Annotated in this window: 427 protein-coding genes, 10 tRNA genes, 3 pseudogenes and 1 riboswitch (1 of these 441 running past the window's edge); of the genes and pseudogenes, 226 read left to right on the plus strand and 214 right to left on the minus strand. The window is 59.0% G+C overall.

Annotated elements, in window-relative coordinates; translation table 11 throughout:
• The 3 genes and pseudogenes from XMD517_RS00005 to choX form a co-directional block, all read right to left on the minus strand.
• Nucleotides 1-249: pseudogene (locus XMD517_RS00005) on the minus strand (choline ABC transporter permease subunit); the annotation flags it as partial.
• A gap of 3 nt (nt 250-252) precedes the next feature.
• Entirely contained in the window at nt 253-867 is a 615-nt protein-coding gene (locus XMD517_RS00010; RefSeq protein WP_173485389.1) for a LysE family translocator, read from the minus strand.
• 81 nt (nt 868-948) lie between these two features.
• Nucleotides 949-1,881 (minus strand): choline ABC transporter substrate-binding protein, encoded by a 933-nt coding sequence (choX, locus tag XMD517_RS00015; protein ID WP_173485390.1) that lies wholly within the window; start codon nt 1,879-1,881, stop codon nt 949-951.
• A gap of 203 nt (nt 1,882-2,084) precedes the next feature.
• Here choX and betI point away from each other — a divergent pair, with 203 nt between their 5' ends.
• From betI to XMD517_RS00040, 5 genes are all read left to right on the plus strand, one after another.
• Nucleotides 2,085-2,678, plus strand: coding sequence for a transcriptional regulator BetI (betI, locus tag XMD517_RS00020; RefSeq protein WP_173485391.1), 594 nt, complete (start codon nt 2,085-2,087; stop codon nt 2,676-2,678).
• A 36-nt stretch (nt 2,679-2,714) separates the two neighbouring features.
• Entirely contained in the window at nt 2,715-4,223 is a 1,509-nt protein-coding gene (gene betC / locus XMD517_RS00025) for a choline-sulfatase (protein ID WP_173485392.1), read from the plus strand.
• Between the two features lie 50 nt (nt 4,224-4,273).
• Nucleotides 4,274-5,734: a betaine-aldehyde dehydrogenase gene (betB, locus tag XMD517_RS00030; protein ID WP_173485393.1), complete on the plus strand. Its 1,461-nt coding sequence runs from the start codon at nt 4,274-4,276 to the stop codon at nt 5,732-5,734.
• Between the two features lie 10 nt (nt 5,735-5,744).
• Entirely contained in the window at nt 5,745-7,400 is a 1,656-nt protein-coding gene (gene betA, locus XMD517_RS00035) for a choline dehydrogenase (RefSeq protein WP_173485394.1), read from the plus strand.
• A 206-nt stretch (nt 7,401-7,606) separates the two neighbouring features.
• Nucleotides 7,607-7,843 carry a YdcH family protein gene (locus XMD517_RS00040; RefSeq protein ID WP_173485395.1) on the plus strand — a complete coding sequence of 79 codons (237 nt, stop codon included), beginning with the start codon at nt 7,607-7,609 and terminating at the stop codon, nt 7,841-7,843.
• 132 nt (nt 7,844-7,975) lie between these two features.
• Here XMD517_RS00040 and XMD517_RS00045 read toward each other — a convergent pair whose 3' ends face one another.
• Both XMD517_RS00045 and XMD517_RS00050 read right to left on the minus strand, forming a co-directional pair.
• Entirely contained in the window at nt 7,976-9,391 is a 1,416-nt protein-coding gene (locus XMD517_RS00045) for a short-chain fatty acyl-CoA regulator family protein (RefSeq protein WP_055188677.1), read from the minus strand.
• A gap of 115 nt (nt 9,392-9,506) precedes the next feature.
• Nucleotides 9,507-10,739: a multidrug effflux MFS transporter gene (locus tag XMD517_RS00050; protein WP_173485396.1), complete on the minus strand. Its 1,233-nt coding sequence runs from the start codon at nt 10,737-10,739 to the stop codon at nt 9,507-9,509.
• Between the two features lie 212 nt (nt 10,740-10,951).
• Here XMD517_RS00050 and XMD517_RS00055 point away from each other — a divergent pair, with 212 nt between their 5' ends.
• The 9 genes from XMD517_RS00055 to XMD517_RS00095 all read left to right on the plus strand — a co-directional run bounded on the left by XMD517_RS00055 (nt 10,952) and on the right by XMD517_RS00095 (nt 19,614).
• Complete coding sequence (locus tag XMD517_RS00055; RefSeq protein WP_173485397.1) at nt 10,952-12,484, plus strand: acyl-CoA carboxylase subunit beta; 1,533 nt, start codon at nt 10,952-10,954, stop codon at nt 12,482-12,484.
• A gap of 17 nt (nt 12,485-12,501) precedes the next feature.
• Complete coding sequence (locus tag XMD517_RS00060; RefSeq protein WP_254449831.1) at nt 12,502-12,990, plus strand: DUF6497 family protein; 489 nt, start codon at nt 12,502-12,504, stop codon at nt 12,988-12,990.
• 14 nt (nt 12,991-13,004) lie between these two features.
• Entirely contained in the window at nt 13,005-13,355 is a 351-nt protein-coding gene (locus tag XMD517_RS00065; protein WP_173485619.1) for a hypothetical protein, read from the plus strand.
• A 354-nt stretch (nt 13,356-13,709) separates the two neighbouring features.
• Nucleotides 13,710-13,907: a hypothetical protein gene (locus tag XMD517_RS00070; protein WP_173485398.1), complete on the plus strand. Its 198-nt coding sequence runs from the start codon at nt 13,710-13,712 to the stop codon at nt 13,905-13,907.
• Complete coding sequence (locus XMD517_RS00075) at nt 13,888-14,085, plus strand: hypothetical protein (RefSeq protein ID WP_173485399.1); 198 nt, start codon at nt 13,888-13,890, stop codon at nt 14,083-14,085. Before XMD517_RS00070 ends, XMD517_RS00075 begins: the two co-directional genes overlap by 20 nt.
• A complete protein-coding gene (locus XMD517_RS00080; protein ID WP_173485400.1) occupies nt 14,075-16,120 on the plus strand; it encodes an acetyl/propionyl/methylcrotonyl-CoA carboxylase subunit alpha in 2,046 nt (681 codons plus the stop codon). The genes XMD517_RS00075 and XMD517_RS00080 overlap by 11 nt, the downstream gene beginning before the upstream one ends.
• Nucleotides 16,121-16,123: 3 nt before the next feature.
• Nucleotides 16,124-16,654, plus strand: coding sequence for a hypothetical protein (locus XMD517_RS00085; protein WP_173485401.1), 531 nt, complete (start codon nt 16,124-16,126; stop codon nt 16,652-16,654).
• A gap of 81 nt (nt 16,655-16,735) precedes the next feature.
• Complete coding sequence (gene scpA, locus XMD517_RS00090; RefSeq protein WP_173487960.1) at nt 16,736-18,862, plus strand: methylmalonyl-CoA mutase; 2,127 nt, start codon at nt 16,736-16,738, stop codon at nt 18,860-18,862.
• Nucleotides 18,863-18,942: 80 nt separating this feature from the next.
• Nucleotides 18,943-19,614, plus strand: coding sequence for a VOC family protein (locus XMD517_RS00095; RefSeq protein WP_254449629.1), 672 nt, complete (start codon nt 18,943-18,945; stop codon nt 19,612-19,614).
• A 96-nt stretch (nt 19,615-19,710) separates the two neighbouring features.
• On the opposite strand, the gene nhaA is transcribed toward XMD517_RS00095, so the two are convergent.
• Nucleotides 19,711-20,916 (minus strand): Na+/H+ antiporter NhaA, encoded by a 1,206-nt coding sequence (nhaA, locus tag XMD517_RS00100; RefSeq protein ID WP_173485403.1) that lies wholly within the window; start codon nt 20,914-20,916, stop codon nt 19,711-19,713.
• 190 nt (nt 20,917-21,106) lie between these two features.
• Between nhaA and XMD517_RS00105 the strand changes: the two genes are divergently transcribed.
• From XMD517_RS00105 to XMD517_RS00115, 3 genes are read left to right on the plus strand one after another with little or no spacing between them, the layout of a single operon-like run.
• Entirely contained in the window at nt 21,107-21,793 is a 687-nt protein-coding gene (locus XMD517_RS00105) for a molecular chaperone DjiA (protein WP_173485404.1), read from the plus strand.
• Between the two features lie 3 nt (nt 21,794-21,796).
• Entirely contained in the window at nt 21,797-22,813 is a 1,017-nt protein-coding gene (locus tag XMD517_RS00110) for an endonuclease/exonuclease/phosphatase family protein (RefSeq protein WP_173485405.1), read from the plus strand.
• A gap of 46 nt (nt 22,814-22,859) precedes the next feature.
• Nucleotides 22,860-23,273, plus strand: a complete 414-nt coding sequence (locus tag XMD517_RS00115) for a hypothetical protein (protein ID WP_173484794.1) — start codon at nt 22,860-22,862, stop codon at nt 23,271-23,273.
• Nucleotides 23,274-23,300: 27 nt separating this feature from the next.
• On the opposite strand, the gene XMD517_RS00120 is transcribed toward XMD517_RS00115, so the two are convergent.
• The 5 genes from XMD517_RS00120 to XMD517_RS00140 all read right to left on the minus strand — a co-directional run bounded on the left by XMD517_RS00120 (nt 23,301) and on the right by XMD517_RS00140 (nt 29,974).
• Nucleotides 23,301-23,732: a DUF1636 family protein gene (locus XMD517_RS00120; RefSeq protein ID WP_055188703.1), complete on the minus strand. Its 432-nt coding sequence runs from the start codon at nt 23,730-23,732 to the stop codon at nt 23,301-23,303.
• 91 nt (nt 23,733-23,823) lie between these two features.
• Nucleotides 23,824-24,036: riboswitch (cobalamin riboswitch) on the minus strand.
• Between the two features lie 135 nt (nt 24,037-24,171).
• Nucleotides 24,172-25,710, minus strand: coding sequence for a Ppx/GppA family phosphatase (locus tag XMD517_RS00125; protein ID WP_173487961.1), 1,539 nt, complete (start codon nt 25,708-25,710; stop codon nt 24,172-24,174).
• A gap of 63 nt (nt 25,711-25,773) precedes the next feature.
• A complete protein-coding gene (locus tag XMD517_RS00130; RefSeq protein ID WP_173485408.1) occupies nt 25,774-27,990 on the minus strand; it encodes an RNA degradosome polyphosphate kinase in 2,217 nt (738 codons plus the stop codon).
• A 197-nt stretch (nt 27,991-28,187) separates the two neighbouring features.
• Nucleotides 28,188-28,880 (minus strand): DnaA ATPase domain-containing protein, encoded by a 693-nt coding sequence (locus XMD517_RS00135; RefSeq protein ID WP_173485409.1) that lies wholly within the window; start codon nt 28,878-28,880, stop codon nt 28,188-28,190.
• On the minus strand, nt 28,880-29,974 hold the full coding sequence (locus tag XMD517_RS00140; protein WP_173485410.1) for an AI-2E family transporter: 1,095 nt from the start codon (nt 29,972-29,974) through the stop codon (nt 28,880-28,882). Before XMD517_RS00140 ends, XMD517_RS00135 begins: the two co-directional genes overlap by 1 nt.
• A 200-nt stretch (nt 29,975-30,174) precedes the next feature.
• Here XMD517_RS00140 and XMD517_RS00145 point away from each other — a divergent pair, with 200 nt between their 5' ends.
• A complete protein-coding gene (locus XMD517_RS00145) occupies nt 30,175-30,366 on the plus strand; it encodes a hypothetical protein (protein ID WP_173485411.1) in 192 nt (63 codons plus the stop codon).
• 158 nt (nt 30,367-30,524) lie between these two features.
• Here XMD517_RS00145 and XMD517_RS00150 read toward each other — a convergent pair whose 3' ends face one another.
• Nucleotides 30,525-31,889: an FAD-dependent oxidoreductase gene (locus tag XMD517_RS00150; protein ID WP_173485412.1), complete on the minus strand. Its 1,365-nt coding sequence runs from the start codon at nt 31,887-31,889 to the stop codon at nt 30,525-30,527.
• A gap of 194 nt (nt 31,890-32,083) precedes the next feature.
• On the opposite strand from XMD517_RS00150, the gene proS reads away from it, so the two are divergent.
• A complete protein-coding gene (gene proS, locus XMD517_RS00155) occupies nt 32,084-33,436 on the plus strand; it encodes a proline--tRNA ligase (RefSeq protein ID WP_055188719.1) in 1,353 nt (450 codons plus the stop codon).
• 159 nt (nt 33,437-33,595) lie between these two features.
• On the plus strand, nt 33,596-34,081 hold the full coding sequence (locus XMD517_RS00160; protein WP_173485413.1) for a DUF2937 family protein: 486 nt from the start codon (nt 33,596-33,598) through the stop codon (nt 34,079-34,081).
• A 347-nt stretch (nt 34,082-34,428) separates the two neighbouring features.
• Here XMD517_RS00160 and XMD517_RS00165 read toward each other — a convergent pair whose 3' ends face one another.
• From XMD517_RS00165 to XMD517_RS00175, 3 genes are all read right to left on the minus strand, one after another.
• Nucleotides 34,429-35,505 carry a 5-(carboxyamino)imidazole ribonucleotide synthase gene (locus XMD517_RS00165; RefSeq protein ID WP_173485414.1) on the minus strand — a complete coding sequence of 359 codons (1,077 nt, stop codon included), beginning with the start codon at nt 35,503-35,505 and terminating at the stop codon, nt 34,429-34,431.
• Nucleotides 35,498-35,986 carry a 5-(carboxyamino)imidazole ribonucleotide mutase gene (gene purE, locus XMD517_RS00170; RefSeq protein ID WP_173485415.1) on the minus strand — a complete coding sequence of 163 codons (489 nt, stop codon included), beginning with the start codon at nt 35,984-35,986 and terminating at the stop codon, nt 35,498-35,500. Before purE ends, XMD517_RS00165 begins: the two co-directional genes overlap by 8 nt.
• A 199-nt stretch (nt 35,987-36,185) precedes the next feature.
• Nucleotides 36,186-36,404, minus strand: a complete 219-nt coding sequence (locus tag XMD517_RS00175; RefSeq protein ID WP_173485416.1) for a YdcH family protein — start codon at nt 36,402-36,404, stop codon at nt 36,186-36,188.
• A gap of 183 nt (nt 36,405-36,587) precedes the next feature.
• Here XMD517_RS00175 and XMD517_RS00180 point away from each other — a divergent pair, with 183 nt between their 5' ends.
• The gene (locus XMD517_RS00180; protein ID WP_055188728.1) at nt 36,588-36,998 is read left to right on the plus strand and encodes an Hsp20 family protein; all 411 of its coding nucleotides are present in this window, start codon (nt 36,588-36,590) and stop codon (nt 36,996-36,998) included.
• 161 nt (nt 36,999-37,159) lie between these two features.
• Nucleotides 37,160-37,387, plus strand: a complete 228-nt coding sequence (locus XMD517_RS00185; RefSeq protein ID WP_173485417.1) for a DUF1150 family protein — start codon at nt 37,160-37,162, stop codon at nt 37,385-37,387.
• 203 nt (nt 37,388-37,590) lie between these two features.
• Here XMD517_RS00185 and XMD517_RS00190 read toward each other — a convergent pair whose 3' ends face one another.
• The 3 genes from XMD517_RS00190 to trxB all read right to left on the minus strand — a co-directional run bounded on the left by XMD517_RS00190 (nt 37,591) and on the right by trxB (nt 41,306).
• A complete protein-coding gene (locus tag XMD517_RS00190) occupies nt 37,591-39,666 on the minus strand; it encodes a bifunctional sulfate adenylyltransferase/adenylylsulfate kinase (protein ID WP_173485418.1) in 2,076 nt (691 codons plus the stop codon).
• A 187-nt stretch (nt 39,667-39,853) separates the two neighbouring features.
• Nucleotides 39,854-40,360, minus strand: a complete 507-nt coding sequence (locus XMD517_RS00195) for an RES family NAD+ phosphorylase (RefSeq protein ID WP_173485419.1) — start codon at nt 40,358-40,360, stop codon at nt 39,854-39,856.
• 4 nt (nt 40,361-40,364) lie between these two features.
• The gene (gene trxB / locus XMD517_RS00200) at nt 40,365-41,306 is read right to left on the minus strand and encodes a thioredoxin-disulfide reductase (RefSeq protein ID WP_173485420.1); all 942 of its coding nucleotides are present in this window, start codon (nt 41,304-41,306) and stop codon (nt 40,365-40,367) included.
• A 274-nt stretch (nt 41,307-41,580) separates the two neighbouring features.
• Between trxB and XMD517_RS00205 the strand changes: the two genes are divergently transcribed.
• Nucleotides 41,581-42,081 (plus strand): Lrp/AsnC family transcriptional regulator, encoded by a 501-nt coding sequence (locus XMD517_RS00205; protein ID WP_055188737.1) that lies wholly within the window; start codon nt 41,581-41,583, stop codon nt 42,079-42,081.
• Between the two features lie 148 nt (nt 42,082-42,229).
• On the opposite strand, the gene XMD517_RS00210 is transcribed toward XMD517_RS00205, so the two are convergent.
• The 4 genes from XMD517_RS00210 to lgt all read right to left on the minus strand — a co-directional run bounded on the left by XMD517_RS00210 (nt 42,230) and on the right by lgt (nt 45,597).
• Nucleotides 42,230-42,373 (minus strand): hypothetical protein, encoded by a 144-nt coding sequence (locus tag XMD517_RS00210; RefSeq protein WP_173485421.1) that lies wholly within the window; start codon nt 42,371-42,373, stop codon nt 42,230-42,232.
• Between the two features lie 351 nt (nt 42,374-42,724).
• Nucleotides 42,725-43,504 (minus strand): peptidoglycan editing factor PgeF, encoded by a 780-nt coding sequence (pgeF, locus tag XMD517_RS00215; protein WP_173485422.1) that lies wholly within the window; start codon nt 43,502-43,504, stop codon nt 42,725-42,727.
• Between the two features lie 81 nt (nt 43,505-43,585).
• Nucleotides 43,586-44,686 (minus strand): class I SAM-dependent methyltransferase, encoded by a 1,101-nt coding sequence (locus XMD517_RS00220; RefSeq protein ID WP_173485423.1) that lies wholly within the window; start codon nt 44,684-44,686, stop codon nt 43,586-43,588.
• Nucleotides 44,683-45,597 carry a prolipoprotein diacylglyceryl transferase gene (lgt, locus tag XMD517_RS00225; RefSeq protein ID WP_173485424.1) on the minus strand — a complete coding sequence of 305 codons (915 nt, stop codon included), beginning with the start codon at nt 45,595-45,597 and terminating at the stop codon, nt 44,683-44,685. The genes XMD517_RS00220 and lgt overlap by 4 nt, the downstream gene beginning before the upstream one ends.
• Nucleotides 45,598-45,775: 178 nt before the next feature.
• Between lgt and XMD517_RS00230 the strand changes: the two genes are divergently transcribed.
• Nucleotides 45,776-46,015 carry an accessory factor UbiK family protein gene (locus XMD517_RS00230; protein ID WP_055188747.1) on the plus strand — a complete coding sequence of 80 codons (240 nt, stop codon included), beginning with the start codon at nt 45,776-45,778 and terminating at the stop codon, nt 46,013-46,015.
• Between the two features lie 280 nt (nt 46,016-46,295).
• Here the strand turns inward: XMD517_RS00230 and XMD517_RS00235 are convergent, their stop codons facing one another.
• Both XMD517_RS00235 and XMD517_RS00240 read right to left on the minus strand, forming a co-directional pair.
• Nucleotides 46,296-47,105, minus strand: a complete 810-nt coding sequence (locus XMD517_RS00235; RefSeq protein WP_173485425.1) for an SseB family protein — start codon at nt 47,103-47,105, stop codon at nt 46,296-46,298.
• Between the two features lie 9 nt (nt 47,106-47,114).
• The gene (locus tag XMD517_RS00240; RefSeq protein WP_173485426.1) at nt 47,115-47,741 is read right to left on the minus strand and encodes a uracil-DNA glycosylase family protein; all 627 of its coding nucleotides are present in this window, start codon (nt 47,739-47,741) and stop codon (nt 47,115-47,117) included.
• A gap of 188 nt (nt 47,742-47,929) precedes the next feature.
• Here XMD517_RS00240 and XMD517_RS00245 point away from each other — a divergent pair, with 188 nt between their 5' ends.
• The 13 genes from XMD517_RS00245 (at nt 47,930) to XMD517_RS00300 (ending at nt 63,888) form a co-directional block, all read left to right on the plus strand.
• The gene (locus XMD517_RS00245) at nt 47,930-48,289 is read left to right on the plus strand and encodes a helix-turn-helix transcriptional regulator (protein ID WP_173485427.1); all 360 of its coding nucleotides are present in this window, start codon (nt 47,930-47,932) and stop codon (nt 48,287-48,289) included.
• 3 nt (nt 48,290-48,292) lie between these two features.
• Complete coding sequence (locus tag XMD517_RS00250; RefSeq protein WP_173485428.1) at nt 48,293-49,339, plus strand: permease; 1,047 nt, start codon at nt 48,293-48,295, stop codon at nt 49,337-49,339.
• A gap of 143 nt (nt 49,340-49,482) precedes the next feature.
• Nucleotides 49,483-50,805, plus strand: a complete 1,323-nt coding sequence (locus XMD517_RS00255) for a Na+/H+ antiporter NhaA (RefSeq protein ID WP_173485429.1) — start codon at nt 49,483-49,485, stop codon at nt 50,803-50,805.
• A 230-nt stretch (nt 50,806-51,035) separates the two neighbouring features.
• Entirely contained in the window at nt 51,036-51,695 is a 660-nt protein-coding gene (locus XMD517_RS00260) for an ABC transporter ATP-binding protein (RefSeq protein ID WP_173485430.1), read from the plus strand.
• The gene (locus XMD517_RS00265) at nt 51,673-53,415 is read left to right on the plus strand and encodes a capsule biosynthesis protein (RefSeq protein WP_173485431.1); all 1,743 of its coding nucleotides are present in this window, start codon (nt 51,673-51,675) and stop codon (nt 53,413-53,415) included. The genes XMD517_RS00260 and XMD517_RS00265 overlap by 23 nt, the downstream gene beginning before the upstream one ends.
• Nucleotide 53,416: 1 nt before the next feature.
• The gene (gene kdsA / locus XMD517_RS00270; protein WP_173485432.1) at nt 53,417-54,259 is read left to right on the plus strand and encodes a 3-deoxy-8-phosphooctulonate synthase; all 843 of its coding nucleotides are present in this window, start codon (nt 53,417-53,419) and stop codon (nt 54,257-54,259) included.
• 194 nt (nt 54,260-54,453) lie between these two features.
• A tRNA-Gln gene (locus XMD517_RS00275) sits at nt 54,454-54,528 on the plus strand.
• A 212-nt stretch (nt 54,529-54,740) separates the two neighbouring features.
• Nucleotides 54,741-55,142 (plus strand): hypothetical protein, encoded by a 402-nt coding sequence (locus tag XMD517_RS15610; protein WP_217360555.1) that lies wholly within the window; start codon nt 54,741-54,743, stop codon nt 55,140-55,142.
• A 51-nt stretch (nt 55,143-55,193) separates the two neighbouring features.
• A protein-coding gene (locus XMD517_RS00280) for an IS3 family transposase (protein ID WP_371734363.1) occupies nt 55,194-56,545 on the plus strand; the annotation gives its coding sequence in 2 pieces (ribosomal slippage) (nt 55,194-55,529 and nt 55,532-56,545; 1,350 coding nt in all).
• Nucleotides 56,546-56,660: 115 nt separating this feature from the next.
• Nucleotides 56,661-56,843, plus strand: a complete 183-nt coding sequence (locus XMD517_RS00285; RefSeq protein WP_173488221.1) for a hypothetical protein — start codon at nt 56,661-56,663, stop codon at nt 56,841-56,843.
• A complete protein-coding gene (locus XMD517_RS00290) occupies nt 56,833-57,567 on the plus strand; it encodes a class I SAM-dependent methyltransferase (RefSeq protein WP_217360419.1) in 735 nt (244 codons plus the stop codon). The genes XMD517_RS00285 and XMD517_RS00290 overlap by 11 nt, the downstream gene beginning before the upstream one ends.
• Entirely contained in the window at nt 57,567-59,408 is a 1,842-nt protein-coding gene (locus XMD517_RS00295; RefSeq protein ID WP_173485434.1) for a GtrA family protein, read from the plus strand. Before XMD517_RS00290 ends, XMD517_RS00295 begins: the two co-directional genes overlap by 1 nt.
• A 418-nt stretch (nt 59,409-59,826) precedes the next feature.
• Nucleotides 59,827-63,888 (plus strand): PEP/pyruvate-binding domain-containing protein, encoded by a 4,062-nt coding sequence (locus XMD517_RS00300; RefSeq protein WP_173485435.1) that lies wholly within the window; start codon nt 59,827-59,829, stop codon nt 63,886-63,888.
• A gap of 64 nt (nt 63,889-63,952) precedes the next feature.
• On the opposite strand, the gene XMD517_RS00305 is transcribed toward XMD517_RS00300, so the two are convergent.
• Nucleotides 63,953-64,825: a MurR/RpiR family transcriptional regulator gene (locus tag XMD517_RS00305; protein ID WP_173485436.1), complete on the minus strand. Its 873-nt coding sequence runs from the start codon at nt 64,823-64,825 to the stop codon at nt 63,953-63,955.
• A gap of 160 nt (nt 64,826-64,985) precedes the next feature.
• Between XMD517_RS00305 and XMD517_RS00310 the strand changes: the two genes are divergently transcribed.
• The 7 genes from XMD517_RS00310 (at nt 64,986) to XMD517_RS00340 (ending at nt 73,237) form a co-directional block, all read left to right on the plus strand.
• Nucleotides 64,986-65,771 (plus strand): N-formylglutamate amidohydrolase, encoded by a 786-nt coding sequence (locus XMD517_RS00310; protein ID WP_173485437.1) that lies wholly within the window; start codon nt 64,986-64,988, stop codon nt 65,769-65,771.
• A complete protein-coding gene (locus XMD517_RS00315) occupies nt 65,764-66,360 on the plus strand; it encodes a TRAP transporter small permease subunit (RefSeq protein WP_055188776.1) in 597 nt (198 codons plus the stop codon). The genes XMD517_RS00310 and XMD517_RS00315 overlap by 8 nt, the downstream gene beginning before the upstream one ends.
• Complete coding sequence (locus XMD517_RS00320; RefSeq protein ID WP_173485438.1) at nt 66,360-67,862, plus strand: TRAP transporter large permease subunit; 1,503 nt, start codon at nt 66,360-66,362, stop codon at nt 67,860-67,862. Before XMD517_RS00315 ends, XMD517_RS00320 begins: the two co-directional genes overlap by 1 nt.
• Before the next feature lie 51 nt (nt 67,863-67,913).
• On the plus strand, nt 67,914-68,948 hold the full coding sequence (locus tag XMD517_RS00325; RefSeq protein ID WP_055188780.1) for a TRAP transporter substrate-binding protein: 1,035 nt from the start codon (nt 67,914-67,916) through the stop codon (nt 68,946-68,948).
• A gap of 58 nt (nt 68,949-69,006) precedes the next feature.
• The gene (locus tag XMD517_RS00330; RefSeq protein WP_173485439.1) at nt 69,007-70,368 is read left to right on the plus strand and encodes a glutamine synthetase family protein; all 1,362 of its coding nucleotides are present in this window, start codon (nt 69,007-69,009) and stop codon (nt 70,366-70,368) included.
• Nucleotides 70,369-70,471: 103 nt separating this feature from the next.
• Nucleotides 70,472-71,854, plus strand: a complete 1,383-nt coding sequence (locus XMD517_RS00335; protein WP_173485440.1) for an aldehyde dehydrogenase family protein — start codon at nt 70,472-70,474, stop codon at nt 71,852-71,854.
• Between the two features lie 237 nt (nt 71,855-72,091).
• On the plus strand, nt 72,092-73,237 hold the full coding sequence (locus tag XMD517_RS00340) for an iron-containing alcohol dehydrogenase (protein ID WP_173485441.1): 1,146 nt from the start codon (nt 72,092-72,094) through the stop codon (nt 73,235-73,237).
• 129 nt (nt 73,238-73,366) lie between these two features.
• Here XMD517_RS00340 and XMD517_RS00345 read toward each other — a convergent pair whose 3' ends face one another.
• The 3 genes from XMD517_RS00345 to XMD517_RS00355 form a co-directional block, all read right to left on the minus strand.
• Entirely contained in the window at nt 73,367-76,513 is a 3,147-nt protein-coding gene (locus XMD517_RS00345) for a PAS domain S-box protein (protein ID WP_173488222.1), read from the minus strand.
• A 148-nt stretch (nt 76,514-76,661) separates the two neighbouring features.
• Complete coding sequence (locus tag XMD517_RS00350; protein ID WP_173485443.1) at nt 76,662-77,705, minus strand: ACP S-malonyltransferase; 1,044 nt, start codon at nt 77,703-77,705, stop codon at nt 76,662-76,664.
• Nucleotides 77,702-79,885 (minus strand): dehydrogenase E1 component subunit alpha/beta, encoded by a 2,184-nt coding sequence (locus XMD517_RS00355; protein WP_173485444.1) that lies wholly within the window; start codon nt 79,883-79,885, stop codon nt 77,702-77,704. Before XMD517_RS00355 ends, XMD517_RS00350 begins: the two co-directional genes overlap by 4 nt.
• Nucleotides 79,886-80,025: 140 nt before the next feature.
• On the opposite strand from XMD517_RS00355, the gene XMD517_RS00360 reads away from it, so the two are divergent.
• Complete coding sequence (locus XMD517_RS00360) at nt 80,026-80,901, plus strand: LysR family transcriptional regulator (RefSeq protein WP_173485445.1); 876 nt, start codon at nt 80,026-80,028, stop codon at nt 80,899-80,901.
• Nucleotides 80,902-80,906: 5 nt separating this feature from the next.
• Here XMD517_RS00360 and XMD517_RS00365 read toward each other — a convergent pair whose 3' ends face one another.
• From XMD517_RS00365 to XMD517_RS00375, 3 genes are all read right to left on the minus strand, one after another.
• Nucleotides 80,907-81,905: a GlxA family transcriptional regulator gene (locus XMD517_RS00365; protein WP_173485446.1), complete on the minus strand. Its 999-nt coding sequence runs from the start codon at nt 81,903-81,905 to the stop codon at nt 80,907-80,909.
• A 160-nt stretch (nt 81,906-82,065) separates the two neighbouring features.
• Nucleotides 82,066-83,367, minus strand: coding sequence for an FAD-binding oxidoreductase (locus XMD517_RS00370; protein ID WP_254449630.1), 1,302 nt, complete (start codon nt 83,365-83,367; stop codon nt 82,066-82,068).
• Nucleotides 83,368-83,370: 3 nt separating this feature from the next.
• Nucleotides 83,371-84,897, minus strand: a complete 1,527-nt coding sequence (locus XMD517_RS00375) for an aldehyde dehydrogenase family protein (protein WP_173488223.1) — start codon at nt 84,895-84,897, stop codon at nt 83,371-83,373.
• 106 nt (nt 84,898-85,003) lie between these two features.
• On the opposite strand from XMD517_RS00375, the gene XMD517_RS00380 reads away from it, so the two are divergent.
• Entirely contained in the window at nt 85,004-85,921 is a 918-nt protein-coding gene (locus tag XMD517_RS00380) for a LysR substrate-binding domain-containing protein (protein WP_173485448.1), read from the plus strand.
• Nucleotides 85,922-85,943: 22 nt separating this feature from the next.
• Here XMD517_RS00380 and XMD517_RS00385 read toward each other — a convergent pair whose 3' ends face one another.
• On the minus strand, nt 85,944-86,783 hold the full coding sequence (locus XMD517_RS00385) for a fumarylacetoacetate hydrolase family protein (RefSeq protein WP_173485449.1): 840 nt from the start codon (nt 86,781-86,783) through the stop codon (nt 85,944-85,946).
• Nucleotides 86,780-88,951, minus strand: coding sequence for an excinuclease ABC subunit UvrB (gene uvrB, locus XMD517_RS00390; protein WP_173485450.1), 2,172 nt, complete (start codon nt 88,949-88,951; stop codon nt 86,780-86,782). Before uvrB ends, XMD517_RS00385 begins: the two co-directional genes overlap by 4 nt.
• Before the next feature lie 638 nt (nt 88,952-89,589).
• Between uvrB and XMD517_RS00395 the strand changes: the two genes are divergently transcribed.
• Nucleotides 89,590-89,901 (plus strand): ETC complex I subunit, encoded by a 312-nt coding sequence (locus tag XMD517_RS00395; RefSeq protein WP_055189076.1) that lies wholly within the window; start codon nt 89,590-89,592, stop codon nt 89,899-89,901.
• Between the two features lie 285 nt (nt 89,902-90,186).
• On the opposite strand, the gene XMD517_RS00400 is transcribed toward XMD517_RS00395, so the two are convergent.
• The gene (locus XMD517_RS00400) at nt 90,187-90,948 is read right to left on the minus strand and encodes an alpha/beta fold hydrolase (RefSeq protein ID WP_173485451.1); all 762 of its coding nucleotides are present in this window, start codon (nt 90,946-90,948) and stop codon (nt 90,187-90,189) included.
• A gap of 157 nt (nt 90,949-91,105) precedes the next feature.
• Between XMD517_RS00400 and XMD517_RS00405 the strand changes: the two genes are divergently transcribed.
• Entirely contained in the window at nt 91,106-91,468 is a 363-nt protein-coding gene (locus XMD517_RS00405; protein WP_173485452.1) for a hypothetical protein, read from the plus strand.
• On the opposite strand, the gene XMD517_RS00410 is transcribed toward XMD517_RS00405, so the two are convergent.
• On the minus strand, nt 91,447-92,298 hold the full coding sequence (locus XMD517_RS00410; protein ID WP_254449631.1) for a DUF817 domain-containing protein: 852 nt from the start codon (nt 92,296-92,298) through the stop codon (nt 91,447-91,449). The two genes, XMD517_RS00405 and XMD517_RS00410, sit on opposite strands and share 22 nt — an antisense overlap.
• A 76-nt stretch (nt 92,299-92,374) precedes the next feature.
• Between XMD517_RS00410 and XMD517_RS00415 the strand changes: the two genes are divergently transcribed.
• On the plus strand, nt 92,375-93,706 hold the full coding sequence (locus tag XMD517_RS00415; protein ID WP_173485453.1) for a DUF4041 domain-containing protein: 1,332 nt from the start codon (nt 92,375-92,377) through the stop codon (nt 93,704-93,706).
• A 97-nt stretch (nt 93,707-93,803) separates the two neighbouring features.
• On the opposite strand, the gene glyA is transcribed toward XMD517_RS00415, so the two are convergent.
• Entirely contained in the window at nt 93,804-95,111 is a 1,308-nt protein-coding gene (gene glyA, locus XMD517_RS00420) for a serine hydroxymethyltransferase (RefSeq protein WP_173485454.1), read from the minus strand.
• A 179-nt stretch (nt 95,112-95,290) separates the two neighbouring features.
• Here glyA and XMD517_RS00425 point away from each other — a divergent pair, with 179 nt between their 5' ends.
• Nucleotides 95,291-96,052 (plus strand): NAD kinase, encoded by a 762-nt coding sequence (locus XMD517_RS00425; RefSeq protein ID WP_173488224.1) that lies wholly within the window; start codon nt 95,291-95,293, stop codon nt 96,050-96,052.
• A gap of 256 nt (nt 96,053-96,308) precedes the next feature.
• A complete protein-coding gene (locus tag XMD517_RS00430; RefSeq protein WP_173485456.1) occupies nt 96,309-97,145 on the plus strand; it encodes a DMT family transporter in 837 nt (278 codons plus the stop codon).
• Nucleotides 97,146-97,158: 13 nt separating this feature from the next.
• On the opposite strand, the gene XMD517_RS00435 is transcribed toward XMD517_RS00430, so the two are convergent.
• Together XMD517_RS00435 and XMD517_RS00440 are read right to left on the minus strand one after the other, a co-directional pair.
• Entirely contained in the window at nt 97,159-98,688 is a 1,530-nt protein-coding gene (locus tag XMD517_RS00435; protein WP_173485457.1) for a sigma-54 dependent transcriptional regulator, read from the minus strand.
• Between the two features lie 187 nt (nt 98,689-98,875).
• Nucleotides 98,876-100,768 (minus strand): propionyl-CoA synthetase, encoded by a 1,893-nt coding sequence (locus XMD517_RS00440; protein WP_173485458.1) that lies wholly within the window; start codon nt 100,766-100,768, stop codon nt 98,876-98,878.
• Between the two features lie 105 nt (nt 100,769-100,873).
• On the opposite strand from XMD517_RS00440, the gene XMD517_RS00445 reads away from it, so the two are divergent.
• Nucleotides 100,874-101,083, plus strand: a complete 210-nt coding sequence (locus XMD517_RS00445) for a hypothetical protein (RefSeq protein WP_173488225.1) — start codon at nt 100,874-100,876, stop codon at nt 101,081-101,083.
• Nucleotides 101,084-101,104: 21 nt separating this feature from the next.
• On the opposite strand, the gene XMD517_RS00450 is transcribed toward XMD517_RS00445, so the two are convergent.
• On the minus strand, nt 101,105-103,378 hold the full coding sequence (locus XMD517_RS00450; protein ID WP_173485459.1) for an NADP-dependent malic enzyme: 2,274 nt from the start codon (nt 103,376-103,378) through the stop codon (nt 101,105-101,107).
• A gap of 250 nt (nt 103,379-103,628) precedes the next feature.
• On the opposite strand from XMD517_RS00450, the gene cdd reads away from it, so the two are divergent.
• From cdd to XMD517_RS00475, 5 genes are all read left to right on the plus strand, one after another.
• On the plus strand, nt 103,629-104,021 hold the full coding sequence (gene cdd, locus XMD517_RS00455) for a cytidine deaminase (protein WP_173485460.1): 393 nt from the start codon (nt 103,629-103,631) through the stop codon (nt 104,019-104,021).
• Nucleotides 104,018-105,232: a phosphopentomutase gene (locus XMD517_RS00460; protein WP_173485461.1), complete on the plus strand. Its 1,215-nt coding sequence runs from the start codon at nt 104,018-104,020 to the stop codon at nt 105,230-105,232. Before cdd ends, XMD517_RS00460 begins: the two co-directional genes overlap by 4 nt.
• On the plus strand, nt 105,229-106,221 hold the full coding sequence (locus XMD517_RS00465) for an adenosine deaminase (protein WP_173485462.1): 993 nt from the start codon (nt 105,229-105,231) through the stop codon (nt 106,219-106,221). The genes XMD517_RS00460 and XMD517_RS00465 overlap by 4 nt, the downstream gene beginning before the upstream one ends.
• Nucleotides 106,214-106,846 (plus strand): uracil phosphoribosyltransferase, encoded by a 633-nt coding sequence (upp, locus tag XMD517_RS00470; RefSeq protein WP_055188826.1) that lies wholly within the window; start codon nt 106,214-106,216, stop codon nt 106,844-106,846. The genes XMD517_RS00465 and upp overlap by 8 nt, the downstream gene beginning before the upstream one ends.
• A gap of 228 nt (nt 106,847-107,074) precedes the next feature.
• A complete protein-coding gene (locus XMD517_RS00475; protein WP_173485463.1) occupies nt 107,075-108,493 on the plus strand; it encodes an SPOR domain-containing protein in 1,419 nt (472 codons plus the stop codon).
• A gap of 114 nt (nt 108,494-108,607) precedes the next feature.
• Here XMD517_RS00475 and XMD517_RS00480 read toward each other — a convergent pair whose 3' ends face one another.
• Nucleotides 108,608-109,624 (minus strand): hypothetical protein, encoded by a 1,017-nt coding sequence (locus XMD517_RS00480; RefSeq protein ID WP_173485464.1) that lies wholly within the window; start codon nt 109,622-109,624, stop codon nt 108,608-108,610.
• Between the two features lie 154 nt (nt 109,625-109,778).
• A complete protein-coding gene (locus XMD517_RS00485; RefSeq protein ID WP_173485465.1) occupies nt 109,779-111,419 on the minus strand; it encodes a long-chain-fatty-acid--CoA ligase in 1,641 nt (546 codons plus the stop codon).
• A 131-nt stretch (nt 111,420-111,550) separates the two neighbouring features.
• Between XMD517_RS00485 and XMD517_RS00490 the strand changes: the two genes are divergently transcribed.
• Both XMD517_RS00490 and XMD517_RS00495 read left to right on the plus strand, forming a co-directional pair.
• Nucleotides 111,551-112,498 carry a DMT family transporter gene (locus XMD517_RS00490; protein ID WP_173485466.1) on the plus strand — a complete coding sequence of 316 codons (948 nt, stop codon included), beginning with the start codon at nt 111,551-111,553 and terminating at the stop codon, nt 112,496-112,498.
• A gap of 20 nt (nt 112,499-112,518) precedes the next feature.
• Nucleotides 112,519-113,169 carry a sulfotransferase family 2 domain-containing protein gene (locus tag XMD517_RS00495; RefSeq protein WP_173485467.1) on the plus strand — a complete coding sequence of 217 codons (651 nt, stop codon included), beginning with the start codon at nt 112,519-112,521 and terminating at the stop codon, nt 113,167-113,169.
• Between the two features lie 239 nt (nt 113,170-113,408).
• Here the strand turns inward: XMD517_RS00495 and XMD517_RS00500 are convergent, their stop codons facing one another.
• The 7 genes from XMD517_RS00500 to XMD517_RS00530 form a co-directional block, all read right to left on the minus strand.
• Entirely contained in the window at nt 113,409-115,613 is a 2,205-nt protein-coding gene (locus XMD517_RS00500) for a 3-hydroxyacyl-CoA dehydrogenase NAD-binding domain-containing protein (RefSeq protein WP_173485468.1), read from the minus strand.
• Nucleotides 115,606-116,139, minus strand: a complete 534-nt coding sequence (locus XMD517_RS00505) for an NADAR family protein (RefSeq protein ID WP_173485469.1) — start codon at nt 116,137-116,139, stop codon at nt 115,606-115,608. The genes XMD517_RS00500 and XMD517_RS00505 overlap by 8 nt, the downstream gene beginning before the upstream one ends.
• Nucleotides 116,139-117,347: an acetyl-CoA C-acetyltransferase gene (locus tag XMD517_RS00510; protein WP_173485470.1), complete on the minus strand. Its 1,209-nt coding sequence runs from the start codon at nt 117,345-117,347 to the stop codon at nt 116,139-116,141. Before XMD517_RS00510 ends, XMD517_RS00505 begins: the two co-directional genes overlap by 1 nt.
• 35 nt (nt 117,348-117,382) lie before the next feature.
• Nucleotides 117,383-118,018, minus strand: coding sequence for a glutathione S-transferase family protein (locus tag XMD517_RS00515; protein ID WP_055188844.1), 636 nt, complete (start codon nt 118,016-118,018; stop codon nt 117,383-117,385).
• A gap of 301 nt (nt 118,019-118,319) precedes the next feature.
• Nucleotides 118,320-118,532: a hypothetical protein gene (locus XMD517_RS00520; protein ID WP_055188849.1), complete on the minus strand. Its 213-nt coding sequence runs from the start codon at nt 118,530-118,532 to the stop codon at nt 118,320-118,322.
• Nucleotides 118,533-118,553: 21 nt separating this feature from the next.
• Nucleotides 118,554-120,326: an acyl-CoA dehydrogenase C-terminal domain-containing protein gene (locus XMD517_RS00525; RefSeq protein ID WP_173485471.1), complete on the minus strand. Its 1,773-nt coding sequence runs from the start codon at nt 120,324-120,326 to the stop codon at nt 118,554-118,556.
• Nucleotides 120,327-120,356: 30 nt separating this feature from the next.
• A complete protein-coding gene (locus XMD517_RS00530; RefSeq protein WP_173485472.1) occupies nt 120,357-120,752 on the minus strand; it encodes a MerR family DNA-binding transcriptional regulator in 396 nt (131 codons plus the stop codon).
• Between the two features lie 320 nt (nt 120,753-121,072).
• On the opposite strand from XMD517_RS00530, the gene XMD517_RS00535 reads away from it, so the two are divergent.
• The gene (locus XMD517_RS00535; protein ID WP_173485473.1) at nt 121,073-121,399 is read left to right on the plus strand and encodes a hypothetical protein; all 327 of its coding nucleotides are present in this window, start codon (nt 121,073-121,075) and stop codon (nt 121,397-121,399) included.
• Between the two features lie 3 nt (nt 121,400-121,402).
• Here the strand turns inward: XMD517_RS00535 and XMD517_RS00540 are convergent, their stop codons facing one another.
• The 3 genes from XMD517_RS00540 to XMD517_RS00550 form a co-directional block, all read right to left on the minus strand.
• Nucleotides 121,403-121,771, minus strand: coding sequence for a MerR family DNA-binding transcriptional regulator (locus tag XMD517_RS00540; protein WP_173485474.1), 369 nt, complete (start codon nt 121,769-121,771; stop codon nt 121,403-121,405).
• Nucleotides 121,772-121,848: 77 nt separating this feature from the next.
• Nucleotides 121,849-122,618, minus strand: a protein-coding gene (locus tag XMD517_RS00545; RefSeq protein WP_254449811.1) for an IS5 family transposase whose coding sequence is annotated in 2 segments (ribosomal slippage) — nt 121,849-122,282 and nt 122,282-122,618 — 771 coding nt in all. Because the reading frame shifts where the segments join, the coding sequence is not laid out codon by codon here.
• Between the two features lie 156 nt (nt 122,619-122,774).
• Nucleotides 122,775-123,899, minus strand: a complete 1,125-nt coding sequence (locus XMD517_RS00550) for a putative manganese transporter (protein ID WP_173485475.1) — start codon at nt 123,897-123,899, stop codon at nt 122,775-122,777.
• Between the two features lie 107 nt (nt 123,900-124,006).
• On the opposite strand from XMD517_RS00550, the gene XMD517_RS00555 reads away from it, so the two are divergent.
• From XMD517_RS00555 to XMD517_RS00565, 3 genes are read left to right on the plus strand one after another with little or no spacing between them, the layout of a single operon-like run.
• A complete protein-coding gene (locus tag XMD517_RS00555; RefSeq protein ID WP_173485476.1) occupies nt 124,007-124,474 on the plus strand; it encodes a PaaI family thioesterase in 468 nt (155 codons plus the stop codon).
• Nucleotides 124,471-124,986: a PaaI family thioesterase gene (locus XMD517_RS00560; RefSeq protein WP_173485477.1), complete on the plus strand. Its 516-nt coding sequence runs from the start codon at nt 124,471-124,473 to the stop codon at nt 124,984-124,986. Before XMD517_RS00555 ends, XMD517_RS00560 begins: the two co-directional genes overlap by 4 nt.
• A gap of 1 nt (nt 124,987) precedes the next feature.
• Nucleotides 124,988-126,331 carry an MATE family efflux transporter gene (locus tag XMD517_RS00565; protein WP_173485478.1) on the plus strand — a complete coding sequence of 448 codons (1,344 nt, stop codon included), beginning with the start codon at nt 124,988-124,990 and terminating at the stop codon, nt 126,329-126,331.
• Nucleotides 126,332-126,522: 191 nt separating this feature from the next.
• Here the strand turns inward: XMD517_RS00565 and arsC are convergent, their stop codons facing one another.
• Genes arsC through XMD517_RS00580 form a run of 3 tightly spaced genes read right to left on the minus strand, consistent with a single transcriptional unit; the run spans nt 126,523 to nt 128,260 of the window.
• Nucleotides 126,523-126,864, minus strand: a complete 342-nt coding sequence (arsC, locus tag XMD517_RS00570) for an arsenate reductase (glutaredoxin) (protein WP_173485479.1) — start codon at nt 126,862-126,864, stop codon at nt 126,523-126,525.
• Nucleotides 126,861-127,925: a quinone-dependent dihydroorotate dehydrogenase gene (locus tag XMD517_RS00575; protein ID WP_173485480.1), complete on the minus strand. Its 1,065-nt coding sequence runs from the start codon at nt 127,923-127,925 to the stop codon at nt 126,861-126,863. The genes arsC and XMD517_RS00575 overlap by 4 nt, the downstream gene beginning before the upstream one ends.
• A complete protein-coding gene (locus tag XMD517_RS00580; protein ID WP_173485481.1) occupies nt 127,922-128,260 on the minus strand; it encodes a DUF952 domain-containing protein in 339 nt (112 codons plus the stop codon). The genes XMD517_RS00575 and XMD517_RS00580 overlap by 4 nt, the downstream gene beginning before the upstream one ends.
• Before the next feature lie 142 nt (nt 128,261-128,402).
• Between XMD517_RS00580 and XMD517_RS00585 the strand changes: the two genes are divergently transcribed.
• Nucleotides 128,403-129,230 (plus strand): bifunctional allantoicase/(S)-ureidoglycine aminohydrolase, encoded by an 828-nt coding sequence (locus tag XMD517_RS00585; RefSeq protein ID WP_173485482.1) that lies wholly within the window; start codon nt 128,403-128,405, stop codon nt 129,228-129,230.
• 17 nt (nt 129,231-129,247) lie between these two features.
• Here XMD517_RS00585 and XMD517_RS00590 read toward each other — a convergent pair whose 3' ends face one another.
• Genes XMD517_RS00590 through puuE form a run of 3 tightly spaced genes read right to left on the minus strand, consistent with a single transcriptional unit; the run spans nt 129,248 to nt 131,900 of the window.
• A complete protein-coding gene (locus XMD517_RS00590; protein WP_173485483.1) occupies nt 129,248-129,919 on the minus strand; it encodes a GntR family transcriptional regulator in 672 nt (223 codons plus the stop codon).
• 47 nt (nt 129,920-129,966) lie between these two features.
• Nucleotides 129,967-130,488, minus strand: a complete 522-nt coding sequence (locus XMD517_RS00595; protein ID WP_173485484.1) for an ureidoglycolate lyase — start codon at nt 130,486-130,488, stop codon at nt 129,967-129,969.
• Nucleotides 130,485-131,900 (minus strand): allantoinase PuuE, encoded by a 1,416-nt coding sequence (gene puuE / locus XMD517_RS00600; protein ID WP_173485485.1) that lies wholly within the window; start codon nt 131,898-131,900, stop codon nt 130,485-130,487. The genes XMD517_RS00595 and puuE overlap by 4 nt, the downstream gene beginning before the upstream one ends.
• A 243-nt stretch (nt 131,901-132,143) precedes the next feature.
• On the opposite strand from puuE, the gene XMD517_RS00605 reads away from it, so the two are divergent.
• The 5 genes from XMD517_RS00605 to XMD517_RS00625 all read left to right on the plus strand — a co-directional run bounded on the left by XMD517_RS00605 (nt 132,144) and on the right by XMD517_RS00625 (nt 137,924).
• Nucleotides 132,144-133,700 (plus strand): bifunctional UDP-sugar hydrolase/5'-nucleotidase, encoded by a 1,557-nt coding sequence (locus tag XMD517_RS00605; protein ID WP_173485486.1) that lies wholly within the window; start codon nt 132,144-132,146, stop codon nt 133,698-133,700.
• 231 nt (nt 133,701-133,931) lie between these two features.
• A complete protein-coding gene (locus XMD517_RS00610; RefSeq protein WP_173485487.1) occupies nt 133,932-134,237 on the plus strand; it encodes a DUF1992 domain-containing protein in 306 nt (101 codons plus the stop codon).
• Nucleotides 134,238-134,243: 6 nt separating this feature from the next.
• Nucleotides 134,244-134,900 carry an SOS response-associated peptidase gene (locus tag XMD517_RS00615; RefSeq protein WP_173485488.1) on the plus strand — a complete coding sequence of 219 codons (657 nt, stop codon included), beginning with the start codon at nt 134,244-134,246 and terminating at the stop codon, nt 134,898-134,900.
• 37 nt (nt 134,901-134,937) lie between these two features.
• Nucleotides 134,938-136,356 (plus strand): amidase, encoded by a 1,419-nt coding sequence (locus XMD517_RS00620; RefSeq protein WP_254449633.1) that lies wholly within the window; start codon nt 134,938-134,940, stop codon nt 136,354-136,356.
• Nucleotides 136,357-136,400: 44 nt separating this feature from the next.
• The gene (locus tag XMD517_RS00625) at nt 136,401-137,924 is read left to right on the plus strand and encodes a malonyl-CoA synthase (RefSeq protein ID WP_173485489.1); all 1,524 of its coding nucleotides are present in this window, start codon (nt 136,401-136,403) and stop codon (nt 137,922-137,924) included.
• A gap of 164 nt (nt 137,925-138,088) precedes the next feature.
• Here XMD517_RS00625 and XMD517_RS00630 read toward each other — a convergent pair whose 3' ends face one another.
• The 5 genes from XMD517_RS00630 to XMD517_RS00650 form a co-directional block, all read right to left on the minus strand.
• The gene (locus XMD517_RS00630; RefSeq protein ID WP_173485490.1) at nt 138,089-139,435 is read right to left on the minus strand and encodes a glutamine synthetase family protein; all 1,347 of its coding nucleotides are present in this window, start codon (nt 139,433-139,435) and stop codon (nt 138,089-138,091) included.
• Nucleotides 139,435-140,244, minus strand: a complete 810-nt coding sequence (locus XMD517_RS00635) for an ABC transporter permease (protein ID WP_173485491.1) — start codon at nt 140,242-140,244, stop codon at nt 139,435-139,437. Before XMD517_RS00635 ends, XMD517_RS00630 begins: the two co-directional genes overlap by 1 nt.
• Nucleotides 140,241-141,131 (minus strand): ABC transporter permease, encoded by an 891-nt coding sequence (locus XMD517_RS00640; RefSeq protein ID WP_173485492.1) that lies wholly within the window; start codon nt 141,129-141,131, stop codon nt 140,241-140,243. Before XMD517_RS00640 ends, XMD517_RS00635 begins: the two co-directional genes overlap by 4 nt.
• Nucleotides 141,128-142,273 carry an ABC transporter ATP-binding protein gene (locus XMD517_RS00645; protein WP_173485493.1) on the minus strand — a complete coding sequence of 382 codons (1,146 nt, stop codon included), beginning with the start codon at nt 142,271-142,273 and terminating at the stop codon, nt 141,128-141,130. Before XMD517_RS00645 ends, XMD517_RS00640 begins: the two co-directional genes overlap by 4 nt.
• A gap of 85 nt (nt 142,274-142,358) precedes the next feature.
• On the minus strand, nt 142,359-143,444 hold the full coding sequence (locus XMD517_RS00650) for a polyamine ABC transporter substrate-binding protein (protein ID WP_173485494.1): 1,086 nt from the start codon (nt 143,442-143,444) through the stop codon (nt 142,359-142,361).
• A 173-nt stretch (nt 143,445-143,617) separates the two neighbouring features.
• Here XMD517_RS00650 and XMD517_RS00655 point away from each other — a divergent pair, with 173 nt between their 5' ends.
• Together XMD517_RS00655 and XMD517_RS00660 are read left to right on the plus strand one after the other, a co-directional pair.
• Nucleotides 143,618-144,277, plus strand: coding sequence for a GntR family transcriptional regulator (locus tag XMD517_RS00655; RefSeq protein WP_368493374.1), 660 nt, complete (start codon nt 143,618-143,620; stop codon nt 144,275-144,277).
• Between the two features lie 107 nt (nt 144,278-144,384).
• Entirely contained in the window at nt 144,385-145,779 is a 1,395-nt protein-coding gene (locus XMD517_RS00660; RefSeq protein WP_173485496.1) for an aspartate aminotransferase family protein, read from the plus strand.
• A 71-nt stretch (nt 145,780-145,850) separates the two neighbouring features.
• Here the strand turns inward: XMD517_RS00660 and XMD517_RS00665 are convergent, their stop codons facing one another.
• Nucleotides 145,851-146,858 (minus strand): GlxA family transcriptional regulator, encoded by a 1,008-nt coding sequence (locus XMD517_RS00665; protein WP_173485497.1) that lies wholly within the window; start codon nt 146,856-146,858, stop codon nt 145,851-145,853.
• A gap of 227 nt (nt 146,859-147,085) precedes the next feature.
• Here XMD517_RS00665 and XMD517_RS00670 point away from each other — a divergent pair, with 227 nt between their 5' ends.
• Nucleotides 147,086-147,844, plus strand: coding sequence for an NAD(P)-binding domain-containing protein (locus XMD517_RS00670; RefSeq protein ID WP_173485498.1), 759 nt, complete (start codon nt 147,086-147,088; stop codon nt 147,842-147,844).
• A 169-nt stretch (nt 147,845-148,013) separates the two neighbouring features.
• Here XMD517_RS00670 and queF read toward each other — a convergent pair whose 3' ends face one another.
• The 5 genes from queF to XMD517_RS00695 form a co-directional block, all read right to left on the minus strand.
• Nucleotides 148,014-148,478 (minus strand): preQ(1) synthase, encoded by a 465-nt coding sequence (gene queF / locus XMD517_RS00675; RefSeq protein ID WP_055188900.1) that lies wholly within the window; start codon nt 148,476-148,478, stop codon nt 148,014-148,016.
• A 12-nt stretch (nt 148,479-148,490) separates the two neighbouring features.
• Entirely contained in the window at nt 148,491-149,198 is a 708-nt protein-coding gene (queE, locus tag XMD517_RS00680) for a 7-carboxy-7-deazaguanine synthase QueE (RefSeq protein WP_173485499.1), read from the minus strand.
• A gap of 2 nt (nt 149,199-149,200) precedes the next feature.
• Entirely contained in the window at nt 149,201-149,560 is a 360-nt protein-coding gene (gene queD, locus XMD517_RS00685) for a 6-carboxytetrahydropterin synthase QueD (RefSeq protein ID WP_173485500.1), read from the minus strand.
• The gene (gene queC, locus XMD517_RS00690; protein ID WP_173485501.1) at nt 149,560-150,261 is read right to left on the minus strand and encodes a 7-cyano-7-deazaguanine synthase QueC; all 702 of its coding nucleotides are present in this window, start codon (nt 150,259-150,261) and stop codon (nt 149,560-149,562) included. The genes queD and queC overlap by 1 nt, the downstream gene beginning before the upstream one ends.
• 327 nt (nt 150,262-150,588) lie before the next feature.
• Nucleotides 150,589-150,662, minus strand: a tRNA-Cys gene (locus tag XMD517_RS00695).
• Between the two features lie 360 nt (nt 150,663-151,022).
• Here XMD517_RS00695 and XMD517_RS00700 point away from each other — a divergent pair.
• The 3 genes from XMD517_RS00700 (at nt 151,023) to XMD517_RS00710 (ending at nt 154,608) form a co-directional block, all read left to right on the plus strand.
• The gene (locus XMD517_RS00700; protein WP_173485521.1) at nt 151,023-151,676 is read left to right on the plus strand and encodes a protein-L-isoaspartate O-methyltransferase; all 654 of its coding nucleotides are present in this window, start codon (nt 151,023-151,025) and stop codon (nt 151,674-151,676) included.
• Between the two features lie 103 nt (nt 151,677-151,779).
• Nucleotides 151,780-153,126 carry a TolC family outer membrane protein gene (locus tag XMD517_RS00705; RefSeq protein WP_254449842.1) on the plus strand — a complete coding sequence of 449 codons (1,347 nt, stop codon included), beginning with the start codon at nt 151,780-151,782 and terminating at the stop codon, nt 153,124-153,126.
• Between the two features lie 171 nt (nt 153,127-153,297).
• Complete coding sequence (locus tag XMD517_RS00710) at nt 153,298-154,608, plus strand: hypothetical protein (RefSeq protein ID WP_173485523.1); 1,311 nt, start codon at nt 153,298-153,300, stop codon at nt 154,606-154,608.
• A gap of 4 nt (nt 154,609-154,612) precedes the next feature.
• On the opposite strand, the gene XMD517_RS00715 is transcribed toward XMD517_RS00710, so the two are convergent.
• Both XMD517_RS00715 and XMD517_RS00720 read right to left on the minus strand, forming a co-directional pair.
• Entirely contained in the window at nt 154,613-156,058 is a 1,446-nt protein-coding gene (locus XMD517_RS00715; RefSeq protein WP_173485524.1) for a cobyric acid synthase, read from the minus strand.
• 124 nt (nt 156,059-156,182) lie between these two features.
• Nucleotides 156,183-156,500, minus strand: coding sequence for a DUF6280 family protein (locus XMD517_RS00720; RefSeq protein WP_055190757.1), 318 nt, complete (start codon nt 156,498-156,500; stop codon nt 156,183-156,185).
• A 252-nt stretch (nt 156,501-156,752) separates the two neighbouring features.
• Between XMD517_RS00720 and efp the strand changes: the two genes are divergently transcribed.
• Both efp and XMD517_RS00730 read left to right on the plus strand, forming a co-directional pair.
• On the plus strand, nt 156,753-157,316 hold the full coding sequence (gene efp / locus XMD517_RS00725; RefSeq protein ID WP_055190709.1) for an elongation factor P: 564 nt from the start codon (nt 156,753-156,755) through the stop codon (nt 157,314-157,316).
• A 69-nt stretch (nt 157,317-157,385) separates the two neighbouring features.
• On the plus strand, nt 157,386-157,961 hold the full coding sequence (locus XMD517_RS00730; RefSeq protein ID WP_173485525.1) for an rRNA large subunit pseudouridine synthase E: 576 nt from the start codon (nt 157,386-157,388) through the stop codon (nt 157,959-157,961).
• Between the two features lie 110 nt (nt 157,962-158,071).
• Here the strand turns inward: XMD517_RS00730 and XMD517_RS00735 are convergent, their stop codons facing one another.
• From XMD517_RS00735 to XMD517_RS00765, 7 genes are all read right to left on the minus strand, one after another.
• The gene (locus tag XMD517_RS00735; RefSeq protein WP_173485526.1) at nt 158,072-158,812 is read right to left on the minus strand and encodes a folate-binding protein YgfZ; all 741 of its coding nucleotides are present in this window, start codon (nt 158,810-158,812) and stop codon (nt 158,072-158,074) included.
• A gap of 10 nt (nt 158,813-158,822) precedes the next feature.
• Entirely contained in the window at nt 158,823-160,676 is a 1,854-nt protein-coding gene (locus XMD517_RS00740; protein WP_254449634.1) for an ABC transporter ATP-binding protein, read from the minus strand.
• 8 nt (nt 160,677-160,684) lie between these two features.
• A complete protein-coding gene (locus tag XMD517_RS00745) occupies nt 160,685-161,368 on the minus strand; it encodes a tyrosine-protein phosphatase (protein WP_173485527.1) in 684 nt (227 codons plus the stop codon).
• Between the two features lie 242 nt (nt 161,369-161,610).
• Nucleotides 161,611-162,726, minus strand: coding sequence for a pyridoxal phosphate-dependent aminotransferase (locus XMD517_RS00750; RefSeq protein ID WP_173485528.1), 1,116 nt, complete (start codon nt 162,724-162,726; stop codon nt 161,611-161,613).
• Between the two features lie 203 nt (nt 162,727-162,929).
• Entirely contained in the window at nt 162,930-166,058 is a 3,129-nt protein-coding gene (locus XMD517_RS00755; RefSeq protein ID WP_173485529.1) for a valine--tRNA ligase, read from the minus strand.
• A 142-nt stretch (nt 166,059-166,200) separates the two neighbouring features.
• A complete protein-coding gene (locus XMD517_RS00760) occupies nt 166,201-167,826 on the minus strand; it encodes an alpha-D-glucose phosphate-specific phosphoglucomutase (protein WP_173485530.1) in 1,626 nt (541 codons plus the stop codon).
• Between the two features lie 40 nt (nt 167,827-167,866).
• Nucleotides 167,867-168,298, minus strand: a complete 432-nt coding sequence (locus tag XMD517_RS00765; RefSeq protein ID WP_055190724.1) for an Lrp/AsnC family transcriptional regulator — start codon at nt 168,296-168,298, stop codon at nt 167,867-167,869.
• 114 nt (nt 168,299-168,412) lie between these two features.
• On the opposite strand from XMD517_RS00765, the gene XMD517_RS00770 reads away from it, so the two are divergent.
• Nucleotides 168,413-169,552 (plus strand): type III PLP-dependent enzyme, encoded by a 1,140-nt coding sequence (locus tag XMD517_RS00770; protein WP_173485531.1) that lies wholly within the window; start codon nt 168,413-168,415, stop codon nt 169,550-169,552.
• 32 nt (nt 169,553-169,584) lie between these two features.
• Here XMD517_RS00770 and XMD517_RS00775 read toward each other — a convergent pair whose 3' ends face one another.
• Nucleotides 169,585-170,064: a PaaI family thioesterase gene (locus tag XMD517_RS00775; protein WP_173485532.1), complete on the minus strand. Its 480-nt coding sequence runs from the start codon at nt 170,062-170,064 to the stop codon at nt 169,585-169,587.
• Between the two features lie 247 nt (nt 170,065-170,311).
• Nucleotides 170,312-171,178 (minus strand): methylenetetrahydrofolate reductase [NAD(P)H], encoded by an 867-nt coding sequence (metF, locus tag XMD517_RS00780; RefSeq protein ID WP_173485533.1) that lies wholly within the window; start codon nt 171,176-171,178, stop codon nt 170,312-170,314.
• A 99-nt stretch (nt 171,179-171,277) separates the two neighbouring features.
• Here metF and XMD517_RS00785 point away from each other — a divergent pair, with 99 nt between their 5' ends.
• The 3 genes from XMD517_RS00785 (at nt 171,278) to XMD517_RS00795 (ending at nt 173,476) form a co-directional block, all read left to right on the plus strand.
• Nucleotides 171,278-172,180, plus strand: coding sequence for a LysR family transcriptional regulator (locus XMD517_RS00785; RefSeq protein ID WP_055190732.1), 903 nt, complete (start codon nt 171,278-171,280; stop codon nt 172,178-172,180).
• 122 nt (nt 172,181-172,302) lie between these two features.
• A complete protein-coding gene (locus tag XMD517_RS00790; protein WP_173485534.1) occupies nt 172,303-173,091 on the plus strand; it encodes an inositol monophosphatase family protein in 789 nt (262 codons plus the stop codon).
• A gap of 181 nt (nt 173,092-173,272) precedes the next feature.
• Nucleotides 173,273-173,476 carry a Flp family type IVb pilin gene (locus tag XMD517_RS00795; RefSeq protein WP_055190736.1) on the plus strand — a complete coding sequence of 68 codons (204 nt, stop codon included), beginning with the start codon at nt 173,273-173,275 and terminating at the stop codon, nt 173,474-173,476.
• A 171-nt stretch (nt 173,477-173,647) separates the two neighbouring features.
• Here XMD517_RS00795 and XMD517_RS00800 read toward each other — a convergent pair whose 3' ends face one another.
• A complete protein-coding gene (locus XMD517_RS00800) occupies nt 173,648-174,409 on the minus strand; it encodes a rhomboid family intramembrane serine protease (protein ID WP_173485535.1) in 762 nt (253 codons plus the stop codon).
• Between the two features lie 120 nt (nt 174,410-174,529).
• On the opposite strand from XMD517_RS00800, the gene XMD517_RS00805 reads away from it, so the two are divergent.
• From XMD517_RS00805 to XMD517_RS00875, 15 genes and pseudogenes are all read left to right on the plus strand, one after another.
• Complete coding sequence (locus XMD517_RS00805; protein ID WP_173485536.1) at nt 174,530-175,081, plus strand: tetratricopeptide repeat protein; 552 nt, start codon at nt 174,530-174,532, stop codon at nt 175,079-175,081.
• Between the two features lie 90 nt (nt 175,082-175,171).
• A tRNA-Leu gene (locus XMD517_RS00810) sits at nt 175,172-175,258 on the plus strand.
• Nucleotides 175,259-175,365: 107 nt separating this feature from the next.
• Nucleotides 175,366-176,112: an ABC transporter ATP-binding protein gene (locus tag XMD517_RS00815; protein ID WP_173485537.1), complete on the plus strand. Its 747-nt coding sequence runs from the start codon at nt 175,366-175,368 to the stop codon at nt 176,110-176,112.
• 4 nt (nt 176,113-176,116) lie between these two features.
• Nucleotides 176,117-178,477, plus strand: a complete 2,361-nt coding sequence (locus XMD517_RS00820) for an ABC transporter permease (RefSeq protein WP_173485538.1) — start codon at nt 176,117-176,119, stop codon at nt 178,475-178,477.
• Between the two features lie 5 nt (nt 178,478-178,482).
• Nucleotides 178,483-179,724, plus strand: a complete 1,242-nt coding sequence (locus XMD517_RS00825; protein WP_173485539.1) for an efflux RND transporter periplasmic adaptor subunit — start codon at nt 178,483-178,485, stop codon at nt 179,722-179,724.
• Between the two features lie 234 nt (nt 179,725-179,958).
• The gene (locus tag XMD517_RS00830) at nt 179,959-181,167 is read left to right on the plus strand and encodes an aminopeptidase P family protein (RefSeq protein ID WP_254450018.1); all 1,209 of its coding nucleotides are present in this window, start codon (nt 179,959-179,961) and stop codon (nt 181,165-181,167) included.
• 478 nt (nt 181,168-181,645) lie between these two features.
• Nucleotides 181,646-182,746 (plus strand): ABC transporter ATP-binding protein, encoded by a 1,101-nt coding sequence (locus XMD517_RS00835; RefSeq protein WP_254449635.1) that lies wholly within the window; start codon nt 181,646-181,648, stop codon nt 182,744-182,746.
• A 128-nt stretch (nt 182,747-182,874) separates the two neighbouring features.
• Nucleotides 182,875-183,981: an extracellular solute-binding protein gene (locus tag XMD517_RS00840; RefSeq protein ID WP_173485541.1), complete on the plus strand. Its 1,107-nt coding sequence runs from the start codon at nt 182,875-182,877 to the stop codon at nt 183,979-183,981.
• Nucleotides 183,982-184,150: 169 nt separating this feature from the next.
• A complete protein-coding gene (locus tag XMD517_RS00845; protein WP_173485542.1) occupies nt 184,151-185,422 on the plus strand; it encodes an ABC transporter permease in 1,272 nt (423 codons plus the stop codon).
• Nucleotides 185,423-185,427: 5 nt separating this feature from the next.
• Nucleotides 185,428-186,279: pseudogene (locus XMD517_RS00850) on the plus strand (ABC transporter permease); the annotation flags it as partial.
• Between the two features lie 320 nt (nt 186,280-186,599).
• Nucleotides 186,600-187,226, plus strand: coding sequence for an ATP-dependent Clp protease proteolytic subunit (locus XMD517_RS00855; RefSeq protein WP_173485544.1), 627 nt, complete (start codon nt 186,600-186,602; stop codon nt 187,224-187,226).
• Nucleotides 187,227-187,385: 159 nt separating this feature from the next.
• Nucleotides 187,386-188,654, plus strand: a complete 1,269-nt coding sequence (gene clpX, locus XMD517_RS00860) for an ATP-dependent Clp protease ATP-binding subunit ClpX (RefSeq protein ID WP_173485545.1) — start codon at nt 187,386-187,388, stop codon at nt 188,652-188,654.
• A gap of 164 nt (nt 188,655-188,818) precedes the next feature.
• On the plus strand, nt 188,819-189,190 hold the full coding sequence (locus XMD517_RS00865; protein ID WP_173485546.1) for an NADH:ubiquinone oxidoreductase subunit NDUFA12: 372 nt from the start codon (nt 188,819-188,821) through the stop codon (nt 189,188-189,190).
• A 32-nt stretch (nt 189,191-189,222) separates the two neighbouring features.
• Nucleotides 189,223-189,678: an outer membrane lipid asymmetry maintenance protein MlaD gene (gene mlaD / locus XMD517_RS00870; protein WP_173488095.1), complete on the plus strand. Its 456-nt coding sequence runs from the start codon at nt 189,223-189,225 to the stop codon at nt 189,676-189,678.
• Nucleotides 189,675-190,034, plus strand: a complete 360-nt coding sequence (locus XMD517_RS00875; RefSeq protein ID WP_311197160.1) for a DUF2155 domain-containing protein — start codon at nt 189,675-189,677, stop codon at nt 190,032-190,034. The genes mlaD and XMD517_RS00875 overlap by 4 nt, the downstream gene beginning before the upstream one ends.
• On the opposite strand, the gene aat is transcribed toward XMD517_RS00875, so the two are convergent.
• The 6 genes from aat to XMD517_RS00905 form a co-directional block, all read right to left on the minus strand.
• A complete protein-coding gene (gene aat, locus XMD517_RS00880) occupies nt 189,998-190,639 on the minus strand; it encodes a leucyl/phenylalanyl-tRNA--protein transferase (protein WP_173485548.1) in 642 nt (213 codons plus the stop codon). The genes XMD517_RS00875 and aat overlap by 37 nt on opposite strands.
• 5 nt (nt 190,640-190,644) lie before the next feature.
• Nucleotides 190,645-191,997, minus strand: coding sequence for an acetyl-CoA carboxylase biotin carboxylase subunit (accC, locus tag XMD517_RS00885; protein WP_173485549.1), 1,353 nt, complete (start codon nt 191,995-191,997; stop codon nt 190,645-190,647).
• A 10-nt stretch (nt 191,998-192,007) separates the two neighbouring features.
• Nucleotides 192,008-192,505 carry an acetyl-CoA carboxylase biotin carboxyl carrier protein gene (accB, locus tag XMD517_RS00890; protein WP_055189109.1) on the minus strand — a complete coding sequence of 166 codons (498 nt, stop codon included), beginning with the start codon at nt 192,503-192,505 and terminating at the stop codon, nt 192,008-192,010.
• 282 nt (nt 192,506-192,787) lie between these two features.
• Nucleotides 192,788-193,363, minus strand: coding sequence for a hypothetical protein (locus XMD517_RS00895; RefSeq protein WP_173485550.1), 576 nt, complete (start codon nt 193,361-193,363; stop codon nt 192,788-192,790).
• Nucleotides 193,364-193,505: 142 nt separating this feature from the next.
• On the minus strand, nt 193,506-194,132 hold the full coding sequence (locus XMD517_RS00900; protein WP_368493373.1) for a TetR family transcriptional regulator C-terminal domain-containing protein: 627 nt from the start codon (nt 194,130-194,132) through the stop codon (nt 193,506-193,508).
• A gap of 58 nt (nt 194,133-194,190) precedes the next feature.
• Nucleotides 194,191-194,733 carry a helix-turn-helix transcriptional regulator gene (locus tag XMD517_RS00905; protein ID WP_082392538.1) on the minus strand — a complete coding sequence of 181 codons (543 nt, stop codon included), beginning with the start codon at nt 194,731-194,733 and terminating at the stop codon, nt 194,191-194,193.
• A gap of 106 nt (nt 194,734-194,839) precedes the next feature.
• Between XMD517_RS00905 and XMD517_RS00910 the strand changes: the two genes are divergently transcribed.
• Complete coding sequence (locus tag XMD517_RS00910) at nt 194,840-195,997, plus strand: acetyl-CoA acetyltransferase (RefSeq protein ID WP_173485551.1); 1,158 nt, start codon at nt 194,840-194,842, stop codon at nt 195,995-195,997.
• A complete protein-coding gene (locus XMD517_RS00915; RefSeq protein WP_173485552.1) occupies nt 195,994-197,523 on the plus strand; it encodes a class I adenylate-forming enzyme family protein in 1,530 nt (509 codons plus the stop codon). The genes XMD517_RS00910 and XMD517_RS00915 overlap by 4 nt, the downstream gene beginning before the upstream one ends.
• Before the next feature lie 70 nt (nt 197,524-197,593).
• Here the strand turns inward: XMD517_RS00915 and XMD517_RS00920 are convergent, their stop codons facing one another.
• From XMD517_RS00920 to XMD517_RS00950, 7 genes are all read right to left on the minus strand, one after another.
• Nucleotides 197,594-197,866, minus strand: a complete 273-nt coding sequence (locus tag XMD517_RS00920; protein ID WP_173485553.1) for a glycine zipper 2TM domain-containing protein — start codon at nt 197,864-197,866, stop codon at nt 197,594-197,596.
• 180 nt (nt 197,867-198,046) lie between these two features.
• Nucleotides 198,047-199,993 carry an acetate--CoA ligase gene (acs, locus tag XMD517_RS00925; protein WP_173485554.1) on the minus strand — a complete coding sequence of 649 codons (1,947 nt, stop codon included), beginning with the start codon at nt 199,991-199,993 and terminating at the stop codon, nt 198,047-198,049.
• A 103-nt stretch (nt 199,994-200,096) separates the two neighbouring features.
• Nucleotides 200,097-200,882, minus strand: coding sequence for an ABC transporter ATP-binding protein (locus XMD517_RS00930; RefSeq protein ID WP_371732372.1), 786 nt, complete (start codon nt 200,880-200,882; stop codon nt 200,097-200,099).
• Nucleotides 200,883-200,907: 25 nt separating this feature from the next.
• Nucleotides 200,908-201,666 carry an ABC transporter ATP-binding protein gene (locus XMD517_RS00935; RefSeq protein ID WP_173485556.1) on the minus strand — a complete coding sequence of 253 codons (759 nt, stop codon included), beginning with the start codon at nt 201,664-201,666 and terminating at the stop codon, nt 200,908-200,910.
• A 14-nt stretch (nt 201,667-201,680) separates the two neighbouring features.
• Entirely contained in the window at nt 201,681-202,886 is a 1,206-nt protein-coding gene (locus tag XMD517_RS00940; RefSeq protein ID WP_173485557.1) for a branched-chain amino acid ABC transporter permease, read from the minus strand.
• A gap of 3 nt (nt 202,887-202,889) precedes the next feature.
• The gene (locus XMD517_RS00945) at nt 202,890-203,921 is read right to left on the minus strand and encodes a branched-chain amino acid ABC transporter permease (protein WP_173485558.1); all 1,032 of its coding nucleotides are present in this window, start codon (nt 203,919-203,921) and stop codon (nt 202,890-202,892) included.
• 110 nt (nt 203,922-204,031) lie between these two features.
• A complete protein-coding gene (locus XMD517_RS00950) occupies nt 204,032-205,375 on the minus strand; it encodes a substrate-binding protein (RefSeq protein WP_173485630.1) in 1,344 nt (447 codons plus the stop codon).
• Between the two features lie 221 nt (nt 205,376-205,596).
• On the opposite strand from XMD517_RS00950, the gene XMD517_RS00955 reads away from it, so the two are divergent.
• The 7 genes from XMD517_RS00955 (at nt 205,597) to XMD517_RS00985 (ending at nt 214,421) form a co-directional block, all read left to right on the plus strand.
• Entirely contained in the window at nt 205,597-206,913 is a 1,317-nt protein-coding gene (locus tag XMD517_RS00955) for a helix-turn-helix transcriptional regulator (RefSeq protein ID WP_173485559.1), read from the plus strand.
• Between the two features lie 187 nt (nt 206,914-207,100).
• Nucleotides 207,101-207,469: a response regulator transcription factor gene (locus XMD517_RS00960; RefSeq protein ID WP_173485631.1), complete on the plus strand. Its 369-nt coding sequence runs from the start codon at nt 207,101-207,103 to the stop codon at nt 207,467-207,469.
• Nucleotides 207,470-207,477: 8 nt separating this feature from the next.
• Entirely contained in the window at nt 207,478-207,777 is a 300-nt protein-coding gene (locus XMD517_RS00965; RefSeq protein ID WP_173485560.1) for a hypothetical protein, read from the plus strand.
• A 5-nt stretch (nt 207,778-207,782) separates the two neighbouring features.
• Nucleotides 207,783-210,467 (plus strand): ATP-binding protein, encoded by a 2,685-nt coding sequence (locus XMD517_RS00970; protein WP_173488097.1) that lies wholly within the window; start codon nt 207,783-207,785, stop codon nt 210,465-210,467.
• 133 nt (nt 210,468-210,600) lie between these two features.
• A complete protein-coding gene (locus tag XMD517_RS00975) occupies nt 210,601-211,764 on the plus strand; it encodes a FliM/FliN family flagellar motor switch protein (RefSeq protein WP_173485561.1) in 1,164 nt (387 codons plus the stop codon).
• 93 nt (nt 211,765-211,857) lie between these two features.
• Nucleotides 211,858-212,172 carry a TraR/DksA family transcriptional regulator gene (locus tag XMD517_RS00980; protein ID WP_173485562.1) on the plus strand — a complete coding sequence of 105 codons (315 nt, stop codon included), beginning with the start codon at nt 211,858-211,860 and terminating at the stop codon, nt 212,170-212,172.
• Between the two features lie 155 nt (nt 212,173-212,327).
• On the plus strand, nt 212,328-214,421 hold the full coding sequence (locus XMD517_RS00985; RefSeq protein WP_217360420.1) for a 3-hydroxyacyl-CoA dehydrogenase NAD-binding domain-containing protein: 2,094 nt from the start codon (nt 212,328-212,330) through the stop codon (nt 214,419-214,421).
• 41 nt (nt 214,422-214,462) lie between these two features.
• Here XMD517_RS00985 and XMD517_RS00990 read toward each other — a convergent pair whose 3' ends face one another.
• Entirely contained in the window at nt 214,463-214,678 is a 216-nt protein-coding gene (locus XMD517_RS00990; protein WP_055191426.1) for a hypothetical protein, read from the minus strand.
• 254 nt (nt 214,679-214,932) lie between these two features.
• Here XMD517_RS00990 and XMD517_RS00995 point away from each other — a divergent pair, with 254 nt between their 5' ends.
• The 4 genes from XMD517_RS00995 (at nt 214,933) to nadC (ending at nt 218,887) form a co-directional block, all read left to right on the plus strand.
• Nucleotides 214,933-215,193, plus strand: coding sequence for a DUF2312 domain-containing protein (locus XMD517_RS00995; protein ID WP_055191428.1), 261 nt, complete (start codon nt 214,933-214,935; stop codon nt 215,191-215,193).
• Between the two features lie 225 nt (nt 215,194-215,418).
• Complete coding sequence (nadA, locus tag XMD517_RS01000; RefSeq protein ID WP_055192425.1) at nt 215,419-216,468, plus strand: quinolinate synthase NadA; 1,050 nt, start codon at nt 215,419-215,421, stop codon at nt 216,466-216,468.
• 5 nt (nt 216,469-216,473) lie between these two features.
• Entirely contained in the window at nt 216,474-218,042 is a 1,569-nt protein-coding gene (locus tag XMD517_RS01005) for an L-aspartate oxidase (protein ID WP_173485564.1), read from the plus strand.
• A complete protein-coding gene (gene nadC / locus XMD517_RS01010; protein WP_173485565.1) occupies nt 218,039-218,887 on the plus strand; it encodes a carboxylating nicotinate-nucleotide diphosphorylase in 849 nt (282 codons plus the stop codon). Before XMD517_RS01005 ends, nadC begins: the two co-directional genes overlap by 4 nt.
• 6 nt (nt 218,888-218,893) lie before the next feature.
• Here nadC and XMD517_RS01015 read toward each other — a convergent pair whose 3' ends face one another.
• Nucleotides 218,894-219,769 carry a hypothetical protein gene (locus XMD517_RS01015; protein WP_173485566.1) on the minus strand — a complete coding sequence of 292 codons (876 nt, stop codon included), beginning with the start codon at nt 219,767-219,769 and terminating at the stop codon, nt 218,894-218,896.
• A 186-nt stretch (nt 219,770-219,955) separates the two neighbouring features.
• On the opposite strand from XMD517_RS01015, the gene XMD517_RS01020 reads away from it, so the two are divergent.
• From XMD517_RS01020 to XMD517_RS01040, 5 genes are all read left to right on the plus strand, one after another.
• The gene (locus XMD517_RS01020; protein WP_173485567.1) at nt 219,956-221,629 is read left to right on the plus strand and encodes an iron ABC transporter permease; all 1,674 of its coding nucleotides are present in this window, start codon (nt 219,956-219,958) and stop codon (nt 221,627-221,629) included.
• A gap of 39 nt (nt 221,630-221,668) precedes the next feature.
• Nucleotides 221,669-221,744 (plus strand) — tRNA-Thr (locus tag XMD517_RS01025).
• 332 nt (nt 221,745-222,076) lie between these two features.
• Complete coding sequence (locus XMD517_RS01030) at nt 222,077-223,123, plus strand: hypothetical protein (RefSeq protein WP_173507579.1); 1,047 nt, start codon at nt 222,077-222,079, stop codon at nt 223,121-223,123.
• On the plus strand, nt 223,116-223,451 hold the full coding sequence (locus tag XMD517_RS01035) for an STAS-like domain-containing protein (RefSeq protein ID WP_217360421.1): 336 nt from the start codon (nt 223,116-223,118) through the stop codon (nt 223,449-223,451). Before XMD517_RS01030 ends, XMD517_RS01035 begins: the two co-directional genes overlap by 8 nt.
• Nucleotides 223,451-223,888, plus strand: a complete 438-nt coding sequence (locus XMD517_RS01040) for a hypothetical protein (RefSeq protein ID WP_173485569.1) — start codon at nt 223,451-223,453, stop codon at nt 223,886-223,888. Before XMD517_RS01035 ends, XMD517_RS01040 begins: the two co-directional genes overlap by 1 nt.
• A 594-nt stretch (nt 223,889-224,482) precedes the next feature.
• Here the strand turns inward: XMD517_RS01040 and XMD517_RS01045 are convergent.
• Nucleotides 224,483-225,636, minus strand: a protein-coding gene (locus XMD517_RS01045) for an IS3 family transposase (RefSeq protein ID WP_371732405.1) whose coding sequence is annotated in 2 segments (ribosomal slippage) — nt 224,483-225,369 and nt 225,369-225,636 — 1,155 coding nt in all. Because the reading frame shifts where the segments join, the coding sequence is not laid out codon by codon here.
• 51 nt (nt 225,637-225,687) lie between these two features.
• Nucleotides 225,688-225,924 carry a hypothetical protein gene (locus XMD517_RS01050; protein ID WP_173487690.1) on the minus strand — a complete coding sequence of 79 codons (237 nt, stop codon included), beginning with the start codon at nt 225,922-225,924 and terminating at the stop codon, nt 225,688-225,690.
• Nucleotides 225,925-226,048: 124 nt separating this feature from the next.
• Here XMD517_RS01050 and XMD517_RS01055 point away from each other — a divergent pair, with 124 nt between their 5' ends.
• From XMD517_RS01055 to XMD517_RS01075, 5 genes are all read left to right on the plus strand, one after another.
• A complete protein-coding gene (locus XMD517_RS01055) occupies nt 226,049-227,674 on the plus strand; it encodes a GMC family oxidoreductase (protein WP_173487689.1) in 1,626 nt (541 codons plus the stop codon).
• An 88-nt stretch (nt 227,675-227,762) separates the two neighbouring features.
• Entirely contained in the window at nt 227,763-229,013 is a 1,251-nt protein-coding gene (locus XMD517_RS01060; RefSeq protein WP_173487688.1) for an imelysin family protein, read from the plus strand.
• A 228-nt stretch (nt 229,014-229,241) separates the two neighbouring features.
• Nucleotides 229,242-232,352 (plus strand): methyl-accepting chemotaxis protein, encoded by a 3,111-nt coding sequence (locus tag XMD517_RS01065; RefSeq protein ID WP_173507581.1) that lies wholly within the window; start codon nt 229,242-229,244, stop codon nt 232,350-232,352.
• Between the two features lie 213 nt (nt 232,353-232,565).
• Complete coding sequence (locus tag XMD517_RS01070; RefSeq protein WP_173487673.1) at nt 232,566-233,780, plus strand: urate hydroxylase PuuD; 1,215 nt, start codon at nt 232,566-232,568, stop codon at nt 233,778-233,780.
• A 33-nt stretch (nt 233,781-233,813) separates the two neighbouring features.
• Complete coding sequence (locus XMD517_RS01075) at nt 233,814-234,683, plus strand: phosphate acyltransferase (RefSeq protein WP_173487642.1); 870 nt, start codon at nt 233,814-233,816, stop codon at nt 234,681-234,683.
• Here XMD517_RS01075 and pta read toward each other — a convergent pair.
• The 6 genes from pta to XMD517_RS01105 all read right to left on the minus strand — a co-directional run bounded on the left by pta (nt 234,676) and on the right by XMD517_RS01105 (nt 242,248).
• A complete protein-coding gene (gene pta, locus XMD517_RS01080) occupies nt 234,676-235,692 on the minus strand; it encodes a phosphate acetyltransferase (RefSeq protein ID WP_173487643.1) in 1,017 nt (338 codons plus the stop codon). The genes XMD517_RS01075 and pta overlap by 8 nt on opposite strands.
• A gap of 104 nt (nt 235,693-235,796) precedes the next feature.
• Entirely contained in the window at nt 235,797-237,572 is a 1,776-nt protein-coding gene (gene xsc, locus XMD517_RS01085) for a sulfoacetaldehyde acetyltransferase (RefSeq protein WP_173487644.1), read from the minus strand.
• Between the two features lie 113 nt (nt 237,573-237,685).
• A complete protein-coding gene (locus tag XMD517_RS01090) occupies nt 237,686-239,149 on the minus strand; it encodes a PLP-dependent aminotransferase family protein (protein WP_173487645.1) in 1,464 nt (487 codons plus the stop codon).
• Between the two features lie 60 nt (nt 239,150-239,209).
• Complete coding sequence (locus XMD517_RS01095) at nt 239,210-239,809, minus strand: GNAT family N-acetyltransferase (protein WP_173487646.1); 600 nt, start codon at nt 239,807-239,809, stop codon at nt 239,210-239,212.
• Nucleotides 239,810-239,912: 103 nt separating this feature from the next.
• A complete protein-coding gene (locus tag XMD517_RS01100) occupies nt 239,913-241,298 on the minus strand; it encodes an aspartate aminotransferase family protein (RefSeq protein ID WP_173487647.1) in 1,386 nt (461 codons plus the stop codon).
• A 233-nt stretch (nt 241,299-241,531) separates the two neighbouring features.
• Nucleotides 241,532-242,248, minus strand: a complete 717-nt coding sequence (locus XMD517_RS01105) for a type 1 glutamine amidotransferase (RefSeq protein ID WP_173488283.1) — start codon at nt 242,246-242,248, stop codon at nt 241,532-241,534.
• A gap of 318 nt (nt 242,249-242,566) precedes the next feature.
• On the opposite strand from XMD517_RS01105, the gene XMD517_RS01110 reads away from it, so the two are divergent.
• The 4 genes from XMD517_RS01110 (at nt 242,567) to XMD517_RS01125 (ending at nt 244,946) form a co-directional block, all read left to right on the plus strand.
• On the plus strand, nt 242,567-243,280 hold the full coding sequence (locus XMD517_RS01110; protein WP_173487649.1) for an FkbM family methyltransferase: 714 nt from the start codon (nt 242,567-242,569) through the stop codon (nt 243,278-243,280).
• A 312-nt stretch (nt 243,281-243,592) separates the two neighbouring features.
• Nucleotides 243,593-243,988 (plus strand): hypothetical protein, encoded by a 396-nt coding sequence (locus tag XMD517_RS01115; protein ID WP_173487650.1) that lies wholly within the window; start codon nt 243,593-243,595, stop codon nt 243,986-243,988.
• Nucleotides 243,988-244,413 carry a homoprotocatechuate degradation operon regulator HpaR gene (gene hpaR, locus XMD517_RS01120; protein ID WP_055189313.1) on the plus strand — a complete coding sequence of 142 codons (426 nt, stop codon included), beginning with the start codon at nt 243,988-243,990 and terminating at the stop codon, nt 244,411-244,413. The genes XMD517_RS01115 and hpaR overlap by 1 nt, the downstream gene beginning before the upstream one ends.
• Nucleotides 244,414-244,574: 161 nt before the next feature.
• On the plus strand, nt 244,575-244,946 hold the full coding sequence (locus XMD517_RS01125; protein ID WP_173487652.1) for an acyl-CoA thioesterase: 372 nt from the start codon (nt 244,575-244,577) through the stop codon (nt 244,944-244,946).
• A 2-nt stretch (nt 244,947-244,948) separates the two neighbouring features.
• Here the strand turns inward: XMD517_RS01125 and XMD517_RS01130 are convergent, their stop codons facing one another.
• Together XMD517_RS01130 and ettA are read right to left on the minus strand one after the other, a co-directional pair.
• Nucleotides 244,949-246,271, minus strand: a complete 1,323-nt coding sequence (locus XMD517_RS01130) for a YaaC family protein (protein WP_173487653.1) — start codon at nt 246,269-246,271, stop codon at nt 244,949-244,951.
• Between the two features lie 4 nt (nt 246,272-246,275).
• Nucleotides 246,276-247,931, minus strand: a complete 1,656-nt coding sequence (ettA, locus tag XMD517_RS01135; protein WP_173487654.1) for an energy-dependent translational throttle protein EttA — start codon at nt 247,929-247,931, stop codon at nt 246,276-246,278.
• An 88-nt stretch (nt 247,932-248,019) separates the two neighbouring features.
• Here ettA and XMD517_RS01140 point away from each other — a divergent pair, with 88 nt between their 5' ends.
• The 3 genes from XMD517_RS01140 to dacB all read left to right on the plus strand — a co-directional run bounded on the left by XMD517_RS01140 (nt 248,020) and on the right by dacB (nt 250,866).
• Nucleotides 248,020-248,583, plus strand: coding sequence for a hypothetical protein (locus XMD517_RS01140; RefSeq protein WP_173487655.1), 564 nt, complete (start codon nt 248,020-248,022; stop codon nt 248,581-248,583).
• Nucleotides 248,584-248,640: 57 nt separating this feature from the next.
• Entirely contained in the window at nt 248,641-249,237 is a 597-nt protein-coding gene (locus XMD517_RS01145; RefSeq protein WP_173487656.1) for a nicotinate-nucleotide adenylyltransferase, read from the plus strand.
• 123 nt (nt 249,238-249,360) lie between these two features.
• Entirely contained in the window at nt 249,361-250,866 is a 1,506-nt protein-coding gene (gene dacB, locus XMD517_RS01150; protein ID WP_173487657.1) for a D-alanyl-D-alanine carboxypeptidase/D-alanyl-D-alanine-endopeptidase, read from the plus strand.
• Nucleotides 250,867-250,871: 5 nt separating this feature from the next.
• Here the strand turns inward: dacB and XMD517_RS01155 are convergent, their stop codons facing one another.
• A complete protein-coding gene (locus XMD517_RS01155; RefSeq protein ID WP_173487658.1) occupies nt 250,872-251,570 on the minus strand; it encodes a glutathione binding-like protein in 699 nt (232 codons plus the stop codon).
• A 243-nt stretch (nt 251,571-251,813) separates the two neighbouring features.
• The gene (locus XMD517_RS01160) at nt 251,814-252,236 is read right to left on the minus strand and encodes a tellurite resistance TerB family protein (RefSeq protein ID WP_074963668.1); all 423 of its coding nucleotides are present in this window, start codon (nt 252,234-252,236) and stop codon (nt 251,814-251,816) included.
• A 107-nt stretch (nt 252,237-252,343) separates the two neighbouring features.
• Here XMD517_RS01160 and XMD517_RS01165 point away from each other — a divergent pair, with 107 nt between their 5' ends.
• Both XMD517_RS01165 and XMD517_RS01170 read left to right on the plus strand, forming a co-directional pair.
• Nucleotides 252,344-254,005 (plus strand): lysine--tRNA ligase, encoded by a 1,662-nt coding sequence (locus tag XMD517_RS01165; RefSeq protein WP_173487659.1) that lies wholly within the window; start codon nt 252,344-252,346, stop codon nt 254,003-254,005.
• A 377-nt stretch (nt 254,006-254,382) separates the two neighbouring features.
• Entirely contained in the window at nt 254,383-256,674 is a 2,292-nt protein-coding gene (locus XMD517_RS01170; RefSeq protein ID WP_173487660.1) for a glycosyl hydrolase family 28-related protein, read from the plus strand.
• 73 nt (nt 256,675-256,747) lie between these two features.
• Here XMD517_RS01170 and XMD517_RS15770 read toward each other — a convergent pair whose 3' ends face one another.
• The gene (locus XMD517_RS15770) at nt 256,748-256,870 is read right to left on the minus strand and encodes a hypothetical protein (RefSeq protein WP_256415732.1); all 123 of its coding nucleotides are present in this window, start codon (nt 256,868-256,870) and stop codon (nt 256,748-256,750) included.
• 224 nt (nt 256,871-257,094) lie between these two features.
• Between XMD517_RS15770 and ppk2 the strand changes: the two genes are divergently transcribed.
• The 3 genes from ppk2 (at nt 257,095) to XMD517_RS01185 (ending at nt 260,834) form a co-directional block, all read left to right on the plus strand.
• Nucleotides 257,095-258,099: a polyphosphate kinase 2 gene (gene ppk2 / locus XMD517_RS01175; RefSeq protein ID WP_173488282.1), complete on the plus strand. Its 1,005-nt coding sequence runs from the start codon at nt 257,095-257,097 to the stop codon at nt 258,097-258,099.
• Nucleotides 258,100-258,295: 196 nt separating this feature from the next.
• Complete coding sequence (locus XMD517_RS01180) at nt 258,296-259,390, plus strand: lytic murein transglycosylase (protein ID WP_254449827.1); 1,095 nt, start codon at nt 258,296-258,298, stop codon at nt 259,388-259,390.
• 85 nt (nt 259,391-259,475) lie between these two features.
• Nucleotides 259,476-260,834 carry an MATE family efflux transporter gene (locus XMD517_RS01185; RefSeq protein ID WP_173487662.1) on the plus strand — a complete coding sequence of 453 codons (1,359 nt, stop codon included), beginning with the start codon at nt 259,476-259,478 and terminating at the stop codon, nt 260,832-260,834.
• Between the two features lie 225 nt (nt 260,835-261,059).
• Here XMD517_RS01185 and XMD517_RS01190 read toward each other — a convergent pair whose 3' ends face one another.
• Both XMD517_RS01190 and XMD517_RS01195 read right to left on the minus strand, forming a co-directional pair.
• Nucleotides 261,060-261,461, minus strand: coding sequence for a hypothetical protein (locus XMD517_RS01190; protein ID WP_173487663.1), 402 nt, complete (start codon nt 261,459-261,461; stop codon nt 261,060-261,062).
• 9 nt (nt 261,462-261,470) lie between these two features.
• Nucleotides 261,471-262,673, minus strand: coding sequence for a pyridoxal phosphate-dependent aminotransferase (locus tag XMD517_RS01195; RefSeq protein ID WP_173487664.1), 1,203 nt, complete (start codon nt 262,671-262,673; stop codon nt 261,471-261,473).
• Nucleotides 262,674-262,868: 195 nt separating this feature from the next.
• Here XMD517_RS01195 and XMD517_RS01200 point away from each other — a divergent pair, with 195 nt between their 5' ends.
• The 3 genes from XMD517_RS01200 to XMD517_RS01210 all read left to right on the plus strand — a co-directional run bounded on the left by XMD517_RS01200 (nt 262,869) and on the right by XMD517_RS01210 (nt 264,221).
• The gene (locus XMD517_RS01200) at nt 262,869-263,273 is read left to right on the plus strand and encodes a helix-turn-helix domain-containing protein (RefSeq protein ID WP_173487665.1); all 405 of its coding nucleotides are present in this window, start codon (nt 262,869-262,871) and stop codon (nt 263,271-263,273) included.
• A 17-nt stretch (nt 263,274-263,290) separates the two neighbouring features.
• Nucleotides 263,291-263,590: a succinate dehydrogenase assembly factor 2 gene (locus tag XMD517_RS01205; RefSeq protein ID WP_173488284.1), complete on the plus strand. Its 300-nt coding sequence runs from the start codon at nt 263,291-263,293 to the stop codon at nt 263,588-263,590.
• A 133-nt stretch (nt 263,591-263,723) separates the two neighbouring features.
• Nucleotides 263,724-264,221: a MarR family winged helix-turn-helix transcriptional regulator gene (locus XMD517_RS01210; protein ID WP_173487666.1), complete on the plus strand. Its 498-nt coding sequence runs from the start codon at nt 263,724-263,726 to the stop codon at nt 264,219-264,221.
• A 12-nt stretch (nt 264,222-264,233) separates the two neighbouring features.
• Here the strand turns inward: XMD517_RS01210 and XMD517_RS01215 are convergent, their stop codons facing one another.
• From XMD517_RS01215 to XMD517_RS01230, 4 genes are all read right to left on the minus strand, one after another.
• Complete coding sequence (locus tag XMD517_RS01215; protein WP_173487667.1) at nt 264,234-265,112, minus strand: DUF1194 domain-containing protein; 879 nt, start codon at nt 265,110-265,112, stop codon at nt 264,234-264,236.
• Entirely contained in the window at nt 265,113-265,541 is a 429-nt protein-coding gene (locus tag XMD517_RS01220) for a VOC family protein (RefSeq protein ID WP_173487668.1), read from the minus strand.
• Nucleotides 265,542-265,747: 206 nt separating this feature from the next.
• Nucleotides 265,748-267,172 (minus strand): surface lipoprotein assembly modifier, encoded by a 1,425-nt coding sequence (locus tag XMD517_RS01225; protein ID WP_173488281.1) that lies wholly within the window; start codon nt 267,170-267,172, stop codon nt 265,748-265,750.
• A complete protein-coding gene (locus XMD517_RS01230; protein ID WP_173488280.1) occupies nt 267,126-268,175 on the minus strand; it encodes a hypothetical protein in 1,050 nt (349 codons plus the stop codon). The genes XMD517_RS01225 and XMD517_RS01230 overlap by 47 nt, the downstream gene beginning before the upstream one ends.
• 197 nt (nt 268,176-268,372) lie before the next feature.
• Here XMD517_RS01230 and thyX point away from each other — a divergent pair, with 197 nt between their 5' ends.
• The 4 genes from thyX (at nt 268,373) to XMD517_RS01250 (ending at nt 271,454) form a co-directional block, all read left to right on the plus strand.
• A complete protein-coding gene (gene thyX, locus XMD517_RS01235; RefSeq protein ID WP_173487671.1) occupies nt 268,373-269,281 on the plus strand; it encodes an FAD-dependent thymidylate synthase in 909 nt (302 codons plus the stop codon).
• Nucleotides 269,282-269,416: 135 nt separating this feature from the next.
• Nucleotides 269,417-269,752, plus strand: a complete 336-nt coding sequence (locus XMD517_RS01240) for a hypothetical protein (RefSeq protein WP_173487672.1) — start codon at nt 269,417-269,419, stop codon at nt 269,750-269,752.
• A gap of 51 nt (nt 269,753-269,803) precedes the next feature.
• Nucleotides 269,804-270,957 (plus strand): IS3 family transposase gene (locus tag XMD517_RS01245; protein ID WP_371732405.1). Its coding sequence is split into 2 segments (ribosomal slippage): nt 269,804-270,071 and nt 270,071-270,957, totalling 1,155 coding nucleotides; the frame shifts between segments, so codons are not numbered across the junction.
• Between the two features lie 116 nt (nt 270,958-271,073).
• Nucleotides 271,074-271,454 carry an abortive infection family protein gene (locus tag XMD517_RS01250; RefSeq protein WP_173487377.1) on the plus strand — a complete coding sequence of 127 codons (381 nt, stop codon included), beginning with the start codon at nt 271,074-271,076 and terminating at the stop codon, nt 271,452-271,454.
• Between the two features lie 185 nt (nt 271,455-271,639).
• Here the strand turns inward: XMD517_RS01250 and XMD517_RS01255 are convergent, their stop codons facing one another.
• The gene (locus tag XMD517_RS01255) at nt 271,640-271,846 is read right to left on the minus strand and encodes a cold-shock protein (protein WP_173487376.1); all 207 of its coding nucleotides are present in this window, start codon (nt 271,844-271,846) and stop codon (nt 271,640-271,642) included.
• Nucleotides 271,847-272,100: 254 nt separating this feature from the next.
• Here XMD517_RS01255 and XMD517_RS01260 point away from each other — a divergent pair, with 254 nt between their 5' ends.
• Nucleotides 272,101-272,436, plus strand: coding sequence for an arsenate reductase family protein (locus XMD517_RS01260; RefSeq protein WP_173487375.1), 336 nt, complete (start codon nt 272,101-272,103; stop codon nt 272,434-272,436).
• A gap of 33 nt (nt 272,437-272,469) precedes the next feature.
• A complete protein-coding gene (locus tag XMD517_RS01265) occupies nt 272,470-272,835 on the plus strand; it encodes a hypothetical protein (RefSeq protein WP_173487374.1) in 366 nt (121 codons plus the stop codon).
• An 86-nt stretch (nt 272,836-272,921) separates the two neighbouring features.
• On the opposite strand, the gene XMD517_RS01270 is transcribed toward XMD517_RS01265, so the two are convergent.
• The 5 genes from XMD517_RS01270 to thrS all read right to left on the minus strand — a co-directional run bounded on the left by XMD517_RS01270 (nt 272,922) and on the right by thrS (nt 278,044).
• Complete coding sequence (locus tag XMD517_RS01270; protein ID WP_173487373.1) at nt 272,922-273,470, minus strand: DoxX family membrane protein; 549 nt, start codon at nt 273,468-273,470, stop codon at nt 272,922-272,924.
• A 1-nt stretch (nt 273,471) separates the two neighbouring features.
• Nucleotides 273,472-274,248, minus strand: coding sequence for a DNA-binding domain-containing protein (locus XMD517_RS01275; RefSeq protein ID WP_173488081.1), 777 nt, complete (start codon nt 274,246-274,248; stop codon nt 273,472-273,474).
• A complete protein-coding gene (locus tag XMD517_RS01280) occupies nt 274,245-275,135 on the minus strand; it encodes a DUF692 family multinuclear iron-containing protein (RefSeq protein ID WP_173487371.1) in 891 nt (296 codons plus the stop codon). Before XMD517_RS01280 ends, XMD517_RS01275 begins: the two co-directional genes overlap by 4 nt.
• A gap of 174 nt (nt 275,136-275,309) precedes the next feature.
• Nucleotides 275,310-275,609 carry a DUF2282 domain-containing protein gene (locus XMD517_RS01285; protein ID WP_173487370.1) on the minus strand — a complete coding sequence of 100 codons (300 nt, stop codon included), beginning with the start codon at nt 275,607-275,609 and terminating at the stop codon, nt 275,310-275,312.
• 485 nt (nt 275,610-276,094) lie between these two features.
• Complete coding sequence (thrS, locus tag XMD517_RS01290) at nt 276,095-278,044, minus strand: threonine--tRNA ligase (protein WP_173488080.1); 1,950 nt, start codon at nt 278,042-278,044, stop codon at nt 276,095-276,097.
• Between the two features lie 162 nt (nt 278,045-278,206).
• Here thrS and XMD517_RS01295 point away from each other — a divergent pair, with 162 nt between their 5' ends.
• The 3 genes from XMD517_RS01295 to XMD517_RS01305 all read left to right on the plus strand — a co-directional run bounded on the left by XMD517_RS01295 (nt 278,207) and on the right by XMD517_RS01305 (nt 280,451).
• Complete coding sequence (locus XMD517_RS01295) at nt 278,207-278,875, plus strand: DNA-3-methyladenine glycosylase I (protein ID WP_173487368.1); 669 nt, start codon at nt 278,207-278,209, stop codon at nt 278,873-278,875.
• Between the two features lie 13 nt (nt 278,876-278,888).
• Nucleotides 278,889-279,647 carry an alpha/beta hydrolase gene (locus XMD517_RS01300; RefSeq protein WP_173487367.1) on the plus strand — a complete coding sequence of 253 codons (759 nt, stop codon included), beginning with the start codon at nt 278,889-278,891 and terminating at the stop codon, nt 279,645-279,647.
• Nucleotides 279,648-279,740: 93 nt separating this feature from the next.
• Nucleotides 279,741-280,451, plus strand: coding sequence for an alpha/beta fold hydrolase (locus XMD517_RS01305; protein WP_173487366.1), 711 nt, complete (start codon nt 279,741-279,743; stop codon nt 280,449-280,451).
• 118 nt (nt 280,452-280,569) lie between these two features.
• Here XMD517_RS01305 and phaZ read toward each other — a convergent pair whose 3' ends face one another.
• Nucleotides 280,570-281,931: a polyhydroxyalkanoate depolymerase gene (phaZ, locus tag XMD517_RS01310; protein ID WP_173487365.1), complete on the minus strand. Its 1,362-nt coding sequence runs from the start codon at nt 281,929-281,931 to the stop codon at nt 280,570-280,572.
• Between the two features lie 161 nt (nt 281,932-282,092).
• Here phaZ and XMD517_RS01315 point away from each other — a divergent pair, with 161 nt between their 5' ends.
• From XMD517_RS01315 to phaR, 3 genes are all read left to right on the plus strand, one after another.
• Nucleotides 282,093-283,895 (plus strand): alpha/beta hydrolase, encoded by a 1,803-nt coding sequence (locus XMD517_RS01315; RefSeq protein ID WP_173487364.1) that lies wholly within the window; start codon nt 282,093-282,095, stop codon nt 283,893-283,895.
• A gap of 263 nt (nt 283,896-284,158) precedes the next feature.
• Nucleotides 284,159-284,608, plus strand: coding sequence for a Phasin (locus XMD517_RS01320; RefSeq protein WP_173487363.1), 450 nt, complete (start codon nt 284,159-284,161; stop codon nt 284,606-284,608).
• Between the two features lie 190 nt (nt 284,609-284,798).
• Nucleotides 284,799-285,356, plus strand: a complete 558-nt coding sequence (gene phaR / locus XMD517_RS01325) for a polyhydroxyalkanoate synthesis repressor PhaR (protein ID WP_173487362.1) — start codon at nt 284,799-284,801, stop codon at nt 285,354-285,356.
• 131 nt (nt 285,357-285,487) lie between these two features.
• Here phaR and lexA read toward each other — a convergent pair whose 3' ends face one another.
• The 3 genes from lexA to XMD517_RS01340 all read right to left on the minus strand — a co-directional run bounded on the left by lexA (nt 285,488) and on the right by XMD517_RS01340 (nt 287,899).
• Entirely contained in the window at nt 285,488-286,192 is a 705-nt protein-coding gene (gene lexA / locus XMD517_RS01330; RefSeq protein ID WP_173487361.1) for a transcriptional repressor LexA, read from the minus strand.
• A gap of 292 nt (nt 286,193-286,484) precedes the next feature.
• Nucleotides 286,485-287,657 (minus strand): gephyrin-like molybdotransferase Glp, encoded by a 1,173-nt coding sequence (gene glp, locus XMD517_RS01335; protein WP_173487360.1) that lies wholly within the window; start codon nt 287,655-287,657, stop codon nt 286,485-286,487.
• On the minus strand, nt 287,654-287,899 hold the full coding sequence (locus tag XMD517_RS01340) for a DUF4357 domain-containing protein (protein ID WP_173488079.1): 246 nt from the start codon (nt 287,897-287,899) through the stop codon (nt 287,654-287,656). The genes glp and XMD517_RS01340 overlap by 4 nt, the downstream gene beginning before the upstream one ends.
• Before the next feature lie 191 nt (nt 287,900-288,090).
• On the opposite strand from XMD517_RS01340, the gene XMD517_RS01345 reads away from it, so the two are divergent.
• Nucleotides 288,091-288,555: a hypothetical protein gene (locus XMD517_RS01345; RefSeq protein WP_173488078.1), complete on the plus strand. Its 465-nt coding sequence runs from the start codon at nt 288,091-288,093 to the stop codon at nt 288,553-288,555.
• Here the strand turns inward: XMD517_RS01345 and moaC are convergent.
• The 5 genes from moaC to XMD517_RS01370 all read right to left on the minus strand — a co-directional run bounded on the left by moaC (nt 288,543) and on the right by XMD517_RS01370 (nt 292,304).
• Nucleotides 288,543-289,022, minus strand: a complete 480-nt coding sequence (moaC, locus tag XMD517_RS01350) for a cyclic pyranopterin monophosphate synthase MoaC (RefSeq protein ID WP_173487358.1) — start codon at nt 289,020-289,022, stop codon at nt 288,543-288,545. The genes XMD517_RS01345 and moaC overlap by 13 nt on opposite strands.
• A 9-nt stretch (nt 289,023-289,031) precedes the next feature.
• Complete coding sequence (trpC, locus tag XMD517_RS01355; protein ID WP_173487357.1) at nt 289,032-289,835, minus strand: indole-3-glycerol phosphate synthase TrpC; 804 nt, start codon at nt 289,833-289,835, stop codon at nt 289,032-289,034.
• A gap of 4 nt (nt 289,836-289,839) precedes the next feature.
• A complete protein-coding gene (locus XMD517_RS01360; protein ID WP_173487356.1) occupies nt 289,840-290,478 on the minus strand; it encodes a uracil-DNA glycosylase in 639 nt (212 codons plus the stop codon).
• 204 nt (nt 290,479-290,682) lie between these two features.
• Nucleotides 290,683-291,699, minus strand: a complete 1,017-nt coding sequence (trpD, locus tag XMD517_RS01365) for an anthranilate phosphoribosyltransferase (RefSeq protein ID WP_173487355.1) — start codon at nt 291,697-291,699, stop codon at nt 290,683-290,685.
• Entirely contained in the window at nt 291,696-292,304 is a 609-nt protein-coding gene (locus XMD517_RS01370) for an aminodeoxychorismate/anthranilate synthase component II (RefSeq protein ID WP_173487354.1), read from the minus strand. Before XMD517_RS01370 ends, trpD begins: the two co-directional genes overlap by 4 nt.
• A gap of 192 nt (nt 292,305-292,496) precedes the next feature.
• Between XMD517_RS01370 and XMD517_RS01375 the strand changes: the two genes are divergently transcribed.
• Nucleotides 292,497-294,095: a divergent polysaccharide deacetylase family protein gene (locus XMD517_RS01375; protein ID WP_173487353.1), complete on the plus strand. Its 1,599-nt coding sequence runs from the start codon at nt 292,497-292,499 to the stop codon at nt 294,093-294,095.
• Between the two features lie 117 nt (nt 294,096-294,212).
• On the opposite strand, the gene XMD517_RS01380 is transcribed toward XMD517_RS01375, so the two are convergent.
• From XMD517_RS01380 to XMD517_RS01410, 7 genes are all read right to left on the minus strand, one after another.
• A complete protein-coding gene (locus XMD517_RS01380; protein ID WP_173487352.1) occupies nt 294,213-294,638 on the minus strand; it encodes a cupin domain-containing protein in 426 nt (141 codons plus the stop codon).
• Nucleotides 294,639-294,788: 150 nt separating this feature from the next.
• The gene (locus tag XMD517_RS01385; protein WP_173487351.1) at nt 294,789-295,565 is read right to left on the minus strand and encodes a hypothetical protein; all 777 of its coding nucleotides are present in this window, start codon (nt 295,563-295,565) and stop codon (nt 294,789-294,791) included.
• A gap of 301 nt (nt 295,566-295,866) precedes the next feature.
• A complete protein-coding gene (gene eno / locus XMD517_RS01390) occupies nt 295,867-297,141 on the minus strand; it encodes a phosphopyruvate hydratase (RefSeq protein ID WP_173487350.1) in 1,275 nt (424 codons plus the stop codon).
• 50 nt (nt 297,142-297,191) lie between these two features.
• Nucleotides 297,192-298,088, minus strand: a complete 897-nt coding sequence (locus XMD517_RS01395) for a DMT family transporter (RefSeq protein WP_173487349.1) — start codon at nt 298,086-298,088, stop codon at nt 297,192-297,194.
• Between the two features lie 227 nt (nt 298,089-298,315).
• On the minus strand, nt 298,316-298,735 hold the full coding sequence (locus XMD517_RS01400) for a Fur family transcriptional regulator (protein WP_055189215.1): 420 nt from the start codon (nt 298,733-298,735) through the stop codon (nt 298,316-298,318).
• 94 nt (nt 298,736-298,829) lie between these two features.
• Nucleotides 298,830-299,660, minus strand: a complete 831-nt coding sequence (locus tag XMD517_RS01405) for a PhzF family phenazine biosynthesis protein (RefSeq protein WP_173488077.1) — start codon at nt 299,658-299,660, stop codon at nt 298,830-298,832.
• Nucleotides 299,660-300,910, minus strand: a complete 1,251-nt coding sequence (locus XMD517_RS01410) for a sodium:proton antiporter (RefSeq protein WP_173487347.1) — start codon at nt 300,908-300,910, stop codon at nt 299,660-299,662. The genes XMD517_RS01405 and XMD517_RS01410 overlap by 1 nt, the downstream gene beginning before the upstream one ends.
• Before the next feature lie 163 nt (nt 300,911-301,073).
• On the opposite strand from XMD517_RS01410, the gene XMD517_RS01415 reads away from it, so the two are divergent.
• Nucleotides 301,074-301,346, plus strand: a complete 273-nt coding sequence (locus tag XMD517_RS01415) for a hypothetical protein (protein ID WP_173487346.1) — start codon at nt 301,074-301,076, stop codon at nt 301,344-301,346.
• Here XMD517_RS01415 and XMD517_RS01420 read toward each other — a convergent pair.
• The 7 genes from XMD517_RS01420 to XMD517_RS01450 all read right to left on the minus strand — a co-directional run bounded on the left by XMD517_RS01420 (nt 301,333) and on the right by XMD517_RS01450 (nt 307,487).
• Complete coding sequence (locus XMD517_RS01420) at nt 301,333-302,016, minus strand: endonuclease/exonuclease/phosphatase family protein (RefSeq protein WP_368493363.1); 684 nt, start codon at nt 302,014-302,016, stop codon at nt 301,333-301,335. The genes XMD517_RS01415 and XMD517_RS01420 overlap by 14 nt on opposite strands.
• An 83-nt stretch (nt 302,017-302,099) precedes the next feature.
• On the minus strand, nt 302,100-303,503 hold the full coding sequence (locus XMD517_RS01425; RefSeq protein ID WP_173487345.1) for a YdiU family protein: 1,404 nt from the start codon (nt 303,501-303,503) through the stop codon (nt 302,100-302,102).
• 9 nt (nt 303,504-303,512) lie between these two features.
• Nucleotides 303,513-303,959, minus strand: a complete 447-nt coding sequence (locus XMD517_RS01430; protein ID WP_173487344.1) for a GNAT family N-acetyltransferase — start codon at nt 303,957-303,959, stop codon at nt 303,513-303,515.
• Nucleotides 303,956-304,894 (minus strand): nucleoside hydrolase, encoded by a 939-nt coding sequence (locus XMD517_RS01435; RefSeq protein ID WP_173487343.1) that lies wholly within the window; start codon nt 304,892-304,894, stop codon nt 303,956-303,958. The genes XMD517_RS01430 and XMD517_RS01435 overlap by 4 nt, the downstream gene beginning before the upstream one ends.
• Before the next feature lie 36 nt (nt 304,895-304,930).
• Entirely contained in the window at nt 304,931-305,737 is an 807-nt protein-coding gene (gene xth / locus XMD517_RS01440; protein WP_055189201.1) for an exodeoxyribonuclease III, read from the minus strand.
• A 96-nt stretch (nt 305,738-305,833) separates the two neighbouring features.
• Nucleotides 305,834-307,021 carry an NAD(P)/FAD-dependent oxidoreductase gene (locus XMD517_RS01445; protein WP_173487392.1) on the minus strand — a complete coding sequence of 396 codons (1,188 nt, stop codon included), beginning with the start codon at nt 307,019-307,021 and terminating at the stop codon, nt 305,834-305,836.
• 136 nt (nt 307,022-307,157) lie between these two features.
• Nucleotides 307,158-307,487: an iron-sulfur cluster assembly accessory protein gene (locus XMD517_RS01450; protein ID WP_055190424.1), complete on the minus strand. Its 330-nt coding sequence runs from the start codon at nt 307,485-307,487 to the stop codon at nt 307,158-307,160.
• Nucleotides 307,488-307,761: 274 nt separating this feature from the next.
• On the opposite strand from XMD517_RS01450, the gene XMD517_RS01455 reads away from it, so the two are divergent.
• From XMD517_RS01455 to XMD517_RS01485, 7 genes are all read left to right on the plus strand, one after another.
• Nucleotides 307,762-308,901: a deoxyguanosinetriphosphate triphosphohydrolase gene (locus XMD517_RS01455; RefSeq protein WP_173487342.1), complete on the plus strand. Its 1,140-nt coding sequence runs from the start codon at nt 307,762-307,764 to the stop codon at nt 308,899-308,901.
• A gap of 142 nt (nt 308,902-309,043) precedes the next feature.
• The gene (gene argS / locus XMD517_RS01460) at nt 309,044-310,765 is read left to right on the plus strand and encodes an arginine--tRNA ligase (RefSeq protein ID WP_173487341.1); all 1,722 of its coding nucleotides are present in this window, start codon (nt 309,044-309,046) and stop codon (nt 310,763-310,765) included.
• Between the two features lie 125 nt (nt 310,766-310,890).
• On the plus strand, nt 310,891-312,150 hold the full coding sequence (locus XMD517_RS01465) for an SPOR domain-containing protein (RefSeq protein ID WP_173487340.1): 1,260 nt from the start codon (nt 310,891-310,893) through the stop codon (nt 312,148-312,150).
• 36 nt (nt 312,151-312,186) lie between these two features.
• Nucleotides 312,187-313,206, plus strand: a complete 1,020-nt coding sequence (locus XMD517_RS01470; protein WP_173487339.1) for a glycoside hydrolase family 3 protein — start codon at nt 312,187-312,189, stop codon at nt 313,204-313,206.
• Nucleotides 313,207-313,239: 33 nt separating this feature from the next.
• A complete protein-coding gene (locus tag XMD517_RS01475) occupies nt 313,240-313,992 on the plus strand; it encodes a ScpA family protein (protein WP_371732394.1) in 753 nt (250 codons plus the stop codon).
• Nucleotides 313,992-314,651, plus strand: coding sequence for an SMC-Scp complex subunit ScpB (gene scpB, locus XMD517_RS01480; protein ID WP_055189187.1), 660 nt, complete (start codon nt 313,992-313,994; stop codon nt 314,649-314,651). The genes XMD517_RS01475 and scpB overlap by 1 nt, the downstream gene beginning before the upstream one ends.
• 71 nt (nt 314,652-314,722) lie before the next feature.
• Nucleotides 314,723-314,947: a hypothetical protein gene (locus tag XMD517_RS01485; protein ID WP_173487391.1), complete on the plus strand. Its 225-nt coding sequence runs from the start codon at nt 314,723-314,725 to the stop codon at nt 314,945-314,947.
• 138 nt (nt 314,948-315,085) lie between these two features.
• Here XMD517_RS01485 and XMD517_RS01490 read toward each other — a convergent pair whose 3' ends face one another.
• The 8 genes from XMD517_RS01490 to XMD517_RS01525 form a co-directional block, all read right to left on the minus strand.
• The gene (locus XMD517_RS01490) at nt 315,086-316,165 is read right to left on the minus strand and encodes a 2'-deoxycytidine 5'-triphosphate deaminase (RefSeq protein WP_173487337.1); all 1,080 of its coding nucleotides are present in this window, start codon (nt 316,163-316,165) and stop codon (nt 315,086-315,088) included.
• 121 nt (nt 316,166-316,286) lie between these two features.
• Nucleotides 316,287-316,363 (minus strand) — tRNA-Pro (locus XMD517_RS01495).
• A gap of 83 nt (nt 316,364-316,446) precedes the next feature.
• Nucleotides 316,447-318,006: a MerR family transcriptional regulator gene (locus XMD517_RS15645; protein WP_254449795.1), complete on the minus strand. Its 1,560-nt coding sequence runs from the start codon at nt 318,004-318,006 to the stop codon at nt 316,447-316,449.
• 71 nt (nt 318,007-318,077) lie between these two features.
• Nucleotides 318,078-318,380 (minus strand): integration host factor subunit alpha, encoded by a 303-nt coding sequence (ihfA, locus tag XMD517_RS01505; RefSeq protein WP_173487336.1) that lies wholly within the window; start codon nt 318,378-318,380, stop codon nt 318,078-318,080.
• 115 nt (nt 318,381-318,495) lie between these two features.
• Nucleotides 318,496-319,470, minus strand: coding sequence for a beta-ketoacyl-ACP synthase III (locus tag XMD517_RS01510; protein WP_173487335.1), 975 nt, complete (start codon nt 319,468-319,470; stop codon nt 318,496-318,498).
• Nucleotides 319,467-320,549 (minus strand): phosphate acyltransferase PlsX, encoded by a 1,083-nt coding sequence (plsX, locus tag XMD517_RS01515; protein ID WP_173487334.1) that lies wholly within the window; start codon nt 320,547-320,549, stop codon nt 319,467-319,469. The genes XMD517_RS01510 and plsX overlap by 4 nt, the downstream gene beginning before the upstream one ends.
• A 93-nt stretch (nt 320,550-320,642) precedes the next feature.
• Complete coding sequence (gene rpmF / locus XMD517_RS01520; protein ID WP_055189173.1) at nt 320,643-320,852, minus strand: 50S ribosomal protein L32; 210 nt, start codon at nt 320,850-320,852, stop codon at nt 320,643-320,645.
• A gap of 278 nt (nt 320,853-321,130) precedes the next feature.
• On the minus strand, nt 321,131-321,706 hold the full coding sequence (locus XMD517_RS01525; RefSeq protein WP_173487333.1) for a DUF177 domain-containing protein: 576 nt from the start codon (nt 321,704-321,706) through the stop codon (nt 321,131-321,133).
• 217 nt (nt 321,707-321,923) lie between these two features.
• On the opposite strand from XMD517_RS01525, the gene XMD517_RS01530 reads away from it, so the two are divergent.
• The gene (locus tag XMD517_RS01530) at nt 321,924-322,376 is read left to right on the plus strand and encodes an outer membrane protein assembly factor BamE (RefSeq protein WP_173487332.1); all 453 of its coding nucleotides are present in this window, start codon (nt 321,924-321,926) and stop codon (nt 322,374-322,376) included.
• A 90-nt stretch (nt 322,377-322,466) separates the two neighbouring features.
• On the opposite strand, the gene msrB is transcribed toward XMD517_RS01530, so the two are convergent.
• The gene (gene msrB, locus XMD517_RS01535) at nt 322,467-322,877 is read right to left on the minus strand and encodes a peptide-methionine (R)-S-oxide reductase MsrB (RefSeq protein ID WP_173487331.1); all 411 of its coding nucleotides are present in this window, start codon (nt 322,875-322,877) and stop codon (nt 322,467-322,469) included.
• A gap of 153 nt (nt 322,878-323,030) precedes the next feature.
• Between msrB and XMD517_RS01540 the strand changes: the two genes are divergently transcribed.
• Together XMD517_RS01540 and XMD517_RS01545 are read left to right on the plus strand one after the other, a co-directional pair.
• Entirely contained in the window at nt 323,031-323,816 is a 786-nt protein-coding gene (locus tag XMD517_RS01540; protein ID WP_173487330.1) for a GNAT family N-acetyltransferase, read from the plus strand.
• Between the two features lie 127 nt (nt 323,817-323,943).
• Nucleotides 323,944-325,767: an ABC-F family ATP-binding cassette domain-containing protein gene (locus XMD517_RS01545; protein ID WP_173487329.1), complete on the plus strand. Its 1,824-nt coding sequence runs from the start codon at nt 323,944-323,946 to the stop codon at nt 325,765-325,767.
• Nucleotides 325,768-325,916: 149 nt separating this feature from the next.
• On the opposite strand, the gene XMD517_RS01550 is transcribed toward XMD517_RS01545, so the two are convergent.
• From XMD517_RS01550 to tpiA, 4 genes are all read right to left on the minus strand, one after another.
• Complete coding sequence (locus XMD517_RS01550; RefSeq protein WP_254449984.1) at nt 325,917-327,455, minus strand: trimethylamine methyltransferase family protein; 1,539 nt, start codon at nt 327,453-327,455, stop codon at nt 325,917-325,919.
• Between the two features lie 273 nt (nt 327,456-327,728).
• Nucleotides 327,729-328,370 (minus strand): hemolysin III family protein, encoded by a 642-nt coding sequence (locus XMD517_RS01555; RefSeq protein WP_173487327.1) that lies wholly within the window; start codon nt 328,368-328,370, stop codon nt 327,729-327,731.
• Between the two features lie 411 nt (nt 328,371-328,781).
• The gene (locus XMD517_RS01560; protein ID WP_173487326.1) at nt 328,782-330,179 is read right to left on the minus strand and encodes a pyridoxal-dependent decarboxylase; all 1,398 of its coding nucleotides are present in this window, start codon (nt 330,177-330,179) and stop codon (nt 328,782-328,784) included.
• A gap of 135 nt (nt 330,180-330,314) precedes the next feature.
• Nucleotides 330,315-331,061, minus strand: coding sequence for a triose-phosphate isomerase (gene tpiA, locus XMD517_RS01565; protein ID WP_173487325.1), 747 nt, complete (start codon nt 331,059-331,061; stop codon nt 330,315-330,317).
• Between the two features lie 282 nt (nt 331,062-331,343).
• Here tpiA and pyrE point away from each other — a divergent pair, with 282 nt between their 5' ends.
• Entirely contained in the window at nt 331,344-331,874 is a 531-nt protein-coding gene (gene pyrE / locus XMD517_RS01570; RefSeq protein WP_173487324.1) for an orotate phosphoribosyltransferase, read from the plus strand.
• Between the two features lie 66 nt (nt 331,875-331,940).
• On the opposite strand, the gene XMD517_RS01575 is transcribed toward pyrE, so the two are convergent.
• The 3 genes from XMD517_RS01575 to XMD517_RS01585 all read right to left on the minus strand — a co-directional run bounded on the left by XMD517_RS01575 (nt 331,941) and on the right by XMD517_RS01585 (nt 333,746).
• The gene (locus XMD517_RS01575; protein WP_173487323.1) at nt 331,941-332,336 is read right to left on the minus strand and encodes an iron-sulfur cluster assembly accessory protein; all 396 of its coding nucleotides are present in this window, start codon (nt 332,334-332,336) and stop codon (nt 331,941-331,943) included.
• Nucleotides 332,337-332,398: 62 nt separating this feature from the next.
• Nucleotides 332,399-333,106 carry a DUF3307 domain-containing protein gene (locus XMD517_RS01580; RefSeq protein ID WP_173487322.1) on the minus strand — a complete coding sequence of 236 codons (708 nt, stop codon included), beginning with the start codon at nt 333,104-333,106 and terminating at the stop codon, nt 332,399-332,401.
• Nucleotides 333,099-333,746, minus strand: a complete 648-nt coding sequence (locus XMD517_RS01585) for a MarR family transcriptional regulator (protein WP_173487321.1) — start codon at nt 333,744-333,746, stop codon at nt 333,099-333,101. Before XMD517_RS01585 ends, XMD517_RS01580 begins: the two co-directional genes overlap by 8 nt.
• A 231-nt stretch (nt 333,747-333,977) precedes the next feature.
• On the opposite strand from XMD517_RS01585, the gene XMD517_RS01590 reads away from it, so the two are divergent.
• Nucleotides 333,978-334,358, plus strand: coding sequence for a hypothetical protein (locus XMD517_RS01590; protein ID WP_173487320.1), 381 nt, complete (start codon nt 333,978-333,980; stop codon nt 334,356-334,358).
• A gap of 9 nt (nt 334,359-334,367) precedes the next feature.
• Here XMD517_RS01590 and XMD517_RS01595 read toward each other — a convergent pair whose 3' ends face one another.
• From XMD517_RS01595 to XMD517_RS01605, 3 genes are all read right to left on the minus strand, one after another.
• On the minus strand, nt 334,368-334,895 hold the full coding sequence (locus XMD517_RS01595; RefSeq protein WP_173488076.1) for a hypothetical protein: 528 nt from the start codon (nt 334,893-334,895) through the stop codon (nt 334,368-334,370).
• Nucleotides 334,896-334,943: 48 nt separating this feature from the next.
• Nucleotides 334,944-336,074 (minus strand): hypothetical protein, encoded by a 1,131-nt coding sequence (locus XMD517_RS01600; protein ID WP_173487318.1) that lies wholly within the window; start codon nt 336,072-336,074, stop codon nt 334,944-334,946.
• Between the two features lie 157 nt (nt 336,075-336,231).
• Entirely contained in the window at nt 336,232-336,597 is a 366-nt protein-coding gene (locus tag XMD517_RS01605; RefSeq protein ID WP_055189145.1) for an SUF system Fe-S cluster assembly protein, read from the minus strand.
• Nucleotides 336,598-336,806: 209 nt separating this feature from the next.
• Here XMD517_RS01605 and tgt point away from each other — a divergent pair, with 209 nt between their 5' ends.
• Nucleotides 336,807-337,946 (plus strand): tRNA guanosine(34) transglycosylase Tgt, encoded by a 1,140-nt coding sequence (gene tgt / locus XMD517_RS01610; RefSeq protein WP_173487317.1) that lies wholly within the window; start codon nt 336,807-336,809, stop codon nt 337,944-337,946.
• Nucleotides 337,947-337,976: 30 nt separating this feature from the next.
• Here tgt and XMD517_RS01615 read toward each other — a convergent pair whose 3' ends face one another.
• A complete protein-coding gene (locus XMD517_RS01615; protein WP_173488075.1) occupies nt 337,977-338,486 on the minus strand; it encodes a hypothetical protein in 510 nt (169 codons plus the stop codon).
• Nucleotides 338,487-338,879: 393 nt separating this feature from the next.
• Here XMD517_RS01615 and lon point away from each other — a divergent pair, with 393 nt between their 5' ends.
• The 9 genes from lon to XMD517_RS01660 all read left to right on the plus strand — a co-directional run bounded on the left by lon (nt 338,880) and on the right by XMD517_RS01660 (nt 346,486).
• Nucleotides 338,880-341,282 (plus strand): endopeptidase La, encoded by a 2,403-nt coding sequence (lon, locus tag XMD517_RS01620; RefSeq protein ID WP_173487314.1) that lies wholly within the window; start codon nt 338,880-338,882, stop codon nt 341,280-341,282.
• A 236-nt stretch (nt 341,283-341,518) separates the two neighbouring features.
• Entirely contained in the window at nt 341,519-341,959 is a 441-nt protein-coding gene (locus tag XMD517_RS01625) for an HU family DNA-binding protein (RefSeq protein ID WP_173487313.1), read from the plus strand.
• Nucleotides 341,960-341,978: 19 nt separating this feature from the next.
• Nucleotides 341,979-342,053: transfer RNA gene (locus XMD517_RS01630), tRNA-Val, on the plus strand.
• A 188-nt stretch (nt 342,054-342,241) separates the two neighbouring features.
• Nucleotides 342,242-342,317 (plus strand) — tRNA-Val (locus tag XMD517_RS01635).
• A 376-nt stretch (nt 342,318-342,693) separates the two neighbouring features.
• Nucleotides 342,694-344,919, plus strand: coding sequence for a calcium-binding protein (locus tag XMD517_RS01640; RefSeq protein ID WP_173487312.1), 2,226 nt, complete (start codon nt 342,694-342,696; stop codon nt 344,917-344,919).
• 180 nt (nt 344,920-345,099) lie between these two features.
• Nucleotides 345,100-345,702 carry a histidine phosphatase family protein gene (locus XMD517_RS01645; protein ID WP_173487311.1) on the plus strand — a complete coding sequence of 201 codons (603 nt, stop codon included), beginning with the start codon at nt 345,100-345,102 and terminating at the stop codon, nt 345,700-345,702.
• 77 nt (nt 345,703-345,779) lie between these two features.
• Nucleotides 345,780-345,856 (plus strand) — tRNA-Asp (locus XMD517_RS01650).
• A gap of 183 nt (nt 345,857-346,039) precedes the next feature.
• A tRNA-Asp gene (locus XMD517_RS01655) sits at nt 346,040-346,116 on the plus strand.
• A 148-nt stretch (nt 346,117-346,264) separates the two neighbouring features.
• Nucleotides 346,265-346,486, plus strand: coding sequence for a hypothetical protein (locus XMD517_RS01660; RefSeq protein WP_055191368.1), 222 nt, complete (start codon nt 346,265-346,267; stop codon nt 346,484-346,486).
• A 62-nt stretch (nt 346,487-346,548) separates the two neighbouring features.
• Here the strand turns inward: XMD517_RS01660 and XMD517_RS01665 are convergent, their stop codons facing one another.
• Complete coding sequence (locus XMD517_RS01665) at nt 346,549-347,925, minus strand: M20/M25/M40 family metallo-hydrolase (RefSeq protein ID WP_173487310.1); 1,377 nt, start codon at nt 347,923-347,925, stop codon at nt 346,549-346,551.
• Between the two features lie 368 nt (nt 347,926-348,293).
• Between XMD517_RS01665 and hemA the strand changes: the two genes are divergently transcribed.
• From hemA to ispG, 4 genes and pseudogenes are all read left to right on the plus strand, one after another.
• Nucleotides 348,294-349,517, plus strand: coding sequence for a 5-aminolevulinate synthase (hemA, locus tag XMD517_RS01670; RefSeq protein ID WP_055191374.1), 1,224 nt, complete (start codon nt 348,294-348,296; stop codon nt 349,515-349,517).
• Nucleotides 349,518-349,719: 202 nt separating this feature from the next.
• Nucleotides 349,720-349,884, plus strand: a pseudogene (locus tag XMD517_RS15825) (helix-turn-helix domain-containing protein); the annotation flags it as partial.
• Nucleotides 349,858-350,853 carry a DUF4115 domain-containing protein gene (locus XMD517_RS01675; protein WP_371734186.1) on the plus strand — a complete coding sequence of 332 codons (996 nt, stop codon included), beginning with the start codon at nt 349,858-349,860 and terminating at the stop codon, nt 350,851-350,853. The pseudogene XMD517_RS15825 and the gene XMD517_RS01675, both read left to right, overlap by 27 nt.
• 144 nt (nt 350,854-350,997) lie before the next feature.
• The gene (gene ispG / locus XMD517_RS01680) at nt 350,998-352,119 is read left to right on the plus strand and encodes a flavodoxin-dependent (E)-4-hydroxy-3-methylbut-2-enyl-diphosphate synthase (RefSeq protein ID WP_173487390.1); all 1,122 of its coding nucleotides are present in this window, start codon (nt 350,998-351,000) and stop codon (nt 352,117-352,119) included.
• A 327-nt stretch (nt 352,120-352,446) separates the two neighbouring features.
• Here ispG and XMD517_RS01685 read toward each other — a convergent pair whose 3' ends face one another.
• The 3 genes from XMD517_RS01685 to ccmI are packed head-to-tail and all read right to left on the minus strand — an operon-like array spanning nt 352,447 to nt 354,445.
• Entirely contained in the window at nt 352,447-352,701 is a 255-nt protein-coding gene (locus XMD517_RS01685) for a DUF1289 domain-containing protein (protein WP_055192690.1), read from the minus strand.
• Nucleotides 352,701-353,120 (minus strand): Holliday junction resolvase RuvX, encoded by a 420-nt coding sequence (gene ruvX, locus XMD517_RS01690; protein ID WP_217360528.1) that lies wholly within the window; start codon nt 353,118-353,120, stop codon nt 352,701-352,703. The genes XMD517_RS01685 and ruvX overlap by 1 nt, the downstream gene beginning before the upstream one ends.
• Nucleotides 353,121-353,173: 53 nt before the next feature.
• Entirely contained in the window at nt 353,174-354,445 is a 1,272-nt protein-coding gene (gene ccmI, locus XMD517_RS01695; RefSeq protein WP_173487308.1) for a c-type cytochrome biogenesis protein CcmI, read from the minus strand.
• A gap of 274 nt (nt 354,446-354,719) precedes the next feature.
• Here ccmI and XMD517_RS01700 point away from each other — a divergent pair, with 274 nt between their 5' ends.
• The 12 genes from XMD517_RS01700 (at nt 354,720) to rarD (ending at nt 365,249) form a co-directional block, all read left to right on the plus strand.
• Nucleotides 354,720-355,967, plus strand: coding sequence for a sarcosine oxidase subunit beta family protein (locus XMD517_RS01700; RefSeq protein WP_173487307.1), 1,248 nt, complete (start codon nt 354,720-354,722; stop codon nt 355,965-355,967).
• Nucleotides 355,968-355,978: 11 nt separating this feature from the next.
• Nucleotides 355,979-356,302, plus strand: a complete 324-nt coding sequence (locus XMD517_RS01705; RefSeq protein WP_173487306.1) for a sarcosine oxidase subunit delta — start codon at nt 355,979-355,981, stop codon at nt 356,300-356,302.
• Entirely contained in the window at nt 356,299-359,322 is a 3,024-nt protein-coding gene (locus XMD517_RS01710) for a sarcosine oxidase subunit alpha family protein (protein WP_173488072.1), read from the plus strand. Before XMD517_RS01705 ends, XMD517_RS01710 begins: the two co-directional genes overlap by 4 nt.
• The gene (locus XMD517_RS01715; protein WP_173487304.1) at nt 359,315-359,869 is read left to right on the plus strand and encodes a sarcosine oxidase subunit gamma; all 555 of its coding nucleotides are present in this window, start codon (nt 359,315-359,317) and stop codon (nt 359,867-359,869) included. The genes XMD517_RS01710 and XMD517_RS01715 overlap by 8 nt, the downstream gene beginning before the upstream one ends.
• Before the next feature lie 85 nt (nt 359,870-359,954).
• Nucleotides 359,955-360,389 (plus strand): hypothetical protein, encoded by a 435-nt coding sequence (locus XMD517_RS01720; RefSeq protein WP_173487303.1) that lies wholly within the window; start codon nt 359,955-359,957, stop codon nt 360,387-360,389.
• A gap of 45 nt (nt 360,390-360,434) precedes the next feature.
• Nucleotides 360,435-360,887, plus strand: a complete 453-nt coding sequence (locus XMD517_RS01725; protein ID WP_173487302.1) for a hypothetical protein — start codon at nt 360,435-360,437, stop codon at nt 360,885-360,887.
• A gap of 66 nt (nt 360,888-360,953) precedes the next feature.
• Nucleotides 360,954-361,370, plus strand: coding sequence for a hypothetical protein (locus XMD517_RS01730; protein WP_173487301.1), 417 nt, complete (start codon nt 360,954-360,956; stop codon nt 361,368-361,370).
• 282 nt (nt 361,371-361,652) lie between these two features.
• Nucleotides 361,653-362,081, plus strand: a complete 429-nt coding sequence (locus XMD517_RS01735) for a hypothetical protein (protein WP_173487300.1) — start codon at nt 361,653-361,655, stop codon at nt 362,079-362,081.
• A gap of 268 nt (nt 362,082-362,349) precedes the next feature.
• Nucleotides 362,350-363,009, plus strand: coding sequence for a hypothetical protein (locus tag XMD517_RS01740; RefSeq protein WP_173487299.1), 660 nt, complete (start codon nt 362,350-362,352; stop codon nt 363,007-363,009).
• 93 nt (nt 363,010-363,102) lie between these two features.
• On the plus strand, nt 363,103-363,702 hold the full coding sequence (locus XMD517_RS01745) for a superoxide dismutase (RefSeq protein WP_173487298.1): 600 nt from the start codon (nt 363,103-363,105) through the stop codon (nt 363,700-363,702).
• Between the two features lie 82 nt (nt 363,703-363,784).
• Nucleotides 363,785-364,192: a GFA family protein gene (locus tag XMD517_RS01750; RefSeq protein ID WP_173487297.1), complete on the plus strand. Its 408-nt coding sequence runs from the start codon at nt 363,785-363,787 to the stop codon at nt 364,190-364,192.
• 130 nt (nt 364,193-364,322) lie between these two features.
• Nucleotides 364,323-365,249 carry an EamA family transporter RarD gene (rarD, locus tag XMD517_RS01755; protein ID WP_173487296.1) on the plus strand — a complete coding sequence of 309 codons (927 nt, stop codon included), beginning with the start codon at nt 364,323-364,325 and terminating at the stop codon, nt 365,247-365,249.
• On the opposite strand, the gene XMD517_RS01760 is transcribed toward rarD, so the two are convergent.
• Complete coding sequence (locus XMD517_RS01760) at nt 365,204-365,785, minus strand: TIGR00730 family Rossman fold protein (RefSeq protein ID WP_173487295.1); 582 nt, start codon at nt 365,783-365,785, stop codon at nt 365,204-365,206. The genes rarD and XMD517_RS01760 overlap by 46 nt on opposite strands.
• Before the next feature lie 250 nt (nt 365,786-366,035).
• Between XMD517_RS01760 and XMD517_RS15650 the strand changes: the two genes are divergently transcribed.
• Both XMD517_RS15650 and XMD517_RS01770 read left to right on the plus strand, forming a co-directional pair.
• Entirely contained in the window at nt 366,036-367,433 is a 1,398-nt protein-coding gene (locus XMD517_RS15650; RefSeq protein ID WP_254449792.1) for a LysM peptidoglycan-binding domain-containing protein, read from the plus strand.
• Nucleotides 367,434-367,547: 114 nt separating this feature from the next.
• Entirely contained in the window at nt 367,548-369,374 is a 1,827-nt protein-coding gene (locus tag XMD517_RS01770) for an ABC transporter ATP-binding protein/permease (protein ID WP_173487294.1), read from the plus strand.
• Between the two features lie 158 nt (nt 369,375-369,532).
• On the opposite strand, the gene XMD517_RS01775 is transcribed toward XMD517_RS01770, so the two are convergent.
• Nucleotides 369,533-373,453, minus strand: a complete 3,921-nt coding sequence (locus XMD517_RS01775; RefSeq protein WP_173487293.1) for an efflux RND transporter permease subunit — start codon at nt 373,451-373,453, stop codon at nt 369,533-369,535.
• Nucleotides 373,450-374,694, minus strand: a complete 1,245-nt coding sequence (locus XMD517_RS01780) for an efflux RND transporter periplasmic adaptor subunit (protein ID WP_173487292.1) — start codon at nt 374,692-374,694, stop codon at nt 373,450-373,452. The genes XMD517_RS01775 and XMD517_RS01780 overlap by 4 nt, the downstream gene beginning before the upstream one ends.
• A gap of 259 nt (nt 374,695-374,953) precedes the next feature.
• On the opposite strand from XMD517_RS01780, the gene XMD517_RS01785 reads away from it, so the two are divergent.
• The 3 genes from XMD517_RS01785 (at nt 374,954) to der (ending at nt 378,519) form a co-directional block, all read left to right on the plus strand.
• Nucleotides 374,954-375,586 carry a hypothetical protein gene (locus XMD517_RS01785; protein ID WP_173487291.1) on the plus strand — a complete coding sequence of 211 codons (633 nt, stop codon included), beginning with the start codon at nt 374,954-374,956 and terminating at the stop codon, nt 375,584-375,586.
• Between the two features lie 78 nt (nt 375,587-375,664).
• Nucleotides 375,665-377,011, plus strand: a complete 1,347-nt coding sequence (locus tag XMD517_RS01790; protein WP_371734355.1) for a PQQ-binding-like beta-propeller repeat protein — start codon at nt 375,665-375,667, stop codon at nt 377,009-377,011.
• Between the two features lie 47 nt (nt 377,012-377,058).
• Nucleotides 377,059-378,519 carry a ribosome biogenesis GTPase Der gene (gene der, locus XMD517_RS01795; RefSeq protein WP_173487289.1) on the plus strand — a complete coding sequence of 487 codons (1,461 nt, stop codon included), beginning with the start codon at nt 377,059-377,061 and terminating at the stop codon, nt 378,517-378,519.
• Between the two features lie 239 nt (nt 378,520-378,758).
• Here der and XMD517_RS01800 read toward each other — a convergent pair whose 3' ends face one another.
• The 15 genes from XMD517_RS01800 to XMD517_RS01870 all read right to left on the minus strand — a co-directional run bounded on the left by XMD517_RS01800 (nt 378,759) and on the right by XMD517_RS01870 (nt 392,762).
• Complete coding sequence (locus XMD517_RS01800; protein ID WP_254449882.1) at nt 378,759-379,916, minus strand: LysM peptidoglycan-binding domain-containing protein; 1,158 nt, start codon at nt 379,914-379,916, stop codon at nt 378,759-378,761.
• 127 nt (nt 379,917-380,043) lie between these two features.
• Nucleotides 380,044-380,700 (minus strand): protein-L-isoaspartate(D-aspartate) O-methyltransferase, encoded by a 657-nt coding sequence (locus XMD517_RS01805; protein ID WP_173487288.1) that lies wholly within the window; start codon nt 380,698-380,700, stop codon nt 380,044-380,046.
• On the minus strand, nt 380,697-381,482 hold the full coding sequence (gene surE / locus XMD517_RS01810) for a 5'/3'-nucleotidase SurE (RefSeq protein WP_173487287.1): 786 nt from the start codon (nt 381,480-381,482) through the stop codon (nt 380,697-380,699). Before surE ends, XMD517_RS01805 begins: the two co-directional genes overlap by 4 nt.
• A 132-nt stretch (nt 381,483-381,614) precedes the next feature.
• Entirely contained in the window at nt 381,615-382,268 is a 654-nt protein-coding gene (locus XMD517_RS01815) for an SDR family oxidoreductase (RefSeq protein WP_173487286.1), read from the minus strand.
• 70 nt (nt 382,269-382,338) lie between these two features.
• Nucleotides 382,339-382,824 (minus strand): DUF1284 domain-containing protein, encoded by a 486-nt coding sequence (locus tag XMD517_RS01820; protein WP_173487285.1) that lies wholly within the window; start codon nt 382,822-382,824, stop codon nt 382,339-382,341.
• Between the two features lie 7 nt (nt 382,825-382,831).
• Nucleotides 382,832-383,380 carry a DUF2199 domain-containing protein gene (locus XMD517_RS01825; protein WP_173487284.1) on the minus strand — a complete coding sequence of 183 codons (549 nt, stop codon included), beginning with the start codon at nt 383,378-383,380 and terminating at the stop codon, nt 382,832-382,834.
• A 60-nt stretch (nt 383,381-383,440) separates the two neighbouring features.
• Nucleotides 383,441-384,937 (minus strand): amidophosphoribosyltransferase, encoded by a 1,497-nt coding sequence (gene purF / locus XMD517_RS01830; protein ID WP_254449790.1) that lies wholly within the window; start codon nt 384,935-384,937, stop codon nt 383,441-383,443.
• Nucleotides 384,938-385,107: 170 nt separating this feature from the next.
• Nucleotides 385,108-385,674, minus strand: coding sequence for a CvpA family protein (locus XMD517_RS01835; RefSeq protein WP_173487283.1), 567 nt, complete (start codon nt 385,672-385,674; stop codon nt 385,108-385,110).
• 44 nt (nt 385,675-385,718) lie between these two features.
• Nucleotides 385,719-387,086 (minus strand): DNA repair protein RadA, encoded by a 1,368-nt coding sequence (gene radA, locus XMD517_RS01840; protein WP_173487282.1) that lies wholly within the window; start codon nt 387,084-387,086, stop codon nt 385,719-385,721.
• A 53-nt stretch (nt 387,087-387,139) separates the two neighbouring features.
• Nucleotides 387,140-387,598: a paraquat-inducible protein A gene (locus XMD517_RS01845; protein WP_173487281.1), complete on the minus strand. Its 459-nt coding sequence runs from the start codon at nt 387,596-387,598 to the stop codon at nt 387,140-387,142.
• A 30-nt stretch (nt 387,599-387,628) separates the two neighbouring features.
• Complete coding sequence (locus XMD517_RS01850; RefSeq protein WP_173487280.1) at nt 387,629-388,477, minus strand: DNA repair protein; 849 nt, start codon at nt 388,475-388,477, stop codon at nt 387,629-387,631.
• 391 nt (nt 388,478-388,868) lie between these two features.
• The gene (locus XMD517_RS01855; protein ID WP_173487279.1) at nt 388,869-389,615 is read right to left on the minus strand and encodes an ABC transporter ATP-binding protein; all 747 of its coding nucleotides are present in this window, start codon (nt 389,613-389,615) and stop codon (nt 388,869-388,871) included.
• Nucleotides 389,612-390,397 carry an ABC transporter permease gene (locus tag XMD517_RS01860; protein ID WP_173487278.1) on the minus strand — a complete coding sequence of 262 codons (786 nt, stop codon included), beginning with the start codon at nt 390,395-390,397 and terminating at the stop codon, nt 389,612-389,614. The genes XMD517_RS01855 and XMD517_RS01860 overlap by 4 nt, the downstream gene beginning before the upstream one ends.
• The gene (alr, locus tag XMD517_RS01865) at nt 390,394-391,443 is read right to left on the minus strand and encodes an alanine racemase (RefSeq protein ID WP_173487277.1); all 1,050 of its coding nucleotides are present in this window, start codon (nt 391,441-391,443) and stop codon (nt 390,394-390,396) included. Before alr ends, XMD517_RS01860 begins: the two co-directional genes overlap by 4 nt.
• Before the next feature lie 101 nt (nt 391,444-391,544).
• On the minus strand, nt 391,545-392,762 hold the full coding sequence (locus tag XMD517_RS01870) for a bifunctional alpha/beta hydrolase/OsmC family protein (protein ID WP_055192712.1): 1,218 nt from the start codon (nt 392,760-392,762) through the stop codon (nt 391,545-391,547).
• 274 nt (nt 392,763-393,036) lie between these two features.
• Between XMD517_RS01870 and XMD517_RS01875 the strand changes: the two genes are divergently transcribed.
• On the plus strand, nt 393,037-393,819 hold the full coding sequence (locus XMD517_RS01875) for a DUF3445 domain-containing protein (RefSeq protein WP_173487276.1): 783 nt from the start codon (nt 393,037-393,039) through the stop codon (nt 393,817-393,819).
• Between the two features lie 40 nt (nt 393,820-393,859).
• Here the strand turns inward: XMD517_RS01875 and XMD517_RS01880 are convergent, their stop codons facing one another.
• From XMD517_RS01880 to XMD517_RS01890, 3 genes are all read right to left on the minus strand, one after another.
• Nucleotides 393,860-394,021, minus strand: coding sequence for a hypothetical protein (locus tag XMD517_RS01880; RefSeq protein ID WP_173487275.1), 162 nt, complete (start codon nt 394,019-394,021; stop codon nt 393,860-393,862).
• Nucleotides 394,022-394,300: 279 nt separating this feature from the next.
• The gene (gene glnA / locus XMD517_RS01885) at nt 394,301-395,707 is read right to left on the minus strand and encodes a type I glutamate--ammonia ligase (protein ID WP_173487274.1); all 1,407 of its coding nucleotides are present in this window, start codon (nt 395,705-395,707) and stop codon (nt 394,301-394,303) included.
• A 47-nt stretch (nt 395,708-395,754) separates the two neighbouring features.
• Nucleotides 395,755-396,093 (minus strand): P-II family nitrogen regulator, encoded by a 339-nt coding sequence (locus tag XMD517_RS01890; RefSeq protein ID WP_055192654.1) that lies wholly within the window; start codon nt 396,091-396,093, stop codon nt 395,755-395,757.
• A gap of 282 nt (nt 396,094-396,375) precedes the next feature.
• Here XMD517_RS01890 and XMD517_RS01895 point away from each other — a divergent pair, with 282 nt between their 5' ends.
• On the plus strand, nt 396,376-398,130 hold the full coding sequence (locus tag XMD517_RS01895; RefSeq protein ID WP_173487273.1) for an NAD(P)H-hydrate dehydratase: 1,755 nt from the start codon (nt 396,376-396,378) through the stop codon (nt 398,128-398,130).
• Here XMD517_RS01895 and XMD517_RS01900 read toward each other — a convergent pair.
• Nucleotides 398,127-398,543, minus strand: coding sequence for a Hint domain-containing protein (locus XMD517_RS01900; RefSeq protein WP_173487272.1), 417 nt, complete (start codon nt 398,541-398,543; stop codon nt 398,127-398,129). The genes XMD517_RS01895 and XMD517_RS01900 overlap by 4 nt on opposite strands.
• Before the next feature lie 146 nt (nt 398,544-398,689).
• Nucleotides 398,690-399,187 (minus strand): Hint domain-containing protein, encoded by a 498-nt coding sequence (locus XMD517_RS01905; RefSeq protein WP_173487271.1) that lies wholly within the window; start codon nt 399,185-399,187, stop codon nt 398,690-398,692.
• A 244-nt stretch (nt 399,188-399,431) separates the two neighbouring features.
• Between XMD517_RS01905 and XMD517_RS01910 the strand changes: the two genes are divergently transcribed.
• Together XMD517_RS01910 and tig are read left to right on the plus strand one after the other, a co-directional pair.
• A tRNA-Leu gene (locus tag XMD517_RS01910) sits at nt 399,432-399,516 on the plus strand.
• Between the two features lie 22 nt (nt 399,517-399,538).
• Nucleotides 399,539-400,870: a trigger factor gene (tig, locus tag XMD517_RS01915; RefSeq protein WP_173487270.1), complete on the plus strand. Its 1,332-nt coding sequence runs from the start codon at nt 399,539-399,541 to the stop codon at nt 400,868-400,870.
• A 223-nt stretch (nt 400,871-401,093) separates the two neighbouring features.
• On the opposite strand, the gene XMD517_RS01920 is transcribed toward tig, so the two are convergent.
• The 4 genes from XMD517_RS01920 to rpsF form a co-directional block, all read right to left on the minus strand.
• Nucleotides 401,094-401,597, minus strand: a complete 504-nt coding sequence (locus XMD517_RS01920; RefSeq protein WP_254449789.1) for a lytic transglycosylase domain-containing protein — start codon at nt 401,595-401,597, stop codon at nt 401,094-401,096.
• Between the two features lie 137 nt (nt 401,598-401,734).
• Nucleotides 401,735-402,349: a 50S ribosomal protein L9 gene (rplI, locus tag XMD517_RS01925; RefSeq protein WP_173487269.1), complete on the minus strand. Its 615-nt coding sequence runs from the start codon at nt 402,347-402,349 to the stop codon at nt 401,735-401,737.
• Nucleotides 402,350-402,359: 10 nt separating this feature from the next.
• Nucleotides 402,360-402,587 (minus strand): 30S ribosomal protein S18, encoded by a 228-nt coding sequence (gene rpsR / locus XMD517_RS01930; protein ID WP_173487268.1) that lies wholly within the window; start codon nt 402,585-402,587, stop codon nt 402,360-402,362.
• 19 nt (nt 402,588-402,606) lie between these two features.
• A complete protein-coding gene (gene rpsF / locus XMD517_RS01935) occupies nt 402,607-402,963 on the minus strand; it encodes a 30S ribosomal protein S6 (RefSeq protein WP_055192645.1) in 357 nt (118 codons plus the stop codon).
• Nucleotides 402,964-403,256: 293 nt separating this feature from the next.
• On the opposite strand from rpsF, the gene XMD517_RS01940 reads away from it, so the two are divergent.
• From XMD517_RS01940 to XMD517_RS02045, 23 genes are all read left to right on the plus strand, one after another.
• Complete coding sequence (locus XMD517_RS01940; protein ID WP_173487267.1) at nt 403,257-403,835, plus strand: hypothetical protein; 579 nt, start codon at nt 403,257-403,259, stop codon at nt 403,833-403,835.
• Nucleotides 403,836-404,021: 186 nt separating this feature from the next.
• Entirely contained in the window at nt 404,022-404,963 is a 942-nt protein-coding gene (gene fabD / locus XMD517_RS01945; RefSeq protein WP_173487266.1) for an ACP S-malonyltransferase, read from the plus strand.
• 91 nt (nt 404,964-405,054) lie between these two features.
• A complete protein-coding gene (gene fabG, locus XMD517_RS01950; RefSeq protein WP_173487265.1) occupies nt 405,055-405,792 on the plus strand; it encodes a 3-oxoacyl-[acyl-carrier-protein] reductase in 738 nt (245 codons plus the stop codon).
• A gap of 224 nt (nt 405,793-406,016) precedes the next feature.
• Nucleotides 406,017-406,250, plus strand: coding sequence for an acyl carrier protein (locus XMD517_RS01955; RefSeq protein WP_055192641.1), 234 nt, complete (start codon nt 406,017-406,019; stop codon nt 406,248-406,250).
• Between the two features lie 191 nt (nt 406,251-406,441).
• On the plus strand, nt 406,442-407,704 hold the full coding sequence (gene fabF, locus XMD517_RS01960; RefSeq protein WP_173487264.1) for a beta-ketoacyl-ACP synthase II: 1,263 nt from the start codon (nt 406,442-406,444) through the stop codon (nt 407,702-407,704).
• Entirely contained in the window at nt 407,704-408,864 is a 1,161-nt protein-coding gene (gene mltG, locus XMD517_RS01965; protein WP_173487263.1) for an endolytic transglycosylase MltG, read from the plus strand. The genes fabF and mltG overlap by 1 nt, the downstream gene beginning before the upstream one ends.
• 174 nt (nt 408,865-409,038) lie before the next feature.
• Nucleotides 409,039-409,389 (plus strand): permease, encoded by a 351-nt coding sequence (locus tag XMD517_RS15655; protein WP_254449788.1) that lies wholly within the window; start codon nt 409,039-409,041, stop codon nt 409,387-409,389.
• Entirely contained in the window at nt 409,373-410,665 is a 1,293-nt protein-coding gene (locus XMD517_RS01970; protein WP_254449800.1) for a DNA-packaging protein, read from the plus strand. Before XMD517_RS15655 ends, XMD517_RS01970 begins: the two co-directional genes overlap by 17 nt.
• Before the next feature lie 181 nt (nt 410,666-410,846).
• Nucleotides 410,847-412,025 carry a phage portal protein gene (locus XMD517_RS01975; protein WP_173487261.1) on the plus strand — a complete coding sequence of 393 codons (1,179 nt, stop codon included), beginning with the start codon at nt 410,847-410,849 and terminating at the stop codon, nt 412,023-412,025.
• Nucleotides 412,026-412,057: 32 nt separating this feature from the next.
• Nucleotides 412,058-412,603 carry an HK97 family phage prohead protease gene (locus XMD517_RS01980; protein ID WP_055192710.1) on the plus strand — a complete coding sequence of 182 codons (546 nt, stop codon included), beginning with the start codon at nt 412,058-412,060 and terminating at the stop codon, nt 412,601-412,603.
• A 40-nt stretch (nt 412,604-412,643) separates the two neighbouring features.
• The gene (locus XMD517_RS01985) at nt 412,644-413,861 is read left to right on the plus strand and encodes a phage major capsid protein (RefSeq protein ID WP_173487260.1); all 1,218 of its coding nucleotides are present in this window, start codon (nt 412,644-412,646) and stop codon (nt 413,859-413,861) included.
• A gap of 165 nt (nt 413,862-414,026) precedes the next feature.
• Nucleotides 414,027-414,629, plus strand: coding sequence for a head-tail connector protein (locus XMD517_RS01990; protein WP_173488071.1), 603 nt, complete (start codon nt 414,027-414,029; stop codon nt 414,627-414,629).
• On the plus strand, nt 414,626-414,964 hold the full coding sequence (locus XMD517_RS01995) for a head-tail adaptor protein (RefSeq protein ID WP_173487258.1): 339 nt from the start codon (nt 414,626-414,628) through the stop codon (nt 414,962-414,964). The genes XMD517_RS01990 and XMD517_RS01995 overlap by 4 nt, the downstream gene beginning before the upstream one ends.
• Nucleotides 414,961-415,371 (plus strand): DUF3168 domain-containing protein, encoded by a 411-nt coding sequence (locus XMD517_RS02000; protein ID WP_055192634.1) that lies wholly within the window; start codon nt 414,961-414,963, stop codon nt 415,369-415,371. Before XMD517_RS01995 ends, XMD517_RS02000 begins: the two co-directional genes overlap by 4 nt.
• A 24-nt stretch (nt 415,372-415,395) precedes the next feature.
• Nucleotides 415,396-415,809, plus strand: a complete 414-nt coding sequence (locus XMD517_RS02005) for a phage major tail protein, TP901-1 family (protein WP_055192633.1) — start codon at nt 415,396-415,398, stop codon at nt 415,807-415,809.
• Nucleotides 415,810-415,811: 2 nt separating this feature from the next.
• Nucleotides 415,812-416,144 (plus strand): gene transfer agent family protein, encoded by a 333-nt coding sequence (locus XMD517_RS02010; RefSeq protein ID WP_173487257.1) that lies wholly within the window; start codon nt 415,812-415,814, stop codon nt 416,142-416,144.
• Nucleotides 416,141-416,377: a rcc01693 family protein gene (locus tag XMD517_RS02015; RefSeq protein ID WP_368493365.1), complete on the plus strand. Its 237-nt coding sequence runs from the start codon at nt 416,141-416,143 to the stop codon at nt 416,375-416,377. Before XMD517_RS02010 ends, XMD517_RS02015 begins: the two co-directional genes overlap by 4 nt.
• A 2-nt stretch (nt 416,378-416,379) precedes the next feature.
• Nucleotides 416,380-417,042, plus strand: a complete 663-nt coding sequence (locus XMD517_RS02020; RefSeq protein ID WP_173487256.1) for a phage tail tape measure protein — start codon at nt 416,380-416,382, stop codon at nt 417,040-417,042.
• A 12-nt stretch (nt 417,043-417,054) separates the two neighbouring features.
• Nucleotides 417,055-417,687 (plus strand): DUF2460 domain-containing protein, encoded by a 633-nt coding sequence (locus XMD517_RS02025; RefSeq protein WP_173487255.1) that lies wholly within the window; start codon nt 417,055-417,057, stop codon nt 417,685-417,687.
• The gene (locus XMD517_RS02030; protein WP_173487254.1) at nt 417,687-418,574 is read left to right on the plus strand and encodes a DUF2163 domain-containing protein; all 888 of its coding nucleotides are present in this window, start codon (nt 417,687-417,689) and stop codon (nt 418,572-418,574) included. Before XMD517_RS02025 ends, XMD517_RS02030 begins: the two co-directional genes overlap by 1 nt.
• 80 nt (nt 418,575-418,654) lie before the next feature.
• The gene (locus tag XMD517_RS02035; protein WP_173487383.1) at nt 418,655-419,098 is read left to right on the plus strand and encodes an NlpC/P60 family protein; all 444 of its coding nucleotides are present in this window, start codon (nt 418,655-418,657) and stop codon (nt 419,096-419,098) included.
• Nucleotides 419,098-423,009: a glycoside hydrolase TIM-barrel-like domain-containing protein gene (locus XMD517_RS02040; protein WP_173487253.1), complete on the plus strand. Its 3,912-nt coding sequence runs from the start codon at nt 419,098-419,100 to the stop codon at nt 423,007-423,009. The genes XMD517_RS02035 and XMD517_RS02040 overlap by 1 nt, the downstream gene beginning before the upstream one ends.
• Before the next feature lie 2 nt (nt 423,010-423,011).
• Nucleotides 423,012-423,296: a hypothetical protein gene (locus XMD517_RS02045; protein ID WP_173488070.1), complete on the plus strand. Its 285-nt coding sequence runs from the start codon at nt 423,012-423,014 to the stop codon at nt 423,294-423,296.
• 53 nt (nt 423,297-423,349) lie between these two features.
• On the opposite strand, the gene XMD517_RS15660 is transcribed toward XMD517_RS02045, so the two are convergent.
• Nucleotides 423,350-423,538, minus strand: coding sequence for a hypothetical protein (locus tag XMD517_RS15660; RefSeq protein ID WP_254449787.1), 189 nt, complete (start codon nt 423,536-423,538; stop codon nt 423,350-423,352).
• A 304-nt stretch (nt 423,539-423,842) separates the two neighbouring features.
• Between XMD517_RS15660 and cysE the strand changes: the two genes are divergently transcribed.
• Nucleotides 423,843-424,646 carry a serine O-acetyltransferase gene (gene cysE, locus XMD517_RS02055; RefSeq protein ID WP_173487251.1) on the plus strand — a complete coding sequence of 268 codons (804 nt, stop codon included), beginning with the start codon at nt 423,843-423,845 and terminating at the stop codon, nt 424,644-424,646.
• 93 nt (nt 424,647-424,739) lie between these two features.
• On the opposite strand, the gene XMD517_RS02060 is transcribed toward cysE, so the two are convergent.
• The 8 genes from XMD517_RS02060 to pgk form a co-directional block, all read right to left on the minus strand.
• Nucleotides 424,740-425,090 (minus strand): carboxymuconolactone decarboxylase family protein, encoded by a 351-nt coding sequence (locus tag XMD517_RS02060; RefSeq protein WP_173487250.1) that lies wholly within the window; start codon nt 425,088-425,090, stop codon nt 424,740-424,742.
• 131 nt (nt 425,091-425,221) lie between these two features.
• Entirely contained in the window at nt 425,222-426,526 is a 1,305-nt protein-coding gene (locus XMD517_RS02065) for a pyruvate dehydrogenase complex dihydrolipoamide acetyltransferase (RefSeq protein ID WP_173487249.1), read from the minus strand.
• A 12-nt stretch (nt 426,527-426,538) separates the two neighbouring features.
• Entirely contained in the window at nt 426,539-427,906 is a 1,368-nt protein-coding gene (locus XMD517_RS02070) for a pyruvate dehydrogenase complex E1 component subunit beta (RefSeq protein WP_173487248.1), read from the minus strand.
• Nucleotides 427,907-427,927: 21 nt separating this feature from the next.
• Nucleotides 427,928-428,929 (minus strand): pyruvate dehydrogenase (acetyl-transferring) E1 component subunit alpha, encoded by a 1,002-nt coding sequence (gene pdhA, locus XMD517_RS02075; protein WP_173487247.1) that lies wholly within the window; start codon nt 428,927-428,929, stop codon nt 427,928-427,930.
• 230 nt (nt 428,930-429,159) lie between these two features.
• Nucleotides 429,160-429,462, minus strand: coding sequence for a septum formation initiator family protein (locus XMD517_RS02080; protein WP_173487382.1), 303 nt, complete (start codon nt 429,460-429,462; stop codon nt 429,160-429,162).
• Nucleotides 429,463-429,712: 250 nt separating this feature from the next.
• A complete protein-coding gene (locus XMD517_RS02085) occupies nt 429,713-430,606 on the minus strand; it encodes a fructose bisphosphate aldolase (RefSeq protein ID WP_173487246.1) in 894 nt (297 codons plus the stop codon).
• Nucleotides 430,607-430,812: 206 nt separating this feature from the next.
• Entirely contained in the window at nt 430,813-430,947 is a 135-nt protein-coding gene (hemP, locus tag XMD517_RS02090; protein ID WP_235477694.1) for a hemin uptake protein HemP, read from the minus strand.
• 309 nt (nt 430,948-431,256) lie between these two features.
• Complete coding sequence (gene pgk, locus XMD517_RS02095) at nt 431,257-432,447, minus strand: phosphoglycerate kinase (protein ID WP_173487245.1); 1,191 nt, start codon at nt 432,445-432,447, stop codon at nt 431,257-431,259.
• A 155-nt stretch (nt 432,448-432,602) separates the two neighbouring features.
• Here pgk and XMD517_RS02100 point away from each other — a divergent pair, with 155 nt between their 5' ends.
• The 3 genes from XMD517_RS02100 to XMD517_RS02110 all read left to right on the plus strand — a co-directional run bounded on the left by XMD517_RS02100 (nt 432,603) and on the right by XMD517_RS02110 (nt 434,870).
• Nucleotides 432,603-433,103 (plus strand): peptidylprolyl isomerase, encoded by a 501-nt coding sequence (locus XMD517_RS02100; protein WP_055192707.1) that lies wholly within the window; start codon nt 432,603-432,605, stop codon nt 433,101-433,103.
• Nucleotides 433,096-433,734 (plus strand): peptidylprolyl isomerase, encoded by a 639-nt coding sequence (locus tag XMD517_RS02105; RefSeq protein WP_173487244.1) that lies wholly within the window; start codon nt 433,096-433,098, stop codon nt 433,732-433,734. The genes XMD517_RS02100 and XMD517_RS02105 overlap by 8 nt, the downstream gene beginning before the upstream one ends.
• 113 nt (nt 433,735-433,847) lie before the next feature.
• Nucleotides 433,848-434,870, plus strand: coding sequence for a DUF3179 domain-containing protein (locus tag XMD517_RS02110; RefSeq protein ID WP_173487243.1), 1,023 nt, complete (start codon nt 433,848-433,850; stop codon nt 434,868-434,870).
• Between the two features lie 147 nt (nt 434,871-435,017).
• On the opposite strand, the gene trpE is transcribed toward XMD517_RS02110, so the two are convergent.
• The 4 genes from trpE to tyrS all read right to left on the minus strand — a co-directional run bounded on the left by trpE (nt 435,018) and on the right by tyrS (nt 441,050).
• Complete coding sequence (gene trpE, locus XMD517_RS02115) at nt 435,018-436,529, minus strand: anthranilate synthase component I (protein ID WP_173487242.1); 1,512 nt, start codon at nt 436,527-436,529, stop codon at nt 435,018-435,020.
• 27 nt (nt 436,530-436,556) lie between these two features.
• Entirely contained in the window at nt 436,557-438,398 is a 1,842-nt protein-coding gene (locus tag XMD517_RS02120) for a SurA N-terminal domain-containing protein (protein ID WP_173488069.1), read from the minus strand.
• A 72-nt stretch (nt 438,399-438,470) separates the two neighbouring features.
• On the minus strand, nt 438,471-439,652 hold the full coding sequence (locus XMD517_RS02125) for an aminotransferase (protein WP_173487240.1): 1,182 nt from the start codon (nt 439,650-439,652) through the stop codon (nt 438,471-438,473).
• Between the two features lie 141 nt (nt 439,653-439,793).
• Nucleotides 439,794-441,050: a tyrosine--tRNA ligase gene (tyrS, locus tag XMD517_RS02130; protein WP_173487381.1), complete on the minus strand. Its 1,257-nt coding sequence runs from the start codon at nt 441,048-441,050 to the stop codon at nt 439,794-439,796.
• Between the two features lie 66 nt (nt 441,051-441,116).
• Between tyrS and XMD517_RS02135 the strand changes: the two genes are divergently transcribed.
• On the plus strand, nt 441,117-442,265 hold the full coding sequence (locus XMD517_RS02135) for an anhydro-N-acetylmuramic acid kinase (RefSeq protein WP_173487239.1): 1,149 nt from the start codon (nt 441,117-441,119) through the stop codon (nt 442,263-442,265).
• Between the two features lie 89 nt (nt 442,266-442,354).
• On the opposite strand, the gene XMD517_RS02140 is transcribed toward XMD517_RS02135, so the two are convergent.
• On the minus strand, nt 442,355-442,696 hold the full coding sequence (locus tag XMD517_RS02140) for a DUF427 domain-containing protein (protein ID WP_173487238.1): 342 nt from the start codon (nt 442,694-442,696) through the stop codon (nt 442,355-442,357).
• A 79-nt stretch (nt 442,697-442,775) separates the two neighbouring features.
• On the minus strand, nt 442,776-444,569 hold the full coding sequence (locus tag XMD517_RS02145; protein ID WP_173487237.1) for an aminopeptidase P family protein: 1,794 nt from the start codon (nt 444,567-444,569) through the stop codon (nt 442,776-442,778).
• A gap of 156 nt (nt 444,570-444,725) precedes the next feature.
• Between XMD517_RS02145 and XMD517_RS02150 the strand changes: the two genes are divergently transcribed.
• Nucleotides 444,726-445,919 (plus strand): amidohydrolase, encoded by a 1,194-nt coding sequence (locus tag XMD517_RS02150; protein WP_173487236.1) that lies wholly within the window; start codon nt 444,726-444,728, stop codon nt 445,917-445,919.
• On the opposite strand, the gene cobT is transcribed toward XMD517_RS02150, so the two are convergent.
• The 4 genes from cobT to XMD517_RS02170 all read right to left on the minus strand — a co-directional run bounded on the left by cobT (nt 445,916) and on the right by XMD517_RS02170 (nt 450,303).
• Entirely contained in the window at nt 445,916-447,787 is a 1,872-nt protein-coding gene (gene cobT / locus XMD517_RS02155) for a cobaltochelatase subunit CobT (RefSeq protein ID WP_173487235.1), read from the minus strand. The two genes, XMD517_RS02150 and cobT, sit on opposite strands and share 4 nt — an antisense overlap.
• Nucleotides 447,788-447,874: 87 nt before the next feature.
• On the minus strand, nt 447,875-448,330 hold the full coding sequence (locus tag XMD517_RS02160; protein ID WP_254449786.1) for a thermonuclease family protein: 456 nt from the start codon (nt 448,328-448,330) through the stop codon (nt 447,875-447,877).
• Between the two features lie 112 nt (nt 448,331-448,442).
• Nucleotides 448,443-449,414 (minus strand): cobaltochelatase subunit CobS, encoded by a 972-nt coding sequence (gene cobS / locus XMD517_RS02165; RefSeq protein ID WP_055192603.1) that lies wholly within the window; start codon nt 449,412-449,414, stop codon nt 448,443-448,445.
• 256 nt (nt 449,415-449,670) lie between these two features.
• The gene (locus XMD517_RS02170; protein ID WP_055192602.1) at nt 449,671-450,303 is read right to left on the minus strand and encodes a J domain-containing protein; all 633 of its coding nucleotides are present in this window, start codon (nt 450,301-450,303) and stop codon (nt 449,671-449,673) included.
• 74 nt (nt 450,304-450,377) lie between these two features.
• Here XMD517_RS02170 and XMD517_RS02175 point away from each other — a divergent pair, with 74 nt between their 5' ends.
• The gene (locus XMD517_RS02175; protein WP_173487234.1) at nt 450,378-450,635 is read left to right on the plus strand and encodes a BolA family transcriptional regulator; all 258 of its coding nucleotides are present in this window, start codon (nt 450,378-450,380) and stop codon (nt 450,633-450,635) included.
• Between the two features lie 3 nt (nt 450,636-450,638).
• Here the strand turns inward: XMD517_RS02175 and XMD517_RS15830 are convergent, their stop codons facing one another.
• Nucleotides 450,639-450,872 carry the 3' portion of a DUF4177 domain-containing protein gene (locus XMD517_RS15830; protein WP_173488068.1) on the minus strand. 138 nt of this gene lie beyond the right edge of the window, so 234 of the gene's 372 nt are visible here — the last part of the coding sequence; its start codon lies off the right edge, out of view; the stop codon is at nt 450,639-450,641.

Here is a 450,872-nt window from a genome sequence, read left to right on the forward strand (position 1 = left end):
GTAGAAGAAGCAGAGCACCACCACGGTGACACGGCCCCAGCTGCGTTGCAGATACCAGGTCAGGGCTCCGAACAGGGCGATGATCAGCAGGGCAGGCGGGGCCTGCAGCAGCCAAAGGAACCCGTCGATCCCTTCGCTCAGCACGTCATCAATCGTATCGAACAGCGGGCCGAAGGCATCGGTCAGCCAGTCAAAGGCGTCGGCAATGCTCTTGCCAACAGGAATTTTCGCGTCAGTCAACCAGTTCAAGGGTCAGGGCCTTTCGCTGAGGGCCATGGTCAGGCCCGAAAAAATCAGGAACCCACCGACACCCCGGTTCAGCCGGTGCAGTCGTGTAGGGGTGAGAGCGCCTTTCATACCCGCGCCAAGACCCGCATAGAGGGTGACGGCAAGCAGTTCGAGAGCCAGAAACAGCGCGCCCAGCAGGATATATTGCGGGGCCAATGGCTGGATCAGGTCGGTAAATTGCGGGAAAAAGGCGGTGAATATTGCGATCGCTTTCGGATTGCCAATGGCGATCAGGAAATCCCGGCGCATGAGGTCCGGAAGGCTTTGCTGCGCCCCGGCTTCACCTGTGTCCGGCTGGGGGGCACACCACATGCGCCAGCCCACATAGGCCAGATAGGCGGCCCCGGCATATTTCACGACCGTAAAGGCCGCGGCTGAGGTGGCCAGAATGGCGCCTAGCCCAAGCCCGACCAGCGCAATCATCGCCGCAAAGGGCACAAGCCGCCCCATGCCGCCGATCACGGCCGCTCCGAACCCGTGTTTCGAGCCGTTGGCAAACGCAAGCAAGTTGTTCGGCCCAGGGGCTGTGTTCAGCGCAAAGCAGGCGGGAATGAACAGGGCAAGCAGGGTAAAAGACATTGCGGCACGGCTCCGTCAGGCCAAAGAAACCCCCTTCCACCAGACAGCAAAAGGCGGAAGGGGGTCCGGTTTGCTCGTGGATCAGAGACCCAGCGAGGCTTTCACAGCGGCCACTGCGTCGCCGCCATCTTTGGTGGTCACACCGTCGAGCCATGCCATGAAGGCATCCGGGTTGGCGGCCAGCCAGGCTTTGGCGGCCTCTGCTGGATCCTGGCCGTCATTCAGGATGGCGCCCATGATCTCGTTTTCCATCGCCAGCGAGAAGGCCAGGTTTTGCAGAAGCTTACCAGTGTTGGCGCATTCGGTCACGTACCCTGCACGGGTGTTGGTATCGACCACGGCGCCCCCCAGATTGGGACCAAAGAAGTCATCGCCACCGGTCAGGTAGGACATCTCAAAGTTGGCGTTCATCGGGTGGGGTTCCCAGCCAAGGAAGACAATCGGCTCGTCTTTCTTGTCCGCGCGGGCCACCTGCGCCAGCATGCCCTGTTCCGAGCTTTCGGCCACTTCAAACCCCTTCAGGCCAAAGGCATCGCCATCAATCATCGACTGAATCAGGCGGTTGCCGTCATTGCCCGGTTCGATGCCGTAAATCTTGCCTTCCAGGGCATCCGCGTGCTTGGCGATGTCGGCAAAATCCTTGATGCCCAGATCAGCAGCGACCTTGTTGACGGCCAGCGTGTATTTCGCACCTTCCAGATTGGTGCGCACGGTGTCGACGGTGCCCGCTTCGCGGTAGGGGGCGATGTCGGCTTCCATGGTCGGCATCCAGTTGCCGAGGAAGACGTCGATGTCCCCTTTGGCAAGCGAGGTGTAGGTCACCGGCACGGACAGAACCTTGATGTCGGTTTCATAGCCCAGAGCCTCCAGCACAACCGTGGTGGCTGCGGTGGTGGCGGTGATGTCGGTCCAACCCACGTCAGAGAAGGTGACCTTGCCACAATGACCATCCGCCATGGCGGTGGTTGCGGTGGCCATCAGGGCCAGGGCGGATAGGGTGGATTTCAATTTCATGGTTTGCTCCCGTTGGTTGGTGCGGTTTGAACTTAACAGCAAAGAAAGAGGGAAAACGCCGCCTTCTCATATGTTTGCGACACTATCCCAGCCCCTGCTGGTGTCAAACCGACATTCATTGAACATGTTTTTTGTTTTTATTGATTGACGAGTCAATTAAAAAAACGCAAGCCTGTCAAAAGAAATCGAAACAGGACGGTCAGATGCCCAAGGTGGGAATGGAGCCAATTCGCCGCAAAGCCCTTGTAAACGCTACGATTAGTGAGATCGGGCGAAAGGGGTCGCTGGATGTGACGGTCAGTCAGATCGCCAAGCGGGCTGGCATGTCCTCAGCGCTTGCGCATCACTATTTCGGCGGGAAAGACCAGATTTTCCTCGCCGCCATGCGGCACATCCTGTCCGTTTACGGTGCGCAGGTGCGGGCGGCCCTGTTGGGGGCGGATACCCCGCGCACGCGGGTCGAGGCGATTGTCCGGGCCAATTTCGAAGCGGGCAACTTTCGTCCCGAAGTGATCGCCGCCTGGCTCAACTTCTATGTGCTCAGCCAATCCTCCGATGGGGCGCGCCGCCTTCTGGCCGTTTACCAGCACCGGCTGCATTCCAATCTTGTCTATGGGTTGCGTCCGCTGGTGAAAGGGGACGCACAGGACGTTCATGACCTTGCCGACATGATTGCCGCCCAGATCGACGGGCAGTTCATTCGCCATGCCCTGCGCGAAGAAACCCCCAGTGGCAAACGCGCCACCGCCCAGGTTCTGGATTTCATTGATGTGATGTTGAAGGCGCGCGGGCAGTGATCTGCTGAAAAGACCGCCGAACAGGGAGATGCTCAGATGACCAAACCCAATATCCTTATTGTCATGGTGGATCAGTGTAATGGCACGCTTTTCCCCGATGGCCCTGCTGACTGGCTGCATGCGCCGAACCTGAAAAAGCTGGCAGCAAAGTCGGTGCGCTTTCAAAACAGCTATACTGCCTCGCCGCTTTGTGCGCCGGGGCGGGCGAGCTTTATGTCGGGCCAGTTGCCCCGCCGCACCGGGGTCTATGACAACGCGGCCGAGTTTCGTTCGGACATTCCGACCTATGCCCATCACCTGCGCCGCGCAGGCTATTACACCGCGCTGTCCGGCAAGATGCATTTTGTCGGTCCCGATCAGATGCATGGGTTTGAAGAGCGCCTGACCACCGACATCTATCCGGCCGATTTCGGCTGGACCCCGGATTATCGCAAACCCGGCGAGCGGATTGACTGGTGGTATCACAATATGGGCTCTGTCACCGGGGCAGGGGTGGCCGAGATTTCCAACCAGATGGAGTATGATGACGAGGTTGCCTACAATGCCTGCGCCAAGCTTTATGACCTTGCGCGCGGCAATGATGATCGCCCCTGGTGCCTGACCGTCAGCTTCACCCATCCGCATGACCCCTATGTGGCCCGCCGCAAATACTGGGATCTTTACGAGGATTGCGACCATCTTCTACCCGAGGTGCCCGCCTGGGATTACGAAGATCACGACCCGCACGCAAAGCGGATTTTCGACGCCAATGACTGGCGCAATTTCGATATCACCGAAGAAAATATCCGCCGCTCGCGCCGCGCCTATTTCGCCAATATCTCGTATCTGGACGACAAGCTGGGCGAGATGATGGATATTCTTGAAGCGACCCGTCAGGAGGCAATCATCGTCTTTGTCTCCGATCACGGCGATATGCTGGGGGAGCGGGGGCTGTGGTTCAAGATGAACTTCTATGAAGGGTCAGCCCGCGTGCCGCTGATGATTTCGGCGCCCGGGTTGGAGCCGGGATTGATCGAAACCCCCGTGTCCACGCTTGATGTCACCCCCACGCTGGCCGATCTGGCCGGGGTGTCGCTGGATGAGGTGATGCCCTGGGTGGATGGCGAAAGCCTGTTACCGCTGGCTGGTGGCCAGGCCCGCACCAGCCCGGTGGCGATGGAATACGCCGCAGAAGCCTCCTACGCGCCGCTGGTGTCGATCCGCGAGGGGGACTGGAAATATAACCGCTGCGCGCTGGACCCGGATCAGCTTTTCAACCTGTCCGATGACCCGCATGAGCTGACCAATCTGGCCGAAGATCCTGCCCATGCCGAGGTGCTGGCCGGGTTCCGGGCCAAGGCAGATGCGCGTTGGGATCTGGCCGCCTATGACAATGAAGTGCGTGAAAGTCAGGCCCGCCGCTGGGTGGTCTATGAGGCGCTTCGCAATGGGGCCTATTTCCCCTGGGATTACCAGCCGCTGCAAAAAGCATCCGAACGCTACATGCGCAACCACATGAACCTCGACACTTTGGAAGAAAGCAAACGGTTCCCGCGCGGCGAATGATCCGCGCGCGCCCTTTCTTCTGATCCCCAATACCCCGCCGGAGGCACAAAATGAAAATCGTAACCCAACCGAAAGCCAGCCACTTCATTGGTGGCGAATATGTCGAGGACACCAATGGTGCGCCGATCGACGTGATCTATCCGGCCACTGGCGAAGTGGTGGCGCGGGTGCATTCCGCCACCCATGAAATCGTGGAACGTGCAATCGCCTCTGCCCGTGCGGCACAAAAGGAATGGGAAGCGATGTCCGGCACCGAGCGGGGCCGCATCCTGCGTCGGGCCGCTGACATTATCCGGGATCGCAACCATGAGCTGTCGATCCTCGAAACCTATGACACCGGCAAACCCTATCAGGAAACCTCGGTGGCAGATGCGACATCCGGCGCGGATGCGCTGGAATATTTCGGCGGTCTGGCCGGATCCCTGACTGGCGAACATATCCAGCTTCCGGGCGGGGATTTTGTCTATACCCGCCGCGAGGCGCTGGGCGTCTGTGTCGGCATTGGCGCGTGGAACTATCCAACCCAGATCGCTTGCTGGAAAGGCGCCCCCGCGCTGGCCTGTGGCAATACAATGGTGTTCAAACCATCAGAAACCACCCCGCTTTGCGCGTTGAAAGTGGCCGAGATCCTGGTCGAGGCCGGCGCGCCCGCCGGTGTCTATAACGTGGTGCAGGGCTATGGCGATGTCGGGGCGGCACTGGTGACCCATGCCGAGGTCGACAAGGTCTCTCTGACCGGATCGGTGCCAACCGGGCGCAAGGTCTATTCCGCCGCCGCCGAGGGCATGAAACATGTCACCATGGAGCTGGGCGGTAAGTCGCCAATGATCGTCTTTGACGACGCCAATGTGGATGACGCCGTGTCAGGCGCCATTCTGGGCAACTTCTATTCCACCGGCCAGGTTTGCTCGAACGGCACCCGTGTCTTTGTGCAAAAGGGCATCAAAGAAGCCTTCCTCAAGCGCCTGTCCGAGCGTCTGGAAAACGCGGTGATCGGTGATCCGCTCGACCCGGAAACGTCGTTCGGGCCGATGGTGTCCGAAGGGCAGCTTAACATCGTGATGAACTATATCGCCAAGGGCAAGGAAGAGGGCGCGCGGCTGACCTATGGCGGCGACCGCATCGAGGGGGACGGGTTCTTCCTGCAGCCCACGGTCTTTGCAGATGTGACCGACGATATGACCATCGCCCGCGAAGAGATCTTTGGCCCGGTCATGGCCGTTCTGGATTTCGAAACCGAAGAAGAGGTCATGGCGCGCGCCAATGATACGGAGTTCGGCCTTGCCGCGGGTGTCTTCACTCAGGACATCACCCGTGCGCATCGCGTGGTGGCCGGGTTCGAGGCGGGCACCTGCTTCATCAACTCCTACAATGATGCGCCGGTCGAGGCGCCGTTTGGCGGGTCAAAAATGTCCGGCGTGGGGCGCGAAAACTCCAAGGCCGCAATCAACCACTATTCCGAGCTCAAAACCGTCTATGTGCGGATGAGCCAGATTGAAGCGCCGTTCTAAGGATCTGAATATGCAAGAAGAATACGTGATCATCGGGGCGGGGAGCGCAGGCTGTGCCATGGCTTATCGCTTGTCCGAGGCCGGCAAAAAGGTCATTGTGATCGAACATGGGGGGACGGATGCCGGCCCGTTCATCCAGATGCCCGCGGCGCTTTCCTATCCGATGAACATGAAAACCTATGACTGGGGATTTCAGACCGAACCCGAACCGCATCTGGGTGGGCGCACGCTTGTCACCCCGCGCGGCAAGGTGATCGGTGGCTCCAGCTCGATCAATGGCATGGTCTATGTGCGCGGCCACGCGCGTGATTTTGATCACTGGGCTGAACAGGGGGCGGATGGCTGGTCCTACGCCGACGTGCTGCCCTATTTTAAACGCCAGGAAACATGGCATTCCGGCGGTCATGGCGGGGATGAGGATTGGCGCGGCAGGAATGGCCCGCTGCATGTCACCCGTGGCCCGCGAAGAAACCCGCTGTTTCACGCCTTTGTCGAGGCCGGCGCGCAGGCAGGATACCCGGTCACCGGGGATTATAACGGCCAGCAGCAAGAGGGCTTTGGCCCGATGGAGCAGACCGTCTGGCAGGGCCGCCGCTGGTCTGCTGCCAACGCCTATCTGCGCCCGGCGCAAAAGACCGGCAATTGTGAGGTGGTGCGCGCCTTTGCCCGCAAGGTGGTGATCGAAGACGGCCGCGCCACCGGGGTCGAGGTTGAACGTGGCGGCAAGATCGAGGTGATCAGGGCGCAGGCCGAGGTGATCATTGCCGCAAGTTCGATCAACTCGCCCAAGCTCCTGATGCTCTCTGGAATCGGTCCGGCGGCGCATCTGAAAGAGCACGGGATCGAGGTTGTCGCAGATCGCGCGGGGGTCGGGCAGAACCTGCAGGACCACCTCGAGGTCTATATGCAATATGCCTCAAAACAACCGATCACGCTTTACCGCTACTGGAACCTGTTCTGGAAAGGGGTTCTGGGCGCGCAGTGGCTCTTTACCAAAAAAGGGCTGGGGGCATCGAACCAGTTTGAAAGTGCGGCGTTCATTCGCTCGCGCGCAGGCGTGGAATACCCGGATATCCAGTATCACTTCCTGCCCATCGCTGTGCGCTATGACGGTCAGGCGGCGGCTGAAGGGCATGGTTTCCAGGCTCATGTCGGCCCGATGCGGTCGCCGTCACGCGGGGAAATCACCCTGAAATCAGCAGATCCGAAAGAGGCGCCGCGGATTTTCTTCAACTACATGTCCACCGATCAGGACTGGGAAGACTTCCGCACCTGCCTGCGGCTCACGCGTGAGATCTTCTCGCAAGCCGCGTTTGAACCTTTCGTGAAACACGAGATCCAGCCGGGTGTGAACTACCAGTCGGATGATGAGCTGGATGACTTCATCCGCGAACATGCCGAAAGCGCCTACCACCCCTGTGGCACCTGCCGTATGGGCCGCGCGGATGACCCGACAGCCGTGGTTGACCCGGAAATGCGGGTGATCGGTGTGGAGGGGCTGCGCCTTGCGGACAGCTCGGTTTTCCCACGGATCACCAATGGCAACCTCAATGCCCCGTCGATCATGGTCGGAGAGAAAGCCTCGGACCACATTCTTGGCCGCCAATTGCCGCGCGCCAACGAAGGGCCATGGATCAATCCAAACTGGGAAACCAGCCAGCGGTAAAGGCAATCGGGGCGGCTTTGACAGGCCGCCCCTTCTTCTTGGTGTAAATACTCAGGAGTGGGTGAGTGCGCCTCGCGTCGGGCAGCGCGCCTCTCCCCGTCACATTCAAAACCCGACATAAATCCTCGCATTTTTGATCCGCGTCAAAGCCCCGACTCGGCGACAGTTGCACTCTCAGGACGAACAAAGCGAGAGGAGAGCCGCGAATGTCCAACACCCCCCACGAACTGCACGAAGAGTTCCCGGAATACGCCGAAAAACTGCAGGGTCTGAAGCAATCAGACGCTCATTTCGCCAAGCTGACCGATGAATACCATGAGGTGAACCGCGCGGTGCACCGTGCAGAAACCAACGTGGAGCCGACCGATCAATTCACCGAAGAAGGCATGCGCAAGAAACGCGCCGCCCTGAAGGACGAGATCTACCGCCTGTTGAGCGCGTAATCCGTATCACAAATTTCCCCTTGCCCCGTCACTTTGTTGGCGGGGTCTTTTTTTGGGGGGAGGGAGGGGGCTGCGGGCCTTCACGGAAGGCGGTCTCCGTGGTGCAACTCCGCGGATCAGCTCAGCAGATCGTCAACGGTCGATCTCATAGGGCAGCACCCCGCGCGCATAGGGATCTATGCGCAGCTTGCGTTCCAGCGGGGGCACCGAACGCTGATGGCAATGGGCGCGCTCGCAAATCCGGCAGCTGACACCAATTGGCTCAAACGCCGCGTCATTCGATATGTCCATGTCATCGGTATAGACCAACGCCCCCGCATGTTTCACTTCGCAACCAAGACCAATGGCATAGCGGCGCACCGGCGCGGAAAACGTGCCGCCGGATTTGGTCACGTTGCGCGCAAGGCAGAAATATTTCACCCCATCGGGCGTCTGGGCAAGCTGACGCAGAAAACGCCCCGGCGTTTCAAAGGCCTGATGCACGTTCCATAGCGGGCAGGCGCCGCCGAACCGGGCAAATTGCAACCGCGTGGCCGAGTGGCGCTTGGTGATCGTGCCGGCCTGATCGACGCGAACGAAAAAGAACGGAACACCTTTGGACCCGGGGCGCTGCAACGTTGAAAGCCGGTGCGCAACCTGCTCGATCGAGGCCCCGAACCGGTCTGCAAGACGCTCCAGGTCATGGCGGGTGTCGTGGGCGGCGGCCAGGAAATCCCGATAGGGCAGAAGGGCCGCCCCGGCAAAGTAATTGGCCAGACCCAGCTTGGCGACAGCGCGCGCCTCCTCGGTCTGGAACCGGGCAAAGTCCAGCGTGGCCTCCAAAAGCGCGTCCTGCGTGATCAGGGCCACCTGCATCAGCAGCTGGAATTCCTGTGTTGCGCGTGGCGGACGGGTGGACAGGGTTAGCACCTTGTGTTCGGGGTCATAATGGCGGGTGATCTGGCTGTCTTCGTGTCGGATCGTGATGCCGCGTTCGGTCAGGGTGCTCTCAGCAAGGGTCGAGTTGCTGAGGCCGCGATTTATCGCATTTGTGGCGAAATGTTCGGCGGCCCGATCCACGGCGTCGATGTAATTGTCGCAATAGTGAAAGAAGTCGCGCACCTCATCCCAGGGCGAAGCCTGCGCGGTGCGGGATTCGCTGACGGTTGCATCGCCGATATTCTCGTCCATTGCCGCAAGGCGTTCATGCCCCATGCGATAGGCGCGATGCAGTTCCAGAAGGGCGTGGGCCAGCGCCGGTGCGTTCGAGGCCGCGAGCCGAAGATCCGCAAGGGGGGGCATGTCGGAAAAGACCGGGTCGGCAAAGGCTTCGCGCATATCGCTGACCAGCCGTTCGGCGTCCCCTGTCGACAGCTCTGCCACGTCGAAGCCGAACTCCTGCGCAAGCGCCAGAACCACCCCGGTCGAAACCGGACGGTTGTTGTTTTCCATCTGGTTGAGATAAGGCAGGCTGACCCCAAGCTTTTCGGCAAACACTTTCTGCGTCAGCCCAAGCCGTGACCGGATTTCGCGCAGTTTCACACCGGCATAGAGTTTCTGGGTGGCCATGATCTGTCCTCACAATTCCAGATGATCTGCGGGGGTTTGCAAATCCATCTGGATCTATGCGTAGCATTTGCAAAGAGGTGTCGTCAAAACTGTTTTGATGCCTCAGCTTGCGGTGTCACCGCAGTCCCAGATGCCTCTCACGGGACAAAACCGCCAGCATCGACAGGACCGCAAGGACCGAGGACAGGAACATCAACAGCAAAAGGGGCATCGCGTTGTCACCATCCCCAAGGACGAGGCCGGACAGGGCCGAGATCGCCGCGCCGCCCGTCATCATCAACGTGCCGCCCAGCCCGGCCGCACTGCCCGCCAGTTCCGGGCGCACCCCCATCATGCCCGCGCTGGTCGAGGGCAGGGTCATCCCGTTGCCAATGCCCACAAGGATCATAAAACCAAAGAACACGTATTCATTGCCAAACCCGAGGGCAAACACTCCAATTGAGGTTGCCATACCTGTTGCCGTGACCAGACAGCCCCCCAGGATCATGCGGAGCATGCCCATGCGCGTGGAATACCGCCCCGACAGGAAATTGCCGACCAGATAGCCCGCCGCCGGGGTGCCGAAGAAAAGGCCCAGGCGTGCGGGGTCCATTCCGTAAATCTCGCTGCCCACATAGGGCGCGCCGCCGAGATAGGCAAAGAACGCGCCCGAGGTGAAGGTGGCGGTCAGGCAATAGCCCCAGAACCGGGGGGAGCTAAGCAGGGCGGGGTAGGCGCGAAACTGTGCGCCAAAGCCAGCAAACTGGCGGCTGGAGGTTTCCCCCATGTCGCGCCAGATCAGCAAAAGCGCGAGCAGACCCGACAGGCTTTGCAGCCAGAAATTTGCTTTCCAGCCATAAAGTTGATCAAGGAAACCGCCCAGGGTCGGGGCCAGCATCGGCACCAGGGACATGCCCATGGTCACATATCCGATCATGGAGGCCGCCCGATCCCCCGGCACCATGTCGCGGATGGCCGCGCGAGAGACAACCATCCCCACCGCAACCGTGGCCTGCATCATGCGAAAGCCAAGAAAGACCTCGATTGTCGGGGACATCACGCAGCCCAGTGTCGCGAGGATATAGGCCGCAAATCCCCAGAAAATGACCGGTCGGCGGCCAAAACGATCCGACAGCGGGCCAACCACGATCTGCAACGTGCCATTCACGAACAGGTAGAGTGCTACTGAAAGCTGCACGAGGTGGTAGTCCGCCCGGAAATAGGCAGCCATTCCCGGCAGCGAGGGCAGGAATACATTCATCGACACCGCCGCCATGGCCGCAACAAAGGTCAGCGTAAACAGGCTGGGCGGGGTGGTCGGGTTCAGGAATTCTGACCGCGGAAGAATAGTGTTGTCTGGCAAAGTCATATCGTATCGCTAAAAGCGGGCGGTTGAAACGTCCAGTCCCTTTTCCTGCGCGGCGACTGTGCGGTAGGGCACAGGTGGGGAAAGTGCAGGATAAATTTGCAGTTATGCAATTTGCAAATTCATCCTTGCAATTACTTTGCAAATTCGCGCGTTTTTCCTTTTGTGAAACGGTTTTCCAGTCTAGCCTGCCTGCAAATCAAGGAGTGCGCCAGATGAAAGATATCCTCGAGGAACTGGAAAACCGCCGTGAGAAAGCCCGTCTTGGGGGCGGCCAACGCCGGATCGACAGCCAACATGCGCGGGGCAAACTGACCGCCCGCGAACGGATCGAGCTTTTGCTCGATGAGGGCTCGTTCGAAGAGTTCGACATGTTCAAGACCCACCGCTGTGTCGAGTTCGGCATGGAAGCGGACAAGCCCGCGGGTGACGGTGTTGTCACCGGCTGGGGCACCATCAACGGTCGTCAGGTCTATGTGTTCTCGCAGGACTTCACCGTGTTTGGCGGCTCGCTGTCGGAAACCCACGCACAGAAGATCTGCAAAATCCAGGATATGGCCGTGCAGAACGGCGCGCCCATCATCGGGCTGAACGATTCGGGTGGCGCGCGTATTCAGGAAGGCGTCGACAGCCTTGCCGGTTATGCGGAAGTGTTCCAGCGCAACATCATGGCCTCGGGCGTGGTGCCGCAGATCTCGGTGATCATGGGGCCGTGCGCCGGTGGGGCCGTGTATTCCCCCGCCATGACCGATTTCATCTTCATGGTGAAAGACACCTCTTACATGTTTGTCACCGGCCCGGACGTGGTGAAAACCGTGACCAATGAGGTTGTGACCGCCGAGGAACTGGGCGGGGCATCGACCCACACCAAAAAATCTTCGGTCGCAGACGGGGCGTTTGAAAATGACGTTGAGGCGCTGACCGAAGTGCGTCGCCTGGTCGATTTCCTGCCGCTGAACAACCGCGAAAAGGCGCCGGTGCGCCCGTTCTTTGACGATCCCGCCCGGATCGACGAAAGCCTGGACACGCTGGTGCCGGACAACCCGAACACGCCCTACGACATGAAAGAGCTGATCACCAAGCTCGCGGATGAGGGCGATTTCTACGAGATCCAGGAAGACTTCGCCAAAAACATCATCACCGGTTTCGTGCGCCTCGAAGGCCAGACCGTGGGTGTTGTGGCAAACCAGCCGATGGTGCTGGCTGGCTGTCTCGACATTGACAGCTCGCGCAAGGCGGCCCGTTTCGTGCGCTTCTGCGATGCGTTCGAAATTCCGATCCTGACGCTGGTTGACGTGCCGGGCTTCCTGCCGGGGACCTCGCAGGAATATGGCGGTGTGATCAAACACGGTGCGAAACTGCTGTTTGCCTATGGCGAAGCGACGGTTCCGAAAGTGACCGTGATCACCCGCAAGGCCTATGGCGGCGCCTATGACGTGATGGCGTCCAAGCACCTGCGCGGCGATTTCAACTACGCCTGGCCCAAGGCGCAGATTGCTGTGATGGGGGCCAAGGGCGCGACCGAGATCCTGTATCGTTCCGAACTGGGCGATGCTGAGAAAATCGCGCAGCGCACCGCGGATTACGAAGATCGTTTCGCCAACCCGTTTGTGGCTGCGGAACGTGGCTTTATCGACGAGGTGATCCAACCGCGTTCGACCCGCAAACGCGTGGCCCGTGCCTTTGCCGCTCTGCGTGGCAAGAAACTCCAGAACCCCTGGAAAAAACACGACAATATCCCGCTGTAAGGGCAGGTCGAGGACGTATGAAAATGACGCTGGCGCAGACATATAAGGGCCTTCGGGGCCAGGTCGGAGCAGGGGCTTTTGCCGCTCTGCTCTCCCTGGGTCTTGCCCTGTCTGCGCCCGCGCTTGCAGGGGCTGGAACCAAGCGCGGACCCTGGGTCGAAGGTGACCCGGTCTCGGTCCCCTCGGGGCAGCCTGTCGAATTTCTGGATGTGATCCATGGCGTGGAAAGCGCCGAAGGGGTGGCGGTGCGTTACCGGTTTCTTGCCCCGGCCATTGCCAGGGACATGGCCCATGTGAGCTTTGCCCAGGCGGAAGAGGACATGGTCGCGCTGTGTCAGGATGTTGTCCTGCCCCGCCTCATGGCCGGTGCCGCGACCGTGCCCGATCAGATCATTATCGTGCTGCTTGACCGCGAGGTCGAGTTCGGCATGGCGGATCCCGATGCAACACAGTATTTCGAAGCCTACCGCCCCGAGGATGGGGCCTGTTTCTGGGAGGGCTTCTGATGGCATTGCCATATATGCTGAAACATCGTGGATTTCCGGGTCGTCTGCCCGGCACCGATTATCAATTCACCCTGCGCCGCGCCAGCAAGGACGGGGCGACGCCGCTCAAGGCACGCGAACGCTATGCGGATCGCAAACCGGCGGATCGCCGCGCAGATGCGGGCTTCATGCAGGCGTTGTGGGAAAATTTTGGTGACCAGCCGTTTGAACGCGGAAATCTGGATGCCGGCCGGTTGAGCTGGCTGTTCGGACGCGAGGTGGTCGCGGCGGAAGATCCCTTTGATCCCGCAAGTTACGAAGCGATGCTGGTGATTGATGTCGATCGCGCCCGCGCCTCGTTTCCCGAAGCATTCGAGGGGGCATAAGTTAGGCATGTTTTCGCTCGCAGCCCAATCCAACCGGCAAGAACCGGCCCAAATGGCAAAAACTTTGCCAGGGGTCTCTTGCAATGGGCTGCCTGCGTGCCAATCTTCTTATCAGACAAGCGCATTATCCCCGCGTTTTGTCGTGGTTCGTCAAAACCACAACCCTTCCCCTTCTTCTCCCCGGTCTCGGACCTCTTGGTCCGGGCCGGGTTTCTTTTTCGCAAGGTCCGCATCACAGCCGACAGCAAACCCCGCATGCGCAAACCGCCGCGCATCTTCTTCGGTTCGACTTGCCCCCACACAAGATCCGCGCACAGAATTGCGTGTAAATACAACTGATCTGGGTGATGGAACATGCAACTCAAGAAACTCTTTGCAGGGCTTGCAATCGCTGCCGTGCTTGCTGGCTGCCAATGGAACGACCTCGAGCGCGCAGGCGCAGGCGCAGCCACCGGCGCGGTCATTGCCGGTGTTGCCAATGGCAATGTGCTTACCGGTGCGGCCATCGGTGCCGGGGCCGGGGCCCTTTGCGATGATGTGGGCGCGTGCTGAGGCCAAGGCCGATCAGCAGACCCATGTAGTCTTTGATATCGAAATTGAGGGGGTGCAGCTGTCTGCCCCCCTGCAAGACATGCCCGCTGGTGGATCATCCATCGGTGGGTTTTTTGTTGCCAATCCGCGGGGATACGCTCCGCATACACATGAAGAAGGGACAGGATATGTTCAATAAGATCCTGATTGCAAACCGGGGCGAAATCGCCTGCCGTGTGATCAAGACCGCCCGCAAGATGGGCATTCAGACCGTGGCAATTTATTCCGACGCTGATCGGAACGCCCTTCATGTGAAAATGGCCGATGAGGCCGTTCACATCGGCCCGCCGCCTGCCAACCAATCCTATATCGTCATCGACAATGTGATGAAGGCGATCAAGGAAACCGGCGCCGAAGCGGTGCATCCGGGCTATGGGTTCCTGTCGGAAAACTCCCGCTTTGCCGAGGCTCTGGACGCCGCGGGCGTGGCTTTTGTTGGCCCCCCGGTTGGTGCGATTGAAAGCATGGGGGACAAGATCACCTCGAAAAAGATCGCCCAGGAGGCCGAAGTCTCCACCGTGCCCGGTTACATGGGGTTGATCGAGGATGCTGATGAGGCCGTGAAGATCTCGAATGAGATCGGTTACCCGGTGATGATCAAGGCCTCCGCCGGTGGCGGTGGCAAGGGCATGCGGATTGCATGGAATGATGAGGAAGCCCGCGAAGGGTTCCAGTCTTCGAAAAACGAAGCCGCCAACAGCTTCGGGGATGACCGGATCTTCATCGAGAAATTCGTGACCCAGCCGCGCCACATCGAAATTCAGGTTCTGTGCGACAGCCACGGCAATGGCATCTATCTGGGCGAGCGTGAATGTTCGATCCAGCGCCGCAACCAGAAAGTTGTTGAAGAGGCCCCGTCGCCCTTCCTTGATGAAGAAACCCGCCGCGCAATGGGTGAGCAGGCCGTGGCCCTGGCCAAGGCCGTGGGCTATTCTTCGGCGGGCACCGTGGAATTCATCGTCGATGGCGAGAAGAACTTCTACTTCCTCGAAATGAACACCCGCCTGCAGGTGGAGCACCCGGTGACCGAACTGATCACGGGTGTGGACCTTGTCGAGCAGATGATCCGCGTGGCGGCTGGTGAAAAACTCACCATCACCCAGGATGATGTGAAGCTGAACGGCTGGGCGATTGAAAACCGTCTTTACGCAGAAGACCCCTATCGCAACTTCCTGCCCTCGATCGGTCGCCTGACCGCTTATCGTCCGCCGGTCGAACGTGCCGCTGGCCCGCTTCTGGAAAACGATAAATGGCAGGGCGACGCGAAGGCCGGCAAACACGCGGTGCGCAATGATACCGGCGTCTATGAAGGCGGCGAGATCTCGATGTATTACGACCCGATGATCGCCAAGCTCTGCACCTGGGCGCCGACCCGTGACGAGGCGATCGAAGCCATGCGCAACGCACTGGACGGGTTTGAGGTGGAAGGCATCGGCCACAACCTGCCGTTCCTCTCGGCCGTGATGGATCACCCGATCTTCATGTCCGGCGACATGACCACTGCCTTCATCGAGGAGCAGTACCCGGACGGGTTTGAGGGTGTGACCCTTGGCGAAGAGGCGCTGAAGCGGATCGCGGCCTCTGCCGCGGCCATGTATCGCGTGACGGAAATCCGCCGCACCCGTATCTCGGGCCGGATGGACAACCACGAACGCAAAGTCGGCAAACATTGGGTTGTGACGCTGCAAGATCAAGAATTTGCAGTGAAAATCAAAGCCGACAAGAAAGGTTCCACCGTCAAGTTCGAAGATGGCACCAAGCTGCGTGTTGAAAGCGACTGGACCCCGGGGGACAGCCTGGCAACGCTTGATGTGAACGGCGACAAACTGGTTCTGAAGGTGAATAAAATCACCTCGGGGTTCCGGATGCGGAGCCGTGGCGCCGATCTGGATGTGCGCGTGCGCACCCCGCGTCAGGCGGAACTGGCCAAGCTGATGCCAGAAAAGGTCGCTCCCGACACCTCAAAGATGCTGCTCTGCCCGATGCCGGGTCTGATCGTGAAGCTCGACGTGGAAGTGGGGCAGGAAGTTCAGGAAGGTCAGGCGCTCTGCACCATCGAGGCGATGAAGATGGAAAACATCCTGCGCGCCGAGAAAACCGGTGTGGTGTCGAAGATCAACGCGGGCGCGGGTGACAGCCTGGCGGTCGACGAAGTGATCATGGAGTTCGAATAATCCATGACCATGGCCGCCCGGCATATGTCCCGCAGCGGGGCGCTTGTTGCGCTCGCCGCCGTGGTGACGCTGGGCGGCTGTGACCTGCACCGCGAAAGCAAGCTGCGCGCCACGCTGTCCGCGTGGTTCCAGCTTGGCGATACGCTGGGGTTTGAAAGTGGCCCCCGTTGCACCGCCGCCGTCTTTCGGGTGCGCACGAATGAGGTCGGGCCCGACCTGCCGATGGGCGAAAGCCCGTCTGACGCGCAGGGCATTTACGGGCTGGTGGGCCGCGCAGCGATCCAGATGGAGGGCGTCAGCCCGCATCAGCTCACCGATACCATGCTGCTCGCCAATGATGGCTGGTTTGGCAAACACGCGCTGGGGGCCGCTGCCCAGGTTGGCCCCTGCCTGAACGATCAGATCGAACCGGGGTTTCACGCGGCGATGACGCGGCCCGGCGCGGTTCTGGCCTATTCGGCTGAACTGGACGGGGTCATGGTGCTCGACCCGGTTGAACGCAAATTGTTTTTCGCCGCCGGGGACACCTATTGACCCCTCCGGCCCCGCGGGCAGCGTTTGCCCACACAGAACATGATGTCGCCCGGGGACGCGGGCATATGAAAGGATAACGCCATGAGCGATACAGCGAAGTGGAAAGAGCTGGCCGAAAAGGAACTGCGCGGTCGCGCGGTTGAGGACCTGAACTGGGAAACCCTCGAAGGTATTGATGTCAAACCGCTTTACACGGCTGACGACACCAAGGACCTCGATCATATGGGCGGCATTCCCGGCGTGGGGCCCTTCACCCGTGGCGTGAAGGCGACCATGTATGCAGGCCGGCCCTGGACCATCCGTCAATATGCCGGGTTCTCGACCGCTGAGGAATCCAATGCCTTCTATCGCCGCAACCTTGCTGCTGGTCAGCAGGGCGTGTCCGTGGCTTTCGACCTTGCCACCCACCGGGGTTATGACAGTGACCACCCGCGCGTGGTTGGGGATGTTGGTAAGGCCGGCGTTGCGATTGACTCGGTTGAGGACATGAAGATCCTGTTTGACGGCATCCCGCTCGACAAAGTCTCCGTCTCGATGACCATGAACGGGGCCGTGATCCCGATCCTTGCGAGTTTCATCGTGGCCGGCCAGGAACAGGGCCATGACAAATCGCTGCTGGCGGGCACCATTCAGAACGACATTCTGAAAGAATTCATGGTGCGCAACACCTATATCTATCCGCCTGAGCCGTCGATGCGGATCATCTCGGACATCATCGAATACACCTCGAACGAGATGCCGAAGTTTAACTCGATTTCGATCTCTGGCTATCACATGCAAGAGGCCGGTGCGAACCTGGTGCAGGAACTGGCCTACACGCTGGCGGATGGTCGTGAATATGTGCGTGCCGCGATCGAGGCGGGCATGGACGTGGATAAATTCGCGGGCCGCCTGTCGTTCTTCTTCGCCATCGGCATGAACTTCTTCATGGAAGCGGCCAAACTGCGCGCCGCACGGACCCTGTGGCACCGTGTGATGACCGAGTTCGGCGCCAAGTCCGAGCGCTCCAAAATGCTGCGCACCCACTGCCAGACCTCGGGCGTCAGCTTGCAGGAACAAGACCCCTATAACAACGTGATCCGCACCGCGTATGAGGCGATGTCGGCAGCGTTGGGTGGCACCCAGTCACTGCACACTAACGCGTTGGATGAGGCGATTGCCCTGCCCACCGACTTCTCGGCACGCATTGCCCGTAACACCCAGATCATCTTGCAGGAAGAGACCGGCATCACCAATGTGGTCGACCCGCTGGCGGGCTCCTACTATGTGGAAAGCCTGACGGATGAGCTGATCAACAAGGCCTGGGCCCTGATGGAAGAGGTCGAGGAAATGGGCGGCATGACCAAGGCCGTGGCCTCGGGGATGCCGAAACTGCGGATCGAGGAATCGGCCGCCAAGCGTCAGGCGATGATCGACAAGGGTGACGAAGTCATCGTTGGCGTGAACAAGTATAAGCTTGCCCAGGAAGACGAGATCGAAATCCTCGACGTGGACAATATGGCCGTGCGTGACAGCCAGATTGCCCGCCTTGAAAACATCCGCGCAACCCGTGATGAGGCCGCCTGTCAGGCTGCCCTTGATGAGCTGACCCGCCGTTCGAAAGAAGGTGGCAATCTGCTCGAGGCCGCCGTTGAAGCGGCCCGCGCCCGCGCCTCAGTCGGAGAGATCAGCATGGCAATGGAAAAAGAATTTGGCCGCCACCGCGCCGAAGTGAAAACCCTCGCCGGTGTCTATGGCGCCGCATATGAGGGCGATGAAGGCTTTGCCCAGATCCAGAAATCGGTCGAAGACTTCGCTGAGGCCGAAGGCCGCCGCCCGCGTATGCTGGTGGTGAAAATGGGGCAGGACGGGCATGACCGTGGCGCCAAGGTGATCGCCACCGCCTTTGCCGATATCGGCTTTGACGTCGACGTGGGCCCGCTGTTCCAGACCCCGGACGAGGCGGCTCAGGACGCCATTGACAATGACGTGCATATCGTCGGTATTTCGTCGCAGGCTGCGGGTCACAAGACGCTGGCGCCGCAGTTGGTGCAGGCTTTGAAAGAGCAGGGTGCCGAGGATATCATCGTGATCTGCGGCGGTGTTATTCCGCAGCAAGATTATGATTTCCTTTATGAAAGTGGTGTGAAAGCCATCTTCGGCCCGGGCACCAACATCCCGGAAGCTGCTGAAAAAGTGCTGCAAATCGTGCGTGAGGTTCGCAGCTAAACTGCGCGGTGAGGGGCGGGTGTCCTCCCGCTCCCACGGCAACGCCCCCGTCATTGTCACGTCGGAGCGGCACAAAATCCTTGAAGCTGGCGGCATTTCCCGCCAGCCTCATCCCGGAACCAATCGGAGACTATTCCATGGCGCTGGGCACGATCGACCACCTTGTCATTGCCTCTGCCACCCTGGCTGAAGGGGTGGAATTCATTCAGGCAACACTTGGGGTGCCAATGGCAGGCGGCGGGCAGCACCCGTTGATGGGCACGCATAACCGGCTGTTGTCGCTTGGTCCTGATATCTACCTTGAAGTGATCGCCATTGACCCGGACGCCGCGCGGCCAAACCATGCCCGCTGGTTTGACCTTGATTATTTTACCGGCGATGCCCGGCTGACCAATTGGGTGGTGCGGGTGCCTGAGATTGAAGAGGCGCTGCACCGGGCGCCTGAGGGCATCGGGGATGTGTTAGAACTGGAGCGTGGCACCTATCGCTGGCAGATGGCCGTGCCCGAAGATGGGCGTCTGCCCTTTGCGGGCTGTGCCCCCGGTTTGCTGAGCTGGCAGACAGCAGGCCCCGCCGCTGCCTTGCCCGATCACGGATTGCGTCTGGCCGCGCTGGAGATCACCCATCCCGAGGCCGAAGCGCTTTCGGTGGCGCTGGCCCCGTTGGTGATCGACAAGCGGATCACGCTGCATTCCGGTGCGCCCGGACTGTCCGCGTGGATCGACACCCCGGGGGGCATGGTGCAACTCTAACCGCCGGGATCTCCTCGGCCGTCGCCCCCGGGCTGTGGTGCTTTGAGGGAGGTCTGGGCACAGAGCTGTGCCCAGTCGGAGTTCTTTCGAAACGCTCTAACTCTGGGCCTTCTCCGAACGCAGAGGCTTGTGGCCACGCTCATCTGCCGGGTTTCCTGCTGCATAAAGCACAGAAAATCCGATCACCGCAGATAGGGCAGAGGCCAGCAGAACCCCAAGCCGCACATCATTCATCAAAGCAGGGTCCGAAAAGCTCAGCCCGCCGATGAAGAGCGACATGGTAAAGCCGATGCCAGCCAGTGCCGAGATGCCATAGACATGCTGCCAGCCCACCCCATGGGGCAGCGCGGCACGACCGGTCTTGACCGTCAGCCAGGTCAGGCCAAAGACACCAACCTGCTTGCCCAGAACCAGCCCGGCCGCAATACCCAAAGGCACGGGGGCGAGCAGGGCTGCAAGCGACATTCCCTCAAAGCTCACCCCGGCATTGGCAAAGGCAAAAATCGGCACGATCAGGAAAAACACGTAAGGCGTCAGCGCATGTTCCAAGGCGTGCAGGGGGGATTTGCCCCATTTATCCGTCAACGGGATGAAAAACGCCGTGGCCACACCTGCCAGTGTTGCATGCACCCCGGATTTCAGCACCAGCACCCACAGCACAACCCCCAGCATCAGAATGGGCGCAACCCGGTGCACGCGTTTCATGTTCAGCCATCCCATCAGAACCAGCGGCACAAGGGCATAAATCAGGTAAGAGGCCTTGAGTTCAGCCGTGTAAAACAGCGCAATCACAATGATCGCACCAAGGTCGTCCAGAATGGCCAGGGTCAGCAGAAATACCTTGAGCGCCGCCGGTGCGCGCTTGCCGAGCAGCGCCAGAACCCCAAGCGCAAAGGCAATATCCGTGGCCGCGGGAATGGCCCAGCCACCCAGCGTGGCGGGGTTGGACCAGTTGATGGCGGCATAAATCACCGCAGGCACCAGCATCCCACCCAGCGCCGCCATGCCCGGAAGCACCACGTCGCGCGGGTTTTTCAGCTTTCCTTCCAGGATCTCCCGCTTCAGTTCCAACCCGATCAGGAAGAAAAAGATCGCCATCAACCCGTCATTGACCCACAGAAGAAGCGGTTTCGACAGGCCCTCTCCGTTGAGCAAAACAGAAAACTTCGCGTCGAATATACTGGCAAAAGCGTCTGCCGCGGGTGAGTTTGCTGCGATCAGCGCGGCAACTGCCGACAGCATCAGAAGGATGCCACCAGCGGCATCATGGCGGAAGAATTTGTCAAGAAAGCGGGTGAGCATTGTATCCCTGATCGTTTTTGTCACATTCACTTTCAGATAAGATCAAACCGCCCGGGTTCAAGGCCCGGACAGTCTGATTGCTTGAAGAAAAGCACCGAAGCCGATCTGCATGATTTGCCACATGATTTGCATCATGACTGGCCCCGTCTTTCTGCTCGTTATTGCGGGCAGGAGCGTGTAGGAAGGTGCCATGTCGATCTGGTCCCGCATATCTGATGCGCTGTCCGCGCTGGCCAAGGGCGAAAGCCTGTCTGACGTGTTTGCCCATTTGCGCACGCCGCCTGAACGTTCAGCCGGTTTTGCCATCGCGGTGATTGCGCTGGGGGCCAAGATGGCCAAGGCGGATGGGTTGGTGACGCGAGACGAGGTGTCCGCCTTTCGAGAAGTGTTTACCATCCCGCGCGGAGAGGAAAAGCAGGCAGCCAGAGTGTTCAATCTCGCGCGCACCGATGTGGCCGGGTTTGACCTCTATGCCCAGCGGATTGCCGATATGTTCGGACCAGCCGACCCGGCGCTTTTCGACCTCATGGAAGGGTTGTTTTTCATTGCGCTGGCAGATGGGGAATACCACCCTAACGAAAATGAATTCCTGCTTCATGTGGCGCGCATTTTTGGCATCCCCGAAGAGAAGTTCTTTGCGTTGCGGGCGCGGTTCGTGCCGGACGCCGAAGCGTGCCCCTATCAGGTGCTGGGGGTGCCCAAGGACATGCCGATCCGTGAAATTCGCAAGGTCTGGCGTCAGGCCGTGCGTGACAGCCATCCCGATGTGATGGTGGCGCGGGGGGTGCCGGAAGAGGCGATCAAGCTGGCGGAAAAGCGGCTGATTGCTGTGAACCGCGCCTGGGAAGAGATCAATGCACGTCAGGGGGGCATCTGACCCATGCGTATCGCCACCTATAATGTCGAATGGTTCAACACGCTGTTTGATGATACGGGGCGCCCGATTGCGGATGAGGAACTGGCCACAAGGAGGGGCGTGACACGGCGGGCGCAGCTCAAAGCGGCCGGGGTGGTGTTCAAATTGCTTGAGGCCGACCTGATCATGGTGGTCGAAGCCCCAGATGAAAATCGCCGCCGTTCGACCGTGAAAGCTCTGGAAAATTTTGCGCGGATTTTTGGTTTGCGGGCACGTAAGGCCCTGATCGGATTTGCAAATGACACCCAGCAGGAAATCGCGCTCTTATATGACCCGGACCAGTTTGAGGCAACGCATGATCCTTGGGGGGCGGCACAGGGCCAGTTTGCGCCGCGCTTTGACGGTGCCTTTCATCTCGATCTGGATGTGGACGCCAATCCCGATCCGGTTGTGTTTTCCAAACCCCCGCTGGAAGTGGCGCTGACGCTGCGGAAAAACGGGCAGAAACTGCGCCTGATCGGGGTGCATGTGAAGTCGAAAGCCCCGCATGGCGCCCGCAATGCGGAAGAGGCGATCCGTATCAGCATTGAAAACCGCCGCAAGCAGATGGCGCAATGTATCTGGATCCGGCAACGGGTGGACCAGCTTCTTGAAGCGGGGGAACAGGTGATTGTGCTGGGGGATTTCAATGATGGTCCGGGGCTTGATGAATATGAAAAGCTGTTTGGCCGGTCAGGGGTGGAAATTGTAATGGGCGAGGGCGATGGCCCCTGCCTGTATGACCCACATGCCGCACGCTTTTTGGCGCGCCCGTCGGCAGCCCGCATCAGCTCTGCCCGGTTTTATATTGCGAGCCAGAAACGATATTTGCAGGCGCTTCTCGACTATATCATGATTTCCGAGGACCTGCGCGGGTTTGACCCGGTCTGGCGCATCTGGCACCCGTTTGACGACCCGCTCTGTTATCGGGCTGAGGCCCTGCGCGAGGCGCTGTTGACTGCCTCGGATCACTTTCCGGTCACGCTGGATATTGATCTTTGACGCTTGCGCACTGGAAATACCGATATCTGCGCCCCATATTTTCCCTATGAAACAGATCCTGAACCCCACCTTGCTGGCAGGGCTTGTTGCCTTGTCCTCCCCGGGGCTGGCTGAAACGGGCCAACCCCAATCCCCCCAGCCGTCTCCTCCGTCGTCCTCCGAGGGGGATCCAAAGCTGGAAGACGGCGCGGAAATGATGTCGCGCGGCTTGCAGATGCTGCTGGACGGGCTGGCGCAGGAAATGTCCCCGATGCGTGACGGGCTGGCCGAGGGCATGGCCGAAAACTGGGCCAGGCAATTGCAGGACGGCTGGCAGGATCTGATGGCGGAAATGGGGGATCTGTCTGCCTATCACCCGCCGGAAGTGCTTCCCAATGGTGACATTATCTTGCGGCGTAAATCGCCACAGCCGCCTGTCCCGCCCGAAGCTGCTGCGCCGGACGGGGGAACGGATCTTTAGGACCCGCACGAAGGCCTGGCCTGACGGTCAGGATAGGGCCGCCCCCCGGCGCATGGCCATGACGCAACCAGGGGTGCGCTTCAGGCCGCTGGGGGAAAGCGGTGTCGTGCCGCGGTTCAATGCCTCGTGATTGTTGCGCGCGTATTCGAGCAGGGCAGAGATGTCCTCACCTTCTTCCACATCCCCGAAAACATGTGTTTCGCTGCGGGTGGCATGATAGGCCACGAGGCAGGTTCGGCCACAGCCCCCCATTTCAGCATGGCCCGAGATTTCAAACCCGTCCTCGATACTGTCGCGTGCGGCGGTGATGGCCTGTTGAAGCTGGACCATCATGGCATGACCTGCGGTGCAAATCTGGCCGGTATGGGGGCAGGGGGTGCAGAGAACAAGCTGCTGCCCCGTCCGGGTCGGTGTGGTTGTTGTGGTCTGTCCCACCGTCTGCATCTGTGTCCGGTACATGACGCCCTCCGCGCGTAAGATGCGGGATGGGGCGGGGGGAAGAGGGGGCATTCTGGCCGCCTGCGATCCTCCTGCCGGGGCACCCCGCCCGGGTTGAGTTTCATCAGATGGCAGGTCTCCTGACTTGCGGGTCGTGGCGGTTCTGATCCTTCCCGGGGCGTGCCCAGTGGTTTTTCAAAACAGCTCGCCGCTTACAGTTGCGGGGGCAGTTGTGGAATTGGCCTATTTGCGACCGCACCACATTCCCTTTTCATCCGGGGCTTTCTGGTCGAAAGATCCGGGAACCATCTGAGAAATGGGTGACGCAGGACGGGGCCGGTGTCAAGCGAGAAGCGCAGGAGGGGAGGGGCATGAACAGGGACAAGAACGGGGGCAGGGGCGCTGCCCCTCGGCCTGGCGGCCTCACCCCGAGGTATTTTCAGCAAGAAAAAGTGAAGGCTCAGCGCAGAGTTTTGACGTTTGAGGTGGCGTCAAGGGCCACACAGAGCGCGTCAAACCTGCTCTCGGCAACCTCGCCGAAAAGATCACGGGCCTCTGCGGCCAGGTGCAAATGCAACTCGCGTTTCTTGGGATACCATTTCAGCTCTGCCTTGTCCTGTGGCCCATCCACCGCGAACATGGCGCCAAAGCGCATGGCCTTGCCCAGAACCTCGGCCCGGATCAGGTCCTTTTCGCCGAGTATTTCAAACAGGTTTTCAAATCGCGATCCCTGGCGGCTGTTTTTATAGCGGTGCAGCAGGGACAGGCCGAGAAACACCCGTTCTTCATGGGTGAGCCCCCCGAGATTGGCGCGGGTGGCGTTGTCGAAACAGACTTCGTGACGATAGTCGGGATGGGCGCGCCAGCTCACATCATGCAGCAGGCAGGCGGCCTTGATCACCCGTTTCTGGTCTGCCCGCGCGGATTTGTAAAGCGGGGTGAGAAAGTCATAGAGGGCTTTGCCAAAGCCAGGAACGCGCGCGTCCTTTTGTTCGGCAAAGCGGCAGGCCTCGATCAGGGGATCACGTTTGCGAATGGGCTTTGGCATCTGTTCATAAAGCATCCCTTCGCGGATCCCGTAGGAGCTGACGGCGATTTCCTTGGGGCGAAAAACATGGATCAAGCGTTTCAGCACAAGTGCTGCGATCGGAACCAACGCCATACGGGTGGCCGAGGTGGAGGTGCGTTGCCGGATCTCTTCCAGATCCACCTTTTCAATCCAGTTCAGGGTTTTTTGCAGTGATTTCTGCGGCATGCGATATTCGTGCAAAACCGTCAAAGGGTAGTTGCGGCGTTCCATGTCAAGCCGCGCAATGGCGCGCCAGCTTCCCCCCACGAGAAACAGGCGTTTGTGATCCGTGCCCATCTCGGCGGCCAGCTCATCCACCACCCGGGCGATCTCGGCCTTCAGCCCTTTCTTTCCGCCGGGGGTGTCGGCCAGTTTCAGCGGTCCGAGAGGGGAGGTGATGCGTTTGCCAACATGACCCCCATTGATCCTGGCCAGCTCCAGTGAACTGCCGCCAATATCGCACATCAGCCCTTTGGCCTCAGGCCAGCCAAGCAAAACGCCCTGCGCAGACAGCCGGGCCTCTTCTTCGCCGTCAATCACGTAGAGTTTGAGCCCCGTTTCACGCAGGACTTCGTCGCGGAACTCCGGCCCGTCCGTGGCCTCACGCACTGCGGCGGTGGCCACCGCGGTCAGCGGGGGCAGGTGCATGCCTTTGGCCAGAAGCTGAAACCGTTTGATTGCGGCCAGCGCCCGCGCCCGGCCCTCTGGGTTCAGGCGCCCGGTCTGGGCAAGCCCGGAGCCGAGGCCGCAGAGGATTTTTTCGTTGAAGAAATAGGCGGGCGAACGGGCCGCACCGTCAAAAACCACCATGCGGACCGAGTTGGACCCCACATCAACGACGCCTACACGCGACAAGGCACGGGCGGAGGGGTCTTCAAAGATCGGGCGACCAAACGGGCCCCACTCGTCGGTGGAAGCTGTTGTATTCATGTTGGAAATCCCTGCCCGTCTTCCTGTTTCCTTGCTGACTATGCCCGTTTCAGCAGCCCGGGGTCAATCCAGATCCGCAGGTTCTTCGGGGCTGTGGGCCAGTTTCGGCACATCTGATGCCCCGGCGGATCCGCGTCCCGAGAGGGACGGATTTTCCATGAAGAACCGGTGGCAGTTGAACGGGTGATCCAGCGCGGACAGATCGGTGCGGGCAAAGCTGCCATCTGGCCCCATCACCCAGCTTTGCGCCACATCCGCCAGGTTTGCGGCCATGATCTGGCTGACGATCTGTGCCTTCACCGTCGCGTTCTTGACCTCGACCAGGGTTTCCACCCGACGGTTCAGGTTGCGCCCCATCCAGTCGGCGGACGAGATGTAAACGCGCGCTTTTTTCGACGGCAGCCCGTGCCCATTGCCAAAGCAGACGATACGGGAATGTTCCAGAAAACGCCCGACGATGGATTTGACCCGGATGTTTTCGGACAGACCCAAGATACCGGGTCTGAGCCCACAGATACCCCGCACCACCAGACTGATTTTCACCCCCGCCTGGGAGGCCTCGTAAAGCGCGTCGATCACGTCGGGTTCGACCAGAGAGTTCATCTTGGCCCAGATTTCGGCCGGTTTGCCGTCTTTGGCCAGCTCTGCTTCGCGCCGAATAAGCGCAATCAGCGTGGTTTTCTGGTTGAGCGGTGAAATGGCCAGGTTTTCAAGGCCTTGAGGTTCGGCATAGCCCGAGAGATAGTTGAAGATCTTGGTCGCATCACGTCCCAGCGCCGCGTCGCAGGTAAAGAAGCTGAGGTCGGTATAAATGCGGGCGGTAATCGGGTGGTAATTGCCGGTGCCGTAATGGGTATAGGTCACCAGCTCATCCCCTTCTCGCCGCACCACGGTCGAGATTTTGGCGTGGGTCTTGTAGTTGATGAACCCATAGGTCACATGGGCCCCGGCGCGCTCCAGACGACGTGACTGTCGGATATTTGCAGCTTCGTCAAAACGGGCCTTGAGTTCCACCAGGGCGGTCACGGATTTCCCGTCCTCCGCCGCTTCGCACAGGGCTTTCACGATCGGACTGTCATGGGACGTGCGATACAGTGTCTGTTTGATCGCCACCACATTCGGGTCGCGCGCCGCCTGGTTCAGAAACCGCACCACCATGTCAAACGTCTCATACGGGTGGTGCAGCAACATATCCTTCTGTCGGATCGCGGCAAACATGTCCCCTTCGTGGTCCTGAACGCGTTCCGGCACCCGGGGACTGAAACTGGGCCACAGAAGGTCATGGCGGTCTTTCAGCACCAGCTCACCCAGATCGGCCATGCCGATCATCCCGTCCACCTCCACGATCTCGTCCCCGGAGACGCGCAGCTCGCGTTTGATCATCTGCATCAGATCTTCCGGGGCGCCCTTGGTGATTTTCATCCGCACCACTTCGCCGCGTTTGCGCCGCTTAAGCGCGGTTTCAAATTCGCGCACCAGATCTTCAGCCTCGTCTTCGACCTCCAGATCACTGTCACGCAAAATGCGGAAGGCGCAGTTGCCCTTCTCGACATAGCCGGGGAACAGGCTCGACAGATGTTCAAGCAGCAGGTCTTCCAGCGGCAGAAAACGACATTGACCCTCAGCGGCAGGCAGGCGCACAAAGCGGTTGATCTGTTGCGGGATCGGAAGCAGCGCCTTGAGTTTCTGCCGGTCCTTGCTGCGCTCAAGCTGCAGCGCCAGCGCAAAGCCAGTGTTGGGGATGAACGGGAAGGGGTGCGCCGGGTCAATGGCCAGCGGTGACAGAACCGGGAAAACCTGGCTCAGAAAAACCTGATCCAGATGGGCCTTGTCCTCCGGGGTAAGGTCGGCGCGCTTCTCGATAATGATGCCCTGATCGCGCATCTGCCGGGTCAGCGTGTCATAGGTGGATTGCTGGCGCGCCATCAGGGCGCGGGCATCCTGATTGATCAGTGCCAGCTGTTCGGCGGGCAACAGGCCGTCTGCTGCAGGGGTGGTCACGTCTTCGCGCACCAACTCCCGCAGCCCGGCCACACGCACGGTGTAAAACTCGTCAAGATTGGTGGCCGAGATCGACAGAAACCGCAGCCGTTCCAACAGCGGGACGCGCGGGTTTTCCGCTTCTTCCAGAACCCGCCAGTTGAAGCCAAGCCAGCTCAGTTCACGGTTGAAGAACCGCTTTGGTCCCGCCGTCTCCTCCGGGGGCAATTGCGCCGCCTCGGGGAACGGGGCGTGCAGAAAGTCGGAAAGCGGCGTGGTGGGGGGCTCGGCTTTGGTCATGACAGCTCTATCGCGGTGTTTTGTAACGGCGATGTGACGTTACGCCTGCCTGCGTGGCTTGTCCAGCAAGCCGGCCCCACATACCTGCCGCTTTTTCTTGTCGTAAATATCCTGGGGTGAGCGAGCTTGCCTCGCGAGGGGCAAAGCCCCTGAAGCTCGCCAGGCATCGTTGGATCACGGAAATTACTGGAAAGGCGTTAATCGCCACCGAAGTCGCCACTGGCCGCAATGCCCAACACCCGCTGGGCCAGCGCGCGGGTGATCGGGCGCTGTTCGGACAGGGCAACCTGATCCAGAGCCTGCACCAGATGCCCCGCCGCCGCCAAAGACCGCTCCATCCGGGGCACAAGATAGTCGACCAGATTGGCATTTACACTGATCTGGCGGTCATGGAACAGTTTGACCAGAACCGCGGATAAAAGCATGTCATCGGGGGGCTCCAGCCGGGCCAGCGTGGTGCCTTCCATGCGTGAGCGCAGGTCGGGGAGGCGCAACCCCCAGCGCGAGGGCGCATCTTCGGCGGTCAGCATCAGCCAGCCACCTTCGGCCAGAACCAGATTGTGCAGATGAAACAGAGCGGTCTCAGACGCACGGTCCCCGGCGATCCGGTCCACATCCTCAACCACCACCGATCCCCCCGCAAGCGCCTCGATCACGGTTGTGTCCAGCCGATCGGCGTGAATGATCTCCGCCCCGGACTGATCCGCCCAGACATGGGCCAGATGGGTTTTCCCCGTGCCACGCGCGCCTGCCAGAACCAGTTTCTGATTGGGCCAGAGCGCCCAGCCATTCACAATCGCCATCGCCGCCTGATTGGACGGCGTGACCAGAAAATCATCCACCCCCCGCGCCGGGGTCACGGGCAGGTCAAAGGCAAGTTGGTCCTGCATCAAAGGTCCTTTGCCTCTTCTTCGGCCACGGTGTTCTGGCGTCCGGTCACGCCCTGATAAAGGCGCCCGACCTTGTATTGCCCGATCACGAAACGGGCGATCACGCCGATGGCGGCGGCCACCGGCACGGCCACCAGCATCCCGACAAAGCCAAACAGCGAGCCAAAGACAGACAGTGCCAGCATCAGCCAGACCGGGTGCAGACCCACGGAATTGCCGACGAGTTTCGGGGTGATGATGTTGCCCTCAAGGAACTGTCCGGCAAAGAAAATTGCGGCCACGCCCCCCAGGCTCCACCATTCACCCCAGAACTGAAACAGCGCCAGACCGATCGCAAGGGCGCCGCCCACCAGCGCGCCGACATAGGGGATAAAGGTGATCAGCCCGGCGATGAACCCGACCACAAGGCCGAATTGCAGCCCCACCAGCATCAACCCCACCGCGTAATAGCTCCCCATCACCAGACAGACAGAACCCTGCCCGCGGATGAAGCTGGCCAGAACCTTGTCGATATCGCGGGCAATTGTGCGGATTGTCGGGGCGTGATCCAAAGGCAAAAGCGCATCCACCTTTGCCACCATGTGATCCCAGTCCAGCAGCAGGTAAAAGGCGACAACCGGGGTGATCACCAGAAGGATCACGATGTTCAGCACGCTCATCGCTGATGAGACCAGCCTGCCGACCAACTCGCCGCCGCGCGACTGAATGGCTTGTCCAATGCTGTCGAGCGACTGGCGCAACGTGCCGTTTTCTTCAAGGAATGAGGGAAATTTGGTGCTGATGAAGGCATGAAGCTGGCTGAGCAGCTTGGGGGCCGCGTCAACCAGAGCAAGGGCCTGATTGACCAGCGTCGGCACCACCAGAAGAATTGCAATCACGAAAATCAGCATTGCAAACAACGAGATCAGGACCGTTGACAGCACCCGTGACAGCCCCATCGCCTCCAGCCGGTCGGCCACCGGATCAAGGAAATAGGCAATTGCGCCGCCCAGAACGAAGGGCAGAATCACATTGCCAAGATACCACAGCGCCAGCGCCAGAATGAGCATGGCCGCGGTCCAGTATTTGGCTTGGGTCTCAACTGGAAGGGGCATGAGATGTCCTTTTGAAATCTGTCCCTATGTCGCCCAACCACAGTGGTTTTTCAAGGGGGGCGGGTGAACGTCCGGGCGAGGGGCCTTTTGGGTCAGGCGGGCAGAATTGTGCTGATCGATCCTCTGGCTGCGGAAAACCGCTTTTCCTTTCCCGATGCCTGGGTCAGACTGTGGTCAAACTGTTGAAAAGGCAAACAGCAATGCGATTTCTTATGGCGATTGGGGCGGTTGCAACCCTTCTGGCAGGGTGCGACGGGCATCAATATGAACCCAAAAAATCGGGAATTACCACCTCGGGAGAGGTGGGGGTTGGTGTGAAATATCAAGAGGGTCAGGGCACCTCTCTTGCCACCAACAACGAAGTGAAGATCAGCGTGGCGGGGTCGATCTGACCGGGGTCCGCTATCTGAAAAGCAGATGGAACCCGGATTGTTTTCTCCTGTTGTCGCGGGATGACATCTCGATTTTACGGATGTTTCGGGGCAGGTCGGGACTGATCAGGTCGGGGCAGATTAGATCAGATGTGTCTTCCCAGCCCGTTTCGCGCCCCTTAATCAATCCGCACGCCCTGTCGTTTCAACTCGCGCTGCACCGCCCGGATGTCCACCGCATCAAGTGAGACCCCCGACGTGATCGACAGCGCCGCAGCCACGCCCGCGCCCTGACCCGCAACCGCACAGCAGGCCATGTTGCGCGTGCCGGCATGGGCCACCTTGTCCCCGCCGATGGCACGTCCCGTGACCAGCAATCCCTCCACCCCTTTCGGCAACATCGCGCGGTATGGCACCTGCATATAGCGCCCGGTGGTGGGCAGGATCAGGATGCCGTAGCCGTCAATAAACTCGGGGTAGATCCCGATTGTGTCCTCAAACCGTCCCTGATGGCGCATATCCTGTTCGGTAAGGTTATAGGCCGCGTCGATCTTGCGCGTGTCACGAATGCCGATGGTCATGCCGAAATTTCTAAGCCGCGCCTGCGCGCAGCCGGGTGTGTAGCGGCGCAGCGCATCAATGGCGGTCATCGCCTGCTTGCGCCCCTCGATCTCGCCTCGGGTCATGCTGTCCGGATCCGTGCCGTCAATCCCCGCCAGATGCACAAGGTTCATGTAGGTCATCTCGCCACTGTCATGCACCGCGCCCCAGGTGCCGCCGATGGTGTTGAGATGCGCGGGCATATGTCCTTCGCGGATGGCCTGGGCAAAGGGCTTGGCCAGAAAAGGCGAGAACATCTCGTCCTCTTTGCCGGAGGTCTCCACCTCCCATTCGCCGGTGGACCAATCTGCATAGGTCTGTGGATCGGCCTTCACGCCCTCCATGAATTTCTTTTTGTCGACACCCGCGATATGGAACATGACCGAGGCCGCCTGCATCTCCTCGACCGGAGTTTTCACCGTGGGGGCACCCATCATATGGGCAATGTCCGCATCCCCCGTGGCGTCGATCACCCGTTTGGCCAGAATGGCCTCGCGCCCCGCCTTGCTTTCGACAATGACGCCGGTGATGTGGTTGCCCTCGCGCAGGGGGGCGACGAATTGGCGATGCAGCATCGGGTGGATGCCGGCCTCTTCAACCAGACGATCCGCGACCAGTTTGAACCCTTCACTGTCCAGCTCATAGGACAGGGACTGGCTTTCCGGCACGGCGGCCCCCATGGCTTTGGCGCGCTCTTCGAACTCCCAGCCAATGCCGCCGGCCTCGACGGTTTTCTCATGGCGATACCAGGCAAAGCCTTCGACGCCCACCGTGGTGATATTGCCACCGAAACAGCCGAACCGATCCAGCAACGTGACCTCGACACCGGCACGGGCTGCTGCCAATGCAGCGGCCAACCCGCCGGGGCCGGATCCAACCACAAGCACATCGGTCTGATGGATCACCGGGATTTCGCGGGCGGGTTCAAGGATGGTCTGGGTCATGGGGGCTCCGAAGCAGGTGGGGGCACCTTGGCACAGCGCGATGGTTGCGCAAACACAGTGGCGACACAAGGCCGGTCGCAAATAGCACATCTTGCGGTGAAACAGGGCAGGGTCCCCCCATGCTCGCCCTGCCCATTGCTCTTGCCTGCCTGATCGCGTAGACCGCTTGCAAACATGGAATTTATGAGGACAACATGCGTCTTTCCCGCTATTTCCTGCCGGTCCTAAAGGAAACCCCCGCCGAGGCCCAGATCGTCTCGCATCGCTACATGCTGCGTGCTGGCATGATCAAACAGCAGGCTGCCGGGATCTATACCTGGCTGCCGCTTGGCTTCAAAGTGCTGCGCAAGATCGAAAACATCGTGCATGAGGAACAGATCCGCGCCGGTCACGTGCCGATGCAGATGGCCACGATCCAACCGGCGGACCTGTGGCGCGAAAGCGGGCGCTATGATGATTATGGCGAGGAAATGCTGCGCATCGAGGATCGCCATGGTCGTGACATGCTCTATGGTCCGACCAATGAAGAGGTCATTACCGATGTGTTCCGCGCCCATGTGAACAGCTACAAAGACCTGCCGCTCACGCTCTACCAGATCCAGTGGAAATTCCGCGACGAAATCCGCCCGCGTTTCGGCGTGATGCGCGGCCGTGAATTCTACATGAAAGACGGCTACAACTTTGACCTGACCAAGGAAGACGCGCTGCACGCCTATAATCGCCACCTTGTCAGCTACCTGCGCACCTATGAGCGTATGGGCTTGCAGGCGATCCCGATGCGTGCGGATAGTGGTCCGATTGGCGGTGACGACACCCATGAATTCCTCGTGCTGGCCGAAACCGGCGAGTCGGAAGTGTTCTATGACAGCGCTGTGACCGACATGACCTTCGGCGACCGCGAGATCGACTATGATGACGTGGCGCAGTGTCAGGGTGTGATGGAGGAATTTACCTCGAAATACGCCCGCACCGACGAGACCCATGACGAGGCGATCTTCAACCAGATCCCCGAAGAACGCCGCCGCGTGGCGCGCGGGATCGAAGTGGGCCAGATCTTCTATTTCGGTACCAAATATTCCGAAGCCATGGGCGCCACCGTGGTCGACAAAGACCAAAACCATGTGCCGGTCCATATGGGGTCACACGGCATCGGCGTGTCGCGCCTGCTGGGGGCGATCATCGAAGCCTCGCATGATGACAAGGGCATTATCTGGCCCGAAGGGGTGACGCCGTTCCATGTGGGCATCGTGAACCTGAAACAGGGGGACGACGAAGCCGACGCCGCCTGTAACGCGCTTTACAAAGAACTTACGAAAGCCGGGCTGGAACCGCTCTATGATGACCGCAAGGAACGTGCGGGCGGCAAGTTCGCCACCATGGACCTGATCGGTCTGCCCTGGCGCATCACCGTGGGCCCGCGCGGCCTGAAAAACGGTGTGGTCGAAGTCACCTCTCGCCGCACCGGGGAAAGCGAAGAGATGTCGCCCGAAGCGGCCGTGGCCAAGATCATTGAGATCTATGAACCGCACCATGTGCGCGGGCTGTAAACAAAGCTGAAACTGATCCGGAAAAGGGGGCCGCGCGCCCCCTTTTTTGATGCGCGGATATAAGCGTGGGGGAAAGGAATGCCCCGCGTCCCCTTGACCCAACTCCACCTGTCCCGGCATGCTGGCCATATGCGCAGATAAGCCGAAAAGGGCAAAGACATGATCCGAGCAATCACCATGGCAGGCGGGCTGGCCGGGGCAGTGGGTCTTTCGCAATTCCCTGAATTTTCACAGCAATACCTGCAGCGCCTCTCCGGTGCGCGCACCGAATTGATGGTGATTGCCAAAGGGTTTGACTTCACCGCCGAGGCCGCAGGCTATACGCGCGAAGAGGCCCTTGAAAAGATGAGCGGCTCTGAGTTCCAAAACGACCTGCGTGACCAGATGGCCGGAAACCTCGCGCGGTTCGACCGGCTCGATGCCGCCTACACCTCGCTGAAACAAACCGAGCCGCTGATGCGTCTGACCAAGCTCTGGCATTTCCGGGATACCGACCTTGTGCAGGATACGTGGGACGAGTTTCGCCCCGCTGTGCCCGTGACCGCCGATGGGCTGATCAGCGCCGGGATCGGCTTTGTCGGCGGCTGGCTCATCCTGTCGCTTGTTCTGGGCGTGATTACCATGCCTTTTCGTCGTCTCGCCTGAGACAGGGTGATAAGGGGCGCTGCCCCTCGCGAGACAAGCTCGCTCACCCCGGAGTATTTGAACCAAGAAGAAGGGGAGGTTGGAGCAATCCTTTTCCTTTTTTCTTGCCAAAATATCTTGGGGGAGAGCCGAAGGCTCGGGGGCAAAGCCCCAACAGGCTCACGAAGTGAGCCACCGGAAGCGGCCCGATGCGTGCGCAGAGGGCCACTTGGCTGATTGAAGTATTTCGGTCTTGCCCTCGGTTGGCCCCAAGGGATTGGAGCGCGAAATGCGGCGTGAGAGGTCAGAGGGCGGAGCGTTTCAGGAGGGGCTATTGGCCACAGGTTTCTCCTGAAACGCATCAAAGCTTATTTTGCGGCGGGTACGATCCGGTTCACATGGCCCATTTTGCGCCCGGGTTTCACATCGGCCTTGCCGTAAAGATGCAGCGAGGCGTTGGCTTCGCGGGCGATCTCGGGCACGCGGTCCATGTCGTCGCCAATCAGGTTTTCCATCACCACATCCGCAAAACGGGATCCGTCCCCCAGCGGCCACCCGGCCACGGCGCGGATATGCTGTTCGAATTGGTCCACGGAGCAGCCCTGTTGGGTCCAGTGACCGGAATTATGCACGCGAGGTGCAATTTCGTTCACGATCAGGCCCTTGGGTGTCACAAACAGCTCCACCCCCATCACGCCGACATAGTCGAGGGCGTTCAGGATCCGCCCTGCAAGCAGGATGGCGTCGGTGCGCTGGGCGCCGGTCAGGCGGGCGGGCACGGTGGTGGTGTCAAGGATGCCATCTTTGTGGACGTTTTCACCCGGGTCAAAACAGGCCACTTCACCGGTCACGCCCCGTGCGGCGATGATGCTGATCTCATGGGTGAAGGTGACAAACCCCTCCAGCACTGCCGGAGCACCCTGCATGTCGGCAAAGGCCGCATCCGCATCCTCGGTGGTTTTCAGTCGTGCCTGACCTTTGCCGTCATAGCCGAAGCGGCGGGTTTTCAGGATCGAGGGGGCGCCAATAGCGGCAACCGCCGCCACCATATCTTCAACACTTTCGACATTGGCGTAAGGGGCGGTGGCCAGTCCCAGATCGGACAGGAAATCCTTCTCAACGATCCGGTCCTGGCTGACGCGCAGGGCTTCGCGGCCCGGGCGGATCGGGGCGAGGGCTTCCAGCGCATCCAGTGCGGCGGTCGGGATGTTCTCGAATTCATAGGTGATCACGTCGACCGATTTGGCGAAGGTTTCCAGCGCGGCCACGTCATCATAGCCTGCGGTGGTTACCTGGTCGGCCACCTGGCCTGCGGGCGGGTTTGCGCCGGGTTCGAAGATATGGGTTTTGAACCCCAGACGGGAGGCCGCAACCGAGAGCATGCGGCCCAGCTGGCCGCCGCCGAGAATGCCGATCGTGGCGCCGGTGGGCAGGATCTCACTCATCAACCGGAACCTCCGGGATCGAGGCGGCGAGGGCCGCGCGCCAGGCGTCCAGACGCTCGGCCAGCTCTGCATCTGCGGTGGCAAGGATGCCGGCAGCCATCAGCCCTGCATTTGCCGCGCCTGCCGCGCCAATGGCCATGGTGGCCACCGGGAAACCCTTGGGCATCTGTACAATTGAATAAAGGCTGTCGACACCGGACAATGCGCGGGTCTGCACCGGCACGCCCACAACGGGCACGCGGGTTTTTGAGGCCATCATGCCGGGCAGATGTGCCGCACCGCCCGCGCCTGCGATGATCACGTGAAGGCCCCGATCCGCGGCTGTTTTGCCATAGTCCCACAACCGGTCCGGGGTCCGGTGGGCCGAGACGATCCGGGTCTCATAGGCCACGCCCAGTTCGTCCAGCACATTTGCCGCTTCTTTCATGGTGGGCCAGTCCGACTGGCTGCCCATAATGATACCGACCTTCACATCCGTCATGTGGTCCCCCGATGATGGCGCAATAAAGTTGGGCCTACTTATAGGGGCAGGGGGGTATGATGCAATCGGGCAAAAGGCCGGGAGGGGCAATCTGTCCCGCTTCCGCACGCTTTTTCGTGAATTTTCCGAACCGCCCGACCAAGGCCGCGCTTCGGGGGCGAAGGTGACACGAATATGGGCGGGCGCGCGCCCTGCAGGATCAGGCGATGATATCCGGGGTCAGCTTGTCTTCGATCCGGGCAATCTTGTCTTTCAGGGCCAGCTTTTGCTTTTTCAACCGCCTCAGCCGCAACTGATCCGCCCGCCCGCTTTCCTCAAGCGCGTGGATGGCTTCGTCAAGATCACGGTGTTCCGCTTTGAAAACCTCAAGCTCCACCCGGAGCACGTCATTGGTTTTCATTTCTTTGGCATTGCTCATGGTCAGCAGGTCGATTCCCAAGTGGTGGTAAGAGCTTATCGCGCAAAACCGTTAACGCCAAGGAAAAGCCGTGCCAGCGCGGCCCCCCTTGCACCTGATCGCGCCCCGCCCCATATTTACCCGGAGGGGTTGCCGATCGGGACCCCGACCACGTGTCGCTTTATCGTGAAAAAGGACCGACTGATGACCAAGATGACCCTGGCCACCCACCCGTTCCTGCTGGGATTTGAGCAATTGGAGCGGATGGTGGAACAAGCCGCCAAATCCAAGGATGGCTATCCCCCTTTCAATATCGAACAGGTGAGCGAGCGCGCTTATCGGATTTCTCTGGCCGTGGCTGGTTTTGCCGATGAGGACCTCTCGATCACGGTGGAAAATGCCAAGCTGGTGGTGCGCGGTGCGCAGAAAGAGACCAGCGAGGATCGTGTTTTCCTGCATCGCGGTATTGCCGGGCGGCAGTTCCAGAAGAGCTTTGTGCTGGCGGATGGCGTCGAGGTGGTGGGGGCCTCCACCGAAAACGGACTGCTGCATATTGATCTGGAACGCGCGGAGCCTGAGCAGGTGGTGCAGACGATCCAGATCAACAAACGCTGAGCGGACGCTGCGTTAAACCCACATCAATCTGCAATCACTCTGATGTTATCGGACGGGCAATGGCCTGCGCCGGACCCCATATCTGTAATAACCCCCCTCCGCCGCTGTGAAAACGGGGGGCGTAAGCGCCCTTTGACGCTTGAGAAGGAAGGAGGCCCATCATGGATGCTACATTTGAATTCCTGCCCGAAGTCGAAAGCCGGACCGTCTATATCCGCTCGGTCTTGCCGGAAGAGCTGCCTGAAGAGATGCGCCCACAGGTGGAAGGCATGGACCGGCTTTATTCGGTGCATCATGAGGATGGGGAATGCCTGGCCGTGGTGCAGGGCCGACGTCTGGCCTTTGCGCTGGCGCGGCAGCATGATCTGACCCCGGTTGCGGTGCATTGATCGCGCCGCTCCTAAAGCGTTTCGGGAGAAACTTGACACACATGTTTATTCCGAAACGCCCACGACATTGATATCTCTTACCGCGTTTCGATTTTCCCCTGTATCAGGTTAAAACCGAAACGCTTTAAAGAAACACGAAATGAAAAAAGGCCAGAGCGGGGCTCTGGCCTTTCTGTTTTCTGGTGGGCATTCGGGGCAGGGGCTTAGCCCTTGATCAGACCCATGCTTTCCAGCTTCAAGAGAACCTGGTGGGCGCAGTTGTCCACTTCGACATTCTCGGTTTCCACCGTCAGTTCCGGGTTCACCGGCACGTCATAGGGATCGGAAATCCCGGTGAATTCCTTGATCTTGCCTTCGCGGGCCAGCTTGTAGAGACCCTTGCGGTCACGGCGTTCGCATTCCTCGATCGATGTGGCCACGTGAACTTCGACAAAGGCACCGAATTGCTCGATATCTTCACGCACCGCGCGGCGGGTGGTGGCGTAAGGGGCAATCGGGGCGCAGATCGCGATACCACCGTTTTTGGTGATCTCGGAGGCCACATAGCCGATGCGGCGGATGTTGAGGTCACGGTGCTCTTTCGAGAAGCCCAGCTCGCTCGACAGGTTCTTGCGCACGATGTCCCCATCCAGCAGGGTCACGGGGCGACCGCCCATTTCCATCAGTTTCACCATCAGCGCGTTGGCAATGGTCGATTTGCCTGAGCCTGAGAAGCCGGTGAAGAACACGGTAAAGCCCTGCTCCGCGCGCGGCGGCTTGGTCTTGCGCAGCTCTTCCACAACGGTCGGGAACGAGAACCATTCCGGGATTTCCAGACCTTCCTGCAGACGGCGGCGCAGCTCGGTGCCGGAAATGTTCAGGATGGTCACGTTGTCCTTGTCTTCGATCTCATCGGCGGGTTCGTATTGGGCGCGGTCCTGCACATAAACCATGTGCTTGAAGTCAACCATTTCGATGCCGATCTCGGCCTCATGCTCGCGGAACAGGTCCTGCGCGTCATAGGGCCCGTAGAAATCTTCACCGGCCGAGTTCTTGCCGGGGCCTGCGTGGTCACGGCCGACGATGAAATGGGTGCAGCCGTGGTTCTTACGGATCAGGCCGTGCCACACCGCTTCGCGCGGGCCAGCCATGCGCATCGCCAGGTTCAGCAGCGACATGGTGGTGGTGGCGGCAGGGTATTGATCCAGCACCGCCTCATAGCAGCGCACGCGGGTGAAGTGGTCGATATCGCCCGGTTTGGTCATGCCGACAACCGGGTGAATAAGCAGGTTGGCCTGTGCTTCACGGGCAGCGCGGAAGGTCAGTTCCTGGTGGGCGCGGTGCAGCGGGTTGCGGGTCTGGAACGCCACCACGCGACGCCAGCCCAGCTTGCGGAAATACGACCGCAGTTCGTTCGGCGTGTCGCGACGGCCGCGGAAGTCATAATGCACCGGTTGCTGGATACCCACGATCGGGCCGCCCAGATAGATTTTACCGGCCACATTGTGCAGATAGTTCACTGCCGGGTGCGCATCGTCATCTGCGCCAAACACCTTCTCGGCTTCGCGCGCCTTGTTGGGTTCCCAACGATCGGTCACGGTCATCGTGGCCAGGATCACACCTTCCTGATCGCGCAGCGCAATGTCCTGCCCCAATTCGATGGAGTTCGCGAAATCCTCCGACACATCCAGGGTGATCGGCATCGGCCAGAGCGAGCCATCTGCCAGGCGCATGTTTTCCACCACGCCATTGTAATCTTCCTCGCTCAGAAAGCCCTTGAGCGGGTTGAAGCCACCGTTCATCAGAAGCTCCAGATCACAGATCTGACGCGGGCTGAGGTCGTGGCTGGTCAGGTCAGCGGCTTCAACTTTCAGCTTCTGCGCGCTTTCATATGAGACATACAGCTCGGGGATGGGGGTCAGGTTGTCTTGCATGGGATGTGTCCTGTGTTTCAAAGGGGAAAGACCGCTGGACGAACCGGTCAATTCGGCGTGCAGCGCGTCATACTCGGCAAATTTGCGGGCAAGGAATTGATCTCTGAGGCGGGTTTTCTCTGCGGCCCCTTTGGCGGTGATGACGTAGGAAAAACGTTGCCGCTTGTCCGGTCCGCCCCGCTTTCCAATCTGGATCAGCCCCTGATCGGCGGTGGCACGCAGAAGTCCGTTCAACCGACCGAGTGATATCCCCACCGCCGCGGCAATCGCGCGTTGCGAGCCTTCCGGCGCTGCGTCCAGCTGGCGCAGCAGAAGGAAGCGCAGATCGTCTTCCGTAGGTGAGGAGGGGGGCGGTGTGGCGGGCATTCTGGTTCGACTCAAAGTGTGTTCACGCGTGAACGCATTGCATGAACGCCCGCATACGAAAAGACATAATTAGAGTAAATGACCCGATTGGGGGGGAAATAGTGCCAAGTGTGGGATTGGGGGAACAGTGTTCCAAAACACGCGTGCGCCTTGGAACACGCCGGGCGGCTGCCCGTCGTTCAAACGCCTAGAACGGAATGGGGTTCTGTGTCCCCCGCACCGCAGGCGCATGGTCTTCGTTCCAGCGAAACAGGGTCAGATGGGTCAGTTCCGGGCGAGAGCGGGAGGGGGTCAGTATGCCCTCCGCCCCGGCTGCGCGAAGCTGGTCACTGATCTCCCATGTTGGCGGGAACTGCCCCTGAGCGTGTAAATCGGCCCAGAAGACATGGATCCGCTCAAGAGACATCCCCAGGGCGTCCCGCACGGATGGCGCGCAGAGATCGACGATATGCGTGGCAGAGACCTCAAGCGGGAAAATGACGCGGGGCGGATCATCGGGGCGCTGATAGGCCTTGACCGCCACGCGGCACCCCTCTGGCGTGGCGGAGAGGTAAAGCGCGTTCTCGCCATCATGATGCCAGCGCCCGTTTGGGGCGCGGGCCGGGGAAAGAAGCCGGGCCTCCTGCCCCTGAAAGGTGGCGCGCCAGAAGCGCCCCACCACCGGTTTGAAATAGCTGGGCACAGACAGGCCCACCTGTTTACTCCTGCTCAGCCAGGAAATGCTCTGCCTCAAGCGCCGCCATACAGCCCATACCGGCCGAGGTCACCGCCTGACGGTATTTGTGGTCGGTCAGGTCGCCCGCGGCAAAGACACCGGGGATCGAGGTGGCGGTGCTGTCGGGTTTGGTCACCACATAACCGCCCATATGGGTTTCCAGCGTGTCCTTGACCAGCTCATTCGCGGGGGCGTGGCCGATGGCGATAAAGACGCCTTTGGCCGGGATCTCTGTGATCTCGCCGGTCTCGACATGTTTGGCGCGCACACCGGTCACACCCAGCGGGTTTTCATCCCCCACAACCTCTTCCAGCGTGTGATCCCAGAGCGGCACGATCTTTTCGTTTTTCATCAGCCGGTCGATCAGGATCTTTTCGGCGCGCAGCTCATTGCGGCGGTGGATCAGGGTGACCTTGGAGGCAAACTTGGTCAGGAACAGCGCTTCCTCGACTGCGGTGTTGCCGCCGCCCACTACGACAATTTCCTCGCCGCGATAGAAGAACCCGTCGCAGGTCGCGCAGGCCGAGACGCCAAAGCCCTTGAACTTCTCTTCTGACGGCAGGCCCAGCCATTTGGCGCGTGCGCCCGTGGCCAGAATCACCGCGTCAGCCGTATAAAGCGTGCCACTGTCCCCCTTGGCCGTGAACGGGCGTTTGGACAGATCCAGATCGACAATGATGTCACCGATGATTTCGGTGCCCATGGTGCGCGCATGTTCTTCCATCTTCATCATCAGCTCTGGCCCCTGGATGTCGATGAAAGAGGGATAGTTCTCGACCTCGGTGGTGGTGGTCAGCTGACCGCCCGGTTCCATCCCCTGCACCAGGATCGGCTCAAGCATGGCGCGCGAGGCATAGACCCCGGCAGTGTAACCGGCAGGGCCGGAGCCAATGATCAGAACTTTGGTGTGGCGGGTCTCGGACATCGGGGCATTCCTGCTTTGAATTGTTCAACGTCTCTGGATATAGGGGCGCAGGCGGCCCGAGGGAAGCCCCCGTATTGAACCCGTGTTGACCCTGTGGTGTCCCCGTCTGCCCCTCCTCGTTGCCCCCGCTGATCCTGCCGTTCCGTGCCGTCTTTGCCTGCCGAATGGTCGGATCTGCAAGAATGTTGCGTTTTGGCGAAAGATTGTTGCGCAAGCAACCAAGGGCGGCTAGTGTTTGCGCAATTTCGTTGAGTAGGCGCCAGAAGGAATTCGCATGGCCGGACATAAGCTAGACCCGATCGACCGCATGATTCTTGCCGAGTTGCAGGCCGATGGGCGTATGACCAATGTGGAGCTGGCCAAGCGCGTGGGTATTTCCGCGCCGCCCTGCCTGCGCCGGGTGCGCACGCTGGAGGAAATGGGGCTGATCAAGGGCTATCACGCGGATGTGGATTCGCGCGCGCTGGGCTTTGAAGTGCAGGTCTTTGCCATGGTCGGTCTGGTCAGTCAGGCCGAGGCGGATCTGGTGGCGTTTGAGGGAAAATGCCGCGAATGGTCCCTTGTTCGCGAATGCCACATGCTCAATGGCGAGGTGGATTTCATCCTGAAATGCGTGGCCCCCGACCTGTCGACCTTCCAAAGCTTCCTGACCGAAGACCTGCTGACCACCCCCAATGTGGGATCGGTGAAAACCTCGCTGGTCATTCGCGGCGCCAAGGATGAACCGGGCGTGCCGTTTGATGTGCTGGAAGCGCGGATGGCGGAAACGCCCTGATCTTCTGAGCAGGGCGCGCTGGAGTTTTGCGAAAACTCCGGGCAAAAATATCGAAGAGTTCTGGGCGTGCGCTGGCCGCCAAACAAACAAAAACCGCCCGGGAGGATGGCGGCTTTTGTCTTGCGGCGGCACTCTCAAGCGATATTGCTTACGCCGCGTCCTGTGCTTTTGGGTCTTTCTTTGCCTTCCGGTTCTCGCGGGTGAAGGGCAGGGCAGAGGCGTCAGCCTCGGCCTCAATGATCCATTTCATCCAGCGACGGGTTTGCGGACGGGTTTTGCCTTGCTTGCTCATGTCGTGCCTCATTGCTCTGCCCTCTTCGGGACATGTGATCATGTGTTGATCTCAGGTTTAACGAGGGATTCGGGCACAGTTTGGGCAGTCCTTGGGCATTTTTGCCAAATCGGCGACAATCGGCCTGTGCCGCAGGTTGAGCCTTATAAAATAAGGGAATTGTCCCGGGGATCCCGTCCAATTCGTCGTGTCAGTTGCGATTGTTTCGCGCAAATGGGGCCAAAACGGGGCAGGAACCCCCGAACCAGAGCGGGGCTGAAAGCGTTTCGGGAAGACCGGGCCGCAGGTGTCGCGCGACACGCGCGGATCGCGTTGATGCCCCGTTGATGCAATGGGCGTTTCGAAAGGGGGCTACAGGCGGATCGACGAGATCAGCCGGCCGTAATCGGCCTCGTTCCGGTGGCAGGCGCGACGATAGGAATAGAACCGGTCTTCATCCTCATAGGTGCAATGGCCCACCCAGCTCGCCTGTCCCACGCCCGCCGCCTTCAGGCGATGCAGGCCAAAGCCGGGCAGGTCGAACATCATCCGCTTGTCCTGACCCGGTGTGTCCTGTCCGGGCACAAAGAACTGGCCATAGCTGGGGTCGATGGCGGTGAACCTATCAAAAAACTCCGCCCCGACCTCATAATTGCGTTGGCTGATGCAGGGGCCAATCACGGCGTGGATGCCCTCTCGCGTGGCGCCAAGCGCCTCCATCGCCGCGATCGTGTTTTCCAACACCCCATCCAGCGCCCCTTTCCACCCGGCATGGGCCGCGCCGATCACCCCCGCCTTGGCGTCGGCAAACAGCACCGGCTGGCAATCCGCGGTGAGGATGGTCAGGGCAAGTCCGGGTGTTGCGGTCACAAGTGCGTCGGCTTGTGGTTTGTCGCCAACCTGCGCTGCGGTGATTGTGGCCACATCTGCGGAATGGACCTGAAAGACCCCGCACAGCGCCGCCGGAGCCACCTCCATCGCTGCCGCCACCCGGTCACGGTTGATCTTTACCAGCTCTGATTGGTCCTGACTGCCCGAGCCACAGTTCAGCCCGCGATACACCCCCGAGGACGCCCCGCCTTTTCGGGTAAAGAACCCATGCCGCAAAGCATCGGAACGCAGCGCGTCGGAACTCAGGATTTCCAGCATCATCAGGTCACCATCGGGTTGGTTCGGGTGGGTGAACGGTCGGATCGGACCGGTCAGGTGAGGTCTGTCGAAACGGCCCGGCGCTCAGCGCGGTCCGGAAGGGACCATTTCCAGCCCCGGCAGCGCCGGTGCGCCCGGACGAGTCAGCCCGAGCACTTTGAAGAGCGTCCCCATTTCATCGGGATGGGTCAAGCGCCGATGTGCCGAGATATGGCTTTCCAGCGCCTGCCCCTGCATCTTTGCCGCCAGCGCCTGTGCCCGCTCGGTGATCCCAAGCCGCTCCAGAAACACCCCCTGAGGGGTCAGGAGCGAGTGGGTCAGCGGCGCGGCAAAATGGGCGATGCGTTCGAAATCCACATGCGCGGTCAGATCTGCCGCACCCGGAGCTTCAAGTAATCCGACCTTCTGATGGGCCGAAAGCGCCTGCAGCGTATCCCCAAGCGAGCGCCAGTCGCCGTAATCAATCACCAGCGCCACGCCGCCATAGGTGTTGATGCGGGTGGCGATCTCTTCAGTGATCGGGCCAAGGGCCGGGCAGATCTCGACAAGATCACCATCGCGGGTATCGTCCAGCCGATGGTCCAGCATCGCCTGCGGCAAGGGGGCGGTCAGCCCCATGCGCAATGTGCCGTTTTCTTCGCCGACCTGATGCTCGCGCCACATCTTGCCTTCACGGATGAACTGGCGGATCGGCAAGGCGTCGTAAAACTCGTTGGCGACCAGGAACAGGGGCTGATCTGGCAGGGTCTGGGCCACGTCATGGTGGGTGATCGCAGCCGGGGCCAGCCGGTCCCTCTGGGCCTTTCGCAGCACGGGGGAGGCTTCGACCAGATGCAGGTCAAGCGCCGCGTGGAACCCGGGCACAGCCGCCGTGGCGCGCAACATATCCGCCATCAATGTGCCGCGACCGGGGCCAAGCTCGGCAAGGGTAAAGGGGGCAGGGCGCCCCTGATCCATCCAGACCTGCGCCATGAACAATCCCAGCATCTCACCAAACATCTGGCTGATCTCAGGCGCCGTGATGAAATCCCCCGCCTGCCCGAACGGGTCGCGCGTGGCATAGTAGCCGTGGACCGGATGCAGCAGGCAGTCGCCCATGAACTCGGACAGGGTCATCGGCCCGGTCTTGTTGATGCGCCGCAGCAGAAGGTCGGTTAGCGAGGGGGGGATCTGGTGCGCGCTCATGTGCTCTGGTCCCCGGCAGGATTTTCAAGCGGGCGGCGAAATGCCCAGATCAGCGTGGCCGCCCCGATCACGATCATCGGCAGGGTCAGGGCCTGCCCCATGGTGATGCCATACTCCCCCAGCCGGACCACGTGGCCATAGGGGTTGTCGGCCGAGATGAATTGCGCATCCGCCAGCCGGAAGAACTCAACCGTGAACCGCGCCAGCCCATAGCCCAGAAAAAACCCGCCGGCCAGCGCACCGGGGCGTTTCAGCCAGCCGGACCTGAAGGCGAGATGCAAAAGAACGGCGGCCAGCACGGCGCCCTCAAGGGCCGCTTCATAAAGCTGGCTTGGATGCCGGGCGCAGGCCCCGTTGGCGAGGTTGGCACAGGTCTGCGCGGCCTCGCCCGGGAAAATCACCCCCCAGGGCAGGTCGGTCGGACGCCCCCACAGCTCGGCATTGATGAAATTGGCGATGCGCACAAGCCCGATCCCGATCGGGGCCGCAATGGCCAGACAGTCGGCCACCGATGCCACGGGCAACCCGCGCCGGCGCGACCAGAAAAACACCGCGGCAATCACGCCAAGGAACCCGCCATGAAAAGACATCCCCCCTTGCCAGACCTTCAGGATCTCCACCGGGTTCGACAGGTAGTAATCGGGTTGATAAAACAGCACAAAGCCCAGCCGCCCGCCGCCAATAATGCCCAGCACGATCCAGGTGGCCAGATCCTCCAGCTGCGCCCGGTCCATTGGCGGACCAGCCCGCCACAGCGCCGGACGTTTCAGCGCCTGGGCGATGATCCACCATCCAATGGCAATGCCCACCAGATAGCCCATCGCATACCAGCGCAGGGCAAATGAAATCGGACCAAGCTCGATCGTAAAGATCTCGGGCGTCAGGGCGGGGAAGGGGATGGCCATAATCATGGCCGCATTCCTGACTGGCCCGCCCGCGGGTGTCAATGGGGGCACGCCGCCGTCCCTTCAAGACGGTGAAATCCCGCGAGGGCGCATGCATCACCTTGTCTCCGGCGGCGTTTGTCCCCATATAGCGTTTGTCCGCACATGAAGGGCAATTGCCCCCCTGCCGCCCAAGGAGAACCCGATGCAAAGCCGCAACAAGATGTTTGATGACCTGTCGCAAATCATGACCAACGCGCTGGGCGTGGCTCAGGGCGCCAAGGATGAGGCCGAAAGCGCGATGAAATCCTGGATGGACCGCTGGCTGGCGGATCGTGACCTCGTCACCCGCGAAGAGTTTGATGCGGTGCGCGCCATGGCCCAGAAAGCGCGCGAGGAAAACGAGGCGCTCAAGGCCCGGATCGAGGCGCTGGAAAGCAAGTAACACCCAAAGCTCGCCACCTGCCCGCGTCTGGTGCCGTGTTAGCCCCGGTGTCAGTTCCTGTGCCACTCAGGTCGCGCTGCCATTCCCCTCTGGCCCCTCTGGTGGGACCGGCCCCGCTCCCTTTTCCCGGTCGCTTTTTTTTTGTTTCAAATATCTCGGGGTGAGGGTCCGCTCTGAGAGCGGGCACGAGGGGCAGCACCCCTGATTGGCTTCAGAGCACAGGCCACCTCAGACTGGTCACGACAGACGGGCCACCTCACACAGGCCACTTCAGGCCCGATTACTTCAAAATTGGCGGCTTCTCCGGGTCAGAGCCGGGGGCAATGGGTTTCAGCGGTTCAGGCGTCTCCGGTACCGGCAGGTCAAAGCGCAGCCCGTAAGAGACCAGCTTGCGGGCCATCACATCTTCACCGGCAAAAAAACCAACATCCATCTGTCCGGCTTCGATGCCGGAAAAGGTCAGGGCTTCGTTGGCCGCACCGGCCAGCGCATTTTCGGCACCTTCCATTGCGTCAATAAACCCAAGCACATGGCCTTTGCGCCCGTCCGCATAGGTGACCCCCGCCAGACAGGCCATCGCGGCCAGCCCCCCTGCTGACGCAAGCTTTGCGTCCAGCGCCGTGATCAGCGCCTCGGGGGCGGAGGGGGCGTGGATCTCAGCCACACGTGCCTCAATCTCTTCCGGGCCGGATTGCAAGGTGGTGGCCAGCCACTCCATCGCTTCTGCCGGGATCAGGATGGACGAGGGGGCGACGGACAGATTGACCCCAAGCCCGATCCCCTGTCCGGCAAGCATCCCGGCAACCACGCGCCCCGGCAGGGCAGCATAGGGGGAGGGGTGGCCGGTGAAGGCCGAAAGTCGCTCTTCTGTGTCAAAAACAAGTAAATACTTGTCTTTTTCAACTTCAACCACTTCCGGTTCGATCTCCTCATCCTGCCCCGCCACCTCTTTGGCCAGCAAAACGAAAAGCTCTCCATCTGCGAGGCGTTCGTAAAACCGCAGACGCACCGCATCATTTTCCAGATCTGCCTGCATCGCGCCGTGGGCGTGGTCCAATGGGGTTTCGAGGGGGAGGTCGGTGTCGGTCATGTCAGTCGCCTATCTGTCGTCGGGGTGTGCCTCGTTCAGCACGTCTTTGATCCGGGCGCGCAGCGCGGGCAAAAGCTCGGCGTCGAACCACGGGTGCTTCTTCAACCAACCCGTATTGCGCCAGGACGGATGAGGCAAGGGAAAGCAGTGCGGGGCATGGTCGCGCCAGCCCTGAACGCACTCGGTCACGCTGGATTTTCCGCCAAGATAGGCTTTTTGCGCATATCCCCCCACCAGCAGGGTCAGCGGCACCGCACCGAGCGCCTGATCCACCTTTGCCTTCCAGGTTCTGGCACAGATTGCTGGCGGCGGCAGGTCGGCGCCTTTTTGAGAGTAGCCGGGAAAGCAGAACCCCATCGGGGTGATGGCGATGCGGCGCTGATCATAAAAGGCCTCGCGCTCCAGCCCCATCCAATGGCGCAGCCGATCACCGGACGGGTCGTCAAACGGGAGGCCCGACTGATGAACCCGCATTCCGGGGGCCTGGCCGATGATGCGAATGCGCACGCCTGGCTGAAACCAGACCACCGGCCGGGGGGCGTGGTTGGTTTGGGTGGCAGCAAACCGGTCCCGGCAGAGTGTGCAGGCAGATAGCTCGCGGGTCAGAGAGGGGATGTCGGTGGCGGGGTCGGGCATCTTTTGCGGCGGGGTCGTGGAAATTGGGGGCGGAGTGGGAACAGGGTAGGGGGCATTGGCGCCAAGACCAAGGGAGATATGTAAGCGTTTCCATTTCACGCCGTTGCCACGGAACGTGGGGGCGCTTTATTTCGAGACTTGTGAAAATATCTCTTGCGCAAAGACATAATTTCAATATTTCTAAAAATATGAAAATAGATGTCCCCACCCTCTGCCCGCTTTCGCCCCCCATCGCCGCGTCCCAATTTGCGGCTCTGGGCTCAGAACAACGCCTGTCCGTGTTGCGCATTCTGGTCCGTGCAGGGGCGGACGGCCTGACCATCGGCACATTGGGGGAACGGTCCGGCGTGACCGGATCAACCCTGACCCACCATATGAAGATCCTTGCCGCCGCCGGGCTGGTGACACAGGTGAAACAGGGCCGTTCGATCATCTGCGCGGCCGCGGATTATGAGGTGATGCGGGCCCTGTCGCAGTATCTGTTGTCGGAATGCTGCGCAGATTGCGTGGATGAGAAAAGCGAAGATGAGAAGAGGGAAAGTGACTGAGCCATGACAGATATCCCTGCAACGGCCCCGCGCAAGTGGAAACTGGACGGCGCCCTGGTGGCGTCAGCCCTGATCCCTGTCATTCTCTGGTTCATCGCCCCGGATGACATCTGGCCAACCCTCACCTTTGCGTTTGGCGCGCTGGCCCATACGGCCCCCTTCATCCTGTTTGCCATTCTGGCCGTGGCCTACCTGAAAGCCACAAATGCCGAAACGCTTCTGGCGCGGGCTTTTGAGGGGCGAGAGACCCGGATGATTGTGCTGGCCGCCCTGTTCGGCGGGATCTCGCCTTTCTGTTCGTGCGAAGTGATCCCCTTTATCGCCGCCATGCTGGCCGTGGGCGCGCCGCTTTCTGCGGTCATGGCCTTCTGGCTGGCCTCGCCGCTGATGGACCCGGCAATGTTTGCGATTACCGCAGGCACGCTGGGGGTGGAGTTCGCGCTGGCCAAGGGGCTTGCCGCCGTGATGATCGGCTTGATGGGCGGTTTTTCGGTCAAGGCGCTGGCAGGGTCCTTCCTGTTTGCGGACCCGTTGAAAAACGCGCCGGTGAAAAGCTGTTGTTCGTCGGGCTGCGGGGCGGGGGAGGAGGTCTCTCCTCTGTCCGGCGCAATCAACTGGCGTTTCTGGCAAGAGGCGGACCGGCGGGCGATTTTCCGCACCACCGCCGCTGAGAACGCGTTTTTCCTCGGGAAATGGCTGTTGCTGGCCTATCTGATCGAAGCCTTGATGCTGAAATATATCCCCGCAGACTGGGTGGCCCAGGTTCTGGGCGGCGAGGGGATCGGACCAATCCTGCTGGGCGCTTTTGTCGGGGCACCGGCCTATCTCAACGGCTATGCCGCGGTGCCGATGGTTGAGGCGCTGCTGGCGCAGGGTATGAGCCAGGGGGCCGCGATGTCTTTTGTCATCGCAGGTGGCGTCAGCTGTATCCCTGCGGCCGTCGCTGTCTGGGCCCTGGTGAAACCGCGTGTCTTTGTCGCATATTTGGCGCTGGCTGTCGTTGGCGCGGTCCTTGCCGGTCTTGGCTGGAATATGGTTGCCCCGATCTGACACGGGTCCGACTTCCGGGGGCCTTGGGGAGGGCGCCATTGAGAAACGGGCCCCTTTGCATTATTTCGGAAGGATAATGGAAGAAAGCAGGCTGGTTGCCGTCAGGGGCAATCGGTCTGTTTCGATAAAAAACGGGGTAAACCATGTATCGTGTGTGGAATTTCATCACGACCTATTCGGTGCTGCTGATCAGCGGCGCGCTGCTGGCCTTGGTCTGGGCCAATACCAATGCACATTCCTACCATCACTTTGTTGAATACCCTTTGTGGTTCAACAGCTGGGTTGGGGTGGATATTCACCACTGGGAAACGGCTTTTGGCACGGAATATGCCAAGTATTTCCAGTATGGGGATACAGGCAAGGTGGTGACGTTCCACTATCTGGTCAATGACATGCTCATGGCGCTGTTCTTTGCGATTGCAGGGAAAGAGGTGTGGGAGGCGGTGATCCTCAAAAACGGCTCGCTGCGCGGCAAGAAAGCGGCCACGCCGCTGGTGGCCACGGCGGGCGGGATGCTGGGGCCGATTGCGGTCTATCTGGGGATCGCGCTGCTGCTGGGGTCGACCACTTTTGACGCGGTGGCGCGCGGCTGGGCCATTCCCACCGCAACCGATATCGCGTTTTCCTATCTCGTGGGGCGTCTGGTCTTTGGGGCGGGTCACCCGGCCGTGCGTTTCCTGCTGCTGCTGGCGATTGCCGATGATGCGGCGGGGCTGATCATCCTCGCGATTTTCTACCCTTCGGGCGAACTGGCCCCGGAATGGCTGCTTCTGTCCGTGGCGGCATCTGTGCTGGCCTTTGTTGTATTCAACTGGCTGCCGCGCAAGATGGATGTGGGCGACCAGGCGCGACGCCGCTCGACCTGGGTGCGCACGAAACTGGGCTGGCTGCCCTACGCGCTTGCCGGTTGCGTCAGCTGGTACGGGTTTGCGCAGGCGGGCATTCACCCCGCGCTGGGCCTGTTGCCGGTCATTCCTGCCATCCCCCATGCTGACCGCGCCTTCGGGATCTTCTCGGACGCCGAGAAATACCTCAAGGACACGCTCAACCAGATGGAACACGCGATGGCCGGGCCGGTTGAAGTGGTGCTGTTCTTCTTCGGCCTTCTGAATGCCGGGGTCGAGTTCAACGCCATTTCCGAGGCCACCTGGCTGGTGCTTGCCGGGCTGATCATCGGCAAACCGGTGGGGATCTTGCTCTTCGGCTGGCTGGCCGCCTATCCGATGCGGCTGGGCCTGCCTGCGGGAATGCGCACGATGGATCTGGTGGTGGTGGGGTTTGTCTCGGCCATCGGCTTTACCGTCTCGCTGTTCGTGGCCTCCGTCGCCTTCCCGGCAGGGGCGGTGCAGGACGCCGCCAAGATGGGCGCCCTGTTCAGTTTCGGTGCTGTTTTCCTATCATTTGCCGCGGGAAAACTGTTGAGTGTTCAGAAACAACACAGCGAAGAAGAGGCGCATGCGCACTGATTGTTGCGCAATTCGGGGGTAATTCCCTCGGATTTTATGGAAAAAACACCCCAAACCGGAGGGAACTTCGGTTTGGATTTCGTTTTGACATTGTCTTCTGATAGCCCCCTCAGACATAATGTTGCCTAAATGGGGCGCTATAGGTCCTTGTTAACCAAGCGCGTGTTAAAAGCGCAGAAAGCCCGTCATCAATGGGCGGCAGGCAAGTCAGCAGTGATCGGGGCGTGTGCATGCTCGAGTTCGTAAATGTCAGCAAGTCCTTCTGGACCGGGGAAAGGCGCAAGGTGATCCTTGAAAAAGCCTCGTTCCGGGTTGAACTGGGCAATTCGCTCGGCATCCTTGCACGCAATGGCACCGGGAAAACCACGCTGATCAACATGATGTGTGGCTTGGAAAAGCCGGATGAGGGCGACATCATCCGCAATTGCCGTATCTCCTTTCCGCTGGGCTTTATGGGCGGTGTGATCAGCAAGCTTTCCGCAAAGGAAAACGCGCGTTACGTGGCCCAGCTCTATGGGCTGGACCCCGATTATATCGAGGCGTTTACCCGCTGGTTGTGCGGGCTGGAGGAGTATTATGATTTCCCCCTTGGCACCTATTCCTCGGGGATGAAATCGCGGTTTACCTTCTCGCTGCTGCTGGCACTGGATTTCGACATCTACCTGATTGACGAGGGGATGCCGCAGACCACCGATGCCGAGTTCAACCGCAAGGCGGGGGATGTTCTGGCCGAACGGCTGAAAAACTCCACCGTCATCATCGTGTCGCACCAGGCGAAGACGATCGAAAAATTCTGCCGCTCAGCCGCTGTGCTGCGTGATGGTCAGTTCTACATGTTTGATACCTTGGAAGAGGCGAAGCAACTTTATGACTACGAAACCCAAGGCTAAAAAATTCCGCATCCGGCGTGGGGCGTCTTCTTCTGCCCCGAGTTCTGCCCCGAGCGTTTCCCCAAGCCCGACACCGGGCGAAGGGGCTGCGACAGATCACGGACCCGCCGCGCCGCCGCGTCCGTCGCGCCCGGCGCCCGGTGGGCAAACGCCGCGCCAGCTCAACCCGATGGAAGAGGCTGCGCTGGCCGGGCATGAGGACGGATTCCCCACCGGAAAATTTGCCACCGCTGCGCCTTCTGCCAGCCAGTCAGCCCAGAGCTCGGCCCAGAGTGGTGACGTGAGCAGCGCCGCCGAGGTTGCAACGGATGCCGAAATGGCGGCGATCCGCGCTGAGGGCCTGACGGGACGCCAATTGCGCATGGCCCGCCGGGTTGCCCAGAAACACGGCATCAACGCCGTGTCCGATCTGGATGCGGTGCTGCAATTGCGCAAGGCTGGCATTGACCCGTTCAAACGTGCCGCGATGCTGGAACTGGTCGCACCCGAGAAAACCGCCAAAGATGACCAGATCAAACTGCCCCAGACGGTGGACAAGCCCAAAGTGCCGGCGCCTCAGGTCCTGGATGCCGCGGATCGCGCCAAGGCGATCATGGATATCCAGATGGATATCGCAAAGCGCCGCCGCAAAAAGCTCGCGATGCTCCTGGTGCGCCTGTCCTTCTTCGTGTTCCTGCCCACGCTTCTGGCGGGGATCTATTTCTACACCCTTGCCACGCCGATGTATGCCACCAAGTCCGAGTTTATCATTCAGAAATCGGAAGGGGCGGCTGGCAGCGGGCTTGGGGGGCTCTTCTCCGGCTCTGGTCTGGCCACCTCGCAGGATTCAATCACGGTGCAAAGCTATCTCACCTCCCGCGACGCCATGCTGCGCCTGAATGCGGATCTTGGCTTTAAACAGGCGTTCGGCACGGATGAGATCGACGGGTTGCAACGCTTGTCGGAGGATGCCTCCAACGAGCAAGCCTATAAGATCTATAAGAAAAATGTGAAAATCGGCTATGACCCGACCGAGGGGATTATCAAGATGGAGGTGATTGCACCTTCTCCCGCTCTCAGTCAGGAATTTTCGCAGGCCCTGATCAATTATGCCGAAGAACGGGTGGATAACCTGTCCCAGCGGCTGCGCAACGACCAGATGCAGGGCGCACGCGAAACCTATGAAGAGGCGGAACGCGATATGCTTGCCGCCCAGGATACGGTGCTGAAGCTGCAGGAAGAACTGGGCGTGTTTGATGCCACGTCGGATGCGACCGCCCTGATGGGCCAGATCACCGGTTTCGAAACCCAGCTGCAGGAAAAGCGCCTCACCTTACAACAGCTTCTGGACAATTCCCGCCCCAATAAAGCACGGGTTGAAGGCACGCGTGGCGACATCCAGCGGCTGGAGGCGCTGATTGCCGAACTGCGCGCCAAGCTGACGGAAAACGGGGCCGAAGGATCGCTTGCTTCGGTGAATGCACAGCTGCGCATCGCGCAGACCAATCTGGAAACCCGTGTGCTGTTGATGCAGCAATCGCTCCAGCAGCTTGAAACCGCCCGGATCGAGGCGAACAAGCAGACCCGTTATCTGGAACTGGGGGTGCAGCCCGTGGCGCCGGATGAACCGACCTATCCGCGCAAGTTCGAAAATACCTTGCTCTCCTTCCTGGTCTTTGCCGGGATCTATCTGATGATGTCGCTGACCGCGTCGGTTCTGCGCGAACAGGTCTCGGCGTAACATGGCGACTACAGTTGTCACGGCGGGTGGGGTGCAGATTGCCAATGATCTGCCCCTGACCGTGATTGCTGGCCCCTGCCAGCTCGAAGGGCTGGATCACGCGCTTGAGATTGCGCGTGAAATGGCGCGGATCTGTGCTGATTGCGGGGTGGGCTACGTGTTCAAGGCGTCGTTCGACAAGGCCAACCGCACCTCACTGACGTCGCCGCGTGGACCGGGCTTGACCGAGGGGTTGCGCATTTTGGCCGAGGTGAAATCCGCGTTGAACATCCCGGTCCTGACCGACGTGCACGAGGCTGCGCAATGCGCCCGCGTGGCTGAGGTCGCAGATATCCTGCAAATTCCCGCCTTCCTGTGCCGCCAAACCGACCTGCTGGTGGCCGCAGCTCAGACCGGCCGGGTGGTGAATGTGAAAAAGGCGCAGTTTCTGGCGCCTTGGGATATGCAACATGTGACCGCCAAATTGGCCGGGGCGGGAAATGACAAGATCCTGCTGACCGAGCGTGGCACCTCTTTTGGCTATAACACGCTGGTGACAGATATGCGCAGCCTGCCTACAATGGCGCGCCTGGGCTACCCGGTGATCATGGACGCGACACATGCGGTGCAGGCACCCGGGGGGCAGGGCGCGTCCAGCGGGGGTCAGCGTGTGTTTGCGCCGGTTCTGGCGCGTGCAGCGGTGTCGCTGGGGATCGCGGGGGTGTTTATCGAAACCCATCCTGACCCGGACAATGCCCCCTCTGATGGCCCCAACATGATTGCGCTTTCGGACATGCCGGGCGTTGTTTCCGACCTTGCAGCGTTTGATCAGCTGGCGAAATCGCGCCCTCTTCCGGGGGTGTAATCGCAGCCTGAGTGAACGCTTGCCCCTTGGGATAACAGCCGATTGGCGCCCATTCCGAGCAAAGGGATGCCTTGCCTCCGAATGCCCGTTTTCCCCCATTTTTACCGCCCGAAAAGCACGGCATAATTTTTGAAAAAATCTGCGATTTTGGGGTTGCGCCGCAATCGGGCTTTGGATACTTACACGCTCACTGCTGGGGTGTAGCCAAGTGGTAAGGCAACTGTTTTTGGTACAGTGTACCGTAGGTTCGAATCCTACCACCCCAGCCAACTCTCTTTAGATCAGTAGTGTAAGACGGCCAATGGCTATCGAGTGGGCGAAATGCCCCCATGAATGCCCCTGTTCTGAACTGGCTGGCCTCGGGCCTGTCGGGGTTCTCTGAAGCTCTCTGCTCCCTTGCTTAAGCATTCCTCCAAAAGGCCTGCCTTGTGGGGGAGATACTCTATGGGGAGGGGATATCCCTCTATAATAGGTATAAGTAATGGATAAGACAGAGAGAAGAAGAAGATGGATATCCTGGGAGGGAGACCTGATAGAGGGTCTTCTTATAGGACATAGCCCTGTAAGCAGTTGTATCCCTGAGCATAATCGCATTTGGTTCAAGCAAGCGCTACCCGAAGAGGCCTTGTCCATGGCAGAGATCAGCAATCCTAGGTATTCCCGCCCCATAGACGTTCACCGTTGGTCTGATCACCCCGAGGTAAAGGCCTTGGTGGAGGAGATCTGGAGCAACTACCTGCCGTGGCAGATTACTGGGAAACAGGGGGAGAAGAGGCCGGGGCCGAAGCCGAAGACTTCCTTTAAGAACCAGCTTAGGGTGTTGGTTCTGGACCTCTATGTGGCTTGGTTGTGTCTGACGTCAGCGCTTGTGGGACAGATTTGAGGTTTTCGTAACGGAGGATTTCTGGTTCATCGCAGCCATTATGGAGCGAAGATGAACAAGAAATCCGGAACATCGAAGGACGCGGCTGACAAGCTGGTCAAAGGCATCCGCCGCAAGACGCGCAAACAGTATTCAGCCGAAGAGAAGATCAGGATTGTGTTGGCGGGTCTGCGCGGCGAGGAAAGCATTGCCGCGCTGTGTCGCCGGGAAGGCATCAGCGAGAGCCTGTATTACACATGGTCGAAGGAATTCCTAGAAGCGGGCAAGCAGCGTCTGGCCGGTGATACCGCGCGCCAGGCGACCTCGCCTGAGGTCAATGAACTGCGCTCAGAATCAGCGGCGCTCAAGGAGGTCGTTGCTGAACTGACCCTGGAAAACCGTCTGCTCAAAAAAAGCATGATCGGGGATGGGGAGTACGAGGTATGAGGTATCCCGCAACGGAAAAGCTGGAGATCATCCGCACTGTCGAAGCTTCGCATCTGCCTGCCCGTCAGACGCTGGCGATGCTCGGCATACCCACCACAACCTATTATCGTTGGTATGACCGCTGGACCGAAGGTGGGCTTGACGCGCTTGACGATACGGCACCCCATCCTGGGTCTGTGTGGAACCGCCTTCCGGATGAGACCCGGGCGGACATTATCGAGTTCGCGCTCGAGCATGAGGATCTGACGCCCCGGGAGCTGGCGGTGAAATATACCGATGAGAAGCAGTATTTTGTCTCTGAATCATCGGTTTACCGTATCCTGAAGGCGGAGGATCTGATCACGGCACCGGCGCACATCGTGATGAAGGCCGCCAATGAGTTCAAGGATAAGACGACGCGTCCCAACGAACTCTGGCAGACCGACTTCACCTACCTCAAGGTTCTGGGGTGGGGCTGGTTCTATCTCAGCACGATCCTGGACGACTACAGCCGTTACATCATCGCCTGGAAGCTTTGTGCGACGATGAAAGCTGAGGACGTGACCGCCACACTCGACCTGGCACTTGCAGCCTCCGGCTGTGACAGTGCAACCGTGGTCGCCAAGCCCAGGCTGCTCAGTGATAACGGCTCATCTTACATTGCAGGAGATCTGGCGGACTATATCGAACACAAGGGCATGACGCATGTCCGCGGCGCACCTTACCACCCCCAGACTCAGGGCAAAATCGAGCGATGGCATCAGACCATGAAGAACCGCGTTCTGCTGGAGCATTACTTCTTGCCCGGTGACCTCGAACGGCAGATCGACGCATTCGTCGAGTTCTACAACAACCAGCGCTATCACGAGAGCCTGGGCAACCTGACCCCCGCCGATGTCTACTTCGGGCGCGATAAGCAGATCCTGAAACAGCGAGAGGAGATCAAACGAAAAACCATGCTCACCCGGCGCTTGCGCCACCAAACTGAAAACGCATAAACTCAATCAAGGATGAGCCAGAGCCTCCAAAACGAAACGCGCTCAGCTGTCCCAAATTATCTGACGACGGACAGCCTATTCCGCCTTCATCCTGCTGCGCACGCTGATCTACGGGGTGGATACCCCCGGCTATGCCTCGACCCTGATCCTGATCCTGAGTTTCGGCGGCATGAACATGTTCATCCTCGGAATTATCGGGGAATATGTCGGGCGCATCTACGAGGAAGTGCGCCGTCGCCCGCTTTACGTGGTGCGTTCGGTTGTCGACGACACGGAAGGGGCCGGGCGTGGATCGTGATGTTTACCTGCGGATGCAGGAGATCGAGGCGGAGCATTGGTGGTTTGTTGCGCGCCGGAAAATCATAGCAACCGTGCTGGAGCGGCATATCCGCCCCGGACCTGAGGCGCAGATCCTTGAAGCTGGCTGTGGAACCGGCGGGAACCTGTCGTTGCTGCAGGGGTTCGGGGCGCTGGATGCGTTCGAATATGACGAATTTGCGCGCAATATGGCGCAGGCCTCGTCCGGGCTGACCATCCCCTTCGGGGCCCTGCCCAATGAGATCCCCTTTGGGGACAAACATTATGATGTGATTGCGCTTTTCGATGTGCTGGAACATATCGAACTCGATCGCGCCGCGCTTGAGGCGCTGGCCGGAAGGCTGTCGCAAAAGGGCGCGATCTTCCTCACCGTGCCCGCGTTCCAGGCGCTGTGGTCCCGCCATGACGAGGCCCATCATCATTTTCGCCGCTACACGAAATCGACCCTGTTATCCGTTGCGCAGCAGGCCGGGTTGAAGGTCGAATTTCAGTTCTATTTCAACTCATTGCTGTTTCCCGTGGCCCTCGGGTTGCGGGGGGCAAAGGCGTTGACAGGAAGCGATGCGCCGGATGATGCGCTGCCCGGTCCAATGCTGAACCGCGCCCTTCAGGCGGTGTTCGCCACGGAACGCCACCTGGTCGGCCGCCTGCCGATGCCGGTTGACCTGTCGCTCGGCGCTGTTTTAAGGCGCGAGGGGGCGTGATGCGGTCCCGGCTGGTTCCCTTTGTGCTGGTTGGGGGCGCGAGCACGGCCACCCATTTTCTGACCGCGTTGCTGCTGGCCAACCTCACCACGCTTTCCGGGATCTTATCGAATTTCGGCGGGTTCAGCGCGGCGGTCCTGATTTCCTATTTCGGCCATGCCCGTCTGACCTTCCGCACCGAGCTGGACCACCAGTTCCATTTCCCCCGTTTCGTCATTGCCGCCGGATCTGGCCTGATCCTGAGCACGGCCCTGACCTGGATTACCTATGACCAGCTGGGGCGGCCGTTCTGGCAGGCCATGGCACTGGTGGCGGTTACGGTGCCGGTGCTGACCTATCTGCTGCTTGCGGGCTGGGTCTTTGTGCAAAAAACACACCGCGGGCAGGATATGTGGATTGGGGGTCTCATTTCTGCCCTATGTGGTGGGGCGGTGCTGTGGCTGTTTTGGGGGGATCTGCTGAGCCATGACGTGATCTGGTATCTGTTTGCAACGGAGCGCTGGCTTGACGGGGAGGCCTTGTTTACCGATTTGGTCGAGATCAACCCGCCGCTGAACTTCTATTACACAGTGCCAGCCATTTGGCTGTCGCAGGCCAGCGGCCTGTTGCCGGAAAGTGCTCAATACGTCGTGTTTGCTTGGGTGTACACGCTGGTTCTGCTCGTGAGCTGGTGGGTGATTGGCGCAAAACAAACCCTTACACTGCCCCGGCGTATTGTGTTTCAGCTGCTTGTAGCCGTGGCTCTGATCGTGCCAGCTTATGGAAATCTCATCCAGCGTGATCACCTGTTTTTAGTGCTTGTCACGCCGTGGGTGCTGGCGCTTCTGCCCCCCAAAGAGCCAGATAGCAGTGCAAGGATATACTTTCTTTCAGCTTTGGCGGCGCTGGGCATTTGCCTGAAGCCACATTTCCTTGTCTTGCCCATTTTGGTGACCCTGGTGGCACTTCTCCGTGATCGGGACTGGCGATGCATTTTCTCACCCTCCAACCGGGTTATGTTCGTGATTGGGGTGCTCTACGTCCTTTTCGTTGCACTGGTGCATCCGGCCTATTTTTCAAAGATTGTTCCCCACGCCCGTTATACATATGATTCTGTCAGCGCGGGGTCCGGGGTTGTCATAGGTCGCGTGCTGATAGTTGCACTGGTCGGATTGATAGGCTTCGCCGCTGCGAGAATTGGCAACAAAACCTCATCTGCTCCGATGATTTTGCTTGTCGTGACCCTGGCCGGACTGTCGAGCTATCTGTTGCAGTGGACCGGGTTCAGATATCAAATGATCCCTTTTGTTGGGTTCTTGATGCTGGGGTTTTCGTGGTTCATCGTTGATCCCGGAATGCGCCGGTTTCCGTTGGGGATCGTCGTAATTGTTCTGGTAATTCTGGTTCAAACAAACCTTTTGCGCGGAAAATATGCCAACCCGACCGCAGTGGCGCTGGCGGAATGGATCACCGGTGCGAAAAGTGTCAATGTGTTGACCTCTTTTGTTTCTTTCGGGCCGGTCACCGCACATCTGGCGAAAGCTCAATGGGCCAGCAGTTATTCCACCATCTGGCAGGTGCCTGGCGCTGTGAATAAGCTGGAAAAGACGGATTGCTCAATCGAGTGGGAGGCCTGCGCCGCATTGCAGGAGATCCTTGTCCAAACCCGGGATGACGTCATTGATGATCTGATGGCATTTCGACCCGACGCCCTGATCGTGGACAAGAATTCTGGTTATTTCGACACGCCGCATTTTGACTGGATGGCGTTTTTTGCGACCAACCCGGCGTTTGACCAGATCATGACGGGGTACAGGCTTGAGGCGGTGTCGGATCGGTTTGATATCTGGCGATTGAAGTGACGCGCAAGGCGCCTCGGCCCGCGCCGCCGCAGTTTCCCAACCCGGATCTCTGAGTGTTTTTACAACCTCATTTGAGCGGCTGTTCCTCCGTGGGGCTGCTCTGATCGCTGTGTTTCCCTGCCTCACATATACGCGCTTTTCTTCGGCGTTTCTCCAACCTGATTTACGTACTCCCTCCTACGGGGCCTCCCGCGGGGCGCCCCTGTTTGCGGGGGGCTTTTTTCCGGCCCTGTGTCTGGAAAATAGGGGGCCGCACAATGGGCGCCACAACCCTGAGTAACGTCTTTGTGTTGGCATTTTCTGAGAAATGCGCGTTAACCAATTGTTTAATTAAGGATTTCTTAACCATCAGAAACATCTATTAATTGAATCAATATTAAAGCAGCAGGGGGAACTGGGCGTGAGTGAGGAACGGACCATGCAAGCCAAAAAGCCAAGCAGATCGACTTATTTGCCCCTGTTCGGGCTGGCCATACCGCTCGTCTCGGTGGGGATCCTGATCCCGGGGCAGGCCATGGCGATCCCGTCACCGGAACTGGTGATCGGGTCCGTTTCCTCTCTTTCGCAGGTGTTTGCGGTTGGATTTGCGGCGGTCACCGGCACGGCGGCGCTGATTGCCCGCCGGTTTGGAATTGCCCCCCGCGCTGGGGGGAAAGGGGGCCGTTTCCCGACCCGGCTGGTGGCTTTCCTGGTTCTGTCTGCGCTGGCGCTGGGCGCGCTCAACCTGTGGCAATATCGTTCAAACGAAGCGCGTGAACTTGCGCGCCTGCAGGCCACGCTGACCCGTCCGGCCCAGTTTGATGGGACAAGCATTCAGGACGAGAACCTGAAGGAAACAAGCTTTTCCAAACAGACGGACAACCCGCTGGCAATCAGCACTGCAGATGCGCAGCGCCTGTTGGACCCGTCCAATGGGCAGAGCGACACGCTGTTTTTCGATATCCGTGAAACCGCCGAACGCCGGATGGGCACCCTGCCGGGCGCGCAGCATGTGCGGTTTCCCGATTTCCTGAAATCCGATATCCCACTGGAGGGCAAGCAGGTGGTCCTGTTTTGCCACAATGGCAATCGCAGCAGTGAAACCTGCGCCGAACTGGCAGCCCGCGGGATCGACTGCCGCTTTATCGCAGGCGGGATCGAAAAGTGGATCGTCGAGGGGCGCGGCTATAGCGACAAGGCGGTGGAAACCCTGTCTGACCTGCGCGCGATCCCTGACTATCCGGGCAAGGATGTGCTGCTTAGCACCGAAGATTTCGAAACGCTGAAGGCGGATGGAAACCTGCAAATTGTGGATACCCGCTATCCCGGTGATTTTGCCACGGGCCATCTGCCCGGTGCCATCAATATCCCGGTGCGCGCCCTGCCTACGGATGAGCTCAAGTCCCGCATTGCCCAATTGCAGGACAAACCGACCATTGCCGCCTGTTATGACCGGCGCAGCTGTTTCATGTCGCAGGTGCTGGGGCTGGAAATGAGTGAGGCAGGGATCGAGTTCCTGGGCCGCTACACCACCCCTTGGGAGTATTTTGTCGCCCCGCAGCCGAAACCGCATGTGCAGGAGTGGCTGGCCGAACAGCAGGTGACACTCTGGCAACGCGCCGTGACCCTTCTGGCCACCGGGCTGAGCTGGGTCGCAGACCACGCGCATTTCGTGCTGGGGCTGGTGGGCCTGTCGCTGCTGTCGCGCCTGATGGTATTGCCGATAGCCCTGAAATCCGAACGGGATCAGATCGTGTCGGCGCGCCACGCGGCAGAGCTGAAATCCCTCAAGGACAGTCTGCGCGATGACCCGACCCGTCGTGCGCGCGCCATCCAGCAGTTCAATGCCGACAAGGGGTTGACGCCGATGCGCAACCTGATGGCCCTGCTGTTCCTGCCGGTGATGATGCTGGGGCTGAGTGCCACCGAACAGGCGGCCAAGACAGTCGAGACGCCTTTCTTGTGGGTGGCCCAGCTGGGGGCGCCGGACGGGACCTATCTTTTGCCCCTGCTGTTTGCCCTGCTCGCGGGAACCTATCTGCACTGGGCGGTGGCCAAGACCAGACGGCAGGCGGTCCTTTATTGGGCGCTGGGGGCGCCGGCCATGTTTGCACTGGTGTTCCAGCTCAGCGCGGCAGGCAATGTCTATCTCTGCACCAGCCTTGTGCTGCTCCTGATCCAACGGGCCTATGTCACCGGGGCGCTGGCCCGGTCATGGGCTGGGATCAAGGGCAGGCTGCGCCGCTGGGCCGGGCCGGGGCAGGCGGATCGGGTTATCCCGCTTGCCGATACCGACCGGCTTGAAGGCAGCGGAAACAAGGCCTATCGCCTGTCGGTTTTGAAAAATGCAGGCGTGCCGGTGCCGAATGGGGTTGTGCTGCGCAACGAGGGGATCCTTGCCTTTGCCAAGCTGACTGCAGAGCGGAAACAGGCCTTTGCCGCGCGCATTTCGGCCCTACTGGGCCAGGCCCCCTGCGCCGTGCGCAGTTCGGCGTCCAGCGAAGACGGGGTCGAGCAGAGTTTCGCCGGTGTCTTTGACAGCGTGCTGGATGTGCGCCCCGATGACATGGCGCAGGCGCTTGACACCGTGATCGCCTCGTTCACCGCGGCGCGGGTGGGCAGCTATGACATGGGCAAGGCGGGGCAGGACCCCGAGGGCCATGACGGCAATATCCTGATCCAGCATATGGTGCGGGCTGATTATGCCGGGGTTCTGTTCACGCAGGATCCGACCGCACCGGGGCTGAGTATGGTTGAGCTGGTGGCGGGCTGCGGCGATGATCTCGTGTCGGGCCGGGCCACGCCGCAAAGCCTGCGCTTTGGCCGCTACACGCAATTGCCCACCTCGGATGAAGCCGCGCCGATCGACCTTGCACCGCTGCTGGCGCTTGGCCGCAAGATCGAAAAGATTTTCGGCTGCCCGCAGGACATTGAATGGGCCTATGCCGGGGGCGCGTTCCAGATTGTGCAAAGCCGCGACATCACAACGCTTGGGGCCGGTGGCGCCTCCGAACAGGCGCGCACGGCGGAATGGCGGCGGATCTTCAAAATGGTTGCGGGCAGTGAGGCGGATCGTGTGGTGCTGGAGCAGGATGAAATGTCCGAAGTCCTGCCCCGCCCAACCCCGCTGTCCTTCTCGCTCATGGGGCAGCTCTGGGCCGCCGGGGGCAGTCTGGACATGGCATGTCGCCAGCTGGGGGTGGGTTATAACCTGCCCGAAGGGCGCCCCGGCCACCTGGTCAATTTCTTTGGCCGCACCTATGTGAATTGCGCGTTGAAAGAGCAGATGGCCCTGCGCCTGACCGGCAGCAAACCGCGGCAATTGCGTCGTCAGGCGCGGGCCATGCTGACAGAGTTCCGTGAGAAAACCATGCCCGCCCTGCATGAGGATCTGGCCTTCTGGCAGGCGGTTGACTATCGCGCCCTGACCGAGACGCAGATCGTGAATGCGATTGAGACCCTGCGCAACATGCTGGTGCAGGGGATCTATGTCGAGGCGGAAAAGGTCAATATTCTGGCAGGCTTCACCCAGGGGGAGGCCGCCGAGCAGGCCGGGCAGGACCCCGAGGCACAAGCCCGGCTCATGCATCCGGTTTTGCAGTCCGCACCGGTCAGCATGATCGACCAATGCGCGCGCCTGAAGGGCAAAAAGGCCAGACGGCGCACTCTGCTGGCGATGATGGGGCACCGGGCGGATGTGGATTATGAACTCAGCCTGCCGCGTTATGCGGAAAATCCAGAGCTGCTCTGGCCGATGCTGGACGGGGCGGTGTCGCAGCCTGCTGACCACGATGAACTGCCACAGGGCGCGCCGCAGGATCCGGTGGATCTGGCCATTGCGATGCAGGATCTGAAGGAACTGGCGAAGCATGAGGCGCTTCGGGTTGTTGCCGAGCTGCGCCGGGCCATTCTTGCCCTGTCGGAAAAGACCGATCTGGGGGAGCTGATCTTCCAGCTGAAGATGGAAGAGCTGCCGCGGCTCGCGCTGACCGACCCGTCGATTTACAAAGCCCGCGCCAAATGGCGTATGAAACGCGGCAAACGCCTGCTGAAAAAAGCACCCAAGCAACATGCGCTGACCCTGCGTGACTGCGAGCTGATGTCTGCGGCGACGCCCCTTCATGGGGCGGCAGAGGCCGGCGCGCTTGGCGGCACCTGCGTGTCGGGCAGTGCCAGCGCAACAGGTCGGGTTTTTGTGGTGGGCGAGGATGGCGGCTCCAGCGCCGATCTGTTCTCGGGGTTTCAGGATGGTGACATTATCGTCTGCCGCATGGTCAGCCCGTCATGGCTGCCCTATGTCACCCGCGCAGGGGCCGTTCTGAGCGAGATTGGCGGCTGGTTGAGCCACATGGCCATTGTTGCCCGCGAAAAGGACATCCTTATGTGTGTCGGCTGTTCCGGGCTTGATGGGTTGCAACAGGGGATGCAGGTGACGGTCGGAACAGATGGGTCGATTGTGCTGCCCGAAGAGGCCCCTGTGGTGCTGTCACGCAGCGCATGAGGCAGGAGCGGAAACTGGCGCAGGCTGGTGTGCGGGGCAGGGGAGGACCTCTGCCCCAAAGCGGTCAGGAAAATTTGCGAAACAACCGGGTCATGTCAAACAGCTCATCCAGCCGGTCAAACCGTTCCTTCGTCTTGTCCCAGCTTTCTTCCTGCGTCGCGGCGATCATCGCTTCCAGCAACATCATGGTCGAGATATTCGAATCCCACGCGGACGGGATTTCCACCCAGCAATTGAACATGTGATCGGCCACGGTGGCGATCGGGCTGGCCCATTGATCCGTTACCAGGATGACCTTCACCCCCCGTTCCGAGGCCAGCTCAGCCAGCCGTTGCAGGTTGGTCTCGTATCGCCGCACGTCAAACATCAGCAGCGTGTCCCCTTCGACCATGTCCAGCACGTAATGCGGCCATGTGGCAGAGGAGGAGGTCATGTGGGTCACCCGCTGCCGGATCGCCTGAAAATGGGTAAAGGCATAATCCGCCAGCGCGCGGGTGATCCGCCCGCCCACCACATAAAGCCGCCCTTCGGTATTGGCGAGCTGCCGGACCGCCGCATCAAACTGGGCCGGGTCGAGATTGGAAAAGGTCTGTTGCAGGTTGTCGGTCACCGCAAGCGAGAACCGGTGCAGCATATGCCCCTCGGGCGCGTCGCTGGCCCAGTTGTCACGCCGCTTGGTCGGGCCGGACACTTTGGCCTCCAGCTCTGACAGCAATGCGCGGTGAAACTGCGGATACCCCTTGAAGCCGAGTTTCTGCACCATGCGCGCCACGGTGGGGGTCGAGACATTGGCGTTTTCAGCGACGATGGTGATCGAAGCAAGCCCCGCCGCCGGGTAGTTTTCAATCAAGAGATTCGCAAACTTCCGCTCTGACTGGGTCAGGGTGGGATAGTGCTCGCGGATCAGGTCACGGACCGTGGCTGGTGGCTTGGTCAACGGCTCCTCCACTGTTCGACACGCATGTTTCTTAGGCGTTTGGGCCTTGAAAGAAAAGGGTGCGCCGTGTCTGTTAAATTACGGACGTGAAAAATTATTGACACAAAAATCTCTTCATGAAAAGATTTTTCCAAAATTAGCAGGTTTAGGGAGGTCTGCGATGCCGGAAGGCTCAGGTCTGACGCGAGAGGAGGCGGTTGAGGTTGTGAACCGTGATGGCGCGGGCGCCGTGCTGTTGCTGTGTGAACATGCGTCCAGCCAAATTCCAGCGCAATATGAGGGGCTTGGCCTGCGGGATGAGGATCGTCTGAGCCATGCGGCATGGGATCCCGGCGCCCGCGCCGTGTCGCTTTACCTGTCGCAGGCTTTGGACGCGCCGATGGTCGCCAGCCGGGTGTCGCGGCTGGTCTATGACTGCAATCGCCCGCCCGAAGCGCCGTCCGCCATGCCCGAAAAATCCGAATTGATCGAGGTGCCCGGCAATCGGGGGCTGTCCTTGCAGGAGAGGCGCGCGCGCGCGGATCAGATCTATGTGCCCTTTTGTGACACGGTGAGCGAGCTGATCACGGCGCGCAAGGCACGGGGGCAACAGACCGTCCTTGTCACGATCCACAGTTTCACGCCGGTCTATCACGGGGCGCCGCGCGCGGTTGAGATTGGCATTCTGCATGATGCGGACAGCCGGTTGGCAGATGCCATGCTGGCCCGGTCTTGCGCATTGCCGCACCGGCGCATTGCCCGCAATGAACCCTATGGTCCGGCGGACGGGGTCACCCATTCGCTGAAGCAGCACGGGCTGTCGCATGGGCTGGCCAATGTCATGATTGAGCTGCGCAATGACCTGGTTGCGACGTCTGCGGATGAGGTGGCCATGGCGGAAGAAATCCTGACCCTGCTGCGCCCGGCGCTGGCAGCACTTGAACCGGAAGGGGGCGACGATGCCTAATGCCATTCGGGCCTATGTGCGCGGGATAGATGCGATGAACCGCTTTATCGGTCGCATTGCCATGTATCTGATCTTTGCGCTGGTGGGGGTGCTGCTGTGGTCCTCTGTCTCCAAGACCTTTTTCAACCCGTCGCTCTGGACATTGGAAACCGCGCAGTTTGTGATGGTCGCCTATTACGTTCTGGGCGGGCCATATTCGATCCAGATGCAGTCCAATGTGCGGATGGATCTGTTTTACGCAAGCTGGTCGCCGCGCACCAAGGCCATGGTGGATGCGTTCACCGTTCTGTTCCTGATCACCTATCTGGGGATCCTGCTTTACGGGGCGATCAGTTCCACCGCCTATAGCCTGGGCTATTTCGGGTTGGAGCCGGTCACCTTCTTTTGGGATCTGTTCACCACCGCCCTGACCGAAGGCCCCGCTGCGGCGGGCGAGAAAATGGGCTATCTGGAGCGCAGCTCCACTGCCTGGCGGCCCTATCTGTGGCCGGTGAAATTCATCCTTTGCTTCGGCGTCTTCCTGATGCTCTTGCAATGTCTTGCCGAACTGTTCCGCGATATCGGACGCCTGCGTGGGGTTGAGCTGTAATGTCTTATGAAATGATCGCCACCGTGATGTTTGCGGGCATGATGGTCATGCTGCTGACCGGGCAACGGGTGTTCGGGGCCATCGGCTTTGTCGGGGCCATTGCTGGGATGTTCCTGTGGGGCACCGGCGGGGTCGAGATCCCGTTTTCGGCCGCGATGAAGCTGATGAAATGGTATCCGCTGCTGACGCTACCGATGTTCATCTTCATGGGCTATGTGCTGTCGGAGTCGAAAATCGCCGATGATCTTTACCGGATGTTCCATGTCTGGATGGGGCCGGTGAAAGGCGGGCTGGCCATTGGCACGGTTGGGCTTATGGTGCTGATTTCCGCCATGAACGGCCTGTCGGTGGCGGGGATGGCAATCGGGGCGACCATTGCGCTGCCCGAGCTGTTGCGGCGCGGCTATGACAAGATCCTTGTGACGGGCACCATTCAGGCGGGGTCCAGCCTGGGCATTCTGGTGCCGCCCTCGGTGGTGCTGGTGCTTTACGCAATGATTGCCCGCCAGCCGGTGGGGCAGTTGTGGCTGGCGGGTGTGATCCCCGGCCTGATGATGGCCACGATGTTTGTCGTCTATATCTATCTGCGCGCCCGGATGCAGCCGCATCTCGGCCCGGCCATGGCGCCGGAGGATCTGGCGGAATATGACCAGATCACCACCCATCCGCTGCGCCTGAATTACATTGTTCTGGGCGGGCTGGTGCTGGTGCCGCTGCTGGGGATGAGCGGTATGATCGACGCCAAGCCCGCGCTTGGCCTGGCCCTTGGTCTGGCGGCGCTGGCCTTTGTGACCCGCACCCTGCCGGGCTTTCACAAAGACATCTATATGAAAGAGAAATACCGGCTGCTGTTTTCCGGCGTGCTGCCGCTGGCGATATTTGCCACGATGATGGTGCCCTTTGTGAATGGCTGGACCTCTTTGGTGGAAAGTTCGGCCATCGGGGCGATGGCTGCGTTCTTTGCGGCGGTCCTGAAGGGGCGGATGACGCGCGCTGTTTTTGAAACCTCGGTGCGTTCGACGCTGGGTATTTCCTGCATGTTCATGTGGATCATTCTGGCGGCGCTGGCCTTTGGGGCGATTTTCGACGGGTTGGGCGCGGTGAAGGCGATCGAGGATCTGTTCACCGAACGTCTGGGCCTCAGCCCCTGGATGATCCTGATCCTGATGCAGCTGAGCTTCATCCTCATGGGCACCTTTCTGGATGACACCGCGATGCTGGTCATCGTGGCGCCGCTTTACGTGCCGCTGGTGGGCGCGCTGGGCTTTGATCTGATCTGGTATGGGGTGCTTTACACGATCACCACCCAGATCGCCTATATGACACCGCCCTTTGGCTATAACCTTTTTTTGATGCGGGCGATGGCCCCGCCCGAGATCGGGTTGAAGGACATCTATGTCTCGATCATCCCGTTTGCACTGGTGATGGTGCTGGCCCTCGCGCTGATCATGATTTTCCCGCAGATCGCCCTTTGGCTGCCGGAAACCGTTTACGGGAAATAACCACAAGAGCCCCGCGCTACGGGGCCGATTGAACCACAAGGAGACTGAAACATGACTACGAGACGCAAGTTTTTGACCACTGCCGGGGTGGGGGCGCTGGCCGCCCCGCTGGCCGCCCCTGCCATTGCCCAATCCACCATCAAGTGGCGGATGCAGACCTATGCCGGTGCGGCGCTGGCCGAACATGTGGTGAAACCCGCCATTGACAAGTTCAACAAGATTGCCGGCGACCGGATGCAGATCGAGCTTTATTACGCCGATCAGCTGGTCCCCACCGGAGAGCTGTTCCGTGCCATGCAGCGCGGCACGATCGACGCGGTGCAATCGGATGATGACAGCATGGCCTCGCCCACCGAAGTAACTGTTTTCGGGGGGTATTTCCCGTTCGCCTCGCGCTACTCGCTCGACGTGCCGGTGCTGTTTAACCAATATGGTCTGAATGAGATCTGGGACGAGGAATATTCCAAGGTCGGGGTGAAGCATATCTCGGCCGGGGCCTGGGATCCGTGCCATTTCGCCACCAAGGACCCGATCCATTCGCTTGCGGACCTGAAGGGCAAACGGGTGTTTACCTTCCCGACTGCGGGCCGGTTCCTGGCGCAGTTCGGTGTGGTGCCGGTGACGCTGCCCTGGGAAGATATCGAGGTCGCCATGCAGACCGGCGAACTGGATGGGATCGCCTGGTCGGGCATCACCGAAGATTACACCGTGGGCTGGGCTGATGTGACCAACTACTTCCTGACCAACAATATCTCGGGTGCCTGGGCCGGCAGTTTCTTTGCCAATCAGGGCCGCTGGAACGAGTTGCCGGAAGATCTGCAAACCCTGTTCCGGGTCTGCTGTGACCAGTCGCATTACTATCGCCAGTGGTGGTATTGGGGGGGTGAGGCCAGCCTGCGGGTGAATGGCACCAAGATGCAGCTGACCTCGATCCCGGATGCGGAATGGGCACAGGTCGAAGATGCGGCGGTGAAATTCTGGGACGAGATCGCCTCGGAAAGCCCGACCAAGGCCAAAGTGGTTGACATCTTCAAACGCTATAATGCCGATATGCAGAAGGCAGGCCGACCCTATCGTTACGGCTGATCACTCATACGCCCCGGCGTGAGCGCGCCGGGGCAACCACAGACAAAGGATGGGCATGATGTCCGGTAATCTGAGCTTTGACGACCTGAAATCGCAGGTGTCTTCCGGTGCGGTTGACACGGTGCTTGTGTGTTTTGCGGACATGCAGGGGCGCCTGATGGGCAAGCGGTTTCATGCGGGTCATTTTGTTGCGGGCGCCTATGAGGAAACCCATTGCTGCAACTATCTTCTGGCAACAGATCTTGAGATGGCGACGCCGGATGGCTATGCCTCGACCTCGTGGGAGCGGGGATATGGCGATTACGTGATGAAGCCGGACCTGTCGACCCTGCGGCCGGTGCCGTGGCTGGACGGCACGGTGATGGTGCTTTGCGATATTCTGGATCACCACACCCATGAGGAGGTGCCGCACAGCCCGCGCGCGATGCTGAAACGCCAGGTGCGCCGCATCGAGGCCATGGGCTTTGACGCGAAAATGGCGACCGAGCTGGAGTTTTTCCTGTTCGAAAAGAGCTTTGACGAGATCCGCAAGGAAGGTTTCCGCGATCTGGCGCCGATCTCCGGGTATAATCAGGACTATCACATCCTGCAGACCACCAAGGAAGAGCACGTGATGCGGCCGATCCGCAACCACCTGTGGAATGCGGGCCTGCCGATTGAAAACTCGAAAGGCGAGGCGGAGACCGGGCAGGAAGAGCTGAACATCAAATATGCCTCGGCGATGGACACGGCGGAATATCACACGATTGCCAAACATGCGATCAAGGAGATCGCCTGGCAGCAGGGTCATGCGGTGACCTTCCTGCCGAAATGGCATCACGACAAGGTGGGCAGCTCGTCCCATGTGCATCAGTCGCTTTGGAAAGATGGCGAGCCGGTGTTCTTTGATCCGGATGACAGCCTTGGCATGTCGGCACTGATGAAAAGCTATATGGCCGGTCTTTTGAAATACGCCCCGGATTACACCTATTTCATGGCGCCTTACATCAACAGCTACAAGAGGTTCATGAAGGGAACCTTCGCGCCGACCCGGATCATCTGGTCGGTGGACAACCGCACCGCGGGCTATCGCCTGTGTGGCGATGGCACCAAGGCAATCCGTGTGGAATGCCGCATTCCGGGATCCGACATGAACCCCTATCTGGCGATGGCGGGGATGCTGGCTGCGGGCATTGCGGGGATCGAGGAAGGACTTGAATTGCAGGCCCCCACGGTGGGCGATGTCTATCAGGGGGAGACGGGCATGATCCCGGGCAACCTGCGTGCGGCCCGCGATGCGCTGCATGGCTCTGCGATGCTGCGCGCTGCGATGGGCGATGAGGCAGTGGATCACTATGTGCGTGCCGCTGAGGTCGAGATCGAGGATTTTGAACGTGTCGTGACCGATTACGAGGTGGCGCGCGGGTTCGAACGGGCGTGATGCTCTGATGTAAATAGGGGGCTTTGCCCCCCGCCTTCGGCTCCCCCCAGGATATTTATGTCCAGAAAATAAGGGGAGTTGTTTCTGAGAATGGAGAGCTGGCATGGGTCAGGTGTTGAAATGTATCTCGCCGATTGATGGATCGGTGTTTGCCGAGCGCGAGGTGTTGTCGCGGGACGCGGCTTTTGCGGCGACGGCGCGCGCGCGCGCAGCCCAGGCCGCCTGGGCTGCACGGCCCTTGGCTGAGCGCGCGGAGCTTGTGATGGCAGGTGTTGCCGCGGTTGGTGCGATGAATGACGAGATCGTGCCAGAGCTTGCCCATATGATGGGGCGTCCGGTCCGCTATGGCGGTGAGTTCGGTGGCTTTAACGAACGTGCCGGTCACATGGCGTCGATTGCGGCAGAGGCTCTGGCCGATATCGCAGTGGGCGAGGACGAGACGTTCAAGCGCTATATCAAGCGCGTGCCGCATGGGGTGGTGTTTGTGGTGGCCCCCTGGAACTATCCTTACATGACAGCCATCAACACGGTGGCGCCGGCGCTGATTGCCGGCAATACGGTTGTGCTGAAACATGCCACCCAGACCTTGCTGGTGGGCGAGCGCATGGCGGCGGCCTTCCATGCGGCGGGCCTTCCCGAGGATGTGTTCCAGAACGTCTTCCTCTCACATGATGTGACCAATGATCTGATCGCGGGCAACGCGTTTGACTTTGTGAATTTCACCGGGTCCGTGGGCGGCGGTCAGGCGATGGAGCGTGCGGCGGCGGGCACGTTCACCGGGGTTGGCACCGAGCTGGGTGGCAAGGATCCGGGCTATGTCATGGAGGACGCCGATCTGGACGCGGCGGTGGAGACGCTGATTGACGGTGCGATGTTCAATGCGGGCCAGTGCTGCTGCGGGATCGAACGGATCTATGTGCATGAGAGCCTGTATGACGATTTTGTCGCCAAGGCGGTTGAGATCGTGAAAGGCTATAAGCTGGGCAACCCGCTCGACCCGGAAACCACGATGGGACCGATGGCCAATGTGCGCTTTGCCGATGAGGTGCGTGCGCAGATTTCCGAGGCGCTGGCCGAGGGGGCCGTGGCCCATATCGAGACCTTCGCCGAGGATGACGGGGGCGCGTATCTGACCCCGCAGATCCTGACCAATGTGACCCATGACATGCGGGTGATGCGCGACGAGAGCTTTGGTCCTGTGGTGGGCATCATGAAGGTTTCAAGCGATGACGAGGCGATCGCGCTCATGAATGACAGTGAATTTGGTCTGACCGCAAGCCTCTGGACCCGTGATCTGGACCGCGCCGCCGCCGTGGGCGACCGGATCGAGACCGGCACCGTCTTCATGAACCGGGCCGATTATCTTGATCCCGGCCTGTGCTGGACTGGCTGCAAGAACACCGGGCGCGGTGGCGGCCTGTCCGTGATCGGTTTTCACAATCTGACTCGCCCGAAAAGCTATCACCTGAAGAAGGTGACCGCCTAAGGGGGACAGCCTGCCCCCCTTTTCCTGACATTCCCCATGGGGGGGCAGGCTTATATTGGCCCCTGTCGGGGCGGAGGCAACTCTCGCCCGGTGGGGCGGGCATCCAAAGCGTTTCTGCTTGTTGTTGGGGCACAATAATACGCGGGAACGCCCACGCCATTTCGGTGTTTCGTGCGTTTTGAGTTCATGCTGTTACGCAACCCAATCTCGAAACGCTTCAATTATGAGGATATGAAGATGCAACTCGTTGGAAACTGGTCCTATCCGACCGCGGTGAAATTCGGCGCAGGCCGGATCCGGGAACTGCCTGAGGCCTGTGCGCAGGCGGGGATCAAGCGCCCGCTTCTGGTCACGGATAAGGGGCTTGCCGATCTGCCGATCACCCAGGCGACGCTGGATATCATGGAGGCCGCTGGCCTGGGGCGCGGCATGTTCAGCGATGTGGACCCGAACCCGTCCGAGATCAACCTGCATGCAGGCGTTGAGGCCTATAAGGCGGGCGATCATGACGGGGTGATTGCCTTTGGCGGTGGCTCGGGTCTGGATCTGGGCAAGATGGTGGCGTTTTACGCGGGCCAGACCCGCCCGATCTGGGATTTCGAGGACATTGGCGATTGGTGGACGCGGGCGGATGCGGATGCGATTGCCCCGATCATCGCGGTGCCAACCACGGCGGGAACCGGGTCGGAAGTGGGGCGTGCGTCGATCATCACCAACTCGGTCACCCATGAGAAAAAAATCATCTTCCACCCGAAAGTTCTGCCCAGCGTGGTGATCGCGGATCCCGAACTGACCATGGGCATGCCGAAATTCATCACGGCGGGCACTGGTCTGGATGCGTTTGCCCATTGCGTCGAGGCGTTCTCGTCCCCGCATTATCACCCGATGTCGCAGGGCATCGCGATTGAGGGGATGCGTCTGGTGATCGACTATCTGCCGCGCGCGTATGCAGATGGCACCGACCTTGAAGCCCGGGCACATATGATGTCCGCCGCGGCGATGGGGGCGACGGCGTTTCAGAAAGGGCTGGGTGCGATCCATGCGCTGTCCCATCCGGTTGGCGCGATTTTCAACACCCATCACGGCACCACGAATGCGGTCTGTATGCCTGCGGTTCTTGAATTCAATGCGGCCGAGATCGCGGATCGTTTCGACCGGGTGGCGGGGTATCTGGGGGTCGCTGGCGGCTTCAAGGGCTTCCAGAGCTTTGTTCAGGCGTTCAACGACAGTTTCGAAATCCCGCGCAAACTGTCCGAGATGGGCGTGAGCACGGACCAGATGGATGCGCTGGTGGAAGGCGCCATCAAAGATCCGAGCTGCGGCGGCAACCCCGTCGAACTGACCCGCGAAAACCTGCGCAGCCTGTTTGACGCGGTGATCTGATCCAAAGCGTTTCGGGACAGGCTTGAAACATATGTTTGTCCCGAAACGTCCACGATAAGGATGCCTGTTACAGCGTTTCGACCTTGCCCTGCCGCAGGTCAAAGTCGGAACCTTTGAGGGGCAAAAGGCTCAGACAGCGCGCATGTCCTGTTGCAATTTGCTTTGCAATGCCTTGGCAAGGTTGGAAATCTTGAAAGGTTTTTGCAGCAGGATCTCTTTTGTCGCCCCGTGCCCTTCTTTTTCCAAGATGCTCGCGGGATAGCCGGACATGTAAATCACCTTCATATCCGGTCGATGTCCCAGAACCTCTGCCACAAAGGCCGGGCCGCTGGTGCCGCCGGGCAGCACGACGTCCGAGAGGATCAGGTCAATTCCGGGATCGCGTGCCAGCTGTTGGCGCGCGGCTTGGGCATGTTCTGCCGGTGTCACAGCATATCCCAGCTTGTGCAGCATCTGTTCGGTGAGGTGGCGCAGTGCGGGATCGTCTTCGATCAGCAGGATATGCTCCCCGCGACCGCTGGGCCGGCATGGGGGGACCGGACGCGATTGAGCGGCAGTGTCCGGGGAGTGCGGGGCGCGCGGCAGGTAGAGGTCAATTATGCTGCCGTGTCCTTCCCGGCTGGAAATTACCACCTGACCGCCGGATTGTTGGGCAAAACCCATGACCATCGACAGGCCCAGCCCGCTGCCCTTGCCAACCCCCTTGGTGGTGAAAAACGGCTCGCAGGCATGTTTCATCACCTCTTGCGACATGCCTGTGCCGGTATCCGTGACCCGGATCACCACGTAATCACCGGGCTCCAATGTCAGCTCTTTCTCGTCCGGGGGGGCGTCAAAATGGCGATTGAAACAGTCGATCGTCAATTTGCCCCCGTCCGGCATCGCGTCCCGCGCATTGAGCACAAGGTTCAGCACCGCGTTTTCGATCTGTCCGGGGTCGGCAAAGGCAGGCCATGCCTCGTCATTTGTGGGCAGGTGAAGGTCAATGGTGGCGCCAAGCGTCGGCGTGAGCAGCCCCGGCAGCCCGCCAAGCAGTGCGGGCAGGTCCACCCGTTTGGGGCGCAGGGGCTGGCGCATGGAAAAGGCCAGCAGGCGCTGGGTCAGCTCGGCCCCCCGGCTTGCGGCGCGGATTGTGGCCTCAACCAGCGGGGCCACCGCGGGGGCAGGGCTTTGCTCGCCGATCAATTCGGCATTGCCCATGATCACGGTCAGAAGGTTGTTGAAGTCATGGGCCACACCGCCGGTCAACTGGCCAATCGCATCCATCTTGCGCGACTGGTGCAGCTCTTCCTCAAGCTCGATCCGTTCGGTAATATCGGTCAGAACACCGGTTGATCGCACCGCCCGCCCGGTGTCATCGGCAACCGCCTGGCCGCGCGCCATGAACCAGCGATAGGCACCTGCCCTTGTGCGGAACCGGTGTTCGTTGGAAAAGATCTGGCCGGGGGCGTTTATGTGCTCGGCCAATCTGGTGCGATAGGCTGCCAGGTCATCCGGATGCAGCAAAGATGAAAGGGAGTTTTGCTTGATCTCCTCGAACTCTTCACGGGAATAGCCAAGGCTTTTGGCAAATCCGGGGGAGGTGTAAAGCCTGTCCTCCAGAAGATCCCAATCCCAGATCGACACTTGCTGAACCGCAAGGGCATAGCGTTCCTGGCTGGCGCGCAGGGCGTCTTCATAGCGCCGCTGTTCGGTGACATCCTGCGCAATGGTCACAATGGCCCCGCCCGCGATATGCTGGTCGCGGATATTCAGGATGGTTCCGTCGTTGCGGGTCACCTCGATTGCGGGGGCATCAGGCAGTGAACGTGTGGCCAGACGGGCCGCAAGGAACCTGTCCTCATGCTGTGTTTCGGTGGGTATGTAGCCCTGTTTGATCGCTGCCCGCACAAAGTCCGAATAAGTGGTGCCGGGGGTGATGGCGGCCGGGATGTCACTGTGCATGTCGCGAAATTTCCGGTTCGCCAGAACCAGCCGGTCTTTGCTGTCCCACAGGCTGAACAGCTCGTTGCTGTCCTCCACACTGTTGGCCAGAAGCTCAGCAGCCTCGCGGGCTTTTTCTTCACTGAAAACCTGTTCGGTAATATCCGTCGCCACGCCGCGATAGCCGTAAAACTCCCCCGCATCATCGCGCACCGGAACACCCGAAACCCGGAGCCATTTGGTTTCACCGCCCACATGGACATAATAGTCGAAATCCTTGAAAGGGCGTCGGAGTTTCAGATCCTCCATCAGTGCGTCCCATTTGGGATGCTCATCTGCCGGGTCGCGCAGGGTGATCGGATCCATCCCGAGAATGTCGCCGGGGGATCGATCCAGAAAACCGGCCAGACCGTCCGATGCCCAGAGCAGGCGCAGGTTGCTGTCCAGTTCCCAAAACCAGTCCGAGCTGGCCATGGCAAAGTCCTGAAACCGGTTCTGGCTTTCACGCAGTGACAATTGGCGTTCGATCACCAAGCGGCTGAGAAAACCGGTCACCCCTGACAACAGCAGCCCCAGAACAAGGGCCAGAACATTCTGGCGCTGGGTCAGGATTGTGCTGATCGACGCGGATGGGCTGACGTGAACCTGCCAGACACGGTTGGCCAACTGGATATCCCGGGTGGCCACTGGTGCGTTCTGTCCGGGGCGGACGGAGGAGGTAAAGATCTCGGTTTCCCCATCAAAGACGCGAATGGCATAGGCCGCGCCCTCGTCCCCTCCAAGGGCGGTCTGCACAAGGGGGGTGGTGCGAAAGACCAGATTGAGAAAACCGATCACCGCGCCGCTGTCCTGAACCGGGATATAGGCCGCAACCCCTTGCCCGCCCTGAGCCAGTTCAAGGGGTGGGGTGACCTGAAGCTGCCCGCTTTCCCGTGCAGCTTCCAATGCGGCCCGCGGCAATGGCAAGGAGCGCAGATCAAGCCCCAACGCGGCGTGATTGCCCTCCAGCGGCGTGACAAAGCGGATGATCCCATCCGGGTCCACCCAGTTCAGCGCCTGTGTTTCCTGAAACATCAGGTGGTAAAGATCGGTCTCAACCTGGAAAGCGAGACTGTCGACCGAACTGTGCTCGCGGAACTGGCGGGCCAGCAGCCCAACCGTGTCAAACCGTGCCGTCACATGGGTCTGAAGGCGCGCTGCAAAATTGGCGCTGGCGATCCGGGTTTCTTCGAGTTGCTGCTGCTTTTGTGTTTCCCGATGCGACAGGTAAAAGGCGGCCAGCGTGACAAAGGTTGCCAGCGCGACGCAAAGCGGCACGAGCAGCCGGGAACTCGGTGGGTCGAATTTTACCAAAGGCCTGCCTGAAAGACTGTTGAGAAACCAACTTCAAGTAGAAAGGAGCTTGGTCTCTGCGTCAACTCTTTCGCATTATATCTCTGAAATTTAGCCTTTAGCGATTAACCTTAAGTTGAATTAAGTGCAAGGGATCCTGAATGCACGTTTACACGCAGACGCGGGTGCGCTGATCCGCTTGCCCCATCGAAAGCACCACCGGCGCCGCGGTCTGCCGCGCCTTGAAATCCGCCTTGTCCTGCAATCCGCGCCAGGTCTGCCGCACCAGCGATTGCGCCACCGCGCCGCCCAATGTGGTGCCGGGGCCCAGCAGGATGAACAGATCCGGCATGAACTCGCGCGCGGCCACCCGAAGGGCCGTGGTGAAATCATAGGGGGCAACCACCTGATGGCCCAGGGTGTAGCTGCGCAAGGCGGGCAAATCGGTGGCCCGCGGATGCCAGATCTTGCCGCGCCCATCAATCAGCGGCAGGTTGGGCCGGGCAAACAGATCCTGCCCCAGCCGGGCACGCCCCTCGGCGGCCACCGGTTCCTGCATGGCGGTGTGAAAGCCCGCATGCCCCGGCAAGTGCATGGGAAAACGCCCCTGTGTCACGGGCATTTCGGCCTCGAACGCTGCCAGCCCTTCGGTATTTCCTGCAAGGACCAGCATGCCTCCCAGATCAATCGAAAGGGTCAGGATATGGCCGGGGCGGGCGGCGATCTCGGACATCTTTGCCTCGATCCTCGCGCGTTCACCGGGGATCTCTGCCCAGGTCTCATCCACAAACGGATAGATCAGCTGCCCGCCGATCATGTGTTCGTGCATGAGCGTGCCCATGGTGTTGACCACTTCCAGCCCGCCGATCTGATCCAGTACTCCCGCACAGGCCAGCGCGATATACCAGCCCATCGAATTGCCGGTGACGCCCAGAATATCAATCCTGTCGCGGTCGATTGACAGGAAATCCGCAACGGCACAGGCATGGATGAGGCCCGACGCGTTGTCGCCCCGTGTATGGCGGGTCCCGGAGAACCGTGCTGCCCCATCCAGGGCGGAGAGCGGCTCCTGCCCCTGGCTCAACCGATAGGCATCAAACCCGGCCATCAGATCGGATTTGTCCGCGTGATGGCGCGCAAAATAGCCCAGTTCTTCGCGGTTATAAGTGCCGCGCCCGGGGGCGACGACAATGGCGGTTTGTTTCCGTGTCATGATCCGCTCCACATTCTGCGCGCGGCATCAGCGATGGTTTCGCGCGACGGCATGGTGGCCGCATAAGCCGGTCCGGTGGCGATGAAACTGTCCTCAGCCGCGAGGCGGGCATGGGGCAGGTTGGTCCTCTCATGCAGCAGCGCCATCAACGCCTCGGACTGGCTGCCGGTGATGCGGCATTCATCCACGATCAGCACTTTTTCTGCGCCTTCAAGGGCTTGCAGGATCCCCTCGGTGGGGAGTGGCGCCAGCCAGCGCAGGTCGATGATCCGGGTTTCGATCCCTTCTGCGGCCAGATCTGCCGCCGCCTGTGTTGAGAGGTAACGCCCGTTGCCATAGGTCAGGATTGCCAGCGGGCCATCGCCTTCGACCCCCACTTCCCCCAGCCCGATCCGCCGGTCGGGTGCGGGGTAGGGGCGCATCCAGCCGCCATCCTTGGGGGCGAGAAGATCGCGCATCGGGTAAAGCGCAATCGGTTCCACCATCACCACCACGCGGGCCTCTTCCCGCGCCAGCCGCACGCATTCGCGCATCATCATCGCCGCCTCATCACCGCGCGATGGGCAGGCGATCACGATGCCCGGGATATCGCGCAACACGGCCAGCGAGTTGTCATTGTGGAAATGCCCGCCGAAGCCCTTTTGATAGCCCAGCCCGGCAATGCGCAGCACCATCGGGTTGGTAAACTGCCCGTTTGAGAAAAACGGCAGTGTCGCCGCCTCGCCGCGCAGCTGGTCTTCGGCATTGTGCAGATAGGCGAGGAACTGAATTTCGGGCATCGGGATGAACCCGTTATGCCCCATGCCGATTGCCAGCCCCAGAATGCTTTGCTCATCCAGAAGCGTGTCGATCATCCGGTCCGGGCCGAACCGGTCGATCAGCTTTTGTGTGACGCCATACACGCCGCCTTTGCGCCCCACATCCTCGCCCATCATGACAATCTCGCCATGCTCCAGCATCAGATCGGTTAGCGCCCAGTTGAGCAGCTTGTTCATCGGCTGCGGCGTGTCCAGCGCCTTGAAATCACTTCCAAAAGCTGCCTCTCGCGCTGCCATGTCCGGCCCGTTGGTGGGGGCGCAGATACGGGGGGGAGGGATCAGGGACGCCATCACACCCTCTGCCGTTTTCAGCCTTGGCCGGGTGATCACCTCTTCGGCCACGCGCGCGCATTGGTCCTCGCTTTCCTGATAGATCGCCAGAACCTCGTCAGCCGACAACACGCCCTTTTGGATCAGCAGCCGTGCGGAATGCAAAAGCGGATCATCCGCCTCCCAGCCCTCGAACACCTCTTTCTTCAGGTAAGCCTGCTGCAGATCCGATCCCGCATGGCCGTAAAGCCGCACCAGCGACAGATGCAGAAAGGCCGGTTTCTTGCGTGTGCGCACATAGTCCGCCGCCTCCAGCGCCACGCGGTAGGTGTCATAGATATCCAGCCCGTCCGCGTGGAAGTATTTCAGCCCCGGCTTGTGCGAGAAATTCGCCCCCACCCAGCCGCGCGGGGTGCGGGTGGAAATGCCGATCCCATTGTCTTCGCAGACAAACAGAAGGGGCAGGGGAACGGATTGATACGCGGTCCAGCAGGCGGTGTTGATCGCCCCTTGCGCGGTGGAGTGGTTTGAGGAGGCATCGCCAAAGGAACACATCACCAGCGCGTCATCCGCCAGCACCTTGTGTTCACAATCATGCCGCTTGCCCAGTCCAATCGAATAGGCTGCCCCCACCGCCTTGGGCAGGTGGCTGGCAATGGTTGAGGTCTGCGGCGGGATCATCAGCGCCTTTGACCCCAGCACCTTGTGCCGCCCCCCGGAACAGGGATCCTCGGACGAGGTGGCAAAACTCAGGAGCATGTCCCAGGCCGGGGTGGTGCCGGGCACCTGTGCCGATCGCATGGTTTGAAACGCGCCGTCGCGGTAATGAAGAAAGGCCATGTCATCCGGGCGCAGTGCCGCGGCCACGGCGGCCATGCCTTCATGCCCGCTGGACCCGATCGTGTAATAGCCTTCACCTGCGGCCTGCATCCTGCGCGAGCGGCGGTCGAGATTGCGGCTCAGAACCTGCGCGCGAAACAGCTCAACGGCCAATGTGTCAGACAGGGGGCCTGCCGCTGCGCGCCCGGTCGGAAACCGGCCTGTTTCCACCGCCTTGCGAAAGGCCTGATCAACGATATCCGCGCGATCCATCGCATCCTCCTGCCCTTGGGCCCGGGTCTGTTCTATTCAGGAAAGACTTGTGTCTTTGGTATATATTAACGGATGGATTCACCGGAAAAAAACGATATTACCGCATAAGAACATTCCCAAATGGAATAAAGGTTCCCCCCATGGCGCGTCGATTTTCCCCGTCCACCTCTTGCCTTGCCGCGTTTGAAGCGGTGGCACGGCTTGGATCAGTGTCGGATGCCGCACAGGAGCTGGACCTGACGCAGAGCGCGGTCAGCCGTCAGGTGCAGAAACTGGAGGCGCAGGTGGGGCAGGGGCTGTTTCGGCGTGATCGCAAGCGGCTGGTCCTGACCGAACCGGGCGCGCGCTATGCCGAGGAGATCCGCATGGCGCTGGCGCAGATCACCAATGCAACAATTGCCCTGCAGACCAACCCGGAAGGCGGGGTGTTCAACCTTGCGATCCTGCCCAGTTTCGGCACCCATTGGCTGGCTCCGCGCCTGCCGGAATTCATGGCAGAACATCCCGGCATCACGCTGAACCTGTCCACCCGCACCGCACCATTTGCCTTTGCCGGTGAGGCCTTCCATGGCGCGATTCATTTCGGGCGCGATGACTGGGACGGGGCGGGAGCGGTGAAACTGTGGGAGGAGCAGGCGCTGGCGGTGGGCGCACCCGGTTTGCTGGCGCAGATGGACGGGGCCGAGGCGCCGCGTCTTGCCCTGGAAACCCGGCCTGACGCCTGGGCGGCGTGGGAGCGGGCACACACCCGCGCGCCCGGGGGCCGCCCCGCCATGGTGGTGGACCAGTTCGCCACCATGCTGCGGGCGGCGCAGGCCGGGCTTGGCATTGCGCTCATGCCGGATTTTCTGGTGGAACGGGCCCTTGAAGAGGGCAGCCTTGAGCAATTGCCGGGATCGGTGCCGGTCAGTGTCGGCAGTTATTACCTTGTTTGGCCGGAAAACGGTGCGGATTATCCCGGATTGATTGCTTTTAGGGATTGGTTGATTGAGGAAAGCAATCAAATGAGGCCCTGAACGCCTCACCCCCGCGCTTTCCCCTTTTCCCCACGCAGCTGATTTGGCGTCTTGGCATATTCCAGCCGATAGGCGCGGGCCAGAGAGGAGCTGTCGGAAAACCCGCAGGCAAGCGCCACGTCAATCAACGGCATGCGCGTGTCGGTGATCAGCGCCTGCGCCCGTTTCAGCCTGATTTTCTTGTAAAATTTCGCAGGCGTTTCATCAAGATTGATCAGGAACAGACGTTCAAGCTGCCGGGTCGAGACCCCCACTTTCTGCGCCAGCTCCGACACTTTCAGCGGATGTTCCACCGTTTCTTCCATCAGGCGAATGGCGCTTTGCAGGCGCTTTTCCAGAAAGTTGGACGAGTGGCTCATCCCTTTGGGCTGGTCCCGGTTGGGGCCACGCACATGTTCCAGCATCAGCTGTGCCGCCAGCTCCGCCGCCTCCTGCGGGGCGAGCTGTTCGGACAGGATTGCGACCATCAGCTCCAGCGTATGCCCGCCCCCCGCGCAGGTCATGATCCCGCCGGCATCTTCGGCCAGATGGGTGGTCAGCGTGGGGTAATCGCCACCTTCCGACAGCACGTTCACATCGCCCCAGTTTGTTGTCACCGGATGGCTGCGCGGGTTGGTGGCCTTGATATATTCGGTGGCCGCCCCGGACAGAAGCACCACCCGCCGTTTGATTTTCTGCATCGCTCTCAGCCGCGCCATCCAGCCGCCGCCATGGCTGCCGGTGCCGCCAATCACCACCAACACCTGCCGGAGATATTGCTCCCCGATCGAGGGGCCCGCCCGCACCATCATATCCCCGTTGCTGTGCACGATGCCCGGATGATCCGAGGTGATCTGCCACGGGAACCGCTCATATCCGCAGACGTCATTGGCCGTGTTCAGCGCCGACAGGATCGCGGCAAGCTCAATCTGCCAGAATCCGGGCTGCACAAAGATCTCGATCCCGCACACGGGGGCGGTTGGGTCTGCGCCCGTGTCGGTGTCTTGTGAAATCTCGTCTGGCATCAGGGCGTGTTCCGTCGGGTGTCAAGTCTGGGTCAGGGCCCGAAATGGGCGCAAGGGGTTCTCATGTCTGCGATATTTGATACAGCCAGACAAGCCCCGGGCATAGTCCGGGTTGCGTCACCAGATCATTGAAAACCGTCAGGGCAGGCCCAATTTCCCGTCAGAACCGATCTTTCAGAAGATGGGTCAGGGTGGCACCGGTTTCGTAATAGACCTGCCGGGTGGCGGTCATCGTCACCCCGTTCTGATCCACCGGCGGCCGGGGCAGAAGCGCCCGGTCGTCCTTGATAAGCGCCTCCGCCATGGCCTTGCCAAACAGGGTGCCCGGCCCAATGCCGCGCCCGGAAAAGCCAAAGGCGATCAGGGCGTTATTTCCCATCGGCAGGATTTTCGGCAGATATTCCTCGGTCATGGCAATGCGCCCGTGCCAGGGGGTGTTCAGGCGCAGCCCGGCAAGGGCGGGAAACATCCGGGCCAGTTTGCGATCAAGCCAGGCAAGATGGGCCCCGCTGGCAAAGTGGTCAATCGCCCCCATGCCGCCCATTACCAGCCGTCCGGCCTGATCAAGCCGCCAGGACGACATGACCATCGCCGTGTCCCAACATCCCTCGCCCCCCGGCAGGATCTGCGCGAGCTGATCGGCCGGCAGCGGATCGGTGGCCGCCTGAAAGTAATGGACCGGCACTACCTTCGGGGCAGGGGCCCCCTGGACGGGCAGATGATAAGCATTGGTTGCGATGATCATCTTCCGGGCCGAGATCGCGCCCTCAGGGGTGCGCAGCTGCCAGCCGGTGCGGGTTTGCAAAATTTCGGTGGCAGGGCTGTTTTCATGCAGATGCGCCCCGCATTCCATCGCGGCCCGCGCCAGACCCCTGGCGTAACCCAATGGCTGGATCGTGCCCGCGCGGGGATCAAACAGCGCGCCATGCACCTGCGTCGACCCCACCCGTGCCACCGCCTCCTCTCGTGACAGCAAAGTGACCGGTGCGCCGATGGCCGAGAGCTGCCGGTGCCGGTTGGCAAGATCGCGCATCCCGGATCTGGCATGGGCGCAATGCAATGTGCCTGCGCGCACCGGTTCACATTTGATGTCAAATTCCCGGATCAGTTCAAAGACAAGATCCGGCGCCCCGGCAAGGGCTGCGGACAGATTGTCGCCTGCCTCTTTGCCGATCCGCTTGGCGATCTCCTCCGGTGGCAGCCACAGCCCCGCATTGACCAGCCCCACATTCCGACCAGAGCCACCCTGCCCAAACCGACCCGCTTCAATCAGGCGGACGTCAAGCCCGGCTCGTGCCGCGGTCAGCGCCGCCGACAAGCCGGTATAGCCACCGCCCACCACCACCAGATCAGCCGTAACCTCCCCGCTCAGGGCGGCGGCGCCGGGATGCTCGGCGCAGGTTTTGTGCCAAAGGCTTTCGGTGATGTCCGCCCCCAAAGGCGCGCCCCGCTTTGTGCTCAAGGCTCAATCTCCAAATGTGATCCCCTGCGCCAGGGGCAGCTCGCGCGAGTAATTGACGGTGTTGGTCTGGCGCCGCATATAGGCTTTCCACGCATCCGACCCGCTTTCACGCCCGCCGCCCGTGTCCTTTTCACCGCCAAAAGCGCCGCCAATTTCCGCCCCGGACGGGCCGATATTCACATTGGCGATACCACAGTCCGATCCCCCCGCCGAGAGGAAATACTCGGTCTCCCGAACATCGGTTGAGAAGATGCTGGACGAGAGGCCCTGCGGCACGGCGTTTTGCATCGCGATCGCCTCGTCCAGGTGGCGATAGGTCACGATATACAGGATCGGCGCAAAGGTTTCGTGATGCATGACCGCCGTCTGCGCAGGCATTTCCACAAGGGCCGGGCGCACATAGGCCCCAGCCGGGTGGCTGGACATCAGCGCCTGCCCCCCGCCATGCACCCGACCGCCCTCGCTTACCGCCTGATCCAGCGCGCGGCCCATTGCCACAAGGGCGTCCTGATCGATCAGCGGCCCGACCAGCGTCGCCGCGTCCAGCGGGTCCCCAATCGGCAGGCTGCGATAGCTCTCGATCAGGCGCTGGGTCAGCGCGTCCTTCACATCTTCATGCACAATCAGGCGGCGCAGCGTGGTGCAGCGTTGCCCGGCCGTGCCCACCGCAGAAAACACGATGGCCTGCAGGGCCATATCCAAATCCGCCGAGGGGGCGACGATCATCGCGTTGTTGCCGCCGAGTTCCAGAATGCTGCGACCCAGACGGTTTGCCAAATCGGCCGCCACGGCCTTGCCCATCGGCACCGATCCGGTGGCTGAAATCAGCGCCACGTCTTTTGACGCGGTCAGCACCTCGCCCAGATCGCGCCCGCCGATCAGCGTCTGGATCAGCCCCTCGGGCGCGTCCTCACCAAATTCTGCGCAAACCCGGTCGCAGATCTTTTGCACGGCCAGCGCAGTCAGTGGTGTCTTTTCCGACGGTTTCCAGATCACCGGGTCACCGCAGACCAGCGCAAGGGCGGCGTTCCAGCACCAGGGTGCCACCGGAAAGTTGAACGCGGTGATCACGCCGCAGATGCCCAGCGGATGCCAGCTCTCGCGCATCGCGTGGCCCGGACGTTCGGACGCGATGGTCAGGCCATAAAGCTGGCGGGACAGCCCCACGGCAAAGTCGCAGATGTCGATCATTTCCTGCACTTCGCCCAGCCCCTCGGCAAAGATCTTGCCGCACTCCAGCGTGACCAGCCGTCCGAGGGTTTCCTTTTCCCGGCGCAGCGCATTGCCCAGCTGACGCACCAGTTCACCGCGGCGTGGCGCGGGCACCATGCGCCAGTGGCGGAACGCCGCTTTGGCGCGGGTGATTGCGGCCAGGGCGGCGTCCGGCCCGTCCTCGTGGATCCGGGCAATCTCACTGCCATCCACCGGGGTTCTGACCGACAGGCTGCCCCCGGTCAGTTCTTCCGGGGTAAACCCGCTTGCGGATAGAATTTCAGAAAACCGAGGGGTGGTTGTTGCGGAGTTGGTCATTGAGGTCTCTTCCATCCCATGAGAAAAAGTTCAGTCAATTCAGTTTCTCATGGGTGGCAACCGAAAACTATTGAAAGTAAATCGTTATAGTATGAGGATTGCTCATATGATTATCTCGCGCCGCTTCCTGCCCTCCATCCCCTCACTGCTTGCCATCGAAGCGGTGGACCGCCTTGGCTCTGCCCAATCCGCCGCACAGGATCTGTCGCTGACACAAAGCGCCATTTCGCGGCAGCTCAAACAGCTTGAGGCGCAGATGGGGGTCGATCTGATCCAGCGCGACCAGTTGCGGCTGGGGCTGACCCCGGCCGGGCGGGAGTTTGCGCGTGAGGCGCGTCAGGTGCTGGAGAAGCTGGGCCATGCCTCGATCCGGCTGCGCGCCAATCCTGCCGGGGGCTCACTTGACCTGTCGATCCTGCCTGCATTTGGGCTGAACTGGCTGGCGCCGCGGCTGAAAAGCTTTGTCGCGGCCCACCCGGATATCAGTGTCAACCTGCATACCCATAACCGTCCGTTTGATTTCGCCAACAACCCGGCCCAGGCGGCGATCCATTACCGGGCGGATCGGCAGGCAGATGGGCATCTGGACGACTGGCCGGGGGTCGAGCAATTGCCGTTGATGCCGAAATTCGTGATGCCGGTCTGTGCGCCGGACCTGATGGCGGCTCCGGTTGGACAGCCCGAAGATTTGCTGCACCTGCCGCTCTTGCATCTGGAAACCCATCCCGACAGTTGGGAGGTCTGGTTTGCCCGCCATGGGGTTGCGGCCACGGGGCTTGAGGGGATGTTATTTGACCAAAGTTCCACCATGACACAGGCTGCCGTGCACGGGCTGGGGCTTGCGCTGTTGCCCAGCTTTCTGGCGCTGGAAGAGATCCGTCTGGGGCGGCTGGTCCCCGCGCTGGAGGCAGCCCCGGTGTCGCTGGGCGAATATGCGCTGGTCTGGCCCGAGGCGCAGTCCGCCCACCTGCCGCTGATCCGCTTTCGCAGCTGGCTGATGGAGCAGGTGGCCACAGGAGTTTAGGGGCAGGGGTTAGGGCCGGGGGTTAGGCGCGCCCGACAGAGAGGTGCTGCGCGCCCAGCCCCTCAACCCCCAGAACCATCTTGTCACCTTCGCGCAGATAGACCGGGGGCGTCCGTCCCATCCCCACGCCGGGCGGGGTGCCAGTGGCAATAATATCGCCCGGTTCCAGCGTCATGAATTGCGACAGGTAAGACACCAGATGGGCCACGCCATAGACCATGGTTGCGGTGCTGCCTGTCTGCATCCGCTTCCCGTTCAGGTCCAGAAACATCGACAATGCCTGCGGGTCTGCCACCTCGTCCCGGGTGACAAGCCAGGGGCCGATCGGGGCGAATGTGTCATGGGATTTGCCCTTGATCCACTGGCCCGCCCGCTCCATCTGAAATCCGCGTTCCGAAATGTCATTGACCACGCAGAAGCCGGCCACATGGGACAGGGCCTGATCCTCGGCGACATATTTCGCGCGGGTGCCGATCACCACACCCAGCTCGACCTCCCAATCCACCTTGCCTGAGCCACGCGGCAGTTCCACCTGATCATTGGGGCCACAGATTGCTGAGGTCGCCTTGGAGAAGACCACCGGTTCCGGCGGCACCTCCATCCCCGCTTCCGCCGCGTGGTCGGAATAGTTGAGTCCGATGCAGATGATCTTGCCCACATGGGCCACCGGTGCGCCGATCCGCGTGTCGGTCACAATCGGCAGCGTGGCCGGGTCGATATCCGCAAGGATCGCGAGCCCGGTGTCGGACAGGGCCGCCCCGGTGATATCTTTCACATGCCCCGACAGGTCGCGGATCTGCCCGTCCGTGTCGCACAGCCCCGGCTTTTCTGCCCCGTTTGGCCCGTAACGCAGAAGTTTCATCGTGCTTTTCTCCCCCGTCCGGCGCGTTGACCGGGCTTGCCCGCCGTTGAGCGCCCTTTCTGTTCCGACGCAGCCTCGATTGCGGATTGCCGCGCCAGCGGGTCGTCGGCCACGGCCAGTTCCACCGCTTCCAGCCGGTGGATTTCGTCGCGCAGCCGGGCGGCCTCTTCGAATTCCAGGTTTTCGGCGGCCTTGCGCATGTCGGCCTTCAGTGCCTCCAGATGAGCCGCCAGATTGTCGCCCATCAGCGGTTTGTCCACGGTGGCGGTGACGCGGGACATATCGGTGTCGCCCTGGTAAAGCCCGGCCAGAACATCATCGACGTTTTTCTTCACCGTTTCCGGTGTGATCCCGTGCAACGCATTGTAAGCCATCTGCTTTTCGCGCCGCCGCTCGGTTTCCTTCAGCGCGCGTTCCATCGAGCCGGTGATCTTGTCGGCATACATGATCACCCGTCCCTCGGCGTTCCTCGCGGCGCGACCGATGGTCTGAATGAGCGAGGTTTCCGAGCGCAGGAACCCCTCTTTATCCGCATCCAGAATGGCCACCAGCCCGCATTCCGGAATGTCCAGCCCTTCGCGCAACAGGTTGATCCCGACCAGAACGTCAAAGGCGCCCAGCCGCAGGTCCCGCAGGATTTCAATGCGTTCCAGCGTGTCGATATCCGAGTGCATATAGCGCACGCGCACCCCCTGTTCGTGCAGATATTCGGTCAGGTCTTCGGCCATGCGCTTGGTCAGGGTTGTCACCAGCGTGCGATAGCCATCGGCCGAAACCCGGCGCACCTCGTCCAGCAGGTCATCGACCTGCATCTCGACCGGGCGGATTTCAACCTGCGGGTCCAGAAGCCCGGTCGGGCGGATGATCTGTTCGGCAAACACGCCGCCGGTCTGTTCCAGTTCCCAGTTCGACGGCGTGGCCGACACAAACACCGATTGCGGGCGCATCGCGTCCCATTCCTCGAATTTCAGCGGGCGGTTGTCCATGCAAGAGGGCAGGCGGAAGCCATGTTCGGCCAGCGTGAACTTGCGCCGATAATCGCCCCGGAACATGCCGCCGATCTGTGGCACCGACACATGGCTTTCATCGGCAAAGACAATGGCGTTGTCGGGGATATATTCGAACAGCGTGGGGGGCGGCTCTCCCGGCGCGCGACCGGTCAGGTAGCGTGAATAATTTTCGATCCCGGAACAAAACCCCGACGCTTCCAGCATTTCAATGTCGAATTTGGTGCGCTGTTCCAACCGCTGCGCTTCCAGAAGCTTCCCCTCCGCCTCGAACTCTGCCAGCCGCAAAACCAGCTCCTGCTTGATGTTCTGCACCGCCTGTTTCAGCGTCGGGGTCGGGGTCACGTAATGCGAGTTGGCATAGACGCGCACCTTTTCCAGCGTGTCGGTCTTCGCCCCGGTGAGCGTGTCAAACTCGGTGATGCTTTCCAGTTCCTCACCGAAAAAGGACAGGCGCCAGCCGCGGTCTTCCAGATGTGAGGGCCAGATCTCAAGGCTGTCGCCGCGCACCCGGAACGACCCGCGATGAAAGGCGTTGTCATTGCGCTTGTATTGCTGCGCCACCAGATCGCGCATGACCGCGCGCTGGTCATACTCCTGCCCCACCACGATATCCTGCGTCATCGCGGTGTAGGTTTCAGGCGAGCCGATGCCGTAGATGCAACTGACCGAGGCGACGATGATCACGTCATCGCGCTCCAACAGGGCGCGCGTGGCCGAATGGCGCATCCGGTCGATCTGTTCGTTGATCTGGCTTTCCTTTTCAATGAACGTATCCGAGCGCGGCACATAGGCTTCGGGCTGGTAATAATCATAGTAGCTGACGAAATATTCGACCGCGTTTTCAGGGAAAAACCCCTTCATCTCGCCATAAAGCTGGGCGGCGAGGGTTTTGTTCGGGGCAAGGATGATCGCCGGGCGCTGGGTTTCCTCGATGATCTTGGCCATGGTGAAGGTCTTGCCGGTGCCGGTGGCCCCCAGCAGCACCTGATCCCGTTCGCCCGCCTCGATGCCGCTTTTCAACTCAGCAATCGCCGTGGGCTGGTCACCTGCGGGCTGAAAGGGGGATTGCATCACAAACCGTTTGCCGCCTTCCAGCTTTGGCCGGGCGGTCGGGGCCTGGGTCGGATTGGTCAGCGGGCTGTGGGCTGTTTCTGTCATCGGCGAATCCTCCGATCCCAAACATGACCCCTTTTTGTTCCTGTTCAAGGGGGCAGGGCGCGGATTGGGGCAATTGCGGGTGGTCGGGCAGGGGGCGCAGGAAAAGGCCCGGCGGATACCCCCACGGTTTGAGACTCCCCTAAAATGGTGAGTTGCCGGTGACGCCGCGCGGCGGGAGAGTTAACACATGGTTGACTTTCTGAGGTGGCATTGATCAACCTCAGATAGTTTTCTGAGATTGCGAAGCCTGCGGCTGGCGGTTTTCTGCCAGCCGCATTAACCTATTGTTAATCTCCTGATAAATCTAAACAAATTACTAACGCTGAAGGCGAAATAATTTCCAAAAAACACAACTAAAAGTGTTTTTAACTCTTGCAGTGGCGATAAAACTCGGGTTAGTCTGATTGTGCAAGCAGCAGAATGGTCTGCCGGCGACAACGAATACCCACCCCACCCCTCGCTCCCTCGTTGTTGTCGGCAGCCTCTCTCTTCCCTCCCCCCGAACGCAGATTGAGAAAAACCGGGCCACATACAGGATCCGTGGTGCCATGATCCCTGCGGTGGCTCTTGTTGTATTTCAGCTTGAAATACCGCCCCCATTTGGGGATAAGAAAGCGCACAGCTTCAGGAGATCCGCCATGCGCGCCCGTATTTATCAACCTGCTCGCAACGCCATGTCCTCGGGTCTTGGCAAAACCAAGGTCTGGGTTCTGGAATATGCGCCGGATGCGCCGCGTGAAATTGATCCGCTGATGGGCTGGACCGGCTCGGCTGACACCCAAAGCCAGGTGAAGCTGAAATTTGACACCAAAGAGGCCGCGCTGGAATTTGCCAAGTCGAAAGGCATCGAGGCCGTGGTGCATGAGCCGCATAAGCGGGCCGCCAATCTGCGTCAGGGCGGCTATGGTGAAAACTTCGCCACCAACCGTCGTGGACCGTGGACACATTGATCTGAGCCATCAAGGGTCTGTTCGATCCCATGTGAGATTTGAGGCGCTCTCCGGTTCGGGGAGCGTTTTTATTTGCGACACAGCGCGTGCGGCACGGGCGGGTGCGAGGCTCTGCCTCAAGCGTTTCGGTTTTAACCTGACACAGAAAAAAACACTGGGCAAAACCGAAACGCGGCAAGAGATATCAATGTTGTGGGCGTTTCGAAATAAACATGTGTCTCAAGCCTATCCCGAAACGCTTTCGCGCTCCGGAGTATTTTTGCCAAGAAGAAAGGGGCGTTCGGATCAGTTGTCGATCAGGAAGGCGCGCACGGCGGCCTCGAACGCGCGCGGTTTTTCCGCGTGCAGCCAGTGACCCGCATCGGGGATCTTGGCCTGGTGGGCGTTGGGAAACAGCGATTTGATCAGCGGGCGGTGGTCGCGCAGCACATAGTCGGAATTGGCCCCGGACAGGAACAGGGTTGGGCCGGCAAACTGGCCGGTCACGTCGGGGAACCCGACAATTCCCGCCATATTCTGTTCCAGCACATCCAGATTGAGCCGCCAGCGTTTTTCCGCCACGTCCAGAGATTGCAGGAGGAAGGCGCGGATGGAGGCGTCCTCGACATCGGTGGCCAGCAGCCGGTCCGCGTCAGATCGTTTTTCGATCTGTGACAGGTCAATCCGTCGCATCGCGTCGATCAGCGGTGTCTGGCTGTGCCCGTAGCCCACCGGGGCGATATCCGCGACAAGGAGGCGGCGCAGTAGCGTGGGGTGGGAAAGGGCCAGCACCATTGCTGCCTTGCCCCCCATCGAATGCCCGATCAGATCCGCAGTGCCACCGATGGCGGTGATCACCTCGGCCAGATCCCCGGCCAGATCTGCGTAGCTGTGGCTGTCCGACCAGGGGCTGTTGCCATGGTTGCGCATATCCACGGCAATCACGCGACGCGCATTGGACAGCCGCTTGGCGATCACACCCCAATTGCGACCGGACCCGAACAGGCCATGGGCGATCAGGATGGGCGGGAGGGTGTCATCCACCCCGAATGTCTGGAACTCTAACATGGGCCTGTCATATCGCGCTGGGCGGGGTGGGGGAAGGTAAAATGGGTTGCCCTAAAGCGTTTTGGGATTACGTTGAAACAGCGTGATGTGGAAACGTTTTAAAATCGAGATGGTTTAGGGCTGTTGGCCAAGTCATATCGCTTGGAAGGGGGAGCGCATGGACCTGCAAAGCGAAACCGCGCGGCTGGCGCGGCTGATGGAGGAGCGGCTGGATGTCTCCGGGGCGGATTTCCCCACCAAGGTGCGCCGCGCCGGGCGCCTGTTGCCACGCCATGTGCGGGCGGCGGCGGCACGGTTGATGGAGGCCCAGACCCTGTCGGAGCATCCCCGGCTGGCCCGCCAGCTTGCACCGGATGACCTGACCCGCGCGATCCACGAGATTGACCACTATCTGCGCGGGGTGGACCCGTGGGAGCGGCGCTTTGGGATATTCATCAGCTGGGCGTCAGGGCTGGCCTTCAGCCTGTTGCTTCTGGTGGGGGCGGTGCTGGGACTGCTTTACCTGTTGCGGGGGGTGTGAAGCGTTTCGGGCACGGGACCGCCCAGGGCGCGACGATAGACCAGGGTGACGGTGGCAAAGCTTACGTATAACAGCAGATACCAGCTGCCCATTTTCGCAAGCGACGCCCAGTCGATGGCCTTGGTGCCGGCATAAACCCAGGTGCCGGATCGCGTTCCGACATTCTCCGCGATCCACAGGAAAAAGCTGGAGAAAAACGCGGCGAGCGGCAGCGGCATCCAGTAAAACCTGCCGATCCGAAACCAGATCCGGGTGCGCCAGAACAAGACCACGGTCAGGCCCATCAGGATCCAGCGCATGTCCCAGATCCAGTGATGGGTGAAGAAGTTCAGGTAAATCGCCCCGGCCAGCGCAAAATGCGCCCAGAGCGGCGGAAAAGGCGTGAACCGCATGTCAAAAATGCGAATGACCCGCGCCATGAAACTGCCGACGCTGGCATACATGAAACCGGAAAAGAGCGGCACGCCCATGAGTTTGAGCAGTCCCGGTTCCGGGTAGGCCCAGCTGCCCATCTGGATCTTGAAAATCTCCATGATCGTGCCGGTGAGGTGGAAGAGCAGGATCACCCGCGCCTCGGCCCAGCTTTCCAGTTTCAGCCAGAGGAAGCCGGCCTGCAGCGCCACGGCGTAGATGACCAAAGCGTCATAACGCGCGAGCGCCCAATCCGGCTGCCAGATCGCCTTGGAGAGCATGATCCCGATCAGCATCAAGCCCCCAAACAGCGCCGCCCAGCCCTGTTTCAGCACAAACATCACAAACTCCGCCACACCGTAAGGCAGGCGGGCGCGCATCCACTGGCCGAGGGAGTGTTCTGTGTCGCGGGTGGTCATGGTTGCTCTTGTATAGGTTGTGTTCGCTGTTTATCGCTATGATTGAAATAGGCAAGAAATCAATTTGGAGAAATACATGGAACTGGGTGTCGTATTTGCAGTGATCTGGATGATCGGTTTTCCACTTTTTCTTATCTTATGGATCATTGCCAGAAGAAAACAAAAGAGGCTTCAAGCAAAATACGCCCAGATCATTTCGATTGATGAAGAAGTCGGTAAACTACGTGATGTGGCGCGAGGGCTTGAGAAAGAAATTGATACCACCCGTGAGGACTATGGCACAAAGCGTAAGCTTCTGGATCGGTTGAAAGAACAAGTTGCCGCCTATGATGAACGACTGTCATTTGCCGAATTGGGCGTCTACGAACCTCATTTCGAATTTGGTGACAGCGAGATTTACAAAGAGCAGATCAAGAAGATTCGGGCCCAGCAGAAAAAAATGGTGTCTGAAAAGAGAGCAACGATTTGCCCGACGGATTGGCAGGTGGACGGAAGCCGTGCCAAGGGGCAAACGATGATCAACCGCCAGACCAGACTGACAATGCGCGCATTCAACAATGAATGCGAAGCCGCAATTGCCAACACGCGGTGGAACAACGTGGTGGCAATGGAAAAGCGCATCCTAAATGCGGCCAAGGCAATTTCCAAAGAAAACACTTCGATGAATCTGAGTCTCAATGAAGACTATGTTGCCTTAAAAATTGATGAGTTGCATCTGACGCATGAGTATCGAGAACAGTTGAAGGTCGAAAAAGACGAGCGGGCAGAGTTGGCACGTGCAGAGCGCGAAGAGAAAAAACTGCTGGCAGAGGCAAGAGCCGCAGAGAAAGAGGAACAAAAATATCAAACCCTCTTAGAAAAAGCGCGCAAAGAGGCTGGGTTGTCGGGTGATGAGGAGGGAATGAAGCAGAGACTCGCAGACCTGGAGGCGGCGCTGGAGGAAGCTCGCGCCAAAAGCGAAAGGGCAAAGGCCATGGCTGAAATGACCAAGTCTGGCTTCGTTTACATCATCTCCAATGTGGGATCTTTCGGAGAGGATATGGTCAAGATTGGACTGACGCGCCGTCTTGATCCCAATGACAGGGTGAAAGAATTGGGGGATGCGAGTGTTCCTTTTGGGTTTGATACACATGCGATGATTTACTCTGAAGAAGCCCCAGCCCTCGAAGCAGCTTTGCACAAAGAGTTTTCCGAGCAGCGTGTGAACATGGCTAATATGCGTAAGGAGTTTTTTCGAGTGTCACTTGCAGATGTTGAGGAGGCGGTGCTGAGGTTAGCACCCGAAGCAGAGTTTTTCAAAGACCGAGAGGCTCAGGAGTGGCATGAAACAATGGCGCGTCGAAAAGAGCAATTGAAGGCTGTAAATAGGGCCGAGAGCGAAGAAGAGTTGTTGCCCGATGAGATTTGATGGCCGTTGCCACGCCAGCAACAAAAAGCCCCACCATCTGGCGGGGCTTTTCTTTTTTCTCAGCCGCATAACTCTGTCGCAGAGTTTTGCGCCCCGATCAGAGGTTCGGGTAGAGCGGGAAGCGGGCGCAGAGGGCGGCGACTTTGCCGCGCACGGCCTCTTCCACAGCCTCGTTGCCATCCGCACCATTGGCGGCCAGACCATCAACCACTTCGATGATCAGATCCGCGATCTCGCGGAATTCTGCTTCACCAAAGCCACGGGTGGTGCCAGCAGGCGTGCCCAGACGGATGCCCGAGGTGACCATCGGCTTTTCCGGGTCAAACGGGATGCCGTTTTTGTTGGTGGTGATATGGGCGCGCCCCAGGGCTGCGTCCACGATGTTGCCGGTCACGCCTTTCGGGCGCAGATCGACCAGCATCAGGTGGGTGTCGGTGCCGCCCGATACGATGTCGAGGCCGCCTTTGACCAGCTGATCGGCCAGCGCCACGGCGTTCGCGCGCACCTGTTTCTGATAGGCTTTGAACTCGGGCTTCAGCGCCTCACCAAAGGCTGCGGCCTTACCGGCGATCACATGCATCAGCGGACCACCCTGAATGCCCGGGAAAATGGCCGAGTTCACTTTCTTGGCGATCTCCGCGTCATTGGTCACGATCATGCCACCGCGCGGACCGCGCAGGGTCTTGTGGGTGGTGGTGGTGGCCACATGGGCGTGCGGGAAGGGCGAGGGGTGCTCACCTGCCGCAATCAGGCCAGCGATATGGGCCATATCGACCATCAGGTAGGCGCCAACCGAATCTGCAATCTCGCGGAAACGGGCAAAATCAATCTGGCGCGGGATGGCCGACCCACCGGCGATGATCAGCGCAGGCTTGTGCTCGGTTGCCAGTTCCTGGATCTGGTCATAGTCGATCAGGCTGTCTTCGCGCTTCACACCGTAATGCACCGCGTTGAACCACTTGCCCGACTGGTTCGGACGCGCGCCATGGGTCAGGTGACCACCGGCCGACAGATCCATACCCAAAATGGTGTCGCCCGGCTTGATCAGCGCCTGAAACACCCCCTGGTTGGCCTGCGAGCCAGAGTTCGGCTGAACATTGGCAAATTCACAGCCAAACAGTTCCTTGGCGCGGTCAATCGCCAGGTTCTCGGCCACGTCCACATATTGGCAGCCACCATAGTAGCGGCGCCCCGGATAACCCTCGGCATATTTATTGGTCAGAACCGAGCCCTGCGCCTCCATCACAGCGGCGGAGACGATGTTTTCCGATGCGATCAGTTCGATCTCGTCGCGCTGGCGCCCGAGCTCATTGGTAATGGCGCCCCAGAGTTCCGGGTCACGGGTAGCGAGGGCCTCAGTGAAAAAGCCCCCATCACGAACATTGGTGTCACGGGTATCAGTCATGCGCGTTCATCCTCCGATGCAAGACTTGGGTGATTAACTTGTGTTGCGTATTTCCTATCGGAAACAAATCGGGGCACAAGGGGCAGAATGCGACCTTGTACCTGAAAGACGCGCCATGACTGGCACTTTCGCGAAACTTGTGGTTCTTTCGGAAACGAGGGACAGGAAGGGAAACCCCGATGAGCCAGAGAATCGCTTTCCTCGCCAGCGAGGCGCCCGTGGCCCAGGCCGCGTTTGACGAATTGGTGGCGCGCTATCGCAATGTGCCCCCGGAACAGGCTGACATCATCGTGGCCCTTGGCGGCGATGGGTTCATGTTGCAGACCCTGCATGACACACGCGATCTGGCCGCGCCGGTTTACGGCATGAATTGCGGCACCGTCGGCTTTTTGATGAATGAGTATAGTGCCGATGCGCTGGTCGACCGGTTGATTGCGGCCGAGGAAGCGGTGATCAACCCGCTGGCCATGACCGCGGTGGATGCACAGGGCAACACGCATGAGGCTTTGGCGATCAACGAGGTCAGCCTGCTGCGCGCAGGACCGCAGGCGGCAAAGCTGCAGATCTCGGTGGATGGCCGGGTGCGGTTGGATGAGCTGGTCTGCGACGGGGCGCTGCTCAGCACCCCGGCAGGGTCCACCGCCTATAACTATTCGGCCCATGGTCCGATCCTGCCGATTGGTTCGGATGTGCTTGCGCTGACCGCAATGGCCGCGTTCCGCCCCCGCCGCTGGCGCGGCGCGCTGTTGCCGAAACGGGCCACCGTGCGGTTTGATGTGCTGCAGCCGGAAAAACGCCCAGTCATGGCCGATGCGGATTCGCGTCAGGTGGAAAATGTGCTGTCCGTGGAGATCCGATCCGCCGACCACATCCGGCATCGTATCCTGTTTGACCCCGGTCACGGGTTGGAAGAGCGATTGATCCGCGAACAGTTCGTCTGATCCTGCGGCGGGTGCGCAGAGTGGGGATCTGTAGAACGGTTGGGCGCAGACAAAAACACGGGCAAAAAGTTTAAACTTTCGGATTTTGCCCCTTGGAAAGTTTAAACTTCGTCTGCGTCGGGCGTTCACAAGTTTAAACTTTTCCGTGCCCCCGTCACCAACCCTGACCCTGCGCACACTTTGCCGTGAGCGGCAGATTTCAACCTTGGCCATTGGCGCCTCAGCCGTCATGACGGGGGAAACACCCGGAGCCATCATGCGCCTTTTTGCTCTCACAACCCTCACCATGCTGGCTTTTGCCGCCAATTCCCTGCTGAACCGCGCGGCGCTTTTGGGCGAGGGGATGGATCCGGCCAGCTTTGCCCTGATCCGCGTGGCCGCCGGAGCGGTGATGCTGATGGTGTTGCTGCGCCTGCGTGCCCCGGTTGAAATACGCCGCCCACAGCCTTTGGCTGTCCTGGGGCTTGTCGCGTATTTATTAGGGTTTTCCTATGCTTACACGTCAATGGATGCGGGCGTCGGCGCTCTGATCCTGTTTGCCGGGGTGCAGATCACCATGTTTGCCGGGGCGCTGCGGGCCGGAGAGAACCTCCCGCTCCGGCGCTGGATCGGCGCGCTCGCCGCACTTGCTGGGCTGGTGTTCCTGCTGTGGCCCCGTGAGGCAGTGGAACTGTCAGGTTCGGGCTTTGCCCTGATGTCGCTGGCGGCCGTCGGCTGGGGGATCTATTCGCTGATCGGACGCAATGTGCAAGATCCGCTCGAGGCAACCGCATGGAATTTTCTGTATTCGTTTCCGATGGTTGCGCTGTTTTGCTGGGGGCTGTCCCCGGTGGTGATCCCTGTGGGGATGCCCCTTGGTCTTGCCCTGATATCCGGTGCGATCACCTCCGGATTGGGCTATGCGCTCTGGTATGCGGTGTTGCCGAAACTCGGGGCTGCCCCCGGCGCCTTGGCGCAGCTTTCCGTTCCCGTTCTGGCTTTGGGGATGGGGGCACTCTTCCTGGGCGAACAAATTGCAGCACACACGGTGTTTGCGGCGATGATTGTGCTGACAGGGATTGCAATCGGGTCGGTGAACTTTAAGAAAACCTAGCGTTTATAGGCGCTTACTTCTTTTTTGCCGGTTTCGCGGCCCAGGCTTCGCGCTTGCGGTAAATGGTGGAGGGGGAGACTCCCAGTACCCGAGCCGCACGCGGAATTGAGCCACCATAGGCGCGGATCGTGTCTTCGATCACGATCTGCTCAATCTCTGCCAGACTCAGCCCGACCAGTGAGCCCGCGCGGTCAGATGGGGGGCTGGTCGCCGCCGGGTGGTTGGGGTCAGAGCGCAAATGTGCAGGCAGCATCACCGAGGTCAGCACCTGCCCGTCATGGTGCAGAACCGCATTCCAGATCGCGTTCTTCAGCTCATGGATATTGCCCGGCCAGCTATGACGCTGCAACACGGCGATGGCATCCGGAGAGAGCTGGGTGAACCCCCTGTTTTCAGATCTGGAATAGTCTTGCAGGAAATGTTGCGCCAAAAGGGCAATGTCGCTTTCGCGTTCGCGCAAAGGCGGGAGATGTATGGGGGCCACGTAAAGGTGGTAAAACAGATCGGATAGGAGTTTTCCTTTTTTGATCAATGTGTTCGGGTCATGGGAAGTGGTGCTGATAACCCGCACATCCACATGCTCCGGCTGTTCTGAACCTAGCCGCTGCACCGTGCCCGAACGCAAAAACCGCACCAGTTGGCTTTGGGTGCGCAGGTCCAGATTGGCAACCTCATCGAGGAACAGCGTCCCGCCATCGGCGGCGAGGGCGGCGCCGATTTTGTCTTTCCGGGCCGCCGGGAACGCGCCAGCCAGATGCCCAAACATTTCGGATGCCATCGTCTCCGGGTGCAGCGTGGCGCAGTTGATCGCAACAAACAGATCAGGGGCGCGACCGGACAGATCGTGAATGCTGCGGGCGTAGTGCTCTTTTTCCGTGCCGGTTTCCCCCTGTAAAAATACCGGGGCCGTAGAATGGGCCACATCTTCCAGCATTTGAATGACGGTGCGGATCGAGGGGTGGTCACCTAACAGATGGGTGCCGTTCAGCTGCGGTCTTGCTTTTGGATGGGCAGGTGCAGGGGAAGGGGTTGCTGGGCGTTCCGAACTGCCGCGGGCCGGTGGCTGTTGCGCTGTTTCCAAGACGGTGGGGGGATGTGAGGGATCTTGGGTTTTCCCTTTGATATCTGCGGCTTGATGTTGCTTGTCGGGTTGGGTGATGCTGATCCGAGGGCCTAGGGCACTGTGCAGGGCCTGCTCCAGCCGCTTGGCGCCAAAGGGATGGAACAGGCAGTCAAACGCCCCAAGGCGCATGGCTTCTGCGGCATCGTTGATCTGATCGTTGCTGGCCACAACCACGACAGGGGGCGCGGGTGAGAGGCGGTGGCAGGATTTCAACAGGGCTTCGGTTGGCTTGTCCCCAAGATGAAGCGGCATGAAGACAATATCGGGAACCGAGACCGCCAACTGTATCTCGGCTTCCTGGATCGTTTGTGCATATCTTGGAGTGCAATTGAGGTCGGAAAAATGATCGGCAGGAAGCCATTGAGTCATCGCCTCGCCCAGTATGACAAGGGCATCCGCCAACGCGGGGGGATCGGTCATCGCGGGTTCGGTCCCGGATGGACTGCTAAGCTCTTCTTTGTTCGTCACGACACTACAATTGGCCTGAGTGGGCTGGAATTCAGCTTCACGTAAAAGTTGATTAGAATTATATACTTCTGATTGTTGAACGAAAAAACACCCCCAAATTGCGATTGGGGGTGTTTTTATTTAGAATTGTAACGAATTTCTATACTTTCGTATAACCGATGTCCGCCAGAGCATCGCGGATCTCGTCCAGAATCGCCGGATCGTCAATGGTCGCCGGCATCTTGAAATCCTTGCCATCGGCAATCGACACCATCGTGGCGCGCAGGATCTTGCCTGACCGGGTTTTGGGCAGACGGTCCACGACGATACAGAGTTTGAACGCGGCCACCGGACCGATTTTCTCCCGCACCAGCTTTACGCATTCGGCGGTGACGTCGGCATTGTCGCGGTCGGAACCGGCGTTCAGGCAGACCATGCCCAGCGGCAGTTGCCCCTTGAGCTGATCGGTCACGCCGATCACGGCACATTCTGCCACGTCCGGGTGGCTGGCCAGAACCTCTTCCATCGCGCCGGTGGACAGGCGGTGGCCTGCCACGTTGATCACGTCATCGGTGCGCGCCATGATGTAGACATAGCCGTCTTCGTCCTTGTATCCCGCATCTCCGGTTTCGTAGTAGCCGGGGAAGGTGGTCAGGTAGGATTTCTTGAACCGCTCTTCTGCATTCCACAGGGTTGGCAGTGTGCCGGGGGGCAGGGGCAGTTTGATCGCAATTGCGCCCAACTCGCCTGCGGCCATCGGGTGGCCACCTTCATCAAGGATCTGCACGTCAAAGCCCGGCATTGGCACGGAAGGCGAGCCAAGTTTGATCGGCAGCTCTTCAATGCCCAGCGGGTTTGCGGCGATGGCATAGCCGGTTTCGGTCTGCCACCAGTGGTCAATCACCGGCACGTTCAGCTGCTCCTGTGCCCAGACAATGGTGTCCGGGTCCGCGCGTTCACCCGCCAGGTAGACCTGCTTCAGGCAGCTGAGGTCATATTTCTTGACATATTCGCCCTTCGGGTCTTCGCGTTTCACCGCACGGAAAGCGGTCGGCGCGGTGAAGAAGCTTTTCACGTTATGCTCGGAAATCACCCGCCAGAAGGTGCCCGCATCGGGGGTGCCGACCGGCTTGCCTTCAAAGACGATTGTGGTGTTGCCATGCACCAGCGGGCCATAGGTGATGTAAGAGTGGCCCACGACCCAACCCACATCCGAGGCCGCCCAGAACACGTCGCCGGGATCGACGTTATAGAGGTTCTTCATGGTCCAGTTCAGTGCCACCAGATGGCCGCCGGTGTGACGGATCACGCCTTTCGGCTGGCCGGTGGTGCCGGAGGTATAAAGGATATAGGCTGGGTGGTTGCCCTCGACCGGCACACAATCGGCCGGGGCGGCATTGGCTTCCATCTCGGCCCAGTCGAAATCCCGCCCGTCGATCAGCTCAGCAGGGTGTTCCTCGCGCTGCAGAATAACGGTGAAGTCAGGCTTGTGCTCGGACAGCTCAATGGCACCATCCAGAAGCGGTTTATAGGCCACAACCCGGTTCGGCTCCAACCCGCAGGATGCGGCGATGATGGCTTTCGGTTTGGCGTCGTCAATGCGCACGGCCAGCTCGTTCGAGGCAAAGCCGCCGAACACCACCGAATGCACGGCGCCAATACGGGTGACGGCCAGCATGGCGATCAGCGCCTCTGCCACCATCGGCATATAGATGATCACCCGGTCGCCTTTGGTCACACCCTTGGCGGCCAGGCCACCCGCGACCTTGGACACGCGCTCTTTCAACTCGGCATAGGTCAGGGTCGATTTGCGTCCGGTGATCGGGCTGTCATAGATGATCGCCACCTGGTCGGCGCGACCGCCTGCGACATGCCGGTCAACTGCGTTCCAGCAGGTGTTGACCATCCCGTCCGAGAACCATTCGTAAAGCGGAGCCTTCTCGTCGAAAAGCGCCTTTGACGGGGCTTTGTCCCAGTCAATTGCTTCCGCGGCCTCCATCCAGAACGCTTCCGGGTTGGCCTGCCAGGCGGCGTAGACGTCTTTATATGCCATGTTGCACATCCTCCTAAATGCTTGCGCATGAGTTAGGCAACCTGTGGGCTGTTGGGCAAGAGGCTTGAACCTTGCTGCGGCCAAATTTCACGCAGGGTTTGCAGTTTGGTGAAAATCCGCCTGCAAATTTTGCAAACCCCTCGAAAATATGCGGCGGTTCTGAAAAATCCAGAAGGTTTGCAAAATTGCAAAGTTTTGGCTGCAAAGTTTTGGCTGCAAAGTTTTGCGGTGCAGATTCGCAAGAGGAGCGAACGCCAAAAAGCACAAAAGAAAAGGGGGCCGAAACCCCCTTTTGTCACATTCAGCCGCCTGTGACGCGACGTTGCCGGTCAGGTGTCAGCCGTAATGGGCGACAGGTGTGCCCGCAATCGCTGACATGTTCAGCAGGCCGCGCGCGGTGATTGACGGTGTTACGATATGGGCCCGGTTGCCCATGCCCATCAGGACCGGGCCGACCTCCAGCCCGCCGCCTTTCACCTTCAGCGTGTTGCGCACCGCGCTGGCCGCATCTGCATTGGTAAAGACCAGCACATTTGCGGGGCCGTCAAAGCGGGCACCTGGGAAAATATGGCGGCGAACCTCGTCATCCAAGGCGGCATCCACATGCATTTCCCCTTCATAGGCAAAGTCGCGGGGGGCGCTGTCCAGGATTGCCAGGGCTTCGCGCGCGCGCACACCGCTGTCGCTGCCATGGTTGCCAAACTGCGAATAGGAACAGACCGAGATCTTCGGCTCGACCCCGAAGCGGCGCACATGGCGGGCCGCACCAATCACCGTTTCCGCAATCTGTGCACCGGTGGGGGTGGGGTGCACATGGGTGTCGGCAATGAACAGTGGCCCATCCTGAAGGATCATCAGGCTGAGCGCGCCCACGGGGTGCAGATCCGGCGTGCCGAGGATCTGCTGGATGTAATTGAGATGCCACAGGTACTGGCCAAAGGTGCCGCAGATCAGGCTGTCCGCTTCTTCGCGTTGCACCATGATTGCGCCAATCGCGGTGGTGTTGGTGCGCAGGATCGCCTTGGCGAGGTCGGGGGTGACGCCCTGACGGGCCATGATCTGGTGATAGCTGCCCCAGTAGTCGCGATAACGCTCGTCACGCTCCGGGTTCACGATGTCAAAATCCCGACCCGGTTTGATCGACAGGCCCGCGCGCTCGGCGCGTCGTGCAATGACGTCGGGGCGGCCAATCAGCACGGGCAGATCGGTGGTTTCCTCGATCATCGCCTGGGCCGCGCGTAGCACGCGTTCGTCCTCGCCCTCCGCAAAGACAATCCGGCGATTTGCTTTGCTTGCGGCCTCGAAGACCGGACGCATGATCAAGGCCGAGCGGAACACACTCTCATCAAGCTTGGCCTTGTATGCCTCCAGGTCTTCGACGGGCCGCGTCGCCACACCGCTTTCCATCGCCGCTTTGGCGACCGCGCTGGCGACAACCCCCATCAAGCGGGGATCAAAGGGTTTCGGGATCAGGTAATCGGCGCCAAAGCTGAGCTGTTCGCCCTTATAGGCCGCAGCAGCTTCGGCGGAGGTGGTGGCGCGGGCAAGGGCCGCAATCCCTTCAATGCAGCCCAGTTGCATTGCGTCATTGATCTCGGTTGCACCGACATCAAGCGCCCCACGGAAGATGAAGGGGAAGCACAGTACGTTGTTGACCTGGTTGGGAAAATCGCTGCGTCCGGTTGCAATGATCGCGTCCGGTGCGACCTCGCGCACCTCGTCCGGCATGATTTCCGGGGTCGGGTTGGCGAGCGCGAAAATCACCGGTTTGTCCGCCATTTTGCCAACCATGTCAGGTTTCAGAACACCCGGCCCGGACAGGCCAAGGAACAGGTCGGCCCCGGCAATCACATCGCCCAGCGAGGCGGGGGTGTTGCCCTGCGCATAGGCGGCTTTTTGCGGGGTCATCTCTTTCTCGCGCCCCTCATAGACCAGCCCTTCAATGTCACAAAGCCAGACATTTTCGCGTTTCACGCCAAGCTTCAGCAACATGTTCAGGCAGGCGATGCCCGCGGCTCCGCCGCCGGTTGAAACGACCTTGATTTGTGAAAAATCCTTGCCCACGACCTTGAGCGCATTGGTGGCCGCCGCGCCGACAACAATTGCAGTGCCGTGTTGGTCGTCGTGGAAAACCGGGATGTTCATCCGCTCACGGCAGATTTGTTCAACGATAAAACAATCGGGCGCCTTGATGTCTTCCAGGTTGATGGCGCCGAAGCTGGGTTCCATGGCGCAAATGATCTCTGCCAGCTTCTCAGGGTCGCTCTCATCCAGTTCAAGATCGAAGCAGTCAATATTGGCGAATTTCTTGAACAACACCGCCTTGCCTTCCATGACGGGTTTTGAAGCCAGGGCACCGATATTGCCAAGCCCGAGAACGGCCGAGCCATTGGAGACCACCGCAACAAGGTTGCCGCGTGCGGTGTAACGGCTTGCAGTGGAAGGATCTTTCGCGATTTCAATGCTGGCCTCAGCCACGCCGGGGGAATAGGCCAAAGACAGGTCGCGCCCGTTGGCCATGGGCTTGGTGGCCTGAATTTCGAGTTTCCCCGGCTTCGGGAACTCATGATAATCCAGCGCGCGCTTGCGGGAATACTTGCTGTCAGTCATGAGGATCTCCGTCGTGGCAGTAGGGTTGTTTAACTTTAAACCATCCTTGATTTCCCGTGCATCATAGGGGGGATGACGCAGCGATCAAGTCGCAATTTGCGTCCTGCATGTCGGTTTGACCGATCTGGGGCGCTCAGTCAGGCGGAGACAGGCAAAAAGACGCATATGATGTTTGCGCAAACGCGCTTTGCGCTTGCATCCGGCCAGCGGCTGGGACAGATTTGTTCAATTGATCAAAAAGGAGGGGCAGATGTCCTTGCTCAAGGCTGCGACCGAGGTGCGCGAAAACGCCCATGCACCTTATTCCAACTTCAAGGTCGGCGCCGCGCTGCGCACCGCATCCGGCAGTATTTTCACCGGATGCAATGTGGAAAACGTGGCCTATCCCGAGGGAACCTGTGCGGAGGCCGGAGCCATTGCCGCCATGTGCGCCGCGGGCGAGCGGGAGATTGCCGAAGTTCTGGTGATTGCGGACGCGCCTTTGCCGGTCACGCCCTGTGGCGGCTGCCGTCAGAAACTGGCCGAGTTTGCCCAAGGGGATGTGCAGATCACCATGACCACGACCGAAGGAAACAGCATGGCCATGTCGATGGCGGAGCTGCTGCCCGGTGCCTTCTCCAACGAGCATATGGAAAACACATGACCCGCGCTTTTCTTGTTGTGCTGGATTCTGTGGGATGCGGTGGCGCTCCGGATGCAGACAAGTTCTTTAATAACAAAACGGTGCCGGATACCGGATCCAACACGCTTGCCCATATCGCACAGGCCTGTGCACAGGGGCGTGCGGAAGAGGGGCGCAGTGGCCCGCTGAAAATGCCGCACCTTGATGCGTTGGGCCTGTCCGCTGCCGTAAAGCTCGCATCAGGTGAGGAGATGCCGGGGTTTGATGCCGTTCCCGCCGGGCTTTGGGGGGCTGCTGAAGAAATCTCACCGGGTAAGGATACGCCCTCGGGCCATTGGGAAATTGCGGGTGTTCCGGTGCCGTGGGACTGGGGGTATTTCCTCGACACCCAACCCTGTTTCCCGCAAGAGATCACCGACGAAATCTGTCGTCTGGCCGGGGTCGACGGGGTTCTGGGCAACAAACATGCCTCGGGCACGGCGGTGTTGGATGAGCTGGGGGAGGAGCATCTGCGCACCGGCTGGCCGATTGTCTATACCTCGGTCGACAGCGTGTTGCAGATTGCTGCCCATGAGGAGCAGTTTGGTCTCGACCGTCTGGTCAAGCTGTGCGCGGATCTTGCGCCGATGGTGCATAAGTTGAATGTGGGCCGGGTGATTGCGCGGCCGTTTCTGGGAAATCAGGCCGGCGCGTTCGAGCGCACGGCAAACCGGCGCGATTTCGCCATTACACCGCCCAGCCCGACCCTGTGTGACTGGGTTGGGGCTGCGGGCGGCAAGACCCATGCGATTGGCAAGATCGGTGACATCTTTGCCCATCGTGGCATTGATACGCTGAAAAAGGGTCGGGATCTGGCGCTGATGGATCATCTGCTCGACAGTTTTGACACCGCGGGGGACGGCGATCTGGTCTTTGCCAATTTTGTCGAGTTCGACTCGCAATTTGGGCACCGTCGTGACGTGTCCGGCTATGCGGCGGCGCTGGAGTGGTTTGACGCCCAGATCCCCCGTATCCTTGGAAAAATGCGTGACGGGGACCTGATCATCTTTACCGCAGACCATGGCAATGACCCAACCTGGGTGGGCACGGATCACACCCGCGAACGGGTGCCTGTCGTGGGGGCGGGGCGCGGCCTGAAAGAGGTCGGTATCTGTGCGTTTTCTGATATTGGCGCGTCGATTGCGGCCCATCTCGGGCTGGCGGAGCGTGGCGCCGGAAAGAGTTTTCTATGAGCTACCAATCGCTTCCCAAAATCGAACTCCACATGCACCACGAAGGGGCCGCGCCGCCTGCGTTCATCCGTGGTCTGGCGAAAGAAAAGAAGGTCGATATTTCCGGGATCTTCACCCCGGATGGCGGGTATGCCTACCGCGACTTTCTGCATTTCCTTGAGGTGTATGAGGCGGCCACTTCGGTGTTGCAAAGCCCCGAAGATTTCCGCCGCCTGACTTTGGCGATCCTTGAGGAAAGCGCGCGTCATGGGGTGGTGTATGCGGAGAGCTTCATCTCGCCAGACTTCTGTGGCGGACGGGATGTGGCCGCGTGGAAAGACTATCTGGCGGCGATCAGGGATGCGGCGGATGAGGCAGAGCGCAACTTTGGCATCACTCTGCGCGGCATTGTCACCTGTATCCGCCATTTCGGCGGTGAGGTGGCGCGCGAAACCGCGCGCTGCGCACAGGAAACCGCCGGAGACTGGATTGTCGGCTTTGGCATGGGGGGCGATGAGAATGCCGGCCATCAGTCCGATTTCAAATACGCCTATGACATGGCGCGTGAGGCTGGGCTGAACCTGACCACCCATGCGGGGGAATGGCGCGGCCCGGAGGAGATACGCGAGGCGCTGGATGCGCTGAAGGTTACCCGGATCGGCCACGGCGTGCGGGCCATCGAAGATCTGAACCTTGTTGAGCGGCTGGCGGATGAGGGCACCACACTTGAGGTCTGCCCCGGATCAAATGTCTTTCTGGGCGTTTTTGACCGGTTGGAAAATCACCCCATTGCCAAGCTGCGCGAGAGGGGGGTAAAGGTCACCGTGTCCACCGATGATCCGCCCTTTTTCCGCACCACGATGACACGGGAATATGAGGATCTGAACCGGGTCTTCGGCTGGGACGAGGCGGATTTCGCCGATCTTAATCACGTGGCTTTGGACGGGGCGTTCTGTGACGCGGACACCAAGGCGCGCATTGCTAAGCTGCTGGAGCCGAAAGATGTATGACCACCTGACCGTCGTTGATCACCCGCTGGTGCAACATAAGCTGACTTTGATGCGCGAAGAGGGCACGCCCACCAGTGTCTTTCGCCAGCTTCTGCGCGAGATCAGCCAGCTTCTGGCCTATGAGATCACCCGCGAACTGCCGATGACCACAAAGTCGATCCAGACCCCGATGCAGCAGATGGACGCACCGACACTGGCCGGGCGCAAACTTGCCCTGGTGTCGATCCTGCGCGCCGGAAACGGCCTTCTGGATGGTGTGCTGGAGCTGATCCCCTCGGCGCGGGTTGGGTTTGTCGGGCTTTACCGCGATGAAGAGACGCTGGAGCCGGTCGAGTATTATTTCAAGGTGCCCGAGAAGATGGATGAACGCCTGGTGATTGCCGTGGACCCAATGCTGGCCACCGGCAACAGCTCGGTCGCGGCGATTGACATGTTGAAAAAAGCGGGCGCCAAGAATATTCGCTTCCTCTGCCTGCTGGCCTCTCCGGAAGGGGTTGCACGGATGAAAGAAGCGCATCCCGATGTGCCGATCATCACCGCCTCGCTGGATGAGCGTCTGAACGAAAAGGGCTATATCATGCCGGGGCTGGGGGATGCGGGGGACCGCATGTTCGGCACCAAGTAAGCGTCAGGATTGGGCTGCGTGCGCGGGCTTTCCCCGCCGCGCAGCTGATTGATTTTTAGGCAGTTTCGGGTAATCCCCTCAGATTCAACAAAGTTTTTCGATGAATTGTTCACAGCGCCGAGCTGGCCCTGTGGATTATCCCTTTACTTCGAATCGGTCATCCGTCATGCTTGTCCACAATATTTTGTGTGGGGCCACAAGAGCATGTTAAAAAGAACCGTGGCTATAATGGCCGTTATTGCAGGGATGTCAGCGACAGGCGCTGACGCTCTGAGCTTGAAAAAAGGCGCGCAGCCGGCGGAAACGCCGCCCGCGAGCTACAAGGGAAACACCTATGTCGACAGCCGTGGATGTGTGTATATCCGCGCCGGGTTTGGTGGAAATGTGACATGGGTGCCGCGTGTGACGCGTAACCGACAGGTGGTGTGTGGTGCCGCGCCCAGCCTTGGGGGAAATGGCGGATCGGTTGTCGCAACCAAGCCAGCCCCCGCGCCTGCGCCGCAACCCGTGACCGTTCCTGAAACGCGCCCAGCTCAGGTGGCAACCACCCGTCCGTCTGCTTCTGTGCCTCAGGTGAAACCGGCTCCGGTTGCCCGCCCTCAGGTGCGCGTGCAGCGACCAACAATTCCGGGTCCCAAGCTTCCGCCGCGCATCGGTTTTGGTCCGTCCGAGACCAATCCGTCCTTGCCGCAGCGCAGCCCCGCACCCCCCGCGTGGACGGATCGCTTTACCCATGGCAAGGGGGATGACGGCTGGATCGTGTCCGACAATGGGCAGGCGGCTCAGGCCGTCCGGGTCAATTGCCCCGCAAATGTCAGCAAAGTGTCTTTCGTGCGCCTGAACGGTGCCAAACTGCCGGTGCGCTGCGGGGCGTTGCAGGTGGCGCCGGTCACCTATCTGATTGAGGACAACTCGGGCAACCTTACCCGGATCACAACCCTGCCGCATGGATCAAACCTGCGCGCAGCACAGGCTGCACTGGCCGGGTATTCCGGTGGGACAGCCGGGGGGGCGACGGTCACCTCCGTTCCGACAACCCGTGTGCTGGTGCCGCAGGGAAATGGTCATGCCCCCAAGCCCTATCAGGTTGTGCGCAGGCGTGATCTGGACAAATCCGCGCTTCCGCCCAGCACGGTGATTGCGCCGCAGACCTATGTGGCGTCGAATATGCCGGTCGCGGTGCCTGAAGGTTATACTGCAGCCTGGAGCGATGGGCGTCTGAACCGTTTGCGGGGGGTGCGCTCGATTGCGGGGGATTTGCAGACGGCGGAAATCTGGACCGACACGGTGCCACGCCGCCTGAAAGGGGTGCAGTTGCCGGAAAAGCAGGTCGCAGATACATCGCCGGTTGACAGGACATATGGCAAGACCAGAGCACGGGCGAAAACCACCCCCATCAGTAAGACGCGCTCTGTCAGCGCGGGGCGGCTGCCGCAGAAATTTGTGCAGGTCGGGCGCTACAGCGATGCGGCCAATGCGCGCAAAGTGATCCTGAAATTGCAGCGTATGGGGCTGAAAGTATCGTCCAGCACCTCAAAACACGGCGTAAAAACCGTTCTGGCGGGCCCGTTCAAGCAGCAGGCAAAGCTGAGCACGGCCCTTGCAAAACTGCGAAACGCGGGTTTCACAGACGCGTTTCTACGCTGATATGGATAGGAATTGGCAGGTGAAAGGCTCCGCACATTTGCGGGGCTTTTCCTTTTCGGGGCGGGCCTCAAGCGTTTCAGAACAAACACGTGTTTCAAACGTATCCCGAACGCTTTATTCGCCGCAGATCCCTTGTAGTCGCACCCAATCCCCGTCTGACAAAAGCGGTAAAGCCGCAGCCAGCGGTACGGGATCGGCTTCGATCAGTGAGATGGTTTTTTCGCCGGTCAGGTCCAGCGCGTATGCGTAAGGGGTAGAGCGGATGCCGGCCTCTTCAAATCGGGGCAGAAGATCGGAGGCTGTCAGGGGCGCGGGGTCCGAAGTCAGCAGCCATTCGGCATAGGCGTCAATCGCTTCATTTGTCACTTCGCCAGTGGTCAGAAGGCGTATCGTTGTTCCGGTCCCGGCATGGTCCAGAAAGCCAAAAACCGGGTCGGTCATGTGGCGGCGCTGGTCTTCGGCCAGAATGAAGCCTGCCACGACATCAGCTTCTTCAAAATCCTCGATCAGGGCGCGGTTCAGAAGGGTGATATTGCCGGGAAGATGGGTTGCAGCTTGCACGCCGCTCGATAGCACAATCAACCGGGGGGCGTTGGATCCCAGCACCCGGCGGCCAAGGGCCTCAAGCGCGGAGCGTGCCAGAACGTCATCGCATTGCTGGCCCGCTACGCGGCCAATTCTGGTCAGGATGCGCTGGCCAATGGCTGTGCGGGTCGGGGCGGGCACGACGGCGGTTGTATAGCTTTGTAATGCGCCGGGAAGCCAGACCACACCCCCGATGATCAGCAAAGCAAGCCCACCGGCGGTGATCCATCCGCGCAGCCTGCCAGGCCGGTCGCGGCGCCGTTCCACCACCTTGCGCACCCGTTCGATCCCGTCGATCATCGTGTCATCATCGACTTCCAGTTCTTCGAACACTTCATCCGATGGCGAAAACCGCGCCGGGCGTTCGCCGGGATTGATCCGTCGCACGGCCGCAAGGGACCAATGGGTCAGGGCGGTGTCGGACATGTTGGTGATGGTCAGGGTGGCTTCGCCCAATGACACAATCACATTCACGCGCTGCGCATCGGGGGATGCACTCCAGACACCCGGCGCTTCGAGCCGGTCGTATTTCTTGAGGGCTGTCATGGTTGGGCGAGGCTGCTCTTAAATGCGGCTCAATGCTTTCTTGTTGGAAAAACAATAGCTAGGCTTTTGCGGTTTGTCGATTGGGGGAATGGCAAATATGGGGCCAAGAGGCGCCGTGGGACCCGGCCAGTGTCTGGCCGGGTTGGGGGGCAGGTTACGCCTGCCCCTGTTGTTCCTTCACCATGCGGCGCAGTTGGAATTTCTGGATCTTGCCGGTGGATGTTTTGGGCAGCTCGCAGAACTCAACCTGTTTGGGGGTCTTGAACCCCGCCAGATGTTCGCGCGCAAAGCGTATCAGCTCCTCTGCGCTGATATCTGCCCCGTCTTTCAACTCGACAAAGGCGCAGGGCACTTCGCCCCATGTCTCGTCCGGTTTGGCCACCACCGCACAGAGCATCACCGCGGGATGGTGCATCAGGACGCCCTCGACCTCAACCGAGCTGACATTTTCGCCACCGGAAATGATGATGTCCTTGGCGCGGTCGGTGATCTGGATATAGCCGTCCGGGGTCTGGTGCGCGATGTCGCCCGAGTGGAAATACCCACCGGCAAAAGCTTCGGCGGTGGCGTCGGGGTTTTTCAGATAGCCTTTCATCACCGAGTTGCCACGGATCATGATCTCCCCGGTTGCTTCGCCATCCATCGGGACCTGAACCATGGCGTCATCCATCACGGTAATGTCTTCCATCTGTGGAAACAGGACCCCGGTGCGGGCCTTGATTGCTGCGCGCTCAGATTGCGGCAGCGGGTCCCATTTCGGCCCGTTCCAAAGGCATTCGGTCACATGCCCGTAAGTTTCGGTCAGTCCGTAGACCTGTGTGATGTTGAACCCCAGCGGTTCGATCGCGGCCAGGGTGGCGGCTGCCGGGGGCGCACCCGCAGTGAATACCTCGACCACATGGTCAAAGGACCGGCGCGTATCTTCTGGGGCATTCACGATCATGTTCAGCACAATCGGAGCGCCGCCAAAATGGGTCACGCCCTCATCTGCAATCGCGTCATAGATCGCTGCTGCGGTGATGTCCCGGCAGCAGATGATTGTGCCCCCCAGGGCTGGCATCATCCAGCTGTGGTTCCAGTTGTTGCAGTGAAACAGCGGCACGATGGTCAGGTAGCGGGGATAAAGCCCCATATTCCAGCTGATCGGTGTGCCCATGGTCATCAGATAGGCGCCGCGATGGTGATAGACCACGCCTTTCGGGCGGCCGGTGGTGCCGGAAGTATAGTTGAGCGCGAGGCTTTCCCATTCATCCTGTGGCATGATCCAGGAAAAATCCGGGTCTCCCGAGGCTATCACCTCTTCATATTCAGGATAGCGGCCGGTGGCGGGGTGACCGGCCGGGGCATCTGCGACTTCGATGATGTCCGGTCCTGCCCCGTTCATCTGGGCCACCGCCTTTTCTGCCAAGGGCAGGAATTGGGTATCGACAAGAACGATCTTCGCCTCTCCGTGACCAAAGATATAGGCCACCGTGTCCACATCCAACCGTATGTTGATTGTATTGAGCACCGCCCCGCAGGCGGGGATGGCAAAGCTTGCTTCCACATGGGGCAGCGTGTTGGGCAGAAGTGTTGCCACGACATCCCCGGGGCGAATGCCGCGTGCCGCAAGGGCGCCGGCCAGACGGGTGACCCGCTCGTGATAGTTGCGATAGGTCAGCCGGAGCTTGCCATAGACCAGTGCCTCACGATCGGCAAACACCGTCGCCGCCCGGCGCAGGTGAGACAGCGGTGTGAGCGGCACGAAATTTGCAGCATTCTTCTCTAGCCCCGTTTCATCTGACATCCATCCCATCGCCTACTCCCTGTGGTCCCATGTCGAAAATCTGTTCTGGTCTTTTTTGCCAGAATGTCGTTTTTCGAGCAGACCAGAACAGATGCCGCATGGTCAATGCCTGAAATGCCGAGATGAAAGAGGATATGAACATGTCCGCAGATGCATCACCGCCGAATATCCCAGTCGTCAGCACGGGCGAAGAGCGTCCCTTGGCTGCGGCGGGGGTGATCATGCTGGCGATGTTCATGCTGGGTATCCTCGACAGTTCTGTTGCCGTGATCGCGCGGGATACCGGGTTGTGGCAGTTTCACTTTATACGCTCGGTGCTGGCCTGCCTGTTGATTTTGGGACTGGCGAAAGCTGGCGTGGTTCGTATCACCCCCCGGCGGCGCTGGGCGGTTGCGCTGCGTGGTGGGCTGACCGGTCTGTCGATGCTGTTTTACTTTGGCTGCCTGGCCTTTTTGCCGCTTGGTCAGGTGGCAGCAGGGCTGTTCACGGCCCCGATCTGGGTAATGATCATCTCGGCCCTGTTTTTGGGGCAACCTATTGGAGCCACACGGCTGAGTGCCGCGGTGCTTGGTTTTGCAGGGGTTCTGATGGTGTTGCGTCCGTTTGAGACCGGGCTGGAACCTTTGGCCATCCTGCCAATGGTTGCGGGCTTTTTCTATGCTCTGGGGGCGCTGGCCACGCGCCAGTTCTGTGCGGGTGAAAGCACCTTTTCGATGCTGCTCTATTTCTTCCTTTCCCTGGGGGTGTTCGGCCTGCTGGGGGCGGTTGGCATGACGTTCTGGCCGCATGATGTGCCTGCGGGGGCAGAGGGGTTCATCCTGCGCGGCATCGGCCCCATTGGGGGCGTGTCCGTGCTGCTGACCATCACCCAGGCCGTCGGGTCGATCATCGCTGTAGGCCTGATTTTCCGTGGCTACCAACTGGGGGAAGCAGGGCAGGTGGCCATCTACGAATATTCCCTTCTGATTTTTGCCGCTGGGTGGAGTTATGTGCTGTTTTCCGAACCGACGGGGCTGATGCCTGCGCTCGGCATGGGGCTGATCATCCTGTCGGGAATTGTCATTTCTCTGCGCTCGCGCAAGGCGTGAAAAGGCGATAGGGTGACGCCATGATCATTTCGCATGGCCGCCGCTATATCTTTGTGCATGCTCCGAAAACGGGGGGGACATCCCTTGCCCTGGCGCTTGAGGCGCGGGCGATGAAAGATGACGTGATGCTGGGCGATACGCCCAAGGCGTTGCGTCGACGCAGGCGCCTGAAGGATGTGCAGGCGGCCGGGCGGTTGTGGAAACATTCAACCTTGTGCGACATCGCCGGGCTGGTCACTCCAGACCAGATGCGCGACTATTTTGTGTTTACGCTGGTGCGTAATCCCTGGGATCGGATTGTAAGCTATTATCATTGGTTGCTAGCCCAGTCCTTTGACCATCCGGCAGTGAGTTTGGCCAGGTCATCCGGGTTTGCCGATTTCCTGCGTGCGCCTGAAACGCAGGCCAGTTTTCGGGCCGCCCCCTATGCCAGCTATGTGACCGACCGGGACGGGTGCGAATATGCGGATCTGTTTGTCCGGTTGGAACATCTTGATGAGGATCTGCCCGCGCTTGAGGCCCATCTGGGGTTCTCTTTGCGCCCGCTCCCGCATGAAAACCGGTCTGACCGGCAAAAAGAGTATCGCCAGTTTTACACGGATGAACTGCGTCAGATCGTGGCGCGATGTTGTCGCGATGATATTGAGCGGTTCGGGTATCTGTTTGAATAAAAATACATTTTCAGTTGGAGTAGCACCTGTCCCACGGTTGGTGAAAACTAGAAAACTAGAAAACTAGAAAACTAGTTTTCTGGTTTTCTCTGACATCAAAGCGGGCAGCGCCAAAAGAGACGGGACCACCAGAAAAGGGCCCAAAAGAAAAGAGCCCGGGTATGTCCGGGCTCTCCTGTGTGTGTCTGAAGCGTTCGAGATCAACCAGAGATAGGGAATGGTTGAAACGCTTTCGGCAATTATGCGGCGGCTACGGTCTTGTCGAACCGTTCATAGAAGGTTTCGCCTTCCTCAGCCATCTCGCGCAGCAGCGCAGGGGTGGTGAAGCGCGCGCCGTGTTTTTCGGTCAGCTGGTCACAGACTTCGGCCGCATAGGGCGCACCCAGCATGTCGAGCCAGCTGAAGGGCCCGCCGGACCAGGGCGCAAAGCCCCAGCCGAGGATCGCGCCCACGTCGCCTTCGCGGATGTCCTCAAGCACGCTTTCTTCCAGCGCTCGCACCGCTTCCAGCACCTGTGCCATCATCAGGCGATGCTTGACCTCGGTGATTTCCGGCTGTGTCTCGGCCAGCGGGAATTTTTCACCCAGACCGGTCCACAACCCGGCGCGCTTGCCTTTGTCGTCATAGTCATAAAAACCCGCATTTGCCTTGCGGCCCAGACGCCCTTCATCTGCCATCCAGAAGATGATGTCATCCACCGCGCTGTCAGGATAGGCATCCCCCATCGCGGCTTTGGTTGCTTTGGCAATCTTCACACCCAGTTCGACCGAGGTCTCGTCCACCAGCTGCAACGGACCAACCGGGAAGCCCAGCAGGCGCGCGGCCCCTTCCACAAGGGCAGGGGAGACCCCTTCGCCCACCATGCGAATGCCTTCGTTGATATAGGGAATGATGCAGCGGTTGGCATAGAAGAAGCGCGCGTCATTGACCACAATCGGTGTCTTGCGGATCTGGCGCACGTAATCCAGCGCCTTGGCCGTGGCCCGATCACCGGTCTCGCGGCCCTTGATGATCTCGACCAGCATCATCTTCTCAACCGGTGAGAAGAAGTGGATGCCGATGAACTGATCCGGGCGTTGCGATGCCTTTGCCAGCTCGGAAATCGGCAGGGTCGAGGTGTTGGTGGCATAGATGCAGTCGGGGCCGACAACAGCCTCGACCTTCCGGGTCATCTCCGCCTTCACACCCACATCTTCGAACACCGCTTCAATGATCAGATCCGCCCCTTTGAGAGCGTCCAGATCGGTGGTCGCGGTGATCGCACCCAACACGGCTTCTTTTTTCTCCGGCGTGGCTTTCTTGCGGGCAATGCCCTTGTCCAGATAGGTCTCGGAATAGGATTTCCCGCGATCTGCAGCCTCCTGGGTCTGGTCGATCAGCACCACTTCCATGCCCGCCATGGCAGAGACCAGCGCAATGCCTGCCCCCATCATGCCTGCGCCCAGCACGCCGACTTTCTTGACCGACTGATCCTCAACGTCTTTCGGACGCACAGCCCCTTTTTCAAGCGCCTGTTTGTTGATGAACAAGGACCGGATCATGGCCGAGGAGGACGGGTTCATCAAAACATTCACGAACCAGCGGCACTCCACGCGCAATGCGTCATCAAAGGGAACCATTGCCCCTTCGTAAGCGGCCGACAACAGCGCCTTGGCCGCCGGATAAACCCCTGCGGTCTTGCCATGGATCATCGCCGCCGCGCCGATATAGGTTTGGAACCCGGCTGGGTGATAAGGCGCGCCGCCGGGCATTTTATACCCCTTGGCATCCCACGGTTTCACGATGTCTGCGTCCTTGGCGTTCAGAACCCATTCTTTTGCGCGGGCCTGCAGCTCCTCCGGGGCGACAACCTCGTCGATCAGGCCTGCGGATTTTGCCTTGGCCGGGGCCACGGTTCTGCCCTCGAGCAGGAACGGCGCTGCCGCCATTGCGCCCATCTTGCGCACAAGGCGGGTGGTGCCGCCTGCGCCGGGGAAGATCCCCACAAGGATTTCCGGCAGGCCGATCTTGGCCTTGGGATTGTCGGCGGCAATGATCCGGTGACAGGCCAGCGGGATTTCCAAACCAATGCCAAGCGCGATGCCGGGCAGGGCGGCGACAATCGGTTTGCTGCCCTTGTTGGTTTTCGGATCCATGCCCGCCCGTTCGATTTTGCGCAGCACGCCATGCATCTGCATGATGCCGTCAAACAGGCCTTTCGCGGGGTCGTCACCCGCATCTTCTTTCATCTGGGCAATAACATTGAGGTCCATCCCCCCGGCAAAATCCTTTTTGCCCGAGGTGATGATTGCGCCTTTCACGGCGTCATCAGCCAGAACGGTGTCGATATGTGCGTTCAACTCTTCCAGAGCGGCATAAGACAGCACGTTCATCGACTTGCCCGGAACATCCCAGGAAATGGTGGCGACGCCATCGGCGTCAACAAAGTAGTTGAAATCAGTCATTGAGTGTCTCCTGTCCTTCGGAGGAACAAGCTGCAGCTTCGTCGGGAAACTCATCAGCAAGTTCGGTCCGGACTTGGGTAAGTATTTGGCCAAGCAGGTTTTGCCCGGGCCAGAGTTCAGGGTCAGTTAGCGCCGCGTTTTTAGCATCCAATCCAATACCCCAGATGGAATCGACCGGGCTGGCTTCGATCATCATATGCGGGATGGTTTGGAAAAGTTTGCGGCGCAGCCCTTTGTTTTGGTGATATTTGGCGCGATTGATCCGATATACGATCTCTTCTTTGTGCAAGTCCCACTGAGCTTCAGAAAAACCGCGAACCTTGCGACCCAAGGCCTTTTGCTGGCCGGGATCTGTGGCGTCCAGTATCTCTTGGGCGACAGTTTTGTCGTCAAACAACATTGCCTTAAGATACATCATGGCCTGCTCAGCGGTGTTGAAAATGACGCCGTCCAGTTCCATGTGGCAGGTTTGCCATTGGCTAAACGGGCCATTCCAAAAGAAGTGATATGTGACTGGATGGTTCATTAAACGCGCTCAAGGATGGTTGCGGCACCCATGCCAGATCCGATGCACAGAGTGGCAAGGCCCGTTTCCTTGTCCGCCCGCTCCATTTCGTCCAGAAGCGCCCCAAGGATCATCGCCCCGGTGGCCCCCAGCGGGTGGCCCATGGCAATCGCCCCACCGTTCACATTCACCTTGTCATGATCGGCGTTGAAGGCCTGCAGGAAGCGCAGCACGACCGAGGCGAAAGCTTCGTTCACCTCAAACAGATCAATGTCACCAATGCCCATGCCAGCGGCCGCCAACACGCGTTCGGTGGCCGGAACCGGGCCGGTCAGCATGATGGTTGGGTCGGTGCCCACCTTGGAGGTGGCCTTGATGCGTGCGCGCGGTTTGATCCCGTGACGCTCGCCAAATTCCTTGTTGCCGATCAGAACGGCGGCAGATCCATCGGCGATACCGGACGAGTTGCCGGCGTGGTGTACGTGGTTGATCCGTTCCAGATGCGGGTATTTCAAAAGCGCGACCGCGTCAAAGCCCGGCATCTGTTCGCCCATCATCGCAAACGACGGGTTCAGCCCGCCAAGCGTTTGCATGTTGGTTTCACGGATCATCTCGTCCTGCGACATGATTTCCAGACCGTTCTGGTCGCGCAGTGTATAGACGGATTTGTCGAACCGGCCCGCGGCACGGGCAGCGGCGGCGCGTTTCTGGCTTTCCACCGCATAGGCGTCACACTCGTCGCGTGAGAACCCGTATTCGGTGGCGATAATGTCCGCAGAAATCCCCTGCGGCACAAAATAGGTCTTGGCTGCGAGGAACGGATCCGCCGCAATTGCGCCCCCGTCGGACCCCATCGGAACCCGTGACATGCTCTCGACGCCGCCGGCGATATAGGCGTCACCCGCCCCGCCACGCACCTGGTTGGCCGCCATGTTCACAGCTTCCAGACCCGAGGCGCAGAAGCGGTTGATCGACACGCCGGGGATGCGCTCGTCCAAATCGGAATACAGCACCGAGGAGCGGGCCAGGCAGGCGCCTTGCTCACCCACCTGGGTCACGTTTCCCCAGATCACATCCTCGACGGCATGGCCCTCAAGGTTGTTGCGGCGTTTCAGTTCGTTGAGGGTCTCGGCAGAAAGACGTACGGCTGTCACTTCATGCAGCGTGCCGTCTTTCTTGCCTTTGCCGCGCGGGCTGCGCACGGCATCATAGATATAGGCATCGGTCATTTTCTATTTCCTTTCAGGAGTCTAGGTCCAGAATGTCAGGCGCGGTCAGCCGGGCTGCCGGGCATAAGGTCGTAAGGGTGTTTCCAGCCGGGGGTTTCGGCAATCCGGGTCAGCCAGGCGTCGATGGCGGGCCATTCGGTGCGGTCAAAGCCAAACGGTTCGGGGTAGAACAGGTAACCGCAGCAGGAGATGTCTGCGAGGGTGATGGCGTCGCCCACCAGCCAGTCCCGAGTGGAAAGCTCGCTTTCCAAAGTCTTGTATGCGGATTTGAGGCGGCCCTGATTGAAAGCAATCACCTCGGCCGGGCGCTTGTCTTCTGGGATAAAGTTCATCAAAAACCGGGTCATGCCCGCCACCGATGACATTTTGTGATTGTCCCAAAACTGCCAGCGCAGGATCTCGCGCCGCTCTGCCGCGCTGCGCCCCCCAAGTTTGCCGGATTTTGACGAGACATAATCCTGAATGGCGCCCGATTGTGACAGGGTCACATCCCCGTCCACCATCACAGGGGCCTCCCCCATCGGGTTGATCTCACGATATTCCGGCGTGCGGGTCTCGCCGCCGAAGAAGTCTACGTATACCGGCTCCCAATCCAGGCCGGACAATTCCAACGTAAGCGCGGCCTTGTAGGCGTTGCCACTTTCGCCGAAGCAGTAAAGTTTGATGGTCATCGCGTCCTCCCAGTTGCGATCTCGACCCCCGGGAGAAATATCCCCGCAGGTCCGATTGAGTATTTTGACCAAGAAGAAAGCCTGATTGCTCTTCCAGTCACGTTTTCTTAACCAAGAACGGCCAGCTTAGGGGGGCGGTACAGGCTGGAGAGCCGATGACCGCCCAAGGAGAAGGCGGCCTCGCCATCAACGCCCGAACGGGCCGGGGCGGCGAGGCCGTTATCGGTATTAGACGCGCGCCCCTTCTTCTTGCTCCAAACACTCCCGCCGGAGGCCTCCAACAGAAGCCAACTGTCCAGACTCATCGCTTGCGCGCCTCCAGTTCCGCGTTGAACAGGCGCAGGCGCGCGGTGAGGTTTTCTTGGTGTGTCACGCTGTCGAAATGTTCGAACAGGAAGGACAGCGCTTCGCCCTCATCCAGCCCCGCCTCCTGCGCAAATCGTTTCAGGCGGCGATAGCCGTCTTCGGTCATGGCGCAGGGAAAGCGGCGGGTGAGTTTGAAGCGTTTGGGCATTCCTGTTCTCTTTTCAATTGGTTAGAATTGGTCCGCATCCAGCCCCATGACCGTGGCCGATCCGCTTTCGATCCGTGCCAGATGCATCGCGGTGGCAGGCAGGCGTCGGGACATATAGTAGCGCGCCGTGGTCAGCTTGGTCTCGTAGAACGTGGCGTCAGAGGTGCCGCCAGCCAGCGCATCCAGGGCCGCGCGGGCAGACCGTGCCCACATGAAGCCCAGGCAGACATGGCCGAAAAGATGCATGAAATCATAGCTTCCCGCGAGCGCGTCATTTGGGTTCTTCATGCCCGACTGCATGAAATACATGGCCGAGGATTGCAGGTGTTTCGAGGCGACCTTCAGCGGCTCGATGAAGTCCTTCATCTCGTCGCTGTCTTGGTCCTTGCAGTAGGATTTGATCATGTCAAAGAAACCCATGATCGGTTTGCCGCCACCGGCAGCCAGTTTGCGGCCGACGAGATCCAGCGCCTGAACACCGTTTGCCCCTTCATAGATCTGGGTGATGCGGGCGTCGCGTGTGAACTGGCTCATGCCATGTTCTTCGATATAGCCGTGGCCACCATAGATCTGCTGGGCGAGGACGGTCATGTCGTAGCCCTGATCGGTCAGGAACCCTTTCAGGACCGGGGTCATCAGCGAGATCAGATCATCGGCACCCTTGTCCTCGGCGCGGTGGGCCTGATCAATCAGTGTCGCCCCCCAAAGCAGAAAGGCACGCGCCCCTTCGATGAAGGATTTCTGGTCCATAAGCGCGCGGCGAATGTCGGGATGAACGATCAGCGGGTCCGCCGGGCCATCCGGGTTCTTGACCCCGGTGACGTCGCGCCCCTGCAGGCGGTCCTTGGCATAGATCACCGCGTTTTGATAGGCGGCTTCGGCTTGCGCCAGGCCCTGCATCGCCACACCAAGGCGGGCTTCGTTCATCATGGTGAACATGGCGCGCATGCCTTTGTGCATGTCTCCCAGCAGGTAGCCGGTGGCCTCGTCATAATTCATCACGCAGGTGGCATTGCCGTGGATGCCCATCTTTTTCTCAAGATTGCCCACGCTTACGCCATTGCGCGCGCCCGCAGACCCGTCTTCGGCCACCATGAATTTCGGCACGATAAAGAGCGACACGCCCTTGATGCCCTCTGGTCCACCGGGGATTTTTGCCAGCACGAGGTGGATCACGTTTTCCGACATGTCATGGTCGCCTGCCGAGATGAAAATCTTCTGGCCGGAGATCTTGTAGCTGCCATCCTCCTGCGGTTCCGCCTTGGTGCGCATCAGCCCTAGATCGGTGCCGCAATGCGGCTCGGTCAGGTTCATGGTGCCGGTCCATTCGCAGCTGACCATTTTGGGCAGATAGGTGGCTTTCTGTTCATCCGTGCCATGGGCCAGAATGGCGGAGGCGGCCCCATGGGTCAGGCCCTGATACATGGTGAAGGCCTGATTGGCCCCGGAAAACAGCTCCCCCACAGCGGTGCCCAGCACCACTGGCATGTTCTGGCCACCGAACTCTTCGGGCATGTCGAGCCCGGTCCAGCCGCCGTCTTTCATCTGCTCAAAAGCATCCTTGAACCCGGCAGGCGTATAAACCACGCCATTTTCCAGGCGGCAGCCCTCATGATCGCCAACCACATTGAGCGGTGCAAGCACCTCTCCGGCCAGTTTGCCCGCCTCTTCCAGAACGGCAGAGGTAAAGCCAGGCTCCAGATCTGCATATCCGGGGGTGGCAGCCTCGTGGGTTTTCAGCACTTCGTGCAGCACAAAGCCCATGTCCTTGGTGGGGGCGGTATAGCTCGGCATGTGGTAATCCTCGTGGTTGATAACTGGCGCTTATTGCCCTTCGCCCGCTTTGAAACTGGCGATGGCGTTTTCGGCCCATTTCAGTTGTTCCGTCAGATCGGCAATGGCCTCGTCCAGCTCGACACGCTGTTGCCTGAGGTCGGCCAGGTGTTTCTGGGCCACCTCGTAGGTGCGGGTCAGTTGGGTCTGCTGCTGGTCTCCCATGTCATAAAGGTCGAGCAGCTGGCGGATTTCCTCCAGTGCAAACCCAAAACGTTTGCCGCGCAGGATCAGCTTGAGCCGGGCACGGTCGCGTTTTGTGAACAGGCGTTTCTGGCCTTCGCGTACCGGTGCAAGCAGCTCTTTCGCTTCATAAAAGCGCAGGGTGCGAGCGGTGACATCAAAAGCGTCACACATCTGACGAATGGTCATAAGGTCGTCGGTCATGTCGAACATTCGATCCTCTTTTTGACACCGGTCGGTTGGGGGCGGGGGTCCCGCCGTGTTGATCTGGGTTGATCTGACCGGTTCTGTTTACTGCATAAGTTTACGTTGACGTAAATGTAACGTGACGTCAAACATTTCAATGGCGTGGCGTCAACTTTTCTTTCCGTTACGGAACGTCATTTCCCAGATTTACGCCCCTAGACGTGTGATTTCCGCGCTGCCGCGCGCGTTCTACGGGAGAAAAGGAACATTGACCTCGTGCTGCAAGGGGCACATGGTCTTTCCGGATCAAGGGAAAACACTGTTCGGAAGGGGTGGTCGTGAGTGGTGACAATGTAGATGGCGTGGACCATCTGAACGCAGAACGGGCATCCCTTGAGGTGATGCAGGCTCAGATGCAGGGGTTTCTCAGGAAACGACTGGCCATGTGGGCGATCCGCTGGGGTATCGGGATGCCGGTGGCATTTGCCGTGCCCGCAATCTGGGGGCTTTGGCTCTGGTTGCCGATGGCGGCAGGGATTGTTGCCCTCGTCTCTCTGGCCACAATCATGATCATGTGGCTTGTCTTGCTGCGCAAATTTCGATCCGCCCAGGCCAGTGCGGATCGGTTGGAGCAGGTGTTGAGGGAGGAAGACGATCCGGCGTGAGGGTTATTTTACCAGCTTTGCCACATCGTCCCGCAGGTCCTGAAGATCATCAATGGTCTCGGCCAATTGCGCATATTGCTCCCGCAGGGCCTTGAGCTGGCGATCCGCCAACTCCACCCAGGCCTGATTCTGCGCATCGGTGCCTTTCTCATCATAGATCAACAGCCATTGGCGCAGCTCTTCCAGAGAGAAACCAAACCGGCGCCCGCGCAGGATGAGGGTCATGCGGGCCACTTCGCGTGGCGTATAAAACCGCGACCGCCCTTCCTTTTCCGGGGCCAGCAGCTCGATATATTCGTAATATCTGAGCGTCCGCGGAGTCACGTCAAACCTGGCACACATTTCTTTGAAGGTGAGGCGTTCGTCAGACATGGGACATCCTTGCTGTTGCGGTTCGTCCTCATTGGTAACGCTTTCTGCGCTGCAGCGCAATTCTGTAGGGTCAGGATTCATAACCAGAAGATGACTACAGCAGCGAGGGCGCATGCTGACAGGAAGACCTTCGGACACCTGTCATAGCGCGTCGCGACGCGTCGCCAATCCTTGAGGCGGGCGAAGCTGTTCTCGATTTTGTGGCGTTTACGATAGCGCAGCTCGTCGTGCGGGATCGGGACCTTGCGGTTCTTCCGACATGGTATACAAGGCTTGATCCCCCTGTTTTCAAGGGCTTGGCGATACCAATCGGCATCGTAGCCCCGATCCGCCAACAGGTGTTTGGCGGGCGGCAGGGCATCCAGCAAAGCCCGTGCGCCGATGTAGTCGCTGCGCTGGCCTGCCGTCAGGAACAGACGCAAGGGCCGCCCCATCGCGTCGGTGACGGCGTGCAGCTTGGAGTTCATTCCGCCCTTCGTACGACCAATCAGGCGGCAGGGGTTGTGATTGGCCCCCCCTTTTTCAGGCCCAGGCTGGAGGCGGTGCGGTGTGTCTTGAGATGGGTCGCGTCAATCATCAGCGTGTCAGTTTCGCCACCCTGATCGGCCAGCTCCAAAAGCATCCGGGCGAAGATGCCTTTCTCGCTCCATCGCTTCCAGCGGCTGTAGAGCGTCTTGTGAGGGCCATAGGCTTCTGGCGCATCCCGCCACCTTAACCCATTGCGGTTTATGAAGATAATCCCAGACAGCACCCGCCTGTCATCCACACGTGGCTTGCCGTGCGACTTCGGGAAGAAAGGCGCCAGCTTGGCCATCTGCGCTTCGTTCAACCAGTAAAGATCGCTCATGTCACCGCTCCGTTTTCCGAACTGTGAATCACGCCGTGCGACAAAAATCAATGCATCCTGACCCTAGAACTACGCAATGCGCAAAATATTGAGCAAGATGTGCGAAAAAGGGGACCCCGTTATGGGATCCCCCGGACATTTGGCCTCGCAAAAGGGTCAGTTCATGAAGCCCGGAGCGAGGAAATAGAACGCATAAGCCAAGATCAGGGCGGGCACGGCCGAGTAGAGCGTGGCAATCACCGCTGCCTTGGGATTTAGCGCAATGGCTGGGAACAGGGCGTCTCCGTCATTGGAAATCGCGTTGCCCATCAGGGCCGCAAACGGAATGGCACCGTTCAGGTAAAGCGTGGTCACCAGAACCTGGGGTCCGCAGCCGGGCACAAACCCGATCACAATCGCCATCAGCGGCAGGAGAGGCGCGACAGTTTCGAACATCACGGCCACATCCACCCCCGTATAAAGCGCAAGATAGTCATAGGCGAGATAGGCCCCGATCACCCAGACCGAGATGAAACTGGTCTCTTCGGTCATTCGCGTGATCGGGTTGTCCTTGGCGTTGGTCATGGCCTGCAATGAGGACGTGGCCCAGATGAACAACCCCAGAAAGGTGCCTGCCATGGCGATCCACAGAACCGGAATTCCCAGAGGGTGGGTGACCTCAACCTGCATCAGCTGGGCAACACCGACCATCAGACCGGGGGCCGCAATCACGAGATAGGCCATGTCCTGCGGGCGGATCTTGCCGATGCGCGGTGCCAGTTCACAGCTGCCGGCACCGGGGTTGCGAAATTCGATCTTGTTGAACCGATCCACAATCCAGCCGGACAGGATCCCGACCACAAAGGACAGCGGCAGGACAACAAGGGCCGCATCCGGTCGCGTCGCCAGCAGCAGAAAGGCCGCATCCCCCATTGTGGCCGTCAGCGTGGCGACAACTGCGCCAAACCCCACGTGACCTGAGGAATAGGCCGCAACCACAACCACAGCGCCGCCGCATCCCGGAGTTGCCCCGAGCAGTGCCGCCAGAGGCACCTGAGCCGCCCGGGCATTGGACAACGCATCTCCGATGTTGAAGCGGAACAGACGTTCCGCGCCATAAAACAGCAACAACGTGGTGGCCACAAAAACCGAGACCTGCACATAGGCATCCGTCATCAGCGAACGGGTCAATTCGCCCAATTCCCCCGGCGCGATGGCCAGCACAAGCAGCACTGCCAGAACAAACAGGCGCTTGGGACGCAATTCCCCAAACGGGGCGGTTAGGGTGGTTGTGGCGGCCATGTGGCGCTCCTGCAATTGAGAATAATTCGCAAATGCAAAACTAAGGGCTTGCTCCGCAAAAGGCAAGCGCCAATAAACAGGGGACGGCAAAGAAAGGGAAATGCCCCATGATCAAAGGTCTGACCCCGGAGAAGAAGGCGGAAATTGCGCGGCAATTCACCGAAGCGATTCCCCATTGCCGGGCGCTGGGCATGGTGCTGGAGGATATCGGCGATGGGGAGGCGGTGATTTCGATGCCTTACAATGAGGCCTTTGTCGGAGATCCGCGCAGTGGCGTGATCCATGGGGGGGCCGTATCTGCGGTGCTGGACACCTGTTGTGGAGCCGCGGTGATGAGCCATCCGCGCGCCCCTGACATCACCGCCACCATTGATCTGCGCATTGACTATATGCGACCGGCGACACCGGGTCAGAAAATCACGGCGCGCGCCACCTGCTACCACGTCACCCGGTCCGTCGCCTTCGTGCGGGCCGTGGCACTGGATGAAGATACCGAACGTCCGGTGGCAACCGCCACCGGGGCGTTCACCGCAGATGGCGATCCGAAACGCAAATCGACCGAGGCCGTTTCATGAGCACCCCCAAGCGCCCCCGCCCCGAACCGGTAGAAATTGTCAAACACCGTCGTGACAGCACCCTCTCCGCGCTGGTGAACGGTGTGCCTTATATCAAGTTCCTCGGGATCGAGGTGGAACGGCACGGGGATGAACTCACCGCAATCCTGCCCTTCGCGGAAAAGCTGATCGGCAACCCGATGCTGCCTGCCATCCATGGCGGTGTGACCGCGGCCTTTCTGGAAACGGCGGCGGTGATCGAACTCACCTGGGTCAGTATCTGGGCGGATATGGAGGCGGGGCTTCTGGATCCGGGAGAACAGCCCGGGAATGTCCTTGCCTACCTTCCGAAGACCATCGACTTTTCAATCGACTATCTGCGATCTGGCCTGCCGCGTGATGCCTATGCAAGGGCGCGGGTGGTGCGCTCCGGTCGGCGCTATGCCTCGGTTCATGTCGAGGCGTGGCAGGACAATCGACAAAAGCTGTTTGCCCAGGCCACCGGACATTTCCTGATGCCCTCTCCGAACTGACATGCCCGCACATGATCCTGTGGCCCTGAAACCCGCAACCCTGACCCATCGCCGGGTTCTGAAGTTTGCCCTGCCGATCACCCTGTCCAATGTGACCGTGCCGCTTCTGGGGCTGGTGGATACGGGTGTGATTGGCCAGCTGGGGCAGGCGGCACCAATCGGCGCAGTTGGCATCGGGGCCGCGATCCTGTCTGCGCTGTTTTGGGTCTTTGGCTTTCTGCGTATGGGCACAACCGGGCTGACGGCCCAGGCCCATGGCGCAGGAGACATGGCGGAAGTTGTGGCGATGCTCACACGTGGCCTGCTGGTGGCGCTTGTCGCCGGGGCTGCCCTGATTTTATTGCAAGTGCCTCTGATCTGGGCTGCCTTCCAGATTGCGCCCGCCTCGGACGAGGTTGAAGGGCTGGCGCGCTCCTATCTACAGATACGGATCTTTGGCGCGCCTGCCGCAATTGGGATCTACGCCATGACAGGCTGGTTGATTGCGCTGGAACGCACCCGTTCGGTGCTTGCCCTGCAGCTTGTGACAAATACGGTCAATATCTTGCTGGATCTGTGGTTTGTGCTGGGGATGGATTGGGGGATCGAGGGGGTGGCGCTGGCCACGCTGATGGCCGAAGTCCTCGGCTTTGCCCTTGGCCTGTTTTTGTGCCGCAAGGTGTTTGCCCGCCCTGGATGGGCTGACCCGCGCCGGATCCTTGATGCCGTGGTTCTGAAACATATGGCCGCAGTCAATTCCGACATTCTGATCCGGTCGCTTCTGCTGCAGGCCATTTTCATCAGCTTCATGTTCTTTGGGGCAAAGCTTTCCGATGTGGAACTGGCCGCCAACCAGGTGTTGATCCAGTTTGTCTATGTCACGGCCTACGCGCTGGACGGGTTTGCGCTGGCGGCAGAGAGCTTTGTCGGGCAGGCGGTGGGACGCAGGCAGGTGCATGTTCTACGTCGGGCCTCTGTGATGACCAGCTGGTGGGCCGCGGGTGTTTCGCTGGTGTTGGCGATGATATTCTGGCTGGCGGGTCCCTGGGGCATCGCCATAATGACCACCGCACCCGATGTGCAGGCCATCGCAGGCACCTATCTGATCTATATGGTGTTTGCCCCGCTTCTTGGCTGGCCAAGCTTCATGTTGGACGGGATCTTCATCGGGGCCACACGCAGCAGGGAAATGCGCAACATGATGGCGCTGTCCGTGGTCATTTATGCACTGTCGCTTGCGATCTTGTTTCCCGTTCTGGGCAATCACGGGCTTTGGCTGACCTTGCTGATCAGCTTTGTAGCTCGTGGGGCGACGCTTCTGTGGCGCTATCCGGTGTTGGAGCGATCGGTCAGGCCGGTGGCTTGAAGCGTTTCGGCTTTAGCCCGAGACGGGGAAAAGTCGAAACGTTTGAATGATTTGGGTCTTTCGGGCGTGGGTGGGAAGTGACCTGACGGTCACCGCCTGCGGCGGGCAGGGGCCTCGCTGCGCTCGGCCTGTCTTATGCCTCCGGCGGGGATATTTCTGACCAGAAAATCGCAGCTCAGAAAAATGGCAGCTCAGAGGATTTCGAGAACGCTTTCCGGGGGGCGACCAATGCGGGCGGTCTGATTTGCAAACACAATCGGACGCTCGATCAGGATCGGATGAGCCGCCATGGCGGCGAACAGATCGTCGTCTGACGTGTCGGCAGACAGGTCCAGCTCTTTGAAAACCTTCTCGCCCTTGCGCATCATGTCAATCGGGCGCAGGCCGAGTGCGGTGCAGGCTGCTCTGATTTCGGCTGTGCTGGGGGCATCGTCGAGATATTTGCGAATGTTCACCGCGGTGCGCTCTTCCACCAGCGCCAGGGTCTGGCGTGATTTGGAGCAGCGGGGATTGTGCCAGATTGTGACGCTCATAGCCAGTCCTCCCGCCCGGTGCCAACTGCTTCGCTGACCTTGGTGAACCCATCCCGTGCCAAGAGGGTATCGAGCCCGCGGGCCACCTCTTCCACCAGGCTGAGGCCCTGATAGGCGAGCGCGGAATAAAGCTGCACCACAGAGGCACCTACGCGGATCTTGGCATAGGCCTGTTCGGCAGAGGAGATGCCCCCCACGCCAATGAGCGGTAGTTTCCCATCGCTCAGTTTCGAAAGCCGGGCCAGCACCCGGGTGGACTTTTCGAACAAAGGTGCGCCGGACAGGCCGCCCATTTCACCCTTATGGGCACTTTTCAGACCATCACGAGAAAGCGTGGTATTGGTGGCGATCACCGCGTCGATCTTGACCTCCAGCGCCACCTCAACAATCTCGGCCAGTTCCGCATCGCTCAGATCGGGGGCGATTTTCAGGAAGACGGGGATGTATTTGTCGAGACCACCCCGCACCTCCTGCACACCGCTAAGAAGCCCGCGCAGCGCGTCGGCCCCTTGCAGGTCACGCAGTTTTTCCGTGTTGGGAGAGGAGACATTCACGGTTGCGAAATCGAGATGCGGCCCGCAGCACTCCAGCACTTTGGCGAAATCAGCGGCGCGATCTTCGCTGTCTTTATTGGCGCCGAGGTTCAACCCCACGGGCACCGGGCGGCGGCGATCCCGGCGGGCGAGGCGCGCGGCTGCGGCGTCCATGCCTTCATTGTTGAAACCGAAGCGGTTGATAACAGCCCGATCTTCGGTCAGGCGAAACAGCCGTGGTTTCGGGTTGCCGGGCTGGGCGCGGGGGGTGATGGCGCCAACTTCGACAAAGCCAAATCCCGCTTGCGTCAGCTGTGACACCGCCTGTGCGTTCTTGTCATATCCGGCGGCAAGGCCAACCGGGTTCAAGAGGTCCATCCCACAGAAACTGGTCTTGAGACGGTCGCTGGTCACATCCCCCGCAAGGGGCACAACACCTGAGCGCAGGGCCATCAGTGACAGCGTATGCGCGCGTTCCGGATCGGTCTGATGCAACGCCTTGAGGGCCAGTTTCTCGACAAGGTTCATTTCATTTTCTCCGGGAATTCATGGCCGTTCGGGCCAAGTGGGAGGGAGGTTTGCCAGTGGATTTCGGACAGGGCGAGGTCGCGGTAGAGATGCGGAAACAGGGCGCCGCCCCGCGACGGCTCCCATTTCAGAGCGTCGCCCATGGCCTCAGCATCAAACGCCACCAGAACCAGCCCGTCTTCGCCTTTGAAATGCTTGGCGGCGGTTTCCCGGGCCTGCGCGGCGGTGGAAAAGTGGATGAACCCGTCGGCAAGATCGACAGGGGCACCGCTGGTCTGGCCGGCAGATTGAAAAGAGGTCCATTCCTCGGCCCGAAGGATTTTGTAGATCAACATGCGCTCCACATGCCAAGTGGCGGCGCGCCCGTCAAGCGAGGCGTGTTGATCTGAGGGGGCATTTGCACAGGAATGGGCTTTCGGGTGGCCGGTTTTTTGTTAACAATGGGCGTGTAGCCCCTGTTTCTTGAGGTCCAAACCCATGTCCAAACCCAACTATTACTCTCCGAAAGGCGGATTGCCGCCGCAGACCCAGTTGTTGACAGATCGCGCCATGTTTACCGAGGCCTATGCGGTGATCCCGCGCGGAACGTTTTCGGATATCGTGACCTCGAAACTGCCGCATTGGGACGGGGCGCGGTTTTGGGTTCTGGCGCGCCCGATGTCGGGCTTTGCCGAGACCTTTTCGCAGTATATTGCCGAGGTGGTTCCCGGAGGAGGGTCGGACCATCCCGAGACCGAAGCAAATGTGGAGGCGGTGCTGTTTGTGGTGGAAGGCACCATGCGGCTCACCCTTTCAGGCGACAGCTATGAACTCACGGAAGGTGGCTATGCCTATCTTCCACCGGATGCGGTCTGGAGCGTGCGGGCCTGTGGATCAAGCCCGCTGCGCTTTCATTGGATTCGCAAGAATTATCAGCGTGTTGACGGGATTTCCCCCCCCGAAGCCTTTGTGACGAATGAACAGGATCACACGCCGATACCGATGCCTGATACGGACGGTGCCTGGGCCACCACGCGTTTTGTCGATCCCGAAGATCTGCGCCATGACATGCATGTGAATATTGTCACGTTTCAGCCCGGTGGCGTGATCCCCTTTGCCGAAACCCATGTCATGGAGCATGGCCTTTATGTGCTTGAAGGGAAAGCCGTTTACCGGCTCAATCAGGATTGGGTTGAGGTCGAAGCTGGCGATTTCATGTGGTTGCGCGCCTTTTGCCCGCAAGCCTGCTACGCAGGGGGGCCGGGGCCCTTCCGCTATCTCCTTTACAAAGATGTCAACCGCCATATGGGGTTGCGGCAGGTCTGAGGTGGTTCTGAGGTAGGTCAGGGTTGCAGGATCTCTTCCAGGGGCACTTGCTTTTCGGACAGGCGCGAGAAATCCAGATCGGCCTCAAGATGAGACAGGTGGCGTTCCATCTCCGCGATCAGTTGCGCTTTGTTCCGAGCGGCCAGCGCGGCCAGAATACGGCGGTGTTCACCCCGGTCGCAATGGGACGGGCCGTTATGGCCGTAAAGCCCGATAATCAGGGCAGAGCGCATGGTCAGGTCGGTGAGGAAGCGGGTCAGAACACTGTTTCCCGCAACGTCAGCGATGCGCAGGTGAAACTCTGACGACAGGCGCAGAATTTGTGTCTCATCACCCGCGTCCCGCGCGGCGTCTTCGTTGGCGATAATATCCGCCAATGCGGACAGATCCGCGTCTGTTGCATGATCGCATGCGGCTGTCACGATGGTTCGCTCGATTGCGCGGCGGGCCTGAAAGACGTCTTTGGCATCCCGGGGGGAAGGCGAAATGACAAAGGCCCCGCGATTGGGGATCAGGTCAACCACATTCTGTGCCGCAAGCGAGGCCAGCGCCCGGCGCACATTGGCCCGGTTGCAGGTGAAAATATCACTGAGCAACTGCTCCCCCAGCTTGGCCCCGGGGGGCAGACGGCGTTCGGCAATCGCTTCGAGAACACGCTGTTCGATCCTGTCTTCGATGCTGATTTTCATGTGACCCCCGCCAAACCGTCGTGTTTCCCTTTGAAATTGCGCCCCTGCTAGCGCCCCGAGCCCTTTTTTGCAACGCTTTGGGCGGGGGGCAGGATGATCCAGGGGATCTTGAACAGATGTTCTTCGAGGTTCGGGGCCGGGCTAATATGATCCACAACCGCATAAAGCCCCTGCGCGTCGATCGGAGCCAGAACCCCGTGCCAGGTGCCGCGATGCAGATTGATGGCCTGTTCCGGCGCCATCACAAAGGCGCGTGGTGTGCCTGGGCGTCCGCCTTCATCCGGGCAGACGGTGATCAGAAGAGGCACGCCATTGAGGGGGATGAATGCCTGTGATCCTTCCGGGTGCCGCTCGACCAGATCCAGACGATAGGGAAACCTGCGGGCCTGACCATCAAACAGGCTGATCCCGGCGCGCCCGGTTCCGAAATCCAGCTGGGCCAGATCATGATGCCGGTCACACATTCCGGCATTGATCGGCAGCGGGGCTGCTCTGCGTTCGATCACATCGCCAAACGGGGAAAACAGATCTGCCGTCAAGGGCTGGGCAGTGACCTCGCGCGGGCTCATGCCAAGAGGTCCTTCAGGCGAAATTCTGCAATGCGTTCCACCTGTTTGCAGGCTTCCTGAAACTCCGCGTGGCTTGCCTGTTCAAGGCGGCGCCGGAACGCGGCAAGGATTGAGGATTTGTCGTGGTCGCGCACCGCAATGATAAAGGGGAAGCCATGTTTTTCGACATAGTCCCGGTTCAGCCGGGTAAAGGTTTCCCGCTCAGTATCGGTCAGAAGATCCAGTCCGGCGGAGGCTTGTTCGGATGTGCTCTCAGCCGTAAGGCGCCCGGCAGCGGCGAGTTTGCCCGCCAGGTCGGGATGTGCGTTCAGAACCCCCAGACGGTCCTGGTCTGATGCGGTGCGGAAGCTGCGGCACAGGGCGTTGTGCAGACCGATTGCGCTGTCATGGGCGGGGCCAAGTTCCAACCCATGAGCACGCTCTGCCACCCAGGGGGAATGTTCAAAAATGCCCCCGAAACACGCGACAAACCGGTCCCGGCTCATCTGGCTGGGGCGTTCGAGCTGTGAGGGAGGGTGGGTTTTGGCCCAATGCTCGGCGATTTCGATCCGGCGTGGACACCAGACCCCGGTATGTGACTGAATGTGGTCGATAAACCGCTTAAGCCCGGCAATTTTCCCGGGCCGCCCCACAAGGCGGCAATGCAGGCCGACAGTCATCATCGAGGGGCGCCCGGCGGTGCCTTCGGCGTAAAGCGTATCGAAACTGTCGGTCAGGTAGTCTTCAAAATCCCGCCCCGTGACCCAGCCGGGGGCGGTGGCAAATCGCATGTCATTGGCTTCCAGCGTATAGGGGATGATCAATTGGTCCCGCTCTGCGAAGCTGCGCCAATAGGGCAGGTCATCGTCGTAACTGTCTGAAATATAGTCAATCCTGCCGTCTTCGGCGACCAGCCGCACGGTGTTGGTCGAACAGCGCCCGGTATACCAGCCTTGCGGCGGTTCCCCGACCACTTCGCTATGCAGGCGAATGGCTTCGGCGATTTGTGCCCGCTCTTCCGCCTCGGGCATGTCCTTGTGCTCGACCCATTTCAACCCGTGTGACGCGATTTCCCATCCGGCGGCTTTCATCGCGGCCACCTGTTCCGGGCTGCGTGCAAGTGCGGTGGCCACACCATAGATGGTCAGGGGTATTCCCGCTTCGGTGAACAGGCGGTGCAGACGCCAGAAACCTGCACGTGCGCCATATTCATAGATCGATTCCATGTTCCAGTGACGTTGCCCTGACCAGGCGGCGGCACCGGGAATGTCGGACAGGAAGGCCTCGGACGCCGCATCACCATGCAGCAGGCAGTTTTCACCGCCCTCTTCGTAATTCAGCACGAATTGCACCGCGATCCGGGCCCCGTTTGGCCATTGCGGGTTGGGGGGAAACTGTCCGTGTCCGCGCATGTCACGGGGGTAGCGGTTCATATGTCGGATCCTTTGCGGTCAGGTGGGGCGGTTAGGTGGGGCAGGCAGGGTGAGCCAGAAGGGATTGCCCTGCCGATGATAAGGGGATTTTCTGGATTGTTAACAAAATTTTTCTGCCCGAGGCGGCCTGGTCCGGGCCGGAAAGCGATCTGCTTGCCGTTGCGGAAGCCGTGCCTTGGCTTTGACAAGGTGTCCGACTCGGGCCAGTCTTTCGGCAGATCAAAATTCCAGGGGGAACCTGATATGAAATATTTTCTGACCACCGTTGCCGCTTTGGCGCTGGGCGCGGGTGCCGCTGCTGCGGACTATTCCTTGACCGTTCTGCACACCAATGATTTTCACGCACGGTTTGAACCGATTTCGAAATATGACAGCGGCTGCTCGGAAGAGAGTAATGCCGAGGGCAAGTGTTTCGGCGGCTCTGCCCGCCTTGTTTCGGCGCTGGCCGAGGCGCGGGCACGGTCCAACAATTCCATCCTTGTTGACGGTGGTGACCAGTTTCAGGGCACACTGTTTTACACCTATTACAAGGGGAAACTGGCCGCCGAGATGATGAACAAGATGGGCTATGACGGGATGACCGTGGGCAACCACGAGTTTGACGATGGTCCGGAAGTGCTGCGTGGGTTCATGGACGCGGTGACTTTCCCGGTCCTGATGTCAAATGCGGATGTCTCGGGGGAACCCCTCCTGCATGACAAGTTGCAGAAATCCGTTGTGATTGAGCGGGGAGGGGAAAAGATCGGCCTGATCGGCCTGACCCCGCAGGACACGGATGAGCTGGCCTCACCTGGGCCAAACGTGATCTTCACTGACCCTGTTCACGCGGTGCAGGGGGAAGTGGACAAGCTGACGGCGATGGGCGTGAACAAGATCATCGTGCTCAGCCACTCGGGCTATGGTGTGGACAAGAAAGTGGCTGCGGAAACCACCGGCGTGGATGTGATCGTTGGCGGACACACCAACACCTACCTGTCGAACAGCTCGGACAAGGCAGAAGGCCCTTATCCGACCATGGTGGGCGACACGGCGATTGTGTCGGCCTATGCCTATGGCAAATTCCTGGGGGAATTGAATGTCACCTTTGACGATGCCGGTAAGATCATCGAGGCCAAGGGGGAGCCACTGATCATGGATGGCGCCGTGAGCGAAGACGCTGCGACCAAGGCGCGGATTGCCGAAGCAGCCAAGCCGTTGGACGAGATCCGCAACAAGGTGGTGGCCAGCTCTGCCGAGGCAATTGATGGCGAACGGGGGTCCTGCCGGGCGAAGGAATGCGCCATGGGCAATATCATTGCTGAGGCGATGCTGGACCGGGTGAAGGATCAGGGCATCGAGATTGCGATCCAGAACGGTGGCGGTATTCGTGCCTCGATTGATGCGGGGGATGTGACCATGGGGGAAGTGCTGACCGTGCTTCCGTTCCAAAACACGCTCTCGACCTTCCAGGTGGATGGGGCAACCATCGTGGCCGCACTTGAAAATGGTGTTAGCCAGCATGAGGAGGGCGCCGGGCGTTTCCCGCAAGTGGCGGGGATGAGCTTTGCCTTTGACGTGTCAAAACCGGCGGGAGAACGGGTGTCAGACGTCATGGTCGGTGGGCAACCTATTGATCTTGCAAAGATATATGGGGTCGTTTCCAACAATTACGTGCGCAATGGGGGGGATGGATACAAGATGTTCCGCGATGCGCAGAATGCCTATGATTTTGGTCCGGACCTTGCTGATGTGACGGCTGAATACATGGCGCGGATGGCACCTGTGACACCGATGCTGGATGGGCGCATCACCCAAAAATAATCATCGAAAAACCCTGTTTCGATGATGTTAGGAAGGGCAGGAGAAATCTTGCCCTTTTTTATTGATGGAACGACCTGGTTGGCGATGTTTTTTGAGAAAACTAGAAAACTAGAAAACTAGAAAACTAGAAAACTAGTTTTCTGGTATTCTCGCCCGTCAGGTGCCAGCTTTTCTGCGCCCTCCACTGGCCTGCGTCTTTGCGATCATCAGAATGCGCGTTAAGCTCCCGCCATGGATCACCCGCTCATCGACCTCATCAATCAAAAAATCCGCGCCGCAGAAGAGGCTGGCGACTTTGACAACCTCGAAGGGGCAGGCAAGCCGCTTGATCTGGAGGGCGACCCTGAGGCTGCGCTGATCAATCGATTGATCCGGGAAAACGGCGCAGTGCCGGAGTTTGTGTCATTGTCGCGCCTGTTGCAGAAATTGCGCGATGAACTGTCTGAAACGGGTGACCGGACCCGCCGCCGCGACATCATGAAAGAGATGTCCATGATGGAGGCGAGAATTGACATCGCCCGTAAATCGGTGCGCTAGCAGGCCATGTGCGGGCGTATTGCCACAACTTTGCCCCCGGATGCGATGGCCAGGCTATTCAAGGCAATCCCGTCAAATGACTTGCCTGCACATGAGAACTTCAACCTCTGCCCAACCAGCCAGGTGTCGGTGATTTCATTGATGGGGGGCGCGCGGCGCCTGTCCGCGATGCGCTGGGGGTTTCTGCCATCTTGGTATAAGTCTGAGCGTGATGGGCCGCTCCTGATCGATGCCCGCGCGGAAACGATTGCGGAGAAACCCGCGTTTCGTGCCGCCTGTCGCGCCCGGCGCTGCCTGATCCCGATGGACGGGTTTTACGAATGGTTTCGTGAGGGCAGGGCCCGCCACCCCTATTATGTCACAAGGGTGGATGGAACCCCCTTGGTGTGCGCTGGTGTCTGGCAAGATTGGGGGCAGGATCAGCGTCCCACATTTGCTGTTGTCACCACCTCGGCTCCGCTTCCCCTGTCCCAGATCCACCACCGCTGCCCGGTGGTGATTGAGCGTGCCCATTGGGGGAAATGGCTGGGCGAAGAAGGTCATGGCGCGGCCCGGCTTATGGTGCCCCCCGAACCGGGGCTTTTGAAAATGCACCCGGTTGGGCAGGAGGTGAACTCCAATCGCGCCTCCGGCCCTGCGTTGATCGAACCAATTGAAAGCTGAAACCGGGGCGTTACACTGCGCAAAACAGGAGGGCAGAATGGCATATACCGGATCAGATCTGTGTGCGATGGAAGCGCATCAGGTGGTGGCCTTGCTGAAGGCGCGCAAGCTGTCCCCGGACGAACTGATCTCGGCCGCCGAGGCCCGGATGGATCAGGTGGAGCCCGCCGTGAATGCGGTGCCGGTGCGCTGCTCAACGCGCGCCCGCGCGCAGGTCATGTCGCTCAAGCCCAGCGATCACCCGGGGGATCTTGCGGGTCTGCCAATTGGCATCAAAGACCTCACCCCGGTTGCAGGTGTCCGGTCCACTTTCGGCACCAAAGGGTTGGCCGAGAATGTGCCAGCCGAAAGTGACCCGCTTGTGACACGTCTGGAGAGGCGTGGTGCGCTGGTGATGGGCAAGACCAACACGCCGGAGTTTGGTGCGGGCGGGAATACGTTCAATGAGCTGTTCGGCGCAACGTTCAACCCTTATGACACGCGGTGCAACGCGGGCGGATCATCTGGCGGGGCGGCGGTGTCACTGGCGACAGGGGCGCTCTGGCTGAGCCATGGATCCGATCACGGCGGCAGCCTGCGCACCCCGGCGGCTTATTGCGGGGTGGTCGGATTGCGCACCACGCCGGGGTTGGTGGCCAAATCGTCCCTTACGGGCTTTGTCGGCGAAGGTGTCGAGGGCCCCATGGCCCGATCCGTCACCGATTGTGCTCTGTTCCTGGACGCCATGTGCGGGTTCGACCCGCGCGCACCTTTGTCCTTTCCTCCGCCCGACGCCCCGTATCAGGACGCAATCCAGACACCGCTTGCCCCCCGGATTGGCTGGGCGCCGGATCTGGGGGGCTTTGCGCCTGTGGATGCGGATATGGCGGAGCATCTGGCGTGCGCCATGGCTGCGCTGGACCGGATCGGAGCCGAAGTGGAAGAGGCCTGCCCCGCGCTGCCCAATCTGGAACGCACCTACCACCAGCTGCGCGGCTTCATGTGGGCGGCAAATTTCGCCAAAGCGCCCAAATCCCTCACACGTCACTTCAAACCCACCCTGCGCGACAACCTCGCCTATGGTTTGTCGCTGGGCGCCGAGGATTACGCCGAGGCGCAATTGGGGCGCTCGTTGATTTATGACAATATGCGGGTGTTTCTCGATCACTACGATGTGCTTGCCTGCCCGGTGGTGGGCAATATGCCTCATGCGCAATCGGAAGAATGGGTGCGGGAGGTCGGCGGGCAGGAGCTTACCGGCTATATGGACTGGCTGCGCTTTGCGTTTCTTGCCACCACGGCCGGCCTGCCGGCGATGTCGATCCCGGTGGGGTTTTCCAACGATGGGCTGCCTGTTGGTTTGCAGCTGATCGGCCCGCCGCGCGGAGAAGCGAAGCTTTTATCGATTGCGAAATGGATTGAAGAGGCGCTGGGCGGGCCAAATGGTCCGATTGACCCGGTGACGCCCAGCCGCTAACCCTCGTGCAAACTGCGATAAATTGCCAGATTTCGGAGCTTCTCATGTATGACGCCAACCACCTCGCCCACGCCATTTCCCAAGCTTCCGATGGTCGCCATGATGCCCTGTTCCTGACCGATTTTGCCAGCGGTGCTGAGACCACCTACGGGGCGTTCTGGGCCAATGCCGAGCGGATGGCAGCGGCCTTGGTGCGACTGGGGGTGGCGCCCGGGGATCGGGTGGCGGTGCAGACACCTAAAGAGGTGCCGATGCTGGAGCTTTATGTGGGCACGGTGTTGGCGGGTGCTGTGTTCCTGCCACTCAACACGGCCTATACGGCCGAAGAAGTGCGCTATTTCCTTGGTGATGCCAGTCCGCGGGTGTTTGTCTGTGATCCCAAGCGGTTGAATGAGATGACCCCGGTGGCCGCCGACTGTGATGTGGCCCATGTGCTGACCCTTGGCATGGGCGGAGCTGGGAGCCTTGTCTCCGCGCGGGATGCTGAAGAGCCGGGATTTGAGGCGGTGCCGCGTGAGGCTCTGGATCTTGCGGCGATCCTCTATACTTCGGGCACGACTGGGCGCTCAAAGGGGGCGATGCTCACGCATCGCGCGCTGGCCTCGAACTCCGAGGTGCTGCGTGATTACTGGCAGTTCACGGACAAGGATGTGCTGATCCACGCGCTGCCGATCTTTCACACCCACGGACTGTTTGTGGCGACGAATGTCACCCTGATGGCTGGCGCACAGGCGATCTTCATGGGCGGTTTTGACGTCGAGGCGATCATTGCTGCCATGCCCAAGGCGACGGCGCTGATGGGGGTGCCGACCTTCTATACCCGGCTGTTGAAGGATCCGCGTCTGGGGGCAGCGGCGAGGAACATGCGACTGTTCGTGTCAGGCTCTGCGCCGCTTCTGGCCGAAACCCATGATCGCTGGCGCGCCGTGACCGGGCATTCGATTTTGGAACGTTACGGCATGACTGAAACCAATATGAACACATCGAACCCTTACGAGGGCGCGCGCCGTGCGGGCACGGTCGGGTTTCCTTTGCCCGGAGTCGAGTTGAAGATCTGCGACCCGGTGAGCGGAGAGACCCTGCCCACTGGCGAGATCGGAGTGCTCGAAGTGCGCGGCGACAACGTGTTTGCGGGCTATTGGCAGATGCCGGAAAAAACGGCGGAAGAGCTGCGCGCGGATGGATGGTTTATCACCGGAGATCTCGGGTTTGTCGATGAAGACGGCTATGTGACTATTGTTGGTCGTGGCAAGGATCTGATCATTACCGGCGGGTTCAATGTGTATCCGAAAGAAGTGGAAGGGGTGATTGATGACTTGCCCGGCGTGCTGGAAAGTGCGGTGATTGCGGTGCCGCATGAGGATTTCGGCGAGGCGGTTGTGGCGGTTGTGGTGCCTCAGGAAGGGGCCACGCTGGACACGGATCAACTGCGGGCGGGGGTCGACGGCAAGCTTGCCAAGTTCAAGCAACCCAAGCGGTTTGTGCTGGTTGAGGCCCTGCCGCGCAACACCATGGGCAAGGTGCAGAAGAATGTGATGCGAGAGACCTATAAGGGGCTTTTTGCCTGACCCTCTGCAATGTGTTTCGGGAAATACCCGGAATATTTATTTGCCGGGAAAACTTTAGGAGGGGCGCTGCCCCTCTTGATCCCTTAGGGACCAATTCACCCCGGGATATTTTTGACCAGAAAATGAGGGAAGGCAGGATCGAATAAATCCTGCCTCCTGTGATTTTACAGTCGCCCGAGATAGGCGCGATATTCCACCTGACTGATTTCATTGGTCAATTGGTCGATTTCATCAAGCCGGATCGCAGAATAAATATCGCGGTATCGCTTGCCAAAGATCTCAGCCGCAATATCGGATTGTGAGAAACGGTCGACGGCGCGGATCCAATCGGCTGTCAGACGGGGGGCGGTTTCGGCATTTGGGTCATCCAAGGGCAATGGCAGATCCGGTTTGGTTTCCAGCCCGTGCAGCATGCCCCCCAAAATGGCGGTGATGACCAAATAGGGGTTCACGTCTGCCCCCGCGATTCTGTGTTCCAAGCGGGCGGCGGGGCCCTTGATTTCTGGCAAACGCACGCCGGCGGCGCGGTTGTCATAGCCCCAATCCGGGGCCGAGGGCGCAAAGCTCATGGGGCGATAGCGGCGATAGGAATTCAGATGTGGGGCGAAAATCGCCTGTAGGTCACGCATGGTTTCAAGCGTACCACCGACCGCAGCGCGGAGCGTGTCAGAGGCCTTTGGGCTGCCATCATCAAAGATGTTTTTCCCATCTGCATCCACGACCGAGGCGTGAAGATGCATGCCATTGCCGGGGAAATCGGCGTAGGGCTTAGCCATGAAGGTGGCTTCTAGCCCATGATTGCGTGCAACCCCGCGCACCAGGCGTTTGAATAGCAGCGCGGTGTCGGCGGCCTTTAGAACATCATCGGTGTGGTGGAAATTCACCTCGAACTGGCCGGGGCCATATTCGGCGATCAATGTGTCCGTGGCGAGACCCTGAATGGCCGAGGCCTCAAGTATTTCGTCGAGTACATCTTTCATACGTTCCAGAACTTCCAGATCGTAGTTTTGCGCATCGGGGCTGCGGACGGGGGGGGTTGGGGCCTCGTCTTCGCTGTTGCGGGGTTGGATCAGATAGAATTCCAGTTCGCTTGCCAGCACGGGATGCCAGCCTTTTTCATGAAACCTGTCGACCATGTTTGACAGCAGCTTTCGTGAGGACAGCTCGCTGAGCTCACCGGTTTCCGGGTCGAGCATCTCAACCTGAATTTGCGCCATTTTCCCCTTAGCCCAGGGGACGGGCTTCATGGTGCCGGGAATGGGCACGATCCGGCCATCCGGGTCGCCCACAACGATGCCCAGCCCGGTGGCAGACACTTCTGCCCCCAGGATATTGGCTGCATAGGTGGAAATCGGTAGGCGCACCATGCCTTCAGCCAGCTTCTTTTCATCGTCGCCGGGCAGCCATTTCCCGCGGAGCACCGCGTTGACATCGCAGAGCATAAGCTCGATCCGTTCAGGCCTGCCATGCTGGTCGCAATAGGCGGCATATTCAGTCAGAAAATCGCTCATCAGTTTGCGTCTCTTTCGTCTTGTTGTTTGCGGGCGATGGCCCGTTTCGAGCTGAGCGAGGCGGCGATGACGCCGATGGTCACAAGCCCGATCATGATGGTCGAAAGGGCGTTGATTTCCGGTGTAACCCCCAGGCGCACGGCTGAAAAGATCTTGATCGGCAGGGTTGTGGATGAGGGGCCGGATGTAAAGGAGGCGATCACCAGATCATCGAGTGACAGGGTAAAGGCCAACAGCCAGCCCGAGATTACCGCCGGCAGGATGATCGGCAAGGTGACAAGACGGAAGGCTTCGAAACCGGTGCAGCCAAGGTCGAGGGCGGCCTCTTCCAGGGATTGGTCGAAGGTGACAAGGCGCGAGCTGACCACCACCGAAACATAACACATTGAAAACGTGGTATGGGCCAGCACGATGGTCAGCACGCCACGATCCAGTCCAATCGCGATGAACAGCAGCAGGAGAGAAAGGCCGGTGATGACTTCGGGCATCACCAAGGGCGCATAGATCATGCCGGAGAAGAGTGTTCGCCCGCGAAACCGCCCCGCCCGCACCATGACATAGGCGGCCATGGTGCCCAGAACCGTGGCGATGGTCGAGGACATCACCGCCACTTTCAGCGTGACCCAGGCGGCTTGCAGAAAGGCTTCGTTCTGCATCAGCTCGCCATACCATTTGAACGAAAACCCGGACCAGACGGTGACCAGCTTGCCCGCGTTGAACGAGTAGATGATCAGGATCAGCATCGGGATATAGAGGAAGGCAAAGCCGAGGGTCAGGCTGAGCGCATTGAACCAGCTGAGTTTTCTCATTTGCCAGCCTCCCGCTGTTTTTCTTCGTTTTTCTGAAAGAGGACAATCGGGATGATCAGGATGAGAAGCAGCACCACAGCCACCGCCGAGGCCACCGGCCAGTCGCGGTTGGCGAAGAACTCTTCAAACAATACCTTACCGATCATCAGGGTTTGCGATCCGCCCAGAAGGGCCGGGATAACATATTCCCCCATCGCTGGGATGAAGACGAGGAAGGATCCCGCGATAACGCCCTGTTTTGACAGGGGAAGCGTGACCAGCCAGAAGGCTGAGAGGCGGGAACAGCCAAGGTCCTCAGCCGCCTCAAGCAGGCTTTCGTCCAGTCGCTCCAGCGCTGAATAGATCGGCAGCACCATGAAAGGCAGGTAGGTATAGATGATGCCGATATAGACAGCGGTGTTGGTGTTGAGGATGATCAGCGGTTCGCTGGTCAAGCCCAGCCCCATCAGAAGCTGGTTCAGGAACCCCTCATTCGACAGGATCGCCTTCCACGAATAGACGCGGATCAGAAACGAGGTCCAGAACGGCAGGATCACCAGCATCATCAGCGTGGGGCGCCATTCGTCCGGCGCGCGCGTCATGCCATAGGCAATCGGAAAGCCGACCAGCAGGGTCAGGATGGTTGAGGTGATGGCAATCTTCAGGCTCGACAGATAGGCCTTCCAGTAAAGATCGTCTTCGGTCAGCCAGACAAAATTCTCCATGTCCAGCCCGGCCCACCACGCCTTTACCCCGGCCCAGCCTTCGCTGATATCCAGCTGCGGCGTATAGGGCGGGATCGACAACTCGGTGTCCGAGAGAGAGATTTTCAGAACGATCAGGAAGGGCACCAGAAACAGCACCAGCAACCAGGCATAGGGGATCGAGATCAGGGTAAACCGCTTCATGACACCAACACCACACCTGCCGTATCGGTGAAGGACAGCCAGACTTCCTGTTCCCAGGTGATCGCCCGGCGGGCGATGCGGCGGGTGTTGGCCGCCTGCGCCTTGATCAGGTTGCCATCTGCTGTTTCGATCACATAGGTGGACATGTTGCCAAGATAGGCGATGTCATGCACGCGGCCCCGGATCGCATTGGTCACACCCTCGGGGCGCTCCGTTGAGATATTGAGTTTCTCCGGTCGCACGGCAAGGGTGGCACGGGTGCCCAAGGGGATTTCCTCGTGGGCAATCCCGATCAGTTCCTGCTGGCCCGATGCCCAGCTGAGTGTCGCGTGATCATCACCTGAGCGGGTGACATTCCCTTCGATCAGGTTCACATCCCCAATAAAGTCAGCGACATAGACCGACCCCGGCTCCTCATAGATTTTTGACGGCGTGTCGACCTGAATGATCTTGCCGTGATCCATGACCGCAATGCGACTGGCGACTGTCATTGCCTCTTCCTGATCATGGGTCACGATCACAAAGGTGGTTCCGGTTTTTTCCTGGATATCCATCAGCTCGAACTGGGTGTCCTGGCGCAGCTTCTTGTCCAGCGCCCCCAGCGGCTCGTCCAGAAGCAGAAGTTTCGGGGCCTTGGCAAGAGAGCGTGCCAGCGCCACCCGCTGCCGCTGCCCGCCCGAAATCTGATGCGGTTTGCGCGCGGCGAATTTGTTCAACTGAACAAGGCTCAGCATCTCTTCGACACGCGCTTCGATCTGATCCTTCGGCATCTTGTCGCGTTTCAGGCCGAAGGCGATGTTTTCGGCAACGGAAAGATGGGGAAACAGAGCATAGCTTTGGAACATCATGTTCACGGCGCGCTTGTTCGGCGGCACCGGGGCGATGTCCTGCCCATCCAGCGAGATGACCCCTTCGGTCGGGTTTTCGAACCCGGCCAGCATCCGCATCATTGTGGTCTTGCCGCAGCCAGACGGACCAAGCAGGGCAAAGAACTCGCGCTCGTAAATATCGATGGTCAGATCGTCGATCGCGGTGAAGTCACCGAAGCGTTTGGTGACATTCTGAAACTGGATGATCGGTTTTGCGTCCGGGTCGTTCCAGGGTGCAAAAACAGGCGCCAGGGCAGGGGCGGCGTCAGACATGGGCGTTCCTCGGGGAAAATAGGGAAAAGCCCTCTGCGCCGGACCATGGGAACCCCCGCTGGACGGGGCGCAGAGGGGAAGGGGCTTAGGTGCCCGATTTGATCTTGGTCCAAAGACGGGTGGCAACCCGCTGAACCTTGGACGGGTAGGCGCGTTTCACATAGAGGTTCTCAAGCGCCGCCGGGGTCGGATAGATGGCCGGATCACCGATCACATCTTCTTCGAGGAATTCCTGCGAAGCCAAGTTGCCATTGGCGTAGTAAACATAGTTCGACGCGGCAGCCATGTTCTGTGCATCCATGATGAAGTTCAGGAACTTATGGGCCGCGTCGGGGTTCGGCGCATCTGCCGGGATGGCCATCTGGTCGAACCACATCAGTGCCCCTTCCTTCGGAGCGTTATAGGCGATTTCGACCCCGTTCTCGGCTTCGTCCGCGCGGTCGCGTGCCTGCAAAACGTCACCCGACCAGCCGAAGGCCACGCAGATGTCACCATTGGCGAGCGCGTTGATATATTCCGAGCTGTGGAACTTCTGGATATAGGGGCGAACCGGGGCGAGGACCTCTTCGGCGCGCTCGATCACGGCCTTGTCATTGCTGTTGGGGTCTTCCCCCAGATAGGTCAGTGCCGCCGGGATAACTTCGTCCGGGGCGTCCAGCATATGCACACCACAGGCGGCCAGCTTTTCCATATTGGCGGGGTTGAAGATCAGCTCAAGACTGTCAATCGGGGCATCCTCGCCCAGCACTTCCTGAACTTTCTGGACATTCACGCCCAGCCCGGTGGTGCCCCACATGTAGTTGACGGAATAGGCGTTGTCCGGGTCAAACTGCGCGGTGCGACTGGCGATCACATCCCACATGTTGCCCATGTTGCTCAGCTTGGACTGATCCAGCGGCTGGAACACACCCGCGGCAATCTGGCGTTCCATGAAGGAGGCGGTCGGGACCACAACGTCGTATCCTGATCCGCCGGCCAGCATCTTGGTTTCCAGAACTTCGTTTGAATCGAATACGTCGTAGATCAGCTCGATCCCAGTTTCCGTTTCGAATTTTTCCAAAAGCGCTTCGTCGATGTAATCCGACCAGTTGTAGACGCGCACTTCCTCGGCTGAGGCCGCGCCGGCGATCAGCGCCAGAGCGGTGCTGAGCTTGAGCATATGTATATTCATTTTTGTCTCCCTGTGGTGGGGGTGCGTTGACCCGCTGATTGCTATTTGATCAAAAAAAAGCTGTTCGCGCAATATGGTAAAATTTCATACGCCGCGTTACTCTGTCTGTGAGAATGGGCTGCAAGGCCAAAATTGGCAAAGATATTATGCCGTTGGAAGTAAGGGAGAGGGGTGTGACAGAGCAGACCGTCAAGTTACCGGACCACCAGAAAGTTTACCGCAAACTGCGCGAAATGATTCTTTTTGGCGAGCTTGCGCCGGGTCAGCCGGTAACCATTCAAGGCTTGGTGGCTGAGCTTGAGGTGGGGATGACGCCGGTGCGTGAGGCGATCCGTCGACTGACGTCGGAAGGCGCTTTGGTCTTCAAGGGAAACCGCCGGGTTTCGGTGCCGCAGCCCGATCTGAAGCAATGGGATGAAATTGCATTCGCCCGTATGGGGGTTGAGCCAGAGCTTTCTCGCAAAGCGGTTGAAAACATAGGTAAAGACGACATTGCGCAGCTGGTATCACTGGATGATCGGGTGAATGCGGCAATCGACCGGGGGGATGTCCGGGGCTATCTTGAGAACAATTATCGCTTCCATGCCTACCTGTATGAACGCGCCGGTGCAGATGTGCTTTTGTCTATTGCCAACATGCTCTGGCTGCGGGCTGGTCCGTCGCTGCGCGTGGTGCTTGGGCGCTATGGAACGGCAAATATGCCGGATCATCATGCAGAGGCGCTTGAGGCGTTGAAGGCAAAGGACGCAGAGGGGGTGGCGGCCGCCATTCGTGGGGATATCGAACAGGGAATCGCCCAGGTGCGCGAGCATCTGCTGGCGGAAAAGAAATGATCATATTTCACCTCCCCCGTTGACATGTAAAATTTTGATCATATTCTGAGGGCAGCTTTGAATGACACGGCCAGAACCGGTCTGATCTGGCCAAAGGAGTGCCCTGAATGACAAAAATTACGAATCATCTGCCCACTGCGGAACTGCAGGCCATCGACGCCGCCCACCATATGCATCCCTTCACCAATGGGGATGAACTGGCCCAAAAAGGCGCGCGCATCATCACCTCTGCCAATGGTGTTTATCTGAAAGACAGCGAAGGCGAGGAAATCCTGGATGCGATGGCCGGTCTGTGGTGCGTCAATATCGGGTATGGCCGCGATGAGCTTGCCGAGGTGGCCGCCCGGCAGATGCGCGAACTGCCTTATTACAACACGTTTTTCCAAACCACCCATGTGCCCGCCATCGCGCTGGCGCAGAAACTGGCCGAGCTGGCGCCTGGGGATCTGAACCACGTCTTCTATGCCAATGGCGGGTCGGATGCGAACGACACCAATATCCGTATGGTGCGCGCCTATTGGGACGAGAAAGGCAAGCCGGAAAAGAAAACCATCATCTCGCGCTGGAACGCCTATCACGGCTCGACCATTGGCGGCACGTCGTTGGGGGGGATGAAAGGGATGCACGGGCAGGGGGACCTGCCGATCCCCGGTATCGCGTTCATTGACCAGCCCAACTGGTGGGCAGAAGGTGGCGATATGGAGCCTGAGGCCTTTGGTCTGGCGCGCGCCCGCGAACTGGAGGAGAAAATCCTTGAGCTGGGCGAAGACAAGGTTGCCGCCTTTATCGCTGAACCGGTGCAGGGTGCGGGTGGCGTGATTGTTGCGCCAGACAGCTACTGGCCTGAAATTCAACGGATTTGTGACAAATATGACATCCTGCTGATCGCCGATGAGGTGATCTGTGGCTTTGGACGCACCGGTGAGTGGTTCGGCTCGCAAGCCCTGGATATTCGCCCCGACATCATGACCGTCGCCAAAGGTCTTTCCTCAGGTTACGCGCCGATCGGGGCGTCGATCGTGTCGGACGAGGTGGCCAAAGTTCTGGATGCCTGCGAATTCAATCACGGCTACACCTATTCCGGTCATCCGGTGGCCTGCGCGGTGGCGCTTGAAAACCTGCGTATTCTCGAAGAAGAGGGCATTGTGGACCACGTGAAAAACGTGGCCGCGCCTTATCTGGCCGAGAAATGGCATTCGCTTGCCGATCACCCGATGGTGGGAGAGACCAAGATTGTCGGCCTGATGGCATCGCTTGCATTGACCCCGAACAAGGACACACGCGCCAAGTTTGCCTCTGACGCGGGCACCGTGGGCTATATCACCCGCGAATGCTGCTTTGGCAACAACCTGATCATGCGTCATGTCGGGGATCGGATGATCATTGCGCCGCCTCTGGTGATCACCACGGATGAAATCGACATCCTGATCGACCGCGCTCGCAAGTCGCTCGATGAGGCCTATGAAAAGGTCAAGGCGCAGGGGCTGTTTGTTGAGGCCTGATTGACCAAAGCAAGTGGCAAGAGCAATTGAAAAGACGGCTTTCGGGCCGTCTTTTTGTTTGGGGAACAGCTTTACTCATGCCAGGTCTTGCGAAATGACGAGGGCGAATGCCCATACCGCTTGCGAAACTGATTGGCCAGTTGCGAGGTGCTGGTAAAGCCCGACGCCGTGGCGATTTCCGTGATCGACAGGCTGGTTTCATTCAGCAGCGCATAGGCGCGTTTCACCCGCAAATCGGCGTAAAACTGCAGGGGGGAGGTGCCGACATAGAGCTTGAACAGGCGCTCCAGCTGACGTCTTGAGATCTTCACATGCTCTGCGACCTCATCCATGCTGACCCCCTCCTCCAGCTGGGCATTCATGAATTGCATCGCGTTGATCAGGTGCTGGTTGCGCACGGACAGGGCTTCGGAATAGGCGGATTTCTGGGGGGATTTCCGCGTATTGGACCGGGCGTGAATGCACATGTCGGCAATAATTACAGCCAGGTCTTTGCCGTGGTCGCGTTCAATCATGTAAAGCATCATGTCAAGCGAGGCATTGCCGCCCCCACATGTCATTACCCCATCATCCACCTCAAACAGGTTGTTTGACGGATGCAGCCCGATGAAATGCTCTTTGAAGGCCGGCTGGTTTTCCCAGTGCAGCGTAAAATCCCGGTTCTTGAGGAGCCCGGCTTTGGCAAGGGTAAAGGCACCGGTGCAGATCCCGCCAATCCGGCACCCAAACGCGCGCTGCCGCGAAATCCAGTTCAAAATACGTGGGCTGGTCGTGTCCGCGGGCTCCACCCCAGCCACGACAAACGCGAGGGAAGATTTCGGCAGGTTGATCAGACCGAAATCCGGCACAACGGCAATACCGTTTGAACATCGGATCTCCTGACCATCCTCGGTCAGAAGAAACCAGCGATAAAGCTCTTTATTGGTGACCTGATTGGCAATCCGCAGGGGTTCGACAGCGGCGCTAAGTGCCAGCATCGTCACCTTGGGCAGGAGCAGAAAATAGATATCAGTCGGCCCCCCCTCATGCTCAATCGGAAAGGAGGCCGCCCCTTTTGAGATAAAGCTGCGTTCTGTCATCTTGGCAGCCCCGGCTGAGAAGCCTGGCAAACTGCTGGCGCGTATCTGGAGTGCATGCTGGGCCTTTCGGGTCGGATATCAAGAGTTTCGGCTGAAATGTGGGTTTGATGGCCGGTATTATGCGACAAAGATGGACGTTTTGCGACATTGAGGGCGGGTCTTGCCTATCGGCTGGCGTTTGTATCTGATTTGAAATGCATGAAATCCATCTTGCAAGGGAGAGCTCCGTGGCGCGTATTGGCTTTATCGGAACTGGCACGATTGCTTCCGCCATGGTGGCGGGGCTGTCGGGGCAGGGGCACCAGATCCTGATTTCACCGCGCAACCGTGAGGTCGCAGAGCGGTTGTGCCAAGCGCATGCCGAGGTCGAAATCGCCGAAAATGCAGCCATTGCCGCACGCGCGGATGTGGTCTTCATCTGCCTGCTGGCGGATGTCGCGCAGGATGTGTTGCCGGGCCTTTCGTTTCATCCCGCACAGGCCGTGATCTCGGTGATGACAGATTTGCCCCTTGCCGATCTGAGGCGTCTATGTGCGCCGGCGACGGATCTGGCGATTGCAATTCCATTGCCTTCAATCGCTACGGGGGGATCTGCGCTGCCGGTTTACCCAGACAATGCACAGCTGGCCATTCTGTTTGGGAACCACAATAGGCTGATCCCTTGCCGTGACGAACATGCCCTGAATGCGCATTTTGCAGCCTCCGCGCTGGCCTCTCCCATTCTGGACCAGATGCGGCAGGGGGCTGTGTGGCTGGCGGATCAGACGGGTGACAGCAAAATGGCCGAGGCTTTTGTCGCGACCATGTTTTCGGGCTTCCTGTCCAATATGGCAGCAGATGATGAGGTGGGGTTTGAGCGCCTCCTTCAGGATTTGTCGACAGAAGGGGGGCTGAATGCAAGCCTCCGGGATCACATGCGGGACAAAGAGGCGCTTAAGGCGCTGCGCGAAGGGCTGGACCTGCTGAAACCGCGTCTGGATTTGTGAGGCCGGGCATGGGGCATGAGAGTGCGCAAGGCTGAAACGCAGCTGCGGATTTCAGCCTTGCGGGTGTTTCGGACACATCTCAACCGCCCGGTTCAGGTGGCACAGCCAGGCGCCCGCGCCCTGTTGGTCAGGTGTGAGGGCGCCTTCAGGCGGTCCTTGGGGGCGCGGCTTAGCCTCGTCCGCGATAGGGTGGCACGCCCTGATCCGGGATCCAGACGCTGTCGGGTTTCGGGCCGGATTGCCAGAACACATCAATCGGAATGCCGCCGCGCGGATACCAATATCCTCCGATGCGCAACCACTGCGGATCGAGGAATTCATGCAGGCGACGACCGATGGAGACGGTGCAATCCTCGTGAAACGCACCGTGATTGCGAAACGCGCCAAGAAACAGTTTCAGTGACTTGCTTTCAACGAGCCAGTCACCGGGGACATAGTCGATCACCAGATGGGCGAAATCCGGTTGTCCGGTCATTGGACAGAGCGAGGTGAATTCGGGCGCGGTAAAGCGCACGTTATACGCGGTGTCCGCCTGGGGGTTCTGCACCCGCTCAAGCACGGCCTCTTCCGGCGAGTTGGGCATCACGGTATCGCCCCCCAGCTGTTTGAGGTTGGCATAGATGCTGTCGGTCATGGGATGTCCTTTCTAAACACCGCGCTTGTTGCCCCACACCAGCACATGCAGTTGCGGCAGGATGCGCGGGGCAAACCAACGGTCGTTCATCGTCTTTTCAATGAGCCACAGGAGGCGGTCTGTGGTTTGTTCAAGATCTACGGGCACGTCCGGGTCGACGTCAGGGTTGCCGGGTTGGAGGAAGAGCGGCAAATCCGGGTAACGTGCTGCGGCCTCTTTGGCCCAGGCATAGTCGGCATCGTCAAAAATGACGATTTTCATGACCACGGTCGGGCGACTGTTGGCTGCGTGAATACAGTCGGAAAAGAGGCTCCAGTTCACCACCTCTCCGCTGGAGGGGGGCTTGGGACTGAGGACCAGAGTATCAAGCGCGGAAAACCAGGATCGCGCAACGGACCCCTGTGTCTCACAGGCAAACCGATATCCTTCTTGTTGACCCAATGCGATCAGGGGTGCGAAATCCTGAATGGCCGGATTGCCGCCCGAGATGGACACGGTCAAAGGCTGGTCACCAGAAAGATGTCGCACCTTCGCCCAGACCTCCTGTTCCGTCAGCGTGGCCCAGTCGTGCCGATAGGCGCTGTCCACCGCATGCAGGCTGTCGCACCAGTTGCAGCGATAATCGCACCCACCGGCCCGCACGAACACGGTCGGTTCGCCGATCAGGGCCCCTTCGCCTTGAATGGTCGGCCCAAAAATCTCGGAAATGCGCAGTGACATGATCATGCCCCAGGTCGGAATTCGGCCCAGGTTTTGGGGGTTTCGGATACTTTGACCGAGCTCGTTTCCGGCCAGCGGGCCTTGCACCAATCAAAGAAATGCCGCGCCATGTTTTCCGCAGTGGACGGGCCATCCAGCACGTCGTTGAGGTGCCGGTGATCAAACCTGTCATCAATGTAGCATTTGAGCGGGCCCAGCTCGTGATAATCCCGCACAAACCCATCTGCGTTCAATTCTGAGGATGCCAGTTCGACCACAACGATGTAATTATGTCCGTGCAACCGGGCGCATTGGTGGTCTGCAGGCAGATGATCCAGCTGGTGCGATGCGGAGAAGTGGAATTCCTTGCTGATCCGATACATCACGCACCTCCCTTCTGCCCGGTGACATCCTGCCAAAAATCCGGATCTTCATAGATGGTCGGATCGTTGATGCCGGCAAGATGGAAGGCCTCGCGTCGTTCGACGCAGGTGCCACAGCGACCGCAGTGATGCTGCCCCCCTTTGTAACATGACCAGGTCTCGACAAAAGGTGTGCCCACTGTTGCGCCCTCGGCGACAATCTCAGCCTTGGAGCGGTGAACAAAAGGGGTAAAGAGGGCAACGTCGGCATAGCCATCAAGGGCGGCTCGCTGCATCTTGTCAAATGCCTCGGTAAAGGCAGGTCGGCAATCCGGATAGATGAAGTGATCTCCCCCATGGACCGCGGTGGCGACAGCCTCATCCCCATTTGCGGCGGCAATCCCATAGGCAATGGTCAGCATGATCGCATTGCGGTTGGGCACCACCGTGATCTTCATGGTGTCTTCGGCATAATGCCCATCGGGGACATCAATATCATCCGTCAACGCAGATCCGGAAAGAGCCGCGCCAATGGATCGCATGTCAATCACGTGGTGGGGGACGCCCAGGCGCTCGGCGCAACCCGCTGCATAGCTGAGCTCTTTGCGATGGCGTTGACCATAATCAAATGAGATGAGACGTGTGAGATCCCCTCGGTCGGCGATCACATGGGCGAGCGATACAGAATCAAGCCCGCCGGAGCAGACAACATTGGTTTTCATTTTTCAGTCCTTGTTTTGGTGACCGGGTAGGCTGCGACCGGTGGGGGGAGGCATAGAAGATTGCCCTTAAGAGATCAAGCTGCAGAACCGGCGTGATCGGGTATGGTTTGCCTTGGGGGCGGTGCATGTCTGATCAGTGGAAGGCAAAAACAGGCGAAATGGATCTGCCTATGAGTGCGTGAATGGCGCCCAAACTGAAATTCTCGCACCGGATCTGATTGGAAAGAGGGGGGTCGCATTTGCAGCGGCTAGCACAGACCGTAACCAGCAACGTGCATGCGCAGAGGGCGCCCCAAGACGCTGAAAGCATTATGGAATTGAGGGAAGTGGAGGCGAGTACCGGAATCGAACCGGTGTACACGGATTTGCAATCCGCTGCGTCACCACTCCGCCAACTCGCCATTCCAAGGACAATGAAGCAGCCCGTGGTGCAGGCTGTTGATCCTGCCGCACTTACTATTTGTCTTCTCCCATGTCTGCAAGACCAAAATGTGCCTGTTGGTTTGCATTTTGCGGCAGGCAAAGATTGCTTGTTAGGCCAGCGACGCCCAGCGGGGCGGCCCGGAAAGCAAAACGGCCGGGGCAATTGGGTCGGGCAGCCGGCCAGAACGATCAGGCAGGGAAAATTTTCAAAATCCGTTCAGAGATGAAAGGTTTGCAAAATAAGGCAGGTGGCGCGACAGTTCGCCCCTTGTGGGATTGCCCGTTTATTCTATCTATGGCAATAGGAACGGGATGTTCCAGAACAAGAAGGCTCGACCATGACCGACTTTGCCGCTCGCCGCACAATGATGGTGGACACGCAGGTGCGCCCCTCTGATGTGACCAAGTTTCCGATCATTGATGCGATGCTGTCCGTCCCCCGCGAGGATTTCGTGCCGGATGCCAAGCGTGAAGCTGCCTATATGGGCGAGAATATCGACCTTGGGGGTGGCCGCGTGGTGCTTGAGCCGCGTACACTGGCCAAGATGCTGGACGCGCTGGATATCCAGTCGGATGAGTTGGTTCTGGATCTGGGCTGCGGCCTTGGCTACAGCGCCGCGGTTCTGGCCCGACTTGCCGATTTTGTCGTCGCGGTGGAAAGCGATGAAAGCATGGCTTCGGATGCCCAGTCCAAACTGTCGGAATTCGGTGCAGATAATGTCGCCGTCATTCAGGGGGAGCCGTCCGAGGGGAATGCCAAAAACGGCCCCTATGACGTGATCATCGTTCAGGGTGCGGTTGAGCAGGTTCCGGATGCTCTTTTGGAGCAACTCAAAGATGGCGGGCGCATAACTGCCATTTTCGCCGACGGAAAACTCGGCACTGTGCGTATCGGCTATAAGATGGATGGCTCCATTGTTTGGCGCCACGCGTTTAATGCAGGGGCGCCGGTGGTGTCCGGGTTCGAAGCGGTCCGCGCCTTCGTCCTCTGACCGACCGCGACAAAGGTTGCCCCTTACCAAATGCAAACTTGAGAAAAGTGAATATACCATGGGTTTCAAAGGAAAATTTGCTGGGGTAACTGCGGCCGCAATTATGGCCATGACACAGGGCGCCTGGGCTGAGAGCCTGGCGGACGCCATGGCCTCTGCCTATAAGAACAGCGGCCTTTTGCAGCAGAACCAGGCCGTGTTGCGGGCGGCGGATGAGGATGTGGCAATTGCCCTCTCCGCGCTGCGACCGGTGATCCAGTATTCCCTGTCCCATGGTTGGAAGGACATTGATGGGGCAGGACCTGCGCCCAGCGGTCGTGCCAACAGTGCGGAACTGAGTGCAAGCTTGCTGCTTTATGATTTTGGCCGCAGCCAGATGGGTGTCGAGGCGCAGAAGCAGATTGTGCTTGCCACCCGTGAGGCGCTTGTCGGGGTCGAGCAGAATGTTCTGCTGCGGGCCGTGCAAGCGTTTCTGAATGTCCGCTCCGCCAATGAGAATGCAGCCCTGCAAGCCAATTCTGTTCGGGTCCTGACGCAGGAATTGCGTGCGGCCCAGGATCGGTTCGAAGTCGGTGAGGTCACGCAGACAGATGTGGCCAACGCACAGGCTCGTCTTGCCTCGGCCCGCGCGGATGAAGTGGCTGCTCAGGGGCAGCTTGCCATTGCCCGCGAGGAATATCGCGCCGCCATCGGTCATTTGCCCAAGAGCATGCCCGGCACACCTCATTTCCCGAAAACCGCAAAATCGCTGAGTGAGGCGCAATCCATTGCCCGTGCTCGGCACCCCAATATCCGGGCAGCCCAGTATCAGGTGGCCGCTGCGGATCTCGGGATCGAGCGGGCGAGGGTTGCGATGAAACCCTCTTTGCGTGTTGGGGCGTCAACCACATTGACCGACCGGATTGATGATGGTGTCGGGGCCAATTTCAACAATGAGATTGGCCTGTCCCTCAGTGGGGATCTTTATGCAGGTGGGCGTCATTCCGCGACCTACCGTAAGGCGATTGCACAAGCAGAACAGGCACGTTCTGCATTGCAACTGGCCCGTCTGGCCGTTGATCAGGAGGTCGCAAATGCCTGGTCGCAGATGGCCATTGCCACTGCCAGCCTTGAGGCTACGGACCGTCAGATCCGCGCAGGCCGGGTTGCTTTGCGCGGCACCCGTGAGGAAGCAACGCTTGGCTCACGCACGACGCTGGATGTGCTGAATGCCGAACAGGCGCTGCGCAACGCCGAGGCCGCGCGGATCTCCGCCCAGTCGAGCCGGTATCTTGCGGCATATTCGCTGCTCGCCTCGATGGGTCTGTTGACGGCGGAACACCTGAACCTCGGCGTCGTCAGCTATGATGCAGAGGCTTATTATAACGCTGTGCGCAACGCACCCGTGCGTAAGATCAGCCCTCAGGGCGAGCGCCTGGATGCGATTATTTCGATCCTTGGGCGGCAGTGATTGCACTATCCAGGTCGAAACGGCCAGATTGATATGCGACGCATTTCGATCAGTTTGGGCGCGGGGGACTGCGCCCAAGCTCTGTTGTGAGAATCAAGCCTGCCCTGTAAACTGACCCGGTAAATCCCGGCGGGACCGGGAAAAATAACAGTTTATAGCAGGTAGTCAGGCATGTCAGATCCCGTTTCCAACGCAGATATCGAAGATGTCCTGTCTTCGATCCGTCGTCTCGTCTCGGAAAATCCGGCCCCCCAGCCTGCAGGCCAGAATGGATCCGGACAGATTGGATCTGGCCATACTGGATCCGGGCAGAGCGCCCAAGGCCAATCTCATGGGCGCGCACCCTCACCTGAACCTGTCGACAAACTTGTCCTGACACCTGCCTTTCGCGTGCATGAGAATGCGACGGGGATGGATGCGCCAGAGCGCGCAGAAACCCCGGTGTCGGAAGACGCGATACATGAGGTGATGGAAGAGGCCTTCCTGGAGGACCGTGACGAGGTCGTGGATGACCAGGGCGACGCCGCAGAGTTCCCAACCCAGACCGATGATGATGTCATGTTCCTGCATCGCCCCCTCAACCTTGCACAGGAAGATGGGATCGCAGACAGGGTTGAAGATCCCGGTGCGGAAGAGGGGGATGTTTCCACGGAAGATGCCCTTTCGGACCCGCACCTTGAGGCCGGGATGGAGCTGAATGGTCATGAGGTGACGCCAGAGCCTGCGGTCGAGAGTGATCAGGGAGATGACGGTGTTGCTGTGCTGGAGCAGTCTCTGACGGATGCGGGCGACCTTGCCGAAGGTCACCCCACCTTTGCGGCTCCGCAGGGTGATGCAGCTGAGGGAGCGGAAGGCGGTGAAAGCCTCGATCCGGCTGAGGACGCATTTGTCTCGACCGGTGCACAGGATGAACCGGAGACATCAGAGGAAACCACTACCGTCGTGGCGAGTGTGGAGGACATGACGCCTGACGCAGCGGCCAGTGAGGCTGAAGAGAATTCCGGCTTGGAGCATCGCGTGGCGGAGCTGGAAGCCGCGGTGAATGACAGCCATGTCGAATTTGAACCTGATCTGGGGGATGCGGTTGAGGATCTGGGGCCGGGTATCTTCCTGCGCCGCCGCGCGCAGACCCACATGGATGTGACACAACCGGACAGCGCGCCCTCGCGTGAGCAGGACGAGACGCCGGTATCAAATCAGGACTTGGACGATTTGGATGCGGAACTTGCCGCCTTCATTGAGGAAGACAAAAATATCGATGGCGTGGCCGAGGCTGTTTCTGCGGATGAGGAGGACACGACGCTCTTTGCTGAGGATCAGGCGGAGACCGACCTGATTGACGAAGATATGCTGCGTGACCTGGTGATGCGTCTGGTTCGTGAAGAGCTGCAGGGGGCGGTGGGGGAAAAGATTACCCGCAACGTGCGCCGTCTCGTGCGCCGCGAAGTCGAACGCGCCCTGACCCTCCGCTCTCTTGAGTAAGGCGTTACTGCGCCAGATCGTAAAGCATATCGAGGTCCAGATGAGCCTCGACATGATCAGCCAGGGCATCAAGTGTGGCCTCTACCTGCGCTTCATACCCGTTCGGCGTCACGGTTGCGCCAAGCGATTGCAGGTAATGGCGTCGGAAGCCATCCGCTGAAAACAAACCGTGCAGATAGCACCCGCGCACTCGCCCGGTTTCATTCATCGCCCCCTCGCGGCGCGAACCGATGTCTAGCCAGGCCCGGTCGCAATCCGCGCCATCGGTTTGGCCAAGATGGATTTCATATCCCTCCACCGTTTCGCCGCTGATCCGGTCCTTGGCAGTGGTCAGAGCGAGGGTCTTTTTGGGTTCCAGTCGGGTGACAATGTCCAGATGACCAAGCCCCGGAACCCGTCCCGGAGGGCCTTCAATCCCATCGTCATCCCGGATTTCGCGTCCCAGCATCTGATAGCCACCGCAAATTCCCAAAACATCGCCGCCGCGCCGGATATGGGCCGATAGATCAATGTCCCAGCCATGCGCGCGAAACTCGGCCAGATCCGCGATCGTGGATTTTGAACCGGGGATCAGGATCAGGTCAGCGTCCAGCGGCAGGGGGCGGCCCGGCTCGATAATCTCAACCGTGACATCCGGTTCGTTTACCAACGGGTCGAGGTCGTCGAAATTGGCGATACGCCCAAGTTTCGGGACCACGATTTTGAACGTGCCGCCCTGACGGGTGGTAATGTCGAGCACATCTTCGGCAGGCAGGCGCCAGGCATCGGCAAACCAGGGCAGGGTGCCGAGATCGGCCCAGCCGGTGCGGTCTGTAATCTCTGCGGCACCTTCGGCAAACAGGGTCACATCCCCGCGAAACTTGTTCACCAGAAAGGCCTTGATCCGGTCACGGTCTGCAGGCGGCAGAACCGCATGGGTGCCAACCAGTTGGGCAATCACCCCGCCGCGGTCAATGTCACCGGCCAGCACCACCGGCAGGTCCGCCGCTTCTGCAAAGCCCATATTGGCAATGTCGCCCGCGCGCAGATTGACCTCTGCCGGGCTTCCTGCACCTTCGACAAGGAGCAGATCCGCGTCTGATTTCAAACGGTTGAAGCTTTCCAGAACCTTCGGCATCAGGCTGGATTTCATCTTGCCATAATCCCGTGCCCTGAGCGTGGTCAGACGTTTCCCCTGCACAATCACCTGGGCACCGGTGTCGGTCTCTGGCTTCAAAAGCACCGGGTTCATGTCCACCACCGGGGGAAGACCGCAGGCCCGTGCCTGCAGCGCCTGGGCGCGACCGATCTCTCCGCCATCAATGGTGACAGCGGCATTGTTTGACATGTTCTGCGGTTTGAACGGGGCGACCCTGAGACCTCGTTTCACAAAGGCCCGGGCCATTCCGGCGACCAGCATGGATTTGCCAACGTTTGAGCCCGCGCCCTGGATCATGATGGATTTTGTCATGCCAGATCCTTAGGGGGTTTTGGTCGCGCTGCCCAGCCTTTTGGCGACGGGCAAGGTGAAGAGAGCGACAAAAGAAAACGCACCCCCGAGAGGGTGCGTATTTCCAAGACTGAAAAGCGCCAGATCAGGCGGCTTCCGCGGCCAGCGCGTTGCGGCGCTCGCTTTCTTCACGTGACAGGGCAACCGAGGTGCGGATCCCTTTGCCAACAAATTCCATCAGGCCCTTGACCACCCGTTCATTCGGGTCGATGCCGGCACAGCTCAGCACTTCACGCCCGTCCCGCGAACGGGCCCAGCGGGCGATCTGATCCGGTCCATTGCCGTATTTCTTGTCATCTGCAATCGCATCGTCGAGGGCAGCCAGAACGACGGCGGCAAACAGTTTGCGCGCGCGATTGCCCTGTTCGTGGTTGAATGCAGTACCGTCTACGGAATCCAACATGCGTTGTCCTTTTTTATATTCTTGCTCTTGCGCTCCCAAGGCGTTCGGCCAATATGGCTTTTTCGCCGCGATTCGGTATCCCTTGTGGCGCATGGCTGCCATGCTTTTGTCGCATGGCTGTTACAAAGCGTTAAACATGTGCAGGATTGCATGCCCCGCGCCCCAGATCAGGATATCGTTGTCTTGCATGGGCAAGACCGCCAAGATATAGGTGCACAGCAACGAATTACAACCTCTTAAAGGTCAATTAACATGCCCAAGATCAACGGTAATGAAATTCGCCCAGGCAATGTGCTGGAGCATAATGGTGGCCTTTGGGCGGCTGTGAAGGTCGATCACGTGAAGCCCGGAAAAGGCGGCGCGTTCGCGCAGGTCGAGCTGAAAAACCTGCGCAATGGCTCGAAGCTGAACGAACGGTTCCGCTCGGCGGATAAGGTTGAGCGCGTGCGCCTTGAGCAGAAAGACCAGCAGTTCCTCTATGAAGATGACGGCATGCTGATTTTCATGGACACGGAAACCTATGAACAGAACCAGATCCCGGCGGACCTGCTGGGGGAACGGCGCCCGTTTTTGCAGGACGGCATGACCATCGTGGTAGAATTTTATGAAGCTGAGGCGCTGAATGCGACCTTGCCTCAGAAAGTGACCTGCACCATTGAGGAGACCGAACCGGTCGTCAAAGGTCAGACCGCTGCCAACTCGTTCAAACCCGCCCTGCTGGACAATGGTGTGCGCGTGATGGTGCCGCCCTTCGTGGGAACCGGCGAGGCGATTGTGGTCAACACCGAGACCATGGAATATTCGGAGCGCGCCTGACCCTCCGCGTGATGACATGCAAGAAAGGCAGGGCTGCAGGCCCTGCCTTTTTGGGTTTTGAGGACCGCCATGACAACCATCCTGTTCAATAAACCTTTCAACGTCTTGTCGCAATTTACCGACAAAGGCACTGAAGGCAGTCCGCGCGAGACCCTGTCCAGCTATATCAATATCCCCAAGATTTACGCGGCAGGGCGTCTGGATCGCGACAGCGAAGGCCTGCTGGTATTGACAGATAACGGGGGGCTGCAGGCCAAGATTGCCAATCCGAAGTTTAAGCTGGAAAAAACCTATTGGGCGCAGGTTGAAGGGATCCCGGATGAAGACGCGCTAAATGCGCTTCGGAAAGGGGTTGACCTGAAAGACGGGCGAACCCGCCCCGCCAAGGCGCGCCTGATGGAAGAACCCAAAACCCTCTGGCCACGCATCCCCCCCATTCGGGAACGGAAATCCGTCCCCGATAGCTGGATCGAACTCACCATCCGAGAGGGGCGAAACCGCCAGGTGCGACGGATGACAGCAGCGGTGGGACATCCGACCTTGCGCCTGATCCGCTATCGCATCGGTGATTGGACGCTGGACGGCATTCCCTCGGGGCATTGGGCCTATGCGCCGCAAACGCCACGATTTGGCGGCTCCCTCTGATCACTCCCTGCCACCGGCGCCCGCTTTTTCTTGCCGGAAATACCTCGGGGTGAGCCTCGAAGAGGCGAGGGGCAGCGCCCCTTTGCCAGATTTGCTACCATACGTGGCGTTCAGTTGCTCCACAGGATCCTGGCATCCCCGGCCTGCATCTCACCTTGGGCGCGGTCAAACCGCAGATAGGCAATCGCCCGGTCGCCGGATTGGGTGAACAGCGTGCCGACCGATTTTCCGTCCGAGGTGATCTCGCTGCCCACGGGGGCGGTGCCCGTGATTGTGACCTGCACCAGCCCTTTGCGCAGCTCGGTCTTGTGTTTCATCCGCGCCGTAACCTCCTGGCCCACATAGCAGCCTTTGCGGAAATCCACCCCATGCAGCCGGTCGAAACCAGCCTCAAGGATATAGCTGTCCGGCCCCAGCTCAACGCCAGTTTCCGGAATGACATGTGCCACGCGGATTGCGTCCCAATCCACCTCTTCCGAGGGGCGGCCATCATAGCTGCGCCAGCCCAGATCCGGGTGGCGTGGATCGACAAAGCCCCCCTCTGGGGCCGGGCCCAGACCGCGAGAGGGAGAGAGGGAGGTCTCTTCGATTTGGACATCTGCACGCAGCCGATACATGTTCAGTCGCTGGGCCAGAGCTTTGGCAAGGTCGCGGTCCACATCCAGAAGAATGCTGTCACCGGCCGGGATCAGCAGGAAATCGGCAATATATTTGCCCTGTGGGGTCAGAAGGGCCGCATAGACCATGCCGTTTTTCAGCCGGTCCACGTCATTGGTGACAAGGTTTTGCAAAAAGGGCTCCCGGTCCGCGCCGGAAATGCGCAGCACCGTGCGGTGGGCAGAATTGCTCATGTTGCGTCCTTTAGCTGCGCCCAAAGCCAAACAGGCGTTTGAGGCTGAATCTTTTGGGGGTATCCACCTTTTTCTGATGGCGGAGTTTGCGGGAGGCGGCCTCTTCTGCTGTGGGGCCGCTATCCTTGAACTGCAACGCATGGAGCTGGGCGTAAATCCCCCCCCGTTCCAGCAGCTCTTCATGGGTGCCCTGATCCACCACTTGTCCCTGATCCATCACGACAATCTTGTCCGCCGCCTGAATGGTGGAAAGGCGGTGGGCAATGACCAGGGTGGTGCGGCCCTGTGACAGCTCGTCGAGAGCCTCCTGCACCAGCTTCTCGGACTTTGCATCTAGTGCCGAGGTCGCCTCGTCCAACAGCAGGACGGGGGCGTCACGCAGGACGGCGCGGGCAATGGCGATCCGCTGGCGCTGACCGCCAGAGAGGTTGGAACCACGCGGCCCAGCCTGTGTATCAAGGCCGTTCTCCATACGGGGCAGAAAGTCATCCACATGGGCGGCCTTGAGGGCGTGGTTCAGAAGGGCGTCGTCTACAGTTTCACGCCCCATCAGGATATTGTCACGCAGGGTTTCGTCAAACAGAAGGGCCTCTTGGCTGACCACGGAAAACAGCCCGCGCAGCTGCTCCAGCGGCAGCGAGGTGACATCCGTCTTGCCAATGGTGATGGCCCCGCTATCGGCGTCGGCCAGTCGGGTCAGAAGGTTGAAAACCGTGCTTTTCCCCGCCCCGGAGGCCCCCACAAGCGCGGTGGTCTGACCGGCCTTGGCCGTGAAGCTCGCGCCGCGCAGAACCGGTGTGTCGCCATAGGAGAAATTCACGTTTTTCAACTCAATATCCGCATCACGCGCGGGCTGCGCCAGACGTTTTGGCGCCGCGGGCGAGGTGATGGTGGGTTTGGTGTCAAAGATCTCCCGGATCCGTTCAAGGCTGGCCAGTGCCGCCTGCCAGGCGCCCGACACCTTGCCAAGGTTGCGCAACGGGTCAAACACCAGCGCCATGGCGGTGAAGAAAGACATGAACTCGCCCACGGTCTTGTCGCCATCCACGATCTGCAGCCCGCCATAGAACAGCACGCCAAAGAAACCGACAGCGGCAATGATGTCGACCATGGCGATGATGCCGGAGCGGTTGGCCTGGCTTTTCAGATGCAGCCCCGCATATTTCTGGATATTCGTGACAATCCGGTTTTCTTCCCGATCTTCTGTCCCTGTCAGCTTGACCTGATTAATCCCGTGAAACAGTTCATCCAGGCGGGTCGAGATCTGCGCCGCCGCCGTGCGGCTGTTGCGTGTGGTCTTGCGCACTTTCTTTTGCAGGATGTTCATGGGCAGGACCAGAATGGGGGCTGCGGCCACGGCGATCAGAACCCAAAGCCAGTCAATCCAGAGCGCAACCCCCAAAAGTGCGATCAAGGACACCACGTCGCGGGCAAGGGCGGACAGGATGACCTCCCAGATATTGGCGGTGGCCTGCACATCCCCACGCACGCGCTCCATCAGGGTGCCCGGTGAATTGTCGCGGAAATAGCTGCTGTCAAGCGTCAGCATATGCGCAACCATATCCCCCTGCAGGCGGGCCGCAACCTGTTGGCCCACATAGACCATCAGAACCTTGTGCCCGAAGGCGGAAATGGCGCGCATGATGAAAATGCCGGCAACAAGGATCGCAACCAGCGCAATCGACCCGGTGGTTCCACCAGCAAAAGCGGTGTCGAACATGGGTTTGATCATGTAGCTCAAGGCACCAAGGGCCGACCCTTCCAGCGCCATCAGCAAGACGGCAACAATCAAAGGAAGACGATAGGCGCGCAGATAGTCGCGCCAGAGCCAGCGGATCATCGGATCACGGGAGGTGTCACTCATCGGTTGGGTTACATCTTTCGGTTGGCCTGAAACGAGGCGGTCAGGGTTTCAGGGTCATAGTGATCCCGGATCCAGTCACGGATCGGCATGGGCTGAGTTTTGATATGTGCAGCATAGGCGGCAATCATGTGATCCAGAATACCGGCCTTGGTCCAGCTTTGATGCGCATATTTGATTGAAAGCTGTCTGGCAGCCTCTTCAACCGGGGCCCCCATATAGTCGATCAGGTAAAAGGCGGCGGCCAGACCGGTGCGGTCTGCTCCTGATTTGCAATGGATCAGCATCGGTTTTTCGACCTTGTCCATCAGATCAAATAGCTCCAGATAAATCTCACGCGACAAAAGGCGCTTGGCATTCAGCTGCAGGTCATAAAGCGCCATGCCATAATCGGCGCAGGCCTCTTTTTCGAAGGAATAATAGGGATAGGGCCGCGCCCCGCGCAGATTGATCACCGATTTGATGCCGATTTCCGCCAGGCGTGGAAAATGCACAGGGTCAGGCTGGTTGGAGCGCCAGGCCTCGTCGGACAGTTTGTAACGGTTCGGGATGAAACGGCGAATGTAGGAATGGTCGATCACCGCGCAATAAAGCCGCCCGTTGCGGCGCAATGCGGGGGTCGAGATGTCAGGGCCGATGCTGCGTTTCCACGCCCGGTCTCTGGATCTGATCTTGGCATATAAACTCGACAGCATCGCCTGCTCCGTAAACTCGTATCCGGTGTAGCTTTTTCACGAGGGGCAGACAAGCGCGTGCGCATCGCGGTGATTGTAAACCGCTCAAACGGGTTTGCCACAACTGTGTCGTCCTTGAAGCAAAGGCGTGTATGGCAATGGAATGGCGCTCAGCTCCCCATGTTGAAGACGCCCGCGCGGGAATGTGCTTGCTGGGGCAAACGACCCTAATTTGGGGCACGGACCCGCCCGGATGGGCTGGATCAGGTGTTTTGCAGCGCCTGCAAGGCATCAGGCAGGGCTGCTCCAAACGCGTCAAGGTCTTCGGGGCGGCCGGCAGAGACGCGAATGCAGCGGTTTTGCGGCGCGGCAAAAGGCATGCGGACAAAGATGTCCCGTGCGATCAATGCCGCAACTAGATCCCGCGCAAACGCGCCGTCCTGCCCACAATCAATGGACACGAAATTCGTGGCCGAAGGTAAGGCGGTCAACCCATTGGCCACCGCAATGTCACCAATGCGACGGCGAGCGGCCGCAACATTGTCCAGCGTCTGCCTGAGGTAGTCCTGATCTTCAAGCGCGGCCAGAGCCCCCGCCTGACTGATCCTGCTCATACCGAAATGGTTGCGGATCTTGTTGAAGGCTGTGATCAGTGGTTTGGCTGCAATGGCGTATCCCACCCGTGCGCCTGCCAGCCCATAGGCCTTTGAAAAGGTGCGGAAACGAATGACGCGCGGATCTTCGGGGACCAGATCCGGCATCATGCCCTCCGGCCCGAATTCTGCATAAGCCTCATCCAGCACCAGCAGGCAGCCTTCCGGCAGGGCCTCAATCATGGCCTGCACACGGGGGCCGTCATGCCAGCTCCCCATCGGGTTGTCCGGATTGGCAAGGTAAACCAGCTTGGCCCCGGTTTCAGTTGCCTTTGCCACCAACGCCTCCGGGTCCTCATGATCATCGCAATAAGGCACCGTGACCAACGCACCGCCAAACCCGGCAACGTGGTAATTGAAGGTCGGATACGCCCCCTCTGAGGTGACAACCTTGTCACCCGGACCGATCAGCAACCGGACCAGATAGCCCAGCAACCCATCAATCCCTTCACCAACCATGATGTGCTCTGCCGCGATCCCATGATGCGCGGCCAGTGCGTGGCGCAGCTCATGACTTTCCGGGTCGCCATACATCCAGGCCTCGTTAGCCGCCGCCTGCATTGCCGCAACCGCCTTTGGCGAGGGGCCAAATACATTTTCATTGGCCCCCAAACGGGCCAGAAATGCCCGCCCGCGCGCCCGCTCCTGCGCCTCCGGCCCGACAAAAGGAACAGAAGCAGGCAAACTGTCGGCGAGCGGGGTGAGGCGGGCATAGATTTTGGTCATGCCCCAGTTAGAGCAGCCGCAACGATTGGGGACAAGCCCTGCTTTCTTCTTGGCTCAAATACTCTGGGGTGAGCCTCGAAGAGGTGAGGGGCAAAGCCCCTTGAAACAAACAAAAAGCCGGGCGCTAAACCCGGCCTTCTAGATATTCTTGGTACTTAAGGCGTTTCAGTTATTGCTGTGATCCAACAATAACCGGAAACGCCTTAGTCGATCTCTTTCAACCGGTCGAGCGCGGTTTTCAAAACCTCTTCCTCGGCTTCGCGCGCCGCGAGGTTCGCACGGGTTTCTGCCACCACCTCAGCCGGGGCGCTTTCGGCAAATTTCGGGTTTTTCAACCGTCCGCGCAATCCGCCGAGTTCTTTGCCGAGCTTGCCCAGCGTCTTCTCCAGCCGCGCAATTTCCTCATTCACGTCAATGATATCGGCAAGGGGCAGGGCAAAGGTTCCCCCGTCGACCGCCACCGTGATGCAGCCCTTGGGCAGGTCCGCCATTTCGGTGATGCTGTCCACGCGCGCCATTTTCTGAACCAGCCCGATATTCTCAGCAAGCGCCTTGCGCCCCGCTGCATCCAGTTCCTGCTGGATCACCGGAATTTTCAGTCCGGCGGGGACGTGCATCTGGGCGCGCGCACTCCGGATGTTCTCGATCAGCGAAATCACCCAGTTCATTTCACGCGCAGCGTCTTCATCCACCAGTTCCGCACCATATTCAGGCCAGTCAGCATGGATCAGCATCGTTTTGCGCGGGGCAATCTGCGTCCACAGCTCCTCGGTGATGAAAGGCATGATCGGGTGCAACAGGATCAGACACTGGTCGATCACCCAGGCCATGGTGGCGCGGGTCTCGGCCACCACTGCGGGGTCTTCCGCGTTCAAGAGCGGCTTGGAGAACTCCACATACCAGTCGCAGACCTTGCCCCAGACATAGGCATACAAACCATGCGCCGCGTCGTTGAAGCGGTAAGCGGCCAGGGCCTCGTCCACATCGGCGCGGATCTTGGCGGTTTCCGAGATGATCCAGCGGTTCACGGTCTGCGTGGCCGTTGCGGGATCAAATTCCGCACTCGGTTTGCATTCATTCATCTCGGCAAAGCGTGCAGCGTTCCAGATCTTGGTGCCGAAATTGCGATAGCCCGCCACGCGGTCCTTCGACATTTTCAACACGCCCCCGATCGAGGCCATGGCGGTGTTGGTGAACCGCAAAGCATCCGCGCCGTATTCGTCAATGATCTCAAGCGGGTCGATCACATTGCCCGTGGTCTTGGACATTTTCTTGCCCTTCTCGTCACGGACCAGCCCGTGCAAGTAGACCGTGTGGAACGGGTTTTTGCCGCAGACCGCCTGAGACATCATCATCATCCGGGCCACCCAGAAGAACAGAATGTCCTGACCAGTGATCAGCACGTCACCGGGGAAATAGGCGTTCAACTCATCTGTATCCTGCGGCCAGCCCAGCGTGCCAAAGGGCCACAGACCCGATGAGAACCATGTGTCGAGCACATCCGCGTCGCGCCAGACCGGGTAGACCAGTTTGGTCGGGTCCTGCTCCATCTCGTATTGGGCCAAGGCTTCTGCAAATATGTGGATTGCAGCAGCGCGGTCCTCTACTTCAACCACGCGGGCGGCGTTCAGGGGCGTGGGCAGACCGGCCAGACCATCGGCAAACCGGCCTGCCACGTCGTCAAAACTTGCCGCACAGGCGGATTTCTCATGACCGGGCAGGAAATCCTGCTCCAGCATCAGCCGCCCCATTTCCACGATGTCAATTGCACCGTCCTGTTCGTCATCCACATACCCGTTGGCGGTCAGGTCAAACCCGTACCAGACCGGCACCTGGTGCCCCCACCACAGCTGGCGCGAGATACACCACGGCTCGATGTTTTCCAGCCAGTGATAAAAGGTCTTCTCGCCGCTTTCAGGCAGGATTTTCACGTCTCCGCCCCGGACCGCGTCCAGCGCGGGGCCTGCGATCTTTTCGGCGTCCACGAACCACTGATCGGTCAGCATCGGCTCGATCACAACCTTTGATCGGTCGCCAAAGGGCTGCATGATTGGCTTGTTTTCCACGTAAGGCACGGTTTCGGTGATCAGGTTGCCCTCGTCTTCGCGGGTCTCCTCGATCATCACCGCCAGACCTTCCGTGGTGATCTGCTCTACAACCAGTTTACGCGCCTCGAACCGATCCAGACCACGGAACTCATCGGGCACGAGGTTCATCGCGGCGATTTTCGCCTCGTCGAAATCTTCTTCGCCATTTGCAATGCGCTGGGCAATCTCGGCTTCTTCGGCATAGGGGCGCCCGTCGGCGCGCATATGGCCGCGCGTGTCCATCAGCGAATACATCGGAATATCGCCGCGCTTGGCGACCTGATAGTCGTTGAAATCATGTGCGCCGGTGATTTTCACCGCGCCCGAGCCAAAGTTCATATCCGGGTATTCGTCGGTGATGATCGGGATCAGGCGGCGATGCTCTTTCGGACCCACGGGGATTTCGCACAGTTTGCCCACGATGGGCGCATAGCGTTCATCATCAGGGTGCACCGCAACCGCGCCGTCGCCCAGCATGGTTTCCGGCCGGGTCGTGGCGATGGAAATGTAGTCACGCTCTTCTTCCAGCGTGACGTTCCCGTCCTCGTCCTTTTCGACATAGGTATAGGTCGCGCCACCGGCCAGCGGGTATTTGAAATGCCACATATGGCCCGCAACTTCGATATTCTCGACCTCAAGATCAGAAATCGCGGTCTCGAAATGCGGGTCCCAGTTCACCAGGCGTTTGCCACGATAAATCAGCCCCTTGTCATACATGTCGACAAAGACCTTCAGAACGGCATCGTGGAAATTGGCCGAGTTTTCATGCCCAACGCGGGGATCCCCCGGGGCGCCCGCCATGGTAAAGGCGTTGCGAGACCAGTCACAGCTTGACCCAAGACGTTTCAACTGGTCAATGATGGTCGAGCCATATTGCCCCTTCCATTCCCAGACCTTCTCAAGAAACTTCTCGCGGCCCAGATCGCGGCGACCGGGCTGCTGGGTTTCGGCCAGCATCTTTTCCACCTGCAACTGGGTGGCGATACCCGCATGGTCCTGCCCCGGCTGCCAGAGCGTGTTGTATCCGCGCATCCGGTGCCAGCGGGTCAGGATATCCTGCAACGTGTTGTTGAATGCGTGGCCCAGATGCAGCGCACCGGTCACATTGGGCGGCGGGATCATGATGGTGAAACTGTCTGCTCCCGGCTTGGCATTGGCGCCCGCCTTGAAGGCCCCCGCCTCTTCCCAGTTCCGGTAAATCCGCGCTTCCGCTGCGCCTGCGTCAAATGTCTTGTCCATGGCCATGGGTTCTGTCCCGTCATTTCATGTGTTGATTGGGGTTTAGCGGCTGAAAGCCAAAAGGGAAAGAGGGCGCAGGCCCGCTCTCTTTTCCTTGTCTCAAATATCCTGGGGTGAGGGCGCAGCCCGAGGGGCAACGCCCCTTCGTTCAGCTGATCACATCGGGGCCGCTGCGCCCCGACGCCTGCCGGATCCCCGCAATCTGTTCACAGGCGGCAATCACACCCGCAAGAGCGTCCTGCGCATCATGTGAGTGATCACCCTGCGGCCCCTCATAACTTTCCAGATAGACCCGGATGGTCGCCCCTTCCGTGCCGGTCCCCGACAGGCGTATCATGAACCGTGCGCCGCACTCAAAACTCACGATTACTCCCTGGCCGCTGGTTTCACTGCCATCCACCGGATCGACATAGGAAAAGCTTTCGGCGCGCGCGACTGTCAGTGCTCCAAATCTCTGCCCGGCAAGGGTGGGGAACTGTGCCTCAAGACCGGTCATCACCCGGTTGGCGATGGCGGTATCCACCGCCTCGTAATCATGGCGTGAGTAATAGTTGCGCCCGAACTGCGCCCAATGCGCGGTCAGGATGTTGGCAACAGGCTGTTTGCGAACGGCGAGGATGTTCAGCCACAAAAGCACGGCCCAAAGCCCATCCTTTTCGCGGACGTGATCCGACCCGGTGCCTGCGCTCTCCTCTCCGCACAGGGTGGCACGTCCCGCATCCAGAAGTGTGCCGAAATACTTCCAGCCGGTCGGGGTCTGAAATGCGTCGACCCCCAACGCCTCCGCCACGCGATCCGAGGCGCCCGAGGTGGGCATGGAACGGGCAATTCCCCTGATGCCGCCCGCATATCCCGGTGCCAGATGCGCATTGGCCGCCAAAACGGCCAGGCTGTCGGATGGGGTGACGTAAATCCCGCGCCCAAGGATCATGTTGCGATCCCCATCCCCATCGGAAGCCGCAGCAAAGTCCGGGGCATCCGGTCCTAGCATCAGATCATAAAGAGGTTTTGCCCAGACCGGGTTGGGATCAGGATGTCCGCCGCCAAAATCCTCGCTGGGTATGCCGTTCAGCACTGTTTCGCGCGATGCCCCCAGCCGGTTCACGAGGATTTCATGTGCATAAGGGCCGGTGACCGCATGCATGGCGTCAAAGCGCAGCGAAAACCCTCCCGCAATCAGGGCGCGGATTGCATCGAAATCGAACAGGTCTTCCATCAGGGCCGCGTAGTCGGATACCGGATCGACCACCTCGATCTCCATCTCTCCAAGCTGGCTGATGCCGATCCCGGAAAGGGCCGGGGCATCCCGGTCAATCAGATGATATTCCGAGATATTTTGGGCCGCCTGAATGATGGCATCCGTCACGGCCTCGGGGGCGGGACCACCATTTGCGATATTGTATTTCAGACCAAAATCCCCTTTGGGTCCCCCCGGATTGTGGCTGGCCGACAGGATGAAGCCGCCATCAGCCCCGCATTTGCGGATCAGGTGGCTTGCTGCCGGTGTCGACAGGATGCCATCTTGTCCGACAATCACCTTGCGCACGCCATTTGCTGCCGCCATGCGCAGGATCACCGCGATGGCCTCTCGATTGAAGAACCGGCCGTCCCCGCCGACCACAAATGTCTTTCCCGCAGCCCCCACCGCATTCAGCGTGGCCTGCACATAGGTCTCCAGATAGCCGGGGGCCGAAAAGACCGCCGTTTTCTTGCGCAGGCCCGAGGTGCCGGGGATCTGACCTTCGATAGGAGAGGTGGGGACGGTGATAATCATGGGGGGACCTCGTTACGGAATGACATTGTTTTTTCGTGGTTTACCCCAGGCGATCTATCCGCGTCGAGAGGTGGATCAGGCTTTCTGACCCCTTGACCCCGTCGATTTCGCCGATGGCATCCAGGGCGAGATCCAGCTGCGTGGGCGAAGATGCGGCCAGTTGCAGGACCATATCAAACCGCCCCGAGGCCGTATGGGCGCGTTCCACCTGGGGCAATGTCTTGAGGCGGGCGACCACGGCCACTGTCGATCTCGGCTCGATCGAGATCAGCACCGTGGCGCGAATCAGATCCCCCCGTGCCTCGTCGCCAAGTTTCAGCGCATAGCCTGCGATGATCCCCTTTTCCTCCATCCGTTCAATACGGGCCTGCACTGTTGAGCGCGCAAGCCCAAGACGGCGGGCCAGGGTAGCCACGGGCAGGCGGGCGTTTTGCTCAAGTTGCGCTATAAGTTCGCGATCAGTCTCGTCCATTTGTTTCCTCAAGGCGTCATTTCGCCCGTTAATTAATGCCACATTGCTCAGTATGACACTAGAATCTGACGGCGCACAGCGAAATACTTAAATCAACTCGCGCAAGAGGATCACATGAGCAAGCAACCTTCCATTTGGACTACAGTCCTGTCGCATCTGAAACTGGAGGCTCCCAAAGGGCCCGTCCTTTATTTTGCCCCCGCAGTTCTTCAGGCAACTGCGCGTCGGTTTGTTCAAGGTTTTGATGGGGTTGTGACATATGCCGTCAAAGCAAACGATCTGCCGGTGGTGTTGGAAAATCTTGTGGCGGCCGGGCTGAGCGCCTTTGATGTGGCCAGCCCGGCCGAGATGAGGGCGCTTCGGGCGGTCTCACCGGATGTGGTGATGCATTACAACAATCCCGTGCGCAGCCCCGAGGAGATCGACTTCGCGGTTGAAATGGGAGTGGCGTCCTATTCGGTGGACAGTCTTCGTGAATTTGAAAAACTGCGCAGGCGCGTCCCGCCCGAGGGGATCGAGATGTCCGTGCGTCTCTGCCTTCCCGTGGAAGGGGCCGCTTATCATTTTGGCGAAAAATTCGGCGCGGACCCGGAACTGGCGGCGGAGCTGTTGAAACAGGTGGCCGCGGCGGGGTTTGTCCCCTCGATGACGTTCCACCCCGGAACGCAATGTGCCGATCCCGCCGCCTGGGTGCATTATATCGAGGTCTGCGCGGATATTGCCGAGGCGGCCGGTGTCACGCTGTCACGTTTGAATGTGGGGGGCGGATTTGCCGCCAACCGGGGCGTGGCTCCGGATCTGGAACGGATCTTTGACGCCATTCACGATGCCGCCGAAACAAGCTTTGGCGCAACACCCCCGCTGCTTGTCTGCGAACCGGGGCGGGCGATGGTGGCGGATGCCTTTACGCTGGCCACGCGGGTCAAGGCGGTGCGGGACAACGGGGATGTGTTTCTGAATGACGGAATTTATGGCGCACTGGCAGAAGCCCCACAGATCGGCACGGTGAACCGGATGCGGTGCCTGCGGGCCGATGGGACGGGATTTGAGGATGCCCTGACACCACGGGTGATCTATGGGCCGACCTGCGATTCGATTGACCGGTTGCCGGACCCGATGCCTTTGCCGGAAGGACTGGCCGAAGGCGACATCGTGCTGTTTGACGGAATGGGCGCCTATTCCTTTGCCATGGCGACACGGTTCAACGGGTATGGGGTGTTGGATCTTGTGACGGTGCAGGATCTGCAGAACTGATCGTCTTGGGGGGCTGAGGGGTTTCCGGGGGATCAGGCCCTTTTCATGATGATGCAAGTGGTGGAGCCGGTGGCGTAGAGCCGTCCATCGGCCACGCCGCGCAGCTCGCCAATCGCCACACCGGTTGATCGTCCGCTATGCTGCGTGATGCCAATTGCCTCCACCTCGGTGCCGGGGTGAATGGGGCGGACGATATTCACCTTGTATTCCAAGGTGGTATAAACTGAACCTCGTGGAACTTTGGTCATCACGGCGCAGGCCATGCAGCTATCCAGAAGCGTGCCATACCAGCCGCCATGAACCGTCCCCATCGGATTGCAGTGATCAAATTCGGGGGTGCCGCGAAATGTGACTTTGCCGTCTTCGACACTGTGCAGATGGTAGTTCAACCCGGTGGAAATCGGAGGCCGGGGCAGGGTTCCCTCAAGCATTCCTTGCATGAACTCCAGCCCGGATATCCGGGTCAGAGCCTCTCCGGTCAGGAGCTCGTCCATGGAAGTCGCTGTATACATGATGGCCCCGTCTCTCACTTTTTGTCGGTAATCCTGTTGCGGGATCAGAGTGGGAGGTTGGGCGTGCAAGAGGCAAGTGTGACGCAGCGGCGTCGGATCCAAGGGCGCATGTGCAAGCGGATGTCATCGGAACAGTTGCCGAAAGAGATGCTTAAAAAGAGACGCTGAAAGTGACAAAGGGCGTCACAGCACATGTGACGCCCTTCTTGGGGGGCTGGGTCGCCCTCCCAGCAATGAACTAGCCCGATCAGGCCACGTTTTGCAGCTGCACCTTGGGGGTCACACCCAGCGCATGACAGACGTCGCGCGTCAGGGCAGGTTTGTTCAACGTGTAGAAATGCAGGTCCTGAACCCCCTCATCCAGAAGGTCAGAGCAGAGCTCGGTGCAGAGCGCCGTTGACAGCAGATCCTCACGCCCGTCCCGCTTGGCCTTTTCAAACGCGTCTTCCAGCCAGGCCGGAACCGACGTGCCACAGCGGGTTGCGAATTTCTTCACCCCGTTCCAGTTTTCAATCGGCAGGATGCCGGGAATGATCGGGGCGGTGATGCCGGCCTTTTCACAGGCATCGCGGAACCGCAGGAAGGTGTCTGCTTCAAAGAAGAACTGGGTAATGGCAGAATGCGCCCCCGCGTCAATTTTCTTTTTCAGCCAATCCACACAGGCCTGCAGATCATCGGCTTCGGGATGCGGTTCCGGGTAGGCACCGACACGGATATGGAAATCTCCTGCATCAGCAAGGGCTTCGACCAGTTCAACCGAGCTGGTGAAACCGTCCTGATGGGCGGTGAAGCCCTGGCTGCCCTTGGGGGGATCTCCTCTCAGGGCGACAATCTCGGTCACGCCGACCTTGGCATAGTCCCGGGCGATCTTAAGGGTGTCTTCGCGGGTTGCGTCCACGCAGGTCAGATGGGCGGCGACATTCAGGCCATATTGCTTGAGGATCACCCCCACAGCGTCATGGGTAAGGTCGCGGGTGGTGCCCCCGGCGCCATAGGTTACGGACACAAATTTCGGGTCCATCGGGGCCAGATCGCGCACAGTGTCCCAGAGCCTCCAGCTCGCTTCCAGCGACTGGGGCGGAAAAAACTCGAATGAGATATTCGGCGTGGTCATTTTGGCCTCACGATATTGAGAATTTCGATATCCGCCTTGTGCCCGAAAATTATTTGTGAGACAAATTCATAATTCTCAAAAAGAATATGAGGTTCTTGCATGTATCTGGAGTTTCGACACCTGCGGACCATCCGCGCGATCCATCAGGCAGGCAATCTGGCACGGGCGGCGGATATGCTGCATATCACCCAGTCGGCGTTGAGCCACCAGATCAAGGGGCTGGAGGATCAGGTCGGGATGGAGCTGTTTCATCGACGGACCAAGCCGATGAAGCTCAGCCCGGCAGGAATGAAACTGCTGCGCCTGTCCGAACGGGTGCTGCCCGAGATTGCGGCGGTGGAAGAGGAGTTTCGCGCGTTGCAGGAGGGCCGCTCCGGGCGCCTGCATATCGCCATTGAATGCCACGCCTGTTTCGACTGGCTGTTTCCGGTGCTGGACAAGTTGCGCCACGCCTGGCCTGAAGTGGATCTGGATATCCGGCAGCGGCTGGCCTTTGACGCGATCGAGGCGCTGCGACGTGAGGAGGTGGATCTTGTGATCACCTCTGATCCGGTGGAGATGCCCGGCATCACCTTCTCTCCACTTTTTGACTATGAACCGCGATTTGTGGCGGCATCCGGCCATCCGCTGGCGGACCGCCCGTTTATTGAAGCGGAAGATTTCGAAGAGGAACTTGTGCTGACATATCCCGTGGAACGCGCCAAGATCGACCTGTTCACAGCTCTTTTGACGCCAGCGCGGGTTGAGCCGCGTGCGGTGCGACAGGTTGAGATGACCGAGATGATCCTGATGCTGGTCGGGGCAGGGCGGGGGGTTGCGGTGATGCCGGATTGGGTCTTGCGCAGTGCCAAGACAAACCCGGATTTCGTGACCAAACGCCTGACGGCCAACGGGCTGTTCAAACGCATGTATGCGGCCACACGCGAAGAGGACACCATGGTGCCCTTCATGGCACATATGCTGCGCCTGTGCCGGTCCGAGCCGGTGAAATTGCAACGCTGAGGGGGGCTTGTCATGAAACGCATAGCTCTTATGCGTTTTTCACGGCACAAACCGCATAAGAAAACTTGGCAAGTGGCCCGTCAGGGCTTATACGCGCGATCTGATACAAAGGAGCCCTTCCCATGCAATTCAGCGCCAACCTCAATGTGATGATCACCGCCGCCCGTAAGGCGGGTCGCAGCCTGGTGAAGGATTTCCGCGAGGTCGAGAACCTTCAGGTGTCGATGAAAGGGGCGGGGGATTTTGTCAGCCGTGCCGATATTGCCGCCGAAAAGATCATTCGTGAAACGCTGATGGAGGCGCGTCCGAACTATGGCTGGCTGGCCGAAGAGGGTGGTGAGATCGAGGGTAAGGATCCGACCCGTCGCTGGATTGTTGATCCGCTGGATGGCACCACCAATTTCCTGCATGGTCTGCCCCACTGGGCGATTTCCATCGCTCTGGAACACAAGGGCGAAATCGTCGCCGGTGTGATTTTTGATGCCGCCAAGGACGAGATGTTCATGGCGGAAAAAGGTGCTGGCGCCTGGCTTAACCAGTCGCGTCTGCGCGTGTCCGGTCGGATGCGGATGATCGAAGCGATCTTCGCCACTGGCCTGCCCTTTGGTGGGCGTTCGGACCTGCCGGAAACCTTGCAGGATCTGGCGCGCCTGCTGCCTGCCACGGCCGGTGTGCGCCGGTTTGGTTCGGCGGCGCTGGATCTCGCTTATGTTGCGGCCGGTCGGTATGACGGGTTTTGGGAACGTCGCCTGCACGCCTGGGACCTTGCAGCGGGTCTGGTGATTGCAAAAGAAGCGGGCGCGCTGGTCGAACCAATCTCCCCCGAAGGGAATATTCTTGACGACGGTGAAGTGGTTGTTGCCAACGAAGCCCTGTTCGAGAAGTTTTCCAAAGTCATCCGCGACGCTTGATCAAGGCGATCTTTGCCGTCTGTCTGAACCTGCGCTGGATGAGATGTCCCGCGCAGCGGGCAGGGGATGTGGATCTTGGATTTCCGTGTTCCGGGTGAAAGCGTATTCAATTCAAGGTGCATCTTAAAACTTCCGCAACCGTTTCACAGTTTGGCCCCATTTCGACGCCATAAATTGCGGTATGACTTATTTTGCCCAAACCCCTGCGTGCTTGCGCCGCCTTTTGCAGAGCGAAGATGGTGCCGTTACTGTTGATTGGATCGTTCTGGTTGCCTTGATCGGGTTGATTGGCATGGGGGTGGGGACTTCGGTCACGACCAATGTGCCGGGCAAAGCCGAAGAGATCAGCGCGTTCATCTCCAAACATGATTTTGGTCTGGATTGATCTGGTCGGGATTGGAGCAGCCTGGATTTAGATAGAGCGAACAGTCTGGCGGGTGATGCTGGGCGGATCGCGTTTTGGCCAGGCCTTTATCGCGTCTATCCATGACAGGTGGTGTCCCCGTGGCTTATTGCTGCGGGGTTTTTTGATGGGGAAGCCATGCCCCGCCAGATGTCACCTTTTATCGCCTCGGTCAGATCGCCGAACCTGTGGGATCCGGCTTTTTTGAAACCGGTAATGGGCGACAGGATGATCCGGGTGGCCGAAGGTGATCCGCCAGTATTCGGGACCTCCCAGCCGATACCAGAAGGGCAGCATGGCAACGAATCCCACGGCAAACCCACCGATATGCGCCCAATAGGCAACGCCCCCCTGAGCGTTGAGACTGGCCACGCCACCCCAGAGCTGCAGGGCCAGCCAGATCAACAGCATCAGCCAGGCCGGGAAAGGGATCACCTTGAAAAATATGACAATAATGAAAAGAACATCGACCTGTGCGCGGGGAAATAACAGCAGGTAGCCTCCCATGATCCCGGCGATTGCCCCAGAGGCGCCGACAATCGGAATGGTGCTTGCGGGATCGACCAGCACCTGAAGCAAACTCGCCCCAACCCCGGCGGCCAGGTAAAACAGCAAAAAACGCAGATGCCCGAGGATATCTTCCAGATTGTCTCCAAAGATCCACAAGAACAGCATGTTCCCGGCAAAGTGCAGAAACCCCCCATGCACAAACATGGATGTGAACAGGCTGCTCCATCCTTCCCCCTGCAAGATCGTATGGGGCACGGCGCCATAGCCATAATAAACCTGCGCCAGGGCGGCCTCGTTGCCGCGAAGTGGCCACATGGCCAGAAAGACCACCAGATTCACTCCAAGCAGGCAGAAGGTGACATATGGCACGCGCAGGGAAGGGTTATGGTCGCGGATTGGTATCATGGGGGGATACAGGGGGGTTTTTGAAGGAGGGTCAAGCCCTTTCCCTTTGATTTCCCCACAGTTTCCTGCTTTGACGATGCTGTGATTTGCCCGGATATATCTGTGTGATAAGCTGTCCCTATGCGCTTGGGGACCTGTCTTCTTTTCTGTTTCACCCTTTGGCCCGCTCTTGGGCAGGCCCAAAGCTGCCCGCCACCCAATGATATTTCCGTCAAGATCGACGGGTTGCTGTCTGAGGTGCAATCCGCGCGTTCCGAGCGTGAAGCGGGGCCGATTGTTGCGCAGATGTGGGCACTTTGGAAAACGGCGCCCGATGCGCGGGCGCAGGCGTTGCTTACCGAAGGTGTCGAGGGGATTCGCCTGACGGATTATCGGGCCGCCGAAACCATTCTTGGCCAGTTGATCACCTATTGCCCGACCTACCCTGAAGGGTTCAATCAGCGCGCGTTTGCCCGGTTTCTGTCCGGGCGCTATGATCTGGCGCTGGAGGATCTTGATGCGGCGCTTGAGCTTGATCCGCGCCATGTGGCTGCCCGGGCCGGACGGGTGCTGACACTACATGCGCTTGGGCGTGTGGACGAGGCGCAGGACGAACTGCGTGCCGCGCTGAAGCTCAATCCCTGGTTGCCTGAGCGGCATATGCTGATGCGCCTCCCCGGGATCGATCTGTAACCCCCAATTGCGCTTGCCCTTGCCAGCCAACTCGGTATTGTCGCGCCACCAACGCGGATGTGTCTGACAGACCTCTCCGCTATCCCGCGGGCCCGCGTGGTGGAATGGTAGACACAGGAGACTTAAAATCTCTAGGCCGTATAGGCCGTGCCGGTTCGAGTCCGGCCGCGGGTACCACAATTGATCCAGTAACATGTTGGCCTGCAACATGTTGGCCAGAAATCCCGCCACTTCCGGTTGCGCCACGTCAAAGCGCGCGGCAGGATGTCGTGTGAGGATAAGCCATGACCCATGCAGATCCCACAGCGCCTGATGGCGCGCATGCCGCCCAACGCATTTTCCATACGGAGGATGTGACCAAGATCTATCGCACGGGGATGGTCGAGGTGCATGCCCTGCGCGGCGTGAATGTTGAGCTGTTTTCCGGTGAGTTCACCGTGCTGCTCGGGGCGTCCGGCTCTGGGAAATCCACCCTTCTCAATATCCTTGGCGGGTTGGACCATGTCACCTCTGGCCGGGTCTGGTTTCGTGATCAGGAGCTGACAGCAATGGGGGATCGTGCGCTGACGCGCTATCGTCGCGATCATGTTGGCTTTGTTTTTCAGTTCTACAATATCGTGCCCTCTCTGACGGCGCGCGAAAATGTGGCTTTGGTGACGGAAATTGCACCGAACCCCATGTCCCCGGAAGAGGCGCTGGAGCGGGCCGGGCTTGCCCATCGGATGAACCATTTTCCGGCGGAGCTGTCCGGGGGGGAGCAGCAGCGCGTGGCCATTGCGCGTGCCATTGCCAAACGTCCCGAGATCCTTTTGTGTGACGAACCGACCGGGGCGCTGGACAGCAAGACCGGGGTGCAGGTGCTGGAGGCGCTGGATCAGATCAACCGTGATCTGGGCACAACCACCGTGGTGATCACCCATAATGCCGGTATTCAGGCCATGGCACACCGGGTGATCCGATTTGCAGATGGCACGATCAGTTCGGTCAGCCTGAACAAAACCCGCCTTGCCCCCGCAGAAATTTCCTGGTGATCCAATGGCCCCACTTGATCGCAAATTGCTGAGGGATCTGGCCCGTCTCTGGTCGCAGAGCCTGGCGATTGCCCTTGTGCTGGCGGTCGGGGTGGCGATCCTGGTTATGATGGCTGGGGCGGAGCGCGCGCTGCGAGAAACGCGCGACACGTTTTACGAACGCAACCAGTTTGGTCAGGTCTTTGCCACGGTGACCCGTGCCCCTCGTGAGGTTTTGGACCGGGTGCGCGCCCTTCCCGGTGTCGCCGTTGCCGAGGTGCGGGTGCGACGGAATGTTGTGCTGGATATCGATGATATGCGGGCGCCGGGGGCCGGGATGCTGCTGTCGTTGCCGGCTGGCACCGCTCCTCGTCTGAACAAGCCCAGCCTGACCACCGGACGTATGCCGCTGCTGGGCAGAATGGGCGAAGTGGTGGTCAATGAAACCTTCGCAAAGGCACATGGGTTTCAGCCCGGTGACAGGTTTCATGCCCTGTTCAACGGCCAGCGACATGCGCTGACCATCGTGGGCACGGCCCTTTCGCCGGAGTTCATCTATACGATCGGCCCCGGAGCCTTCATGCCGGATGACAAACGGTTCGGGGTGATCTGGATGGACGAGGCGGCGCTTGCTTCGGCCTTCAACCTGACCGGTGCCTTCAACGACATCAGCCTGTCGGCAGAACCCGGCGCAGATCTGCAGGACATCCTGCGCCGACTTGATCTGATCCTGGCGCCCTTTGGGGGCACCGGCGCTTACCTGCGCAAAGATCAGCAATCGCATATGTTTCTGGATGCCGAACTGACCCAGCTTGCCAGCATGGTCAAAGTGGTGCCGCCGATTTTTTTGATCGTCTCGGCTTTTCTGGTCAACATGGTTCTGGGGCGGCTGGTTGCGCTGGAACGTGAACAGATCGGGCTGCTCAAGGCGCTGGGCTATAACGGTGCGGAAATTGTCTGGCACTATGTCAAACTGGCGCTCGCGATTGGAGCGTTTGGGGTTGTGATCGGCTGGGCGTTTGGCCTGTGGGCGGGGCAGGGGATCGCCCGGCTTTATGCGGATTTCTTCCACTTTCCCTATCTGGTGTTTTTGCCCTCCCCCCCGGTCTATGCGCTGGCCGGGCTGGCTGGCCTGATGGCTGCGGCACTGGGGGCGGTCTTTGCGGTGCGCAATGTTGTGTTTCTCAGCCCCGCCGTTGCCATGTCCCCACCTGCTCCGCTGAAGTTTCGAAAGGGGCTTGCGGACCGGATGATCCATTGGTTGCGGCTCAGCCAGACCAGCATGATGATCTGGCGCTCCCTGTCTCGCTGGCCCCTGCGCGCCGGGCTGACCACTCTGGGCATCGCCACTTCGGCGGCGGTGATGGTGGCCGCGCTGTTCATGTTCGATGCGATGGATGCGCTTTTGGACAAGTCATTTGTCCAACTCAACCGTCAGGACGTTGTGCTGAGTTTCACAAATGAGCGCCCGCAGTCTGTCTTGGAAGATGTGGACCATCTGCCGGGGGTTCTGGTCAGCGAAAGCGTCTGGGCAATGCCGGTGCGCCTGACACACGGGGCGCGCAGCAAACGCGCGGTTCTGGAGGCGCGCGAGGAAAACGCTGACCTGACGCGCCTGCTGTCGGAGCAGGGCCAGCCGCTGGACCCCGGAAGTGGGGTGATCCTGACGCGCCGACTGGCCGATCAGCTTGACCTTGCGCTGGGCGAAGACGTGACGCTGAATTTTCCCTTGCTCGGGGCGGGCACGTCCCGTCTGCCGCTGGTGGGGTATGCGGAACAGGGCTTTGGGATGGGGGCCTATGTCAGCCCGCATGTCTTGTCGCGTTTGACCGGGCAGGCGGTGCGGGTCACGCAGGCCAACCTGTTGATTGATCAAGAGCAGCGCGATGCTTTTTATCAAGTGTCCAAGACCACGCCGGCCCTTTCGGGAATGGTGGAAATGGCCGCGATCCGGCAAAGTTTTACCGATACCATTGCCCAGAATGCCGGAATGATGACTGCCATCAACTCGATCATGGCGGCGCTGATTGCTGTTGGGGTTGTCTATAATGCTGCACGGATCCAGCTGTCTGAGCGGGCACGGGAACTGGCCAGCCTGCGCATCCTTGGCTTTACCAAGGCCGAGGTCAGCTACATTCTGATGGGAGAGCTGGCCCTTCTGACGAGCCTCGCAATTCCCCTTGGGCTGGTGATGGGCCACGGGCTGGCGGCGCTTATGGCGGTTGGATTTGAAAGTGATCTCTACGCGATCCCACTGCATATTGCGCGTGGGACCTATGTGCGGGCCGCGTGGGTTGTGGCGCTTGCCTCCGTGCTGTCTGCCGCAGTGGTGTGGCGGCGCATTGACCAGATGGATCTGGTGTCTGTCATGAAAACAAGGGAGTAACCCGAATGTCTGGACGTGAAAACACAAAGATCTGGCGCAAGTTCGGGCTGGGATCCCTGGCTGTGATCGGGGTTGTGGCGCTGATCTATGTGGCCAGCCGCCCCGAAGCCGTCCCGGTGGATCTGGCTGAGGTGGGGCGCGGGCCGCTGGAGGTGACCATCAATGCCGAGGGGCAGACCAGGATCCGCGATATCTATGACCTGTCCGCCCCGGTAACAGGTCAGATGGACCGCAGCCCTCTGCGGGTCGGGGATATGGTGGTGGCCGGGGAAACGCTTGTGGCGCGCATCGCCCCCGGCGCGCCCGCATTTTTGGATGACCGGTCCCGTGCGCAGGCCGAAGCCGCCGTGGCCCAGGCCGAAGCCGCGTTGCAACTTGCCCGTTCAAACATCGCCATGGCTGAGGCGGATCTGGGCCATGCACAGGTCAATCTCAGCCGCCTCGTGGACCTTCATGCACGTGGCACCGCCCCGCAAACCCAGCTTGATGCGGCAGAGCTGTCGCTGGACCTTGCGGCGGCCAAGCTTGATGCGGCCCATGCCCAATATGAAATGCGCAAAGGTGAGCTGGCCGCACAGACCGCGACCTTGATCGAACCCGAAAGCGGGCGGGGCGATGAGGACAGGTCCTCATGTTGTCTGGACCTGCTGGCCCCGGTATCCGGCACCGTGCTGAGCATCGCCCATGAAAGCGCGCGTATGGTGCAGGCGGGGACACCAATCCTGTCCATTGGTGAGACGAGTGACCTTGAAATTACGGCGGATCTCCTCTCCTCGGATGCAGTGCGGCTGACGCCTGGTGCGCGGGCTTATGTTGAACGCTGGGGCGGTGGGGAAACCCTGATGGCACATCTTCGGGTGATAGAACCCTCTGGTTTCACAAAGCTTTCTGCGCTGGGCATTGAAGAACAGCGGGTCAAGGTGCGGTTGGATTTCGACAGTCCGACCGAGGCGAGAGCGGCCCTTGGACATGGGTTCCGCACCTATCTGCGCATTGTCGAATGGTCGGCAGAGGACGTGTTGCGTGTGCCGGTCTCGGCGTTGTTCAGATCTGGGGGCGAATGGGCGGTTTTCGTGGCAGAAAACGATTTGGCTTATCTGCGGAAGGTATTGATTTCGCATCGGAATGAGGATTTTGCCGAAGTGGCAGAGGGCCTGCTTGAAGGGGAGCAGGTCATCACCCATCCCGGTGACCGTGTAGGGCATGAGGTATTGATCGCTGACCGGGCTTTGCTTGCGGGGGACTAGATCTTTCCGTTTACAAGCTGATTGACAGAGCTGACGGGAATCAGGCAGGTATTTGTTATCCGCAGCGATGGCGTCGCTGCACCGGGCCTGCGCCACGGATCCTTGGGAGGTTTCCCAGCCGTTTGATCCGCCGCAGTTCCCCGACCGGAGATCAACTGTCCTGAACGCCGGGGCATTGATTGGCCGGGCATGACCATCCCAAAACCCATCCCGGCCTCGGATATGGAGATGCTTATGCAACGTCCTCAGTTCTTTGTCTGTGAAAACGGTGAAAAAGCCCCGCTGCCCTTTTCAAATACCGAATATGAACGCCGGCTGACGCAGCTGCGGGCCATTATGGCGGCGAAAGGGATCGAGGCCGCCCTGTTCACCTCAATGCACAATATCGCCTATTATTCGGGCTTTCTGTATTGCTCCTTTGGGCGCCCCTACGGCTGCGTGGTCACCGCTGACCGCTGCACCACGATCAGCGCCAATATTGATGCAGGGCAACCGTGGCGGCGCAGCTTTGGCGACAACGTGATCTACACTGATTGGGAGCGAAACAATTACTGGCGCGCGGTGCGAGAGGTTGCCGGTGGCGCAAGGCAGATCGGGATCGAAGGTGATCATCTGACACTGGCCCAGCAGGCGCTTGCGAAAGAGTTTCTGCAAGGTGCCGAGCTTGTCGACATTGCTGCGGACACGATGCAGGCGCGGATGATCAAATCCGCAGAAGAGATCGCGCTGATCCGCGACGGGGCGCGGGTGGCAGATGTCGGTGGCGCTGCAATTCGCGACGCGATACGTCTGGGCGCCCGCGAAATTGACATTGCCATGGCCGGACGGGATGCGATGGAAGAGGAAATCTCCCGCGCGCATCCCGACAGCGAAATCCGTGACAGTTGGGTCTGGTTTCAGTCCGGCATCAACACAGACGGTGCCCATAACCCGGTGACCACGCGCCGACTGGAAGCAGGCGACATCCTGTCCCTGAACACGTTTCCGATGATCTCGGGCTATTACACCGCTTTGGAACGCACGCTGTTCATTGGTGAGCCGGACCGCGACAGCCTGCGCATCTGGGAAGCCAATGTGGCCGCGCATGAGCTGGGGCTGAGCCTGATCAAGCCGGGGGCGACCTGTTCGGGCATTACGGCTGAAATCAACAGGTTTTTTGAAAGTGAAAACCTGCTGCAATATCGCTCCTTTGGCTATGGGCACTCGTTTGGCGTTCTATCGCATTACTATGGGCGCGAGGCGGGGCTGGAGCTGCGCGAAGACATCGACACGGTGCTGGAGCCCGGAATGGTGGTCTCGATGGAGCCGATGCTGTTCCTGCCGGAGGGCCAGCCGGGGGCGGGTGGATACCGCGAACATGACATTCTTGTCGTGGGTGAAGCGGGGGCCGAAAATATCACCGGCTTCCCCTATGGCCCGGAACACAACATTGTTGCGATCTAACACATGCCGGATGGCAGCTGAGGTCACGGCGTGACCTCAGCGCGCGCAATTGTGAGATGCTCTTGAGGTTTCGGACCTGTTCCGTCTCAGATGGCGACAGATACCCTTTAAGATGAAGCGATGGTGTTGCTGTCCCTGCGTATGGTTGTCTGAGTTTCGATTCGAGATCAAAAGCTTTGCAATCTCGTAAGAAAATATCAAAAAACGGGGTAGGGGCGGCAATATGATTGTTTCCAATCAAGTCTGACGAAAATGTATCATTGGATCCAATCACTGCCAATACCTTGTCGTTAATGGACAAAAAACGTCGCTTTCCTGTTGCAATCTGTCCGCGCTTCGTGTTGGCTTTATCTTACGCACCAAAAGGCTGCAGGGAAGAGCTGGGTTCAGCTCCGGGACAGCCGAAAAAAATAAGATGCCTGTGAAGCAAGCGCAGGCGCTGCAACAGAGAGCCCGAAAACGGGTACAGGGGGGTCACTTGACCGATACTGCTGCGAACGACGGTTTCGTCGTATTTGATCGTGTTCAGAAAAGCTATGACGGGGTTAACCTGGTCGTGAAAGACCTCAACCTGTCCGTGGGTAAGGGCGAATTCCTGACCATGCTCGGGCCGTCCGGATCCGGGAAAACCACCTGCCTGATGATGCTGGCAGGGTTTGAAACCGCAACCCATGGCGACATTCTGCTGGACGGTCGACCGATCAACAATATTCCGCCGCACAAGCGCGGCATTGGCATGGTTTTCCAGAACTACGCCCTGTTTCCGCATATGACGATTGCCGAAAACCTCGCCTTCCCGTTGGAAGTGCGCAAAATGGGCAAATCCGAGCGCGAAGCGAAGATCAAACGCGCGCTGGATATGGTGGAAATGGGCGCTTTCGGTGGTCGCCGCCCCGCCCAGCTTTCGGGCGGTCAGCAACAACGGGTCGCCTTGGCCCGTGCGCTGGTGTTCGAACCGGAACTGGTGCTGATGGACGAACCGCTGGGTGCGCTTGACAAACAGCTGCGCGAAAAGATGCAGTTCGAAATCACCCATCTGGCACATCAGTTGGGGATCACCACGGTTTACGTGACCCATGACCAGACCGAAGCGCTGACCATGTCGGACAATGTCGCCGTGTTTGATGATGGCCGCATTCAGCAGCTGGCGCCGCCGGCGGATCTTTATGAAAAGCCGCAAAACAGTTTTGTCGCGCAGTTCATCGGGGAGAACAACACTCTGGAGGGGGTTGTCACCGAGATGAAGGGCGACACATGTGTGGTGCGTCTGGATGATGGGGAAGAGCTTGATGCCACCCCGATCAATGTGTCCAAAGTGGGCGAGCGCACCAAAGTGTCGATCCGCCCCGAGCGTGTCGAATACAATAAAGAACGCCTGCAGGAAGGCGCTCATACCCTCAAGGCCGAAGTGCTTGAGTTCATTTATATGGGTGACATTTTCCGCACCCGTCTGCGTGTGGCCGGTAATGAAGACTTCATTATCAAGACCCGCAACGCCCCTGATGTTGATCGTCTGGTCCCGGGCCAGCAGATCGAAATCGGCTGGCTTCCGCAGGATTGCCGCGCGCTGGACGCCTAAGATATTGCCTTTGCCGCCTTCGGGGCCGCTGGGTGCCCGATGGGTGGCAACGGTGAACAGTCCGGGGCCACGCTGCCGCCCGTCTGCCGGCCCCAAGAAAATTACGGGAATGTAACAGGGAGAAAAATATGAAAGTAGCTAAGTTTCTTGCGGCCTCGACGGCACTGACCGTTGCCGCTGGCGTTGCAAACGCCGAAGAAATGTCGAACGAGCTGACCCTCGTGTCCTGGGGCGGTGCCTATCAGGAAAGCCAGCACAAGGCCTATGTTGAACCCTATCTGGCGATGAACCCGGGCCTGACCGTGACCTGGGACACCTCGTCGGCAGAAGCCGTGGCCAAAATGCGCGCCATGAATGAAGCCGGCAACGTGACCTGGGACCTGGTGGATGCCGTGGCCTCGGACTCGATGCGCCTGTGCGACGAAGGTCTGGCGGAAGAGCTGAACCATGACGAAATGCTGGCCGCTGCCCCCGATGGCACCCCGGCATCCGAAGACATGGATCCGCTGATCGTATCTGACTGTTTTGTTCCGCAGATCGTTTATTCGACCACCTTCGGCTATCGCACCGATATGGTGGGGGACACCCCGCCGACTGATGTCTGCGCGATCTTCGACACGGCCACCTATCCGGGTAAGCGTTCGCTGCAAAAACGCCCGATCGACAACATGGAATGGGCTCTCTATTGCGACGGCGTTGCCAAAGATGAGATCTATGACGTGCTGGGCACCGACGAAGGTGTAGACCGTGCGTTCAAGAAGCTCGACAGCATCAAGTCGGACGTTGTCTGGTGGACTGCTGGTGCGGAAACCCCGCAGCTGCTGGCTGACGGCGAAGTGGTGTTCGGCTCGACCTTCAACGGTCGCCTGTTCTCGGCCATTGCCGAGCAGAACCAGCCGATTGGTATGCTCTGGGACATGCAGTCGTTTGACCTTGATGGTTGGGTGCTGCCCGCCAACCTGCCGGCAGATCGCCGTGCCCGTGCGCTGGACTTCCTGAAGTTCGCCACCGACACCCAGCGTCTGGCAGACCAGGCCGCCTACATCTCCTACGGTCCGTCGCGTAAGTCGTCGGCTCCGCTGGTGGGTAAACACGCGGAACTGGGCATCGACATGGCGCCGCACATGCCGACCGATCCTGCCAACTCTGGCAACATTCACGTCTATGACTACGAATGGTGGGCAGACAACCGCGACGATCTGAACGCGAAGTTTGAAGCCTGGCTGGCCAAGTAATTCCAGCTTTCGAAGGGGGCTGCGCCGCAGTATGCGGCCCCCTTCACCCCGCGGTCCGAATTCCGGTTGCCAATTGGTGCCGCGTGATTTTCTTTATTTTCCAGACCTTTCGTTAGTCACTTTCGACATGCTGCAACAAAACAAAAAGGCGTAAGCCGACAGGGATGATATGAGCGATATGACAGATACCGGCCCGGTTCTGGCCGCAGACGGGACCCCACTCAAGCGCAGCTTGGCGCGTGCGCTCAGGCGGCAGAAAATGCGCGCCCTGATGCTGATCGCTCCTTTGCTGATCTTTATTCTGGTCAGTTTCATTCTGCCTGTAGGCGATATGCTCTATCGCTCGGTCAAAAACGACATCGTGGCCGACACCTTGCCGCGCACGGTTGTGGCCATCCAGGACTGGGATGCGAATTCAGGCGAGTTGCCAAGTGAAGCGGTCTATGCCGCAATGGCGGCAGATCTGAAAGACGCAGCCGAGGCGAAGACCCACACAAAGGTCGGCACACGTCTGAACTATGAAAACCCCGGTATCGCGTCGGCCTTCCGCAAGGCGGGCCGCAAGGCCAAGAAATTTGATATCGAAAATGGCGGCCCGTGGAAAGAAGAGCTGATCGATCTGAACAAGGCCTGGGCGGACACTGAGGTCTGGCGCACCATTCAGACCTATTCGCCGCGTGTCACGCAGGGCTATTTCCTGAACGCCGTTGACATGCGGGTCGGGCCGGATGGCGCCGAGGCGCGTCCCGAAGACGAACAGATCTACATGAACCTTCTGGGGCGCACCCTTTGGATGTCTTTGCTGATTACGTTCAGCTGTATCATGCTGGCCTATCCGGTGGCCTGGATCCTGGCCAATCTGCCGATGCGGATCTCAAACCTTCTGATGATCCTGGTGCTGCTGCCGTTCTGGACCTCGCTTCTGGTGCGGACCTCGGCCTGGAAAATCCTGCTGCAGCAACAGGGGGTGATCAACGACCTGTTGGTTTGGGTCGGGTTTATCGCGGATGACAGTCGTCTGGTCATCATCAACAACCAGACCGGGACCATCATTGCGATGACCCATATTCTGCTGCCCTTCATGATCCTGCCGATGTATTCGGTGATGCAGACCATCCCGCCCAGCTACCTGCGGGCCGCGAAATCTCTGGGGGCCACGGATTGGACCGCGTTCTGGAGGGTTTATTTCCCGCAGACGGTGCCGGGTATCGGTGCGGGCTCGATCCTCGTCTTCATCCTCGCGATCGGTTACTACATCACGCCGGCGCTGGTTGGTGGCACCAAGGGCACCTTCATTTCGAACCAGATTGCCTACCACATCTCGACCTCGCTCAATTGGGGTCTGGCAGCGGCACTGGGCGCCATTCTCCTCGCGGTCGTGCTGGTCCTTTATTGGGCCTATGACAAGATCGTGGGCATCGACAACGTGAAACTGGGATAAACACTATGGGACTTCCTCCTTATGCCTCCACCGGCCAACGGATCTGGTACTATACGTTCCGGTTCATCTGCGGTCTGATCTTCTTTTTCCTTATCGCACCGATTGTGGTGGTGATCCCGCTGAGCTTCAACGCACAGGATTTCTTCACCTTCACACCGGAAATGCTGCGCCTGGATCCTGACGGCTATTCGCTGAAACACTACCGCGATTTCTTCTCGAATGCGGATTGGCAATCGTCGCTGTGGAACTCGGTGCGCATTGCACCGGTGGCAACGCTTCTGTCGGTGGGCTTCGGGACGCTGGCGGCAATCGGCCTCAGCCAACCGCATGTGCCATACCGACGCGCGATCATGGCGATCCTGATTTCGCCGATGATCGTGCCCCTGATCATCTCAGCTGCGGGGATGTATTTCTTCTATTCCCGTCTGGGCCTGCAGGGGTCTTACTGGGGAGTGGTGCTGGCCCATGCCGCGCTGGGGATCCCGTTTGTGATCATTACGGTGACCGCAACGCTGGTGGGCTTTGACCGCTCTTTGACACGGGCTGCGGCGAATATGGGCGCCGATCCGGTGACCACGTTCTTCCGGGTGCAGATGCCGCTCATCCTGCCCGGCGTGATTTCCGGGGCCCTCTTTGCCTTTATCACCTCGTTTGACGAAGTGGTTGTGGTGCTGTTTGTCGGCTCTGCCGGTCAGAAAACCCTGCCTTGGCAGATGTTCCTGGGCCTGCGCGAGCAGATCTCACCGACCATTCTGGCGGTGGCCACCATCCTCGTGGTGATCTCGATTGCCCTGCTGACCACCGTGGAACTGCTGCGTCGCCGGTCTGAGCGCCTGCGTGGTATGTCACCCGGTTAATCCGGGGGTCATAAATCCCAAAAGAAAACGGCGTCCCAAAGCGGGGCGCCGTTTTTTGTTCAGGTGTTTCCAGTCATCTTTGGGGGCAACAATAACTCGAAACGCTTTTGGGGAAATCAAGGTCAGGCGGGTGGGATGGAAAGGAATTGTTAACGCTTTTGCGCGATGCCTGACATGATGGCTCGTTTTGCACCCCAGCCCGATCTCGTTTTCCGGTGCCCCGCGCCCCGCAGCCCCTTGCGGCCCCCGGTGTGCCCCACTAATCTCTGATGAGGTCGGCCCAGGACGGGCCAATACACGCGACTATGAAAGCAGGCAGAATGCACGACCCTATTGATCTTTACAACAATACCCTTGTCCCCATGGTGGTTGAGCAAACCTCGCGCGGGGAACGGGCTTATGATATTTTCTCGCGCCTTCTGAAAGAACGCATCGTGTTCGTGAACGGGCCGATTCATGATGGCATGTCGAGCCTGATCGTGGCGCAGCTTCTGCATCTCGAAGCGGAAAATCCGAAAAAAGAAATCTCGATGTATATCAACTCGCCCGGCGGCGTGGTGACCTCTGGCCTGTCGATCTATGACACGATGCAGTATATCAAGCCGAAAGTGTCGACCCTGGTGATTGGTCAGGCCGCGTCGATGGGGTCGGTCCTGTCGGTGGCTGGTGAAAAGGGGATGCGGTTTTCCTTGCCGCATTCGCGCATCATGGTGCACCAGCCCTCGGGCGGATATCAGGGGCAGGCGACCGATATCATGATCCATGCGGCCGAGACCCAGAAGGTCAAGGACACCCTGCATCAGATCTATGTAAAACACACAGGCAACTCGCTGAAAAACGTGGAGAAAGCGCTGGAGCGCGACAACTTCATGTCGCCGCAGGAGGCCAAGGATTGGGGACATATCGACGAGATCGTCGAGAACCGCCCCAAGACAGAAGACGAGTAACTTGAGGTGAGGCAGCCCATTTGCTGCCTGTGATTAAAAAGGCCATGTGGAAAATCGCATTGTGCCCAACCGGCCCCTGTCCTAAGCTAAAGGCGCAGGGGCCGTTTCAGGCCCGAACGGGCATTTCATGTTTCGGGCGCAGGCCCTAGGGAAGACAAGATGGCGAATAATTCCTCCGGTGACAGCAAAAACACCCTCTATTGTTCTTTCTGCGGAAAGAGCCAGCACGAGGTGCGTAAGCTGATTGCTGGTCCCACCGTATTTATCTGTGATGAATGCGTCGAACTTTGCATGGACATTATTCGTGAGGAAACCAAATCCTCTGGCCTCAAGGCCGCGGATGGGGTTCCGACACCGCAGGAAATCTGCGGGGTTCTGGACGATTACGTGATCGGTCAGGCCCATGCAAAACGCGTGCTCGCCGTGGCGGTGCACAACCATTACAAACGTCTGAACCATGCGGCAAAATCCGGCGAGGATATCGAGCTGGCCAAGTCGAACATCCTTCTGATTGGCCCAACGGGCTGTGGTAAAACCCTTCTGGCCCAGACGCTTGCCCGTATTCTGGACGTGCCCTTCACCATGGCGGATGCGACGACACTGACGGAGGCCGGTTATGTGGGCGAAGATGTGGAAAACATCATCCTCAAGCTGCTTCAGGCCTCGGAATACAATGTCGAACGCGCGCAGCGCGGCATTGTCTATATTGACGAGGTCGACAAGATCACCCGCAAATCCGACAATCCGTCGATTACCCGCGATGTGTCGGGCGAGGGGGTGCAGCAGGCGCTTCTGAAAATCATGGAAGGCACGGTTGCCTCCGTGCCGCCGCAAGGTGGGCGCAAACATCCGCAGCAGGAATTCCTGCAGGTCGACACGACCAATATTCTTTTCATTTGCGGCGGCGCATTTGCGGGCCTCGACCGGATCATTGCCCAACGTGGCAAAGGGTCGGCCATCGGCTTTGGTGCCGAAGTGAAGGATGATGATGATCGCGGCGTGGGCGAGATTTTCAAGGAGCTGGAGCCGGAAGATCTTCTGAAATTCGGGCTGATTCCCGAATTTGTCGGGCGTCTGCCGGTGATTGCAACGCTGGAAGATCTGGATGCAGACGCGCTGGTCACGATCCTGACCGCGCCGAAAAACGCCTTGGTGAAACAGTATCAACGCCTGTTTGAACTGGAAGAGGCGCAGCTGACCTTTACCGAAGATGCGCTCACCGCCATCGCCAAACGCGCGATTGAGCGTAAAACCGGTGCGCGGGGCCTGCGGTCGATCATGGAAGATATCCTGCTCGATACAATGTTTGACCTGCCGGCTTTGGAGAATGTGGATGAAGTTGTGGTCAATGAAGAGGCCGTCACCTCGGATGCGTCGCCGCTGATCATCTACGCAAAAGGGGAACAGGAAGGCGCCTCTGCCAGCTGACAAGCCCCTGAGAGCTACTAAGAAAGCCACCCTTCGCAGGGTGGCTTTTGCGTTGCAGGAACCAGGTGAGGGGAAAACAGCGCAGAGCCAGTCAAATCAAAGCAAAGCACTGGACCTTTGCACGTCTTTGCGCCATATGAGGTTGAGAGAAAGCGGAGATTGACATGCGGCTACTGTCCCTTCTGACCTGGTATCACGGCGAAACCATCGGCACCTGGCTCTTTACCCGGCGCAAAGGCGTCAAGGTGGGTGAAGATGAGCAGGGGAATGTGTTTTACCGCAACAAGGATGACAGCCGCCGCTGGGTGATCTTCAAAGGGGAACCTGAGGCAAGCCGCGTGAGCCCGGATTGGCACGGCTGGCTGCACCACACCTTTGACAACTGCCCGTCCGAGGCACCGCTTGAGCATAAAGGCTGGGAAAAACCCCATCAGGACAACCTGACCGGCTCGCCTGCCGCCTATGCACCGGCTGGATCGCTGCGTCAGGCGCAACCGGCTGAGCGTCGCGATTATGAGGCCTGGCAGCCGGAATAACCCGCGCTATCGCAGACAGAAACGGGGGCGAGATGAGCCAATCCCACACCACCGAAGTTATCACCGGCGGCGTTGTTCTGGCAGCCGCCGTGGCCTTTCTCGTCTATGCGGGACAAATTGTTGGAATTTCCGGTAGCAGCCATCTGGACAGTTATTCCGCCTCTTTCCGATCCGCTGACGGGATTTCGATTGGCACGGATGTGCGCCTTGCTGGTGTGAAAGTGGGGCAGATCACGGGTATTTCGCTGAACCCGGAAACTTTCCGGGCCGAAGCAGCGTTTTCCGTGCAATCCGATGTGGCGCTTCCTGAAGACACGGCTGTCATCATTTCGTCCGAAGGCCTGCTGGGGGGCTCCTATGTGGAGCTTCTGCCGGGGGGCTCTCCGTTCAATCTTGAGCCAGGTGCGGAGATTGAGGATACGCAGGGGTCGGTCAGCCTGGTCCAGCTTTTGATGAAATTCGTCTCCGATGGTGGAGGGGAGAAGTGATTTTTCGCGCATTTGTCAGTGCTATTGCCCTGCTTGCCCCGCTGGCGGCAACAGCCCAGACGGCAAAGGCCCCTGGTGCCATGCTGCGCGGTCTGGATAAGATTTCTGGCAGCTACGAGGATTTTTCACTGACCGCTGGTGAAACAGTTCTGCTAGGCAAATTGCAGATCACCTTGGGGGAATGCCGCTATCCGACCGACAACCCGTCAGGTGATGCTTTCGCTTGGTTGGTTGTGCGGGATGGAAACTCAGAGAAAACCGCCTTTGAGGGCTGGATGATTTCCTCAAGCCCCGGGCTGAACGGCCTGGATCATCCGCGCTATGATGTCTGGGTGCTGCGCTGCACCACCGAATAAGCGTCCGGTAACGGGCGGGACGTCAGGCTGGCCCGGCTTCCAAGGGCTTTCGACAAACGCTCATGATAGTCGGCACGCGGGATTTCGATCGCTCCGAGGCTGGCCAGATGTGGCGTCAGGAACTGCGTATCAAAGAGCTTAAACCCGCAATCTTCCAGATGCCTGGTCAGGTAGGCGAGGGCAATTTTTGACGCGTCCCGACGGCGCGAAAACATGCTTTCACCAAAAAAGGCAGCCCCCAGAGTGACGCCATAGACGCCCCCCGCCAGCGTATGGCCATCCCAGAGCTCGAGGGAATGGGCATGCCCCATCTGATGCAAGTCGCAATAAAGTGCAAAAATCTCGTCGTTGATCCAGGTTTCATCGCGGTCTGCACAGCCCTTCACGACGCCCGCGAAATCCCGGTTCAGGGTCACGGTCATTGGTGATTTTCGGATGGTGCGGCGGAGGGATCGCGAAAGGTGAAAGCCGCCGTTCGGAAAGATACCGCGCTCTCTCGGGTCGACCCAGAAAATCTCTGGGTCGTCCCGGCTTTCTGCCATTGGAAACACGCCCATTGCGTAGGCGCGCAACAATAACTCAGCGGTGAGGGGGGGAGGGGCCAAAGCCCTTACCCCATGTTTTCGTCAAGCCAGCGTTCAAGCCAGTGAATGTTGTATTCCCCGGAATGAATGTCGGCCTCTTCCAAGAGGGCGTGGAACAGCGGCACGGTTGTGTCGATGCCGTCAATCACCAGCTCTCCCAAGGCGCGATGCAGGCGCGACAGAGCTTCGGCCCGGTCGCGGCCATGCACGATCAGCTTGCCAATCAGCGAGTCGTAATAGGGCGGGATCGAGTAGCCATCATAAAGCGCCGAATCCATGCGCACCCCAAGGCCTCCCGGAGCGTGATACTGGGTGATCTTGCCCGGGCTGGGGGTGAAGTTGGGCAGACGTTCCGCATTCAGGCGTACCTCGATGGCGTGCCCGTTTACCTCAAGCTCGTCCTGTCCGAAGGAGAGTTTCATCCCTTCGGCAACGCGGATCTGTTCACGCACAAGGTCAACGCCGAAAATAGCCTCGGTAACGGGGTGTTCCACCTGCAGGCGGGTGTTCATTTCGATGAAATAAAACTCGCCATCTTCATAGAGGAACTCGATTGTGCCGGCGCCGGAATAACCCATTTCGGCAATGGCATTGGCGCAGATCGACCCGATACGAGCGCGTTCTTCCGGGGTGATGCAGGGGCCGGGGGCCTCCTCGAACACTTTCTGGTGACGTCGCTGCAATGAGCAGTCGCGTTCAGCCAGATGCACCCCACCGCCTTGGCCATCGCCAAAGACCTGCACCTCGATGTGACGCGGTTTCTGGAGGTATTTCTCCATGTAAACCTCGTCATTGCCAAAGGCGCTTTTGGCCTCTGAGCGCGCGGTCGAGAAGGCCATTTCGATATCGGCTTCGGTTTCGGCCACTTTCATGCCACGACCGCCGCCGCCAGCAGTGGCCTTGATGATCACCGGATACCCCATATCCGCCGCCACTTTGCGGGCGGTTTCAATGTCCGGGACGCCACCGTCTGAACCGGGAACCACCGGGATACCCAGTTTGATCGCCGTGTCCTTGGCGGTGATTTTGTCGCCCATCATGCGGATATGTTTGGCCGAGGGGCCAATAAAGGTGATCTCGTGGTCTTCCAGACATTGCACGAAATTGGCGTTTTCCGACAGGAAACCATAGCCCGGATGCACGGCCTGTGCGCCGGTGATTTCGCAGGCCGCGATAATGGCCGGGATCGAGAGATAGCTGTCGGTGCCCGGCGGTGGGCCAATGCAGACGCTCTCATCGGCCATCCGCACATGCATGGCGTCGACGTCAGCCGTGGAATGCACAGCGACGGTCTTGATGCCCATTTCGCGGGCCGCACGGATCACGCGAAGCGCGATCTCGCCGCGGTTGGCGATCAGGATTTTATCGAATTGGGCCATGATCCGCCCCTTATTCAATGATCATGAGGGGCGCGCCGAATTCTACGGGGGCGCCGTCCTCGACCAGGATCCGTTTCACTTTGCCCGCACGCGGGGCAGGGATCTGGTTCATGGTTTTCATGGCTTCGACGATCAGTACGGTCTGGCCTTCCGACACGGTGTCGCCAACGCTGACAAAGGAAGGGGCACCCGGTTCTGGTTGCAGATATGCGGTGCCGACCATGGGCGAAGGAACCGCGCCGGGATGGTTTGCGGGATCGTCCGAAACGGCTGGTGCCTCGGTTGCGGCGGGAGCCGCGGCAGGGGCTGCTGCTGCAGGAGCAGGCGCGGCCGCGACAGCAGGGGCCATCTGGGTGATCACTTCTTTGGCGCGGCTGACGCGCACATTCAGGCTGTCGTTTTCGCCGTAATCGCGCATGACTTCCAGCTCCGTCAGGTCGTTTTCCTGAAGCAGCTTGGCCAGAGCTTCGATAAAGGCCACATCGGTTTCGTGGTTTTTCTTGGACATGGGTCCTCGCCTTATTTCCGTGCCCGCGTTGGGGCGGGTCATCACTATCTGCCTACATATAGAGCGTGACGTAGGGGGAGAAAAGCGCGAACCCCACCAAAATTGAATTTTGGCGGGGTCATTGCGTGTGAAACGGGCCGATTAAGGCGTTTCGGGGTGCGCTTAAAACATATGTTTATTCCGAAACCCGCACGACTTGGATATCGCTTGCGGCGTATCGACTTTTCCCGGCCTCAGGTGAAAGTCGAAATGCTTTCGCGGGTTTCGTAATCGTGAGATGCCTCAAACCGGCATGCCGTCATTTGTCGCCGGGGCTCTGGTCAGCGTGGCCGCCTGCTGTGAGGTCTGGGCTGGCAGCTGTTCTGGCTCAACCACGGGAATGGAGCGCGCCGGGGCCGATCTGTTTGTCTCATGTGCGTTCAATTGTTGGGCTTGCGAGGACGGAACATCCCTTGCCTCGTTGAGTGCCCTGTTTTGAAGTTCCGAGGACGTCTGAGCCGCGTCCTCGGAAACATCAGGGCGCACCCCGTCCGCATCGCGTTCTTTTGAACGGGCCATTTCGAGGCGGGCAAGGATATTGTGCAGGTCCTGTTCCACCTCAAGCAAAGTGATCTGAAAGGTCGGCGGTGGACCCGTGGGTGTCTTTGGGTCTTCCAGCCGTTCCTGATGCGCCAGCCTTTGGCGCGCGTCCTGGGCCAGATCTGAGCGACCCTCACCATTGGCGGTGTTGGAGTCCATACGTGTTCCATCGCTGGCCGGGCTGGGATCAACCTGAGCGACGGCTGGCGGTTCGCGCACCGGCGCATGTGCTGCGAGCGTGGCTTGCGCACTGATCGGTGATGGTGCCGAAATATCCATTTTCTGCTCCGTTTCTCACGAAGCCCCCACTTGCTGAAAGATTAGAGATGGATGTCTTGCTCAAAGGTTAACTCCCCAGAGAAATCTGAACTCTTGGTTAACGACTGTTTCGCATAAAATGCTTCGCTGACAGGGGAGAGGCTCAGCCCCCCACCTTGGACGGGGTCAGGGCCGCGCGATACATCTGTTCCAGAAAACGGGCGGCATCTTCGAAATGGGCGTCGCCTTGCGGCGCAAGGATGCCACGAACCTGCACATCGAAATCCGCATAATGCTGCGTCGTCGCCCAGATTGAAAAAATCAGGTGATGCGGATCAAGATCCGTCAGTTGCCCCTGTTTGCACCACAGGGCGATCAACTTGGCCTTTTCATCCACAAGATGACGCACAGGTCCCTGAATTTGCGTAAGGATTCTGGGGGCGCCCTGAATAATCTCATTTGCAAACAGACGGCTTTCGCGCGGCAGGGCGCGGGCAATTTCAAGCTTGCGCAGCACATAGGCGATCAGTTCCTCAACCGGGTCCCCCTCCGGATCCAGCGCCTCCAGCGGTTCTTGCCAGTTTTCGAGCAATTGGGACAGAAGCGCGCCATGCACCGCCTCTTTGGACGGGAAATAATAAAGCAGGTTGGGTTTTGACAGCCCGGCCGCCTTAGCAATCTGGTCCAGCGTGGCACCACGAAACCCATGTGCGGAAAACACATCCAGCGCGGCATCAAGGATGGCTGCGCGGTTGCGTTTCTGGATGCGGGTTTGCGGGGGCTGTGTCACCAGTCACTCTCCTTCTGGCTGGAAACAGCCTTGGCAATAGGGTAAAAATTACGCGATTTTATAAGGGCATACCAGAGAATTTCGCGACAAGTTCAGGCAATTTTCGGGCGCCGAATTTTTGTAAAAGCCGGGCGCGATGGGCCTCGACAGTACGATAGCTGAGGTCGAGGGCGAGCCCGATTTCCTTGGATGTCTTGCCCTGACAGGTCAGGATGGCCACCTCGCGTTCTCGGGCGGTCAATTCGACGACGGGGCGTTCGGCGGAAAGGTCGGCAAAGCTCCACACCCCCTGTTTGAAGGGGTCCTCAGGGGTCAGGGAGGTGCCACGCACCCGGCACCAGAACAAAGCGCCGTTCAGGCGCCGCATGACACGCTCGTCTTCATAGCGCCCGGTTTCGCGCAGGATGTTCCCCCCCACGCGTGCGACCTTTTCATAATCCTTGAGCGAGGGGTAAAGCCGTTCCAGAGGCATCTCTGAAAAATCATCGACAGCGGCGCCAAACATCTCCGCAAAGCGCAGGTTGCACCGGCGAACGATGCGGTTTTCGGTCAGCGCCAACCCGGTTGGCGCATGCATGAAAGCGATGTCCATTTGCGTCATTTCGCCATCCTGCCAGAGGTTTGCGGGTATTTCTACCTGATTGCGCCACCTTGCCCCGGAACGTGATACTCTTTGTCGTGAACAGGCCAAATGACAGGAGTGGAGCATGGTGCAAATTGTGGGTTGGGGCCATACCAAATTTGGCAAACTTGCGGATTTTGATCTTGAAGCATTGATCATCAGTGCAGGGCGCGAAGCGTTGGACCATGCGGGCGTGGCGCCCGGGGATGTTGACGGCATCTGGCTTGGGCATTTCAACGGGGGCATGGTGGGGGATGGGTTTGCGGCGTCATTGGCGCTTGGTATCCATGATGATCTGCGTTTCACCCCCGCGACGCGGCTTGAAAATGCCTGTGCGTCCGGGGCGGCTGCGATCTATGCCGCGCGCGATGCAATTGAAAGCGGGCGCGCCAAGATTGCCCTGGTGATCGGTGCGGAAAAGATGACCCACTTGCCCACAGCCGAGGTGGCACGCGGTTTGGGGCATGCGGCTTATCAGGCGGAAGAGGCAGGAATGAGCTTTCCGCAGGTCTTTGCCGGGTTTGCGCGGGCCTATTTCGACAAATACGGTGATCAGTCCGATGCGCTTGCGCAGATTGCTGTGAAGAATCATGTCAATGCAATGCGCAACCCACTGGCGCAGCTTCACAAGGAACTTTCCTATGAGTTCTGCGCCGAGGTGAGCGACAAGAACCCGATGGTGGCGGACCCATTAAAGGTCACCGATTGTTCGCTGGTCTCTGACGGGGCGGCGGCGCTGGTGATGGTGTCGGATGATGTGGCCCGGTCCATGCCGCGCGCGGTGCGTTTTGCAGCCAGCCAGCAGGTAAATGATTTCCTGCCAATGTCGCGCCGGGATCTGACTGCGTTTGAAGGGCCGAAACGGGCCATTCTGGCGGCGCTCACCGAGGCGGGCATGGGGCTTGCTGACCTGCACCTGGCCGAGGTGCATGATTGTTTCACCATTGCCGAGCTGATGATTTACGAAGCGATGGGGCTTGCCGAGCCGGGGCAGGGGGCTCAGGCCCTTCAGGATGGGATTGTGCAGCGCGGCGGGGCGCTTCCGGTCAACCTGTCTGGTGGGCTGAAGGCCAAGGGGCATCCGGTAGGTGCCACCGGTGTGTCGATGCATGTTCTGATGGCGCGTCAGGTCACAGGTGCGGCCGAGGGGATGCAGGTCGCCGGGGCCGAGCGGGGGCTGGTCTTCAATATGGGCGGCTCTGGTGTTGCCTCCTATGCGTCTATCCTGGAGGGGGTGCGATGAACCTTTCGCTGTGGCTGGAACGGATTGCGAAAGTTCAGGGGCATCGACCGGCAATTTTCCAAGGCAAGACGCAGGTATTTGATTATGCAGGGTTCTATCGCGCGTCTCTTGGTCTGGCAGCGGAGCTGCAGGCGCGGGGAATAGCGCCGGGGGACCGTGTGGCCTTGTTCATGAAAAACTGCCCGGAATACCTGCTTGGGTTCTATGGGGCATGGGCGGCTGGTGCGGGGGTTGTGCCAATCAACGCCAAGCTGCACCCGAAAGAAGTGGCCTATATACTGGACAATTCCGGTGCCAGTCTGGTGCTGGTCACCCCCGAATTGGGGGCGGAGTTACAGGGCGAAACAGACCTGCCAATGCTGGATGTCACCAGTGCCGATTTTGCCCGGATCTGTGCGACGGATCCTGTTCCGATTGTGCCGCGTGCAGACCAGGATCTGGCCTGGCTCTTTTACACTTCGGGCACCACCGGACAGCCCAAGGGCGTGTTCATCACCCATGGCATGATCCGCGCAACATCCCTGTCCTATCTGCTTGATTGCGACGAGGTGCACCCGGAGGATGCGGCTTTCTACATGGCTCCGATGAGCCACGGGGCCGGGATCTATGCCCCGATCCACGTGGCGAAAGGTGCGCGACACATCACCCCCGCATCCGGTGGATTTGATGAAATGGAGCTGCTGGAGGCTGCCGAAACTCAGGGACCATTGTCGATGTTCATGGCGCCAACCATGGTGCGCCGCCTGACCGATGTTGCCAAAAGGGCAGGGCGGCGTGGCACGGGGATCAAGACCATCGTCTACGGTGGTGGCCCGATGTATGTGGCCGATATTGCTGAGGCGGTGGACTGGTTTGGTCCGGTCTTTGCCCAGATCTATGGGCAGGGGGAATGCCCGATGGCGATCACGGCATTGCGCAAGGAGGAAGTGGCGGATCGTAGCCATCCACGTTGGCGGGAACGGCTGGCGTCAGTGGGGCGTGCGCAAAGCGTGGTTGAGGTGATGGTCGGGGACGACGCAGGGACCCCTCTTCCCCCCGGTGAGGTGGGAGAGATCATGGTGCGGGGCGCCCCGGTGATGCCGGGTTACTGGCAGAACCCGGAGGCTACGGAAAAGACCCTTGTGAACGGATGGCTGATGACCGGCGATATGGGGTTTTTGGATCAGGATGGATACCTGACCATGCGGGATCGTTCAAAAGACGTGATTATTTCCGGTGGCACCAACATCTATCCGCGCGAGGTGGAAGAGGCGCTTTTGACCCACCCTTCGGTGCATGAAGTCTCCGTGGTGGGGAGAGCGAATGCGGAATGGGGGGAGGATGTGGTTGCCTTTGTGGTTCCAGCCCCCGGTGAACATCTGGACGAGGCGGCGCTGGACGCCCATTGCCTGGCGCAGATCGCCCGTTTCAAGCGGCCGAAAGCCTATTTCCAACTCTCGGAATTGCCAAAAAACAACTATGGCAAGGTGCTGAAAACCGCGCTGCGTCAGCGACTGGAGGCCGGTGGTATATCCGGTGACCCCTGAGGCGCATGTTGGCTGAGGGCTGTCTCAGCGCGGATGGTGGAGGCCCTGTGACCAGGACCTCCGATTTTGTCTAGCACGCGCCGGTGTAATACCCGCCCCTGCCATCCGCATAGGCGCATTGGTTCTGTTCGGCATTCTTGGCAATCAGGTTGCCTGCAACGGCCCCAGCCACTGTGCCGACCACTTTCCAATTGGAGTTGGCCCCCAGAAGATCGGCGAGTGCCAGGCCTGCGACGGCCCCTGATCCGGTGGCAATGACGCGTTGCTGGTCATCGGGAAGACGCTGACACCCGGCCAGGCCAAGGCCCGCGGACAGGGTCAGGATGATAATGGACTTATACATTTTTTGCCCTCACAAATTGTTGATACCCCACCATTTCCCCTCCCTGAGCTTGGCGCAATTCCCGATTTCGAAAGCCGGGAAACACGCGGAAAAATGCGCAAAAAAAGCGCCGATGCAAAAGCACCGGCGCTGAGAGATGAGGGTCCCAAATGTCAGGAAGGACCCTCTCGGGGAGTGAGGTTACGCGTCCTTGCGATTGCTTATCAGCTCTTCCACAACGGACGGGTCGGCAAGCGTTGAGGTATCCCCCAGCGCGCCGTGATCGTTTTCGGCAATCTTGCGCAGGATGCGGCGCATGATCTTGCCGGATCGGGTCTTTGGCAGGCCGGGGGCCCATTGTATGTGATCCGGGCTTGCAATCGGGCCGATCTCTTGGCGGACCCAATTGCGCAATTCGGTTTTCAACGCGTCGCTATAGACTTCTCCATCCATCAAGGTGACGTAACAATAGATGCCTTGTCCCTTGATATCATGAGGAAAACCAACAACGGCGGCCTCGGACACCTTGGCATGAGCCACCAGCGCGCTTTCCACTTCGGCAGTGCCCATCCGGTGGCCCGACACGTTGATCACGTCATCCACACGACCGGTGATCCAGTAATACCCATCCGCATCACGACGGCAGCCGTCGCCGGTAAAGTAATAGCCCTTGTAGTCGGCGAAATAGGTGGCCACGAAACGGTCGTGATCACCGTAAACGGTGCGCATCTGGCCGGGCCAGCTGTCTTTCATGCACAGCACACCTTCGGCCTCGGTTTCGTGAATTTCCTCACCTGTTTGCGGGTCGAGGATCACAGGCTGCACTCCGAAAAACGGCGTGGTGGCCGATCCGGGTTTGGTGGCGGTCGCACCGGGCAGGGGAGTGAGCAGATGACCGCCGGTCTCCGTCTGCCACCAGGTGTCGACAATGGGGCAGCGGCCTTTGCCCACCACCTCGTTATACCAGTTCCAGGCCTCGGGGTTGATTGGTTCGCCGACGGTGCCCAGCACTTTCAGATCGCTGAGGTCATATTTCTCAACGAACTCATTACCTCGTGCCATCAAGGCGCGGATTGCGGTGGGGGCAGTGTAGAACTGGTTGACCTTGTGCTTTTCGCAAACGGCCCAGAACCGCCCCGCATCCGGGTAGGTTGGCACCCCTTCGAACATCAGCGTGGTGGCGCCGTTTGCCAGCGGACCATAGACGATATAGCTGTGGCCGGTGACCCAGCCCACATCCGCGGTGCACCAATAGATGTCACCCTCGTGGTAATCGAACACATATTCATGGGTCATCGCCGCCCATAGGAGATAGCCGCCGGAGCTGTGCAGCACGCCCTTGGGTTTGCCGGTGGAGCCGGAGGTGTAGAGGATGAACAGCGGGTCTTCCGCATTCATCGGTTCCGCCGGGCAGTTGGTGCTGGCATCGGCCATCTTCGCCGCATAGCTGACGTCGCGGCCTTCGACCATTTTCACGTTGCCGCCGGTGCGTTCGACCACCAGAACCGGGGTGTTGCCAAGGGTGCCGTGTTCAAGGGCTGCATCCACGTTGGATTTCAACGGCGTGTTGCGCCCTCCGCGCGGGGCCTCGTCCGCCGTGACCACCAGGGATGCGCCGCAATCCTCGACGCGCGAGGCAAGTGCCTCCGGGGAAAACCCGGCAAAAACAATCGAATGTATGGCACCGATGCGGGCGCAGGCCAGCATCGCATAGGCTGCTTCGGGGATCATCGGCAGGTAAAGCACCACCCGGTCGCCTTTGCCCACGCCGAGGTCTTTGTAGACATTGGCCAGTTTGCAGACGTTCTCATGCAACTCTCGATAGGTGATGTGCTTGTCCACATTGGGATCATCGGATTCCCAGATGATTGCGGTCTGATCTGCCCGCTCGGCCAGGTGCCGGTCGATGCAATTGGCGGCGACGTTCAACGCGCCATCTTCAAACCATTTGATCGACACATCCGGATGGGCATAGGTCACATTTTTCATGACCGTCGGAGCCGTGGCCCAATCCAGCCGCGTGACATGGTCCCGCCAGAACGCATCGCTGTCATTTATGCTGGCAGCATACATTTCCCGGTATTTGTCGGCATTGATAAGGGCGTTGGCCGCAAATTCGGCGGAGGGGGGATAGGTTGTGTCAGTCATTGCGGTTTTTCCTGTCGTCATGAGCGTGTGGTTTTGTCAGGGGATACCAGCAGGCATCCCCTGTCCAGCGCGAACTCGACGAATTGACAGGCCGTATCCGACATCAGATCGCGAGGTATTCATTGCGCAGGGCTTCGTTTTCCAGCACTTCGTCGGCGCTTCCGTCATAGACCACGCTGCCCGTATCCAGGATCACCGCGCGGTCAGCAAGCTGCAGCGCACGCACGGCGTTTTGTTCGACGATCACCGTGGTGATGCCTTGTTCCTTGATGATATTAAGCGTCTTTTCGATCTCGTCCACGATCACCGGGGCCAGCCCTTCATATGGTTCGTCCAGCAACAAGACCTTGATATCGCGCACCAAAGCGCGGGCGATGGCGAGCATTTGCTGTTCGCCACCTGACAGGGTGGTGCCTTCTTGTTTGCGGCGCTCCTTCAGGCGGGGAAACAGGTCATAGACCCGATCCAGCGACCAGCCCAGCGGCGGGGCAATCTGTGCCAGTTGCAGGTTCTCCTCGACCGTCAGACCCTGGATGATCGAACGGTCTTCGGGCACCAGCGCCATGCCCAGCTGCGCGGCCTCATAGCTTTTGCGGTCATGCAGATGCTGATGATCAAGCCAGATCTCACCATGGGTCAGCATCGGTTCATCCATCCGTGCGATGGCGCGCAGGGTTGAGGTTTTGCCCGCCCCGTTGCGCCCAAGAAGGGCAAGGATTTCACCTTCATGCACATTAAAACTGATGCCCTGCACGATATAGCTTTCGCCATAATAGGCGTGCAGATCCCAGACCGAGAAATAAGCAGGCGCGGTGGCGGCGTGGTTGCGGTTTTTCGAGAAATCCTTGCGTTTCACCTTGGGTTGTTCGCTCAGCAAGGTCTCATTCATCGACGAGTCAGCCATGTTTCGCTCCTTATTGCTGTGTCTCACCCAGATAGGCTTCGCGCACCTTCGGGTTGTCTCTGATATTTTCCGGCGTGTCCTCGACCAGCGGCGTGCCCTGGGCCAGAACGGTGATGCGATCGGCGAGAGAGAACACCACATGCATGTCGTGTTCGATGATCGCCATGGTGATGTCGCGCTTTTCCTTGATCTCTTTCAAAAGGTCGATCGTGTTGTTGGTGTCGGCGCGCGCCATGCCGGCGGTGGGTTCGTCCAGCAGCAGGAGCTTGGGGTCCTGCACCAGGCACATCGCCATTTCGAGCCGCCGCTTGTCGCCACGCGACATGGACGAGGCCTGCATATGGCGCTTGTCGATCATATTGACGTCAATGAGCATCTGCTCGGCTTTTTCGATCAGCGCCTTCTCATCTTTGATGCCTTCGAAGGCATGCAGGCGAAACGCCCCGTCCCGTTTGGCAAAGCAGGGGATCAGCATGTTTTCCATCACGTCCAGATCCCCAAAGATTTCCGGGGTCTGGAACACGCGGCTGACCCCCATCTGGGTGATTTCATGGGGAGTGCGCCCCAACAGGGACTGCCCGTCGAACATCACGCTGCCCGTATCCGGGATCAGCTTGCCGACGAAGCAATTCAAGAGCGTTGACTTGCCTGCCCCATTGGGGCCGATGATCGCATGGACCGTCTGTTCCTGCACACTCAGGTTCACGTCGCCGAGCGCCTGAAGGCCGCCGAACCGTTTGCCTACACCTTTGACTTCAAGAATTCCCATCTGTCAGGCTCCTTTTATTCGGCCACATGGGGCGCATGTTTCGGGTGATGTTCCGGGTCGTCCTGATCTCCATCCCCACCTTTCTTGAACAGGGATTTCAGGCGCTGTCCCCCTTCGACAAGTCCGCCGGGCAGGAAGATCACAACCAGCATGAACAGAACCCCCGAGGTCATGTGCCAGCCAGAGCCGACAAAATGTTCCGCCACGTAGATCACAAAGCTTTCCAGCCCATCGGGCAGCCAGCCAAACCACTGGTGCAGCACCTGCTCGTTGATCTTGGAAAAGATGTTCTCCATGTATTTGATCACACCTGCGCCCAGAACCGGACCCATCATGGTGCCAACACCGCCGAGGATGGTCATCAAAACCACCTCGCCAGAGGCCGTCCACTGCATCCGCTCGGCGCCCGCCAGCGGGTCCATCGAGGCCATCAGGCCGCCCGCAAGCCCCGCATACATGCCCGAGATCACAAAGGCAGCCAACGTATAGGGACGGGCATTGAGGCCTGTATAGTTCAGGCGCTGCTGGTTCGATTTGATTGCGCGCAGCATCAGGCCAAACGGCGAGCGGAAGATGCGCAGCGAGATGTAAAAGGCGATGATCGCAATCACGGCACAGAAATAGTAGCCATTGTTGAAGGTGAATACCCAATCTCCCACATTGATCTTTGATGATTGGTTCATCACGATGCCAAACAGATGCGGGCTGGTCGGGTCAGTCGCCGCCTGCAGGATCTGCGGATCATCGGTATAAACCTGAAGGCCGGTCTCGCCGTTGGTGATCGGCGTCAGCACCGAATAGGCCAGGTTGAACGACATTTGCGCAAAGGCCAGTGTGAGGATCGAGAAATAGATGCCAGAGCGGCGCAGGCTGACATAGCCGATCAGGAGCGCAAACAGCCCCGACATGATAACCGCCAGCGGCAGGCCCCAGATCACATTGTAATCCAAGAGCTTATACATCCAGACCACCGAGTAGGAGCCGATGCCCAGAAAGGCCGCATGACCGAAGCTCAGATAGCCGGTCAGGCCAAAGAGGATGTTAAAGCCGATGGCAAAGATGCCAAAGATTGCAAAGCGCTGCATCAGGTCCGGGTAGCCCGCGTTGAACTGCGCCAACGCGGACCCTTCCGGGAAGGGTTGCAGCAGGATCGGGGTTGCCAGTGTCAGGAAGATGACAATCAGCAGGAATTTGGTATCGCGTTTATCAAGTCCAAGCATGTATCAGTCCTCCATCACGCCTTTGCGGCCCATCAGACCCCGCGGGCGGGTGAGCAGAATAAGAATGGCAACCAGGTAGATGATGATCTGGTCAATGCCGGGGATCAGATCTTTGATCCAGTTCATCGAGGCAAAGCTTTCAAGGATGCCCAGCAGGAAGCCCGCCGCAATGGCGCCGCGCAGGCTGCCCATGCCGCCAACCACCACAACCACGAAACTCAGAACCAGAAAATCCATGCCCATGTGGTAATTGGGCGAGTTGATGGGCGCATACATCACCCCGGCCAGGCCCGCGACGGCGGCGGCAATGCCGAACATGATGGTGAAACGCCGGTCAATATTGATGCCCAGAAGGCCCACGGTCTGACGATCAGCCATGCCTGCCCGCACCACCATTCCGAAAGTGGTGAAGTTGAGGAAGGCAAAGACCGCAGAAATCACGATGGCAGAGAACAGGAAATAGACCAGGCGCCAATAGGGGTAGATGATCACATTGGGATCAAACCCCAGCATTACGCCAAAATCAAACGATCCCTTGAAAGCGTCAGGCGCAGAAGTGGGGATCGGATTGGCGCCGTAGTAATGTTTGATGATCTCCTGCATGACAATCGCCAGGCCAAAGGTCACAAGGATCTGATCCGCATGGGGGCGTTTGTAGAAATGCTTGATCAGACCGCGCTCCATCGCCCAGCCGACAAACAGCATGATCGGCACTGAGAAAAGGATCGCCAACGGCACCGACCAGTCGATGATTGATGCCCCCATCTCTGGTCCGAACCAGCTTTCCACATAGGGGGTTTTCACCTTCAGGGGATTGCCAAGAAAGTCCTTCCTGGTCGGGTCCAGTGTCTCAAAGCTGAGGCTGAAGATGCGTTGCAGGGTCACGGCACAGAAGGCGCCGATCATGAACAATGCCCCATGGGCAAAATTCACGACCCCCAATGTGCCGAAGATGAGTGTGAGCCCAAGTGCGATCATCGCATAGGCCGAGCCCTTGTCGAGCCCGTTCAGGATCTGAAGAAGAATGCCGTCCATTTTCCCCACCGAATAGGTATGTGTGACGAGCCCGGTTGCGTGATCGCCCCGGCCCCAAGGCCCCGCGCATTCGGGAATGCGCGGGGTGGATTGTGAGTGGTTACAGTGGGTTAGCCTGCGTTGCAGGTACCCAGATTGCCGCCTGCAAACATCGGATGCTCCGGGTCATACGTGACCTGGGCCGCCGGGGTGACTTCCACAACTTCCAAAAGGTCGAACTCGGAGGTCGGGTTGTCTTTCCCTTTCACAACCAGCACGTCCTTGAAGCACTGGTGATCGTCGGCGCGGTAGATGGTTTTACCATTGCCCAGCCCGTCAAACTCGAACCCTTCCAGAGCTTCGCCCACACCACATGGGTTGAAGGTGCCGGCGCGCTCACAGGCGTCAGCATAAAGCAGGGTCTGGCAGTAAACCGTGTGGGCGGCCTGCGACGGCGGGAAGCCATATTTGGTGCCGAAGGACTTCACGAAAGCCTGCGATCCTTCGTCGGTCAGTGACCAGTGCCAGTTGGTCGAGCCAAGGATCCCCTTGATGTTCTCACCCGCTCCGCGCGCCATCAGACGCGAGAACAGCGGCACGACAATTTCGAAGTTCTTGCCGTTCACCTGCTTCTCACGCAGACCAAACTGCACCGCGTTGGTCAGCGAATTCACCATGTTGCCGCCATAGTGGTTCAGGACCAGCACGTCTGCATCGGTTTGCAGAACCGGGGTGATGTAGGACGAGAAGTCGGTGGCTGACAGCGGGGTCTTCACCGCGTTCACGGTCTCCCAGCCCAGGGCTTCGGTCGCAGCGGTGATCGACGCTTCCTGCGTCCAGCCCCAGGTGTAGTCAGCCGTCAGGTGATAGGCCTTGCGATCCGCGCCATAGCGGGCAGCCAGCACCGGGGCGAGGGCCGCACCGGACATATAGGCGTTGAAGAAGTGACGGAAACCGTTGGCCTTCTTGTCTTTGCCGGTGGTGTCATTGGAGTGGGTCAGCCCAGCCATGAAGATCACGCCTGCTTCCTGGCACAGCCCCTGAACGGCGATGGCCACGCCCGAGGACGAGCCGCCGGTGATCATCACCGCGCCGTCCTTTTCGATCATCGACTTGGCCGAGGCGCGTGCCGCGTCCGATTTTGTCTGGGTGTCGCCGGTCACGAACTCGACTTTCTTGCCCAGAATACCGTTGCCCTTCAGCGCCTTCGAGCTGAAGGTGTTCAGCATACCGCCGTCACCTTCGCCGTTCAGATGCTCAACCGCCAGCTGATAGGCGCGCAGTTCGTCTGCCCCCTCGTCCGCATAGGGGCCGGTCTGCGGCACGTTGAAGCCCAGGGTCACGGTGCCGCCAGTGGGTTCGTTGGTATAGGCGGCGGCCGACGAGGCCGTGAAAATCGTCGGCAGCGCAACGCCAGCACCGGCAACGGCGCTGGTCTTCAGCAGGCCGCGACGTGTGAAATTCGAATTGGACATGTAATCCTCCCGTTTGGTCATTTTGGGCCTGTGCCTCCTCCGCACGCGCCCGTGTTCCTTATTTACAGAACGTGTTCAGTTTAAGGGTGGACCTGAAAACCAATCAACAAGTGCTTTTTAAATAAGGATTTATTTGTTAAGCTATGAACTGTGCGGTTGCGAAATATGTAAAAACATTTTCCCGCATATGCAGAAAGTGGTTCATAATACTAGGAAAACCCATGCCGCAATCCCGCCTGACCGGCAGCCGTATCCGCGAAAGACGTCTATATCTGGGGCAAAAGCAGGCTGCCTTGGCGCGTGAGGTCGGAATTTCCGCCGCTTATCTCAATCTGATCGAACACAATCGGCGCAGAATCGGCGGCAAGCTTCTGAACAATCTGGCACGTGCGCTTGCTGTTGATCCGGTGCAGCTGACTGAGGGGGCCGAGGACGCATTGGTCGGCCGTCTGAAGGACGCGGCGGTGCGCCTGCCGCAGGCCGCGGCGGAACTTGACAAGGTTGAGGATCTGGCCGGGCGCTTTCCGGGCTGGACCGCGTTGATTTCCGCCCAGCACCGCCGGATCGAGGCGCTTGAGCATACCGCCGAGGCACTGACCGACCGTCTGACCCATGACCCGCAACTTGCCGCCAGCCTGCATGAAGTCATTTCAACCGTTACCGCCATTCGCTCCACCGCGTCGATCCTGTCCGACAACGCGGATATTGACCCGGAATGGCAATCCCGTTTCCTGCGCAACATGCGAGAGGAAAGTCGTCGCCTGTCGGCCTCGGCGCAGGGTTTGGTGGATTACCTTGATGCCGGGGCAGATCAGGAGACCACACCCCTGGTTCCGCAGGAAGAGATGACGGCCTTTTTTGCCGCGCATCAGTGGGTGTTTGCGTCGCTGGAAGGGGAGAAAACGGATCTTGGGGCGCAGATCACAACACTGATTGAAACATCAGAGCATCTTCAAAGCGATGAAGCGCGCTTGCTGACCCGGAGCTGGCTCGAACGCTATGTCGAGGATGCGCAGCTGCTCCCGATGGCACAGTTTACGGAGCAATGGGAGCGGTCCGCGGGGGATATTTCTGCTCTTGCCGCGCATTTTGCCCAGCCGATCGACAGGATCCTGCGCCGTGTCGCTGCCTTGCCTGAAGCGGAAGGCGGTGCGAAAAGCTCCGGTTTGCTGATTTGTGATGGGGCAGGGGCGATCACTTTTCGAAAGCCGGTCAGTGGGTTTGCCCTGCCGCGATTTGGCGCCGGATGCCCGCTTTGGCCGCTTTATCATGCATTGTCGCGACCGGGAGAGCCGGTTTCAGCCCTGCTGGATATGGGCGGACGGAATGCGCGCCGCTTCAGGTGCCTTGCAATCTCTCAGCCGGTTGGTGTGCCGCAGTTTGATGTGCCACCACGCAACGAGGTCACGATGTTGATTTTGCCCGAGGATGATGTCGCACCACCTGCAGAGAACCCAATTCTTGCTGGGTCCTCCTGTCGGGTCTGCGCCCGTGAAGGCTGTGCCTCACGCCGCGAACCGTCGATTCTGTCAGGTTGAGCGCTGCGGGGCAGGAAATCCTCTGCCATACCCGCCCGTACAGAACATCCGTTTTGACATATGGCCCGGATTTTCACATAGTCAGGGGCGGCAGGCGGCATGTATCGTCAGTCGGGGAGGACGAATGACAAATTTGACGGATCGAAATGCAGATCAGGCGGCGAGAGAGCAAGGCCGCACAGCCCGGTTGTCGCGTCAGGTTCTGTTGATCGAAGACGAACCCAATATCATCGAGGCGATCAGCTTTATCCTAAGCCGCGATGGCTGGACCGTCAGCACCCATTCCAACGGAGAAACCGCCGTGGAGACCGTGCAGCGGATCAACCCGGATGTATTGGTTCTGGATGTGATGCTGCCCGGGCGCTCTGGCTATGACATCCTGCAGGACCTGCGTGCGGATCCCGCGACCAGGGATATTCCCGTGTTGATGCTGACTGCGCGTGGTCAGAAAAATGACCGTGAACTGGCAGAACGCCTGGGGGTCAGCAAGTTCATGACCAAGCCGTTTTCAAATGCCGAGGTGCTGGAAACGTTACGACAGATTGCCGGTGACTGAGGGGCAGAATGAGCCTACGGCGTGAACCTTTGTTCCTGGCCCGACAGAATTATCGCCGACGTCGGGTGTCAGATGCGGCGCGGGTGGTGCCCCTGTTCGGGATCGTGTTGTTTTTCCTGCCTTTGCTGTCCGCAGGTCAGGGGCGCAATGATACGGTGGGCTGGCTGGCCTATCTGTTTGGCGCCTGGTGCATGTTGATCATCGTGACCGCAATCCTGTCGCGCGGCGTTGGGCGGGGCCCGGCCGCGGGGCGGGGTGACGAGGGCGGAACGGACACGGGATCCGCCTCGCGAACAAGGTCATCGTGATGGCTTTGCCCTTCAATATTCTGGTTCTGGTCTGCCTGCTTTATGTGGTGTTCCTGTTTGCCGTGGCCTTTGGCGCGGATCGCCGGGCGCGCCACGGGGGCGCCAGCTGGCTGCGCAATCCGATGATCTACACCTTGTCCCTGTCGGTCTATTGTACCGCCTGGACGTTTTACGGTGCCGTGGGCTATGCGGCGCGTTCTGGATTGGAGTTTGTCACGATCTATCTCGGCCCCACATTGGTGATGATTGGCTGGTGGGGCATATTACGCAAGCTGGTGCGGATTGGGCGCGCGCAGAGAGTGACCTCAATCGCGGACCTGATTTCGTCGCGATATGGTAAGTCCAACGGGCTGGGCGTTTTGGTCACCTTGCTGGCCGTGGTTGGGACAACGCCGTATATTGCCCTTCAACTTCAATCCGTTACGCTTTCGTTTGCCGTGTTTGCCGAACATGAGGCCGCGCTGGGGCAAGCGGTGCTGGAGCGGGTGGATCACACCGCCACCGCGCTTTGGGTGGCAATCGGGCTTGCGCTTTTCACCATTCTGTTTGGCACCAGAAACCTTGACGCAAATGAACGTCACAACGGGGTGGTCACGGCCATTGCGGTTGAAGCAATCGTGAAATTCGTGGCCCTTCTGGCGGTCGGGATTTTTGTCGTCTGGGGTGTGGCAGGTGGCGTCGGGGAGATTGCTCAAACCATTTCAGAAAGCCCGATTGCCGCGTGGAATATCAGTGCGGGGCGCTGGACCGGTCTGACCTTTCTGTCTGCGGCCGCTTTCCTGACGCTGCCACGTATGTTTCAGGTTCTGGTGGTCGAAAATGTTGATGAAAACCAGCTCTCCACCGCCTCATGGGCCTTTCCGACCTATCTGATGTTAATGAGCCTTTTTGTGTTGCCGGTTGCCGCCGTTGGGCTGACCGTGCTGCCTGAAGGGTCGAACCCGGATCTGTTTGTGCTGACCCTGCCGCTGCATTTCGATCAGCAAGGACTGGCGATGCTGTCATTTTTGGGCGGGTTCAGCTCGGCCACCTCGATGGTGATTGTCGCGTCAATTGCCCTTTCAACCATGGTCTCCAACCATATTGTCATGCCGATCTGGTTGGCCGCCCGCCGGGTGGATGAGGCCACCGTGTCCGGCGATGTGCGCCATCTGGTCCTGTCAGCGCGCCGCCTGTCAATCGGGGCGGTCCTGTTGCTGGGATATTTCTACTACCACTTCTCTGGAGGAGGGGAGGCACTGGCCTCAATCGGTCTGATCTCCTTCGCCGGTGTTGCCCAGGTTCTGCCCGCACTGTTGGGTGGCATCCTGTGGCGTGGGGCATCGCGCAACGGGGCGGCGGTCGGGCTGATCGCGGGCTTTGGCGTCTGGGCCTATACGCTGTTCATTCCCAGCTTCGGAGAAGCAGGTCTGATGAGTGCAAAAATGCTGGTGGATGGGCCGTGGGGAATTGAATGGCTGCGTCCGCGCGCCCTGTTTGGCCTGGGTGGTCTGGATCCTGTTGTTCATGCGTTTTTCTGGTCGATGCTGATCAATGCCAGCGCGTTTGTCACCGTTTCCCTGCTGTCATTTCCCTCGCCGCTTGAGCGCCTTCAGGGCGCGCAGTTTGTCAATGTGTTCGATCATTCTGAACATGCTCCGAGCTGGACCCGTGGCGGGGCAGAAGCCGAAGATCTGCTGATCATGGCGCAACGGATCATGGGGCCGGATGAAGCGCAAGTGCTGTTCCAGAATGTCGCCGCGCGGCAGGGGAAAGATGGCTATCTGCCTGATACAACACCAGATTTCATTGCTCAGTTGGAGCGCGAACTGTCCGGGTCCGTTGGGGCCGCGACGGCACATGCCATGGTCGGTCAGATTGTTGGCGGGGCCTCCGTTTCGGTGGAAGATCTGATGGCTGTTGCCGATGAAACGCAACAGATGCTGGAATATTCTTCGCAACTGGAAGCCAAGCAAAGCGAATTGACCACGACGGCGCGCCGACTGTCTGAGGTCAACGAAAAACTGACCCAGCTGTCGATCCAGAAAGATGCCTTCCTTAGCCAGATCAGTCATGAGCTGCGCACCCCGATGACCTCGATCCGTGCCTTTTCAGAGATCCTGCGCATGGGGGATCTGGATGCCGAGGCGCATGAGAAATATGCGTCGATCATCCATGGTGAAGCGGTGCGCCTGACCCGGCTTCTCGATGACCTCCTGGACCTCAGCGTGCTGGAAAACGGGCAGGTGCAGCTCAATCCGCAGCATGAAAGCCTCAAGCAGGTCCTGGATCGCGCCGTAGCGGCAACAAGCTCCATTTCCAGAGATAAATTTACCATTCGCCGCTGGGAGGAAGGGGAGCAGATTGATCTTTATACCGACACGGACCGGCTGGCTCAGGTCTTTATCAATCTCATCACCAATGCGGCCAAATATTGTGACGCATCCGTCGCACGGTTAAAGATCCATGTCAGCCAGCGGCCAGGGGTGCTTCGCGTTGATTTCATTGACAACGGGACCGGAATTCCTGCGGAAAGCCAGGCGATGATTTTTGAGAAATTCTTTCGGCTGTCTGATCAGAGGGCGGCCGGGGGCGCCGGTCTTGGGCTCGCGATCTGCCGCGAAATCATGGACAAGCTGGGGGGGACGCTGACCTACCTTCCGGGGCAGGGAGGAGCGGCCTTCCGGGTATCGCTGCCGCTGGTGACCTGACACGGACAGATGCAGGGTTGCCCCAAGTTCCGCCCCAAGTTCCGCCTGTTCTTTTTTGCGGATGTCTTCCTGATCTCAACGATTTGTAAACCCTGTTTGGGCCATCTTGGGGCAGGATGAACAGGCAGATGTGATGAGTGACGCGGACCAGAAAAACGTAAAGCGGCGACTGGCTGGCGAAGGGCGACCCCCGCCGGAAATCGGTCGCATGACGCCAGAGCTTGCTTTGAAGCTGGCGCTGGCGCGGGCCTGTGAGACCTCGGTTGCGCTAGAGGTTTTTGCGCAATCGGTCGAAATGCGGCGCCTTGTTCTGTCGACACTGGTGGAGGAGCTGCCGGAAAACGCCCTCGTGACCCTTTTGCAAGGTCCCAAGAACCAGATGGGGCTGGTCCTGTTTGATGCCCAGGCCCTTGCGGGGGTGATCGAAAAGCAGACCACCGGGCGGGTGGTGCCAAATCCTGCGGCCGAGCGGGTGCCAACGCGCACGGATGCGGTCATGTGTGCGGATCTGATTGACGATATTCTGCGCGCGTTCCACGCGGAAGGCGAAGACGCAGGGTTGCCCGGCGCCACCAATTGGCAAGGGTTCAAATATGTGATGCCGCTCGAAAATGCGCGAGCAATTCAAATGACGATGGAGGACATTCCCTATCGTCTGTTTGACGTGCATCTGGATATGGAAAAAGGTGCCAAACAGGGGCGCATCTGGCTGATGTTTCCGTTTGAGCCACCGCAAAGCGCACCTGCCCCCACAGCGGGGGATGCCGAAGAAGATGGCGCGCTGGCAGAGGTTGTGCAGGGGGCTGAAACCCGACTGGAGGCTGTGTTGCACCGGTTGGAAATGCCCCTGTCTCAGATCACCGCGCTGGAGGTTGGAAGCCTGCTCCCAATTCCGTCTAAAATGATCATGCAGATCCAGCTGGAGGATATTCTGGGTGAAAAGGTGTGCCACGGTGCTCTCGGCGGCAAGGCGGGGCACAGGGCCTTGCGGATCAACCTCTCTGCGTCCGAACCGGATGCGCCGGACCCGCACAATGCCTTGTCCGCTGGGAACCTCTCGTCAGATCCCGGGCTGTTTCCCCAGAAGTCGGAACAGCCTGCGCTGGAGGGCTTGCCTGCCGCGCCCGGCCTGGCTGGGGCGGGTGGTGGTGACTTGACTGCATTGCCAGACCTGCCTGACCTGCCCCCTCTTGATCCCGGGGAGGCCGGGGCGGGGATTGGCGATCTTCCTGCGCTCGAAACGGTTGGGGACCTGCCTGACCTATCCGATCTGGCCTCTCTCGGGGGGCATGATTAAGACCAAGAGGTCTATGACTTTCCGCAGGGGTTGACCTGTATCAAGGTCAGTTTTCCGTTGGAATGTCAGCATCCTGTAGAAAGGAGCTCTGCCATGACCGACACAGCAAAATATCGAAAAATTCTCGAGGACCGTCTGAAGGAACTGGATGTCCGGCTTCATGAGATTGAGGATGAGCTTGACAGTCACCAGTCGAAAGACTGGGAGGAGCTGGCGGTAGAGCGTGAAGAAGATGAAGTTCTGGAAGGGCTCGGCACCTCAGGCCAGGAAGAGATTGCCAAGATCAAGGCTGCGCTGGTGCGGATTGATGAAGGGGAGTATGGGGTCTGCGTAAAATGCGGAGACGATATTCCCGAAGCCCGTTTGGAGGTGGTTCCGTTCACGCCGTTTTGCCCAAAATGTGCCTGAGCTCGGGGGAAGCTGGCATGGCGTCCGCTTTCTGACGAGCAGGAGGGGCTGTTGCATTTTCGACCGCATGGTCGGGAAAGTTGGACCCATCTTGAGCGCAGCATTGACAGCCCGCAAGTCAGGCCGTTTCTTGTCCGCAAGCCAAGGAGGGGATGATGAGCGAAGCGGTAACCTGTGAAATCCATGACGAAGTGGCTGTTTTGACCATAGCCAACCCACCGGTAAATGCGTTGTCACATGAGGTGCGCGCCGGATTATGGGAGCATCTGGATCGGTTGGACGGCAGCCCCTCGGTCAAGGCGATGGTTCTGAGAGCGGAAGGACGCACCTTTCCGGCAGGTGCTGACGTTCGCGAATTTGGGCGCCCACGCACCCCGCCTATCCTGTCTCAGATCTGTGACAGGATAGAGGCGCTTTCCATTCCCGTGATCGCTGAAATTCAGGGAACTGCACTGGGGGGAGGGTTCGAGCTTGCGCTCGCGTGCCATTACCGTATCGCAGATAAATCCGCACGTCTGGGGTTGCCTGAGGTTGGATTGGGGGTGCTGCCGGGCGGAGGAGGCACCCAGAGGCTGCCTCGACTGGTCGGTGCGGAGCGCGCGCTTGACATGATCATTTCCGGGAAACCGGTTTCCGCCCCGGCTGCCGAAGCTCTTGGCCTGATTGATCGTGCCGTCAATCGCAATCTGCATCAGGCGGCGATGGCCTCAGCACGCAACCTGATTGCGCATAAGGCCGGCCCGCGACCGACCCGCGCGCGACAGGATGGTCTGCGGGATGTAGCGGCTTTTGGTGCGGCGGTGGCGCGGGCCCGGGAAAAACACGCGAAATCTCCTTTGAACAATATTTCCCGTATTATTGATTGTGTAGAAGCTGCATTGCTGCTGCCATTTGATGCGGGCATCAGCATGGAGCGTCTGGCGTTTGACGAATGCGAAACCAGCCCGCAGGCCGAGGCGCTGCGACACGCGTTTTTTGCCGAGCGTCGGGCAGCAAAAGTGCCTGAGCTGGATGGGGCAGAGCTGCGGGAGATCAAGCAGATTGGCGTTGTTGGTGCTGGAACCATGGGGTCTGGCATTGCCATATCCTGCCTCGATGCAGGCTTTCCGGTTACGCTGGTCGAGAGACATCAGGACGGTTTGGATGGGGGCATTGCAAAGATAGAGAAGAACTATCTTCGTTCGGTGGAAAAGGGGCGCATCACCGAGGAAACTCGCGCAGCGCGCATGGCGCAGTTGAACGGAACGACGGAGATGTCGGACCTGTCAAAGGTGGATCTGGTCATCGAGGCCGTGTTTGAGGATGAAGAGGTCAAGCGCGGTGTTTTCGCCCAGCTTGACGCGGTCATGCGTCCTGGCGCGATCCTGGCGACCAATACCTCATACCTCGATATTGACGCTTTGGCCGCTACGATATCTCGGCCCGAAGATGTGGTCGGGTATCACTTCTTTTCGCCAGCTCATATCATGAAACTGCTTGAGGTTGTTGTTGGCAAAAAGACCCACAGGGATGTGGTGGCGACGGGATTTGCCTTGGCAAAGAAGCTGCGCAAGGTGCCGGTTCGGGCGGGTGTGGCTGATGGGTTCATCGGAAATCGCATCCTTGCCGCTTACCGTCTTGCCGCAGATTTCATGCTGGAAGAGGGGGCAAGCCCGGCGGAAATCGACGCCGCGATGCGAGCTTTCGGCTTTCCGGTTGGCCCGTATCAGGTGCTTGATATGGCAGGGCTGGATATTTCCTGGGCTCGCCGCAAACGTCTGGCCGAAAGCCGTAATCCCAAGGACCGTTATGTGGCGATTGGCGACAGAATTTGCGAGCAGGGCTGGTTCGGGCAGAAGACCGGCCGGGGATATTATATTTATGGTGGCGAAAATGGCCCGGTTGAAAACCCGGATGTTCTGTCGATCATCGCTCGGGAACGTGGGGCAAAAAACATTCGCCCCCGGCCTTTTGCCAAGGATGAAATCCAGATGCGCTGCCTGTCAGCCATGGCCAATGAAGGGGCGCGGCTTCTGGAGGAGGGGGTGGCATTGCGCCCGTCCGACATCGATGTCGTGAAACTGTTTGGCTATGGGTTCCCACGTCACCGCGGCGGGCCGATGATGTGGGCGGACCAGACCGGACTTCTGGCGGTTGAGAATGCGCTTAAATCCTATCTGCCCGAGGCCCCGGAATTCTGGCAGCCCAGCCCGATGTTTTCCGAAATGATCAAGAACGGACGGCATTTCTCGGATCTGAATGAAGGCTAAGGTAAGGCCGCGCATCCTGCGTGCGGCTTTTCAACCCGCCTTTACGAAAGGGAAATTCCCAAGATCACGCACATCAGACCAAGCACGGACAGCGCCAGCGCGCCCATGTTCAGCACCATCGCCTTTTGAATGCGCGCCCGCAGGGCGGCGTCGTCAAGACCGGCGCGTTTGGCTTTCATGACCTTCACGGCAGAGGTGACCAGCCCGATCAACCCGACAAAGGATACAACCGCCCCGACAATGATCAGCCATTCCATCTTATTTCCCCCAGTAACGCGCTTCGGAAAAAAAGGTGACCGTCAGGGTCGTTCCGAAATGCCCAATACATTGACTTAGCTCGCGGCCGTTTGGCTTTCCCTTGCCTCAGGTCAAACCAAAAACGCCAGCGTTGGTGGCAAAGCGCCTAACCCGCATTCTAGTCTCGCGCAACCCCTTGAAGGTGAGAACGCTTGTCGATACTCATGTCATCCAACGACATTCGGAACAAAACTGAAACGCCCGAGAGGACAGAATGGACGAATACCATCCCGACACGACCTACCGTGTGACCGCCGACGAACTTCGCCAGTTTATCGAGCGTTTTGAGCGCCTTGAGCTGGAAAAGAAAGATATCGCTGAACAGCAGAAAGAGGTGATGGCCGAGGCGAAATCGCGCGGTTATGACACCAAGGTCATGCGCAAGGTGATTGCGTTGCGCAAGCGCGACAAGGATGACATCGCCGAAGAGGAAGCGGTGCTTGAGATGTATAAGGAAGCATTGGGCATGTCCTGAGCGACACTTTTCTGACAGGTTTCAGGCGTCCGGCTTTCAGTTGCCGGGCGCCTTTTTCATGCAATCCCGCGTGAAATGAGATTTCTCAAAGGGAACTTTTGGGGCCTATCAGTGGCGCTGGCGGTGAAAAATAGGGGATTTCTCCGCTGATGGTTCAGATTTTTGCTGTGAGCGCAGGTGAAATTGTTTATGGAACGGCAACGCTCATTTACGGAGAAGTTCCCGTTGCTCGATCTTACGCTCGTCCGCTCCACGCTCGCCAGCCATTACGACCTTGCACCGTCCCCTGATCTTGCCGCAAGCATGCCCGAGATCTATGAGCGGATGAACCGGGTCGTCACGCCGATGGATTTTGCGATCTATGCCCCCTATATCAAGGCGATCAACGAGCTGAAGAAACAGCGCAATGCGGTGATCCTAGGGCATAACTACATGACGCCCGAGATTTTCCATGGCGTGTCTGATTTTGTCGGCGACAGCCTGCAGCTGGCAATGAAGGCGCAGGATGTCGAGGCGGATGTGATCGTGCAATGTGGTGTGCATTTCATGGCGGAAACGTCAAAGATCCTCAGCCCTGAAAAAACGGTTCTGATGCCGGATATGGAAGCAGGGTGTTCGCTGGCTGAAAGCATCACGGCTGCAGGCGTGGAAGAAATGCGTGCGAAATACCCCGGTGCTCCCGTGGTGTCTTACGTCAACACGACCGCCGAGGTGAAAGCCGCCTCGGATATCTGCTGCACCTCTGCCAACGCTGTTCAGATCGTGAACGCGATGGAAAGTGATACGGTCATCATGACGCCGGACCAATATCTCGCGCAGAACGTGGCCAATGAAGCGGACAAGAATGTGGTGTTCTGGCCCGGATCCTGCATTGTGCACGAGCAATATACCCCTCAGGACCTGCGCGATTTCCGCGAATGGAACCCGGGCACACGCCTGATTGCCCACCCGGAATGCACCCCGGCCGTGGTTGCCGAGGCGGATTATTCCGGTTCAACCAGCGGCATCATCAAATATGTCACCGAAGAAAAGCCGGCTCAGGCGATGTTGATCACGGAATGTTCGATGGCGTCGAATATTGCCGATGAACTGCCTGAAGTGGATTTCATTGGCCCGTGCAACATGTGCCCCTACATGAAAAAGATCACGCTGGAAAAGGTGCTCTATGTGTTGCACACGATGGAAAACCAGGTGGAGGTTGATGCCGATGTCGCGGACAAGGCGCGTCTTTCCGTGCAGCGCATGATCGACCTTTCGCGCAAACTGGGCCTCTGAACCAGATGCAGGTGATCACAACTGACCGCATTGTCATTGTCGGGGCCGGGATGGGCGCGCTTTATGCGGCGCTCAAACTCGCTCCGCTGCCGGTTGTGATGATCTCACCCGAACCGCTTGGCGAAGGGGCCAGTTCGGCCTGGGCACAGGGCGGGGTCGCTGCGGCAATGGATGCCGATGACAGTCCGGAAAATCATGCGGTGGATACGGAACGCGCCGGGGCCGGCACGGTTGATCGCAATGTCGCCAGTATGGTGACACGCGAAGCGCGTGCGCATATTCTTGACCTGACCCGCTTGGGCACGCCCTTTGATCGCACTGAAACCGGCGAATATGTCCTGTCTCGTGAAGCAGCGCACAGTTTTGCGCGGGTTGTGCGTGTGAAAGGGGATCAGGCCGGGGCTGAAATCATGGCCGCGCTGATCGAACAGGTGCGGGCCACCCCCTCGATCCAGGTGCTTGAAGGCACAATGGCAGTGGATCTGCAGGTGGAGCAGGGTCGCGTCACCGGGGTGATGATCACCGAAAGCGACGAAAGCCGCTCCGCACCAATCCTTCTCAAAGGCGCGGCTCATCTGTTGGCCGGTGGTGGCTCTGGCGGGCTTTATGCGCTGACCACCAACCCCCCCCGCATTCGTGGGCAGGTGATTGGCATGGCGGCGCGCGCTGGCGCGCGGATTGACGACGCGGAGTTCGTGCAGTTTCACCCCACCGCCATGGATGTGGGGGAGGATCCGGCCCCGCTTGCGACCGAAGCCCTGCGGGGGGAAGGGGCGGTGCTGATCAACAAGCATGGCAAGCGGTTCATGCTGGATGTGCACCCGGATGCCGAGCTTGCTCCGCGCGATGTGGTTGCCCGTGCAATCTTTGCTGAAGTGCAGGCGGGCAATCGCCCCATGCTTGATACACGCGAGGCTCTGGGGCAGGGGATCCTGACGCAATTCCCGTCCGTGGCCGAATATTGCGCCCGGAATGGGATTGACCCGGTGTCACAGCCCATTCCCGTGGCCCCTGCTGCGCATTACCACATGGGGGGCATTGCCACCGACACAAAGGGGCGCGCCAGTATCGGCGGGCTCTGGGTCTGCGGCGAAGCGTCTTCGACCGGGCTTCATGGGGCAAATCGCCTGGCCTCAAACGGTCTGTTGGAGGCACTGGTCTATGCCCGTCTTTGCGCCGGGGATATTTCCGAAGCGGTGGGAAAGCAGCAGGATGCGCCCGAGATTGTGCTGAAGTTTCAAGGGAGTGGACAGGCTCCGGATGCGCAGGCCGTGGCCCAGTTGCGTCAGACCATGACCGAACATGTGGGCGTGGTGCGCCATGAGGCCGGGTTGAAAACGGCCCTTGTGACACTTGCACGGCTTGAGGCGGAACAGGCGCAGAGCCTTGCCTTTATGAACATGTCTGCCACCGCGACCCTGATTGCCGCAGCGGCGCTGGAACGGCGCGAAAGCCGCGGTGCGCATGAGCGGTCCGACTACCCGGAACCTGTTGCCGGGTTGGGGCTGCGATCGTCGATGATACTGACGCAGGCGCTCGAAATACGGGCGAAGGTTTGCGAGGAAATACAATGAGTTATGCTTCTGTTCCTGATCTCATCCTTGAACCTATGGTGCGCAATGCACTGATGGAGGATCTTGGCAGCTATGGGGATGTGACCACCCGTGCCGTGATCGCGGCCAATGCCACTTATGAAGCACGGCTGAATGCGCGTGAAGACGCGGTTGTGTCCGGGATGCAGGTGGCCGAAATTGCCTTTCGCCTCGTGGACCCGTCGCTTGAGATCGTGACGCATATTGCTGATGGGCACCCCTGCAAGGCGGGGGATGTGCTGATGGAGATCAAGGGATCGGCGCGTTCGATCCTGTCTGGTGAGCGTGTGGCGCTGAACTTTGCCGGTCGCCTGACCGGGATCGCCACCAAGACCGCAGGGTTTGTGGCTGAAACCAAGGGGACGAAGACCCGCGTGACCTGCACCCGGAAAACCACACCGGGGCTGAGGATCGTTGAAAAGCTGGCCGTGCTGCATGGGGGCGGGTTCAACCACCGTTATTCCCTGTCTGATGCAATCATGATCAAGGACAACCATATTGCTGCCGCCGGCGGCGTGCGCCAGGTGCTGGAAGCCACCAAGGCCAGCGCCAGCCATATGATGGCGGTTGAGATCGAGGTGGATCGCCTCGACCAGCTGGAAGAGGTTCTTGAGGTTGGTGGGGCCTCGGTTGTGCTTTTTGACAATATGGACAACGACATGCTGCGCAAGGCCGTGGCGATGGTGGACGGGCGTATGACCACCGAGGCGAGCGGCAATGTGAAGCTTGATCGCATTGCCTCCATTGCAGCCACCGGGGTCGATTATATCTCATCCGGCGCGCTGACCCATTCGGCACGCACTGTGGATCTTGGTCTCGATTTCTGAGACGGCTCAGGCGGTGAGTAACGTGACGCCGGGGATGGATTTGATTTCGAGCATGTCGTCGTCATAAGACTGCGACAGCTCCTCCATCAGGTCCTGTGTCCAGCCAGGCAGGGTAATTTCTTCCTCGATCTCTTCCTCAAGGGCGTATTTGCTGAGGAAGGCGGCCAGAACCCGTCGACGTTGGATTTCATTGTGGATCGGATGAGAGGCAAGGTAGTCGCGCAGGCGTTTGATCCCCGGTCGGGCCATGATCTGGGCCAGAATATCCAGCCCCCCCATCAGTTTGATCTCTGGATCCAGCCCGGCCACTTCGTGCAGAATTTCGGGCCAGATCAACGGCGTATCTTCGTTGCACCATACAGTGATGGGGCAGTCGGGCGTGGCTTCCCGTATCGCATGCAGCGTGTCGGACCAGTAAAGGTGGCGTGGGTCGACACCGGCCAGAAGCTGATGCAACTTGTCCTCGGGCACCTTTGCGGCCAGTGCGGGCAGAAATGTGGAAATATCCCGCATCCCCATGAAAAACTCGACCTGATGCATCGGAAACAGGTTGCGCAGGCGTTTGGTATTTCGCTCCGCCAAACCGTAGAGCACGCCGCCTTCGAAGGCCCTGAAGCCGGCGCCGAGGAAATTGTCATGCCCAAAGACGATTCTTTCCGCGTCTTCAAGGTCAACAAAATGCTCGATCAGCATTTCCTGCGTGTCCAGGTCGGCCTTGGCCCCCTGTAGCTTGTTCAGCACATCCGCAAGGACCCCGCGATAGCGACTGGGGCCGGGCACACAGACCCCTTCGCGGGCAAGAACACCGGAGTTGCGGAGCAAAGATCGCAACAACTGTTCCTCGTCCGTGCAATGGGCGCCGATGTGAAAGGAGATTTTCATCCCGACCTGTATCCTTTTGTCTTGTCAGCGGTTTTTGCCCGCATCAAACCAGAACGCCGCCAATTGCTGCGAGGTGGTGACGGCGGGGTTCGGGGCTGCGCCGAAGAACAAGTGTCCTGAACTGCTTTTCCATAAACATAAGCCGCTTTTCTGGACAGGGAAACCCAATAAGGGTAAGGGCAGTGTATGACCGAGCAAAACACTCAGCTAACCGGCTCCAATCCCCTGCGCCATCGTCCTCTGCGCTGGAGCGTCAGCCCGTGGTCCGTGGGGGCAGGGGTGATTGCGCTGTTGGTATTGATGCCCCTGATGTCCATCGTCTGGATGGCCCTGACCCCTGAGGAAAACGCCTGGCCGCACCTGATGGCCACGACCTTGCCGCGTTACACGGTCAACACGCTGGTGATCTGTTTGTCCGTTGGGGTTTTATCAGCGGCGATTGGCACCGGATCGGCCTGGATGCTGACCATGTATCGGTTTTGGGGATCACGGGCGATGCAGTGGCTGCTTTTGACCCCGCTTGCCATTCCAGCCTATGTAGGGGCCTATGCGTTGGTGGATTTCCTGGAATATGCCGGACCGGTGCAGACGGGGCTGCGGTCCCTGTTCGGCTGGGAAAGCTCGCAAGACTACTGGTTTCCTCAGATTCGGTCGCGCTGGGCTGCCATTGTCGTGCTGACAGCGGCATTGAACCCATATGTGTTCTTGCTGGTGCGCACGGCCCTGCGCGAGCAATCGGGGGATGCCTATGAAGTCGCCCGCGCGCTTGGGGCAGGGCCTTTGGCGCGGTTCTGGCGCGTGGGGCTGCCACTGGCCCGCCCGGCCATCGCGGCCGGGGTTGCCATTGTCATGATGGAGACGCTGTCCGATTTCGGGGTGGTGGATTTCTTCGCCGTGCAAACGCTCACAACCGGGATTTTTACGGTCTGGCTTGAAAGCCACAATGCCGGTGGCGCTGCTCAGATTGCCCTGGTGATCCTGGGTTTCGTTTTCCTGCTTGCGGCCATGGAGAAAATCAGCCGCTCACGGTCGCGTTTCTATCGCACCTCCCGGCAAAGTCGCCCGGTTACGGCGCGGCACCTGACCGGGTTCCACGCGGCTCTCTGTCTCGGGCTGTGCGCGGTGCCCTTCGTGATCGGCTTTGTCCTGCCAGTAGGTGTGCTGGCGTATCATGCCATCAACAAACCGGAGTTTTGGTTCTCAAACGGGCTGCTCTCTGCATTGGTGCATACGCTGACCGTGGGTGGCGCGGCAGCCGCCGTTTCGGTGATCGGTGCGTTGTTTCTGGTCTATGGCGTGCGCATGTCCGGGCGCCAATTGCCCCGCAAGCTGATGCCTCTTACCACAATTGGCTATGCGGCACCCGGGGCTGTTCTGGGGGTGGGGATCCTGATCCCCATGGCGGCGGCTGATAATTATTTTGCGGATGGCGTGCTGGCTGTGACCGGGTGGGATCCCGGGTTGCTGATGACAGGCACCGCTTTTGCGGTGATCTATGCCTATTGCGTGCGATTCTTTGCAATTGCCCAGGGCACCGCAGATGCAGCGTTTGAGCGGGTCTCTCCCAGCCTTCCCATGGCTGCACGCTCGCTTGGACGATCAGCCAAAGGGGCATTGGCCGAAGTTTACGTCCCCCTGATCCGTCGATCGGTCGGCACGGCACTGCTTCTGGTTTTTGTCGATAGCGTCAAGGAACTTCCCGCCACTCTGCTGCTGAGGCCCTTTAATTACGGCACTTTGGCAACGCGCGTCTATGAACAGGCCTCCCTGGAACAACTGGAGCAGGCGGCCCCTCCGGCGCTGATGGTGATTGCTGTCGGGCTGGTGGCCGTTGCCATGCTGGCGCGCGCTGGGAAATAGGCTTGAACCCCCCGAAAGAGTTGAGTAAAGGGAGGGCGTGCCCCTATAGCTCAGCTGGTAGAGCAACTGATTTGTAATCAGTGGGTCGGGAGTTCGAGTCTCTCTGGGGGCACCATCTTTTCAATATCTTGCGCAAATATAAGTGCTTGCAGTCGATTGCTAGGACGCAATTAGGACGTAGCATTTGCTGATTGCGATTCTACTCAAAAATATGCTCTCTACCATGTGTGGAGCGTTGGAATTGCAGCAAGCTTTGCCGGTTTGGCGTGGATGTATATTGGGAATCCAGAGGATCTATTCTTGAGAAAACTATCGGAACAACAAAGGCGATTTCAGAGAAAGAAGGCGGAATTCGGCAATCTTAGAACAAGGAAGTCCAAAAGGGGGGCGCAGCCTTCTCGAAAATGCTGGGTTACAGCGTGGGATGGGTGGCAGGAAGAGAGGGTCGTGTGTTTGGAGGGAGGCCAAGCCGCTCCTTCAACCATTTGTTTTGACAGGAATGTAGATCAAACGTTTGCGTTTGTAGATAGGTGGTACAATGCACATGGAGTTCCAGTAAATCGCGCGCCTAGTCAAGTTTATGACTGGTACATTTATGGTAGAAACGGAAAGCTTCTGAAGCCAAAGACCATCAGAAATTACACTGATTTTTCCACTATCAACGAATTGTCAACGGCTGCCGCTTTGGTGATGACAGCCGACTATGATAATGCCCGGAAGATTATGGGGAAGGTCCCGCCAACGATTGATCTTCACGATTGGAACGATGGCGTTTTTCGTAAGCTTTGGGAGATTGGTTTTTTCGAGACTGTTGGCTTAACTGACGCAATTGAAGATCGCTACGAAGACGATGGTGACACCAGAACTATGAAAATCGTCTGTGGGCAAAGCAGTCTTGAGCTACAGGAAGCATGTGAAGCGATTGCGGATTTAAGTAAATTCGTGGAGGACGGTGGCGCACTGAAAGGGGAAGTGCAGATTGGATTGAATTCAGCAATTGCAGAAGCGATGGCTAACGTTGCGAAACACGCATATCCAACTGATCACACATTTGAGTTTGAACACAGTTCTTCTTGGTGGGTCACGGCGTCCGTTCGGCGTAGTGACCGTACGTTAACTGTCGTTTTCTATGATCGTGGCGCTACGATCCCTATCACCCTTCCTCAAAAGCACTGGTGGGAAGAACTCAAACATGCCTTCAAGGGCAACATTGGTATCCAACAGCATGATTTTGAGTATGATGCGGAGTATATTGAAATGGCTCTGAGGGTTGGAAAAACACAAACAAAAGTTCCTTGGCGTGGAAAAGGGCTGCCTCAAATGAAGGAATTGATTGATATGGTAGGATCTGGCAGCTTGACAATCATCAGCCGAGGTGGCCTATGCCGATATTCGGCTGATGAGGGTGTGCAAAAAAGTAACCACCCTCACAGTATTGGTGGTACACTGATCGAGTGGTCGTTGAAATTGCCTTCGGAAAGCCTAAATGAGTGACGTCATGATAGATATTTCTAAAGAATACGCAGCATATCCTGCTGGGCGAGATGAAAACGATGGCCCATTTAATGGACAACGCTTTAGAGAAGAAATTCTGCTCCCACGATATAATGAAGCGAAAGAAGCGGGGAAAAGGCTTATCGTGTCTCTTGCAGGGGTGATGAGCTTTGGATCGTCGTTCCTTGAAGAGGCTTTTGGCGGAATGGTGCGCGTAGAAGGTATCAACAAAAAGGATTTCTTAGACAGGCTTGAAATTCGTTCAGATCGTGCATCTGACAAAAGGTACATCGCAGCTATTCGTGAGTATATCAAAGAAGCTAATTAATGGATATTGCCGCAGCTCTTATCGGGGCGCTTATTGGTTTTCTGTTGGCATTTGTCGCCCAAGCATTCTGGGGCCGAAAAGGACAAGTATTAGCCCACGTGAATGACTACATCTCTGACCTAGATAGGGTGGAGAGGTTAGCTACTGATTTTTGGTCGGTTGATCAGAAATCGACTTCTGATGCTGAAAGAGCGAAGCTACGGGCGGCAACACATGCTACAGCTTTGTTCTTAGATGAAGCTGAAAACCTACTTGGTGACCTCAGTAAAGAACATGAAAAGCTTGATTTCGAACTTTTCGATGCCGCCACCGGAGGAGATTTTGACTCCAGTCAGAGGACCGCGGATTTGAAACGTGTTGAACGTGTAATTATTGCCTGTAATCAGATCCGAAACCTTGTCCGAAAAGCCAGAATTCGCAGTTTTGCAGCCCACTGACGACCGTTTCTACTTAGTTTTCTTGATCTAAGATTCAAAACTACTTCGTAGAATAGCTATCCCCTCTTGGTAGATTTCAGTTGGTACATAGTTTCGACTCCTCGGCACCACCGTTTGAAGTACTCCGGCGTCTCGTAGGCGGTGGACCGCTTCAAGAAGTTGAGAGTTGTTGGTTGGAGATATGCGACCGAAGCAAACAAGTGAGCTTATTATAGCCTCTGCAACATATGAATCGTCACAGACACGACATATTTCCGTTATCAATGATAATGCTGTATGGTGAGGTGGTGGGGCAGGCGGTGCCAAAATGACGGGTAGGAAAGTATTTAACTTGTCAGCAGCGTATCGGATCAGTGGTGGTATTTTTTTGCAGAAATCCGCTTGAGATTTTGCGGTTTGCTTGCCGCAAATTTGACCAATAATGTTTGATTCCAGCAGTATTTCAAAACGTACCCTACGATTGGTTTTTGCATAGACCCGGAGCCAAGTGCCTTTTGCAACGCGTGCTTTGATCGATGGGCTTTGGTTTTCAGTTAATGATGAAACGTTGTCGACTGAGCTACTCCCCGAAGTTTGGACAGTGTCGGGCGTAAGTTAAGCTACTCTCTGCTCCTGCTGATCGGGTTTGGTTTTGTTTTTTCTCAGCCAATAGACCACGGCTGGGGGTTTGCCGCCAAGGGCGGAATGGGGGCGCTTGCGGTTGTAGAACTCGATCCACTTACCGACGCCGGCTTTCGCCTCTGATCCGGTTTCCCAGGCGTGCAGATAGACGCACTCGTATTTCATGCTCCGCCAGAGGCGTTCCACGAAGATGTTGTCGAGGAAGCGCCCTTTGCCGTCCATCGATATGCGGACACCTGATCGCCGCAAGCTGTCGGTCCAGGCGCAGGACGTGAACTGGCTGCCCTGGTCGGTGTTCATGATCTCGGGTGGGCCAAACCTGGCGATGGCCTCGTTCAACGCTTCGACGCAGAAGTCCGCCTCCAGTGTGTTCGATATGCGCCAGGCCAACACCTTGCGGGTGTGCCAGTCGATGATCGCCACCAGATACAGGAACCCGCGCCGCATCGGCAGGTAGGTGATGTCTGCTGCCCAGACCTGATTGGGCCGACCCACTCGCAAAGCTCGCAGCAGATAAGGATATGTCTTGTGCCCCTTCGCTGCCTTGCTGGTGTTGGGTTTCTGGTAGATCGGCATCAGGCCCATCAGCCGCATGAGCCGCCGGATGCGCTTCTCGTTCACCAGATGGCCCTCATTGCGCAGGTGCCAGGTCATCTGCCGGACACCAAAGAACGGCGTTTCCAGGAACTGCTCGTCGATCTGACGCATCAGCATCAGATTCAGCGCCGTCTCGCCCTTGGGCTGGTAGTAGAACGACGAGCGCGAGATCGACAGCAGCTTGCACTGCCTGCCGATGGACAGGTCGGGATTGGCAGGCTCAACCATCTTCCGTCTCACTTGCCGATCCACGGCTTGAGCTTTCGTGACAAAAAATCGTTGGCCACGGCCAGCTCCCCGATCTTCGCGTGCAGTTCCTTGACCTGCTCCTCGTCAATCTCAGGGGCTTTCTTGCCGCCGCGCTCAAAGACGCCGGACGCACCTTCCAAGAGCGCCCGCTTCCAACTGTGGATCATCGTCGGGTGGACGCCAAACCGGCTCGCCAACTCAGCGACCGTCTGTTCACCCTTCAGCGCCTCAAGCGCCACCTTCGCCTTGAATTCCGGCGAATGGTTCTTCCGTTTCGACATCTCTGATCTCCTTCTCATCGAAGACCAGCAGACAACAAATCGTAGCTTACGTCAGTGTCCGAATGTCAGGGGGTAGCTCACTATATACATCAACTCAAAACGCAGTTTGGTGTTCATCCTCACCGGCTGCCCACTCGCACTCTCCTCCTCCACGCTGACCACCACTTCCCCCCGCACCCCGGCAAATTCCACCAGATGCGGCGTGTCAAAAAAACGTGCCGCCTCCGCCTCCTCAAACCGCACCATCGCCTCCGCCACTGCGGGCCGGGTCGGGCCAATCCTTCTCATGCCAGATGGTCTTCTCACTTTGCGGTCCGGGTGACGTGAGGTCTGGCTTTGGATTTGACATTTCCCATGGACAGCACGGTATGGATGCTGGCTCGATAGGGGGGAGCAGTCCGCGGAGGGGATGATGGAATTTGACTATGTGATCGTTGGTGGTGGGTCTGCCGGGTCTGTGTTGGCCGCGCGTCTGAGCGAAGATCCGTCGGTCGAGGTCTGTCTGCTTGAGGCCGGGGGGGCTGGCAAAAGCCTCTTGGTGCGTGCGCCGGTGGGGGTGGTGGCCATGTTGCCAGGGCGCCCGGTGAAGCTGAACAACTGGGCGTATCAGACCGTGCCGCAAAAAGGGCTGAACGGGCGCCGTGGCTATCAGCCGCGTGGACGTATGCTTGGGGGATCCTCCGGCCTGAATGCAATGTTATATGTGCGCGGGCAGGCGGCGGATTTTGACGCCTGGAGAGAGGCGGGCTGCGATGGTTGGGGATGGCAGGATGTGCTGCCTTATTTCAAACGTGCTGAAAACAATATCCGCGGGGCGGATGCCTGGCATGGAGACAATGGCCCCTTGCAGGTCAGCGAGCAGCTTGCACCGCGCCCCATTTCGCGTGCTTTTGTAAAGGCGCATCAGGCGGCTCAGATCGCCGAGACCCATGATTTCAACCGCGAGGACAATGAGGGCGCTGGGCTGTTCCAGGTGACCCAGTTCCATGACGACGCAAGACGCGGGGAACGCTGTTCTGCTGCGGCCGCCTATTTGCATCCGGTTCTTGACCGTCCCAACCTCACGGTGTTGACACATGCCCATGCCACGCGTGTGCTGCTTGAGGGCAAGCGGGCGGTTGGGGTTGCCTACCAGAGACATGAAAAGCAATGTGAGCTGCGCGCACGGCGAGAGGTGATCCTGTGTGGTGGTGCCTTCAACTCGCCCCAATTATTGCAATTGTCCGGTATCGGATGCGCGCAGGAGCTTGGCGCGCATGGGATCGAGGTGCAGCATGTGTTGCCGGGGGTGGGTCAGAATTTGCAGGATCATCTGGATTTCACCATGTCATTCAAGACCCGCGACCGGGATAATTTGGGGATCGGCCTGCGCGCTGGCGTGCAGTTTATCCGCCATATGCTCCGATGGCGTCGTGATGGGCGGTCGATGGTGGCAAGCCCCATGGCGGAGGCCGGCAGTTTCTTTAAGTCGGACCCTTCTGTGGACCGGGCTGATATTCAGACCCATTTTGTGATCGGTATTGTGGATGACCATGCGCGCAAGCTGCATTATGGGCACGGGTATTCCTGCCATGTCTGTTTGTTGCGACCTAAATCGCGCGGGCGGGTGGGGTTGCGCTCGGCGGATCCCATGGCGCCGCCTTTGATTGACCCGAACTTCCTGCACCACCCTGATGACATAAAGGCGATGGTACGGGGGGTGCGAATTGCCCGGCAGATCCTGTCAGCTCCTGAAATGGCAAAATACCGTCATAAGGAGTTGTTCGGCGTAGAGGATGGCCTGAGTGATGCAGAATGGGAGGAACATATTCGCGCCCGGGCCGACACGATTTACCACCCGGTCGGCACCTGTCGCATGGGGGAGGATGCCGGTGCGGTGGTGGATTCGCAATTGAGGGTGCGCGGCTTAGAGGCTCTGCGGGTGGCGGATGCATCTGTCATGCCGCTTCTGGTCAGCGGCAACACCAATGCTCCCACGATTATGATTGCTGAGAGATGTTCTGATCTGATCAGGGGGGAAGAGGGTAGAGAAGTTTAAATCCGACAAAAATACTATGAAATAACTTTACTTGACTAAAAGACTCATCTATTGCCGGTGCCAATACTTGCAATACATGAGGACAATCATGATCCGTCCATCCTTCCTGGCCCTCCCGTTCCTGATGGGCTCCACCGTTTCAGGCTTTGCTGCCGATCCTTCAGCCATTTTGGAAACCTATGCCGATCTTGCCCTGGCCGGGTATGAAGACAGTCTGAGCCTGGCAAAAGACCTGAGAACTGCTGTGGGAGAGCTGGTCGCCTCACCGGGCGATGCCACACTTGCTGCGGCCAAAATCGCCTGGTTGCGGGCCCGGGTTCCCTACCAGCAGACCGAAGCTTTCCGGTTCGGAAACCCGACGGTGGATGCCTGGGAAGGCAAAGTGAATGCCTGGCCGCTTGACGAAGGGTTGATCGACTATATCGCGGCAGATTACGGCGAAAACGAAGAAAACCCCTTCTCGAGGGCAAACCTCATCGCAAATGCCAAGCTGAACGTGGCGGGGGCGATGATTGATGCCACCACGATCACCCCGCAGCTTTTGGCAAGCCTGCATGAGGTGGAGGGGATCGAAGCCAATGTGACCACGGGATATCATGCGATCGAGTTCCTGCTCTGGGGGCAGGACCTTTCGGGAACGGATCACGGGGCAGGCACCCGTCCTGCAACGGATTTTGACCTGGCGAACTGCACGGGGGCGAATTGCGATCGGCGGGCTCAGTATCTGGTGGCGGCGACCGATTTGCTGATCCAAGATCTTGAAGAGGCTGTGGCCAACTGGTCCGAGGACGGGCAGGGACGCACCGATGTCACCACCGATACCGGGAAAGGCATCGTCATGGCCTTTACCGGTCTGGGCAGCTTGTCTTACGGGGAACAGGCAGGTGAGCGGATGAAACTTGGCCTGATGCTGAATGATCCGGAAGAAGAACATGATTGCTTCTCGGACAATACCCATAACTCGCATTACTTCGACGGTTTGGGCATTCGAAATGTTTATACTGGGCGCTATGTGCGCGTGGATGGAACCGTGGTCGAAGGTCCCTCGCTTTATGATCTCGTGTCGGAAAAAGATGCCGCACTGGCAGGTGCATTGCTGGGGGATATGAACGCCACCATGATGGCGTTGGGCGATATTCGAACCGCAGCGGAAAGTGGCACATCTTATGACCAGATGCTGGGGGTTGACCATCCCGGTGGCGCGCTCGTTCAAAACGCGGTCGATAAGCTGGTGGCCCAGACCCGCAATATCGAACGTGCCGTGACCATCATTGGGGCTGAGGGGATGGAGGTAGAAGGCTCTGACAGCCTGGACAGCCCGAACGCTGTTTTTCAGTAAAACCAGTGAAATCAATATATTGAGGGCGGCCAGCATTGGCCGCCCTTTTGTGTTAGGGCCAGGATCGCGAAGCAAGGGGGCCGCCGGTGCCCTCCTGTCGGGCGTCGTTTAAACAATTCTTCATGCCTGTCTGTCACAAAATGAGCGGTTTTTAAGGGATGTTGAAGCTGCCTTTCGAGAACTTCAGTCGGGAGAGCTTTGCCCCCTCGTTGAAAGAATGGAGTGTCGATGCGCTTTCTGAGCAAGTTCTCAATTGCCGTGCTGTTGCCTGTCGCAATGGTTTCTCTGGTCCTGGTGTCTGTCGGGGTGTCAACCTGGGTGTCCTACCGGGCTGAAAGCCAGGAGTTGATGAAATTGGCAACTCAGTCGCTAGAAGCCTTGCGAACGGAACGACGAGAGCGGCTGGAACGTGATCTGACAGCGGTTTCTGCTGAAATCGTTGTGGCGGCGACCAGGAATGCAACCGTTCGCACAATGAACAGCTTTGCAAGATCCTGGCGCCTGTTGGATGATCCGCAGCAGGAGCTTCAGAAAACCTTTATCACCGATAATCCACACCCGCAGGGAAAGCGTGCTGACCTGTCATGGTCTGGTGACAACAGCACCTATTCCACGGTCCATGCCCAGACCCATGATGAGTTCCGGGCCATGCTTGAAACCTATGGCTACCATGATGTGTTTCTGGTCGATCTGGAGGGGAACGTCATCTACTCGGTCAAGAAGGAAGAGGACTTCGCGACCAATTTGCAGACCGGAAAATTCCGGGAGTCAGGCCTGGCCCGAGTGTATCAGCAGGTGATGAAACTTGAGGCCGGTGAGACCGCGTTTGAAGATTTCTCTCCCTATGCGCCAAGCGCCGGAGCCTCAGCCGCATTCGTCGCTCATCCCATCTTCGACCGACAAGGCGGACGTGTCGGGGCCCTCGTTTATCAGATTTCCGACACCCTGATTTCTGGTATCGCCAACGCTCCGACAGGGCTTGGCCAGACCGGTCGAGTTTACTTTGTAGGAGGAGATTTTCTCCATCGATCCGGCGCAGGTGAAACACACAGGGATGGCAGCGTGCATAATTGGTCGGAACGGGTCGAAATGCTGGCTGTGCAGATGGCCCTGGCGGGGGAAAGCGGTAGTTTGGAAACTCAAGGGCATGGGGGGGAACGTGTTCTTGTGGCATTCGCCCCCCTGAATGCGCTGGGAAAAAATTGGGCGGTCATTGCTGAACAGGATATGTCTGAGGTGATGTCAGGGGTTCGTGACCTGCTCAACATGCTGGTTCTGAACGGCTTGATTGTCACGGCTCTCGTGTCTGTTGTCGCACTTTGGTTCTCGCGAAGCCTGGTCAACCCTCTCGCCAAAGTGACACGTTCAATGGCTGAAATCGGGGAAAAAAACTACAAGGTAAAAGTGGATGGAACCGAGCGTGGCGATGAAATTGGTGAAATTTCCAAATCACTTGAACAGTTTCGCCTGTCATTGTTGGAGGCAGAAGAGACCGCAAGGGAAAATGAATTTCGCGGAGCCGCATTCTCGTCTTCGTCGGCGGCGATCATGATGGTGAACAATGACCTGGATATCCTCCATATGAATGAAGCAGGCATGGCGCTCCTGCAAAAGCATGAGGCAAGGCTCCGCGAGTGTGCTCCTGATTTTTCCGCCAAGGATATCATCGGAAAAAACGCTGATCTTTTCCATCCCCCGGCGCTACGGGAGCGTATCCGAAACCTTTTGTTGCAGGAAGAAAACCTGCCGTATCGTGCGACAATTTCAGTGACAAATCTTCGCCTGAATCTGGATATCAACCGGGTGCATGGCCCCGACGGCAATCCGATCGGTTATGTGGTGGAATGGGTGGATGTCACCGAAGATTTCATGAACAACGCGCTGCTCTCGTCGATCGACAGCAATCAGGTGAAGATCGAGTTCGCACCCGATGGGGTTGCGACCAAAAGCAATGACCTCTTCAGGAAAATCCTGGGTGCGGGAACGAAATTGGATGGCCTGACACTTGAGGGCCTGCTCAAAGATCAAAAGATGGAGCAGGGCAAAGTGGACGATATCCTTGGGTCCATTCACAGGGGGGAAAGCGTCTTTGGCCGATATGATCTGACCAGTGCAGAAGGGGAAAGGATCATGCTCGAGGGGGGCATCAACCCTGTCATTTGTGACAAGGGCAATCTGCTGAACATCGTTTTGATAGCGACGGATGTTACGGAGACGCGGCGGGAGATAGAGGCATCGGAGGTTCGTCGGGCTGAGATGGAGGCGGCCCAGAACCGCGTTGTTGACGCGCTGCGCGAGGGGTTGAGCCGTTTGTCGGACGGGGATCTGACCACCGAGATCTCGGATGCGTTTTCCGAGAATTACGAGCAGCTTCGCCACGATTTCAACCGGGCTGTTGACAACCTTCTTACAGCGATGCGTGGGGTGGTTGAGAATGCCGAGATGATCCAGGGGGAAGCGTCCGAGATTTCGAATGCAGCGGATGATCTGTCACAGCGAACCGAAAGGCAGGCAGCCACGCTGGAGGAGACAGCCGCGGCGCTGGATGAGCTGACATCATCGGTGCGTTCCGCCGCAGATGGTGCAGCGCATGCCAATGAAGTGGTTGAAAGCGCGCGGAAAAATGCAGAAGTTTCTGGCGAGGTCGTGCGGGAGGCCGTAGAGGCCATGGGCGAGATTGAAACCTCGTCCCTGCAAATCTCGAAAATTACCGGCGTGATTGACGATATTGCGTTCCAGACCAACCTGTTGGCGTTGAATGCCGGGGTTGAAGCGGCACGAGCCGGTGAGGCGGGGCGGGGCTTTGCAGTGGTCGCCTCGGAAGTGCGGGCCCTGGCGCAACGTTCTTCTGACGCCGCACGAGAGATCAATGAGCTGATTTCGGCCTCTGGCAGCCAGGTGAAACGTGGCGTGCATCTGGTGGACCAAGCGGGAGAAGCCCTGGTCGGGATTGTGGAAAGTGTCAGTGAAATCAGCCGGAATGTCGGTGAAATAGCCATATCTGCACGAGAGCAGAGCGCTGGTCTTGCGGAAATCAATGAGGCGGTAAACCAGTTGGATCAGGTGACGCCGCAAAATGCGGCCATGTTTGAACAAACAACTGCAGCCAGCCATTCTTTGACATGTGAGGCCAAAACGCTGACCAGCACCATGTCCCGTTTCAAAACTGGTCAGGCGGAACGACCTGCAGCACAAATCATTGAAAGTGATGTTTTTGTCGAACCGGCTTCACAAACCGAAGAGAGCGCCCTCCATCCCCTCCCGGCCCCCCAAGGCTCCGTAGCAATCGCACAGCAGATCGAAACGGACCATGCCTATGAGGATTGGGATGAGTTTTGAAAGTAAGAAGGAGGAGGCCTGAGATTGAGGTGCTCCTGTCTGGTTGGGGCAACTGCCTTGTTTCGAGGACTTGATGGTCGGGCAAAGCGGGGCATGCGTGCAAGATTGTTGACAATTTGAAGTTCGATGTTTCTTTCTAGGGAGGTGGGTTCTGAAAATGCCCGGCACCTAAGAGTTATCCAGGGGAGAAAAACATTGGACAGCGTGATTGTCATGGAATGGATCGAGTTTGCGGTCAGATGGTTGCACGTGACCACCGCGATCGCATGGATCGGCTCGTCTTTTTACTTTATCGCGCTGGATCTTGGTTTGCGAAGAGAGGCTGATTTGCCTCATGGGGCGTTTGGTGAAGAGTGGCAGGTTCACGGGGGCGGGTTCTACCACATCCAGAAATACCTCGTTGCACCTGAGAAAATGCCTGATGACCTTGTCTGGTTCAAATGGGAAAGCTATGCGACGTGGCTTTCAGGTTTTGTCATGTTGGTGCTTGTATATTATCTTGGGGCAGAACTTTACCTGATTGATCCGAACAGGCTGGACATTCCAACCTGGGCCGGGGTTTTGATTTCCGGTGGTTCTCTGGTTTTTGGCTGGTTGGTCTATGATTTTTTGTGCAAAAGCCCGCTGGGAAAAGACAACACAAGACTGATGCTCCTGCTTTTTATCCTCCTGGTGATCATGGCCTGGGGATATACTCAGGTGTTTACTGGGCGGGCGGCGTTGCTTCATTTGGGTGCATTCACGGCGACGATTATGTCGGCCAATGTTTTTCTGATCATCATTCCCAATCAAAAGATTGTCGTGGCTGATCTTCTGGCGCACCGCACACCGGATGCAAAATACGGCAAGATCGCAAAGCAGCGTTCCACCCATAACAACTATCTGACCCTTCCTGTAATTTTTCTAATGTTGTCAAATCATTATCCGATGGCCTTTGCCAGTTCGATGAACTGGGTCATCGCGTCGTTGGTTTTCCTCATGGGGGTGTCGATACGACATTATTTCAATACGATGCATGCGCGACAAGGACGTCCAAACTGGACATGGGGGGTGACCGCGTTTTTGTTTGCAGCAATAGTTTATCTTTCGGCAGCACCGCAGTTTCACGCCTCATATTCCGAGACAGAGTCGGTGTCGCTCACTCCGTCACAACAAAGATTTGTTGAGGCTGAGGGGTTTGAAGAGGTGCATGAAATTCTACTGGGGCGCTGTTCCATGTGTCATGCGGAGGAAGTGTTCTGGGATGGGATTGCCTCAGCCCCCAAAGGGGTGCGGCTGGACACGCCTGAACAGATTGCCCGGCAGGCAAAGGCGGTTTATCTACAGGCAGGCGTGACAAATGCGATGCCCCCGGCAAACCTGTCCTTTATGGAACCTGCTGAACGGGCAGCAATCGTTGCGTGGTACAGATCGGTCAACGGGGGGTGATGCCCCGCTGGCGCGACAGCGCGGGGGATGTGGATGGACATGCTGGAAAAAGCAAAAGACGTGGCGCGCAATCATTCGCTGCGGGTCGTCTTTCCAGAAAGCGGTGATCAACGCGTCACTCAGGCGATGGCCCACCTTGAAAAAAAAGGTCTGGCGGAGCCGCTGGGATTGTCGGATGTAAGTCAGGCGCAGTTTGACGCCCTGATGGCAGCTCGCCCAATGAAGGCCGGCATTGCAGAACGCATGTTGGCGCGTCCCCTGATCCGGGCGGCCGCAATGCTGGCCTGTGGGGAGGCAGATGTCATGGTCGCTGGGGCCATCGCGCCAACCCGCCGCGTGATTGAGGCCGCTGCCCTGGCGGTCGGATATGCACCCGGTATTCGCACCGCGTCCTCGTTTTTCCTGATGGAAATGCCGGATGGGCGGCAGTTGGTTCTTGCCGATTGTGCCGTCAACACGGACCCAAGTGCGGCTGAACTTGCGGATATCGCGCGGGCGTCCGCCCGGTCGGCACGTGTTCTGTTGGGCAGGGCTGATGTTGCGCTTTTGTCTTTTTCTACGGGAAGCTCGGGGATTGGCCCGTCGGTGGACAAGGTGAAGACTGCGGCAGAAGCCACAGGGTTTCTTGGGCCAATTCAGGGGGATGCTGCGCTGAACCCAGTGATTGCAGCCCGAAAAGGAGCGGGAGGGGCCGGGGTCGCCAATACGCTGATTTTCCCGGATCTGAACGCCGGAAATATTGCCTATAAGCTGTTGCAGGAGCTCGCAGGAGCCCATGCGTATGGACCAATATTGCAAGGGTTTCGCAAGCCGGTTTGCGATCTGAGCAGAGGGGCCACGGTGGACGAAATTGTTGGCGCAACCCTTCTATCCATTTCCCTGTCAGAGCGGGCTGTTAGCTGACATCACCCAGCTGCGCGGTTGCCTGGGCCGCCGTCACCGCAATCATGTGCAAGACATCTTCGGCCGAACAGCCGCGCGACAGGTCATTTGCCGGTTTCGCGAGGCCCTGCAAAATTGGGCCAATCGCAATAGCTCCGCCGATCCTCTGTGCAATCTTATAGGCAATGTTCCCGCTTTCGAGATTGGGGAAAATGAACACATTCGCTTCGCCCTTTAGCGGAGAAAGCTCGGCCTTTTTCTCTGCCACGTCAGGATCAAAAGCTGCGTCAAATTGCAATTCACCGTCGATGAGCAATTTTGGGTTGGCGTTGCGGGCAAGCTCCGTTGCGGTCACCACTTTGCTGACCGAGTTGTGTTGTGCACTGCCATGGGTCGAAAAAGACAGCATGGCAACCCGCGCAACCTCACCGGTCAACGCCTCGAAACTGGCCGCGGATGCAGCCGCGATTTGCGCCATTTCTTCGGCATTCGGATCCACGACCAGACCGCTATCGGCAAAAATATGTGCGCCTTTCCTCGCGTGATGATCCGCGCAGAACAACATCAGGAAGAAAGATGAAATCAGTTTGGAGCCGGGGGCCGGGCCAATCACCTGTATGGCCGTGCGCACGATGTCGGCAGTGGTTGCGACGGCGCCACCAACTGTTCCGTCGGCGCGGCCGGATTTGACCAGAAGGGCGGCAAAGACATGGGGATCCTGTGCGATGCTCAAGGCTTCTTTTGCGGTTATGCCCTTATGGGCGCGCAGGCGATGATACAGAGAGGCGAGCTCAGGCAGGAGGGAGGATGTTTGGGGATCAAACACCGTGATGCCATGATCCTTGGGCGCATTTTGCCGGGACAGCTCCGCCGCGACCTCTTCTTGTGCGCCGATCAGGATCATACGGGCGATCCCGTCCCGTTCGGCAATCAAAGCTGCCTCAACCACCCGAGGGTCCGCCCCTTCGGACAGAACAATGCGAAACCGGGACCGGGCGGCGTTTTTCAAAAGGGTTTCAAGGGGTTTCATGGGGTGGCCCTTCCGATAAATAAGAGAGCGCCGATAGGAGGAGGGGCGCTCTCTTCAGTCATAAAAGGGGCCACGTCGCCATTGCAGCGCAGCCCCAGAGGAGACTACTTTGCCTGCTGTGGGCGCATATCATCCTTGGAAATACCCGCGACCTTGACCGGATTTTTCATGGCATCGCGTCGGAACGGTTCGCCAAGTTCCTGATTGATCATGGCCTCAATCAGGGTGGTGATGCCGTTTTTCTGATCCTTGATGGCCTGATCCAGTGCCGCGGTCAACTCGTCCTGAGTGCGTGCAACCACACCTTTCAGGCCACACGCCTGGGCGATCCCGGCGTAAGACACCTGGGTGTCCAGCTCAGTGCCGACAAAATTGTCGTCAAACCACAGGGTCGAGTTGCGCTTTTCTGCGCCCCACTGGTAGTTGCGGAAGACAATTTGCGTGACTGCAGGCCATTCCTCGCGGCCGATGGCCGTCAATTCGGTCACGGCAATACCAAATGCGCCATCACCAGAGAAGCCCACGACCGGCACGTCCGGGCAACCGATCTTGGCGCCAACCACCGAGGGCAGACCATAGCCACAGGGACCAAACAGCCCCGGTGCAAGGTATTTGCGACCCGCTTCGAACGAAGGATAGGCGTTGCCGATGGCGCAGTTGTTGCCGATGTCGGACGAGATGATGGCCTCTTTCGGCAGCGCCTGTTGGATTGCCCGCCAGGCTTTGCGCGGCGAGAGCCAATCCGGTTTGGCTGCACGGGCGCGCTCGTTCCAGGTGGTGCCCGGATCGTCCTGTTCATGATCCATTGAGCTCAGTTCCTGTGCCCAGGCCGATTTGGTCGTGGCAATCAGGTTCAGGCGCTCGTCGCGTCCAGCATCCCCTGCGGTCTCCGAAAGCTTTGCAAGAATGGTGTTGGCGACTTGTTTGGCATCCCCGACGATCCCGACATTGACGGGTTTGGTCAGGCCAATTCGATCCGGGTTGATGTCGACCTGAATGATCTTGGCCTGTGCCGGCCAGTAGTCGATCCCATAACCGGGCAGGGTTGAGAACGGGTTCAGGCGGGTTCCGAGCGCCAACACCACATCGGCTTTCGAAATCAGCTCCATCGCGGCTTTTGACCCGTTATACCCAAGGGGGCCCGCATGCAGGGGGTGGCTGCCGGGGAAGGCGTCGTTGTGCTGATAGCCACAGCAGACCGGGGCCGACAGACGTTCCGCCAAGGCTTTGGACGCTTCGATCGCTCCGCCGATGACCACACCAGCGCCGTTCAGAATGACGGGGAACTTGGCCTCTGACAACAGCGCAGCAGCCTGATCCAGCGCCTCAGCGCCCCCTTGCGGCAGTTCGAAATCCACAATGGCTGGCAGGTCGATATCAATCACCTGGGTGAAATAGTCGCGCGGCACGTTGATCTGTGCGGGGGCCGAGTTGCGCTTGGCCTGCATAATCACCCGGTTCAGAACTTCGGCCATACGCGATGGGTCACGGACCTCCTCCTGATAACAGACGCAATCAGCAAAGGCGCGCATCTGCTCCATTTCCTGAAAACCGCCCTGGCCCATGGTTTTGTTGGCCGCCTGTGGTGTTACCAGAAGCAGCGGTGTGTGGTTCCAATAGGCGGTTTTCACCGCGGTCACGAAGTTGGTGATGCCGGGGCCGTTCTGCGCCACCATCATCGACATTTTCCCGGTGGCGCGGGTATAGCCATCTGCCATGAAACCGCCTGATCCTTCATGGGCACAGTCCCAGAAGGTGATGCCGGCCTCGCCGAAAATGTCTGAGATCGGCATCATGGCAGAGCCAATGATCCCGAACACATTCTCAATCCCGTGCATTTGCAGGACTTTTACAAATGCTTCTTCTGTGGTCATTTTCATGGATGGATTTCCTCTTCTCGCAAGCGGTGGCAAATGCGCCTGTTTTCTGACTTGATGATAGGTCGTGAAAACAGGTGCAAATAGGGCCAGTTGGAAATCTGAAATATAACCAGTTAGCCCAGTTTGTCGATTTCCTGAGCAATCAGCGAAATCCCTTTCGGGATGCGGTCGGTCGGAATTGAACTATAGGCGAGGCGATAGAAGTTTTTCGGTCGGCCGCTGCCTGCGAAAAAGGGCTTCCCGGGTTCAATCAACACCGATTGCGCTTTCAACTGTTCAGCCAGCTCGGTTGTATCCACGGACACAGGGGCTTTCATCCAAAAGGCGGATCCACCAAAAACACCACTGCCAGAGGCGGTTAGGCCATGTTCCGAGATGGCTTGCTCCATGACATTTCGGCGCGATTCGTAGGCTTTGCCAATGCGCCGGATCAGGGCGTCGTAGTGACCGAGAGAGAGGAAATATGCGACGCTGCGCTGGATCAGACCGGGGGGGTGGCGCAAAACGGTTGAGCGCAGGGCGCGGGCCTCGCGGATGAACGGTTCTGACCCGACCATATAGCCAAGTCGCAGGCCGGGAAAAAGGGATTTGGAGAAGCTGCCAACATAGATCACGCGCCCTTCCTTATCCAGCGATTTGAGGGCGGGGGAAGGGGGCTGTAAGAACGACATCTCGAAGTCGTAATCATCCTCAACAACCAGCGCATCCAGCTCACGCGCGCGATCCAACAGGCGTTTCCGGCGTTCCAGTGGCATGGTCGCAGTTGTTGGGCTTTGATGGCTGGGGGTGGCAAAAATCACGTCCGTCCCATCTGGAAGCGCCTCAGGTGGCAATCCATCGGCATCGACGGCGATGGGCTCCAGGTGGCAGCGACTTTGCATAAGAATGTCGCGCAGAGAGTAATAACACGGATCTTCGATCGCTGCTGTCCGGCGCTGCGTCAACAGGATCTGTGCAGAAAGCCAAAGGGCGTTCTGTGCCCCCAGCGTGATCAGAATTTCTTCAGGACGGGCCAAGATACCGCGGCGGGGAAGGATATGTCTTGCAATGAATTCAACAAGCTCTGGATCATCTTGGTCATAATAATCCCGAACCATGGAATCATGGTCTTTCTGCCCAAGCGCCTTCAAGGCACAAAGACGCCAGGAATTGTGGTCAAACAGGGTTTCGTCAGACTGGCCGTAGGTGAAGGGGTATCGGTTCTGTCTCCAGTTCTGCGGCTTTTGCGGGGTGCTGACTTCGCTGAAGGAATGCCCGATGGCCCGGTTCCAGTCCACCTTGTCCTCGGTTCGGTGTCGTGGTTGGAAGGACGGAGGTTCTGGAGCATTTTCAGATATATAGAACCCACTTCTTCCTTTTGAGGAAAGGTAATCCGAAGCCTGAAGTTCAGTGTAGGACAGGGTCACCGTGATTCTGCTGACCCCCAAATGCTTGGCAAGGGCGCGGGTTGACGGAAGTTTTTCACCACGTGGCAGACGGCCGGACAGAATTGCCTCGGCAATCATCTGCTGGATCTGCGCCTGCAATGTGCCTTGGGCGTCAGGGTCCAGAAAAAATGTTTCGACGGGAACAGACATGAATTCATCATATACTGGACTTAACCGTGAAGCAATCTGGACTTGTTGTTAAAGCCGTGCTTAAGGTGCCTGTTTTCGACTTTTTTCCAGCGCCCAGGTCAGGTTTTGTCGAACGGTAGGCCATTCGGATGCGATGATGGAATACACAACTGTGTCGCGCAATGTCCCCTCTGGGCCGAGCATGTGGCTGCGCAGAATCCCGTCGCATTTTGCGCCCAGTCTTTCGATGGCCGCCCGACTTTGTCTGTTCATGAAATGGGTTCGAAACTCGACGGCAATACAGTCCAGATTTTGAAAGGCATGGGTGAGCAACAGGCGTTTGGCCTGCGTGTTCACCGGCCCGCGTTGCACTGATTTGCAATACCAGGTCGAGCCGATTTCGACACGTCGGTTGGCGGCGTCAATATTCATGTAGGTGGTCATTCCAACTGGCTTGCCATCTGGTGTGAGAACCGAAAATGGCAGCATTGCCCCCGCATCCTGCAGCGCCAGGCGGCGTGTGATCTCAGCCTCCATCCTGTCCGGGGCAGGGACGGAAGTGTACCAGAGCCGGTGGATGTCGCCATCAACCACGGCCTCTTGCAAACCTGTCAGATGGTCATGGGAAAGCGGTGCAAGAGTGACGTCCGTGTCGGATAGGGTGACGGGAGTGGGCCACATTTTTGGGATCCTTTCAGATGTGATGCTGCCTGAGCATCAAAAAAGGCGGACCTCTCTGCAAGGTCCGCCTTTGTCTGATTTCACCCGTCCAATTTGACTGGACTTATCCGAAGATTTTGCCCAGTGCGCGGTCAACCGTATCAGTGATCCGGTCAATGTCATCTGCGGTGGCAATCAATGCCGGGCTAAAGCAAAGGGTGTTGTTCAGCCCCGGAATTGACCGGTTGGTGGCGCCGATGATCACGCCCTGCGCCCCGCATTCCGCCACAACCGCGCCGACATCTTTTTCGGCGACCGGCTCTTTACTGCTGCGATCCGACACCAGTTCAGCGCCAAGGAACAGGCCCTTGCCCCGCACATCACCGATCACCTTGTGCTTCTCCATCAGGGCTTGAAGGTTGCCCAGCATGCGCTCGCCCATATTGGTGCAGTTTTCCAAGAGATTTTCGTTTTCGATGATTTCCATGTTTTTCAGGGCCGCCGCCGGACCCGCGGTGCAGCCCCCGAAGGTGGAGATGTCGCGGAAGTAGTTCAGCGGGTCAGACATGTCGTCCTTGAACAGGTCGAACACCTCTTCGGTGGTCACGCAGCAGGCAATTGCGGCATAGCCCGAGGCAACCCCTTTGGCCATGGTCACGATATCCGGCTTGATGCCATATTGCTGGTAGCCAAACCATGTGCCCGTGCGTCCGACGCCACAGACCACTTCGTCAATATGCAGCAGGATGTTGTATTTCTTGCAGATTTCCTGCACGCGGTCCCAATAGCCCGGGGGCGGGGTGATCACGCCACCGCCTGCGGTGACCGGTTCAAGGCAGAGCGCACCCACGGTGTCGGCGCCCTCGGCCAGAATGACCTCTTCAATCGCGTCAGCGGCGCGTTTGCCATATTCCTCACCCGACAGATCCCACTGTGCGCGATATTCCATGCAATGCGGCACACGGATGAAATCAGGCGCGAAGGGGCCGTATTGCGCGTTGCGCTCATCCTGACCGCCTGCGGACATGGTCGCCAGTGTGGACCCGTGGTAGTCGCGGTCGCGGTAGAGGATCTTGGTTTTCTTGCCGCCATAACGTTTATGGGCGATCTGGCGCACCAGCTTGAACGCTTTCTCGTTCGCCTCGGATCCCGAGTTGGTGTAATAGACGCGGCTCATACCCGGCATTTTGGAAATCAGGCGTTCGGAATACATCGCCCCCGGAATGGACCCGGCGGAGCCCGCAAAATAGGGCAGCTTGACCAGCTGATCGCGGATCACATCGGCGATTTCGGTGCGGCCATAGCCGACATTCACGGTCCAGACCCCCCCCGAGACGGCATCCAGATATTCCTTGCCGTTCTGATCCCAGACCGACATGCCCTTGCCTTCAATGATGATGCGCGGATCGCTGGTCTCAAACGGTTTGTGTTGCGTCAGGTGATGCCAGACATGTGCCTTGTCGGCTGCAACCACTTTGCTGATGTCATTGTCGTTCATTCCACCATCCATGACGGGACCTCCTGGGGCTGTGCCGGGAAGAGGCTTAAGGGGGCCTGCCGCCTGGCGAGTTTGTCTGATTCTTGATCAAATTATCAGCCCAAAATGGGGGTAAAAACATAGGGCCAAAAGTTTGTTTGATTAGGTCCAGATTGTGGTTCCTAATGCATGAAGACGCGAGGGAAGGGATGACCCTTCTGCAAAATGGATAGCAAACAGGTGGTCAGGCCAGCCCCTTTTGCCAGTCACCTCTGGTTGGGGTCGAAATCCCGTTCAAAAAACCTGATGATCCAGTTGCTGAACACCCAGTTATCATCACCACGGAGCAAGGAGGCTTTCGCTCGTTTGCTCGCCTCTGAGGGGCTGGTCGCGTCAAGATCCGTGATCCATGCAGCAAAGACCTTGTCGCTCATTTCGGGGTGAAGCTGCGTGGTGAAGATGTGGTCGCCGATGACATAGCCGGCGATGGGGCAGTCTTGATGGGACATGGTGGTTGTCGCCCCTTCCGGGAGCTGCGTCACCTGGTCGTGATGCGAGGCATAAAGCCAGATACGTGCCGCCGGCATCCAGGGCGGGGGCGCGGTGATCACAGTTTCGGTTGACCCGAGCACCCATCCATTTGGATTGGGGGACACCGCACCGCCCAGAGCGGTTGCGATGGCCTGATGGCCAAATCCCACGCCCAGAACTGGGCGTCGCTGGCTTGCAAGAAGACGAATGTAATCAAATAATTGCCGAAGCCAGGCCGCATCCTCAAAGACCGAGCAGTCGCGGCCGCCAATGATCCAGGCATCAAATCTGTCCATATCCTTTGGGAACTGCCCCTGATCGACGGTAAAAGAGGAAAAGACCCAATCCGGGCGCTTTTTGGCGAGAAGCTTCAGCCATTTCTCACCGTCACCAGAAAGGTCAAACGCGAAATCGCTTTCATCAGAATGGGGGCTCAGGATGGCGATGCGCATGACGTCTCCGAAGTTACCTGCAACGTGTTTGGGTGGCTTTCGGGCGGATGTCAAACCGTGGAGGGCATCGTGCCCCACTTCCGTGCCCTGCGTGGTCAACGGATCACGCATGAATGGGACGGTCAAAGTGCGATGTCTTCACCCGTCCGCAGGCAAAGCCCTCTTGAGCGTTGCGACGTCACGCTGAGGTCGGGACAAGTCGAAATGCGGCAAGAGATTTTAATGTTGTGGGCATTTCGGAACAAACTTGTGTTTCAAGTCGATCCCGAAACGCATTAGGGTTGCGACCAAATCAGTGAACCGTAAAGGGGTGCAAGTATGTCAGAGACATCGGTTGAGGTCGGCAATTCGAAAGATGTGGCCGCAGAGTGTTTTGGAACCAAAGTGCCTATGTCGCGGTTTCTGCACGAAAAGCGGATCGAGCGGATCAACAAGGGGCGCTATGAAGGGGAAGAGATCAAAGGCTCTCTTGCCGTGGTGCAGCAGGGCGATACCGTGCTGGAAATCGGGATTGGTCTTGGTGTGGTTGGCGGGGTCATTGCAACGAATTGCGCCCCGGCTGCGGTGCATGCCTATGAAGCGAACCCCGAACTGATCGACACGATCAACGATCTGTATGTTCTGAATGGGATCGAAGATCGGGTCTCCGTTCACAACCAGGTGCTCCTGACCGGAGATGACCGCCCCGACACGATCCCGTTTTACCTTCACAACAGCTTTCTTGGATCGTCCTTGGTGGGGGAAGACAACGAAAAGCGCCGCCGTGTTGACGTACCCACCCGTGATTTTGACACCACCGCGTCCGAGATTGGCGCAAATGTGCTGGTGATGGATATCGAAGGGGGCGAGCTTGACTTGCTGCGTGGCGCGGACCTGTCTCGCTTCCGCGCTGTTGTGGTGGAGTTTCACCCCAAGGTCTATGGTGTGGAGGGGATGCAGGAATGCAAGAAAATCCTGACCGGGGCAGGGTTTGTAAAGCAAGAGGGTGTTTCGACCCGGACAGTCTGGACCTGTGTGCGGGGCGCAGGCTGATCTTACGCGGTCGTAGATGTTTTCGGAGGCGGTGAGGCATGCGAGGCCACACCGCCATCCCCCCTGTTCCATCGTGGTTTCAGTTGGATCCTGTAATACCCGCCCCGTGCTCCCCCCGAAAAAAAACGTGATCGACCTCCGGTTTTTCAGCCATTTTTTTGCAAAGCACCTGCGCCGGACTTGATCTAAGGCAAGGCGGAAGAATTCTTAACGCGTAAATTCAAACGGCCTCACCTCGGTGGGGTGTTCTGTATTGGGCAATACGGGGGAGCGAGGCGCAGCCGCACAAACCTGTGTTGTTTAGGAGGGTGCATGTCGCATTTGACGTTTGAAAACAGCCCTAAGCTGGGCAAGGTTGCCAATCACGGTGCCTTGGCAAAACGACTGTGTGACGCCCTGCCTGTTCCCGGAAAGCACCTGTCGGGTGGTGTTCGGTGCACGGGTATCGGCGCCAAGGGGCGGCCCATCACCGAACACGCAGAACTTTGTCACGTCCTGAACAGAAGACTGAGACAGGGACCGGGCCGGGACGATGCTATGCGCGAAGGTGTCGTCGATTGCTCTTACGCAGCGGTGAAAACCGCGCTGACCCCACAGCCGGGCGATGCGCCCGTCAGCTTCAGCCTTCCCGTCCAGGGGATCGAAACCCGGATGACCCGAACGGGATGGCCCCCCATCCCAGGGGCCCTCCGAGAGAGGACCAATTGATGAAAAGTCTTGATCGCGCCCTGCCCATTGCACTTTTGCACGCCCGCGAGGCCACGCTGAAACCTTTCCGCCACGAGCTTGACCAGATCGGGCTGACGGTGCAGCAGTGGCGCGTGATCCGCGTGCTGGCTGAGGGCAAACCCTGCTGCGCCACCGAACTGGCGGAACGCTGTGTGCTGATGCCGCCCAGCCTGAGCCGGATCCTGAAAAACCTCACGGAACGGGGCTATATCGAGCGGGTGGATGACAGCGATGGCCGTCGTCGCCGGGTCAAGATTGCCCCCGCTGGTGAACAGAAATACGCAGAGATGTCTGCCAAATCCGCCGTGCTTTACGAAAACCTCGAGGGGCGGTTTGGCGAAGAAAAGATGGAAACCCTGCTGGATCTTCTGACCGAACTGCGTGAGGTGGCTGAGGTCCACTGACCGGATTTTGCCCAGGCGCAATCGGAACAGTGCGCGCCGGTTTTCGGGCAAATTGCGCGCCCAAAAACATGTGACGCTGCGGCCTGCTTGCGGGCCGCGCCGTTTCGCTTACCCTTGGGGCATAGACGAGGGCACAGACGGGGGCAAAGAGGAGCGGACCTATGAGCGATACACCAGACGGCAACATCATCCTGCGCACGCTTGCGATGCCGAAGGACACCAATATCGCGGGCGACATTTTCGGCGGATGGGTGCTCTCTCAGATGGACATCGCGGGCGGTGTGTTGGCCGCTGAACGGGCAGGGGGGCGCGTGGCCACCGTGGCCATTGACGCGATGAAGTTCATCTCTCCGGTCAAAGTGGGCGACGTGCTGTGCATCTACGGCCGCGTCGGCCGCATCGGCACCACCTCGCTCGCCATCCACTTAGAGGCCTGGTCCGAACGCGACCGTGGCCGCTCCAAAACCCGCGTCACCGAAGGCGTGTTTGTCTTTGTGCATCTGGATGAAGAGGGGAATAAGGTGGCGGTGTAAGGTTAATCAATCGCGTAGGGGTAATATGGCGACAGAGACCTCAAAACCAATGCATAAAACTTTTTCTCGAGAACGGAGAAATAATGCCGGGTGAGCAAGGAAACATCAGAGGATGCCTCGTTGTTAACCAAGGCTCCCCACTCATCAGGACGGTAGCGCATGATATTCGAGTAGCAAAACAGGGTTAGAAAATGCAGGCAAATTTCAGGTAATTGAATGGAGCCAAATGGATTTTCGATGAACCAGAGGTTCCCCCGCAGGTCAGTGTATATGGTTGCTTTGATGGTGTGCACTTCTTCTACGGAAACTTCAACGTTCACTCGCCCATAGCTTTCGCTGACAGGGTAACTGTCAAATGCTTGGTGAATTGATGCAGAGTCAGGCTTTCTTTCTCCATTTCCGATTTTGAAATTCCATTTTACGCCCTTGCGACTACTCGTTTGCGATATTTCAAGGGGGTGCGCGCGTGAGGGTCGACCTGTGGAGAGCCTGTAGAATTCGGCCATTTCGGGCATCATGCTGAGCAGAGTGCCAACAGATACAGTGTGCTTTTTCTCATAAAACTCGACAATGGAGTTTGTATAGTCCCCAATAAATTCGTGGTCAGATCCGATAATGTGTTGAGTTGGAAAAGCTGTGAATAGATCGGAAAATGTACCTCTAGGTTCATCGCCACCAAATTGTACATGAAAGTCGTTGGGGAGATAATTCATTGCGTGACTTCCGGGTAACATTCCCTTATGAAAACGCATCGGATTATTAAGAACTATTACCCCATAGGCATATGCAGTTAGTGCATAGAAAAAGTTCAGTGGCTTTACCAAAAGACTACCAGAGAGGCCTGCTGAATAAAGCTCACGCCCTTGAATCAAACAGTGCCGTAATTTGGCGGCCTCATCTTCTGATATACCATCTTTAGCGCCTTGGCCGCATGTGCGCTTGCGGAGGCGATACATTTCTCGGATAAGTCTCGTGTTTTCAATGCTCTCGGCAATTTCAACGAGAGATCGTTCAAAATCCATAGTGTCGATTGGCATAGCATTGAGTAACACTCCGTCTTCAACGCGTTTTCGGGCCTCGCTTTGAACCAACGAGTAATTTTTCGCCGGAATTAAATGGGCTGCTTTGGGGTCTTCCACCCCGTTCCTAGAAAGGAATTCTCCGAAGCTTGTACTACTGCGTTCTTCAGGGGTGAGATTGCCAAATTGAGAAGCTACTTCGCGATGTTTCTCTTTGTTTTCCTCAAAGGGAAAATTTGTATCGAAGAGCGGCTCATTGGAGCACACAGTGACTTTGACAAAATCTTGGAGAATTCCTTCCAGCATGGCTCTACCTCGTAAATTTCTTATGCTTCAACCGTTTGGGTTCCAGAGCATCCGGGCCCAACCGGCGTTTCTTGTCCTCTTCGTAATCCTCGAAGTTGCCTTCGAACCACTCCACATGGGCGTCGCCTTCGAACGCCAGAATGTGGGTGCAGATCCGGTCGAGGAAGAAACGGTCGTGGGAGATGACCACGGCGCAGCCGGCGAAATCCACCAGCGCGTCTTCCAGCGCGCGGAGCGTCTCGACGTCCAAGTCGTTGGTCGGTTCGTCAAGCAGCAGCACATTGCCGCCCTCTTTCAGAAGCCGCGCCATATGCACCCGGTTGCGCTCACCGCCCGACAGCAGGTTCAGTTTCTTCTGCTGATCGCCGCCCTTGAAGTTGAAGCTGGAACAATAGGCGCGCGAGTTCACCTGTGCGTCGCCCAGTTCAATGATCTCAGCACCGCCGGAAATCGCTTCCCACACGGTGTCACCATCGTTCAGGTCATCGCGCGACTGATCGACATAGCTGAGTTTCACCGTGTCGCCCAGTTCAACCGTGCCCTCGTCAGGTTGTTCCTGACCGGTCAGCATTTTGAAGAGCGTCGATTTACCCGCGCCGTTCGGGCCGATCACGCCGACAATCCCGCCGGGCGGCAGGGAAAAGTCAAGGTTTTCAATCAGCTGCTTGTCGCCCATATGTTTCTTCAACCCGGTGACTTCGATCACCTTGCCACCAAGGCGCGGCCCGTTCGGGATGACGATCTGGGCGCGGCCGACCTTGTCGCGCTCGGACTGATTGGCCATTTCATTATAAGCGGCAATCCGCGCTTTCGACTTGGCCTGACGGGCTTTCTGGCCCTGACGCATCCACTCCAATTCGCGTTCCAGCGTCTTTTGCTTGGCCTTGTCTTCCCGCGCTTCCTGCTCCAGCCGCTTGGCTTTTTGCTCCAGCCAGGCCGAGTAGTTGCCCTCATACGGAATGCCGCGACCACGGTCGAGTTCAAGGATCCAGCCGGTGATGTCATCCAGGAAATACCGGTCGTGGGTGACGATCAGGATGGTGCCTTTGTAATCGATCAGGTGCTGTTGCAGCCAGGCGATGGTTTCGGCGTCCAAGTGGTTGGTGGGTTCGTCGAGCAGCAGCATGTCGGGCGCTTGCAGGAGCAGCTTGCACAGGGCCACGCGGCGTTTCTCACCGCCCGAAAGCGTGGAGACATCCGCATCATCCGGCGGGCAGCGCAGGGCCTCCATCGAAACGTCGATCTGCGCGTCCAGATCCCACAGGTTCTGCGCGTCGATCTCATCTTGCAGTTGGGCCATCTCTTCGGCGGTTTCGTCCGAATAGTTCATTGCCAGTTCGTTGTAGCGATCCAGAATGTCCTTCTTGGCCTTCACGCCCAGCATCACGTTTCCGCGCACATCAAGTGACGGGTCCAGCTCCGGTTCCTGCGGCAGATAGCCGACCTTGGCCCCTTCGGCGGCCCAGGCCTCGCCGGTGAAATCCTTATCGATCCCGGCCATGATGCGCATCAGGGTCGATTTACCGGTGCCGTTGACGCCGACCACACCGATCTTCACGCCGGGCAGAAAGCTCAGGCGGATGTTTTCAAAGCATTTCTTGCCACCCGGATAGGTCTTGGAAACGCCGTCCATGTGGTAGACATATTGATAAGCGGCCATGGGTATGCTCCGTTGAAAGTCGCGGTTTGCGCTGGTCTAGCGAATGTGCGAGGAAAGGGCAATTGAGTTTGAGTATTGAGGGCGTCCTATGAAAAACATCATCCCCGTTGTCTTGTGTGCTTTGGTTTTTGGAAAGGCCGCTCTGGCGCAAGTTACAAATTTGGAAGCGCCGGGAAATCTAAAGGCAACATCGCCTGTTGGCTGTATCCCGCTTGCACAGGCAGGGCCTGATCTTTCCCCCGCGGATTTGCAGCCGGGTGTTTGGGATTGCTTCCAAAAGAAGAATTATGTGGCGGCGGCTGAACTGACGTTGCTGATGTATGCGCGTGGGGTTTTTGACACGCATCGGGTTTTGGACAAGACAGCGCATCAGGCGATTCCTGTGTTGATGATGGGTGTGGTTCAGCAAGATCCCGAAGGATGGGAGGAACATATGGCCCCGGTACTCACCGCCTATACGGGGCAGGGGGCGACGGGTGCAAAATTCTGCGCATCGCTTCAATCCATGCCTGTGCCCACACATTCTGCGTCATATATGGTTCAACACGGGATTGAAGCGTTTACTGGCGGCAATGAAAGCGGTTTGGCCAAAGATTTCGATCCCGCGCAGGCCTGGTCTGAGGTTTTGCACAATTACATGAAATGTGATTGAGCAGATGAGGAATTTTCCACTCCAAATTCAAAAAACTATCCGCTAAGTCCTACCCCTATGCGTCACGCACTTCCATATGCTGCGCCCGGTCAGGTGATCGGGCTGTTGGGGGGGTCTTTTGATCCTGCCCATGAAGGCCATGTGCACATTACCCGAGAGGCGCTGAAGCGGTTTGGCTTGGATCGGGTGTGGTGGCTGATCTCCCCCGGCAACCCCCTGAAAAAACATGGCCCCGCACCACTGGATGACCGGTTGAGACATGCGCGGGAGGTGATGGCGCATCCGCGTGTTGAGGTGACCGATCTCGAACGGCGCACGGGCACACGTTATACCGCAGAAACTCTTGCCGCCTTGCAACGGCTCTATCCGCAGGTGCGCTTTGTCTGGTTGATGGGGGCGGACAATCTGGCCGGGTTTCATCGCTGGGACAATTGGCGCTGGATCATGGACCATGTGCCGGTGGGCGTGATCGCCCGGCCCGGCGACCGGGTGCAGGCGCGCATGTCTGTCGCTGCGCTCATCTATCGGGATGCGCGGCTGCGCGGGCGTGATGCACAGCGATTGGCAAGCAGCAAAGCCCCGGCCTGGACGCTGATCAACGCGCCGATGCGGGATATTTCTTCGTCGCAGATCCGTGCAAAAGGGCATTGGTAGCGGCGCGTTTTGTCCATGTTTACCCGTTAAAGCCCCCGGTGCAGACTCCGGTGCGCTCAACGGTTGAAATGATCTTCGTGACGGGGTTTACTCGTCAAAGAAACTGCATAGTACGAAGCCCTTATGAAAACACCAATCACACGGCGTGGTCTTCTGGCCGGGCTTGGCGGCGGGATTGTCACGGCCGCCCTTTCTTCGACCGCGATCGCTGAGGCCCCAGCCATAAGCCCTGTGCCAAAGCTGCGTCCGGGCGGGGCGGCTAAAGCTGCGATTCCCGGTCTTGAAGCCCTTCTGGAGCAGGCGAAGCTTTCGGGGAAGGTGGGGTTTGTCGTGGCGGATGCCCGCAGTGGGCTGGTGCTTGAGGCGCGCAATGCCGATCTGGGCCTGCCGCCGGCCTCGGTGGCGAAAGCGGTGACCACGGCTTACGGGCTGGCACATCTGGGGCAGGGGCATCGGTTTTCCACCCGCGTTCTGGCCACGGGTCCCGTGTCCGGCAGCAGGTTGAAGGGAGACCTTGTCCTGGTGGGGGGGGCGGATCCTTCCCTTGACACAAATGCGCTGGAAAATCTGGTCAAGGCGCTGAAGAAAAAGGGAATAACCCGTGTGGACGGGAAGTTTCTCTTTTATGAAAACGCCTTGCCGTATCAGCGCTCGATCGACCCGGACCAGCCGGATCACCTGGGCTATAACCCGTCTGTGTCGGGGCTGAACCTGAATTACAACCGGGTGCATTTCGAATGGAAACGCACCGGGGAAAGTTATTCCGTGGCGATGGATGCGCGGTCGGATCGCGTGCGTCCCGCGGTCAGCACGGCGCGGATGCAGGTGGTGAACCGGGATCTGCCGGTCTACACCTACAAAGCGTCTGCCGGGATCGACAACTGGACCGTGGCGCGTGGCGCGCTGGGCAAAGGGGGGTCTCGCTGGTTGCCCGTGCGCAGGCCGGGCCTTTATGCGGCGGATGTGTTTCAGGTTTTGGCGCGCGCGCATGGGATTGCCCTGCCAAAGCCGGGGGAGCTGCGCTCCTTGCCGGGGGGGACGGTTCTGGCTGAACATCGCAGCGCAGATCTGGCGACTGTGTCGCGCAAGATGCTGAAATATTCCACCAATCTGACGGCGGAGGTTGTCGGGCTTTCAGCCTCGAAACAGCGCGGTGGAAAGCCCGGCACCCTTGCCGCATCCGGCAAGATGATGGGAGATTGGGCAAGAGAGAATTTGGGTGCAAAATCAGTGAGTTTTGCTGATCATAGTGGCCTGTCCGATGCCTCGCGCCTGCCCGCAAGGGACATGGTGTCGATGCTTGTGAAGCTGGGGCCGGACGGGGCGCTGCACGGGTTGATGAAAGAGATCACGCCGCGTGGAAAGGATGGTAAGAAACTGGCGGGAGCCGGACATGCCATCCGTGCCAAAACCGGCACGCTGAACTTTGTTTCGGCCCTGTCAGGTTATGTCACCACAGCGGATGGCACGACGCTTGCCTTTGCGATTTTTTCAGCCGACATGGGCAAAAGGCGTGCGGTGAAACGCGCCGACCGCGAGCGGCCTGCAGGGGCGAAAAGCTGGAGCGCGCGCGCCCGCTGGCTCCAGCATCAGTTGATCAACCGTTGGGCGGCTCTTTACGGAACCTGACGGGATTATGGGCGCGCGGGGATGTTCACCGCGGCCTTGGAAGCGGGGCGCGAAGATACCTTCTCAAACCAGCGCATGGTATTGGAAAGTTTGGATAATTCCATTTCCTCTGCGGCGTTGTACCCGGTCATGATGGCGCGGATCCACGGCCAGATCGCGATGTCGGCAATTGTGTACTCATCGCCCATGACATGATCGCGCCCATCAAGTCGCCCCTCCAGAACCGCCAGCAACCGCTTGCCCTCGTTCAGATAGCGATCCCGCGGCCGTTTGTCGTCAATCTCTTTGCCCGCATAGGCGTGAAAAAATCCAAACTGCCCGAGCATCGGACCAAGCCCGCCCATCTGCCACATCAGCCATTGGATCGTTTTAGCCTTTTGGGCGGGATCCGTCGGCAAGAATTTCCCCGATTTTTCAGCAAGGTAAATCAAAATGGCCCCGCTTTCCCACAGCCCAAGAGGCGCACCATTTGGCCCGTTGGGATCAATGATCGCCGGGATCTTGTTGTTGGGATTGAGGGACAGGAACTCGGGGGTGAACTGATCATCGGTTCCGAAATTCACCAGATGCGGCTCATAGTCCAGCCCGGTTTCCTCAAGCATCGCACTGACCTTCACCCCGTTTGGTGTGGGCAGCGAATAGAGCTGGATCACGTCCGGGCGCGTGGCTGGCCAGCGATTGGTAATTTTAAACTTTTGCAACATGGTTTTCCCCAAAGTTTAAACTTTCAAAGGGTGAAAAGCCGAAACTTTAAACTTTTGAAAGTGGTGTCGCGTTGTGTTGACGCCGGATATGGGGCAGGCAGGTCGCCCCTTCAAGGTGACGAGACGTCACGGAGTTGTGAGCCCCTGCGCGTGGGGGCCGCGGGCGGGGTGCTCGACATGAAACGCGACAAGAAAAAGGGGCCGCGCGGCCCCTTTGCTTTGCCTTAACTGAAACGTGCCGTCTTACAGCACCATATGCCGCGCCCGTGCGCCGCGCTCAATCGCGGCGGCATGCAGCCGGTCGATATTGAGCTCATAACGGATCTCTTCCAGAATGCGCAGTTCCGGCCCGTGCAACACACCGTCCGCTGCAGCCACATCGCAGGCCAGCGCATAGGCGGTTTCCCACAGGTGCTCGGGCAGGTTGTCACGCACCAGCCCAAACAGCGCATCCAGCCCATCTTCAACCGCAAACAGGTCAAACACGGTCTGCGACACGGTTTTCATCCGGTCCGGGTCATAGCTGGCGAAAACGGGCAGGTGATTGACCACGCGTTCGATGGTCAGAAGTTCGGCAGAGGTGATCTCTTCATCTGACGCAGATACGGCCATCATTACGGCCACCAGGCTGTCCTGGGCGGTCAGGGAATGCGGAATGTCTTGCACTTGGAATGCTCCTTTTGTTGCAATGCAGAATATTGACCCCGCGCGCCCTTATCAATAGGGAGTGGAGCCTAAGGGCAAACCGCCCGGAGATATAAAGGAAACAGCAGATGACTGATCAGATCAGCCCTGAAATGCGTGAGGCCGCGATGGCTTCGAAAGCCTGGCCCTTTGAAGAAGCGCGCCGGGTGCTCAAACGCTATTCAAAGGGCGCGCCTGAGAAGGGGTTTGTGCTGTTTGAAACCGGCTATGGCCCGTCGGGCCTGCCGCATATCGGCACCTTTGGCGAGGTGGCGCGCACCACGATGATCCAGACCGCGTTTGAGGTGATTTCGGACATCCCCACCAAGCTGATCTGTTTTTCCGACGATCTGGACGGGATGCGCAAGGTGCCGGGCAATGTGCCAAATGCCGACAGCCTGCAGGAGCATCTGCAAAAGCCGCTCACCTCGGTGCCGGATCCCTTTGGCACGCATGAAAGCTTTGGTCATCACAACAACGCGATGCTGCGCCGTTTCCTGGATACGTTCGGGTTCAAATACGAGTTCTACTCGGCCAAGGAATTTTACGAGAGCGGCCAGTTCGATGAGGTGCTGAAACGCGCGGTTGAGAAATATGACGAGGTGATGGAGGTGATGCTGAAATCCCTCCGGGAAGAGCGTCGTCAGACCTATTCGATTTTCCTGCCGATCCACCCGGAGACGGGCCGTGTGCTGTATGTGCCGATGAAAAAGGTCTGTGCCGAGACCCACACCATCACCTTTGATGACGAAGAGGGCCGCGAATGGACCCTGCCGGTCACGGGCGGTCGCGTGAAACTGCAATGGAAGCCGGATTTCGGCGCCCGTTGGGCAGCGCTGAATGTGGATTTCGAAATGTATGGCAAGGACCACAGCACCAATACGCCGATCTATGACAAGATCTGCCGCATTCTGGGCTGGCGCGCACCGGAGCATTTCACCTATGAGCTGTTCCTGGATGCCAATGGCCAGAAGATCTCCAAGACCTCCGGCAACGGGATTTCAATCGACGAATGGCTGACCTATGCCTCAACCGAGAGCCTGGCCTATTTCATGTATCTCAAGCCGAAAACGGCCAAGCGGATGCATTTTGACGTGATCCCCAAGGCGATGGATGAGTATCATCAGCAGCTGAATGCCTATCACAAACAAGACCTTAAGGCGCAGCTGAACAATCCGGTCTGGCATATTCACGGTGGCGACGTGCCGGTGTCGAACATGGTGGTGCCGTTCTCGATGCTGCTTAACCTGGCATCGGTGGCGTCGGCCCATGACAAGGCGCAGCTTTGGGGCTTCATCCAGCGCTACGCGCCTGACGCCTCGCCGGAAACCCATCCGGATCTGGATGCGGCGGCAGGGTATGCGGTGAAGTATTACGAAGATTTTGTCGAACCGGAAAAGGTGTTCCGCCTGCCCACCGATCAGGAGCGTGCTGCCATGGCCGATCTGGCCGCGGCGTTCCGTGATGGTGACAAGGCCTTGGAACTGATTGCCAAGAAGAACGAGATCGTCGGCAATGATGACCCGCTTCCGCAAGTGGATTTCACCTCCGATGAGTTCCTGCAATCCATCGTCTTTGCCGTGGGCAAGGTGCATGGGTTTGAAAATCTGCGTGAATGGTTCCAGGCCCTTTACGAGGTGCTGCTCGGTGCTTCCCAAGGTCCGCGTTTTGGCGGCTTTGCCGCGCTTTACGGCGTCGAAGACACCGCCGCGCTGATTGACCGCGCGCTGGCCGGAGAGCTGGTTGGGTAAACCAATCCGCCCCTAAAGCGTTTCGCCTTATTATTGAGACACAATAATGAGGCGAAACGCTCGAAACCTACTGATGTTGCGGGCGTTTCGAAATCAACTTGTGTCTCAAGTTCATCTCGAAACGCTTTAAGAAAATGAAAGGCAGGCGGCTTTGCGCCCCTGCCTTTTTTCTTGCCGGAAATACCTCGGGGTGAGCGCGCAGCGCGAGGGGCAGCGCCCCTGTCCAGCCGCCACAGACGCAACGTTCGCCCCCGTTAACCCGCGTTAAACCCACTTTGTTACCCCTTTCAGCGTTTCGGATCATGTGTCCGACCACCCGTGTCCGGAACCACCGGCCCCTCGGGTGAGGCAGTATTTTTGACCTGAAAGGGAATTCGATGAACAAGGCTCTTACCGACGGGGTGGTCTTTATGCCGCCCCCTTTCGCAGATGGTCTGGATGTCTGGTCCAGCGGGGATGGGGCGCCGGGCTCGTCCACATATGACACCGCCTCCAATGCTGCGCTTGTGCCTGCTGATCAGGATTTTGATGGCTGCGTTGAGCTGTTCAAGAATACCAACTCCCTCAAGCTGACCTATACCGGGCAGACCCAATATGAACAGGGCTGCTATCTGCGCATCTCTGCCAAGGTCAAGGCAATCAGCGGGCCGCTGCCATCGGTGCGGGCGGTGGCAAAGCCGTTCAAATCCAATAACAGCCACGCCAATGGTTATGTTGAGGTCGGCCCCTCGGTGCCGCTCACCGCTTATGGTGAGGTGGTCGAAGTGGCCGCCATCATCGGGTCGGGCGCGCGCAATGGGGTTGATATGATCTGGGGCGCGGATGTGGCCTATGGGCATCTCGGGCTGGAATTCACCGGATCAAACGGAGCGGTGGTGCGGGTGGATGACATCGTGATCGAGGATGTCACCGGCGCCTATCTGCGCGACATGATGGATTGGGTTGATGTGCGCGATTTTGGTGCTGCAGGCGATGGCGTGACGGATGACCGCAACGCGTTCCTTGCCGCGGATGCCGCGGCCAACGGGCGCACGCTCCTGATCCCCGAAGGCACGTTTCGGATCGCAAACAGCATGACGCTGCACGCCGATGTCCGGTTCGAAGGCACGCTGAGCATGGCAGATGATGTCTATCTCTCGCTCACCCGCAGCTTTGACCTGCCCACCTATATCGACGCGTTTGGCGACGAGATGCTGGGCTTCAAAAAGGCATTCCAGGCGCTGCTCAACTATACCGACCACGAGGTTCTGGATATGTGTGGCCGCCGGATCGACGTGAGCGCGCCGATCGACATGCAGGCGGCTTATGAAAAATCCGACTCGCTGCTCATTCGCCGGGTGCTCAAGAACGGGCAGTTCTATGTGAATAACAGCGCCGCCTGGGATGTGGACAGCACCACCACAACCGCCACCTACAATCCAAATAACCCGCTGACCCTGACCGGCATCGGCAATATCGGTGCGGTCAAGCGCGGCGCGCTGGTAACCGGTAACGGCGTGGGCCGCGAGGTCTATGTGAAGGATGTGAATGTCGGGGCCAATTCGGCCACCCTGTCCGAGCCGATTTATGGCGGCGCTGTCACCCAGAATTTCACCTTCAAGAACTTCAAATATGTTCTCGATTTCTCCGGGTTTTCCCAGATGCGGCGCTTCACCATTTCCGAGGTGGAATTCCAGTGCAACGGCCACGCTTCGGCGGTGCGTCTGGCCCGTGAAGGCGAGAATGCGATCTTTCAGGACTGTTTCTTCATCAAGCCCAGAAACCGCGGCATCACCTCAATTGGCAAAGCCTGTCAGGACCTGCATATCGAACGCTGCCAGTTCGTGTCCGACGAACAATCCGTGGCCGCAACCGTGCGTCAGTCGATTGCCTTCAATGTGAATGCAAATGATGCCAAGATCCGCGACAACCGCTTTGCGCGGATGGGCACCACCGGGGTTCTGAGTGGCGGCAACCACATTATTCAGGGCAACCACATCTTCCAGGGGGATGAGGTTGTTCAGGGCGCGCGCACGGCAGGGCTTGTGCTGACCAATGAAAACAACAACACGGTGATCACCGGCAATTATATCGACAACTGCTCGATCGAGTTGAACAATGAACATGATGCGGATCCGAATTTCGGCGCGGAATATTCCTTTGGTGGCATGACCATCACCAACAATATTTTCGTGACCATTGATGCCGCGCCCTGGTTCAAATTCATCCTGATCAAGCCGTTTGGCACCGGGCATTACGTGTCGGGCATGCATGTGGTGGGCAACAGTTTCCGCACCTACAAGGGCACGATTGACCGGGTCGAGGGTGTGGTCACCACCCATGGCTCACTGAACGGCTGGTCCTATCGCAACCTCACCTTCAAGGACAATTCCTTCTTCGGGGTGAACCAGCGGACCTGTTCGCCGGTGATGCTGGAATTCAGCCAGAACACCGAGGCCGCGACCTGGACGCTCGACAGTGGCGGATACCTGCCTTTTGATGGCAAAGCCCGGCTGTGCCAGTCGCTGGTGTTTGAGGATGGCACCCAGACCAGTTCCAACGTCAAGATCTATGACATGCCGCGGGTGAAAACGGCGCAGGGCACCGGGAACAAGCAGGTGCAGCTGAAATGGCCGCAGGCGGTGCGGGGCAAGGTCTGGGCGACGATCCGGGTTGATAAACCGATCTGACATCTGCGGATGACATAGAGAGATTGAAACACCCTGGCCCTTGGTCGGGGTGTTTTCACCTGACGAAATGTGTTCAAGGGTTCCGGGGATCGTGTGATGGCGGGCTGTGCAGCAGACGAAGCAGCTCGCGGATCAAGGCCAGCGTGAGCAGGCTGGCAGCGAACTGGTCAAAACTTGGCAGGTCAAATGGGATCATGCCGTCTCTCCTGCGATTGTCTGGGCCTTCTGTTGTCCGGCGCATGGTTCGGTTAGAGCAGCCAAAGGTTAACAGATGATGTTGAAAGGGGACAGAAAGCACAGCCGAGGCGTGTAAAATTATTCAAATTCAAAGCAATTGTTTGACCCGGATCAAGGCGCAGATCCAGGGGTTCTGTTACACTGCAGACATATTTCAAAAAGGGACAGTCAGGAGGGCTCTGCATGGCGCAAACTACCAGTGCAAATGGAACCGCAACCGCAAAAACTCAAGCAAAAACAACGGCTAAACCGGCGGCCTCCGCCGCGAGTGCAAAACCGGCCGACCCCAAGGCGCCGGCGGTGGAAACCCGTTCCAAATCCGGCTTTCCCAATGTGACCGCCGACCAGATCCGTCAGACTTTTGAAAACGGGAAATATCCCTATGACGTGAAGATGGGGCGCAAGGAGTATGAGGCCCAGAAAAGCAAGCTTCAGGCTGAGCTTCTGAAGGTGCAGAAATGGGTTGGTGAGACCGGCCAGAAATTTGTTCTGCTGTTTGAAGGCCGTGATGCGGCCGGCAAGGGCGGCACGATCAAACGGTTCATGGAGCACCTGAACCCGCGTGAGGCCCGCGTGGTGGCGCTGAACAAACCGACTGATGAGGAACGCGGTCAGTGGTTCTATCAGCGCTATATCTCCAAGCTGCCAACCACGGGTGAAATGGTTTTCTACGACCGTTCCTGGTACAACCGCGCAGGTGTGGAGCGGGTGATGGGCTTTTGCACGCCGAACGAATACCTGGAATTCATGCGCCAGACCCCGGAATATGAACGGATGCTGACCCGCTCGGGCATTCGCCTTTACAAATACTGGTTCTCGGTCACCCGTGAGGAACAGAAACGGCGCTTTGACAGCCGCAAGGATGATCCGCTCAAGCGCTGGAAACTGTCGCCGGTGGATGTGGCGTCGCTCTCGAAATGGGACGATTACACCGAGGCGAAAGAGGCGATGTTCTTCTACACCGACACCGCGGATGCGCCCTGGACCATCATCAAGTCGAACGACAAGAAACGCGCGCGCCTGGAATGTATGCGCCACTTCCTGTCGACCGTGGATTACCCGGATAAGGATTACGACCTCGTCAACCATCCCGATCCGCTGATTGTTGGCCATGCCAGCCAGGTCATCCACAACGCAGATCACATTCTGGGCGCCAGCCTGCATCCTGACCATCGGCGTGGGAGCTGATTGCGGCGGGGCGTGACGCGCACGCAGGAGAGAGAACAGACGGGGCGGCGGGGCAACTCGCCGCCTCTTTTCATGCCCGCCACATGATCGCTTGTCTGATGGGGGCGCTCGGTTAGACTGGTCTTATAACGAACAGGTAATTTGATAGGTGCGTATGATGGACAGGCGGCAGTTTACAACGGGTGTGGCAGGGGCAATGACAGCGGCACTTCTGACAGGGTGCCAAAGCAATGCCGAAAGCCGCACCCGCCCGCGCGCTTCCTCTCAGGCGAAACGCTTTCAGCCGCAACGCCATGCGGGGTTTGAGGCATGGGTGGAGGGCGCTTTTAGCCGCGCCCGTGCCAAGGGGATTTCATCCCGCACCCTTGCCCGGGCCCGCCCCACACTCGGTTTCCTGCCCGAAGTGGTCGAGATTGACCGCAACCAGACCGAGTTCACCCGATCGTTCGAAGATTACATGGCCATTGCCACCTCGGAAAACCGCGTCAGCACCGGGCGCGCCAAGCTGCGCGAACATGCCGGGCTGCTGGGGCGGATCGAACGGCAATATGGCGTCGAGAAAGAGGTGGTTGTGGCGATCTGGGGGCTGGAAAGCCGCTATGGCACCCGCAAAGGGGACGTGCCAACCCTGTCCGCCCTCGGCACGCTGGCCTTTGACGGACGACGCGCTCGGCTGTTTGAGCGGCAGTTTCAGGCCGCCCTTCGTATTCTCGACAACGGGGATATTGCCCCGCGCCAGATGACGGGCAGTTGGGCAGGCGCCATGGGCCATACGCAGTTCATGCCGACAAGCTACCTGTCCTTTGCGGTTGATTTCGACGGGGATGGTCAGCGTGATATCTGGGGGGCGGATCCCACCGACGCTCTGGCCTCGGCAGCGGCCTATCTTTCGCGCAATGGCTGGCGCAAAGCTGCGGGTTGGGGGCGGGAAAGCGCCACTGGTGCCGTGATGCCAGCGGGGGAGGCGGGGCCGCGCTTTGACAAGGGGCCGAATTACCGTGTGCTGGGCAGTTACAACAATGCACAGAAATACATCATCGGTGTGGGGGTGCTGTCAGATCTGCTTGCCGGGCGGCCGGGGCTGCGCCACCAGTTTGGGCCGGACATCCATGGTATGCGGTTGAAGGACCGGATTGCCCTGCAAAAAGGGCTGGCCCGGGCAGGCTTCGATGTGGGTGAGCCTGATGGCGTGATTGGTCCCAAGACCCTCGCGGCGATCCGCGGCTTTGAACAGGCACGGGGCCTGCCGGTCACCGGGCAGCCCTCCCTGGCGCTTCTGGCCAGGATGTGACCGGGCAAATGCGATTGCCCTGGCGGGGCAAATGGGGGGAATTTCCCCCCTTGCGGGCGCAGGGATTTCATCATAGCGGTGGGGAATGACGACGTTACCGCAAACACTCCCGCAGCATATGCGTGCAGCCCTCCTGCTGGGCTTGCCGCTTATTGGCTCGCAACTGGCCGGATTTGCCATCCAGATCATCGATACGGTGATGCTGGGCTGGTACGGGGTCGAGGCGCTGGCCGCTGTTGTGCTGGCCGGCACACTGTTTTTCGTGCTGATGATCATGGGGTCCGGCTTTGCCTGGGCGGTGATGCCGATGGTGGCGTCGGCATCCGAGGCAGGGGATGACACCCGCGTGCGCCGGGTGACCCGAATGGGGTTCTGGTCGTCAGCCATCATCGCCACGCTGGTGATGCCCGCCCTGTGGTGGTCCGAACCGCTTCTGCTGGCCATCGGGCAGGAACCAGAGCTATCGGCCATTGCGCAGGACTATCTGCGCATCATGGGCTGGTCCCTGTATCCGGCGCTGGGGCTGATGGTGCTGCGCTCTTATCTTTCGGCGCTGGAGCGCACCAAGGTTGTGCTCTATGCTACGCTTCTGGCCACCGTGTTGAATGCCTTTCTGAATTACGCGCTGATTTTTGGCAATTTCGGCTTCCCCGAAATGGGGGTGCGCGGCGCGGCGCTGGCCTCGCTGATTGTGCAATGTGCCAATTTTGCCGTGCTGGTGACCTACGCGGTGCGGGCGCTGCCGGAACATAACCTGTTTCAGCGGATCTGGCGCCCGGATTGGGACGCCCTGCGCGAAGTGGTGCGCATGGGGGTGCAGATCGGCCTGACATCTCTGGCCGAGGCGGGGCTTTTCTCGGCCTCCACCGTGGTGATGGGCTGGATCGGGACGCTGGAACTTGCAGCACATGGGATCGCCCTGCAGATCGTATCGGCCTTTTTCATGGTGCATATCGGCCTGTCCAACGCGGCCACCGTGCGGGCGGGCCGTGCGCTTGGGCGCCGTGACGAGGAGGGGCTGCGCAGGGGCGCGCTGGCGATCACGTTGCTGTCGCTCCTGTTTGGCGGCATTTCCGTGCTTGTGTTCATCGGCCTGCCATACCCGATGATCAGCGCCTTCCTGGATCCGGCCGAACCGCTGCGCGACGACATCCTGCGCGTCGGCACTTCGCTGCTGGTCGTGGCGGCTCTTTTCCAGTTTGCCGATGCCGCACAGGTGATGGCGCTGGGCCTGCTGCGCGGGGTGCATGATACCAAGGTGCCAATGGTGATCGCCTCGATCAGCTACTGGCTGGTCGGGGTGCCAATGTCTTATCTGATGGGGATCCAATGGGGCTGGGGCGGAGAGGGCGTCTGGGCCGGCCTTGTCATCGGGCTTCTCTGCGCAGGTGCGTTCATGTCCTGGCGGTTCTGGAGCCGCTCTTCGCGCCTGTCTCAGTCATAACCGGCCCTGTCATAACCGGCCCCCGCCGTTTCACTGGTATCACACGGGAAAAGGGAAAGCCGCTCCGGCCATCCGTCTCCCATCTCTTTTTCTTGCCAAAAATACCTCGGGGTGAGCCGCGCAGCGGCGAGGGGCAGCGCCCCTTTCCCCGTCTCAGGTCAAAGTCGAAACACCTTGGGCCTGCCCACCGCAAAAGCACGGGGCCTCAGCCTTTAGCACGGGGCCTCAGCCCTTCATCATCCGATCTGCTTTCTTGCGCACCAGCACACTGCGCAGATCATGCATCGCCAGAAGGAGCGTGTCGGTGATCGCCTCAAGCTCCTCCTCCTCCGCCTTGGTCTGCGCCCAATGGGCCGTGGTGTTCAGGTGATCCACCGTGCGCAGGATGTCGTCGATGCTGCGCCGCTGCAAAAGCGCACGCCGCTCCGTCATCCAGGTGGCAATCGCCGCCTGATCTTCCGATGATAGCACCCGGTCCCCATGCGGTTTCACCTCGCCATTGCGGATATTCACAATGGCGATCTGTTCCATGTCGATGCGACGATGGCGGTTTTCGGTATCCACGCGAAAGACAAAGGCGCCGTTGTCGCGCACACGGAAGTAATAGTCGGGCAGTTCGGTGCTCATTGTCCCTCCTCAGCTCAGTTCCGCACAAAAGGCCTGTATGCGGGTGCAGGCTTCCTTCAGCGCCGCGTCGGACGTGGCATAGCTCACGCGGAAATTGGGGCTCAGGCCAAAGGCCGCGCCAAACACCACCGCCACACCTTTTTCTTCCAGCAGGGCTTTTGCGAACTGTTCGTCGTTTTCGATCTTCACCCCACCGGCCGAGGTTTTGCCCAGACATCCGGCAATCGACGGGTAGACGTAGAACGCCCCGTCCGGCACCGGGCATTCCAGCCCGTCGGCGGCGTTCAGCATCTCGACCACAAGATCCCGGCGGCGCACGAACATCTTGTTGTTTTCCGGGATGTAATCCTGCGGACCATTCAGCGCCTCAACCGCCGCCCACTGGCTGACCGAACAGGGGTTCGAGGTTGATTGCGACTGGATCTTGCGCATCGCACCAATCAGCTCCACCGGACCCGCCGCATAACCGATCCGCCAGCCGGTCATCGCATAGGCTTTGGACACGCCGTTGCAGGTGAGCGTGCGGTCGTAAAGACCCGGTTCGACCTCGGCCGGGGTGCAGAAGGTGAAATCCCCATAGGCGAGGTGTTCATACATGTCATCGGTCATCACCCAGACATGCGGATGACGCATCAGCACATCGGTCAGCGCCTTCAGCTCGTCACGCGAATAGCCAGCCCCGGTGGGGTTTGAGGGGGAATTGAAAATCAGCCACTTGGTCTTGGGGGTGATCGCCGCCTCAAGCTGCTCTGGTGTCATGCGAAACCCGGTTTCCAGCGGGCATTCCACCACCACGGGTTCCCCACCTGCCAGCAGCACCATATCCGGATAACTCACCCAATAGGGCGCCGGGATGATCACCTCGTCACCGGGATTGAGCGTCGCCATCAGCGCATTATAGAGGATCTGCTTGCCGCCGGTCCCGACCGAGATCTGGGTAGGGCTGTAATCCAGCCCATTGTCGCGCTGGAACTTGGCACAGATTGCGGCCTTCAACTCCGGGATGCCGTCAACGGCAGTGTATTTCGTCTTGCCCGCATCAATCGCCGCCTTTGCGGCCGCCTTGATGTTTTCAGGTGTGTCGAAATCGGGTTCCCCCGCACCCAGCCCGATCACATCCTTGCCCTGCGCCTTCAACTCAGCCGCCAGGTTCGAAACGGCGATGGTGGGGGAGGGTTTTACACGGTTCAATGTCGCAGACAGGAAAGACATGGGGGGACCTCAATTGGTAAGTCAGTTGCGAAACATCTAATGGGTTTCGACACGGTTGTGAAAGCCATAATGGCAAGAAACCGGCACACGCAGCGTTATAAGTCCGGTTTGTCGCGGGCAGGACCCTTCAACTTCTACCCGATTGCCCCTATGGTGCGCCCAATTGGATGAGGCAGATGAAGAAAGGGTTATTTTATGGAAGATGCAGATCAGAACAGTGGATGGTATTCGGAGGAAGAAGCCACCTTTGGGGATCGCCTTGCCGGGGCCCGCGAAGCCGAAGCCATGAGCCAGGCCGAACTGGCCCGACGCCTTGGGGTCAAGGTTGCCACGCTGCGCAATTGGGAAAATGACCTGTCCGAACCGCGCGCCAACAAGCTGAACATGGCCTCAGGGGTTCTCAATGTGTCCTTGCGCTGGCTTCTGACCGGCGAAGGGGAGGGGGTGAACCTGCCTGCGGACGAACCTGAACACACGCCGGAAATCCGTGATATATTGCGTGAAATCCGGGATTTGCGCACCCAGATGAACAGTTCTGCCGACCGGTTGGCGCGGCTGGAAAAGACATTGCGCAAACGTTTCGAAGGAGGTCAGGCATGACCCGTAAAAACGACGAGATGCTCGACGCGCTTCTGAGCGAGCTGCCGGGGGGACCGGAAGGGGAAACCCCCGAAAACCGCATCAAACGCCTGTCGATGCGGTCGATGCGGCGCGGCATCAAGGAGATGGATATCATCCTGAAATCCTATGCGGATGCTCATCTTGAAAAAATGGATGCCGCCGCCTTGGATGAATACGAAGCGCTCCTGTCGCAAAATGATCAGGACCTCTATCAATGGGTGTCGGGCCAGATCACGCCACCCGCTGAAATAGCGCCTTTGATCGAAAAGATCGCTGAGTTCACCGGCGCCCGCTAAGGCCGGATCGGGATCAAAACAGGAGATTTGCTGAAAATTTTCAGCAACTCTCCGCCAGATTTATTCTCAGATTTAACTGAATGTAATGGATTTGCTCTGAAAACTGACCACAAGAATTAGGTCGGAGTAACGAATGAGCATGCATTCCCAAATCCCTCAGAGCGTCAACCAGACGTTCGTGAGCCAGTATCTTGACAGCCTTGCCCTGGTCGAACGTCTGCATCGGCTATTGCTGGATGTCATCAAAGATGAATTTGAACGTGTTGGTGTGCTGGAAGTCAACGCCGTGCAGGCGCTGCTCCTGTTCAATATCGGGGACAACGAAGTCACGGCGGGCGAGCTGAAATCGCGTGGCTACTATCAGGGGTCAAACGTCTCCTACAACCTGAAAAAACTGGTTGAAATGGGCTATATGCACCACCAGAGATGTGAAATTGACCGCCGTTCCGTGCGCGTGCGCCTGACGGAAAGTGGCCGGGCCATTCGGGACATCGTTGGCGGGCTGTTTGAGCGCCACGCAGATGGGTTGCAGTCGCGCGGCGTGCTGGGGGCTGAAGGTGTGGAAGAGATCAATTCGGCGCTGAAACGGGTTGAACGTTACTGGACAGACCAGATCCGCTATATCTACTGATTTCCGGGCCGATCAATGGGCCTGCGTGTCCTGCTGACTTGGCGTCTTAGACCGGAGCCGTGTGTTTGAGGCAGTTGAAACGTCCTGAGATGGCGCTTCTGGTCGGCTTTCAGCAGCGGTCACAGATGGCACTTCAGGCACGTTCTTTTGGAGGGCTTCTGACAGGGGCAACCCTGACAGCTCGCGCAGCAACTTGCGGGCCATGGCATTTGCGTAATCTTCATACCCCGCGGCCTGTTCCACAAAGCTGAACGGGCCACGGATGACCCATTCTTCGAAATAACGGGTCAGTTGGTCCAGACCCTGCTGGTCCCCCCTGCCATCCGGCGCGATCACCAGCCCGTTGACCAGCACCGGATTGCGGGCAAGATCCTCGGCCACTTCCACCGGGCGCGGCCCCGAATTGGACATGCCATCTGCGGATAGATCCAGCGTGTGTTGCCAGCAACCGGGCATGTTTCGCAACAGGTCTGCACCATAAATCAGGGCCTTGCCCATGGCTGTGGACGGATCCCCCGGTCGGCGTCGTTGCTGGTTGAGTTTTGTGGCGACATCCTGGGCGTCCTGCGCCGATTGGATCCGGGTCCAGGGAACAAGGATATTCTGGTTGTCGGGGCCGCTCCATTCGAAAATGGCAATTGAAACAGGGGCCTGTGGCTGAGAGGTCAGGATGGATAACACGTCAGGTTGCAGCAGCGCCGCTGCAATGCCATCCAGTTGCAGCCGGTATTCCCGATCATCAACCGAACCGGAGACATCAAGCCCCAGCGCAAGGGCCTGTCGACAGGGGGCTGCGGAAAGTGGTGCGGTCAGCAGGGGCAGGGCAAGGAAAAGGGCGCATTGCGCCAAACGCCAGTAACCTCTTCCCAGGATGTCCCACGCCCGCAGCATTTACCAATGCCCCGTGTTGCCCATGCTGGTCCACGGTTCTGCCGGGTCCAGTGGGGTCCCCATCTGCAGCAACTCGACCGAAATATTGTCGGGTGAGCGCACAAAGGCCATCCGGCCGTCATGCGGTGGGCGGTTGATCGTGACCCCATTGTCCATCAGGTGCTGGCACATCGCGTAAATATCCTCAACCTCATAGGCGAGGTGGCCGAAATGGCGGCTGTCCGAGGGCAACCCCTCATCCCCGTCCCAGTTATAGGTCAGCTCCACCGGGCAGTCCGGTTGCCCCGGCGGGGCCATGAAGATAAGCGAAAACCGCCCCTGTTCAAAATCCCGACGGCTGGTCACTTTCAGCCCGAGAAGTTCAAAAAACGCAATACTCTTGTCCAGATCCTTGACCCGAACCATCGTGTGTAAATAACGGATTTCCATCCGGTTTCTCCTTCTGGGCAAAGGGGCTGTCCCCCCGCCTGTAATGTTTTGGTCTTGACCTGAGACAGGGGGTGAAACGGGGCAGGACGTGACAGTGCCGTGGCGTTTCGGGGAAAACCTGTGTCTCAGCTGTTTCAGCAAACACATTAAAGCGTTTCGGGACAAACTTGAAACGCTTTAACAGACCCGGGGCTAAGCAAAAGAGGTCAGAACTGGGACCGGATCGACAGACCGAGCGCGGTTTCCGATTTTGTGAACCGGGCAGCGTTTGAACTGGTGCGGGTATGGTTGAGGCTGACAACCGGGGAAAACCCCCAATAGCTGACCGAGTTCAGGGTCATTTCGGCAAATGCCGAGAACGTCTTGTCCCGGCGCCCGTCCAATGTGTGCGGGGATTGGGCATATTCCCGGTAACTGCCGGTCACGCCCCCTGAAATCGAGTTGCCGGCAAGTGCTTTGCCAAAATCCATATCAATCCCGAGCCGGTATTCGTCATAGGCGCGGGTGATGTCGCGGGAGGCTGCCGTTTGGTAGTCCGCCTTCAGAGTAAGGCGGTTTTTCTGCCACGGCATGCGATAGCGCAACCCGATCCCGGTGGTGTGAATGTCATCGACATATGCGCTGTCCGGCGATTGCAGGTCATATTTCAATTGCAGGGAAAGACGCTTCCCGGCCTTGGGGGGCAGGTGAAACTGCAACCCGGCACCAAACAGAACCGACAGCGGTGTGCCGCCATACCAGTTGCGCCCCAGTCGCATGTCAAAGTCCAGCATCCCGCGATTTTGCCCCAACAGGCGCTGATGCCGATAGGTCAGCGCAACGGAACTGTAGCGGTAATCCGCCCCGGAGACCGAAGCGGGGGCGGCCTCACGCGGGTCGTCCAGCCAGACTTCCTTATGAAAAATCTGCGCGCCAACGAAACTGCGTGCGGTTTTGCTTTCGGCAAACCGGTAGGTGAGGTCCGCGCCAAGATGTCCTTCCAGGCCGGACAGCGGGCGAGAGGCCCCCCGATAGGTTACCGGAAGCAACGTGCCACCAAAGACCCAATACCCCCCATCTTCCGAGGATCCGTCATTGACGTTGGAGCTTGGCGTCAGGCCAAAATCAAGCTGCAGGCGCCACGGGTTGCGTGCCCGCACATAGTTGAAATCCTGTCTCAACTGCCGCTTCTGCGCGGGGGTTGCAGCGTGGTTTGAGGCGCGCCGCAGCCAAAACTGCCCTGCCATCTTGTTGCCGCCCGACGCAAAGGCCTGTGCGGCCACCATGGCGGCGGAGTATTTCTGTCCCTCGGTCTGGGCAAGTTTCCAGGCCTGTTTGGCCGTGTTGCGCGCGTCTTTGTTTTGTCCGAGGTCCCGCTCGGCACGGGATTTCAGCACCAGCATCAGGACGGAGTCGGGATAAGCATCCAGATAGGCGGTGGCAAATCGTAACGCCACGCCCGGCTGCCGCGCCGCCAGCGCGTTTCGTGTGGCCACAAGCATCTGGTCGGCGCTCAGGGTCACTTGTTCGGCCAGGGATGATGTGGCGAAAAGCGGCAGTGATAACACCGCCGCCAATATGGGTTTTCGAAGGAAAGTCATCGACTTATCGGTAAAGGATGAAGCCGCCTGTTTCGCGGATAACCACGCCATCGGTTCCCGGATCGGCGCTTTCGATCACCACGATCCCCGTCACCTCCATATCCGCACCTTCACCGGCCAGCACCGCGTAGTAATTTCCGCTTTCCAGCTGAACGCCGGAGTTGCTGCTGGTGATGCCATTGGTCAATTCCCCATCAGCGTTCAGCGTATCCGGGCCAATGGTCAGGTGCAGCGAGGGCAGGGCCCCAAGCGGGATATCCTGCCAGCCGGTGACCAGGGCATTGTCGTCATTGATCTCGGCGATGTACTGATCGGTCAGGCGGTTGCCGTCCATATCGTAAACCTGACGATTGGTAATGGTGCCTTTCACCGCGTCGCCCGCGTTGAAATCGTCAAAGTCGATATCCAGGGTCATGTCGCCGGTGGTATATTCCAGCCCGCTGACCCCTCTGAAATCCCGCAGCCCCGCGTAACCGCCCCGGAAACCGGCCTGGCCACTGGTCGGCAGGACAACCGCCCCGTTGCGTTCATACATGAAGCCGCCAAAGCCGTAATCGGTATAGGCACCGGTGCGCACCAGGGCAAATTGAGTCACGGGAGAGCCATCGGGATTGCTGTTGGTGCTGACCCCAAGGATCGCCTTGTGGGGCAATTGGGTGATCGGCGTGCCGGTCACGGAATCGGCAAATGTCGAGGCGTTTTCGTAAACCCGATAGGGCGAGACCGCCGCGGCCAGTTGCACGTTGGGCAGAGGGACCCGCGAATAGGTGTTGGTCCCGTCAAAGCCCAAATTGTCGACGGTGAAAGTATCGTCCACCTCATTATAGGTGATCGACTGCGCATAGCCGTTGCCGGAGCCGTCCTCTTCTTCGTAACGGTTGATGGATCCGCCTGCAGAGGGATCATCGGTCCCGGGGGGCAGCGGGCTTTCTGTTGCCGGGGTGTCGGGTGCCGGATTGGTCAGGGGGTTGTTGCCACCATTGTCGCAGGCCCCCAGCGTAAAAGCTGCCATGGCTGCGGTCAGGGCTGCGCCTGTTTTCAAAGTCACTGTCATGAAACTGCCTCGGGTTTTCTTTTGCGTCATTCAGGCGGTTGGAGCGGATATTGTCAAGTTTTCAATGGGCTCGCGTGAAAAACTCGGCCTGTGTGGTGAATGCGCCGCTTTGGGGGGATGCCACGTCATCATGTGTGTTCCGCTTGGCGCATCGCCTAGATATAGTGGCCCCAATCACATTCAGAGAGAGATTCGTCATGCCCCTGAGCCCTGAGCAGAAAGCCGAGATCGAAGAACAGCGCAGCCAGAAAAACACCACGATGCGTGTGGTGAGCGAAGGCATGGAAAAGCATCTTTACACCGCGCATGAGGTGCTGGATCACGGTTTTGTCCGTGTCATCGACTATATGGGCGACGATGCGGCGATCTGTCAGGCGGCGCGGGTGAGCTATGGCAAGGGCACGAAATCGGTGCAGAATGATGCGGGTCTGATCCGCTACCTGATGCGCCACTGGCACTCGACCCCGTTTGAAATGTGCGAGATCAAGCTGCATGTGAAACTGCCGGTCTTTGTGGCGCGGCAATGGATCCGTCACCGCACCGCAAATGTGAATGAATATTCCGCGCGCTATTCGATCCTGGATCGGGAGTTTTATATCCCGGCGCCCGAACATGTGGCGGCGCAATCGGTGGTGAACAACCAGGGCCGGGGGGCTGCGTTGCAGGGGGAAGAGGCCGCACGGGTTCTGGAAATCCTCAAGGCCGACAGCAACCGGGCCTATGATCATTACGAAGAGATGATCTCGCAGGACGGTCAGGACGGGCTGGCGCGCGAGCTGGCGCGGATGAACCTGCCCGCCAATGTCTATACGCAGTGGTATTGGAAAGTGGACCTGCACAACCTCTTCCACTTCCTGCGCCTGCGCGCCGACCACCACGCCCAATACGAAATCCGCGTCTATGCCGAAGCGATGTGCAAGATCGTCGCCGACTGGGTGCCTGCCGCCTACGGCGCGTTTGAAGATTACCGTCTGGGCGGCTCCAACCTCTCCGGCCGCGCCATGGACTGCATCCGCCGGATGCTGAAAGGCGAAGAGGTCACGCAGGAAAACTCGGGGATGAGCGCTGGTGAGTGGCGTGAGTTTGAGGCGGAGTTGCGGGGGTGATAACGGTCGGGGCTGGCCCCGATCATTTGATCTTGGAGGTCGAACCAATTGAGGATTTCAAGTAGAGCGGTTGAGTTTCTCGTAGGGATCATAACTGGCGATACCCAAATTTCAGAGTACCGCTCGGGTCCTAGGTTGGTCGACTTTTTTAACTCGCATGGGGAAGAGGATCTGTATGGTCAGGGATTCCTATCGCGTCATCACTACGTCCGCGATAAGTTGAATAAACTGAATGGTACAGATCGTTTAAAGGCGGTTGTCGCAGAGGCATTTGAATTTGGGTTGGATCGAGAACGCGAGACTGAGGATGCAGCCTTCCAGTTCAACAAAGTCTTATCGCGAGATGGATTTCGTCTTGTGAAGGACTACCATGCAGGCTTCATGCAAGGTGACGAATACATTGAAGGTGAGATGTTTTTCCGAGTGAAAGCAGCAGTGGATCTGAGCTACCCCCTGACATTCGGACACTGACGTAAGCTACGATTTGTTGTCTGCTGGTCTTCGATGAGAAGGAGATCAGAGATGTCGAAACGGAAGAACCATTCGCCGGAATTCAAGGCGAAGGTGGCGCTTGAGGCGCTGAAGGGTGAACAGACGGTCGCTGAGTTGGCGAGCCGGTTTGGCGTCCACCCGACGATGATCCACAGTTGGAAGCGGGCGCTCTTGGAAGGTGCGTCCGGCGTCTTTGAGCGCGGCGGCAAGAAAGCCCCTGAGATTGACGAGGAGCAGGTCAAGGAACTGCACGCGAAGATCGGGGAGCTGGCCGTGGCCAACGATTTTTTGTCACGAAAGCTCAAGCCGTGGATCGGCAAGTGAGACGGAAGATGGTTGAGCCTGCCAATCCCGACCTGTCCATCGGCAGGCAGTGCAAGCTGCTGTCGATCTCGCGCTCGTCGTTCTACTACCAGCCCAAGGGCGAGACGGCGCTGAATCTGATGCTGATGCGTCAGATCGACGAGCAGTTCCTGGAAACGCCGTTCTTTGGTGTCCGGCAGATGACCTGGCACCTGCGCAATGAGGGCCATCTGGTGAACGAGAAGCGCATCCGGCGGCTCATGCGGCTGATGGGCCTGATGCCGATCTACCAGAAACCCAACACCAGCAAGGCAGCGAAGGGGCACAAGACATATCCTTATCTGCTGCGAGCTTTGCGAGTGGGTCGGCCCAATCAGGTCTGGGCAGCAGACATCACCTACCTGCCGATGCGGCGCGGGTTCCTGTATCTGGTGGCGATCATCGACTGGCACACCCGCAAGGTGTTGGCCTGGCGCATATCGAACACACTGGAGGCGGACTTCTGCGTCGAAGCGTTGAACGAGGCCATCGCCAGGTTTGGCCCACCCGAGATCATGAACACCGACCAGGGCAGCCAGTTCACGTCCTGCGCCTGGACCGACAGCTTGCGGCGATCAGGTGTCCGCATATCGATGGACGGCAAAGGGCGCTTCCTCGACAACATCTTCGTGGAACGCCTCTGGCGGAGCATGAAATACGAGTGCGTCTATCTGCACGCCTGGGAAACCGGATCAGAGGCGAAAGCCGGCGTCGGTAAGTGGATCGAGTTCTACAACCGCAAGCGCCCCCATTCCGCCCTTGGCGGCAAACCCCCAGCCGTGGTCTATTGGCTGAGAAAAAACAAAACCAAACCCGATCAGCAGGAGCAGAGAGTAGCTTAACTTACGCCCGACACTGTCCAAACTTCGGGGAGTAGCTCAGTCACCGATCAAAAGCCCCAGAAGTTTTATTAGATTTCACGTCTCTGAAAGAGCATTCTGCTAAAGCAGATAAGCGGATGGAGACAGGCGACTATTCGGGCGCAATATCTATATGCTACACATTTCTGGAAACATTTGTAAAATTGGCTTTGAAAGAAGAGAGTGTTGAGTTCAATGCCAATGAAGGTGATTTGAAAAAACTGTTTCGACTACTCCTAACCTCCCGTGGAATGAACGTTGTTTCTGACACATCTGATCCGCTCAAACCGATATTGAGTGGGATTAGTTCGATGATCACAGGATTTTACGAAGTTTCAAATAAAGCAAGTGATCGGCATGCAGCCAAACTGAAACCGGCTCAACATCACGCTCAGTTTGTCGTGTCCCTAACCTATTCAACCTGTGAATTCCTCCTTCTTTCTGGGGAATATCAACGGGCAAAAATAACCAAAAAATGAGTTGTCGGAATTAGCCCGTGCTTGCACGGGCAGCGCCTGACCTCCCCCATGGGAGGGCGCTTCGCTTCCTCCCGAGGTCAGGCACTGCCCTTCGAGAAGTTCGCAACATCTCCACCCCGTAAAAGAAAACCCCCGCCGATCTTGCGATCCGCGGGGGTTTGTCATTTCCCTAAGCGGGAAATCTCTTAGGCCAGCTCGAGGTTGGCGGCAGAGGTTTTGCCATTACGGCCGGTTTCCAGCTCGTATTTGACTTTTTGGTTGTCTGCCAGCTCACGCAGGCCGGCGCGTTCAACGGCCGAGATGTGAACAAACACGTCTGCTCCACCCTCGTCGGGTTGAATAAAGCCGTAGCCTTTAGTGCTGTTGAACCATTTTACGGTGCCAGTGGCCATTCCGTCTCTCCTAAATATTATGTCACCCACAACATGCGGTGACCTTGGTAGCGCAGCCTTGAACTTGGCCGACTGCGTAGTGAGAAGGCGGAAGATAGTCTGTCGTACAGAACTGACATGGCGCAGCGCAGGGGGAAAATCAAGGCTTTCCTGCAAATGAACCTGTCAGTGCCATCTTGTTCTTGCAATCATCGGCGCCCATAACGGGGGGAATGTGACGGGCCAACATGACAAAGACATGACAGGAGAGGGCGATGCGGTTTTGGGGATTGAAAAGCTGTGACAGCTGCAAGAAGGCGCAAAAGGCGCTGGTGGCGGCGGGCTATGATCTGGCGGTGACCGATGTGCGGGCAGATGGGGTGGCGGCGGAGGATCTCGCCCGGTTTCATGCGGCGTTTGGTGATGCGCTGGTGAACAAGCGCTCCACCACATGGCGGGGCTTGTCGGAGGAGGAGCGGGCAGGGGACCCGCTGGCGCTTTTGGCGGCACACCCGACCCTGATGAAACGTCCCGTTGTGGAAGAGGGCGATCGCCTGACGCTGGGCTGGGACAAGAAAACCAGTGCCGAGTGGTTGGAGAACGGCGCCTGACGCCCTATCTCCTAGCCAAAGAGGAGTGAGTATATGCGTAACGCGGCATTGGTATTGGGCATTATCGCCGGGATCTGGGGCATGTTTGTCGGGTTCTTCGGCTATGGCTATACGGAGCTGATCGAGCGGTTTGGCGAATTGCCCGATCTGGCCGAGCAGGTAGAGCACCCCGAACGCATCCGTGCTTTTGCGCTGATTGCGCCGCTCCTGGCGCTGGCAGGGGGGGCGATGGCGCGCTCGGTCGCGCAGGTTGGTGGCATCTTGTTGCTGGCCTCGGCCGCGGGAATGTATTTCGCCTTTGGCTATGGCGTTTTCACCATGTTCCCCATTGCGCTGGCAGGTCTTGGTGGTCTTTTGGCGATTGCAGCGGTGAAGCCGGACGCGATTGACCGCAGATGAAATCACCCCGCCGGATTGGCGGGGCGCATACTGGTTACACATGAGGTTGGGTGAGGCCGGTTGTGGCCGGTTGTGGATGAGGCGCTTCAGTGCAGCTTCAGCAGCCGATCCAGTGACAGGGGGCCTGCGCCCTTGATCACCAGCGTGACCAGCACCACCATCCAAAAGAGGCGTTGATCGAGGATCAGGCTGTCCGGGATACGGTCAAACCACGCGCCCAACGTCTCGGGGTGGGCAATGCCGCCATGGCCAAACAGATCGGTGAGCGTCTGCACGATCACAAACCCGATCATGCCGATTGCCGCCAGACGGGTGAACAATCCGATGATCAACAGCAGCGGCAAGATGAACTCGGCCAGAGTGCCCGCCGTGACCACCAGCGTGTGAAAGGCGCTGAGTTTCGAGACGTCATAGCCCGCCGCCTCCATCGCTTTGGGGAAAATCTGGGCATAGGCCCCCAGCGACGGGGTGAAGATGCCAAAAATGCCGCTGCCCAGTTTGGTCAGACCCGAGGCCCAGAAATACCCCACCAGCGTGGCGGCAAAGGTGAACCGGGCCAGAAGCGGCAGCAGCGCGGGACCCAGACGCTGGACGTGCCCGGCCAGCGTATTGTGCAGGTTAATCAGTGCGATCATGTCATCCCCTAGAAATCTGTGTGATGGCTTGGCCTGCAAAAAGCGCGCCCAGCGTTGTGGTCAGGTCAAAATCGGCCACATCGGATGTGGCCAGGCCAAGGGCCGTGCCAAAGCTGCTCCCCTTCAAAAGCGCGTTGACGAACGTGGCGCCGCCTTTTGGCAGGCGCTGTGCAATGGGATCGAACCCTTTGCGTGAAATCAGGATGTCTTCGGGTGCCATCACCGGGGAGGGGCCGCCGTTCATATTATATTCCCATATTGCGAGGGCCGGATGTTCCACGGACAAAACCTCTACCGAAGGCGCCAGGGTTAGATGCGCATCCATCAGGTCGGCCTGGGACAGTATGGTCAATTCTGCCGGATCAATCGTCTCTCCGTCCCCGGCGTGATAGGCGCGCCGCAGGGCCAGTTCGAGTTTGGCCACATCGGGCAGGTATTTCAGATGCACCGTGCCGGGAAAGCCCACAAGGAACTGCGGCATGGCGGCGCCGTAATGCATGATCAGCTGTGAGGCCGGCGGATGGATGCGCAGATACACCAGCGCCATCTGACGAAAGAACTCCTCACCCAGCAGGGCGACCAATACGGGAAACCCCTCTGTCAGCGCAGTTGCCAGAGAATGGGTCACATTGTTGCGATAGATGTTGAACCGCTTCTCGGCCTGAGAGCCATCGGGGTTCACCAGCCCGTCAGGGACGGATCTGGTCGGATCCAGCATGGCGCGGCGGAAATCGGTCTGATTGACCTCTGTTGCGCGGGGTTTCAGATCAACGCTCATGCGGGCACCTGTTGGGCAGAAGGCTGCGGGACGGAGGCCATATGGGCGGTGGCGCGGGCGGCTTCGGCTTCCAGCACCGGGTAATCCGGCACGTCATTGTCCCATTCCACCAGCGCTGGGCGTGGGCCGCCCCGTGAAATGACGTAATCAAACAGCGCCCAGACCGGCTTATCCACCGGTTTGCCATGGCTGTCGATCAGGAGTTTTCTGCCCAGCTCATCCGCGTCTTCATCGTGACCGGCAAGGTGAAACTCCTCAACCAGCTCCAGCGGGTAGGCGTCGATATAGGTGTATGGATCAAATTCCAGATTGGTGGCGGAGACAAAGACGTTGTTCACGTCCAGAAGCAGGCCACAGCCGGTGCGGCGGGCCAGTTCGCGGATGAAATCGGGTTCGGACCAGGTGCTTTCGGCAAATGCCAGATAAGATGAGGGGTTTTCCAAAAGCATCTTGCGGCCAAGATAGTCCTGCACCTCGTTGATATGGCGGGTCACGCGGGCAAGCGTGTCATTGGTATAGGGCAGGGGCAGAAGATCGTTCAGAAACTGGCTGTCATGGGTCGACCAGGCGAGATGTTCGGAAAACATAGCAGGATTGATCCAGTCGACCAGCTTTTTCAGCCGGGCCAGATGTTCGGGATCCAGCCGCGCCTCGCCGCCGATAGACAGGCCCACACCATGCACGGAAATCGGGAAACGATCCGCCAGATGTTTCAGCTGGGCCAGTGGGCGCCCGCCATCGCCCATATAGTTTTCCGCGTGGATCTCAAGCCAGGTCACCGCACCGGGATTTTCCATTAAATCTTTGAAATGCTGCGGTTTATACCCGATGCCGCCTGACTTGGGCAGGGCGGAATGGGGGGCAGCGTTTTGCGGTTGGTCCAGCATTGAAATCTCCCGAAACATTGCCCGGCGCAGAGCGGAAGGGGGAAGACGTGCCCCCCGAGGGCAATTGGAATGAGGCTTTTAAGAGGATCGGCCACAGCGGACCGGGCCGATCTTTTATCTGTCTGGGGTGGGGCGGGCAGAACTTGGGGGCTTGCCCGACCCACTTACCTGCGCTTACGACGGCAGGTTCATTTTGGTCGCTTCCAGCGAGCCTTTGTGCATCTTGCCAGCACTGTCGGTGATTTCCATGGTCTCGCAGGTGCCGGCCGGAACCAGTTTCCAGGCGTTGCCCTGATAATCGACGGTCGACGAACCGGCGCAGGTGGTGCCGGGGCCGGCAGCGCAGTCGTTCTGACCGGCCAGAGCGACACCGAAGCACTTCTCTTGATCGCCATCTGCCAGAGCGGCGGTTGCGTTGGCGGCAACGGCTGCGGAAACGGCACCCAGAACTGCGATGGTTTTTGCTTTCGACATGTGAACTTCCTTTCAGGTTTAAAACTCGTACCGTCCCGTGATGAGCGTGATCTGGGCTGTCTGATGTCCCTGTTGGCGTTGCTCGGGGCCGGTGAGAGCAATCTAGGCAGCGCGGTCGCGCCGCTCCACTCACGACGGCGTTAGTCACGGGAGCGTTATGGGCTGCGCGAAATGCGCTCACGCTCCTGTGAGGATCATCGCTGGGCGAGACGGTGGAAACCCCAGTAAAATAACGATTAACCCGTGAAATGACGCCAGGCAGTTGACGGCGAAATGTTACGTTCCGTTGCAAAGATATGTGACAGGCCCCGATATGTTTCAGACGCAAGGCTGCCATGCACAGGGGGGATCACGTGTTTTGTGAACCCTGTAACCAAATATTGGCGTGTCTTCTGGTGCGCTGTCCGCGGGCATGGGCAAAGAAAAAGGCCAGGGCGTGGAACCCTGGCCTTTTGTAAGGCTGTTATTTTGGCGTTCAGGCCAGATCAGGTCAACAGATCGGGAGGGGTGGCTTCGCCGGCAAGATCTGCCACAACCTCGTCAAGTGACAGAACTTTCGAGTGTTTCTCGCCCAGGCGCCGCATCGACACGGTGCGCTCCTCGACCTCTTTCATGCCACAGGCCAGGATCACCGGCACCTTGCCCAGCGAATGTTCCCGGACCTTGTAGTTGATCTTTTCGTTGCGCACATCTGCCTCAGCCCGGACACCTTGGGCTTTCAGCTGGGCAACCATCTCATGCACGTACTCATCTGCATCCGAGACGATCGCCGCCACAACCACCTGACGCGGGGCCAGCCAGAATGGCAGCTTGCCGGCGTGTTCCTCAATCAGGATGCCGATGAAGCGTTCAAACGATCCCAGCGTGGCGCGGTGCAGCATGACCGGGCGGTGCTTGGCGCCGTCTTCGCCGATATAATTGGCGTCGAGCCGTTCCGGCAGCACAAAGTCCACCTGCAACGTGCCACATTGCCAGTCACGGCCGATGGCGTCGGTCAGAACAAATTCCAGTTTCGGGCCATAGAAGGCGCCTTCGCCGGGGTTGAGGTCAAAGTCGCACCCGGCGGCTTTGGTGGCGGCCATCAGGGCGGCTTCGGATTTGTCCCAGACCTCATCACTGCCGGCCCGCTTTTCCGGACGGTCGGAGAATTTGACCGAGAAGCTCTCAAACCCCAGATCCTTGTAGATGTCGGACAGGAATTCGATGAACAGCTTGGTTTCATCCTCGATCTGCGCCTCGGTGCAGAAGATATGCGCGTCATCCTGGGTAAAGCCGCGCACCCGCATGATACCATGCAGCGCGCCCGACGGTTCATAGCGGTTACATGATCCGAACTCGGCCATGCGCAGGGGCAGGTCGCGATAGGATTTCAGACCCTGATTGTAGACCTGCACGTGGCAGGGGCAGTTCATTGGTTTGAGCGCATTGACCGCCTTTTCGCGGGCGTGCTCTTCGTCCACCTCAACGATGAACATGTTTTCCTGATACTTGTCCCAGTGGCCCGAGGCCTCCCACAGCTTGCGATCCACAACCTGTGGGGTGTTCACCTCAACATAACCGCCGCGTTTTTGCTGGCGGCGCATGTAATCCTGCAGCTCGGTATAGATGGTCCAGCCGTTCGGGTGCCAAAAGATCTGACCCGGAGCCTCTTCCTGCATGTGAAACAGGTTCATTTCGCGGCCCAGCTTGCGGTGGTCGCGCTTGGCAGCCTCTTCCAGCATATGCAGGTGTTTCTTGAGGCCATCCTTGTTCTGGAAGGCCACGCCATAGATCCGTTGCAGCATCGGGCGGTTGCTGTCGCCGCGCCAATAGGCGCCGGCCACGCTCATCAGTTTGAACGCATCGCCGGGCAGCTGGCCGGTGTGCTGCAGGTGCGGACCACGGCAAAGGTCCTGCCAGTGGCCGTGCCAATACATGCGCAGCGGCTCATTCCCCGGAATGGCTTCGATCAGCTCAACCTTATAAGGTTCATTGTTGGCCTGATAGAATTTCACCGCGCGGTCACGTTCCCAGATCTCGGTGGTGACGGGGTCGCGCTTGTTGATGATTTCTTTCATCTTGGCTTCGATCTCGCCCAGATCTTCCGGCGTGAACGGTTCTTCGCGATCGAAATCGTAATACCAGCCGTTTTCGATCACCGGCCCGATGGTGACTTTCACATCCGGCCAGATCTCCTGCACGGCGCGCGCCATGACATGGGCAAAATCGTGACGGATCAGTTCCAGCGCCTGCACGTCATCTTTCATGGTGTGAATGGCGATTTCGGCGTTGTCATTGATCGGCCATTGCAGGTCCCAATGGGCCCCGTTCACGGTGGCGGAAATGGCCTTTTTGGCGAGCGAGTTGGAAATGCCGGCGGCCACTTCGGCAGGGGTCACACCTGCGTTGAACTCACGCGCATTGCCATCGGGAAATGTAAGGGAAATCTGGCTCATCGGCCTAGCTCCTCGTCGTTTTGGCGCCCACGGAACGCCCGGTTGCGGGTTATGTGTGATGGGCGTTTTCGCCTGAGCGGGGCACGAAGTCAACGGCGGTGATTGGAAAATCTCGCTTGCATTCGTAAGGGGCGGGGGCATGATGCGGGCAGGGAGGATCAGATGCGAAGATTTGACGACATTCTGATGATGGCGGTTGAGCGCAAAGGATCGTTTGAGGCTGTGCTGGGCGATATCTCTGCGCCAAAAAACACTGACGAGTTGGCGGCAATGAAGGACAGCGACTGGTTGGCATGTTTTGCCAGGGGGATATTTCAGTCCGGGCTGGCCTGGCAGGTGATCGTGAACAAATGGGACGGGTTAGAAGAGGCGTTCCACGGCTTTGATATTGGTCGCTGTGCGATGATGTCTGATGAATGGTTTGATGAGCTGCTTGCAGACACCCGTGTTATTCGCAGCGCCCCCAAGATCCGATCGATCCAAGAGAATGCCGTGTTCATTCAATCGGTTGCAGCCGAGGCGGGCAGCTTTGGGCGAAAGATTGGGGACTGGCCTGCCCGGGATTATTTCGGACTGCTTGACTGGCTGAAAGCAAATGGTGCCCGGCTGGGTGGAAACACGGGGGCCTATGCCCTGCGGATGATGGGGCGTGACGGGTTCATGATGACGCGGGATGTGGTGGCGCGATTGGTGGCCGAGGGGGTGATCGACAAGGCGCCGAGTTCGAAAGCCGCGAAGGCGGCTGTGCAGGCGGCATTCAACACATGGCACGAAGAAAGCGGGCGCAGCTTCACCGAAATCTCGCGCGTTCTGGCATATAGTATCGACTGAAAAGGATAGAGGATTGACCGCATATCTCGACACGGCGCAGGGGCGTCGCATTGCCTATAACAAGACCGACGGTGCCCAAGACCAGACGGGGCCGACGATTGTATTTCTGTCAGGGCTGAAATCCGACATGGAAGGCACCAAGGCGGTCGCGTTGGAGGCCTGGGCCCAGGAGAAGGGGTTTGCCTTCCTGCGGTTTGACTATTCCGGCCATGGGCAAAGCTCGGGTGCCTTTGTGGAAGGCAGCATTGGCGATTGGCATGAGGACACGCTGGCGGTGGTCGATAATCTGACCCAAGGGCCGATCATTGCGGTGGGGTCGTCCATGGGGGGGTGGCAATCGCTGCTTTTGGCGCGCGCGCGCCCCGGCCGGGTGGCTGGTCTGGTGACCATCGCGGCCGCGCCCGATTTCACCGAAGATGGCTATTGGGCCAGTTTCACCGACGCGCAGAAAACGGAACTGGAGCGCGAAGGGATGCTGTCGATCCCCTCCGATTATGACGAGGATTACCTGATCACCAAGCGGCTGATCGAAGACGGGCGTGAGAATTTCGTGCTGCGCTCGCCGCTGAAGCTCGACATGCCGGTGCGTTTCTTGCAGGGCACCGAAGATGAGGCCGTGCCCACGTCGCAGGCCGTCAAATTGCTGGACCATGCCGAGGGGGATGACATCCGCCTGACGCTTGTCAAAGGGGCCGATCACCGGTTCTCCAGCCCGGAATGTCTTGATCTGATCCAGAAAATGACGCTGGTGGTGATCCGGCGCGCAGGCTGAGGGGCAAGGCGTATTTGTGCCGGAGGGGCGTAGGGCGCTTGCCCCCGCCGCCGCGACACGGCACAAGACGGGTGGACAAGGTGAGGTGAGGGAATGCGGGAGCCATTGGTTCTAGTGCCGGGCATGGTGTGTGACGCGCGGGTTTTTGCGCCTCAGATCAATGCGTTGTCCCGGAAATACACGGTGCAGCTGGCCAATCTGGCCATGGGGGATACCATTCGGGAAATGGCCGCTCATGTGCTGGATCAGGCGCCGCTGCGCTTTGCTCTGGCGGGCCATTCGATGGGCGGGATCGTGGCGATGGAAGTGGCCCGGCGCGCACCAGAGCGGGTCTCGCGTCTGGCGCTTTTATCCACCTCTCCCTTGCCCGACACGCCTGCGCAGGCCGCCTGGCGAGAGCCGCTGATCGTGCGGGCACAGGCGGGGCGTCTGGCAGAGGCTGTGTCGGAAGTGGTCACGCCGGACACCCTGGCGCCCGGGGACGGGCAGGACGCAATCCTGTCATTGATTCGTGACATGGCGCTTGATTTCGGGCCTGAGATGTTCATCCGCCATCAACGGGCGCTGCAACGGCGCCCCGATGCCCAGAGAATGCTGCAGAAACTCAAGATCCCGACCATGGTGCTATGTGGTGCACATGATCGGCTGACCTCGCCGCGCCGGCATGAAAACATGGCGGAATTGGTGGTGGGGGCGGAACTGGTCGTGTTGCCGAATGCGGGGCATATGCCGATGCTGGAATGCCCGGAGGAAGTGACAATCGGGCTGGATGCCTGGATGCAGATGCCGCTGGCTTTGCGATAAATTGTGACAATGCTGACCTGCCAAAACGTGATCCGGGCAGGGGCAGGAACAGAAAAAGGCACCCGGTTGGGTGCCTTTTGTGTCTGAGGTCAGGGGATGTGCCCGGTGACGGTGCGAATCACACTGGGATTCGCGTGGGCAGGCCGCCTTCGTCCGATGAACTGGGCTCGGCCTTTGCTTTGGCCGCAGCGGGGGCTGTTTTGGCCTTGGCCTTCTCCGCCCGTTTCTTTTCGGCTTGCTTGGCATGGGTGCCGGCATTTTGATCAATGAAATCAAGGACCATGGGGCGAATATTGTTGCGCCAGCTCTTGCCGGCAAAGATGCCGTAATGGCCCGCACCCGGCTCCAGATGGCTGGCTTTCTTTTCCTCGGGCAGCCCGGTCAGAAGATCCAGCGCGGCGACGCATTGCCCCGGCGCCGTGATGTCGTCCTTGGACCCTTCCACGGTTTTCACTGCCACATCGGTGACTTTGCCGATATCGATCTTGTGTCCGTTCACGACAAATGCATTTCGGGCGACCTCGCTGTCCTTGAACAGGCGTTCAACGGTGGAGAGGTAGAACTCCGCGGTCATGTCCATCACGGCGAGATATTCGTCATAGAACGTGTTGTGCTTGTCGTGATCCGAGGCCTCGCCTTTGGTCACGCGCATGATCTGATCCGCGAAAGCCTTGGAGTGCATTTCAGCGTTCATTGACATGAACCCGGCGAGTTGCAGCAGGCCCGGATAGACCATGCGACCTGCGCCAGCATATTTGAAACCAACGCGCTGGATGGCCATTTCTTCCAGCTGTCCCATGGTCACACGGCGCCCGAAATCGGTCACGTCCGTGGCAGCGGCATCAGGGTCGATCGGCCCCCCGATCAGGGTAAGGGTCTGGGGCTGTGCTTCGGGGTCCAGCTCGGCCAGATAGGCCGTGGCCGCCAGGGTCAGGGGGGCCGGTTGGCACACGGCGATCACATTGATGTCCGGGCCAAGATGGCGCATAAAATCAACAAGATAGAGGGTGTAGTCTTCGATATCGAACTTGCCTTCCGAGACCGGGATGTCGCGGGCATTGTGCCAGTCGGTCACATAGACATCTGCCTCGGGCAGAAGGCTGTTCACGGTTGAGCGCAGCAGCGTGGCGTAATGGCCCGACATGGGGGCGACCAGCAGGATGCGGCGCTCACGCGGGGCGCGGCCAACAGCGTTGAATTTGATCAGGTCGCCAAAGGGGCGTTCAACCAGTTTTTCAACTTCGACCAGACGCTCGCGACCATCTTTGGTGACCACGGTGTTGATGCCCCAGTCGGGCTTCACGGTCATGCGGTGGAAGGTGCGTTCGGTGACGTCGCCCCAGGCTGCCATCATCTGGAAGAAGGGGTTGGGAACAAGGGCCGTTGCCGGGTAGGATCCAAGAGCGGCAGCCGTCGCGCCCAGCCACTGGTTGGTGTTTCGCAACGTCTCCATCAGATCATATGTCGCCATGTACCGCATTCAGAACCCCTTTCATTTACCCTTTGCATTTTCCAGCTTTGTTACCGCATAGTCATGAACACATGCAATATTTGCAATGCTGCGGTGCGGTTTTTGCAATGCTGCAGTGCAGATATATTTTATGCTGCAAGTGCGAAATAAGATAGGGGGAATATTTCACCATGACAACAGATCAAAAAAATCCAGGCCAGGATGTAAGTGAACTGAACGAAAACCTTGCCCGGATTGAGACGTTGTCAGCCCGATTGTCTGCGGTGCTTGCCGGGCGCAAGGCGGTGCGGCAGAGCCTGCAGGGGCCGGGGCAGGATTTTCTGCTCAAGACTTCGACCGCCTATTGGAATGAACTGATGACCAACCCGGCAAAGATCATTGAGCAGCAGGTGAATTTCTGGGGCAAAAGCCTGCAACATGCGATGGAAGCCCAGCAGGCGCTGACCGAAGGCATGAAAACCGGCGAGTTCAAAGCGCCGGAGGCTCCGACCACCAAGGATCGCCGTTTTTCCAATCCCCTGTGGGACACGCATCCCTATTACAGCTACCTCAAGCAGCAATATTTGCTGGCGGCGGAAGCGATGCATGAAAATCTCGACCGGGTTGAGGGGCTGAGCGAACGCGAACGCACCAAGCTGGCCTTCTTCAACCAGCAACTGATCGACCTGATGAGCCCGACCAACTATCTCGCGACCAACCCGGATGCGATGGAACGGGCGATCGAGACCGAGGGCCGGTCGCTTGTGGATGGGTTGGAAAACCTGGTCAATGATCTGGAAGCCAATGATGGCGAGCTGCTGGTCAAGCTGGTGGATGAAAGTGCGTTTGAGGTGGGGGGCAATATCGCCACCACCGAAGGATCTGTGGTGTTTCGCAATCGGATGATTGAGCTTATCCAGTATGCGCCCACCACGGAACAGGTGCATGCCCGTCCGCTGATCATCTTTCCGCCCTGGATCAACAAGTTCTATATTCTTGATCTGAAAGAACAAAACAGCCTGATCAAATGGATTGTCGATCAGGGATACACGCTGTTTGTGGTCAGCTGGGCCAACCCTGACGAAAGCTATCGTGATGTAGGAATGGGGACCTATATCGAGGAAGGCTATCTGGCCGCGATCGAAGAGGTGAAGAAAATCACCAAGCAGAAAAAGGTCAATGTGGTGGGCTATTGCATCGCGGGCACCACCCTGTCCCTGACCCTGTCGCTGATGAAGAAACGTGGGGATACGTCAATCAACTCTGCCACGTTCTTTACCACGCTCACCGATTTCTCCGATCAGGGGGAAGTGGGTGTGTTCCTTGACGATGATTTTGTCGATGGCATTGAGGAAGAGGTCAATTCCAAGGGCTATCTCGATAGTTTCTTCATGTCGCGCACCTTCTCGTATCTGCGCCCGAATGATCTGGTCTATGGCCCGGCGATCAACAGCTACATGCTGGGTAAAACGCCGCCCGCCTTTGATTTGCTGTACTGGAATGGGGACAGTACCAACCTGCCGGCCAGGATGACTGTCGAGTATCTGCGCGGTCTGTGTCAGGCGAATGAGTTTGCGCTGGGGGACTTTGAACTGCTGGGCGAACATCTGTCTATCGAGGATGTCGATGTCCCGCTGTGTGCCATTGCCTGCGAAACGGACCATATCGCGGCCTGGAAAAGCTCTTACATCGGGATGCGGCGCACAACGTCAAAAGATCGCACCTTCATTGTATCGGAATCCGGCCATATCGCAGGCATCGTCAATCCGCCGTCCAAAAAGAAATACGGCCATTATACCAACACGGAATGGCCCCAGCGTGCGGATGACTGGATGGAAGGGGCAACTTTCCATGAAGGGTCCTGGTGGGGGCGTTGGGACAAATGGCTCTCGGCCAAATCCGGGAAAAAGCTGGCCGCACGTGTGCCCGGTGATTCGACCAACGACGTGCTGGCACCGGCACCTGGAACCTACGTTGTGGCGAAAAAGAGCTGAACTATCTGGGGTTGCATTTTTTGCAACCCCCTGAAACTCCGCATTTTTTGTCTGTCATACAAGTTTTACATGCTGCAGTGCAGAAAAAACTTGATTTGCTGCGCTGCAGCATCCATAGTCTTTGCAGACGCAGCAAGTTGGTTTGCCGAAAAACAGCAGGGTGATCCCCACAGGGCGGACTGGCAGGTTGCAACAGACAGACTATATCCTGGCCGCTCCTCCTCCTTAATCCTCCCGGCGGCCGCAAAATTCGGAGATGACCAATGACCAAGACGCAAGACTTCACCAAGATGTTCCAAGAGATGATGAGCAACTTCCCGGTGGATATGTCCATCGCGCAAGACGCTTTCAAAAACCAGGCTGAACTGGGCGAGAAATTCTCGAAAGTGGCTCTGCAGGCTGCTGACAAATCGGCTGAAATCTCGACCAAATGGACCAAAGAGACCCTGGCCAAAATCGGCGACGTGACCGCCGCCAAAGAAGACGCTGCTGATTACTCGAAAGCCGTGACCGATTTCGCTTCGGCTCAGGCTGAGATGGCTGCTGAAAACATGGCCGCCTTTGCAGAAGTTGCCAAGCGCGTTCAAGCCGAAACCGTCGAACTGATGATGGCTGCCGGCAAAGAAATGGGCGAAGAAGCTCAGGCTGCTGTGAAAAAAGCTGGCGAAGAGGTGCAGAAAGCCGCCAAAAAGGCCACCGCTGCCGCAAAATAATCGGGTTACACTCCGCCGGGTCCTCCCCCCGGCACCTGACCCTGGGCGCGCCATTGGTGCGCCCTTTTCTATTCTTTTGTGGTCAACAGGCTTGCCAATGGCTGGCACGCTGGCTTAGGCTTTTTGCACTGCAGCACAAAATGCCGCTCAAGGCAGGTGCAGTCGGGGGGTGCCCCCCAGGGGAGGAAAAATGGTACAACAACAAGATACGCTGCTGATCAAACGCTATGCCAGCCGGCGGCTCTATAACACTGAAACATCCGACTATGTGACGCTGGACGATATTGCGGGCTTTATCCGCGACGGGCGGGATGTTCAGATTATAGATCTTAAATCCGGAGATGACCTGACACGGCAGTATCTGCTTCAAATCATTGCGGAACATGAAAGCCGGGGGGAAAATGTCCTGCCCGTCGATGTTCTGACGGATCTGGTGCGCTCCTATTCGACGCAGGCGCAAAGCGTGGTGCCGCAATTCCTTGCGGCAAGCTTTGAGATGTTGCGCGAAGGGCAGAGCAAGATGATGGAAAACCTCGGCACGATGGGCCATCCAATGGCCAATATGCCGGGGCTGGAAGCGATGCAGGCGCAGCAAGAGGCCTTTCTGAAAGCCATGATGGGCGGCTTTGCCGCTGGATCTGCCCCCTCTGCGAAAGAGGATGGGGAAAATGGGTCCAAGGATGAGGAGCTGAGCGAGATCAAGAAACAACTGTCAGAGCTTCAGAAAAAACTCTCTGGCCTGGGCTGATGCGCCTGCTGCCGTGACGTGTCCCACACCGCTCGGCCAGCTTTGTTCTTGGCAGAGGCCACTTTAAAAGACGAAAAGGGGAGGCGGTGCGCCTCCTTTTTTCTTTGCATTTTTGTCAGATCGCACCGAAATCAGTAGGTGCGGATCAACCCAACCAGCTTCCCCTGAACCTTGACGGCGCCTTCGGGCAGAATGCGGGATTCATAATTCGGATTGGCTGCTTCAAGGGCGATCATGCCATTGGTCTTGCGAAAGCGTTTCAGCGTGGCTTCATACCCTTCGATCTGGGCCACGACAATTTCGCCGTTTTCGGCATGGCTGGTCTCTCGGATGACCACGATATCGCCATTGTTGATCCCAGCGTCGATCATGGAATCCCCTTTTACTTCAAGGGCATAATGTTGCCCACCATGGCCAAGCATGGTTTGGGGCACTGACACGCGCTGCGCCCCATCGGTTATCGCTTCGATTGGTACGCCAGCGGCGATCCGGCCCATCAGTGGCAGGGTGCTTACCCCCAATGCGGCTTCAGCCTCCACCGCCAGTGCGGCAGGCGGAGTTTCCGGGCGGTCGCCTTCGATTACCTTGGGTTCAAACCCGGCCCGACCCGCATTTTCCATGGTTTCGGGCAGTTTGACGATTTCAATGGCGCGGGCGCGATGGGCAAGGCGACGGATGAAACCACGCTCCTCAAGTGCAGTGATCAGCCGGTGAATACCTGACTTCGACCGCAGATCCAGCGCTTCCTTCATTTCATCAAAGCTGGGGGGGACGCCATCGCGTTGGATGCGTTTGTGGATAAAATCCAGAAGTTCCAATTGCTTACGGGTCAGCACTTGCTCTTACCTCCGTTGTTATTTGGCACATCCCCCTTCGGTGGGGCATCATCATGGGCGATGCTCACGCAGGGATCAATCGTCCCGATATTACGGGGCGTTCAGCCTCTGTTCTACCCATGTTCTCTGTTTGTGTCAACTTGAGGTAAAGGAGTGGTTAAAGCGTCCCGCCTTTTACCTGAGACAGGGACAAGGTGGGGCGCAGGCGCGACAAACGAGCGTTTCGCGCGTTCCGCCAATCACCGGTGATACAGGTTTTTGGCGGAACGCTTTAACAAACCGTGCCTGCCCGTCAAATAGCAAGATATTCCACAAGCGTCCCGGCGGGCTGAGCTGGATCGCTGACCGGACGGATCAACAGGGCATTGGCGCCCGCAAGAACCGATAGAAGGGCGCTATCTTGTTGGTTGCACGCTGTAATTTCACCATTTTCCACCACCGCGCGCATATAATGTTCCCGTGGGCCATTGGCGGAAATATCCGCACCCAAGCGGGCGGTGTAACGCGGCGTCGCCGCCTTGCCCAACCCCTGCATCGCGCGCAGGGCTGGCACCAGGAACACATGCCCACAGACCATGGCCGAGACCGGATTGCCTGGCAGGCCAATCACCGGTGTGTCGCCGAGCTTGCCCGCCATCAACGGTTTGCCCGGTCGCATTGCCACCTTGTAAAAACTGCGTGCCATCCCGAGCTCTTCGGTCACCTCACCCACCAGATCATGATCGCCGACCGAGGCCCCGCCGATGGTTACAATCAGATCTGCCCCCGCGCAGAGTTCAAATGCCATGCGCAGACTGTCGTGATTGTCGCGCGCGATGGGCAGCATACGGGCTTCCCCGCCGTTTTCTTCGATCAGGGCTTTGAGGCCAAAGGTGTTTGAGGAAATGATCTGGTCCGGGCCGGGATCTTCTCCGGGCATGACCAGCTCATCCCCGGTGGCCATCAGGGCCACAACAGGTTTGCGATACACCTGCACCTTCGGGGTGTTCATGGCCGCAATCAGTGCCAGATGGGCCGGGGTCAGCACCAAAGGTGCCTCGACCTGATCCCCAACCGCGAAATCAGCCCCCTCGGGGCGCACATGAGGCCCTTTATCCAGTTTGCGCCCCAGGGTGATCAGATCCCCTTTGCGGGTCACATCTTCTTGAATAATAACGCGATTTGCCCCTTCGGGCATCGGGGCGCCGGTAAAGATGCGCACGCATTGGCCTGCGCCAAGCCTGCCATCAAACCCGTGCCCGGCGGCGCTTTCTCCGATCACCCGGAACATTGCCTCGGGGTCTGCTTCCACGCCGTTTACCGCATAGCCATCCATGGCAGAGGCCGCAAAGGGGGGCTGCTGACGGGTGGCGGTCACGGGATGTGCTAGCACACGACCCGCGGCCTCGGTCAAAGGCACCTCTTCGGTATCGAGCGGATTTACCAGAGAAAACAGATTGTTCAGGGCTTCGGTGACGGGGATCATGAGGGGGCCTCGTTGAGTTGTTCTTCTTCCCATTGGGCATAGGTGCGGCCATCGGGGAGTTTCCATGATGTGCGTCCGTTGGCAGCCCTCCCGGAAACGATCGCGGCTGCTGCCGAGGGGCTGGCAAAGGCGTAGTCTTCGGTAAATTCGGCAAGTTCACCAAGTTGCCGAAGGATGCCAGTCTCGAAAAGGGATTGGTGCAAGGAAGCGTATCCCCAAGGTTGTGCTGTGCGTTTGACCATGTCAGGCTGGCCTGCGATCCTTTGAGGATCCGCATGTTCGCACCTTCAAGGCGAGCATGCGCCTGAATGCTTCTTCTAGGTAAGGAAAAAACGAAAGTGGGAGAGGCTGGCGACGCTGCGGGCATTTGTTCTGCATAATGTGAGCGTCGCCCGCTTTGAAAGAACTCCACACGAATGGCGGGTAGCACCATATGCAGGGTGTCCAGAAAGCTCTTCATATTGGCAGTATGGGCTTCGTTCAGGCTCGCCCCGCCGGGCTGATTGCCGTTTTCCAGGCGGATTTGGCCGGCCTCTTTGGCCAGTTGGATCAACCGGGCTTCGAGGAATTTCACATGTGCCTTGTGAAGCGCATCGCGGGCGGCGGTGATCAGGATGGCGTCGTCCCACCAGTCGCGGCTCTGGGCGTGCGATCTAAGCCGATCGGCCATATTCTCGGTCTCGCCGATATAGGCAAGTGGTCCGTTTTCATCCTGTCCGATCAGGATGTAAACCCCGGTCTGCTGCGCCTCAGGCCGTTTCAGACCATCCACGAGCTGGGTGCGGGGCAGGCGCAATACATGACCGGTCCAGTCAAATACTTCTGCGGTCAGCATCCCATCGGGGCGACCATCAACAAAAAAGAGTTCGAGAGACCGCCCCTTGCTCATCTTTCATAGACACCCGATTTGCCGCCTTCTTTGCGCAGCAGGCGGATGTCTTTGATTTCCATGCCTTTCTCGGCGGCTTTCAGCATATCGTAAACAGTCAGTGCCGCCACGGACACTGCGGTCAGCGCCTCCATTTCCACACCGGTCTGACCGCCTGTTTTCACGGTTGCGGTAATGCGCACGCCGGGCAGGTCCGGCACAGGTTCCAGCTCCAGCGCGACCTTGGTGATTGGCAGCGGGTGGCACAGTGGAATAAGGGCAGAGGTTTGTTTGCAGCCCATGATGCCGGCAAGCCGCGCCACGCCGAGCACGTCGCCTTTCTTGGCGGTGCCATCGGTGATTAGCGCCAGTGTTTCCGGCGTCATTTTCACGAACCCTTCGGCAAGCGCCATGCGGTCGGTCACGGCTTTGTCGGACACATCCACCATATGGGCCTGTCCGTCGGCATCGAAATGAGTGAGCGGTGATGTGGTCATGGGGCTACCTCAGGCAGGAACAGGGTTGGCAAGAAGGGTGCGGGTGGCGGCCTCGACGTCATCCTGGCGCATCAGGCTTTCACCGATCAGGAAGCTGCGCGCGCCATATTCTGCCATATCGGCCAGATCCTGCGGGGTGAAGAGCCCGCTTTCACAGACCAGATGGCGGTCAGCCGGGGCCAGCTTTGACAGGCGGCGGGTGGTGTCCAGCGTGGTTTCAAAGGTTTTGAGGTTCCGGTTGTTCACGCCAAGCAGGGGGGATTTCAGCGCCACGGCGCGCTCCAGCTCGGCCTCGTCATGCACTTCGATCAGCACATCCATGCCCCAGCCGAATGCAGCGTCTTCGAGTTCGGCGGCCTGTGCGTCCGACACGGAGGCCATGATGATCAGGATGCAATCGGCCCCCAGCGCGCGGGCCTCGGCCACCTGATAGGTGTCATACATGAAATCCTTGCGAAGCGCGGGCAGGGACACGGCGGAGCGGGCCGCGACGAGAAACTCATCCGCGCCCTGAAAAGACGGACCGTCGGTCAGCACGGAAAGGCAGGTGGCCCCCCCGGCCTCATAGGCGCGGGCCAATTCTGGCGGGTTGAAATCTTCGCGGATCAGACCTTTGGATGGGCTGGCTTTTTTCACTTCCGCAATCAGGCCATAACCAGTTTTCGACGCGTCAAAAAGAGCCTTGGCAAAGCCACGGGTCGCAGAGGCGTTTCGTGCGGCGGCCTCTACCTCGGACAGCGGGTGGCGGGCTTTGCATTCGGCCACATGTTCCAGCTTATAGGCTTTGATCTTGTCGAGAACGGTCAGGGTCATGTCTTCACCATGCTATTGGGGGCTGGCCCTGATCTGTAAGCCAATTGTTGACGGAAGAAAACGGGCGAGAGCCGAAAAATCCACGTCTGGCCGAAAGCGGGGAAGGATGGGCGGTTTGCACGATCAGGTGATCACCGGGCTGAATGTGCCGGGCGAGCTTTTGGGCATTGTTTCCCCACAGGATAAAGGCAGTGGGCCGACGGGAGACGCGCCCCAGCACTTGATGCACCAGCCGGTCCCAACCCAGTTTCTGATGCGCGTTGGCCTGTCCTGCCGGCACCGAAAGCGCGGTGTTCAGAAGCAAGACGCCTTGATTTGCCCAATCCGAAAGGTCGCCATTGGGGCGCGAGATGCCCAGATCGGTTTCCAGCTCGGCATAGATGTTTTTCAAGGAGCGGGGCAGGGGGGACACATCCGGTTCCACGGAAAAGGCCAACCCGTTGGCATGGCCCGGCGTGGGGTAGGGATCCTGACCCAGGATCACAACGCGCACATCTTCGGGCTGCGCCGCCTCAAGGGCGGCAAAGCGGCGGGGCGCTGGCGGAAGGATCTCGCGCGGGTCCGATTTGATTGCAGCGTCAATTTTGGGCCAGGTATCGGTGAAAAAGGGAAGGTCGGACCAGGCTGCGGGGAGGTGGGGCATAGGTGGAGACCTTGACAGGCGCGCTCGGGCGCACATTTCGAAGAAAACTAGAAAACTAGAAAACTAGAAAACTAGAAAACTAGAAAACTAGAAAACTAGAAAACTAGAAAACTAGAAAACTAGAAAACTAGAAAACTAGAAAACTAGTTTTTTGGTTTTTACACCCGGGCGGATCGCCGCCCGGGCTCGTCAGATGGCGGATGATCACCCTGCTGAGGTCACGCGGGCCAGGGTTTCGATCCGTCTCAAGGCTTCGCCGCTGTCGAGGCTCTCGGCTGCCAACGCGGCGCCGTCTTTCAGGTCGCCCACCTTGTCAGCCACCACCAATGCTGCCGCCGCATTCAGCAAAACCGCATCGCGATAGGCGGATTTCTCGCCGTTCAGCAGCGCGCGGAACGCTTTGGCGTTTTCGGTCGGTTCGCCGCCCATGATCGCCTCAAACGGATGCACCGGCAGGCCGGCCTCTTCGGGGTGCAGTTCAAATTCACGCACCGCGCCATTGTCCAGCGCAGCGACCCAGCTCACACCGGCAATCGACAGTTCATCCGTGCCGTCAGACCCATGTACCAGCCACGCCTTTTCGCTGCCCAGCAGGCCGAGGGTCTCTGCCATCGGACGGATCAGATCCCGCGAAAAGGCACCGGTCAGCTGGCGTTTCACCCCCGCCGGGTTGGTCAGCGGACCGAGAATGTTGAAAATCGTCCTTGTGCCCAGCTCGGCACGGGTCGGCATCACATGGGCAATCGCCGGGTGGTGCATTGGCGCCATCATGAAGGCAATGCCCGCCTCGGTTAGGGCCGCTTCGACCACATCGGGCCCGACCATCACGTTCACACCCATTTCCGACAGGGCATCCGCTGCGCCGGATTTCGACGACAGGTTGCGGTTGCCGTGTTTGGCCACGGTCACGCCTGCGCCGGCCACCACGAAGGCGGTGGCGGTCGAGATGTTCAGCGTGCCTTTGCCATCGCCGCCGGTGCCAACGATGTCCATCGCCCCCTCGGGCGCCGCAACTTTGTTGCATTTCGCGCGCATCACCGCGGCGGCGGCGGCATATTCCTCAACCGTTTCACCGCGGGTGCGCAGGGCCATCAGCAACCCGCCGATCTGGCTGGGCGTCGCTTCGCCCTGAAACAGGATCTCAAACGCCTGCTCGGCCTCGTCGCGGGTCAGGGGGCGGTCGGCGGCAGCTCCGATCAGCGGTTTGATCAGCTCGCTCATGCGGCGTCCCCCTTGTTGATGGCCTGCACGTTTACTCCGGCCGATTTCAGGAAATTCGCCAGCATCGCGTGACCATGTTCCGAACGGATGCTTTCGGGATGGAATTGCACGCCCTCAATCGGCAGCTCCCTGTGGCGCAGCCCCATGATCATGCCATCTTCCAGCCAGGCCGTGACCTCAAGACAGTCCGGCAGGCTGTCACGGTCAACGATCAGAGAATGATAGCGCGTGGCCTCAAGCGGGCTGGGCAGGCCTTCAAACACGCCCTGACCGGCATGGTGCATCGTGCCCATTTTGCCGTGAACGATCTCGCCTGCGCGCACCACCTGTCCGCCAAAGGCCTGGCCAATGGTCTGATGCCCAAGACAGACACCAAGAAGCGGCACACCTGATTTTGCCGCGGCTCGGGTCAGATCAAGGCAGATCCCGGCCTGATCCGGGTCGCAGGGACCAGGTGAAAGCAAGATCCCCTGCGGCTGTTTCGCCAGCGCCTCGTCAACCGTCAACGCGTCATTGCGCCAGACCTCGACCTCGGCCCCCAATTCGCCCAGATAATGGACAAGGTTGTAGGTAAAGCTGTCATAATTGTCGATCAGCAGGATCATGAGATGGCCTTTCAGCAATTGGCGGCGCAACAGGGGTTACGCGCGGGTCCAGTCCGGCTATACATGTTCCAGACCTGCGCCTCTGGTCAAGGGGGGCAGGTGGGTTCTATGAGGTAACAGCCGGGCAGATACAGATTTTGGGCCCGGAATGCAGCAAGAGTGAGCGGGCGTAAAGCTCCGAGGAGGACAGGCATGTCACGAGGGTTTCTGTCGGGGGTGGCCATGGGGGCCATCGTGTCGGGATTGGGTCTTGCGGGACTGTCGCTTGTCATGCCGATGGCGGATGCTCCGGTTGGGACCTCAACCAAGACCGAAGCCCCGGTTGCAGCGCCAGAGATTGCCCCCGATCCGTCCACACCGGCCGGTGATGATCCCGCTGCCACGGCAACGGGTGAGGTGGCAGACCAGAACACCGATACTTCCACCGATCAGCCCGCGGCCCCTGACTTGTCCGAAGCTGCCCCCGACGCGCCGGTTTCTCCTGACCTGTCGGACGGGGAGCGTCCCGTGTCCGAACCGGCCCCGGAAATGGCATCGAAAGGGGATGAGGCCCCCCTTTCCGATGGTGCGAGTGAGGTGCCGAAACCGCCTGAAGGGATGGTGCTGGACGGAGCCCCGATTGCAGTGCCAACCGGTCCGGCAGCACAGGTCGAAGATGCGGCCCCCGTAGTAGACGCGCCACCTGCCGGGGTCGAAACCGCTCCGGGACCGGTTTCTCCGAAAGAGGATACGGCGCCTGATGTGGTTGCAGATACTCCGATCGCCGGGGCGGGCGGGCTGCCGGTGCAAACACCTGCCCTTGAAACCGACCCGCCTGAGAGCCTGCCTGACGGGGACAGCAACGCGCCTGCCCCGGCGGAGGCGCCTGCCGATGAGGTGCAGCCCGATCCAGAGGATGCCCCCATGACAGACGGGCAGGCGGAGGAGGCCGATCTTTCCGAGGATCCATCCGCCAGTGACGGCCCGGCACGCATTGCGCTCAGCGATAACCCGTCCTCTCCGATTGGCGATCTTGCCCCGAATGTCACAACGGATCGTCTGCCCACCATCGCCGCGGGAGAGGCGCCGCAGGAAGCCCCTGATGTGATCTCGGAGGCAGACGCGGCCCGCGCCCAATCCCCATTGGCGATTGAGCGAAATGCCATTCCTTTTGACCGCATGGGGGATGACCCGATCATGGCGATCATCCTGCGCGATCAGGGGGCGGAGCGGCAGGCCCTGGGAGAGCTGTCTTCCCTGCCTTTCCCGATAAGCATCGTGATTGACGCGACCGCAGCAGATGCGGAAGAGGCCATTGCCTATTACCGCGCCAAAGGCGCTGAGATCGTGATCGAGGCCAGCCTGCCCGAAGCGGCCACGCCGACGGATGCCGAAGTGAATTTTCAGATCCAGAAAGATGTGATGGAACAAGGGGTTGCTGTCCTGCTGCCTGAGCAAAGCGGGTTTCAGGACAATACGGAGCTTGCAAATCAGGTGTCCGAGATCCTGCTGGCAGGTGGGTTTGGTGCGGTCAGCAGCCCGGTGGGATTGTCGACCGGGCATCGGATTGCGCTGAAGGCGGGTGTGCCCTCCGGGCTGGTTTTTCGGGATGTGGACGGGGCCGGTCAGGACGGGCGCGCCATTCGCCGTTTCCTTGACAATGCTGCCTTCAAGGCGCGTCAGCAGGACGGCGTGATTGTGCTGGGCCGTGCCCGACCGGAGACGCTTCAGGCGCTGATCGAATGGAGCCTCGGGTCTCGTGCGAAATCTGTGTCTCTAGCGCCGGTCAGTGCGGTTTTGCTGGACGAGTAGGACAAGCCGGGGAGAGGGGCGCTGCCCCTCGGCCTGGCGGCCTCACCCCGGGATACTTTGAACAAGAAAAAACCGGGGCGGGTGGTTTGTGGTGGCGGGCTGCGCAGAAGGCCTGTGTCAGCGGCGCGGGATGTCAAAGCCGGGTGCCGCGAGGGTGAAGCCTTTGAAGTCAAACCCCGGTGACACGGTGCAGGAGACCAGACTGTAAGCGCCCGTGGTGCGGGCGGCTTGCCAGTGATGGGCCGGCACGATGATCTGCGGTGCCTGTCCGGCGGAGAGGTCTGGGCCAAGCAGATTGTCTTTGGCCGGGCCATCGTCGGTTTCAGACTGGGACAGCACCAGGGGCGCGCCGGCGTGGTAGAGCCAGATCTCGGTGGCATCGACTTTGTGCCAGTGGCTGCTCTCTCCCTCTTTCAGCAAAAAGTAGATGCAGGTGCCATGGGCCCGCCCATCTGACCGGGTGTCACGCCAGGTTTCGCGGAAATATCCCCCTTCCGGATGGGGGGCCAGGTTCAGGTGTTGGATGATTTCATCAGCGGTCATCTGCGCTCTCATTCGTTGGGGGCAGGGTTTTGTCCTGCCTAAAGCGTTTCGGGATAAACTTGAAATACATGTTTTCCCGAAACGCCCAAAGCATTGAGATCTCTTGCGACGTTTCGATGTTTCCCTGTCTCAGGTGAGCGCCGGAACGCATTATGGCGTGTTCATGCTGCTGCGCAATTCAACGATGGATTTGCCCAGACGAAACGGTGCGGCAAAGCTGACCAGGCAGAGGGCCAGGATCTGCAGGATCAGTATATGGGCGTTGCTTTGCAGATATTCCCATTCCTGCTGCAACTGCCCGACCTGTTCAATCAGCCGGTCGTAGCTTTGGGCAAGGATCTGAAAATCCCCGGCAATGGCCGGGGCAAGCGGGCGCAGGGATGCCATGGCTGCGCGTGTGGTTGGGTCAAGGGAGGAAAATACAAGAAACCTTGAAATATCAAAGGCATCTACCTTGTTCACCATATCACGCATATCATTGCTGTCGGGGTGACTGCGGCCAAGGGTCAGGAAACTGAGCCCGGTGAGGGGGGCCACTTCCTCGGTCACGGCGATAAAGAGGGGCAGGTCGGAATTGGCGGCGGTAGAGGCGGAGAGGAACTCGACCTTGTCACAAAGAACACGCACGTTTTCATCCATGGCCGGGTCACAAAAGCGCAGGCGAAACCGGGCGGCGTCGCGGTCGAAATCGGCGCTGGCGGCATAGGCCAGGTCAATCTGCCGATCAAGGCGGGAACTGTCAGAGGTGTAAAGCCCGGCGATGATGGCCACCAAGGCGCCGACGCCCCCGAGCACAACCCACACCAGATCCGCCAGTTTCCAGGCGCGATGTCCGGGCGGCTTGCGAAACAATAGTGCGGTGCCTATTGCGCCGATCACGAACAGTGCCAGGAGCAGATGCAATTGATGGGTGGTCACAAAACTCATAGGGCCGAGTTTACGAGAGCGGTGACGCAGCGCAAGCGGGCTCAACCGAGCGTGATTGGAATGTGAACCCGGCACCTGAGGGAGGGAGATCGCAGGGCTGAAGCGGGGTGATCGGGTGGTTGGGGGGGCGTCGAATGGCCCCGGCATGTGAGCGGAAGGGCCCCCGAGCTCAAAGAAACCGGGCCGCCCCTGCGTCTTTGCAGCGGGCGGCCCGGATATGTTTGCTCTGATGCTGGAAATCACCAGATCCGCCAGACCCCATTTCGGGCCGCCGGGTGGATCTATGTGAAATCCGGATGGCTTATTTCAGAATGCTGCGCCCGGCATATTCGGCGGTCGCGCCCAGCTGTTCCTCGATGCGGATCAGCTGGTTGTATTTGGCAAGCCGGTCCGAGCGCGCCAGCGACCCGGTTTTGATCTGACCGCAATTGGTGGCCACGGCGAGGTCGGCAATGGTGGCGTCTTCGGTTTCGCCCGAGCGGTGCGACATCACGTTGGTGTAACCTGCGCGATGGGCCATATCGACGGCTTTCAGCGTCTCGGACAGTGACCCGATCTGGTTGACTTTCACCAGCATCGAATTGGCGGCCTTGCGGCTGATCCCGTCGGACAGGCGGGCCGGGTTGGTCACAAACAGGTCGTCGCCCACCAGCTGCACCTTGTCGCCCAGAAGCTCGGTCAGGGCGACCCAGCCGTCCCAGTCATCTTCCGACATGCCATCTTCGATCGAGATGATCGGGTAGTCGTCGCACAGCGCCTTGAGATACTGGGCGTTTTCTTCCGAGCTCAGCTCTTTGCCTTCGCCCGACAGCACGTATTTGCCGCCTTTGTAATACTCGGTCGCGGCGCAATCGAGGGCGAGGTAGATGTCTTCGCCCGGCTTGTAGCCTGCTTTTTCGATCGATTTCATCACGAAATCCAGCGCGTCGCGGGTCGAGGCGATATTGGGCGCAAAGCCACCTTCGTCACCGATCCCGGTGGACAGCCCCGCAGCCTGCAGCTCTTTTTTCAGCGTGTGGAAAACCTCGGCCCCCATGCGCACGGCTTCGCGGATATTCGTGGCCGAAACCGGCATGATCATGAATTCCTGGATGTCGATCGGGTTGTCCGCATGCTCACCGCCATTGATGATGTTCATCATCGGAACCGGCAGAACGCGGGCGGCCGCACCGCCAACATAGCGGTACAGCGGCAGGGCAGAGGCGTCGGCTGCCGCTTTGGCCACGGCCAGCGACACGCCCAGAATGGCGTTTGCCCCCAAACGGCCCTTGTTGGAGGTGCCGTCCAGCTCGATCATGGCCGCGTCAATGGCTTCCTGTTCGGTGGCGTCAAACCCGATCAGCGCCTCGGCAATCTCACCGTTTACCGATTCCACAGCGGCCAGAACGCCTTTGCCCAGGTAACGCGCCTTGTCGCCATCGCGTTTCTCAACCGCCTCATGGGCACCGGTCGAGGCCCCCGAAGGCACCGCGGCACGGCCAAGCGTGCCGTCTTCCAGCAAAACATCGACCTCTACGGTCGGGTTGCCGCGGCTATCCAGAATCTCGCGGGCAAAAATATCGACGATGGTGCTCATATTGGCGCTCCCAAAAAGAAGAAAACTTCAGTTGGGGCGTCTTTAACCCGTCAGGCAGCGTCGGGCAACCGGGCGGCGCGACTGTTAGCGCGAGCTTCGCGCAGAAACATGTAAATCCCGCTGCCAATGACCACCATCGCACCCAGATAGGTCAGCGTGTCGGGGCGCTCGCCAAAGATGATCACCCCCAAAATGATCGAAAAGATCAAACGCGAATACCGAAACGGCATGATGATCGAGGTTTCCGCAATCCGCATCGCCAGGACGATGGCATAATACCCCCCCACGCCAAAGACCATTGCCCCGGCCAGAAACCCCCATTGGATCCCCTGAGGCAGGACAAACGGCTCCGTGACCGGGATCATCAGCAACCCGGCCGGGATCAGCGCAAAGAAACCGTAGAAACTGACCGAAGTTGAGGGGATCGACGGGTCGATCTGCCGGGTGATCAGGTCGCGCAGGGCAATGCCAAAGACGGCGGCGATGGGAAAAAGGGCCGCCACGTCGAAATCTTCCGCACCAGGGCGGATGATCATCAGAACCCCCAGAAAACCGATGCCGATGGCCGTCCAGCGCCGCCAGCCCACCGTTTCCCCCAGAAACAGCGCCGCCCCTGCGGTGATGGCCAGAGGTGTGGCCTGAAACACGGCGGCCACGGTGGAAATCGGCACCAGCGACAGGGCGGTGATGAAAAACATTGCCGACACTCCCTCAGAGGCTGCGCGCCACAGCATCATCGGTGATCGCATGTCCCGATGCACCAGCGGTGCCAGCGTGCCCCGGCTCAGATAGGTGATCACCGCAAAGGCAAATGCCCCGCCAAAGCCCAGAAACACCAGCACCTCGGAAACCGGCAGACCGGCAGAGCTTGACTTGATGAACGCATCCTCGACCGCAAAAGCGGCCATGGACAGGGTGACAAGGATGATGCCGCGTATATTTTGCATGTTCAGGACCCGCGATGTTACCGGCAGACAAAACCGGAAAATTGGATCCAAAACAAGCCCGGGAAACGTGATGGATCACATTTGATTTTCTGATGAATGCGGGACAAGCAGGGGCCACGGCATCACCGCCCCGCGCCGCAGGGTCCCTGCAACAGGCCCCCCGTTATTTTCTGGTCAGAAATATCCCGGGGGTCTGGGGGCTGGCCCCCAGCCTGACCAGATCAGGCTCAAGCCTTGTCGATCGGCACGCCGTACAGTTCCAGCCTGTGATCCTTGAGCTTATAGCCCAGTTTCTTGGCGATCTTTTCCTGCAGCGCCTCGATCTCGGGATCCACGAATTCGATCACCTTTCCAGTGGTCAGATCAATCAGGTGATCATGGTGATCGCGATCCGCACTTTCATACCGTGCGCGGCCGTCGCCAAATTCGTTCTTGACCAGAATACCGGCCTCTTCGAACAGTTTGACCGTGCGATAAACGGTGGCAAGAGAGATCCCGGCGTCGATTTCGGACGCGCGGGCATAAAGCTCCTCCACATCCGGGTGGTCGTGATGGGCCTGCTGCAGCACACGGGCAATCACCCGACGCTGTTCGGTCATACGCAGGCCCTTTTCCTCGCAGCGGGCAAGAATGCTCTTGTTGGGCATGATCTGATCAACCTCACGAATCCTTTCACCTTTTATGACGCGAAACGACGGGTGGGGAAACCGGGAATGGGGCAAAGGCCGGAGGGTGGGCGGCTCAGAGCAGCAGCGTGCCCTCCATCACCTTCACAGCCTGTCCCGCAACCGTGACCCCGTTGGCATCGGCCAGAAGTTCAATCCGCGAGGGGCGCCCCATATCCGTGCCCTGATGCACGGTCAGGGCAATATCGCGCCCAAGGCTCTGGCACATGAGGGATGCAAGCGGGGCGGCCGCCGATCCTGTTGCCGGATCTTCCGGGATGCCGTCGAGATGGGCAAACATGCGCGCATGTGCGTCTTTACCGTCCATCACAAAGGGGTAAACCGCAAAGTCGTGATTGCCGGGGTAAAGTGCCGCGCCCTCGCGCATGGCGTCCATATTGGGGCAGAGCTTTGACAGCGTGTCCCGATTGTCGAGCTGGACATAGACAAAATCCCCCCCGAGCGAGGCCAGAACCGGTTCGCTGCGCAGGTTGCCGATCTCGCATCCAATGGCCCGGCAGACCAGATCGGCTGTCGGGTGGGCTTTGATCTCCAGCGGGTGCTCGGTGCGAAACGACGCTGCGCCCTCTTTGGCCTGACAGATCAGCGGCCCGACACCCAGTTCCAGCACCATGTCATTTGCCCCGCCCAGATCAGACAGCATCACCGCCGTGCCCACGGTTGGATGTCCGGCAAAGGGCAGCTCCCGCATCGGGGTGAAATACCGCACCCGCGCCGTGTGGGCCGGATCCTCGGGCGGCAGGACAAAGGCGGTTTCCGAGAAGTTGAACTCGCGCGCGATGGTCTGCATCTGCGCCTCGGACAGGTCCCCGGCCTCCGGCACGATGGCCAGCTGATTGCCGCCAAAGGGCGTGTCGGTAAAGACGTCATAGACAAAATAGCGCATTACATCAGCTCCGGTTCGCGGCCCAGTTTCGTGGCAAGGGGCGCCACGGTCAGCCCCTGAATGATAATCGAGAAGATGACGATGATATAGGTCGCGGTGAGGATCAAGGGTTTCCACTCATTTTCGGGAAGTGATAGCGCCAGCGCAACCGAGATCCCGCCCTTGAGCCCGCCCCAGGTCATGATCGGGATCACCCCGGCCGAGAAGTTGCGGAAGGGTTTGAGCAGCATCACCGGCACCGCCACTGCGGCAAACCGCGCAAACAACGCCAGCGCAATCGCAAAGATGCCCGCCATGACCGCGTCCCCGGTGAAGGCCACGGCAAAGACCTCAAACCCGATCATCAGGAACAGGACTGCATTCAGGATCTCATCAATCAGCTTCCAGAACGCATCGACATATTTCCGCGTCTCTTCGCTCATGCCGTGTTTCGCGCCCACATCGCCAATCAAAAGGCCCGCACAGACCGCCATGATCGGGGCAGAGACATGCAGGGCCACCGCCAGCTCATATCCGCCAAAGGCCAGGCCCAGCGTCAACAGCACTTCCAATGAATAATCGTCGATATGGCGCATCAGTCGAAAGGTCAGCCAACCTAACATCACTCCCAGCACAGCACCGCCCAACGCCTCTTGTGTAAACAGCAGAAGCGCCGCCTGAAAGCCCGGCTCGTGATGGGCGTCACCCGATGGAAAGGCCAGCCCGACCAGCACCAGAAAGACCACATAGCCAACCCCGTCATTGAACAGGCTCTCGCCGGCGATCTTGGTTTCCAGTGACTTCTGCAGGTTGGCTTCGCGCAAGACCCCCAGAACCGCGACCGGATCGGTGGGCGAGACAAGCGCGCCAAACACCAGCGCGATCAAAAGCGGCATCCCGGTCAGCCAGCTGAAACCCACACCGACAATGGTGGTGGACAGTGCCACACCGATGGTCGCCATCAAGATCACAACCCGCCATTGCTGCCTCAGATCGGAAATCTTGACATGCAATGCTCCGGCAAACAGCAACAACCCCAGCATGCCTTCCAAAAGCGCATCTGAAAAATCAATGCCGGTGACAGTGCTGCGCACCTGGTCCGCCATGCCCAGCCCCGGCAGCAGAAGGTCAAGCCCCATCACCGCAAGCGACGCGGCAAGAGACACAACCAGAATGCCGATGGCAGAGGGCAGTTTCAGGAAAAGGTAATTGATTGCTCCAAAAAGCCCTGCCAGAACGATCAGCAGGGACGCAATTTGCAGAAAAGTCATGTTTTGGCTCCGGGCCTGAAAGAGAAGGGGTGATTTGCCTCCTCTTATCATGGGGATGCGGTGACACAAACCTCTTGACGCTGTGTGCGACGCAAGGTCCTGTGGCTGGATGGGTGTGCCGCTCTGCGCGCGTCTCACCGCTTTGAGAACAGCTTCACCAGACATGCAGATCTTCTGGCAGGTCGGGGCGTTGGCACCGGTTCTCCTGCTGGCGACCCTGTTTGTTGAAACGCTTTACAGAGGCATCACCTCCGGCCTGTTCCTGTTCTGGCTTCTGAAACACGACAAGGTGTCTTCGGTTGCCTCCTTGGCCTTCCTTCCCCCCATTTTCGGCGTCGCCATGGGGGGGGCGTGGCTGGGCGAAACCGCTGGCCCTGCCGCGTTCGGGGCGCTTGCCCTCGTGGTGACCAGGATCATCCTGATCAACCGGCACTGAGCGCCACCCGTGCCCAGACCGGCAGATGATCCGATGCCACCCGCGAAAGCGGCGTCTGCACCACATGCCCCTCAAGGATCTCGACCCCCGGGCTGATCACCAGCCGATCCAGCGCCGCCATCGGGCGCGCCGCATGGAAACTTTTGCCGAAATCATGGATGTCAAAACACCGGTCCAGTGGCTCGAACCCACGATGTGCGGACCATTCATTGAAATCCCCCAGGATCACCGTGGGCTTTGTCTCATGGCTCAGTTCCCCCGCCAGACGCCGCATCTGCTGATGGCGATAGCGGCGCATCAACCCCAGATGGGTGCCAATCACCCGAAGCCCGTGAACCTCAACCGAGACCGCCCCCCGTGGCTCCAGCCCGGGCAGGGGAAGGCGCTGGCAGGGACCAATCTCAAACCCGCGCCGCACCAGAACCGCATTGCCGTGACTGCCGAGGGATACGGAATTTGCTGCCAAAGGCGCCACCTGGTAATCACTTTCTTCCGCAATGATCTGAAACGGCAGTGCCGCCCGGCGGGGCCCCAGCCTGCGGTCGGCTTCCTGCAACACCACCACATCCGCATCCGCCTGACAGATCACTTCCATCACCCGATGGGGATCGCGCCGCCGATCCAGCCCGATAGCCTTGCGAATATTGTATGTCAGCAATGACAGCTCCACGCTGCCCCCCTTTCTTCTTGGCTCATTAACTCCGGGGTGAGCGAGCTTGCCTCGCGAGGGGCAGCGCCCCTCTCATCCCAGGGTCATGTTCCGCAGAAGGTGCGCATCACCCGTTCTTCGGATCGTGGACCCAGCGTCAGGTCCATGTCCTCCTTGTGCGGAGCGTAAGGTCGGGTAAAGGCCTCTGCAAGGCGATGAAACGGCGCATGATCACCAGAGAGGCCCGCCTGAATGGCGGCTTCGATCTGGTGGTTTCTGGGGATGATCACCGGGTTGGCCGTTGCCATGACCCCATGTGGGTCCTGCTCTCGCGCCAGCCGGGCCTGCCAGTCCGGTGCCCAGCTCTCCCATGCGCCCTCGTCTGTGACCTCGTCACGTGCATCCCCGTGGCTGAGGGCCGTAAATGTCCGGGTGAAATCCGACTGACTGGTTGCCATCCGGCTCAAAAGCCCGGTGATCAGCGCCATGTCCCCGTCTTCTTCGCGCAGCAAACCGATCTTGGCGCGAAACCGTCGCAGCCACGCCGCCTGAAAAACCGTGCCGAACCCGTCAAGCAGGGCGCCCATCTCTTCGATACCCGCCTCCTGATCTGGCATCAGCGGCAACAGGGCCGTGCCAAGCTGTGCGAGGTTCCAAAGCGCCATGTCCGGCTGGGCCGCATAGGCATAACGACCGTTCTGGTCGATCGAGGAAAACACCGTGCGCGGATGATAGGCGTCCATGAAGGCGCAGGGGCCATAATCAATTGTCTCGCCGGAAACGGCCATATTATCCGTGTTCATCACCCCGTGGATGAACCCCACCGCCATCCATGCCGCCACAAGCTCTGCCTGCCGCTGCATCACCGCGCCCAGAAAGGCCACCGGACCGTCAATATCGGGATAATGGCGCTGGATCACATGATCCAGAAGCAGCCCAAGCGCCTCCGTGTCGCCCCTTGCGGTGAAATACTGAAACGTGCCAACCCGGATATGGCTTGCCGCCACCCGCATCAGAACCGCACCGGGATAACCTCTTTCCCGTTGCACAACCTCACCGGTCAGTGCGGCCCCCAATGCGCGGGTGGTTGGGATCTGCATCGCATGCATGGCTTCGGATACCAGATATTCCCGCATCACCGGCCCAAGCCAGGCCCGCCCGTCACCACGCCGTGAAAACGGTGTCTGGCCTGACCCTTTCAACTGGATATCCACACGGCCAAATGCCCCGGTGATTTCCCCCAGCAGCGCGGCACGCCCATCCCCAAGCTGCGGCACCCAGCCGCCAAACTGATGGCCCGCATAGGCCTGCGATATCGGCTCCATCCCCGCAAGCAGATGATTGCCGGTCAACAGCTCCGGTGTCAGCTCTGCCGGATCAAATCCCAGCACATGGGCCAGCTTTTCGTTTACGATCAACGGGGCAGGGGCCTTGACCGGTGTTGGATCAACACGGGCAAAGAAACGGGCGGGCAGCCGGGCATAGCTGTTGTCGAAGGTCACACTCATGGGGTCAGTTTACAAGATGCGCGCCATCAGGTGGTAACGATCCCGCGACGAGAACCCGATCCGTTCGTAAAGGGTGCGGGCACGCTGGTTGTCCGTATCCACTTCGAGGTTCATTGCCTTGATCCCCTGTCCGGCCAGCGCTCGGGCCAGCGCCATCATCGCCTCGGAGCCCATGCCACGCCCGCGCACCCGCTCCCGCACGTAAAACTCATCGACAAAGGCGTCGAGCCCACCGAATTCGATCGACCAGCCAAAGCTGACCGCGATATACCCCACCGGGGCCGAGCGGGGGCCAATCATCCAGATTGCGCCATGGGGGGAGCCTTGCAGGAGCGGCACAAGGGCATCGTGACGGGTGGCCTCGTCCTGTTCGATACCGCTTTCGGCGTGAAACCCGGCGACCAGATGGGTCAACCGATCCAGATCCTCCAGCGTGGCAAGGCGTAATGCGCTCATAGTCGGGCCAACCTTTCTGTCAGCAGGTCAAAAAATCCGTCCGCGTCCAGATCGCCGATGAACAGCGCATTGGGGCGGCGGTCCGTCACGCCCCACCAATCGGCGACCGTCATGCCCAATGTAAGCTCGGATCGGGTCTCGATCTCGACATTCACATGGCGGCCGGAAAACAGCGCGGGCCGGAGCAGGTAGGCGATCACCGTGGGGTCATGCAGCGGGGCACCTTCAGACCCGTATTTCTCGCGGTCGAACCGTTCAAAAAAATCGGTCATCTCGGCGGTGAAGCGGCCCACCTTTGTGTTCAAAGCGCGAAACGCGTCATTGCGCGGTTTGGTGACCAGCGCCTTATGGGTCACATCCAGTGGCATCACCACAATCGGAACCCCGGATTTGAACACGATATCAGCGGCCTGCGGGTCGACATAGATGTTGAACTCGGCTGCGGGGGTCACATTTCCTACCTCGAAATAAGCGCCTCCCATCAGGACGATCTCCGCAACCCGGTTGATGATGTCCGGGGCGCGGGCAAAGGCGGTGGCGATGTTGGTCAGCGGCCCCAGCGGGCAGAGCGTGACCGTGCCCGGGGCTTGCGAGCGTAGGGTGTCGATGATGAAATCCACCGCGTGGCCGTCCTGAAGTGGCATGACCGGATCCCAGAGCTCCGGCCCGTCCAGCCCGGTTTTCCCATGCACATATTCCGCCGTGACCAGATCGCGTTCCAGCGGGCGATCACAGCCGGCAAAGACCTTTGTTTCCGGCTTGCCGGCAAGCTCGCAGATGATCCGTGCATTGCGCTGCGTATAGCTGAGCGGCACGTTGCCGGCGACCGTTGTGATGCCCAGAACCTCCACCTCTTCCGGGCTGGCCAGCGCCAGCAGGATGGCCACCGCATCGTCCTGTCCGGGATCGGTGTCTATGATGATTTTTCGTGCCATATCAGATTGTTGTGCCCTGATTTTTATGTCCTGGGGTTAAGCCGCAAGCTCAATCCAGATCGGCACGTGATCCGATGGCTTTTCACGCCCGCGCACCTCTTTGTCGATCTGGCAGTCACGCAGCATGTCGGCGCATTCAGGAGACAGCAGGAAATGGTCGATACGGATCCCGTCATTGCGCTGCCACGCCCCGCGTTGGAAATCCCAGAACGTGTATTGCTCAGGGGCGGGATTGCGGGTGCGGAAGGCTTCGGTAAGGCCGAGGTTCAGGAGCTTGCGAAAGGCGGTTCGGCTATCAGGCAGCGCCAGCGCATCGCGGGTCCAGGCCTCGGGGCGGGCGGCGTCTTCGGGCTGCGGAATGATGTTGTAATCCCCCGCCATCAGGAACGGTTCTTCCGCGGCCATCAGCTCTTCTGCACGGTTTTGCAATCGGGCCATCCAGTTGAGCTTATAGCCATATTTGCCGTCATGGATTGGCTGATCATCGGCATCAAACGAGACCGGGTTTCCATTGGGCAGGTAAAGCCCGCAGATGCGAATTGCGCATTCGTTCACCACGGTGGCTTCGATATACCGCGCCTGTTCATCGCTGTCGTCCCCGGGCAGGCCGGTCATCACGTCCTCAAGCGGGTATTTCGACAAGATCGCCACGCCGTTGAAGCTTTTCTGCCCATGGGTGGCGACATTATATCCCATGTTTTCAAACTGTTCGCGCGGAAAGTTCTCATCCACGGATTTGACTTCCTGCAAGATTGCAACATCCGGGGCCGCTTCTTCCAGCCACGCGGTAAGAGCGGGCATGCGGGCCTTGATCCCGGCGATGTTGAAACTGGCAATCTTCATGGGCGCTCTCCGTTTTTCTGCGCATACTGTGGGGGGAAATCTGCGGCGGCACAAGCGATTAACGGGGGCCGGCGGCGGCGGGCCGGAAATGGCTGATCAGCCTGCATTGCGGGCCGCAATTGCCGCGCCTGCCGCATGGGCGGATGCCCAGGCCCATTGGAAGTTGAACCCGCCAAGCCAGCCGGTCACATCGACGCATTCGCCGATGAAATAAAGCCCGTCCTGGTGTTTTGACATCATTGTCTTGCTGTCGAGGCCCGAGGTTGCCACCCCGCCAAGCGTCACTTCGGCGGTGCGATAGCCTTCGGTTCCGGACGGGGTCACGGTCCAGTTGGCAAGGGCGTCGCAGATTTCGCGCAGGCGGGTGTCGCTCTGATCAGCCAGATTGCCGGACAGGCCCAGCTCGGGCGCGAGGAAATCGACAAGTTTTGCAGGCAGAAACTGTCCCAGCTCCGTGGTCAGATTGCGCCGCCCGGCGCGCTGACGCTGATCGCGCAGGGCCGTCAACAGGTCGCGCCCGTCCGAAATCCCTGCGGTCAGGTCAATCGTGACGCTTTCCCCTTCGCGCCAGTAGGACGAGATCTGCAGGATCGCCGGACCGGACAGGCCGCGATGGGTGAACAAAAGCGCCTCTTCAAACTGTGCGCGGGCGTTCCAGACCCGCACCGGCAGGGACAGGCCGGACAGCGGGGCAAAGCGCCCTTCGGGAAAGGTGAAAGGCACAAGGCCGGGGCGGGTTTCGGTGATCTCATGCCCGAACTGGCGGGCGATGTCATAGGCAAACCCGGTTGCCCCCATCTTCGGGATCGACTTGCCGCCGGTGGCCAGCACAAGTGCGCGCGCCTGCACCGGGCCGTGAGGGGTGGTGAGGACAAATGTCTGTCCGTCATGGGCAATGGACTGAACGCTGCAATTCAGGCGGATTTCCGCGCCCGCGGCTTTGGCCTCGGAGACGAGAAGCTCCACGATCTGCGTTGCCTTGTCGTCGCAAAATAGCTGCCCAAGCGTTTTCTCATGCCAGTTTATCCCGGCCTGGTCGAGCTTGGCCACGAAGTCCCAGGGGCCAAAACGGCTGAGGGCGGATTTGTGAAAATGCTTGTTCTGCCCGAGAAAATTTCCCGGCTCGCAATACATGTTGGTGAAATTGCATCGCCCGCCGCCGGAAATGCGGATTTTCTCGCCCGGGCGTTTGGCGTGATCAATCACCAGCGTGCGCCCGCCGGTTCGCGTGGCGCAAAACAGGCCAGCAGCCCCCGCGCCGATGATGATCGTGTCGTAAATCATGGCGCTGCATACCCGTTTCATCAGCAGGAGGAAAGTGTGCAACTCAGGGCCGCGAGGCTGGCATCACGCGCGGCCATCCTGCCGTTGAGGGGCTGGGCCAAGGTGGTGCGGAAAACGGGCCGGTTTCTGCGCTGGGTCAGATCGAAAACGAGGTGCCGCAGCCGCAGGAGGCGGTGGCATTGGGGTTGTTGATCACAAACCGCGCCCCGATCAGTTCTTCGGTGAAGTCGATCTCGGCATTGGCGAGAAAGGGCAGAGACATTTCGTCCACCACAACCTTTTCGCCGTCTTTTTCGAGGATCAGGTCGCCCTCGGCGGGGTCATCGAGGGAAATGTCATATTGAAACCCGGAGCAGCCGCCCCCTTCCACGGCCACCCGCAGGGCCTTGCCCTGATCGGCCGCGCCAATTTCGGCCAGCCGGTCAAAAGCACGTTGGGTCACGGTGGGGGGCAGGGTGAGATCCATCGGGGTAACCATTTCTCAGAACGCCTTTCCTGTGCCGAAACACGGGGGCAGCGCGGGTGATGTTTGTCGTAGCAGATGCCCCACGCCAAAACTGTGACCCAGATTTGACGTGAAACGATTTTGTTCAGCGCAGAGCAAATATAGGTGTGGGGGCCACGCGCGGCAAGATGGCTATGTGTTGACCTATGTAACTATTTGCAATTGAGTGCGTTTTGACAGGTCGTTTGGCAGGTCGTTTGATGGGCAGATTGACAGGCAGAGAAGGAGCACCCGGATGCTCGCCACATATGCAACGCATCCCGAACGCAGCCGAGGGCGGCTGTTTGAGGAAAGCGAAAGTGCCTTTCGGGAGCCGTATCAGCGGGACCGGGACCGGATCATTCACTCTTCGGCCTTTCGCAGGCTCAAGCATAAGACGCAGGTCTTTGTCGAACATGAGGGGGATTATTTTCGCACCCGGCTGACCCATTCGATTGAAGTGGCGCAGGTGGCGCGCACCATTGCCGGGGCGCTCAGGCTCAACCAGCATCTGACCGAAGCGGTGGCGCTGGCCCATGATCTTGGCCATACGCCCTTTGGGCATACCGGAGAGGATCGGCTGGACGAGCTGATGGCGCCCTATGGCGGGTTTGACCACAATGCGCAGGCGCTCAAGATCGTGACCTCTCTGGAACATCACTATGCCAATTGGGACGGGCTGAACCTGACCTGGGAAACGCTTGAGGGCATAGCCAAGCACAATGGCCCGGTCACCGGCGGGCTGCCTTTTGCGCTGGCGGAGTATAATGCGCGCCATGATCTGGAGCTGCACACCCATGCGGGGGGCGAGGCGCAGGTGGCGGCGCTGGCTGATGATATTGCCTATAACAATCACGACCTGCATGACGGGTTGCAGGCGGGGTTGTTCACGATGGAGGAGATTGCGGGCCTGCCCATCGTGGGGGACATGATCCGCGAGGTGGACCGCAAATATCCCGGCCTTCGCGGCGGGCGGCGGCGCCATGAAGCGCTGCGGCGCGTCTTTGGTGTCATGGTTGAAGACGTGCTTGCGACCTCAACCCGGCTGCTGCAAGCGGCAAACCCCACCTGCGTCGAGGATCTGCGTGCGCTGGATCACGCGGTGATCCGCTTTTCACCCGGTTTGTGGCAGGACCTGAAAGACATCCGGGAATTCCTGTTCACCCGCATGTATCGTGCCCCTTCGGTGGTCGAGATGCGCCGGCGGGTCACGCAGGTGCTGGAAGAGCTGTTTGCCCATATGTTTGCGCAGCCTTCGGATCTGCCGGCTGAGTGGCAGGAGGCCCTTGCAGGGGCGAGCGAGCGGGCGATTGCACGTCATGTGGCCGATTACATTGCCGGGATGACGGACCGGTTTGCGCTTCAGGAACACAGGCGTCTGGGGCTGGGGGAATAGGGGCGCTGCCCCTCGCGAGACAAGCTCGCTCACCCCGAGGTATTTGTAGCAAAGAAAAAAGAGGGCGCGCGTGAGGGGGAGGCTCTCTTGACCTTTGGCCCCATGCTGATAGAGGTGCGCTGGACGAGAAAGGATCCGTGACATGAACCTGTTTGCTGAAATTCGCGCGCTTGTGATCAACAGCCTGACCGAGATGGTGGCCGAAGGCGTGCTGCCCGAGGGGCTGAGCTTTGACAATGTGGCGGTGGAACCTCCGCGCGATCCGGCCCATGGGGACATGGCGACCAATGCGGCGATGGTGCTGGCCAAGCCCGCCCGGATGAAGCCGCGTGATATTGCCGATGTGCTGGCTGCCAAGCTGGGGGCGGATGATCGGATTGATGTGGCGGAAGTGGCCGGCCCCGGCTTTTTGAACCTGCGCCTGTCGGCGTCGATCTGGTCCGGGCTGGTCTCGGGCATTTTGGCAAGCGAGGGCTATGGTCGGTCCGCCATGGGGGCGGATCAGAAAATCAACGTCGAATATGTGTCCGCCAACCCGACCGGGCCACTTCATGTGGGACACACACGTGGCGCGGTTTTTGGGGATGCCCTGGCAAGCCTTCTGGAATATGCGGGCTATGACGTCACGCGCGAATATTACATCAACGATGGTGGCGCGCAGGTTGATGTGCTGGCGCGGTCTGTTTATCTGCGTTACCTCGAAGCCCATGGGCAGGAAGTGGCGTTTGAGGACGGCACTTATCCGGGCGATTATCTTGTGCCGGTGGGAGAGGCGCTGAAGGCCAAGGTCGGGGATGCCTATCTGGATCAGCCGGAAGACGTCTGGCTGGTGGAAATCCGCGAGTTTGCCACGGCTGCCATGCTGGACCTGATCCGGGAGGATCTGGCGCAGCTTGGCGTCAAAATGGACAAGTTCTTCTCAGAAAAGTCGCTATATGGCACCGGGCGGATTGAGGCGGCCCTTGCCAGCCTCGAAAGCAAAGGCTTGATTTATCAGGGGGTTCTGGAGCCGCCGAAAGGCAAGAAACCCGAAGATTGGGAGCCGCGTGAGCAGACCCTCTTTAAATCGACCGAACATGGCGATGATGTGGATCGTCCGGTGAAGAAGTCGGACGGCGCATGGACCTATTTTGCGCCCGATATCGCCTATCACTTTGACAAGGTCGACCGCGGCTATGACCAGCTGATCGACGTGTTCGGAGCGGACCATGGCGGTTATGTCAAACGGATGAAAGCGGCGGTGTCCGCATTGTCGGATGGCAAGGTGCCGCTTGATATCAAGCTGACCCAGCTGGTGAAGCTTTATAAAAACGGCGAGCCGTTCAAAATGTCGAAACGTGCGGGCAATTTTGTCACGCTGCGCGATGTGGTGAGCGAGGTGGGCTCGGATGTGACCCGTTTTGTCATGCTGACCCGCAAGAACGATGCCCCGCTGGATTTCGACTTTGACAAGGTGAAAGAGGCCAGCCGGGACAACCCGGTTTGGTATGTGCAATATGCCCATGCGCGGATCTGTTCGGTTCTGAAAAAGGCGGAAGAGGCCGGTGTTTCCCTGGGCGCCGCACCGCTGATCGAAGATGAGGCAGAGCTGGCGGTGGCCAAGAAGCTTGCCGAATGGCCACGCCTGGTCGAGATCGCCGCACGCACCCATGAGCCGCATCGGGTTGCCTTCTATCTCTATGAACTCGCAGCAGAATTTCAGTCGCTTTACAATCGCGGCAACGAAAAATCAGAGCTGCGTTTCGTGCAGGATGGCAAGAATGACTCATCTGCTGCGAAAATCGCCCTGCCGCGTGCCGTGAAACTTGTCATTTCCGCAGGCCTTGGTATTCTTGGCGTCAATCCGGCCGAGGAAATGCGCTGATCACAAGCTCAGCTCGTGCCGGAAATGGGGGCGCAAACGCCCCTTTCGAGGCAACGAGCAGAGACCGGAGAGAGGATGCGGGCAGCAGGTCTGCCTAATCGTGTCCCCCCGGATGTGAGGCAGGTATGGCGACGATCGATTGGGGCAACACCCGTGCCCCCATATATCCCCAGCAGACACCCGGACCGGCAGGGCAGGGCGGCTATTCCAACGCGGGATCGGCCCCGGTGCAGGGGCAGCAGCAACAGGGGCATCAACATTGGTCTGCCGCTGGGCAGTCGCATCATGTGTCTGCGCTGGATCCGCATCTCCATTATGGGGGTGCGCAGGGGCAGGATGAATTCGGTGCCCCGCCTGCCTATGCCCACACATCTCACATGCCAGACCCCGCTGCGCCTGTCCTGAATGGCGGTGGACGCTTCGGGGCGGCGGTCAATTATGCCGGGGCGGCGGTTTCTCTTGGATTGATTGTTGGGCTGGCGGTTTGGGGATACCAGTTGGCCATGCGCGACGTGACCGGCATTCCGGTGGTGCGCGCGCTGGAAGGTCCGATGCGGATACAGCCGGTTGAACCGGGTGGCCAATCCGCAGCCCACCAGGGCCTGGCGGTGAATTCGGTTCAGGCAGAGGGCGAGGCCAGTGCCCCGTCTGACCAGGTGGCGCTTGCCCCTGCGCCGGAGAAGCTGGATGACGAGGACCTCCCGGCAGGGTCTGCCAATCTCGCCGCGCAGGTCGAGACCCAGATCTCAGATACGGATCCGATTCTCGAACCTATTGAAGTTGCAGCGCATTCTGTTCCTGACGCCCCGAGCGTGGATATGAGCAATCTACCCTCTGACCCGGTGGCCGCCGCGCTGGCCATTGCCAGCCAGGTCAGCCAGAACATCAAGCCCCTGTCGCAAACTGCCCCGTCTGGCGCAGATGTGACCCGGGTGGCGGCGCAAAGCCCGGTCAGCCTGCCGCAGGTTGCCCCCAAAACCGTGAAGGTTATTCCGGCCTCCGTGCCAGGCGTGTCGACATCCGCCCGCCCGCTGATCCGCCCGTCGGATCTGCGCACGGTCAGCCCGGTCAAGGCAAGCCTGCAAAGCCCGGTGGACAGCGCGCCCAAGGAGATCACCCCCGAGGCGATCCCGGCCGGCACGCGGCTTGTCCAGCTTGGCGCCTTTGAAAGCGCAGAGATTGCGCGCAGCGAATGGGACAAGCTTTCGACCCGGTTTGACGATTACCTTCCCGGCAAGACCCGCGTGATCCAAAAGGCGCAATCCGGTGGCAAGACCTTTTATCGTCTGCGCGCCATGGGATTTAAAGACCTTGCCGATGCGCGCCGTTTCTGTTCAGCTTTGATGGCAGGCAAAACCGCCTGTATCCCGGTGGTCACCCGCTGATCGGTCCTGCCGGAAGGTGAAGTTAAAGGAGCTGTCATGTCACGGCAGGGCGCCTATATTTTCGGCTGCGCAGGTCTGACCCTGTCCGAAGGGGAACGCCGGTTTTTTGAGAAAACGCAGCCTTGGGGGTTTATTCTGTTTGCCCGAAACGTGGACAGCCCTGATCAGCTGCGCGCTTTGACGGCTGATCTGCGTGGCGCGGTCGGTCGAAATGCCCCTGTCTTCATTGATCAGGAAGGTGGCCGGGTTGCGCGCATGATTGCCCCCCATTGGCGGGAATGGCTCCCGGCGCTGGATCAGGCGCAGTTCAACAAACGCAACGCGACACGCGCCATGTATCTGCGCTATCGCCTGATTGCAGACGAACTTTATTCCGTTGGCATTGACGGAAATTGTGCCCCGGTGGTTGATCTTGCCTTTGCCGACACCCATCCCGTCCTGCGCAATCGCTGCCTTGGCGAAGATGTGGTGCATGTGGTGGAGCGGGCACAGGCCGTGGCCCAGGGCTTGCTTGAGGGCGGGGTGCTGCCGGTGGTGAAACACTTGCCGGGGCATGGGCGGGCCACGATGGACAGCCACCTGGACCTGCCCCATGTTGCCACCCATGCGCGTGAGCTGCACAACACGGACTTCCTTGCCTTTTCAGGCGTTTCGAACCTGCCCCTCGGCATGACTGCGCATATCGTGTTTGAGGATATCGACCCGACCGCGCCTGCCACCCAATCCCCGATCATGCTTGACCTGATCCGCAAGGATATCGGGTTTGACGGGCTTTTGATGACGGATGATCTGTCAATGCAGGCGCTCGAGGGGCCGCTGTCGCTCCGCGCCCGCCGCGCCCTTGCCGCAGGCTGCGATCTGATCCTGCACTGCAATGGGGATCAGGATGAAATGGCCGAGATTGTGGACGCCACCGGCCAGATGTCCGAGGGGGCGCAGACGCGGGCCGACAAGGCACTGACCTGGCGCGCCGTGCCCATGGCGGTTGACATAGAGGCGCTGGAGGCCGAGTTTCAGAACCTGATGACAGGTGAAACAGCAGAGAACCCACGCTAGATGGCGGAGCAGGAAGAATTTTCAGAAGACGTCATGTCGGTGTCAGACCGCCTCGCGGCGGAGGCACTGATTGTCGATGTCGATGGGTATGAAGGCCCGCTGGACCTGCTTTTGACCCTGTCGCGCACGCAAAAAGTGGATCTGCGCCAGATTTCAATCCTTGAACTGGCAGAGCAATATCTGGGGTTTGTCGAAAAAGCGCGCCATTTGCGCATTGAACTGGCGGCGGATTACCTTGTGATGGCGGCCTGGCTGGCCTTTCTGAAATCCCGTCTGCTTCTGCCCCCTGACCCCACCGAAGAAGGGCCGACGGGTGAGGACCTCGCCGCGCATCTGGCGTTTCAGCTGGAACGGTTGCAGGGCATGCGCGATGCCGCTGCCAAACTGATGGCGCGTGACCAATTGGGGCGGGATTTCTTCGCCCGTGGTGTGCCAGAGGATGTGACGCGCATTCGCACCGTGACCTATACAGCCACGCTTCTTGACCTGATGCAGGGCTATGCCCGGATCCGCACCAAGGACGAGTTTCGCCCCTTTGTCATGGATCGGGAAAGCCTGATGACCATGGAACAGGCGCTGGAACGGATGCGTGACCTCGTGGGTTATGCGGGGGACTGGACCGACCTGTCCTCGTATCTACCCGAAGGTTGGGTGCTGGATGGCAAACGTCGCCGCTCGGCCACCGCCGCCAATTTTGCCGCCTCACTGGAACTGGCCAAACGGGGAATGATCGACATTCGCCAACCCGACACATTTGCGCCGATCGAAATTCGCAGGAAATCGTGATGAATGAGCAAGTCGTTGATACTCAGGAAGAAAGCCTGTTTGATGCCCCCCCGATGGGAGAGCAGGAACGCATGGTCGAAGCGATCCTGTTTGCCTCGGGGGAACCGGTCAGCGTGGCGGAACTTGAAAGCCGCATGCCCCATGGGGCGGACGCCGGCGAGGCGCTTGCCCATCTGGTGAAACGCTATGAAGGGCGCGGTGTGCGGGTCGTGCGTGTGGGCGATGCCTGGGCAATCCGAACCGCCCCTGATCTGGGACATCTGATGCAAAAAGAAACGATTGAGGTGCGAAAACTCAGCCGTGCCGCGATCGAAACCCTGGCCATCATTGCCTATCACCAGCCCGCCACCCGGGCCGAAATTGAGGAGATCCGGGGCGTTTCCGTCTCCCGGGGAACGATTGACCAGTTGATCGAAATGGAATGGATCCGTTTTGGTCGCCGCCGCATGACGCCGGGTCGCCCTGTTACGTTTGTGGTCACGCCGCATTTCCTGGACCATTTTGGACTGGAAAGCGCCCGCGACCTGCCGGGGCTGAAAGAGCTGCGCGCCGCAGGCCTTCTCGAAAGCCGCCCGCCCCCTGGCATGATGCCCGGCCCGGACCATGATGACGAGGATGACGAACCAACCAGCGGCCAGAGCGAACTGTTCGAAGATTAATTTTGCCCGCATCCTGAAATCGCCGCAATGACATGTTATATTACCCTTGCGCGCAGATGGGAAAGACAGACATGAACCTCAACAGCATTATCAACATGATCATTCGCCGGGTTCTGGGCCAGTTGATCAACAAAGGGGTCGAGGCCGGAATTGATTATGCCGCCAAACGATCTGGCCGTGATGAGGCCCCGACAAACGAAGACATGACCCCTGAAGAGCGCAGACGCGCCCGGCAGGCCCGCCAGATGGCCCGAAAGGCCCGGCAAAGCGCCCGCATCACCCGCAAACTGTTCTGAGAGGCCGAAACGCTTTACACAAGCGCCGCCGCCACTGGAAACGGAACCGGCATCCAGTCGCCGCTCTCATTTTCTGGTTGGAAATATCCCGGGGTGAGCCTCAACGAGGCGAGGGGCAGCGCCCCTTGGCCCTCTACGTCATTTTGCCTTGAAATGTTTGGACAGTTTCAGGCCCTGTCCCTGGTAGTTTGATTTGATATCAACCCCATAAAGCGCCTCAGGTGTCTGTGACATGCGCTCATACACCAGCCGTCCCACGACCTGCCCATGTTCCAGCACAAAAGGCGCCTCATGGCAGCGCACTTCCAGAACCCCGCGTGATCCTGATCCGCCCGCAGCATCAAAGCCAAAACCGGGATCAAAGAAACCGGCATAATGCACCCGGAACTCCCCCACCATGGCAAGATAGGGGGCCATTTCCGCAGCACAATTGGGGGGGATCGCAATCGCCTCCCGGCTGACCAGAATGTAAAACGCTCCCGGATCAAGGATGATCTGCCCTTTGGTGGTGCGCACCTCTTCCCAGTATTCCGCCGGGTCGTAATGGTTGAGCTTGGACAGATCCACCACACCGGAATGCCGCTTGGCGCGATAGCCCACAAGGTCACCGGAACGTGGTTTCAGGTCTACCGAAAACCCCAGCCCATCGGAAATCACCGGGTCCCCGGAAACAATTGGCGTCTCGGCATGGACCTTGCGCAGCTCCTCATCAGACAGGAATGTGCGGCCCTGCCGAAAGATGATCTGTGTCAGCAACTGGCCGGGCTGGGCCACCACCGAAAAGCTCTGGGGACAGATTTCGGCATAAAGCGGGCCTTCATACCCATCGGGAACGCGATCAAACTCGATCCCCTGATCGGTGATCACCCGGGTCATCATATCAAGGCGCCCGATTGAGGATTTGGCGCTGGCCGCCCCGGTCATCCCCGCAGGCAAGGACAGGCGTTCCATCAACGGCACCACATAAACACAGCCCTTTTCCAGAACGGCGCCGCCGGTCAGGGGCACTTCATGCATGGTCAGATCGTCCAGTCGGTCCGCCACGGTGCGTCCCAGTCCCGGCAGGAACGAGGCGCGCACGCGATAGGCCCGCTCTCCCAGCCGCAGATCAAGGCTGGCGGGCTGGATCTGGTCGTTCAGAATAGGAGAGGCAGCCGAGATGGCCCCATCGGTGATCATTTGCCTGATCTGCGCATCTGCCAGAACACCCGGTGTCATCGCAATCCTCCCATCGTTTCCCTGAACCCCGAATACAAAAACGCCCACCCCTCAGTGAAGGGGCGGGCTGTTTTCATGCCCCTGACCAATGCCCGTTCGGGCCGGGTGGGGCGGGGTGTTTTGGTCGGGCTAGCAGGACTCGAACCTGCGACCTTCCGTCCCCCAGACGGACGCGCTACCAGGCTGCGCCATAGCCCGACTGAGGCCCTTACATAGTGATTTTCACGGGCGGGGCAAGCCGGAAAACGCAGGAAAGTCACCATTGTCCCCACTTCTTTTGTTCAGCGCTTGTTTGATCGGTCCATCTGCGCAAGCAGAGCGTCCAGTTGATCCGCAAGGGCCTGTAAAACCGGCAGATGCACATCTGTGCCGCGCTTTCCGATGTCTCGGAGCGTGAGGATCAGCGGGGTGTCCACCTCAGGATCATCCCCTTCGGGGTCGGCCGGAATATGGGACAGGTCGATCTGCGGCGGCAGGTCTGGCTCAGCAGGAGATTCGGGTGGCATCCGGATCTCTTCCGGCTGGGACGCGACGCGCTCCTCCGGTTCAGAATGAAGCGGGGGGAGGGAGGTGGGATCCGCCTCGGTGTCCTCTTGCGCATGCTCAACTGCTGCCACGTCTTCGGACAGGTCGTCCCCCGCGTCCTGTTCGGGGGGCTGTTCGAGGGTCGGGGCAACAGGTGTTTCATCCGCGCCAAAATCGGAATCGGCGTCGGTGGGAAGGGGGGCATTATCCGCAAGGTCGGGCAATTCGGCGTTCAGCGCCTCAGCCGTGGCGGCCGGTTCGCTGTCGGTGGGTGCGGTTGGGGCAGGGTCCTGCCCCCCGGCCGACGGGAGAGTGGCTGTCGGGCCCGCCGGGCCTGCGTCTGGCGCTTCGCCCGGAAGCGTGTCCGCAAACCCGAACAGATCCATCGGTTGCGGGCTGGCGGGGGGGGCGACCGCTTCGCCTTCCTGCGCAACCTCTGTGGCGACAGGCTGTTCCGCCTCGGGGCTGGCCTCTCCGGGGACGGTTTCTGCGGCAGGCGCGCTTGTCGCGCTCTCTTCCGGCGGCATTTGCTCGGGGAGGGGGGGCACCGGATCGGTTGCGGGATCTGCCGGTGTGGTTGGAGTGTCTTCTTCGGTGAAAGCCGACGGCGAAGGCATGGCTTCGGCCGGTGCTGTCGTGTCCGGGGCGGTTGTTACCTCTGTTGGCGCCTCAGCGACGTCCGCATCTTCCCCGTCTTCCAAGGTGGAAGGGATGGTGGAAGGAGCTGTCGTGATCTGGGCTGCAGGCTCATCCACGAGATCCTCTGGGGCCGGGGCAGTGCTAGGCCCGTTCTCCAGAGCTTCGGAGATGGTGCGGTCTTTCTGTGGCAGTGGGGCAAGCGGATCAGTTGGGTCCGCTGGGGGGGCGTCAGCATCCGTTTCGGAGACGCCAGCATCTGCGACTTCCTCTGCGGGAGGCGCGGCCACATCCGGGGTGGTCGCTGCGTCTTCATCTGGCTGAGGCTGCCCATCGCGGGCGCGTTCGGCAGGATCAAAGGAGACCACGTTGCCTTCGGCATTTTGCGGCAAGGGGGGCGAATCGAGCAGGGGGGACATGGCGGCCACATGTTTGACCCCTTGTTCGCGCAGCAGTTTCTGCACGCCGCGAATGGTCATCCCGTCTTCGTGCAGCAATTTGCGAATGCCGCCCAAAAGCGCCATGTCCGTGGGGCGGTAATACCGCCGCCCCCCCGCGCGCTTCACCGGTTTGACCTGCGAAAAACGGCTTTCCCAGAAACGGAGGACGTGGGTTGGCACGCCAAGCCAGTCGGCCACCTCGCTGATGGTCCGGAAGGCGTCGGGTGACTTTTTGTCCATGGTGTTTTGCCCGGATATTTAGTGGAAAATAGAAACAAAGGGGGGGTATCCCCCTGAAAACACGTAAATAATCAGCTCTTGTTGCCGACCGTGACACGGTCTTTCATCAGATGGGACGGGCGGAAGGTCAGCACGCGGCGTGGGCTGATCGGAACCTCTTCTCCGGTCTTCGGATTGCGACCCACACGGGCAGCTTTTTCGCGAACGGAAAAGGTGCCGAAGGATGAGATCTTGACGCTTTCACCATTGACCAGAGAGTCGGACATATGGCCCAGGACACTTTCCACCAACTGCGCACTTTCATTGCGCGACAGTCCTACTTCGCGGAATACAGCTTCGCTCAGATCCATGCGCGTCAAAGTCTTTTCACTCATCGTTTGTCCCCCTGTAATGTTGTTGCAGAGAGAATGAGTGCTTTGGGGGAGGCTGTCAATAAGCACCCCCAAAATCAATGGCTTGTGTCGTGATTTGCAGGCAAAAGCCTGCCGGTTACCAGCGCAGGACCACCGCGCCCCAGGCAAGCCCGCCACCGATTGCCTCGGTCACGACAAGCTGCCCTTCTTTGATCTTTCCGGACTTGCGCCCTTCGTAAAGGGCCAGCGGGATCGAGGCGGCAGAGGTGTTGCCATGGTCCTGGACCGTGACAATCACCCGGTCCATCGGTACGCCCATTTTCTTCGCAGTGCCCTGAATGATGCGGATATTGGCCTGGTGCGGCACAATCCAATCCACGTCATCATCGGTGAACCCGATCTTGCCCAAAGCGGCTTCGGCGGTCTCGGTCAGTTTGCCGACCGCCTGCCGGAACAGGGGGTTGCCCTGCATCCGCAGGAAGCCCGATTTCTGGGTGGTTGAGACGCCGCCATCCACATAAAGCATTTCGCGCATGCGCCCGTCTGAATTCAGGTCGGCGGACAGGATGCCGCGATCCGTGTTTTCACCGCTGCTCTCCTGCGCTTCCAGCACCAGGGCCCCGGCGCCATCCCCAAACAGCACGCAGGTGGCGCGGTCCGTCATGTCAAGGATGCGCGAGAAGGTTTCGGCCCCGATCACCAGAACACGTTTGGCCTGACCGGACAGGATCAGCGCATTGGCATTGGTCAACGCAAAGACAAACCCTGCGCAAACCGCCTGCACGTCAAAACCAAAGCCGCGGGTCATGCCCAACTCGTTCTGCACCATGGTGGCAACCGAGGGAAAGGTCAGGTCCGGGGTGGAGGTCGCCACGACAATGGCGTCGATATCATCCGCGTCCAGACCGGCATCCGCGAGGGCTTCACGCGCGGCCTTTGCAGCCATTTGCGATGTGGTCTCATCCTCTGCCGCAAAACGGCGCCGTTCAATGCCGGAACGCGCCCGAATCCATTCGTCGGACGTGTCCACAATGCCTTCAAAATAGGAGTTTTCCACCACGCGTTCGGGCAGATAATGCCCAACGCCTTTGACCACCGCGCGAATTGTCATGCCTGCTCTTCATCCTTCGTTGACATGTCATCTTGACGTAGGGTTCCCGAGGATGCAACCCGTGCGGCAAGTTTCTGGTTGAAGCCCGACCGGGCCAGCGTGAAGGCCAGTTTGACGGCTGATGAAATGGCCACCGGATCCGCCGATCCATGGCTTTTCACAACCGTGCCGTTGAGGCCGAGGAACACGCCGCCATTGGCGCGACGCGGGTCCATGCGCAGCTTGAGCCGCCCCAGCGACGCCTTGGCGATCAGCGCGGTCAGCTTGGCCAGAACGGTCTCGGTGAAGCTTTCACGAATAAAGCCTGCCATCAGGTTGGCCGTGCCTTCGGCGGTTTTCAGCGCCACATTCCCGGTGAACCCGTCCGTGACGATCACATCCACCTGATCCGAGGGGATATCGACGCCTTCGACAAAGCCGACAAACTCGATATTCGCATCCTCTGCCGCGTTGGTGATCAGCTCATGGGCCGATTTCAGAACCGGGTGTCCCTTGTGCTCTTCCGTGCCGACATTCAGCAGGCCGATGCGCGGGCGGGCGATGCCCAAACCGTTGCGCGCATAGGACGCGCCCATCATTGCATATTGCAGAAGATCGGTGTCGTCGGCGCGAATATCGGCCCCAACGTCCAGCATGATGTTGAACCCGCCGGGATTGCGCGAGGGCCAGAGGCAGGCAATCGCAGGGCGGTTCACCCCGGGCAGCTTGCGCAGGCGGACCATCGACAGAAGCATCAGCGCGCCGGTGTTGCCGCAGCTGACCGCCACATCCGCTTCGTGGTTGCGCACCGCATCAATGGTGGCCCACATTGAGGTCTCTTTGCCATTGCGCATGACATAGGACGGTTTGGCATCCATCGTCACCACTTCCTGGGTGTGACGGATTTCCACCCGGCCCTGCAAATTGGCTTCGCGCGCAATCAACGGTTCAAGGGTGGGTTTGTCGCCATGCAGAAGAAACCCGATATCCGGGTTCTTCTCTGCAGACAGCGCAAGGCCGGCAACCACGGCTGCCGGCCCACGATCGCCGCCCATGGCGTCGATCGAAATAATGGTGCGTTTCGGGGCGTTGCTTGTCATTCTTAATTGTCCCTTGGGCGCTGGGGCCCTGCCTGTGGGCCACCCGTGCTTTAGGGACTTTCCTGACATGCCCGCCCCAAGAGGGCAAGAGCCTTACGCTGCGTCTTCGTCGTCGAAGTCAGCTTCGCCAGCCATGGCCACCACTTCACGGTCGTCATAGTGACCGCAGGAGGGGCAGACGTGGTGCGGGCGCTTCAGCTCGCCGCAATTGGTGCATTCGTTCGGGTTAGCAGCAACCAGAGCGTCATGTGCGCGGCGGTTGTTGCGGCGCGATTTCGAAACTTTGTTCTGTTGGACAGCCATCGTCTCAACCTTTGGTTTGGGGGCGCGGGGCCCGGGTTTAATCGGGGGCAATCACGCCCATGTTCATGTTCAGTTTCCTGAGTCTCGGCGCGTCATACGCGATCTCGCGGGCGCTGTCCAACTCATCTTGCAGAAAGAAGCCGCGAAAATACGTATTTTCTGTCATGTTGCAAGGGGGAATGGTGCAAAAGGTGAAATCGACTGAAAGCGCGTGGCCCGGGACGGGTGTCCCGGGGGGAACTGACCGCTTGATCCGACTGCGGATCGGGCCTGTTGGATCAGTTGTCGGATGGGTCAGATTCGCCTGACAGCTTGTCCCGCAACCCGGCAAGCCCCGCAAAAGGCCGTGCCGCCTCATCCGTCATCGGAGTGTTGCCCGGTTCGGTGAAATTCTGAGTTTCAAGTGCGGCCCCCTCGGCGCGCGGGTAAAGCGGCAGCGCCAGCGCCAGCGCCTCGACCAGCACCTCGCCCAGATCAATCTCCGTACCAAGCGGTTCCTGGGTGACGTCATCGGGCATCTCCACCTCGTCACCTTCCGGGGCCGTGACCAGCCCTGCAATCCAGTGGCGGCTGACCTCGTCTTCGATCCGGGTCGTGACAGGCGCCAGGGTGACAACACAGTCCTGTGTCACGGTGGCCCCAAGGCGCGCCTTCATTTTCCAGTCGCGTTTTCCCATCGGCGCGAGGGTGCCGGTAAAGCGGATTTTGCGCAGGGCGGGCACGCCAATATCTGCCGCAACCGCCCGGCACTGCGCCTCGCTTGGGATGATCTCAAAGGCGGTGGCCTCATGTGGGCTCAGATCCGCAACGCGGATCGGGTGGCTGAAGGGAAGGGCGTCTTTTGGCTGGGTCATGATGTATGTTTCTTGAACGTTTTGCGATCCTAGGGTAAGCCGATACGCGAGACAGGTAGGAAAACGCAAGATGCCATAAGGACCTGTGAGCAGACAAACCTGTATTACAAGGGTGTTTGCGGACGGGTTTCCCGCGGTTTGGTCACCATGCCCAACCGATGACGGTTTGCGCAAGCCCTGTCTGGTGAAATTTAGCGATGCGTCTTGAGGGGGGCCAATGTCAAAATTGAAGCGCGTGGGGCTGGCAATGCTGCTGGCGGGCGCCGTGGCGGCCTGCTCGGCGACCTATCGTAATCACGGCTATATGCCGACGGATACGGATATTGCTGCCCTTCAGGTGGGTGTCGACACCCGTGAAAGCGTGGCGGAAACCGTCGGACAACCGGGCACCAGCGGTCTGTTGACCGACGGGGGCTGGTATTACGTGCAGAGCCGGTTTGAGCATTTCACCTATAATGAACCGAAAGAGATCGACCGTCAGGTTCTGGCCATCAGCTATGACACCGCCGGTAAGGTCGCCAATATCGAGCGATTTGGCCTGGAAGATGGGCGTGTGGTTGTTCTGGACCGGCGTGTGACCGAAACCGGGATCGTCGGGGTTGGCTTCCTGCGCCAGCTGTTCGGCTCGCTCGGGCGGCTTAATGTCGGGGATATTATCAGCGGGAACTGACCCGGTTTTTGCAAGATGATAGATGAAATCGCCCGGATCACCGTCCGGGCGTTTTCATGCCTGTTGGGGGCATACCTGTTGGCACGCGTGTCAGCCCTTTTTGGCCCCGGTGCCGGGTTCGAAACTCAGGCAAACCCCGTTGATGCAATAGCGCAGGCCGTTTGGGCCGGGGCCGTCCGGGAACACATGCCCCAGATGGGCGCCGCAATCGTCGCAATGCACCTCGGTGCGGGTCATGCCGAAACTGTGGTCAACCTCTTCGCCAATCGGGGCGTCGTCACGGGGGGCGGAAAAGGCGGGCCATCCGCAATGGCTTTCGAACTTTTCCCCCTTGTCAAACAGGGCGGCCCCGCAGCAGACGCAGTGAAAGACACCGTCGCCCTCGGGAAAGCCGGGATGCGAGTAGGCGCGTTCCGTGGCGGCCTTTCGTGTGACCTGAAAGGTCAGTTCGTCTTGCAGCTCGGCGCGCCATTCCTCGTCGGTTTTGGTCACTTTGGTCATGTCGCCTCTCCCTTTTCGCTTTTCTTGATCTCATCCAATATGGTTGGATCAGGCAAGGGTCATACTGCTGTCACATAATTGTGCCAGCGAGCAGACCGGTAGAGCCAATAGTTAGGGTGCGCGCGGGATGGCGCCAAGGGCGGAGAAACAAGGATGCCGAAAACGTGTGCCCCCCGTTACCGGGTGCGTCTGGCCGATGGGGAGGGGGATCGGATTGCAGCGCAAAAGCTGCGGTTTCGGTGTTTCCGTGCCGGGCAGGCCAACCAACCCGATCCCTCCGGGCAGGAACCCCGTGACCATGACGCGTTTGACGCGCATTGTCGCCACGTGTTGATCGAACGGATGGAGGATGGGGCGTTGATGGCCTGTTTTCGCCTGTTGCCGCTTGCCTCCGGGGCCGAGATCGCGCGGAGCTATTCCGCGCAATATTACGACCTGTCCGCGCTGTCGACCTATTCGAAGCCATTGCTGGAACTGGGCCGGTTCTGCATTGCTCCCGACGGGGTGGAGGAGGCGGATGGGGCGGATATCCTGCGCCTGGCCTGGGGTGAGATCACGCGGGTGGTGGATGCGGAAAGGATTGGACTGCTGTTCGGGTGCAGCTCTTTTGAAGGAACAGACGTGGTGCGCTACCTTGATGTCTTTGGGGTTTTGCGCCAGGCCCATCTGGCCCCGGCCCAGCATGCCCCCCGACGCAAGGCCCCCGAAGTGGTGCCGTTTGCCAAGGACGATCCGGGTGGGCGGCCCCCCGACCGAAACCAGGCTTTGCGGCTGATGCCCCCCTTGCTGCGCAGCTATCTGAGTATGGGAGGGTGGGTCAGTGATCACGCGGTTGTGGATCGTGACCTGAACACGTTGCATGTGTTCACCGGGGTGGAAATTGCCGCCATCCCCCCCGGTCGGGCACGCCTGCTGCGGGCTTTGACACAGGACGGGTAGGGAAGGGGCTTTGCCCCTCTGACTGCGTCATTCACCCCAGGATATTTTTGACCAGAAAATAGGCGGAGGTGGTTTCTGCTGCGGCTTTGGCGTTGACCTGTCGCATCAGGCCGCCTAACTCCTCCTCATGGCACGTATACCTCTTTTGCAAATGTCCGGAATTTCGCTGACCTTTGGGGGCGATCCTGTTTTTGATGATCTTGATCTGGTGGTGCAGCCCGCAGATCGTGTGGCGCTGGTCGGGCGCAACGGGTCAGGGAAATCCACCTTGATGAAAGTGATGGCCGGTATGATTGAGCCGGACCAGGGGGAGCGGGTGCTGTCGCCCGGGGTGTCCGTGGGGTATATGGAACAGCACCCGGACCTGTCTGCTTTTGCCACATTGGGCGATTTTGCCGTGAGCGGGCTGGAACCCGGCGAGGAGTATCTGGTTGAGCGGGTGGCCGAGGGGTTGAAGATGAACCTTGAAGCGCCGGTAGGGACCGCCTCTGGCGGAGAGCGCCGGCGGGCGGCGCTGGCGAAACTGCTGGCCGAAGCCCCGGATCTGATGCTGCTGGATGAGCCGACCAACCACCTCGATATTCAGGCCATTCAATGGCTGGAAGACGAACTAAACTCCACCCGTGCAGGCTATGTTCTGATCAGCCACGACCGCGCATTTCTGCGCAATCTTACCCGTGCGACCCTTTGGGTGGATCGCGGACAGGTGCGTCGGCAGGAAAAGGGATTTGAGCATTTTGAAACCTGGCGCGACAAGACCTGGGAAGAGGAAGACCAGAGCCGCCACAAGCTCAATCGCAAGATCAAATCCGAAGCGCGCTGGGCGGTCGAAGGGATATCGGCGCGACGCAAACGCAACCAGGGGCGGCTGCGTGAACTGGCCAAGCTTCGCGACGAACGCGCGGGTCAGATCAAACGCAAGGGCACGGCTGAGATGGTGCTTGAGGCAGGGCCGAAATCCGGCCGTCGCGTGATCGAAGCACAAGGTATTTCAAAGGCCTACGGGGACAAGCTGATTCTTCGTCCATTTGACCTGCGGGTCATGCGCGGTGAGTGCGTGGCCTTTGTTGGACCCAATGGCGCGGGCAAAACCACGCTTCTGAAAATGCTCATTGGTCAGGAAACCCCGGATGACGGCTCTGTCTCGTTGGGGACCGGCATTGAAATGGCGGTGTTTGACCAGAACCGTTCGACCCTGGTGGAAGATGACAGCCTGTGGGAAAACCTGACCGGGGATCCGGAGATGCGCGTCTCTGGCAAGGCCGACCAGGTGATGGTGCGGGGAAATCCGAAACATGTTGTGGGCTATCTCAAGGAATTTCTCTTTGATGAGGCGCAGGCCCGGGCACCCGTCAGGTCCTTGTCCGGCGGGGAAAAGGCGCGGCTGATATTGGCCAAGATCATGGCGCGGCAATCCAACCTGCTGGTGCTCGACGAACCGACCAACGACCTTGACGTGGAAACGCTCGACCTGTTGCAGGACATTCTTGGGTCGTATGACGGCACGGTGCTGCTGGTGAGCCACGACCGGGATTTCCTGGACCGAGTGGCGCATCGCACCATTGCGATGGAGGGCAACGGGCGCGCGACGATCTACCCCGGAGGCTGGTCTGATTATCAGGCGCAGAAGGGCGAAGAAGACCCGGCGTTGCCGGCAAAGAAAAAATCCAAGCCCGCTGAGAAGCCGAAAGCCGAAAAATCCGCTGCCCAAACCACCGGCCTCTCTTTTACCGAACAGCACCGGTTGGAGGCATTGCCCGATGAAATTGACCGCCTGATGGCCGAGATTGCCAAACTTGAAGAGTTCCTGATGGATCCAAACCTCTTCACGGATGCGCCGATCAAGTTCAAGAAAGCCTCGGAAGGGTTGGCAGAACGGCAGATAAAACTCGCAAGCGCCGAAGAAGAATGGATGGAGCTGGAGGAAAAAGCCGAGGCGGCGAAATCGTAGTTCCTTCGCTTTTTTCTTGCCCAAAATACCTTGGGGTGAGCCGCGCAGAGGCGAGGGGCAAAGCCCCTGACCCGAGCGAAGCGAGGCCCTGCCCAAGGCTGTCGACCGGCAGGTCGTAAAGGCGCGGGAGTGTGCCCGCGCGCGTCAGATCACCCTTTCAGGTGAATGTTGAATTTGGCCCGGATCTCCGCATCCAGCACGGGATCCAGGGCGGCCTGCGACGGCTCCGCCAGAATGGCCTCCTTGCGTTCGGTCGCTTTGGCGATCAGGTCTGGTTTGTCATTCTCTGCCCATTCCTTGGGCGAGGTCCGATCCCCATATGTCGGATAGACATAATCCGCCTGCATCCGGCTGAGGGTCTGTGGGGTGCCAAGGTAGTGACCCGGCCCCTCAAGGCAGACCGAGGCGATCTGATCCAGTGCAAGCGTCTCATCCGTCACTTCGATCCCGCGCACCACGCGCTGGGCCTGTCCAATCAGGTCATCGCCAAGGATCAGGCTTTCATGGCAAAACCCCAGCAATGAGGCATGCATGCCGGCCGCCTCATAGACCATGTTCACACCGGCCAGCCCGGCGGTGACATTGGAACACATCTGTTCCCAGCCGGCCTGCATGTCCGGCAGTTTCGCGTCTGATGCCCCAGCGGCTGCTCCGCCGGGCAGACCGTAGAAGTGGTGCATCTGTGCACATCCAGAAGTCAGCAGGGCCTGCTCTCCTGATCCCACCGACATGGCACCGGTGCGCAGGTCCAGACCGAAGGGCCAGGTGCCCATGATGGCCGGGTGGCCGGGCTTGATGGCATTGACATAGACCAGACCAGCGAGGCATTCGGCCGTGGCCTGCACAATGGCACCTGCCACGGTCGAGGGGGCGGTGGCGCCCGCCATGCCCGCAGACAGCAGCAGCACCGGCATACCGGCCTTGATCACCTCTTCCATCACCTGACAGCTTTCGGTGGCAAATTTCATGGGTGGCACCACAAAGCAGTTGGAGTTGGACACGAAGGGCCGCTCGCGCCATTTCTCTTCGCCGCCCGCCATCATGTGCAGCAATTCCATGGCCGGTTTCACGAAATCCGGTTCGGTGAAAGAGACGCCGATATGTTTGGTGGTGCCGGTCACGCAGGCGTAGATTGAATTCAGGTCCATCTCGCAATTGTCGGCGATGTCACGGCAGACCATGGGGCGTTGCAGGAAGTGGATATTGTCCAGACGATCCGCGATACGGGCCGCGTCATGCAGGTCCTGCACGGTGCTGTCGCGGTAGTTGCGGCCCTGCGCATCCACCATGCTGACCGCAGCGCCTGCGGTGCCGTAATGGACACGGTTGCCGCCCAGGTCCAGATCACGTTTTGGATCGCGCCCATGCAGGGTGATCTGTTTTGCCGCCATGGCCAGGCTGTCTTCTACCAAAGCACGCGGAAAGCGCAGACGCCCGTCTTCGCCCAGGATGGCCCCCGCTTTGGTCATGTATTCAATGCCACTGGGGGGCGCATCGGCAAGGCCGATTGTCTCCAGCGCCTCAAGGGCGGCGTTGTGGATGCGCAGCACATCCGCATCGGAAAGCGGTTGATAGGTGCCGCCCTCCATTCCGGGGCGCACGGGGCGGATTGCGTCGGTCAGGGGGGCTGCGCGCAAAGCTTTACGGGCTGCGCGACCGCCGGAACGGCGGGCAGAAGGTGAACTCATATCAAGGTCCATTTTTCAGAGAGTGTATTTTGGTGTGGAATGCCAAAGCCACGGGAGAAGTCGCGGCCCGTGCTCAGCTGCCACCCGGTCGCCCACGTGCGGCCCGGCCCCGTTCGGCGCCAATGGTCCTAACCACAATGGAAATGAGCCAGTTAAAGCTGTCCATTTCGTCCTCCCTGTTTCCAATAAGAAACGAGTGCAGAACGTGATTCTTTTCCGTTTGCGTCATAATCTCATGTCGCAATTGGACGCTGTCACGACGGAATGTAACGATTAACCCCGCAAGATCATGAACATGGCCACATAATGCATCCCGGCGGCGATCAGGACATGCCCGTGCCAGATGGCGCGGTTGAAAGGCAGGTGATCACGCAGGTGAAACAGTGTGCCCAATGTGAACAGCACGCCGCCGCCGACCAGCAGGATCAGGACGCCAAGGCTGAAAGAGGCAATCAACGGACCTATGGCCAGAACGGCAAGCCAGCCCTGCATCAGCATGAGTTGAAAGGTGAACCGTTCAAACCGGCCAAAAAAGAACAGTTTCAGGGTGATGCCGATCACGGCGATGGTCCAGACTGCCAGCATCAGGGCCACCCCGTTGGTGCCGCCAATGCCAATCAGTGCAAGCGGGGTGTAGGAGCAGGCGATCATCAAGAAGATTGCAGCGTGATCAAAGCGGCGCAGCACGGCGCGGGCCTCGCGGTGAAGGGTCATGTTATAGGCGGCTGAAAGCAGGAACGTGGCCAGCAATCCGGCGGTGTAAATGGCCACCAGCGGCAAATGCCCCATTGGCCCGGCATGGGCCGCCCAGATAATTAACCCGGTGGCACCAGCAAGGGCGGCAATCACCCCCAGCCCATGCACGACACCATCGGCGACATATTCTTGAAATGTGAATTCTTCTCCAAACTCCATATCGCTACCCCTTGCTTATAGGGTTTCGGGATAAACTTGCGACACATGGTTATTCCGAAACGCTTTAAATGCTGCTCATGCGGGGTGTCGAAGGGTTTGCAAAAAACTGCTCGGCAACACGCCCACAACCAATCTCGTGCAGGGCGACGTGACCTGTAATGTCCGTGATCCGTGCCTGACGCACGGTTCAATGCCATGAGTTCGGGATCCTTCTGGATGTGACTTTCTGTGCAATGTCGGACATGAAGGCCTATCGCCTTGGGACCGGTCCTTTCATGTTAGCGCAAAATCGAGGCGATTTGTGGGCAAACCTGATCAACTCATTGTCAGGATGCCGGAAACAGTCCCGCCTGCGCCTGATGACCTGTTCTGATCATCAGGATTTCATGAACATGTAAAGATTTCCTTGCCTTAGAGGTCGATTGCAAGTTCCGAGAGCACTTTCGGCACCATCATCACATCCTCCCGCAGGCAATCGAACTGGCCGACCTGCACACGAATGACAAATTTCCCCTCATGATTTGTCTGGGTCAGATAGATGCGCCCGTCGCGATTCACCCGCTCCAGAAGGGCTGCGGTTTTGGCGTCGTCTTGATATTGGAAGGTGAACAAAGAGAGGATCGGCGGGGTGGTGATCTCGAACCCGTCCAGTTTGGCGATGGCCTCCGCGGCTTCTTTTGCCCAGGTGACGTGGTTGCGAATGCGGCTGCGCAGGCCCGTCAGGCCCTCGGCGCGCAACAGGAACCAGATCTTCAGGGCGCGGAAGCGGCGGCCCAGCGGCAGGGTCCATTCATTGTAATTCACGACCTCATCCGTTCCCTGCGTTTTCAGGTAATCGGGTCTCAGCCCCATGGCCCCGATCTGGGGGGCAGGGTCCCGCAGAAACTGGATTGCGCAATCGAATTGCGCGCCCAGCCATTTATGCGGGTTGAAGACAATGCTGTCGGCGGCGTCGATCCCTGCCCAAAGCGTGCGGAATTCTTCGCAGATCATCGCGGATCCCGCCCAGGCCGCGTCCACATGCACGGTGAGGCCATGGGCATGCGCGACCTTGATGCAGTCGCCCACCAGGTCGCAGGCCCCGATCGAGGTGCCCCCGACACAAAGCACGACGCCTGCCGGTTTTCGGCCCGCGTCACGGTCGGCGCGAATAAGCGCATCAAGCGCCGCCGGGTCCATCGACCAGGTGGCGTGGTCGGGCAGGGTGGGCACCTTGACAAGGTTATCCTGCCCGATGCCGCACAGGCGCACCGCCTTGTCGACGCTCGAATGGGTCTGGGCGCTGGCATAGATGCGCAGGGTCGGGCCACCGGCCAGCCCTTTGCTTACGCCCTCATGACCAAGGGCAAGTTCGCGCATCGTGGTTACGGCGCAAAAGGTGGCGGTGGTGGCGCTGTCGTGAATGGTGCCGGTGAACTCCTCGGGCAGGCCCATGCCGTCGCGCAGCCAGCGGATCACCAGCTCCTCCATCTCATTTGCGGCCGGGGCGGTCTGCCAGAGCATCGCCTGACAGGCCATGGCATTGGCCAGTTGTTCTGCCAGCAGTGAGGCGGGGGCAGCATTAGCTGGGAAATAGGCGAAAAAGCGCGGGTGCTGCCAATGGGTCATCGCATCCGGCACCAACCGGGTGAAATCGTCAAAAATCGTTTCGATCGGTTCGGGGGGTTCCGGCACCGGTGCGTTGATTTGTGCCAGAAACGCGCCGGGCGTGATGTCCGGACGCACCGGGCGTGCGCGCAGCCCCTGATGGTAGTCGCGCGCCCATTCGGCGGCTTTTGTGGACCAGGTGACCAGATCGTCGTGGTTCATGTCGAGCTTCCGTTTCCCTGTATCAGTCGTATCGCCTGTTCTGTTGTAGACCACCTAGTGGCGCTCCGGGGACTGCAAGTCTTTCCCCGGCAGGCAAAAGAAAAGAGGGGCCGTAGCCCCTCACTCCATGATGCTTCAGGCGTTTTCCAGGGCAGATATGATTGCCGAGAAATCATCGGCCTTCAGGCTGGCCCCGCCGACCAGCGCACCATCCACATTCGAAACGGCAAAAATCTCACCCGCGTTGTCCGGCTTGACGGAACCGCCATAGAGCAGACGGGCGGAACGGCCAACGCCTTCGCCAAAGCGCCGTTCCAGGCGGGCACGGATAAAGTCATGCACCTCGCCGATCTGATCCAGTGTCGGCACTTTGCCGGTGCCAATTGCCCAGATCGGTTCATAGGCCACGATGAGGTTTTCGCCGGTGACTTCATCGGGGATCGAGCCCGACAATTGCCCGCCAATGATGTCGAGTGTGTTGTTTGCTTCGCGTTCGTCCAGGCTTTCGCCGACGCAGATCACAACCTTGAGGCCCACCGCTGTCGCCGCGCTGGCTTTTTTGCGCACATCCGTGTCGCTTTCTCCATGATCTTCACGTCGCTCAGAATGGCCCAGGATCACATGGCTGGCGCCTGCGTCTTTCAACATCTCGGCTGAGACGTCACCGGTATGCGCGCCGGAGGTGGTTGCATGACAATCCTGACCGCCAATGGCAATCTGGCTGCCCGCCGCGTCACGGGCGCGAGAGATCAGTGTGGCGGGAGGGCAGACCAGCACCTCGCAGGAGGGGGGGGCATGATGCGCCGACAGCTTTTCCAATTCCGCCAGGTTGCTGCCCAGCCCGTTCATTTTCCAATTGCCTGCTGCCAATTTACGCCGCATCGCGGATCCTCCAAAACTGTTTGTCCCGTTTTCGGGGCTGGGGCAGGGGGCGTCAAGGGGCTGCTCCCCTGAACCACCTATTTTGGACACAGGTTGCTTGGTTTGGCAGTAAGATGATATTGGCTTGCCATCATCTGCCCGCTGACCAGAGGCGTGCACCAAGTTCATCTAAAATAGCGTGATGTGGAAATGCCGCGCATCATATAAGAGTGATCGGCGTTTTCAGTTGTTGCTGTGATCTGACAAAACTGGACATGCCTCAAGTTTATGTAAAGGAAAGCTATGTCTGCAGAAACCTCCAGATCTGAACTCGCAAAACAGATTTTTGAAGCCTCGTCGTTGACAGGAGAGTTTGTTTTGCGCTCCGGGCAGGTGTCTCATCAGTATTTTGACAAATACAGATTTGAGGGAAAGCCCGAGATCCTCAGGCCTCTGGCAAAGGAAATGGCCAGCTTGTTGCCCGCCGGGACCGAGATTGTTGCCGGGTTGGAGCTGGGGGGCGTGCCCTTGGTAACAGCCATCTCGCTGGAAACCGGATTGCCCGCTGCATTTATCCGCAAAGAAGCAAAGACATATGGCACCTGCAAAGCCATTGAGGGGCAGGATGTTGGCGGCCGGAAGGTCACGTTCATTGAAGATGTGATTACCACCGGCGGTGCCGTGTCTGATGCCTATAAGCTGGCAACCGAAGAGGGGGCGCTGGTTCTGGCTGTCGTTTGCGCTCTTTGGAGGGGCGATGGAGACCCGGCAATTGCCTCAGAACCGTCGTTGCCCGTGTTCCCGGCCTTCCGGCGCGAAGATCTGGTGGGGTGAAGACTGGTGACGGGGCGCTGACGCCCCGGACCCGGCTGATATTCTGGTGAGCAAACCTGGCCGGAGCTATCCCAGCTTCGGCACCCCGTTCGGGAAGGCTTCGGTCAATTCTTCGACGCTTTTGAACGTCACCGATTCCCCGCAGCCACAGGCCTCGTCCACATTGGGGTTGTTGAACTTGAAGCCGCTTTCCAGAAGACCGGTTTCATAGTCAATCTCGGTGCCGAACAGGAACATCTGTGCGGTGGGGGCAATGAGGATGCGCGCCCCGTTATGTTCGACCACCTCGTCATGGGGATCGGCCTGATCCACATAATCCATCGTGTATTCCATCCCCGCACAGCCGCCCTTTTTCAGGCCGATGCGCAGACCGGTATGGCCTTCTTTCTCCATCAGTTTGGAGATCTGCTTAGCGGCCCGATCCGTCATGGTCAGGGCCTGTTTGCCGGGGATGCCGAACATGTTGTGCTCCTTTGTGCCCAATCTGGTGAGCCTGACAAATTTAGGGTGTTATTCGGAATGTCTCAAGGGGTGAGAAGCGCCAATGCCTCTTTTGTGAGGAAAGCCACCCCCATCGCCCATCCAAATGAGGCCAGCGTGCCGATAATCACATACTCAGAGGCCCGTTGCCCCTTGCGGGTGGTGTCAAAGCGCAGAACCGATTTTGCGGTGAGCAGGAAGCCGATGCCGATCGGGCTGTCAAACAGGATCAGGAAAAAGACGAAGATGCGCTCAAGCAGGCCAATCATGCGCCCTGCATTTTTCAACCCCTGAATGGCAAAGCTTTGCGGGAAGCCACGCATGAGGCCCCCCACAATCGGCCCACCCATGAAGGTGGCAATCAGAAAGCCTGCGATCAGGATGGCTGGCCCCGCCATATAGGGCGTGGCAAAGCCCCAGATCCCATGCACGAAGGAGAGCGGCCAGAGGAGCGCCACCCAGAAGATCGTGGCCAAATGCGCGATCTGGTCCATGAGGAAGGCCCAAAGCCGTGCGGCCTGCCGGGCCGGCAGGGCGTAGGTTTTGAGCGTATCAATGATCGCATGGGCCACGGTGATCCCCAGCGCAGGCTGCCAATCGCCCCCCAGCGCAAACAGGCTGGCCGCTCCGACCACCGCGATATGAGAGGCAAACACATCCAGCCGCCGCTTCTCGCGCACCATCGCGTTGGTTTGAAACACGAAGTCGGCGAGCAGATGAGCGATGAGAAGGGCCAGGAAGGTTTCAAGCATCGTGATGTCTTTCGGGCGGGTCTGTTTCGATCAGCTCAAGCGCGGCGTTTATGGCGGTATAGCCTGCCGACTTCAGGGATTGTGCCACGGCCTGACGTGAAATGCCGAGGTGCTCGGCGATGTCCTGTTGCGTTCGGCGTGTTGGCGCGAGGGCAAGGGCCATCGTGGCGGCCTGCGCCTGTGTCCATTCCCGCGAGATATGATCTGCCAGCAGATAGGCGGCAGAGAGTGGCCCGCCATCCGCATGCTGCATCAGGCTGTTACGGGGAAGTTTTTCGAGCAAGCGCCCGGAATGTGTGAATGCCGGGCCGTGGCCATAATTCGGGTCTTTCATCGCTTTATCGGTGAGCGATCCTTCCCCGGTCGCAATGGCAATACGGGTTTGGAAGGGGCCTGCGCCCATAAGAGTGGCGCGCAGGAACAAGGCCGCACGCAAAGCAAGTTTCGGGGTTTCCAGAATGGTTTGCCAACTGTCACCGCCGCGTCGGGCAAAAGCTGTCGTGAGAGGGGGAGACTCTGTTGGCCAGTCAGAAAAGCACTTGGTTGCTAAATTCAATGTCTCCAATGCCAGGTCCAACTCTTTCAATGAGAGCGCGGAGGAGTTCACGATGTCTCCGGTGAGGACGGCAATCTGTGTCATATGCAAGTTATATTGCTTGCCTTTGTTAAATGCAAGTTATTTGGCTTTCCTTTGTGTATTGCAATCGAAAATACTTGCTATACGAGCCTGCAACAAAAAAGGCAGGCGCTGGGCCCAGCCCCTGACGGTAAATGTTGAGAATCTGAAGAGCGCGGTGATTTCACCGCGCTCTTTCTCTATTTGAGGCTTGCGGCCTATTTCCAAGGGGTAATCAGCTTGGAAGGAATTGTCGTGACAAAACTGCTTGAAGCTTCAAAAGGTATTGGTGGGGTTCGGCTTGGAGCCTCTTGGAAAAAGCCTTTTTTCATCGACTGCTACAAGGGCTTTCGAACCATCACCTACTACCCTGATGACATCGAGACCATCATGGAGCTTGATGAAGAAAATTACAGGTCCGCAGGTGGCGCCGCAGCATTCGCTATCGCAGGAGGAGTTCTCACTGGTGGTCTGGGTCTGATTGCTGGGGCAGCTGTTGGAGGACGCAGACGGAAGAATGTGGTCTTTGCCGCAAAGTTCAAGGACGGTAACTTTGTTGTCTTTCAAGAAAAGAAGGGAGCAGGCCTGAAGGCCCTGCAATCCTATCTGTTCAGGCAGAAAATTGAGAACGCCTGAAGCTTTCCGTTACAGAAAATCCCGTTCATAAATACGCCCGCGTGCAAGCCCAAGCTTCATCGCGGGCGTTTCTTTTGAGCCGTATCCAACCCAATTGTGGTGGAAGCGGTAGATGTCGGTCAGCTTCACCATGATCTCGGGTTTGTAGAGATAATACTTGTCCCAGGCCTTTCGGGCGTTGGATTCCGAGACCTGCGGCCTGGCTGCGAACCGGATGTTGCTCCGGAACTTATTGAAATAGGAATCTACGCTGCGGAGGGTGGCCAAACGCAGCAGCTGGGCAGTAGCTCTATAATCCCGCCCAGGGCGGTCTGTAAGGAGCTCTATGCGCCGATCTGGCTCTGATTTGGTGTGGTATGGCCATTGGAACCCCATCCTGAGATCCTGGCCGATGATTGATGCAGCAATTTCGGTATCTACCAGGTCGGCATAGTTCTCATCAGAGAGCTTGTTGATCTGCGAGACGCTGAGCCCCGATTGACCAGCCAGGATGCTTCGCCCAACTGACCAGGCGGCATTCCGCAGGTCGTTATTCATCTTCTTGTTGAAGAACACCAGGGCGATATCAGCTCTGTCCCGCTTGATCTAATCCGCCATCCCCGCACAAAACGCAGCCTTCAGCCCGGCATCACCATCCGTTACGAACACGAACTTGCCCTCCGCATCTCCGATCATGTCTCGAAGGCGTAGGGCATGTGCAAACTGCATGATGTCGTAGCGCACCAGAGCCCCGCTGTGCGGTAGCTGGTAGAGTTCTTCTTCCTTGATCCGCTTCTGTTTTTGGAGCTTGGAAATGTAATCTTCAAATTCGGTCTTGGACCAAAGCCTGCCATGTTCCCGGAAGCACTTCGACAGCAGGTCATCGCCGGCCAGCGCCATCTTGGCTTCGACCTTGTCATGACTGGCCTTGTCGTCAAATTGCAGGGCAGCCTCCATGATGAAACCGCTCCGGGCATGGGCGGTGCAAAGATGCTGAACGATGATCTGGGTGCGCTCCCGTTTGGTGGGCCAGTTCATCTTGAGAGATTGGGAGTCTGTTGCGAAGCGAGAACCGACTTTCATCCAGTCGATGCCATCGAAGACCTCCCGCTCAGCCCGGAAGGCGCGGACTTGATCGTAGATGAAGTCAATTTTCCGGTAGATGTCGTGATAAGACACCTGAGCGATGGAGCAGATCTTCAGGAATGGCACGCCATTGACCATCATGCGATAGAGAAGAGGGTTCTTGGCACTGCGCTTCTGGCGTCGCGTTGCCCGACCGATGGAAAAGGTCTTCTTGCTGCCTTTGCATTGATGTCTGGGGTCACCGCCAGCAGTCTTTCCGAAACTACGATATTGATCCGGGTGCGTCGCCAGTGATTTCCCCAGGTTCTCGCACTTGGGATTCCTGCATCCAGGTGCAATCGGATCGACCTGTTGCAAATCCTTGAGTCTGTTGTATTTTTCGACAATCGCCTTGTTGTTTTTTAGGCGGTGATTGGTGCTGCATGTCGGACAAGTGAAAAACTCACTGTGACGACTGCCAGCAACCACACCACGAATTGCTCCGGGCGGTGCCGCTGGGCTACCCAAGGGCCGTTTGTAGGGGGCTGGGAAAAGTCCCAACCCTGAACACTGCGGGTTCCGGCAGAAATTGACATCAACCCCCTCGAAGGGGAGAGGCAGTCGGCGTTCAAGCCCGAGGTCTGTCGAAGATATCTTCGAGAAGTCGTTCATGTGGAAACCCTTCAAAATCCCCCCAAAGGGGCCGTTCAAGAGGGTTTCTAAGGGGTAGATTGGCCACTTTGTGGCCAACCGAAGTCTTTATTTCAACATTTACCGTCAGGGGCTGGGGCGCTGGGCCTGCCTTTTGCAATCCATTCGGGGGAGCGGCTTACATGAAGCCAAGCTCCAGACGTGCCTCGTCCGACATCATCTCCATGCCCCAGGGCGGCTCCCATGTCAGGTCCACATTGACCTGCTTCACACCTGCCACCGGTTCAATCGCTTCGATGATCCAGCCCGGCATGTCACCTGCCACCGGGCAGCCCGGCGCGGTGAGCGTCATGATGATATCCACCTCGTTCTGCGCGTTGATCTCGATCGTATAGATCAGGCCAAGGTCATAGATGTTGACCGGGATTTCCGGGTCGAACACCGTGCGGCAGGCCTCAACCACATCATCATATAGCGGATGCTCGGTTGAGGAGGGTTTGATCAGTGGCTCACCTTCGAGCTGGTCTTGCGATTCCATGGTCATCTGGAAAGTCCCGTTTTATTCCTGAGCGAACATATAAGGATTACATGCTCCGAGGTCCAGAGGACCAATGCCGCAGGGGGCGGAAATTGCCCATGATACAGATCAAACCCGCCCGAAACGCTCGGGAACCGCGCCAAACCGGGCGGAGAACCGTCCTCAGGCGCGATTCCCCCCTTGGCATTTTCCGACAATTGCGACATTCGGGGGATATGACACAGGATACGACCACATTCAGCTATACCCTCAAAGCCACCGATGGGCGCGCCCGCACCGGGGTGATCTCTACCCCGCGCGGAGAGATCCGCACGCCTGCCTTCATGCCCGTGGGCACCGCGGCCACCGTCAAGGCGATGATGCCGGAAAGCGTGGCGGCGACCGGGGCGGATATCCTGCTGGGCAACACTTATCACCTGATGCTGCGCCCCACTGCGGAACGTATTCACGCGCTGGGCGGTCTGCACAAATTCATGAACTGGTCGAAGCCGATCCTGACCGACAGCGGCGGGTTCCAGGTGATGAGCCTCTCGTCCCTGCGCAAGCTGACGGAAAAGGGCGTGACTTTCCGCTCGCATATCGACGGTTCCAAGCATGAGCTGACCCCGGAACGTTCGATGGAGATCCAGCGCCTGTTGGGATCTGACATTGTCATGTGTTTCGACGAATGCCCCGCATTGCCTGCGGATCGCAAACGCATTGCCGAAAGCATGCGCCTGTCGATGCGCTGGGCGGAGCGGTCGCGCGAGGCCTTTGGCGACCGTTCGGGACATGCGCTGTTTGGCATCATGCAGGGCGGGCTTGAAAAGGACTTTCGTGAGGAATCGGCCAAGGCGCTGATTGATATCGGCTTTGATGGCTACGCGATTGGCGGTCTCGCGGTGGGTGAGGGGCAGGAGGCAATGTTTGACTGCCTTGAATTTGCGCCGGGGTTCCTGCCCGAAGACAAGCCGCGCTACCTGATGGGGGTTGGCAAGCCGGACGACATTGTCGGGGCCGTGAAGCGTGGTGTGGACATGATGGATTGCGTGCTGCCCTCGCGATCAGGGCGCACCGGGCAGGTCTGGACCCGCCATGGCGTTCTGAACATCAAGAATGCCCGCCATGCAGATGATCCGCGCCCAGTGGATGAGAGCTGCACATGCCCGGCCTGTCGCAATTATTCGCGCGCCTATCTGCATCATGTGTTCCGCTCGAACGAAATGATCTCGGGGATGCTGCTGACCTGGCATAACCTGCATTACTTCCAGGAGATCATGCAGGGGATGCGTGATGCGATTTCCGAAGGGCGGTTCGACGCCTGGGAGGCCGAGTTCCATGCGCAGCGGGCCCAGGGGGACATTGCGCCGTTGTAAGCAGTTCCGGGGGGAAGCAGTCCCGGGGGGTCACCCTTCTTCGATCAGCGAGATCCGAAGGGTGGACCCGTCACATATCTGCCCGGTGCTCCACGGATCAACCGGTTCGGTGACACAGTCGATCTGCATCCAATGCCCCGGCGGGCCAAAGGGCAGGCGGGTTGAAACCGTGTTCTCATCGCTGCTGTGCCATTTGGGGATCAGTTCAAACAGATCGTCCATCACCACGTCGATTGCGAGGCTGGCAAGGTGCGGCCCGGTGATTCCCGCGAAAGAGATGGCCACCCTCGTCGGATCGAGGTGACCACCAGCCAGAAAACTGGCATGGGTCACGTTTTCCTGATCTTCCCCTGTTTTTTCAACGAGATAGTCCGGGAAAATGGCAAAGCTGCCCTGAAAATGGCCCTCACGCGCGAGGTTGCGGATAAGGCGGTGCATCATTTCCGCAGTCAGCAACGGGGTGGGCATCTGCGGGGCGGAAGGAGGTTTCGCTGGCGCAGGATCGGTCTTCTGCGGTGATCGCTTGAGAAATTTGAGCATCCTGAAATCTCCGAATTCATGTCGGAAGATATTTTAAGCAGGAGAATCACCATATTGCGGCGCGTTTGTGAAAAAAACGTGGTTAAACCCTCAAGCGATGCGCAAGGGCAACGCGATCTCGCCGGGCAGGAAACCGGACGGGCGTTTGCCGTCCCTTAAAACCATGCGGTTTTCCGCCCTCTCACCGGGATTGGCCCCTTGCACCTTCCGCCCGGCACAGGCATGGTTTGGGACAGCGCGTAGGGGCTGGATGTAAGGGCCAGTCCAGGGCCAGTCCAGGGTTGCTGCGCTTGAAACCGGGTTGCTGAATGCCCAAGTGATATACGCGAACAGGAGGGGGTCGCGGCTGCCGCTTACGGGGCCTGATCTCCTTGCCAAAAACAAGGATTATCCATGACCGAGCAACTGAACCAATCCTATCCGGTGCTGCCGCTGCGCGACATTGTCGTGTTCCCGCATATGATCGTGCCGCTTTTCGTCGGGCGCGAGAAATCGGTGCGCGCGCTGGAAGAGGTGATGGCGGATGACAAGCAGATCCTGCTGTCGAGCCAGATCGACCCCGCGGTGGATGAGCCGGAGGTCGAGGGCATCTATTCCGTAGGGGTGCTCGCCAATGTGCTGCAGCTTCTGAAACTGCCCGACGGCACTGTGAAAGTGCTGGTCGAAGGGCAGGCACGGGTGAAGATCACCGACTTCCTCGACAATGACAATTATTTCGAAGCCGAGGCAGAGCTGATCGAAGAACGTCCGGGGGATCCCGACGAGCTTGAAGCCTTGCTGCGCTCGGTGGGCGAAGATTTCGAACGCTACGCCAAGATCAAGAAAAACATCCCCGAAGAGGCGCTGGCCGCCGTGGCCGAGACCCGCACACCTGACAAGCTGGCTGACCTCGTGGCGGGTCATCTTGGCGTGGATGTGGATCAGAAACAGGACCTGCTTGAAACCTTCACCGTGTCTGAGCGGCTGGAAAAGGTCATGGGGCTGATGCAGGGGGAAATGTCCGTCCTGCAGGTTGAGAAGAAAATCAAGACCCGCGTGAAATCGCAGATGGAGCGCACCCAGCGTGAATATTACCTGAATGAGCAGATGAAGGCCATTCAGAAGGAGCTGGGTGATGGGGATGAAGGTCAGAACGAACTGACGGAACTCGAAGAGAAAATCGCCGACACCAAGCTCTCGAAAGAAGCCCGCGAAAAGGCGGATGCCGAGCTGAAAAAGCTCAAGAACATGTCGCCCATGTCGGCCGAAGCCACCGTGGTGCGCAACTATCTCGACTGGATGCTGGGTCTGCCGTGGGGCAAGAGATCCCGCGTGAAAAAAGACCTGAACAATGCCCAGAAGGTTCTGGATAAGGACCATTACGGGCTGGAGAAGGTCAAGGAACGCATTGTCGAATATCTGGCCGTGCAGCAACGTTCGAAAAAGCTGAAAGGCCCGATCATGTGCCTTGTTGGCCCGCCGGGTGTGGGGAAAACCTCCCTTGGCAAATCGGTTGCCAAGGCCACGGGGCGCGAGTTCATTCGCATCTCGCTGGGCGGCGTGCGGGATGAAAGCGAAATTCGCGGTCACCGCCGGACCTATATCGGGTCCATGCCGGGCAAGATTATCCAGGCGCTGAAAAAGGCGAAAACCACCAATCCGCTGATCTTGCTCGATGAAATTGACAAGATGGGGCAGGATTTCCGGGGTGATCCCGCGTCTGCGATGCTGGAAGTGCTGGACCCGGAACAGAACTCGACTTTTGTCGATCACTATCTCGAGGTCGAATATGACCTGTCGGATGTGATGTTCCTGACCACGGCCAACAGCTACAACATGCCGGGCCCGCTTCTGGACCGGATGGAGATCATCCCGCTGTCGGGCTATACCGAGGAAGAAAAGCTTGAGATTGCACGCCAGCATCTGGTGCCGCAGCAGATCAAGGATCATGGGCTGAAGGCGAAAGAGTTCTCGCTGACCGATGATGCCCTGAGTGATGTGATCCGCTATTACACCCGCGAGGCGGGCGTTCGGAACCTGAAGCGCGAGATTGGCAAACTGGCCCGCAAGGCGGTTACCAAAATCGTGAAGCGTGAGGTTGAAGCGGTGGATGTGACCCCTGAGGCATTGTCTGACCTGCTTGGGGTGCGGCGCCATCGCTATGGTCTGGCCGAGAAGGAAGATCAGGTCGGTGTCGTGACCGGGCTGGCTTATACCTCGGTTGGTGGCGACCTTCTGTCGATCGAAGCCCTGCGTCTGCCGGGCAAAGGTCGGATGAAAACCACCGGGAAACTGGGCGACGTGATGAAAGAGTCGATTGATGCGGCCTCGTCCTATGTGCGTTCCATCGCTCCCGAAATCGGGGTGAAACCGCCGCAATTTGAAAAATGGGACATCCACGTGCACGTGCCCGATGGGGCCACGCCAAAGGATGGTCCTTCGGCGGGTCTGGCCATGGTCACGTCAATTGTCTCGGTGCTGACCGGCATTCCGGTGCGCAAGGACATTGCCATGACCGGAGAGGTCAGTCTGCGCGGCAATGCGCTGGCCATTGGTGGTTTGAAAGAAAAGCTGCTGGCGGCGCTGCGTGGCGGGATCAAGACGGTTCTGATCCCCGAGGAGAACGAAAAGGACCTGCCGGATTTGCCGGATAGCGTGAAGGATGGTCTGGCAATTATCCCGGTAAACCACGTGTCGGATGTTCTGAAACTGGCTTTGACCCGGACACCGGAACCGGTGGAATGGGATGAAGCCGCGGAAGAGGCCGCCGCCGCGCTTGCCAGCAAACCGGGCAGCACCAGCCAGACCGCGCATTGATCTGGACGGGCAGGGGCCCATCCGCTTTATGTGCATGTGACACCTTTTCAGTGGCGCGCCCGGTTTGGGCGCGCCACTTTAATTTTTGCTCTAAAAATGCTTGGAACTGGATTTGTTAATGTTTTTGCACTAACTTATTCCCAATCAGAAACAATCATGAGCCGAGCAGAACAATGGCGACAAAGTCGAAAAAAACCACCCGCACCACCAAAGCACCCGCTGCAAAGGTGACGAAGGTGACAAAGACATCGAAGACAAGCCCAAAACCTGCAAGCCCGGTTGTTGCATCTGACCCCGCCCTGGATGCTGCGGTGAAAAAGGTAGCCACCTCGACGCGCAGCGCAGTTGTAGATGCCCCTGCGGCAACCACACCCACACAGGTGTCCGGTGTCACGCGGTCCATTGTGGCGAAAGGGGTTAATAAGAAAGAACTGGTGCGCCGGGTGGCAAAACGTGCTGAGCTGCGCCCCAATCAGGTGCGTGCGGTGACCGAAGCGGTGCTTGAGGAACTGGGGCTGGCACTTTCAAACAGTGAAGAACTGAAGCTGCCGGGGCTTGGAAAGATGCAGGTCAAGCGTAGCAAAGATGTCGGGAAGGCGGATGTTCTGATCTGCAAGCTGCGCCGTAAAAAGGATGAAAATTCTGACATTGACCCTCTTGCGCCTGCAGCCGAGTGACGGTAAATAGCCCCTCGTTGGGTGATTAGCTCAGTGGTAGAGCGCTTCGTTCACATCGAAGATGTCAGGAGTTCAAATCTCTTATCACCCACCATTTTCCACCATGCGCGCTGGATGATATGACGCGGGACCAGTTTCCCCGTCAGTATGGTTGGGTATTGCAAAATATTTGCGAAACTTCAGTGGGTTAGCCTGGGTGAGGCGGGAAATATTTTTTTGAGGAAAACTGAAATTTCCTCTTGCGCTCTCTCTCGCCTCACTTTAAATCACCACCCACGGAACGGGTCGTTAGCTCAGTTGGTAGAGCGCTTCGTTTACACCGAAGATGTCGGGAGTTCGAGCCTCTCACGACCCACCATTCCGCTTCCCATTGATTTGAAAGAACACTCCTGCACCGCAGGGGCGCGCGCGTTTCAAGGTTGGAAACGGGTTGGGTCGTGGCGGGCAAGGGCAGACGCTTCGTCCAGATCTGGACCCATAGCTGATTTTCACCCTACGGATCGCGTTGGGCAGCAGGTAAATTTGGGGGGCTGCTCGCTATTTACCCACGTTTCATCTGATGCGAAAACGATGCGGCATCCGCTAAAATCAATTCTGGCTGAAATCAGGAACGCGCCCGCGTGCCTGTATGAAAGCCTGTGCAACATGTCTGTGACAAGAAGGGCTTGAAAAAAAGAAGCGCCTGCTGCAAGGGTGGGGCATTCTAATTTCGAGCATATTCATAGGCGTTCATAATGATTACAGTCCCAACTCAGACCATTGATGTAAACTTGGACTCAAATTGGCATCAATATGCGAGCCAGCTTGTTACGCTGAGCAATGGGAACATATTGGTAAGCTGGGCGGATAGTGATCCCTATGATGACTCTGGTGCTCCGTTTGACGACACGTCGGGCTGGCGACGAAAGGCTGCTATTTTTTCAAACACCGGAGAGCGCATCAGTGAAGAGTTTTATCTGCATGATCCGAACTCCCCCAGCGGCCCGCTAGGTGACTTTCCTGTTTTTGCCGGGGATGATGGCGGATTTTTCACCATATATGACGATGGAAACGGTACCCGGATTACGCGCTATGACAGTGTGGGCAACACAATCGGCACCCCAAATGCCGTGGACACCCCAGAGGAGTTCACAAGCAGTTCCGCTGCCATAGATGAATATGGCCGAGATATCTGGCGCGAGTTTTTCGTGGACAGCGTTTCATTTCACGTCGATCCGCAAACTGGGCAGATCCTGGTTTCCTTCGATGTCCGGCAATTGGACACCTATACCAGTGAGCAGGGCTGGCAGACCTACAACGGGGTATACAGGGAATATCTTGTTGCATACGACCTATTGGGGAACGCTGTTGGCGCCCCTCGACTGATTTCAGAAGACAACAGTCAATTTCTTGATGAAATTCATACCATCATTTCGCATTCCAACGGCGAAACAGTGTATTTTTCAAGTGATTTTGACGTGTTGGAGACGACCGAAACGGGCCTGCCGCGCCTGGTCCGCGACGTTGACCCCTCAAACCTCCTTCCCCCCGATTGGGAAGATCCGTTTGAGGCGCCAACCGTGGATGATTTCGCGGCATTTTCGACAAGTGGTCAGCTGATCTATCGAACCTTAGATGTAATTGTGGAAGAGTGGACGCCAAGCAGTGTGAATGTCTCCTATGAAGGGGTTTCACTGTTCTCAATGGATCAGAACACCTTTGAATTCACGAATAGAGTGGTCGCGATTGAATCGCCCAGTCCAGGAGGATACGCCGGAACACCGGATGTGGTGTCATTGCCCTATGGTCAGTTTCTGGTTGTCTACGATGATTACGGGCAGCGGTGGGGCCAGTTGATCAATGCGGACTTTACCCAAAATGGGTCCATAATTGATCTGAGCATTGATAATGCCGGGATGACTTCGGTTCTGTTCAGTATGGTTTCTGCTGGCGTTGATGCAAACGGGGATGTGGTTATTGCCGCGACCTACTCAACCCATGACGGGTCGCAATATGGGGAACCGCAGCTCGCCTTTTATGGATATGACTTTGCTGGCAACGATGTGCTGGTCATGTCGGACACGGACAATCGTTTGGATGCAGGGGCGGGCGATGATGATGTTCGCGGCTCCAATTCGGGCGATGTGGTGGTCGGAGGCTCCGGCAACGATAAGATTGATGCTGGTGGCGGTGATGACTTTGTCTACGGCGGAAATGGCAGCGACCGTATTTGGGGCGGCGCGTGGTCTGACCGGATCTGGGGGGGCGAAGGCCATGACATCTTAAACGGAGGAGACGGCGCCGACACCATCAAGGGGGAGAGCGGAAATGACGTCATCGTAGGCGGCGCTGGCAAAGACCTGATCTATGGCGGAATTTGGAATGACCGGATCTGGGGTGGTGAGGACCGCGATGTTTTGAACGGTGGAACTGGCGCTGATACCATTTATGGCGGTGGCGGGGATGATGCGATCGTAGGCGGTGCCGGCAAAGACAGGATTTCTGGCGGCGATTGGTCTGACAAGATCTGGGGCGGTGATGACGCTGACGTTCTTAACGGCGACAATGGCGATGACGTGATTTATGGCGCTCATGGCGATGATATTCTGGTTGGTGGGGCTGGAAAGGATAAGCTTTTTGGCGGGATCTGGAGCGATAAGCTCTGGGGCGGCGCAGACCAGGATCAGCTGGATGGCGGTGCCGGCAATGACCGCCTGGCCGGGGGCGCAGGCAATGATGTGCATATCGGCGGTGCGGGGGCGGATGTCTTCATCTTTGCAAACGGCGGTGGCGTGGATCGTGTAACTGATTTTGCCGATGGCGTGGATCGTATCCAGATCGAAGGCCATAATGGCGGCTTCAGCACTCTGAACATCATTGATTACAACGGAAACCGCGTGATTTTTTATGATGGTGGGCGGATTGTCTTGGAAAACGATGCAGGTCTGGCCCTTACATCAGATGATTTTGTGTTTGTCTGAGGGCATTTGAATGAGGCCACCCCGGTTGCTGGGTGGATATGCGGTAAAGCGTTTCGGGATAAACATGAGACACATGTTTCTTCCGAAACGCCCACGGCATTGACACCTCTGACAGTGTTTCAACTTTGCCCTGTCTCTGGTTAAAGTCGAAACGTTTTAGGTTGGCGGCAGGGGAAGATCATGCCTCACTATCCGGAAATCTATGTCATTCGCCACGGTCAGACCGAATGGAACCTTGCGGGGCGTCATCAGGGGCGGCTGGACAGCCCTCTGACCTCGCATGGGCGCGGGCAGGCTGTGGCAATGGGGCGCCTGTTGGCGGAGCAATTGCCACAGCCTCAGGATCTTTCCTATTTCACCAGCCCACAGGGGCGATCACGCGCAACCGCTGCTCTGGCCCTGGGGGAGGTGTCGCAATCCCTGCCCGAAGCCTGTCAGGATGCACGCTTGTGTGAAGTGGCCTTTGGTCGGTGGGAAGGAAAAACCCTGCCGGAGATTCGCCGGGAGTGGCCTGAGCTCGCGCAGCTTGCAGAAGAGGACCCGGTCTCATGGCACTTTCTGTCTCCTGGCGGAGAAACCCTGCAGGAGCTTGAATGCCGGGCGGAGGCGTTTTTGAAAGATCTTCGCGGCCCGTCCGTCATTTTCACCCATGGGATTCTGTCACGCGTGCTGCGGGCGCGCTGGTTGGGGATGAATGTCGGGGAAATGCTTGGCCTGCCGGGTGGGCAGGGGGTGATTTTTCATCTTTCTCAAGAGCTTGGACATGTTCGTTTGGAAAAATGACAAAAAAGGCAAATTGCCGCTTGACCGTTCCGACCCCCCGGATTAGAACGCCCAAACAGTCGCAAGACTGGCAGCAAGCGGTTGTAGCTCAGTTGGTTAGAGTACCGGCCTGTCACGCCGGGGGTCGCGGGTTCGAGCCCCGTCAACCGCGCCACTGCTGCCTTCGAAGTGACCCGAAAAAGCCCCGCCATCTGGTGGGGTTTTTTGGTTTTCGCAGGTTGGGATCCTGCATGGAAACCTCTTTGGGGCACATTGGAGAAAAGAGCGAAAACTTTCGCCCTTTTGCACATTTTCTCATTGACGCCCCATCGCACTCGGCCTAAATACCCCCTCACGCGCGGTTGTAGCTCAGTTGGTTAGAGTACCGGCCTGTCACGCCGGGGGTCGCGGGTTCGAGCCCCGTCAACCGCGCCATTTTCCCCCTTCTTCGCAGGATGCCACACGGTCGAAACCGATCTGTTCGGTGTGAATGGCCGCGTCTACGCACCGCATGGTATGCGTTGGGCGAGATATCTAAACTGGTGCATGACCGCTCCCTTACTCAGGCCCGAGACACACACCGATGAAACTGATTGATGACATACCGTTCGGCACTGTTTTGATCTTTTGCCTGACCATCGGGCTTGCACCATTTGCCCCGCCGCATGTGTGGGAAAAAATGGGGATGCTGGTGGCCGGGGATCTGGTGAAGCCAATTGATATCTTTGACCTTTTCATGCATGGCGCCCCTTGGCTGGTTTTGGGCATCAAGGTGATCCGCATGCGATCAGGTCGGCAAGCGTAAGTCAAACAAGCGTAAGTCAAAAAAAGGGCCCCTTGGGGCCCTTTTCGCTGTCATGATGTTGCTCAGGCGAGTTCTGCCAGGATCCTTGCCCAGGATCGAATGCCCTTGTGAAAGCTCTTCATGTCATATTTTTCATTGGGCGAGTGGATCTTGTCATCATCATTGGCAAAGCCCACCAGCATTGATTCCATGCCGAGAATGGATTTGAAGAAGCCCGCAATCGGGATGGAGCCGCCCATGCCGGTGAACACCGCTTCGCGGTCCCATTCCGCCGACAGGCCTTTCTGAGCTGCGGAAAACTCCGGGCGGGTGATGTCCATCACGGGCGCGCGTGATCCTTCCAGATCATTGTCCCAGATCACCTTCATGTCGGGCTTCAGCTGCGCTTCGACATGGGCGCGGATACGCTCGCGCAACCTGTCGGGGTCCATGTCGCCCACAAGGCGGCAGGTCAGTTTGCAATGGGCCTCAGACGGGATCACGGTTTTCGACCCGGCGCCATTATAGCCGCCCCAGATCCCGTTGATTTCCAGTGTGGGCCGCGCCCATTGCTGCTCAAGGCAGCTCCGATCTTTCTCGCCGTGGCTCATCGTGTAACCGGCATTGTCGAGATAGTCTTTCTCGTCAAAACCGCAGTTTTCCCAGGCCGCGAGCTGTTGGCTCGGGGTGTCGGTGACGCCTTCATAGAAACCGTCCACAGCAACCGCCCCGGTGTCTTCATTATAAAAGCTGGCGATGATGCGTGACATTTCGCGAAGCGGGTTCAGGCCCGGCCCGCCGTAATGGCCGGAATGCAGGTCAAGCTTGGGACCAATCAGGGTGAACTCGTCTTTCAGCATGCCGCGCAGCTGGCTTGCAATCGACGGCACGCCGGGGCTGACCATGGACGTGTCACAGATCAGCGCGATATCCGCGGTCAGTTCGTCCCGGTTCTGTTCCATGAAGGGCACCAGAGAGGGCGAACCGCTTTCTTCCTCACCTTCAAAGAAGATGGTCAGTTTCGCCGGCAATGTGCCATGCTCCGCTTTCCAGGCGCGGCAGGCTTCGATAAAGGTCATCAACTGGCCCTTGTCGTCCGAGGCGCCACGGGCACGGATGATTTTGCCATTCGGAGTGTCTTCGACAAAGGGGGCAAACGGATCGTGGTCCCATTTGTCCAGCGGGTCGACCGGCTGCACATCGTAATGGCCGTAAAACAGCAGGTGACGCTCCCCTGAACCGCCATGGCCCACAACCATCGGATGGCCGGGGGTGACACGTTTTGCAGCGTCGAAACCGATGGTTTTCAGATCATCGACCAGCCAATCGGCGGCTTTGTCACAATGCTCTTTGAAGGCGGGGTCGGTGGAAATCGATTGAATGCGCAGAAGCTCCATCAACCGCTCTACAGAGGCGGGAAGGTCCTGATCGATTCGCTCTAGAACGCGCTCAAGCGTCATTTGGTTGCTCCTTGATGTCGGGAATGGGCCGTCTGGGCCGCATGTTTCTGGCGCGAGCCTATCAGCAACCTGTCTGCTGTCCAGCGGAGAAAAGTTTCCGATCAGAGACAAAACCACGCCGCAAACAGGCGCGGCTGCGGCGTTTCAGCCGGTTTCATTTGCGCCAGATCAATGTAAATAGCATGTGAAGGTTTTTTAAAGGGCAAAAGCGCGAACATATCTCCAGCCAGTGATCACCCAAAAGTGAGGGGGCGGGGCCGGAGGGACTAACATAGATCAAGATGATGAATGTGTTTTTCCATTAGCAATATGCTATGAACGCGTCACGCAACCGGATCAGGCCCTCGCAGGAGGGGACGGAGGGGAACATGGACTATAACGTAAAGCTCGATGAAGCTATTGAACGCCTGCACGAAGAAGGCCGCTATCGCACCTTTATCGAGATTGAGCGTCACAAGGGCCATTTCCCCCATGCAACCTGGCAAAAACCGGATGGGACCGAAAAGCCCGTGACGGTCTGGTGTGGCAATGACTATTTGGGCATGGGGCAGCACCCCAAGGTTCTGGCCGCCATGCATGAGGCCATCGAGGCCACTGGTGCCGGGTCCGGCGGCACCCGTAACATCTCGGGCACCACCGTGTATCACAAACGTCTGGAAGCCGAATTGGCGGACCTGCACCGCAAAGAGGCCGCGCTGGTGTTCACATCTGCCTATATTGCTAATGACGCGACGCTTTCGACCCTGCCGAAACTGTTCCCCGGCCTGATCATTTATTCCGACGCGCTGAACCACGCCTCGATGATTGAAGGTGTGCGCCGCAATGGCGGGGCCAAGCGTATCTTCCGTCATAACGACGTGGCCCATCTGCGCGAACTTCTGGAAGCGGATGATCCGGCAGCCCCCAAGCTGATTGCCTTTGAATCGATCTACTCGATGGACGGGGATTTCGGCCCGATTGAAGAGATCTGCGATCTGGCGGATGAGTTCGGCGCGCTGACCTATATTGACGAAGTGCATGCCGTGGGCATGTATGGCCCGCGTGGGGCAGGGATTGCCGAGCGCGACGGGCTGATGGGACGGCTGGATATCATCAACGGCACCCTGGCCAAGGCCTATGGCGTGATGGGTGGCTATATCGCAGCATCAGCAAAAATGGTCGACGCTGTGCGCTCTTATGCGCCGGGCTTCATCTTCTCGACGTCGATCCCGCCTGCAGTGGCCGCTGCCGCGGCGGCGTCGGTTGCCCATCTCAAGGAAGATCAATCCCTGCGCGAGCAGCACCAGACCCAGGCCAGGATCCTGAAAACCCGCCTCAAGGGGCTGGGCATGCCGATTATCGACCACGGGTCGCATATCGTTCCGGTGATTGTTGGCAATCCGGTCCATACCAAGCAACTGTCTGATATGTTGCTGGAAGAGTTCGGTATTTACGTGCAGCCCATCAACTTCCCCACCGTGCCGCGTGGCACCGAACGTCTGCGGTTTACCCCGTCACCGGTCCACGGCCCGGGTGAGATGGACGGGCTGGTCAACGCCATGGACAGCCTTTGGTCGCGTTGTGAGCTGAATCGCGCCGAGCTTTCCGCATAGGTAAGCAACCTGCTGTAAATGTATTGAGTATATGGTAACTTGTCCGTGAGAGGTGGCGGTGTATCGAATCGCCCCCCTTCGCTAGGGACAGGCGAGGTTAAGCAGGAGCAGTTGAATGATCGGGCGTTGGGCATCTACGCGCGTTGAAGGGGAAGCCGAACCCACCGGGTTCGACTCCTTCGAAATGCGTTTAGGGGATGTGATGCGTGGAGAACGCGCCACGCTTGGCAAATCCCTGCTTGATGTGCAGCGTGAGCTCAAGATCAAAGCCACCTATATCGCCGCAATCGAAAACGCCGATGCCTCTGCCTTTGATACTCAGGGGTTCGTCGCGGGCTATGTGCGTTCCTACGCGCGCTATCTCGGTCTGGACCCGGAATGGGCGTTTTCCCGGTTCTGCGAAGAAAGCGGCTTTGCCACCGCACATGGTCTTTCCGAAGCCGCCTCCAGCAAGCAAACCGCGCGTGTCTCGAACGTCCCGAAACACAGTGGTGAACCGTTTGCCAACCCCAATGCCACTTGGGTTCCCCAAACCGAAAGTGTCTTTGCCCGGATCGAACCCGGCGCGGTCGGATCTGTTTTTGCCCTGGCGGCTCTGGTTGGCGTGCTGGGTTTCGCCGGCTGGTCTGTTTTGCAGGAAATTCAACGGGTTGACTTTGCCCCGGTGGAACAATCGCCCGGGGTTCTGGCCGATTTACCCGTTTTCGAAGATGGGCCTGAACTGGCCGATGCGGGAACCATCATGGCCCCGCCATCCGCCGAAGCATTGGACCGGCTTTACCGTCCGCAGGCGCTTGACGTGCCCGTGATGACGCAGCGCGACGCACCGATTTCCACGCTCAACCCGCGCAATGTGGGGGTTTTGGCAGGCGTTCAGCTGGCGCAATCTGCCCCCCCCGTGGCCCAGCCGTCTGAGGCTGCGGATCTGGCGCAGAATGTGATTTCCGCCGTTGCGGGTGAGGCAAGCGCGGACCTGCCGACCGGCGTGCAGGTGTTCGGCGCCGACGCGCCCGAGGTTGCGCTGGTTGCCGTGCGTCCAAGCTGGGTGCGTATTCAATCGGCCAGCGGGTCGGTGATTTTCGAAAAAGTGATGGATGCAGGCGAGCATTATGTCCTGCCGAAAACGGAAAGCGCCCCTGTGCTGCGCACCGGGAATGCAGGTGGTATCTATTTTGCGGTGAACGGTCAGGCCTATGGTCCGGCCGGGGCCAGCGGATCTGTGGTCAAGAATATCGCCCTGTCCTCTGACCAGCTCACCGAAAGCTTTGCCGCGGCAGATCTGTCGCAGGATCAGGCACTGGCCACCTATGTGGCCGAGCTTCTTCCGACGCAGTAACCCCCATTTTACAACCAGTTGGACATGACGCGCCGGAGTGCGGATGTCTGCGCGTTCTCGCCGCAATCCTCGCCCCTCGCGCTTGTGCAACCGCCTGCGGCACGTTATCTCTTGCCCCATGAAAATCATCGGAAAGGTCCGGTTATGAGCCATAATCCCATCCGCCCCTGGCGTGACATCGAACGCCGCACCTCGCGCCAGATCATGGTGGGGAATGTGCCTGTTGGCGGGGGGGCGCCGATTGCGGTCCAGACCATGACCAATACGGACAGCTCGGACGTGAAGGCCACGCTGGGGCAGGTGCTGGCAGCGGCCGAAGCCGGGGCCGATATCGTGCGGATTTCCTGCCCGGATGTGGGCTCCACCACCGCCCTGAAAGAGATTGTCCGGGAAAGCCCGGTTCCGATCGTCGCGGATATCCACTTTCACTACAAACGCGCAATCGAAGCGGCAGAAGCGGGCGCGGCCTGCCTGCGGATCAATCCCGGTAATATCGGGGATGCCGGACGTGTGCGCGAGGTTATCAAGGCTGCCAAGGACCACGGATGCTCGATCCGTATCGGGGTGAACGCGGGATCCCTGGAAAAGCATCTGCTTGAAAAATACGGCGAACCTTGCCCCGAGGCGATGGTGGAAAGCGGGCTGGAGCACATCCGCATTCTGGAAGACAACGACTTCCGCGAATACAAAATCAGCGTGAAAGCCTCCGATGTGTTCCTGTCTGCAGCGGCCTATCATGGCATTGCCGAAGCGACCGATGCCCCGATCCATCTTGGGATCACCGAGGCAGGGGGCTTTGTCTCGGGAACCATCAAATCCGCCATCGGCCTTGGCAACCTGCTCTGGGCCGGGATCGGTGACACGATCCGGGTCAGCCTGTCTGCCGATCCGGTGGAAGAGGTGAAGGTGGGTTTTGAAATCCTGAAGTCCCTGGGGCTGCGCCATCGCGGTGTGAACATCATCTCCTGCCCGTCCTGTGCCCGTCAGGGGTTTGACGTGATCAAAACTGTCGCCACGCTGGAAGAACGGCTGGCCCATATTCACACCCCAATGAGCCTTTCGATCATCGGTTGCGTGGTGAACGGTCCCGGAGAAGCGTTGATGACAGATGTCGGCTTTACCGGCGGCGGGGCTGGTTCGGGAATGGTCTATGTCGCGGGCAAACAGGACCACAAGCTCGACAATGAGAAGATGGTTGAGCATATCGTGGAACTGGTAGAGCAGCGTGCGGCAGAGATCGAAGCCGAGACCGAGCGGGCCGAATAGGAGCGCCGCCCCGCGTATCCCTCAATGCCAATATCTTCGATCTCGTGAACTGACGTGTAGGGTCATTTTCTGGTCATAAACATCCCGGGGGTGAGACCGAAGGTCGAGGGGGCAGCGCCCCCTCAGGCTCACAAAGTGAGCCGTCGCCCTGCTGGGCCTGAGGACCTTGTCCGAAGGCGCGTTGCCGTAAAAACCGTGAGGGCGAGGGGGAAGGAAGGGCAGAGACGCGAGCGATTTCACGTTTGAAAGAGGTCGCAGTCGCGCCTCTCACCTTTTGCCCGAACAGAAACCGCAAAGCTTTAGGTCTGTGAGCCCGGCGCGGGGGCGTTACTCGTCCAACCCCATGGCACGCCGTTGACGCGCACGCCGCCCACCGCGACGTTTGGTCAGTTCCGAGCGGCGTTCCGGGAGGGTGTCCATGATCTCGCGGCGGGTTTCAGCCGGAAGGGATGACCAGCTGGCGATTTCGTCAAGAGTGCGCAGGCAGCCGGTGCAAAGGCCTGCGTCGCGGTGCACTACACAGATTTTCACGCAGGGGCTGTCCACCTCGTCACGCACCCAGATTTTCCCGTCATCCGCCATCAAAGATGCCTCATACGATCCAGCACTCCTTGCAGGATATACCCGGCAGCGACATGGTCGATGACCTCGGAGCGACGCTTTCGTGACGTATCCGCCTCCAGAAGGGCCCGTTCGGCGGCCACGGTGGACAGGCGTTCATCCCAGAAGGTGATGGGAAGCTCGGTCAGTTTGGCCAGATTTCTGGCAAACGCGCGTGTGGATTGGCAACGCGGCCCCTCGGTGCCGTCCATGTTGCGGGGCAGGCCAAGGACAATGCCGCCCAGCTGCCGCTCGGTGGCAATCTCAAGAATACGCGCCGCGTCCAGTGTGAATTTCTTCCGTTTGATGGTTTCCAAAGGGGTGGCAACCTGGCGAAACCCGTCGGACACCGCAACCCCGATGGTTTTGGTGCCGAGGTCCAGCCCCGCCAGGGCCGTCATCGGTGAGAGAGCTGCCGCGAAATCCGCAATATCCTCATGGATCACAGCCGGGGTCACTCTGCCACCCCGGCCTGAATGGCAGCCTGTTTGACCATTTCAAACGCATCGCCCGTGCCCGCAAAGGTTTCCTGGGCTTCGCCCCAAATGGCCGCAGCCCGTTCGGTGTCCCCCAACACGCCCAGAACGGTGATCAGTCGGGCCCATTCCGCAGGTGTGCCCCCTTCGGTGGCAAGGCGTTCGGACAGTTGGTCCACCATGCCCCGGATCATATCCTGACGGTCCTCGTCACTCAGCTCTGCGGCGGCGGCCATGTCTTCGGCTGAAGGACCGGCCAACCCGTCGGGTTCCGTCGACGGAAGGGGGGCGGTTGCCTTGGGGGCGCGCGGCGGAAGGGTGAAGTTTTCACCCGCCATCTGTGCCAGCCCTTCGATCTGCGTGCGGATTGGGGTGATCCAGGGGGCGCCATCCGGACCTTCTTCCAAAAGAGCGCGCCACAGGCGGAAAGCCAGATCCGGGCGTGAGTTCTGGGCAAACATCAATCCGGTATAATAGCGGGCCACCGGGTTTGAGGCATCTTTGATCAGCGCCACGCGCAGCGCCTCTTCGGCTTCGGGCGAAACAAAGCCGCCGGCGGTCATGATCATGACATCCGCCTGACGGGCATAATCGTCCGAGCTGGCCTCGGCCCCCTTGATCTCCATCAGGCGATCCATCGCGGTGCGGGCTGCGATGAAGTTGCCCATATTTGTTTCATGCTGCACGAGAAGGTCCAGCCCACGGGGATCATCCGGGGTTTCCTGCATCTTGGCGCGCAGGCTGTCGACAAGTGTGATGTAATCGTCAGGGGTGCCTTCAGGGGGGCCGGGCCATTCGGGGCGTTCGGCTTCGATTTCAGCCTGTGACGGGCGTGCCACGCGAAGCTCTTCTGCTTTTGCGATGCGCTTTTTAAGGCCAAGATCCTCGGCGCCGGGGCTGCCCAGCACCCAATAAAGGCCAAAACTGCCTGCAATCAGCGCCACCGCAGCAAGCCCCATGGTCAGACGGGTTGCGCCCTCTGGGGCATCGGTTGCCCGCACACGGGCCTGCGCCTGACGGTCGGCATCCAACAGGCGCCGCGAGATTTCCAGACGGGTGCGGTCTGCCTCCTCCTTGCCAACCGTCCCCCGTTCCAGATCCCGGTCCAGTTCTTTCAACTGGTCACGATAGATCTGCATGTCCGAGGTGATTTCCGATCCGGCACCTTCGGGACTACGGCGCAGGATCTGTCGTGACAGGATGAGAACAGCGGCCAGTACAATTGCGCCGGTGAGTGCCCAGAAAACCATGATGTCTCCGTCTGTTTGGTCCCGTATCATGTAACGGGGGAAGGCCGGGTTAAAAACCCCCAAAGCGTAGATGTGACAATTCGAACCCTGTTGACATGATATGTGTCAAGCAAAGGGCCTGATCACCAAGCTGTGATCCGTGCTGCGATCAGGGGCAAAACCCTCAATGTCGCTTTTTGCCTATAAATGGCGCTGGATCGCCAAGGATGCGACACACAAAAGCGTAAAAGAGAAGGATACCGAACGCCCAATCAGAGGATTCGACGGGGTTAGCATGAGACGTTATTCGGCATTTGCCATCGCACGGGAGGGTGTGCGCTACCACCAGGGGTGGGAACGCGCCTGGAAATCGCCCACTCCTAAAAAGAAATATGACGTGGTGATCGTGGGCGCTGGCGGCCACGGGCTGGCCACCGCCTATTACCTGGGCAAGAATTTCGGGATCACCAATGTGGCGATCATCGAAAAGGGCTGGCTGGGGGGCGGCAATACGGGCCGTAACACCACCATTATCCGGTCGAACTATCTGCAGGATCCGTCCGCGGCGATCTATGAAAAGGCGCGCAGCCTTTATGAAACCATGTCGCAGGACCTGAACTATAACGTCATGTTCAGCCCCCGTGGTGTGATGATGCTGGCGCAGACCCATCATGAGGTGCGCGGCTATCAGCGCACGGCCCATGCCAACGCCCTGCAAGGCGTGAAGACCGAGTTCATTTCGCCCCAACGTGTGAAAGAACTGGTGCCGATCATGAACATCAACGGTCCGCGCTATCCCGTTCTGGGCGCTCTGTGGCAGGAACGGGCCGGCACCGCGCGTCACGATGCCGTGGCCTGGGGCTATGCCCGCGCGTGCTCTGACATGGGCATGGACATCATCCAGAAATGTGAAGTGACCGGTGTGGATCAGGCCGACGGCAAAGTGACCGGCGTGCGCACCACCCTAGGCGACATCGCCTGTGACAAGATGGCGATTGTCGTGGCCGGTAACTCGGGTCACCTGGCTGACATGGCTGGCTTCCGCCTGCCGATGGAATCTGTGGCGCTGCAGGCGCTGGTGTCTGAGCCGATCAAACCCTGCATGGATGTGGTTGTGATGGCCAACACCGTGCACGGCTATATGTCCCAGTCGGACAAAGGCGAGATGGTGATCGGTGGCGGCACCGACGCTTTCAACAACTACACCCAGCGCGGGTCGTTCCACCATATCGAGGAAACCGTGCGCGCGCTGGTTGAGACCTTCCCGATGGTGTCGCGCCTCAAGATGCTGCGCCAATGGGGTGGGATCGTGGATGTGACCGGCGACCGCTCGCCGATCATCTCGACCACACCACTGGGCAACACCTTCATCAATGCAGGCTGGGGCACCGGCGGGTTCAAATCCATTCCGGGGTCCGGCTGGGCGATGGCGGAACTGGTTGCCAAAGGCACCCCCGGACCGCTGGCTGCCGAGTTTGGTCTCAACCGCTTCACCGAAGGCCGCTTTATCGACGAAAGCGTCGCGGCCGGCGTGGCCCACTAGGAGGATATGAGATGCTGATCCTTGAATGCCCTTACTGCGGCGTTATGGCCGATGAAACCGATCTGCACGGTGGTGGCGAAGCGCATCTGAAGCGTTTTGGCCCCGGCTCGTCGGATGACGAGTTTGAAACCTATCTCTTCATGCGCAAGAACCCGAAAGGGGTTCACTTTGAACGCTGGCGCCATGCGTCGGGTTGCGGCAAGTGGTTCCATGCCGCCCGCAATACGATGACGCTGGAAGTCTATGCGACCTATTCCGCGCAAACCACCGAACCGCCGCAGGACGTGATCGACGCGGTCAAGGCGAAACACCCTGACTGGGAGGGGTATAAATGAGCACCCGTCTTTCAACTGGCGGTCGCCTGATCGACCGCTCGAAGGTGAAAAACTTCACCTTTAACGGCAAGAAAATGAAAGGTTTTGAAGGGGATACCCTTGCGTCCGCTCTGCTGGGCGAAGGCCAGACCCTTGTGGGCCGTTCGTTCAAATACCACCGTCCGCGCGGCATCATTGCGAGCGGGGCCGAAGAGCCGAACGCCCTGGTGAACATGGGCGAAGGGGCGCGCTTTGAGCCGAACCAACGTGTTACCACCACCGAGCTGTTTGACGGTCTGACCGCTGGGTCGCAAAACCACTGGCCGAGCCTTGAGTTCGACGTGGGTGTGGTGAACAACTACGTCTCGCGCTGGCTCCCTGCCGGGTTCTACTACAAGACCTTCATGTTCCCGCGCGCGGGCTGGAAACATGTGTTTGAACCGATCGTGCGCCAATCCGCCGGTCTGGGCAAAGCGCCCGACGCCGAGACTTTTGATGCCGACCGCTACGAGCATTACTACCATCACACCGATATTCTGGTTGTGGGCGGTGGCGTGGCCGGTCTGGCCGCTGCTCTGGCCGCGGCTAAGTCGGGCAAAAAGGTCATGCTGATCGAGCAAACCAACCACTGGGGCGGTCGTGCGCCTGTGGATGGCGGTACCATTGATGGCAAATCAGCTGCCGAGTGGGTCGACGCCGCCGTGGCTGAACTGGAAGCGCTGGACAACGTGACGCTGCGCACCCGCACCATGGGGGCAGGGGTTTATGACCACGGTTACGTGACTGGTTACGAGCGTGTGGCAGATCACACCCCCGGCGACGGTCGTCCGCGTCACCGCCTGTGGCGGATCCGTGCGGGTCAGATTGTCACCGCAACCGGTGCCATTGAACGCCCGCTGTCTTTTGCAGGCAACGACATCCCCGGCGTGATGCTGGCCGGTGCCGTGCGCGATTACCTCGTGAACTGGGGTGTGTCTGCAGGAGACCGTGTGGTGGTTGTGACCAACAATGACGACGCCTATCGCACCGCGCTGGCGGTGAAAGCGGCTGGTCTCGAGGTGCCGGTGATCATCGACGCCCGCCCCAACGGTGGCGGCGCGCTGGCTGACGCGGCCCGCGACGCTGGCATCCGCGTTGAAAACGGCAAAGCCATCGGCATGGTCAAAGGTGGCAAATCCGTCACCGGCGTGACCCTCTGCGCCCAGCAGGGCGAAGGCGCCACGCTGGAAGAGATCGCCTGTGATGCGGTTGCCATGTCCGGCGGCTGGTCCCCGGTTGTGCACCTCTGGTCGCATTGCGGTGGCAAGCTGAACTGGGACGAGGCGAACGCCATGTTCCGCCCCGACGCCTCTCGCCCGCCGCTTGGCGCAAATGGCGAAGGCTTTGTGATCCCGGCAGGCTCAGCAGATGGTGAGTTCGCCCTGGGCGCTGTGCTGGACAATGCCGTGAAGGCCGGTCTGGCCGCTGCGGGCGAAGGCGAGATGGCGGCTCCGAAAGGAGAGGCCGAAGTCGAAACTGATCTTGAACCCGTCTGGATCATGCCGCAGGGCGCAGGTCCGAAAAAGCGCATGAAAATGTGGCTGGACTATCAGAACGACGTGAAGGTCTCCGACGTGCAGCTGGCAGCCCGTGAAGGCTATGAAAGCGTGGAACATACCAAGCGTTACACCACGCTCGGTATGGCAACAGACCAAGGGAAGCTCTCCAATATCAACGGCTTGGCAGTTCTGTCTAATGCTCTTGGTCAAGAGATCCCGACCACCGGCACCACCACGTTCCGCCCGCCGTATCACCCCATTTCAATGGGTGCGATCACTGGTGAGGCACGGGCCGAAATCTTCCAACCCATTCGCCGCACCCCGATGCACGAATGGCACGAAGAGCAGGGCGCCTATATGGAACCGGTGGGCCACTGGCGCCGTCCCTACACCTATCCGCGCAAGGGTGAGACCCATGAGCAGGCGGTCAATCGCGAGGTGATCAACACCCGCGAAAACCTCGGCCTGCTGGACGCTTCGACCCTCGGCAAGCTGATTGTCAAAGGGCCGGATGCAGGCAAGTTCATGGACATGATGTATACCAACATGATGTCGAACCTGGCTGTTGGCAAATGTCGCTATGGTCTGATGTGTTCGGAAAACGGCTTCCTGTCGGATGACGGTGTGGTTGCCCGCATCGACGAAGACACCTGGCTGTGCCACACCACCTCGGGCGGGGCCGATCGCATCCATGGTTGGATGGAAGAATGGCTGCAGACTGAATGGTGGGACTGGAAAGTCTATGTTGCCAATGTGACCGAACAGCTGGCGCAGGTCGCCGTGGTTGGCCCGAATGCCCGCAAGGTGCTGGAAAAGCTGAATGCGGGTGTCGAAGGTGGCATGGATCTGTCCGCCGAAGCTCTGCCCTTCATGCAGTGGCGTGATGGCAAGATCGGTGAATTTGATGCGCGCGCCTACCGGATTTCGTTCTCGGGTGAGCTCAGCTATGAAATCGCTGTGCCTGCCTCACAGGGGCGTGCCTTCTGGGATGCGCTGATCGAGGCCGGAGAAGAGTTCGGCGTGATGCCTTACGGCACCGAATGTCTGCACATCATGCGGGCCGAAAAAGGCTTTATCATGATCGGCGACGAGACCGACGGCACGGTGATCCCGCAGGATCTGGGGCTGAACTGGGCGATTTCCAAGAAGAAGGAAGACTTCCTTGGCAAACGTGCCCAGCTGCGCAGCCATATGACCGATCCGGAGCGCTGGAAACTGGTTGGGCTGGAAACCCTCGATGGGTCTGTCCTGCCGGACGGGGCCTATGCGCAGGGTGAAGGCGTGAACGAAAACGGCCAGAAGGTTGTGATCGGGCGCGTGACCTCGACCTATTATTCGCCAACTCTGAAACGCGGCATTGCCATGGGGCTTGTGAAACACGGTCCTGACCGGATGGGTGAGGTGATTTCCTTCCCGACCGTGGATGGCACCAATACTGTGATCAAGGCGCGGATCTGTGATCCGGTCTTCTACGACAAGGATGGGGAGAAGCAGAATGTCTAAAGCTGTTTCCGCACTCAATGGCGCGTCGTTTGACGGCTATGCGCGCATCGAAGAACAGGGCCTCGTGGGCATGATCACCGTGCGCGGTGATCTGGCCTCGAAGACACTGGCGAAAGCGGTGAAAGAAGCCACCGGGACCAAAATGCCGGGGCAGGGGGAGATCCTGTCCGGCGCGGCGGGGCGCACCGCCTGGATGTCCCCGGATGAGCTTTTGCTGATCGTGGATCACGCGGCTGCTCCGGGCATCATCGCCGCGATGAACGCCACGCTGGCTGGTGAACATGCGCTTGTGGTGAACGTCTCTGACGCGCGCGCTGTGTTCCGGGTTACTGGCAAGGCGGCGCGTGAAGTGGTGGCCAAGCTTAGCCCCGCTGACGTGTCGGTCATGGTTCCGGGCCAACTGCGCCGCACCCGCATCGCGCAGATCCCGGCGGCGTTCCATCTGATCGACGAAGAGACCGCAGAACTGGTCTGTTTCCGGTCCGTTGGGCAGTATGCCTATGACCTGTTGAAGGATGCAGCGCTTCCCGGAGGCGAGGTCTTCTGACGTCAAGTGACAAGCTTGCAATTCAAGATTGAGTTTAACCCCGAATCGATTTAGCACAATGCTAAGTTGTTTCGGGGTTAGCTTTATGAAATTTATTGTTTTTTCTGCATTGCTGGCGAGCAGTTTGGCCACTCCTGCCATTGCTGAAACCTTGATCTGCACGTTTGACGTGACAGAACGGCACCGGGACTGGGTGCCGGCGCAAATTACCGTGATCCGTGACCGGGATTATGGGCGCGATAAAGTGTCGGCAGAGATTTTCCGGAAATCAGGAAAACCCTTTATTCCAGCAAAGCTGATGCTCAGTACCGATGAGCGGATCAGGTTTGGATTTCAAAACATCGACCCAAGCGTGACGAATGCTGGTGGGTATGCAAGGCGTGACGTGGGCAGTGCCCGATACTCCTTGACGATTTACTCAGATGAACGCCCGGCGCTCCTGAAAGCGACAACCAAGCCGGAAACACTTGGCTGGAGCAATTTGAAGGTTCGCTTCAAAGGTAAGTGCAAGAAGAAATAGCACAGCTGGATTGCCTGTCTGATGCCTCGAAAAACTGAATATCTGATGGTTAAAGTAATGAAATCATTTCTCGTATCCTCACTTTCCCTGTTCCTGCTTGCCGCGCCTGCTGCAGCCGAAACCTATGACTGCACTTTCAAGATCCCGGACCGGTACCGGTTATGGGTTCCTGAGCAGATCCGCCTTGATGATGATCCCGCGCGGGCCTTTGGTTCAGTGCGGGCAAAGCTGTTTGATCGCTTTGGAGAACGCGCACTGAAGGCTGAGGTGGTGTTCGAAAACAATCTTCGCAAGAGATTTGTGTTTTGGTTTGGCAACTCGGATGTGTGGCGCAGCAGCGGGAGAAGCAGTGCAAGTATTCTGGGGCGCACGAAATATGAGCTTACGCTCTACAAAGACGGCAGGCCTGCTCTTTTGAAAGCTGCAGGGGCAGAATCCGACGTTTTCGTCACGGAAGAAAAATACAGAACAACCGGAAAATGTATTGGTCGGCAATGACAAGATCATCACCTGCAACGGTGAAATCACTGCAAAAACTGCTTATCCATTAATTAGGAGAACAAAATGAAACATCTCGTATTTGCTGGCGTTGTTGCATTGGCACCGATTTCCGCAATCGCCGATACATATAAATGTGAGGTCAAGCCAGATACTGGTCACGAAGATTGGTTGATCCCATCCGTAACGTTTATCGAACATGATAAGGCGACAGGTGAGGTTGTTGTTTTCGACGGGTTAATCAAGGAGATCTATGGTCAACCGATTGAAGCCCGTATTTCGACGGATAACGCCAAGCGCACGACCTATTCTTGGAATGTCTCTGGGCTCAAGGTTGGAACGACCGAAGGCGGCACTGCGATGATGCAGAATATTGTGTATAAGTTTACAATTGTGAAGGCGAACCTGCAGGCCAGGACCTCGGTCAAACCCTTGGGTTTTCTTAATACGTTCCGCGGTAAAGGAAAATGCAGCATCGTGTGAGACGATGACGGGAATGGCGGGGGCGGGAACCCTGTCTTTCTCCGTTCCGTGGAGCAATTTGCATTTGACCTGTTGAAGGATGCAGCGCTTCCCGGAGGCGAGGTCTGGGCCTGATCTGGACCGAAATTGGATCATGCAGACCCCGGTGATTGTTCAAGTCGCCGGGGTTTTTTATGACCTTGCGGCAAAGGTGGATTTTTTGAACTGATTGGTTTTTGGCACTCTTTAAATCTATGAGGGAATCAATCATAGATGGTTTGATTTCTGATTGAGGAGTAAGACGTGTTTACAAAGTTCCTGGCGGTTGCAGTCATTTCTCTTGGGGCCTCGTTGGGGCAGGCGACGGCGGCAGAGTATTATTGCAAAATTCAAAAAAAGAGCAGCGGCGGGGATGCTGGTAGCCTGCCGCCTGACCTCTATGTTTGGCATGATGAAAAGACCGGTGAGGTCAAAGTGCTGGATGGTTTGATTCAGCAGATGTTTGGGGATCCGATCGAAGGGCAAGTTGCCGTGGATAACGCCAAGCGCATCACCTTTGCTTACTCCGTCAAGAAAGTTCCGGGCAAAAACCAGTATGGCGGCAAGGTGCTGGCCCATGATTTGGCCTACCGTCTGACCATACAAAAATCGGATTTGTCAGCGACGATGTCGATGAAGCCGCGCGGGTTCCGAAATACATTCCGGTCCACGGGGACGTGTCAGGTGAAATAAGGTGGTGAGAGCCCAACCAGAGGCTTTTGAACATCCTGGTCTTCCTTAAACAAGACGTGCTTGTCGAGTAGGAGGGTTTGGGCAAAGCATGGAAATCCACCATGGCCTCTCCCGCTTAGCGATTGTGACCAGTGGCATTACTGCTGATCTGGGGCAAGGCGTGTTTCATAATTGACAAGCCGGTCCAAAAGGACTGTTCTAGGCGCATCTTTAAGTTGAGATGCGCCTTTTTCACTGGTTTTGGATTTAGTTAATTTGGATTTAGTTAATGTTGAGAAAACTTTTTGCAGGTGAGCTGACGGTAACCCAGACATATTGGGGCGGGTTTGTTGGCTTCAATTTCCTGATGCGGGGGGTGTTCATTGCGATCACCGCAGGCACGTTCGAGCTTTATGTCAACGAACAGGACTGGCTGGCCGACGGCATTATGAATTTTGCCATTGTTGTGGGCATTGTTTACTGCCTGCTGCTTGCCCGTGGCCAGTATCGCGCAATGAACAATGATCGGGGGCCGTCCTTTTGGTCATGGGCGGGGCTGGTTATTATCCTGCTGGGCAGTGTCGGATATGGGTATAATTTGTTTACCTTCAACTCAAACGGTTTCCCAATTAGCCGTAAGGCTATCCGAAGTGAGGTGTTGGCGCTGAATCTGTCAATGCCAAGTGAAGTGTCTCCGGGGATCATTGCCGAACGTGTTGCCTTCGAAAACGGGCTTTACCAGATCGTATACTCTTATGCGTTTGATGATCTGGAACCGGGGCGCGTGAACATGTTTGACGGTCCTGACGCGGATGAGATGTGTCGGGAGTTTTCCGGGTATTTTCGCGGACCGGTCAAAGTGTTGGAGTTCATTTATAATGGCCCGACGCATACAACGACCGTTTTCATGACAAAAGAAGAATGTCTGAACCATATTAATGATGGATGAGGTGAGATTTCCCGCTTCCCCCCTTGACCCATGCCACCCAACTACCCCATTTAGAACGAGAACAAAAACACGCGACAGATGAGGGCCCTACCAATGGCTTTTGAACTTCCCGACCTTCCCTATGCACATGACGCCCTTGCCGAGTTTGGCATGTCGGCGGAAACCATGGAATTCCACCATGACCTGCACCACAACGCCTATGTGACCAACGGCAACGCCGCCATCGCCGGCACCGAGTGGGACGGCAAGACGCTCGAAGAGATCATTGTCGGCACCTATGACAAGTCCGCCGTGGCCCAGAACGGCATCTTCAACAACATTTCGCAGCTGTGGAACCACAATCAGTTCTGGGAAATGATGGGGCCGGGCAAATCCGCCATGCCGGGTGAGCTGGAAAAAGCCATCGTTGAGAACTTCGGTTCGGTTGCCGATTTCAAATCGCAATTTGCCGCTGCTGGCGCTGGTCAGTTCGGCTCGGGCTGGGCCTGGCTGGTGAAAAACGCTGACGGGTCGCTGGCAGTGACCAAGACCGAAAACGGCGTGAACCCGCTCTGCTTCGGCCAGACCGCGCTTTTGGGCTGCGATGTGTGGGAGCATTCCTACTACATCGATTTCCGCAACAAGCGCCCTGCGTATCTGGACAACTTCCTGGAAAACCTGGTGAACTGGGAAAACGTGGCATCGCGTCTGTAAGCAGCGCGATTGCAACGGGTATTACGAAGGGGCGCTCTTTGGGTGCCCCTTTTTGTTTGGTGAGATTGGAAAGGGCAAGGGGATGAGTGATGTGAGAAAAGCGGCCTGTCATTGTGGCGCTGTCCAGTTTGACGTGGTGCTGTCCGAGGCCCTGGACCGGGCCCGGCGCTGTGATTGCAGCCTTTGTCGGATGCGTGGTGCGGTGGCCGTGTCTGCCCCGCTTGATGGCATTCGCATTACCCGTGGGACGGATAGCCTTACCCTCTACCAATTTGGCACAGGTACAGCGAAACATTATTTCTGCAAGATCTGCGGCATCTATACCCACCATCAGCGCCGCTCCAACCCCAATGAATACGGGGTAAATGTCGCCTGTCTGGAAGGGGTCAGCCCGTTCGATTTCCCCGAACTTGTGGTGCATGACGGCGTGAACCACCCCTCAGATGGGGCCAGTGGGATTGCCGGGATCTTGCGCTATTCCAAGAGCTGAGTTTGGGATCGTGCCGTTGAATTCAGGGCAGGGCGGGGTTTTCGCTTGGGATTGGATCCAATCCATGCCATCTTCGCGCAGAATTCACATGTGAAATGCTTTCGTTTTCACCTCTTCCCGGAAAGCCCCAATGCGCGACAGCACCAAAGCCATTATTGCCATTTTGCTGGCCTGCACCATCTGGGGGCTGTCACCGCTTTATTACAAGGCTCTGGCGCATGTTCCTCCGCTGGAACTTCTCAGCCATCGCACGCTCTGGTCGCTTGTCCTGTTCAGCGCGGTTCTGACGCTTCAGCGGCGTTTGCCAGATCTTCTCCATCTGCTTCGTGACCCCCAGGGGGTGTTGCTGGTGGCCATTGCCAGCGTGATGATTTCTGCCAACTGGGGCGGGTTCATCATTTCGATCCAGATCGGAAAGGCGGTCGAGGCCAGCCTGGGCTATTACATCTTCCCGCTGGTGACCGTGCTTTTGGCGCGGATGATCTATGGCGAGGTGCTTGGGCGTGGAAAGCTGGTTGCCATTGGACTGGCGGCTCTGGCCGTGGCCATTCTGACCTTTGGTCTCGGGGTGCCTCCTTGGATTTCACTGTTTCTGGCCAGCACATTTGCCTTTTACGGCGTGATCAAGAAACGGGTGCAGGCCGGGCCGGTTGTTTCAGTTACGGCTGAGGTGCTGCTTTTGGCTCCTCTGGCGCTGATCTGGTTGGCGGGGGTGCATTTGCAGGGCTGGACCGGGCTGTTTGATCGCAATCTGGGGGTGTTTGGCCATGACCTTTTTGACAGCCTGATGTTGATCGGATCCGGGGCCCTGACCGCGGGCCCGCTGATCCTGTTCAGCTATGCGTCAAAGCAGTTGCCCCTGTCCACGGTTGGTGTGGTGCAATATCTGAACCCAAGCCTGCAATTCCTCTGCGCAAGCCTGATTTTTGCCGAACCCGTGACCCGCTGGCATGCCATTGCGCTGCCCCTGATCTGGGCCGCATTGGTGATCTATTCTCTGGCCGCTTTCGGTCAGGAACGCGCACTCAGGCGATCGCGCAAAAGCGCCGTCATCTGATCCACATCATCCGCAACCAGCGTGTTGTCGCGGATGTCAGACCCGGCAAAGCCCTGTGCGATCACATGATCCATCAGGGCAATCAGCGGATCCCAATAGCCGTTGATGTTCAGCAAAATGATCGGTTTGTCGTGCAACCCCAGCTGGCGCCAGGTCAGGACTTCGAAAAACTCGTCCAGTGACCCGGCCCCGCCCGGCAGCACCACAATCGCGTCAGAGTTCATGAACATGACTTTCTTGCGTTCATGCATGTTTTCGGTGACCACAAAGGCGGTCAGATCCCGCTTGCCGACTTCGCGCCCCATCAGATGCACCGGGATCACGCCAAAGGTCTCGGCCCCAGCGGCCTGCGCCGATTTTGCCACCGCCCCCATGATGCCCACATCGCCGGCACCATAGACCAGACGCCAGCCTTCTTTTGCAAGGACCTGCCCCAGTTGGGCTGCGCTGTGTTCAAACGCGGGATCATTGCCCATGCGTGCCCCGCAGAACACGCAGACCGAGGCAGAATAGGTGAGAGCGGCAGAGGTCGACATAGGCATTTCTTTCAATAGATCTTTTGACCGGTGATAACGAGGTTGTTAGGTTTGCTCAAGCGTCACGGCAGGTTTGCCGGACCTTGCGGAAAAGACAAGCCTGCGGCCCTGAAACAGACAGGGTCATGAACGAAAACTGAGGCGGGATATCGGATTGGTATCAGTGCGAAATGCGTAGGCGTTGACAGGTGAAACAACAGGCCAGATCAAAGGAAGGGAAGACCGTTGATCCGGCCATAAGGGGATGAAGATGACTTCAGAGAAAACCTCCGGCACGGGTGCCGGGGCGCTGGTTGGTGGCGGTGCCGCGCTGGCGCTTGTGCTTGTGGCCCTTGGTTGGTGGGTATCGCGCGACACAGGCGCGCCAGCAACGACAGGGGGGCAGCCCCAGATGGTTGCGGAACCGGGGGCGGGCGAAGATACGACCGGCACCACGACAGCGCCCGCCCCGACAGACACGGCGGAGCATCCGGGGACCGACGAGCCAGACCCCGCCGCGCAGGCGCCTCGGTTTGACGTGGTGCGGGTTGATCCCGACGGGGCCGCGGTTATTGCCGGTCAGGCCCCTCCCGGTGCCCGTGTGCAGATCCTTCTGGACGATACGGAGGCGGGGCAGGTTGAGGTGGACAGCAGCGGCAATTTTGTAGCACTCCTGTCGCTGCCCCCATCTGATACCCCCCGCGTCATGAAACTGATGGTCGATGGGCAAGAGCTTCGCAGCTCGGATGAGTCGGTCATCATTGGTCCGATCGCCGCACCGGTTCTGGCCACCGCTGAGCCGGAGCCAGATGCCCCCTCCGCCGCCCCCGAAAATGATCCTTCCGACGATCTTGCACAAAGCGACACTGCCCAGGGCAGCGGGGCGCAAACCGGTTCACCGACAGCGCCTCAGGTGCTGTTGGCGGATCAAGAGGGGATTAAGGTGTTGCAGGACGCCGCAGGTGACACGAATGATGATGAGGACAAGACGGTTCGGATCGACAGCATCGCCTATGATGCGCTCGGAGCGGTCACCCTTGCAGGGCGGTCGGTTGCGGGCGCCACAATTCAGGTCTTTCTGGATGGTGCAGCGCTGATGGACACCACGGTCGGGGAAGACGGGCAATGGCGTATGGACCTGCCTGCAGTGGCTGCGGGGGTTTATGATCTGAGCGTCGAGGCCCGTGATGCGAATGGCACTGTCCTGTCGCGGGTTGAAACCCCGTTCAAACGGGAAGATCCAGCGCAGATCGCCACCCTGTCCTCTGAAGCCACTGACACGCCAGCGCCACAGCCCGTGTCTGCTGCGCAAGCTGGGGCAGGCGCGGACGGGACGGCTTCCTCGCAGAATGCGGATCTGGCCGCGCCCCCGAACAATCAGTCCGCCCCCTTGCCTGAGGCCCAGACGGTCGCAGAAGCAGGGCCCGCGTCGGAGATTGGCGCCAAGGCAGAGCCTGCGCCTGCCACAGATGCAGTTCAGCCGGATCCTGTCCCCTCCCGTCCGCGCCTTGTGACGGTGCAGCCGGGCGCAACCCTTTGGGCCATTGCGCGCGACAATTTGGGGGAAGGGATCCTGTATGTGCAGGTGTTTGATGCCAACCGGGGCAAAATCCGCAACCCGGATCTGATCTATCCCGGTCAGGTGTTCCAGGTGCCTGCGGCAAACTGATCCGGCCGTCACTGGCTTATTTGGTGGGTCCCCCTCGACCTTTGGCAGGGGGGGACCTATGTGTTTGTTTCGCCCATCTTTTGATTTGCCAGGGCGTGAGGAAGAGGGCATTGCATGAGACATAATCACATCACGGCAACAAAAGCCCCGGACAACAGCCTGAGGATCATTCAGCGTGTTCTGCCTTATCTCTGGCCCGAGGGGCAGGGCTGGGTGAAAAACCGGGTCATCTGGGCGATGGCAATGTTGCTGCTGTCCAAGCTGGTCACCGTGGCCACGCCTTTCCTTTACAAAGAAGCGGTGGATGCGCTTGCCAAAGACGCAAGCCCGGCCACCTTGCTTGGTCTGGGGGCGGTTGGGCTGACGCTGGCCTATGGTCTGGCACGGGTGATGGCCAACGGGTTTCAGCAATTGCGTGATGCGATCTTCGCCCGCGTTGGGCAGCGGGCCCTGCGCCAGCTTGCCCTTGAGACGTTTACCCATATTCACCGCCTCTCAATGCGCTATCACATCACGCGCAAGACCGGGGGGCTGAGCCGGATCATTGAGCGTGGGGTGAAAGGGGTCGAGTTCCTTTTGCGGTTCCTTCTGTTTTCCATGGGGCCACTGATCCTTGAACTGGCCATGATCGCCGCAATCCTGTTTTTTGTCTTTGATGTCTGGTATTTGGTCGCCGTTGTTGTGACGATTTGGGCCTATGTAACCTTCACATTCAAAGTCACGGAATGGCGGGTGAAAATCCGCAAAGAGATGAATGAACAGGATACGGACGCCAACCAGAAAGCGATCGACAGCCTGCTCAATTTCGAAACGGTGAAGTATTTCGGCGCCGAAGCGCGAGAGGCAGCCCGTTACGATGTGGCGATGGAGGGGTATGAAAAGGCCGCCCTCAAGACCTCCTATTCTCTGGCCTTTCTCAATTTCGGTCAGGCGCTTCTGATCACCGGTGGTCTGGTGGCGGTCATGGTCATGGCAGCGATCGGGGTGGAACAGGGTCAGCTGACAGTGGGCGATTTCGTCATGGTCAACGCCTATATGATCCAGATCACCATGCCGCTCAATTTCCTCGGCACCGTCTATCGAGAGATCCGCCAGTCTCTGGTGGATATGGGGGAGATGTTTGACTTGCTCGAACAGCCCGCCGAGGTGGTAGACAAACCGGGCGCGCCGGATCTGAAAGTTGAGGGCGCAGCTTTGGAATTTGACAATCTGCAATTTGGCTATGATGCGGAACGACCGATCCTGAAAGGGGTCTCGCTCAAGGCCGGGGCCGGACAGACCGTGGCTATCGTCGGGCCCTCCGGGTCGGGAAAATCCACCATCGGGCGGCTTTTGTTTCGGTTCTACGATGTGAGTGGTGGCGCGCTGAAAATCGACGGGCAGGACGTGCGGGATGTGACGCAGGACAGCCTGCATGACGCAATTGGCGTGGTGCCGCAGGATACGGTCCTGTTCAACGACACGATTTATTACAATATCGCTTACGGAAATCCTGACGCCACGCGTGCCGAGGTTGAGGCCGCCGCAAAAGCGGCAAAGATCCATGATTTTGTCGTCGGCTTGCCCGAAGGCTATGACACGCCTGTCGGTGAGCGGGGATTGAAACTCTCAGGTGGGGAAAAACAACGCGTGGGGATTGCACGCACCTTGTTGAAAAACCCGCCGATCCTGCTTTTGGATGAGGCCACCTCGGCGCTGGATACCCAGACGGAGCGGGATATTCAGGACAGCCTGCGGGAAATGGGGCAGGGGCGCACGGTCATTACCATCGCACACCGTTTGTCGACCATTGCTGACGCGGACCAGATTGTGGTGCTGGAACAGGGGCAAGTGGTCGAGCAGGGCCGCCATGAGGAGCTGTTGGCCCGCGAGGGGCGCTATGCCGCCATGTGGGCCCGTCAAGCCAGCGACAGCGAAGAAGACATAGCTGGCGTGGCGTGATCAGAGATCTCAACCGAGCGTGAAGCCGGGGCAAGGTTCAGTTACGCGGGCCAGTGAAGCGGCCAAAAACAGCCAGACAAAACGGACCAGAAAAAAGGGGCGGATTTTCCGCCCCTTTCTTTTTGACTGCACGCCTGCTTGCTTCGTTAGGACCGGTGTCACTCCGCGGCGCTGCTTCTGGAGGAGGGGGCCTTATCGTTTTCCGGGGTTTCGGTGCCGTCGTCGGTGTCGGTCTGCCCGTCACGCTCTTCCGCCGTGTCCCTCATCACCCGTTGAATGTCGGCGATGCTGGGGGCGACATCACCTTCGCCAGTCCCTGTTTCCGGCGTGTTTTCCAGCTGATCACCGTCCGTCTCGGGCAGGATGTCCGACCAGATCAACTCGTTCAGAGCGGTTTTCCTGGCCGCTTTGCCAAGGGCGGCGTCGCGGGCTTCTGCACCCCGACGATGGGCCAGAGCCCGCAAATCAGAAAGGGAGCGGTAAGCGCCGGCGGAGAGCCACACCCGAAGCGCCAGCATCGAGGGCGTAAAGACCAGTGTCAGAACCGTGGCAATGCCAAGCCCAAAGACCACGGCGGTTGCGAGCTGTTTCCACCAAAGCGCGGTTGGGCTGTCGATGGAATACCCCCCGTCGGCAAAATTCAGTGACAGGCCGAACATCATCGGGGCCAGACCGGCCATGGTGGTGACGGTTGTCAGCAGCACCGGGCGAATGCGGGCCTCGGCCGTGCGGGTGATCGCCTCAATTGGGGGCATGTAGCGCGAATAATCCTGATACGTGTCGATCAGCACGATATTGTTGTTCACCACGATCCCCGCCAGCGCGACGATGCCGGTCCCGGTCATGATGATCGAGAAGGGCTGGCCCATGATCAACATGCCGATCAGAACCCCGGTGGTGGACAGAACCACCGCCAGCAGGACAAGAACCGAGTTGTAAAGGCTGTTGAACTGTGCCAGCAGGATAATGAACATCAAAAACAGGGCGCCGATAAAGGCCTGACCAAGGAAGGCCTGGCTTTCGGCTTCGTCTTCCTGGTCACCTGTCCATTCATAGGTCACACCAGCAGGCAGGCCGGTGGCTTTGATCCAGCTGGTGATGGCGTCGATCCGCTCGGCCGGGGTGACAACAACCCGTTTCAGGTCAGGGTCAGCGGCAATCGCCTTGTCTGCCTCGGCGTTGGTGACAAATTGTTCCCCACCATCGCGGTCAACCAGCTTGACCAGATCATTTGCAACACCGGCTTTCACATCATAATAGCGGCTTTGGTCCACCCGGTCGATTTGCGCCAGGCTGGGGACCGGTTTACGGGTGACGAAATTCGACAATGGCACCAGCCCCGTGGGCGTGCGCAGTTTCAGCGTGTCGAGTGTCGACAGAAGGCGCTGATCTTCGGGCAGGCGCACGCGGATTTCGATCTCTTCATCTGAGCTGTCGACCCGCATTGTGTCCAGCAGGATCCCATTGGTGACCAATTGCACCATGCCGCCAACCGTGGCCACGTTTGTGCCGTAACGCCCCGCTTTCTCCACATCCACATCCATGCGCCAGTCAATGCCGGGCAGGGGCAGGGTATCTTCGATCAGCGTAAGCCCCGGCGTGGCGTTGAACTTGGCCACGGCAGCCTGGGTTGCGGCCCGCAGCGTGGTCCAGTCATCCCCTTTCAGCCGCAGATGCACCGGCTTGGCCGAGGCCGGCCCCCGGTTCAGGTTCAGAACCTCAAACCGAATGCCCGGCAGCTGAGACAGCCGCTTTTCCAACTTTTCCATGACGAAATCGCCGTCATATTCCGGATCGATTTCCACGGTTGTAAACGGGATGACCCCCAAAAGCTTGATGTCTTTTTCGATGAAGGGCCGGTCGGCCCAGGCCACAAGTTCCAGCTGCAACTGGCCAATCGAGTCGCGCGGGCCGGAAGCGCCGCCGGTATTCTGGTTCAACCCGCCTTCTCCGGCGAAGGCAAAGACGGTTTCCACCCCCTTGGTGCCAAGCGCCACGCGCTCCACCTGTCGCACCATGGCGTCTTTCTCTTTAATCGACAGGTTGCCCCGGGCGCGGACATAGACAATTGCCTGCTCGGGTTCGCTATCGGTGAAAAACTCCACCCCTTTGTTATTGTTCGTGAAATAGATAAAGACGGTGCCGACAAGAGTGAAAATAAAGCCAATCACAACCAGCGGCATCACCGGGTTGGCGGCAATGGCATGGATCAGGTAACCCAGCGCCGTGCGCTGGTGCCCGCCCTCGACATGGGCCTCTTTTTTGGGAAAGAGGCGCGTTTTCAGGGCCAGAAAGCGGCGACGTATCCTTTTGAACAGGGCGCTGATGGCAAAAATCACCAAAAGCAGGCTGCCGATCACAAGAGCCGAAAACCCGGCCACGGCCACGAACAGGACAAAGGCGCCGATCAGGCTCGGGACGACCGAAGACAGGATGGCGGTCTGGTCCATTGCGGACAGAAGCCCCATTGCTTTCGTCAGGCTGGCCTGAGCCAGATAGCTGCACAGGATGATCGCGCCGATTGCAATCGGAAACAGCAGGTTGTGGATCCAGAAACGCGCATCCGCAATGTCTCGGACCCGGTCCTGGAACCAGCGTTCAAACCGCCCAAACACGCCGCCCACCACCGGCAGGTAAACCAGTGCCACGAGAAGGGAGGCGGAGAGCACGAAGATGAGTGTTTTCGGCAGCCACCCCATGAATTGCCCAGGGATTCCGGGCCAGAACAACATGGGCAGAAAGGCGCAAAGCGTGGTGGCGGTTGAGCTGACGATCGGCCAGAACATGCGTTTGGCAGCCCTTGTATAGGCCTCCATCGGTCCCACACCTTCACTGATCTTTTTGTCGGCATATTCGACCACCACAATGGCCCCATCCACCAGCATTCCAACCGCGAGGATCAGACCGAACATCACGATATTCGAAATCGTCACATCCAGCACCCCGAACAGGGCAAAGGTCAGCAGAAACGAGGTTGGGATGGCAAACCCGACCAAGAGGGCAGAGCGGATGCCGAGGGCCGCCAGCACCACGATCATCACCAGGGCGATGGCGGTGATCACCGACCCTTCCAGCTGTTTGACCATGCTGTCGACAATAAAGCTCTGGTCGTTGGAGGTGCCCACATGCACCGCCTGCTGCAACTCCTCAGGCCATTGCGCGCTGGCCTTGGCGACCACGTCCCGCACCTGGGCGGCGGTGTCGATCAGGTTGAACCCTTTGCGTTTCACCACCTGCAGCGCCACCGAGTTCTGCCCATTGAAGCGCGCCGTGCCCCGTCGATCTTCGAAGGTCAGCCGGATCGAGGCAAGATCACCCAATGTGACCACACTGTCGCCATTGACCTTCACCGGCAGCGCATAAATATCTTCGATTTCGTCAAAGGAGGACGGGATCTTGATCGCGGCAGAGCCGGTGGCGGTCTTCACGTCCCCGGCCGCAATCAACTGGTTGTTCGATTGCACCACCCGGATCAACTCATCCGCGGTGACATTATAGGCCTCGAGCCGGAGTGGGTCGATTTCGACCTCGACCATCTCATCGCGATACCCGGCAAGAGAGGCCTCCAGCACCGCATCAACCGCTTCCAGCTGATCCTGAAGGTCCTTGGCCACCCGGATCAGGGTGCGCTCCGGCACCGGGCCGGTCAGGTTCACGATGATGATCGGGAATTCCGAAAAATTGATCTCGTTGATGGAGTATTTCTCATACCCATCCGGGAACTTCCCCTCAGCCGTGTTCATGGCGTCGCGCACATCTGCCATGACACGGGTCTTGTCCCAGCCAAATTCAAATTCCAGCGCGATACCGGCATAGTTTTCTGCAGCCGTGCCGGACATGGTCTTAAGCCCGTCAATATCGGCCAGCTCGGTTTCCATGGTGCGCACCAGAAGGCGCTCACTGTCTGCTGCCGAAATTCCGGGGAAGGGGACCGACACAAACAATGCCGGAATTTCGATATCCGGCTCCCCTTCCTTGGGCAGGCTGACATAGGCCAATGTCCCCGCCGCGATGGACAGGATCACAAAGGCAATCACCATGCGGGCGCGGGTTGCGGCCCAGTCGACAATACCAATCATGCGTCTTTGTCCTGCAAGGTGACATCCAAGAGGACATCATCGGTGACATAATGCTGTCCGCTGACAATCACGGTTGCGTGGTCCCCCAACCCGGTGACCCAGACCCCTTCGGGGCTGTCGCGCAGCATTTCGACCTGCGCAAAACCTGCACGTCCCGCATCGGTCACGATACGGACGCCCAGATGCCCGTCATCATCCAATGTCAGCGCGCTTTGCGGCAGAAGATGGGCTTGTCGCCCCGGAGCCGCAATGGCGATTTCAACGGTCCGCCCTTCGCGGAGCCGCTTTTCCCCGTTCTCCGCTTCGATTTCGACCCGGAAGGTGCGGGTTTCCGGATCCGAGCTGTCGGCGACATAGGTTACCACACCTGAAATCTCCTCGCCATTGGCAAGCCGTGCCGTGGCAGGACTGCCCAGACCCACGATATCCACCATCAGCTCAGGTACAAACCCAACCAACCGGATCGGGTTGAGCTGGATGATGCTTGCGCAGGCACTGCCCGGCTGCAGCAAAGCGCCAAGCTCTGCGGTGTCGGTTTCCAATAGACCGCCAAACGGGGCGCGGATCACGGTGCGGTCCAGCTCCCGCAGCGCTGCAGCAGAAGCGGCTTCTGCCGATTGGATTGCGGCAGCAGAGCTGGCGGCCCCGGACTGGGCCGCGACGACGCCCGCTTTGGCCGCTTCGACCTGCGCGCGGACATTGGCAACGCGCGTGTCGGAGGCAAAGCCTTCTTGCGACAGTTTCTCGGCCGCGTTGAGGTTGATCAGGGCTTCATCCAGCCGGGCCTGTGCTTCGTTCACCCTGGCAGCGGCTTCCGGCGCACGGGCACGGGCCTCGGCCAGACGAGCGCGGGCCTCTGCCAGGCTGGTCTCGCGGGTGCCGGGATCAAGTTTGCACAGGATGTCATTTTGCGCGACCGTGCTGCCCTTGTTTGCCCGCTCAGAAATGACCTGGCCTGAAGTTTCTGCCCGGATCTGCACCCGGCGTGACGCTTCGGTGCGCCCCCGCACGACCACTGCGCTTTCGATATCGCGGGCAATCGTTTCGACAGCGATTACGGAAACACCTTTTGCAATGTTACCACCTGACGGTGAAGAGGATGAGGGGGCGGCTTCCTCGACCTGCCCGGCGACCTGTTGCGGTGCAATGCCCATGGCGTCTTTCAGGCTGGTGCGCTGAAAGATCACCAGATAGAGAACGGTGACGACGGCGATGGCGGCAATGACTGGAAAAACGCGCATTTCAGATCCTGTCGGTATATTTATTGTAAACACTATTTTAGGTGAGAAGATAGGAGCGGTGCGTCCCGGGGACAAGCTCTGCGTGTGCTTTTCAGCAAGCAAAATGACGTGGAAATGCAGATCAATAGGGGATATGACGCCTGTCAGGCCGGGTGCCCCTACGGCAACTTCCCCGACTATAAATGGACCTGCCTGATCCCCTTGGCAATTCACCTGCTTTGAGGCAAAAGGGTGCAAGACAAGTTAAAGGACGCATATCGTGAGCAATCCCGAGAATTTCATCGACGAGGTGACCGAAGAGGTCCGCCGAGACAAGCTGTTTGCATTGATGCGGAAATATGGCTGGATTGGTGTGACCGGCGTTCTGCTGCTGGTCGGGGGCGCGGCCTATAATGAATGGTCCAAGGCGCAGGCGCAGGCCAAGGCCGAGGCTGTAGGCGATGCCATTCTGGCGGCGGAAGAACTCGAAGATCGGGCGGCGCGGGCCAAAATGTTGCAAGGGGTTGCAGTCGAAGGGGATGCCAAGGCGGTTCTGTCTCTTCTGGCTGCTGATGCCGAGGAGGGGGGGACCTCTCTGGAACGCCTTGTTCAGGATGCATCCCTGCCCAAGGTCTATCGGGATCTTGCAGCTTTGAAACTGGTCATGCAGGCAGGCACGGACATGGAGCCGCAACAGGCGGCAGAACATCTGGAGCCGCTTTTGGTGGCCGGGGCGCCCTTCCGTGTCATGGCAGAAGAGCAGATGGCGCTGGTCGAACTGGCTCAGGGGCAAAAAGACGCTGCAATTTCCCGCCTTCAGACATTGCTGAGCGACGAAGAAGCATCTCGGGCCTTGCGTCAGCGCGCCTCTCAGTTGATTGTAGCCTTGGGCGGGGTGCCGGAGGCGTCCTGATCCGGGGCTGGCATGCGAATAACATAGCCGCATTGCCTTGATTTGATAATGATAAGAAGTGTTTCGGGGGAAGTTAAGGTGAAGCTGAAGACAAGCACCGGCATTATGGTGGCCCTTGGTCTGTTGGCGGCCTGTTCGCCACCCGAATATATCCTGCCAGGTCAGCGAGAAGCCCTGCGCAGTCCCAACGTGGCGGTGGTGGAAGATGCCGCCGAAACGGCTGCGACTGAGCAGGAAGAGGTGACGCCGGACAATGTGTCGGCCCCGATCGCGCTCCCCAAACAGGTCAATCATGCGAGCTGGACGCATATTGGTGGCAATGTCACCCATCAGGTGCAGCACCCCGCATTGGCCGCCAGCCCACAATTGGTCTGGGCGGCAGATATCGGCCAGGGCAATGATCGCAAACACCGTATTACGGCGGAACCGGTTATCCTTGACGGGCGTATCTTTACGCTCGACAGCCGCGCGCTGGTTGTCGCAACCTCAGGCGCGGGGGAAACGCTATGGACCCGTGACCTGACCCCAGCAACGGATAGTTCTGACGATGCGTCCGGAGGCGGGCTGGCTGTTGCCGGGAACCTCCTGTTCGTCACGTCTGGCTTTGGCACGCTGACCGCTCTTGATACCGCGACCGGTGAGGTGAAATGGCAGCAGGAGCTTGCAGCGCCCGCCCACGGGGCGCCATCCGTGCATGGCGGCATCGTCTACGTCACGACAAGGGATGACATTGCCTGGGCGGTTGAGGCGAAAACCGGCAAGGTGAAGTGGCGTGAAAGCGGCACCCCCAGCCCGGACGGGATCACCGGAACCTCAAGTCCTGCCGTCACCGACCGCCTGGTCATCTGGCCCTTCGCGTCAGGAGAGATCGTGGCCACCCTTCCCAAAGGCGGAACCCGCACATGGGACGCGCTGGTAACCGGCGAACGGGCCGGGCGGGGCTATGCGCTGATCAATGATATCTCGGCAGCCCCCGTCGTGCAGGGCAATGTGATCTATGTTGGCAATCCGGTTGGCCGCAGCTTTGCGTTGTCCCTGTCTGGCAAACGCCTTTGGACGGCCACCGAGGGGGCGATTAGCCCGATCTGGGTTTCCGGCGGTTCGGCCTTCCTGATCTCGGATGAGGCAAAACTTGTGCGTCTGGATGCCACAAGCGGCGAACGGATCTGGTCGGTGGATCTGCCTTATTTCACCAAGGAAAAAGTCAAGAAACGCAAGGCGATTTACGCCCATTACGGGCCGGTCCTTGCAGGTGGCAAGCTCTGGGTGACCTCCTCTGATGCGGTGATGCGCGGCTTTGATCCGGTTGATGGCAGTCTGGTCAGCAGCATCGCATTGCCCGCAGGGGCTGCGACACGTCCGGCGATTGTCAACGGGGTTGCCTATGTCGTGTCGCGTGATGGTCAACTTCTGGCTTTGCGCTGAGTGAAAAACCGTGTATGCGGGGCGCTTGATGTGACCCGGAGTCCGATATGAGCTTTACCCTCGCCATTGTGGGCCGCCCGAATGTGGGCAAATCTACCCTGTTCAACCGACTGGTCGGCAAGCGCCTTGCGCTGGTCGATGACCAGCCCGGTGTGACCCGCGACCTGCGTGAAGGCGAGGCGCGGCTGGGGGATCTGCGCTTTACCGTGATTGACACGGCGGGGTTGGAAGAGGCCACGGATGAAAGCCTTCAGGGGCGGATGCGCCGCCTGACGGAGCGCGCCGTGGAAATGGCCGATGCCTGCCTGTTCATTGTCGATGCGCGGGCCGGGCTTTTGCCGGCTGATGAAGTGTTTGCCGATATCCTGCGCCGCAAGAATGCCCATGTGATCCTTGCGGCAAACAAGGCGGAAGGGAAGGCGGCAGATGCGGGCTATCTCGAAGCCTATGCGCTGGGGCTGGGTGAACCGATCCGCATGTCAGGTGAGCATGGCGAAGGCATGGGGGAGCTGTTGGCTGCCCTTGATCCGATTGCGAAGCAATTTGAGGAGCGCGCCGCGGAGACAGCTCCGGAAACCGATGTGGATGTTGTCGATGGCGAAGAGGATGACGGTCCGCGCCAGCCCACCGTGGAACGCCCCTTGCAAGTGGCGGTCATTGGCCGGCCCAATGCCGGGAAATCCACGCTGATCAACCAGCTCATCGGCGAGGAGCGGCTGCTCACCGGTCCCGAGGCCGGGATCACACGCGATTCCATTTCGCTGCGGTTCAACTGGGGCGATACCCCCACGCGGATCTTTGACACCGCCGGGATGCGAAAGCGGGCCAAGGTTCAGGAAAAGCTGGAAAAACTGTCTGTTTCAGACGGGCTTCGCGCGGTGAAATTCGCCGAGGTGGTGGTGGTCATGCTGGATGCGGCCATCCCGTTCGAACAGCAGGACCTGCGCATTGCCGACCTCGCGGAACGCGAAGGGCGGGCGGTTGTTGTTGCGATCAACAAATGGGATGTGGAGCCGGAAAAACAGGAAAAACTCAAAGAGTTGAAAGAGGCTTTTGCCCGCCTGTTGCCGCAGCTTCGCGGTGCTCCTCTTGTGACAATTTCAGCAAAGACCGGCAAAGGGATGGAGCGCCTGCGCGAGGCGGTTCTGCGCGCGCATGCGATCTGGAACACCCGTATCCGCACCTCACATCTGAACGGCTGGCTGTCGGAAATGATCGAGGCGCACCCGCCTCCCGCCCCCGGCGGACGTCGTATCAAACTGCGTTATATGACCCAGGTCAAAGCACGCCCGCCAGCCTTTGTTGTGATGTGCTCGCACCCGGATAAGCTGCCTGAAAGCTACACCCGATACCTGGTGAACGGGTTGCGCGAGGATTTTGACATGCCCGGCACGCCGATCCGGCTGACCATGCGCGGGCAAGGGGACAAGAACCCCTACAAGAACCGGAAGAAATCCACGCCTTCCCGGCTGCGCAAGCACCTTGGGAAAGGCCGCGCTGACGAATAAAGTGTTTCGCCTTATTATTGAGACGCAATAATGAGGCGAAACGCTCGAAATCTACTGATGTTGCGGGCGTTTCCCGAAACAGGCTCGGGTCTTCGCGCATTTTCCGCCCAAAGCCCCGACAAAAGAAAAGAGGCCCGCCAAAAGCGCGCCTCTTTTTTTCTTGCCTCCCACATTCCAGAGGACCTTGAAGATGAGATGGGCAAACCGCCTACTTCTTCAAGGCCTTGTGGGGCTGCAGGTTAATTCAGGTAAAGCATCGGATCGACCGGATCCGTTCCTTTAAAGACCAGGAACTGAATGGCGTTATACTGGTTTTTCGTGGCCTTTGCGATCTGCTGGCCGCGTTTCACCTTCTGTCCTTTCTGAACCGAAATGCCTTCGATGAAACTATAGGCGGTCTGGGTGTTATCCCCGTGATCAATCACCACAATCTCCTCGCCTTCCACGTCTTTCGACACAAGGCGCACAGTGCCCGAGGAGGCCGCTTTGACAGCGTCGCCGGGTTTGGCTGAGATGAGGATATAGCCCGCCTTGTCCGCGTCAAACAGGCTGGTCACTTTGCCGGCAACCGGCAGGACCATCTTTGAGGAGGACGCACTTGTGCGTTGATCTTTCATGTCCGGCGACGGGGGTGTCGCGGCCGGTTTCGCCTGGGACGGCTTTTCGTCCGGCAGCGGCTGCGATGCAGACGGCGGGGTGGGGGTCGGGCTGCCCTGGCCGGGTTTGCTGACCTGGGTGGCTGCGGCGGTCGCCTGCACTTTCACCGGGATCAGCAGGAACTGTCCTTCGCGCACGGCCAGATCTGCGCCAAGACCATTCCAATCGGCAAGCGAGCGGACGGAGACCTGATAGAGACGTGCAATCGAATAAGCCGTCTCGCCGCGCTCAACACGGTGGCGCAGCGGCTCTTCACCGCTGAGGGACGCGGGCGGGCTTGTGGAGGCAACGGCACGGTTGGCGCCAGAGGGAGAGCGGTCAATGGCATCTCCGGCCAATGTCTGGATGTCAATCTGCCCGCCGGGTTGGATCACACCGGTTGATGGCTCGGCCACACGACGGGGCAGGGCCAGAAGCTCGTCCCGGTTCAGGGGGGTGTTTGCGTCGATCCCATTGTAGCGGGCCAGTTCGTCCGCCGGGAGCCCGATCCGTTTGGCCACGTCGGTCACCGTGTCCCCCCGGCGTGCAAGCGCCACCTGATAGGTCGGATAGGCGATCACGCCGCGCGCGTCGGGTTCAGGGCGTGGGGCGGTCCTGGCATTCTGGGCGGCTGCAGCGGTTGACAGGCTGTTATGGGCTGGGCGCAGGTCAAAGTCGAACCCGTCGGTGCAGGCAGTTGTTACGGCAACCATGCCAACAATCGGAAGGCCGCGCATGATCCTCATGGGGCGTCGTTTCATTGCTCTTGTCCTCAATCATCGGCCCGTTTGGACCTGTTTATGTGCCCAGAGGGCGAGTGGCGTACCCTCTGCCGGGGTTTTGCCACGGGAGTGTTTGCTTTGCGGCCCCGTTTTTCCCGGGGGCTCGCTATTCCTGCCCCAACCCTTCCAACAGGGGCACGAAACGCACCGGCAACAGTTCGTCATAGTCAAACCCATCCTCAAGGCGTGTCACCTTGATCAGGCTCTGGACCGTGTCCGACTGTCCCACCGGCACAATCATGATACCGCCGATTGCCAGCTGCGCCAAGAGGGGGCTGGGCGGGTCTTCCGCCGCGGCCGTGACAATGATGCGGTCAAAAGGCGCCTGGTCCGGCAGGCCGCGGGACCCATCCCCGGTAATGGCGGTGATATTGTGCAGGTCCTGTGCTTCAAAGATCTGCCGGGCCTCCTGCACCAGACGTCTGTGCCGGTCGATCGTATAGACCCGGCGGGCGAGACGCGACAGGATGGCGGCCTGGTAACCGGATCCGGTGCCAATTTCGAGCACCTTGTCGCGCGGGGTGATCCGGGCGGCCTGCGTCATCAACCCCACCACTGACGGCTGTGAAATTGTCTGTCCGCAGGCAATTGGCAACGGCATGTCTTCATAGGCGCGTTCGGTGAAAATACCGCGCACAAAGGGGCCACGGTCAATTTCTTCCATCGCTGTCAGGACGCGGGGATCCGTCACACCCTTTGTGCGCAACGCGAAAAGAAACTGCATCTTGCGCTCTGCATCCATGCCATTGCCGGGGGAGGTCATGAAAACAGGTCCTTTACCCGGGACAAATGGTCATGTGCGGTCAGGTCAGCGCGCATCGGCGTGACCGAAACATAGCCTGCGAGGTTTTCCGTCACATCCATCTCGGGGTCGGACGGGGTGGCCTGCGGGCCGCCCTTGATCCAGAGGAACTGTCGACCGGACGGGCTTTGATGCGGTTCGGCTGAGAACATGGCGTCGTGACGCCAGCCCTGCGGCGCGGCTTTCACCCCCAGAACGTTCGCGGCGCTCACCGGGGGGAAATTCACGTTGTAGAAGATCTTGTAGTTTTCCTGCGCATCCCAGGGGCCATCTTGCAACAGCTTGCGCACAATCTCTGCGCCATGGGCGCTGGCGGCATCGAATACGCTGTCCAACCCCTTGGTGCCCGCCCCCATATACTGGCTGAGCGCAATTGCCGGCAGGCCCTGAAGGGCCGCTTCCATCGCTGCGCCCAATGTGCCCGAGTAAAGGGCGTTTTCGGCAGAATTATTGCCCCGGTTTACCCCGGAAATCACCAGATCAGGGCGCTCGGGCAGGACGTGGTGCAGGGCGGCCAGAACGCAATCGGCGGGGCTGCCTTCTGCGGCAAAGCGCCGGGGCCCGTGCTGGGCCACCATGAACGGGTGGGTGTATGAGATGCAGTGGCCAACCCCGGATTGCTCAAAGGCAGGGGCCACGATCCAGACCTCGCCATCGGGGCCGGCAATCTCTTTTGCAATGGCTTCGGCCACTTTCAGACCGGGCGCGTTGATGCCGTCGTCATTGGTGATGAGAATGCGCATGTTTGTCCCCGATTTGCCGTTCAGTCATAAAAACAATGCCTGCCCCTCATTAGGGCAGGCAGGGAAAAGCGGCAATTGTTTTCAGAATTTGCGCGGCGATATGTGCTTTTCGGGACTCAGGTCGGGAACCGGTTAGGCCAGCCCCACCTCGGCAAGAATGCGGCGGCTTTCATCCTCGACATGTGCCAGGGCGTTGCGATCTTCGCCCGGGTAAAACCGGGTGCGCATTGTTGTGGCCAGTGGTTGCGGCTTTGCCACCACCACGTTCGGGCCAAGCCGAGAGGTCTCAGACGCCCAGCTGTTCACCATTGCCATCTGTGCGGCCTTGGTGGCGCCGTAGCCTGCAAAAAAGCTCTCTCCCGCGTGATCGTCGTGGAAAAACAATGCGGTGCTTTCATCCGTCAGCAGCGGGTTAACCATATGGATCAGGATCCGCGTGGCCTCGACATTGGTTTGCCACGCCCGGTTCCACCCCTTGTCATCAAGATCAGTGGTTGGCATCAGGGCCGGGCCATAGATTGCGGTATGCGCCCAGGTGTCCACTTTGCCCCAGCGGTCATGGATCGACCGGCACAGATGGGCCATCGCGCCCTTGTCGGTCACATCCAGCGGTGCCAGCGTGGCACTGCCGCCTGCCGCCTGGATCCTGTCGTCAAGCTCTTCCAGCGCGCCTGTGGTGCGGCCCACGGCCATCACGTGATGGGTCTTTGACAGCTCCAGCGCCAAGGCGGCGCCGAGCCCACGGGAGGCGCCGGTGACCAGCGCGATTTTCTTGGTCTCAGTCATGGTTGACCTGTAGCGTTCAGGTTCTGGAATGTCGAGGGGGCCAACACGATCTTGTCTCATTGGGCCTGTGTCATTTCGCCCGCTCCTGCGTCGCCTTCTGACTCGAGGGGGCCAGCGGACGCACCCCGTCATCTTCCAGATCCAACCGGTCATGCAGATCGCGAAGCGCGGTTTCACACAGACCGTAGCTGAGCCATTGGCACCCCGCGCAGATCGTGTTCAGGTCGCGTGGGCGGACCTTGCGGTGGATGGTTGCCTCGGCCTCGCCCCAGGTCAGGGTCTGGCCATAGCGCAGATCCAGCGCGGCCAGATGCTGGCGGTCCAGCGCCTCGATCCCCTCCTGGTTTTGGCATTTGGTGTCGATGCGTTTGGGGCAGGGGCCACAAATGTCATCTGTGTGTCGGATCACTTCAATCTCGACCTGATCACCGCCGTCTGCCCGCAGGCGCCCATTGACGATCGCGTCCATATTGGCGGTGAACCCATCCGAATAGCCCTTGCCCTGAAAGCCAAGGGAGCAGAGGAAATGATGCGGGCGAAAGCGTAGCTTGGTCATTGGGCAATCAGTGTAGCTTGTTTCGCTCAAAAGGGCGATGCCCATAGCTTTCTAACCAATCCAGAAGTGTATCTACATCCAATCCCAATTTCTGGATCGTAAAAAGCGGGTGCTCTTCATCGGTAACGAAAAGTTTTGGACGCTGAGCATGTTCCTGAAATTCCATTCGGCACAACGCATGTTTGTCTTCTGTGGCAGGGATCGCATTACAAAGCCAACTGTCCGCAGACCCCATTTCATATGTGCGTCTTTCATCAAACAATTCGACGTAGCGATCAAAGTTGGTTTGGCTCAGTGACCCCCAACACCCGAACAGAAAGACTTCATCGGAACCCTGAATTGGGAACTCAATCGTTGATCTTATGAATCGATGTGGACCGTGGCGGCAGAAATCCTCAGTTAAGATATCGTCATCGTCCAGAAGCAGAGAGGAATTCTCACTGTATTCTGTTACGGGCCCTAAAAAGCTTGGTCCTACAGCTGCCAAACTGAGCAAGGAGGCGTTTAACCGACCACAGCAAGCACATTTTGACGTGCCATCGGTCAGAAATTGCAATCTTGGATCTGCCGTGTGGTCGGGTTCGCTGGAGCTATCTTTTCGCCGCCAAAACAAAGATCACTCCGCCGCCGCCATTTTGAACCCCTGTTCAATCTTGTCCGAAGGCGTGACCGGATATTCGCCAGAGAAGCAGGCGTCGCAATATTGCGGGCAGCTTTTCTTGCGACCGTCGGCCTCTCCCACCGCGCGGTAAAGCCCATCGAGAGAGATGAATTTCAGGCTGTTGACCTTGAGGTGTTCACACATTTCCTCTTCGCTCATTGTCGCGGCAAGAAGTTTCTCGCGTTCCGGCGTATCGACCCCATAGAAGCAGGGCCAGGCAGTGGGCGGAGAGGCAATGCGGAAATGCACTTCCTTGGCGCCTGCATCCAGGAACATGTCCTTGATCTTGCGGGTTGTGGTCCCGCGCACAACGCTGTCATCGACCAGGATCACCCGTTTGCCCTTGATCAGCGCACGGTTGACGTTGAGTTTGAGGCGGACCCCCATGTTACGGATCGCATCGGTGGGCTCGATAAAGGTGCGGCCCATATATTGGTTGCGGATAATGCCCATTGCGTAAGGGATGCCGCTTTCCTGGCTATAGCCAATCGCAGATGGCACGCCGCTGTCCGGCACCGGGCAGACCAGATCTGCGTCCACTGCGGCTTCGCGGGCCAGTTCCACACCGATCTGACGGCGGGTTTCATAGACCGAGCGCCCTCCGATGATCGAGTCGGGGCGCGAGAAATAGACATGTTCGAAGATGCAGAATTTTGATGGCTGCGGTCGGAAGGGGAACCGGCTTTCCACCTCACCATCCGAGATCACCACCATTTCACCCGGTTCGATTTCACGCACCAGTTCCGCGCCGATAATGTCCAGTGCACAGCTTTCAGACGACAGGACCCATCCGTCGCCCAAGCGGCCCAGCACAAGCGGGCGCACCCCATGCGGATCACGCACCCCAATCAGCTTGGTGCGGGTCATGGCGACCACCGAAAACGCGCCCTCAACCCGGCGCAGTGCGTCCTCAAGCCGTTCGGAGATATTGCGTTGCAGCGAACGGGCCATCAGGTGGATGATGCATTCACTGTCCGAGGAGCTTTGGAAAATCGACCCGCGGTCGATCAGCTCGCGGCGCAGCGCGTGGGCATTGGTGATGTTGCCATTATGGGCAATGGCGGCGCCGCCCATGGAAAACTCGCCAAAGAAGGGCTGAACATCGCGGATCACCGCCCCTTTGGAGCCGGCGGTGGAATAGCGCACATGACCGATCGCAATCGGACCGGGCAGGTGTTTCATCACGCTTTCTTTGGTGAAATTGTCCCGGACATAGCCGAAACGACGGGCCGAGTTGAACCCTTCTTCCGGGTCATGACAGACAATGCCGCCAGCCTCCTGTCCACGGTGCTGCAGAGCGTGCAGGCCAAGGGCGACGAAATTGGACGCGTCCTGCAAACCAATGACGCCAAAGACGCCGCATTCTTCCTTTAGTTTCTCATCATCAAACGGATGGGCAAGAAACGGCTTCATCTGATCCTTGGAAGGGCAGGCGGCGGGCGGTTTGGACATCTCAGTCTCCGATTCCGTGGCGTTGGCTTCCTCATAGTGGGTGAAAAGCGTCCTGTCACGAAACTATCATATTCAGGAGGCGATTTCTTAACATGAGAGGGAGGCCGAAGGGCCGGGGCGTTGTTTATGTAAAGAAAAACGCGCCGAAAGGCGCGTTTTGTTGACAATTCCTATGGTTTTTCCCCGGAGGTGCAGCTGCCCACCAGGGCCTCGTACCGCCCCACGATCCAGCCGGGCGCATCTTCGGGGATCTGTTCGTTGATCTTGTCCTGGGTGCGGGCGAAAATTTTGGCCGTGCGCGAGTCATCCACCATCTTGATCGTGTCCGTGGTCACAACCCGGTCGTAAACCACCAGCGCAATGGCCACCAACAGCAACCCGCGGGCGACGCCAAAGATGAAGCCAAGCGCCTGATCCAGCCCGCCCAGCGCAGAGCGTTGCACGGCGGAGGAGAACAGCGGCGTAAAGATCGACACCACAACCAGCGCCAGCGCAAAGACACCGGCAAATGCTGCGATCATGCTCAGCTCACAGCTGTCAGCGATGAAATCGCGCAGCACCGGAACCTCTTTGATCAGTGGCACAGCCTTTGGCGCAAAGATATAGGCCAGAATGGCCGCAGCGATCCAGCCAAGGATCGACATGCCTTCGCGCACAAATCCGCGTGAATAGGCCAAAATGGCCGAGACAAGGATGACCGCCGCAACGATCCCGTCAACAAGAGTAAAGGCTTCCATCTGTCTCTCCGATGTTTTTCGCCGTATTTACACGAGGAGGGAGGTTACCCCGCCCCGAAAACTTCACCAACGAATCCGGTCAGATCCGCCATTTTCTGTATGCGCATTCCCTCAACAGCCCCTGTTTTGCTGCGGCTGGGGGTGATGGCTGCGTTGAAACCAAGTTTCAACGCTTCTTTCAACCTGTTTTCGGTCTGCCCCACCGGGCGCAACGCCCCTGATAGACTGATTTCGCCAAAAACCACAGTGTCTTTGGGGATAGCGGCGTCCTCTCGGGCAGACAGTAGCGCCGCCGCCACAGCCAGATCTGCGGCCGGTTCGGAAATTTTCATGCCGCCGGCCACGTTCAGATAGACGTCCAGCCCGGCAAAAGGAATACCGCAACGGGCCTCAAGCACCGCCAGGATCATTGCCAGTCGCCCACCGTCCCATCCAAGAACCGAGCGGCGTGGCTGGGAATGAGGAGAGGGGGCGACAAGCGCCTGAAACTCGACCAGCACCGGGCGGGTGCCTTCGATGCCCGCAAATACCACGCTGCCCGGCGCCGGATCTTCACGGTCGGACAGAAACAGTGCCGAGGGGTTGCCGACTTCTGACAACCCGCCCCCGGTCATTTCGAAAACGCCAATCTCGTCCGCCGGGCCAAAGCGGTTCTTGACCGCGCGCAGAATGCGGAACTGGTGGCCGCGCTCGCCTTCGAAATAAAGCACTGTATCAACCATATGCTCCACCACGCGGGGGCCGGCAATCTGGCCCTCCTTGGTCACATGGCCCACCAGAATGACCGAGATGCCACGGGTTTTGGCAAAGGTTGTCAATTCATGTGCCGCGGCGCGCACCTGGCTGACGGAGCCCGGGGCGCTGTCCACATTGTCGGCCCACATGGTCTGGATCGAGTCGATGATCGCCAGTTGCGGGCGCTCTTCGTCCAGGGTTGTCAGGATGTTTCTGAGATTGGTTTCGGCGGCCAGGCGCACCGGTGCCTGTCTCAGCCCCAGCCGCTCGGCGCGCATCCGCACCTGGGCAGAGGCCTCTTCGCCCGAAACATAAATCGTATCAAGGCCCGCCTGGGCAAACCGTGCGGCGGCCTGCAAAAGAAGCGTCGATTTTCCGATGCCGGGATCCCCGCCAACCAGAATGGCAGAGCCGGGCACCAGCCCGCCCCCCAGCACCCGATCCAATTCGCCCAGACCGCACAGGGTGCGGGGCGGCGGTGTTTCTTCGGTTGACAGGTCGCTTAAGGCAATGCCTCGCCCGCGTGTCGCCCCAAGGGATTTTGAAGCCGGCCCTGCCGAAAGTGGTTTGTCCTCAACAATCGTGTTCCACTCGCCACATCCATCGCAGCGCCCGGACCATTTGGTAAACACTGCTCCGCAGGCGTTGCAGCTGAAGGAATTGTTGTTCTTTGCCATGGCGAACTTGTGCCCGAGAGGGCAGGCCCATGCAAGGGGGAGTGTTGTCGGGCCTACCCGGCACTTTTTCCGGTTTGGAACCGTTTCCCGGTCAGAAGCGAGATAGCAAGCGAGGTCAGGATACAGGCGCTGAACAGGTAAAGCCCCCATGCCACCTCGATCCGGGTGAGGGTCATGCCCTTAGCAACGATGATATAAAGCGCCACAAGAAAGATGTCGGCCATCGCCAGCTTGCCCATCAGGTTGAAAACCGGCAGCATCTTGCGCCGCATCTGTCCAAACTGGATCAATGCAAGCCCCAGTGTTTTCAGAAGCGGGGCGATAATGGCGAAAAACGTGACCAAAAGCGCCAGAAATACATCTTTTGCCCAGAGGGTCTGCAGCCCCGAAATCACGCTGATTTCATCGGTGCCAAAAAATGGAAGGTTCAGGCCCGCGCGCAGGAGCGGGGCAAACCAGGACAGGGGAAACAGGGCCAAAAGGGCCAAATTCAGATAACGCAGATACACCATAGTGACGGGATATATGGCGTTCTGCAGGCGTTACAACTCCTTATTGTCGTTCAGGTCCTGTTCTTTTCGCGCCGTGTTGTCCGCCCGAGGGCCAGCTGGTCCGCGATTGCGATCGCGGCGTGGCTTTGATGACATGGGAACGACAGTACGTTCCATGTTCGGAGTTGCCAGCACTTCGAAACCCAGCTTGGGTAACAGCGCATTGAGGTCAGCCCCCAGCGCATCCACCTGTTTTGAAACGACACGCTCATCCGCTTCGACCTGCATCAACCAGTGCTTCAACTCATCCACCGAGAGGCGGGCCAGTTTGAGGTTGGAGCGAAACTCCTCCAGCTCTTCATGGCGTTGACGCAGAAAGGTGCGGGCACGCTCCACGCGATCCTTGCTGTAGATGCGGGCCAAGTCGCGGCTCTCGTAGCTCATCTGGGCTGCGACTTCCAGAATGTCGGGTTCCAATCCAGCCAGGTCGGGGTGGTTTCGAAGATGGGCTATGCGTTCACGCACGGCATCAAACTCGGCACCGGTTTTGAACAGCTTTTCGCGGTCCCCTTCATGGGCAAGGCGATAGGCCCGGGCAACATCCTGCATTGTCATGTGAAACCTGCGATGGCTGTTTTCCAGCTGCATCATCCGGCCATGGCCGGGCAGGAAGAACAGCAATGAAATACAGAGAGCGGTAAGAAAGATCTGCATATACATGCCCAGATCCGGCACATTCAGATCGCCGAACCGGGCCGGTATGGTCAGCCAGGGTTGCATTCCAAGGGCGGCAGCGAGAGTTGCCCCCACAAGTGCCAATGCCAATATCACCATCAGCAAAAGGCTAATTCTTTGCGCAATTCCGGTCAGTAGCGCCATGATCCTTTTGAAATTCAGCATTATTTCCCCCCCTTATGAATAAGAGTTCACGCAAAGCGTTTCGGGGTTTGGTCCAAGAGGTTCGGGCATTTGATCCCGCAACGAAGTGCGGAAACTGGCCGAATTTTGAAGTGTTTTTTTGTTCAGCTCGGGCAGTTACTCGGGCCGAAACGCTTTAATGAATTTTCTAAAGCGTTTCGACTTTAACCTGAGACAGGGAAAAGTTGAAACGCCGCATGAGATATCAATGTCGTGGGCGTTTCGGAAGAAACATGTGTTTCAGGTTTATCCCGAAACGCTTTAATCAGGAGTTGATTATAGCAAGAAAACTGCGATTTGGGTAGAGGGGCAAAGATTGGTCACCGATATGTGATTGAATTCGCAGCATAATCGGCAAGGATAGCGGGGAATATCACCGCACCGCTTCGATCGGTCCTTCGGCGCTGCCGGAAATGAACTGGGTCACGTAGGGGTCACCCGAAGTGTCCATCTCGCTCACCGGGCCGGTCCACTGGATCTTGCCGGCATGCAGCATGGCGATCTTGTCTGCGATCACCCGGACCGAAGACATGTCATGGGTGATGGTCATCGCGGTTGCACCCATTTCCACCACAATTTCGCGGATCAGGTCATTGATCACACCGGACATGATCGGATCGAGCCCGGTGGTGGGTTCGTCAAAGAAAATGATCTCGGGTTCTGCGGCAATGGCACGGGCAAGGCCCACACGTTTCTGCATCCCGCCAGAAAGTTCGGACGGAAACAGATCGGCCACGTCGGGGGTCAGCCCCACGCGGCGCAGCTTTTCAATGGCAATCTCACGGGCTTCGTCACGCGGACGTTTCAGAGATCCACGCAACAGGCGAAAGGCGACGTTCTGCCAGACAGGAAGACTGTCAAACAGCGCGGCCCCCTGAAACAGCATGCCAAATCGGGCCAGAAACGCGTCACGCTCCACTTTTGACGTGTCTTCCCCATCCAGCGTGATCAGCCCGCTATCTTGTTGCATCAGCCCAAGAATACATTTGAGCAGCACAGATTTCCCGGTGCCGGATCCACCGATGATCACCATGCTTTCGCCCCTGTTGATCGTCAGGTCAACGCCATCCAGAACGCGTTTCGGACCAAAGGCTTTATGGACGTTTTTGAGTTCAATCATGAGACAAAGAAAAAGCTGGTGAGAAGGAAGTTGGCGGCGAGGATCATCACGGCGGCGGCCTCAACCGAAGTCTTGGTCGCGCGACCGACACCCTGTGCGCCGCGCCCGGAATTCATGCCGTGAAAGCAGCCCATTACGGCGGCGATAAACCCGAACACCGCCCCCTTGACCAGAGAAGATACAATATCGGCGCTTTCAAGGAAATTCCAAGTGTTGGTGATATAAGCGCCAGGGGCAAAGCCCAGTTGCTTGGTGCCAACGATATAGCCCCCCATGATGCCGATCACATCTCCAATCCCAACCAGGGCTGGCACCACCAGAATGGCGGCCAGCACGCGCGGGGCGGTGAGGTATTTCATCGGGTGTGTCGACAGGGTGACCAGCGCATCAATCTGCTCGGTCACCTTCATCGTGGCAATTTCAGCCGCGATGGAAGAGGTGACGCGGGCGGCGATCATCAGCCCCACCAGCACCGGGCCAAGCTCTCGCACCATGCCAATGGCAACAATCTGCGGCACCACGGCTTCGGCCGAAAAACGCTGTCCGCCGGAATAGATCTGCAGGGCCAGCGCCGCTCCGGTGAAAATGGCGGTCAGCCCCACAACGGGCAGGCTGAAATAGCCGATATTGATCACCGAGGCGAGAAACTCGCGCGGATAGAATGGGGGGCGCAGGATATGGCCCAGCGCCTGCCCGGCAAAAATCGCTACCCGACCGATCAGGGCCAGAAAGCCAAGAACCGAGCGGCCGATTGCAGCCAGAGGGGTGGTCAGGGCGGTCATTCCCGGCCTCGTGCATAGCGGCGGGAATACCGTGCGCCCAGCTGTGTCAGAATTTCATAGCCGATGGTCCCGGCCACAGCGGCAAGGTCATCAACGCTTTGATGTTTGCCCAAAAGCGTCAGGGATTTGGGCAGGCCGTCCAGATGGGTGATGTCGACGCCAATCATGTCCATCGAAACGCGTCCCAGGATCGGGCAGGGGGTGTCTTCGTGAAACAACACCGCCTTGTTGGAAATCGCGCGGTTGACGCCATCCGCATACCCGGCGGCCACCGTCGCTACGCGTGTGGGCTGCTCTGCGATCCAGGTGTTTGAATATCCGACACTTTCGCCGATGGCCACGTCGCGGATCTGAATAACCGGGGTGTCCAGTTCCACCACGGGCTGCGCCTCCTCATACGGAAAGCCGCCATAAAGGCCAATTCCGGGGCGGGTGAGGTCAAAGTGGTAATCTTCCCCAAGCAAAATCCCCCCGGTGGCCGACAGGCTGCGCGGGGCATCAATGCCGTCGGTCATGTCATGAAACGCCATAAGTTGGCGTTTGTTCATCTCGTGGTCCGGTTCATCGGCACAGGCAAGGTGGCTCATGACCAGGCGCGGCCCCTGCGCCAGACAGATGTCGCGCAAGGCTGCCCACTCGCCCGGTTCCATGCCAAGGCGGTTCATACCGGTATCAAGCTGGACCCCAAACGGGTGCCCGGGCAGGGCTTCGAAATGGCGGGTGACCTGTTCGACCGAGTTCAGCATCGGCACAAGACCCAGATCATGGATCATGTCGGTGTCGCCGGACATGTGGCCGGAAAACACGCTGATTTCCGGTCCCGGTCCCAAGGCTTCGCGCAGGGCAGCCCCTTCTTCAGCGGCGGCGACAAAAAAGCGGCGTGCGCCTGCGGCGGCCAGCGCCCGCGCGGTTTTCGCCACACCCAAGCCATAGGCATCGGCCTTGACCACCGCGGCGGTCTGCACGTCATTTGCGGTTTTCGCATCCAGTGCCCGCCAGTTTGCGGCCACGGCATCAAGATCAATTGTCAGTTTACCAGTGCTCATGCCCAGCGTTTTCGTAAGGCGGGCGGACAAGGTCAAGGCAAAACGGTATTCGCACGGCAAGGAGCGGTATTTTCACCTGAATTGTGGCGGGAATGACCGGGCTATGCCTCAACCAACACGGTCTCCACTTCACTTGTGCCTTCAAGCGTACGGTGCACCGGGCAGCGATCAGCAATTTCCAGAAGTCGAAGGCGCTGGTCCTGACTGAGGGGCCCGTCCAGCATCACTTCGCGGCGGAACTTGTCGATCTTTGCCCGTGTGCTGGTGTCGGCATCCTGCGCGTGAACCTTGTTATGGCTGACATCCACCCGCACATGGGTCAGCGGCCAGCCTTTGCGACGTGCATACATACGGATGGTCATGGATGTGCAGGCCCCAAGCCCGGCTGAGAGAAACCCGTAAGGCGACATGCCCTTGTTGGTGCCGCCATAGGCCATCGGTTCATCGGCCTGGGTGTGATGAAACGGACCGGCCTGAATGTCTTGCAAAAACCCGTCTGCATCTGCTTCGGCCACCCGCACGATGCCTTCTGGCGCACCTATCGGAGGGGCCGGTGGGGTCAGGTCAATGTAACGGGTTGCCCAGGCCGAGATTACCTCGGCCACATATTCCGCATCCGCCTGTCGGGTGATCAGATGGTCGGCATCATCAAGGGTGATAAAGCTTTTCGGATGCTTGGCCGCGATGAAAATCTTCGCGGCATGGTCAATCGAGACCACTTCGTCGCGCGGGGCATGCAGCACCAGCAGGGCGGCATTCAGATTGTGGATGGCCTCATCTATTTTCTGCTCCTGCAAATCATCAACAAGGCTTTGTCGCAGGGTGAACGGGCGACCGCCAAGTTGGACACGGGCCGTTCCCTCGGCGTTGAGATCGGGCAGGGCGGTTTCAAATTGCCGGATGACATTGGCAGGCGTCGAGGGCGCGCCGATGGTCACGACGGCCTGCGTATCCGGCAATTGTGCCGCCGCCCGAAGGATGGCCGCGCCCCCCAGCGAATGACCAATCAGGAGGTCCGGGGCCATCCCGCGCGCTTTCAAAGCCTGAGCGGCGAGCAGGATATCTTCTACATTCGAAGAAAAATGAGTGTGCTCAAACGCGCCGTCTGACTGGCCCAACCCGGTGAAGTCAAACCGCAAAACGGCGATGCCCAGCCCGGCAAGGCGATCCGCGATGCGTCGGGCGGCGGCAATGTCCTTGCCACAGGTGAAGCAATGGGCAAACAGGGCGGTGCCCAGATGCGGTCCCGAAGGCAGGTTCAGCCGCCCCGCCAGATCATGTCCGCCATGCCCTTTGAAAGTGAAACGCTCGGTCGGCATCCACAGATCCTTTTTCTTGCCGGTCCCGGTTTCTTGCCGGTCCCGGTGGGTGGGGCCGGTATTCCTTTTCCCAGCGCCTGTCCGACAAGGGACTAACCGGTGTTGCCCTGAGATTGGGGGCAGATGCCCCAGGTCTCAAGGGATTGTTGTGCAAATGCACAGGAACGTGAGGGGACGTGACAAAATGCTTCCGTCACGGCACGGCCCCGCTTGTCAGCCCAGCCGGGCTTTGTCACGGTAGGACTGATCAAAGGCCCGGAAACATGGAGTTAGAATGGTCGAGATTTGCCAACAGGAATTGCCATTTCGCCCGTGGGAGGATGAGCATACCCGGCGCCTGCCAGGACTGACACCGACCGCACCCGGGGAATGGCTTTGGGTTGATGACGCCTATGACGCCCAGATGAACCACCGCCGTCAGTTGATGTCAGATAAGGGGGATGCCGTGCACCGCCTGTCGGAAACGGCCCTGCCCGCCGCACAAGAGCTTTTAGAGACGGTATTGGAGGAATTGCGTGCGCACAGTGACTTCGAAATCCACGCCGAGAGGGTGATATGTCCCGATGGGGCGCAAATCGAGATCAATCGCGCTGCACCGCTCCTGACCGTAGGGGCCTTGGTTCAGGAAGATTTTGTTATCATGGAAAAGATCGGGGATGAGCATGTGCTGACCGCGGCAATCCTGTGCTTTCCTGCCAGCTGGACGCTGGAGCAGAAATTCCTGCAACCTATGACCCGCATTCATGTGCCGGTTGAGGAATATACGCCCGAAATTGCCCGCCGGGTTCAGCGCCTGTTTGACGGTATTCAGGTTGGCCGCCCGATGTGGCGGGCGAATGCTTTGATTTACGGGGATCCGGAACTGCATCAACCGCGTCGGGAAGAGGATAAGAGAGGCCCGGTGCAGTCAGGGCGCAAGTTTCTGCGGGTGGAGCGGCAAGGAATGCGACGCCTGCCGAAGACACGTGCCGTGATCTTTTCGATCCACAGCTTTGTCCTGCGCGATACGCGTCTGGCGGAACTTGGGATCCGTTTACCACAAGCCGAGCGGGCCTGACATTCGGGTCAATCCGCGCCTTATGTCCGCAGCCGAGATGTCAGCAGCCGACGGGGATTTCGACAAAGCCCTGTTGCGGGGTCCAATGGCGAATGGTGCGCGGCGGATTGGCGGAGCGACGTTGGGTGAAGAGCCGGGAAAACAGGTTTCCTGACCGGGTCATCGGGGCCAGTTTCTGATGTTTTGGTGCAAAGAGGGGCATGGCGAAGGTCTCATTCGTTTCAGGGCATTCAGGCGCGGTTTGGTGTTTGTCTGACCTCAGAATGCCTCGTGAATATGCAGTTTACGGGAAAGAAATACGGCCAAAATGGACCAATTGCATGCCGATATGGCTGGCGGTGCCTCAGGCCTTAAGCTGTGTTAACCCTGTTTTCCGGCCCTTCCACTGGCGGAACTTCGATACCAAGCCGGGGCAAAAATAGCTTTTCAAAAAGGAAAGGGCGCCCGAAGGCGCCCTTGGTGTGATGAACCGCAAAAGCGATCAGCAGCTGTAGTAAAGCTGGAATTCGATCGGGTGCGGGGTGTGCTCGTAGGCGTAAACCTCATCCCATTTCAGGTCGAGATACCCGTCGATCTGGTCTTTGGTGAACACGTCACCGGCCAGCAGGAAGTCGTGATCTTCGGCCAGTGCGTCCAGTGCTTCGCGCAGGCTGGAGCAAACTGTCGGGATACCTTCCAGCTCTTCCGGCGGCAGATCATAAAGGTTCTTGTCCTGAGCGGGGCCCGGATCGATCTTGTTCTTGATACCGTCAAGGCCAGCCATCAGCAGGGCGGCAAAGCACAGGTAGGGGTTCGCGGCCGGATCGGGGAAGCGAGCTTCCACGCGCTTGGCTTTCGGGCTTTCGGTCCACGGAATACGCACGCAACCCGAACGGTTCGAGGCCGAATAGGCGCGCAGAACCGGGGCTTCAAAGCCGGGGATCAGGCGTTTGTAGCTGTTGGTCGACGGGTTGGTGAAAGCGTTCAGGGTCTTGGCGTGTTTCAGAACACCACCGATGAACCACAGCGCCTCTTGCGACAGGTCGGCGTATTTGTCGCCTGCAAAGAGCGGCTTGCCGTCTTTCCAGATCGACATGTTCACATGCATCCCGGTGCCATTGTCACCCGAGATCGGCTTCGGCATGAAGGTTGCCGACTTGCCATAAGCGTGGGCCACGTTGTGGATGATGTATTTGTATTTCTGAAGCTCGTCAGCCTGTTTGGTCAGGGTGTCGAAGATCAGACCCAGCTCGTGCTGACACGATGCCACCTCGTGGTGGTGTTTGTCGGTCTTCATGCCCAGCGACTTCATGGTCGACAGCATTTCACCGCGGATGTCCTGCGCGTCATCAATCGGGTTCACCGGGAAATACCCGCCCTTGACGCCCGGACGGTGGCCCGAGTTGCCCATTTCATAATCGGTGTCGGTGTTCCACGAGGCGTCCACGGCGTCCACTTCGTAAGACACTTTGTTGATGCCAACCTGGTAACGCACGTTGTCAAACAGGAAAAATTCTGCTTCCGGCCCCATGTAAGCCACATCGCCAATACCCGACGACTTCAGGTAGGCCTCGGCTTTTTCGGCGGTGCCGCGCGGGTCACGGCCGTATTTCTCACCGGTGTCCGGCTCCACGATGGAGCAGTGCACGCAGAGCGTTTTTTCGGCATAGAACGGATCAACATAGGTGCTGTTGGTGTCCGGCATCAGTTTCATGTCGGAGTTTTCGATCGACTTCCAACCGGCAATCGACGACCCGTCGAACATGAAGCCTTCTTCCAGGAAGTCCTCATCCACCAGATCGCTGTCCACGGTCACGTGCTGCAGCTTGCCGCGCACGTCGGTGAAGCGGATGTCGACATAGGCGATGTCTTCGTCCTTGATTTGCTTGAGTACGGCTTGTGTGCTCATTGCTTTTTCCTTTGTTTCAGAAACTTGGATGCCCGGGAAGGGGCGGATTACACGGCGTCCAGACCGGTTTCACCGGTGCGGATGCGAATGGCTTGTTCAACGGGGGAGACAAAGATTTTGCCATCACCGATCTTGTCGGTCTTGGCGGCTTCGACGATGGCTTCGATGGCCTCGTCCACCTGATCGGCGGGCAGAACCACTTCGATCTTCACTTTGGGCAGGAAATCGACCACGTATTCGGCGCCGCGATACAGCTCGGTATGACCTTTCTGGCGGCCAAACCCCTTCACTTCGATCACCGACAGACCTTGAACGCCGATGTCCTGAAGCGCTTCTTTCACCTCGTCCAGTTTGAACGGCTTGATGATCGCTTCGATCTTTTTCATCTGGCTTCCCCCAATGGCAGTTTGCGCATGAAAGCGTCTTGCTTTTTGCCTGACCTCAGGAGAAAGCAAAACGCAGCACAACATATCTACGTTCCGATCGTTTCGCCCCAAATCAGTGATACAGATTTCTGGTGAAACGCTTTAGAAGTAGACAGACCATGTTCCCTGTGGCCGGACAATTGTTGGTCTCTGTTACGGCGCGCAGCTGTGCCAGTTTTTGGGGCTTATGCACAAAATTTAGGCGATATGGCGTGAAATTGTGCAATTGCAGAAAGGATCGAGATGACGGAACTGCTGACGGCTGCCCAAATGCGCGCCATTGAACAGGCTGCAATCGACTCAGGTGAGGTCACAGGCCTTGAGTTGATGGAGCGTGCCGGGCGGGGTGTGGTTGAGGCGATTTTTGAGGAATGGCCGGAACTGGCGGTGGGTGAGGAAGCCGGGCAGGGGGGCACTGCCCCCCATCCTGCATCAGGGATCCGCCCGTTCATCGGGCGAAATGATCCCCCGGATCATTTCCAGGAAGCCCTCGAACCCCAGGATATTTCTGACAAGAAAAAAAGGGCGGTTGTGCTTTGCGGGCCGGGTAACAATGGCGGTGACGGGTTTGTTGTGGCACGGCTGTTGCATTTGCGCGGCTGGGAGGTGGAAGTGTTTCTTTACGGGGACGCGACAAGGCTGCCGCCGGATGCGCGGGTGAATTATGAGCGGTGGTGCGCATTGGGGGAGGTGAAGGCACTCGCAGATGATGTGTTTGATGGCTGGCCGGAAGAAGATGATGGCGTTGATTTGATCATTGATGCTCTTTTCGGCACGGGCCTAAAGCGGCCTTTTCTCGGCTTTCGACATCTCGCAATGGCATTGAACTATTGTAGCTCATCTTGGGAGTTACATGACGGGCTTCCCAGAGTGGTGGCCGTGGACGTCCCAAGTGGATTATGTGCAGATTCAGGAAAGTGGCTAGGGGATGATCAACCTTTGGATCATGCGAACCTCGCCAATTTAACGCTGACGTTTCACTCGGAGAAGAATGGTCATCTTTTGGAGAATGGGCCGCCAAGTTGTGGAACTGTGGATATTGTCGATATTGGGTTGTCTTCGACGCAGGGTCCCGGGACACTCTCCAGAAATACATTGATACACTTAAGTGGTGAAGCGCGGCTTGGACGTGTGATATGCCGTAAAGTTACTTTGCCTTTGAACCCATATGTCTCAAAGTTTTCGGATGAGCATAAATACTCCCATGGTCACGCCCTAATCCTCTCGGGGCCTTCTGGCAAAGGCGGGGCTGCGCGGTTGTCGGCGCGAGGTGCTTTACGCATTGGGGCAGGGCTGGTGACCGTTGCTCCCACGCCCGGTGCCGTTCAGGAAAATGCGGCGCGTCTGGATGCGATCATGTTGTCTCCGGTTGGGGACAAACAGGCATTGGAGGCAGTACTCGCGGATGAGCGGTTCAATGCGATCTGCCTTGGCCCCGGTTTGGGCATTGAGCGGGTGCGGGAGTTGGTGCCTGTGGCGCTGCGGGCGCAACGTGCTACGTTGTTGGATGCTGATGCGCTGACGGCTTTTGCGGAGGAACCGCAGGCTTTTTTTGATCAGCTGCACGAAAACTGCGTGCTCACCCCCCATGGCGGTGAGTTTGCGCGGCTGTTCCCGGATGTCGCTGAAAAACTGAATGCTCCCGCCACCAAAGGTCCGGCCTATTCCAAGGTGGATGCCACCCGCGAGGCGGCGGCGCGGGCGGGCTGTGTGGTGCTATTTAAAGGGCCGGATACGGTGATTGCCGCGCCGGACGGGCGATGTTCGATCAGTTCGGCGCATTATGATCGGTCCGCGCCCTGGCTTGCCACCGCCGGGTCAGGGGATGTGTTGGCCGGGTTTGTCACCGGGCTGTTGGCGCGGGGATTTTCGCCAATGCAGGCTGCCGAAACGGCCGCCTGGCTGCACGTGGAATGTGCCCTGGAGTTCGGACCGGGACTGATCGCGGAGGATCTGCCGGAGATGTTGCCAAAGGTGTTTCGGAAAATCGGGGCTTAACCCGTCGTCAGCTCAGCACCATTTGCGTAGATGACATGGTTGCGGTCGAAGATGAGGCGATAGAGCGTCGTTTTTTCCAGAGTTTCCCGCACTTCGCCTGCCAGACTGCTAACGCTGACCAGAGAAGTTTTTTCGCCACGCAGCAGGATGGCCTGCTCAGCGGCCACGCGGGTGTCACGTTCCGGCATGTTCGCACCAAGGCTGCCTTTCTGGATGAGCGCGCTTTTGGCGGTGCTCTGCTCGATCGCGCGCAACGGTTGGGCTCCGACATCACGTGTGATGATGCGGTCGCCTTCGCGCAGGTCTTCCACGGCGACCTCGCCACGCAACGTCAGGACGATCGTACCTTTCGTGAGGCCCGCCTGGGCAGATGTGGCGTCGTGAAAAACGTTGTTGCTGGTCAAGGCAGTCATGGCAGCACCCTTTTACATCAGTTCGGATTTATCCCTGAGTAACCATTTATTTGGAAATGGGGCAGAATTGGGGCGGCGGTGAGGTTTGTTAATGTGGCTGTTTCGCATTTTGAGGTAATGCGCCTAAATATATGGCATTGTTTCTGTTAAGCCTCTTTCTGCGCGGGGAGAGGGGTAGATGACATGTCCCGACCATTGATGCGGATCAGATGACGTTTTGCGAAATGCAACTGAAATAGAGTGACTGTGCCTGCCTCAGTCGGGCGGCTGAACAGTTCTCCATCCACAAGGCGATGTGCTGCCACAAGTGTCTGTTCTTTTCCAAACATGGCTTGTGCCATCCAGCCTCGGAGCAGAACAGGTTGGTTTGGAGCCACGTGAAAGGCGTCCTTTCCGGACAATCCAAACATCGCTGTCGGATTGATGCGGATCATGTCCTGCAGGTGCATCGTCTTTCGGCTGATGGCACGAAGACGGACAACACCTACATCTGCGGCCACCAGACGCTCTCCGGCCTTGATCTCGGTGATCGGCTTTTCACCTGATAACGTCAAAACCCGCGCACCCGCGCCAATACCGGAAGAATAAATATGCCGGGCTTGTCGATCATATGCCGAAACAAGCCCCCGTGTTTGAAACGTCATGGGGACACCACCTGCATCTTTGTTTTTGCCCTCTTGCGGGGCGCTGCTCATTGATACCGACGATAGGCCAACAAACGGTTAAGGGCGACGATTTTTCCGGGCAGACGGAAAATCATCAAAGCAACGTGGCAAAGCGGACTCACTTTGCGATTTTTCCTCTCGCATCCCCCGGCGTCCTTTGCTAGAAGGGCGCGAATTCGGCGTCCGGTCAGACAGAAATCAACCGGTGCGCCGTTAAGGTTATGCGGGTGTGGCGAAATTGGTAGACGCACCAGATTTAGGTTCTGGCGCCGCGAGGCGTGGGGGTTCAAGTCCCTCCACCCGCACCAAAGATGAAAGAAGGACAACGACATGCAGGTCACCGAGACCCTGAATGAAGGCCTGAAACGCGGTTACAAAATCGTGGTTCCCGCGGCCGATCTGGACGCAAAGGTCAATGAAAAGCTGGCCGAGGCGCAGCCGGAAGTGGAGATGAAAGGTTTCCGCAAGGGCAAGGTGCCGATGGCGCTTCTGAAAAAGCAGTTTGGTCAGCGCCTGATGGGCGAAGCCATGCAGGAATCGATTGATGGTGCGATGAACAAGCACTTCGAGGAAAGCGGCGATCGTCCGGCTTTGCAGCCCGATGTGAAAATGACCAACGAAGATTGGAAAGAAGGCGACGACGTCGAGGTCGAAATGACCTACGAAGCTCTGCCGGAAATTCCGGAAGTCGACCTGAAGGGCATCAAGCTCGAGAAGATGGTTGTGAAGGCTGGTGACGCTGACGTGGAAGAAGCCCTGGGCAACCTGGCCGAAACCGCGCAGGATTTCAAAGCCCGCAAAAAAGGGTCGAAAGCCAAAGACGGTGATCAGGTTGTGATCAACTTCCTGGGCAAAGTGGACGGCGAAGCCTTTGAAGGCGGCGCTGGCGACGATTACCCGCTGGTTCTGGGCTCGAACTCGTTCATTCCGGGGTTTGAAGACCAACTGGTTGGCGCTAAGGCTGGCGAAGAAGTGGAAGTCAAAGTGACCTTCCCCGCTGAATACGGCGCTGAACACCTGGCTGGTAAAGATGCCGTGTTCGAATGCACCGTGAATGAGGTGAAGGAACCGGTTGCCGCAGAAATCAATGATGAGCTGGCCCAGAAATTCGGTGCCGAAGACCTCGAGGCTCTGAAAGCTCAGATCGCCGAGCGTCTTGAAGCTGAGTTCGGCGGTGCAGCCCGTGCCGTGATGAAGCGTGGCCTGCTGGATGAGCTGGACAAGCTGGTTGAGTTCGACCTGCCGCCGTCGCTGCTGGATGCAGAAGCCAAGCAGATCGCTCATCAGCTGTGGCATGAGGAAAACCCGGAAGTGGAAGGCCACGACCACCCGGAAGTTGAACCCACCGACGAGCACAACAAACTGGCTGGACGTCGTGTGCGCCTTGGTCTGCTGCTGGCCGAACTGGGCCAGAAAAACGAGATCCAGGTCTCTGATGCAGAGTTCACCCAGGCGATCATGAATCAGGCGCGTCAATACCCGGGTCAGGAACGTCAGTTCTTTGAGTTTGTTCAGCAAAACCCGCAGATGCGCCAGCAGATCCAGGCACCGCTGTTCGAAGACAAGGTCATTGACTACATCTTTGAACTGGCTGATGTGGCTGAAAAAGAAGTGTCGAAAGACGATCTTCAAAAGGCCGTTGAGGCGCTGGAAGACGAATAAGACGGGCATTCCCGCTTATGACAAGGCCGCTCCATTCGGGGCGGCCTTTTTTTGTGCCTGTTCAATCGGGAACGATCCCCGGCCTTTTTTGCCGCATTTTCTGGTCAAAAATATCCTGGGGTGAATTGGCCCCGAAAAGGGACAAGAGGGGCAAGGCCCCTTCCCGAGCGAAGCGAGGCCACGCCCAAGCCTGTCGGCCAAAGGCCGTAAAGGCGCGGGAGTATTACCCCGGTCGCAGCCCCGTTTTCACCAGCAGCCCCAGCCGCTTTGCCTCATAATAATAGCCGCGCGCGTACCATTTCATTGCGCCTTCAATGCTGCCATTCGACACCAGATAAGCACCTTTCAGGTATTTCCCGGCATATTTCAGGTTCACATCTGGGTCGAGCAGCTCTTCTGCCGGGCCGCGATGGCCCATGGTGCGGGCAGTCTGGGGCAGGATCTGCAGCAGCCCCCAATAGGGTCCGTTGCGCGCCCAGGGGCGGTGGGTGCTTTCGCGCGCCGCCTGACGATGCACCAGCTCGCGCGGGATCTGGTAATGGTCGGCCCATTTGTTGATCAGGGCGCGCAGTTCGGGGGTCTCGTTGGGATAGAGCGGTGGATTGAACGCATCTTTGCGAGGGCGCGACCGGGTCGGTTCCGTTGTGCGCCCGCCGCATCCTGCCAGCAATGTGGCGGTTGCCAGCTGCACAAACTGGCGCCGTGGCATGGAAGAAATCTGTCTCATGTCCAGACGCTACAGCGTGGCGATGGGGACGCAAAGAAACTGTGTGGTGATCAGCATCTCTTTGCCACCTTTTGGGGGCGGCATGAAAAAAGCCGCCCCGAAAGGCGGCTTTTAAGGTTGTTTCGGAAAGAGAAGAATTACTCTTCTTCCGAAGCTTCTTCAGCGACCGGAGCCGGAGCATCGTCATCATCCGAAGCAGCGGCACCGATTTCGTCGAACAGTTCGGCGATTTCGAATTCAGCTTCAGCTTCAGCTTCTGCAGCCAGTTCCTGGATCGACTTGCCCGAGGCCTGCAGTTCGGCTTCTTCTTCCGAACGGGCCACGTTGAGGAAGATGTCAACTTCGACTTCAGGGTGCAGGCGCACATGCACAGCATGCAGACCCAGATCCTTGATCGGAGCTTTCAGGGCAACCTGTTTCTTGTCCAGCGAGAAGCCAGCTTCGGTGGCCACATCTGCGGCGTCACGCGGGGTGACGGAACCGTAGAGCGAACCGGCATCCGAAGCGGAGCGAATCACGATGAACTGCTGACCGTCCAGCTTCTCAGCCAGAGCCTCAGCTTCTTTTTTGGTTTCGAGGTTGCGGGCTTCCAGCTGAGCTTTCTGAGCTTCGAAACCAGCGATGTTGGCTTGCGAAGCGGTCAGGGCTTTGCCTTGCGGCAGCAGGAAGTTGCGGGCGTAACCCGGCTTGACGTCAACCACGTCACCCATTTGACCCAGTTTGGCCACGCGTTCCAGAAGGATAACTTGCATGATGTTCTCCTTACTTCACGGTGTAGGGCAGCAGGGCGAGGAAGCGGGCGCGTTTGATGGCACGGGCCAGTTCACGCTGCTTCTTGGCCGAAACGGCGGTGATGCGCGAAGGAACGATTTTGCCACGCTCAGAGATGTAGCGCTGCAGCAGACGGGTGTCTTTGTAATCGATCTTCGGGGCGTTTTCACCCGAGAACGGGCAGACCTTGCGGCGGCGGAAAAACGGTTTGCTAGCCATTGTTTAGATCCTTCCGAACTTAGCGGTCACGGCCACGGCGGTCGCCGCGTTCGTCACGTTTCTGCATTTGAACCGACGGACCTTCAGCGTGATCGTCGACCTTGATGGTCAGGATACGCATAACGTCATCGTGCAGGCGCATCAGGCGTTCCATTTCCTGAACCGCAGCGGCAGGCGCGTCGGTTTTCAGGAAGGCGTAATGCCCTTTGCGGTTCTTGTTGATCTTGTAGGCCATCGTTTTGACGCCCCAGTACTCGCTGTCAACGACTTTACCGCCGTTGTCGGCCAGCACGGTGCCAAAATGTTCGACGAGGTTTTCAGCTTGCGCGTTGGACAGGTCCTGGCGCGAGATGAAGACATGCTCATAAAGCGGCATGTGAGCTCCTGTTATTTACACGTGCTTCAAAGTATGGGCCCAACCTTTCCGCGACCCATTCACGAGAGGCAACGCAGTTCAAGACATGCGGAAAGGACAGGGCCTTATACACGGATCGGGCCAGGATGCAAGGGCCAGGGGAGGAGGGCTCGGGGAAGGGCATGCCTTGGCGGGCGCAGGCGCCAGAACGGCGAAGGCGGCCTGTGTCAAAACAACTCCTCTCCGCTGCCCCATTCCCGCCACCTTTCAGCGCAAATGATTAACGGAAAGACGGCAAGGAAGGATGTTGCGTAATGAGCGTTCTGATCAACGATATCAACGATGTCAAATCCCTCGGATCGGAAGACCAGGGGCCGGAGCTGACCCACACGCGCTGGGGGTACATGATCACCTCTTGCGATGCTGCGGGTGTTGCGATGAGGGCTGGCTACCTCCTGTTGCGCTATGGCGGGATTGTTCTTTTGCTGGTTGCGGTTGGCCTTTGGGTGATGCCCGGCGCCTCCGTGCATCCTGATATCATCCCGTTCAAGATCGGGGTGAGCGTGCTTTTTGCCCTGCTCGGGTCGGTTCTGTTCTGGAGTGGTACCAATGACCGGTGTGGCGAAACGCAGGTTGATCTGGAGCGGCGCCAGCTGCGCCGGGGTCTGCGGCGCGCAAACGGCCGCTTTTCGGTGGTCGCTGAAATGCCGCTTCAGCAGGCGGGCGATCTGTTTGTCTCGCGCCCGGCATATGAAGGGGACGATGCCGTTCTTTATGTGCGCCGCAACGATGCCCCGTTGGCTTTCGAAGTGGCTGCCGGGCCGGAGGATCTGTTGTATCCGCTGCTGAAGCGCATCAAAGCAGATATGAGGCGTGCAACACTCGCCGCCTGACGAAACCGGTCCTGCCTGAGCCTGGGTCCATGCGCTGTGCGGCGCGATCTGGGCGAGGCGCGAACCACGGATGGGGTGCGGCAGCGCCCCATTTTTTTTGGTGCAGTTTAAACCCGTTGCGCCCGCTTCCCCCGCAGGCTATGCCCTTGGGGAAAGAAATCTGTCCGATTGGGCAAAGGAGGGTTTATGAGCCGCGCATTCGTATTTCCCGGGCAGGGTGCCCAATCCATTGGCATGGGCAAAGCCCTCGCAGAGGCATACCCGGAAGCCAAAGTTGTGTTTGACGAGGTGGACGAAGCCCTTGGCGAAAAACTTTCGACCCTGATCTGGGAAGGGGACCAGGCAGAGTTGACCCTGACCCAGAATGCCCAACCCGCGCTGATGGCCACCTCGCTGGCTGCTGTGAAGGCACTGGAAGCGGAAGGTGTGGGAATTGACGCAGCCGCCTATGTTGCTGGGCATTCTCTGGGCGAATATTCCGCGCTGGCCGCTGCGGGCACCTTCTCCATTGCCGACACCGCGCGCCTGCTGCGTATTCGTGGCAAGGCGATGCAGGAGGCTGTTCCGGTCGGGGTCGGGGCCATGGCGGCACTGCTTGGTCTGGATTTCGACGCCGCGACCGATGTCGCCGAGGAAGCCGCTCAGGGGCAGGTCTGTCAGGCCGCCAATGACAATGACCCCGCGCAGGTTGTGGTGTCTGGCCATAAGGAGGCGGTCGAACGTGCGGTTGAGATTGCCAAGCAGAAAGGCGCGCGTCGTGCCGTGCTGCTGCCGGTAAGCGCCCCGTTCCATTGTGAACTGATGCAGCCTGCGGCCGAAGCGATGGCGCAGGCCCTGGCAGAAGTGGATATGGAACGTCCCAGCGTGCCGCTGGTGGCCAATGTGCGCGCCACCGCACTTTCCGATCCGGCGACAATCCGCTCTTTGCTGGTGGAGCAGGTGACCGGTTCCGTGCGCTGGCGCGAAAGTGTTGCGTGGATGGCAAATGAAGGCGTGAGTGAGGTCTGGGAAATCGGTGCCGGCAAGGCGCTGTCGGGCATGATCCGCCGGATTGCCAAGGATGTGACCTGCCGGGCGGTGGGCACTCCTGAGGATGTGAAAGCTGCCATTGAGGCGCTGAACGGATAATTCAGAAGAGCTGCCGGTCTCGTGGGGGAAACACTCGCTTGTTTTCTGTCGCTGGGCTGAGGTGGGCTGGAAAGCAAAGAAGGAAAAGCAGATGTTCGATCTGACGGGTAAAAATGCGCTGATCACGGGCGCCTCGGGTGGTATTGGTGGCGCGATTGCCAAGGCGCTTCACGGCGCGGGGGCGACTGTGGCGCTGTCAGGAACCCGGGTGGAGCCGCTTGAGGCTCTGGCCGCCGAACTGGGGGAGCGTGCGCATGTGTTGCCCTGCAACCTTTCGGATGGCGAGGCGGTGGATGCCCTGCCCAAGCAGGCGATTGAGGTGATGGGATCGGTCGATATTCTGGTGAACAATGCTGGTATCACCCGGGATCAGATCTTTATGCGCATGTCGGATGAGGAATGGGATAGCGTGATCAACGTGAACCTGACCTCGACCATGCGGCTCTGCCGTGGGGTGATGCGCCCGATGATGAAGTCGCGCTGGGGGCGAATCGTTAATATCAGTTCGATCGTCGGTGCCACCGGAAACCCGGGTCAGGTGAACTATGCCGCGTCGAAGGCGGGCATGGTTGGTATGACCAAATCTCTGGCCTACGAAGTTGCGAGCCGCGGTATCACTGCCAACTGTGTGGCGCCGGGCTTCATTGCAACCGCGATGACTGACAAGCTGAGCGATGATCAGAAAGACAAGATCAACGTGCAAATTCCGGCCGCGCGTATGGGCAGTGCGGATGAAATTGCGGCCGCAGTTCTGTATCTGGCGTCGAACGAAGCAGGTTACACGACCGGTGCGACGCTGCATGTCAACGGTGGCATGGCGATGCTTTAAGGCTTTGGTCGAGGGGCTGGGTGTGCCTGCCCCTTGATCCCTGAAATGGTTTGCCTATCTTACCCGATGTGGTATAGGCGGCGCAGGTTTTCCCCCGGGCGCATTTGCATGTCTGGGGATCTCGGCATAACGCGCGGGAAACTGAGCGGTCTTTAAAGGCCAAATGAGACAGGGCTCCGGCCCGACCCAAAGGGCACAAGCCCTGAATAATGTGAGGATTTACCATGAGCGACGTCGCAGATCGCGTGAAAAAAATCGTTGTTGAGCACCTGGGTGTGGAAGAGGACAAGGTCACGGAATCGGCCTCGTTCATTGACGACCTGGGCGCAGACAGCCTGGACACCGTTGAGCTGGTTATGGCTTTTGAAGAAGAGTTCGGCATTGAGATCCCGGATGACGCTGCCGAAACCATCCAGACCTTCGGCGACGCCGTAAAGTTCATCACCGAAGCTCAATAAGCGCGTGTGACAGAAATTTGGAAACGGCGCCCTTCGGGGCGTCGTTTTCGTTTGTGGACAGGAAATTTTCCTGCAGGCAGGGCGGAACGACGTGCGGGCAGTTGCCCGTTTCCGGAAAACGCCTTGCCCCGCATGGCTTGCCCGCGTTATTTAACGCGAGAGTTTGAAATACCTTTGAAAGGGCTACAAATATGCGTCGAGTGGTAGTGACAGGTCTGGGCATGGTATCTCCGCTGGCCAGCGGGGTCGAGGAAACCTGGAAACGTATTCTGGACGGGCAGTCGGGCGCAGGTCCGATCACCAAGTTTGATGCCTCCAATGTAACCACCAAATATGCCTGCGAAGTGCCGTTTGGTGATGGCACTGACGGGACATTCAACCCCGATGACTGGATGGCTCCGAAAGAGCGCCGTAAGGTGGATGATTTCATCCTTTACGGTATCGCAGCTTCCGATATGGCATTGGCTGATGCGGGCTGGACCCCGGAAGCAGAGGAAGACCGCCTGCGCACGGGCGTGATGATCGGCTCTGGCATTGGCGGGCTGTCGTCAATTGCGGATACGGCTGTGCTGATCAAGGAACGTGGCCCCCGCCGGGTTTCGCCTTTCTTTATTCCCGGTTCGCTGATCAACCTGATTTCCGGACAGGTGTCCATCAAATACGGCTTCAAAGGCCCGAACCATGCGGTTGTGACCGCCTGTTCGACCGGCGCGCACGCCATTGGTGATGCAACCCGTCTGATCCAGTCCGGGGATGCGGATGTGATGGTGGCCGGTGGTGCCGAAGCCGCGATCTGTGAGATCGGTATTGCGGGTTTCAACGCCTGTAAGGCTCTGTCGACCAAGCGCGAAGATGACCCCAAAGCGGCCAGCCGCCCCTATGACAACGACCGGGACGGGTTCGTGATGGGCGAAGGTGCCGGGATTGTGGTGCTGGAAGAATACGAACACGCCAAGGCGCGCGGTGCCAAGATCTATGCCGAAGTGCTGGGCTATGGCCTGTCCGGTGACGCCTATCACATTACCGCGCCCTCAGAAGATGGCGACGGTGGTTTCCGCGCGATGCAAGCGGCGCTTGGCAAAGCTGGTCTGGAGCCGTCTGCGGTGGATTACATCAACGCCCATGGCACGTCGACGATGGCGGACACGGTTGAGCTGGGCGCGGTTGAGCGTCTGCTGGGCGATGCGGCTGACAAGGCCACTATGTCCTCGACCAAATCCTCAATCGGTCACTTGCTGGGCGCCGCGGGTGCCGTGGAAGCGATTTTCTGCGTGCTGGCGCTGCGTGACCAGATCGCTCCGCCGACCCTGAACCTCGACAACCCGGCTGTCGAGCCGCGCCTGTCGCTGGCTGCAAATAAGGCGGAGCCGCGTGAAATCAACGTGACCCTGTCGAACAGCTTTGGCTTCGGCGGCACCAACGCCTGTCTGGTCATGGGCAAGGTCGCTGACTGATGTGGCGAAACATCGCGTCCAACGCGCTGACGCTTTTCATCCTCATCCTGATTGTCGGGGTGGGGATGATCGCTTGGGGCAAACGTGAGTTTACCCAACCGGGTCCCCTGGCACAGGCGGTCTGTCTCAAGGTAGAGCGTGGATCGAATTTCAACCAGGTGTCAAAAAATCTGGAGACCCTGGGGGCAATTTCCTACCCGCAGATCTTTCGTGTTGGTGTCAGCTATTCCGAAAAGTCCAACCAGCTTAAAGCCGGGTCCTTTTTGGTGCCTGAAGGGGCCTCGATGGCAGATATCATCGAGATTGTCACCCGTGGCGGGTCGTCGACCTGTGGCACGGAAATCCTCTATCGTATCGGCGTTCTGAGCGCGGTCATGCAAGTGCGTGAGCTGGATCCCGTCTCGCAGGAATACAAGGTGGCTGCCGAGTTCAAACCGGCAGAGCTCGACGGGGCGGCCCCGGATGTTTACCTCTCGAAGAGAGAAGAGGCCGACACCCGTTACCGCATTGCGATTGCAGAAGGTGCCACCAGCTGGCAGGTGGTGGAAAGCCTGAAAGCCGCTGATTTCCTCTCCGGTGAGATTGCCGGGGTTCCGGCCGAAGGCAGCCTTGCACCGGACAGCTATGAGATGAAAGCCGGGCGTGCCCGATCAGAGCTGATTTCCGAAATGATGGCCTCGCAGGCGATCACTCTTGTGGAGGCCTGGGAAGATCGGGCTGAGGGTCTGCCTTACGCTACCCCGGAAGAGGCGCTGATCATGGCCTCGATCGTCGAAAAGGAAACCGGTCTGGCTGAGGAACGTCGTCAGGTTGCAAGCGTATTCGTGAACCGTCTGAACAAAGGAATGCGTCTGCAGACCGACCCGACCGTGATCTATGGTATCACCAAGGGGCAAGGCGCTCTGGGCCGGGGATTGCGGCAATCAGAACTGCGGCGGGAAACCCCTTATAACACCTATGTCATAGACGGGCTTCCGCCCACACCGATCGCCAATCCGGGACGCGCAGCGATCGAGGCTGCCCTGAACCCGGCGGACACGGAGTACCTGTTCTTCGTCGCAGACGGAACCGGCGGACATGCTTTCGCAACCACCTTGCAAGAGCACAATGCCAATGTCGCCAACTGGCGCAAAATCGAAGCGGAGCGTGCGAAACAGTAAACACCCGCTGAACAGATCGTGCGCTGTTGCCAGTGCGCGATTTGACCGTGCGCACGGTCCCCGGTAAGTTTTCAATTACGCTAGAAGACGTGGATCAACGGCCCAGGCATTTGCCTCGGGCCGTTTTTTCATGTCGCTCGTGCGGACGAGAGCATGAGAGGCAGACACAAAAAGATGAGCAATAATAAGCCTTTGAAAGCAGATGCAGAGGCGATGGATTATATCGAAATCGCCAATGGATTGTTTAATCGTGTTTTGAATGAGTTGGAGCGCCAGTTGCGGGCTTCTGAAGAAGGAATGAGCGAGGGCGAATGTGGTTTGGCGAAAACATCGACCGAATTGCGCAAGGCTCTGCAGACCGTATTTGATGAAAGGAAGAGACTTGAACAGACTAGCAAAACTGCCGGGCAAGGAGCGGCTGGAACCAGCCTCAACCTTGCTCAGGCCAGAGAAGAGATCGGGCGCAGACTGGCTTGCCTGCGCGACGTCAGACGAGCAAGAGGCCTTCCTGAGCAGTCTGACTGACGACGCAATTGCAGCCCTTCCTTACATTTTCGACTTCTGGGCGCTGCCGCATCAGGTGGCGCCGGAAGGGGACTGGCGTAGCTGGGTGATCATGGGGGGGCGCGGCGCGGGGAAAACCCGCGCTGGCTCCGAGTGGGTGCGCGCTGAGGTTGAGGGGGATGGCCCCTTTGATCCGGGCCGCTCGCGCCGGGTTGCCTTGATTGGTGAGACCTTTGATCAGACCCGCGATGTGATGGTGTTTGGCGAAAGTGGCATTATTGCGTGTTCACCTCCGGATCGCCGGCCGGAATGGGTTGCCTCGCGCCGCCAACTGGTCTGGCCGAACGGGGCGGTGGCGCAGGTATTTTCCGCCAGTGACCCGGAAGGGCTGCGTGGGCCGCAATTCGATGCGGCCTGGGTGGATGAACTGGCGAAATGGAAAAAGGCCGAAGAGACCTGGGATATGCTTCAGTTCGGTTTGCGTCTGGGCGCGCATCCGCGGCAGGTGATCACCACCACGCCGCGCAATGTCAATGTGCTGAAAGAAATTCTGGCCAACCCCTCGACCGTCACCACCCATGCACCAACCGAAGCCAACCGGGCCTATCTTGCGAAAAGTTTTCTTGAGGAGGTGCGCCACCGCTATGCGGGCACGCATCTTGGCCGGCAGGAGCTGGACGGGGTGCTGATGGAGGGGGTGGAAGGTGCAATGTGGGAAATGAAAGAGATTGACCAGAAGCGCCATGAGGGCGCGCTGCCGGATTTCAATCGCATCGTGGTTGCCGTTGACCCGTCTGTCACCGCGCATAAAGGGTCGGATGAATGCGGTATCGTCGTTGTGGGCGCCGTGACCGAAGGGCATCCACGTGATTGGCGCGCCTATGTGCTTGAGGATGCCTCAACCTCTGGGGCAACGCCGACAGAATGGGCCGAGGCGGCGCTGGCGGCCATGCACCGACATGGGGCAGACCGTCTGGTGGCCGAAGTCAATCAGGGTGGGGCTCTGGTGGAGCAGGTGGTGCGCCAGATTGATCCCTCTGTGCCCTATCGGGCGGTTCATGCCAGCCGGGGCAAGGCACAGCGGGCAGAACCGGTGGCAGCACTTTATGAGCAGGGCAAGGTCTATCACGCGGGTTTCTTTTCCCAGCTTGAAGATCAAATGTGTCAGATGACCCCGACGGGGTATGAGGGCAAGGGCAGCCCTGATCGCCTGGATGCGTTGGTCTGGGCATTGCACGAACTGATGATTGCCCCTGTTGCGCATTGGTCCCGGCCACAGGTGCGAACGCTCGGTTAAACTCTTTTTTAACCAGTGGTGGCAAAGTGCCAAACATCGAAAGGCGGGATGCTGCGGCAGATTGAACCGGCATCCTGACCAACCCAAGACAAGAGAAATATGAACCGGCTGGCGCGGGTGCGCTCGCGCCGGACTGGAACCGGCTTGCCTATTGGCGGCTTGAAACGAGGAGAACCAGCATATGGTTTTTAACTTTCTGAAGCGTGGTGAGGAAGCTCCGGTCGAGACCAAGGCCTCGGCCACCGGCCCCGTTATCGCCTATCATGGCTCGGGGCGGGTGGCGTGGAGCCCGCGGGATGTGGTCAGCCTGACCAAAACCGGTTTTGCGGCCAACCCGGTTGGTTTTCGGTCCGTGAAACTGATTGCAGAAGCTGGCGCGGCGCTGCCGCTTGTGCTTCAGGATGCTGAGCGGCGCTATGACGAGCACCCTATTTTGGACCTGCTGTCGCGTCCGAATGCTGCGCAAAGTCGCGCAGAGCTGTTTGAGGCCCTGTTTGGCCAGCTTACCCTGACCGGCAATGGGTATCTGGAGGCGGTTGGCGGCCAGGAGGGCACCCCGCTGGAGCTGCACGTTCTGCGCTCGGACAGAATGAACCTGGTGCCAGGGGCCAATGGCTGGCCGGTGGCCTATGACTACGCGGTTGGGGCCAAGAAACACCGGTTCCATCTTGGGGACGGGCCAAGCCCGGTCTGCCACATCAAGAATTTCCATCCGCAGGACGATCATTACGGCCTGTCGCCCCTGCAGGCCGCGGCCACTGCAATTGATGTGCACAATGCGGCATCCAGCTGGTCAAAGGCCCTGTTGGACAATGCCGCCCGTCCGTCAGGTGCGATTGTTTACAAGGGGATGGATGGACAGGCGCAGATGTCGGCGGATCAATATGACCGCCTGCTGAGTGAGATGGAAGCCCATCACGTCGGCGCACGAAATGCCGGGCGTCCGATGCTCCTTGAAGGGGGGCTGGACTGGAAACCCATGGGGTTCTCGCCTTCTGACATGGAGTTTCAGAAAACAAAAGAGGCCGCCGCGCGCGAAATTGCGCAGGCCTTTGGGGTTCCCCCGATGCTGATCGGCATTCCAGGGGATGCGACATATGCCAATTACCAGGAAGCCAATCGGGCCTTCTACCGGTTGACGGTTGTTCCGATGGTGCAGCGGGTTGCGGCCAATGTTGGGCATTGGCTGAGTGAGTTCACCGGCGAGGCCGTGACACTCAAGCCCGACCTGGATCAGGTGCCTGCTTTGGCCGCCGAACGGGATCAGCAATGGAAACGCGTGGCTGAGGCGGACTTTCTGTCCGATGCCGAAAAGCGCGCGCTGCTGGGGCTGCCGAAACTGTCGGACGACGATCAATAAGGAATGCGAACATGAGCGATTACCATACCCATATGGGGTTGGAGCATAAATTCGTCCGCCTCGGGCAGACAGTTCAGACCGATGAGGGCATCGCGATTGAAGGGTATGCCAGCTATTTCGGCGAGGTTGATAACGGCAATGACGTTGTGCTGAAAGGCGCCTATGCGAAAAGCCTTACCGAGCTGTCGGCAAAAGGGCGAAATGTCAAAATGCTCTGGCAGCATGACCCAAGCCAGCCGATTGGTGTCTGGGACGAGGTGCGTGAAGATCACAAGGGCCTGTTTGTCAAAGGGCGGATCCTGACCGATGTGGAACGGGGTCGAGAAGCCGCCGCTTTGATTGAGGCCGGGGCCATGGATGGCCTGTCGATTGGCTATCGCACCGTGAAAGCCACAAAGAACGACAAGGGCCAGAGGCTCTTGAGCGAGCTGGAACTTTGGGAAGTGTCGCTTGTCACTTTCCCGATGTTGCCCAGTGCACGGGTGGGCGCCAAGGGGGAAACCCCGGGCGATGATGCTCTCCTGTGTGAACTGGCCGCCGCCCTTTCGGAGGCGCGCCAAATACTGGCAGGCGAGTGAGCCGCGCCAGTGATCTGAACCTTCTATCAAGGACCCATCCATGAGCGAAAAAGAGATCAAAGCTCAGGGCCGGACAGGTGCGCCTTCTGGTCCCGGTCAGGCGCACGCCCCGGTTGCCGAGGTGAAGACCGCACTGGCCGGTTTCGTGAGCGATATCAAAGAGTTTCAATCTGAAATTTCCACCAAACTTAAACAACAGGAAGAGCGACTGACCATGCTGGATCGCAAATCTCAACTGAACGCGGCACGGCCGCACCTGGCCGCTGAAACCGATCTTGGCGCCCCCCACCAGAAAGCCTTTGAAGCCTATGTGCGTTCGGGCGACGATGACGGTCTGCGCGGCCTTCAACTGGAAGGCAAAGCCATGTCGACTGCCGTGGCCGCCGACGGTGGTTACCTGGTGGATCCAGTGACCGCTGACACCATCAAAGGAGTGCTGTCCAACGCGGCATCCCTGCGTTCGGTTGCCAATGTGGTCAATGTCGAAGGCACCGCCTATGACGTGCTGATCGACCAGGACGACCTTGTAACGGGGTGGGCCTCTGAAACCGGTTCCGCCGCTGAGACCGGCACCCCCAAGATCGACCGCATTTCGATCCCGCTGCACGAACTGTCGGCCCTGCCGAAGGTCTCGCAGCGTCTGCTGGATGACAGTGCGTTTGACATCGAAGCCTGGCTTGCTGGCCGTATCGCCGAGAAGTTTGCCCGAGCGGAATCGGCTGCCTTTATCAACGGGGATGGCGTCGACAAGCCGAACGGTTTCCTGAACCATACCGCGGTTGAGAACGGGTCGTGGACCTGGGGCAACCTTGGCTACGTTGCGACAGGCACCGATGGCGACTTTGACGGCACCAACCCGGCGGATGCGATCTTTGACCTGATCTATGCGCTGGGTGCTGACTACCGCGCCAATGGCGTCTTTGTGATGAACTCGAAAACCGTGGGCACCGTGCGCAAGCTTAAAGATGCTGATGGCCGCTTCCTGTGGTCGGATGCCACCGTCGCTGGCGAGCCCGCCCGTCTGATCGGCTACCCGGTTCTGATTGCAGAAGACATGCCGGACATCGCATCGGGCAGTGCCTCGATTGCCTTTGGTGACTTTGCCAATGGCTACACCGTGGCAGAACGTCCCGACACCCGCATTCTGCGTGACCCGTTCTCGGCCAAGCCGCACGTGCTGTTCTATGCCACCAAGCGTGTGGGCGGTGACGTGAGCGATTTTGCCGCGATCAAACTGCTGAAATTCTCGGTGTCCTAAGCCGGGAACCAAGGTCCGGGCGGTGCGTGTCACCGTTCGGGCTGGGCACACGCTGGCCAACCCCGTGTTGTCTAGCTGCTCCCCCTCCGTCCGAGCAATACGGACAGCGTGTGCCCATCCAACCCATTCCTTTGACGTGAGGGGCCCGAATTTCGGAGATGATCCATGATGTTAGTCGAGCAGACCACTGTGCCGATCGCGGCCCTGCCGGTCGCCCAATTCAAGGACCACCTGCGGCTGGGTACCGGGTTTGCCGATGACGGGGTGCAGGATAATGTGTTGGAGAGTTATTTGCGCGCGGCGATGGCCGCGATCGAGGCTCGCACCGGCAAGATCCTGATCACCCGGTCGTTTACCTGGACCTTGACCGCCTGGCGCGATCTGGCGACGCAGGCCCTGCCGGTTGGTCCGGTCAGCGCAATCACCGGCCTGACCATTACCGACCGCCTTGGCGCGGATGAGGTGATTGCATCTGACCGCTATCGCCTTGAAAAAGACCTGCACCGTCCCAAGCTGGTGTCGACCGGGATCTGCCTGCCGGCCATTCCGGTCGCGGGTGAAGTGGAAATCGGTTTTGATGCTGGTTTCGGTGCGGACTGGGCGGATATTCCCGCAGATCTCGCGCAAGCGGTGCTGATGTTGGCCGCGTATTACTATGAAAACCGTTCAGATATGAGTGCCGGAGCGGGGGATCTGCCCTTTGGTGTGACCGCTCTGATCCAGCGGTATCGTGTGGTGCGGCTCTTTGGTGGTGGGGGTGCGCAGTGACCTTACCTGTTCTCAATCGCAAATTGACGTTGGAAGAGCCTCAGAGGGTGCCGGATGGCGCAGGGGGCTTTGACGAAACCTGGGTCGCGCTTGGTGAGCTCTGGGCAGATATCAAAGCAGGCACGGGGAATGAGAAAGCGGCCGATCATGTGACATTGTCCTCGATCAGCTTTCGCATCACCGTCCGGGCCGCCCCTCATGGTGCGCCGTCACGTCCAAAACCCGAACAACGCTTTCGTGCAGGGGCCAGGATTTTCCGCATCCTTGCGGTGACCGAAGCGGATGGCAGCGCCCAGTATCTGACCTGTTTCGCAAAAGAGGAGGTGGTCGCATGAGCTATGGCGTTTCTGCTGCCCTTCAGCAGGCGATTTATCAACGTTTGCAAGCGGATAGCACTCTGGATGCCCTGATTGGTTCGGCGATCTATGATGCCGTTCCATCCGGGATCATCACCGGAACCTATGTCTCGATCGGGCCGGAGGATGTGGCCGAAAAATCGGACATGACCGGCCATGGGGCGCTGCATGAGTTCACCGTTTCTGTGGTGACCGATGCGGCGGGGTTCCAGCAGGCGAAAGAAGTGGCCGCGGCCATTTCCGACAGTCTGGTGGATGCCACCCTGATCCTGGCCCGCGGCAAGCTGGTCTATCTCAATTTCAACCGGGCCAAGGCCCGCCGTGTTCAGGATGCGGATGTGCGCAGGATCGACCTGACCTTCCATGCCCGCGTCGAAGACGACTAACGCTTTCATTAATGGAGTGACCCAATGGTAGCCCAAAAAGGCAAGGACCTTCTGATCAAACTCGACATGACCGGTGCGGGTGTTTTTGAAACCATCGCGGGGCTGCGCGCCACGCGGATCAGCTTCAACGCAGAAAGCGTCGATGTGACCTCGCTGGAGAGTGCAGGCGGCTGGCGTGAGCTTCTGGGAGGGGCCGGAGTGAAATCGGCCAGCATCTCCGGCTCGGGCGTCTTTCGCGATGCAACCACCGATGAACGTGCCCGACAGGTATTTTTCGACAATGAAGTGCAGAACTTCCAGGTGATCATCCCGGATTTTGGCACGGTTGAGGGCCCGTTCATGATCACCTCGATCGAATATGCCGGCACGCATAATGGCGAGGCCACCTATGAGCTGTCGATGGCGTCGGCCGGCGCCCTGACCTTTACGGCGCTCTGATCATGGCCAATCCGTGGACGGGAGAGGTGGCGCTGACCATCGACGGGCAGCCCCACGTCTTGAAACTCACCCTCGGGGCGCTGGCTGAACTTGAAGCCAGCCTTGGCGAGGACACAATCGTGTCCCTTGTTGAGCGGTTCGAGGGTGGGGCGTTTTCCACCCGTGATGTGCTGGCACTGATTGTCGCCGGTCTTCGCGGGGGGGGCTGGCAGGGGCAGGCGTCCGACCTTCTGTCAGCCGAGATTGCCGGAGGTCCGGTCATGGCGGCAAAGGCAGCAGGTCAGCTTCTGGCCCGCGCATTTGCCATGCCAGACCCCGAAGGTGGTGCCGCGTGAGTAAGGCCCCCGGTTCCGGCCCCTTTTCGGGCTCCGGTTTCGACTGGCCCCAGCTGATGCGGCTGGGGTTTACCAAGCTTGGATTGCGTCCGGACCAGTTCTGGGCGCTGACCCCTAACGAGTTGATGGTGATGCTGGGCCTGGATGGTCAGGGCGCACCCTCGATGCGGGCCCGTCTGGATGAACTGCTGGTGCAGTTCCCGGATGAACGCCCTGCAGATGAAGGAGAATAGATATGTCTGGATTGGAAATGCTGGACAGTTTCGATGATCAGGTCGAGGCGCTTGGCACCTCGCTTGGTCAGGCTGTTTCGCTCACCTCGGCGTTTTCGGGCGAGCTCAAGGGGGTGCATTCCACCATCTCGGATCTGAACGTTGATGTGGGCAAACTGTCTTCAGGTTTCAGCTCTGGTCTGAAAAAGGCGTTTGACGGGCTGGCCTTTGACGGCATGAAACTGTCGGATGCACTGTCGAACCTTGCCGAGAGCATGTCGCGGACCGCCTATAATGCGGCGATGCAGCCAGTGATGAACCATTTTGGCGGCATGATTGCCCAGGGTGTTGGCACCGTGATGAACGGCTTTCTGGCCTTCGAAAAGGGCGGTGCGTTCGCACAGGGCAAGGTGATGCCTTTTGCCAAGGGCGGTGTTGTTTCTGGTGCCACCACTTTCCCGATGCGTGGCGGCACCGGGCTGATGGGCGAAGCTGGCCCTGAGGCGATCATGCCCCTGACCCGAGGGGCCGATGGCAGCCTTGGTGTCCGTGCGCAGGGCGGTGGTCAGCCCATCAATATCACCATGAATATCTCAACGCCGGATGTGGAAGGCTTCCGCCGGTCACAAAGTCAGGTCGCGGCACAGATGACGCGTGCGTTGTCACGCGGTCAGCGGCATCGATAAGGAGGGTTTAGAATGAGCTTTCATGAAGTCCGCTTCCCAGCCAATCTCAGCTTTGGCTCAATCGGGGGGCCGGAACGGCGCACCGAAGTGGTGACGCTTGCCAATGGATTTGAAGAGCGCAACACGCCATGGGAGCATTCCCGTCGTCGTTATGATGCAGGGATTGCGATGCGCAGCCTGGACGATATCGAAACTCTGATTGCTTTTTTCGAGGCCCGCCGCGGGCAGCTGCATTCTTTCCGCTGGAAGGATTGGTCCGATTACAAAAGCGCCCAGCCTTCTGCCGAGATTTCCTATACCGATCAGGTGATTGGCCATGGCAATGGCACGCGCACCGACTGGCAGCTGGTCAAGACATATCGCAGCGGTGAACAAAGCTATGACCGCCCCATCCAGAAACCTGTGGAGGGGACGGTGACCCTTGGTCTCAAGGGGGATCCGCTGGTTGAAGGGGTGGATTTCACCTATGATGCAACCACCGGTATGGTGAGCTTTGTGATCGCGCCGGAAGAGGGGGCAGAGATTACCGCAGGGTATGAGTTTGACGTGCCCGTGCGTTTCGATACGGATCGCATTCATACCTCTGTGTCATCCTTCCAGGCGGGGGATGCGCCGAATGTGCCGGTTGTGGAGGTGCGTGTCTGATGCCTCTTTCTCCTCAATTTGAAGCGCATTTCGCCACGGGAATGACCACCGTTTGCCGAGCCTGGGTGGTCACGCGTCGCGACGGCGAGGCTTTTGGCTTCACTGATCATGACCGGGACCTGATGATCGGTGCGGTCTTGTGCAAGGCGGATACCGGGCTGACCGCCTATGCGCTGGAACAGACCACGGGCCTGTCGATCGACAATTCCGAAGCGATGGGTGCGTTGACGGACGCGGCCATCACCGAGAAAGACATCCGGGCGGGTCGCTATGACGGTGCAGAGGTCGAGGCCTGGTTGGTAAACTGGGAAACGCCCTCGCAGAGATATTTGCAGTTTCGTGGAAACATCGGTGAAATCACCCGTGAAAACGGGGCCTTCCGGGCAGAGCTTGTAGGCTTGTCCGAAGCGTTGAACCGTCCGCAGGGACGGGCATTTCAGAAACCTTGTTCGGCGCTTCTTGGGGACAAGTCCTGCAAGGTCGATCTGGATGACCCCGCTTATGCTGTCGAGGCGCCCCTGCAAGTGGCCGGAAATGAGATCACCTTTTCCTTTGCAGCTCTGGGTGCTTTTGACAGCGGTTGGTTTGAAAAAGGGCGGCTTTCGGTGAAAACCGGCGACGGGGCCGGGCTGGTCGGCTTGATCCGCAAGGATAAGGTTCTTCCTGGCGGCGTGCGCGAAATCACCCTGTGGGAAGCCCTGCGGGCCGAGATCGTCGCCGGCGATGTGATCCGTCTGGAAGCAGGGTGTGACAAACGGGCCGAGACCTGCAAGGCAAAATTTGACAACTTGTTGAATTTCCGCGGCTTTCCGACCATCCCTGGCGAGGACTGGCTGATGTCCTACCCGGTTTCCACAGAACAAAATGATGGCGGTGCGCTGAGCTGACAACCAGCGCATTGCCCTCTTCGCTCATTGCCTTGGCGGGTTATGTCCGGGCATTCATCAACAGGTTGATCATGTCACAGATGACGCAGAATGAACGTGCGCTGCAGGAGGCGCGGCGCTGGATTGGGACGCCCTATCAACATCAATCCTCCTGTGCAGGGGGAGGGACGGATTGTCTGGGGCTGATCAGAGGGGTCTGGCGGGCCGTGCTCGGGCGTGAGCCTGTTGAGGTGCCTGCTTACACTCAGGACTGGTCCGAACCTTCGGGGCAAGAAGACCTCTGGGAAGATGCCTCCCGGTATCTGATTGAGAAAACCCCTGACCAAGCGGTGCCGGGGGATGTGCTGTTGTTTCGCATGAGGCAGGGCGCCGTGGCAAAGCATCTTGGCATTCTGGGGGCTGTGTCGCCCCATAAAACTTTCATTCACGCCTATAGCGGCCACGGGGTGGTTGAAAGCCCCCTGTCAGCGCCCTGGGCGCGCCGCGTGGTGGCGGCATTTGCATTTCCGGAAAGGATGGACTGATGGCAACAATTCTGCTTGCAGGCGTTGGGAGCGCAGTTGGGGCTTCGATTGGCGGCGGCATTCTGGGGCTTTCCTCGGTTGCCATTGGCAAGGCTGTCGGGGCAACCCTAGGACGGATGATTGACGGGAAAATTCTGGGGGGCGGTTCTGAACCCGTGGAAACCGGGCGGGTAGACCGTTTCCGTCTGACCGGGGCGTCTGAAGGCACGCCGATCCCGCAGCTTTATGGGCGTGCGCGGGTCGCCGGGCAGGTGATCTGGGCTACGCGGTTCAAGGAGCACTCCAAAACTTCAGGCGGTGGCAAGGGTGGCCCCAGCCAGCCAGAGGTGACCTCATATAGCTACACGGTAAGTGTCGCGCTGGCGCTTTGTGAGGGTGAAATCACCCGGGTGGGGCGTATCTGGGCGGATGGCAAGGAAATTGCGACCAGTGATCTGAACATGCGCGTCTATCCGGGGGATGAGGTGCAACTGCCTGATCCTAAGATCGAGGCAACCATGGGGCTGGGCCAGGCGCCGGCCTATCGGGGCACGGCCTATGTTGTGATCGAAGACCTTCCTCTGGGTCAGTTCGGCAACCGGATTCCCCAGTTCAATTTCGAAGTGGTGCGGCCTGAGCAACCCAACCAGATTGCAGAAGTGGCGCGCGGCACCAAAGCCGTGGCGATCATTCCCGGAACGGGAGAGTATTCTCTGGCCACAAGCAAGGTGTCCTTTCCTGCAGAGCCCGGTGTTGCGGGACGCAGTAATGTCAACAACGCAACGGGGCTTACGGACTTTCAGGCCTCGTTGGAGATGTTGAGCAATGATCTGCCCAATTGCGGGGCGAGTTCTCTTGTCGTGTCCTGGTTTGGGTCGGATCTGCGCTGTGGCAGCTGTCAGATCCAGCCGAAGGTTGAACAAAACGGGGATGACGGGAAAGAAATGCCCTGGAATGTCTCCGGGATCACCCGCGCTAATGCCTCAGTTGTGCCGCATGAAGATGGTCGCGCTGTCTATGGAGGCACCCCGACGGACCAGTCGGTGAAACAGGCGATCACTGCCATGAAAGATCGCGGGCAGAAGGTGACCTTCTACCCGTTCATCCTGATGGAGCAACTCGACGGAAACGGGTTGATCAACCCGTGGACCGGCAGTGGTGAGCAACCAAAGCTGCCCTGGCGTGGTCGGATCACCACGTCGCTTGCGCCGGGGGTGTCCGGCAGCCCGGATGGGACCGCCGCCGCTGCGGCGGAAGTGGCTAGCTTTTTCGGGGCGGCCCAACCGTCTGATTTTACCGTGACATCAAATGGTGTGAGCTATAGCGGCCCGGAGGAGTTCTCGTATCGTCGCTTTATCCTGCATTATGCGCATCTTTGCGCGTCTGCGGGTGGCGTGGATGCGTTCCTTGTTGGATCCGAAATGCGGGGCCTGACCCAGATCCGTGGCGCCGGGCACAGTTTCCCGGCGGTCGAGAAAATGATCGAGCTGGTCGCAGAGGTGCGCGCCATTTTGGGCGATGACACCAAGATTTCCTATGCGGCGGACTGGTCCGAGTATTTCGGCTACCACCCCACCGACGGGTCGGGGAATGTCTATTACCATCTCGATCCGCTCTGGAGCCATGATGAGGTCGATTTCATCGGAATCGACAATTACATGCCGCTGTCTGACTGGCGTGATGAGGTTGATCATCTGGATGCCAGCTATCGGTCGATTTACAATCTGGAATACCTGCAGGCCAATATTGAAGGGGGCGAGGGGTATGATTGGTATTATGCCTCGCAGGCGGACCGGGATGCGCAGAACCGTTTGCCGATCACAGATGGCGCCCATGCGGAACCCTGGGTGTTCAGATACAAGGATCTGCGCAACTGGTGGTATCGGTCACACCACAATCGCATAGGCGGGGTGCGACACAATTTGCCCACCGACTGGCTGCCGGGGTCAAAGCCGTTCTGGTTTACCGAGCTGGGCTGTGCGGCGATCGACAAGGCGACCAATGAGCCAAACAAGTTTCTAGACCCCAAAAGTTCGGAAAGTGAGCTGCCGCATTACTCGACCGGCCGGCGGGATGACCTTGCGCAGATGCAATATCTGCGGGCCATGTATGGCTATTGGGGGGATGAGGCCAACAATCCGGTGCACAGTGCAACGGATGTGCAGATGGTGGATATGGACCGTGCCCATGTCTGGGCCTGGGACGCGCGCCCCTATCCGGAGTTTCCGATGAATCTCGAGCTTTGGAGTGATGGGGAGAACTACTTGCGTGGTCATTGGCTGAATGGGCGCAGTTCCTCTCGTTCGCTCGCATCTGTTGTGTCAGAGGTCTGCGAACGCTCCGGTGTGACCCGCTATGATGTCTCCAAGCTCCATGGGTTGGTGCGCGGCTATGTGGTCAAGGATATCTCGGCCGGACGGTCTGCGCTGCAGCCTCTGATGCTGGCTTATGGTATGGAGGCCGCGGAATATGATGGGGTGCTGCATTTCAGGTCACGGAGCGGGGTTGTGGACCATGTGCTCGACCCGGAGAAGCTAGCCCTGTCGCCTGACCGTGACAGCAGCCTGGAACGCGTGCGGGATGGTGAGCCGGATATGGTGGGGCGGGTGCGCCTGACCTATGTGGAAAGCGAAGGCAGCTATGAGCTGCGCTCGACCGAATCCAGTTTCCCGGATGATGACATTCAGACCGTGTCGCAATCAGAGTTCCCCCTGATCCTGACCGCAAATGAAGCGTTGGAAATCACCGAACGCTGGCTATCCGAAGCACGCGTCGCCCGGGACCGCGCCAGCTTTGCCATGCCCCCGTCTGATCTTGGCAAGGTGGCCGGGGACATCGTGCAGATCGAAACGGACGCCGGAACCGAGTTCTATCGTATGGATCAGGTCGAGCAGGCCGGTGTCCAGCAGGTGCAGGCCACGCGCGTTGAGACCGGGATCTACGGGGCTTCGGCGAATGTCGAGGAAAGCCTGACACCGGTCAGCTTCGTCGCGCCTGCGCCTGCCTTTCCGCTGTTCCTTGACTTGCCCCTGATCCGTGGGGACGAGGTGCCCCATGCGCCTTATCTGGCGGTGTCTTCCAGGCCGTGGCTTGGGAAGGCCGCAGCCTATGGGTCTGCATCTGACAGCGGGTATGCTCTGAATACCGTGATTGACCTTCGTTCGGTCATTGGGCTGACTGAGACCGAACTGGATATCGCGCCCCCAGCTGTTTTGGACCACGGGGCGGCCTTGCGGGTGAAATTGATTGACGGTTCCCTGTCCAGTGCCGCGCTGGCAGATGTGCTCAATGGGGCCAATATCGCCGCCATCGGGGATGGGACGCCGGACAATTGGGAGATTTTCCAATTCACCACCGCCACGCTTGTCGACACGCGGACCTATGAGATCTCAGGTCGGTTGCGTGGTCAGCTGGGCACAGATGCCCTGATGCCGGAAAGCTGGCCGGTCGGCAGCTACTTCGTGCTTCTGGATGGTCGTCCGGAGCAGATCGACCTCGCCATGTCCTCCAGAGGGGTTGAACGCCACTATCGGATCGGGGCGGCTCGTCTGCCGGTCAGCGACCCGAGCTTTCAGCATGTTGTGCAGGCGTTTCAAGGGAACGGGCTGCGCCCCTATGCCCCGGCCTATCTGAAGGCAAGCTCTGATGGGATCGGAGGACAAGAGATCAGCTGGATCCGGCGCACCCGTCTTGAGGGGGACCAATGGGGGATCGGAGATGTTCCGCTTGGGGAAGCCTTTGAGCAATACATGGTGCGTGTCCGTCAGGGGGGAACCATCCTGCGCGAAACGTTCGTCTCGGAACCGGTGTGGACCTATAGTGCCGCGGAGATTGCGAGCGATGGGGTGACAGGAAGCTGTCAGATCGAGGTGGCGCAAATGTCTGATCGCTTCGGCCCCGGCCTGTTTGCCCGGATGGATCTGGAGGTCTGACCATGCGTCCTGTCCTTCCTGGTGATGTGGCCGCCGCAGCCTGTGCGCTTCTTGCGCTGCCTGCGCAGGACCGACCTGATGCCATGTTGCGCATGGTGGCGCGGGCCAATATGGCGGATCGCTACCGCTATGTGACAGGGCGTGCGCATCCGAAATGGGGCAATGGCAGCCTGGCTGCCGTTGCCCGCAAAATGCCGCGCGAACAGGAACCGTATCAGGATGATCCCGACTATTGTGATTGCATGCTGACGATCTTTGCGGCCCTGAGGACCCAACGCTGTGTCTGATATCACCCCGATGCGCAATTGACGCATCGCGTCACACAGGGATCCAGTTCCAGTCAACCGTTGGGGATATCTTCTCCGCAATCCTCGCAAAAGCCAAACGCGCCGTCTTCGATCCGATCGAGGGCGGCGTGAATGCGTTGGCGCTGGGCGTGACGTTGTGCGGCCTGAGCCTGCGCCATGGCCGGATTTTGCAACGCGTCCATGCGGGACAGGCGCCCAACGGCCGGCTGATCCAGCTCCACGACCCGTTGCCCTGTTGCCCCTCGGCCCCGAGGGCATCTTCTTGGTTCAGATCGTCCAACACCTGCAAAAACTGCGTTTTGAATTTGCTACTCATAAAGCGTTTCGGGATAAACCTGACACACATGTTTATCCCGAAACGCCCATGACATTGAAATCTTTTGCGGCGTTTCGACTTTTCCCTGTCTCAGGTGAACGTCGAAACGCTTTAAGTCATTCCTGTTTGCAATTGCCCCCATCACGGCTTTGCGTTTGGCATTCCCCGCAGAGCTGGTGTAAAACGGTTCGGTAACTTGAGGAAAAACCATGGCAGAGAAGCGCGCAATCGTGACAAAACTCGACCCAGTGTGGGACCGCATTACCGATGAGGCAAGGGCTGCAATTCAGAAAGAACCCCTGTTGGGGGGGCTGGTGGGGGCTTGTGTTCTGCATCACAAGACGCTTGAAAAAGCACTGTCCTACCGGTTTGCCGCCAAGCTCAGCTCGAATGAAATGAGCATGGTTTTGCTGCGCGAGATTGCGGATGAAGCCTATGACAGCTGTGCGGAGCTGGCAGATGCGGCACGTGCGGATGTGGCCGCGATTGTTGAGCGCGACCCGGCCTGCCACCGGATGTTGCAGCCGGTTCTTTACTTCAAGGGGTTTCAGGCGATGCAGGCCTATCGCCTGGCGCATTTCCTGTGGAATGAAGGGCGCAAGGACCTGGCCTATTTTATCCAGATGCGCTGCTCCGAGGTCTACGGCATCGACATCCATCCAGGTGCGCGCATTGGCAAAGGGATCATGATTGACCATGCCCATTCCATCGTGATTGGTGAAACCGCCGTGGTCGGGGACAATGTGTCGATGTTGCATTCCGTCACGCTGGGGGGCACCGGCAAAGAGGACGAAGACCGTCATCCGAAAATTGGCGATGGGGTTCTGATTGGGGCCGGAGCAAAGGTGCTGGGCAATATCCGCGTCGGCTGCTGCTCGCGTATCGCAGCAGGGTCCGTCGTGTTGGAGGAAGTCCCGGAAAACGTGACTGTGGCCGGTGTGCCTGCGCGTATCGTGGGCGAGGCCGGGTGCGCGCAACCGTCAATCCAGATGGATCAGACCCTCAGCCGCTGAGCTGGTGGCATCTCATGACAGATGATGAACATGACAGAAGATGAAAAGGGCGCCCGATACCGGCGCCCTTACATGTTTTAAGGCGCTCCAAGCTCAGGCCGGGACCGCAAGTTCGGACAGCTGATCAAACGCCTGCAGGGCGCGCGCGCCATACATATAAGCGGGGCCGCCCCCCATCATGATCGACACGGCAACGGTTTCTGAAATCTCTTCGCGGGTGGCGCCCGCCTTGATTGCGGCACGCACATGAAAGCCGATGCAGTCATTGCATTGCTTGGCAATCCCGATCGCAATGCATTGAAGCTCTTTCGCCTTAACCGACAGCACCCCGTCACCCATCGCGGCGCGGTGCATGGCGGCAAAGCCTTTCCCGCCATCGGGGTTGAGCTTGCGAAACTCGTCCGTGTTGGCGGTGGTGTCGGCCAGAAGGGCGGGGAAATCCATGTCTGTCTCCTGCGGATATCTTCATTCGCAAAAGAAATGGCCCAAGGGGCAGGGCGCCACCTTGAGCCAGATCAATGGATGTAATTTTTTGAATGTATCGGGTGCAGGGATCTTCCGGCACCCGATCATTTTCAGGCCAGCATGGTCAGCGGGTTTTCCAGGTTTTCGACGATGGCCTTCAGAAGGTTGGCCCCAACGGCCCCGTCAATCACCCGGTGGTCCACAGACATGGTCACGCTCATGATGGTCGCAACCGTCAGCTCGCCATCATCGCCAACCACAGGTTTTTTCACCCCGGTGCCGACCGCCAGAATGCCCGCATGGGGCGGGTTCACGATGGCGTCAAAATTGTCGATCCCGAACATGCCGAGGTTCGAGATGGCAAAGCTGCCGCCTTGATACTCATGCGGTGCCAGTTTGCGGTCACGCGCGCGCGCGGCGAGGTCTTTCATCTGGGTCGACAGGCTCGACAGCGACTTCTGATCGGCGTCCTGCAAGACCGGGGTGAACAACCCGCCCTCAATGGCCACGGCTACGGCCACGTCCGAGGCGTTCATCTGAAGCACCCGGTCGCCTGCCCAAACGGCATTGGCTTCCGGTACCTGTTGCAGGGCGTTGGCCACGGCCTTGATGATGAAATCATTGACCGACAGTTTCACGCCACGCGCTTCCAGCTGTTTGTTCAGTTGGCTGCGGAACGCGAGAAGAGCGTCGAGCTTGATGTCGCGGCGCAGGTAGAAATGCGGGATGGTCTGCTTGGCTTCCGACAGGCGGGCAGCAATGGTTTTGCGCATCCCGTCAAGCTTGACCTCCTCGAACTCACGACCCTGATACATTGCGGCCACTGCATCCGAAGACACGGAGGGGGCAGGGGCTGCGGCCGGGGCTGCCGGGGCGGATGCCGCCGGAGCTGCTGCGGGGGCCGATGCCGTTGCGCCTTCCACATCCGCCTTCACAATGCGCCCTTTCGGACCGGTGCCACTGATTTGCGTCAGATCCAGACCTTTGTCCGCCGCAATGCGTCGCGCCAGTGGCGAGGCAAAAATTCGTTTTCCATCAGCGGCTTGCGGGGCAGGGGCTGCGGGTGCAGCTGCGGCGGCAGGTGCCGATGCCTCAACCGCTGCAGGAGCGGCTTCGGCCTCGGCTGCAGCAGGCGCTGCGGGGGCGCTTGTAGCCACGTCACCGACCTCTTCGCCCTCTTCTACGAGGATTGCGATGGGCGAGTTCACCTTGACGGCCTCGGTGCCTTCCGCGACGAGGATCTTCCCGATGACACCTTCGTCCACCGCTTCGAACTCCATCGTTGCCTTGTCTGTTTCAATCTCGGCCAGAAGGTCACCGGATTGCACCGCGTCCCCTTCCTTGACCAGCCATTTTGCCAAAGTGCCTTCTTCCATCGTCGGCGACAGGGCGGGCATGAGAATTTCGGTAGCCATGTGTCGAGCTCCTTAGCGGTAAGTAACGGCTTTGACGGCCTGGATCACCTCGGCGGTGGTCACAAGCGCCAGCTTTTCAAGGTTGGCGGCGTAGGGCATGGGCACATCCTTGCCGGTCAGGTTGATCACCGGGGCATCCAGATAATCAAATGCACGTTCCATGATCGTGGCCGAGATGTGGTTGCCAATGGAGGCCACCGGCCAGCCTTCTTCCACGGTGACACAGCGGTTGGTTTTCATCACCGAATTCAGCACCGTGTCATAGTCGATCGGACGCAGGCTGCGCAGGTCGATAACCTCTGCCGAGATACCCTCTTTGGCCAGCTCATCGGCGGCTTCCAGAGCGTATTTCATGCCGATGCCAAAGCTGACAATGGTCACGTCATTGCCTTCCCGCCAGATGCGTGCCTTGCCAAAGGGGACGGTGTAATCATCCATCACCGGCACATCAAAACTCGCGCCGTAAAGCAGCTCGTTTTCCAAAAACACAACCGGGTTGTCATCACGAATGGCCGATTTCAGCATCCCCTTGGCGTCCGCCGCCGAGTAGGGCATGGCCACATGCAGGCCGGGGATCTGGGCATACCATGCGGCATAATCTTGCGAGTGCTGGGCGCCGACGCGGGCGGCAGCGCCATTTGCGCCGCGGAACACGATCGGGCAGGACATCTGGCCGCCGGACATATAGCGCGTCTTGGCGGCGGTGTTGATGATGTGGTCAATTGCCTGCATGGCAAAGTTGAAGGTCATGAACTCGACCACAGGCCGCAGACCACCCATTGCAGCCCCGGTGGCGAGGCCGGTGAAACCATGCTCGGTGATCGGTGTGTCAATCACGCGTTTGGCGCCGAACTCGTCCAGGAGCCCCTGGGACACTTTGTAAGCGCCCTGATATTCCGCAACCTCTTCCCCCATCAGAAAGACGCTGTCATCGGCGCGCATCTCTTCGGCCATCGCGTCACGCAGGGCTTCGCGCACGGTGGTGGACCGCATTTCGGTGCCGGCCGGAATTTCGGTATCAGCCGGAACCACTGGCGTGATCGGCTGGGCAGCAACCGGGGCAGCAGGGGCAGGGGCTTCAGCGGCCGGGGCCGCTTCGCTCGCAGCGGCGGGCGCGGCAATCTCATCCGCGCTTTCGCCTTCTTCCACCAGCACCGCGATGGGCGAGTTGACTTTCACCCCTTCGGTGCCTTCTTCGATCAGGATCTTGCCGATGATGCCCTCATCAACCGCTTCGAACTCCATCGTCGCCTTGTCGGTTTCGATCTCGGCCAGGATGTCACCGGACGATACGGTGTCGCCCTCTTTGACAAGCCATTTTGCCAGCGTGCCTTCCTCCATGGTCGGGGACAGGGCGGGCATCAGGATTTCAGTAGCCATGTTTCTCTCTCCTCGTCCGGCTTAGGCGTAAATGTCGGTCCACAGCTCTTCGAGAGCGGGTTCCGGGCTGGTTTTCGAAAACTCGGCAGCGTCGTTCACAACCGATTTGATGTCCTTGTCGATGGCTTTCAGCTCATCTTCCGTAGCGTGTTTGCCTTGCAGCAGAAGCTCGCGCACATGTTCGATGGCATCGCGTTCCTCACGCACTTTCTGCACTTCTTCACGGGTGCGGTACTTGGCCGGATCCGACATCGAATGGCCGCGGTAACGGTATGTTTTCATTTCCAGAATATATGGCCCATTGCCCGAGCGGCAATGTTCCGTCGCCCGCAGGCCGGCCTCTTTCACCTCCAGAACGTCCATCCCGTCCACGGCCTCACCGGGGATGCCGAATGCTTCGCCGCGGGTGTAGATTTCGGGGGTGGAGCTTGCGCGCTGCAATGAGGTGCCCATGGCGTATTGGTTGTTTTCGATCACATAGATGACCGGAAGCTGCCAAAGTGAGGCCATGTTGAAGCTTTCGTAAACCTGACCCTGGTTGGCTGCGCCATCACCGAAATAGGCAAAGGTCACGCCGCCATTTTCCAGATACTTGTCTGCAAAAGCCAGGCCGGTGCCGATCGGAACCTGTGCGCCAACAATGCCGTGGCCACCGTAGAAATGCTTTTCTTTCGAAAACATGTGCATCGAGCCGCCTTTGCCTTTCGACAGACCGCCCTCGCGGCCGGTCAGCTCTGCCATCACGCCTTTCGGATCCATGCCGCAGGCCAGCATATGTCCATGGTCACGGTAAGAGGTGATGCGCTTGTCGCCCTCGATCGCGGCGGCTTCCAGGCCGACCACAACAGCCTCCTGACCGATATATAGGTGGCAGAACCCGCCGATCAGCCCCATGCCATAGAGCTGCCCCGATTTCTCTTCGAATCGACGGATCAGAAGCATCTCGCGGTAATACTCAAGCAGCTCTTCTTTGGATGTGTTTGATTTAGCGGACTTTTTCTGGGCGCTTTTCCGGGCGGCCATGCGGCATCCTCCTCTTGGCGTCAACTCTGATTGATGCAATAGTTTAGCATTAAACTATCTATTACAGAGTTTTCCTGTTCAGGTCGACAAAAACTTGGTGTTCAGGAAGAAAGTCATGCAAAAGCGACTTGGGGTGCGCCCATCGCATGAATTTGTTTACCGGTTTGTGGAGAGTTTAGCGGAGAGGGAGGGGGATAAGTTCAGCCCCGTCGGATTTCCAGGTAGGTTGCTTAACGCAGAACCACTTCGTCAGCCCGCACCAGGCCGAGAACCGAGCGTGCTTGTTCGTCCAGCAGGTCGAGGTCAAGATAGGTGTCGGAGAGCCGTTGGGTTTTGTTGCTCAAGTTCGCAATTTGGGCCGAGAGCGCTGCGCGTTCTTGTGTGAGCGCTTGCGCCTCGGCCTCAATTTGCACGCGTCGGAAAATTCCAAAGTCGCCCTGCACGCTGGCAAAGGTGAAGTAAATGCCGAGGCCAGTGACCGCGACGAAGTAGACCACTCCACCAATTCCTGTTTTTGCGCGAGGGGCGCCCATAGGTTTCCCGCCTGTATGTACTGCCTTCATGCCCACCTCTTTTTGGGTGGTGCAAGAGGACTATGCCATAGGCGATTCGCCTTGTGAATCCCAAAAACGAATCGGTTTTGAAAAAAGTCAGACAGAGGCGGGAAGTGAGTCGCGCGGGCAACAGGAGCAATTTGAAAGCTCTGGAATGCAGGGGGCTCAATGAAAAACGCCCACGAAACTGATCGCGGGCGTTTTAGAAAAATCATTTTGGTGCAAGGGGTTAGCCTGAAATCGACGCCTGGTAGATGCTGTCGATGGTGCCTGCGATGGTGTCGTTGAACGCCTCATCAGACTGTTGGGCCGAAAGCCCCTCGGTCAGCGCGCGAGAGAAGCTGGCAATCATGCCCGAGTTCTTCGAAAGGCGGGTGTTCGCCTCCTCACGGGAATAGCCGCCGGACAGCGCCACGACGCTGGCGACGCGCGGATGATCGACCAGGGCTTTATAGTGATTTGCGGTCTCGGGCAGGGTCAGTTTGAGCATCACGGTCTGATCTTCGGGCAAGGCATCAAGCTGGGCTTTGATTTCGGCCAGAAGAAGGGCTTCGGCCTCAGCCTTGTCCGCAATCGAGATGGTCACTTCCGGCTCAATGATCGGCACCAGCCCATGGCCGATGATCTGTTTGCCCACTTCGAACTGCTGGGCCACAACCGCCTTGATGCCTTCCGCATTGGCCGCGTTGATGACCGAGCGCATTTTGGTGCCGAATACGCCTGCTTTCACAGCGCGTTCGCACAAGGCATCCAGATCTGGCATTGGTTTCATCACCTGCACGCCGTTTTCCTCATCGGCCAGACCCTTGTCGACCTTCAGGAAAGGCACAACGCCGCGTTGGTCCCACATGAAAGTGGCGGTCGGTTTTCCGTCAATCTCCCGATCCATGGTCATTTCGAACAGGATCGCGCCGATGACTTTTTCGCCGGTGAACGCAGGTGCCTGCGCAATGCGCGAGCGCATGGCGTGGATCTGGTCATACATTTCGGCGTCGTTCGAATAGGCGTCTTCTTCCACGCCGTAAAGGCGCAGAGCTTTGGGGGTGGAGCCACCCGATTGGTCGAGTGCTGCGATAAAGCCTTGGCCGGCTTTGATTTTGTCCAATTGTGCTTGGTTCGGCATGATGGTCCCGTCCGATGTCAGGGTGAAATTTTCCCCCCTTCTAGGCGAGAGACCCCAATGTTGCAATTCTGCTGGCGCTAACATTCTGTCGGGACAGTAGGGAGACGGGCAAAAATCCGGAGGCAACGTCGGATGAAACGGTTTAATGACGTTGCCCCCGGAGCCGCCAGGCCCATGTTGCGGGGAACCGGCGATTGGCTTGCGTGTTACTTGGTCAGGATCAGCTTCCCGGCACGGGTGATTGTCAGCGTGTAGATCATTCCATTGAGGGTGATCTGGGCCGTTTTGCCATTCCGGGTCAGCGAAAGGGCCTCATATTGCGGGGCTTGCGGTTTGGTCATTGCATCCAGTGAAAGGGTGCGCAGTTGGACAGTCATGTGCGATTTCCTTCAATTCGGTCGAGGAGCCATTCCGCCAGGGGAACAGGGCCGGAGGGCAGGGGGAGGTGGTGCAGGATCTCCAGTGGATCCGCGGGGATATCAGCCAGTGTCTTCATGTTCGCGCTCGTGAGAAAAATGTGTCGGCTGGCCGGGTGTCGGGTGGCTGATATAGATAACCTACTAAAATAGTCAGAAAAGAGTCAAACTGAGAATGCAAAAGAAAACCCCGCCGAAAGAGGCGGGGTTAAGTGTTTTAATTATAAGACGTTATCAGTTGGATAGAGCCGCAACACCGGGCAGTTCCTTGCCCTCCATCCACTCCAGAAACGCACCGCCAGCGGTTGAGATATAGGTGAATCGCTCGGTTGCCCCTGCTTTGTTCAGCGCGGCGACCGTGTCGCCCCCGCCCGCCACCGAGGTGAGTTTGCCGTCTGCCGACAATTCCGCTGCTTTCGCAGCCGCCGCATTGGTCGCCGCATCAAACGGTTCGATCTCAAACGCCCCAAGAGGCCCGTTCCAGATCAGGGTCTTGGCGGTTGACAGGGTGTCTGCAATTTTCGCGACGCTTTCAGGTCCCGCGTCGAGGATCATTGCGTCAGCGGGGCAGGCATCGGCGGGGACAGTTTCACTGGCAGCCCCAGCTGCAAATTCCCGCGCCACCACCACATCGCTTGGCAGGATCACTTCGCAGCCCACAGTGTCTGCCTTGGCCAGAATCTCGCGCGCGGTATCGGCCATTTCGTGTTCTGCCAGTGATTTGCCCACATCGATGCCCTGCGCGGCGAGGAACGTATTTGCCATTCCACCGCCAATGACAAGGTGGTCCACCTTGCTGACCAGATTGCCCAGAAGGTCGAGTTTGGTTGACACTTTCGCGCCGCCGACCACCGCGACAACAGGGCGTTCAGGTTGCCCCAAAGCAGCTTCAAGCGCGGAAAGCTCCGCCTGCATCAGACGTCCGGCGCAGGACGGGAGCAGCCGGGCGACCCCTTCGGTCGACCCATGCGCGCGGTGCGCCGCCGAAAAGGCATCATTGCAGTAAATATCGCCGAGGGCCGCAAGACCGGCGGCAAAAGCAGGATCGTTTTTGGTCTCAGCGGCGTGGTAGCGGGTGTTTTCCAGAAGCAAAACATCGCCCTCTTCCAGCGCGGCCACCGCTTGTTTGGCCGGACCACCAATACAGTCCTCGGCAAATTTGACCGGTCGTCCCAGCGCGGCTTCAAGGGCGGGGCGCACCACTGAAAGGCTCATATCGGGCACGCGCTCCCCTTTGGGGCGCCCGAAATGGGCCAGAAGAACAGGTTTGCCGCCTGCGGCCAGAATGTCCCTGATGGTTGGAAGGATGCGCTGGATGCGGGTGTCATCCGTGACCTTGCCATCTTTGACCGGCACGTTGATATCCACGCGCGTCAGCACCACTTTCCCTGCCAGTTCCATCTCGTCCAGCGTTTTCCAGGCCATGACACCCCTCCTTACAATCTTGTCGCCTATGCACACCATTTGTCCACTATGGTCAACGATGAATGCGGAAATTGCGCCGGATTCAGGTCGGGGTCTTTTCAACCGTTGCCGCGCAACATAGGTTGGCGGCAAATCTGAATGCAAAGGAGGCCCAGATGGCCGAATATAAAGATCCTGAAAACACGATCCTGATGGAGCTGAAAAACGGCACGGTCGTGATTGAGCTGCTGCCGGATGTGGCCCCGAAACATGCTGAGCGCATGAAAGAGCTGGCCCGCCGTGGCGAGTATGACGGTGTGGTGTTTCACCGTGTGATCGACGGGTTCATGGCCCAGACCGGGGATGTGGCCAACGGCAAAGACCCGATGAGCCTGCGTCGTGCGGGGACCGGTGGGTCGGATCTGCCGGACCTGCCGGCAGAGTTTTCGAAACTGCCGCATGATCGTGGCACCCTTGGCGCTGCGCGCTCGCAGAACCCGAACTCTGCCAACTCGCAGTTCTTCATCAACTTCAACGACAACCATTTCCTGAATGGCCAATATACCGTTTACGGCCGTGTAACCTCGGGCATGGAGCATGTGGATGCAATCACCCGTGGTGAGCCGCCCGCAGAGCCGGATGTGATGGTATCGGTCAAGGTCGCTGCAGATGTCTGATTATAGCGCCAAGGATAAGCGCGGGTTCTGGACGGCATTTCTGGCTGGCGTTCTGGTGATCGTCGGCTATGCCGCCTATACTCTGTGGCCTCAAAGTTTCGAACCCAATGCCGCCATTGCCGAAAGTGATTTTCCGAAGATCGAAATCACCGTGGCCGGAGAGGCCAACGGTCAGATCGAAGTCACCCTGCGTCCGGATCTCGCCCCGCAGCATGTGGAGCGCATCCTGACGCTGTCGCGTGAGGGGCAATATGACAATGTGGTGTTTCACCGTGTGATCGAAGGGTTCATGGCCCAGACCGGTGACGTGAAATACGGCAAAAAAGATGGCGACAAGATGGATTACGCCGGCATGGGGGGATCGGATTACCCGGATCTTCCGTCCGAGTTCTCCTCGGAAAGTTTTGCCGCCGGTGTTGTTGGCATGGCGCGGTCACAAAACCCGAACTCTGCCAACTCGCAGTTCTTCATCATGTTCAAGCCGGGTCCGTTCCTTGACGGCCAATACACCATCGTTGGTGCGGTTACCAATGGCTTTGACGTGGTTGAGGCCATCAAGAAAGGCGCAGGCCCCAACGGTCAGATCCTGGGCGATCCGGATGTGATGACCTCCGTGAAAGTGGTTGAGTAACGCCTCAGTCGCTTGCGAACACATGCCCTCAAACCCGCGTGAGCGGGTCTAGGCGGGGCCTCCTCTCTCTGTCACCATCTGTTGACCGGATGCCACGGGAAGAGGAGGCCCCGATGCGTTTACCCGTCCAGCTTATATCCCAGACCCAAATACAGTTTCACGGACGTCTGGCACTGACCATCCTGACCGTGATCCTCGGGCTTTGGGCGCAATGCCTGCGGGCCGATCCCGCGTTCTGGAAACACGAATTTCCCCAAACCGACTTTACCCGAACCAGTGTTGAGAACTGGACCGAAATCCTGTCTGGTGGTCCGGGCCGGGACGGGATCCCTGCCTTGTCTGATCCCCGATTTCTTTCCGTGCAGGACGAAACCCGTCTCGGCGCACGTGAACCCGTGATCGCGGTGGAACTCGACGGCGCGCCGGCTCGCGCCTATCCGTTGCGCTACCTGACCTGGCATGAAATCGTGAATGATGAGGTCGCCGGTCGCCCCATCGCCGTCACCTTCTGCCCGCTCTGCAATTCCGCCATGGTCTTTGATCGGCGTGTCAAAGGGCAGGAGCTCAGCTTCGGCGTGACCGGAAAGCTCAGAAATTCGGACATGGTGATGTATGACCGCGAAACCGAAAGCTGGTGGCAGCAGGCGCTTGGAACTGGGATTGTCGGCGTTCATACCGATACGCAACTTGAACAGCTTCCCTCCTGGATGGAAAGCTGGGCTGAATTTGCCGCTCGCAACCCGGATGGGAAAGTGATGGACCAACCGCAGGCGCGCCGTGCCTATGGTCGGAACCCCTATGTGGGATATGACAGCCGCACACGCCCCTATCCCTTTTTTACAGGCGAGCTTCCCCCAAACAACGTGCCCGCCCTCGCGCGGGTGGTGCGGGTCGGAGATCGCGCCTGGCCTGTTTCACGCCTTGCCAAATCTGGTGAGATTAACGAGGCAGGGATCACGATCAGCTGGGTGGGTGGTCAGGCTTCGGCGCTGGATGACGGGCGGATTGCAAATGGGCGCGACGTTGGCACCATCCGGGTGCGCGACGCCCAGGGCCGTGACCTTCCCCATGACGTGCTCTTTGCCTTCGCTTTCCATGCATTCTGGCCCGATGGGACATGGATGCTCGGCTTCTAACCCCGCGAAATTGCAGAAAAGAAAAGGCGGCCCAGATGCCAGCGCCGCCTTTTTCTTGCTTGAAATACCTCGGGGTGAGCCTCGAAGAGGTGAGGGGCAGAGCCCCTCAATCGGGGCTAAGGTGTTTCGAGTTAAAGCAGAAACCCTTTAGTTTCCCCGTGAACGGCTGAACATCCCGGCATGCTCCGCAGCCGCCCGAATGGCTTTCGACTTGTTCACGGTTTCCTGATATTCCGCCTCCGGATCACTATCATAAACAACCCCACCACCGGCCTGAATATAAAGCTTTCCATCTTTTACAATCGCCGTGCGCAGCGCGATGCACATGTCCATGTCGCCACCCGCGCTGAAATAGCCAAGGCCGCCGCCATAGATGCCACGCTTCTCCGGCTCCAGCTCGTCGATGATCTCCATCGCCCGCACTTTCGGCGCGCCTGACACAGTGCCTGCAGGCATACCCGCGAAATAGGCGTCCAATGCGTCCTTGTCTTCGTGCAGCTCTCCCACCACGTTCGAGACAATATGCATAACGTGGCTGTAGCGTTCGATGATGAACTCTTCGGTCGGACGGACGGTGCCAATCTTCGCCACGCGGCCCACGTCGTTGCGGCCCAGATCCAACAGCATCAGATGCTCGGCCAGCTCTTTCTGATCCGCCAGCAGATCCAGCTCCAGCGCCTTGTCTTCCTCGGGCGTTTTCCCGCGCGGTCGGGTTCCCGCGATCGGACGGATTGTCACCTCTCCGTCAAACACGCGCACAAGGATCTCCGGGCTGGCACCAACCACCTGGAAACCGCCGAAATTGAAGTAGAACATGAAAGGCGACGGGTTGGTCCGGCGCAGGGAGCGGTAAAGTGCAAACGGGGGCAGGGGGAAATCCTGAACCCAGCGCTGGCTGGGCACCACCTGAAAGATGTCACCGGCCCGGATATACTCCTTGGCGCGTTCTACCGCCGCCAGATAATCGTCCTTGGCAAAGTTTGATGTAAGCGGGCCCAGATCTGCCAGATCCCCAAGGTCGCGGCTTTCGCCAATCGCGGCGCGCTCCAGATCCCGCAGCGCATCCATGACGCGTTCCGCGGCCTGGGCATAGGCCGCCTTGGCGCTGAGGCCGGAGGACACAAAGGCGGGGGCAACCAGGGTCACCTCACCTTTCACCCCATCCAGAACCGCAACCACGGACGGGCGCATCATCACCGCATCCGGCAGGCCCAGGGGGTCGGGGTTCTGATCGGGCAGATGTTCCACCAACCGGATCATGTCATAGCCGAGATAGCCAAACAGCCCCGCGCTGGCGGCCGGAAGATCTGCGGGCAGGTCAATTCGGCTTTCCGCCAGAACAGTGCGGAAAGCGTCCAGCGGATTGCCCGGCATTGGTTCGTAACTGTCCCCGTCAAACCGTGCCTGACGGTTGATTTCTGACTGCTCCCCGCGCGCGCGCCAGATCAGGTCGGGTTTCATGCCCACCATCGAATAGCGGCCCCGGACCTCGCCGCCGGTGACCGATTCCAGCATGAAACTGTCCCGGCGCGCTTCGGTCAGCTTCATCATCAGGCTGACCGGTGTGTCCAGATCCGCCGCCAGCCGGGTATAGACCACCTGGTTTTTCCCGGCATTCCAACCGGCTTCAAACGCGTCGAATGACGGGGTAAGGGCCATGGGGGTTCCTCTCGATTGGGGGCGGGGTTACGGGAACTGGGCGTGGATGGCGTTGATCACGGCCCGATCAAGCGTCACCCCTGCCTGAGCTTCGAGAATGCGGGCAAAGGCATTTTCGATGTCAATGCCCAGCTCCTGACCGGTCTGCTCGGCAAATTGCGCTTTCGTCGCAACGGCCTCTTCGCTGGTCTGGTCGGCGGCGTTCACCGCATCAACACGCACCAGCACCACATCTTCGGTTCCCGGCAGAACACGCCATTCATCGGTCGTCATGGTGAAGACTTCGTTGATGAACCCGGCTGGTGCGCCGTTGATGAAGGCTTCGCGCCCCTGTTCCGTTTCCACCACCTCAGTCAGTCCAAGCGAGGACAGGCTTTCGCCCCCCTCCAGCGCCGGGATCATGCTTTCGGCCTGTGCGGCCAGCAACTCAAGGCGCTTTTGCAGGCCCCAGCCCACCAGAACCTGATCTGCCACTTCGTCCTGCGTCTGCAGGCGTGGGGCGTCGACCTTGTTGACGCGCAGCGCAAAAACGCCGCCATCGGCCATCAGCGTGATTTCGGGGAAATCTCCCTCCTGTGCAGCAAGAGCTGCCTCGCGGAAGCTTTCATAGGCGGCAATGCCGTCGCTGTTCTCTGTGGTCCAGTCGATTGTGTCGAGACGCATTTTATGGCTGCCGGCAATCTCTTCCAGGGTGGCGCCACCGGCCAGAAGATCATCCAGATCGGCAATCAGGTCGTTTACCTGCCGACGGGCCGCGTCAGAGGCCAACTCACCCTGAAGCTGTTCGCGGGCTTGCTCGAAACTGGTCTCCTGCGCGGCAAGAACAGCGTTCATGCGGAAAATTGCCGGGCCCAGGTCGCTTTCAACCGGGCCGGCTACGCCGGGGGCCGTCATGGCAAAGATCGCGTCCCCTGCCATGCCCAGCTCATCCTGCGACAGGTCCCCCAGATCGACATCGCTCAAGGTCAGTTCACGTTCAGTGACAATGTCTTCAAAACTCTTATCGCCTGCGGTGATCGCGTCCATGGCTGCCTGGGCGTCTGCCGTGCTGGAGAAGACAAGGCGTTCGACCATGCGGCGCTCGGGCACCATGAACTCGTCGATCCGCTCCTGATAAAGGGCCTCAAGGTCTTCGTCGTTCACCTCGATCCCGGTGATCAGGTCTTCCGGGTTGAGCCAGGCAAAGGTGATGTTCTTTGTCTCGGGCAGGGTGTAGGCGCTTGCGTTCGCGTCATAAAAGGCGGTCAGCTCTTCCGCAGAGGCAGCCGGAAGCGCCTCGGTCAGCGCCGACATCGGCAGGCTGGCCCAGGTGAAATCACGGGTCTCATAGTAAACACCATAAAGCGTATCGACGAAAAGCGGCGAGGCGGTGGTGCCGCTTGCCACGGCGGTCTGCAGGATCTGGCGGGCAACTTCGGCCCGCAAAGACGCTTCGAACTGCGCTGCGGTCAGGCCGGACTGCTCCAAGGCAAAATTATAGGCTTCGCGGTCAAACTGTCCGTTGATCCCCTGAAAGGCCGAGATTTCCACAATCCGCTTGCGCAGCTGGTCGTCGCCAACCGAAATGCCCAGACGAGCGGTTTCGTTTTCCAGTGCCGTGGTCGCCAGCAGGCGGCCAAGAACCTGACGGTCGAGGCCAAAGGCCTGGGCCTGCGCCAGCGGGATCTGCTGCCCGGTCTGGGCCTGGAGCGCACGCAGTTCATTGTTCAGTTCACGCGCATACCGCTGGGCGTCGATATCGGTGTCCCCCACGGTGCCAATCGACCGGCCGCCGCCGCCGAAATTGGTGGATCCAAAGCCTACAAGCCCAACCATCACGAGGCCCATGAGGCCCCAACCGAAGGTGCGCGAGATCTTACTGGTTGCCATGCTTTGCATCCTTTTTCATTCAGCTCTAAGCGGTTTTAGGTCACGCGGTCCGGATTGCCAAGCGGTGATGCGTCAGGGATGAAAATCCGTGAGCCGATCGAGAAATACGCCGATCCCATCACGGTCGATATTGGCAAAGGCCACTCGCAGCTGGCGCGCCCCGTCCGCATCACCCGCGGGCGTAAACATGGTGCCGGGAAGGGACAGAATGGCGCTTTGATCCACCAGCTTGGGGGCAAGCTGATCCGAGGGCAGGTCGAACGGGTGCTTCAGATAGGCGAAATAGGCGCCACATCCCATCAGGCTCCAGCCCTTTTGTGCCAGCGGGGCAAACCCCTCTCGCATTGCCTTGGCGCGGCTCAGGATCTCGTGTCGTTCGCCGTTGAGCCAGTCCCGAAGGTTGCGCATCCCCCAAAGGGCCGCGTGCTGGCCCAGCTGGGCGGGGCAGATTGTGATGGTGTCGAGGAATTTCTCCACCTGGGCGAGGCGTGCGGGGCTGGTGATCAGCGCGCCCACACGATGGCCGGTCAGGCGATAGGCTTTCGAGAAACTGTAAAGCTGGATCACCGTGTCGCTCCAATCCGGGTCCGCAAACAGGTCATGTGGCGCGCCGTCCCTGGAATGAAAATCCCGATAGGTTTCGTCAATGATCAGCGCAATCCCGGCGTCGCGGGCAAGGTCACGAAAGGCGGCAATCAGGGTGGGGGGATATTCGACCCCGGCCGGATTGTTCGGGGTGACCAGCACAATGGCCCGCGTCTTTTGGGTGATCAGGGCGCGGGCTGTGTCCGGGTCGGGCAGCAGATCTTCGCCGGTTTTCAGCGCAACAGCGTTGATCCCGTTCATGTCCAGCCACATTTTATGGTTGAAATACCAAGGTGTTGGCAGGATGATTTCGTCCCCTTTGCCAGCAAGTGTGCTGATGGCGGCGCAAAAGGCCTGGTTGCACCCGGAGGTGATGGCCACGTTTTCTGCGTCGATCATGCCGCCATAGGCCTGGGAAAACTGAAACGCCACTTCTTTGCGCAATGCGGGCAGGCCCAGAACTGGGCCGTAAAGATGGGCGTCGGGCAGGGTCAAAGCAGTGTCGGCAATCGCCTGACGCAGCCCTTCCGGTGGGGGATCGACCGGGGCGGCCTGGCTGACATTGATCAGGGGCAGGTCGGGGGAAAAGCTCTTGCCCGCGACCCAGCGGCGCGCCTCCATCACCGGGGGAGGAGAGGTTGCGAATAGGTTGGGATTAAGTGGCTGCATCGGATCCTCCTGCGGCTGCGCAGTGGACGGTAGCAAGCAGGGGAAGGAAGGGCAATCTGCAGATTGCGCATTGGAAGGCCGGGGGCTTTGCCCCCGGCCCCCCCCCGGATCCCCAAGGTATTTTCAGCAAGAAAAAGGGCGTTAACCCGCCAAGGTGACGAGCGCGTGCCGCTTTTTGCCTGCGGATAGTTTCATCGGCTCGGCGAGGTCGGTCGCGCTGATCATGAGGCCTGCATTTTCCAGCGGCGCGTCATTTACCTTGGCCCCGTTTTCGGCGATCAGGCGTTTGGCCTCTTTGCCGGATTTGACCAGGCCTGATTTCACAATGAGCTGCACGATGGAAATACCATCGCCAATCTCATCCGCAGAGAGGGCGACGGTGGGCAGGTCATCCCCCACGCCACCTTTTTCGAACACTTCGCGTGCGGTGGCTTCGGCGGCTTTTGCAGCCTCGGCGCCATGGGCGAGCGTGGTGACTTCATTGGCCAGCACGATCTTTGCATCATTGATGGCCTGGCCTTCCAGCGCGCCGAGGCGTTCACATTCTTCAAGCGGCAGTTCGGTATAAAGCTTGAGGAAGCGACCCACATCCGCGTCCGTGGTATTGCGCCAGAATTGCCAGAATTCGTAAGAAGACAGCATGTCCTCGTTCAGCCAGATCGCCCCGTTTTGGGATTTGCCCATTTTCTTGCCGTCTGACGTGGTCAGAAGCGGCGAGGTCAGGCCAAAGATCTGGTTGTCGAGGATGCGGCGGGTCAGGTCGATCCCGTTGACGATATTGCCCCATTGATCCGAGCCGCCCATTTGCAGAGCGCAGCCGTAGCGGCGGTTCAGCTCAAGGAAATCATAGGCTTGCAGGATCATGTAGTTAAATTCAAGGAAAGACAGGCTCTGCTCCCGATCAATCCGCGACTTTACACTTTCAAACGCCAGCATCCGGTTGACCGAGAAATGCCGTCCGATATCGCGCAGGAAATCGAGGTAGTTCAGCTCGTCCAGCCATTCGGCATTGTTCAGCATCAGCGCCTTGTTGTCGCCGTCAGTGTCATAGTCGATATATTTGGCAAAGACCTTCTTGATCCCGGCGATATTCTCGTCGATCTGCTCAGGCCCAAGCAAAGGGCGTTCATCCGCGCGGAACGAGGGGTCCCCCACCTTGGTGGTGCCACCGCCCATCAGCGTGATCGGCTTATGCCCGGTCTTTTGCAGCCAGCGCAGCATCATGATCTGAATGAGCGACCCCACATGCAGCGATTTTGCCGTGGCATCAAAGCCGATATAGGCCGGCACGACACCTTTGACCAAAGCTTCGTCCAGTGCCTGATAATCGGTGCAATCGGCCACGAAGCCGCGCTCGATCATCACACGCATGAAGTCGGATTTTGGGTGGTAGGTCATCGTTTTTCGGTCCATGTTTGTCGTTGAACCCTCCGTATAGACGGGGGCGGGCAAAAGGGGAAGAGCATGTTGAAGACACGGACAAAAGGTCCGGGCAGGGGACAGGCGATCTGGGCGCTTGGCTGCATGTCGGGGACCTCTCTGGACGGGGTGGATGGTGCGCTTGTGCTGACCGATGGCGAACGGGTTGAAGAGTTTGGACCATCGGTTTTTCTTCCTTTTGATGATGCTGAGCAGGCGCAACTGCGCGCGGTTCTTGGCGCGTGGCCGGGCGAAGAAGGTGTGGCTGAGGCGGCAGAACTGGTGGAAACGTCACATGCGATTTTGGTGTCGAAGTTGTCCTCTCATCATGTTGATATTATTGGTTTCCATGGGCAAACCCTGGCGCATGATCCACGCGGGAGGGGGACGCATCAGGTGGGTGATGGCCAGGTTCTGGCAGAGATTTCCGGTAGGCCCGTGGTCTGGGATTTTCGGTCTGCTGATGTGCTGTTGGGGGGGGAAGGCGCCCCGCTTGCGCCCTTTTACCACCATGCATTGGCACGCCATATCAAGGCAGACATGCCGTTGGTCTTTCTCAACCTGGGTGGGGTCGGAAATGTCACCTGGGTGGATCCGAATGTCGCGGATCCCGCTGCAACTGGCGCCTGCCTCGCCTTTGACACGGGGCCTGCCAATGCACCGATCAATGATGTGATGCGCGCGCGCCGGGGCCAGAGCATTGATGCCGGGGGGGCATTGGCCCAGTCTGGCGAGGTGCAGGAGGAGATTGTCGACCGGTTCCTGCAGCACCCCTATTTTCTACGCATTCCCCCCAAATCTCTTGACCGGGATGCGTTTTCTTCGCTGAAGGATCAGGTGGAGATGCTTTGTGATGCGGATGCGGTGGCGACCTTGTCGGCCTGTGTCGCTGCGGCCGTCGCCCGCGGGCTTGAGCATTGCCCCTCGACACCAGCCCGCATTCTGGTCACGGGCGGGGGGCGGCACAACGCGGCCATCATGCAAGAGTTGCGCGCGCGTTGTGAGGCGGATGTCCTGCCGGTTGAAGAGGCAGGTCTGGATGGAGATATGTTGGAGGCCCAGGCCTTTGCCTATCTTGCGGTCCGTGTGGCGCGTGGGCTGCCAACCTCCTGTCCCACGACAACGGGCGTTGAAGCGGCAGTTGGGGGGGGCGTCCTGTCCTATCCGCAAGGGGGCGGGGATCAAGAACGCTGATCTTGCATAAAAAATGGGCCCAAACAGGGCCCATTTCCGATGTGGTGTAAACGTGGTCCCCGTCTCAGGACCCGTATCAGGCCACCGTATCAGGTCCGTGCCACTGTCGCCTTATCGCCGTAAAAGGCCAGATGATCTTTCAGCGCAGCCAATTCCTCGATCGGAGAGCCATAGCTCCAACCGGCATCTTCGATCACCTTGGATTTGGTGTTGATCGAATAGTGTTTTGCTTCGCCACGATAGGGGCAGGTTGTCACGGTCTGGCTTTCATCCAGAAAGGCCATGGCGATGTCCGCGCGCGGGAAGTAGATGACCGGTTGGCTCTGACCTTCGATAACTTCAAGGGCGTTTAGGCTTTCGCCCAGCACAGCGCCCCCGGCGCGCACGGTCCATTTGCCCTCGGCCTTACGGATCTTGATGTTGTCAGTCATGTTATCCCCAATTCTTTCGGCCAAAGGGCCGATCTCGATTTGGCCCTGACTTTACCAGATTATAGATGCGTGTCGCGTGTCAAATCGGCGCGGTTGCGTCCTGTAGCCACTGATACGCGACGTCACTGAGGCGCGGTGAGAGCAATTCGCGGCACCGGGCATGGTAGGTGTTGAGCCATGCACGCTCTTCCCCCGACAGCATTTCCCGCACCACGAGCCCGGTGTCGATCGGCACATAGGTGAGGGTCTCCAGCCCGTAAAGGGCGCGCTCTTTGTCCCCACCGGGCGGGCAGACAGCCTCTTCGACCACCACCAGGTTTTCTATGCGAATGCCGAAAGCTCCATCGCGGTAATATCCGGGTTCGTTTGATAAGATCATGCCGGGTTCCAAGGGCACTTCCGAGATGTTTGAAAACCGTTGCGGCCCTTCATGGACCGACAGGAAGGCGCCAACACCATGGCCGGTGCCATGATTGAAGTCCTGATGCGCCGCCCAGAGCGGATAGCGCGCAATCGGGTCAAGATCGCGGCCGGTTCTGCCGCGGGGGAAACGGGTGCGGGACAGCGCGATCATGCCTTGTAACACACGGGTAAAACAGCGTTTTTCCTCGTCACCAACTTCGCCGACAGCCAGCGTGCGGGTGATGTCGGTGGTGCCATCGCGATACTGACCACCGCTGTCCAGAACCACCAGATCCCCGTTTTGCAGGCGGCGATTGCTGTCATGTGTTACGCGGTAATGCATGATGGCACCATTGGGGCCAGCGCCTGAGATGGTTTCGAATGAGATGTCCACGAGCTTCCCGGTCTCGCGGCGTTTTTCCTCAAGCTTTTCGACCAGATCAATTTCGGACAGGCTGGGTTTGTCCATATTGTCAAACCAGGCAAGAAATTCGACCACGGCCGCGGCGTCGCGCAGATGGGCCTTGCGGGCACCGGCCAGTTCGGTGGGGTTTTTACGTGCCTTGGGCAGGACCACGGGGTCGTCGTTCCATTCAAAGGCAATGCCTGCCTTTTCAAGATGCTGGGTGACCGCATAGGGGGCAGAGCTCTTGTCGACGCCAACCGGGCCATCCAGCGCCTTCAGGGCGGCAACAAACGCGTGTTTGGGACGCACCGAAATCCCCTCAAGCTGCGCAATTCCCTCGCGCCCCTCTTCGGTAAACAGCGTCACCTGTGCGTCATCGCCAATGATCGCAAAACCCTGCACCACCGGGATATGCTCAATATCCGTGCCACGGATGTTCAAAAGCCACGCGATGCTGTCAAGCAGGGTCAGCACCTGCGCCTTCAATCCGCGCGCCAGCAGTTCGTCGGCAATTTCGGCGCATTTGTCTGCGCTGTTCTGACCCGCAAACTCAAGCGGATGTGCGGTGATCGGAGCGGTTGGTGGCGCCGGGCGGTCCGCCCAGATCTGATCCACCAGATTGTCCACCGCCACAAGACTTAGCCCCGCAACGGCGGTATCCTTGCGCAACCGTTCGATTTCACCGCGGCTGTGCAGCCACGGATCAAACCCGATCTTCTGTCCAGACTGGGCCTTTTGTGACAACCACGGACCGGGCTGCGTCTCGGGCCAGTCGACAGGGGTGAAATGCCCCAGATCCACCTGGCTTTTCACCTGGTTGCGATAGCGCCCATCCACGAACACACCCGCGCTCTCTTTCAGCGTGATGCAGAACCCCGCCGACCCGGTAAATCCCGTCAGCCAGGCCAGCCGCCGGTCACATTCCGCAACATATTCGCCCTGATGGGCATCCGCGCGGGGAATGATGAACCCGTCCAGACCTTTCAGTGCCATGGCGCGGCGCAAACGGTCTAGGCGGGCGGGACCCTTGGAGGGATCGGCGGTGGTGTCAAAGCTTTGATACATGTGGGGTCTCTGGCGGGAATCTTTGGTCTGAAGTGGGACTGGTTTGCGCGCATACTGCCCCTGCGGCCTCGGGAGGGAAAGTGGAATATTCGGTTGACAGGTCCGCGCGCAGGCCACAGCAGTTGAATATTACGACGCAGTTTGGTGGGAAGATGAATGTATCAAATGCCTGATGAGGACCTGGTGGAACTGACCCGCTGGCGACGTGAGATGCATCGCTGGCCGGAACTCTCAGGGCAGGAGCGTGAAACCGCCCGACGGGTGGTTGAGGTGCTGACGCCTCTTGGCCCTGATCACATAGAAACCGGGCTCGGGGGGCATGGTGTGGCGGCGGTGTTTCGCGGTGCGGGCAAGATCCGGCACCGGGTGATGCTGCGCTGTGAACTGGATGGATTGCCAATTGAGGAACGCTCTGACGCGCCGCATCGTTCGCAATTCCCCGGAAGGGGACATCTGTGTGGTCATGACGGGCATATGGCCATCCTGATCGGCGTGGCCCGCACACTGGCGCGCAGGCGTTTTGAGGGGCTGGATGTGATCTTGTTGTTTCAGCCCGCAGAAGAAACCGGAGCCGGGGCAAAGGCGGTGCTCGCGGATGGGCGGCTTCAGCGCCTGGCCCCGGATTTTGCGCTGTCTTTGCACAATGTGCCCGGGCGTGTTTTGGGCGAGATTGGCCTGAAGGCCGGGCCGGTCAATTGTGCCTCGCGCGGAATGCGCGTGGCCTTCAATGGCTGCACGGCGCATGCCTCGCAACCTGAAACCGGGCGCTCGCCGGGACTGGCCATGGCAGAGGTGATTTCCGGTTTTGCCGCGATGGCGGTTGGCGCACCCTCCGACCCCGACTTCCGGATGGCGACGGTGACCCATGCCAGTCTGGGGGAGAAAACCTTTGGAATCGCCCCCGGTGCCGGGGAGGTCTGGGTGACGTTGCGCACATTGACCAATGAAGCGATGGGCGCGTTGGTTGGCGATGCAGAAGCCCTTGTGAGTGACGTGGCGAAAGCGCAGGGGCTTTCGGTGAACTGGTCTTATCAGGATGTATTTGCAGGCTGTGAAAATGATCCTGCTCTGACCGGGCAGGTGAAGGGCGCGGTGGAAAGCGCGGGATTTGTGGTTTCCGACGGTGGATTGCCGATGCGTTGGTCCGAGGATTTTGGCGTATACAGCGAAATTGCCCAAACGGTCATGCTGTTTGTGGGCAGTGGTGTGGACACGCCCGCGTTGCACAACCCGGATTACGACTTTCCAGATGCGCTGATCCGCATTGGAACCGAAGCTTTCCTTGCCAGTCTGAACGCTCTTGGACCGACACCCCCGGGGCCGACGACATCGGGGGAAGGCGAAGGTTAGCTCGCCTTCCGGATCCCCATCACCCGCGCTCGCGCCCGGGGGTCACTGTCAAACAGCGCGGCCAGCTGTTCGGTCATCGCGCCTGCCAGCTGTTCGGCATCGGTGATGGTGACGGCTCGGTCGTAATACCGGGTTACGTCATGGCCGATGCCAATCGCCAGAAGCTCAACCCGCGCCTGCTTTTCAACCATTGCAATCACGTCGCGCAGGTGTTTTTCCAAGTAATTCGCAGGGTTGACGGACAGGGTTGAATCGTCAACCGGCGCCCCATCGGAGATCACCATCAGGATTTTCCGCGCCTCGGGGCGTGCGACGATCCGGCGATGGGCCCATTCCAGCGCCTCGCCATCGATGTTTTCCTTAAGTAACCCTTCCTTCATCATCAGGCCCAGATTGTCCCTGGTCCGGCGCATCGGCGCATCCGCCTGTTTATAGATGATATGGCGCAGATCATTCAGCCGCCCCGGTTGCCCCGGGCGCCCATCAGCGAGCCATTTTTCGCGTGCCTGACCGCCTTTCCAGGCGCGGGTGGTAAAGCCCAGCACCTCAACCTTCACCCCGCAGCGTTCCAGCGTGCGGCTCAGTACGTCGGCGCAGATCGCGGCAATCGAAATCGGTCGGCCCCGCATCGAGCCGGAATTGTCCAAAAGCAGCGTCACCACCGTGTCGCGAAACTCGGTATCCTTCTCCTGCTTGAAACTAAGCGGCGTGGTCGGGTTCGCAACAACCCGCGCAAGGCGCCCCGCGTCCAGAATGCCTTCTTCCAGATCAAACAACCAGGATCGGTTCTGTTGCGCCTGCAAGCGGCGTTGCAGCTTGTTGGCCAGTCGACTCACGGCCCCTTTCAAAGGTTCCAGCTGCTGATCGAGATAGGCGCGCAGCCGTTCCAGCTCCGCCGGTTCAGCAAGCTCCTCAGCCAGGATTTCCTCGTCATGCTCGTTCAGATAGACCTCGTAATTGGGATCTGCGTCAGAGGCCGGGGCCGGGGCAGGTGGCTCGATCGGAGCCTCCCCTTCGGGCATCTCGGCATCATCGCCCATCTCATCTTCGGACATGTCGTCAATGGTAACCTGGGCCTCGGTCTGGTCCATGGTTTCATCTTGCGACTGCTCAGGCTGGGTGTCCTGCTCCTCGGAACTGTCCTCCCCCTGTTCCTGCTCTTGGTCCTCTTGCTGTTCCTGATCCTGTTCGGCGTCCTCGTCGGACTGGTCGTCCTGATCCGGATCATCGCCAAGCTGATCGCCATAACCCAGATCTTCGATCACCTGTCGGGCAAAACGCGCAAAGCCCTGCTGGTCCGACAGGGTATCCTGAAGGTCGTTCAGATGGTCGCCCGCCTGTCCTTCGATAAAGCCACGCCACAGCTCCATCACATTTGCCGCGGCAGGGGGCAGATCGCGTCCGGTGGCCAGATGGCGCACGAGGTAACCCGCGGCATCCGCGAGCGGAGCCTGTGCAGCCTCGGTGATCTGGTCATAGCCGAGACGCGCGGCATCTGATTGAATTTTAACGTCAATATTGCCCGCCGTGCCCGGCATGTCGCGCGCGCCCATCGCCTCGCATCGGGCGGTTTCCATCGCCTCGTAAAGGTCGCGCGCCATTTGGCCCGCTGGGGCGTAACGCAGGTGCATCGCGGGATCGTGATAGCGGTGCTTCATCGCAAACGCATCCGCCGTGCCGCGGGCCAACAACACCTCTTCACGGGTCATCCGGCGCGTCACCTGCGGCAGGCGCACCGCGTCATTCGTGGCCCCGGGCGGATCCACCGAATAGGTCACGGACAGATCGCCATCATCGGCCAGCGTCTTGGTCGCTTCGGCCAGCGCCTTTTTGAACGGATCAGCGGGGTTGTCGTTGGGCTTTTTCATATCGTCAAATTACGGTGTCGCCCGCGCTTTGGAAAGCCGTATTCCGACATTTTGCGATGGATTTGTGAGGCCAGTTCCGGCGGAGTATCAGCCCAGAGGCACCTGCTTGCGCCCCGCCAGGCGGTCACACCAGTTGATCCGTTTTTCGCCGTGATAGGGCACGGCGAGCCCGGCTTCGATCATGATCTCAGCCACGTCGCGCCCGTCAATATAGAGCCGCGTCAGCAGGCGACGGTATTTATCCGGGCGTCCTGTGACGGGCAAAACCTCCTGCGCATTTTCGATCAGTTTTCGCAGGTGATTGGTGGCAATTTTTCCCAGAGCCTTTTCGTCAGGGCAACGTGACCGAAAGGTCTCTGGCGTGTCAAATCCAAGCAGGCGCAGGTTCTGTTCCCGCCCATGGCAAATGGCTTTTACCGTGTCCCCATCCACCACGCGAATAATGTCGCACGAGGACGGAGGTGCCGAGGCTGCCGTCATTTTTTTCGGCTCTTCCTGACATGCCGACAGGAACAGAAAGGCCAACACCATGAGACTACGCATACCACCATCACCCGATTTTCACCCATGGCCAGTTTAGGCCGGGATTTCTGGGAAACCGTTAATGAGAAAAGAAAAAGCCCTGCAAAAACAGGGCTTTCAGGGTTAACTTGGGTTAACCAAGGCTCATGCTTGCCGCTGATTCAGGCAGTTCCTCGTCAAAACAGCGCTGATAAAACTCAGCCACGGTCTGACGTTCAAGCTCGTCACATTTGTTCAGGAACGAGAGGCGGAACGCATAGCCCACATCGCGGAAGATACGTGCATTTTCCGCCCAGTTCAGCACGGTGCGGGGGGACATGACGGTCGACAGATCGCCGTTCATGAACGCGGTGCGGGTCAGGTCCGCCACGGTGACCATCTGGCTCACGGTCTTGCGGCCGCTTTCGGTGTTCATCATCGCGTTTTTCGCCAGCACGATGTTGGTTTCTGCGTCATGCGACAGGTAGTTCAGCGTGGCGACCAGCGACCAGCGGTCCATCTGCGCCTGGTTGATCTGTTGCACGCCATGGTAAAGCCCGGTCGTGTCGCCCAGACCCACGGTGTTTGCGGTGGCAAACAGGCGGAAATTCGGGTTCGGCGTGATCACCTCGTTCTGGTCCAGCAGCGTCAGCTTGCCATCATGTTCCAGCACGCGCTGGATGACGAACATCACGTCAGCCCGGCCCGCGTCATATTCGTCGAATACGATGGCGGTCGAGTTGCGCAGCGCCCAGGGCAGGATGCCTTCCTGGAATTCGGTCACCTGCATCCCGTCTTTCAGCTTGATCGCATCCTTACCGATCAGGTCGATCCGCGAGATGTGACTGTCGAGGTTCACCCGCACACAGGGCCAGTTCAGCCGCGCCGCAACCTGTTCGATATGGGTCGATTTCCCGGTGCCGTGATAGCCCTGAACCATCACACGACGGTTGAAGGCAAACCCTGCGAGGATGGCGAGCGTGGTGTCCGGGTCGAACTTGTAGGTCGGATCCAGCTCCGGCACGCGATCAGTCCGGTCAGCAAAGCCCTTCACCGTCATATCGGTGTCGATGCCAAAGACCTCGCGAACCGAGATATCTTCGGTGGGTTTTGCATTCACATCCATCTTCGCATTCCTTCCTGAACGGTTTTGGTCCGGTATTCCGGTGCCAGCCCCGGTGTGGTGCCCGATAATCTCGTTTCGTGCAAGGGGAGCGTGGCGTATTTTTCAGCCATTGATATTGCCAGAGGATAATCGTGTGTAGGGCCACCTGAAATTTGACGGTTTGACAGCACGAGGCTTCGCATTTGGCAAAAGGGGCTGGGAAAAAAGAACGCCCTGCAGAAAATATGCAGGGCGTTCCGCTGTCATGAAAATGCGCTTATTTGAAGCTGCGGCTGTCCTTGATCTGGTCCCAGGCCCAGACCACTTCCTGCAGTTGCTCTTCCTGGCTGCGATCGCCGCCATTCATATCGGGGTGCAGCACCTTGATCAGCTTCTTATAGGCCTTGCGTACCTCGGCCTTGGTCCAGTGATCCTTGGCTTCCAGAATCTCGATCGCGCGCCGTTCGGTCGGGGGCAGGCGTCGGGTCGAGCCGGTGACGGATTTGCCCGGGTTTTGCGTGGCGTTTTCCCCAAGCACCTGATGGGCGTCATCAATGCCCAGGCGGGCCCAGGCCCGCTGTTCCTCGGTCTGTTTGCCAAACGGTTTGGTTTCACGTTCCCAGACCCGATCCTTGTCGGCCTGTTCGTTGATTTCTTCTTCGCTGGCGCCGTCAAAGAAGTTCCATTTCAGGTTATATTCGCGCACATGGTCTTTGCAGAACCATTTGAACTCATCCAGATGATCCGGCGAGCGGGGCGCGCGGTATTTCCCGGCCTCTTTACAGGTTGGGTGTTCACATTCACGGGTTGAGGTTTCAAACGCCCCAGACATCCCACGCCTGCCGCGCGGGTTCTTCTTCTTGGCGGAAGAAACCGAAATATCGAAACCAAAAGGATCGTCGTTTGCCATTAGTTCACTCTTTTCGACTCGGACCAGAGAGTTTAGTGGATTTTGCAGATGTTTGAAGAGGGAAGCGTCCGAAAATGACCCGCCGAGACCAGATTTTTTCCAAGCTCGAAACCGCGTTTGAACCGCAACATCTTGAAGTGATTGATGAAAGCGAAATGCACCGGGGGCATGCAGGGTATCAGGACGGGGGCGAAAGCCATTTCCGCGTTGTGATCCATGCGCAGAAGCTCGCCGATCTTAGCCGCGTTGCGCGCCATCGGGCCGTGCATCAGGCCATTGGCGCGGACCTGATGGGACAGATCCACGCACTGGCGCTTGATATCAAGGCTTGAGGGTCAGGCGCTGTCACCATCGCGCGACAGGGCAGGGGCATCTGCGGGCACCTCGTTGGCCTTGGCGGCTGAGGGCAAGGCAGGGGCGTTTGTCTCTTCCACGGGGGGAGCGGCCACCGTGGGGGATGTGTCTTTCACATCATCCCAGGCACGTTCGCGCCGAAACACCAGAAGGTTGCGGAAGGTTGAGGTCTTGCCCGTCAACCCCTTGCGCTCTTCAGACGGCAAGGTCTCGGC

This window comes from Aliiroseovarius sp. xm-d-517, assembly GCF_013283135.1.
In the GTDB taxonomy this organism is placed as follows: domain Bacteria; phylum Pseudomonadota; class Alphaproteobacteria; order Rhodobacterales; family Rhodobacteraceae; genus Aliiroseovarius; species Aliiroseovarius crassostreae.

What these genes read in the sequence shown, in the direction of transcription:
- thyX (WP_173487671.1), top strand. Translation starts at nt 268,373, where the DNA reads ATGCCCCTGAGCCCTGAGCAGAAAGCCGAGATCGAAGAACAGCGCAGC.
- XMD517_RS01250 (WP_173487377.1), top strand. Translation starts at nt 271,074, where the DNA reads ATGGAGACAGGCGACTATTCGGGCGCAATATCTATATGCTACACATTT.
- XMD517_RS00205 (WP_055188737.1), top strand. Translation starts at nt 41,581, where the DNA reads ATGGCCGGACATAAGCTAGACCCGATCGACCGCATGATTCTTGCCGAG.
- XMD517_RS02070 (WP_173487248.1), bottom strand. Translation starts at nt 427,906, where the DNA reads ATGGCTACTGAAATCCTGATGCCCGCCCTGTCCCCGACCATGGAGGAA.
- XMD517_RS00365 (WP_173485446.1), bottom strand. Translation starts at nt 81,905, where the DNA reads ATGCCAGACGAGATTTCACAAGACACCGACACGGGCGCAGACCCAACC.
- efp (WP_055190709.1), top strand. Translation starts at nt 156,753, where the DNA reads ATGCCCAAGATCAACGGTAATGAAATTCGCCCAGGCAATGTGCTGGAG.
- XMD517_RS00505 (WP_173485469.1), bottom strand. Translation starts at nt 116,139, where the DNA reads ATGAACCATCCAGTCACATATCACTTCTTTTGGAATGGCCCGTTTAGC.
- XMD517_RS00955 (WP_173485559.1), top strand. Translation starts at nt 205,597, where the DNA reads ATGCCGCAATCCCGCCTGACCGGCAGCCGTATCCGCGAAAGACGTCTA.
- XMD517_RS02030 (WP_173487254.1), top strand. Translation starts at nt 417,687, where the DNA reads ATGCCTCTTTCTCCTCAATTTGAAGCGCATTTCGCCACGGGAATGACC.
- XMD517_RS00210 (WP_173485421.1), bottom strand. Translation starts at nt 42,373, where the DNA reads ATGAGCAAGCAAGGCAAAACCCGTCCGCAAACCCGTCGCTGGATGAAA.
- XMD517_RS01980 (WP_055192710.1), top strand. Translation starts at nt 412,058, where the DNA reads ATGGGGTTGGAGCATAAATTCGTCCGCCTCGGGCAGACAGTTCAGACC.
- XMD517_RS00530 (WP_173485472.1), bottom strand. Translation starts at nt 120,752, where the DNA reads ATGACCGACGACCTTATGACCATTCGTCAGATGTGTGACGCTTTTGAT.
- XMD517_RS00105 (WP_173485404.1), top strand. Translation starts at nt 21,107, where the DNA reads ATGTCGATCTGGTCCCGCATATCTGATGCGCTGTCCGCGCTGGCCAAG.
- XMD517_RS00235 (WP_173485425.1), bottom strand. Translation starts at nt 47,105, where the DNA reads ATGACCGACACCGACCTCCCCCTCGAAACCCCATTGGACCACGCCCAC.
- XMD517_RS00165 (WP_173485414.1), bottom strand. Translation starts at nt 35,505, where the DNA reads ATGAGTGAGATCCTGCCCACCGGCGCCACGATCGGCATTCTCGGCGGC.
- XMD517_RS00720 (WP_055190757.1), bottom strand. Translation starts at nt 156,500, where the DNA reads ATGTTGGATTCCGTAGACGGTACTGCATTCAACCACGAACAGGGCAAT.
- XMD517_RS00480 (WP_173485464.1), bottom strand. Translation starts at nt 109,624, where the DNA reads ATGACAGCCCTCAAGAAATACGACCGGCTCGAAGCGCCGGGTGTCTGG.
- der (WP_173487289.1), top strand. Translation starts at nt 377,059, where the DNA reads ATGAGCTTTACCCTCGCCATTGTGGGCCGCCCGAATGTGGGCAAATCT.
- eno (WP_173487350.1), bottom strand. Translation starts at nt 297,141, where the DNA reads ATGAGCACCATCGTCGATATTTTTGCCCGCGAGATTCTGGATAGCCGC.
- XMD517_RS00755 (WP_173485529.1), bottom strand. Translation starts at nt 166,058, where the DNA reads ATGGCCATGGACAAGACATTTGACGCAGGCGCAGCGGAAGCGCGGATT.
- XMD517_RS00360 (WP_173485445.1), top strand. Translation starts at nt 80,026, where the DNA reads ATGGCGCGTCGATTTTCCCCGTCCACCTCTTGCCTTGCCGCGTTTGAA.
- XMD517_RS01580 (WP_173487322.1), bottom strand. Translation starts at nt 333,106, where the DNA reads ATGCTTGAAACCTTCCTGGCCCTTCTCATCGCTCATCTGCTCGCCGAC.
- XMD517_RS00615 (WP_173485488.1), top strand. Translation starts at nt 134,244, where the DNA reads ATGTGCGGGCGTATTGCCACAACTTTGCCCCCGGATGCGATGGCCAGG.
- XMD517_RS01425 (WP_173487345.1), bottom strand. Translation starts at nt 303,503, where the DNA reads ATGAGTGTGACCTTCGACAACAGCTATGCCCGGCTGCCCGCCCGTTTC.
- XMD517_RS01605 (WP_055189145.1), bottom strand. Translation starts at nt 336,597, where the DNA reads ATGACCATGGAATCGCAAGACCAGCTCGAAGGTGAGCCACTGATCAAA.
- XMD517_RS01345 (WP_173488078.1), top strand. Translation starts at nt 288,091, where the DNA reads ATGCAGGGTGTCCAGAAAGCTCTTCATATTGGCAGTATGGGCTTCGTT.
- nadC (WP_173485565.1), top strand. Translation starts at nt 218,039, where the DNA reads ATGAGTTATGCTTCTGTTCCTGATCTCATCCTTGAACCTATGGTGCGC.
- XMD517_RS00240 (WP_173485426.1), bottom strand. Translation starts at nt 47,741, where the DNA reads ATGCCCGACCCCGCCACCGACATCCCCTCTCTGACCCGCGAGCTATCT.
- XMD517_RS01040 (WP_173485569.1), top strand. Translation starts at nt 223,451, where the DNA reads ATGGATATTGCCGCAGCTCTTATCGGGGCGCTTATTGGTTTTCTGTTG.
- XMD517_RS01200 (WP_173487665.1), top strand. Translation starts at nt 262,869, where the DNA reads ATGGAAGATGCAGATCAGAACAGTGGATGGTATTCGGAGGAAGAAGCC.
- XMD517_RS01090 (WP_173487645.1), bottom strand. Translation starts at nt 239,149, where the DNA reads ATGTCTGTTCCCGTCGAAACATTTTTTCTGGACCCTGACGCCCAAGGC.
- XMD517_RS00320 (WP_173485438.1), top strand. Translation starts at nt 66,360, where the DNA reads ATGTCTTATGAAATGATCGCCACCGTGATGTTTGCGGGCATGATGGTC.
- betB (WP_173485393.1), top strand. Translation starts at nt 4,274, where the DNA reads ATGAAAATCGTAACCCAACCGAAAGCCAGCCACTTCATTGGTGGCGAA.
- XMD517_RS01115 (WP_173487650.1), top strand. Translation starts at nt 243,593, where the DNA reads ATGTCGCATTTGACGTTTGAAAACAGCCCTAAGCTGGGCAAGGTTGCC.
- XMD517_RS00430 (WP_173485456.1), top strand. Translation starts at nt 96,309, where the DNA reads ATGCGCCTTTTTGCTCTCACAACCCTCACCATGCTGGCTTTTGCCGCC.
- XMD517_RS01540 (WP_173487330.1), top strand. Translation starts at nt 323,031, where the DNA reads ATGCCGAAAACGTGTGCCCCCCGTTACCGGGTGCGTCTGGCCGATGGG.
- accB (WP_055189109.1), bottom strand. Translation starts at nt 192,505, where the DNA reads ATGTCCAAGAAAAACCACGAAACCGATGTGGCCTTTATCGAAGCTCTG.
- XMD517_RS02000 (WP_055192634.1), top strand. Translation starts at nt 414,961, where the DNA reads ATGAGCTATGGCGTTTCTGCTGCCCTTCAGCAGGCGATTTATCAACGT.
- XMD517_RS01430 (WP_173487344.1), bottom strand. Translation starts at nt 303,959, where the DNA reads ATGAGCGCATTACGCCTTGCCACGCTGGAGGATCTGGATCGGTTGACC.
- glyA (WP_173485454.1), bottom strand. Translation starts at nt 95,111, where the DNA reads ATGACTGATACCCGTGACACCAATGTTCGTGATGGGGGCTTTTTCACT.
- XMD517_RS02160 (WP_254449786.1), bottom strand. Translation starts at nt 448,330, where the DNA reads ATGCGTAGTCTCATGGTGTTGGCCTTTCTGTTCCTGTCGGCATGTCAG.
- XMD517_RS01715 (WP_173487304.1), top strand. Translation starts at nt 359,315, where the DNA reads ATGTCTAAAGCTGTTTCCGCACTCAATGGCGCGTCGTTTGACGGCTAT.
- XMD517_RS00410 (WP_254449631.1), bottom strand. Translation starts at nt 92,298, where the DNA reads ATGACCACCCGCGACACAGAACACTCCCTCGGCCAGTGGATGCGCGCC.
- XMD517_RS00915 (WP_173485552.1), top strand. Translation starts at nt 195,994, where the DNA reads ATGAACCTTTCGCTGTGGCTGGAACGGATTGCGAAAGTTCAGGGGCAT.
- mltG (WP_173487263.1), top strand. Translation starts at nt 407,704, where the DNA reads ATGTGGCGAAACATCGCGTCCAACGCGCTGACGCTTTTCATCCTCATC.
- queC (WP_173485501.1), bottom strand. Translation starts at nt 150,261, where the DNA reads ATGAAAACCAATGTTGTCTGCTCCGGCGGGCTTGATTCTGTATCGCTC.
- XMD517_RS00060 (WP_254449831.1), top strand. Translation starts at nt 12,502, where the DNA reads ATGAAAATGACGCTGGCGCAGACATATAAGGGCCTTCGGGGCCAGGTC.
- XMD517_RS00705 (WP_254449842.1), top strand. Translation starts at nt 151,780, where the DNA reads ATGGCCATGACACAGGGCGCCTGGGCTGAGAGCCTGGCGGACGCCATG.
- phaZ (WP_173487365.1), bottom strand. Translation starts at nt 281,931, where the DNA reads ATGCGGTACATGGCGACATATGATCTGATGGAGACGTTGCGAAACACC.
- XMD517_RS01100 (WP_173487647.1), bottom strand. Translation starts at nt 241,298, where the DNA reads ATGGATGGTGGAATGAACGACAATGACATCAGCAAAGTGGTTGCAGCC.
- XMD517_RS01065 (WP_173507581.1), top strand. Translation starts at nt 229,242, where the DNA reads ATGCGCTTTCTGAGCAAGTTCTCAATTGCCGTGCTGTTGCCTGTCGCA.
- XMD517_RS00145 (WP_173485411.1), top strand. Translation starts at nt 30,175, where the DNA reads ATGCGATTTCTTATGGCGATTGGGGCGGTTGCAACCCTTCTGGCAGGG.
- XMD517_RS01315 (WP_173487364.1), top strand. Translation starts at nt 282,093, where the DNA reads ATGACAACAGATCAAAAAAATCCAGGCCAGGATGTAAGTGAACTGAAC.
- XMD517_RS00665 (WP_173485497.1), bottom strand. Translation starts at nt 146,858, where the DNA reads ATGACAGAACGCAGCTTTATCTCAAAAGGGGCGGCCTCCTTTCCGATT.
- surE (WP_173487287.1), bottom strand. Translation starts at nt 381,482, where the DNA reads ATGCGCATTCTCATCACCAATGACGACGGCATCAACGCGCCCGGTCTG.
- XMD517_RS00825 (WP_173485539.1), top strand. Translation starts at nt 178,483, where the DNA reads ATGTCTGGACGTGAAAACACAAAGATCTGGCGCAAGTTCGGGCTGGGA.
- lgt (WP_173485424.1), bottom strand. Translation starts at nt 45,597, where the DNA reads ATGATTATGGCCATCCCCTTCCCCGCCCTGACGCCCGAGATCTTTACG.
- XMD517_RS01800 (WP_254449882.1), bottom strand. Translation starts at nt 379,916, where the DNA reads ATGAAACGACGCCCCATGAGGATCATGCGCGGCCTTCCGATTGTTGGC.
- cobT (WP_173487235.1), bottom strand. Translation starts at nt 447,787, where the DNA reads ATGAAAAAGCCCAACGACAACCCCGCTGATCCGTTCAAAAAGGCGCTG.
- XMD517_RS00575 (WP_173485480.1), bottom strand. Translation starts at nt 127,925, where the DNA reads ATGAACCTTGTCGAGAAACTGGCCCTCAAGGCGTTGCATCAGACCGAT.
- XMD517_RS00760 (WP_173485530.1), bottom strand. Translation starts at nt 167,826, where the DNA reads ATGATTATCACCGTCCCCACCTCTCCTATCGAAGGTCAGATCCCCGGC.
- XMD517_RS01820 (WP_173487285.1), bottom strand. Translation starts at nt 382,824, where the DNA reads ATGACCAAGCTACGCTTTCGCCCGCATCATTTCCTCTGCTCCCTTGGC.
- XMD517_RS00400 (WP_173485451.1), bottom strand. Translation starts at nt 90,948, where the DNA reads ATGTTAGAGTTCCAGACATTCGGGGTGGATGACACCCTCCCGCCCATC.
- XMD517_RS00355 (WP_173485444.1), bottom strand. Translation starts at nt 79,885, where the DNA reads ATGGATCGCGCGGATATCGTTGATCAGGCCTTTCGCAAGGCGGTGGAA.
- XMD517_RS15655 (WP_254449788.1), top strand. Translation starts at nt 409,039, where the DNA reads ATGAGCAATAATAAGCCTTTGAAAGCAGATGCAGAGGCGATGGATTAT.
- XMD517_RS00715 (WP_173485524.1), bottom strand. Translation starts at nt 156,058, where the DNA reads ATGACAAAATCCATCATGATCCAGGGCGCGGGCTCAAACGTTGGCAAA.
- XMD517_RS00735 (WP_173485526.1), bottom strand. Translation starts at nt 158,812, where the DNA reads ATGAGCAATTCTGCCCACCGCACGGTGCTGCGCATTTCCGGCGCGGAC.
- XMD517_RS01060 (WP_173487688.1), top strand. Translation starts at nt 227,763, where the DNA reads ATGATCCGTCCATCCTTCCTGGCCCTCCCGTTCCTGATGGGCTCCACC.
- XMD517_RS01140 (WP_173487655.1), top strand. Translation starts at nt 248,020, where the DNA reads ATGAAAAACATCATCCCCGTTGTCTTGTGTGCTTTGGTTTTTGGAAAG.
- XMD517_RS02150 (WP_173487236.1), top strand. Translation starts at nt 444,726, where the DNA reads ATGTATCAAATGCCTGATGAGGACCTGGTGGAACTGACCCGCTGGCGA.
- XMD517_RS01600 (WP_173487318.1), bottom strand. Translation starts at nt 336,074, where the DNA reads ATGAACGACTTCTCGAAGATATCTTCGACAGACCTCGGGCTTGAACGC.
- XMD517_RS00540 (WP_173485474.1), bottom strand. Translation starts at nt 121,771, where the DNA reads ATGTCTGACGAACGCCTCACCTTCAAAGAAATGTGTGCCAGGTTTGAC.
- XMD517_RS00260 (WP_173485430.1), top strand. Translation starts at nt 51,036, where the DNA reads ATGCTCGAGTTCGTAAATGTCAGCAAGTCCTTCTGGACCGGGGAAAGG.
- XMD517_RS01110 (WP_173487649.1), top strand. Translation starts at nt 242,567, where the DNA reads ATGTCAGAGACATCGGTTGAGGTCGGCAATTCGAAAGATGTGGCCGCA.
- XMD517_RS00580 (WP_173485481.1), bottom strand. Translation starts at nt 128,260, where the DNA reads ATGTTGATCTACAAAATCCTTCGGGCCGAGGAATGGACCTCTTTTCAA.
- XMD517_RS00845 (WP_173485542.1), top strand. Translation starts at nt 184,151, where the DNA reads ATGAGCGATATGACAGATACCGGCCCGGTTCTGGCCGCAGACGGGACC.
- msrB (WP_173487331.1), bottom strand. Translation starts at nt 322,877, where the DNA reads ATGACCAAAGTGACCAAAACCGACGAGGAATGGCGCGCCGAGCTGCAA.
- XMD517_RS00800 (WP_173485535.1), bottom strand. Translation starts at nt 174,409, where the DNA reads ATGATACCAATCCGCGACCATAACCCTTCCCTGCGCGTGCCATATGTC.
- XMD517_RS01725 (WP_173487302.1), top strand. Translation starts at nt 360,435, where the DNA reads ATGGTTAAAGTAATGAAATCATTTCTCGTATCCTCACTTTCCCTGTTC.
- XMD517_RS02010 (WP_173487257.1), top strand. Translation starts at nt 415,812, where the DNA reads ATGGCCAATCCGTGGACGGGAGAGGTGGCGCTGACCATCGACGGGCAG.
- cobS (WP_055192603.1), bottom strand. Translation starts at nt 449,414, where the DNA reads ATGGATGTGAATGCAAAACCCACCGAAGATATCTCGGTTCGCGAGGTC.
- XMD517_RS15650 (WP_254449792.1), top strand. Translation starts at nt 366,036, where the DNA reads ATGACTTCAGAGAAAACCTCCGGCACGGGTGCCGGGGCGCTGGTTGGT.
- XMD517_RS01155 (WP_173487658.1), bottom strand. Translation starts at nt 251,570, where the DNA reads ATGTTGCAAAAGTTTAAAATTACCAATCGCTGGCCAGCCACGCGCCCG.
- XMD517_RS01740 (WP_173487299.1), top strand. Translation starts at nt 362,350, where the DNA reads ATGTTGAGAAAACTTTTTGCAGGTGAGCTGACGGTAACCCAGACATAT.
- XMD517_RS00230 (WP_055188747.1), top strand. Translation starts at nt 45,776, where the DNA reads ATGCAAAGCCGCAACAAGATGTTTGATGACCTGTCGCAAATCATGACC.
- XMD517_RS00150 (WP_173485412.1), bottom strand. Translation starts at nt 31,889, where the DNA reads ATGACCCAGACCATCCTTGAACCCGCCCGCGAAATCCCGGTGATCCAT.
- XMD517_RS01375 (WP_173487353.1), top strand. Translation starts at nt 292,497, where the DNA reads ATGTCACGAGGGTTTCTGTCGGGGGTGGCCATGGGGGCCATCGTGTCG.
- XMD517_RS01070 (WP_173487673.1), top strand. Translation starts at nt 232,566, where the DNA reads ATGGAATGGATCGAGTTTGCGGTCAGATGGTTGCACGTGACCACCGCG.
- XMD517_RS01465 (WP_173487340.1), top strand. Translation starts at nt 310,891, where the DNA reads ATGGCGACGATCGATTGGGGCAACACCCGTGCCCCCATATATCCCCAG.
- XMD517_RS01985 (WP_173487260.1), top strand. Translation starts at nt 412,644, where the DNA reads ATGAGCGAAAAAGAGATCAAAGCTCAGGGCCGGACAGGTGCGCCTTCT.
- XMD517_RS00300 (WP_173485435.1), top strand. Translation starts at nt 59,827, where the DNA reads ATGCAAGCCAAAAAGCCAAGCAGATCGACTTATTTGCCCCTGTTCGGG.
- XMD517_RS00630 (WP_173485490.1), bottom strand. Translation starts at nt 139,435, where the DNA reads ATGAGCGATTTTCTGACTGAATATGCCGCCTATTGCGACCAGCATGGC.
- XMD517_RS00750 (WP_173485528.1), bottom strand. Translation starts at nt 162,726, where the DNA reads ATGACCAAAATCTATGCCCGCCTCACCCCGCTCGCCGACAGTTTGCCT.
- XMD517_RS00995 (WP_055191428.1), top strand. Translation starts at nt 214,933, where the DNA reads ATGGACGAATACCATCCCGACACGACCTACCGTGTGACCGCCGACGAA.
- tig (WP_173487270.1), top strand. Translation starts at nt 399,539, where the DNA reads ATGCAGGTCACCGAGACCCTGAATGAAGGCCTGAAACGCGGTTACAAA.
- XMD517_RS01870 (WP_055192712.1), bottom strand. Translation starts at nt 392,762, where the DNA reads ATGCCGACCGAGCGTTTCACTTTCAAAGGGCATGGCGGACATGATCTG.
- XMD517_RS01435 (WP_173487343.1), bottom strand. Translation starts at nt 304,894, where the DNA reads ATGGCACGAAAAATCATCATAGACACCGATCCCGGACAGGACGATGCG.
- XMD517_RS00080 (WP_173485400.1), top strand. Translation starts at nt 14,075, where the DNA reads ATGTTCAATAAGATCCTGATTGCAAACCGGGGCGAAATCGCCTGCCGT.
- XMD517_RS00045 (WP_055188677.1), bottom strand. Translation starts at nt 9,391, where the DNA reads ATGGCCACCCAGAAACTCTATGCCGGTGTGAAACTGCGCGAAATCCGG.
- XMD517_RS00465 (WP_173485462.1), top strand. Translation starts at nt 105,229, where the DNA reads ATGAGCTACCAATCGCTTCCCAAAATCGAACTCCACATGCACCACGAA.
- XMD517_RS00980 (WP_173485562.1), top strand. Translation starts at nt 211,858, where the DNA reads ATGACCGACACAGCAAAATATCGAAAAATTCTCGAGGACCGTCTGAAG.
- XMD517_RS00475 (WP_173485463.1), top strand. Translation starts at nt 107,075, where the DNA reads ATGGCCGTTATTGCAGGGATGTCAGCGACAGGCGCTGACGCTCTGAGC.
- XMD517_RS01125 (WP_173487652.1), top strand. Translation starts at nt 244,575, where the DNA reads ATGAGCGATACACCAGACGGCAACATCATCCTGCGCACGCTTGCGATG.
- XMD517_RS00050 (WP_173485396.1), bottom strand. Translation starts at nt 10,739, where the DNA reads ATGACTTTGCCAGACAACACTATTCTTCCGCGGTCAGAATTCCTGAAC.
- ispG (WP_173487390.1), top strand. Translation starts at nt 350,998, where the DNA reads ATGAGCCATAATCCCATCCGCCCCTGGCGTGACATCGAACGCCGCACC.
- XMD517_RS00585 (WP_173485482.1), top strand. Translation starts at nt 128,403, where the DNA reads ATGTCCAAACCCAACTATTACTCTCCGAAAGGCGGATTGCCGCCGCAG.
- rpsR (WP_173487268.1), bottom strand. Translation starts at nt 402,587, where the DNA reads ATGGCTAGCAAACCGTTTTTCCGCCGCCGCAAGGTCTGCCCGTTCTCG.
- XMD517_RS02105 (WP_173487244.1), top strand. Translation starts at nt 433,096, where the DNA reads ATGTCTGATTATAGCGCCAAGGATAAGCGCGGGTTCTGGACGGCATTT.
- XMD517_RS00380 (WP_173485448.1), top strand. Translation starts at nt 85,004, where the DNA reads ATGATTATCTCGCGCCGCTTCCTGCCCTCCATCCCCTCACTGCTTGCC.
- XMD517_RS00605 (WP_173485486.1), top strand. Translation starts at nt 132,144, where the DNA reads ATGAAATATTTTCTGACCACCGTTGCCGCTTTGGCGCTGGGCGCGGGT.
- XMD517_RS00250 (WP_173485428.1), top strand. Translation starts at nt 48,293, where the DNA reads ATGACAGATATCCCTGCAACGGCCCCGCGCAAGTGGAAACTGGACGGC.
- XMD517_RS00495 (WP_173485467.1), top strand. Translation starts at nt 112,519, where the DNA reads ATGATCATTTCGCATGGCCGCCGCTATATCTTTGTGCATGCTCCGAAA.
- XMD517_RS01940 (WP_173487267.1), top strand. Translation starts at nt 403,257, where the DNA reads ATGAGCGTTCTGATCAACGATATCAACGATGTCAAATCCCTCGGATCG.
- XMD517_RS02170 (WP_055192602.1), bottom strand. Translation starts at nt 450,303, where the DNA reads ATGGCAAACGACGATCCTTTTGGTTTCGATATTTCGGTTTCTTCCGCC.
- XMD517_RS00905 (WP_082392538.1), bottom strand. Translation starts at nt 194,733, where the DNA reads ATGACGCAAATGGACATCGCTTTCATGCATGCGCCAACCGGGTTGGCG.
- XMD517_RS00130 (WP_173485408.1), bottom strand. Translation starts at nt 27,990, where the DNA reads ATGACCAAAGCCGAGCCCCCCACCACGCCGCTTTCCGACTTTCTGCAC.
- XMD517_RS01215 (WP_173487667.1), bottom strand. Translation starts at nt 265,112, where the DNA reads ATGCTGCGGGCGTGGGACATCCTGGGAAGAGGTTACTGGCGTTTGGCG.
- XMD517_RS01035 (WP_217360421.1), top strand. Translation starts at nt 223,116, where the DNA reads ATGAGTGACGTCATGATAGATATTTCTAAAGAATACGCAGCATATCCT.
- XMD517_RS00795 (WP_055190736.1), top strand. Translation starts at nt 173,273, where the DNA reads ATGACTTATTTTGCCCAAACCCCTGCGTGCTTGCGCCGCCTTTTGCAG.
- XMD517_RS00625 (WP_173485489.1), top strand. Translation starts at nt 136,401, where the DNA reads ATGTATGACGCCAACCACCTCGCCCACGCCATTTCCCAAGCTTCCGAT.
- plsX (WP_173487334.1), bottom strand. Translation starts at nt 320,549, where the DNA reads ATGACAAGCAACGCCCCGAAACGCACCATTATTTCGATCGACGCCATG.
- XMD517_RS00770 (WP_173485531.1), top strand. Translation starts at nt 168,413, where the DNA reads ATGAGCAAGCAACCTTCCATTTGGACTACAGTCCTGTCGCATCTGAAA.
- clpX (WP_173485545.1), top strand. Translation starts at nt 187,386, where the DNA reads ATGGCGAATAATTCCTCCGGTGACAGCAAAAACACCCTCTATTGTTCT.
- XMD517_RS00785 (WP_055190732.1), top strand. Translation starts at nt 171,278, where the DNA reads ATGTATCTGGAGTTTCGACACCTGCGGACCATCCGCGCGATCCATCAG.
- XMD517_RS00775 (WP_173485532.1), bottom strand. Translation starts at nt 170,064, where the DNA reads ATGTATACAGCGACTTCCATGGACGAGCTCCTGACCGGAGAGGCTCTG.
- XMD517_RS00910 (WP_173485551.1), top strand. Translation starts at nt 194,840, where the DNA reads ATGGTGCAAATTGTGGGTTGGGGCCATACCAAATTTGGCAAACTTGCG.
- XMD517_RS00075 (WP_173485399.1), top strand. Translation starts at nt 13,888, where the DNA reads ATGATGTGGGCGCGTGCTGAGGCCAAGGCCGATCAGCAGACCCATGTA.
- XMD517_RS01990 (WP_173488071.1), top strand. Translation starts at nt 414,027, where the DNA reads ATGATGTTAGTCGAGCAGACCACTGTGCCGATCGCGGCCCTGCCGGTC.
- XMD517_RS00650 (WP_173485494.1), bottom strand. Translation starts at nt 143,444, where the DNA reads ATGAATATACATATGCTCAAGCTCAGCACCGCTCTGGCGCTGATCGCC.
- XMD517_RS02005 (WP_055192633.1), top strand. Translation starts at nt 415,396, where the DNA reads ATGGTAGCCCAAAAAGGCAAGGACCTTCTGATCAAACTCGACATGACC.
- XMD517_RS01105 (WP_173488283.1), bottom strand. Translation starts at nt 242,248, where the DNA reads ATGCGCATCGCCATCCTGAGCCCCCATTCTGATGAAAGCGATTTCGCG.
- tyrS (WP_173487381.1), bottom strand. Translation starts at nt 441,050, where the DNA reads ATGACCTACCACCCAAAATCCGACTTCATGCGTGTGATGATCGAGCGC.
- scpA (WP_173487960.1), top strand. Translation starts at nt 16,736, where the DNA reads ATGAGCGATACAGCGAAGTGGAAAGAGCTGGCCGAAAAGGAACTGCGC.
- XMD517_RS01685 (WP_055192690.1), bottom strand. Translation starts at nt 352,701, where the DNA reads ATGGCGGATGACGGGAAAATCTGGGTGCGTGACGAGGTGGACAGCCCC.
- XMD517_RS00500 (WP_173485468.1), bottom strand. Translation starts at nt 115,613, where the DNA reads ATGACTGATTTCAACTACTTTGTTGACGCCGATGGCGTCGCCACCATT.
- XMD517_RS00550 (WP_173485475.1), bottom strand. Translation starts at nt 123,899, where the DNA reads ATGGCCGCCACAACCACCCTAACCGCCCCGTTTGGGGAATTGCGTCCC.
- pgeF (WP_173485422.1), bottom strand. Translation starts at nt 43,504, where the DNA reads ATGATGCTGGAAATCCTGAGTTCCGACGCGCTGCGTTCCGATGCTTTG.
- XMD517_RS02145 (WP_173487237.1), bottom strand. Translation starts at nt 444,569, where the DNA reads ATGTATCAAAGCTTTGACACCACCGCCGATCCCTCCAAGGGTCCCGCC.
- XMD517_RS00070 (WP_173485398.1), top strand. Translation starts at nt 13,710, where the DNA reads ATGCAACTCAAGAAACTCTTTGCAGGGCTTGCAATCGCTGCCGTGCTT.
- XMD517_RS01220 (WP_173487668.1), bottom strand. Translation starts at nt 265,541, where the DNA reads ATGGAAATCCGTTATTTACACACGATGGTTCGGGTCAAGGATCTGGAC.
- XMD517_RS00450 (WP_173485459.1), bottom strand. Translation starts at nt 103,378, where the DNA reads ATGACTGACAGCAAGTATTCCCGCAAGCGCGCGCTGGATTATCATGAG.
- XMD517_RS00110 (WP_173485405.1), top strand. Translation starts at nt 21,797, where the DNA reads ATGCGTATCGCCACCTATAATGTCGAATGGTTCAACACGCTGTTTGAT.
- XMD517_RS01780 (WP_173487292.1), bottom strand. Translation starts at nt 374,694, where the DNA reads ATGCGCGTTTTTCCAGTCATTGCCGCCATCGCCGTCGTCACCGTTCTC.
- XMD517_RS01775 (WP_173487293.1), bottom strand. Translation starts at nt 373,453, where the DNA reads ATGATTGGTATTGTCGACTGGGCCGCAACCCGCGCCCGCATGGTGATT.
- XMD517_RS01705 (WP_173487306.1), top strand. Translation starts at nt 355,979, where the DNA reads ATGCTGATCCTTGAATGCCCTTACTGCGGCGTTATGGCCGATGAAACC.
- XMD517_RS01720 (WP_173487303.1), top strand. Translation starts at nt 359,955, where the DNA reads ATGAAATTTATTGTTTTTTCTGCATTGCTGGCGAGCAGTTTGGCCACT.
- fabF (WP_173487264.1), top strand. Translation starts at nt 406,442, where the DNA reads ATGCGTCGAGTGGTAGTGACAGGTCTGGGCATGGTATCTCCGCTGGCC.
- XMD517_RS01340 (WP_173488079.1), bottom strand. Translation starts at nt 287,899, where the DNA reads ATGGTCAAACGCACAGCACAACCTTGGGGATACGCTTCCTTGCACCAA.
- XMD517_RS01280 (WP_173487371.1), bottom strand. Translation starts at nt 275,135, where the DNA reads ATGCTGGACCAACCGCAAAACGCTGCCCCCCATTCCGCCCTGCCCAAG.
- hpaR (WP_055189313.1), top strand. Translation starts at nt 243,988, where the DNA reads ATGAAAAGTCTTGATCGCGCCCTGCCCATTGCACTTTTGCACGCCCGC.
- XMD517_RS01850 (WP_173487280.1), bottom strand. Translation starts at nt 388,477, where the DNA reads ATGCTGAATTTCAAAAGGATCATGGCGCTACTGACCGGAATTGCGCAA.
- queD (WP_173485500.1), bottom strand. Translation starts at nt 149,560, where the DNA reads ATGTATCGGATCAGCAAGGAATTCCACTTCTCCGCATCGCACCAGCTG.
- phaR (WP_173487362.1), top strand. Translation starts at nt 284,799, where the DNA reads ATGGTACAACAACAAGATACGCTGCTGATCAAACGCTATGCCAGCCGG.
- XMD517_RS00865 (WP_173485546.1), top strand. Translation starts at nt 188,819, where the DNA reads ATGCGGCTACTGTCCCTTCTGACCTGGTATCACGGCGAAACCATCGGC.
- purE (WP_173485415.1), bottom strand. Translation starts at nt 35,986, where the DNA reads ATGACGGATGTGAAGGTCGGTATCATTATGGGCAGCCAGTCGGACTGG.
- XMD517_RS00515 (WP_055188844.1), bottom strand. Translation starts at nt 118,018, where the DNA reads ATGACCATCAAACTTTACTGCTTCGGCGAAAGTGGCAACGCCTACAAG.
- XMD517_RS00485 (WP_173485465.1), bottom strand. Translation starts at nt 111,419, where the DNA reads ATGGGATGGATGTCAGATGAAACGGGGCTAGAGAAGAATGCTGCAAAT.
- XMD517_RS00555 (WP_173485476.1), top strand. Translation starts at nt 124,007, where the DNA reads ATGATCAAAGGTCTGACCCCGGAGAAGAAGGCGGAAATTGCGCGGCAA.
- XMD517_RS01955 (WP_055192641.1), top strand. Translation starts at nt 406,017, where the DNA reads ATGAGCGACGTCGCAGATCGCGTGAAAAAAATCGTTGTTGAGCACCTG.
- XMD517_RS01255 (WP_173487376.1), bottom strand. Translation starts at nt 271,846, where the DNA reads ATGGCCACTGGCACCGTAAAATGGTTCAACAGCACTAAAGGCTACGGC.
- rpsF (WP_055192645.1), bottom strand. Translation starts at nt 402,963, where the DNA reads ATGCCGCTTTATGAGCATGTCTTCATCTCGCGCCAGGACCTGTCCAAC.
- XMD517_RS01225 (WP_173488281.1), bottom strand. Translation starts at nt 267,172, where the DNA reads ATGGCGTGGTTATCCGCGAAACAGGCGGCTTCATCCTTTACCGATAAG.
- XMD517_RS01195 (WP_173487664.1), bottom strand. Translation starts at nt 262,673, where the DNA reads ATGTCTTTCCTGTCTGCGACATTGAACCGTGTAAAACCCTCCCCCACC.
- XMD517_RS00730 (WP_173485525.1), top strand. Translation starts at nt 157,386, where the DNA reads ATGACAACCATCCTGTTCAATAAACCTTTCAACGTCTTGTCGCAATTT.
- XMD517_RS01510 (WP_173487335.1), bottom strand. Translation starts at nt 319,470, where the DNA reads ATGACAATTCGCGCGGTGGTCAAAGGCGTTGGGCATTATCTGCCCGAA.
- XMD517_RS01860 (WP_173487278.1), bottom strand. Translation starts at nt 390,397, where the DNA reads ATGACCGCCCTGACCACCCCTCTGGCTGCAATCGGCCGCTCGGTTCTT.
- XMD517_RS01880 (WP_173487275.1), bottom strand. Translation starts at nt 394,021, where the DNA reads ATGCCCCTCTTTGCACCAAAACATCAGAAACTGGCCCCGATGACCCGG.
- XMD517_RS00820 (WP_173485538.1), top strand. Translation starts at nt 176,117, where the DNA reads ATGGCCCCACTTGATCGCAAATTGCTGAGGGATCTGGCCCGTCTCTGG.
- XMD517_RS00325 (WP_055188780.1), top strand. Translation starts at nt 67,914, where the DNA reads ATGACTACGAGACGCAAGTTTTTGACCACTGCCGGGGTGGGGGCGCTG.
- alr (WP_173487277.1), bottom strand. Translation starts at nt 391,443, where the DNA reads ATGAGCACTGGTAAACTGACAATTGATCTTGATGCCGTGGCCGCAAAC.
- XMD517_RS01305 (WP_173487366.1), top strand. Translation starts at nt 279,741, where the DNA reads ATGCGGGAGCCATTGGTTCTAGTGCCGGGCATGGTGTGTGACGCGCGG.
- XMD517_RS01190 (WP_173487663.1), bottom strand. Translation starts at nt 261,461, where the DNA reads ATGAGCACCGAACTGCCCGACTATTACTTCCGTGTGCGCGACAACGGC.
- XMD517_RS00610 (WP_173485487.1), top strand. Translation starts at nt 133,932, where the DNA reads ATGGATCACCCGCTCATCGACCTCATCAATCAAAAAATCCGCGCCGCA.
- glp (WP_173487360.1), bottom strand. Translation starts at nt 287,657, where the DNA reads ATGATCCCCGTCACCGAAGCCCTGAACAATCTGTTTTCTCTGGTAAAT.
- XMD517_RS00990 (WP_055191426.1), bottom strand. Translation starts at nt 214,678, where the DNA reads ATGGAATGGCTGATCATTGTCGGGGCGGTTGTATCCTTTGTCGGGTTG.
- XMD517_RS01490 (WP_173487337.1), bottom strand. Translation starts at nt 316,165, where the DNA reads ATGACACCGGGTGTTCTGGCAGATGCGCAGATCAGGCAAATGATCACC.
- XMD517_RS00220 (WP_173485423.1), bottom strand. Translation starts at nt 44,686, where the DNA reads ATGAGCGCGCACCAGATCCCCCCCTCGCTAACCGACCTTCTGCTGCGG.
- XMD517_RS01270 (WP_173487373.1), bottom strand. Translation starts at nt 273,470, where the DNA reads ATGATCGCACTGATTAACCTGCACAATACGCTGGCCGGGCACGTCCAG.
- rplI (WP_173487269.1), bottom strand. Translation starts at nt 402,349, where the DNA reads ATGCAAGTTATCCTTCTGGAACGCGTGGCCAAACTGGGTCAAATGGGT.
- XMD517_RS01145 (WP_173487656.1), top strand. Translation starts at nt 248,641, where the DNA reads ATGCGTCACGCACTTCCATATGCTGCGCCCGGTCAGGTGATCGGGCTG.
- XMD517_RS02140 (WP_173487238.1), bottom strand. Translation starts at nt 442,696, where the DNA reads ATGACTGACAACATCAAGATCCGTAAGGCCGAGGGCAAATGGACCGTG.
- XMD517_RS02080 (WP_173487382.1), bottom strand. Translation starts at nt 429,462, where the DNA reads ATGGGCGCCCCTCGCGCAAAAACAGGAATTGGTGGAGTGGTCTACTTC.
- XMD517_RS01285 (WP_173487370.1), bottom strand. Translation starts at nt 275,609, where the DNA reads ATGTCGAAAGCAAAAACCATCGCAGTTCTGGGTGCCGTTTCCGCAGCC.
- XMD517_RS01050 (WP_173487690.1), bottom strand. Translation starts at nt 225,924, where the DNA reads ATGAGAAGGATTGGCCCGACCCGGCCCGCAGTGGCGGAGGCGATGGTG.
- XMD517_RS01015 (WP_173485566.1), bottom strand. Translation starts at nt 219,769, where the DNA reads ATGAAAATCTCCTTTCACATCGGCGCCCATTGCACGGACGAGGAACAG.
- accC (WP_173485549.1), bottom strand. Translation starts at nt 191,997, where the DNA reads ATGGCCCAATTCGATAAAATCCTGATCGCCAACCGCGGCGAGATCGCG.
- XMD517_RS02120 (WP_173488069.1), bottom strand. Translation starts at nt 438,398, where the DNA reads ATGGCAACCAGTAAGATCTCGCGCACCTTCGGTTGGGGCCTCATGGGC.
- XMD517_RS02045 (WP_173488070.1), top strand. Translation starts at nt 423,012, where the DNA reads ATGCGTCCTGTCCTTCCTGGTGATGTGGCCGCCGCAGCCTGTGCGCTT.
- trpD (WP_173487355.1), bottom strand. Translation starts at nt 291,699, where the DNA reads ATGAGCGAGCTGATCAAACCGCTGATCGGAGCTGCCGCCGACCGCCCC.
- XMD517_RS01360 (WP_173487356.1), bottom strand. Translation starts at nt 290,478, where the DNA reads ATGCCCCACCTCCCCGCAGCCTGGTCCGACCTTCCCTTTTTCACCGAT.
- XMD517_RS01170 (WP_173487660.1), top strand. Translation starts at nt 254,383, where the DNA reads ATGAACAAGGCTCTTACCGACGGGGTGGTCTTTATGCCGCCCCCTTTC.
- XMD517_RS01230 (WP_173488280.1), bottom strand. Translation starts at nt 268,175, where the DNA reads ATGACAGTGACTTTGAAAACAGGCGCAGCCCTGACCGCAGCCATGGCA.
- XMD517_RS00620 (WP_254449633.1), top strand. Translation starts at nt 134,938, where the DNA reads ATGGCATATACCGGATCAGATCTGTGTGCGATGGAAGCGCATCAGGTG.
- XMD517_RS00710 (WP_173485523.1), top strand. Translation starts at nt 153,298, where the DNA reads ATGTCAGATCCCGTTTCCAACGCAGATATCGAAGATGTCCTGTCTTCG.
- XMD517_RS15770 (WP_256415732.1), bottom strand. Translation starts at nt 256,870, where the DNA reads ATGATCCCATTTGACCTGCCAAGTTTTGACCAGTTCGCTGCCAGCCTG.
- XMD517_RS00120 (WP_055188703.1), bottom strand. Translation starts at nt 23,732, where the DNA reads ATGTACCGGACACAGATGCAGACGGTGGGACAGACCACAACAACCACA.
- xsc (WP_173487644.1), bottom strand. Translation starts at nt 237,572, where the DNA reads ATGAAAATGACCACAGAAGAAGCATTTGTAAAAGTCCTGCAAATGCAC.
- trpC (WP_173487357.1), bottom strand. Translation starts at nt 289,835, where the DNA reads ATGACCCTGACCGTTCTCGACAAGATCAAAGCCTATAAGCTGGAACAT.
- XMD517_RS01550 (WP_254449984.1), bottom strand. Translation starts at nt 327,455, where the DNA reads ATGAGTTCACCTTCTGCCCGCCGTTCCGGCGGTCGCGCAGCCCGTAAA.
- XMD517_RS00940 (WP_173485557.1), bottom strand. Translation starts at nt 202,886, where the DNA reads ATGCTTGGACTTGATAAACGCGATACCAAATTCCTGCTGATTGTCATC.
- XMD517_RS01815 (WP_173487286.1), bottom strand. Translation starts at nt 382,268, where the DNA reads ATGACTGAGACCAAGAAAATCGCGCTGGTCACCGGCGCCTCCCGTGGG.
- XMD517_RS00440 (WP_173485458.1), bottom strand. Translation starts at nt 100,768, where the DNA reads ATGGCATATAAAGACGTCTACGCCGCCTGGCAGGCCAACCCGGAAGCG.
- XMD517_RS01475 (WP_371732394.1), top strand. Translation starts at nt 313,240, where the DNA reads ATGTCGGTGTCAGACCGCCTCGCGGCGGAGGCACTGATTGTCGATGTC.
- XMD517_RS00335 (WP_173485440.1), top strand. Translation starts at nt 70,472, where the DNA reads ATGGGTCAGGTGTTGAAATGTATCTCGCCGATTGATGGATCGGTGTTT.
- XMD517_RS01575 (WP_173487323.1), bottom strand. Translation starts at nt 332,336, where the DNA reads ATGTTCGGCATCCCCGGCAAACAGGCCCTGACCATGACGGATCGGGCC.
- XMD517_RS00330 (WP_173485439.1), top strand. Translation starts at nt 69,007, where the DNA reads ATGTCCGGTAATCTGAGCTTTGACGACCTGAAATCGCAGGTGTCTTCC.
- XMD517_RS00040 (WP_173485395.1), top strand. Translation starts at nt 7,607, where the DNA reads ATGTCCAACACCCCCCACGAACTGCACGAAGAGTTCCCGGAATACGCC.
- XMD517_RS00815 (WP_173485537.1), top strand. Translation starts at nt 175,366, where the DNA reads ATGACCCATGCAGATCCCACAGCGCCTGATGGCGCGCATGCCGCCCAA.
- metF (WP_173485533.1), bottom strand. Translation starts at nt 171,178, where the DNA reads ATGACCACGCCGAATATCTCATTCGAGTTTTTTCCGCCCCAGTCGCTG.
- XMD517_RS00435 (WP_173485457.1), bottom strand. Translation starts at nt 98,688, where the DNA reads ATGACCGATCCCCCCGCGTTGGCGGATGCCCTTGTCATACTGGGCGAG.
- XMD517_RS00310 (WP_173485437.1), top strand. Translation starts at nt 64,986, where the DNA reads ATGCCGGAAGGCTCAGGTCTGACGCGAGAGGAGGCGGTTGAGGTTGTG.
- XMD517_RS01130 (WP_173487653.1), bottom strand. Translation starts at nt 246,271, where the DNA reads ATGCTGGAAGGAATTCTCCAAGATTTTGTCAAAGTCACTGTGTGCTCC.
- XMD517_RS00520 (WP_055188849.1), bottom strand. Translation starts at nt 118,532, where the DNA reads ATGCCCAAACGCTTCAAACTCACCCGCCGCTTTCCCTGCGCCATGACC.
- XMD517_RS00375 (WP_173488223.1), bottom strand. Translation starts at nt 84,897, where the DNA reads ATGACCAACTCCGCAACAACCACCCCTCGGTTTTCTGAAATTCTATCC.
- XMD517_RS01415 (WP_173487346.1), top strand. Translation starts at nt 301,074, where the DNA reads ATGCAGATCTTCTGGCAGGTCGGGGCGTTGGCACCGGTTCTCCTGCTG.
- XMD517_RS01560 (WP_173487326.1), bottom strand. Translation starts at nt 330,179, where the DNA reads ATGAACCACGACGATCTGGTCACCTGGTCCACAAAAGCCGCCGAATGG.
- XMD517_RS00265 (WP_173485431.1), top strand. Translation starts at nt 51,673, where the DNA reads ATGACTACGAAACCCAAGGCTAAAAAATTCCGCATCCGGCGTGGGGCG.
- XMD517_RS01370 (WP_173487354.1), bottom strand. Translation starts at nt 292,304, where the DNA reads ATGATCCTGCTGATCGACAATTATGACAGCTTTACCTACAACCTTGTC.
- kdsA (WP_173485432.1), top strand. Translation starts at nt 53,417, where the DNA reads ATGGCGACTACAGTTGTCACGGCGGGTGGGGTGCAGATTGCCAATGAT.
- XMD517_RS01445 (WP_173487392.1), bottom strand. Translation starts at nt 307,021, where the DNA reads ATGATTTACGACACGATCATCATCGGCGCGGGGGCTGCTGGCCTGTTT.
- queF (WP_055188900.1), bottom strand. Translation starts at nt 148,478, where the DNA reads ATGACCGACAGCATCTATGCCAACCTCAAACAGCTGGGGGGCGATACC.
- XMD517_RS00245 (WP_173485427.1), top strand. Translation starts at nt 47,930, where the DNA reads ATGAAAATAGATGTCCCCACCCTCTGCCCGCTTTCGCCCCCCATCGCC.
- pdhA (WP_173487247.1), bottom strand. Translation starts at nt 428,929, where the DNA reads ATGGCCGCCCGGAAAAGCGCCCAGAAAAAGTCCGCTAAATCAAACACA.
- XMD517_RS00635 (WP_173485491.1), bottom strand. Translation starts at nt 140,244, where the DNA reads ATGAGAAAACTCAGCTGGTTCAATGCGCTCAGCCTGACCCTCGGCTTT.
- XMD517_RS01975 (WP_173487261.1), top strand. Translation starts at nt 410,847, where the DNA reads ATGGTTTTTAACTTTCTGAAGCGTGGTGAGGAAGCTCCGGTCGAGACC.
- XMD517_RS00065 (WP_173485619.1), top strand. Translation starts at nt 13,005, where the DNA reads ATGCTGAAACATCGTGGATTTCCGGGTCGTCTGCCCGGCACCGATTAT.
- XMD517_RS01470 (WP_173487339.1), top strand. Translation starts at nt 312,187, where the DNA reads ATGTCACGGCAGGGCGCCTATATTTTCGGCTGCGCAGGTCTGACCCTG.
- XMD517_RS00935 (WP_173485556.1), bottom strand. Translation starts at nt 201,666, where the DNA reads ATGGGAATTCTTGAAGTCAAAGGTGTAGGCAAACGGTTCGGCGGCCTT.
- XMD517_RS00185 (WP_173485417.1), top strand. Translation starts at nt 37,160, where the DNA reads ATGGATGCTACATTTGAATTCCTGCCCGAAGTCGAAAGCCGGACCGTC.
- ettA (WP_173487654.1), bottom strand. Translation starts at nt 247,931, where the DNA reads ATGGCCGCTTATCAATATGTCTACCACATGGACGGCGTTTCCAAGACC.
- XMD517_RS15645 (WP_254449795.1), bottom strand. Translation starts at nt 318,006, where the DNA reads ATGGACAAAAAGTCACCCGACGCCTTCCGGACCATCAGCGAGGTGGCC.
- XMD517_RS00930 (WP_371732372.1), bottom strand. Translation starts at nt 200,882, where the DNA reads ATGAATGAGACCTTGCTGAGCGAACAACCCAAGGTGAAACGCAAGGAT.
- XMD517_RS01745 (WP_173487298.1), top strand. Translation starts at nt 363,103, where the DNA reads ATGGCTTTTGAACTTCCCGACCTTCCCTATGCACATGACGCCCTTGCC.
- XMD517_RS00140 (WP_173485410.1), bottom strand. Translation starts at nt 29,974, where the DNA reads ATGCCCCTTCCAGTTGAGACCCAAGCCAAATACTGGACCGCGGCCATG.
- fabD (WP_173487266.1), top strand. Translation starts at nt 404,022, where the DNA reads ATGAGCCGCGCATTCGTATTTCCCGGGCAGGGTGCCCAATCCATTGGC.
- XMD517_RS00340 (WP_173485441.1), top strand. Translation starts at nt 72,092, where the DNA reads ATGCAACTCGTTGGAAACTGGTCCTATCCGACCGCGGTGAAATTCGGC.
- pta (WP_173487643.1), bottom strand. Translation starts at nt 235,692, where the DNA reads ATGAAACCCCTTGAAACCCTTTTGAAAAACGCCGCCCGGTCCCGGTTT.
- XMD517_RS01710 (WP_173488072.1), top strand. Translation starts at nt 356,299, where the DNA reads ATGAGCACCCGTCTTTCAACTGGCGGTCGCCTGATCGACCGCTCGAAG.
- XMD517_RS00425 (WP_173488224.1), top strand. Translation starts at nt 95,291, where the DNA reads ATGAGCCAGAGAATCGCTTTCCTCGCCAGCGAGGCGCCCGTGGCCCAG.
- XMD517_RS00115 (WP_173484794.1), top strand. Translation starts at nt 22,860, where the DNA reads ATGAAACAGATCCTGAACCCCACCTTGCTGGCAGGGCTTGTTGCCTTG.
- XMD517_RS00740 (WP_254449634.1), bottom strand. Translation starts at nt 160,676, where the DNA reads ATGAGTGACACCTCCCGTGATCCGATGATCCGCTGGCTCTGGCGCGAC.
- argS (WP_173487341.1), top strand. Translation starts at nt 309,044, where the DNA reads ATGAACCTGTTTGCTGAAATTCGCGCGCTTGTGATCAACAGCCTGACC.
- XMD517_RS02025 (WP_173487255.1), top strand. Translation starts at nt 417,055, where the DNA reads ATGAGCTTTCATGAAGTCCGCTTCCCAGCCAATCTCAGCTTTGGCTCA.
- XMD517_RS00590 (WP_173485483.1), bottom strand. Translation starts at nt 129,919, where the DNA reads ATGAAAATCAGCATCGAAGACAGGATCGAACAGCGTGTTCTCGAAGCG.
- ccmI (WP_173487308.1), bottom strand. Translation starts at nt 354,445, where the DNA reads ATGGTTTTCTGGGCACTCACCGGCGCAATTGTACTGGCCGCTGTTCTC.
- XMD517_RS01660 (WP_055191368.1), top strand. Translation starts at nt 346,265, where the DNA reads ATGAAACTGATTGATGACATACCGTTCGGCACTGTTTTGATCTTTTGC.
- XMD517_RS01890 (WP_055192654.1), bottom strand. Translation starts at nt 396,093, where the DNA reads ATGAAAAAGATCGAAGCGATCATCAAGCCGTTCAAACTGGACGAGGTG.
- XMD517_RS02060 (WP_173487250.1), bottom strand. Translation starts at nt 425,090, where the DNA reads ATGGATTTCCCCGCCCTTCTGGCCGACACCACCGCCAACACGGACGAG.
- XMD517_RS01900 (WP_173487272.1), bottom strand. Translation starts at nt 398,543, where the DNA reads ATGACTGCCTTGACCAGCAACAACGTTTTTCACGACGCCACATCTGCC.
- XMD517_RS01265 (WP_173487374.1), top strand. Translation starts at nt 272,470, where the DNA reads ATGCGTAACGCGGCATTGGTATTGGGCATTATCGCCGGGATCTGGGGC.
- uvrB (WP_173485450.1), bottom strand. Translation starts at nt 88,951, where the DNA reads ATGACAGAAACAGCCCACAGCCCGCTGACCAATCCGACCCAGGCCCCG.
- moaC (WP_173487358.1), bottom strand. Translation starts at nt 289,022, where the DNA reads ATGACCACATCACCGCTCACTCATTTCGATGCCGACGGACAGGCCCAT.
- XMD517_RS00950 (WP_173485630.1), bottom strand. Translation starts at nt 205,375, where the DNA reads ATGTCCAATTCGAATTTCACACGTCGCGGCCTGCTGAAGACCAGCGCC.
- XMD517_RS01645 (WP_173487311.1), top strand. Translation starts at nt 345,100, where the DNA reads ATGCCTCACTATCCGGAAATCTATGTCATTCGCCACGGTCAGACCGAA.
- XMD517_RS01805 (WP_173487288.1), bottom strand. Translation starts at nt 380,700, where the DNA reads ATGACCTCCCCCGGCAATGGCATGGATGCAGAGCGCAAGATGCAGTTT.
- cdd (WP_173485460.1), top strand. Translation starts at nt 103,629, where the DNA reads ATGTCCTTGCTCAAGGCTGCGACCGAGGTGCGCGAAAACGCCCATGCA.
- XMD517_RS01260 (WP_173487375.1), top strand. Translation starts at nt 272,101, where the DNA reads ATGCGGTTTTGGGGATTGAAAAGCTGTGACAGCTGCAAGAAGGCGCAA.
- XMD517_RS00180 (WP_055188728.1), top strand. Translation starts at nt 36,588, where the DNA reads ATGACCAAGATGACCCTGGCCACCCACCCGTTCCTGCTGGGATTTGAG.
- xth (WP_055189201.1), bottom strand. Translation starts at nt 305,737, where the DNA reads ATGAAGATTGCCAGTTTCAACATCGCCGGGATCAAGGCCCGCATGCCC.
- lon (WP_173487314.1), top strand. Translation starts at nt 338,880, where the DNA reads ATGACCGAGCAACTGAACCAATCCTATCCGGTGCTGCCGCTGCGCGAC.
- purF (WP_254449790.1), bottom strand. Translation starts at nt 384,937, where the DNA reads ATGTCCAAACCGCCCGCCGCCTGCCCTTCCAAGGATCAGATGAAGCCG.
- XMD517_RS00405 (WP_173485452.1), top strand. Translation starts at nt 91,106, where the DNA reads ATGGACCTGCAAAGCGAAACCGCGCGGCTGGCGCGGCTGATGGAGGAG.
- tgt (WP_173487317.1), top strand. Translation starts at nt 336,807, where the DNA reads ATGACACAGGATACGACCACATTCAGCTATACCCTCAAAGCCACCGAT.
- XMD517_RS00010 (WP_173485389.1), bottom strand. Translation starts at nt 867, where the DNA reads ATGTCTTTTACCCTGCTTGCCCTGTTCATTCCCGCCTGCTTTGCGCTG.
- XMD517_RS00395 (WP_055189076.1), top strand. Translation starts at nt 89,590, where the DNA reads ATGCGCGCCCGTATTTATCAACCTGCTCGCAACGCCATGTCCTCGGGT.
- XMD517_RS01700 (WP_173487307.1), top strand. Translation starts at nt 354,720, where the DNA reads ATGAGACGTTATTCGGCATTTGCCATCGCACGGGAGGGTGTGCGCTAC.
- ppk2 (WP_173488282.1), top strand. Translation starts at nt 257,095, where the DNA reads ATGGCGCAAACTACCAGTGCAAATGGAACCGCAACCGCAAAAACTCAA.
- XMD517_RS02100 (WP_055192707.1), top strand. Translation starts at nt 432,603, where the DNA reads ATGGCCGAATATAAAGATCCTGAAAACACGATCCTGATGGAGCTGAAA.
- puuE (WP_173485485.1), bottom strand. Translation starts at nt 131,900, where the DNA reads ATGAACCGCTACCCCCGTGACATGCGCGGACACGGACAGTTTCCCCCC.
- XMD517_RS01055 (WP_173487689.1), top strand. Translation starts at nt 226,049, where the DNA reads ATGGAATTTGACTATGTGATCGTTGGTGGTGGGTCTGCCGGGTCTGTG.
- XMD517_RS01845 (WP_173487281.1), bottom strand. Translation starts at nt 387,598, where the DNA reads ATGGTGTATCTGCGTTATCTGAATTTGGCCCTTTTGGCCCTGTTTCCC.
- XMD517_RS00805 (WP_173485536.1), top strand. Translation starts at nt 174,530, where the DNA reads ATGCGCTTGGGGACCTGTCTTCTTTTCTGTTTCACCCTTTGGCCCGCT.
- glnA (WP_173487274.1), bottom strand. Translation starts at nt 395,707, where the DNA reads ATGAGCACACAAGCCGTACTCAAGCAAATCAAGGACGAAGACATCGCC.
- XMD517_RS00700 (WP_173485521.1), top strand. Translation starts at nt 151,023, where the DNA reads ATGACCGACTTTGCCGCTCGCCGCACAATGATGGTGGACACGCAGGTG.
- betA (WP_173485394.1), top strand. Translation starts at nt 5,745, where the DNA reads ATGCAAGAAGAATACGTGATCATCGGGGCGGGGAGCGCAGGCTGTGCC.
- XMD517_RS01210 (WP_173487666.1), top strand. Translation starts at nt 263,724, where the DNA reads ATGAGCATGCATTCCCAAATCCCTCAGAGCGTCAACCAGACGTTCGTG.
- ruvX (WP_217360528.1), bottom strand. Translation starts at nt 353,120, where the DNA reads ATGACGGCCCTGGCGGGGCTGGACCTCGGCACCAAAACCATCGGGGTT.
- XMD517_RS00565 (WP_173485478.1), top strand. Translation starts at nt 124,988, where the DNA reads ATGCCCGCACATGATCCTGTGGCCCTGAAACCCGCAACCCTGACCCAT.
- XMD517_RS01920 (WP_254449789.1), bottom strand. Translation starts at nt 401,597, where the DNA reads ATGAGACAGATTTCTTCCATGCCACGGCGCCAGTTTGTGCAGCTGGCA.
- XMD517_RS01450 (WP_055190424.1), bottom strand. Translation starts at nt 307,487, where the DNA reads ATGGATCTCACCCTGCCCCCCACCGTGACCCAACGTGCTTTTGACCGG.
- queE (WP_173485499.1), bottom strand. Translation starts at nt 149,198, where the DNA reads ATGTCACTGCGCATTTCCGAGATTTTTGGGCCGACCATTCAAGGCGAA.
- XMD517_RS01455 (WP_173487342.1), top strand. Translation starts at nt 307,762, where the DNA reads ATGCTCGCCACATATGCAACGCATCCCGAACGCAGCCGAGGGCGGCTG.
- XMD517_RS01545 (WP_173487329.1), top strand. Translation starts at nt 323,944, where the DNA reads ATGGCACGTATACCTCTTTTGCAAATGTCCGGAATTTCGCTGACCTTT.
- XMD517_RS01075 (WP_173487642.1), top strand. Translation starts at nt 233,814, where the DNA reads ATGGACATGCTGGAAAAAGCAAAAGACGTGGCGCGCAATCATTCGCTG.
- ihfA (WP_173487336.1), bottom strand. Translation starts at nt 318,380, where the DNA reads ATGAGTGAAAAGACTTTGACGCGCATGGATCTGAGCGAAGCTGTATTC.
- XMD517_RS00415 (WP_173485453.1), top strand. Translation starts at nt 92,375, where the DNA reads ATGGAACTGGGTGTCGTATTTGCAGTGATCTGGATGATCGGTTTTCCA.
- XMD517_RS00295 (WP_173485434.1), top strand. Translation starts at nt 57,567, where the DNA reads ATGCGGTCCCGGCTGGTTCCCTTTGTGCTGGTTGGGGGCGCGAGCACG.
- XMD517_RS01585 (WP_173487321.1), bottom strand. Translation starts at nt 333,746, where the DNA reads ATGACACAGATTGCCGTCCTCACCGGAGACATCGTGAACTCCTCCGCG.
- XMD517_RS00965 (WP_173485560.1), top strand. Translation starts at nt 207,478, where the DNA reads ATGAGCCTACGGCGTGAACCTTTGTTCCTGGCCCGACAGAATTATCGC.
- XMD517_RS01905 (WP_173487271.1), bottom strand. Translation starts at nt 399,187, where the DNA reads ATGACGTTTCAAACACGGGGGCTTGTTTCGGCATATGATCGACAAGCC.
- XMD517_RS02085 (WP_173487246.1), bottom strand. Translation starts at nt 430,606, where the DNA reads ATGCCGAACCAAGCACAATTGGACAAAATCAAAGCCGGCCAAGGCTTT.
- XMD517_RS01770 (WP_173487294.1), top strand. Translation starts at nt 367,548, where the DNA reads ATGAGACATAATCACATCACGGCAACAAAAGCCCCGGACAACAGCCTG.
- XMD517_RS01405 (WP_173488077.1), bottom strand. Translation starts at nt 299,660, where the DNA reads ATGCGCTATTTTGTCTATGACGTCTTTACCGACACGCCCTTTGGCGGC.
- XMD517_RS01615 (WP_173488075.1), bottom strand. Translation starts at nt 338,486, where the DNA reads ATGCTCAAATTTCTCAAGCGATCACCGCAGAAGACCGATCCTGCGCCA.
- XMD517_RS00085 (WP_173485401.1), top strand. Translation starts at nt 16,124, where the DNA reads ATGACCATGGCCGCCCGGCATATGTCCCGCAGCGGGGCGCTTGTTGCG.
- XMD517_RS00895 (WP_173485550.1), bottom strand. Translation starts at nt 193,363, where the DNA reads ATGGATATTTCGGCACCATCACCGATCAGTGCGCAAGCCACGCTCGCA.
- XMD517_RS00790 (WP_173485534.1), top strand. Translation starts at nt 172,303, where the DNA reads ATGCAATTCAGCGCCAACCTCAATGTGATGATCACCGCCGCCCGTAAG.
- XMD517_RS01005 (WP_173485564.1), top strand. Translation starts at nt 216,474, where the DNA reads ATGCAGGTGATCACAACTGACCGCATTGTCATTGTCGGGGCCGGGATG.
- XMD517_RS00315 (WP_055188776.1), top strand. Translation starts at nt 65,764, where the DNA reads ATGCCTAATGCCATTCGGGCCTATGTGCGCGGGATAGATGCGATGAAC.
- XMD517_RS00660 (WP_173485496.1), top strand. Translation starts at nt 144,385, where the DNA reads ATGACAAAAATTACGAATCATCTGCCCACTGCGGAACTGCAGGCCATC.
- XMD517_RS00945 (WP_173485558.1), bottom strand. Translation starts at nt 203,921, where the DNA reads ATGGACGGCATTCTTCTTCAGATCCTGAACGGGCTCGACAAGGGCTCG.
- XMD517_RS00745 (WP_173485527.1), bottom strand. Translation starts at nt 161,368, where the DNA reads ATGCTGTCGAGTTTATATGCCAAGATCAGATCCAGAGACCGGGCGTGG.
- tpiA (WP_173487325.1), bottom strand. Translation starts at nt 331,061, where the DNA reads ATGCGGCGTAAATTGGCAGCAGGCAATTGGAAAATGAACGGGCTGGGC.
- XMD517_RS01730 (WP_173487301.1), top strand. Translation starts at nt 360,954, where the DNA reads ATGAAACATCTCGTATTTGCTGGCGTTGTTGCATTGGCACCGATTTCC.
- betC (WP_173485392.1), top strand. Translation starts at nt 2,715, where the DNA reads ATGACCAAACCCAATATCCTTATTGTCATGGTGGATCAGTGTAATGGC.
- proS (WP_055188719.1), top strand. Translation starts at nt 32,084, where the DNA reads ATGCGTCTTTCCCGCTATTTCCTGCCGGTCCTAAAGGAAACCCCCGCC.
- XMD517_RS02135 (WP_173487239.1), top strand. Translation starts at nt 441,117, where the DNA reads ATGTTGAAGACACGGACAAAAGGTCCGGGCAGGGGACAGGCGATCTGG.
- XMD517_RS01835 (WP_173487283.1), bottom strand. Translation starts at nt 385,674, where the DNA reads ATGGAAGCCTTTACTCTTGTTGACGGGATCGTTGCGGCGGTCATCCTT.
- XMD517_RS01020 (WP_173485567.1), top strand. Translation starts at nt 219,956, where the DNA reads ATGACCGAGCAAAACACTCAGCTAACCGGCTCCAATCCCCTGCGCCAT.
- XMD517_RS01595 (WP_173488076.1), bottom strand. Translation starts at nt 334,895, where the DNA reads ATGAATAACGACCTGCGGAATGCCGCCTGGTCAGTTGGGCGAAGCATC.
- XMD517_RS01750 (WP_173487297.1), top strand. Translation starts at nt 363,785, where the DNA reads ATGAGTGATGTGAGAAAAGCGGCCTGTCATTGTGGCGCTGTCCAGTTT.
- hemP (WP_235477694.1), bottom strand. Translation starts at nt 430,947, where the DNA reads ATGACCAAACCGCAAGCCCCGCAATATGAGGCCCTTTCGCTGACCCGG.
- XMD517_RS01320 (WP_173487363.1), top strand. Translation starts at nt 284,159, where the DNA reads ATGACCAAGACGCAAGACTTCACCAAGATGTTCCAAGAGATGATGAGC.
- XMD517_RS01895 (WP_173487273.1), top strand. Translation starts at nt 396,376, where the DNA reads ATGACGGAACTGCTGACGGCTGCCCAAATGCGCGCCATTGAACAGGCT.
- acs (WP_173485554.1), bottom strand. Translation starts at nt 199,993, where the DNA reads ATGACTGACACAACCTATCCCCCCTCCGCCGAATTTGCGGCCAACGCC.
- XMD517_RS00350 (WP_173485443.1), bottom strand. Translation starts at nt 77,705, where the DNA reads ATGACACGGAAACAAACCGCCATTGTCGTCGCCCCCGGGCGCGGCACT.
- XMD517_RS01665 (WP_173487310.1), bottom strand. Translation starts at nt 347,925, where the DNA reads ATGACGCTTGAGCGCGTTCTAGAGCGAATCGATCAGGACCTTCCCGCC.
- XMD517_RS01205 (WP_173488284.1), top strand. Translation starts at nt 263,291, where the DNA reads ATGCTCGACGCGCTTCTGAGCGAGCTGCCGGGGGGACCGGAAGGGGAA.
- XMD517_RS02110 (WP_173487243.1), top strand. Translation starts at nt 433,848, where the DNA reads ATGCGTTTACCCGTCCAGCTTATATCCCAGACCCAAATACAGTTTCAC.
- mlaD (WP_173488095.1), top strand. Translation starts at nt 189,223, where the DNA reads ATGAGCCAATCCCACACCACCGAAGTTATCACCGGCGGCGTTGTTCTG.
- XMD517_RS01395 (WP_173487349.1), bottom strand. Translation starts at nt 298,088, where the DNA reads ATGCAAAATATACGCGGCATCATCCTTGTCACCCTGTCCATGGCCGCT.
- XMD517_RS00160 (WP_173485413.1), top strand. Translation starts at nt 33,596, where the DNA reads ATGATCCGAGCAATCACCATGGCAGGCGGGCTGGCCGGGGCAGTGGGT.
- XMD517_RS02035 (WP_173487383.1), top strand. Translation starts at nt 418,655, where the DNA reads ATGACGCAGAATGAACGTGCGCTGCAGGAGGCGCGGCGCTGGATTGGG.
- XMD517_RS00765 (WP_055190724.1), bottom strand. Translation starts at nt 168,298, where the DNA reads ATGGACGAGACTGATCGCGAACTTATAGCGCAACTTGAGCAAAACGCC.
- hemA (WP_055191374.1), top strand. Translation starts at nt 348,294, where the DNA reads ATGGACTATAACGTAAAGCTCGATGAAGCTATTGAACGCCTGCACGAA.
- XMD517_RS02020 (WP_173487256.1), top strand. Translation starts at nt 416,380, where the DNA reads ATGTCTGGATTGGAAATGCTGGACAGTTTCGATGATCAGGTCGAGGCG.
- XMD517_RS01555 (WP_173487327.1), bottom strand. Translation starts at nt 328,370, where the DNA reads ATGGAGTTTGGAGAAGAATTCACATTTCAAGAATATGTCGCCGATGGT.
- betI (WP_173485391.1), top strand. Translation starts at nt 2,085, where the DNA reads ATGCCCAAGGTGGGAATGGAGCCAATTCGCCGCAAAGCCCTTGTAAAC.
- XMD517_RS01855 (WP_173487279.1), bottom strand. Translation starts at nt 389,615, where the DNA reads ATGATTGAACTCAAAAACGTCCATAAAGCCTTTGGTCCGAAACGCGTT.
- XMD517_RS01295 (WP_173487368.1), top strand. Translation starts at nt 278,207, where the DNA reads ATGCGAAGATTTGACGACATTCTGATGATGGCGGTTGAGCGCAAAGGA.
- XMD517_RS00830 (WP_254450018.1), top strand. Translation starts at nt 179,959, where the DNA reads ATGCAACGTCCTCAGTTCTTTGTCTGTGAAAACGGTGAAAAAGCCCCG.
- XMD517_RS01275 (WP_173488081.1), bottom strand. Translation starts at nt 274,248, where the DNA reads ATGAGCGTTGATCTGAAACCCCGCGCAACAGAGGTCAATCAGACCGAT.
- XMD517_RS00645 (WP_173485493.1), bottom strand. Translation starts at nt 142,273, where the DNA reads ATGTCTGACGCCGCCCCTGCCCTGGCGCCTGTTTTTGCACCCTGGAAC.
- cysE (WP_173487251.1), top strand. Translation starts at nt 423,843, where the DNA reads ATGGCAGAGAAGCGCGCAATCGTGACAAAACTCGACCCAGTGTGGGAC.
- XMD517_RS00840 (WP_173485541.1), top strand. Translation starts at nt 182,875, where the DNA reads ATGAAAGTAGCTAAGTTTCTTGCGGCCTCGACGGCACTGACCGTTGCC.
- dacB (WP_173487657.1), top strand. Translation starts at nt 249,361, where the DNA reads ATGAAAACACCAATCACACGGCGTGGTCTTCTGGCCGGGCTTGGCGGC.
- XMD517_RS00125 (WP_173487961.1), bottom strand. Translation starts at nt 25,710, where the DNA reads ATGAATACAACAGCTTCCACCGACGAGTGGGGCCCGTTTGGTCGCCCG.
- XMD517_RS02040 (WP_173487253.1), top strand. Translation starts at nt 419,098, where the DNA reads ATGGCAACAATTCTGCTTGCAGGCGTTGGGAGCGCAGTTGGGGCTTCG.
- XMD517_RS00975 (WP_173485561.1), top strand. Translation starts at nt 210,601, where the DNA reads ATGAGTGACGCGGACCAGAAAAACGTAAAGCGGCGACTGGCTGGCGAA.
- XMD517_RS01640 (WP_173487312.1), top strand. Translation starts at nt 342,694, where the DNA reads ATGATTACAGTCCCAACTCAGACCATTGATGTAAACTTGGACTCAAAT.
- XMD517_RS01410 (WP_173487347.1), bottom strand. Translation starts at nt 300,910, where the DNA reads ATGACTTTTCTGCAAATTGCGTCCCTGCTGATCGTTCTGGCAGGGCTT.
- XMD517_RS00490 (WP_173485466.1), top strand. Translation starts at nt 111,551, where the DNA reads ATGTCCGCAGATGCATCACCGCCGAATATCCCAGTCGTCAGCACGGGC.
- fabG (WP_173487265.1), top strand. Translation starts at nt 405,055, where the DNA reads ATGTTCGATCTGACGGGTAAAAATGCGCTGATCACGGGCGCCTCGGGT.
- XMD517_RS01165 (WP_173487659.1), top strand. Translation starts at nt 252,344, where the DNA reads ATGACTGATCAGATCAGCCCTGAAATGCGTGAGGCCGCGATGGCTTCG.
- XMD517_RS00855 (WP_173485544.1), top strand. Translation starts at nt 186,600, where the DNA reads ATGCACGACCCTATTGATCTTTACAACAATACCCTTGTCCCCATGGTG.
- XMD517_RS01385 (WP_173487351.1), bottom strand. Translation starts at nt 295,565, where the DNA reads ATGAGTTTTGTGACCACCCATCAATTGCATCTGCTCCTGGCACTGTTC.
- XMD517_RS01095 (WP_173487646.1), bottom strand. Translation starts at nt 239,809, where the DNA reads ATGTGGCCCACTCCCGTCACCCTATCCGACACGGACGTCACTCTTGCA.
- arsC (WP_173485479.1), bottom strand. Translation starts at nt 126,864, where the DNA reads ATGAGCGTCACAATCTGGCACAATCCCCGCTGCTCCAAATCACGCCAG.
- XMD517_RS01875 (WP_173487276.1), top strand. Translation starts at nt 393,037, where the DNA reads ATGGTCGAGATTTGCCAACAGGAATTGCCATTTCGCCCGTGGGAGGAT.
- XMD517_RS00510 (WP_173485470.1), bottom strand. Translation starts at nt 117,347, where the DNA reads ATGACCGATGCCTATATCTATGATGCCGTGCGCAGCCCGCGCGGCAAA.
- XMD517_RS00525 (WP_173485471.1), bottom strand. Translation starts at nt 120,326, where the DNA reads ATGCCGAGCTATACCGCCCCCACCAAGGACATGGGCTTTGTGCTGCAC.
- radA (WP_173487282.1), bottom strand. Translation starts at nt 387,086, where the DNA reads ATGGCAAAGAACAACAATTCCTTCAGCTGCAACGCCTGCGGAGCAGTG.
- scpB (WP_055189187.1), top strand. Translation starts at nt 313,992, where the DNA reads ATGAATGAGCAAGTCGTTGATACTCAGGAAGAAAGCCTGTTTGATGCC.
- rpmF (WP_055189173.1), bottom strand. Translation starts at nt 320,852, where the DNA reads ATGGCTGTCCAACAGAACAAAGTTTCGAAATCGCGCCGCAACAACCGC.
- XMD517_RS02125 (WP_173487240.1), bottom strand. Translation starts at nt 439,652, where the DNA reads ATGCAGCCACTTAATCCCAACCTATTCGCAACCTCTCCTCCCCCGGTG.
- XMD517_RS00560 (WP_173485477.1), top strand. Translation starts at nt 124,471, where the DNA reads ATGAGCACCCCCAAGCGCCCCCGCCCCGAACCGGTAGAAATTGTCAAA.
- nhaA (WP_173485403.1), bottom strand. Translation starts at nt 20,916, where the DNA reads ATGCTCACCCGCTTTCTTGACAAATTCTTCCGCCATGATGCCGCTGGT.
- pyrE (WP_173487324.1), top strand. Translation starts at nt 331,344, where the DNA reads ATGTCTGCAGAAACCTCCAGATCTGAACTCGCAAAACAGATTTTTGAA.
- XMD517_RS00985 (WP_217360420.1), top strand. Translation starts at nt 212,328, where the DNA reads ATGAGCGAAGCGGTAACCTGTGAAATCCATGACGAAGTGGCTGTTTTG.
- XMD517_RS01525 (WP_173487333.1), bottom strand. Translation starts at nt 321,706, where the DNA reads ATGACCCAGCCAAAAGACGCCCTTCCCTTCAGCCACCCGATCCGCGTT.
- XMD517_RS00175 (WP_173485416.1), bottom strand. Translation starts at nt 36,404, where the DNA reads ATGAGCAATGCCAAAGAAATGAAAACCAATGACGTGCTCCGGGTGGAG.
- XMD517_RS00595 (WP_173485484.1), bottom strand. Translation starts at nt 130,488, where the DNA reads ATGAGCCCGCGCGAGGTCACTGCCCAGCCCTTGACGGCAGATCTGTTT.
- XMD517_RS01380 (WP_173487352.1), bottom strand. Translation starts at nt 294,638, where the DNA reads ATGACCGCTGATGAAATCATCCAACACCTGAACCTGGCCCCCCATCCG.
- XMD517_RS00055 (WP_173485397.1), top strand. Translation starts at nt 10,952, where the DNA reads ATGAAAGATATCCTCGAGGAACTGGAAAACCGCCGTGAGAAAGCCCGT.
- XMD517_RS00920 (WP_173485553.1), bottom strand. Translation starts at nt 197,866, where the DNA reads ATGTATAAGTCCATTATCATCCTGACCCTGTCCGCGGGCCTTGGCCTG.
- XMD517_RS01180 (WP_254449827.1), top strand. Translation starts at nt 258,296, where the DNA reads ATGACAGCGGCACTTCTGACAGGGTGCCAAAGCAATGCCGAAAGCCGC.
- XMD517_RS00385 (WP_173485449.1), bottom strand. Translation starts at nt 86,783, where the DNA reads ATGAAACTTCTGCGTTACGGGCCAAACGGGGCAGAAAAGCCGGGGCTG.
- XMD517_RS15610 (WP_217360555.1), top strand. Translation starts at nt 54,741, where the DNA reads ATGGATAAGACAGAGAGAAGAAGAAGATGGATATCCTGGGAGGGAGAC.
- trpE (WP_173487242.1), bottom strand. Translation starts at nt 436,529, where the DNA reads ATGGCCCTTACCCCGTCATTCGACGCGTTTGAAGCCGGTTGGAATGCC.
- XMD517_RS02175 (WP_173487234.1), top strand. Translation starts at nt 450,378, where the DNA reads ATGACCCGCCGAGACCAGATTTTTTCCAAGCTCGAAACCGCGTTTGAA.
- trxB (WP_173485420.1), bottom strand. Translation starts at nt 41,306, where the DNA reads ATGTCCGAGACCCGCCACACCAAAGTTCTGATCATTGGCTCCGGCCCT.
- XMD517_RS01400 (WP_055189215.1), bottom strand. Translation starts at nt 298,735, where the DNA reads ATGCCCAACAAGAGCATTCTTGCCCGCTGCGAGGAAAAGGGCCTGCGT.
- XMD517_RS00460 (WP_173485461.1), top strand. Translation starts at nt 104,018, where the DNA reads ATGACCCGCGCTTTTCTTGTTGTGCTGGATTCTGTGGGATGCGGTGGC.
- thrS (WP_173488080.1), bottom strand. Translation starts at nt 278,044, where the DNA reads ATGAGCCAGATTTCCCTTACATTTCCCGATGGCAATGCGCGTGAGTTC.
- rarD (WP_173487296.1), top strand. Translation starts at nt 364,323, where the DNA reads ATGCGCGACAGCACCAAAGCCATTATTGCCATTTTGCTGGCCTGCACC.
- pgk (WP_173487245.1), bottom strand. Translation starts at nt 432,447, where the DNA reads ATGGCCTGGAAAACGCTGGACGAGATGGAACTGGCAGGGAAAGTGGTG.
- XMD517_RS02065 (WP_173487249.1), bottom strand. Translation starts at nt 426,526, where the DNA reads ATGGCTACCGAAATTCTCATGCCCGCCCTGTCGCCGACGATGGAAGAA.
- choX (WP_173485390.1), bottom strand. Translation starts at nt 1,881, where the DNA reads ATGAAATTGAAATCCACCCTATCCGCCCTGGCCCTGATGGCCACCGCA.
- XMD517_RS00640 (WP_173485492.1), bottom strand. Translation starts at nt 141,131, where the DNA reads ATGAAGCGGTTTACCCTGATCTCGATCCCCTATGCCTGGTTGCTGGTG.
- XMD517_RS00255 (WP_173485429.1), top strand. Translation starts at nt 49,483, where the DNA reads ATGTATCGTGTGTGGAATTTCATCACGACCTATTCGGTGCTGCTGATC.
- upp (WP_055188826.1), top strand. Translation starts at nt 106,214, where the DNA reads ATGTATGACCACCTGACCGTCGTTGATCACCCGCTGGTGCAACATAAG.
- XMD517_RS01530 (WP_173487332.1), top strand. Translation starts at nt 321,924, where the DNA reads ATGTCAAAATTGAAGCGCGTGGGGCTGGCAATGCTGCTGGCGGGCGCC.
- XMD517_RS01760 (WP_173487295.1), bottom strand. Translation starts at nt 365,785, where the DNA reads ATGTCGACCTCTGCCGCTCTCACCTATTCTGCCTCGGTCTGCGTGTTC.
- XMD517_RS00135 (WP_173485409.1), bottom strand. Translation starts at nt 28,880, where the DNA reads ATGCAGGACCAACTTGCCTTTGACCTGCCCGTGACCCCGGCGCGGGGG.
- XMD517_RS00190 (WP_173485418.1), bottom strand. Translation starts at nt 39,666, where the DNA reads ATGCCCGCCACACCGCCCCCCTCCTCACCTACGGAAGACGATCTGCGC.
- XMD517_RS01485 (WP_173487391.1), top strand. Translation starts at nt 314,723, where the DNA reads ATGAACCTCAACAGCATTATCAACATGATCATTCGCCGGGTTCTGGGC.
- XMD517_RS01185 (WP_173487662.1), top strand. Translation starts at nt 259,476, where the DNA reads ATGACGACGTTACCGCAAACACTCCCGCAGCATATGCGTGCAGCCCTC.